The following is a 461,373-nucleotide window of genomic DNA, read 5'->3' on the forward strand; positions in this document are numbered from 1 at the left end:
GTCGATCTGGTTATACTCCAATGGTCAATCGCTTTTGGCCGTGGGGTTTCAACCGCGGCATCGCGGCGCATTCGCGCTGTGCTCGGGCGATGCTTGTGGACCTCTCAAGCAGCGACATCTTTGGCCTTCGCGTCAAGACACAGATAGCAAGTGGCGGAACCATGGTCTAAAGTCGGAGTCTGACCGGCGAGTTATTCACGGCGTTGCGAGGGTCATCAATTCTACAATCTGTCGAAACGAAATTGGACTCTATCGGCGGCATAGATCACCCGGTAACACCAGACCGGTTCACCGTGCTGATCGATGCTTGATGCGCGCTTTTCCATGACCGGCCGAGCCAGGGATTGATCCAGCAGGGACGCCTCCTCCTGGCTCGGCATCCGCGCGAGCAGGTTGACGTCGATCTGGGCTTTTTCCACCAAAGCGAAGTGCTGTAGCGCGTCTTCGACATTTGCCTCGGGACCAAGCGCCGAGACGAAACCGTCGAAACGCGGTAGTTCCAAATAGCACGTGCTCAAGGCGAGGGGGCGGTTGTCGGCCTCGCTGACGAGTCGGATTCGTAAGGCCGAAGAGCCTAGCGGTAAGCGAAGGGATTGCCGCACCCAGTCGTCGGCTTGGACGATATCCGCCGCGAGCAACCTACGGCTCGGCCTCATGCCATTGTCGATGACGTTCTTCGAAAAAGTGTGGCGTCCGCTTAGATGATATTTGATCGCGTCGAGTTCCACGAACGAGCCACGCCCGTGTTCAATGCGGATGATCCCCTTGCTCTGAAGGCTCGCTAGGGCCTTGCGAGCCGTCATGCGGCTCACGGCAAAGCGTTCAGCGACTTTGGTGTCGGATGGCAGCGGCCTGTTGATCTCGAAATGCCCGCTCAGGATCTCCTGCTTCAGCGTTTTCGCGATGAAGCGCCAACGGGGGCCTTCCAAGGCATTGCAATCGGCTTCATCCACATCGAGAGGGCCATCGACTTTATCCATATTGTATCCATTCTGTGTCATGAGGCTGTCATCTTAACTCGTATATACGAGTGCGGCCGTCAAGGGCGGGCTGCTTGGCAAACACAAGCGGCGGCTGTTCCAAGCGGACCAATACTCGATGGGGGTGAGGCCGCTGCCATGACATCTCAAATGATCACGCGTCGCAACTTCACTGGTTTGATCGGTGCCGCTGCCCTGTCCACGGCGTCGCCGCCCTCCATGGCCCAGCAAACTGCGCCTCGGCGCGGCGGTCGCGTGCGGATCGTTCTACAGGAGACGGCTTCCTCGTCATTACTTGATCCGACCAAGGTTGCGTCGTGGGCGGTCTATTTCGCCTATGAGCTGATAGGAGCTCGCCTCGTCAATGTCGATTCGCATCTTCAGCCTATTCCGGCCCTGGCGGAGAGCTGGGAAGCCGCCAACGGCAAGGTGAACGACTGGATCTTTCGCCTGCGTCGCGGCGCCGAGTTCCACGATGGCAGATCGTTCACGGCGCGGGACGTGATCTACACCATCAATCGATTGCGCGATCCGGTAGCGCAGTCGCCTCTGCGCGTGCTTGTTGATCACGTGAGCGATATCGTTGCTGAAGACCCGCAGACGGTCCGCTTTAAGCTGACACGTCCCGATGCCGACTTCCCGCTGCTGCTCGCCCAGGATCGCTTCCATATCTTGCCTGAGGGATATTCGCGCTTCGACAAGCCACTTGGTGCGGGTGCCTTCATCGCCAATGGTCTAGATCCGGCTGGTGTTAACACATATCGCCGTAATCCGAACTTCTGGGACAGCGGCAAGCCCTATCTCGATGAGGTCTCATTTCAGGGCAACCAGGATCCAATCGCGCGCGTTTCGGCCTTGCTCGCCGGGGACGTTGACGCTGTGCAGACAATTAGCTTCGCGCTGGCTAAACGCGTGGGCGCGGCGACCGGCCTTGAGGTCGTGTCATCGCCCAGCGGTGTACACAACGTTGTCGCGATGCATGTCGACAAGGCGCCCTTCGACCGCGTCGAGGTGCGCGAGGCACTAAAATGTCTGTTCGATCGTTCCCTTCTCCGCGACAAACTGTGCGTGGGGCAGGCGAGCATCGGCAATGACCATCCCATTCCTCCGTTTAGTCCGTTCTACCATTCCGAGTTGCCCATCAGACCCTACGATCCCGATCGGGCGCGGACGCTGCTTCGCCAGGCTGGCGTCGATCTCGGTCAACTCATTTTGCACGCCTCCGAGGCCGTTACGCCCAATGTTGCTGTCGACCTCGCGCAGATGTTTGCCGATACGGCGCGCCAGGCCGGCGTCAATGTGCAGGCGCGACGGGATCCCGTTGCTGGCTATTGGGACAATATCTGGCTCAAAGAGCCGCTGATGGTGGGTGGTTGGGGCACGCGCTACACACCCGACGCTATGCTGCGCGTCGCCTATCGATCCGACGCCAAATGGAATGAGACACGGTGGAGGCGCCCCGAGATCGACCGCATGATGGACGATGCCGTGGCCACGACTGATTTAGCCCGTCGGCGGCTGTTGTACTGGGGGATCCAAGAGGCGATCCACGAAGAGGGCGGTGCCGCCATCCCACTGTTCTTCAATCAGCTTGACGCCAAGGCGAGCTATGTCAAAGGCGTTGCACCGTCACCGCTCGGAGCGCTCAAGGGCTCCGCGTTCTCCGAGATATGGCTCGATCGCAAGGTTTGATCCCGTGGAAGTGCTAACACCATTTCACGCCGCGCCTGAGCGCGTGCATTCAAAGCGTGCCACAGCGTGGCTGCTGTTGCGTGGCATCCTCACGCGTGTTGCCATTCTTATCGGTGCATCCGCTCTGATCTTTCTCGGAACGGCAGTCATTCCGGGGGATTTTGTCACAGAGTTGCTGGGCCAGGACTACACTCCGGAGCTCGCTCAACGCATGCGCGTTGACCTCGGCCTCGATCGTGGCCTTGTGGAACGCTTCGCCCTCTGGCTCTCCGCCTTCTTGACCGGCGATATTGGCCACTCATTTACGACCCGGACCGGTGTCTGGGAAGTGGTCGAGCCTCGACTCGAAAACACCCTCGCTCTCGCTGCCGTGACGCTTTTGTGGTTTCCGGTCGCGATTGCGGTGGGGCTTGGAGTGTTCATGACTGGCCGACGTACCCGGCATTTCTTCAGGCTCGTGACGCAAATTGTCATCTGCACGCCGGAATTCCTAATCGCCTATATCTTCATCTATGTGTTCGCCGTGGAGCTTAGGCTTTTACCTGCGGTTTCGCGCATTTCGCAGGGACAGCCTTTCCTGGATCAGCTCCGTCTCCTCATTCTGCCGAGCGCTTGTCTCGGCGTCGGCATGGTCGCCTATGTCGGGCGGATGGTGCTCGCGCTGCTCGCCACGGAGGAGCGCATGGATTACTTCGAGTTTGCCAGGCTCAAAGGATTTGGCCGGGGCGAAACTGCGCTGCGTTATGCATTGCCTGCGATTACACCATCGATCCTCAATCTCGCACTGACTTATTGCGCCTATCTGCTGACGGGCGTGCTCGTGATCGAAGTCGTGTTCGGCCTTGCGGGGCTTGGTGACCTCACCGTGTCCTCTGTTGTATGGCGCGATATCCCCGTACTGCAGTTCTGCGCGATGCTGATTACCGGCATCTATATGCTGCTCTATTCATTGTCCGATCTCGTGAGCGGTCGCTTCGTCGGGAGGACAGCGCTGTGACCGAGGTGCTGCGGATACGTGATCTCACAGTAGAAATCGCAAGCTCGGACAGCGCCGTGAACCAGATCGGCGCGCTTAGTGCCACTTTTGTGGGCGGTCGCCTCCATTCCGTCATAGGCCCCTCAGGCATCGGTAAGACGAGCCTGTGCCTGGCGCTTATCGGCTGGCAGCGTCCCAATCTCCGTATCACGGGTGGCGATACCTCATTTCTGGGCCGATCACTCACCGAAATGGCCCCCCGTGATCGGCAGGCGCTTTGGGGGCGGGACATCCTCTACATTCCCCAGTCGTCAGCCACGACCCTCGTTTCGAGCCGTGGTGTAGTCGATCAACTCGCTGCCTTTCCCGGGGACACGAGCTCGCAACGCATTGAGCGCAGGCTTCTGCTTCGCAGCGCCTTCGATCGCCTCGATATTCCAGGGTTCGACGAGAACCGCTATCCGCACCAATATAGCGGCGGCCAGCTGCAGCGCATTCTCGTCTCTAGCTTGTTCTGCGCTTCACCGCGCCTCGTCATCCTGGATGAACCGACGAGTTCGCTCCAGCCGGCGCTGAAGAGCACCGTCATGACTGCCATCAAAGCGCGTATTCAAGAGATCGGCGCTGCAGCCATAGTGGTGACCCATGAGCTCGCTTTTTTCGAAGCCTTGTCGGATGGAGCCATCGACCTTGCCCGGCATCTGAAGCGACCGCTTCCCACCAAAGCGAGCACTTCTCGCCAAAAAGACCGCAACAGCATAAGGGCGCTTGCCCCAGAAAACCGTCCTACTCCTCTCGACTCGAACACGGGCAAATCACAGCCGCGGCATGCTGTGCCGCTCCGTATCGACCGACTGAGCGTGCATGCGCCAAGCGGGCGTCCGCTTGTCGCCGATGCCTCGTTCTCGCTGGGCGCTGGTAGCTGCATCGGTCTTGTCGGCCCGTCCGGCGCAGGTAAGACGACGGTTCTTCGTGCACTTCTTGGTCAGCACCGTGACTCCTCGGGGGAGATCTTGGTCGGAGGGCGCCGTCTACCACTCCACTATTCGGCCCGCACAACCGCCGAGAAGCGTGTTTTCGAGTACGTCCCTCAGTCGGTTCGGTTGCACCTCAACCCGGCGCTGACGATTGCCTATCTGATCGGCCGCAGATTGCGTCAGGCCGGGGGCGGCGAGAACTCAAACGAGGCTGCAAAGGTTCTCGACTCGGTTTTTCTTCCGACAGGTTATCTGCGCAAGCGCGTGTCAGAGCTTTCGGGCGGGGAATGCCAACGGCTTGGGATCGCCTTGGCTCTTGCGTCGCGGCCACGCATTCTTCTCCTCGACGAGGTGACGGCCTCGCTCGACTCTGCCAATGGCGCTCTTGTCGTGGAGCTTCTGTGCAAAGTACGGGATCATCGTTCGGTCAGCATGCTCTTCGTTTCACATCAGCCGGACATGGTGGCGCGGCTCGCCGATGAAGTGGTCGAAATGCGTGCCGGACGCGTGCTCTCCTCTGTGATCAGTGTCGACGCGACATCGCCTCCCACGACGTTCCCGAACTGGGCGAGCGCTTTCGAGCCGGCGCATTCTGTTCGACGGGGCCGCACATGAGGGTTGCCGTTTTCGCGATCTTTTCGCTGGTTCTCTTCATGGCGCCATCCTTGATCGACGCGCGATGGACGGAGCGTTACGGCGCCGAGCGGTTCGAGCCACCATCCGCGACACACCTTCTTGGAACGGATCACCTCGGGCGAGATCTATTCGCCGAGACACTCGCGGCTGGCCGTGAGACCATGCTCATTTCCGTGACTGCGGCATTCGTCGCCTTTGGTCTCGGCCTCGGCCTCGCGGTGCTCACGGGCCTGTCGAGCGGTTTCGGCGGCTCGGTGCTCGCCCGATCGATGGATGCGCTGATCGCGATCCCGGGTCTGATCATCGCCTTCGTGCTGATCGCGGCCCTCGGATCGAGTACGTCCAGCCTGATCGCGGTCATCATCGTCGTCGAATTCTGCCGTGTGTTCCGATCCCTGCGCGCGCCCGTCGCTCAGGTAATTGCGCAGCCGTTCGTGGAGATCTCGCGTATTCGCGGAGAGGGCATCGGCTACCTCATCTTTCGTGACGTCTGGCCAAATATACGGGCCTATGCAGCGGTAGAACTCATCAACCGCTTCGTGTCGTGCCTGATGTTCCTGAGCGCGCTCAGCGTGTTGGGCCTCGGTGTGCAGCCCCCGGCAAGCGATTGGGGCACACTCATCAAACTCAATGCGGCGGGTCTTCTTCTCGGATCGCCTGCGCCAATTCTTCCTGGCCTATTCATCCTTACTACCTCGCTGCTTGCCCTTTGGGCCGTCGGCGAGGAGCGTCTCACCGCGTCCCGCAACCGACCCTGACACTTCGAAACAGGACATGACCAAGCTGTTCTTGCACTCTTACGGCCTGCGCTATCACTATCGTTACAAACCCGGCTTCGACGTCTTCTCATTGATCGATATCGCAGCCGAGCTCGGGTTCGACGGGATCAACGTATCAGCTCACCTTCCGGGCTACGTTGAAATCTCCGGACGCGAACGCGATCACCTTCGCAAGGTGCGACGCCATCTCGATCATCGCGGGCTACTCATCGACATCGAGACCCGCGGGACCGAGGTCGCCCATCTAAGCGATTGCCTCGCCATGGCCGCTGACGTCGGAGCTGGATACCTCAGGACCTTCACGACAGGTGCGCCGGATCGCCGCCAGCGCGTGAGTGAGGCAAAGAGGAATTTATCTCAGCTCACTCCGATAGCCGAGCGGGTCGGCATTCCAATTCTCCTGGAGAACCACGAAGATTTGTGCGGTGCCGAGGTCGCGGAGATCCTCACATCGGTCAATAGCGCTTGGATCCGCGCGTTGTTCGATTATGTCAATTCGATGATCTTCTTTGAGCATCCCTGTGATGCTCTGGAGGCGATGGAGCCCTGGGTATGCTCCGCGCATCTAAAGGATTGCGTGCTATTACCCCCTGTGCGTCAGGGTGAGGAGGGGACCCTGCTCGGTGTGCCGATCGGTTCCGGCGTTGCACCTGTCGCAAAGCTGACGCAAAAGCTCGCAAGCCTCGGGCTCGACCGCATCTGCTTCGAGAACACGTGGTCTTATCGCGCCCCGCTGCGCGACCGACGCGGCGCGGGTGAGCCTGGAGAATCCATTTTTGGTTGGGCAAATCTCCGGGGACTGCCCGCCGAGTGGATGATTAATGCCGCCGAAATGGCGCAGTCGGCCCCTGGAAAGGTGGTTGAGCTGGAGATGCAAGCTCTCGATCAATCCCTCTGCTGGCTTAGAAAACTGTCTATCGGCACCGGCCTGACGAGGTCGGATGCGAAGGCATAGCCCACCGGATGCTCCCGGGCGCGCAGGAGATGTCCCCGATCAGTGATGGTTCTGTGAGGGCGGTGATGGGTTCAACATCATTCAGAACTTGCTCGAAGGCGATAGAGACGGATCGCGACAGAAGTGTGGAGTTCGACATGTCTCCGGACGACGGCGCCGGCCCAGCTGCGGGGCCCATCTGTTTCGTGGCCGGGCTTGGACTGTGCGCTTCTAGGCGGAAACCAGCGGATCGTCCTTCTCGCAGTTTAAGAACTCCCGTCGGTTCATACCTAACTCGCGTTGGATGATGTGACTCAAGAGCAGAGCAGTCTATCGATGCTTCCGCGCCCTGGCAGCTGCGTGGTGCGGGCGAGTATGCGGTCCTTTGTCAAGAATGCGATCCTGGCGAGGCTGCCTCTCGAAGATCTCGCAGCAATAGGGCAGTGTCTTGAGCCTGTCGTTCTAAGAGAACGCATCGTTCTGCAAGAGCCGAAAAGGAATGTTGATTACGTCTATTTCATAAAATCGGGACTCGTATCGCTAAGGATTGTCACCTGCGGCATTATTCTTGAAACGGCGGTAATAGGATTTCGGGGGGCGGTCGGCGCTTCGGTCCTATTGGGAGGTCATCTCTCGACGCATCAATCTGTCGTGCTTTTTCCTGGAACCGCTCTCAGGATCCGCGTCAAAGATTTGCGTCAGCTGATGAACGAGCGTCCGCAAATCCGGGAACAGCTCTCTCGCTACGTCGACGCTCTATCATTGCATTGCGCTCAGACAGGATTCTGTGGCGTTTGGCACCATCGCGAAAAGCGGCTCGCGAGCTGGCTCTGTCTATCGAGTGACGCTGCTGACACTCATGTGCTCCCAGTTACCCATGACTACCTTTCGTCCGTCTTGGGATTGCCTCGTCCGGGGATAACCGAGACCCTGAACAAGTTTGCCGAACAGCGTCTTATTCGCAAGGTGCGCGGCGTGTTGCGGATCGATGAACGCAAGTGCCTCGAGCAAAGGGCATGCACTTGTTACAAGCTTGTTTCCGAGGCGTATGCCTCCTCGGGATCCGCAATTGCAGCGAAAGAGTCGACCAACTAAAACAGCGCAGCGAATCTTCTGTTCAATTTGTAAACGATTGTGCGGCAGGTGTCGCCTGGAGGTGCGCAGGCATATGCCTCGGCTAATGCTTTCAGGACGTTCAGCTTCAATCTCATGACGCAAGATGCGTTGCTATGAAGCATACGTTCTTAGCCGATTGCAGTCCGAAGCATACAGTTGTGAGGCGATTAGAGCACACCTGCCAGAGCGAGCGTGAAGGTTCGTCTGTTTCCTACACAGTTTCCGCGCCGATAACGAGGGTGATCTGACAACATTGCGATGCGAGCTGCGGAATGGTCCGCGCCGCGACGTTCACTGGTTTAATCAGTCAGGTGGCGTTCGAATAAAGCCCTTTAGGTCGAGAGTGATTGGGGGCGAAGGTGATGGTCTCTTCGGTGCGCCTTGCTGGCCGCCTTTGAGATGGTACAGTTTAGAGGCCTGTTATGAAGTTGGTGGAGAAGTTTTTGTTCGGTTCGGCGGTCGGTCTGATCGCCGTGGTCGAGGCGCATGCAACCGATCTTCCCTGGAAGGCCAGGCCAGTCGAGTACGTGAAGATCTGCTCGTTGTATGGGGCCGGCTTCTATTACATTCCCGGCACCGATACGTGCATCAGGTTGGGCGGGTATCTGCGCGTCGAAACCACACTGAACACGAGCGGCCATTATGACATGCCCAGCAGCGGCGTCCCTGGCGCTCGTAATCGCCTGACGGACTATTACAGTACACGTTCTCGCGAGTATCTTTCTATCGATACACGCACTGCGACCGAATATGGTGTAGTGCGCACCTTCTTCGATGGCGCCTTTACCTGGACCACAGGTACCTATGCCGGCGTGGGTACAACTGGCGTGAATGGTTCGACAGCGTACACGTCGTCACTCGGTTCTGCGATTGGCGCTGGTTCCCTTGGTGTCTATAACGCCTTCATCCAGTTCGCTGGGTTCACTTTCGGCAAGGCGACTTCGCAGTTCAGCTCGCCTTGGACTGGATATCCTGGGAACAACATCGAACTGCCTGGCGGCGGCGGCTGGGAGCCAGTGAACCAGTTCACTTACACCGCTGACCTCGGTCAAGGAGTCACGGCTTCGTTCTCAGTCCAGGATCAAGTCGCCAACTACACGAGCAATGTCTGGAACGTGAGTGCGGCGACAGCCACCGGTCTAGCCGTCGGCGCATACGGTGCCAACGACATCGGCGGTTCGCGCACACCAGACCTTATCGGTATGGTGCGCGTTGACCAGGCTTGGGGCCTCTTCCAGGCGTCGGTTGCTGCACATGACAACCATGCTGCATATTATGGCGCATCCGAAGTCACGGGCAATCCGAGCGACAAGTGGGGCTGGGCCGGTCAGTTGGCATTGTCCATCAAGAACGTCCCGACGGGACCGGGTGATACCATCAACATCCAAGGCGTGTATACGAGCGGCGCGAGCCGCTACAACTTCGATAGTTATAAGTCGACCACCTACGCGATGTATGGTGGCACCGGCCTTGCGGGAGCTTACCAAAGCATCGCGCTTGCTGGCATCTCTGACTCGGTGTTCGTAACTGGCGCCGGCCAGGAGTTGACCACGAGCTACGGCTTTAACGGCGCGTACACCCACAATTGGGATCCTTATTGGAGTAGTGCCATCTACGGTGCGTGGACGGCTGTGCGGTACAACGACACGGCCAAGGGCTACGTCTGCGGCGCGTTCGTCACGGCCCTCGCGTTGTCAAGCGGCGGTTCGGGCTGTAATCCCGACTTCAACTATGCCGTTCTTGGCACAGTTACGCGTTGGACTCCCGTCAAGAATCTGACTTTCTCGGCTGAACTCTCTTACATGGTGCTCGACCAGAAGTACGCGAGCGGAAGCACTGTGACGCTGCCGCAGCAATCCAATATCGCTAAGCCGGGTACTGTGTACGAACTCAAGGATCAGAATAGACTGACGTTGCTGCTGCGCGCTCAGCGCAACTGGTAGATCTTGCGAACTAGCGAAAGGAGAAAAGTAACGCCTCTATAGATCAACGCTAACCTCCAAGAAGGCTTTCGGCATGTCCGTCGGAAGCCTTCCAACTCAGACGCGATGATCCGATTCAAGATCGTGTCTACGGCGCAGCCACGTGCGTCCGCGAATGCCTTCCGCAATCTTGAAGTCCACATTAGTTCGAGGGACGCTAGGCAAGCCTAGCCGCGAAACATGCTTTCAGCCGAGCACAGTACAAATGTCGAGGCGTTGGAAATGCTCGCGGAGCGGTACTTAAGCTCGTATGTTCTTGACGTGGTTCCCGCGCCAATGACGAACGCGATCTGCGAACGCAACCATGCTTACGCGGACCCGTCGGCGCCGAGATGTTCGCTGGCTTTTCCAATCGTTTCGCCAACATAGCCGATCCTGAGAGATCATCTAACAACAACACCGTCGCTGGGAGGAGTCCAAGGCATGAAAAGTGTCAGGAAGGTTCTTGTACAGGCCGGGCTTGTTTTGGCATGGAGCTGAGATTTCATCGGTGCACGGATGATCAATGGCGGAGAATCGGGTTACCTGGTCCTCTTCTGGAGGTTCGCAATGGCTGCAGTCATATTCTCTCCATGGCTGGGCCTGACATTGATCCGAAGGGTGGCGGCTGCGCGACGTTGCGAACGAAAGCTGTCTTGGCTCTTAGCAATGTTCTGCTCCATTACTTTGCAGTAAAGGCCGTCGCAATAGGCCTGCTTCCTGGAACGGCAGCATTGGTAAGTGCATTGCAGCCTCGTGCAACGACCATTTGCGTTGGGTTAGGCGAGAGGATTTCTGCCAGAAAGTGGCTGGGGTCTTTGATTGCTCTTGCAGGCGTAGTACTTGCAACGGGAGGGCCAACAGGGCATGGCCCGCCTTCGGCTTATGGATTGGCGGTAGCAGCTACGCTATGTCTGGTGTTGGCGACGCTTGTTTCAAAATCTGAGTCCCAACTCTATGTCCATTTTTCCTGCATTAGCAGTACAAAGCGCGGTCTCAGCGCTTTGTATGCTCCCCTTGGCCGTTCTGGATGGAAGACTCGCTCCTCACATGACGGCGCAATTTGCCACTGTCGTCCTGTGGTTCGTAATTATCTCAACCGCCGTGGGTTATGGACTTTACTGGTTCTGCCGACGGGAAAATGCGGCGAGTGAAGTTGCAATCCTGATCTATCTTACTCCCGTGATTACGGCGGCCTGGGCGTACGTTGTGTTTGGAGAGCCGACGGCAATGAAGGCAACTCTCGGATATTTTGAGGCGTGATAGGTATAGCTATAGGAAACGGCGCGTTCACGGCAAATTAAACTTAAGCCAAAAGTGAGATTGCCGGTTTTCCAAATAATCGATTTTCCAATTCACACTTCTGTCGCGAGTTGCAGGCGCGCATGGCGCCGGAGATGATCTCGTCTTCATTCCGATCGGATACGGACCGTACGTCCGCCCACGTCGGCGGAACTAAGCTGGCAAGGCCGAATCTTGCGATCTGTTAGTGCCCGGATCGCATGCGAATGCCCATCTAGTGACGTCGACCGTCTCGGGTAGACGGGCTTCTCGATAACGCTCAACCTGCCGCTGATCTCGCGCTTTGTGTATGCAATTCTCCTCCCGTTGAACCCATTCGCCGGCGCTGCCCCCTAGCTGACAGGGAAGTTGGGGCGGCACCAGTTTTACTGATGCAACGGGGGGCGCACCGAGCAACATCCTGGCGAGGAAAGTGGCCGCGCAGAAAGAACTTCGGGCCATCCGCCCTGATTCGCAGTGCCCCTGGCACGAATAGCGCGGTTCCCAAGTTGATGGATGGCAAGGCTAAGCTGGATCAAAATTGCTCACGCCGGGCTCTCCTTTGTGAAGGTGCACTCCGCGATCAGCAGATCTTCGCTGGTGTTGGTTTCGGAGCATCTGAGATCGTCGCAGCGTGCCGCTGTCACCTGTAGGACACGCTTTTCACTGGTTGAGCAAGAAGCTCCGAGCAGATCGTATTCGAGCATCGACTTCATCAGTTCGCGACCGCTCGGGGCCGATCTGCATAAGCTCGGCATCGAGCGGCCGACCGGCTTTTTTCTGCACACGCCATGGCCGCCCCCCCGGATGTCGCGCGCGGAAGAGGGATACGACGAGCCGTGAAGTCGGCCTTTGACGCTTTAGCGGCCCCACGGAAGCATACACAGGACAGACTGTGGGATCTGCCGGCGGCGACAGCTTCACGCCATGATCATCGCGGACAAGAGGTCGGTGCCCGAGAGGACTGACCGAACGAAAAGCATAGCACGGTGGATGACAGGCTTCTGTAGCAGGACAGAGGAGCAGTCCAGGTCTTTGGCGCTGACGCGGTTCTTGCAGACCGCGCAGGCCTAGGAAATCAAGGCATCATGCGAGTGGTCCATCACCAGAACGGGGGCGATACACTCATGTTCTATGCCTGAACGACGCTGATGCGAGTGGTGGCGGCGCCAGTCGGCGCGCTGGTGCCCGTTGATCGCTCCGCGGCGAAAAGCGGCGCTTGCTCTGAGGCCGCAACAGCACCGCTACGGAACAGTTCGCAGCGAGGGTTGCACGGGCCTTGAACGGCCGCGGATGATCAGGCAGCAGCGGGCATTCTCGATCGAAAATCTCGCCCTTGATCTCGTTTGTGTCATAGGGCTTCGATGAGGGCCACGGCTCGTGCGTCGGTCCCCGCCCCGTGGATCAGGATCGTTTAAGCTGGACCGTAACTCCCTCAATTGCTGCTGATGCCCAGCTTCATTTCGCCATTTTGTTGCGCAGAAGAACCTGATCTGGTGCTTGTATGTTGTTTGTTGGCTCAATCCCAAGACGTGTTGCAGCGTAGGTCGTTTCTTGGGCATTTTTACTCTCCTCGTCTCGAGCACAATTCTCCCGGCAATCAGTTAACGAATCGAGTTATCGGCGTGACTTCGTGTGTTGCGCAAGGAAAAATCTCCTCCAACTCGGCAATGCTTGCAGCCGACGGGTCGGAGATCGCCATGCATACCACCCTTAGCATGATGTCGATCTGGCTGCTGATCAATGCGCTGATCGTTGTCCTGATGATGCCCGTCGACAAGTCTGCCAGGTGATCCAACCAGCAGAACCTCGGATGCGGAGGTAAGCAGCATCGCTGCGTCCCAGTCTTGCCACTGAAGATCGAAAAATGCTGGCGCTGTCTCACAGGCTGTCCGCCGACACGCTGTGATGTCCGCTTGGCAACCAATGGCGGCAACGGAACATGGTCGTGCAGCCCCCGAACGGCTGAAACTTGCGACTCCTTAGCCGGCACGCAGCTTGCAGTGAGCGGCGCATGACATAGCGCAAGCCGCGCTATGTCATGCGCTTGCACGGTTTCCGCCGCGTCTGCTTGACGCGCCAGGGCCGGCCAGCGTGGCCCGCCGATCTTATCGGGAAAAAGTCCATGAACACGCCACCACTCTTGTCCGCGGTGTTGCCTTCGATTGCTAGCGCTACGTCCACGGCGTTTTCGCAGGAGCGAACGGATGCGGCGGTGACTGACGACCCATTCCTTTGGCTCGAGGAGATGGAAGGACCAGGCGCGTTGGCTTGGGCTCGCGGCGAGAACGAGAAGACGCTCGGGGTGCTTCAGTCAGATCCTCGCTATCGGCCCTTCTACGAACAGGCGCTCTTCATCCTGCAGGCTAAAGATCGGATCGCAGATGTTCCATCCGAAGGGGGCGGTTTGGAGCAGTTCTGGCGAGACGAGAATCAGGTGCGCGGCGTCTGGCGGCGCACCACGCGTGAGAGCCATCGTAGCCAACACCCAAAGTGGGAAACCATCCTCGACGTGGACGCTTTGGCCGCCGCCGAAAACAGAAATTGGGTCTTTCAAGGTCACAGCTGCCTTCCGCCTGAAGGGCGCCGTTGCCTGATTAGTCTTTCCGATGGCGGAAAGGATGCCGTGTCCATACGAGAGTTCGATCGCGCCGCCAAGACCTTCGTCGCGGACGGCTTTCATCTCCCCGAGGGCAAGCAGGACGTCAGCTGGGTCGATGGTGACACCCTCCTTGTTGCACGGGACTGGGGCGAGGGGACTTTGACGCAAGCCGGCTACGCTTTTGTGGTGAAGGAGCTCAAACGTGCTCAGCCGCTCAGTGAGGCTCGCGAGATCTTTCGGGGCGAGCCCACCGACGTTGGGGCGTCCCCCTTCGTGCTTCGTGACAGCGAGGGTCATATTCATGCGACCGGCGCCGCCCGCGCAATCAGCTCTTTCGAGTCCGAGTATGTGGTCTTCCGCCCCGATGGGCCCGTCAAGCTCAATCTGCCGAAGAAGGCCGAGATCGCCACGCTCGCGTGCGGCCGCCTGCTTGTGAAACTTGATGAGGACTGGACACCGTCCGAGGGCATCCGCTTCACGGCCGGCTCGATGATCTCGTATGACCTCGATGAATGGAAACAGGATCCTTTGCGCGCCAAACCATCGCTCGTCTTTCAGCCTGGGCCCCGGCAGGCACTGAGCGAGTTCACTCACACAAGGAACTTTTTGATTCTGACGATCCTTGAGAACGTTCAGAGTAAAGCCTTCCTCTACAAGTACGATCAGGGAGCTTGGTCGGCGACACCGATCCCGCTGCCGGAAGATACAAATGTCAGCCTGTCAGCCACCTACGATGAAGCCGACCGGGTCATATTCACCGTCTCGAGCTATCTCAGACCAACCTCAGTTTGGTCTTTTGATGCCGAACGCAAAAGCTTGGAGGAATTGAAGAAGGCACCCTCTGCCTTCGATGCGTCGAACCATGTCGTGGAGCAGCTCGAAGCCATTTCGCGTGATGGCACGTCAGTTCCCTATTTTCTGGTGCGGCCCAAAAACGCAAGGTTTGACGGCACGATCCCGACACTTCTCCATGGCTATGGCGGTTTCCAGGAGTCGCAACTGCCCTCTGATCTGGGATCGATGGGGCGGATATGGCTCGAACAGGGCAATGCCTATGTCGTTGCGAACCTGCGCGGGGGCGGTGAGTTTGGTCCACAATGGCACCAAGCGGCCCAGGCGGCAACGAAGCAGACGACATGGGATGATTTCATTGCCGTTGCCGAGGACCTGATCCGTCGGAAGATCACGAGTCCACGCCGGCTGGGCGCGATTGGCGGCAGCCAGGGCGGCCTGCTCGTTGGCGCCGCGATCACCCAGCGTCCCGAGCTCTTCAACGCGGCGATCATCGAGGTGCCGCTATTCGATATGCTTCGATACACCAAGCTGGGCGCGGGCGCCTCCTGGATCGGCGAGTACGGTGACCCCGCCATTGCCGAGCAGCGTGCGTGGATCGAAGGCTACTCGCCATACCAGAAGCTGGTGGCGGGCAAGACCTATCCCGCTCCCTTAATTCTTACCTCCACCAAGGACGACCGCACGCATCCAGCGCACGGCCGCAAAGCCGCCGCGAAGCTCGCCGCGCTGGGCCAGCCTTACTTCTATTACGAGAACATCGACGGCGGACACAGCGCCGCGGCCAATCTCATGGAAGATGCGCGTCAACTCGCCCTTGAATACACCTATGCATCGAGGCGGCTTTGTTCTGAGTAAGATCGGCGGACGGGCTGATCGAAGCCGATAGACTAGAGACAATTGGTTATCTCAACTCCTCACGTTGCTCAGCTGAATTCATGGAACGCAAGGCGAGAGAGCTGATGAGGGTGGGCGGACTCGATGAAGCTCGTCAGATGCGCGAATTACCGGTCTGAACAGCCTCCACCGCTGTCGAGCGGATTTCCTGGCGTCACAAGCACAACATGACGAGCTGGAATTAAGTTGCTAGATGGGCTTCCTTGAGGATTGTCAATCCGCGCCATGCCTGCATTGAGCTACGTGACATGCTCTGATCAACCATCTATTTCTCGTACGGCGAAGTCGCTACGCAAGTGGTCACGGATGCGACCGATTGCATATTCCTCCGCGCAGTCGCCGTCAGAGGCCGCGGCGACGCAGGAACGGCAGATCCAATCGACGCACAGCGTGACGCAGCAGTCGCCTTGGCTGCCACCCCGGCTGCGAAGCGCGCGGCACTTAACTCAGGTAAAGTGCTATCGTTCTCACGCAGCATAGATCCAAATCGACAGCGATTGTTGATGGGTCTGGAATGATTGTCTTTCCGCGGTAAGAAAGCGTTCGCGCAGGGTTGCACAATATTGTCTGCCAACTGCACGAGCGGGCGGTATGACCCCGACACATTTATCGCGATCGTCAAAACGTCTATTAGGACGCTACCTCATTCGCCGAACGTGAGGAGGTCGCCACATCGAGTGGACGCCAAGGACCATGTTTCGCTCGAGGGGATGAGCGGGGATTCCCTCGGGTCGTCATCGATTTCCAAAGAACCGAGTTGGTATTGGCAGCAGAATTCCCGATCGGTAACTTTCTGGGTCGCCCCACCCCGGCTTTGGGTTAAAGTTCCCGTTCAGTAACTTTTTGCTCTCAGATTGGAACCAAGCTAAAAATTCCCGCTCGGTAACTTTCCGCTGGACATCCGCCGTTTCAGCTCATAAAGTTCCCGTTCGGTAACTTTACCACGAGAGGAGCTATGAGCACGCCTCCAAAGGGCACTCCCCCATCAGGCGGAAACGACGCTCCTGGCGAGACCGGTGTCGCGCGCCAAGCCGCCGAGTTCGCTGCAGCATTCGGTCGCCTCATCCAGGCAGAACGCAAACGCCAGGGCCTCCGGCAGGACGAGCTGGCCATGGTGAGCGGGACAGGAAAGCGCTTCATCGTTGACCTCGAGGCCGGAAAAAGCACCTGTCAGCTCGGGCGCAGCCTGCACGTGGCAAACGTGCTCGGGCTGCGCATCCAGGATGTTCTCAAGGATGCCCAAGCCCGCCGCGCGAACACTTCCGAGACACCGGACATTCCCGACAGCGACGAGGAGGAGCCTCATGGACCGTCTTCCGGTCTACTTTGAGACGCGAGAGGTCGGCTGGATCACGACCGCCGACGAAGCGTCAGGCTTCACCTATGCCGAATCCTGGCGCGGGCTGACCGGCGCCTTCCCTGTGTCGCTCACCATGCCGCTCTCGCGGGCCTCGCACGATGCCTCGGCAATTCTGCCATGGGCGGCAAATCTGCTGCCGGAGAACGCAACTCTCGGGATCGTAGGTCATATGCTCGGCAAATCGCCGGCCGATGTCATCGGTCTTCTTGCCGAGATGGGCCGCGACACCGCCGGCGCGCTCTCCGTCGGACAGCCTGGCACCGGGCTGATCGCCGGAAAATGGCGAGAGATCCCCGACAAGGCCGCGCTCGAGCGCATCCTCAATGAGCTACCCCACAAGCCCTTCCTCGTCGGCGAAGATGGCGTGTCGATGTCGCTTGCCGGTGTGCAGACGAAGCTCGCCGTCGCTCTGGATGGCGACACCCTGTACATACCGATCGACGGTGCGCCATCGACCCACATCATCAAGCCCGATGGCGAGCGCTTACCTGGCGCCGTCCAGAACGAGGCATTCTGCCTGACGCTCGCGCGCATGATCGGAATCCCGACGCCGAAGGTGACGACCGGGACGGCAGGCGAACGTAGCTACCTTCTGGTTGAGCGCTATGACCGCCGTCATGACGGCAAGAGGTGGCGGCGGCTGCATCAGGAGGACTTCTGCCAAGCCCTGGGCCGACCGCCAGCTGCCAAGTACCAGAACAACGTTACAGGCCTAAAAGGACCATCATTGGCCGACATGGTCGGCGTGACCCAGCGCCACATGGCAGCACAGGAGACCGCCCGCTTCGTCGACCTTGCCATCTTCAATCCAATGGTGTGGAATACGGATTCCCATGCCAAGAATTACTCGCTGATGCTATCGGCGCGCGGCGCCGCCATGGCGCCAGGCTACGACATCGTCTGTGCGGCGCCATATCCGAAGATCACACGCAACATGGCGCAGAAGATCGGCGGGCAGAAGCAGGCTGATCAGCTTGGACGCAACCACTGGGAGCGCTTCGCCATCGACTGCAAGCTCTCTCCAACACAGACGATCCGTCGCGTCTCCGAGATTGCTCAGGCCGTGACGCACTATGCTATGGTGGCCAAGGCCGAGGTCGAAGCCATGCCTGCCCGCGGCGATCCCGTCCTGGACACGGTCGTCGAGGCGGTGATTTCGCGCGCACGCGGCTACCTAGAGCGCCTGAAGCAAGCGGAGCCAGCGCCGAAAGGCGCAGCAGCCCTATCGCCCTAGCATTACAGTTGCTATTTTCGGTGAGTTCTGAATCCATGGGTGACCATGATTCGGGATCTGATGATTGGTGGTGCGTCGGTTGAAGATACGCTGACGCTGTGGGCTTCCTCGTTGCGAGATGCCAAGCAACGCATCCGTCCGCTGTTTACGCAGGAGCGGGTGGCGGCCTCGGCGTGGCGGTTTCTCGACCGACTGTTGGGTAACGAGCCGCGCAAGACGGGTTGGATGCGGGCTGAAGCGGTCGGCGATCCAGGCCCGTGGCGCCAGCAGGCGATCCTGGGTCGGGGGCAGTTGGATGCCGACGCGCTGCGCGACATTGTGCGTGAGTACGCGCTGGAACGCTTGCCGATGAGGACGCGGTTCTGGTTTTCGATGAGACCGGGTTTTTAAAACAGGGCAAGGCATGGCGCGGCGTCGCACGCCAGTACACTGGCTCGGCGGGCAAGATCACCAATTGCCGGATCGGAGTGTTCGCCTCCTATGTGTCGCGGCATGGCCATGCCTTCATCGATCGCACGCTCTACCTGCCGAAGGAATCGACGGACGCCCCCGCTCGCCTGAAGGCACCGCATGTACCGAGCGATGTGGGCTTTGCGACCAAGCCCAAGATCGCGCGTCAAATGATCGCTCGTGCGATCGCCGCAAAGGCGCCGTTCTCGTTCGTGGCGGCGGACAGCGTGTATGGCACGGGCGAGATCGAAACCCTGCTGCGCGAGACGGGCAAAGGCTATGTTCTGGGTGTTGCTCCCAATCACGTGTTCCGTTCCTGGAGCAAGCCGCAGCCTGTCGCCGGCACCGCCTCCGCGATCGCGCAGAGCCTTCCCAAGAAGGCCTGGCGCCGCCTGTCGTCCGGCGGAGGGACTAAAGGTCCGCGCTGGCACGACTGGGCCTATCTCGAGTTGGGCCGATCTCGACGTCAGTGAATACAACGACGACCTTGCCGGGGAATGGAAGCGGGGTCTTCTGATCCGCCGCAACATCGCCGACGGCAGCTTGGCCTTCTTCTCCAGTTGGTGCGCCAAGGGCACGTCCATGCAGAAGCTGGTGTCGGTAGAAGGCCAACGCTGGCCCATCGAGGACAGCTTCGAAACCGCCAAGAACGAGCTCGGCCTTGATCACAACGAAAGCCGCTCCTGGCATGGATGGCATCGCCATGTCTCACTCGTCATGCTGGCCTTCGCCATGATGGCCGTCATCCGTCATCGGGCCAATGCTGAGCCAGCGTCAAAAAAAACGCGACGCCGGCGCACCAAACATCGTTCCTGATCCGCTGGTCGATCCAGGAATCCGTCGCATCGCTATCAAGCTCGCTCAACGGGGCATCTCGATCGACCGTGTTCTCGCATGGTCGCTCTGGCGGCGAGCTCACCAGGCCGACGCTTGCCGCGCTCACCTCAGACGAAAAATGAACCTGTAATGCTAACTTAGATGCGCCCAGAGCCTCTCATCGTGAAAAGCCTAATCAGTCTCAAATTATCCGACGTCAGACAGGTTGCCAACTCCGTTGTTCAACAAGGACCTGCAGAATGCAGGCGTGAGCTTGCCGCGGTGGATCACGACGTTTTCGTGCCCCATCGCGGCTCGCGCGCTCTGCCAGTGCCGATTGTAGCCGCGCTGTTCATTGGATTTCACATGGCAAGCGGCGAAGTCGGCGTCAGCCGCCGTCGCCAACTGCCACGCATGTACCGGCCGCTTCGTATGGATGTGCACCCACATCGGATTCGCCGCCGCACCGTTGCGCAGTGCCTTGGGCCGCAGCTTAATCTCAAACAGCGTCCCCGGATCGCCGCTCAACGCGCGCGGTGGATCCGGAGGCTCCAACTCCCCGGCCGCCCGCAACCCTTCAAGGTATTTCTGCGAGGGAAAGCCGTAGCTCTTCATGCAATCGATCATGATCGCGGCTCTTTGCCTCTTCAATGAGTTTGCCTGTCCCTGCACCTCGGAATACATCGCCTTGAGCCGGACTATCTTGTCGTGCACTTCGGGCACTTGCGCGGGCGTGAGTAAGCCACTTCGACGAGGCTCCTCCAACGCGGCTACACAGGCTTCGATCTCGGCGGCCTGTCTGTGGAGGCGCTCGACGACGATATTTAGGACGTGGTCGGCGTCCTCGGGTTTCATCTGACGCGCTTGCGAGACGGCGCTTTGCTGCGCGGGCAGATCGAACTGCAAAAGTTCGTCCAATCGCTTGAGCAGTCCCGTCAGCGCTTCTCTGGAGGGCGGAGCCTGCCACATCGTCAGGTTTCCGCTCGCCGACGATGACGCCCGCGCGCGGGCCTCCTCCGCGCTCGTGAGTTTCTTTGTACCCAAATCCGAGAGTACGATAACCTTGCGTGTTGAGCCCGTGCCAGCGTCGGACCCGGCGAGCTGCGGCTCAGCGCCCCCAGCTGTCGAACTCCCCTCGCCTGCGGCCGCTGCGCGCCTGCCTTTGCCCTTCCTGCGCGCTGCAGTGCCTTCGCCCACCCCGGCCGTATGTTCCGGCAGCACAGCCCAAGCCGGCGGTTCAATCGTGGCTGGCGTCTTTGGCTGAAGTGCCAGCAGCCGCATGACTTCGTCCGCTGTAAGCCACGCACCTTCCACTATCTGATCCAGCAATTCTAACGGAAGATCGGCTCCCGCTCCGGCGTCCGTCAGGCTGGCAACCATGCCGCTCACTCCTGACGCAAATTCCGAAAGCCGCTCCATGACTCCTTCCAGAACGTCGCGGTGCTCAGCGTCAAGCGGCGCTCCGTTGCGGTTCATCACGGCCTCGGCCGTCGAGGCGAATGCCGGAACAACATCATCGATGAAGGTCCCGAGCAGACGCACCCGCCCGTCTGCATCGATAAGGGCGTCTCGCACGGCTGGTCCCAACCTGCTCGCTAGGGAGAGCTGCGCGAGAGTGATCTGCGATTCCAGATACTTGTACTTCGTATTGAGTGCATAGCCGGTATGCAGTCGTAGCGCGGCCTCTTCGGACTTCCGCAACTCGGGCGTGCTGCTTGGTAGGTCGGCAGTAGCCGCGCAGACGGACTGCATCCGCTCCGAGCGCAATGCCCTCTTTCTCCACCACTCCATGCAGTGCTCATAGTAGGGCTCCACGCCTGAAAGCACGCGGTTCAGCTGGTCAGGCGAAGCGGTGCGGATGATCCTGCCGAGCAGGAGTGCTGCTTTGTGTCTGCTCTTCTCCAGGTCATCGAAAATCGCAGCAGCCACGGCGTTACCTTCGTCGGCCGCGCCCAGCGTCTCATCGCGGAGCTGGCGAGCCCGATCGTCGGGCAGAATGCGCACCGCCAAACCTCGGGGCAGAGCAGCGTAGTAGTCCAGAACTGCTAAGCCTGCCTTGACGACTTGATCGATCAGCTCTTGCCTCTCGGACAAGGTCCGGCCGCGCGTGGCTGCCCTACGACAAGTATTAAGGTCCTCAAGCAGGCTGCCCAACGTTCGCTTTGCTGCCTTAACCTCATCTCGTGTTGGCGCCACGACATCCGAAGTTGGTTGCCGGTTCACGAGCGGCGCGGTTCTATCTTGAGGCCCGGAGCGCATCCGCTCCACGACGGCCTCGAAAGATTGACTGCGTTCCCCAGGGACGAGGCCGAACTCCAGGCTCGAACTGCTCGATACCCCAGTGCTGTCGGCTCCTGCAGCTCCAACGTACGATTTGCCAGCTCGGCCGATGCCCGTCATATTTTATCTCCGGTAGAAGAGTAGCCTTCCTGGCTAGACCGCTTCGCTGACGAGTAGCTGACCAAGAGCGTTTTTCCCGATGCACAAGCCCATGTCGCCTCAGGTCCACTTCCATCGGAGCTGCTGTGCTGCTGAAGACAGCGGATGCCGGGATAAACGCCTCAGCTGCGGGATCATCACCTGCAGTACATGACCGCAGCCTGAAGCGCGAAATTTTCGCGAGCGCGCTGGGGGCAGCACACCGCCACTCGACAGCCTTGCATTGGGAGTTCATTTTCCTCTGGAAATTGCCCGCGATCGGCGCAGCAATAGGCGCGCGGACGTTTCGGGCGAAAATCCGTACGCGGGACATCGCGCATAATCTAGCGTCCTAAACCAGAAGCTCATGGCCTTTTAGGCCTTGGCTGACACAGAAGCGTTCGATGGAGCTGATAATGTCGTCAGCTGATTTGGTCCATCGGAATGGGCTGGGTCGGCGTTGTGCTGTTCGATGAAGGACGTGATCTCAGTACGTAGCTCCGCCACGCTGCGGTAGATGCCGCGCCTGATTTTGCGCTCGGTGATGAGGGCAACGAAACCTTCGACCTGATTGAGCCAGGATGAGCTGGTTGGCGTCAGATGGACGTGCCAGCGCGGTCTTTTGGCCAGCCAGTTACGGATCAGCGGCGTCTTATGGGTTGCCTAATTGTCCTTGAGACGTCGCGAACCTTGGCGACGAAGTCAGGATGGTTTGAAAGCTTGTAGGTCTCGAACCGATGTGGCTGCAGGCCGAAGGTGCGCCATATCCGCTGTACCGTCGAGACCAACAGTCCACTGGCCATCGCCATGCTGCGCGAGCTCCAGTGAGTTTGTTGGGCGGTTTCGTCTCAAGGGTGCGGACGATTACTGCCTCGATCCGGGCATCTTCGATCGTGCGCGGCGTCGCTGGTCGATCCAGGAGACCCGTCGCATCGCTATCAAGCTCGCTCAACGGCGCATCTCAATCGACCGTGTTCTCGCATGGTCGCTCTGGCGGCGAGCTCACCAGGCCGCTGACACGCGGCGCGCTCACCTCAAACGAAAAATGCAACTGTAATGCTAGGAACAGACGCATGTGACGACAAACCCGAGCCGCCTCACCGCCGGAAAACGTGGCTGCACATCTGCGCTCAAGGCTTCCGGGGCCGTCGCCGATGATGGGCGAGAGAGCCTCGTCGACATGTCGAATTGGCATCACGGCGTTGGCGACGCCGTCGGATTCGCAATTGAAACGCGCGCCAGAAGACCTTCCTTGCCTCCCGTAAGCCCGTACTCCTCTGCCGGGCTTGCCGTCGAGTTTAGCCGCTTCGGCTACGCCCTTCGCGAGCATCTCGAAAGTGTCGTCCGAAAGACGCAGGGCGCCAACACCAAGCCGTCGTCGCCATCTGGCTCCGCGTTCCCACGCTTCCATCCACGCAAAGCCTAGGTCGCTACTACGTTTGACGGCATTGAATGCTTGAATGAGCGCGCCAGCCTGGTTGATGTCCTTTTTGGCCTTATCCGCAAAGAACACATTCCGTTTGGTCGCGATGATCAGTTTGTGGACGGCGTAGCGCTCCGGGGCCGGTACAAGGACTGGCACGCCGGCGTCATGCAAGACAACAGAGCGGATGGGCTCATGGATCAGGTAGTCTAGGAACCGCAAAACCTGCGCCCCTACAGACTGCCACAATGAAGGCATCTGCGTCAGCCTGGAGGAGTAGTCCTCGTCGCCACGGTTTGGTGTAAGGAATTCGACCTTGAAGCCGGTGGCATTGGCAAAACCGCTGAACAGCTTGGTTTCATCGGGCGAGAATGAGGGCGCACATGTCGGATCCACCTTTTTCAGGATCTCTTCGATGTCGGGCATGCTTTCATCGATCCAGATCGAGATGCCGTAGAATTTCGCGATGTCCATATCCTCGGTCGTCACGAGCTCGTCGGGCAGCTTGAGGCCGACTACGCCGCTGTATGTCCGATAGGCCATCGAACCGACGAGCGTGGCGCGAAGCCGAAAAGTCCCGCGCGCGCGAGTTCGTTGACGACGAGACCTTCCATTTGGGGAGGGGCAGGGTAGCCGGCCCGCCTCAACTTCGCTGCTAGCTCGCGTCGCGCGCTATAGCCAATCATGGTGCGCTGGAAAGCTTCCGCGTGTTTGGCAATCTCGGGATCATCGATCGGACCGACATATTTGAGGGTCGTCTTCGCCGGTCCCTCGCCACCGAGGGCGCGTAGGTCTTCTAGTAACAGTATTCGCGGTTGGCTCGCTCCTTTTTTGAGAAAGGTCCGGTTTTCCGGAGCGGCTCGCCAGCCTCAATAAGAATCTCTCGCAGCGATTCGGCGGCTTGATCGTGCAAATCCGCCTCAACGGAGGCCGTTGAAAAACTGAGGCCCGAGATCATCGACCGCAAGCAGCGCGAAGCCGCAATCGCCGTCCGCGAGGCGCGCAATCAGGCCGACCAGTTCACTAAGAGCTTGCGGACCATTCTGGCCGATCTGAAGCGCGTCCACCGTCATGGAGTCGAAAACAGTCGCTACCCGGCTGGAAGCCTTTTTCGAGGAGTTCGTCGACTCCTGCTGAAGGAGTTCGAGTCCATCCTCACCGGTAACCATCCGTGCCGCTTCCGCAGCGCTATCGTCGATCGCGCGCGGAGGATCTCCTACACCCCGGAAACCATGCAGGTCCTCGCCGAGGAGTACACAGCTTCCAGCATGGCAGCCGACCTCGAGGACGGTCGAATGGCCGCTGCCGACGACCTGCTGGCCATCGAGAGCATCTTCGATCAGATCGGGGAGATGTTCGACAGGATCGAGGCCTTCCGCAGGCAGCTCGAAGCCCGGGTCCGCAACACCATTAATTACGCCGACCGGGGCGGGCAGGGACTCGTCTGCCGGGCGGCGGACCTGGTGCGACGCCTGGATGCCCTACTGCGGGACGGCAGGCACCACAAGGCGACAATCGAATGGAGCATAACTTCGTTCAATCCGTGCCCGGCAAACAGCGCCGCGATCCTGGCCACGAGAACAAGATTCTAGGCGACTGCATCCTTTACAGCCTGCAGACGACCACAGAATTCATCAATATCGGCGAGGGGAGGCCGCTCACCAATGAGCGAGTTCAGCTTCGGGAAGCAGCTGTCCTCAAGCGAGACGCGCGCCGCGCCAGCCTGACGAAGTTTGCGTGCGAGGAGGCGAGCATTGTCGAAATTGCCGAAGCTGCCATCCCCGTCGACGAGCACAGCTAGCTCTGTCGAGTCCACCATGCATTCGACGCTCTGGACGAGCTGGCTCCATGAAGCTTCATTGGCATCACCATAGCTCAGCGAGCTGGCAATCGACAGACCAGACGCCCAGAGCCCCTTAAATCCTGAGCGCTGGGCGATTGTGTCGGAAAAGCCATCATGGGCTTCGATCAAAACGAGAGCTCATCATTCGAGCAGACCTGGGCACTAAGCATTTCGACAGGCGAGGGCCGCACGCGTTATTGACCTGCGGTGGACCGAACGGCTCGTGCTTGATGCTGCATGTCTAAATCCTGTAAGCCGACCTAGATTGCCACCAACGTCGCTGCTCATTTTTTTTCGGCGTGATGCCGCTCAATGACCAGCATTGGTAGTTTATTGGGACCGCAAAGGCTTGCATGATCGCCATAGGATTGGAGCCGAACGCAGAGCTTTCGCTATGGGTTGATTGGCCTCGCGCCTAAGGCTGGAAAGAAGGGCTTCGGATGCAAAATGAATGACCTGGGTTCGCGAGCCCGTGCTACGTCCCGAGAGAGAATTCCCACACTCTTTCGGGGGAGGAGTGCTTAGGGAAAGGGTGATATCCGGCTCACATAGATTTAGAGCTCACATAGATTTAGACGCAAATATCGACAGTCACGGTTGTCGTAATGCCGCCGTCGGATTGGCGACAATGTCGAAAGCCCGTCGATAGGGCTACAGCAGGATGGCAGCCTCGTGCGAATGGAACGGCAATCGCCGAAGAACTTGTCCTGATCCGCCGATACTTTGCGGGCGCCACTGAGTGGTATGGCATTTGCTGATGCCATTCCTGTTCTCTCGAATCCAGGAGAAAAATCATTGGCGGATGTGCAAGAGGTTGTGCTGTCGGAACGAGAAAAACAGTGCTTGCGATGGATCGAGCAGGGGAAGTCATCCTGGGAGATCGGAGTCATCCTGAACGTGAGCGAGAACACCGTCAACTTTCATGTCAAGAATGCGATGCGAAAGTTGGAAACCACCAGCCGGACGCAGTGCGTCGTCAAGGCGCGGCGTTTGGGTCTTCTTTAAGCCGCGGTTTCGGTGGCGCTGTGGCGAAATACAAGCAGACAGCGATGATAGAGGTGCTGATACTATGAACAGTGCGTGCTTCCATGTCATCGCTGATTGTTACGGTGAGGCGCAACGCGGACAAGGTAATCAAGCTAACGGCGCACGCGCATCACACTCTTGAAACTGGGCGGTCGGTGGGGTCCCAATGTCCGTCCTCCGTTTGCCAGCCTAGCGGCGTATACGTGTCGCAAGCTAAAGTGTGGTGGATCATAGCGGCTGGCGTGCTGAAACTGTGATCACCCAAACGCGGCTCGGACGGCGCGGGCCGGACCTTAAGTCGGCAATGATGGTAGGCAGACGCATTTCCAAAACACGTTGCTGGTAGACGTTGCACGAACTATGACTCTGCGCGCTTAACCAGTTCGGGTGATTCTCACGAAACGTTGCTGGCTTAGTGACCGATACTTCGCGGACCATCAATGCAGACGTCGTGTTTTTTGATTATTGGGGCGTGTTCGATGCGTGCAACTCTCTTGTGAACCGTTCGCCGCGGCAACTGAAGCGAAGGTCAAATCGTCATCCGGATCCACAGGCATCGAAGCGAAGTGCGGTCGCGTCAGGGGCTTTCTATCGTTTGCATATTGGGCGACAGCTAGGCGATCCGACAGAAAGATGAGACGAGACCTTCGCATCCATGCCGCGATGTTTTTTGCGGCTGCTCTTGATGGCCGGAAGACTCTTCGCTAGATCACAACGGTTCACTATGGAGGTGCCGACGTGGCAATGGGTATTGTGAAGTGGTTCAATCCGACCAAGGGTTATGGATTCATCAGGCCCGAGGATGGAAGCCCCGATGTCTTCGTGCACGTCAGTGCCGTGGAAAAGGCCGGTTACACCACTCTCGAAGAGGGGGCCCGCGTAAGTTATCAGCCCAAGGCCGGGCGTACGGGCAAGATCTCAGCTGAAGATCTCCGGGTTGGCTGATCCGAAAGCCGGATGGCGTCTTGGACGAGAGCGGGGTCTCTGTCTCGGGTTGATGAGGATAGTTGTCAGGTAATGGTGAGGTCTTGTTGACGTGACCAGCTCCCCTTCTCAGCTGAAGCAACATAGCCGAGGCGTGCGCCGTCCAGGCATTTTGGATTGCGACACCGGTGAAGCGCTGTTGGCGCAGAGCCGTCAGTCCCGCGACAAATAGTTCTCGGTGCGGGCTGGTAGTGATTGTGGTTCGAGTGCGGTAAATGCTTCATCACGAGAGCCGAGCTAGAAAGGCGCGTCAGCATAGCGCCGGCGCAGAGTCTGGCGCGTCTGCTCTGCCTGAACTGCCTGCTGAAGATGGTCCGGAACTTATTGCCTGGCATGCGCCGCCTGAGGCACGAACTCGTCCTGGACCTCCATCAAAGCCGTCGGGCTCGACGCGGAGGATTGTCCACGCTCTGCTCCTTCTGTCAAGGACAGCACCGCTACACCGGAGACTTTGCGAGAAGCTGACGGGCTTTGCCGCTGTACAAAATAAGACGATGCGCCAGTTGCCGCATTCGGTCTTGCCGGTCACGGGCTACCATAATCCTAAACGTAATTGTTCAGGACAACTGCCCGCCAGCTTACCAATCTTTTGTGAAGCCACTCCACCATTCCACAGAGCGCCCGTAAACCCCGTTCCGTGCAGTGGTTTACGCGAACTCGACCCACATATACTTCGGCATGGTTGTCCGCCTCAATCCACGTGAGAGGCATGCCAGATCGTGCCAATTCTGGGACTCACAGATCTCACCGTTGAGTCACTGAAGCCCGGTCTGTATATGGACCGGAAGATGCCGGCCTTTGCCTTGCGTGTTCGCAAGAGTCGAAAGACCTGGGTCGTTGTCAAACAACCGCACCAATATTCGGCTGGGTGACTATCCTGACTTGAAATTTGCTGAAGCGCGCCGCCGCGGCTTTGCCGCTCTCGGTACTCCCGTTGGGGAAAATGAAACGTCAATGACCTGGGTCAAAAACATGCTGCTTGATTTGAAGAAGCCGATCGATAACGCAAGCGCCAAGGAGGGCGGAGAGACATCGAAAATGATGGGGGCTAAGGCGCCCATTAACTCATTTTCGTGCTTTGCGTTACGACACGGATTTGCGCCTGCAGCATAACCGTACCATACGCTACCTTGCGAGTAATCAGCGGAATTCGGTTTATGCGCGCCGCGAATCGTCGCTCCTCTTGAGGCAGTCACTCTGCAACCCTAAGGTTTATTAGGGGTATAAAATTCCACTGCTGAGCAACTGACCCTTTGAATTGGTAGAGCCAAGTAGGATTGCCATCTTTCGTGAGGCGGCTTTTGTTGTCGATGCACAGCTTAGCGTCGGCGATACTCAGAATAGCAATTCTCATCGCTGCTTGGGATCGGCAGGGTTGTAGACTGCAAGCGTCAGCGCTACTTCCGGAGCGATGCGATCGCCTTCCTGTGCGATTGCGAGCTTACCTGCGCTTGAGTTCAACGTTGATGCGCGAATGTCGGGTTGCAAACATTTTGCGTCCTGATGGACATGGAGACAGAACAAAATAGGACACACTTCATAAGTATACACAGCCAAGCGAGGTACAGCAGCCTTTCGGAAGAAAGGCACGTTGCTTGCTTGGGTGCGGTGAGCGTCGCCGGTCTTGCAGGGGCTGTGATGCTGGGGCGGGCCTGATATTGTTCAAGACCATTTCGGGTCCGCTCCGTTACTGCTCGCGAGGCAACATGGAGCAACGTATTCGGGCGGCTTCAGCGGCTATCGCATTCGCTCATGCGCTCGGTCGCGAAGTCCTCTGCGTGTACGAACATGAAGGCCGCAGGTACAACAGAATCAGAGTCCGCGTAACCGGGAGCATAACAAACGGTTACGACTTCGAAAGTGAATGCCACATCGCCGGTGCGCTACCGAGCATATATCACTTCGCTGCGGAGTCGCATTGGCTACTGAGGCCCAAGTGCCCAGGAGTCTACAGCGGTCTTGATTATTGCACCTCAACCTCCTTCTCCGTGAGAGCGACAGATGGTGTCCAGATAGTCGATTGGCGGAGGAATTCCTTCACATACAACGTCTGGTGGGTGGTCCGCGCAATAGAAGGAAGCCGACGATGGAGATTGTGCTAGCAATTGGCGCTGTACTCGTTTTCACCGCAATCACGGTCGCTTGCCTGTGGGCGCTTGGAGCCTGGCGTGGCTGAGTATCTTGGTGAATGAGCCCGATGGAGAAAGAACCATGCCGCTCCTTCTCGTTGAATTTCTGTGCGGTCCGGATTGGGCTGACGGACCCCCAAGCGGTCGTGCTGTTGTGGGTGTTGATTGTGTGCGAATGCCGCCGGAACAAACGGGTGCGGACTGCTCGAAAGCTATACGGCTGCGTGGCCTAACTCGCGGCCCGCTCTCAGGGCCGCGCGTTTTGAGCGGATCACTCTGCAAGCTTAAGGTTTAGCTAATTCGGAGAGTAGGGCAGGTCAGCGGTTGGCGTGACAGCACCGAAACGCCCATCTTGAAGGCCATGATCTCACCGGCGCTTCCTTTGTAGAAAACAAGGCAGTCACCATAGCTCAATACGTGCGCTAGATTGCGTCTATTCAGGGGAAGCGGCGCGCCGCTGACTTGAATACGCCGATGGCTGTCTTCGCGATGCTTTGTGATGCGCGTGATCTGGCGAGGTGCCATCTGGCTGACTCCGGTTAACTTCTAAACTCATACAGTTCGTCAGAAAGACGCGACACTCCCAGCTTAAGTAGGCCATTTCCCAATGGACCGCGAACGCGTGCGTTATTCTCGCTTGCTGATCGTCCATGGAAGAACGGCAGGCAGCCACGACGGGCGGTCTCGCCCCAGTGATCATCGTGCGATTGCTCTCTCGTCGGTTTTCCTCGGCTGCTGATCCCACCAACTCTCCCGCTCGTTTTTATCCATTCGAGCTAAGCCGCGGATAAAGGATTATAGGTTCCGCTACCGGGTTCGCTGTCGGCTACAATTGCCTCCCTCAGTTCTTCGTCAGTGAAGAACTCGGGGACAAAAAATCGCGATCTGTTCTTTGACGGACGGTTTGGCGTGCGCGACTTATTCCGCGAGGCATGGATCTTCGGACGGCGGTCTCGGTCCCGCAATGAGCAGCTCCACCGTGCTCGCGAGTATCAATTGCGGGAGATTTCGGAGGTCTTGAGCCTCTCATCGGGCAAGCAAGCGAGAACGCGCGATGAAGAGTGAAACCGAAACGCTGTTGACATTCGAATATTGTCCGGGCTCCAGATCGGCTTGAGCTTGGCGTATTCGGACGCGAGTGCTTGACTCACTGTAGGCTCGACCGTTCAATCTCCCACGCCATCCAAGATGCCATGCTGACTGAGGGTGAGACAGTCCGTTCCGAGCGGCGCAGTTGCGTAGCATCGCGACGTAGAATGCAAGCGGGTCACGAACTGATCTTCGACCAGGCTGGGCCAAACGCGGCTTCGGAGTTCAAGCGTGAGATCAGTATCGTGAACAGCCGTGGCATCAGATTGCGAGGAGCCTCCAACGCTCTTCTGCATTGGGGATCGACTGCCGATCAGCCGCACAGCGCCGTCACTCTGGCGTTAACGCTCGCCACTGTGGCTCACGCCACAACGTTTTGCGCAAAAATGGTGGGAGCACTCTGGCCGACATCGGCTGCCGGAGCGAGCGCTGCTAAAGGCTCGTGGTTGCGGCTTTCGCTCTCTTGCTCAAGACATCGGTTGTTTCAGTCGCGACAAGTAGGGTCGCCGGCAGCCAGATGGCGCGAAAAAACCTACATGATTCTGTCTATGAAAATGCTCGAGGGCATTGGCATGTCGGTTGCTTGAATGTGTGACGGCACCAATTTGGCCAATGATATTCCTTCAGCACCCGATCCAGGTATTCAATTGAAACGTGCCCACTTCATCGATGGCAGACGTCTCCTGATGCACTTTCCAAAACGCGTGCCAGCATCGCGAACTCTGCTACCTTCGGATCGCCGTTTGCTTTGCCGGCCAGAATCCGACTGTCCTGCAACGAGCTCGCGACCAATGGCGGTCCTCAACAAGGTGGCGCACACCGGGGTTAAGACGTTACGCTTCTGGACGATCGTTTGCGCCACCTTTAACCCGTGGCTCAAGCGCCCGTATCGGCGAGATGCCAAGCCTGGGTTCTTGGAGCTAAGCGCCGGCCTTGCATCGGTGGTCACACATGGTCAATGAGCTGTTGCAGGACGATTGGGATCCTGAGAAAATGGTCAGGCAGAAGGACGAGCTCACGGTCAAGCTGCTTCGTGCCCAATCGGTCGTCGCCGAATGTAAGGCAGGATTGGCGGATTTGGAGCGGAGGCTTGAGCGTCGAGCGATCTCATTGCCGATCGATGAACGCCACCGCAACTCTGCGGCAAGCAATTCAATACGTGACGCGCTACCGCGCGAACCGTGAAGCATCGATGATCCTGTTGACCAGGAAGCTGCCGTGGCGTTTTCCAGGCGATCATGAGACCATTAAAGCTGCCGTAACCCACGTTAACGGCGAGAATACCGACCGGCTTGCGAGGCATCATTTTTACGAACCCCGGGCGGGCGAACTGCGGCCTGCCGTTATGCCGGGCGTTTTGGTGATCGCGGCGCGTTGGGCCGGCGGATGGGGCGCGGAGTAACACCACATGCGGGACGTCTCCCTGCGGTGTTGACCAGAGCCTCCTGTCTGGAGGGCTGCTCACGCAGATGTCTGGATTGAACGTCAAGAGCTGTCCCCCTTACTCAGGGCCAGTTCGGTCGTTTTATCCATCTTCCCGGCCGTAACCTCGTCAGCTTTTCGAAAGCTTCTCCGAATACGGATATACCCATTGATCCTGGACGGGAGGCGGGCGTGCACTCGCACAATTTCGACTATCCAGTGTTGCCCCTCCGCCATCGGTACAGCGCGCCGGACTAAACCATCAGCCGAAACTGGCGGAAGAAGATGCCTTTGAGCTGCAACTGAATACAGCGCGCGTGGCAGGCCTTGCCTCGATGCCGCGGTCGCAATCCGCCGTCGAATGTGTCGCGCGCGGATCATGATTACATTCACGAGATGGTGAGCGGTCCCAGTACTCGTCGGAAACTCTCACCATCTACGGCTGAAAAGTATCTTCAGATGCTTTAAGGTGGCGGATTTTCCCGGCGAGGGCGGCAGTCGCTGCAGGCCAGTGATGACAGCACACTAAACCAGCTCGCCAACCCGGTGTTCAAGGAGAACAAGCACACAGGTATGGCTTTCCGGACGCTTGAAGAACAGCGCGGAGGTTCAGCAGCAGCAGCCGGGGTCAGGCGCGCGTGAGTGCCGCGGCTTCGGCGGGTACTGGGCCAATTTTGCTCCCAGTGAGGCTGATGCGCCGCTCATCGAAATCGTTATCAAGAGCAAGCACTGGGCGCCGACGACTTTCTAGATGCAAAAAAGCCGAATCTCGCGACCCGCTTGATTGGCGCGAGAAGGCCGACCATTGACGAAGCTGTCGGATTTTGAACCATCGCATGACGCTTCGTGTTTTTTGCGCATCTGCAAAGTGCTGCTGCGCAGGTGCACGGTCCGGGCCTCTGCTGCGTCTTATAAATGTCATCTTGCGCGCGCCAGTGACGCGCGCGGCGGCTAGATCGAGCCAGCGGCTCGATACCGATGGGGCGTGGATGCCTGACAAAGAACGAGGAGGTCGATGACAAAGCGTTTTCGCAACTTGGCCCTATTGTTCATACTCACCTCCATCGTTGTCTTCCCCGCCGCGAAAGCGCAAGATCGCCGGACTATCACCGAGCCTGTTGCACCTCATAGTGTGTGCGAGCGCCTCGTGCCGTCTGGCAAGCAAGATACGACCACGTTGCAAAATGCCATCGACCAATGTTCTTCCGGGGCCGCCGTGTATTTAGGGCGTGGCGAGTTCCGGTCGGGCCCGCTCGAGATGAAATCGGGTGTGACGTTATGGGTCGGACGCGGGGCGACGCTGATCGCCATCCCCGAACCTGCTGCTTACGACAAGGGCCTCGGACAATGTGGTCGTATTGCGGAAAAGGGCGGCGGTTGCCGGCCATTCATCAGCTTTTCTAGAACGCGCGGCGGCGGCATCTACGGAGAAGGCATCATCGATGGTCAGGGCGGCGCAATAGTTGGCGGCGGCGCGGAAACCTGGTGGCAGCTAGCGCGCCGCGCTCAAGCCCAGGGGGGCAACCAGAACGCCCCGCGCTTGATCCAAATCGATCACGCGCAGGACATCACTTTCTCTGGTGTCACCTTGCGCAACGCTCCCAACTTTCATGTCGCGATGAACCGGGTCCAAGGTGCCACGTTTTGGGGCCTCATAATCGATTCACCGGCGGATGCGCGCAACACCGATGGCATCGATCTTGGCGCGAGTCAGGATGTGACCATTACCCGCAGCTTGATCCGTACGGGTGACGACAACGTCGCAATCAAGGCCGGCGACAATGGATCGAGCAGCCATATCTCGATCATTGATAATTATTTCGGCTGGGGGCATGGCATGTCGATCGGCAGTGAGGTGAATTCCGGGGCCAGAGACATATTGGTGCGTAATCTGACGCTGGATGGTACGACGTCCGGCCTGCGCATCAAGAGCGATGTTAGCCGAGGCGGTCTGGTCGAGAGCGTGACTTATGAGTACGTGTGCCTGAGGGGCAACCGGTGGCCGCTAGCTTTCGATACAAAATATGATCCGCGCGCACAAGGCACGAGAATTCCGGTCTATCGGCGAATCGTTCTCAGTCATGTGCATGGCGACACCGGTGTGTTGCTGATGCGCGGCGTAGACGAGGAGCATGCACTTGACGTGACACTCGAAGATGTCCGATTTGCCGATTCCGCCACTTGGCAAGTTGAACATGCGAACATCACCGCAAATCACTCTGACGTATCACCGCCGCTGCCCGGACGAGCTGCAAAACCGCTGCTGCGCGACTCGGAGGTATGTTCCAGGGCGTTCCGCAACAGCAATCGGTAAGCACTACATCCGGCGCCGAACTCGGGTGGTGAGTTCAGCATCTGGGCCAAGATTACTGGTGTTGACGAAGGTCGACCTCCTGCCCGGACTTTTTTGCAATTGTCTGACGGTTTGCAGGGCCGGGAATACGAAGGTGACGTGGAGGTTCTGATTTGGCGCGAAAAATGTGTTGCCCATGCGCGGCGGCTATCCCGCAGAGATAGGCTCTGTCGACTGCGTCGAGGTGACGCTGACTCAACGAAGTGTAGGATTATGCGTATTTTCGTTCACCCTGCTGCACTTCTGACGGGATGTTAGTGCATGTCGTCAGCATACGCTCAGCCACTGTTGGTGTCGCATGCCGAGAATGCAGCCTATCACTCCGTGCAGCAAGCTATCGACGCATTGCCGGCGGAAGGCGGAGATGTTCGGATCGCGCCGGGTATCTATCGTGAGAAGGTCAAAATCTCCAAATCCGGTGTTCATCTCTCAGGGACTGGTGGCAAGCCGGAGCATACCGTCATTGTGTATGGCGACGGCGCGATCAATGTAGGAGGAACCGCCCGGTCGGCGACGCTGGATGCCACTGGCGATGACTTCCGGCTCGAGAACTTGACCATCCAGAACGACTACTCTCTCAACCCGGCCAATCCACCCTCGCAGGCGGTTGCACTATCCCTTACCGGAGACAGGGACGTCGTTACGCGCGTCCGCCTGCTCGGCGCCCAGGACACGCTGCTTGCCGGCAAGGGTCCAAACGGCAGAATGTCACGTCAATACTTCTCGAACTGCTACATCGAAGGGCATGTCGATTTCGTATTCGGCAACGCCAAGGCCTGGTTCCGGAAATGTGAGTTGCACGGCATCGCCAACCAGGCGGTCGTCTTTACCGCTCAGAGCAAGGCAGCACCGAACGAGGACAGCGGCTATGTTTTTGATCATTGCACTCTAAGTGCCGACCCTGCCGCACGCGATATCGCGCTTGGCCGACCCTGGCGGCCGTACGCCACAGTGGTCTTTCTGTCGACGAAGATAGATGCGCAGGTTATTCCCGAAGGTTGGCGCGAATGGGATAGGGGCAAGACCAACAACTTGAGCACGAGCTATTATGCCGAATATAGATCCTTCGGGGTCGGGGCTAACCCCTCAGGCCGCGAACCTTACTCCCATCAACTGACCGATGTGGAAGCCGCGAGATGGTCCCTGACAGCGTTCTTCGGGGGTGCCACAGATTGGCTGCCTGCGGAACCATATCGATGGAAGACAAAACAACGCTGACGGTGAGGGAGCGACGGCGATCCTCGGATAAATGACGGAGAGAGCGGACATGATGGAGAGTGGTATCCAGCAACCAAACTGCCGGGGCGTGAGAGGGGCAGGGCGTCGGCTGTCACTCCAAGCTTAGAGGAGCTCGTTAAGACGCTCCATCGCTCGCGGCGGGATGCGATCATCCGGTTATCCCGCCCTTATTGGCAGCCTGTCCAACTACCCGTCGAAGATTGGCGCCAATGGGCGTAAATCGAATGTGAGGCCAACATCGCAGCTCGATTTAATCGAATGCACAACCGAGCGCAGAAGGTCGTTCTTCAGCTCAGATGAAGGCAAAGTCGGCATAAATTTCTCGTCAGGCGCCGGCCGTCGGCATTCAAGATAACATGGTCAATCGACTCCCTCTCATGTCAAGTGCCGCGCTACATTTCCAGGTGTGCCGATGGCCGTTTTCATCAAGGAGAGCTCTGTTGCAAGAGCATGCGTTCATCACGGCAAGCAGACCTGCATGGGGCCGGTGACGGCGTTGTAGCGGCTCTTCCGTCGTCGGCGGGCTTGCCCAGCGAACCGATTCAAATGGCTCCGATAGCCGGGCACCGCGATTACCCAACGCCCCTTAGGCCAGCGGCATATTGCAGCGGGCGTCTCGCGCGATCCGCGATGGGGTCTTTACGGGCATACGCGTAGCCCTGTCGGCGGTGCCTTGAAGCTTGTTCCCGAAGGAAGGTCCCGAACCGTCTTGGAGCAAGATTACCAGCACATGGTTGATGACGGGCTGTTGCTCGATGTGCCGGACACGTTTGACGAATTGATGCGCCGCTGCGCGAAGATCGAAACGCGCGCGAATAAGCCAGCTTGAACTCTTAACATTGCAGGCGTGTCCGATAAATGTGTACTGGCGTGCTCCGCATGGAGAGTTGGTATGACTGACGATCCAGTCGTTGCGCATAGGAGCCTCAGTAGAGAGCTAGCAGCCAGTCTACTCCAAGCGTCGACCTGACCTACATCAAACGGCAGCATGACAGACAGGAGCAACGCCGGTCTCTCGATCGGCACTCCGCTGCACTCGCTGCGCATTACGCGTTCCTCTCGGCCCCCAAACCGGTGTACGAGAGGAACGACAACAAAATTAACAGCATCCTACGGCAGAGGGGGCTTCAGAGCGCGAGGCCGTGCTCATTGAGCACCTTATCTCTTAGGGCGCCCTTGATCTCACGGGCGATTTCTTTGCGAACTGCGGCACCCAACACTCGCTTGGCATCTTCGACGAGGCCAGCTTCAGCCCCGGTCAGGCCTTGATCGGCGAGCTGTTGCTCCATTCGGCTGTCGAACTCCTTTCCCATTGCACCAATGAGCTGGTCCTGCGTCTTGGCATGCTCTTCAGGTGCGATGCGGCGAATCACATCGTCCCAAGGCTGCCAATCCATTGCCAAATAGTCGGCAAATTCGGCCGCCTCGCTCTCCCGCACGGATGTCTCTGCCCTGTCAACGTCAGAGTCGGTAACGCCGGAGACTTCAAAGAAGCGCATGTCCGGCGCGACGTGTTGTAGTCCCAGCCGCTCGCGCAGTTTGCTCTGATAGGCAAGAAAGACTTCAACGGCGTCGATGTCTTCTACGTTGTCGACCGAGGCGAGCGAGTGAGCCTTATCGCGCGCGATCGCCTCGAGCGCGTCCATGCGGAACATGACGCGCCCCAATTCGATGAGATCGGCAAGCCGTGCCTTGTTGTCATAGAGGCCGTTCTCGACTTCCGCGATGAGGCGCGCGGTCTGCATTCCGTTCCAGGTTAATGTTCTGCGGTCCTCGCAGCTCTGGTTGGCATCCCATGCCAGTTGAAAGTACTGGGCACGCAGTTGCGGGTTTTTTGCCGCCTGACGCAGATCATTGGCCACCGATTGCCGGAACCCTTCATTGCCAGAGCTGACGGACTCGAACAGCTTGGCGAGGAAAAGCCCGTATTCCCGAGCGCCCGGCTCTTCTGCAAAGTTCTGCCAAGCGGCAAGCACCTCCCGATCGTCCTCCTGTGGATTGCCCTTCAGCCATTCTGCAACTGTTTCAGCTAGAGCGTCCGCCTGCTCATCGTCTGTCCAGGACGATTCACTTTCGTCGTCGTGCGAAAGGTGGACAGTCGGGCCGACATAACCCTCCGCGCCTAGGATTGTCCCCAGGTTCGCCAGCACCTGCTCAGATAGCGGATTTTCAGTCAGAACTAGGGTGCCACCATCGCCCAAGGCGGTCAGCAGGTCCTCGGGCAGACTGGTCAAATGGTTTTGGCTTACGTCGAGAAACCGGAGCGAAGCTGGGAGAGCCGGCGGCAGATCCGTCAGTTGATTTTGGCTTACGTCGAGAAACTCGAGCATAGCAGGGAGCGCCACCGGTAGACTCGTCAGCTGATTATCGCTGACGTGGAGAAATTGGAGCGAAGCAGGGAAGGAGTCGGGTAGGTTCAGCAGCCGATTGTGGTTGGCGGAAAGAAATTGGAGCCCGGCAGGTAGGACGGCAGGTAGGCTCTCCAGCCGGTTCGAGTTCACGTCGAGGCCTCTGAGCCCGCCCGGGAGCGCGGGCAGGCTGCTCAGCTGATTGCCACTAACATCAAGACGCTGGAGCGAAGCCGGAAGTTCGTCAGGCAGATTGGTCAGCCGGTTGAAGGGCACATCGAGCACGACGATTTCGCTTGGAAGTCTGGGCAGACTGGTAAGGGACAGCGACTGGAGATCCAGCATGGCGTCTTCACCCAGAGCATTGACCCGCCTTGCCGCTTCGTCCCGGTCCTCGAGGAGACCCACGTGCTGTTCAGAAGCCCAATTCTCAAGGGTCTCGTCTGCTTCGGTCGCCGCATGGGTTGAATGCCCGGAGCTTGCTGCGAAACCGGTCACGAATGCATCCCACTGTGCCGCCCCCCGCCCGTCTTCCGCCCCCTCTTGTTGGGAAGATGCAGAAGGAATGCCTCCGTCGGGCCGAATCTGTCCTGTCTCAAAAGGATCCATTTCACCTCCCTTACCACACCGGGCCAACTCAGCCCGTGACGACACCATCTAGGACCTAGGACACTTCTCTTTCGACAAGCTGACGGCCCTATCGCAGTCACCGCAGCGATGGCATCGAAGCAGGCATATTTTCGGTGCAACGATTTGGAACAGTGAATCCATGGCGGCCCGTTATCTCCGCCTACACGTTTCCGCACCGACGCGGCAGCGGCTTAAACATCGAGCCCAGGGCGCGGCAACGGTGCGTTACCTCAATGGCAGGCAGGGATCCCTTTTCGGCCGAGTCCGTGAAGAACGAAGAGCGGCAGGCGCTCGAACGCTCACGTCCGCGGCCCGTCCTTTCACATGCCAAGGCAATCGGTGCAACGCTGGTCTTTGCTACGGGTGGCAAACCGAGTGACTTGGGCGTTTTTGCAGCGAGACTCGTCAGCTGATCGACAGGTGGCCGTGCTAGCGGCAGAACGCTTTCACGTTAGCGGTCCTCTGGATCTGTCGGCCAACGAAATGGCAGCAAATGTTGCAGCAGCAGCGATCCATTCGCCGCCTCCAAATCGTGTGAAGCTGAACCGCCTTCGACCAGGGCGGGCCGCCGCGGGCGCACGTGCGCCCGCTCGAATGATTATTGCGCCAGCGCGCAAACTCCTGCTCCGCGGCCTTGCGCAGCGGCACGCGAATTTCTTAGTTTCTGACGAGGGAGATAAGGTGATGGACACAGGGCAGGCACAGCGGAGCGCAGGTTCTACCCCGGATAATTTTGAGGAAGGGGAGGGGGAAGGCTACCTCGGCGGCTTCAACCGTGCCTTGGCAAATTTGGTCGAAAGCTTGACAGGGTATCGGACCCCCAGCTCCGCGCGCGCGCGGATCCTGGACGAGTGGGTTGGCGAAGAGGGGCAGGGCTCAGCGGAGAACCGCGGACAGGGGCGCTCGCGAATCAGGGCTGCGGACAACATGCGCTCGCACTTGGTCGATTTGTCATCCCTGTCCTTAACCGCTTTGCCCGACGCCCTGCCGCCGAGACTGCTGAACCTCCGCGCCATGCACAACGAGCTAAGCAGCCTGCCCGCTAGCCTCCCACCTGGTCTCCACGAACTTTTTATTAGCCACAACCGCTTGACCAGTTTGCCGGACGCTCTTCCGGCGAGCCTCTATCGCTTAGAGGTGAGCGATAACAGGTTGACGAGTCTCCCAGATAGCCTCCCGGCGGGGTTGGGGATCCTGAACGCAAACAACAACCGACTGACTAGGTTGCCCGACGCTCTCCCGAGCAGCCTCACCTCGCTTGCGGTTAGTGGCAATCAGCTGACCGAACTCCCCGAGTCCCTCCCATGGCGGCTCGTTGAGCTCGATGTCAGCAGCAATCAATTGGCCAATCTCCCCGAAACCCTTCCGAGCTGGCTTGAATCGATCGATGTCAGCGGTAACCGGCTGACCAGCCTGCCCGAGGATCTCCTACCGGGGAGTTTGAGCCATCCGCTGCAGAACGTCGAGTTCGGTAATAACCCATTCCCGGACGAGGTCCGCGCTCACCTCGCGGCACCCCATCTTGAGCAGCTGCCTCTGGACGAGGCTGCCGCGCACTGGCTCGGGGACGATCCGACGGCCCTAGCCGAGTGGCAGCACTTTGCGGATGAGCCTGGCGCCCAAGACTACGCCCGGTTCCTAGAAAGGCTACGTGGGACCGTCAATTATGGCAATCACGAGTTTCGGCAGGCCGTGGCGGACGATCTGCGGCAGGCGGCGACCAATCCGAGATTGCGCGAGCAGTTTTTCACACAGGCTTCTGAAGCCAACGCGAGTTGCGAGGATCGTGTTACTCTGCACTGGAACGGTATGCGGACCGCGCGCCTTAATGCTGACGTCGAGGAGGGGGTGTATGATGATAGGCTCGGCCAACTCATCCAGCGCGGCCGCGTTGCGTTCCGCCTGGACGCGCTGGAAGGCATCGCGCGCGACAGGGTCAACGCGCTCCTCACTCTCCACCCGGACTTAGACGACGTTGAAGTCTACTTGGCCTATCAAAATCTTCTTCGCGAGCCGCTGGAGCTGATTCACGTCGCCCCTGACATGCGCTTTCTGACGGTTTCTCACGTGTCATCCGATGATGCGGCGCGCGCACTGGACTCGGTTCGCGAGCAAGAAGCGAACCAGTTTACTGACTACATGGCAACCCGCTGGCAACCCTGGGAGACGGTGTTGAGGCGAATCGCTCCTGATGAATATGAAGCGATGCAAGACCGGCTCGTCGAAGCCATGGGCGAGGAGTTTCAAACCCGCTTGGATCAGCGACTGGCCGAGCACGGTCTTCTAGGCGATCCGGATGCGGAGCGGGTGCTCGGAGCCCAAGTCCGAAACGAGCTCGCCAGCGAGATCAAACGCGATGTCATGCACCGTGTGCTGGCCGAGCGTGGCGGCCTCGAACTCTGAGGTCTCATCACGCCGGAGATATATCTATCAATGCTCTGTGGTGGAGCCAAAAATCGATTGTCAAAGCCTCGCCACTTGCCGCGAAGGTGCTGTCGCACTTTGGAAAATGCGGGCCTTTCGGTCTTGCCGAGCGATGAAAACGCGCGCGCAAGGCGAGGCATATCTGCGTCAGCTCAACAGCTCCTCGGGACCAGAGCTCCGTCCGTCGGAAGTTGTTGAGCAGACCAGACAGGGCGCTGCGCCGGCCAACCAGATCGTTTGACGTGGGAGTTAACTGTTCGTCGGATCTAGTGAAATTCGAGCCCTTCCAGCGAGACTCCATCTCGCCAAGCAAGTGTTGGAGGACCGTACTCGTAGCTTACGACGGCCCATCCGTCATCCGGGCGAAGTCGTTCACGCGCCTGATCGAGGCGCTTCCGAGACTGCACGACAAGCATTGCGGTTCCGCAGTCAAGGGCTGAGGCGGATTGAAGCGAACGAATGAAGTCTGCTGGATCTTCATTTGCCGAGCTGGCTTGCCAAGCTCATCCTCGAACTGCGCGCTGCCTGTCCGATCCCGAGCGCCGAGAGGCGCTCGGGATGACTACTAAGAACTCAGGACAACCTGCACATCTTCTTGAAAAAGCTGTCTGGGCGATTTGATATCTGAACTCGCTGTTCGTCTCGTCTAGGCGACTACGCTCCCTCAAGGGCAGCCCTATGTGATCTACGTCTTCCGGGAAGCGGGGGATACGCCGTAAGCCTTCGAAAGGGACGTTCTGCATTCGAGCGAAAGCGCCGGACCTGGTAAACCGCAGTAGGCCAATTCGGTCCCTCACAAGCGCAGCCGAAAGCAACAAATGGAAGTCCAGGTTACCAGAACGCCCCCGGTCTGCGTCAAGGAGAGGTCGCTGTCCGTCATTGAAGAGCACCCGCAGGATAAGCTCAGCGCCAAAGTTGATGCGAAGGAGGAGAAGATGCTCGTCACGCCATGACCTTAGACATTGTTAGCGGCTGAGTGAGTTCCGGGCCTGATGCTTGAATTCCTCACACGATCGACAGGACGATCCATTGGTATCATCGCGTACGAAATTCGTCGACTGAACAGGCCGCGCGAAGAGGTGCGAAAAAATTGGAGCGCCTGTCGCCAGGCGGCGGCCGATGCGGGGCCGTCAATCGCGCAGCAATGTCCTGATCTCGTCAGCTTTTCGAAAGGTTGCGGCTACAACAATCCACAATCTGTTTCTTGCTAGACGATCTGCTACGAGGCCGTACCGATTGCTGTCGGGCCTATACAAACATGAGGAGAGCAGGGTGGATCCGGTTGACCCATTCTTCGATTCAGGAGCCTGGATGCGCGAGTACGCCGCCCTGCAAGAGCGGACCGCGCAGCGACGAGACAACCAAAGGGAGCACGGTGGTTTTGAACGGCGGCTGGAGGATTTGAGTCTCGATCCGTCAGATGAAAGCAACTCAAGCTCGCCTGATCGGGCTCCCGCAGGAGGGGGTCGAGCAGTCCGGCGGGAGGATTTCGGCGGTTCGATGCGGATGCCGCCGGACTCCGCTTTTAGGGAGAGTGCGCTGGGCGGCACGCGGCGGAGCGTAGACATTCCCAGCTTCCATTTTCCCGCTTCGGCGCAAGCGCCGCAGTCCGGCTTGCGAGATGATCCGTTCAGCAGCGCGCGCTACAGCTTTCCAGACGCAGAGTCTGCCGCGTCGGCCAAGAGCGGAAGAAGCGGCGGATTATGGTCACGCTTCAAGTCGGGAATCGGCAAGGCTTTTGGCGGGAGCAGCAGCGAAAAGTACTCGCGCAATGCGGGACAGGGGGATGCCTTTTCCACGACTCTTCGCATTGACTATGCTCGCCAGCCAGGCCGGACGCGCGCTGTCCCAGAGGAGGACGAGGTGCTGATAAGAGATTTCAGAAACAAGGCCGCGGGTAACCTCACCGACGGCACGATCAAGAATGCCGCAGCCGATTTGCGCCATTTGAGCGCGCGCCTGAGCACCGCCGGCAGGCCCTCAATTGCGGATCGAATTCAACGGGAATCAGAAAACGCGCAGCAGGACAACCCGGAGGTGGAAAACCATCAGCTGGAAGCTGAGCTGGATGAGGATGTCGATACCTACGCAAAGGACAGAAGCAGACGCATCAAAGCGGCCTTGAAGAAGCTCCGTGAGGTCGGTGCCGGAAACGCGCTGGCGCCTGATCTCCGCCGACTGGCCCCTCACCGCGCGGACGCAATCCTCATCGACATGTGGTCGGCGGCGGAAAAGGCGGCGCACAGGATCGAGCCGGAGACGATCGACAGGCAAGCTCGCCGCATGTATAGGCTAAGTGAGTGGCTGCAGATGCATGATCGGCCGGCAATGGCTGGCAGACTTTCCACCCCAGCCCTTGACCGGGATGTCGAGGAATACAGGCGCGAAACCAAGGACGGCAAGATCAAGCCTGATCTAGTCAAGCTTGGCCAATACGAGCAAATCCTGGAGGCGAACAGGGCGCTTGGATTGCCGCCTCCTGAGGATCCGGGCCAGCCTTCTTGGGAAGCTGCTCGACAGCCGCACTCACTGCAGGAGCCTCCTGCAACGCCAGCCACCCCGAGCGCGGGAGCCTGGGATTGGCTTGGCGAGCAGATCCATGGGCCCACCACATCGATGCGAGCGCCCAGCGATTGGCAGGCCGGTTCGTCGCAACAGCTTCCCGCAGCCCCGGCAACGCCGAGCGCGGCAGCCCGGGATTGGATTGGCGAGCAAATCCACGAACCCGCCTCACCAGTGCCAGCGCCGCACTGGGCCGCGCAAGCTCATCCGCCGCTCGAGCTTCCTGCTACTCCGGCCACCCCGAGCCAGGGAGCCTGGGCCTGGCTTGGGCAACAGATGCAAGAACCCGCATCGCCGTCATCGGTAAGGCCCCGATCCTCAAACATCTACGGCGGTCTCGACTCCTTCGTTGATCTGGATCCACCCACACCGCACGATTTGCGTGACGATGCGCGCTCTGCGCCAGCACCTGAATTTGCAGCCACCTCGTGGTTCGCAGGACCGCCGGGGCCGGCTGCGGAGCTGCGGGATATCGGAGCGATCGTTGGCGCTGACTGGCGCCACGGCTCCAGGGCGGCTTCAGACGTGTTGATCGACGTATTGAGCAATATCAATCTGCTGCCAAACCAGTTCGGGCCAAGTCAGTTTGCGATCAATGGGGAGCGCTATTCCGCGACTGTCGGGCCGGAAGGCCCCATGGATGTTCGCCTGATCCATCACCCGCGCGCTGGCGGGATAAACGAAGCTGGCCCATCGCAGCCCCTCTATCGTCCCCCGCAGATCGTCAGGGCCGCGCGACCCGACGAAGGTACAGTCGATCTTGGCTATTTGATTCGGGGCGGATGGGAGCACCGGGAGCGATTCCTGCCCGATTACCTTGTCCGCGTCCTTGAAGGCCAGCGCATCATGCCCGAAGTTGGGCGCCCGACCTATTTCGCTATCCGTGGAGTGCCTTATAGGGGCGAGTTGGTGGAAAGCGAGGGACGTCGGCGCGTTCGCGCCTATCCCGAACGTGGCTGAAGAATCAAACTTGGCTGCATTTCCAAATGCTCGGCGGCAGTTCGCGCGCGGCCTTCGCTCACGTCGCGCTTGATGGGCCATGCATCCAGTCGATATAGATTGCAGAGCTGAGGCGTGACGTTGGCGATGGTGCTGGCGGTCGGTTTATCGTGCTACAACTCCAATGCTCGTACTCAGACAGGGGTTGGTCTCGAAGACGACTGTCTCTCGCATTATCCTGCACAGCCTGATGCTCCTCTTGCCGATTAGCTTCGTGCGGCGCGGTTTTGCACAGGGGGCGCGGTCGGTGCGTGTCGGCCTTCAGTACCGCGCCTTCGGGGTTGATGAGAGCCACGTTCTGCGGGAAGGATTGAGCTTATCGCGAGTGCGCCTTGGACGCACGATGGGCACGACGAACCCCGTCGAGCGAAAGGTCCATAGATACTTCAATGCTTTAAACGAGTCTGTTGCTATTAGAGTCCCCGCTGAACTCGCGCACGTCACCGCCGGGCCAGCGACTTCCCGTCAAGCCTAGCAACAATGCTTGGCTAGCGCAGATACGGCGGATCCTTTCAAAGGAATCGCCAAAGCTCAAGTCCCTCGGGTCACGAGGAGGCCGTAGCAGAATGGCGGTTGCGATGATCAGAAGAATACCAACGTAGATAGCAACAGATTGAGCGCGTCTTTAGTCTGGGGAGTGTGCGTGATGCTTGTCGGGTTATGAATGTATGACAGCCCCACCCCTGCATATATTCCCGGAGCGAGATGGGCGGTATATGTTGCGGTGATTGCTGTTGTTTCGCGATGCGCAAGCTGCCCTTTGGCGAGGGCAGCATCCACCGCAAAGTTGCTCCAGCTCGTGTTGCTAGCAACGAGTGCAATCAGATCACTGGGCCGACTGTCAAATGCTCCCCTCGCGTAAAGACGAAGCTCGCTATACCGGCTGATCCTGTTCAGGTCCGGCGGAGCTTCCATAATGGAGAAGCCGCCATAGATGCCGCGAGATGGGATCCCATCGGGGTCGTTCTGCCAGAACTGCCTGTCCGCAGCGATGTAGTGAAAGTTATTCCCGCTTTCCCTCTCTCGCTTGGGATCCGTCAAACTCGTGTACCGGCTGCTGTTGAAACCAACGCCCGCCCGCAGCCAGGTATCGGGTACGCCGGGAGCTGCCTTGCTCTTGTAGCCGGCTTCATCAATGAGAAGAATGCCTGCGTGGGGCGTGCTCCAGTTCAAACCCGTGGGATTCTCCGTTATCTGGACATAGGGACCATCTGGACTAATTGAGCGCTGGACCGAGGCCTTGTTGTACAAGCCACGGGCAAAATTGTACTTCAGGTTGACCGCAGGCGTCGGTGCGGCATTGGTGCTCATGCCCCCCTGGAACAAGGCAGACATGTTCGATCCTGTAATCCCTCCGAACAATGTGCCGGTGAATTCATTTTGGTTTCTGAGATAGCCAAGTTTGAGTTCTAGCGTCCTGCCGAAGAAAGTCTGGTAGTAGGCGAGCGTATTGAGCCCCACTCGATCTGGTCCCGCGCGATCCCACGTCCAGTGTTGCTGCTCGGCCCCTAGTACAATTTGTCCGTCGGAAATGCCAAACCGGCTGAGATCGTAGGTGACGATCATGAAGTTTGCCGACGCGAATGTCGGATTCTGGCCCATATAGAGCTGGTTTTCGATCGTGCTTCTGGCGGCATTCGGCAGCAGGTTGTTTGCAAAGCTGTTGTGTGTCCAGCCGATGTAGCCGATGCCGACATCTGCAAGCGCCGATCTAACGCCGCCCTTGTCCTGATCGATTGTGTCCGCAGCGCCAGGTATGTTGAACCACACCCCTTTTTCACGCAGATTATCGTACCGTGCGAAGGGATCGACCGTCTTTTGCGTTCTTGTCTGAGCAGCTCTGTCCGCACCAGCGTGCTTTTCGAAAGGCGCACCGGGACTTGGCGCTGGCGCCGGGGCAGGAGGGCTGATTGCCGGGTCCATCCGGAGCTTTTCGGCCGGATCAGAAGCCTTTCGTCTTTTGCTGGCCTGATCCACAGGGTGGCTACTAGGATCAAACCCGCTGGCGGTTTGTGCCAGTACGGAATTGTCGACCAGATAAGCTGCGAGCGAAACTGCGATAACAAGCCAACGTTGCTTTCCCCTCGGCTTTAAATGGATGGAAAGTGCTCTGGCCGCCGGGTATCCCCAAGGCAAACTCGTCTCAAGAAAGTAATCACGCACGGCGCACCTTGCTTCCATCTCTGCCGGCCATGAACAGATTGCGCAGCGGCCTGATTGGCCAAGAGCTCAGCGTTTTCGCGTTCGAGAGCGAGGGAGGCGAGCTGGATCTCGATCGTTCCGACAAGAACCATCCACGCTTTGTAAAGCTGTTAGATCGCGACAGATGATCTGCTTCGCAACCATGCCTATGAACGACGCCGGTGCGCCGAGGGCCAGCCCCGAGCGTTGGTTTCATCGAGATGCTAAGGAAGAGCGCGCAGCGCCTCGCTGTCATGGATACAAAAACGTTGCAAATGTCCAGCTTGCTCACCGTGAGTCAGCCGATTTGGCGGTGAGGCCAGGCTTCACGAAGCGCTTCATTGGTATCGTTGTCACGGAAACACGAGACAGTCGCCAAGCTCGCCGAGGCGCCTTTGAATTTGCGCGTCCGGCAATCACACCACAAGGTCTAACCTGATGGCCCAGGAGGCCGGAGGAATCAGCCATCGAGCAACTTCGCCGCCTACCCGCGAGCAGGTTGCTGGCTCTGTTACCGCGGCTCTCACGGCAAAATCTGTGTTGCATCCGAGTCCCTTGACGTGCGCGGCGTTCGTTGATCACGCTTGCCATGTATCCGTCATCTCAAACAACCCGCCGGAATTGGGAGTTGAACAGTTTGCAATGATAGCTGATCCAATCGGCCATTCCGGCTCGGCCGCTCAGCCGTTGTGCCTATGTGGCGTGTGCCGGATGAAGTTTGTGATGTCGCAAGACGGAGTCTTGCAGTTTTGGTGACGCCGCTTGTCCTCGTCGTTTCAGCGCACAACTTGATCGATCTGTTCGGCAATCGCGTGTACTCAAGCCCTGCGAGGACTCGACGATCGAACTCGACGGCTACGGATATCGCTGGTTTCGAGTCGACGAATGAGCGCACTCCGACGGATATACGCGACCTTCGCCGGGCCCTTGACTGAATCTCGTCGGTCTGCCGCGGGCAGCAAGCGCCATGTGGGAGTTACTGATGAAGATAGCTCAGATTGCTTCGCTCGCCGAAAGCGTCCCACCAAAGCTCTATGGTGGAACGGAAAGAGTGGTCGCCTGGCTCGTCGATGCACTCGTCGAACTCGGGCAGGATGTCACCCTCTTTGCGAGCGGCGATTCCGGGACCCCCGCCACACTTTTTCCGGTCTGGCCAAAAGCACTTCGCCTTGGGCGACCACGCTCAGACCCGAACGCGGCTTTGGCTGCCCAACTGGAAGCAGTTTAGGATTGCGCAGACCAGTTCGACGTGATTCACGCTCACATCGACTGGCTACATCTGCCCATCCTCTATCGCGCAGGAGTGCCATTTATCACGACGATGCACGGCCAGCTGGATCTGCCGGGATTGCCGGCCGTGACCAGCAAGTTTCCAGAAGCTTGCTTCGCATCCATCTCGGATAATCAGCGCATTGCGCTCGCCAGCGCAAACTGGTGCGGAACGGTGTATCACGGTCTGCCCCTCCACCAGTTCGGCGCCTCATTTGCTGCCGGATCGTACCTGGCGTTTCTCGGGCGCTTGACCGCCGAAAAAGGCCCCGAAGATGCGATCCGCATCGCGCTCGCCGCCAGGATGCCGCTTCGGATTGCCGCCAAGGTCCGTCGCGCCGAAAGTGGGTATTTCAGAGAGAAGATAGAGCCTCAGATTGACGGCAAACAGATCCTGCTCGTCGGCGAGGTAGATGACGATTCGAAACAGCCGTTCCTTCCAGGAGCCGCTGCTTTGCTCTTCCCAATCAGGTGGTCCGAGCCGTTTGGATTGGTGATGATCGAGGCGATGGCCTGCGGAACGCCAGCCATTGCTTACCGGTCCGGTTCGGTGCCCGAGATTATCGAGGAAGAGGTGACAGGCTTCATCGTCCAACGAGGACGAAGCAATTGAGGCTGTGTCGCGGCTTGGGCAAATCGATCGAGGGCGCGTCCGCGCGCGCTTCGAAGAGCGCTTCACGGCAGAGCGAATGGCACGGGATTACTTGCGCCACTATCGCGCCCTCTTGGTCCGGTAAAGCTGGACATCCTATGTATCGCTTTTGGGTCAACGGCTCTGTGATCTACACCAAAATCGGTCGGGTCGGCGCTCCTGAACACTACATCAGAAAGTGGTTAGATGAAGCAGGGATCTTTCTTCGTTGGTAGGATACCTTGACCATATACTCATCGGCCACCGAATTTAGCGGCGACGCTCGGCCATGCCGGGTTGGGACGTGGATTGCGGTATCTCCGTGCTCAAGGGCGCGACCTCCAGGCGTGATGATCGAAGCCGGCACCTTTGGCTATCCGCGCTGGGTCAACCTTGCTGATGCCAGGAGGCAGCCGTGACCGATCGGACCATGACGGATCGAGCCCGGCGCATTGCCTTGCTCGGTGCTCCCATCGACATGGGGGCTTCGCAACGCGGCACCTTGATGGGGCCCGCGGCGCTGCGCACCGCCGGCCTTGCGACATTGCTGGAAAGCCTTGATTTCGAGGTCGTCGATTATGGCGATCTGTCCGTAGCCGAAGTCCGGGACCTCACCGACAGGCCGCCCGAAAAGGCCAATCATTACCGCGAAATCCAGCGCTGGACCCGCGTCCTGAGCCGCAGAGGCTATGAGATCGCGACGACCGGTGCGCTGCCGATCTTTCTCGGCGGCGATCACACGCTGTCGATGGGGTCGGTCAATGCCATGGCGCGTCATTGGCAGGAGCGCGGCCGCGAACTGTTCGTGCTCTGGCTCGACGCCCATGCCGATTACAACACGCCGGAGACGACGATCACCGCGAACATGCATGGCATGTCAGCCGCGTTCCTGTGCGGCGAGCCCGGCCTCGACGGCCTGCTCGGCGACGATCCGCGCGCTTCGATTCTCCCGGACAAACTCGATCTGTTCGGCGCGCGGTCGATCGACAAGCTGGAAAAGGAGTTGATGCGCTCACGCCGGATCAGGATCGTCGACATGCGCCAGATCGACGAGTTCGGCGTCGCCGTCCTGATCCGCCGCGTCATCGAGCGCGTCAAGGCCAGCAATGGCGTGCTGCATGTCAGCTTCGATGTCGATTTCCTCGACCCCTGCGTGGCGCCGGGCGTCGGCACCACCGTGCCGGGTGGTGCCACCTATCGCGAGGCGCACCTGATCATGGAGCTGCTGCACGATTCCGGCGTGGTCAGATCGGTCGACATCGTCGAGCTCAATCCGTTCCTGGACGAACGCGGTCGGACCGCGCGCACGGCGGTCGAGCTGATCGGCAGCCTGTTCGGCCAGCAGATCACCGACCGGCCGACGCCGAGCAATGCCATCGCGCCGGGCGAGTGATGGCCGCCATGCGTGCAGCACTTCCCACCAAGACCAAGCAAGAGCCGCCCGCCCGTCCATCCTTGTAGAGCCGTCCGCAGCCCAAGCGTTCGGCAAGGCTATTGAGACGAGCGCCCGGACTTGCCACTCCGGCGCGGCTAAAGGCCGGGCCCTTCCGCGCAACCGATCGAGGGGGCCGGAGCGGCGGAATCCGCTGCGCTCCTCTCTTCAATCAGCTCTCTTCTGATCAGCCCTCGGCGATTTGAGGCTATATCGAACACCGCCGCTCCATCCTCGAAATCTGGCCTGTCTGTCGGAGGCGCCTCTTCGGATCATTCCCTCGCGAAGAGCTTAGATGTTTAGAATCTGCTCACATGCGTGGCTTAGCTAATAGGGGTACGGTCGAGATAAGTGTCGAATGCGGCAGCAACTGCACGAACGACAAACCGATGCTCCTGCTTGACACGAATTAAACCCTCTTCAATGTCCACTATCCCGTCTTCGGCAAGCATTCCCAGCCGGCCTGCAGAATTGAGAAGAGGAATCGGATCAAATCCGTGAGCAGCACAGATCGCTGGTATGTCGGCCTGCAAATCGCACATTAGACGCTCGATGATTGCGGCGCGGAGGCGATCTTCGGCCGACAGCCAATAGCCTTTTGAGGTTGCCAAGCGGCCGGCCCGAACGTGTTCGTAATAGGAAGTGGTCGCGATCTCGTTCTGGACGTAACCCTCACGCAAACGGCCGATCGCGGACGGACCTAAGCCGATTACGGTTTTGCAGGTATCAGCCGAATAACCGAGGGAGTTGCGGCGCAGTCCACCAGCTTTCTCCGCCAGGGCGAGCTCGTCGTTGGGCAGGGCGAAATGGTCGAGCCCGATCTGGTGGTAGCCGGCCGAGACCAGGGTATTTGCAATGGCCGCGGCTTGCTCAGCGCGGGCAATATTGTCCGGCAGCGCCGTCTCATCGAGATGGCGCTGACGTTTCATATAGGAGGGGACATGAGCATAGCCGAAAACCGCAAGCCGGTCTGGCCGCATGGCCAGAGCTGTCCGCGCTGAGTCCACGCAGGACCGCACCGTTTGATGCGGTAGTCCGAAGAGAAGGTCGAAATTGATGCGGCTTATCCCATGCTGGCGTAGACTTTCGACGACAGAAGCCGTTAGCACCTCGCTCTGCAGGCGGTTGACCGACCTTTGAACTATAGGATCGAAGCTTTGCACGCCGATGCTTGCGCGGTTGATCCCGGCCGATTGTAACGTTTCGACCATCTCGGGCGTGATCCCACGCGGATCGATTTCTATGGCGATGGTAGGTGATTTTCTGAACGCAAAGCAGTGCCGCAGGAGTTCCATCAAGGCGAGAAAGTCGCTCGGTGCAATGGTGGTCGGCGTCCCGCCGCCGAAATGCACGTCGCTCACCGGCAGAGCGCGCGGCACTTGCTCTGCGACCAAGCCTATCTCCTCTCGCAACGCTGCCAAGTAATTGCGGACCGGTCGCTCGCTGCGAGTGAGGCTTGTAGGGAAGCCGCAATACCAACAGATAGAGCGACAGAACGGAACGTGGATGTAGAGCGATACGGGCTCATCGGGCGGCAGTCGCCTCAGCCATGTCTCACAAGTCTCGGCACCGACCATCGCGGAGAAATCCCGTACGGTTGGATAGATGGTGTACCAAGGCAGGCGAGCATCGCAATACTTGTTCAGAAGGGAGGTCTGCAAGTCCTAACTTTCCAATGCTCAGGCCAGCATAAAGCTGACGAATACCCTCTCTAATGTCTTTGCGATATGTCAAACCCGCCTATTGGTTTCTGAGATCTGGTCCCGTTTTCGACGCTACTGCAAACGCGGCTTAGGGGCAGGGTGAGGGAGTGAGAGTCGCTCGTTGGCGGCTATCTGAACGTTTAGGATATGAATTTCTCGTGCGGGCACGCTCGAAGCGGCTAGTCGTGTCCGACGAGCCTGCGCAGCGTTCAATCGCTCATACAAGGGCACGTCGTTTCCGCATTCGCTGAGGGCTAGTGATTTTTGCGACGAAAACAGGGATTGCAGCTCTCACCAGAAGCAGCTGAGCTTGCCGCAGATTTTCAAACCGGTTTTTCCAAACAAAGGCCGATTTGATTGCTCACAGGGTTCAACGGATGCCTCCCGTCAAAGGCCGGCGTGCCACGCAAGACAAGTTACTTGCTGGATAAGAGTGAGAGGAGCGCGATAGTACAACGTGACGCGACGTGCGATTCAAGTCCGTCGGCGCAGCCGACGAAAACTCGCTTTGATCTCTAGTATCGAACGCATAAGCCTCAATTCCGCCACGCTGCTTGTCTCATTGCCACAAGCATCATCACGGATGTACTGATGATGTTGGGGCGAACCCGGCGCACTTTCAGCCCCCCGGCCGAGTGCGTCGGGGCGCCTTGGTTTGGCGGCGTCTCGTTGCTGTCTAATGCAGCTCACCAACTCACAACGACTGTGGACGTTCTGCTGATGGCAAAGCGAATTCTGGCCAGATGCATCAGACGTAACACTATCTGCAATGGTCTATTCTGCGTGACCAGCTAGGTTGTATTCTTTCGAACATAGCCTTTGCAGCTATCGATCGGCGCCAGATCGCGCATCTACTCCGTTAGCCTTCATTCGCGTCGATGTGATGCACCTGCAGCTCTCAGTGTCACATAGGCCGCCTGGTCAGGCGTCGACCATCCAGTCACTATGTTCTCGATGCTGCGAGCTCGAGCCGTCTATGCAGGACCGGGGAGGGGAGATCTTGCGCCTTTTCATTGCATGAATGCGTTCGCATCCTGGTATTCCAGTCCATTCACAATGGATCGAGGAAGTTTGTGGTTCGGTAGACCAATCGAGCCTGCAGATGCTCTTGCGCGAATGCGAGCTGAGCCTACCCAGGTGTCGAGGAGATTGCCGCAACCGCTTGATCAGCCGAAAGTGGGTGCCCCACCCGACCTCTGTTGTACAATGCGGTGGCATACCAATGAAAGTTATTAGAAATGCAGTACCACGCGCCTCGCCAACGCTCGTACAGAGCAGCGAGATGATCGCGAAGAGCAGAGAAATCATGCCTCAACGATCTTGGCGACGATCTTCGCCGTTTCCACCGAGCCTTTCATAAGTTGTGCATCAGGTGCGGCCTTGTTGTGTTTCCGCAAGGGGGCTTAAGTGGGGATGGCGTGGCCGGAGCTGCAGTCAGGTCAAGGTCCTCAATGAGTGTCGTGTGTAGACCGTCCCATCAACTGCCGAACTTTGTACTTGACTGGGCTTGAATAGGGCTGCGCTTTTGGCCTTGAGAGGGCCGGACTCGAGGGGCCGCCGAGGTAAGCTGCATTTCTTGCTGTAAGTCACCTCGTGTCCCGGCTTCGCAAATGGTGCTGTCGCCTTCCCTACCAATGTCATGATTGCCGTTTTTGTGGGATCAACTCGCGAAAGAACCCCGACCGCAGGCCGGGGTTCCGATTCACGCAACCGCGTAGAGGTCTCTATCTAGCAAAGGGCGAGCCAAACTTGTAATTGAGCCGTGCCGTGATGAGATCGACATCCTGGTGGACGCGATCCGTACCAAGAGCCGCTGGGAAGCTGATGTTGCTGCGCTGCATGAAGAAGTGGTTATACTCGACGCCAGCTGACCAGTTCGGCGTGAGGCTGACTTCGGCACCGGCGCCCAGCACGCCACCCCAACGCACATCGCTGCTTTTGCCAATCTCGGTGCCAGTAGCCACTGAGTTGATCTGATAGGTGTTGCTGGTCACCGCAGCACCACCCTTGCCGTACAGGAGCACGGCATTGAACGCGTAGCCGATATGGCCCGTGAGTAGACCGAATGCATCTGTTGTGGTGCCAACGGTGTTTGCCGGAAAGGCGGTGCTGATATTGGAGCCGTTGAAGTCGGCCCAGTTGCCCTGACCTTCGATGCCGTAGACCATGTTGAAGATGTGCCAACGATAGCCAATCTGGCCACCAATGGTCCCGCCAGTCGAATTATGGCAGCCCTCGGGAGTGGCGCCATTAAAATCCCAGCAATTGTGGCTCGTTCCCCAGCCGCCATTTGCACCGATATAGTAGCCGGACCAATCGGTAATCGGGGCCGCGGCAGGCAGCGGTGCCGCTTTGACCTTGACAGGCTGCCCGGCCAGGTCCGTGCCGAAGGAGGGAGCGGCGGCAACGAGTGCGCCGATGGTTGCAGTCAGAATCAGAATGTTTTTCATTCGAGTGTCGTTTCCTTTCGGTGCCCCCCGGCGCCGTGCGTTTAACAATATGAACGCGAATTGCTGTAACTGCCGCACAACATGTCTTGGAAAGAAATGTGTCCAATCGTACGCGGCGTTAGATTGCGGAGCGCGCAAAATGCCGCTGCTCCACATCCATCGAGACGCTGCGGCCCGGCAGTGGTGCCTCGCGGGGCCCTTCTTTGGACACGAGCCGTTCATGATGACGTCGATGCGACTGCAAAGTTGGGAGGTGCTTGGCTCCTTCTGTTGCAAACCGGCAAACCGAGGCCGCGCTTACACACTTCGTGCATGCTGACGGCTCAGACAGATCGGTAATGAAGGCCTTGATTACGGGCGCGCCGGGCAGAGCCTCAGTAGAGGAAGGTCTGCTCGACCACGCTCTGACCCGATTTGTCTATCGCATAGACCCGTTAGATGCGTTTACCAAGCCAGACGCTCCCAGCGGTACGGCTGCAAGCGCTCATTGCTCCGTCGACGGCGCGAGTTCAGCACGCAAGTTGCGTATCGCCTCGTTTGCCAGATTCAGAGTATTCCGTTCGCCTTTTCTTATCGAACACTCAAGGTAAGTGCGCAATCGTCTATGAAGGACGGCCTTCAGATTATGTGCCAGCAAGGGATCCTTCTCGACGAAGCCCCAAGCCTTGTCAAATGCGACGCTCACGACAGCATCTGGCACCTGCACTTGGTCGGAAGAAAACTGATCCATCTAAAACACTCCTCGACATCCTGACACAAGGGAGTAACGTCCCAAAAGCTAACCGAGATTTCGTGACGTGTAGCAAGCAAGACATCAGCGTGCAGACCCCCGATCGAGCTGCTCTCGGTGCTTCAGGGAAGTTTATAGATCGTTGTTGAAAGTCGGATGACCGAATGTCGTATTGCCAGGCGCAGTCGAATAATTCTGAAAGGAGTGAAACGAGCAGGGATTCTAGCGCGCTTCTTTACCGTAGTGCGCTGTTGATTGGTGTCGACAATAAATTGTGGATATTCTTCCTGCAAACGGAAGATCCGCGCTAAGCCAGTCACGACTAACCGGACGTGAGCGGCCCAACCGCAATATTGTGATCTCGGAAAGCTATGTGAGGTTCTCGGATACGAACAGGTGGTGCGCGCCGCGTCTCAGCGCCACCAGTGCGCGGCGGACAATATCGGGGTGCCTCGCGGAAAGATTGCTAACGTGCGGAGTGGCTGATCGCGCTGTTCCGAGCATTAGCTTTGAAGGGTACCACACATCCAACATGTCGTAGCTACCTCATCTGGTAGACCTTGATCGGAAGAAGAAGCACCACATCCCCTAGGGCTGCTTGGGGAATCGTATCTGATACATGTAGCGAGTTCGAAGGTCGGCGCACGGAGCGGTCGGAAGCGGCGATAGCCGTCCGGTGTCTCGAACGTATGTGTTGGGTTGCGCTTCCGCGCTATCAGCTCTTGGTGGCCACAGGCGTCGAGGAACAGCAAGGTCTTGCTAGATCGAACGTAACTGTGTCGTCCGCGGCGCGAGATAAAGCGAGCCTGCTCTCGAACGTCGTCACGAGCAGTTGCGATATAGAAAGCCAGCGGAAGCGACCCGCTTATGGACGGGGAGCCCATAAGCCGCATACCCTCGATCTGGTGCGGACGACATTGGCACGATTGTCAGTCCAGCGATAAACGTTCGGTCAGCGCCGTCAACCCAGAAAAAGACAAATGAAAGTTCAGTCCGCCGCCGCACGTGAAAAAATCAGCTTGGCGATCGTCATTCGATTGACGGAAGTTCGTAGCGCTGCCGGTAGTGCCGCCACAGTCTGATCGAAGAGGCGTCCCAAAAAATGAAGGTCCTCGGGGTGGTAAACGCCACGGTCTCGCGACAGTCGCATTCGCCCGTCATCGGTGCTCGTATCACCACGCTGGCCGAGCTCCAGCTCCGCCGTAATCATTTGGCCTATGAGTGCATTGAGCAGTCGGATCGCTTCGAGCTCGTTGCCTTCTTCGCGCATGAGCGCGGCCACGATGTCGAGTTGCAGGTCGATGCGATCCTCGAGATCCTGTATGCGTGAATTGGAAGGGTCAAGTTTCACGGAATTTCTCCAAAATGGTGAAATGCAAGACAGGCGGAATAAGGGTATCTTTTCCCGTTCGCCAGATGCCGGATGCGTCGGCCGACGAATCGCTGCTGCACCGGAGGTGCGCACGGTCCCCAAACAGGGCGGCACACATCTCCCGCGACAGGATTGCAAAGGCGAAGTGAGCGAATATGGAAAAGCCGACAAGCGTTGTAAGTGGCCCGGAAGTCTATTGGAGGGTGATCGAGCCGTCCAGCGCGTCGGATAGCTGCAGTGACTCCAGTCGGGGTCACACAGGTGATTGTACTGCCTTGCTTGGAGCCGCGTCGACACGGCTGGATTGTTGATGCTATCGGCCTGGTCAGAGCGAGTAGTCCGGCCCGCACCGGTGCAAAGGACAGTTCACCTGCCCAAGTTCTATGCTGCGGACGCATTTACCTTCGCCGAACAGTGCGCGTGAAAGCTGTTTTCCTGGAGCCGCCGAGTATCATGGCAAAGGCGAGAGACGACAACGTGATAGATTGCGCGCCCGCCTGCGGTTGCTCATCGCACTGCATTGGTGCCCCGCGTGTTTCGCTGTCAAACATTGCGTGATGCAGCCACGACAGACGCGAATTGAGCTGCGACCAACCTGCAAAGAGCCATTGTCACGAGACATTCGTGGACTGTTCTTTCCGTAATCCGGCGTCGACTTATGCGGTGTTTGGGTTGAATGAGTAAAATCGAAAGTGTTGATGGGATGCATCCAGTTCGTTGATAGCGCCCGCGAGCAGCCTCACCGCCTTCATGGGAGCCGGTTAACTGGTTTTTCCCGCGGTCTGGGCTCACAGCATAAGGGATGTCGGGCAGGGTTGCTGATCCGTTGATCACCGATCATGGTTGACAAAGAAAAAGTCGCAGGGCTGCACGTTGCGAATAGCTTTGAAATGGAGCCGAAGAAGCTCTGCAGTAGTCCCGAGCCGAGGAGACAGACATGCAATCTCGGCGCCGACGATCCACCAGCTGTGGTTACCCGCAATACCCGGCTATAGCCTATGTAATGGGTCCTGATTGCTTCATGCCGTCCCGCTCTCTGTTCCCTGCGTGGATCCGAGCTTGCGCGATATGATCGGTACAGGAGAATGCGTCAATGGCGATCCGGCTGGTCATGCCTTCAGACCCGCCAGAGCTGTAGTCGACCGCTCAGCGGTCCTGTGCTGCCGGACGGATCAGGACAACGGGGCTGCTATTTGTCTATCATCGGACGTAGCACCTCCGTCAGCTCGACCCTAGCTAGCTCTGCGAGCGCCGCAGCGAACGCGAAAAACGCTCCGAAAGCAGCAAGTATAAAAGAGCTAGCGAGTATCGCTGCGATAACGTTCTGAGGGCGTCTCGTCATTCGTGATACTTTGCGTTTGGAGCCGGCGGTGCGTGCCAATCAGTACTGCTTGACACGTTCAACATGGCCGTCGCGCCAGCGGTAAACCAAAAATCCAGAAGCCGAGTTGTCTCCCTTTTTGTCGAACCGGACCGGGCCAATCACGGTGTCGACCGGCCATGAACGAAGTGCGCTGGCGACCCGCGTAGCATGGAAGGAGCCGCTCCGGTTCACCGCCTCTGCCCAGGCTTGCACAGCTGCATAGGCGTATAGCGTGTAGCCTTCACCGGACAGGCCGGAAGCTTTGAGTCCGGCGACAACGCCGGCCGCCTTGGCACTCCCGGCGGGATTGGGCATGAAGGTAAACAATGTGCCATTCCCAGCGCTGCCGGTAATCGCCCAGAATTCAGAGGTCATCAGCGGATCGTTTGCCATGACTATGAAGTCTGCTTTTGCATCTGATGCCTGGCGCACAAACAATCCGATTTCGGTATGATAGCCGCCGATATAGGCGACGCGCACTCGATCCTTTTTCATTCTTGAGACCAGCGCTCTGAAATCCCGTTCACCTGCAACATAGCTTTGCCTACTGACTTGTCGTCCGAGTCGATGAAGCTGGGCTTCAACCACGTCAGCAATGCCCTTTCCAGCAGTGCTCTTGTCGTCGATCACCGCGATGTTCTCGTTGGGATGGTTCACGTGAATGTACTCGGCGGCAACGGTCCCCTGTTGATCGTCGCGACCGCAGATCCGAAAGACAGTCTCAAGGCCGCGCTCTGTTAGCTGAGGAGTTGACGAGCCTGGTGACACCTGAACGATGCCTGCTTCAGCGTAGATGTCGGAGGCCGGGATCGACGAAGAGGAACAAAAATGGCCAACCACCAACAGGACGCGCTCTGTCGCGAGCTTATTCGCAACTGCGACAGCTTGCCTTGGGTCGCAGGCGTCGTCAGCGACCCTCAATATAACTTTGGCATTATCCGGAAGTAGGCCCGAAGCGTTCAAGTCCTCAACCGCCGCAGCTGCACCATCGCGCATTTGCGCGCCGAACGCGGCGCTGCTTCCAGTCATTGGGCCAGCCACGGCGATCTTTACTTCAGAACCGCGCGCAAGCGGGGCGGCGAGAGCGCAGAAGAGAATCGCCGCACTTGCAACAGAAGCGCGCTGCGTATTTGCAATTGTATAGCCTTCAATGCTCACTGAAGTGATCCCAAGTGGTTGTGATCAGACACTCATGCAGGTCAAGGCTGCTCCAAGCCAACCGTGCGTTGGCTCGACCAGCTTCCAATTTCCCTAGAGTCTACAATTTGACGTTACGTGCGGATCAAGCGGGTTTGAGGGGCATGGGTGCATCAGGAGCGCGCATCGGCGGGCTATGACCATCTGTCCGCTTAAGCCCATAAAGTTTTCAGCCCGCATCAGAGAGCGGCCAATCAACCTAGCGTTGTCAGGTTACCGTCAACCGACGTGTGGAAACGGCCATGAACGGGTCAGTACGGCTGATCCTCCAACCCACCAAGGGCAAGATCGAGATATTGCATTAGGCAGGGATCCCAACCAGCCAGAGCGCGGGGGGCGCTCAGTCGTGCAAGTACCTTCAGGATCATCGAAACGCGTGAATCGGCACCGGCGATTTCGCTGATCAGCGAGCGTGCCGCAACCGCGACAGCCTTTGCGCGCTCACCGCAAGGGTGCTCGCTCCGATCCATGCAATCGCGAAGGTCGTCACGGATTCGCCGCCACCGGTCCTCGCGCTCTGACGCCAAATTGCAGATGCATGGGGACGTTTGACTACGCGTCTCGACTCGCGACATGGCATTCAGAGTGGCAGGCAGCTCATCCACACTTACTTGCGCCTCGCCGTCGATTGTCATGTTGCGCAAACGGTCGCGCAACAGAGTTGCTCGAGCGACTTGAAGTTCTATGCGCTCTAGATGTTTGCGCAGCAGGTCCGTGAGAGAGGTCGTGCCCTCCATGGCTTTACGGATCTCGACGAGTGAGAAGCCAAGCTCACGCAGCGCGCGAATCTGGTGAACCCGCTGCACGCTATCCCGGTCATACATCCGGTGGCCGCCGTCAGTACGCTCTGTGGCTGCTAGGAGTCCTGTGTGCTCATAATGGTGCAGCGTGCGTACCGTTACTCCGGTCGCCTCTGCAAGTTCGCCAATGCGCAATCGGCGCCTTCTTGGTGTAGGTCTGTTCATGTTGTTCAATTTTGAAGCCTACAACCTGACGTCACGTATGATTCAAGCGGCCTTCTAAGCTCCAGCTGAATCGTCTTCCATTCCAGCGCGAGAGTGGTGACTATCCTTAGAATGGCGGCGGATCAACCCTGGGGGGAAAGGGTGATCAACAACTTCGACAGGCATGCCAGTTGAGCCTCGCCAGCCGCTGTACGCTCCAGGATGAGCTTGGCGATTGCCGTACGATTTTCTTGACTCCGCATCGATGGGGGTAGCGCGTCGACGGCGCTATCATAAAGTCGTCCGAGGGCAGAAAGCTCTTCTGGATCGAACACGCTGCTGCATAGCTTCAACCTTCAGCTCCTTGTTTGAATTGCGTCCAGGGCAGCGCACGTCGTCAAGACGTTTGGCTGCGGTAGGGCCAAAAGAAGTCATACCTGCGGCGCAGAGCGAGGGAGAAGCGGTGTACTGTAGAGTGATGCCATAGGGCCACACGCGAGCGCGATGCTTGCTTTGGCAGCGCGGCAGAGCCGCGCGATATGTATGCTCGACGCCCTCTATGCTCACGACGCATTTTGTTGCGACGCCAAATAGGCCGATCGCCTCCATCCATCGGGAGCAACTACTAACTCGGAGCGTTGACGACAGGAGCCCGTGCCGGTCCTGCCTTATCGAGAGACGCGCTTGGCGGTCGCGGTTGTAACTTTAACGCCTGGCCTAAGCGCGAACGTGCTGCTCCGTCTCCGTCTCTAAAGTCAGACCAACACTCTGCGGTTGTGACATCGCGCCTAACGCCAACGCGCGAAAGAAATCAAGAACGTCTCATGAACCGCGCGCCCGGAGGGTCTTTATCCGCGACAGGGAGAGCAAGCCAGGCAGGTGCAATTGTGTGGGTCGAGACAAGTGTTGGAGTGTGAAGTTCGTAGACTTCACGAACATCCTTACGGCAACGGCGAGACGGATTGTGCGAACTTCCCGGCACTGCCCGCTCCTTCCGGAGTGCTGGTCACGGGGTGCTCTTGTGCAGTTGCCATGCGCGTGGCCTCCTGGAACAATATTTCCCGTATCCACAGGCTTTCCGGGTCATTGTTGTGAATTGCGGGCCATTGAACCGCTTCAGTGAAGACGGGGAATGGATCCGGAAGCTCGACAATCTGAAGAGGCATGGTCTTTTGGAAATGCCTCACGAGCCCTAATGGCATCGTGCCTATGCGGTGCGTCCCAACAAGGAGGGGCGGGATCATGCTGAAGCTTTGCACGAGAATGTCGATGCGCCGAGTAGGGCTGAGATCGATTAAAAATGATTGCTCACTTGGCGTGTGGGGCGCACCTCCGTGCTTAACTGCAACGTGACCCATCGACATATATCGATCGAATGTAAGCCCGCGTTGTAATTCCCTGTTCGTGCAGCAACCTACGCAGACGAGTCTCTCCTCGAATAGGGCCGCCCTGGGGTGCGCGCTGGACATGAGAGAATCTGGCAGGATAACAAAATCGACTTCGCCCCGGCGGAGGAGCTCCTCGTGCTCAACGGTCGGCGCTGCCAGTTCGAAGCTGACGGTGGGAGCTTCTCGCGTGACGCGCTCCACGACATTTCTTAAGAATACAACTGTTATGAAATCAGGAAGGGCGATCCTGAATCGCCGGCTCGATCGAGCTGGATCGAACACGTCTCGCGCAATAACTGAGAGTTCGATGTGCACCAGAGCCTGTCGTACAGGGGCTGCGAGCCCTTCCGCGCGCGAGGTCAAGACAAGTTCGCGCCCCCTCATCCCAAACAGTTCATCGCCAAAATATGAGCGCAACCGGGCAACGGCTGCGCTCATGGCCGGCTGACTGAGATTGATCCTGCGTGCCGCTGAGGTGAGATTGCGCTCAGTTATCAGAGCATCCAGCGCGACGAGAAGATTTAGATCCAGACCTTTGAAACGCATCTCTTCTTATCCGGCGCAAACGTCCTTGCTGCGAAAAAACGTCCGGTGGCGGCTCCATCTGGAGCAATCGTCCTGGCTCGCCCGAATGGACATCGGCTCAACCCTGCCATCACGATAAGGAAGTCGCGAAATGACCACAAGAATGGAGAGCAAGCGGTAAGCCGATCGGCCGCGGCGGGAAAGCTTAAGGACCCTCCAAGCTGATCCGTCTCGCCGGTTTCGGCCGACCACGTAGCTGGTCCGTTCAGCTCGCTGATGGCAGATCATCCCAGCGTCCGTGAGCGCCGTGAGCTCCCCAAAGCGCTCCGTCGAGGGCTGCGTCCTGCAGCGCTAGTCGCGACGGTCAACCTACAACCTGACGCAATGTGCGATTCAAGCCATTTTATTAGCCAAGCTAAACATTTGTGATGGAGGCGTGTTCTATCCGCGATAGTGCCAGGGGAATGCAGCGCAAGACCATCAAACCACACCTGGGAAGTCACCTCGCTTACAACTGGAAAAGTCTTCGCAACGGATCGCTGCATTGTGAGGTCGTGGCAGTGTCTCCCCAGGAGACGACCAGGAGACGCGGAAGCGAGGAAAGGGACCGAGCACGTCGAAGGGCCCATAGCGTGCTTGGGATCTTCGGAGTCGCAGCTTGCGGTAAGCCTAACTGTCGGGCGACATGGAGAATTGACCCCCTGACGACACGAGGAATTGACCCCCTCGCGACACGGTCAGAACGGGGGTTTTATGCAGCGACTCAGTTCAGGTCCTCTGCGGTTCAAAGATCCGCGGAGGGAGGCCATGCTGGAGCCGGACGAGGTTTCGGCGATACTCCGGCTCAACGAGCTGGGGTGGGGTAGTAAACGGATTGCCCGGGAGCTCGGGATTAGCCGCAACACGGTGAAGGACTACGTGGCGGCCGGCGGCTGGACGCCGTATCGGCAGCCGCACCGCAAAAAGGCGCTCGATGGCCAGGAGATCTGGCTCAAGGAGCGCCTGCGGCAGCACCACGGCAATGCCGACGTGATCCGCCAGGAGCTGGCAGCCGAGAAAGGCATCATCGTCAGCCTGCGCACGGTCGAGCGGGCCGTCCAGCGCTATCGCCAGGAGCTTGCGGCCGAGGCGCGTGCGACGGTGCGGTTCGAGACACCGCCCGGCAAACAGCTGCAGATCGATTTTGGCGAGCGGCTGGTCGAGATCGGCGGTAGCAAGGTTCGCGCCCACCTGTTCGTCGCCACGTTGGGTTACTCGCGCCGGCACCATGTCAGGGCATTCCGCAACGAACGGCGAGAGAGCTGGTTCGATGGCTTGGAAAGCGCCTTCGTGAAGTTTGGCGGCGTGCCCGAGGAGGTGCTGTTCGACAATGCGCGTGCGCTAGTCGTGGAACATGATGCCGCGACGCGCACCGTCGTGTTCAATGACAAGCTGACCGCGTTTGCCAAGCACTAGGGCTTCCGGCCACGGGCCTGCGCGCCATATCGAGCCCGCACCAAGGGCAAGACCGAGAATGGCGTCGGCTACGTCAAGCGGAACGCGGTCGCCGGCCGCACCTTCCGGAGCTGGGAGGCCTTTGAGGCGCACCTCGAGGCTTGGACACGGGAGATCGCCGATCTACGCCAGCATGGCACGACGGGCGAAGCACCGATTGAGCGCTTCAGGCGCGCTGAGGCGCATGCGCTGAAGCCCATAGCCGGGAGGCCGCCCTTCCAGGCCGCACGTGAACTGATCCGTCGCGTGCAGGCCGACTGCGCGGTCGAGATCGATGGCAATGCCTACTCTGTGCCATGGCGGCTGATCGGCGAGACGGTGAGAGCCACGATCGTCGATGGCGCGGTGCGCATCCATCACGGGATCCATGAGGTGGCCGTTCATCCGATCTGTGTTGGTCGGCGCCGTCGCGTCGTCAACCCTAAACACTTTGAGGGCCTGACTGGCTTTAAACCGAGCCGTGCTGGCGAGCTCGCGTTATCGCCTGTCGCGCTGCCATCGCCGACGCTGCTGCGGCCGCTCGGGGAGTATGAAGCGATTGTGGGAGGGGGCTTCTGATGCGAGCCATTGTCTCCAAGCCCCTTAGCGATATGCTGACGCGTCTGAAGCTGACGGCTGTCCGCGACCAGCTGGATGGATTGCTGGATGAAGCAGGCCGGCAAGAGCTAAGCCTACGCGAGACCCTGGTGCTGCTGTGCGAGCGCGAGATCGCCCGCAAGGATGAGCGGCGCGTCGAGATGACGCTCAAACTTGCTCGCTTCCCGTTCGTTCGCGATCTGTCGGGCTTCGACTTCTCGGCCCAGCCCTCGGTGGATCCCAAGCAGATACGCGAGCTTGCGAGCGCCCGCTGGGTTGCCAATGGCGAGAATGTGCTGCTGCTTGGACCGCCTGGCGTTGGCAAGACGCATCTTGCGGTCGCTCTTGGCCGCGAAGCAATCCTGGCTGGGCATTCCGTTCAGTTTTCGTCGCAGCCACGACTGTTGTTGCGCAGCTTGCTAAAGGTCACAGCGAAGGGCGGCTCGAGGAGCGACTCGCGCAATTTGCCAAGCCAAAGCTCCTGATCATCGACGAGCTCGGGTATCTGCCCTTTGAGCCCAATGCCGCGCATCTGTTCTTCCAGCTCGTTAGCCGTCGCTATGAGAGAGGCGCGATCCTGCTTACCAGCAACCGCAGCCTCGGCGAGTGGGGCTCGGTCTTCAGCGACCCCGTGGTCGCCACCGCGATCCTTGATCGTCTGCTGCACCACATCACGTCATCACGATCCGCGGTGACAGCTATCGCTTGAAGGAGAAGCGCCGCAGCGGACTGCTGCAGAAGCCCGCTGCACCAGAAGCCAAGTCGGAGAAGAAGTCGTGAAGCAAGCCGCTCGCTCGCTACAGCGCTATGACGGGCGCGCTTCGCGAGCGGCTTGCTACAGTCCTGCAAACAACAAGGGGGTCACTTCCTCATGTCGCTGGGGGGTCAAATCCGGACGTCGCTTGACAGCCTAACAGCGCCTGCGAGTTGGAGGCGTTTGCTCACCAGATGCCATGTTGGATGCCTCCTCGAGCAATATTCGCCGCATCCAGATGCTCGCGGGATCGGTATTGTGGAACGAGGGCCACTGCACGGCCTCTGTGAATATGGGTAGGGGCAGAGGCGGTTCGATGATCCGCAGTGGCATCCGCTTTTCGAAGTGTCTCGCCAGTCGTAAGGGCATCGTGCCGATACGGTTCGTGTCTAACAATATGGGCGGAATCAGGCTAAAGCCCTGCACGACGACCTCAATTCGTCTCCTCAGACCGTGCTCAAGCAAAAACCATTCTTCGAGGTTCGGTCTCAGTGCTCGTCCGAACTTGGCAGTAACGTGCCCCATCGAGATGTATTTCTCGAACGTAAGCTGTCGGGATAGCTGCTTGTTCGCCCGGCATCCCACGCACACGAGAGTCTCCTCGAACAGCGTCGCCTTAGGGTGCGCACTCGACATGAACAGTTCCGGCAGAATGAGAAAGTCGACTTCGCCCCGACGGAGCAGCTCATCGGGTTCATCGGAAAATGGCAGCAATTCGAACCGCACGGCGGGAGCTTCTTGTGCCATGCGGTCCACAACTCTACGGAAGAAAACGATCGTCATGAAATCTGAAAGAATGACCCTGAAGCGTCGACTCGACTGAGTCGGGTCGAACGCGTCGCGTGATATGATTGAGAGTTGGATGTGCAGCAGGGCCTCGCGAACCGGACCTGCAAGCGCCTCCGCGCCAGGTGTCGGGACGAGCTCGCGACCTCTCATAGTAAATAGTTCATCGCGGAAATAGGTGCGCAGCCGTGCGATCGCAGCGCTCATAGCCGGCTGGCTCAGGTTAATTTTGCGAGCCGCCGCTGTGAGGTTGCGTTCCGTCATCACGGCGTCGAGCGCAACGAGAAGATTTAGATCGAGTCCTTTGAACCGCATGTTGTCAGTCTATCCATCGTGTGGATGTGTTCTATCGAAACAATCGATTTTACCAAATTGCGGGATGTTGGATAGCAAACTGAAGTTTGAAAAAGTAATTAGGCACACCACAATGGTTTATCGTCGTTTAGGTGAGCTCAGAGAAAAGCGCGTAGACGTGCGAGCGCACCGCCCCATCCGTTTCATGGGCGTCTATACGCGCGGCGTGCGAGCCGTGTTGCTTCTCCGTGCGAAGCGCGCTCGTTTCGACGCTAAGCGGAGCCTGATAAACGTTGGTATGCGGATTTCATCCGTTTCCATATTTGGGGTTTACTCGCGTACAGTTGAGCGCGCGTTCAGTCTCATTCTAGGGTGTGGGAATAGCGGCAGGCGCAGATTGCGGATGCCAAGAATTCCAGGCGCCTTTCCAAATGGCTCGCCTGTCCAGTGCATTCGGGGCGTGTCGAAGATGTATGATAGCCAGTTTGATCTGATGCCGCTCCGAAGCGCCGTCGATGAGGGCTGCGCGTCGGTGGCCTGCCCTCAGAGATCAAAGCGGCGGACATCGATACGACAGGAGGCGCAAAAGCTCTTTGCTGCAGACAGGTTCTGGCTAGTCGAATCGCATCGTGGGCATCTTCCGATATATAGCACGCAGGGCATTGGCCGGATGAGAAGCGCGAACCGAGCGCTCGCTGCCTCGCGAGCATGGGCCAGCGGCGCTGTGCAGGCGAGCGGTGCCGAGGTCCGACACAGCAAGTCCGCGCATCTCAGTTTTGATTGGCGGTTCGGCGACTAACGAGTTCACCCGACCGTCTCGCTCCTAATTCCACTGGCGCAAGGAAGCTTGCCATGAACATTGCCGTGTCTCCGGCTGCGGAACGCTCTTCTGCGCGCGCTCAAGTGCAGTGGAGCCTTCGTTGGGAGAACGAGCTGCGGCTCGCCGATCATGCCGAGCTCGCGGAGTTCTTCCGCAAGAGTTATGGGCCGACGGGCGCGTTCAATGCGCAGCCTTTTGAGGGAAGCCGAAGTTGGGCCGGCGCAAGACCGGAGCTCCGTGCAATTGGTTACGACGCGCGCGGGGTAGCGGCCCATCTCGGGCTACTACGTCGCTTCATCAAAGTTAGTGAAGTCGATCTCCTCGTAGCAGAACTGGGGTTGTATGCGGTGCGTCCGGATCTCGAAGGGCTCGGAATAAGCCAGGCAATGCGCGTGATGTATCCAGTACTGCAGGAGCTTGGCGTTCCATTCGGCTTTGGCACGGTTCGGTCGGCGCTTGAGAGACATATGACGCGACTGGTCGAAAGGCAGGGGCTCGCCACCCTGATGCATGGCATTCGCGTCCGCTCCACGCAGCCGGATGTCTATCCCAATTTATCGCCGACCCGCCTCGAGGACGTGGTCGTCGTGGTGTTTCCGCTGGGACGCTCGATAAGCGAATGGCCGGCCGGGACTTTCATCGATCGGAACGGGCCTGAGTTGTGACAGAGCATTCCACCCCATCCACTGTCCGCTGCGACTACGCTGACGTGAGCGGAAGTCGAGCTGTCTATTTGACCTTTGATGACGGGCCGAACCCATTTTGTACGCCAGAGGTGCTCGATGTGCTGGCGCAACATCGGGTTCCGGCGACATTCTTCGTCATCGGCACGTACGCGATTGAGCATCCTGACCTCATCCGACGAGTGATTGCGGAAGGGCATGAGGTTGCGAACCATACGATGACCCATCCTGATCTATCCAGATGCGGACCTGCGGAGCTACAGGATGAAGTGCTGACCGCGAGCGAGGCGATCCGTCTGGCGTGCCCGAAGGCCTCGCCCAGGCATATGCGAGCGCCTTACGGCATATGGACGCAACAGGTGCTCGCAATGACGGCGAGCGCTGGTCTCACGGCTCTGCACTGGTCGGTCGACCCGAGAGATTGGTCCCGCCCTGGTGTTGATACAATTGTGAATTCGGTGCTGGCGAACGTTCGCCCGGGTGCAATTGTGCTCCTGCACGACGGGTATCCTCCCGATGAGGAGAGACTGTGCACCGATACAACGCTGCGTGATCAGACCACGAAGGCGCTGGCATCTCTGATTCCGGCACTACAACGGCGCGGGTTTGTAATCCGTCCACTCCCTCAACTCCACTGAACGAGAACTGGCACCCTATGGACCTGCTCGCGACAACCAGTGCTGCCGCTGTTTCAAGTTATGCGCTACTCTCGACTGTCTATAAGAGCGTGCAAGCGCTTTATGCCCAGCCGACGATCAACTCATCGCTACAGGACAGCCTCGGACAAGCCGAGGTGGTCCTTCCCTCTGTGGATGTCATCGTGCCGTGCTTCAACGAGAATCCAAACACGCTTGCCGAATGTCTGGAGTCGATTGCCAGTCAAGACTACGCCGGAAAGATGCAGGTCTATGTGGTCGATGACGGGTCTGCAAACCGGGACGTGGTCGCGCCTGTACACCAGGTATATGCCAACGATCCGAGATTCAATATCATCTTGTTGGCCAACAACGTCGGAAAGCGCAAAGCGCAGATCGCCGCAATACGCAGCTCATCCGGGGATCTGGTTCTCAACGTCGATTCCGACACGATTCTTGCTGCCGACGTCGTCACAAAGCTTGTATTAAAGATGCATGACCCGGAAATCGGTGCGGCGATGGGTCAACTCATAGCAAGTAATCGCGACCAGACCTGGCTGACCAGGCTGATCGATATGGAATATTGGCTCGCGTGCAACGAAGAGCGCGCGGCACAGGCGCGCTTCGGTGCCGTCATGTGTTGCTGCGGCCCATGTGCAATGTATCGGCGTTCCGCACTCACCTTGCTTCTTGATCAATACGAAGCGCAATTCTTTCGTGGGAAGCCGAGTGATTTCGGCGAGGACCGCCATCTAACGATACTCATGCTCAAGGCGGGGTTTCGAACCGAATACGTCCCAGACGCGATAGCAGCCACAGTCGTCCCGCACAGTCTTGGGCCATATCTGCGTCAGCAGCTCCGTTGGGCCCGCAGTACCTTTCGAGATACGTTTCTTGCATTGCGCCTGCTGCCAGAGCTCGATGGATATTTGACCCTAGATGTTATCGGGCAAAATCTCGGCCCACTTCTCCTCGCCATTTCAACACTTACTGCGCTTGCACAGCTCGTGATCGGTGGCTCTATACCCTGGTGGACGGGATTGACGATTGCTGCAATGACTATGGTCCGGTGCAGTGTGGCAGCGCTTCGTGCCCGCGATTTGCGGTTTATCGGCTTCTCGCTCCACACACCGATCAATATCTTTCTTTTACTACCATTGAAGGCTTATGCGCTTTGTACATTGAGCAATAGCGATTGGCTATCCCGAAAAGTTACCAATGTGCCGGCGGAAGAGGAGAAGCAGCGTGTCATCCTGCGCCCCAATGCCGGACGAGGCGCGGCTAGTGTAGGGATGGGGCCTACTGCCATTCATACTGCCATTCAAAAAGGGGGCCTCGCGGCCACGGAGAGTGTTTCCGGTCGCGAACGCTCGACTGCCTACAAATAAGTGGTCGTCTCATGAATCTGGACGCGAACCATCAGCTATTAGAGCGAGAGTTGGCTGTCGACGACCCATGGCGCCTTGACAGCAGTTCGTTCGAGCAGGAGCGATACGCGCAAATGCTCCGGATGTCGTGTGGCAACGGAGATGCTGCGTCTGCCCTCGAAGTAGGATGTGCAGCCGGTGCATTCACGGAGATGCTGGCGCCGCTATGCGAGCGACTTACCGTTGTGGATGTCATGCCGCAGGCAATCGAGCGAGCGCGACTGCGGACCAGTAAGTGGTCACATATTACTTGGGTGACCTGCGACATTCAGCGGTTCTCGACCACTGAGCAGTTCGATTTGATTGTCGTGGCCGAGGTTCTTTACTACCTCAAAGACGTGAGCGAGATGCATGCGGCTATCCGCAACCTGGTGAGTATGCTTGCGCCAGGTGGCACTCTGATTTTCGGGTCAGCGCGTGATGAACTATGTCAACTCTGGGGGCATGCTGCTGGTGCCGAAACTGTGATCGCTCTCTTTAACGAGAGCCTATCAGAGGTCGAGCGTCGGCACTGCTGCACCGGATCGGCAAACGAAGACTGCTTGATCGTCCGGTTTCGGAAGCCAGGCGCGTTGTCAGAACAATCAAACGTCGGTCATTAGGCCAGGAGGACGTATGCGCATCTGCGGAATAAAGCTGACACATGACGGGGCAATTGCTGTCGTCGAAGACGGGCGGCTTCTTTTTTGTGTTGAGCAAGAGAAGCGCGGCAACAGTCCACGCTATCAGTCCGTCGACAATCTCGATGCAGTCGTGCGCGCCTTGGCGGAGCATGGCCTGGAGCCGCGGGATATCGATCAGTTCGTCATTGACGGCTGGGACGGGGAGAGTGAATCGCAGTTCCAGCTCCTAAGCGGAGCGGTGCAGGTCGCGCTGAAAGGCGCCCCATATGTCGAGCGTCATGCTGAGGGCCTCCTTGATCCGGTCGACGGCGTTGGCCTCCTCCTCGGAGGCAAGGAGTTTCCATATAAGAGCTACCCGCATGTCACAGGCCATGTCGCGTCGGCATATAGCACCAGTCCCTTTGCAGCCGAGGGACAGCCCTCGTTCTGTCTGGTATGGGATGGCTGTATCTTTCCACGTCTTTACTATGTCGAACCGCGCGGAGCTCGGTTCATCGGATCGCTGTTTCCGATGATTGGCCACGCCTATGCTGCCGCGGGCCTTCACTTCGGGCCATACCGGCAGCCGAACCGCTCCAATTGGGATCTGGGCATCGCCGGCAAGCTGATGGCTTACATCGCTCTTGGCTCCGTTGATGAAAGCATCGTGGAAGTGTTTCAGGAGCTTTATGAAACACGCTTGGCGGCCGACACGGAGCAGGCTCGCCGCTACCGCGAAGGCATCAACAATGCGGAATCGTCTCTTGCAGCTATGCACGCGTTCTTCGAGGCAAGCGCATTGCGCCTGGCCACCAAGCGAGCGGAGGACGTCCTCGCCTCGTTCCATGTGTTTCTGGAACGTCTTCTTGTTAGGGAAATCGCGCTGCTTCTGCTGAGATATTCGTCGCTTCCGGGAGCGCGAAATCTATGTGTCGCCGGAGGTTGCGGTCTCAATATCAAATGGAACAGCGCGCTTCGCGCGACGGGATTATTCGATGATGTCTGGGTGCCCCCGTTTCCGAATGACAGCGGCTCGGCAATCGGCGCGGCGTGCGGAGCCATGGCAGCGCAGGATGGCTTCGGGCCATTGCAATGGTCAGTTTACAGTGGTCCTGCCCTCCAGGAGAGCGTGGTTCCGCCGGACTGGGAGGCCGCACCTTGCAGTCTGAGTGAACTTGCGTCGATTCTTGCCGACAATAAGCCCGTCATCTTTCTTTCCGGGTGCGCCGAACTTGGGCCGCGGGCGTTGGGAGGTAGAAGCATTCTTGCAGCCCCAACATGCCCTTCAATGAAGGATCATCTCAACGAGATCAAACGTCGCGAGCACTTCCGACCAGTGGCGCCGATCTGTCTTGAGGATCGGGCGCCGGAGATCTTCAGCCCGGGCACGCCAGATCCTTACATGCTGTTCGATCACCAGACCCGGGCGAATTGGCGCGACAAGGTCCCGGCGGTGGTCCACCTTGACGGCTCGGCGCGGCTGCAGACAATTTCCCGCAACTCTCCTCACGAAATTGCCGCGCTTCTCGTCGAATTTGAGCAACTCACGGGCATTCCGCTGCTCTGCAACACGAGCGCCAACCTCCACGGACGAGGATTCTTTCCGGACGCTGCGGCAGCTTGCCAATGGGGGCGTGTCGACCATGTTTGGTGCGAGGGCATGCTCTGGAGCAAAACGGTCGCCAGGAAGTCATCGTCCACGGAACGACTTCTGTCAGCCTAAGATGAATATGTCCACTGTGGCGATCGACCTTGCCGGTGTAAAGAAGTCATTTGGCGACAAGCTTATCGTCAACGACCTGTCGTTCTCGGTTGCGCGCGGAGAGTGCTTCGGACTGCTTGGGCCGAATGGAGCTGGCAAGAGTACGATTGCGCGCATGCTCCTCGGCATGATTTCGCCCGACGGAGGCAAGATTACAGTCCTCGATGAGCCTGTGCCTTCCCGCGCGCGTGTGGCGCGTGTGCGCGTCGGGGTGGTGCCGCAGTTCGACAACCTTGAGCTCGAGTTCACTGTGCGAGAGAACCTGCTTGTGTTTGGCCGCTATTTCGGCATGAGCACTCGCAGGATCGAGGCGGTTGCACCCTCGCTGCTTGAGTTTGCGCGCCTTGAAAGCAAAGCGGACGTGCGTGTCTCCGAGTTGTCCGGTGGCATGAAGCGGCGGCTGACGCTGGCGCGTGCCCTGATTAATGATCCAGATCTACTCGTCATGGACGAGCCGACCACTGGGCTGGATCCGCATGCACGCCACCTGATGTGGGAACGCCTGCGGGCCCTGCTAGCGCGTGGCAAGACGATCCTCTTGACCACTCACTTCATGGAAGAGGCCGAGCGCCTGTGCGATCGGCTATGCGTACTTGAGAGTGGATGCAAAATCGCCGAAGGCAAGCCAGACGCCTTGATCGACGAGCATATCGGCTGCAACGTGATCGAGATCTATGGCGGTGATGTCAATCAACTTCGAGAGCTGATCAGGCCTTATGCGCGCCATATCGAAGTGAGTGGAGAGACGCTCTTTTGTTACGCGCCATATCCGGAGCAAGTGCGCGTGCACCTGCGCGGGCAAGCGGACCTTCGCGTACTGCAGCGCCCCGCGAATCTCGAAGACGTGTTCTTGCGGTTGACCGGGCGCGAGATGGAGAAATGAGCGATGGATGAAGGTTATGCATCGTTGATGCCGGCTAACGCGTACAACTGGATCGCGGTATGGCGACGAAACTTCCTGGCATGGAGGAAAGTCGCGCTGGCATCGATTCTCGGCAATCTCGCAGACCCGATCACCAATCTGTTGGGCCTTGGCTTTGGCCTCGGACTCATCGTGGGACGGGTTGAGGGGACTTCGTACATTGCCTTTCTGGCGGCTGGTATGGTCGCAATCAGCGCGATGACATCAGCGACCTTTGAAACCCTGTATGCGGCCTTTGCTAGGATGGGTGTCAAGCGCACCTGGGAGGGAATTCTGTTCACACAGCTCACGCTCGGAGATATCGTTCTAGGTGAGTTGGTGTGGGCGGCCAGTAAGTCCGTTCTAGCCGGGACAGCAATCGGGATTGTCGCTGCCGCGCTGGGTTATGCATCCTGGTCGTCCATTCTTTGTGCGATACCAACAGTCGCCCTTACCGGCCTTGTCTTCGCCAGCCTGGCAATGGTCGTCATATCTCTTGCGCCAACTTACGATTACTTCGTGTTTTACCAGTCGCTCGTCCTTACGCCCATGGTGTTTCTCTGTGGCGCGGTCTTTCCGACGAGCCAACTGCCCGACTCATTTCAGCATTTTGCCAGCTTGTTGCCGCTCGCACATTCGGTCGACCTTATTCGTCCAACGATGCTTGAGCGCGGCGCCGACAGTGCCGCCCTGCACGTAGGTGCGCTCTGTGTTTACGCGGTCTTGCCATTTCTCGCGTCGACAGCACTATTTCGGCGGCGCCTGCTGCGTTGACGTGAGTTGAGCGAAAGGGAGAAAGTCAATCGATGCAGTGACATGAGTCCTTCCGCGGTAGCTCGCGAGCGGCCTGGTCTGTTACAGCGGCTTCTGCAACGGCCTTAAGAGGCCGTGATCAAGCCAGCTCTATGGCCGCCTGTTCGGTCTGCATCGGACGCCAGCACCCTATTTATGAGCGCCTGTCGCTACGCGCCGAGACAGACCTTGTAAAGTCGTGTTGTGCTGTCTGGCCCGCGCACCGGCGGAGCGTGACTGTATAGGTTACTTCGGTGGGACGGCAGTTGGCCTTCCCGTCATGACGATGGAGAACGGGATGTTGTGCCCGGGACTGAGTTGTGACCTTGATAAAATCCATGAAAGCTCTCCGGAGCTGCCGAATAGATCTGTTCACGATGGCGCTGCGGTTCTTGTGCAGGATCACCGCGTCATTGCTGCTGTCGAAGACGAGCGTCTCAACTGTGTCAAGCCATCCAACAAGCTCCCTAGCAACTCGATCCGATACTGCCTGTCTACCGCAGGAGTCGAGCTCGGGGAGATCGACCGCATCGCGTTCTACGCGACTGAAGCTTATTGCAAAACCACGCTCGAGCGTCCTGTTGTGTTTCAGCCGGTTACGTTAGACGCCAAACTGTTGCTGCGGCAGCTGCTGGCAGGGGAGTTCGGGGCAGAGATCGATCCGTCCCGAGTGTCCCTGGTGAAGCACCACGAAGCTCATGTGGCCACGCCTCCTATGCCTGCATGTGAGGGGGCCATTCCATCCGACGCGCAGGGAGTATTGGGCATTGGACTTCGGGCAGGTCGATGCAACACCGCTGAAGAAAGGACAGAAAGTGTTGAGAGGACGCGGCCATCACGGATAGCCCTGCTATGAAGTTCTACCGACGCAGCTCGCCGGCACCGCGATTGCAGACTGTGACGCCGGGGGAGAAGAGACCCGAGATGTCTGTATCGATGTCTTTTGTCCAACCAGGAGCGCGCGAAAAGGAAATCGAGATGGTTAGCGGTGCGATGAATGATCGGTTCGTAGTGTCCCGGCGACGTACGGGTTTTGGCGACTGTCTGTGGTCCCTGGCGGCAGCTTGGCGTTTTGCAAAGCAGACAGGGCGGACGCTAGCCATCGATTGGCGGGGGTCTTGCTATCTTGATGAACCATTCACCAATGCCTTTCCGGTCTTCTTCGAACCGGTTGAAGACATTGCCGGCGTGCCGGTGATTTGCGACGACGACATCAACAAACGTTCGTTTCCGGGACCATTCTTTCCGGTATGGTGGAACAAGCCATCTATCGATTGCGTCTACCGCCCGGACGAGCAGATCTTCCGTGAACGCGACCAACTCGATCAACTGTTCCAAAGTCAGAGCGATAGTGACGCTAACACGGTTGTGTGTGATGCCTGCCTGATGTGGCGCTGCGATCAGGAGGCGGAGCGAGAGATCTTTCGGAGCATCAAGCCGCGAGCTGCAATTCAGGCTCGGATTGATGCTATCTACCGCGAGCACTTTGAGCCGTACAGCGTGATCGGCATTCATGTCCGGCATGGCAACGGTGAGGACATTATGGGGCATGCTCCCTACTGGGCGGACGCGGAGCGCGCCTTTCGACAGGTCTGTAATGCCATTGACAAGGCGAGGGCGTTACCACATGCGAAGCCTGTGAGGGCGTTCCTATGCACGGACAGCGCGCTCATCCTTGAGCAGATGTCGGCAATACTTCCCGATGTTTTTGCGATTCCAAAACAGTTCCAGGCGCCTCACGCCGGCCCGTTGCACAACGCCGCCCTCGGAGCCGAGGGTGGCTTTTCTGCCCTCACTGAGATGTATCTCCTTGCGCGCTGCGACACGGTGATCCGTTTTCCCCCAACGAGCGCCTTCACGCGCTATGCGCGTCTCTTTGCTCCACGCGTTATAGAGTTCGAGTTGAACGATCCGAGCAGGTTGATCTTGGTCGAAGACAACTCGCAAGAGCTCGTAACTTCATGAAAGTTGTAGCGCGCTTGATTGACCTGATTGTCGCTCTTTGCATCCAAGAGTACTGCCAGTTCTTGTACAGGCAACAATCGTCTGCCCAACGTGCTGCTGTTGGCGAGAACTTGCAGCGAAGAGCGGAACGAAGCGACGGCCGGGTGCCCTGGCTTGAGCCATGACGTCGATAACAACCGCCCTAAAGTGCTGCGCAGCGTTAATCAGACGGAACACGTCGTCGTCATGCTTCGGTAAGCTACAAATCGGAGCTGATCAGTGCTCGACCGTGGATGAACATATCAGTTCGCCAGCTCGTGCCTGGAGCCAACCCGTCCAGCGATATCCCGAGTTCTGCCCAGGGGTGCGACAAACAGAATCGACGAATGACAAATCTGACGTGCGAGGCGGGTACGTCAGTTTTGGAGTTAGCACGGCAAAATGTCCGTGGTCGCTCCCGAGCGGTCGTTGACTTCGGTGAGGCGGCGACAAGCCGCAGCTCATTCGGTTGCGCGATCAAGAAAGCGAGCGCGGTCCGTCCCCTGTGATGAAGCAGGCGAGTGTGCTAGAGAGCTTACGTAGCTGATTTGCCATTGTTGTCACAAAGCACACCCACGGCTGTCTGAAATCGGCCAAGTGTTCGGCGTGCGCGACGTTAGGACGCAAAATGGAGGTGATTTATCTGCACCGCAGTGGCGCAAATCCTGCTAATCGTCCGCTGGCCTAGCAGTAGAGGAGGCGGCCTTGGATCTCGATCTGCCGAATGACAATCTGATTAGAGAGCCGCTGGCCGAAACACATTTGGGTTGCCTCGTTTACGCCGATAAAGCGCGTGATAATCGTAGAGAACAAAAGACGATGTTGCTCACCGGGGCATCGCGCGGAATTGGTCATGCCACTGCCAAGCTGTTCTCGGAGGCGGGCTGGCGTGTCATTTCTTGCGCGCGCCAACCTTTCGACAGCCAGCGATGCTCCTGGGAGGCAGGGAATGACGATCATTTCCAGATCGACCTCAGCAATCATCGAATGCTGCCGCGTGCGATCACCGAGGTCAAGAAGCGCTTGGCTGGTGCGCCCTTGCACGCGCTGGTGAATAATGCCGGGGTCTCGCCGAAAACGCCCACTGGCGATCGGATGACGTCGCTGACCACGTCAACCGAGACCTGGATGGGGGTGTTTCATCTTAATCTGGTAGCTCCGATCCTGCTGGCGCAGGGTCTGTTTGACGAGCTAAGAGCCGCGTCAGGAGCAATCGTAAATGTGACTTCAATAGCAGGCTCACGGGTGCACCCATTCGCCGGTAGCGCCTATGCGACGTCGAAAGCGGCGCTTGCGAGCCTCACACGCGAGCTGGCCTATGATTATGCGCCGCATGGCATTCGCGTGAATGCGATCGCACCCGGCGAAATCAAGACCGACATGCTATCGCCGGACACGGAAGCCCGTCTCGTGCCAAGTATCCCGCTGCGCAGAGTGGGGACCCCGGATGAAGTGGCCAAGGTCATCTTCTTCCTGTGCTCGGATGCGGCGAGTTATGTCACGGGAGCCGAGGTGCCGATCAATGGCGGGCAGCATTTGTAAAGCCGCCGCTCTGGCGACGCAGCTGACGTGTCCTGCAGCGGCACGTATGTTCTCCGCTGACGACGCGCACGATCCGCAAAAAGTGAAACGAGGGCACATTGCAAGTTTCGTGTCGTGCCATAATAAGGTGTCACGGTTCTATGTCATCCCGTCAACACGTGGGGCTAGATCAGAGAGTGACATGCAAAACGAAGCTCGCCAATCCCAGCATGACTCCAGGGAGGATAATCAAGACAACGGAGACAGGCTCATGCTGCATATCCCATCCTCGGGCGAACGACCTACCTCGCAACCGGAGCCGGAGCGTAATCCCTCGGGGCAGCCGTCGTATGAGAGCGCGCTGGCCGGCATCTTCGAAATATCGAAAGTAGTCAGCGCTCCTGATCGGCTCGAAGTCACGTTGGCCAAGGTCCTTGGCCTGCTGCAATCGTTTGTGCAGATGCGACACGGCATCGTCTCACTATTCCGCGATGACGGCATCCCGGAAATTACCGTTCGCGCCGGCTGGAGCGAAGGCAGTGACGAACGTTACCGCACGTGGCTGCCGCAGAATGCAATCGCCCAGATCGTAGCGACAGACGGGCCTCTTGTTGTCGAGAGCGTAGCCGGCGAGCCGGCCTTCAGCGCTGCCGACCGGGAGCTTCTCGGCGCCTCCGACAGCGTGCGCGTATCGTTCATTGGGGCTCCTATTCGTATCGAAGCGAGGGTCGTTGGTACGCTGGCGGTAGACCGTATCCAGGACGATAGTTCCAGTCTTCGGCTCGAGTACGATGCGCGGCTGCTCGCTATGGTCGCCGACTTGGTGGGACAAACAGTGAAGCTACATCGCTTGTTCGCCTGCGATCGCGAACGATTGTTAGTGGACAAAGACCAGCCACAGAAGGTAGTTGAGCTTGGGGTGGTCGCTCGCGAGCGCAAGAAGCTTCACGCCCACGGGATTATTGGCGACAGCGCCGCGCTGAGCGGGCTGCTCGAGAAGATTGCGGTTGTAGCCAAATCGAACAGCACGGTTCTGCTGCGTGGCGAATCCGGCACCGGCAAGGAGCTCGTAGCCAAGGCAATTCACGAGTCCTCGTCCCGTGCTAAACGACCGTTCGTTAAACTGAATTGCGCGGCGCTGCCCGAGACGGTCCTGGAATCGGAATTGTTTGGCCATGAGAAAGGTGCCTTTACCGGTGCGGTCAGCTCGCGCAAGGGGCGCTTCGAGCTTGCTGACAAAGGGACGCTATTTCTGGATGAGATCGGAGAGATCTCAGCTCCGTTCCAGGCGAAGTTGCTGCGAGTTCTGCAAGAGCAGGAGTTCGAGCGCGTCGGCAGCAATCACACGATTAAGGTCGATGTTCGAGTCATAGCTGCGACCAATAAGAACCTTGAAGAGGCTGTGGCAAGGAGCGACTTCCGCGCGGACCTCTACTATCGTATTAGCGTAGTTCCCTTGTTGTTGCCGCCGCTGCGCGAAAGACGCACTGATATTCCGCTGCTAGCCAGAGAGTTCCTCAGAAAGTTCAACAGCGAGAACGGCCGTACGCTCACCCTGGAGGCGAGTGCGATGGATGTACTGATGAACTGCGGGTTTCCGGGAAATATTCGCGAACTCGAAAACTGCATCGAGCGAACAGCGACGCTGTGTACTGGGCCGTCGATTGTGAGAAGTGACTTTGCATGCTCCCAAGGCCAGTGCCTTTCCATGATGCTCTGGAAAAGCACATCGAACGACAAGACCGACGTGGCGGTACCCATGCAGCCGATGCCTGCAAAGTCCATCATTCCGCTAGCTCAAACGACGTTGCCACCGCAGTCTGTCTGCGAATCGGCCCCACTGGCACCTGCCGGCACAGTTCTCGTTGGTGGTTCGAGCATGACCGATCGCGAGCGTGTCATTGCGGCCATGGAAAAATCTGGCTGGGTGCAGGCCAAGGCAGCGCGCCTACTCGGACTAACCCCGCGCCAAATCGGCTATGCGCTGCGAAAATACGGAGTTGAGATAAAGCGGTTCTGAACAACCACATCCGCCGGAACTTCTGCTGCCAAACAGATAGTTGAAGAATGATTCCGAAGAGGCAATCTACGCCCTCTGAAGGGAATGGGCCGGCCTGCGGCGACGACGTGGCGCGCGCGCAACATGGATTTGTGCGCCATGAGTTACAGAGCCTCACCTGCGCACCATACAATCGCGAACCGTCGGTAGCTCGAACATGTAATAAGCTATTATCCCTATTCTGCGGACGTGTGAGCGGCAATGCTTAACCGTCGATCGGTCCGATGCCCGCAGGTGGTTCGCGGCAGTTAGCCTGCGAGCATTCCTTGCGTCTCTCGGCTGGCGTGACGAGCGGAACCGCGTTGTCGGTGCCCTGACTTGTGTCGGCATTCGTTCGTCAGGAAGAGCGGGCTGGAGCGACTTATCGCCCGTTTTAAGCCCTTGTGACAGCGAGCCGATTCCGAAACGGCGGCGATGGTACAACACTTGCTGTTCTCTTCGTAGCTATCGCAACTGTTGGAGCAACATCGTGCACAATGTCGTCTGCATCAAACAGGTTCCGGACTCGGCGCAAATCCGTGTTCACCCCGTGACCAATACAATCATGCGCCAGGGAGTGCCGACCATCATCAACCCATATGACCTCTTCGCGCTCGAGGCCGCGCTGGAGGTGCGCGATCGATTCGGCGGCGAAATTACCGTGCTTACCATGGGACCGCCATCGGCAGAAGAGTCCTTGCGAAAGGCGCTGGCTTATGGTGCTGATCGCGCCGTCCTACTCACCGATCGCTGCTTTGCGGGCTCCGACACACTGGCCACAACGTATGCACTTGCAACCGCCATCCGGAAAATCGGTAAGGACTATCGCCCGACGAATCTCATTTTCACGGGAAAGCAGACCATCGACGGCGATACTGCGCAGGTAGGGCCCGGCATCGCAAAGCGAATGGGCGTAGTGCAGCTAACTTACGTCGCGAAGATCCGATCCTTGGACCTCGCCGCTCAAACGATTGAAGTGGAACGACGCTGCGAAGGAGGTGTGCAGGTGTTGCAAACCAAATTGCCGTGCCTCGTCACCATGCTTGAGGCGACTAATCAGATCCGGCGCGGCGCGATGGCGGATGCCTTGCGTGCAGCGCGTGCCCAAATCGTGAAATGGAGCGCGCAACAAGCCGGTGTCGAAGACACCTCCAACTGCGGCCTCAAGGGCTCGCCGACGGTCGTTAAGCGTGTGTTCGCTCCCTCTGCGCGGGCCGAGAGGGCGGCGCTGGTTGAGGCCGCTGAGCAACCGGCGCAGGCGTTGATAGACGCAATTTTCTCGCTTCAACCGAAGCTCGAACCCGATCTTGCGGCACTTGCTCGTGACGCTCGATCCGGAGAGTCCAGGCCATGATAGTGGATACGCCCGAGGAATGTATCACCGCCGCACCCGTGTCGGAGAGCGCACAACAAGTGCCGACGCATCTCGGCCAGCTACCAATAGCGTCTGCCAATGGTATCCGTCGATATCGCGAGCAGCGGGGCCGCATGTTCCGTAGACCACCGCGCGGGATTGTCGGGGCACAGACAAAGGGGCCTGCGCATGTTCCAGGGTCCCGTTCGGCCGTGTTGGAGGTCGTGGAAGGCCATTGCTTCTCACGTAACGGGCACGAGCCAAGACTGAATAGTCAGCGACCCGGGTCACCGTACTAGCGCTGCCGTCTGCACGCACAAAGCGCTGTCGCTGGCTTCGGAGCGCAGAGTCAACCTATGCGTCGCCTTTGAAGCAATCTCCGCGATTGAGCAGACCTGTACGCATGTGAGCGGCCGCTGGCTCTTCGCTGTTTGCTTTCTGACAGCGGCGCGCAGGCTCTGAAGTTCGATACACTCGCAATGAGGAGGCGTCACGACCGTTTTATCAACTTGGTCAGATCCTACGGAGCGAATTCAACAGTTGGCATGATGATTGCTGTGAGCCACCAAGAACTTAGAGGCGGTCATCGCGAACGCGAAGAACGGGCGAGGGTCTCTGTGAGATGCTTTGTGCCGCCAGCAGCGGTATGACACCAGCCTCCAAAGGACTTAAGAGCATCATAGGTACAAATTGGAGACTACAATTCTGTCCCAGGCTGACAGCGGTTCGACGAAATGGCGGGAGCAGCAACCGCGAGGCTTTGATCCATTCGCCCAACATCGCGAAAGCTGCAAGCGCGCCGAGCGGCCAGGCACGCCACTCGCGCACGCGACATTAGCATCAAAATGGCGTGGGCGGCGCAGTATCCATTATGAGTCTCCGCGCGAATGCTGCTCGTGGCGGGCGTTGCGGCGTCGGACTGCTCGTGGACGGGAATCCGATCGGATTCCCGCCGCTCCAATACTGAACGCATTCCTTCAATGCTCATGAGTTGGACTGAGCATGGCGCTGTCTGCCATCGCGAAGGAAACTACCGAAAGTTCGCCTGGAAGGTGAACGCGATCATTGGCCCTTCGAAGCCGATGAAACCCAGGACGGTTAATGGTTGGCCCGGACACGAAGTTGCTCCGTCAGGGACCGTTCGCTTCTCATCTGCAGGGGTCACATGACATCTCAAGCGTCTCGAGCTGCAGCGGATCAGCCTCCGAAGATATGCTGCGAGTACCTGACCGAGCAAGCGCGAGCCCTGTTCGGCCCGCATCCGTTCGCCGCGCAGATGTCCGAAGATCAGGTAGCCAGTCTGCTGCCCGAATATCTGGCGATGTCACAGGCGTTCCCGTACCTGCAGGCGGGGTCCCAAAGGGACCTCATATTTGATGCAATGCGTCACAATCGGGATATTGCGCGAGACATTGAGCTGACCAGCGTGGTCGCGAACTTTATCTGTTGGGATGAGACCGGTGGCCATGGCCGAATTCTCCAGGGGGGCAAGGCCGCGCTACCGGATATTCTGTTGACGAAAAACTTTCACTCCAACCTGTTGAAAAAGGATGCCTCCCAACTACTCGGCCGAGCAATACTGCCCAACTATACCTCTAGGACGAAGCAGTACCTGCATTCTCTCTATGCCGGATTGTCCTCGAAAGACTCCCTCGTTCGTTGCGCTTACATGGTAGCTTTTGAGCTACATGCTGCGGACATGATCCAGTCGCTGTGGACCACTCTGGCCAAAACCTTCAAAGCGCAGCCGGACGATCTTGAGTATTTTCGCAGCCATGTCGGCGGAGAAGATCCCGCGGAGAAGTACCACGGAGAAATGACAGGCCGGCTGATTGGTGAACTTGTGCAGCCTGACCGTAGTGGTCGCTTTTTGGATGAATTCTTTAGAGCCTATCGGATCAGCGTCCAGTGGTGCCGCGATCTCATCGGAATTGCGGCGCGCACGGGAGATGATCACTCGGAGATCCAACATCATGGCCGTTGCCATTGTGGCTCTATCAAGTTCTACGTCAGAGCGCCGCGAGAGCTCTCTGGAGTTCGATGCAATTGCTCGATTTGTCAAATGTCTGGGTTTATCCACTTGCTCGTAACTGGCGATAAGCTACGCATCGAGCGCGGTGAAGAATTTCTCACTACGTATCAGTTCAACAAGAACATTGCTCGGCACACGTTTTGCCGGCTCTGTGGGGTAAAACCATTCTATAGGCCGAGGTCGAACCCATCCGGGTTCAGCGTGAATATTCGATGCCTGGATAGAAGCACGATCGCACGCGTAAGAATAACCGAGTTCGATGGCGAGCATTGGGAGCAAGCATTCGTCTCAATGCACCAGGACCCGGAGTCCTGCTTCGAAGATCAAAGGAGTGAGCTCGCATGGCGCGCACAATGAGTGATAAATCCCGCCTGCTTTCAGAAGAAGTGCTGACAAAGTACCGCGTAGAGCTGTTGGTAAAGGGGACGGCCGTGATCGCTCCCCAGATATTGTTCACCCAAGCCGACTTGGCCAAGATCGATCAGCTGCAGGCTGAGATTCCGGAAGAAGAAGTGCGGGAGGGAGATGCCGGCGACTTCCACAGCGTCTTTGTGAAGCGCGTGAGGGTAGCTCCACCCGGCCACAGGCCTAGCAACGTGAGTGGTACAGCTTCAGGGCAGATCATGGAGCTAATTGAAAGTAAAGACCGCAGCTTCGCGCTGAGACAGATCTTCGGGGCATCCTCAGATTACGTGGTTCGCCGATGCCAAATGCATCGTATGCCGCCCGGGTCCTTTGTTGGCATCCATTTGGATGCGGAGAGTGATCCGGATTTCGAGTACTCGGTGATTGTGCAGCTAGCGAGAGACTTCGACGGGGGGGAGTTCGTGGTATATCCTACTAGGCACGAACAGCACGTATTCCGACCGCCATTTGGCGCCGTGCTTGTCACAACATGTAAGGTCCGGCATGAAGTAAAGCCGGTGTCGAGCGGGGAGCGCCGATCTCTCGTCTACTTCTGTTCAAAACGCGGCGGCGCGAACCGCCGGATCATCGAAAGTTCTGGCGCTCGGCTATGAGGTAGCGCGCCTAATATGGTTCTCTGAGAATCGGGTGGCGGGCGAGTTCTCCGGGAACTTATTACATTTCTCATCTTGTGGTCAGCTGTTCGTCGTAAGGTCTGCGACAATTCTGGTCGGAAGCCTTGCTTAACATTGATCCATGTATAGGCCACCACGCGCCTCCGAGCAAAGATTGCTCGGTGATTGTGGCCATCTTCCTCGCTAGGGTGAGACCAGGGAGGCGCGTCGGCGCTGCGCGATGGTGTATCCCGGACGGCCTGGGTTTTCGCAAGCGGTAGTGGCGAGCCTCTCGCGTTTCGAGATGCGTCTCTTATCGAGCTGTCAAGGCGGGCACGCATCAGGGCCGGGTTCAAGGAGCGTACTGCAAAGCCTGATGTGGACTCTCTTCTGAGATTTGGACGATGGCTCGCGTAGGACCAGAAGAAGGGCATAGCCGCGTGTCTACGACACTGGCAGCGATGCAGCAGAGTTCAAAACTCCGGCGAGCGGGTCATCCTTGCCGCACTCCGTCGTCTGAGCGCCTCGCGGGCGGACACGCATCGTCGCAAGCCAGGCGAATCCCTCCGCCGATGAAACCGACCTCTTGAGAGTATGCAAGTCGCCTATCATCAAGGAAAATAAGTGGCACAGCTCAGCTGGTCAGAAGTATGCTACTGGTATTGGCAGCCTCAATGAGCATCTGCGTAAGAGCTCTAGGCCAGGCATCGCTGTTCAGCTTTGCGATCAGCCGGTTGACGAAGGTCTCACTCGCCATAACCCTCACCCGAAGATCGGTTCCGCGCTGTTTCACTTGCAAAGTCACTGGTTGCAAGCGCAGCCGCTTGAGCATGACTCTAATATTCTGCAACGTGGGATTGATGGACGCAATGCGCCTGGCCGATGCCGTTGCGCAGGATAGCCCGTTGCAGCGAGCGGTCAGCTGGGCGAGAAATATGTCCCCCGCAGGGGCACGATCAGGATCCGACGTTTGGCATTAGCGATCACAGCCTAGCCTCTCGCCGTGTCCGGCGTTGAAGCGAGGGCAGCCGGCCGCAGCGCCGAACCCATTTGCTCTGACTTTGCTCCCTTTTATCTAGGGGCTGAGAAAGCGCTGCTTTGGAACGGGGCAGTGAATTGAGCGTGTGAGATGTTCTCCCTAGGAACTCAAAAGTCGGTGTTGCTGATCGTGGGCCGCGGTCCTGTCGGGCGCAATCACAACGCACTCCACGGTACCAGCCTCCTCGTCGGCGGCAAGCGGGATCACGCCCGCCTTACGTGTGCGGTCGAATAGGAATCCTTCTTTGAAGAAGCGATCATGCGCCGCTTGAAAGGATGGCGATCGCACATTTCTTACAGATAGAATAACGTTGCGGCTGGAATAGTCGAAGCCGAGCAGCCGGATCGCAATGTTGTGTAACACCGATCCGCCACCCCAGCGGCCGTTCGCTTCATTGAACAGCAACCGTCCGTCTTTTGTGAAAATGGCGTCGATGTTGATCATTCCGCGATAGCCCAGGTCTCTCGCTAGTGCCACAAATCGGTAGGCATGCTCCTGGGCAGTCAACCATTGCTCGTTCTCCAGGTCGCTTGGAAGCTCAAGCCCCGTCCAGGTGAGAGCCCGTTCCGACCGATCTGTGCTTTTACGCAGGCGTATGTTTCCACTGTTGATAAAACCGATTGATGCATCATCCTGGATTGCATACTCGAGATAAAATAAAGATCGGGCCAAGTGGTATGATTCCACGACCAGCGTCTTACACGATGCTGTAGTGATCTCAGAGTAAAGCGCGTCAGGATCAAGCGACGGCCACGAAATCATCCGAGTATCTCTGGCTCCAGGTAGCGGATCGCTTTTGCTGCCGGTCAAGATGACATTTCCGACTCCTCCAGCTCCATTATCCAACTTTACAATGACCCTGCCGGTCTCGGATTTGAGGGCAGTGACCGCTTTGAATAGTCCATTTGGGTCCGTCGCGACACATCCATGAGGGAGCGGAAGTGCGACGCTTGTTGCCAATTGACGGAAGTGGCTCTTGCGATTCAAAAGATCAGGCCCGCGCTGCAGAGCGAAGTCGTACCCGGTCTTCGATATGCCAAGTTTGGCCGCCAAGCGTGCGACACCTTCAGTAAAGTAGCAGGGATTCAATCGCCAGGCGGATTTCTGACGAATATGTCTTTTGAGCCGCTCGACAACGGGCTGGGACAGCAACGTGCAATCATCGAGGATCGTCGATTGGCGGCTCGCAGGTACAACAAGGCGAAGACTCGATGCATCGAAATCGAGCGTCGCGCCAATGAAGGATAACAGATCCGCCGGGATCACTACCGGGGAGACGATCAGGTCGCCCTCCTGAGCAAACCACGCTGAACGGTATGCCGAGCTGGCGGCCAGCGAACGTTGAGCCTTTGTTAGATGGGCGCCCGACATCTGAGGCGTACCGGCATTCATAATTAGGATCCGCGGCATTCGCGACCTCCGGGCATCTGGACTTGATCAGGATGGGATGGTCATGGCAAGCATGACAGCCTTGCCACCCCACCGTCCGGGTGTTTCAACTTGCTGCTCCAGCATGCCATGCAATAACGTCAGATGCCGCGCTGGTCACGCGGAGTAAGACGCCGGGTCACTTCGAAAACCTGCGCAGGCCCACCGTCTGTCACACATTTGCGCGATCGAGACGCCACGTGCGGGAAAGCAGCTTGAAGGTAGCGGGTTCGGCGAACTGATTTTGTGCGCTGCTGCGCCAGAGGAGGGGCTTGCGTCAGCTTCAGGAAAGCAGCGCCATCTAGGTGCTTCGGATTGAGTTCTACCTCGATCAATTCTGTCGTTATCGGCTCTCTGGCGGGGCGGTACGCGACCGCCACTTCGTCCAGATCCGAAATGCCCCACCATTGAAAGTTACGTGCTACCCTTAGCGCCGCAATCGGAACTCGCTGCAAAGTCCTCTCGACCGATGGGCCATCTGGCATAAGGAGCATGACCATCGACCGGTCCGCGGATCTGACCAGCTGAGGCATCCGAAGTCCTTCACACCCATGTAGGTAACACCTCAAGAGTCTACGATTTAACGTTACGTCAGATTCAAGCCCCTTTTAGCGGGCCAATGAGAACGTGGCCAAGCTCATGCTGCCCGAAGAGGGCCCCCGAGGGGCTGGTGTCGCAAGCATTCAGCGCTGCCCTGAGGGGGAAGCTTGTGGCTGAGGCCTTGGAGGAGCGATCCGGCGAACGCGCCGGCGGCGTGTCCAACGCATGACCCCAGTCGGCCAGTTTGGACGAAATGTAGAGTTGGTCAGGGTGCGTATGCAGGCCATCACCATCGATGGCCAGTCCGCGGCGAGATGAGCGGCGCTGAGCAATCGCCATCGGAATCACCGCTGAACGAGCGAGCAGCTCGAAGCCAAGCTTGGCCGCAAGCTTTTTGAGCGTGGGCATAGAGCGCAACGCCGGCCTGCCAGTGTCTCTCCGTGTGTAAACGGCATCCGGACCTAATGTTCTCTCAGGAGAACACGCCGCTTTGCCTCCAGAAGATGCCCATCCAGCGTCTCGTGCAGCGCACGCCGCAGCTCCGGCGGGATCGAGCTATCTGTATCGATCAATTCCCGAAACTTCCGAATGATGTGTTCTATCGTTGCGATAGTTCCAAGTGTTTCAATCCTCTGCCAGGCCATCTTCGCTCGTCTCCTTTGGCGCGTTGCGCACGCTTCGTCGCGGGTCCTCACCTCAGCAACCGGGGCTCGAACACCCTTTAGTGCACCAAATGTTGGCTGTCGGGCTGAGTGTTCAGCGCGGAGCTGTTTTGACAAGGACTTGCGCAAGCGGGCGCTCCATGAGAAATCGGCACAATTTACGCGCATTCGCGGCTGCAACAGGTTTCTCGCGCGTAAGCTGCACTATTGATCGCCAGGATGCGGCATCAACCAGCTCGGAGGTCAGGCGTTTGAAACCGCGATCAAGCGATTCAATCGAGCGGCTGCAGCGCCCCGATCAAGTGATTCTTGTCCAAGCGCCACGCCTTCCTGTAGGTTCGAGGCCCGCCCGGCCACCACCAGTGCGGCCGCCGCATTCAGAAGGGCGGCATCACGAAAACGACCTGGCAGGCCATCAAGCACTTTTTGTAACGCAAAGGCATGAGCCTCGACATCACTGCACTCCAGCGCATCGGCGCGGTAGCGGGGGAGCCCGGCTTCCTCCGGCGTGACTTCGAACGTGCGGACTGTACCCGCCTCAACCGCAGCAACAAAGCTTGTGTCGGTGAGGGATAATTCATCGAGCCCGTCCGAGCCATGAACAACCCATACCGAATCGGCACCAAGGTTCTTCAAGACGTGCGCCAGAGGCTGCACCCATTCGGGAGTGAACACTCCAAGGATCTGCCGCTTGACCCTGGCTGGATTCGACAGAGCCTCGATTAGATTGAACATCGTGTGGGTTCCAAGTACGCTCCGGATCTGCCTGATGCGCTGCATCGCCGGATAGTCGGGTGACGCAAACATGAAGCCAATGTCGGCTTCGTGCACACAACGTGCAATCGCCTCAGGCTTGAGATCGACCTTTACTCCGAGGCGCGCCAACACATCTGCGGTGCTTGAGCGCAAAGATACCGCGCGGTTGACATTCTTGGCGACGGGAACGCCGACCCCGGCGACGATGAACGAAGCGCACGTCGATACGTTGAGCGAACACATAAAGGTATCGCTCGTGCCAGCGATATCCATGGGGTCACATCGCGTCTCGACCGTGGGCAGTATATTTCGCATTGCGGATGCGGCGCCCGTGACTTCTTCGATCGTTTCCCCTCGGACCCTCATCCCAATCAACAAGCCACCGATTTGCGAGGGAGTTGCGTCGCCGGACATCATGCTGTCAAACGCTGACGCGGCCTCCTCGCGGGTCAGAGTGGCGCCGGTGGCAACTTTGCCGATGATCGATTTAAGCGGTTCCATCGAACTTTACACGTTCCTTATCCAATCTAGCGTCCGTCCGTTCAGCCACACGCGTCTTCGCAACCGGGTACCCTGGGGCAGCTGCCGGTCTATCCGCACTCGCTATGCCGCACGAGTCCTTGAGGCGGGCAGTCGGATGAACGTGGCATCCGTGGCGACGCTACAACCTGACGCTACGTCAGGGTCAAGCTTTCTCCATTCGATGGTGCCCTCGAGAGGACATCGGCGGCTAGTCAGAGCACTGAGTTGCTTGATGCGAGGATAATAGCTCTGTCTCGCGCCCGCTTGCCGTCGATGTTCCGGCCGGATCACAAGGCCTCGCTTTCCGGTGCCGCTGTGGCGGAGCCGCAGAGCGGCCTCCGCGCGTGCTATGAATATAATCGATGCCAATTCCAGGCTGAGCTTAGCTGGCTCTACAAAATGACCCCACCTCACTATAATGAACCTGCGCATGACAGCCTCCAAGGAGCGATGGACGCGTCCGTTGACCGGCCCCGCATGAGGTGGTGAGCCGTTCGGCGAACCCTCGTGTGACGTGCTGCACGTCAAGCTGGGACGACTTCTGGAGAGGAGTCGGACGGACAGCTCGCAGCATCTTCACTTCGATCCGCTGCTCTTATTGCCGATGTCCCGCCCGGAGATCACGTAGCGACATTGCTGACTGAGACGATCTTGCTTGGATCTGAGGCAGGCAGTAATAGCGGTACGATCTGGTATGTGACTGCTACAAAGGCGAAACACGTCTCCCATGCAGGCCTCTTTCTCTTCTGCGGTCGGCGTTCGATCACGCGCGTTGACCGGCGCAATCATTACAGTTGCCATTGCCAGGCCTAGGGCGATATCGCGGTAGTATAGTCTGAGGCGCGGAGCCGACTGAATTCGTTGTTTTTGAACCATGACATTTCTTCAGTTCGGAGGAGCTGATTATTGTCTTTGCTGCCCGGAACGCATCACCTGCAAACCGGGAAACAGGCGGATCTGCTTAGCTGTCTGCAAGCTCGTTGCTCTACGTTTGCCGTTCTCACTGTACGGAGCTCGTCATTTGTCTGGGACGACGGGAACGGCACCTTCCATACCGGCAGAGCCTTACGAAAGAGGTGAGGTACGAGCAGTTGCGCGCACCAGATGAACGTCTTGGAGTTGCTGTGATTGTGGAGCCACTGCATGCCTCGATGCCTCGAGGCGTTCTTGAGTCTGCCTGACATGACCTGAGGTACTATGGTCAGCTAATCGCCGGCGGATGAGTGACGGCGGACTCGCCACGATGTCGGCTCGACGCGGCCCTGGCCAGCTCTGGCGAAGCATAGAGATCAGGGGGGCCAGATGTGTTTATGTCGTTGTTGATGATGCATTCGGCCTTGCAAGAGCGACCATTATGGCGCGCTGAGACAATGTTTGGTGTCATCGCGCTTCTGTTCCACTTTAAGGGAAGAGGTTGGGCGGGGTTATCTGTGAGGTAGGTTCCGTCTTGCGTCGGGTCAGCGGAGTCTGCGTTGATCGGAGTCGGGTCGCGCAGACGTCGTAACGCGCGATTACGTCCAGCAGAAAGAGGAATAGCATTCGATGAATCGCGGGCCGGCTCGCATCTGGATGATGTTAGGCTCTCTCTTCGGTCGTCCCGGGCGATTGTAGATGTTTGAGGCATTCCCAATGCTCGTGAACTGTCAGGACTCGACTGATTGTCAGAGGTGATCCACACCTGTCCAGAACCCTACAATCTAACGCAGCGTGCGATTCAAGTCTTTTGGTGGGAGCAACGGTCTGAAGCTGTCGGTGACTGTGCATCCATCGTACGAGCATCGTCTGCAATGCGCATTCAGTCGTATCTGAATGATTGCTGTGGACTGGGACTGACTGCTTCGGCAGCCGGCGGCACGAGCGTCGCTCCTACGTGATAATACGGAGCGTCGGTGTCGCAATTCCTTGATCTACGGATTGCATGCTCTCGGCATGAATCCGAAAAGTAAACTGTACCAGCCCGATCACTGGCGAGGCCGCGCGGAAGCAACGCGAAAGAAAGCGGCAGCGCTCATTGACGGAAAAGCCAAAGACAGGCTGCTTAAGATTGCCTTGGAGTACGACAAGTTAGCGTGGCGTGCCCACGTGTGGCAGATGCGCAAGAATGAGGACGATACGTAGTCTGAGCAAGAGCTGCTACGGTCCAGAAGGCCTCAGCCTGTCGATCTCTAGCCGACGCAATGGCTAGGTATGTATCGCTCAGCAAGCAAGTCAATGCCGCCTGTACGGTGCGTTGAGAGAGCCAGAAGGCAAGGCGCCTGACCGTCCTATGCCACACGCACGTCAGGGCCGAGCCGGCCGCCTGCCAAACGTTTCCTCAGGTCATCTTGTTTCGTCAGCTTCTCGAAAGCGAACTTTCACATAAGGGCAATACGGCCACTAGTCCTCACTTGCAGTCGATCCGTCGCGCCTCACTTGCAAGCCCGGATCCCACTCGCCGCGGACGGTTGAGCTGCTACAGGTCAATTTGGCACTTCGTCGCGCTGCAGCGGCACATCAGTGTCGCTAATTCGAGGCATCTGGGTCATGCGTCGACATTTCCTTTGCACCCGCCGGAGCAGCCGCACTCTATGTCCAGGTAGCAGCGCGAGGCGCCCTGGCATCAGTTTGTTCGCAGCCGTGGCGACCCGCGGTTGCGAGAGGCGCCAGAAGTCCATCGCGCGGTTGCCATGCGCGAGAGTGTTTCAGAAGAACGCTGCGATGACTAAGTAGATCCCGGCCCAAAGCAGCGCATTTATGAGGAGTGCGGCCAGAGGCCACAAGTTCCACCTTTTCTGGGCTCGCCGGGAGGGACGATCGGCGCCGAAATGCTTGATCAATGGGCGCCTTGTTGCGCGCCAATGTGTCATTTCGTTACGCTGAGCGCCGGTGAACAGAAAAATGCCAAGCTTTGCATGCCCCCTATCACTCATAAGTTAGCAGTCCTCTTTTCATGGTGCATCAGAACCGATGTTCGTTGCGGCGACGATTCGGCCGATTCATTGCTCGTGCATCCTCGCTACAGCGAGGTCGCGTTCTGTCAGCACAGCAAGCGACATGCCACGAGGTAGAAGTGTCTGCAGCGCTTTTGATGCGGTGGGATGGTGACACGGAGCCGTTGTGCGACGTCTGAGTCGCGACATTCATGTCGGAAACAACACCCGGATTAGCGGCAAAGGATGAGCGGTTCGCGAGCGCCATGCCGTAGACAACGTGTTAGGAGCTGCAGCTCAGTGATGCGGAAAAATCGGGCGACATTCGCAGTTGCAGTCGATGAGATCGACTAATCATAGTTTCTGACCGTTAGCTTACGACCAAGATAGCAGGCGATCCGCCGGATGGTTCATTTGGAAGAACGGAGCATGCCGGCGTCCGCGGCTATGTGTGTGCCGATTTGGAAGCCATAAAACTGAACCAATTTCACATAAATGGCGCATTAGGCCTGTTCAGCCTTGGCGAGGAGGCCGTCGAGTGATCAAGTACTCTCTCGCGAAGCAGCAATGTAACCCCGATCTATCTGGTGCCACTACTGGTTTTGCGAGCATCATGAGATCTAGATGTCGTCGCCAACAGGGGAGCGTGCCATGATGAAGACCAATTCATTGAAGACGACGTGACGCGTCAAGAGTCGCCGATTTCGTCCGCTCATGCGGGATGTGCGGTTCTGCCGGCGATGAGCAGTGAATACTGCCTGGCATCGATGACAAACTGTTTCGCCTCGGAGAGACTTAATGATGGACTTACATAAGTAGCGGCAGGTGCAATCGCCGGCTCGAGTCGCCCGACGTGCAGATAGTGGTACCGCTCATGCTCAGACAACCGGCGGCCCGATGGCGCAATACGTCTTAGAGGAATAATCAGAGGAGAGTGAGTGATGATAGACATCTACGGCTTTCGCGGATGGCGCGCTGTAGATTGGTTTAGGAACGTTGGGCCGAGGACCGAGCAGGTCAACTTGTTACGAGACACCGTCATCTACGTAGACTTCAGGGCTATCCGAGAAGCAAAGGGGCGGGCGTGCGAGCGCAGATGATAGACAAGCTGGAGGCCGGCCGCGTGCAACACGGCCGGTTCGCTACTGCTCCAGGGTCAGGCCCTTCCGGTCTGTTCCTTGTGCAGGGGCCTTGTGGGTGTGAGCTCAAGATAAGTGCGTTCGTCCGTCCTGGCTGGGAGCATGTCGCTGTTTCGACCCCGCGGCGTTGTCCGAACTGGGACGAGATGTGCTTTGTGAAAGACCTATTCTGGGATGAAGAAGAGTGCGTCATGCAACTGCATCCGCCACATTCAAAGTACGTGAATAACAGCCGATATTGCCTTCACTTGTGGAGACCCACTTATCGAGACATTCCGATGCCGTCCCCGAGCTTCGTAGGCGTCGTTGGATTAAGTCCCTCAGATGCGGCAACGTTGTTCGCGCGAATGAACGCGACAGCATGACGGGCTGAGCTAACAAAGTGCGAGCAGAAGGTGTGGTCGAGCGGGTGCACAAGCACCGGTTCGGCTTCCCGAAATGACGTGTCACATGCGGGTGTATGTCGGGCTCGCTCGACTGTTGTAGTGTTCAGGCGGGCTGAACCTGAAATGCCGCCGTCAAACACGAGCGGCTAACGGCACACTGATCGGGGAGAGAAATGTCTGCGCCACTTGTTGTAGAGTGAACAAAACCGTAACTCGTGTTCAAACCGGGTTTTCGGATCTGTGCTGAAGGTACGTCAGCGGCAACAACAGCATCTCACTGGCCGATGGCCGATTACGGGGACGCGAATTGCGCACTCTTGGAGGCGAAGTTGTGCCGACCGAGCGGCGCAACACGATAAAGGTGAGATCGACCACCAAACCGACGGTCGCGCTGTCCAGCGTAGCCATCATCCTGACTGCATCTGCAATTCCAAGCTCGCCCTGCGTAAGTTTGCAAGAGTAACTAGCCGTTCGGCCACTGCCTCACACCTGCAGCCCCGCTCGTGTGTGGCACTGTCGTGCAACCAATTGGCCGTCGCAGCGGTAGCTTCCCCAGGCTTCTTGGTGGTCAGCTCTTCGTCAGTTTGCTGCGATATCATCCGCAGCAAGATGTAAGCAGCGCGCTCTCCCTGAGGACGCGTGCGCCGAAGAAGCAGGTGAACCAGCATGTATAATCGACTCGATGGCCAATACACACGCGCTGATCAAGCCGATGGATCGATCAAGCCCGAAGACAGTAGCGAATTTGCGCAAACACTCACTGAAGTCGCGCGACGAGAGAGCCTGCCGTCCGGCGAATTGATCGACAGAATGGGGCTCTGCTTCAGCAAGCCACATACCTCAGAGTCAATCGTTTATAGTCCAAGCAACTCGCGCCACAGCTCCTCTCTGTCCTCCAGCTCGGAGTTATCCTCTACCGATAGCCCTGTCCGCGCTCTATTCGATTACAGGACTGCTGAATTGCCCGAAGCCAATGTCAACGGAATCTGTGTTGGATTGGTAGCGGAGTGGCTCCTTAACCTCCCAAGCAGCCCGTCATCTCGAATGAGGGCTCTGCTCCCGGACACTGAAAAGCACCGCTCAGCGGCAAGTCGGCAGGAACAGTACGAAGAGCTGAAGGCTCAATTGAAAAACGATGGCGCGGAAGGGTCTCACAACCTCCAGGCAAAAAGCACAACGTTACGCGACGCTGGCTTAGAGCCGTCTGCTGAAGAGACGCGATATAGGTTTGATACATCTTCGTGCATTGACCAGATCGTGAAGGAGCTCACCGAGGATGCGTCCATGTATTTGGTAAGCTTGCGTTTCGCCGCAGGTGGCGCCCACATGATTGCGACAGTGACGTCGAATGGAACGACGACCCTCTTTGATCCTAACTATGGGGAATTTTCTGTTCCGTCAGATGAGGTCGGAGAGTTATTCAAGAGTCTTGCGGAGCGCTACAGGAGCCCCCCGAACAAAATGTACATATCGACTGTCGTCACACAAAGGGTGACGTGAGGACTTCCTAGGTTGCAACGGACCTTACCCGATGCCCCCGCACGGAACCTCATCGGCCGGTGCGGGACAGCCACGTCGCCTAGATGGTGCACTCGACGCGGTTCTTCGGATGTTGGATCGGTGCTCTCGACGGAAGCTCTCTGGAAGTAGTGCAGAGAGGGGAGAATGTTCAGGCGATATAGGTCGTCCGATCACCCAAGTTCGTGAGCCAGCGTCTTCGCCGCCTCAAAGCCCTTGCACTCGAGCAGGGTCGAGGGCCCGTTAGGCTAACTTCCTCGTGTGGGTTCCGATGCCCGGCCAATCGCGCTCAGGGCCAAGGTCGGTGACCAGGCATCCACAGAGCTGGCACAAGCTGTAGTTCGACTGCTTCGGAATCCTCGCCAGCTCTTCTGTACTGATTCGCCAACCAAATAGCTGCAGCCGACGACAACCGCATGCAGTCGCACCGGCGCCCAAACGGAGTCCTCACTCGCCACGAGCTCCCGCGCCTTGTTGCGTCGCTGCACTTCCCGTAGCGTCCGGCTTTGGTGAAAACCTGAGCCACGATCTAACTCAGTGACAACACTATGCACTGCGTCGTTCCAAGCCTCACGGTCGAATGTTTCCGCCGAGCTGGACTACGTTTGAGAACTTACTTGCCGAATAATGCGAGGTGAGATCCTTCTCCTCGACGGAGCGAGCGCATGCGGGCATTGAGCTTGATCTGGAAGACCGCCGCCCGGTAGTGTGGATCTGATCCCAGTCTCACGTCGGAAGCAGCGCGGGCGCGACTCGGCGCTGGTCGGACTGGATGTATCAGATGTTCTCTCTGCCACGCCCGCACCACTGGTTGAAGTTAGCAGAAACGTGACTCGGCGCCAAAATCCCCACGCATACTCGGGGCAAGCGCTGTCCCTACCACGTGCTGCTAACTTCAACATCGATGTAGACGGGCGAGCTTTCCGAAACCTGACGAACCCGACGCCATGCATCAAGCGAAAGCGGCCTGTGCGGGGGAAGCCCTCCCGTCTTGAACCCTGCCACCCGCCTAGCGGAAGTTTGACTTAAAAGTATCGCTGAGTACAGACGCAAGCTCCTCCTTTAAGAGGTCGTGAAAACTCGCATATGCCATGTGCCAGCGAGAAGGTGGCAGCAGGACGCTTAAACCACACCACGCCTATCGATGTTTGCAGCGCGCGGCGAATCGAGGCGGCTCAGCCTTCTCGAGCGCCAGCCCCGATCGGGGAGCGGTATCGGGTGCTCTTTAACGCGAAAGCCTTCGCTGCCGCGGCGTGCCGCCAGGAATGAGAAGGTTAGGCCCTCATAGCAGCGCGTGCCGCATGTAGACGTGACAGTTTTCACGGACCCTTCCGCTTACGGAAGTTGCGCGTTGCGCGCGGAACCACCGCGTGGAAGGACGTCGGACATGCGGGAGATGTCAGACATACTGCACCAGTTTAAGGTAGTCGTCTGTGAGGACAGGTGAGCGAATGGAGCAAGCCGCATCGTGAAGAAAGGTGGCGAGTGTCCTATTAGCCCGACTGCGAGTTTCGACAGATTGTCGTGCCGGCACGCGAGTGCGGAGAGATGTCAGTTCAGAACTGACCAGGTCAGCCGCCGCTGCGGCGCAATCTGACGCTGAGAAGCAATCAGCAGACATGACAGCTTTTGCCAGTCCCAATGTGGTGAGCCAACCCGCATAGATCAGCACGGCACCGTCAGTCTCATTCAGCCCGGAGAGCTCGTCAATTGCAGCAGCATGGACTGATGCCGCCCCAATCGACCGAAACAGATCGGCAATTTCGTCGCGTGTGGCTTTAGAGAGGAGGCAACGGCCGAGATGCGATAGGAGCGCCTCAGTCGGACCTTCGAAGATGCGGAGGATGCGAGCGTCTCGGTAGATTTTGGCCAAAGGCGTTCCCTCATCGTAGCCGCGGCCGCCTAACAGCTGGACGCATTGATCGGCGACAAGGCCGCACCACTCTGAGGACAAAACCTTCGTCGCCGACGCAAGGTGGACGTTCGGCGCACCGTGCGCTGAAACAAGTCGGCAGGATGCTGCTAGCATCGCCTTCACTACTTCCCGCCGCAGCACCATCTGTCCAAATAGCTGCTCGATGTAACTGTTCTCGATCATGCGTAGTTTACCAAGCCGACGGTGGCTTGCATAAGAGGCGGCTACCTGGATAGCGCGCTCAAGGGCTCCAAGACCCATAGCAGCCACACCGATGCGGCCGCGGTTCATACTAGATGCCGCCGCACCCCAGCCGTCTTGATCGCGAGAGAGCACGTAAGAACGGGGCATCTCGACGTCCTGGAACTCCAGGGTATTCTGAATGATGCCACGTAGGCCGAGTGTACGATGCTCGTGCGTGACCTTTAGGCCTGGAGCCTGTCTGTCAACGAGTACACCAACCAGCCGACCTTTCGCATCGGGTCCTGACGCGCGCGCAAAGCAAACGATCCAGCGAGCCCAGTCAGCAAGGCCGATCCAGATTTTGCGGCCAGAGATACGCACTTTATCTTCGTGCATGAAAGCCGCAGCCTCTATATGTCTCGGGGCAGAACCAGCTCCGGGCTCCGTCAAAGCGAAAGCGCAGAGATCGCCGCTTGTTGCACCCCGAATGATATGGGCTTGTGCGGGTATGTGCGATGCCGCTTCGATGCAGGGCAAAGCTAGGAAGTTATGGATAACGAGGGTCGACGCAGCGGAGACATCGAACGATGCCGTGGCGGAGATGAGGTCGATGGCCTCTTGCAAAGAGAGAGCTAATCCGCCGTGCTCTCCTGGTGCGGTGAGCCCGAACAGTCCATGCCTTGCCAAGATGCTGTGTAGGGTCGGAGGGAAGGCTCGGCGGTCATCGGCGTCTGCGAAATTCAGCTGACTGAGCTCAGCGATGAAACTGGAGTATCGTGCAGTTGCATGCCCTTCAGCTAAGCGTTCCTGCGTCTCCCCGAATTGAGCGTAAACTTGGGTGTACATGGCCATAAGACCACAATGATCCTGACCGCGTTTCATGCCAATTCATCCGAGAGGCTACCTTGGCCAGACATTGGTATAGTGTGGATGCAGGCGCAGTATAGGCACATTGCCAAGGGCCGGAGTGTCTTGCGGCCGCCCCGCCGGCGAGTTCTTTTGCAAAGCACCCCACCATTCCCATCGGATACCCTATAGATTGGACGCAAAGCAAGCCTTGCGACTTTAGTGTGCGATCATTCTAAAGCATGTCATGCCCCGAGCTCCGCAGCAGGGGAGTTGAGGGGAGCCCCGTCCGCGATGACCAAATGAGGCGCAGAATAATCGGCGCACTTTCCGCAAAATACCTTGTGATTTTTGAGAATGTTCTCCGGGTTCAAACAAGCCCTTAGGCCACAAGATGTAAGTGCGAAACGTCACGAAAGGCATTTCGTCGCTTCCAGTTACGCGACAGGAAAAGAAAGTGGGCAAGGAGGTCGAAAGCGGGCAGGCGGCGCCGGGTCTACCGCACGCCAAGGGTTCGAACATTTGGATGAGCAGAGGCAGCTTCGTGCGTCAAAATAGCCGGCTCCATCGTCGTACCGGACGCGGTACTGTCGTCGCGAAGCACATAAAATTTGAATCGGGGTCCTGCCGCTGCGCACATTAGATAGGCCGATGGGCCGGACCTTCGGGGGCTGGCAACGGGCTACCGGCCGCTCCATGCAAAAAACCCTGACGTTATTGCCAGGGTTTCGCATGTCATCGAGAACTTGAGAAGGTGGATCAGAAGTCCATGCCGCCCATGCCGCCGCCCGGAGGCATCGCGGGGCCAGGGCCGCCCTTCTTGGGCAGCTCGGCAACCATCGCTTCCGTTGTGATCAGCAGCCCGGCCACCGAGGAGGCGTTCTGGACCGCGATGCGCACGACCTTGGCCGGGTCAATGATGCCTTTGGAGAGGAGGTTGCTGTACTCGCCTGTCTGCGCATCGAAGCCAAAAGAGTACTGCTCGTTATCGAGCACCTTGCCGACTACGATCGAACCGTCTTCGCCGGCATTGATCGCGATCTGGCGGGCGGGCCAAGACAGTGCTTTTCGCACGATCTCGACGCCGGTCTTCTGGTCGTCGTTCTGTGTGCGCAGGCCCTTGAGCTGCTCGGAGGCACGGAGCAGGGCGACGCCGCCGCCCGGAACAATGCCTTCTTCCACGGCCGCGCGGGTCGCATGCATCGCGTCATCAACGCGATCCTTGCGCTCCTTCACCTCGACCTCGGTCGCGCCGCCGACGCGGATCACCGCGACGCCGCCCGCGAGCTTGGCCTGACGCTCCTGGAGCTTCTCACGGTCGTAGTCCGAGGTGGTCTCCTCGATCTGCGCCTTGATCTGGGCCACGCGCGCCTCGATGTCGGCCTTCTTGCCGGCGCCGTTGACGATCGTGGTGTTCTCCTTGTCGATTATCACCTTCTTGGCGCGACCGAGCATGTTGAGCGTGACGTTCTCGAGCTTGATGCCGAGATCTTCCGAGATCGCCTGGCCGTCGGTCAGGATCGCGATGTCCTGCAGCATGGCCTTGCGGCGATCGCCGAAGCCCGGAGCCTTGACGGCCGCGACCTTCAGGCCGCCGCGCAGGCGGTTCACGACGAGGGTCGCAAGGGCTTCGCCTTCGACATCCTCGGCGACGATGACCAGCGGCTTGCCGGTCTGCACCACGGCCTCAAGCAGCGGCAGCAGCTCGTTCAGCGAGGAGAGCTTCTTCTCGTTGATGAGGATGTAGGCGTCGTCCATCTCAACGCGCATCTTGTCGGCGTTGGTGACGAAGTAGGGCGAGATGTAGCCGCGGTCGAACTGCATGCCCTCGACCACATCGAGTTCGGTCTCGAGCGACTTGGCTTCTTCGACGGTGATGACGCCCTCGTTGCCGACCTTCTTCATGGCGTCGGCGAGGAACTTGCCGATCTCGGCATCGCCGTTGGCCGAGATGGTGCCGACCTGGGCGATCTCGTCGTTCGAGGTGACCTTCTTCGAGTTCTTCTCGAGGTCGGCCACGACAGCTTCGACCGCGAGGTCGATACCGCGCTTGAGGTCCATCGGGTTCATGCCGGCGGCGACCGACTTGGCGCCTTCACGCACGATTGCGGCGGCCAGGACGGTCGCGGTGGTGGTGCCATCGCCGGCAGCATCCGCAGCCTTCGAAGCCACTTCGCGCACCATCTGGGCGCCCATGTTCTCGAACTTGTCGTCGAGTTCGATCTCCTTGGCAACGGCAACGCCGTCCTTGGTGATGCGCGGCGCGCCGAACGACTTGTCGAGCACGACGTTGCGGCCCTTTGGACCAAGCGTGACCTGTACGGCATTGGCGAGAATGTCGACGCCGCGCAGCATACGATCCCTCGCATCTACTCCGAACTTGACTTCTTTGACTGACATAGAGAATTCCCTCAGTTCCGTTTAATTCATCCTTCAGCGCCCCGGTGGGCTCTGCTCAGGAGGGTGAGCTGTGCCAGCCCAGGATTAGGCGACTTTCTTCTTGGAGAACACATCGGTGAGAACGCCCATAATGTCGCTCTCCTTCATGATCAACAGGTCTTGCCCATCGATCTTGACCTCGGTGCCGGACCATTTGCCAAACAGCACCCGCTCACCGACTTCGATGTCGATCGGAATTAGCTTGCCAGCTTCGTCGCGGCCACCGGGGCCAACGGCGACGACTTCGCCCTGGGAGGGCTTTTCCTTGGCAGTGTCGGGAATGATGATGCCGCCAGCGGTCTTCTCTTCTGCGTCGATGCGCTTGACCACGACGCGGTCGTGAAGCGGACGGAAAGTCATAGAGGTCTCCTGAGCGTTTGAACAAGTTGAAGTTAGGCACAATGTGACAAGTAGACTGTAGCAAGAGTCAGGCCAGAAATGCGCTGAGCGATCTATCCTTCCAGTTCTGTAAAAGCATTGCCCGGGCAGCGTGTGTGTTTGTCCGGAAGCAAACGCGCTGAGGTGCACAGCCCACTCGGGTGTTGTGAAAAAGACATTGCGCTTCTTCGAAACACCCGCAGAGAGCCCCGGGACACTTCAACGTGGCTCAGGCGGCGGTTGCACTGATCGAGAGGCCTCGGGTTTCGACGACGTCGGGATCGCACATAATTACCTGACGGTACAATCTAGCAGTGTGGCCGGAAGCGTGCGGTCTACAAGCTTTATCGAAGAGCGGCTCGTCCAATCTACCGTAGTCGTGCATGCGAATATGTATGCAACGATCTCGAAAGATCAGGTGCTGTTTCTTGTAAGCGGTGGCGTGCTCCAAGGCAGGTCACCATCGAATTGTACCGGATTGCCCGTGTCCAGCCGTGGCAGGGCGCTCAAAGCCTGCCGAATCGACCCTGGTCGTCGGTACGCCGACAGCACTTGAAGAAAGTTGCACGCGCCACGAAAGCTTGATTGCACCGAGCAACGCGTGCGTCCCGGCTTTCGCCGACTTCGTTCCTCGCCCACGAGCGCCGGGAGCTACTGGCAGCGAATCTGAGATGGCGGCCATCAGTCGGCCGAGCACATTCTGCGCAATTGGCATCCATATCTGACAGGTGACGCTCAAACGAGGGCGCTCTTTCGGCAACTCGAAAGAGCTAAGACGACGATCTGGCTCACTGAGGCCGCACTTTCCGACAATAGGTTCGAGAATTGCAGCGCGAGGGATAGCCTCTCCGGTTGATGCCGATGGCATCCAAACAGCTTCGTGGATCAAGAGGACTGGCGGATAAATGAATCTTATACCTTGATATACGTTGTGCGGCGGCTTCCGGCGTGTGAAGGCGGATTTGAAGTCGAAATTTCACCAGATCTCCGCGCACCATGGAAAAGCAGCTGTGTCGTCCGTAGAAGTACATCAGCACATCGTCTCACTTCTTCAGAAGCCGAATCCAGTCATCCTGGATATCGGCTGCAATGACGGGACTGATACGCAAAAGTTCCTAGAACTGTGCCCACAACCCCAGCTCTACTGCTTTGAGCCGGACCCTCGAGCGATCGCGCGCTTCAAGAAGAGGCTCGGCCCATCCCTCAATAGGGTGAAGCTGTTTGAGATCGCCATCAGTGATCGAAACGGAACGATCGACTTCCATCCAAGCAATGCAGATGGCGATGCGAAAGATTGGGACCTATCCGGTTCAATACGCCGTCCAAAAAACCATCTTACCGAGTACGATTGGGTCCGGTTTGATCACCCTGTCTCCGTTGAGACACGGCGGCTGGACGACTGGTGCAGCGAAGCCAAGCTGGACGGAGTCGATTTTATCTGGATGGACGTTCAGGGAGCCGAGGCCGACGTTATCGCCGGCGGTATGCGGACCTTGAGCAACACGCGGTTCATCTACACCGAATATAGTGACCGCGAGCTCTACGAAGGGCAGTTGTCCCTGCAAGCCATTCTTAACTTGTTGCCATCATTTGAAGTGGCGGCTCACTATCCGCGCGCAGTGGAAGGTGATGTCTTGCTCAAGAATACGCGTGCCTAGCGGCTACTCAGATCGAGCGTCTCATTCACGGCCTGACCAGCGGATTCTATGCTGGCCGCAGCTGCACAACGTTGATCATCAAGGCGAGCGGTTATCGCGAGCCGGACAGGCAGTGCGGCTGCGGTTGCCATTGGGCCGGCGTGCACGTTGGCCGATCGAGCGGGAGCGGCCAGCGCGCTATCGCAGTCCTCGGATCCACGCCGTCCTGAGGAAGGCAGGGCCGTGGGCTAGCGTGGCGATCGAACAGCCGATGTAGCAGCACGGCGCTCGCGCGCTCATGGCGCCGCTACGTCGGTTCGGCTCCACCGACACTCGCCAGGATCTAACGCCGATCACGCCGAACCTGATCGCGTGGCTTCACCGGCGCAGCCAAAATCGCGCCCGGCTTGCCGATATCACTCCATCCAAACGGCATAGGGCTAGCTGTATTGGCGGGCGCCATGGATCTCTTCAGCCGCAAGAGAGCCGCCCGGGCGAAGCGCGACCTCATGCGGGCCGAAGCGCCTCTTCCGCGCCGTCGATGCCGATTCGCCAGCAGCGGCAAGATGATTGATCGATTTTCCGATCGGGGGTGTACAGTACGCTTCAGATTAACGTCCCACGGCCGTTGCCAGCGCTGGCGTGCCGCATCGATGAGCCGCAAGGGTGAGTGATAGGATAGTGGGCCATGGAGAGCTTCTTCCGCGCCGTGCGCCCCAAGCGGCAAGTAGGCAACCGGTGCGAGAGTCGAGCCCGCTTGCGTGGTGGTTTGGAGAGTTCGTGAGTTGAACCGCGAGCCGTTGCGCAGAAGTTCAGGTGTATCCTGGGCGGCCACGTCAATGATCGGGGCAGGGGCCAAGAGATTATAAGGGCTCGTATGTTTGGACAACGAACGGGTAGTCAAGGATATGGAGGGGCATCAAGACAGCCCAGCGGTGTCTTTGTTCACATTGAAACATGGGGCCATGTCCTCAGCGGCAGACCAAATCATCACGCAAGTGCAGTAATCCGTCGGCGTGGCGTGTGGCTTGCCCATGCGTGCCCCACTTTATGGGAAGCCCGGTTGTATTGCACTTCCCAGCAGGGCGCGGCCAGCGCTCTGGAGCGTTCCCTCGTTTAAAGCTGCGTGCTGGGCAACCACGAAGCTGTCGCACATGGCGCGGGCTAGATTGCTGTTACTATAGAGCGCCTCAGTTCCAGCAAGACCGCTCGCGATCCTGCACACCTCTGCCCCCTGCCGCGCGGCGTTCGTCGCGGCGAGTCGCATTAGCGTCGTGGTACCAAGATTTACCTCACCCTTGAGCGCCTCCTTCCACAGCTCCTCCGTGGCTTCGTAAAAGAAGGAACGAGCGGAACGTAACATGGCTTCGGCTTTGGCGATTTCAAGCTGGACATAGCCGCGCTCAGCCATCACGGGCGCTCCAGTGATCGAGGCACGGGTTTCGGCCATGGCGATTACGTCGTCTATTGCGGAGCGCGCAATCCCGATGCCGACAATGGCATGCGCCTGCGCGGCGAAGGCGACGGCCGGATAACGATAGATCGGCCCATCAAGTGTCGGCGGACCGCCGCGGATCAAGGTCCATTCCTCTGGCACAATGACGTCGCTGACCACGACATCGTGGCTTCCGGTGCCTTGCAGTCCGATGACGTCCCAATTGGGCCGAATTGTCACCTTCTCGGCCGGCATCACCGCTACACGCGGGAGGTCACCGCTCGGATCGTCTTCCAACGTGATACCAACTCCTATCAAATCCGCCTCGGGTGAGCCGCTAGCGAATGGCCACACGCCGTTCACGATAAATCCGTCGGCGCATCGCTTAGCGGGTTGGAGCGGGAAAAGCGCACCCGCCAACACCACGTCAGGTCCATTGGCGTACACTTTGCGAAGGGTGTCGTCCGGAAGAGCAGCGAGGTAGCGAGCTCCATCCCCGAAGCTGGCGACCCAACCGGCGGAGCCGTCGGCCTCGGAAATGCGCTCGACCAGCCGACAAAAATCGGCTGGCGTTCGCTCCTCACCGCCGAATCGCTTGGCAGCCATAGCCCGATAGACGCCGACGCGTCTGAAGCCGTCGACGATTTCTTTTGGAATCTTCTGCGCGCGGCTAAACTCGTTGCGACGCGCTCGGATGTCGACGAGTAGCTTCGACAGATCAGCCCAGGTCGCAGTCGCGGCGTGGGTCCCGGAAGTTATCTTTTCTGGTGGAGCGTTCATAGATCATCCTCCGTATCTTGAGCCGATCATCGCCGCGCGTCATTCATATGGACTAGGCGTATGGCGAGGCCAGGTGATCTGGCACCCGCTGGGCGGCATTCTCAAACCTGTCGCAGTTGATATCGAATGCATGAGATTGCATGGGGTAGCTTCCCAAGTTAAGCGGCCGGAGGCCTGAACGAGATATAGCTGTTGTCGCTGGCATTGAGGCTGGCCGGCAAAGCAGCCGGTACGCTGCGGCGGCATCGATCCGCCTTTGCCGCACTGACTCTCCGGCGATCGATCGGGGGCTGCGGTGCATGTCTTCTCCACATGAACGTGTGGTCACACTTGGGACAGGCCGGGTCGAACCAAGTTTGGAATTCTTGAGTTGTGCTTGGTAGAGCGCCCAAGCCTGCGGCCTCTTGCCCGCCTTCCCAGCAATTGACGTGCCATCAAGCATGGCTGCCGACTTTGTCTGAATCGCGCGAGATCACTCCGCCGTGCCATGCCAGCACGATGCTCGTGTCTCCGTGTTTTCTTTCAGGCACAAGATGTCATTAACTCAACAAGCGGCAAAGAAAACCACAGAGGCGGACCTCGACCGCCAACGACCGGGTTCAACGTTCCTGCTTAAGCTTAAGTCCCGCTCCGGTCTCCTGACGCCACCAACAGCCCAAATTTGCTGCTCGTGCGACTGCTGGTGAGCGCTTGCTTAGATGCTGACCTCCAGACCGCAGGTGTTCAAGAAACGCACGGCGGCTCCAGACGCTGTAATTGCACGATCAACTGTGGTTCTAGGTGACTGCAAGAGTGCCCCGCTCATGCAAGCGAAGACGAAGCGTTTCGAACAGGTTTCGGGGGCTTTCCGGGCTTGCCAGCAACAGAGGAGCCTGTCCGCGTTCTGTCGTACCGAACGCAAGAAGTTCGTGCACATTCCTGACTGGCCGACCCTCTTGCGGCCGCTGGCGGCTCTTTCTTCGGCGGTCTACCAATTCTTCCGATCCTGGCCGAGCTTGCCAAATTCCTGCGACAACTATGCGCGCATCACGAGCGTTGCGACAGACCAGGCACGACACGTTCTGAAGCTAGTGCTCTGTTCCCATAAGCGACTGAGTGATTGAAGAGCCTGATTCCGGAAGCGCGGTTGCCAGATGATTTCCGTCGGTGCGCGCAGTTGAAACATGGCTGCTGGCGCACCGAAGTCAGCTGTGCAGATAGAACTCGAAACATTCGCTAAGTCTCGCCGCGGCTTAGAACCGACCAGCCTCCGCGTACAGGCGACGCACTTTGTAAGCGTCGAGTTTCTTCTCGTGTCGAGCTCGTCATGGAGGACGGCGAACGAGACGATCTAACGAACGATTGATGCGCGGCTGGCTTTCCGATGGTCGCGGTCTCCCAAATGGCTGATGCAGGAGGGCTGTCCGGTACTGATGCGGGTAGCATGTTGCTTTACAGCCCCAGGCCGGGCAGTCTTGCTGGTTGTACTATGTGATCCTCGGCCCTGGCTGAGCTCGGTTATAAAAGCAGGACCGTGGATGCCTTGCCCGCTCGGAGCTGAGAAGCTCGCGGGATCGTCGCGTGCTCTGGAGTTCAGAGCCTGCAATGCTTCGCGATGCGATCTGCTGCCTGAACACCTCCATTGGGTTGGCGGTTCAACCAGGAGGCATGAATGCTGCCGGACGCGCTATGTGTGTTTCTTGATGCTGGCCGCGCGTTGCCAACATGAGTGCGTATAACACGAGAAGAATTAAGAGGCCGCGCATATCTAAGGGTTCCTGAAGCGATGACAATTGTGGAGCGGATAGCATCCGGCGTATTTGTTGTAGACGATGGACCAATAAAACGGCGCGGAACAGAAGCGCTGTATCAGGCAGCAGACGATTTGCCGGGAGTGTGAAGGTGCTGGCATCAGCTCACAATATCGACCTTGCCGGTGTCGATCCGATACAGGCCCCCGACGACCTTCAGTCGGTTCTGCTCGACTGCGGCGTTCAGAATCGGACCCGTCGATTTGAATTTGTTGACGTTATTGATCACATTTTGTCGGGTTGCTTGGGCGAACGCGTCGCCGGCTTGGTCGCCAGATGCTTTCACTGCAGGAGAAAGTGCAGTGACCAGGGATGAAATGTGCCCCGGCGGCCGCTTATCTTCATGGAGCGACTTGATCGTGGCGTCTATCGCACCGCAATGATCGTGGCCAAGTACGAGGATCAGCGGCGTGTTGAGTATGGCAACCGCGTATTCCATACTGGCGAGCGTATCATCGTTAGCGAAGTTGCCGGCGACCCGGCAGACAAACAGATCACCTAGTCCGCTGTTGAAGACAAGTTCGGGGACCACGCGGGAGTCGGCGCAGCTCAGAACCGCTGCATATGGATTTTGTCCCTCAACCAAGACCGGCCGCTCGCGCCTGAAATCGTCGACTCGTGATGCGCCCTGGACATAACGATCGTTCCCCTTCAGCAGCCGACTCAGGGCAGCATCTGGCGAGAGCAGGTTGTTTGGCTTGGGCGGGCCTTTTGCTTCCTTCGCGTCGACAATCTTACTGCCGAACCGCAGGAAAGCTGTCGAAGCAGCAAAGAGCAACAGTGACCGGCGCGAACGCGCGTGCTTGTTTAAATGGGACATGTCTTGAGAATGGGCTGCTTGCATGTGTCGCCTCATGGCACGGCCTTACGCCACCCGGTGGCTTCGGCTTCCGCTTCGCTGCAGAGCCAGCGTTCGCCGCGCTTCTTCGTCATGCCGATTTGTTCGTAACCGGGTTGCCCTGGCAGGTAATAAATGCGCTCGCCTCTGCGCTCGACAGTGCCTTTTATCAGGCACTCGGGGGACGGCGGTTCCGATAGCAGGACGGATCCAAGCAGGACTTCCTGAGCGTCGACCGGAACCGACGTCGCGCCCACGATAATCGTACCCCTATTGCGGCGAGGCCAGTCCCAGGGCGCGATGAACGCGCCGGACCACAGCCCCGCATGGGCTGTGCTGGCCGCCAACTCATAAACAAGGTAGGTATGGTGAGATGCACCAGCCGATAGCGCCAAGCCCGAGCGTACCATCCAGGCGTTTATATCCTCGCCTTCGATGAAGCAGCTGCCGAGGGCTCGCCGATACTCATCGACTCTTTCGGTATGACAATCCCACGTTCGCCCATTCGAATGCTTGATGAGCTCGTCGCGAACAGCTACGCCGCAGGCCCATTTCCGGCCCTGTGCGTCGAGGCAAATCTGATCCGTCTCAGGAGCTTCGATGCCTGAGAGACGAACGGTCGTTTTCTCGATCTGGATTGTATTGCCGTCGAGGATGCGCGGAGCACCGCTGAGTGTCGCGGCGAAAACCGGAGATGTGATGAGGGCGATCAATGCGAACATAATTCCGCGGTGCTTCATCCCGACAATAACCTTTCGCTACTGATCCATGTTCACGCACGATACGGTGCCGATACATTCGATTGCTCGACCACAGATGTAGATTCCGCCGGCTTCGATGTGTGCTTTATGAGAGCTTGGCGTGAGACCGAACCTACGACCTGACGCTGCGTAAGGATCAAGAGCTTTCTTCCCGTGCGTGGGGGGCGGTGTCCTTCGAGCATCGGCGGCTCTCTCACCGGAAGCGTACTGTACCGTTGAGCCTAAGGAGGAGATCCTCCGCGTGGCGCCGAACTCGCGATGCTGGACAAACCCGATCCTCGGAATGCTGTGCTCCTCCTTGCAAAAAGTGAGCGACTATGAAGCGTCGGCGCTTGCGGCTGAGTCAGGCGTTGAGGAGCAACCTTGCCATGGTTGGTGATGACTTCCATCGGCAAACCGGACAGTTCCGACGAGGGCGAGGAAATTCGCCCCAAAGTCTTGTCACGAAAAAGATGTTCAAAAAGGATCTGGTCTGGCTCGCTCTGACCGGGTTAGACAAAGACGCGATGGAGTTCAGCCTCAACGCTCGCCGCGTAAATGAAGCGTTCTTGTTCGAGCAAACCGCGCAAATCCGTTCCTTGTTACGCCAGACGAGATGATCGTTGATACCAATCGCATTATGGCATTTGGCTCCTCCGCGCGGCACCATCGTCGTTGGTGCTACTGCCCAGACGTGTGTACAAGAACTGAACTGTTTATGGCTCAGGCGGCGCTACGGGCCGCCGCTCTTTGGTAGTGACGGTTCCCCGCGATCTCAAGTGGCTTACCCAGGAACGCTGGCATCAGCGCCCGTTTTCTCCAGGAATTGGAAAGGCTGCGATATCGAGCCGCGAGCTTTGCCGTGGATGCACCGGGCGTGGGCAAGCTGCCGACGTGTTCGGACAATCGCGAGTGCCATCCTGATGCAATTCAGTGTGAGGTTTCAATGTTTGCACATCGCGCACTCGGGGCGAATAGCTCTGGTGCGGTTTAGCCGACTCAAGCTACACATCGTTTCTTAGCACCTCACTACATAATGGGAATGAGATGGTCGCAGTCGTTCGGGAAGTACCGGTCTCATCTTACGCGCTTGAAGTAGATGGCCAACTCAGAGCCGAATTCGCGACCAAAGACGGTGCCACGGCAGGTCGAGCAGAATTAAAGAAGCGGTTTCCGATGCTTGAAATCCGGGTCTATGACGTGCAGACGAATGAATGCGAGGAAATCTAGGGCCGAGTCAGTTCGGCGCTCAACGTTCTTGCGTACAGCTCCGGAGCTTCCCGCCCTGCGCACTCGGAAATGGGCAGGCGCTCAGCGGGTATGCCGGGGTTGCTACCAGTTTAACTTCCTCGCCCGTTTCGTCTCAGCATAGGTCCCTAGTGCCGGGTCAAAGTCGCTTGGCTCACGCTCCTGCGTATGCCGCAGTCACACGATGCGCGGCGCGCACGCCGAGTCGGCTTGGGCCGGAGGCATCTACAAACTCTCTACTGAAGAATGCATGAGAGCTGGTTCCCCCCAGCAACTTGGTGTGCTCTCACTGGGTGGAGTGCAGGCGGCAAACCACATCTCGCAAACTAGTACGCGCCGCTAAGCTCGACACGTGGTGGAAGAACGCAATTGTGCTGCTCGACCTTCCTTACGGCGGGCCGAACTGCTGCGAGAAAGGCAGCGGGACTGTTGCGGAGCCGTAAACAACGCAACTGCAGAGCGCGTATGTCTTGCAGTTGGTACGAGGCGTTCGACCGTACGGCAGCTGCGGTGCGATGTTGCCCTGCGCGACCGTCTGCTAAGGCCTTCGCTCTCCTAGTCTTCCTCTTCCTTTGGCTCGGTCCGTTGGAACCAGGAGCCCGGAGGAAATTTCGCGATGCGCTTGGCAAAAGAGGATTGTGGCTCCCAATCTTGGCCTTCGCTCTTCTCGAAGGTGATGACCCCGTTGTGTGTAAAATAACGTGGTCCTTGGATATCGCAATTCACCAAGAGCAGAATGCGCCATAGATCGCCTTTCTCGTTCGGCTTGTCATTCTGCTTGGGTAAGTAGTCGACCCCAACAGGTTCAATGATAGTGCATCGGCCCTGCCGCAGAAGATCGCCGAGCCGGCCTTGCGGCGTAGTCACAAAGTTGAAGTTACTTGGATCATGCAGAAAGCTAAGATTTGCGTCCCTTTCACCATCTGCGACTTCTTTGGCGATCAACGAGAGCGCTAGGGCACGCCAGCCCAATTCCATCGGCTTCGCATAGGTTGACGCAAGCTCAATCGTACCGTCGAGCGCGACTTTCCAGGTGATAGCGTACTGTTCGTCTGATTTGTTGTCTCGGTGCCTGGTCCACGAAACGAAAACATGGTCGTTTTCGCCAAGTTCAGCGACCCCCCACATCTGAGGGACGAACTGTGCCACCTTCGAGACATTGGAGATGATTTGTTCTATCGTCTCACCATCTTGCGCTCGCCACGTTGACTTGAGTCTTTCGACAAGTGGGTTGTCGCTGGCGCGAATAGTGTTACTCATGGCAGCCGGCCAGGCTAGGCAGATTAGAAGTCCGCCCAGGCGAAGCCATAGCGCGGGTCTTCCCGACATTCTCTTCATAACCCTCGGCCTATCACGTTTCATCCGTACATCTTTCAAGGCGGGCAACCTTGAACCTGCTATGAGCGAGCGCAAGAAGTTTACGGAGACGCGACGGGGCACCCGCGGCTGTCCCGCGCGGGCAGGCGCTCCCCTCTATGTCACGCGCCGCTAACTTCCATAGCCAGCGACAGCGTCAATTGGCTGAGCTGGACATCCCCAGCAGAAGAGACTGGGCATGTCGAGGGGCTTGCATTCTTCGTGCCAGGCAGCAGGCGGAGATTTGCACGGGTTTTATGTCCCTATTGTCGACTTTCCGACCTGCGCACGTTTCGATGTTTCCATTCAGTGTATCGGCCGTAGTTTGTGCATCCTTGTCCCGCACAGATAGTTTGCGGAAGAGGTGAACGCCTCGATGCCAAGTGCCTGATGAGATTCGACGGTGTGTTTGCCGTCATTGAACCGGGTGGTTCGCTAAAGTTGCCGTCGGCGTTCGGCCTACATGATGGCTGGCGATACGAGCCGAGAAGTCTGGCTGGCACGAAAATCAACCTGCTCGCCGCGTATGTTGCTAGATTGCGCCTCCTGCCTTGACGTGTTCAATGGGGATCCTCTAGTCGAGAAAATAGCTGGCCAGCGAATGTGCTGGGCGAACCGCTGGAAATCGGAAGCCGCATCGAATGCATTCTGCTCGAAACGGCGGTAGTCGCCGCTACGCGGGCTGGTTTTGTCCCTTTCATTGATGGGGCGGGCGGCGTCGCCTCAAGGCAGCTCCGAGTCGCACTCCGACATCCGACAAGGACATCTCTGATTGCGATAGCTCTGTTTAGAGAATCATAGAGATGGACGGTCATTCGCCTAGTAGATGTCGCACATTAGCGTGGCACATAATCTGAGAGGTTGACGGAAGAGTCCTCCTGCCGATAATCCAAGCTCGTCGAGGTTCTCCGAATCCCACTTGATCCGGAGCTAAGAGGGAAGCCGGTCCAAATGCCGGCGCTGCCCCCGCAACTGTGAGCGGCGAGCTACTGTCCAACGATGTCACTGAAGCCCGCACGGCTTTGGGAAGGCCGGACAGCAGCGATGAGCCAGCGAGCCAGGAGACCTGCCCCGACGATAGATTGGTCCACGGGCGGGGTGTCTCGGTGGTGCGCCAAGCAGCCGTCGCGCGCGCGACTTCCTCTGCCTGCGTCCGCCATGGCCTCTGTCCCCAACAGGGGTTAACACTATGTCTCTTCTCTCTCTTCCGGTTGCTACGCTCGGTACGCCACGCATCGGTCCAAGGCGTGAGCTCAAATTCGCTCTTGAAAGCTACTGGGCCGGAAAGATCAGCGAACAGCAATTGCTCGAGGACGCATCCGGCCTGCGCGCAGCGAACTGGGCTCGTCAGAAGTCTCTCGGCGTCACGGTCATTCCGTCGAATGACTTCTCGCTGTATGATCAGGTGCTCGATACAAGTGTCATGGTTGGCGCTATCCCGGAGATCTACGCCTCGAAAGGAGAATCCGTTTCCCTCAAGACGTACTTCGCCATGGCTCGCGGATCACAATGCGACGATCAGGATGCGAGTTGCGGTCTGGGCCCGCGGGGGTCTGGCGCACCCGCGCAGGAAATGACTAAGTGGTTTGATACCAACTACCACTACATGGTTCCCGAGTTTTACAAGGGACAGGGGTTCAGACTTTGCTCTCGCAAACCAATTGAAGAGTATGTGGAAGCAAAGGCTCTAGGCTTTCAAACCCGCCCTGTCATGATCGGGCCCGTCACATTCCTAAAGCTCGGTAAGAGTGCCGATAGCGCGTTCCAGCCCCTCTCCCTACTGGATGATTTGATACCGGTCTATATCGACGTTCTGCATGAATTGGCCGAACGAGGGGCAAGTTGGGTTCAGTTTGACGAGCCCTGCCTGGTCCTTGATCTGGACGAAGCGGTGCGAAAATCATTGCTACATGCCTATAACCGGTTCGCAAAGGAGGGACCGGCTATCAAGATCATGGTTGCCAGCTATTTCGGCGAGCTAGGCGACAATCTGGATACCGCATTGAGCCTCCCGGTTTCCGGTCTGCACTTTGATCTAGTTCGAGCGCCAGAGTTGTTGGATAAGATCGTCGCTGTCGGCCGAAGTGATCTCGTCATGTCGCTCGGGGTCATCGACGGCCGGAATGTATGGCGGTCGAACTTGTCGTCCCTTCGTCAGCGGCTGGAGCCCGCGATTGCGAAGCTCGGCAAGCACCGTGTACAGCTCGCTCCATCCTGCTCGCTGCTTCACGTGCCGGTCGATGTTGAACTCGAGACCGGGCTCACGTCCGACGTCAAGAGCTGGCTTGCTTTCTCTGTTCAGAAGATGCGTGAGCTTGCGATCCTGGCGCGAGCACTCGCTGGCGACCAAAATGTTGGGCTCGCTCTTGCCGATTCGGAATGCGCTGCGACTGCCCGCCGGACTTCGCCGAAGATCCATGATGCCAATGTCGCTACCCGGATGAGGGCGATCGACCAGACGATGCGCAGGCGCGCAAGCCCATTTGCCCGTCGTTCCGAGATCCAAAGGGCGCGCTTTGGACTACCAGCTTTTCCCACCACGACAATCGGATCGTTTCCGCAGACCAGAGAGGTTCGAAATGCTCGTGCGGCGCATGCGCTAGGCGCGATGAGCGACGAACAATACGACAGGTTCATCAAGGAGGAGATAGCCCGCGCCGTACATTGGCAGGAGGACATCGGTCTTGACGTCCTCGTGCACGGAGAATTTGAGCGCAATGACATGGTGCAGTACTTTGGCGAGCAACTCGGCGGCTTCCTATTTACCAGGAAGGGATGGGTACAGTCTTATGGTTCGCGCTGCGTCAGGCCCCCGATCCTGTTTGGCGATGTAGTGCGGTCGAAGCCGATCACTGTGGACTGGTGGCGCTATGCGCAATCACTAACTAGCAAGCCAATGAAGGCCATGTTGACCGGACCGGTGACGATCCTGAACTGGTCGTTTGTTCGCGATGATATTCCTCGAAGCGAGGTCTGCCGTCAGCTGGCGCTCGCCATCCGCGACGAAGTCCGCGATCTCGAGAATGCCGGTGCGGCCATGATCCAGATCGACGAAGCGGCACTCCGCGAAGGATTGCCCTTGCGCCGATCGGAGTGGAAGGCATATCTCGATTGGGCCGGAGAGTGCTTCCGCATTTGCTCATCGGGCGTTGCCGATCAAACGCAAATTCATACACATATGTGCTACTCAGAGTTTAACGACATCATCGGTGCGATCGCTGCAATGGATGCGGATGTCATTTCGATCGAAACGTCGCGATCGAAAATGGAGCTACTGGACGCATTCAGCAAGTACGACTATCCAAATCAAATCGGACCGGGCGTGTACGACATCCACTCTCCACGCGTTCCCGAGGTGGGCGAAATGCAGGAGCTGATGGTACTGGCTCGGACGCGTTTGCAGGAATGGCAGCTCTGGGTCAATCCGGACTGCGGCCTAAAAACGCGCAACTGGGAGGAGGTTCGGCCTGCGCTAACCAACATGGTCGCTGCCGCCCGCGAACTGCGTGCAGCATCCGATCCGCAAAACCATTGATCCCGCGCTCGGGTCTGTTCTCGACCAAGCGAATTTGCTTGTGGTCACTTGCGCTCTCCACAATCTCGAGCAAGCCTTGGGGCCAACCAAAATGCCTGGCCCCAGTTGGTGGTCCGAAGGAGGTGAACCCGGAGGAACGACGCTGACGCGTCGCGCTACTTGGCCGAGAGAGAATAGCCGACGGTTCATCAAGGCGAGAAACATTCGCCGAAAATATGGACTCATATCGACACATTTATCGTTGCTAATTATGACGTGGTAAGCGATCGTTTGGTCTGAGAGTCAAAATCTACACAGAGGTGTGTCGCTCGCGAGTACATTGGGAACGGTTGCGACAGCAATGCGAGGAGTGATGCCGGACGGTCACCGCAAGCCCCCACCACAATCGGTCCGCTCGGACATGTTTCCCGTCAGGCGCTCTCATTCAAGAAACTCTAGATAGTTTCCGACGAGAGGACGCCGAACCCAGTTCCTGCCTCAACTCACGCCAATCTATTGTGCAGGATGGCCGCCGCTATCCGAGCCAGATACGCCAATGCGTCGGCTGCACGGCGACGTGCTCTCCGGTATTCGCGTTGATCCATCCGCCGAACACCCGGCGACAAGGAAAGACCACCCGGTGAATTGAATTGCCCTCGATCACGGCAATCTCCAGATCCTGATCGAAGGGCGGCATGATTTCGAGCCGCTCCCAGATCGAATCGCCATTAGATCCTGGACGAAGTTCATCGCTGCGAGCTGACAAATTTAGACAACCTTGTGAACATTGCGAACATCGCTTGGTTTCCGCGCGAACAGGCTCTGCCCGATTCGACCGGACGGCGCGCGGTATCGATGGCGTGAGCCGCGGCAGAGGGCTATCGGCCGTCGCATCGTTGGTACGGAACACGGTCCGCTCGCGAACCGAAATATTTAGATTTCCGCCGGGAAACAAGGCCTGAGCTTCAGTCGAATCGATCTGGGTCAGCTCAAGACCTCGGCTGTTGGTATTTGTAACTGTTCTGCACGAACTAAACTGGTCTGCAGCTCCAGCAATCCGGCCCGCGGCGGGGTAGATGGTCCGGCTTTCCGTCATGTCACATCTCTTGTTGGTGACACATCTCCGTGTTCTGCAGCGTCATGGCGTGGGTGTGCGGGCGACCTCAGCCGCGCTCTCGCGCGCGTACCACGCGCTCCAGCGAGCGCGCGAAGACGCCGGATTCGGTTGACACCATTAGAATGAACGTAGCTTCGCTCGGAGCCCATAATCGGGCCTGTCCGCAGGTCGATAAAGTAGACGCCATCGCAAGCGGCGCAACTTATCATGTGCAGGTCATCGACCCGCGGCTCGGCTGCGCCCGGAAGGAGTCCTAAAAAGTGATCGCTGGTACCCGGACATGAAAGCATCATGGGCTCAAGTCGTTCTTTCCGCCATGCGTCTGACCTTACTAGAAGATGGCTGCTATCAGGACGGAGCCGCCGCAGCATTGATGCGGGTCAAAAGGCCAGTCCATCCGGAGTGGTTGAGCTCGAGCGGCAGCTACGTGCCACAGACGCCCGCGTTGGCAGTCGACATGTCCGAACTCGGGAGTCCGCCAGGGCCTCGCACTCTCTGCAAGACGCCAGCGTGTTGATTTGAGGCGCAACTCACGCTCCAAGGGCTACGGCAGCATTTTTCCTCATTGCTCCGTGCACGCGGATGGTCAAACGATTGTTCGCCTTTCATTGTCGGTAGCCTTGCGGGGCTGATCCCACCCTTAGGGTTTGGCACTGAAGTCCGGACCTGGGCTCGTGGAAACGTGGGCTGCGACAAGCCTTATGATCGGCTTTGCTGTGGCGGCGGCTGGTGGACTGTCGGATGCATGATCGGGGTTCCTTGCCTGATTGCTGCACGATCGCCTGCGCGTATAGTGCCTCGCCGCCGCATATGAAAAATCTGCACGCGCGCGCCTGCAATGCTAGTGCATGTTGCCCTCGATCGTCTCTGCGAGACAATCCTCGATCAAACACTCGGCGGCATGAGGCTCCTGAGAGGCGCTGCCCCTCGGCTCAAAGCGTCGTGCGATAAGGCAGGTAGGACAGACAGGCCATCCCTGTTCTTCGCGACAATAAGCGGCTCGCGCCGCGCTGTTACATCTGGATCTATCTTCGGACGAGCGGACAGACCTCTTGGGGTGCTGCTTGAGGCAGATCAAGTACTCTCGGTGCGAATGGCAGAATAGTAGATAAGCGAACCACGGGAAAAGAGGGGCATGCCTTCATTTAATGTTCGGTTTATTAAGACCGTTTGTGACGATACTGGCGGCGAGCATCGTGCGTGCCAGGCAGCATTCAAGGTCGATGCCGCCTCCCTGAGTGCTGCTGCTCAGCAGGCGGAGACTGATTTTTGCAAGCAAAAGAGTGTCCGCGATTGGACAATCTTCGCCGATGTGTTGGAGCTTCGAACCTCACCTGCATTAGCAAATCCATCCAATCAGCCTTTCGAGGATCCCCAAGGACGAGCTTCTCATGAGCAAGCAAGGGTTTCGCCCTTCCTGAGGTTTCCACGGAAGCGGGACATCTTCACCGACCAAGGCTCGTAGTTCACGGGCGCGACGTTCACCAGCGTGCTCGCCAGTCATGGCATCCCCCTTGCTTGCCCGGCGCGACAACGAATTCGTCGAGCATGCCTATGAGACTGTGTCCGACGCCCGCGTCTCGGGCGGACGATACCTCGCCTTCTACAATGGCCGGCGTCCGCCTTCGAGCCTTGGCGGCGGCGCTCCGGATCAAGCTTACTTCCGGCCGCTGCCATTCCGTGCGGTAGCCTTACTATGGCAGACGCTCCACTTACACAATCGGCACAGATCGGCAGTCGGTCTGTGGAATCCTGAAGGCACGGCCAATACCGGTAAGCGTGACCTTAAATTCGTACGACGAGGGGTCGAGAGTGAAGGAAGTCGTGGTGGGTACGGCCACCAATCATGCGGCTCACGATCGCGAACTCTCTTGCGATCTATTCTCTTATATCAATCTTAAGCTTCGCTGGGAGTGGTATTGTCCGCGTTCTCTCGTCGGCGGCAGCAGGTACGCAAGCTGGCGCACGGGTCCGCCACCGAATCCAGGACCGCTATCTCGGCGAACTGAATGAGGACGTCGAAGGAATTGTGAACCCGTTGCGGGAGCTTAACGTGAAGGTGCATCGACCGATGACCCTTTGCTCGTGCGGTCTCGAAAAGGTGGCTGATTATTTGCCAGAAGCAATGCGCAAGTGATAGTCGCGCCCGAACCACTCAAAAATAGTTCCCCAGCTTACGACGATGACGATCTGCCGTTGTCCAGTCTTTACATAGATATCAACGTCCTTTCGGTCCCTCCTGACGTCGTTTTAGTCAACGACGCCTGCCCCGAACTGGCCCGGATCCTTGAACACAGTCGCTTTCCGGTCATACCGGCTCGGCACCGCCATAGGTGGATCTTTATGGGAGGTCCATTGCTTTACTCTCGACACGGTCCGCGAAGACGGGACGGAGGATTTCTTCAACTATACCGGCGATAAACGTAATCGTCTGCTTCCCGAGGCGGCGCCTCGTAAAGCCATTGCTTGGGAAGCCTGATAGCTGGCGAGGGTGTGCTCGCTAGGACTGGTCAAGGTTATGCTGCATCAACTAGTTGCCAGAACCAAAAAACTGTAGCGTAGGTTCCGCAAAGCCGCAAAGCCGCAAAGCCGCAAAGCCGCAAAGCCGCAAAGTAGCTGAGTCAATTAGATGTACTCTCGCCACGTTTCAGGTCGACGATCGGCGAGTGCGCCTGTCAGCGGACCCTAAGTTGGGACGTGAACACGCTCACATCTTGCGCCACCATCGTGCCCGTGACGGTCTTGACGTATCAGGACGGGAGCTTTCGAATGTCATTTGATCGTCCAGTGACTTTAAGGGAGACTGTTGCTTCGATGTCACCAAACCGATGAACGGCCGGTCTACGCTCGTGCATAAAAGACACCACATGTTCGATATCTATTTGAACCAAAGACACGATCTTTTGGTCATTCCGACAGGCTTTGGGATCCCCGCGGGATTGGACGGCAATTGGAAGAGAAAGAAGCGGGCGGTTCGTTCCGTGAGCGACGTCATTCGTCAAGATGTACAACAGCGTGGTTACCACCGACGTCGTTTGATCTCGTACCGGTCCAAGGCGACACTTGAGACCTCGTCACACTCCTAGTCAACGCAGCTATCTAATGCTGAACCGTTCTTCGGAAACTTCGGGCAGGATGTGGCCGATGCCGTCGAAAGCGGTGCTTACCGCGGCGACAGCAGGCGGGTGTCGCGCATTGGGCTTAAGGAGGAAGCCTTCTTTTGAGGCGGGGCGCGCCTCTGGAGCTTACCGCAAAATAGGCGTTGTCGGGCTTTTCCTTGGGTCAAGGGCGTGTGCGTGAGTTTTCAGCTGTCTACCTCAAGATGCTGCCGGCCAGCCGCACGGTCGGGCAAGCATCGAAGTCGTTAAGCAGCATTGGCTATCTGTATAGCAGCGGCCCGGAGTGGCAGCTCGTATGAAGCGCACCGCAGCCGCGCGCCCCAACTCGGTATTTTCGGCCAAAGCTGATGCGGGAGGCCGGGTGCTGGATCCTCAGCGAGGAGGGAAGGGAATATTTTGAGACGCTCGAACACTTAGATCGGTGTGCTATGCAGGCGTAGGTTGAGCGACAAATCGCGCAACAGCCGAAAGCTGAGCAACCGCCCCTTTGACTTCGCAGGTGGGAACGAACGCGGGCAGAAAGCGCCCCACGGCAAGCGATTGAGCCCACGTAAACCGCTGCCGGCGTGACGGTCAGCCGATCACCCCCTTGCTGATGGTGATGTACTCAACTACACCTCGAAGTTCACATTTGGAAACAGTGGCGTTGTAATGGGTATTGCGAAGTTGTTCAACGCGGCTAGGGATATTGGCTTGATTTAACCTGAGGGATGGAGAATCTGGCCTCTTCATGCACATCAGCGTGGTCGAGACGACGGTCGGCTAAACTGATCTCGGGGTTGGCTTACTCATTCCAGAGAGTGTCAGTTGCTTAGCTGCGAATAGAAGGGCGTTGATTGGAACGTTCTCAGAGCGCGAGGTGTATATGAAGTTTACAGTTCCACAGCTGGTCTAGCCCAGACGTCTCGCGTTTGGAAGGCATGACCAAGTTATACGCTGGCGCCACTTCTATCATATTGTCTGTTTTTTGCGGTCGTCGTGCCGTGAAAACTATGCTACAAGCCGCTCCTCTCAAAAGGAGCATTCATCGTGAAGAAAGCAACCAAGAAACGCGTTAAGCGGCGCGAATGGACGAGGGCAGATATCAAGGAGCTCAAAGTCCATTCGAAGGCCCGAACCCCGGTCATAAAAATAGCAAAGATGACCAAACGCAGCGTCGGTGCGCTCCGCCAGAAGGCCTTGCATCTTGGAATCGGGCTCGGACACCAACGGTAGTTTTGAGCAGCGCTGGTACTGGCGCGATAGGGCGGCTCGCTGGGCCGCCCTCAGTACCCATAGAAATTTTGTCGGAAATTAGCTTTACGGATCCGCGCTGAGAGAGTGTTTGGATCCTGGTTCACTGTCGCGGTGGGAGCTCCAGCATCCTCTCATTATTGACGGACTATCTTAGACGTGGTCTCAACGGTTGTGACCAATCGGCAGTGAAGACATTACCTTGGTGATGGCCCAATCAAGGATCTCCCACATGAACGGCCGATCCAGTGTGTTGGCCGACCAACGGCGGTGCTCACTGGAAGTAGCGTCTGGATCGCTACCGCGCTGAGAAGATTGCTGCGTCCTGCCATGTGTGATGTTCGCGTTATAGTCTGCTTCTTTGCAGCACTCCGCTCATATGCCTAAATTGTTTGTGTATGCCGAGCCTCAGCAACGTGCATGTCGCAGTTACCTCTTCAATGCCCCAGCGCATGATGTGCCGCGCGCGGTCTTTGGCAAACGTCCGTATAGTTCTTTTCAACCTTGCTATATTTGCAGTCAATCTTCGTGCAATTGAGCTGTTGCTTGATTTCGTTTTATCGGTCGAGCAATCGGGGAAGCGATTGCAGTTATCGTTCTGTGATCCCGCCCGATCGGACTGAACGGGTCTCAAGTCATGAGTGGCAGACAAAATTCTTGTCCTTTCGACTCCTTGTACGCAAGCGGTTGCCCCCATGTGATCCGGCGGCCGGCTTTGTTTCGCCCAATCGAGCTAGCGCCGACAGATGGCGCTTGCCAAGCACGAGTGTCTGAATGATGAGCGGACGTTTTGGTCGTTCACCTGAGGTGTGCTTTCTCCTTGGTCTTCCACGATCCGGGACCACACTCCTGGCACATTTGCTGCAGCTCCATCCAGACATTGTGGCTCCGCCTGAACCCTGGTTAATGCTGGCGCTTGAAGCAATTGGCAAGGTGGATCGGCGTCATCCGGCCGGCAGCTCTCTAATTGAGGCCGCCACCTCCGAATTCTTGGGACGGATAGATCGCACGATCGTTAGCCGCGCTTTTGCAGATGCAGCATACGATCAGTATCTGGCAAAAGCGGGTAAGCGCATCATCATAGATAAGACACCACGCTATTGGACGGCACTTGAATTTGTTGAATCCGTCTATCCGGAATCGCCACACATCCTTCTGATGCGCAATCCCTACGCCATCGCCGCTTCACTGAAATCGACGTGGGGCATCCCACTGCGGGCAGAAAGCGCGCAGCCGGTGAGCGTATCCAGTCTCGCTGACCTCATGCTTCGACTGCCCGATGGCATAATATCTTCACTGGCCGATTTGGTTTTGGGTCTTCCTAGGCTCGCCGCGCAACGTATTCGCCCGCAGACTCATTTGGTGCAATACGAACTGCTCGTGGCGCACCCGGACGAGGAAATCCAGCGTCTACTGACAGCGCTCGGCTGTGATCCAGGAGGCGTCGCATCGGCGAGCATGGGACGAGTAGATTATCTTCAGTCCAGCAGCTTTGGAGACCGAAAAATCCTGGAACGAAACACCATCGACGAAAGCTCTGTCAAATCATGGCAATCTCAATTGAGCGTCGAAGAGATGCAAACCGTGACCGATCTGGTCGGTGCCGAGCTTTTGGTGGAACTCGGATATGAGCAGGAACTGCTGCATGCCCAGAAAGCCGGAGTTCTGGACAGGGGACGGGAAGTAACCGAACTCTATCGTCGGATATTCCGAACCTGGTGGGATTTGCGAAGTGCCAAGGCGGGAGGACTGTCCGGCTTATCTCACGCTGGAGAGTCGGCCCACACTACTTGGAACATTTCGGAGAACCGGGACGTAGCTATCGAGATGTTGCGAGGCGAGGTCGCGCGGCTTGAGCAGATCCTCGGGAGCTCCTAAGGACTCTGAATGCTTGTGATCAAGCCACGCTGGTTGATTTAGCCAACTTAACCGGCACGCTGATCTCCGATCAGGTGTGCCGCACGCCGGCCGTACGAGCGGCAGAATGCGATATGCTGCCGCGTCCGAAGTGTGCTGTCGAACGGGTCTTGGCCTCATTGACGAGCCGTGCGCCTTGGCCGGCCATTTCTGCCGCGGATATTCCCCGCTCTGGGCTGGAGCCATAGAGCGGCGAAGAACAGAGATCCTGCACCGAAAACAAGATATATGCTGCCAAAACATCTGCACCGTCTCGAAGCTGAATCGATAGAAATCATGCGTGATGTGGTCGCCGAGTTCAAAAGGCCCGTCATGCTTTACTCCATCGGAAAAGATTCAAGCGTTTTGCTACACCTTGCGATCAAGGCGTTCTATCCGGCAAAAATACCTTTCCCCCTGCTTCACGTCGATACGACCTGGAAGTTCCGCGAGATGATCAGCTTCCGAGACGCGACAGCCAGGCGGCTCGGCCTCGACCTGATTGTCCATGTCAACAAGGACGGCAGCGCGCGTGGGATCAATCCGATCGATTCCGGCTCCGCGCTACATACCCAGGTGATGAAAACGGACGCGCTGAAACAGGCGCTCGACCTCCACGGATTTGATGCCGCCTTTGGCGGAGCCCGGCGCGATGAGGAAAGAAGTCGCGCGAAAGAACGGATACTCTCCTTCCGTTCGGCTGGACATGTATGGGACCCCCGTAACCAACGGCCGGAGCTCTGGAGCCTGTTCAATACACGGATTCGCCAGGGCGAAACCATGCGCGTGTTTGCGATGTCAAACTGGACCGAGCTCGAGGTGTGGGAATACATCATGATCGAGAAAATTCCGGTCGTTCCGCTCTACTTCGCAAAACGAAGACCGATAGTTCATCGAAATGGTGCGATGATCATGGTTGACGACGAGCGATTGCCGCTTAACTGCGACGAGACGCCGGAAATGCGGATGATCCGCTTTCGCACCCTTGGATGTTATCCCTTGAGCGGGGCTATCGAATCCGATGCGACGACGATCGAAGGTATCGTCGCAGAAATGCAGACCGCGACCGTGTCGGAGCGCCAGGGGCGCCTAATTGACACCGATGAAGCCGCTTCAATGGAGAAGAAGAAGCGGGAAGGCTACTTTTGATGTTTACAGAGCCGACAACGGAACCGGTTCCGGCCCGGACGAAGGATCAGCTACGATTCATCACATGTGGCTCGGTGGACGACGGTAAATCGACGCTGATCGGCCGATTACTGCACGACAGCAAGATGATCTACCACGATCAGATCACGGCGCTGGAACGCGACAGCATCAAGTACGGTAGCACCGGGGATAACATCGACTTCGCGCTGCTTGTGGACGGCCTCGAGGCCGAACGGGAGCAGGGCATTACGATCGATGTTGCCTACCGCTTCTTCACTACGCCGCGGCGCTCCTTCATGGTGGCCGATACTCCCGGCCATGAGCAGTATACCCGCAATATGGCTACCGGCGCCTCGCAAGCCCAGCTCGCCATTATCCTGATCGATGCCCGCAAAGGCGTGATGGTTCAGACGCGCCGCCACTCCTTTATCTGCGCGCTGCTCGGTATTCGTCATATCGTGCTGGCAGTGAACAAGATCGATCTTGTCGCATACGACAAGGAGTGCTTCGATCGGATCGCGTGCGACTATATGGCCTTCGCCGCCGGTCTCGGCTTCACCTCGATCGTTCCGATCCCGATCTCGGCGCGATACGGCGACAACGTCGTAGACCGCTCCGCGCGTGCCAACTGGTATCGTGGTCCCTGCCTGCTTGAATATTTGGAGAGCATTGACATCCAGTCCGGCACCGCAAGCCAGGCTTTCCGCTTTCCGGTACAATGGGTGAACCGGCCAAATCCGGATTTTCGGGGCTATGCCGGGACGGTGGTTTCGGGGAGGATCTCGGCGGGGGATGAGATCATTGTCGCCACGTCGGGACGGACCACGCGCATCAAGCGGATCGTGACCCACGGTGGCGACCTTGTCGGCGCCGAAGCCGGGGATGCGGTGACCATTACACTGGAAGACGAAATTGATATCGGCCGCGGCGACATTCTGTCCCGACCGGACGATCAACCGAAGGTCGCCGACCAATTCGCTGCTTATGTGATTTGGATGGACGAGGAGCCGCTCGCTCCCGGACGCAATTACATCCTGCGGATCGGATCGCAGACGATTTCCGGCAGCATTACCGAAATTCGGCATCGGATCGACGTCAACACTTGTGCGCATCTGGCCGCCGGGATGGTTTCGTTGAACGAGATCGCCTTCTGTAATGTTGCGACCACAATGCCCGCAGTATTCGATGCTTATGACGTCAATCGGAAGACCGGATCATTCATCGTCATCGATCGTTACACCAATCGTACGGCGGGGGCCGGCATGATTGCCGTTCCGCTGCGGCAGACCGCCAATATTGCTAGGCAAGCCCTATCCGTGGATAGGAGGGAACGTGCCGCGCTCAAGAATCAAAAGCCTTGCGTCATTTGGTTCACCGGCCTGTCTGGCGCGGGAAAGTCGGCGATTGCGAACCTCGTTGATCAAAAGCTGTTTGCGATGTCGCGGCATACCATGCTGCTGGATGGCGACAACCTCCGACACGGATTAAGCGCCGATCTGGGCTTCTCGGAGGCGGACCGCGTGGAGAACATTCGGCGTGTCGGTGAAGTTGCCAAGTTGATGGCGGACAGCGGCTTGATTGTGATCTGCTCGTTCATCTCGCCCACGAGAGCCGAACGGGACAGGGTGCGCATCCTTGTTGGCGACGAAGAGTTCATAGAAGTCTTTGTCGATACGCCGATCGAGGAATGCGCGCGGCGAGACCCGAAAGGGCTGTACTCAATGGCGAAATCAGGCAACATCAAGAACTTCACCGGAATCGACGCCTGCTACGAGGCACCAGAAACACCGGATATTCATCTCAGGACCATGGAGCAGAACCTAGAGCATTCAGCGAAAGCGGTAGTGGATGTCTTGATAGCGCGCTCAATTCTTGATGGTTAGATGTGCTCGCGCCAGGTCATCAATTCGCACAATATCCTTCCGGCGCGGCTCAGGCGGGACCTGCGGTCAAACTTTTCGCTCGAAAGGAACAGAATGGTCGCACCCTCTCGTGTACTCCCAGCTTCCGGTTATGTGCTCGAAGTGGATGGTCAATTCAAAACCGAGTACGCGAGCAAGGATGGAGCGGTGGAGCTCAAGAGACGCCGTCCCATGCTGCAGATCAGAATCTACGATGCGGTGAGAAAGGCCAGAGAGGAAGTCCGACTTCCACTAGGTTGAGGGGGGTGCCTCGCGCTTCTTGCTGCGCGTGCGGCCAAGGACACGCCGATCTGCCTTTAAAGCCGCGCCGGGCCGCGAACTCGGGCGGCTTTACTCTCCCGCACAGTACGAAGCGCGGGCCGCGGTTTTCCGGGGCTGGCTATCCGGCGAGCCTGGGCTTACTCCAGGTATATTGATCAATCTGAAGCGAGCAATCGGTCGCGATCCATCCTGTCGTGACCTATGGTAACGTCCGGCAAGCTTGCTTCCTTTTGGCCGCCGCTCGTAGGCGAACACGGTCGGCGTACGCCCAGCACCTTCATCGCGAGGCAACGCTGCCGCGACCATTAGGCATCCTGCGCTACGGAGCTCCGTTGCGTGTTCGCGTCATGCTCCAGTCCTCCTTCCATCGTGTTGCCATGAAGGCGGCCATTGACGCGACCGAAAAGTTAAGGGAGCTCATCGCTGGCCAAGCGACAAAGAATGATCTCTCGATGAGCCGCTCTGGTCAGCCATCGACGCGCTCGACCGCACTTTAGACCGCGTAGAACGCGAGTGCACATCAACGAGCGGGCCTGCGGAGGAATCAAAGCGAGCAGAACGGCTCGGAAGTGACTATCCTCGAACCAGAGTGCCTCATGGGCGAGGTACTTGCGCTCACCGAGTGCTGGTGATGGGTGGCTCGCCGGCTGAGGCGTTTGAGCGCCGTAAATCACCGTACCTTCGCCGCCATGATCGCCCGGTGAGATGTCTCGCGGCGAGCGGCGTGTAGTAGCGAACAATGGATTCTGCCGACGATCGATTTGAAAGATGGACCTGTACCACTCATCTGGACTCGGCTCGACGCACTCCCAGCAAATCAGGACAACATGCTCTGTCGCACGGCCGCTCGCCGAAAGGTACCTACTGATCCTTGCTAAGCGGCCAGCAAGGATCGCTCAATCATCAAGTCGAACTCGACCGCAGGCGGCAAAGTCCTCTCGAGTCAACCGATAACAGCAAAGCGATGCAGGAGTGATCTCGCCGGCAACGCGGAGAAGCGTAAGCGGTGTTTTCCTCCCACCTGAGATCAGATCGGGAATGGTCGGCTCGGGATTACACTTTTCATCACCAACGTCGAATTGAGGCGCATGACGTGTGGCAGGGCGAGAAGGCTGTCGTCGTACAGTCTTTGGAATGTAGCTAGGTCCTTGCTGACGACGTGAAGCATGTAATCAGGCTCACCGAAGAGTCGCTGGGCTTGGACTATCTCGGGCACCCCGAGCAGCGCCTTCTCGAACGCCAACACGTTTTCTCTGCTCCCCTCGCGAAGAGTCGCATAAACAATAGCCGCAAACCCAAGGCCCAGCTTCGATGGCTCTACGGAGGCTCTGTAATCCGTTATCACTCCGGCTTCTTCCAGCGCTCTCAATCGACGATGGCAAGGCGAAAGGCTTAAACCGACGCGCTCCGCTAAGTCGGTAGCAGAAATGCGTCCTTCGCGTTGAAGAATAGCAAGTATCTTGCGGTCAATTGCGTCCATGCGAGAGAATATGCCTCAGATCGCTCGTTCATTGCAATAATTTGGGAGCACATTTCGCCAGCGACGCCGTAAAAATCCGCATCTCGCAATCAGAGGTGCATGAGATGGAAATCGGTTTGGTCGCCGCCTTTTGGGCTTTGTCGCTGTCACTTGTCCTGACACCAGGAGCCGATTGGGCTTACGCGATATCGGCAGGCATGAAGGATCGTGCGATAGTGCCTGCCGTGGCTGGAATGTTGCTGGGGTACGTAGCAGTCACGACAGTAGTAGCCGCTGGTGTGGGAGCCATCGTCGCCAGCGTGCCGTCTGTCCTAACTGGGCTTACACTGATCGGCGCGGCCTACTTGCTCTATCTTGGGCTTGCGGTTTCACGGAGCCCGCCCCTTCCGGAAGCAGGTCAACAGCAGACAGGAAGTTGGTATCAGTGGCTGACGCGCGGCTTTGGTATCAGCGGCATCAACCCTAAAGCGCTGCTGCTCTTCCTGGCCATCCTACCGCAGTTCACCAGTCGTCTGTCTACGTGGCCGATATCGGCACAAATCGCCTTGCTGGGCGTAGTTCACATAATCAATTGTGCCGTGATTTACACAGCAGTGTCGGCCACCTCACGTGCTGTCCTTCGAACCAGACCACGCATTGCTCGGCTGGTCGCACAAGCTTCCGGTGTCGCGATGATCACTATCGCAATCGTGCTTATTGTCGAACAGCTATCACAGTTCAGCAGGTGACTGCTCGTTCGATCAGGGCATCCTGCAAACTTTAGCCATTTGTCCGCCGCGAATAGTTCCACGGCATCAGCACGTCGACATGCATCTGCCTGTGCCCGTTTACGATGGCGGTGAGTGTGGAGGACAGGTAGGCGAACGGATCGACGGCATTGAGTTTGCACGTTTCGATGAGTGAGGCGATGGTCGCCCAGTTCTCCGCTCCTGCATCGTGTCCGGCAAAGAGGGCATTCTTCCGGTTCAACGCAATCGGCCTGATGGTGCGCTCAACCGTATTGTTGTCGATCTCGATCCGGCCGTCAGTCAGGAAGACGCAAAGGACATCCCAGTGTTTGGCGATATAGGCCAACGCCTCACCGAGCGGCGACTTGCCCGCGACACGGGCGCGATGATGCGTCAGCGAAACCCTCATGTCCGCGATTAGCGGCGCTGATCGTTCCTGCCGCCCGGCGAGCGAGCTTGTGCGGAACCGCGCAGTTCTGCCTCGATCCGATAGAGTTCACCGATCCGCTTCAAGCCTTCGTCGGCAATCGGCGCTGATCCGGTGCGAGTGATCTCGACCAGTTTACGACAAGCATGCGCCCAACTTGCGTCAGGACAAGTCCTGGAAAGGAGGAAGAATGTGATCTGAAACCTTTCAACGTGACCCAGAGGGTTCGACGCCCTCCCGGCAAAGGCGGAGCCCGCCAGCCGGAAGCGAGTCTTGCATGGGTGACGGCAACGTCGCTCGTGAAGCGTAGACAGCGGGTACTTAAGCCCTGTGGCAGCCTCGAAATCATGTGATTGCTGAAGCCTTCGCCGTGTTGGGTCCGGGGGCAGCATCGGGAAAGCCGCTATGGTCAGGTTCACCGGTTCGGCCGGGGTCTCAGAGCAGGGCAAAGGTACGGGACGGGTCACCAGGAAACCTGAGAGATCCCGTTCGTGCCCACGTGGAAAGCCGGTACGGAGCACCGGCCTCAACAAAGCTCCAGGCCCGATGACCGACTTGGCGAGCATCGGGAGCGCGTACGCGAACACGAAAACACCAAGGCATGTGGAATCCCGAAGCGAAGACATAAGTCGACGGATATGCACGGCGGGAAGTCGTAGCGGCTTGGTAGTACCGAGGAAGGCGGGGAACTGGGCTCACCGGGACCCGCTCGAGGGAAGGGAGCCGCCACGCGTTAAGACCCATTGACGAGAAACACGGGAGGGAACGCTGAGTCCCGCAAACCTGTCCACGAAACGACAATGGATAGCTGATCTGGCGAGGCAACATCCCGAGCGGGTGCTGACCTCGTTGCATCACCTGATCGACCGTGAATGGATGCTCCAGGCTTATCGTCTGACGCGCAAGGATGGCGCGCCCGGCGTCGACGGCATGATGGCAACGGACTATGAGGCGAACTTGGAGCTCAACCTTGATGATCTCCTGGCGCGCATCAAATCCGGCCGTTACATCGCGCCGCCGGTGCGACGGCACTACATCCCCAAGGCGGATGGCACCGAACGGCCACTGGGCATTCCGACACTGGAGGATAAGGTGGCGCAGCGAGCGATTCTCCTGCTGCTGGAGCCGATTTACGAGACGGACTTCTTGCCGTGCTCGTACGGCTTCCGACCGGGACGATCGGCCCACGATGCCCTGCGCGCCTTGCGTACAGGGTTCATGGAGCAAGGGCTGCGGTGGGTGGTGGATGTCGATATCTCAAAATACTTCGACACCATCGACCACGCGCACCTCCGCCGATTCCTCGATCAACGGGTCACGGACGGCATTGTCCGGAGGATGATTGACAAATGGCTGAAGGCGGGGGTGCTCGAAAAGGGCATCCTACGCCGCTCGACTGGTGGAACGCCCCAAGGCGGCGTGATCTCGCCACTGCTTGCGAACATCTACCTGCACCATGTGCTGGATGAATGGTTCGAGGGGGTGGCGCGACCGCGGCTCAAGGGGCGGTGCCAACTGGTGCGATACGCTGATGACGCGGTGATCGCCTTCGAGGACCATCTGTCCGGCAGGCGATTGCTGAATGTGCTGGGTAAGCGGCTCGGTCGGTACGGGCTTCAACTCCATCCGACTAAGACCCGCTTCGTAGACTTCCGGTTCAAACGCCCCGGTGGGCGTCATCCCGCGACGGCGGGGACCACATTTAACTTCCTTGGCTTCACCCATGTGTGGGGTCAATCGAGGAGGGGTAAGAATGTCGTCCGACAAATAACGGCAAAAGACCGTTATGCCCACGCGCTCGCATCCGTGACGGAATGGTGTCGGCTCAACCTGCATCGTCCGTTCCGGGAACAGCACGCGCACTTGTCGCGGGTGATCCGGGGGCACTGCGCCTACTACGGCATCTCCGGCAACGGCGGACGGATCAGATGGTATCACCACCAGCTCATGCGGATATGGAAGAAATGGCTCGCACGGCGTGGCCGCCACAGCAATCTGCCGTGGTCGCGCTTCCGGGCCATGCTCGCGCGACACCCGCTGCCGACAGTCAAGATCGTCCACCAATGTGCCGTACCGTGAGCGAAGCTTGCGCGTGAAGAACCGGATGCGGGTAATCCGCTCGTCCGGGTCTGTGAGGGGCGGGGTTGGCAACATCCCCGCCTACTCGGCAATAGGCAAGTTGGATGTTCGGCCCAACACGATCCGGCGCGATCAGCCGATTATATCCGGCATAACCATCCACCTGAGGGATGCCCGTAAATCCTCGGAATATCCGCTCGGCATGTAGCCCGCCGCGACCGGGTGCATAGGTGAAGGCTATCCCCGGCGGCGCACCTCCGTCCCACGGTCGATCATCACGGGCCAGCGCCCAGAAGTATCCTGTCTTGGTTTTACGAGAACCTGGATCAAGCACCGGCGCACGGGTCTCGTCCATGAAGAGCTTCGTTGACCGCTTCAGGTCCGCAAGCAAGGCATCGAAAACCGGACGCAGTTCGAAAGCTGCCCGACCAACCCAGTCGGCGAGTGTTGAGCGGTCGAGATCAATCCCCTGGCGGTTCATGATCTGGGCCTGGCGGTAGAGCGGCAGATGATCGGCATACTTGGACACCAGCACATGCGCGATGGTCGCCTGGCAATCCTGCATGGATCAATCGTGCAGGTGCTGGAGCCTGCGCTACGCCGTCGGTACAGGCACGGCAGGCGTATTTTGGACGATGAGTAACGATGACACGGAACTGCGCAGGGATGACATCCAGCCGCTCGGATACGTCCTCCCCTATGCAATGCAGGCCACCGCCACAGTTGCAGATCAAGCTCTCCGGCTGGATGATCTCTTCGACACGAGGAAGGTGGGCGGGAAGAGAGCCACGATTGGCGGCGCGAGATTTGGGGCTCGGTTTGCCCGAGGGGCTATCGGCTTCATCTTCGGCATGGATGGCCGCTATGGCGGTTTCCAGGTCTTCCAATGCGAGATCGAATTGCTCGGGATCAGACTTCTCGGACTTGCGCCCAAAGGCAGCCTGCTTGAAGGCGGCGACCAGCTTGTCTAGCCGTTCGATCCGATCATCCTTGCGGACTTCACGCGCTTGAGCTGCGAGCAGCATCGCCTTCAAGGCAGCAATATCGTCCGGCAAATCGGCGGCGTCCAACATGCCGGAAGTTTGTCAAACTCTACTCGCCGTCCGGATTTCTCGCTCGAGTCATCGTGCCGCACCTATTCGATTGCGGTCGGTGCTCTTGCCTCAACGGTACGAACCCGACGCCAGTCGAGCCCGCAAACAGCGCCTCGAACTGGGCAGCCCAAGGGTCATCAGACCGTCCCTGATATCTCGCCAAGTGAACGTGTGCTCCTCCAGCCGCTTGTAGGCCATCACCAGACCGCTGCCATCCCAGTAGATCAGCTTCAGGCGGTCCGCTTTGCGGGATCGGAATACGAAGACCGTTCCTGTGAACGGTTCCTTGTGCAGCTCGTTCTTTACCAGCGCCGCTAATCCGTCGTGACCCTTGCGGAAATCGACGGGCTTGGTCGCCACCATGATCCGAACGCGGTTTGATGGAAAGATCATGAGGAACCTGCGCATGCAAGCGCGACAGAGGCGATCCGGGCGGCAGATGCGTCTTCTTCCAGACGGATCGTCACAGAGCCGAAGAGAATCTCGGGGCGGTTGGCTTTCTTGAGCAGCGGCTCCGAAATGGGGGCTCGACGATGACCGCTGCGAACTCCGCCGCGTCCTCGGGTTGTGGCAGAACCAGCTTGCCCTGCCGCGCCATCGTCCGCCAGGTGGAAAGGTGGTTCGGCTTCAGGCCGTAGCGCTCTGCGACTTCATTCACCAACGCTCCGGGCCGAAGGCTCTCCGAAACGATCTGCGCCTTGATCTCGTCCGGCCAATGCCGATGCGGCTCACGTCCAGACTTTCTGGTCGTGAGAAACTCCAATGTACTCTCCATGGAGAAATTCCCGTTGCTCGTTCATGGATACGCGATCACAGATCACGGCGGCGAGGACAACGTGGGAGCGGAACATCGGTTACCGTAAACGGGCCGATTAGCCCTCACTGCGGTCCAGCTCGCGCTTGCAGGCGGAATGCTTACGATAGGTCCAAATTGAACTCTCAAACCGCGCTGTGAATCCTCTGTCCTCTGCTGCTTACGTCAGCTTGTCGCCGCCAAATGAGAGTACGTCAGGAAAATTTACGTGAGAAAATCCCCGGAGAGGGTTGAACCGCCCGTAACGTCAAGTTGTACGATCTCCGAAATGGACATCAGCGTCCCAGATCCTCCAACCAGCGACGGAGTGCAAATGTATCAAGTCCAAAGCAACGCATTAGACTCCCGCTGCGAACCACGATCATCGAGTGTGCCAGGCATTGATAATCCGGGCACGTCGTCTCCTGGCTGCATCGCCCGGACAGGCTCACACGTAAATTGTCCGCAGACTGGCGCTTCATAGCTGCAAGAGGGCGATCGCGCTCAAGCTTGCACAGACGTGACAGTGGATGAGAGCGAACGTCGGCGCCGGTTGCGCCCGAGTGCTTAGTGCCAAAGGCTATTTGGGAGGTCTGAAGGGCATCAATGAGGAGCTTTGTGAAACATCGATCTCCATCCGCGATGAGATATGGAGGTTGTCATCCGACAGCCTTTTCGGGCGCCGACGCGAAACGCGTCCACGATACATGTCGCTTCATTCGAAGCTGTTGATGAGAAACGGGGCGCGCGCCACGGCGCTCCCTGCTGTGCGTACTCCAGGTCATCGACCAATACAATGTTAGGAGGAATGGTTTGACAAGACAGCGGTCTTTGCTGACGCCTGGTCCATTATCGTTATCGCTGGCGGTCAGGAGCCAGATGCAGCTTGATCTCGCGTCTCGCGATGACGAGTTCAAGGAGGTGACCGCCTGCATGAGGCGGCTGATGCTCAACTTGCTGGGAAACGCTGAGGAATATTCGGTGGTGCCTATTCAAGGAGGTGGCTCCTTTGCAATGGAGGCGGCCCTCTCTTCATTTGTGTCCCGAGCCCACAGGCCGCTCGTTTGCGTAAACGGCATCTATGGCGAGCGCATTCTACAAATTTTGCGGCTGTGGGGTGTCGAGGCACTGAAGCTTGTCAAGCGCGCGACCGATCCGTTGGATCCGGAAGAGATCGGCGAGTATCTGAGCCGAAATCCCGGCGTTACGCACCTGTGTTTCGTGCATTGTGAGACGACGACCGGAATCGTCAATCCGCTGCACGAGATCGTGGAGGTGGCGAGGCGAGGTGGCGTAAAGACCATCATCGATGGGATGAGTTCCTTCGGCGCCCTCAATATCGATCTGAGCCAGCGTGGACCTGACGTACTGGTCACATCGAGCAACAAGTGCATAGAAGGGCCGCCGGGAGTTGCGTTTGTCATCGCCTCGCGCGAGCTGCTGGAGAATGCGACTCAAGAACCGAGATCGTTTGTGCTCGATGTGAGAGATCAATGGCGCTCGCTCGAGCGCACGGGTGAGTGGCGGTCGACCCCTCCAACCCACGTCGTTCAGGCAACGACAATGGCTTTGAAGATTCTGCACGAGGAAGGCATCGATGCCAGGCGCTTCAGGTACGAGAAGGTCAGAGACGACCTCATCAAGGAACTCGAAGGGATAGTGGCTCCGCTGTTGTCCCCCGAGTTGCAGTCGCCGGTCTGTGTTGCGTTCAGTGCGCCGTCCGGAATAGTGGACCAGCCAGGATTCGATGGGCTGTATCGCCACTTGGCGGCCCATAATCTTTACGTCTACTCGAAGCTGCATCTTGCGACGCGGAGCTTTCGGGTCGGTTGCATTGGGCAAATCCAATCCAGCTGGATTGAGCAGTTGGGATGCGCCTTTCGTACATATTTCCGGTCCGGTCAGGCCCGGTCAGCAAGGCCGGCGTCGGGCCAAGAGGCATATGGGGCGCGCGTAAAGATGCCGGCTCAATCAGCTGGGGACCGGCAGCTGCGGCTTTCCCCCGAGACTGCTGTTCTGCATGCGGGCTATCGACGCGACCCGGTGACAAAAGCCGTCGCAGTGCCGATTTACCAGAATACAGCTTATGAACTCGATGGCGATCTAAATCACATCGCTGACGTCTACAACGTCAAGGCGGATGGGTTCACCTACACGAGGATTATCAATCCGACGACCCGCGCGCTGGAGAAGCGCTACGCCGCTGTCGACATGGGCAGCGACTCGCTCGCCGTTGCGTCAGGTCAAGCGGCGACGTTCCTTGCTATCATCAACCTTTCAAGTGGCGAAGTAGGGGACAATATTGTTGCCTCTCCGTATCTATATGGCAATACCTGGAACCTGCTCCACAACACCTTAAAGCGTTTGGGAATCAGCGTGAGGACAGCAGATCCCCGAAGGCCCGAGACGTTCGAACGTGCCATTGATGATCGCACGATTTGCCTGTTCGGAGAGGTAATTTCGAATCCCTGTCTGATTCCGCTCCCGGTCAAACAGCTGGCGGAAATCGGCCGAAGGTACGGCGTGCCTCTGGTCGTAGACAATACGACCACGCCGCTGGTATGTCGGCCGTCAGACCTGGGCGCCGCAGTTACGACGTACTCTGCAACAAAATATATATCCGGTCATGGCACGACCCTCGGCGGACTAATCGTTGACAGCGGCAAATTTAGCTATCGGGGAGCCTCCCGCTTTCCCTTGTTCAACGGTCCCGACGAAGCGCATGGCGGAATTGTCTGGCACAACGCTGTGCGCGATGTCGATGATCTAGGAAAGAGCGAGTTTCTCCTCAAGGCTCGCATGACCTGGTTGCGCGATACGGGTGCAGCCATCGCCCCGTTTGCGAGCTTTCAACTGATCCAAGGGCTTGAAACGCTGCCGCTTCGCATGAAGCAGCACTGCGCTAATGCCAGGATCGTCGCCGGCGTTCTAAAGGAGCATCCTAAAGTGCGTCGCGTCTTCTACCCGGGGCTCTTTGAGGGCGCCGATCGGGAAATCGTCGATCAGACACTCAACGCCGAATACGGACATGGGGCGATGGTCATGTTCGAAGTGGAAGACGAGCTGGCCGGGCGCAAGTTCATCCAGAACGTTGACTTGATGTATCACGTTTCCAATGTGGGAGATGCCCGCACGCTCGTGACTCATCCTGTCTCGACGACCCACACCACTGTCCCGCGGGAAAAGCGCGAAGCGGCCGGCATATTTGGCGGCTCAATCCGGCTTTGTGTCGGCATCGAAGATGTTAACGACATCTTGCGCGATCTGGACAAGGCGCTTTCCGCAATCTGACAACCTGCAAGGCGATCAGGAAGAGGTTCTCATGAATCAGGCAGACGCTTGGAAACTGAGGTCATCACGCTATGAGGCCGTTCAATTCAGTCGGGAGATCAATAAGCAGCTTTCGGAGCTAAGGCCGGACAACATCACGGGGGCCGCCTACATTGCGAAAGATTACGCTGTCATCACAGCGTGCACGCTTGCGACCGTGTCTGTCTCGTGGTGGTTCTACCCGCTGGCCGTTCTCCTGATCGGTGCCTATCAACGCGGATTGACAACCATCGCTCACGATGCGGCTCACCGCACGCTCGCGAAGAATACGACCTGGAATTATGTGCTGGGCATTCTGTTCGCTTCCTATCCCTTGTTCCAACGCCACTGGGCCTACCGGATCTCACATGTCTACTTGCATCATCCCTATCTCGGCGACCCGGACAAGGATCCCGACCTGAAGTTTTTCCTGGCCAGCGGCGTCTACGATGTGCAGCCTCCAGAGAGATACGCTTTCAACATCATCTGGAAGCCGATCTTCGGCGGCGCGACAGTAGCGTATCTGAAGTATCTTTGGACTAATCGTTTTTCGATCGAGGAGACCGAAGAGCAGAGCCGCTCAGGCATACTTGTCGACAGGTATGGCTTCTATCTGTTCTGGTTCAGCATCCTGGTCGGGTCATATGCTCTTGGTCTGCTCCATATCGTCGTCCTGTTTTGGATCGTGCCCTATCTCACGACGTTTCAGGTTCTCGGCTGGTTTATCGAACTCGCTGAGCACTCACCCATGTGCGAAACAGAGACGCAGAACGTCTATCTCACCAGGAATAGGAAAGGAAGCTTCCTCGAACGAGCCATCCTGGGACAGAATCTGGATGAGTACCACCTTGAGCATCACCTTTCACCCGGCATCCCGTTTTGGCTGTTGCGCAAGGCTCAGAAAATCCGAATGCAGGATCCGAACTACGCGAAGGTCGCCGCCACCTGGGGCGGGCTCTTTGTCAAGGGACCTCAAGGTCAACCTAGCGTCATAACTCAGTTGAAAGAGCGAAATCGACGGCTGTATGAGCAGTCCGTTGCCGGGGTTCGCACGCGAGGCAAGGTGGCGTGAGGTTGCAACAGCCCGAGCGCACCCAAGCCGTTGTCGCCGTCACTTCGAACCGTCTTCTGGTCGATGGTGTGCATCGCGACTGGTTACGGCGCAAGTACGTGCAGGCACTCCATCGTCATGCTGGAGTGGCTTGTGTCATATTGCCGACCGTCGACGCGGAAGATGCTATGGAGGAGGTCGCCCCGGCCATCATGCGCCGGCTCGACGGTCTGGTCTTGACAGGCGATGAATCAAACGTGGACCCCGCAGTCCTGTCAGCGCCCGCATCCTTTGCGGATCCTGATCGGCGGGATGTTGAGCCTGGGATCCTTGACCGTCCCCGGGACAGGCTCTCTGCCGTAGCCATAGAGAGCGCCATCGCCCTCGGAATGCCTATTCTGGGCATCTGCCGTGGGCTTCAGGAACTCAACGTCTATTTCGGCGGAACACTCCGCCCATCGCTTGCGGAGTGGAGCCGAGAAAGCGGCGCCATGCATGCCGAGAAGCCAAATCGTCCCAGGGACCGTCAGTACGATGCCGCGCACTGCGTCAGGATATCATCCTATGGCGCACTGTTTCCAATCGCGCGGACGATCGAAGCGCAAGTCAACTCGCTGCACAATCAAGGCATCGAGGCACTTGCCCCAGCGCTAAGGCGCGAGGCGTGGGCGCCTGACGGTCTGGTCGAGGCAGCTTCAGTGATTGGCGCTCCGACGCTGCAAATCGGTGTGCAATGGCACCCCGAATGGCACGTCTCAACCGACCTCCTCAGCAAGCAACTGTTCAAAGCATTTGGAGAGGCGTGTGTTGGGTACTGCCGGACTAAGAAGGGCTAGAGGCAGATCGTGATTTTGCAAACGAAACGTGGCCCGCGCGAGCCGAAAGGGCAGTCCTCCGAAAACGACGCGCGCGCCTGGGCTTCCGAGAGCTCCGCCCGGCCTCGCGGGCACAAAAAGGGTGGACGATCTACGAGTGGCTTCGCTCTAGGAGTGTTTTTTGTGGCGCTTTATGTCGTTCTGAGCGCGGCAGGGGAGGTTTATGCGGCATCGTATTTTCAGAAAGCGGATGTGTTCGTGGCGCTCCTGCTGTCTTTCGCGGTGGTTTGTATAACGTTCAACTTCTTGGCTCGTCACGAGGGAGGCGAAGCAAGAGCCGGAAAATGGTCGCTCCTGGTCTTCGTCGCACTCAACGTCGTGACGGCGATCAGCTGGATCGGCCTATTTATAGGACTGAAATACGCTGAACCTGCGATCGTGGTCGCTTTCATGGTGGCGTTGGGGCCCGCCGCAACAGTGTGGTTAAACGCCCTGATCAGGCGCAGGGGCGCCCCACCAGCATCCGATATTGTCGTGAGCGCCGCGATTGCGACGATCGGGACTTACATGATTTGGATCTCGGCCAGCGGCAATGCGGGCGTGGAGTGGGGGGCTCGATCGTCCATTGGCATCGTCTTCGCCATCGTGGCCGGCCTATCGCTCGCCCTCACAAATATACTTGTCAAGGTGCTGTTCGACCGTGGGTTTTCCGGCCGACAGGTGCTGGCGCATCGCTTTTATGGAACCATTCTCTTGCTGCTGGGGCTGGTCGACCATTCATCTATCGTACCGGAGATCTCGCAGCATTGGTTTGCGATCGCAGCAATTGGGCTGTCGACGATCGTTTTACCTTTGCTCTTGATTCAGGAGGGCATTCGCCGCGTAGAGCCCTTCACCGTCAACATGGTCCTGTCCACCGCCCCCATCGTCACCTTCCTGTTCCAGTACTTCGATTCTCGCATCGTGCCTTCGTCACACACGTTCGTTGGAAATGTCCTCATTACGGCTATCGCTGTCAGCAACATCTACTTGCAGTATCGGAGATCCGCATGAAAGAACGGAAATGTGTAGTCGTGGACGCATACTCTACGGGCCGCTACCTACCCGAAGAATTCAAGCGCTATGGAATTGGGACCGTGCATGTGATGTCGGCCGCACAGATTCCACCGATATTCCAAGCGCATTTCAATGCAGATCTGTACGATGAACTCATTCGCCCCGGCGAGCGCATGGGGTATGATGACATCGTTGAATATCATCTTCAGGCTCTCCAGGGCAGAGAATTTGAGTTCGTTATCGCGGGTTGCGAGTCTGGAGTCGAACTCGCCGATTCGTTGTCCGAGCGGCTGGGCTTACCTTCAAACGGGACCGCTCTATCGGCTGCTCGGCGTGACAAAGCACGATTGTCTTGTGCGCTGACCTATGCCGGTGTGCGATCGATCAGACAAGTCGTGTCTGACAATGCTGTAGAGATCGCAAGCTGGAGGCGCGAAGCGAACTTCGACGAGATCGTGATCAAACCTCTGAACAGTACGGGCACCGAGGATGTATTCTTTTGCTCGACAGATGCCGATATTCAGCGTGCTCTAAGCGCGATTGTCGGGAAGACGAACCGTGTCGGAGCATTGAATCGTTTTGCCCTCGGGCAGGAAAAAATAAACGGTCAACAATACACCGTAAACGCCGTCTCGATCCACGGAGATGCCTTCATTACGGAGGCCTGGACCTATGACACCGTTCCTATCGAAGGGGCATCATCGGTCTGCTCACTCGAGAGATTGTTGGACGGCAGCGAACCAATCGTTCAGGAGCTCTCCGACTACCTGAAACGTGCGTTGCAGGCACTTCAGATCCTCGAGGGACCGGCTCATGCCGAGATCATTGTCGATCATCGGGGGCCCGTTCTGGTGGACTTCGGGGCGAGGCTTCAAGGGACTATGTCGGCAAAAGCACGAATGATGGCGTTGGGGCATAACCATATCACGCTGACCGCTTGGCGCTACGCAGATCCCGAGGGCTTTGGGGAGTACATGAGGATGCGCGGGCCGTACAACCGGAAGGCGCACGCACTATGTGTCTCCCTGATCTCCAACAGGGGCGGTGTCGTTGCCGGCTACCCGGGACTCCAAGCAATTCGCAAGCTCCCGAGCTTTGCGGATGCCATTGCATTCGTTCCAATTGGTGAAGAGCTGGTTCCGACCATCGATTTGGCGTCGACACCAGGCATCGTCTATCTCGTGAATAGCGACGTGAATCAGCTTAATGATGACTATCACAAGTTGCGAGCAATGCGGATGGACCAGGTGTTCGAACTGGTGGCGCGGGATAGCCAGTGATGACAACTGAAGCAACCTTGACCGGAGCGAGTCCAGCCCGCGCGGCGATGATCGGCGTAAGCGACTTCGACGGTGTGCTGCGAGGCAAGCACGTCTTAGGTGAAGATCTCTCGGGTCAAGATAAAGTCATCAAGTTCTCTGAAGCGGTGCTGGCGTGGGATTGTTCGGATCGGGTCATTCCGATCAGTGTCACGCAGCAGCCGTTATCAGCATTTGGGGATGCTGACCTGCGTATTCTGTCTGCCACCGGCCGTTCGGTGTCTGATGTCGGCTATCAATATCTCTACCTCGCCGAGTTCACGGGCGCACATGAGAACATCTGCCCGCGGGGTGTTCTGCGTAAGGTCCTGAGAAGGGCTGCTGACCTCGGATACAAATGCGCTGTCGGGTTCGAGTTTGAATTCATGTTGTTCAAGGAGAACGCCGATACAATTGAGGATAAGCCGTTCAGCGAATGGGCTCCTTTAACACGGGGCCCGTTCGGCTACTCGATTATGCGCTCCGTTGCTCAACATGAGCTGTTCGATGAGATCTTGGCGCTTTGTGAGAAAGCTAGAATACCTCTCAGCGGACTGCACTTCGAAACGGGACCGGGAGTGGTCGAAGCGTCACTTCGTCATTGTGATGCGTTGGAAGCTGCCGATCGAGCAACCATATTTAAGTCGATGATAAAAGCATGGGCGCAAAGGCGAGGCTTGATGGCTACATTCATGGCCAAGGTTTCCGAGGATTGGCCGGGCCAGTCCGGCCATATTCACATTTCGATGTCCTCGGATGGTCAGAATGCGTTTTACGACAGCAATGCGGTTGGCAACTTCTCAAAGGTTATGAGGCAATTCATCGCCGGACAATTGAACTACATGAACGAGTTTTGTGTGCTCGCTGCGCCGAACTTCAATAGCTACAAGAGGTTGGTGCCTGGCTGCTGGGCACCAATCTGTCCAAGCTGGGGTGTTGACAACCGCTCCTGCGCGGTTCGCGCTATCTCGGGAGAGCCGTCCGTCCATCGTCTGGAATATCGGCTGGCTGGCGCAGACGTGAACCCATATCTTGCGCTCGCATGTGCCATTGGTTCCGGAATATTGGGACTCGAGACAGGTGTGGCACTACCCGCGTCGATCGCCGGTGATGCAAGCGTGGAGATGACTGCGAGACTACCTCAAAGCCTATCAGAGGCAACTTCTCGTTTTGCACAGTCAGCAGCAGCGAACGAGGTTTTCGGAGAAAGGTTTGTTGAAGCATTCTCTTGCTCGCGCCGTTGGGAATGGGACGCCGTTCAAAATCGAGTGACCGACTTTGAACGTCGGAGATACTTCGAGATCATCTAGTTTGTCTTGACAGTTCTGTGCCTCGTTCCTCTCGCAGCCATGTGAAGGGGGCGTGGAGCTGATGAGGTCTGCTGCCAACTGCTCTGTGGCCGCAATTGCGATTGCTTCGATGTGATGCAGGTAAGTTGTGCTAACTTTTTCAAGAAGGAAGGCGAAAGGGGAATAGTTGTCCAGTGGGCCGAAGCCGAAGAGCAGTGACGCGCAACGCTGTAGCCGAACCGCGGAGCCCCGCGCCCGAGACGAGGTTGGGGTAGATCAGTGCTGGCCAGGACGCGCTCCGAGCGGCGCTCTGAATTCCCTGCCGGCGAAGAGGGGCCAATCACTTTTGGTCCTGGATTCATGAGAGCGAGGAATGCTGCGCAGTCTATTTCGCGAAGATGCGTAAAGGATTGTCCCTCAAGCGCCGCACGAGGGTATCGCGCAGAACCGCCCCAGCAGATCTTGGGATGCGCGCGTACAAAGGCTGCAACAATGATCTTGCCTTTATCGGCTTCGAACGGGTGAGCGCATCACGCGAAAGGCCAAAGAGCTTTAGGGAAGGCCGTAAGAAAGTACTCCTCCGGTGAGGGCCCCCGGTGAGGCCGCCTTCGCTGGATAGCCGATTTGCGATCAAGCAGCGTGAGTGACGCACGCGCGCCGGGACCGGACCGTCGTGGGATGCGATCTCTCGGTGAGTTGAATGGTCGTCTCGCCCCTGTCCTTCTGATCGGTCACCTTGAGCGACGTCTCCGCGGCTGTCCTGATGGGTGCCGTCAAGCTTGGAGAAAATCGTGCCAAGCTAGCCAAGCCTTAAAGACATGGCAGAGCTCGCTCTTGGCGGTGCAGTTGAGTCCAAATGAGCGGGTCGCCACTAAAAGTAGCCGAGTTGGGATCGACAGCGCGCTACATTGCTGCGCCCCAGAAAGATGTGACGGGCCCACCGTCAGGCAGTGCCACAAGACTAGCGGTTCGACCACACCGTCAAAGTCGATCAGTGCCGCCTTCGGTTTTGACGGGCTCTACAGGAGAATACGCTTTGATAGACAAATGAGAAAAGATCGGCCGCTGAAATACACCCGCGATGGGACGTAGATGAGTGCGGCTGAAACATCGTCTCATCCTGCCAAATCTCGCCGTCGACCCAGCAGACTCCACTCGTCAGACGCTGCATCCGGGTAATGCAGCGTAGGGTGTGGTCTTGCCGCACCCTGGAGGACGGACAAATTCCCGTGAGTCCCTTGGCGTGAACGCTGAATCGCAACCAGCGAACAGTTGCGGGAGATCAGCTGAACGGCGACTGCGATATAACCCAGCTCTGCTCCCTCACGTGCCCGCACCTGGACCGTTTACTTCTACAAAAATAACGACAAGAACAGTCAGAAAGGCGACAATCAGCACCCCATGGGGGATAGCTGTATTTGAGCGCGGCGTCTCTGCAGCTAGGAGATTAAAAGGCGGGGCGGCAGGATTGCACATCCCGTACGTCACAAGGGGGAGGTTGAGCCTATCAGCGCCATCGAGGATATTGACTGTCGGGCGTTGGGGCGTGCGGATCATACATCTAAGGCTGGGTTCCAGCCCCGCGGAATTGCCAGGCAGCTTGACGGGCTGGAGGTTGTCCGCCGGTTGACCGGGTGCGGCTAGCGTCGTTTGGCTGTCGTAGGGGCCGCCATTCCTGAAGCTTGGTAGCACCTCTCGGGGACCATTCTGCTTGAATGTCGCCACAGCTTTGACGCTCGAAGGACTTGCGCCAGCGGCAGCACTCGTTGCGTCTGAAAGTTCAGGTGCAAGCAGCATCGAAGCCAGGTGGAACAAGATAAATCGGATCAGCCTCATTAGAATTCCGAGATAGTCGCTGCGGCCTGCGTTCTTTGCGCCAGCCCCTGCTCGTTATCCAGCAATTTACGTGCCTTCAGAAATGCGGGTCCGGCGGCCTAGGCCAGACCGTGCATTGCGATTACATGGCCTTCTCCCGTCACACGCTGGCCGCATGCAAGGCCTTGAACGGCCGAGCCGAGATCACTCTTTCGCCCGCGAACTCGTGGCCCACCACCATGGGCACAGGCACCGTTTTACGAGCCCACTCGTCCCAGCGGAAAATATGAATATCCGTACCGCTAATCCCGGTCTTCTTGACCCTGATCAAGAGATCAGTCGGTCCGATCATGGGCACGGGTTCGTCGCGTAGACAGAGTCCGGGCTCAGACTTAGCCTTGACGAGCGCCTTCATGTTAGAAACCTTACGCTTTAATTGATGCAGAGCACTGCGATCGCGCGCGTTGCGTAGGCATCAGTGGCGATGGCGCAATCGCGTGCGGCGGCGCGAGCGCAGACAGCAAATTCCATACCAACGTCCGGTGGAATCGCTAAGCGCCCTCTGCAATCGCCCGCGAGGTGGCTTCACGTCTTCGGGAATTGCTTGCCGTGAGATTTTGACACGATATGGGCCGAGCGTTCCTGTGGGCCGAGAAGGCTGTCGGAGAGATTCGTAGGGATCGCCGGCTTCGGCGGCTGTTCTGCCCGGCCAGCGATCCGCCCAGCTCAACAGGATCATCCCGCGGCGCGGCTCCCGCACCTCACCGGCAGTTCGCGGGGCTCCGCGGCGGCAGGAGAGCGAAGCATCATTGAAAGCCTCGCGGGGTAAATGCCGAGCGTCTGAAGAGTGAACCATCTCACTCAACGTTGTGCGGATATTTACCTTCGGGTGGCTGTTGCGCATCAGCCAGCCCGGGCTAGCGCTTTCGCAACCGCTAGCTCCCCGACGGCAACCGCGTCCCCGTCCTGTCGCGAAGACGACATTCCACTCCAAGAAGCAAGACGAGCCGCACAATTCTTTGGCCTGGCTTTTGCTACCGCAGTTTTTTGGCCACGCGGTCGGTGCATTCAAAGCGCTAGATCGGTAGGGCCACAGTTCGGCACTGGCAGCGCAAGGAGGCACTATGCAATCCGCCGATGGGGATGCACTATCGATCAAGACTATCGATCTTCAGGACCACTCGAGAGTCCTTGCGATCCTAACAACCGCATTTACGATGTGTCCTTTGTTGAGGTGGCTTGTACCCTGAACCGCGGGAGTACCTGCAGCATTTTAATGGACTTATTAAGCATCACTGCGGCAGTCCATATTCGAGCGGCGCATACCTTAACGACGGCGACAAGGGGGCCATCTTATGGGACACAGCTGGCGAAAAGCGCGACAACACCAGCATGATGGAATTCCTTCTAAAGAGCGTTCCTGCGCACCGGCGTTCCGAAACCGAAAGACTTTTTGAAACGTTCGGTAAGTACCATCCGCATCAGCCGCATTGGTATGTCACTATGGTAGCCATTGATCCCATACATCAGCGATCAGGGCTCGCAGGACATCTTCTTCGGCACGCAACCGAGATCTCAGATGCCGCGCAGAGACCTGTGCACTTGGAGGCGACCAGTCCGCACGCGATGCGACTTTATGCTCAACAAGGTTGGAGTGTTTTGACGGAAGTCAAGGTCGGCGGTTCTCCACCGTTCTTTCCCATGTTACGCGAACCAAAAGCGTGATCGCTTGAAATGTTCGCAGGGCCTCTTGATGCTTGATCAACAACGCCAAAGACGCATTGATGATCAATTTGAGACTATGAAGGCAGCGAACGAATCACTCCTTGGTTATCCCTTCGCTAAAGGATTCAGCTACGAATCGTTGTGGCGTTTCATGACTGCGTTAAGATTGGCGAATTACGCCCTTTGATATGATGCAGCCGTGAGCAGACGATGCGAAAGAGTGGACGCGCGTGATTTCAACCCGCTCAATCCTAGTGGGCGTGAGGCTTACAAAAACGGGGGGCAAAGGCGGCAACCGGACAGGCGGCCAATAGAACTTCAACCAGCCTTCCGGACGAGGCGCCTGGCGGCATCATCGCTTCAGTCGCCCGTTTAAGTCCACGGCAGATGGCTAGAACGTGAGGACGAGCCAGGCCGGCGCAGCCCAAGCGAGGCGACCTCATTCGGTTCACCTGATGGTACCGAGACCGTCTTTCACCGTGAGTGTGCCGTGGCAAGCAATATGGTACTTGCGCCCAACAACAGGCATCTCGTCTGCCTGGGAGAATGACGGCACGTTGATCGAGAGTTCTTTTACGAGAACTTCCTCATATCCGCCATCTCTCTCCATGATCACGCGCCATCTCCATTCGCCGCCCGGGCTTTCATCGGCCATTGTGTTGTAGCGGAGGCGAATCAAAGTACTCATTGAAGTGCCCATCGAGATCATCTCCGACCCGAGAGGTCGAAGGAAGCCATTGCCTTGTCCCAAACGAGGGCGAACAAGTCGTCAAGCCCAGGAAGCCTCTCCGCTGCCAGCGCCCTCTTTCGGCTTTTCAATTTAGCTGCTCGAAGCGCCTGTCCAATACATACAAACGTTTGTGCGGACCGACTTCGGTAGATCGCTCCAAAAGAAGCGCGCATCCCTGCAATCTGGCAGTTCTCATCGTGGCCTGCACGCGGGGTTGCCAGCGTAGCGAACTTTGCGGCCGCGTCCAGAAACCACCAATGCGATGCGTCATGATCGCGTCCTGGGACTCGCCGCGCCTGATATGGCCCTCACATTCTGGACACGCACGGGAGCTGCCACAAGTCCGGGCGCCAGTCCTGGGAACACTTTTCATTCTCGCCGCCAAAACCTGGCTCATCCGGGTCAATTTGCGTCAAGTCCGGCAGACGCTCTCGATGTTCCCAGTGGCGCTATCATCGTTGCCGTTCCGTGCCCCATCGAAACCGAACAGGGCCCGCCTGTGGCCATTGCTCCGAGCCCGAATTGGCACCCGATTTCACTCGTTTCGAAAACAATAGGCTGTAACCGGCAGCCTTAAAGGGCAGGACAACGGAGTTGGGCTGCTCGATCCGGACGCTCAGTCATAACCTGACGCTCCTACCGCCGAGATGCTACACGAACGCGTACTGGCACCAACCCGAAGCGAACTACGGCAACAATCAGACCAGGCTCAATCTGCTCCTGGGGCCCTTTCCCTACGCCATCCCTGCAGGTTGCTTCCGCGGCCGAGTGAATCGCGACGAGAAGGGAAATAAGAATCGTTGGGGACGTTTTCGCGTCGAGAAAAGTGGCTCCGCCCGGAGGGAGGCACACCGAGCGCCACCGATGAGGAATGGAGCACTGAAGAGGGGTGACGTGATCCTTCTTCGTCGATCGGCTGCTCGCAGAGGCGCGTCGTAAGCGAAAGCCTGCGAACGGGATCGTTCTGCCGGAATACGCGCTCGACTGGAGCACGCATGATGCTCTGGTCAGGCGTCCGCGATCACCATCCTTCGATTGAGTTCGTGATCTCGGGTGCGTCGAGGGACTGTAACGGCCTTCTCGGCAACTTCGTTGTGGTCTCGCCTCTTTATACCAACAGCTTCGGCGAGAGAGTTGCGGCAACTCATTCCAGGTGCAAGCGTCATCGTTGGCAGCTCGACGGCCAGCAGATCGAGTCCTGCGGCTTACAAGACGAGCTGTCCACGAGATGGGTGTGCTGGGAATATCTGGAAATCGGCCATCGCATCATCCACATGGACGTTTTCCGCAACCGGTCCGCTTTGACAGCCGTGATCTGTGGAAGACTTGGCTCGCGTCCACCCTGCGCTGTCGTGATCCCTCGGGCCCAATCTCGTGTTTGCGCTCCTCATGGACGGCCCCCAACTCGCTTTCCGCTGGCCAGGATCTTACGCTGCGAGCCTCACGGATGATCCCGGCTCGTCGGTGTTGACTGTAACCTGCGCAGCGCTCATCGACCGCTCGAACGCCTCCGGGAAAGCTGCGGGTTTGAAGCGGGGGCCGCGGAGCATCGCGCTGTGGCGTCATCACCTCCGCATGGGAAGCGCTGCGCCTCCAATCAAGGAACGCACCAGTTCACGTTGCGGCCGAACTAACAGGCCTGATGCTGCAGCTCGACAGTAAGCCCGCTCCCGAAATGACGATCGACGGCCGAGCCAATTCGGACACCACGGCTTGGTATTATCTGAACGAGGAAGCTATCGCGATTCCTCGGCAAAGAAATAAAACGGGAAGGCTGGAACTGGATCGTCGACGGCGTGAAGTAAGCGGTTAAGCTGCACCGCGTAAACCGGCCGACCAGAACCAGGACCTGGATCCATGAGCCTGAGTATTGCCGGAGTCTCGCGCGGGCGACAGGTTGGTCTCGAGAACTTACCACCGCCGACCTGGAGATGATGAACCTGACCGGCGACGGCAACGCATTCTCGGAGGCCCTCGACCCGAAGCGAAGCGCATCTTAGCGGAGGCTGCTGGCGAAGAGCAGTCGCGCAGACCGATCGATGGTCCCGCCTCGTTTGTTGGAGGGAATAACCGACGGCAAAGTCCTGCTGATTTCTGCATTCTTGTTCTTACTGGTCTGCGAAAGTTCTGGAATGGTCTTCTGGCTTCCTCAGACCATTGCCTCGTATTGCGGGACCTGACTGCGCTGGAGTCGGCCTCCCTTCGTGATGCCTTATGCGCTAGGTGGAATGGTCATGGTCGTCTGGGGGCGCATTCCGGCGGAAAGCGGGAACGGGCCAGGGACGGCCGGCTTCGGACGGCTGAGCAGCACACCGCGGCGGAGCCGCCGAGAGCACTGTCCCCTGAAAGCAGACGTTTTGTTGAGTGTGAACCGCACGCTAACAACGGTAACTTTTCTAAAAGACGAACAAAGCCTGGTGTCAATACGTCCTATCTACCATGGATTAGGGCTTGCCGCTTTTTCCTGGTTCGTTGTAGAATCTTCTTCGTGTGAGGATTTCGAGGGAATAGCTTCCGTTCAGCTCCGGATTAAGCAAATTCATTTGAAGGATTCTGTGGGGGACATTGCGATGGCTAAGCCTTCCGTTTCCCGTGACGCCTTTCGTAGCTTGTTCGCCTTTTATGCGGCCAAGGCCCACCATGATCATAACGGTGTCGCCGAAGCCCGGCTCCTGAAGCTATTTGGATCGAGCGACCACATCCCGGACGGGCTGCTGGAGTTGTGGTCGTCACGGACCGAGCTGATTGGCCCTGAGGCCGTTGGCAACATAATGTCACCACTGGCTCATCAGATCCTGGACGACGGCGCACAATACAACCACGCCAGCGACTTCCTGCATCGATTGTTGCGAGAGTTGGACCGAGACGTCCATTAACCGCAATTACGAGATTGGTTGGATCGCTTTTCTGGGTAATCGGGCGTCATCGTTCGGCCGCGCAATGAGTACACGCCCAAACTCGGCGGCGTGGCGGACCCTCTAATCAGGACAAGCGGTCGCTTCGATCTTCATTCGACGTTGCACTTGGGAAGACGGCAACGAGCCGATCCCCTTCCCAAAGCTCAACGTCGTGCTCGCCATACATTTGCTCGGCCCGACATCTCGCAGCCTCCTCGTCGACGCAGTCGAGCTTCGCGGCGCATATCACTCGCCTGCTGCTGTCCACCACGAGCACTCTGTACCGCATGATGACAGTCCGATCCCAAAGGAGCCTGTCATCCTAGTCGAATGTTCGTGTAAAGCAGCGCCCAAAGTAAGCGCAGACGCGCGGAACCTTTGTACGTGTGGCCACTCGGCTATACCGTCGCCTGGACTCTTCCGTCACACCGGCGCGTCAGGTATCCTGCCCAGTGTAGCGCGCTTCAGCACAAGCGGCGAGCCGGACGGCAACTTGGTTTGGCGCACTGCTGATGATGCTGGGGATGCTCTCCATCTTAAGCTCGAGCCGCTCGCTTCGGCACGCGGTGAGATTGCGATGCCACCGGTGCCGAATATTTCGCGACGTAATATCTGACCTCGCTGCAAGATATGCGAGTTGTAGGCCTGTGGTGACGCGAAGCGAAGGCTTCGGACCCCAGCGGCATCAGCAGCAACGCAACAATGGCCGCCGCGCGTACAATCATTCCCTCGCCCCATTCTGTCTGCTTCGTACAGAGAGCGGGTCTGAGTCGCCCACGCGGCGCAAATTAAGAATCGCGCACTGGTCAAAGTGCCGGGAAACTGTTGCTCCAATGCCGGTGTTCCGGCCATGCTGCAGACGGCAGCTGCTCGTGAAGCGACCTGACCCGGCTTCGTATCAATGTCGAAGCGGGGACCGGCGATCGTTGCATTGAACGGTAGCTATCACCGCCGAACAACTCTTCTTCTCCGCGCGGCCTTTTGGATACGCCGACCAATCCTTCTCGCGTTAGCAGCTCGCAGGCGTCGCCGGAGCGCCTGCAGTTCCCCAAATAGTGCGATAAGCCCCTCGACCCGTTGACGCAGAATAGCCGAATAGTTGTAAACTTGACCTCGGTTACTCATTACTGCCTCGAACAATCACTATTGAAACAATATGCAGGCGAGAACGGGAAGAGTATGCAATCGGAGGTAGGGTCGTACAAGCTAAAAAAGAGGGCAGTGGGGTCGTCGTTGCGGGTCACTTCGTTCGAAAGTCGATCGACTTGGGCCAGGTTGCGGGTCTGATGCCGCAGCACAAGGATGGACACCTTTTGTCGGTTCAGGTGGGGTGCTTACTTCCTTACTGATTGGCCGGGTGCCCGCTCAAGAGGCGGCCGAGGCTTGCCCAGCCCCGTGGTCAGGGAGGGAGCCTCGCCCCCAGCTGTGGTGCTCCCAACCCGCTCAAACGTCGTGACGAATGCCGCGAAGGCGGCGACGATCACGGCAATCGCGAACAACAGGATCACAGGGTCGGGATTTCGCTCAGTACTCATGAGCAACTCCACTCAGGCGGCCTGGCAGCTGAGCAGCCCCGAACTAAGTTCCGCATCGCGGCGTATCAGCTTTCACTTGAGAGCTTCGGGCCGAGCGCTCTCCAAACATCGACGTGAGCTTGCAAAACGCGGGTTCAAAATATTTGTTGGTCAATCCAGGGCGTTGGTTCAGATCTGTCTCTGGTCTTGGGTTAGGCTCAACGCGCGGGCGCTCCCCGCGAAACATCATCCCGATGCTGGGCGGCTCTTCAACTGAATGTCCTTAGCGCCGTCGGCGACGAGGAGCATGTGGCAGGTTTGCTGTCGTAACCCCGCCGGCTAACTGCTGCTTCGACGTTGTTGAAGTCAACTGCGGTTGCGAGATCGGAGGCGGTGCCATCCACCGGCTGCGAGCACCACCACGTGCGCGATTGAGGAAGGCCGCCGATCCGAGCGGAAAGCTAAATCGAAGAAGGCGTGCCGCCGATTTAGAGAGGGAGCACCCGCCAGCGATGGATGCGAGTAGACTGGCCCTAGCCACGAATCAGCCCCTGCGGCTGGGGCCTTTATGCCGCTGGTGCAGCCCCGTCGGCTACTTGGCTCAACACGACGTCGCAGCACGCGGCTCGAGCTTAAGACAACTCCCAGGACCATCAAAAGCAGGCCCCCAGGTTGCCGTCCAGGCATTGCGAGGAGGTCAGCGCTCAATTGAAGACCATGAACGCGAGAAAAGAAGAAAACCGGCAAGATCTGATCGAAGAGCTTGACGCGGCGATCGGAAGGCTCCGCGGTATCGCAAAGTCGCTGGAGAACCCTTCCCTGAGGTCGGCCGGTCCGTTCGTCAACGCGCACCAAAGTTGGCGGCGATCTTCAACGGGTAGAGTCCATCAGTGTAGCGTCGCGTTGGCATCTACCAGATACGGCGATCCCAACGATTGAGAGGAATTTCGCGCTGGCGAGCTTGGTGAAGCTTGGTACGCTGCCATAGGATGACGTGCCACCGATGGCGCCTTGGGTGGTGTAGGTGCAATTGCTGGCATTATAAGACCAGGCCGCTTTGACGCGTCCGCGCTCGCCATGACGAGGCCGGTGAGGCAGGCGGCGCCAGCCGGTACGTGAACAAGCCCACCGAAACCCTAGACCCAAGCTCGACGCCAAACCTTCACCCCTGCAGCCAGCAAGCGTTCACGCGACGATAGAGAAGATGCGAGGTCCCGGCGTGCCGGCCACGAGCATCGCCGCTGCCAGGAAAAATGAAGAACTGGTACCCGAACACAGGTCGGCCTGGCGTTGCGGTCTGAAGCGTCGTGGCTCAGGCCAGCGTTGGGACCATGATGCTGACTTCCTGATCGCGCGGTTCTTGGCTCGCAGCAAGGCCGGTGACGACACCGATACGGTCGGCAAGAGGACGGTTCTGGCTCATCTTGCGCTTGCCCTCGAACTTGGTGACAGGAATGCGGATGCCGACAATCCCACGCAGCTGGGCGCCGATGAAGTCTGCCGGAGCGTCGCTGACAGACCAAGGTGTCACCCGTGAGCCCTCATGGATGTTCGTCAATCGGGTAACTACATCAAGCAGACGTTCGTTATCTTCGAAGAACTCAACCGGACCGTAAGCATGGACGGCGATGTAGTTCCATGTCGGCACTACCTTTTCGGTTTCCTGCTTGGTGGCGTACCATGAGGGGGTCACGTAAGCTTCCGGACCCATGAAAATGGCCAGGGCTTCGCCGATCGGAGCCGCGCGCCATTGCGGATTGGCCTTGGCGAGGTGGCCGTACAGGACTCCCCGTTCGCCTTCCGTCGGGTCCAGGAATAGCGGAAGTGGTGTTGCGAGCGGCCCTTCTGCCGTGGCTGTGATTAGGTTCGCCAAGCGTGCGGAGCTGATGGTCGATCGGATGTTCTCGATGTTATCATCCCGGAAGGCGGGGGGCACGTACATAGCGGTTCTCCGTTCTCCGCTCCGGAATAGCCAAAGCCTGCTACGTTTAGAAAGGCCAGTTCGTCACGATTTCGCTGGTCCAGTTGTTTCGCAGTTATCACCGTGAACGAAACTGGTCCCTCGCTTGCGCCAGGAGCTGGCACCCACGCTCAATCTGATGAGCCTCCAGCGCAGCATAACCCAAGATGAGCCCGACGAGGTTTCGTCCGCGCCGGTGGTCCGGCTGACGTTGATCGTACAGGGGCGAGATGGGGTAGATGCCAACCCCCTTTGCGCGGGCTGCTTCGATCAATGCTGCTTCGGACTTCTTGGGCAGATCGTCGAACCAAACGACCAGATGCAGGCCGGCAGCGTCACCTTCGATTCGGACTCGGTCGCCAAATCTCCGCCGCAATGCCTCGATCAGGGCTCGCCGGCGCTCGTCGTTGCGCCGCCGCATGCGCCTGACATGGCTGTCGTAGGCGCCCGCATCGAGCATCGTCGCTAGTGCCTCTTGCTCGATGAGAGATGTGTGCCGGTCCATGATCTGCTTGCCGGCGCTGAACGCGAACTGCAGTTCAGGAGGCACCACGACATAGCCGATCCTCAAGGTTGGCGAGAGTGTCTTGGAGACGGTCCCAAGATAGATGACGTGCTCGCTCTCTTCGAGAGCGTGCAGCGGGAGCACAGGTTTCGTGTCGTAGCGGTACTCGCTATCGTAGTCGTCTTCGATCACGTAGGCCTCAACCTTCTTGGTCCAGGCGAGCAACTGATGCCGCCGCCTGATCGGCATGACACCGCCAAGTGGAAATTGGTGCGAGGGCGTTACGTAAGCGAGACGAGCTTCGGCCCTTGCAAGCCTCGCCGTGTCCAGCCCGTTTGCGTCGACCGGAATTGGCACCGCAATAGCTCCGGTCGCCGAGAGGATGTGCCGCGCCATAGGGTAGCCGGGATCTTCCATGACGAACCGATCTCCAGCGTCAAGCAGCAGCCGAGCACACAAGTCGAGCCCTTGCTGTGACCCGTTGACGACGATGATCTGATCGATCTCGCATCGTACGGTCCGCGAACGCCAGAGATAGCCCTGTAGTGCCGTCCGCAGGCGCAGCGAGCCACGTGGATCATCGTAAGTCAAGGTTCGGGGTCGCTGCGTGATCGCAGCGGTTACGGCTCTCTTCCATGCTAGTACGGGAAAGTCCAAAGGTGAGAGATCACCATAGCGAAAGTCGGCAACGAGATTACGAGGTTGCTCGGTTGAGCGTGCGACGACCTGTCGCAAACGTTCACCATACCGCGAGACTCGTGCCTTGCGTGTAGACGACCGTGCTTTCGTGCCTTTGCGCCCGGTCCCGACGACAGCCTTTGCGACCCGTGGGCGGGCGCCATGGCGGGTCTCGATGAATCCCTCAGCCGCCAATTGTTCGTATGCGACCGTCACCGTCCCGCGCGATACTCCCAGCTCTTCGGCGAGAGCGCGGGACGAGGGCAGCGAGCCATTCGAGCCGTATACGCGCCCTAGGATCTGATCCCTGAGCACTTCATAGATCCGACGCGCTCCCATCTGCCCGACACGGTGTGGCACCTTAATCTGGACCATATGAACCTAACCAAGAACGCTATTGGTTAGACCAGTCTGCGCCCGTTCGGCTTCAAAACCAAGCTGGTTCAATCGAGGTGGCCGCGCAAAACAAGCTCCGTGAACTGCTGACCGTCTGTATTCCGGCGTGACCCAATATCGGTCTCGATGAAGTCTATCGCCGACTGAATTGCAAAGAGCCTTCCGGGTTATGTGCTCAACAAGGCCGGGACTGCCGTTTTTGAGACGATACCGACAAAGTTGGTGGGATTGTCGTGCTTGAAACCAAGTTCAGGTGCTTCTCTGCCTCGGGCGACTGGAGATTCCATCTGCTTTGATTGGCCCGCCTCTTGCTGAGTTCAGGCAAGTCGCAGACGCGATCTCCCATGTGACTCTTTGAGACCGAATCCAACCCTTCGTAGCTTCCGTCCAGTTCGCAAGAGCTTGGCCGGCCAACCCAGTCCAGGACATGCCCCTAAATAAGTCGCTCCTCCTCGCCGCATCACTCTCCATGACTTGCTTGTTCTCCCCGGCGTTTTCCCATGCCTTAGTGGCCAGCGTGCCGGCAGGTGATCCTTTTCTTTGGCTTGAGAAGAGGAAGGCGCCGCGCGCATTGAGGTGGGCTCGCAACGAGACCCGTAAGACACTACAGATCCTACAATCGGATTGGCGCTATGAGCGCTTCCGCCAGGACGCGCTCGCCATCACGAACGCCCAAGACGACATCCCGAAGGTTTCCTTGGGACGGCGCGGCCTAGACAATTTCACCCAAGACAAGAAGCACGTGCGCGGCGTCTGGCGTCGTACCACGCTTGATAGCTATCGCACCAAAGAGCCGCAATGGGAAACTATTCTGGACGTGGACGCGTTAGCTGCGAAGGAGAAGAAGAATTGGGTTTTTAACCACACGGACACCAGATGCCTGCAGCCCGAAGAGCGGCTGTGCTTGGTCAAGCTTTTCGATGGCGAAAAGGAAGCTGCATTTGTACGCGAATTTGACCAAGATACGAAGGCCTTCGTCAAAACCGGCTTCAATCTTCCCGAGGGAAAGCAGGATGTCGACTGGGTAGACCGCGACACTATTCTGGTTGCTCGAGATTGGGGCAAAGGCACCATGACACGTGCCGGTCATCCCTTCGTCTTGAAGGAGGTCAAGCGCTCTCAGCCGCTCGCGCAAGCACGCGAGGTCTTTCGCGGCGAACGGACCGATTATAGGGTTGAGCCATTCGTGCTGCGAGACAATGAGGGCGCGGTCCATGCGACCGGCGCCGTACGAGTCACGAGCCGCGATGAGCGGGAGTATATACTCCTGGGACCCAAGGGGCCAATCAAGCTCCGTCTGCCGAAGCGCGCGGAGATCGGCGGCATCACCGCTGGCCGCCTGCTCGTTAAACTTGATAATGACCTCGATGAAGATTGGGCGCCGTTCGGTGGCGCCGGCTTCAGGGCCGGCTCGATAATCTCGTATGATTTGGCGGAATGGAAGCGGGATCCGCTGCATGCCAGGCCTTCGCTTGTCTTTCAGCCCGGGCCTCGACAGGAACTCCGCGGCTTCCACATCAGCAAGAGCTTGTTGATACTCACAGTCCTTGACAATCTTCAGGGCAAGGCATTCACCTACAGGTACGACCGCGGCGCGTGGCGGGTCACGTCGATCGCACTTCCAGAGAATGCGGATGTCAGCCTGTCAACCGCTTCCAATGCTTCCGATCGAGTAGTGTTCACCGTCTCCAATTACCTTAAGCCGACATCACTCTGGTACTTTGACGCCGAGACCGAACACCTTGAGTCCTTGAAGGTCGCGCGTGAAAGCTTCAACGCGTCTCAACATGTCGTTGAGCAATTCGAGGCGACCTCGCGCGACGGAACGCGTATTCCTTACTTTTTGGTGCGGCCCCGTAACGCCCGTCTCGACGGTTCACTTCCTACTCTTCTCTATGGCTATGGCGGCTTTGGGCTTCCCGAGCTGCCGTCCTATGATGGGGTCATGGGACGACTCTGGCTCGAACAGGGCAACGCATATGTCGTCGCGCACCTGCGCGGCGGCGGCGGGCTAGGGCGGCACTGGCACGAGGCTGCCCAGGGAGCATCGAAGCAGCGCACATGGGAGGACGCCATCGCAGTTGCGGAGGACCTGATCAGGCGGAAGGTCACTAGTCCGGGCCGGCTGGGAGTGTTCGGCGCCAGCCAAGGAGGCCTGCTGGTGGGAACCGCGCTGACCCAGCGCCCCGATCTCTTCAATGCAGCGATCGCGCGAGTACCGTTGTTCGACATGCTTCGGTTCACCAAGCTGCCATTGGGCGCGCTCTGGAGGGGTGAATATGGCGATCCCGCCATTCCCGACCAACGCGAATGGATCCAGCGTTACTCGCCTTATCAGAAGCTGGTGCCAGGCAGAACCTATCCGGCTCCGTTCATTCTCAGCGCGACTAACGACGACATCGTACATCCAGCACACGGCCGCAAGGCAGCCGCCAGGCTGCGTGCGCTTGGCCAGCCGTATTTCTACTATGAGGATTTCAACGGCGGACATGGGCCCGCCACTCCTATCGAAAGTGCTCGCCAGGATGCGCTCATCTACATCTATGCACATCGGCGGCTTGTCGATGGTGGGTGAAGTGGAGCACGATCAGGTCGTCAGCACGTTACTTTCACCAACGCTGACTAACATCAGCTCGTGCAGCCCTCGGCAGCTTTGAGAACTTCTCAGTGGAGGCAAAGTGGCAGTCGGCTGGAGACCCTTTCGATATTCAGGCAGCGCGCAAGGGAAGTCGCTAATTAGGCTCAGACCCCGCATGCCGACCAGCGCCTTGAAAAGCGGCGCCGGTAATGAGCCATCGCTCGGCCGGCGCCTCCTAGGTCTGTACCTAATTAGCGAACTCTGATTCCTTCGCACCGAGTTGATTCGGCGGGGGACTTCGATGCGCAAAGGGCTTTCTGGCTCAACCACAAGCAGTGGGCTCAGATAAAGCCGCATCTGCCCACGAACCAGACTGGCCCGGCGCGCGATAACGACAATTTGCTCACATAGATTGGGCTGAGACTTGATACGTCAGCTCAACTTCAGCTTGCTATGAGACGTCTCGCTGCTGTGTCTTTTCCATATTCTGAAGCTGAAGCTACCACTCTGACGGTTGATTCGCACGAAAACGGTAGAGCCAACGAGCGCCAGCTCCTTCCGGCATTCAGCCGTCATGGCCGCCCGCTGAAAGCGGCGACGACACACTCTCAAGGATCGCCGTCTGGCTTGCATTGAATCGCTTACCTCCGTCAATAGTGCCAGCACCCATGAACGGCTAAGAACTTCCGATTCAATTAGGGTCCAAGTTTTGCACTCCGGAGGAGACGTAGGCTGGACCGCGCCCGAACGCTCCTTCGATACTTCAGCCGGTGCTCAAACAGAAAATGATGCGGGTCCGTGATCGTGACGTGAGACACGACCCGCTTAAGAATAGGGGGACTTTGTTTCGGCGACCCCACCATGACGCTCGCCGCCATCGATCGCCTCGTTCACCAACCCACCATCGTTGAGGTGGACGTCGAGAGCTATCGCAGGCGCACCGCGCCATTCGGTCGAGTGGAAGTACTCGCACGCGCGCCGTAAGGCCAACCGCCTCATTCATGTTCGATCGCTCTAGTCGAGCGCGGTTATCTGGCGGATGAAGACCCTGAAGGGCCTCACGCCCTACGAATACATCTGCAAATGCTGGACATCCCAGCCAGAACGATTCAAGCTCAATCCGCTCCAGCAGATGCCGGGACTAAACACCTAATGCCGGGTGAGTTTAGCTTCCGCGTGCTCCATGCGGATCCGTTGCTTCGAAAAAGTGCGCGTCTTGCAGACCGTTTGCCGGTTACGAGTCAATTTGTTCGGGATGCGCGTCGACAAACACTGCGAGCTGTGGATGGAAGGGGCGCTGCGCCAACTCTTTAATCCGGCGAATGACAACTACGACTTCCGGTCTGCCGAGCGCCTTGCGATAGCAAAAGAGTTCTCCGAACAGAGTTTGGCGCTGAATCCTCCGGACGCTGTCCTTAGAGAAGGGTAGGAATGAGCATGTTGATGAAAGATTCCCCCCCCCCCAGGTGAGGCAAACATCATGCCGTTCTTGTTTCGGCTATCGATGCAGGTGCGTGCTCGACAAATGCATCTTCCTCATTGCTTTAGACCAATCTCTAGAGTGGCGGGATCATAGCGATTGAAGATGCGTTATCCGTGACTGATCGATCGTATACTGGCAGTGAAGTCTCGCTGGTTCACCGTGTCCGAGTTCAGACACACGGGGCGCATTGGCGTTCACTGCAACGTCATTTAGACGACATCTACATCTAAAGACCAGACGGATACACATTGCGCCTCGCCGGCATGATTTCTGCTTCTGTTAGGTTCGACATGCGGGCGGTGTCCCGCACAATGAGGACAGCCGACCAAGTCATGCATAAGCGCGGCATCATGTATAAGATCGGTGCTTTGATGGTCGCTGTCTTAGCTCAGCTGGAGGCGGCTGCCGTGAACGGGTCCAAAAGCAACGCAGAAAACGAGGTCCTGCGTCCTTCCGATTACAATCGAGCGCTCACGATAAACGATCAGCATGCCAGACTGATGATCAATGCTCCGGAGGTACCGTTCTGGCTCGCAGATGGTGCGTCGTTCGCCTATCGATTGACGAGCAACGGCAAGCGCCAATTCGTACTCGTGAATGTTGCCAACGGCAGAAAACAGGCAGCTTTCGATCATAAGAAGCTAGCTTCTGCGCTGAATCGCTTGGGCCACAAAGATGCTAATGCCGATAATCTGCCATTCGACCGTTTTGAGCTCGCTGACGATGGTGGCAGAATAAGTTTTGAGATTGAGGATACAGCTTGGAGCTGCGAACTTATAAACTACGCGTGCTCGAGCGAGACAAAGCTTTCCACAATCGACCAGCAGAGCCCATACGATGATACGCCACCTGTGGAGAATGATCCTAAGAGGGCGAGCGTGTCGCCTGACGGGAAATGGCTCGCCTATACCAAGGATTACAACCTGTTCCTGCTCAGCAAGGAGGGCTCGAAGGAGATTCGTTTGACTTGGGACGGATCTGAAGGCAACTACTACGCGTTTTCGACGCTGAGTTGGTCTCCAGACTCGCGTCGCCTCGCAGCTTACCGCGTCCGTCCGGGCCACAAGAGGGAGGTTCATTACATCGAATCATCCCCACGCGACCAGCGCCAACCGAGACACTGGACGATGACTTACCCGAAGCCCGGCGATGCTCTGGCACTGCCACAGCCGGTGCTTTTCGACGTCGGTGATCGTCGCGAGATCGCCATCGACAATGCGTTGTTCCCAAATCCCTATGACCTCTCTCCCATCCGATGGTGGAAGGACAGCCGCGGATTCACTTTCGAGTACAATGAGCGAGGCCATCAGCTTTACCGGCTCGCCGAGGTCGAGGCGGCCACAGGCACCGTTCGAACTCTGATCGACGAGCGCAGCAAGACGTTCATCGATTACCAGCCCCTAAGAATGAACCAGTCGAATACTGGCAAGACCTTCCGGTACGACGTTGAGGACGGGCGGGAGATCATCTGGGCCTCAGAACGCGATGGATACGAGCATCTGTACCTGTTCGATGGGTACACTGGCGAGCTTAAAAACCAGATCACACGTGGAGCTTGGGTAGTCCGTTCCGTCCATTACGTAGATCCTATCAAGCGCCAGATTTGGTTCAGTGCAAGCGGAATGAATAAAGGGGAAGATCCGTATTTCGTCCACGCCTACCGCATCAACTTCGATGGCACGGGACTGACGTCGCTCACGCCCGAAAGGGCGAATCATCACGTCAAGTTCTCGCCAGACGGCCGCTACTATCTAGACTTATGCTCACGCAGCGATCTCCCGCCGCGCCTAATGTTGTACCGAACCATTGACAATTCGGAGCTCGTGCAGGTCGAGAGCACCGATATTTCCGCGCTCGTAGCCGCTGGCTGGCAGCCGCCACTGACGTTCCATACAAAGGGCCGGGACGGCGAGACCGAAATATGGGGGATTATTCATCTCCCGATCAACTTCGACCGAAGCCGCCGATATCCGGTCATTGAAAAGATTTACGCCGGCCCGACCGGTTCTTTCGTTCCGAAGTCTTTCTCGCCTGTCGTGGAGCCGCTCACACAGCTTGGATTTGTCGTCGTTCAAATCGATGGAATGGGCACGAACAATCGGTCGCGTGCGTTTCACGACGTTGCCTGGAAAAACCTGAGAGATGCTGGCTTTCCCGACCGAATCCTTTGGCACAAGGCGGCGAGCGCGGAGTTTTCGTGGTACGACATCTCGAATGTCGGCATTTTTGGTGGCTCGGCCGGCGGTCAAAACGCGGTGAGCGCACTGCTCTTTCATTCCGATTTTTATAAGGTGGCCGTCGCCAATAGCGGTTGTTACGATAATCGTATGGACAAGATCTGGTGGAACGAACAGTGGATGGGATGGCCGGTCGGTATTGAATATTCGCAGTCTTCCTCGGTCGACAACGCTCATAGATTGCAAGGCAAGTTGCTGCTCATCGTGGGCGAACTGGACCGCAATGTCGATCCATCCTCTACATTTCAACTAGCTGACCGGCTTATTCGAGCAGGAAAATACTTCGACATGCTTGTGGTGCCAGGTGCGGATCACGGAACGCCCGGGTCTTACAGTCTGCTCAAGCTCCTCGATTTTTTCGTTTTGAATATCCTCAGACAGACGCCGCCTAATTGGAATGACCCATCTATTGGCCAGCCAAAGAGCCAGGAGGCTCTATCATCGTGCGAAGAGTCAACAGCTGAAGGCTGCCGAGACCGGCCAAACTGACTGGAGATAGAGGCGCCTGGGCCATCAGCATCGCATGTAGGCGGCGGTTGCCAATGGGAAATAGTATCGTTTGTCGAAGTAGCTGCTCTTCCAGCGACTTGACAGCCGTTCGGAAGGGGCCGTCAGTGACAAACTGATGCTGCCTGTCTCTCCTCGTCACGTTTCCAGGTCAGGTTGACGATGGCATCTAACGCCCCGTACGAACGAGTCGATCTCGCGCGCATGGCCACCAGAGAGCAGGGCGTAAAGCTTCCCGCTCGTTGACTGCCATGCCGATGCTAAAAGTTCGCCTCTCCTCTGGGCGCAGCGACTGAGTTATGCGGGCGCGAGTGCCAGGCCTACAAGATGGCAAAGAGGCAGGCGCGCTGTCTGGGCTCACGCCAAAGATATACCAATCGGGAGAAAAGGACATCATGGGCAGGATTACGCTGGGCAGCGACGAGATAGTGCGTACAGAATTGTTTGAAGCCGCCAACGTTCTACTATCGCACATCACGCGATTCTGAAAGCGTAGCGCTGGGGGAAGGACGTCGCCGACCGGCGAGGCTCTAAGCGCGCAAAAGTCGCCTTGGCACGTAAGCTCGCAGTATCTGATCTGCCACTGAGTATTCCTCCAGCAAACTCGTTTGTTGGCGAAGGATATGTGCTCGCCGATGTAGATGAATTCTCCGCTTGCGCGCCGTGAAGGATGCGGTCGACAATGAATTGGTCCTTGTAGCCGGGATTGAGGCGTTGGTCGCCGGGCAGAGCATGGAGGAAGCCATCGCGCGCTCACGCTTAGGCAGACGCGGGAGTTGACGCGATTCTCATTCATTCGCGCAGGAGCGCCGCGGACGAGATCCTCGCGTTTGTCAAAGCCTGGGAGAACAGGTTGCCCGTTGTGATCCTTCCTACGAAGTAAAATCGAACACCCGTCGCTGTATGTCGCAAGACAAGTATCGCCACGCTGCAGGTGTTCCGGGTCGCCAGTCGCGTGCCTGCAGTCCAGCGGAAGAGATAAACGACCTCCGCGTCGATACCGGCCACCTTGGCGACAAGCGACGATGCCGCAGAAAATTGGATGTCAAGCGCGGCCTTCAGTTCTTCGAGCACGAGCGGGTGCAGCGGCTCTTTCAGGTTTACACCTCCGATTTCCGCGCCGATGTGGCCGGTGAGCGGATGAACGGCAATACTGCGCGGGGCCGCTGCCGGAGTATTTGAGGAGGGCGAGGTGGGCTTTTGAAGAGTTGACGTAACCATAGTGGCTCCTTTGATAGGTAGGTTCGTTCGATAGCCTTCGAGAGACTGAAGTCAGACAGCGGATTTTCCCGGTGCGGTCCGTGTTGGTGCGCGGCACGGATCATTGACCGACCCTCTCAGTGGCTTTCGGCTGCTCGAGGGCGTGGTGTCACGCCGTCGGCGTTGTTCTGCCAGGCGATAATCGCGTTGAACCGGCCATCGACATATGGCGCAATGTCGATTCTCTGTTTGAGCGCGCCGGTGGCGAACAAGCCGTCCGAGATCTGCTGGAAGACCTGGATGGACTTCGCATCGATCGGGTAGCGCCATGTCCGGCAGCATCGTCCAACCACTTGCCTTGTTCGAAGGTGAGGCCTTCCTGCTTAACGTAGCTGGCGCGTATCCACGCGTCCGGGTTTGCGCCTTGCCAGTTGTAGAACGCAACCGCGCGGCGCACGAAGTCAGCAATTGCGGCGGTTTTCGCGGGGTCATCAAGCAAGGCCTTCCGGGTGAGTATGACGTTGACGCCCCAGTTATGTCCGTGGCCATCGGCGATAATCGGTGGCTTGCCGATCCGAAAATATTGACCTCCGACGACGATCGCCGCATCCACCGATCGGGACACGAAACTCGGCGCGACTTCAGTTCCGGCGAGTGGCACGCCCTTTACTGATGACGCACCGAGGTCAAGACCGTTGGCATGAAGAATGCCGGCCAGCACCATGTGACGACCAGAACCCGGAGGATAAGCGACCGTCCTCCCTTTAAGATCGGCCACCGCTTTGATGCCTCTGTCCGGCTGTGCCACCAGGTAGTAGTTCTCAGGGCTTCCCGGATTGGCATATATTCCAATCGCAACGAGGTCTTTGACGCCTGCGCCGACTGCGATCGGCAGTGGCGCTTCGCCGATACAGCCGATATCGACCGCCCCGGAGATCAGAGCTTCGAGCACGGCCGGACCACCATTAAAGTGATGGCATACGGCAGTGACTTGTCTACACCGGACAACGCCCAGACCGCGGATGCCTGGCTCTGCTGCTCAGCCACGATAAGTCGCGTCCGAGGCGGAACGGCCGCGGCGAGTTGAGCTGCGAGGTCCGTCGCCTTCCTGTCTTGAGACGCCACTGGTGTGGTCGCCGTGAAGCCGGCGAGGCAGGCTACCACCAAGAAGTTGCAAGTAGGCCCAATCCCCTTTTCCTCGTGCCTCAAAAAACAGGACAGGCAGCCACGGCATCAGCCGTGGATCATGAAACACCACGGCGCGGCGCCGTTGGACCCGGATGTATCCTTCGACTTCTTTGTCGAGCGCGCCGAGCACGCGCAAGAAGGTGCTCTTTCCAGAACCGCTGCGGCCCAGGAGCGCCACGAACTCGCCGGCCCGCAATTCGAGAGACAGATCCGCCAGGACGGCCGGGCGTCGAAGCGCTTATTCAATGTTGAGACGATAACGGCCGAATCGGCCAGGGCTGCAAGATCGGAGTCGGCTTCAATCGCCAGCGAATGCCCTCCGCCAGACTTACCTTCTTGGCATTCGAGAGGAACGGTCCATACCAATGGGGAATTGCTGACAATTGGGAGATCCAAGTCAGCTCTTGGTTACCCAGGCTGCTATCTGCCTTGCAGCGCCAAATCAACCTGTAGCTCGATGCGCAAGAGATATCCTCTAACTCATACTCGGTCCTACCCGAAGCCGACGAGCAAGCCGGTCTCGACAGCTTCGGGCCGCTCCGTCGCGGCTTATTCGGTGGAGGCGCATACGCGCGACAACTTACTTTTCCCGATCGAACATCCGCGCCCTTCGGGCAAGTTGAGCTTGCGCTTTGCCCCGTGACGATGCTTAGGAGTAGCAGATTAGTTTCTCCTTTGATCGCGCGTAGCAACGGCTCGTTGAATCCGGTTGCCATAGGCGCCGTTCTACCTTCTAAGTGTCATGAAAAGAATTGTTATAAACCGGACATTCCCGCGCAAGGTGGAGGTCCTAGAATCAGTTCGCCACTCCGAGTACCATTGGCCATCATCTGACCCAGCGAAAGCCAACCGCTCGTATAGCAGGATCGATCAGCCTCGCAGCAGCGCGGGAGTTTACCACGACTGGCAAATCCGGTGCCGGCGATCGTATCGGCCTCCTAGCTCGGAGCCGCAGATCTAGTTGACAAAAGAACCGTACTTCATTCGCGGCACGGGAATTGCTGTCCCGCTCCTCGAACGCGACTGCCGTCAACATTTCCGTGAGTGCAATGCCGTACGGCAACCTCTCCATTTCTGTCGTTCGAGTCGCTTGCAACGAGAATACGATTGTGCGGCCGCATGGCCTAAACCAACAAAGCATCCGTGGTGAGGTGGCTTGCCAGGCTAGCGCGTCCGTTCGCCAGACTTCAAGGAGGCACGAATGAATGATCGGAACGTAGCGGAAGTCGATCTTCACGACTTAGAGATTTCGGATCCGCTGATTGGGAAATGCCAGCAACTGGTCAGGGACGTGGCAATTCCCTACCAATGGGAGGTGCTGAACGATCGTGATCCCGAGGCGATACCAAGCCACGCGGTAGAGAACTTCCGCCTTGCCGCCGGACGTGCGAGCGGCGAGTTCCGTGGCGCGGTTTTCCAGGACAGTGACGTCGCAAAATGGCTTGAGGCGGCTGCATGGTCGCTATGCCAGGCACCAAATCCAGAGCTGGAGAAAGCCGCCGATGAGCTGATTGAATTGATTGCGGCCGCCCAATGCGACGACGGTTATCTCAACACCTATTTCATACTAATCGCGCCTCAGGAGCGCTGGACCAACCTAGCGGAGTGCCACGAGCTCTATTGCGCCGGCCACTTGATTGAAGCGGGTGTCGCGTTCGTCCAGGCGACGGGCAAACGGCGATTGTTGGAAGTCGTTTGCAGGCTTGCTGACCATATCGACACAGTTTTTGGTCCGGAGCGTGATCAATTACACGGCTATGATGGCCATCCGGAAATCGAACTTGCGTTGGCACGCCTCTACGAAGCGACAAAGGAGGGGCGATATCTCACACTAGCCAATTATTTCGTGGAGCAACGCGGCACGGAGCCGCACTTCTACGACACTGAGTACGAGAAGCGCCAGCAATCCCGCGTCCCGAAATCCGACGGCACGCCTTGGATGATAAAAAACAAAGCGTATAGCCAAGCGCACCTGCCGCTTTCGGAGCAGCGGACTGCAACAGGTCATGCGGTTCGTTTTGTGTACCTCATGACGGCGGTAGCTCATCTCGCGCGTCTGCGCCAGAACGAGCAGCAGCGCCAAACTTGCCTCCGGCTATGGCAAAACATGGTCCAGCGCCAGATCTATATTACCGGAGCCCTCGGCTCGCAAGGTGCCGGCGAAGCGTTCAGCAGCGATTACGATTTGCCGAATGATACGGCGTACGCGGAAAGTTGCGCCTCCATTGGCTTGATTATGTTCGCGCGCCGTATGCTGGAGATGGAACTGGACAGTCGCTATGCCGACGTGATGGAGCGCGCGCTCTACAACACCGTTCTCGGCAGTATCGCGTTCGACGGGCGTCACTATTTCTATGTTAACCCGCTCGAAGTGCATCCCAAAACGCTGAGGTCTAATGGTATCTACAATCACGTCTCGCCGGTGCGACGACGCTGGTTTGGTTGCGCCTGCTGTCCACCGAACATCGCGCGCCTTTTCACATCCATTGGTCATTACATCTACACGCCCAGCACCGATGCGCTCTATGTAAATCTCTACGTTGGTAATAGGGTAGCAATATCTGTCGACGGGCATGCGCTGCGGTTGGTCATAAGCGGCAGCTATCCCTGGAGAGAAGAGGTGGAAATCGCCGTCGAATCTGCGCCGCCAATTGCCCACACGCTCGCCCTGCGCCTGCCAGAATGGTGCAACGCGCCGCACGCGAGCCTGAACGGCGAGCCTGTGAATTGCGAGCCGCGCAAGGGCTATTTGCACATTCGCCGAACGTGGCAGCAGGGAGATCGCGTCAAATTATCGCTGCCGATGCAAGTGCGTCGGGTATACGGCCATCTACAACTTCGCAATTTGGCCGGCAAGGTGGCCATCCAGCGTGGCCCCTTAATTTATTGTCTGGAGGAGGCCGACAACGGGACCGAGTTACACAACGTTTGGCTTCACTCAGACAGCCGGTTTTCCCTCATGGAAGGAACTGGCCTCTTTAAAGGCAAAATTGTGCTGCAGGCCGACGGGGCGCGGTTGCAACACACGCATTCTGAAGAAGCGGCGCTTTATCACTACGACAAAGTGCCTGGACAGCTAGAACCGCAGCGGCTGACATTCATTCCGTGGTTCAGCTGGGCTAACCGCGGCGAAGGCGAAATGCGGATTTGGATAAATGAGCATTGACGCCGAACGCGCGGATCACGCTTCCACGAGTCGAACTTAGATATAGGTCCCGACGCTAGGCGATATGGTTGGTCGCCTACGATGAGAAACATCTTGCAATCTATGTTCGTTGTGAATGACCGAAGAGGCGGGAACGGCCAGGCGTGAGGAGTCATCGTGATCTTCGCCTCAACCCTGCGCGCGAACCTGATTTATAGCGCGACGATCGGGATGAGAGCGGCCCGTTGATCTGAGGCCGGCGAACTGGTCCATTTTTGGTTAGAGTTTTTCGCGATTTCCCCGGCCGGGAGGAGCGAAGAACGATGAAGGCTCGAAGTTTCCGGGCGCCCAGAAGGCGTTCATTTTGAAGCTCCACTGAAAGTCCTTGAAGCGGCGTGCGGGTTGATCGGTCCTCTCGGCCGTAGCCTGGGCCGCCGTCAGTTCGTCCGCGATCATGGCGAGTAGCCGCGTGTTGCGGGCGAACCCGAACAGATAATCCACGTGGTTGTCCTCGCACCACGCCATCAGCGGCTCGCGCGCAAAGGTATATCGCTTCGCGCTTATGTCGGCGTTAACCAGTTGGCGGACCAGCTTGAGATACCGCTTCCTCACAAAGCAGCTATTCATGTATTCGCCACTTTCGACATGGACCGGCCTGGGCCAGCGAGGTAAACAGCGTCTCGTGGCTGATCTGGTCCCGCTCCGGCCGTCGCAACGGCGACTGACCGGATCCAAAAATGCCTCGCCCGGTTAGTCCGGGCGGGGCATTACCTTGCGCAGGAGCCGGCTGCGATCTTGCGGCGGCGTCTCACCGACCATGCGAGCTTCGCAGGATGGACGCACCGATTCCCTTAAGGAGCTTCAGTCGCAAGCAACCGAGGGCGCGTTGTCGTGCTTGAGGTGTCGCTTTCGGACATTGTAACTCACGAGCCAGATCACGCCGACCGCGATCGGCACGAAGGCTGCGGTCAGGAACGAGGGCTCTACTCGCAGTCCGACGTCATGCGCGCCCTTGGCAAGATAGCTAAACAAGCTGACCACATAATATCCTATCGCCCCGACCGACAATCCTTCGACCGTGCACTGCAGCCGAAGTTGCTGTCTCGCGCGCTCGTTGATAGCCTGCAACAGGTCACGATGTTGTCGTTCGATTTCGACGTCGACACGGGTTCGCAACAGATCGGCGGCACGCGCGAGCTTGACCGACAGAGCTGCCTGACGATCCTCTACGGTCGCGCAGGTTCGCATTGCGGGCGCCATGCGGCGCGCCAGAAACGACGACCAGGTTGGATAGCCCGAGACATCGTTGCCTTCAATGATGGACAGTCGCGATTGGACCAGCTCGTTGTAGGCCCTGCTGGCGCCGAAGCGAAACAGGCTGCCGGTCGCGCCTTTTTCGAAGGAGGCGGCCAGCGCCGTCAGCTCAGCAAGAAGATGGTTGTTGAACTGCAGCCCCTCACCGCTTTGCATTTTTTCGAGCGCCTCAACAAGCCGGCGATCGATGCGATCAACGGAAGGTGCAAGCTCAAGGGCCGCCGACAGGCCAAGCAGCGCCAGTGGACGGTAGGTCTCGATCTCCAGGAGCCGTTGCACCAGCGCTCCGAGATCGTGCGACGTCAATCCGAGGTCGCAGACGAGGATTTTCGTAAAGCCTTTTTCGTCTACGCGGAAGTCTGAGGCGGCAACGCCTGCGCCGCTCTTTGTGGCAACCATGGCCAGGCTGTTCTTGTCAAAAACCTGTTCGGCGCGCCTGGTCGGCGAGGCGTCCTGCTCCACTTCTAGCCTGATCGCGACCAGCAACTGTCCGGTCTGACGCAACGCGCGGATCAGCGATCGGACGGTACCATCAACTTTGTCAAATCGGTCTGCGGTGGAAGCATTTGTGTTACTCCAGATCCAGGTGAATGTTGTGAATTCCGAATGCTGCTCCCAGCGTAGCATAGCGGGCCCGATGACAATCTGATGAAGTTTCGCCGATTGCTCAGGTGGCGGAAGATTGCGCTCGAGGCAAAAATCGATAAAGCGGCAGCGATCGCTTGTGGCCGCCTCACCCTGCGCAAGAAAAGCCAAGTGGATCACGCTGAATGGCGAAACAAGGCGCGTAAAAGGGCGCGCGTGCACTTCGCCGAGCACGGCGTCGCGTTGCGGATGTGGCGTGAAGGTTCGCAGATCCAATTCATCGACCATGTATTGACGCCTCTCTTCAGGGTGAGCAAGCAGCCGTCGGCCGCGCGAGGCCGTGGCAAGCAGGAGCGTCCTCCGTTCCGCCAGCGGGGTGCAGACAGGCGACCTCCGGTGCGGCAACCACATTGTCGATTGACAGATCGAGGCCCAAACACGACTCCCATCTTGCTGCCGCCGCGCCCTGACGCGGAGAGACGGTGCAGGATTTGGGCCAGCACTGTAGAAGGGGCATGCTCGTGTCCTTTGGCGCAATGTGGCTTTCGAAGACAGTTGGAGGCAGGTTTTAGACATGAAGCGCGCTTGTATTCTGACAGGATGCGTACGGGGCGCAGGCCACAGGAAATTGCCTGCTTCGCACCGTGATCTCTCGCCAAGCGGCTACATTATCTGAGACGCCATGCTGTGGACGGATTTGCCCATGCAGAGGCGGCGACTGACCGCGCCCGGACCAGGCGGGCAAGGCTTGGCCGATGGGCTGATAACGTTCCGTCGCGTGAGGTTGACGTGATCACGTAGCCGGAGCGCACGCCGTCATCGTTTTTTGAGGTGACATTCAGGGCAGTGCAGCGCCGCGGCTCGACCGCAGTGAGGCAGATACGTGGTGAATGTCGTGAGCGATCGACCGAATAGCGGCGGATCACAAGTACGGCCGACTCGACTTGGCGGGCGTATTGCTCGAGTGCGGTCGCGGAGGTTTTGATTCGTCGTAGCCATCCGGCCGAGATCCGGTTTCTCGCCAGTCTTTGCGGGACGCGAGGATCGCCACGTTCTCGTTGATGTCAACTCTGTTTCGGATCGAGCGCACGAAGTGGCCTCTTCGATCGGTGGATCTGGCCGAAGGCGCAACAGAGGCGTCACAACGTTCATCCCCTGCCGCCTGCGCCGTCATTCCTCGAGAAGAAAGTTACTCCTTTGCTGTCGAGGCCCTGCGGGGTGCGCCGTCGATCGCCTCCGGCCTGTCGATCACCATCGAGGCCGCAAAGTGCGGGCTCGGAAAACAGAGGCCAAGGAGGACTACCATGGCGACCATCGGCACCTTCAAGACGACCGGCAACAACGAGTCCGGGCGCTCTATCTGCCAAATGAATGGACGGACGACCCCGCTCGCCTGAAAGCGGCGCATGTCCCGAGCGATGTGGGCATTGCGACGGAGCCGCAGATCGCGCGTCGAATGGTCGCTCGCGCCGTCGCCGCAAAGGTGCCGTTCTCGTTCGCGGCGGCGGACAGCGTGTATGGCACAGGTGAGATCGAAACCCTGCTGCGCAAGGCGGGAAAAGGCTATGATCTGGGGTTCTTACAATCACGTGTTCGTTCCTGGGGCAAGCAGCAGCCTGTCGCCGGCACCGCCTCCGCGATCGCGCAGAGCCTTCCCGAGAAGGCCTGGCACCGCTCGGCGTCCGGCGAAGGGACCAAAGGTCCGCGCTGGCCGGTGGTCCGGCGAGTCGCGGGTAGGGTCGGGTTGTTGACACCAACCTGATTCGAGGAACTACCGATGCGCGACGAGATGATGAACCTCGGACGCTCGCGGAGAAGACTACTGATGCGGATCTGCGGCGGGAGATGATCGGCTTGCCGCCCAGCTACTGATGGAGCTGGAAGTGCAAGGCCAGACCGGAGCGGCCTACGGCCAGGAGGATCCCGAGCGGCTGGCGCAGCGCAACCGCTAGGAGAGGTGGGCTTCGTTTTCCGTAATAGCTAGCGCCGACATCGGAGTGGCTTCCGGCGAACCACACCTGCTGCAGCCAATCCGCATGCTTGAAATTCGCGCAAGGGCTGCCCCGCATACTCAGCGCGAGAGCAGGCGTTTGTCGGGCACTTGCTGGGCCGGTTGTCGACATTAAGACTCAATGCCAGAAACCTGACACTACGCGCCGCTACGAAGTGTCTGCTGAGCCTGCGAATTCACTTCGGCACGCGATTTGCTCTGTTCACGGCATCGTCGCCAATCGCACTGCGATCGTCTTCGGGGACCGACCGCCGCGTTCGCGTCTGGTCCCCTCCGACGGTTTGCTGTGGCAGTGACTTGGCGCTCGGTGTTGACCGAGAAAAATGCAGGCAAGTGTTGGATGCGATCTAGAGTGCTTCTTTTGGGAGCCGCAAAAATTGCGCCCGTCGCAAGCGGTGCAACCAAAACGGCGAACCTTGAGCCCGGAGTGAAACTGCCACCGGCGGTGTGGGACTGGTCCGGGGGCTATATTGGCGGACAGGTACGGTCGAACCTCCTTCACCAATCCCTGCGGTCAGTCGATCTATGGCGATGCCGACAGGTTCGATGTCACCCGGCACAGCCCGCACCTGTCGATTGGCCACGGGCCGCATTTCTGCTTGGGCGCTGCGCTGGCCCGCCTGCAATTGCGATGCGCCGTCCCCGCGCTGTTCGTGCGACTGGAGGATCTAGCGCTGATCATCGCCGCGGAGGACGTCGTCTACATGCCGTTTTACGTCATTCGCTGCCCGCAGCGCCCGCCGGTCACCTTCCGCCCTTCCATCGCTCAGAGAGTGAAGTGCCACCATGTCCGAGCAACCCTTGCCGACGCTGCCGATGTGGCGCGTCGATCACATCGAGCCCTCGCCCGAGATGTTGGTGCTATGCGCCAACGGTCCGATCCACCGCGTGCGCTTCCCGTCCGGGCACGAAGGCTGGTGGGTGACAGGCTACGACGAGGCCAAGGCGGTGCTGTGTGACGCGGCGTTCCGGCCCGCGGGAATGCCGCCGGCGGCATTCACCCCAGATTCGGTGATTCTCGGTTCGCCGGGCTGGCTGGTCTCGCACGAGGGGGGCGAGCATGCCCGGTTACGCACGATCGTGGCACCGGCCTTCAGCAACCACAGGGTGAAGCTGCTCGCCCAGCATGTCGAGGCGATCGCCGCGCAGTTGTTCGAGACGTTGGCGGCCCAGCCCCAGCCCGCCGACCTGCGGCGCCACCTCTCATTTCCCCTTCCGGCCATGGTCATCAGCGCGCTGATGGGCGTGCTCTACGAGGATCACGCCTTGTTCGCCGGGCTGTCCGACGAGGTGATGACGCACCAGCATGAAAGCGGCCCGCGCAGCGCGTCGCGCCTGGCTTGGGAAGAACTGCGCGCCTACATTCGCGGCAAGATGCGGGACAAGCGCCAGGATCCGGGCGACAATCTGCTAACAGATCTGCTCGCGGCGGTTGACCAGGGCAAGGCGACCGAGGAAGAGGCGATCGGCCTGGCGGCGGGCATGCTGGTGGCAGGCCACGAGAGCACCGTCGCGCAGATCGAATTCGGCCTGCTGGCCATGTTCCGCCATCCGCAACAGCGCGAACGCCTGGTCGGCGATCCATCGCTGGTGGACAAGGCGGTGGAGGAAATCCTGCGTATGTACCCGCCGGGCGCGGGCTGGGACGGCATCATGCGCTATCCGAGGACTGATGTGACCATCGCGGGCGTGCATATTCCCCCGGAAAGCAAGGTGCTGGTCGGCCTGCCGGCGACGTCGTTCGATACGCGCCATTTCGTCGACCCGGAAATCTTCGACATCGGACGCGGCGGAGAGCCGCACCTGGCGTTCTCTTCCGGGTCTCACTCCTGCATCGGCGCGGCGCTGGCCAGGCTGGAACTCAAGGTGGTGTTCGGTTCGATCTTCCAGCGCTTTCCCGCGCTGCGCCTGGCCGTGTCGCCCGAAGAATTGAAGTTGCGCAAGGAGATCATCACTGGTGGGTTCGAGGAGTTCCCGGTGCTCTGGTGATGCGCCGCGGATCGCGATCTTCTCCGCAACTGCCGGCGCGCCTGGCGCGCGCCCGTCAGATCAGCCAGCCAACAGGTAACCATCAACGTGCAAGAAACCACGGCAGCATGCCGGGACGCCTTCGCCGAACTGGCGTCGCCAACCCGCATCCACGACCCGTATCCGTTCATGCGGTGGTTGCGCGAGCACGATCCGGTGCATCGCGCGGCGTCGGGCCTCTTTCTGTTGAGCCGCCACGCCGATATCTCCTGGGCGTTCAAGGCCACGGGCGATGCGTTTCGGGGACCGGCGCCTGGCGAACTGGCGCGCTATTTCCCGCGTGCGGCGAGAAGCCTGTCGCTCAATCTGCTGGCGTCCACGCTTGCGATGAAGGACCCACCGACGCATACGCGTCTGCGCCGGCTGATCTCGCGCGATTTCACCATGCGCCAGATCGACAACCTGCGGCCGAGCATAGCGCGCATCGTCGCTGCGCGACTGGACGGCATGGCGCCCGCGCTGGAGCGCGGGGAGGCGGTGGACCTGCATCGGGAATTCGCGCTGACCTTGCCCATGTTGGTCTTCGCCGAACTGTTTGGTATGCCCCAGGACGACATTTTCGGGCTCGCCGCCGGCATCGGCGGCATTCTGGAAGGCCTGAGCCCGCACGCCAGCGATCCCCAACTCGCCGCGGCGGACGCGGCCAGTGCCAGAGTGCAGGCCTACTTCAGCTGCCTCATACAGCGCAAGCGCACCGATCCCCGCCACGACATCGTGTCGATGCTGGTCGGCGCACATGATGATGATGCCGACACGCTGTCGGATGCCGAGTTGATCAGCATGTTGTGGGGCATGCTGCTGGGCGGCTTCGCCACCACTGCTGCGACCATCGACCATGCGGTCCTGGCGATGCTGGCGTATCCCGAACAGCGGCACTGGCTGCAGGCAGACGCCGCGGGGGTGAAGGCATTCGTCGAAGAAGTCCTGCGCTGCGACGCGCCCGCGATGTTCAGCTCCATTCCGCGTATCGCCCAGCGTGACGTCGAACTGGGCGGCGTGGTGATCCCGAAGAACGCGGACGTGCGCGTGCTGATCGCGTCCGGCAATCGCGATCCGGACGCCTTCGCCGATCCCGATCGCTTCGATCCCGCGCGGTTCTACGGCACCAGTCCAGGCATGTCGACCGACGGGAAGATCATGCTGAGCTTCGGCCACGGCATTCACTTCTGCCTTGGTGCGCAACTGGCCCGGGTGCAGTTGGCCGAGAGCCTGCCGCGGATCCAGGCCCGCTTCCCCACGCTGGCATTGGCCGAGCAGCCGACCCGGGAGCCCTCGGCCTTCCTTCGGACGTTCCGCGCGCTGCCGGTGCGGCTGCATGCGCACGGGAGCTGAGATGCGCGTCACTGTCGACCAGGATCTGTGCGGAACCAGCGGGCAGTGCGTGCTGACGCTGCCGGGCACCTTTCGCCAGCGCGAACCGGACGGCGTGGCCGAAGTGTGCGTGGCGAGGGTCCCGCAGGCGCTGCACGCCGCCGTGCGGCTCGCGGCCAGCCAGTGCCCGGTCGCCGCCATTCGGGTCATCGAAAGCGACTTTGGCGATGGCGAGCGCGCCAGCGCCGACCCTGCGCCTTCTCCAGCGGAGGCCGAGCGGCATGCCGCGAAAGACCAGCACAATCTAGGATGACACGATGGGACGGTTTGAAGGCAAAGTGGCCGTGGTGACCGGCGCCGGCGCCGGCATCGGCAAGGCATGCGCCCTCGCCATCGCGCGCGAGGGCGGCAGAGTGGTGGTGGCCGACATTGAGGGCTCGGCGGCTATCGCCTGCACCGCGCAGATCGCGGCCGAAGCGGGCCACGCGCTCGCCCTGGCGATCGACATCGCCGATGCGCAGGCGGTGGCAGCGCTGTTCGAGACGGCGGAGCGGCACTTTGGTGGGGTCGACCTGCTGGTGAACAACGCGAGCGCGATGCATCTGACCCCGCGCGACCGCGCGATCCTTGAGCTGGACCTAGCGGTCTGGGATCAGACCATGGCGACCAATCTGCGTGGCACGCTGCTCTGCTGCCGGCAGGCCATCCCCCGGATGATCGCCCGCGGCGGTGGCGCGGTCGTCAACATGTCGTCGTGCCAGGGGCTCAGCGGTGACACCGCGCTGACATCCTACGCCGCGTCGAAGGCGGCGATGAACATGCTGTCGGCCTCACTCGCCACCCAGTACGGTCATGCGCAGATCCGCTGCAATGCGGTTGCGCCGGGTCTCATCATGACTGAGCGACTCCTCGCCAAGCTGAACGCGTGCATGCAACTGCATCTGCGGCGCCACCAGCTCCTGCCGCGCGTCGGCCGCCCCGAGGACGTGGCCGCGCTGGTGGCGTTCCTGCTCTCCGACGATGCTGCGTTCATCACCGGCCAGGTCGTGTGCATCGATGGCGGCATGCTGGCGCATGTGCCGACGTACGCCGACGGTGGCAACAGCCGCGCCGCGCGGCCTGCCGGCGAGACCGCCGAAGCGGACGCGACGCCGCGCTGCTGATGGACATGCTGCTCAACCCGCTGAACCGTCGGCATCGGCTGCGGCACGACATCCCGGTCGTGCCCGGCGCTTTCCCGCTGGTCGGGCATCTTCCCGCCATCGCCAGAGACCTGCCGCGCCTGCTGCGGCGCGCGGAACGGACGCTGGGTAGCCAGTTCTGGCTGGATTTTGGCCCTGTCGGCCACCTGATGACCTGCATGGATCCGGATGCTCTCGCACTGCTCCGGCACAAGGACGTGTCCTCGGCGCTGATCGAAGACATCGCGCCCGAATTGTTTGGCGGAACGTTGGTCGCCCAGGACGGCATCGCGCACCGGCAGGCGCGCGATGCGATCCAGGCGGCGCTTCTGCCCAAGGGGCTGACACAGGCCGGCATCGGCGAGCTGTTCGCGCCTGTCATCCGGGCGCGCGTGCAGAGGTGGCGCGACCAGGGCGACGTCACCATCCTGCGCGAAACCGGCGATCTGATGCTCAAGCTCATCTTCAGTCTCATGGGAATCCCCGCGCAGGACCTGCCGGGATGGCATCGCAAGTACCGGCAACTGCTGCAGTTGATCATCGCGCCCCCGGTCGACCTGCCCGGACTGCCCTTGCGGCGCGGCCGTGCCGCCCGCGACTGGATCGATGCGCGGTTGCGCGAGTTCGTCCGCGCCGCGCGCGAACATGCCTCGCGCACCGGGTTGATCAACGACATGGTGAGCGCCTTCGATCGCAGCGACGATGCGCTTTCCGATGACGTTCTGGTCGCCAATATCCGCTTGCTGCTGCTTGGTGGTCACGACACCACCGCCTCGACGATGGCCTGGATGGTGATCGAGCTAGCGCGGCAGCCTGGGTTGTGGGACGCCCTGGTCGAGGAGGCGCAACGCGTAGGCGGGGTGCCGACCCGGCACGCGGACCTGGTGCAGTGTCCGGTCGCCGAGGCGCTGTTCCGCGAGACGCTGCGCGTGCATCCGCCGACGCCGCTCCTAGTGCGTCGCGCACTGCGTGAATTGCGACTCGGCCAACGGCGCATTCCTGCGGGCACCGATCTGTGCATCCCGCTGCTGCATTTCTCGACCTCGGCGCTGCTGCACGAGGCGCCCGATCAGTTTCGGCTGGCGCGGTGGCTGCAACGCACCGAACCCATCCGGCCGGTGGACATGCTGCAGTTCGGTACCGGCCCACACGTCTGCATGGGCTACCACCTGGCATGGCTGGAACTGGTGCAGTTCTGTATCGCCTTGGCGCTGACCATGCACGAGGCCGGGGTGCGACCGCGGTTGCTGAGCGGCGTCGAAAAAGGCCGGCGCTATTACCCGACCGCACATCCGTCCATGACTATCCGCATCGGATTCTCATGAGCTGGCATCGCATGCCCCGTGTGGTGAGGCAGCGGTGCCGGCGACGCGCGGCATTGCTGCACTCGGCCCGCGCGCTCGGTGCGAGGCCCGCAACACCGCGGCGGCTCGCCGCTCGCCGTGGCCGTCTCCTGGCAGGTACAAGGACATGAACAACATGCAGACCGGTTCCACGCCACACGACGACCGAGCTGGCGTTTCCGCGAACGGCGGATTGGGCGCGCAGGCACGCGGCGCATCCGGCAGGCTGCTGCCCGAGATCTGGATGCAGGACGGCGCAAAGCGGGTCGAACAGGCGCTGGCGCGTCTTCTCTGCGCCGAAGACGACGGTGAGACCGAGCTGATGGCGGCGATGCGCTACGCCACCTTGCATGGCGGCAAGCGCACGCGCGCCTTGCTCTGTTTGGCTGCCGGCGCACTGGCCGACACGCCGGCGCACATCCTCGACGACGTCGGTGCCGCCATCGAGATGATGCACGCCTGTACGTTGGTCCACGACGATCTGCCCGCGATGGACGACGACGTGCTTCGCCGCGGCCTTCCGACCGTGCACGTCAAGTTCGGCGAAGCCACCGCGATCCTGGTCGGCGATGCGCTGCAGGCGCACGCCTTCCTGACCCTGGCGAGCCTGGATGCGCCGGGCGACAACCGTATCGCGCTCGTGCGCGAACTGGCGCAGGCGGTGTCCGCCGAGGGTGCCGCGGGCGGGCAGGCCATGGATCTGTCGCTGGTTGGAAAGCACGTCGAGCTGGACAGGATCCTGGTGATGCACCGGATGAAGTGCGGAGCGCTAGTGCGCGCATCCGTTCGCATGGGCGCGCTATGCGCCATCGCGGAGGATGCCGCGCACGCTGCGCTGTACTGTGCGCTCGATCGCTACAGCGCCTGTTTCGGCCTGGCCTTGCAGGTGATCGACGACATTCTCGACGCGACAGCGGATACCGCGACGCTGGGCAAGACCCCCGGCAAGGACGCGGCGGCGCGGAAGCCGACCTGCGCGTCGATCATGGGGCTGCAGGCAGCGCGCCAGTTCGTGCTGGATCTGTTGCGCGACGCGGGGGAGGCCGTCGCCCCGTTGGGGCCGCGTGCGGAACGGTTAGCGCAGATCCTGCAGCGGGCCAACGCGTATCTGTTCAAGCACGCGCCATGCGCATGAGCGCACCCGTCCGCATGGCGTCGGCCCTGTGCCGGTGCGATCGGCCGGCGGCAGCGGTGCATGCTGCACTGTGTCCGAGTCCGCGGCGCCGATCGCAGCGGTTGCCCAGCACGGCCCGCGACGGGCCTGCGGCGACGTGCGCGGCGTCTGCCCGATCTGGTTCCCGTCAACCGTCTGCAGAAGGAACATCCCGCGTGAACGCGCTGGCTGAACAGATCCTTTCCGAATTGCGCCACCTGCTAAGCGAGATGCGCGATGGCGGCAGCGTCGGTCCATCCGTCTACGACACGGCGCGAGCTCTGCAGTTCCACGGCAACGTCACCGGTCGCCAGGACGCATACGCGTGGCTCATCGCGCAGCAACAGGCCGATGGCGGATGGGGAAGCGCGGACTTCCCGCTGTTCCGTCATGCGCCGACGTGGGCGGCGTTGCTGGCTTTGCAGCGTGTCGACTCTCTTCCCGGCGCTGCCGACGCTGTCCAGGCTGCAACGCGGTTCCTCCAGCGCCAGCCCGATCCCTATGCGCATGCGGTGCCGGACGACGCGCCGATCGGCGCGGAGCTCATCCTGCCGCGGTTTTGCGAAGAGGCCACATCCTTGCCGGGCGGCGAGGCGTTTCCGCGCCACCCGGCGCTGTTGCCGTTGCGGCAAGCGCGGGTCAAGCTGGGGGCCGTGGCGACGTTGCCGAGCGGCCATCCGTTGCTGCACTCCTGGGAAGCCTGGGGGGCGTCGCCGACCACCGCATGGCCAGATGATGACGGCAGCATCGGCATCAGTCCGGCGGCCACCGCCGCGTGGCGTGCGCACGCCGTGACACAGGGGAGCACGCCGCAGGTCGGGCGCGCCGACGCGTATCTGCAGGCGGCATCGCGAGCGACGCGCAGCGGCATCGAAGGTGTCGTTCCCAACGTCTGGCCGATCAATGTGTTCGAGCCATGCTGGTCGCTGTACACCTTGCATCTGGCCGGTCTGTTCGCGCATCCCGCGCTCGCCGGGGCGGTGCGCGTGATCGTCGCGCAGCTCGATGCCTGCCTGGGCGTGCGCGGTCTGGGCCCGGCCGTGCACTTCGCGGCAGATGCGGACGACACCGCCGTTGCGTTGTGCGTCCTGCGCCTTGCAGGCCGCGCCCGGGCGTTCGATGCGTTGCGCCATTTCGAAATCGGCGAGCTGTTCGTCACCTTCCCCGGCGAGCGCAATGCCTCGGTGTCGACCAACATCCATGCCCTGCATGCGTTGCGACTGTTGGGAAAGCCCGCCGCCGGCACCAGCGCCTACGTCGAGGCCAATCGCAACCCGCACGGTCTCTGGGACAACGAAAAATGGCACGTTTCGTGGCTGTATCCCACCGCGCATGCGGTCGCAGCGCTGGCGCAAGGCAAGCCGCGGTGGCGCGACGAGCGCGCGCTGGCGGCGCTGCTGCAGGCGCAGCGCGACGACGGCGGCTGGGGCGCCGGTCGCGCGTCCACATTCGAGGAAACTGCCTATGCGCTGTTCGCCTTGCACGTGATGGACGGGAGCGAAGAGCCGGCAGGGCGGCGGCGCATTGCGCAGGCGGTGGCGCGTGCGCTGGAGTGGATGCTCGCCCGCCATGCGGCGCATGCATTGCCGCAGACTCCGCTGTGGATTGGCAAGGAACTGTATTGCCCCACCCGGGTCGTGCGCGTGGCCGAACTCGCCGGGTTGTGGCTGGCGCTTGGTTGGGGGCGGCGCGTCCTGGCCGAGCGAACAGGAGCGGCGCCATGATTCAGACTGAACGCGCGCTGCAGCAGGTGCTGGAGTGGGGGCGTTCCCTGACCGGGTTCGCCGATGAGCACGCCGTCGAAGCGGTCAGGGGCGGCCAGTACATCCTGCAGCGCATCCACCCGAGCCTGCACGATATCAGCGCCCGCACCGGCCGCGATCCGCAGGACGAAACGCTGACCGTGGCGTTCTATCGCGAACTGGCGCTGCTGTTCTGGCTCGACGATTGCTACGACCTTGGCCTGATCGCGCCGGAGCAGCTCGCCGCGGTGGAGCAGGCACTGGGGCAGGGCGTGCCGTGCGCGCTCCCCGGATTCGAGGGGTGCGCTGTGCTGCGCGCTTCGCTGGCCGCGCTCGCCTACGATCGTCGCGACTATGCTCAGCTTCTCGACGATACCCGGTGCTACTGCGCGGCGCTGCGCGCTGGACACGCACAGGCGGCAGGGGCTGGACGCTGGTCCTACGCCGAGTACCTGCACAACGGCATCGATTCGATCGCCTACGCGAACGTGTTCTGTTGCCTGTCGTTGCTGTGGGGACTGGACATGGCGACCTTGCGCGTGCGTCCGGCGTTTCGCCAGGTCCTGCGGCTCATCTCCGTGATAGGGCGTCTGCAGAACGATCTGCATGGACGCGACATGGACAGCTCGGCCGGCGAAGCCGACAACGCGGCGATCCTGCTGCTGCAGCGCTATCCGGCTATGCCTGTGGTGGAGTTCCTCAACGACGAGCTGGCCGGGCATACGCGCATGCTGGATCGGGTGATAGCCAAAGAACGCTTTCCCGCGCCCTGGGCACCGTTGATCGAGGCCATGGCGACCATCCGCGCGCAGTACTACCAGACCTCGACGAGCCGCTACCGCAGCGACGCTGCGGGAGGAGGCTAATGTGCGCCGGCCTGAACGCGCGGGATGCGGCGGCGTGCGCGTGCTGCCGTCGGTCCGATCCGACGCAACACCGTCGCCCGATGCGACGGATGCCCTCGTTGTCCACCATGTAATACGCAGTGGTAGAGAGTCCTTGGGAAGTGGATAGTTGGTCTATGGATTGCCGATGAAAGGGGCTGCCATCGCTCATCGCGAAATCCCAGAGATGCGGCTTCGGCAGCAGCAGAACTCCGCTTACGTTCTTGTGCGCGCTGTGGTTGGATGCCCGCAATACGCGTTGACGATAGATCTTCGATATATTCGTCCGAAGTCGACGTCAGCAGCGCAACGCCTGCCGCATTCAGGCCCATGACTCAGCTTCCGGCAGCTCGAGCCAAGCTCAAGATTTTGGCGCTTGCTCAGAAGACCGCCTCTGTGTGAGACAAGTGTCCCTGTACGCGCAATAAGAGGAACCGCGCTGTGACAGTCTCTCTTGACGGCAAAGTTCGAGACGGACGGCACTACATGCAGGTCCGTGTCTACTTTGAAGATACCGACGCCGGCCAGATTGTTTATCACGCAAATTTTTTGCGTTTCATGGATCGTGGCAGAACGAATTACTTGCGCCTGCTCGGCACCAATCAGAAGGCGCTGCTCAAGGAAACGCGGAACGATGCGCCAGGCTTCGCCTTCGTTGCCCGTTCCTCCGTCGTGCAGCAGCACCACATCCGGCAATCTCCAGCATGGTGATCAGCGAGCGGTTGGTGTGCCCTTTGAACTCCGCCAGATCGGCCGCCCAACCGCACATCGACTCACTATCCATTCTAGCCGATCACGTATGGAAGGCGCGACCGTCAGACTTTTATCTCACGGAGACCACCACCATGATCATCTTCGGACCACTGCTTGCCTCGTCGGCATCTGCTTGCTGGCTGCTGTTCACGCTCGCTGTCTTCGCACTGCCCTTCTTCGTTGGCCTGACGATCGGCACCTGGACCTTCCACACCGGCGCCGGAGTGCTCGGTGGCGCAGTAGCAAGGCTCATGGCGGGCGGTGCAACCATTTGCATTGGCCAACTCGCGCTCGCCTTCCTCCCATGGACTTGGCTTAGAATCTTGATCATCCTCATCTATGTCGCGCCTGCTACCTTCGCCGCTTACAGCGCGACGCACGGAATCGCCCAGATGGGGATATCTTCACCCCCGTGGCAGACGGTTTTCGCAGTCGTCGGGACCGTTGCCGTCAGCAACACGGCCTTGGTTCGCTTCACCGGGATGGCCGCAGACGAACCAGCAAGACAACGCGTGACGCGGGGCTGACATCAGTACTGGCCGGCAAGACCTAGTCAGACCGTATATTACAAAGGCTTCGAAGCACTACCGGCGATCGATGTGGACGCAGACACAATCAGCATCATAGGACGCTCCAGTTCTTCGGCCAATTGCGGCACCTGCTGAATCTGCTCGCGTGTCGGGGCAAACTCCTCGACCTGCCGAATCTGAAAACCCGCGCTGATCAGCGTATTCAGGGTAGTGCCAAGCGTCCTGTGGTATTTCAGAACGCCCTTGGCGAACCAGTCCGTCCGACGTTCACCCTCGACGGAATATCGATTGACCGGCCAAGTTTTGCGGCCCTCCTCATCGGAAATCCAGTGCGCATGCGCCGCTGCCATGAAGATCGGATGCTCAATCGTAAAGACAAAATGCCCTTCAGGAACCAGTGCTTTGCGGATCACATGCACGAGGCGGCCAAAATCCTGAACATAGTGAAAGGTCAGCGCGCTGTAGGCGAGGTCGAAAGCCGTCTCAGGTAGGTCCAGCGTGTCGAGATCGGCGATGCGATACTCGATGGCCGTATCCGCTGTGTCTCTCCTGGCACGCTCGATCATGTTTTGCGACAGATCCAGACCCAGAACCGAGGCCGCGCCCTGCTCGCGCATCCAGCGCGAGGCCCAGCCGAAGCCACATCCCAGATCGACGACACGTTTGCCGCCCAGATCGGGCAGCATAGCCCGGATCGCGGGCCATTCAGGGGCGCCGTCCAGCCCATGCACCTGTCGGGGCAACTGGCCGTAGCCAGCGAAGAAATCGGGATCGTCGTAAATATTCTGCGCCATGTCTGCCTACTACTCGGCTTTTCGCTCTGCCCCGGACGGTTCCTGCAGATCAAAACAGAATTGTCGCGGTGGGCTGCGAGGCGTCATGATCCTACTCAAATCAAGCTACACAAAAGGCATCTTGATTTGACCGGACTTCTCGCGCCGAAAACGAAAGACCCCGGCATGAAAGCCGGGGCTCCCGTTGATGCCACGGCGTACATCCGGCCGCGACAACCAAGCGACAGTTAGCACGCGGTTTTCGAAGAAAATGTGACCTTCGCGTCGTCGTTCTTGAATATCGGCGGATTTCAAGGTGCTTGTACTTCGCACGACGATCACGCCGGGCATTCCAAGGCCTACGACCAGGCGAGACAACAGATCCCTTGCCACCTCGCGCAGAGACTTGCCGCACGGTCCTTCATTGATTTAGATGAGAAGGTGTTTTTTCTTTTGGAGCAAATGACGTGGCGTTAGGGACTGTTAAGTGGTTCAATCCGACGAAAGGCTATGGATTCATTGCGCCGGACGATGGTGGCAAAGATGTTTTCGCGCACATCTCTGCGGTAGAGAAGGCGGGCTATACCTCGCTTGTTGAAGGCGCGAAGGTCAGCTACGAGCTGGTGACGAACCTCAGCGGCAAACAAGCCGCAGAAAATCTCCGCCTAGGATGAGGCGGGGCTCGACGTCCTGGCGTTCTTTGAGCTAGTCCGAATCTCGCGCTCTTGAGACATTTGGAAGATGTCCCAGTTGGCGCTCGAGGGCGGCCAAAGTCGAGCGGGCTGAATTCAAACGTGCGGTCGCCTCAGTTAGGTTGGCCCACGCTTCGTTCTGCCGCGAGACAGCTGCCGAGCCGATCTTACGGCTATTCTTAAGACACCGCGTGTCTTGGCTGCGTAAGGCGCGCCCCAATTCAGGCAGTATCCTGGTCAGCGCTCGATGCGCGGAATGTTCTTTTCGCTCCAGGCCGTCGACCACGGCGAGGGCCTCGCGACAGTGCGTATCGCTTCGATGGTTCTGTCTTCGAGGTTGCTATTGTCGCTAATCCGATTCTTTTTCTCCCTCGAGCTCTTAACGGGTGCCGTCCTGCACGAGATCCTCCCCGGGCTGCACGGCTAATATGTCGTGACCTCTGCGCCGTTCAGGGAAAGGCCTCGCGCCGGCCGATAGGTCACATTGAAAGGGCGGATCAGGCATCCAGCGTGCTCGTGATTGTTATCTTTGAGCTACACTCAGAGCGGCCCAAGCGTCGAGCCTCGACCGATCATCGCAGAGTGGCAGTTTCGTGGCGGTCGTATGCGGCATCGACCAAACGGCGACGGATCACAGATACGGCCAGCCGCTCTCGTGAATGTGGTGTGCTGTCGACGCGCGATCGTGGAAGCGGAGATCCGTCCACCTGCAATAAAGAGAGCTCATCACCATTGGATTCGGTTGAGCCAACTCTTTCAGTGGACTCGCAGATCGCCACGTCCTCCTTGATGTCAGCTCTGTTCGGACCGCGCGCAACCAAACGGCCTCTTCGATGGATTGATCTGGCCGAATGACGGCTGACGCCTCGACCGCCTTTGGGGCAACGGCGCCGATCGACTTTCTTCCCCTGCCGGCTGCGCCGTCATTCCTCGCGAAATAAGAAAGTCGCCTGGCTGCCATCCTCCGCTGACGCTTGGTCATTGCACCGCCGGATTTGCCGTTCGCACCAGGCATGAAAGCGAGGATTGATCGTTGACATCTCGCCTTCGTCGCGCAAGAGGTCGCGATGACGCAACATCTCGCGGAGATACTCATCCCACATCACAGCCTGCGGCCACGGCGCAGACTCCGGTTTGAAGCGGTATTGTTGGTAGCCACCGCGCCAGAGCGGCAGCACCTCCATTGGATCCACTTTGATGCCGTACCGCTCTGTTACCGCTCGAGGGGTGGCGATTGCCTCCGCGAGTGCCCTGCGGAACTCCACATCACCGACTAACCGCTCCATGAAGCGTTTGAGGTGCGACAGCGTGCACAGTTGCTCCGAGGTGCGCCGGTCAAAAATCTGTCGGTAGTGTTCGGCGGCAGCGTGTGTCATTTGACGAAGCTTACTTCATGTTCTCATCGCACTCATGGCCTCCTCGAGCAACCCGCCGATGCGGGTCGGAGCGAAGCCATGTCAGACCTCGGTCACGACCGCAACAATAACAACCACAACAACTGCAACGAGATCAACTGCGTTGGCGTGGGCAGCGGCCGCTTCCGCGGCTTGCGCGCCGCTCGTGGCCACCTCCGCAACGGCCTGCACAGCGCCGGTCGAGATCGTATCACTCGAATAAACAGTGCCACCGGCGAGCCGTTTAGTCGTCAACTTCTGTCGAGCTCGAATGCAACTGTTAGCTTCATCAAGTGTGAAGCTGTAGCCGAGGCTCTTTCGGATCGCGACAATCGATGCAAGGCCGGTAGCAGTTGGTTTTACGCGTTCGAGCAGACACCCTCGTTCCCCAGATCGTCGACGAATCGCTCTACGTCAGTTCGCGACACAGCCAGTCTCCGTGCCTTTGCTCGAAGTCGCCAACCATCTCGGGCTCACAAGCGATCGGTACCGACGCCGTGAACAAGGCAAGAGGCGTTGAAGATTGTTGATTTTTCGTTTTTCTGACCCTACGTATCGTCCACTTGGTGACACTTTGTTGCCGAACTGACAACCGGCCCGCTAGGCGGGACGAGGTTTTCGTTGTCGGTGTCCAAACGCAGCGGCTTGGGGCGACATCAAAGGGCGGAATGGACGACTTCGGACGTTGCTGATCGTTGGTGCGACCTTGATTCAAGTTGCTTGACGAGTTGAATGCGCCGCTCTGCATTCGGACTGCAAAGACGACCGATCATGGTCGCATCCGTGGCACTCGCTAACAAGATTTGCCGCGCATCATCTAGGCCTTGCTCGTCAAGGCGCGGCATTTAACAGGCGCCGGCGGCAATGTTGAAATCTTGATCGAAGGAACACTCCAGCCGAGGCAAGGTGCAAATCTGGATGAACCTTGAACGACCACTGGCCGCCAGAGAAATGGATGATGGCCAGCGAGCAATTCCGACACTCACCCTTCTTTTTGTTGTTTGCTCCGTTGCCTGCGCTTTGACGCTGTCGGAAACCCGTCTTGCGGAGTTGCACAAACAGTCCCATAGCAAGCCTTCTCACCCTTGTAGTTGGCCAGCGCTTCGACCAACGTCGACATGACGTCCTGTTTCATTTCGTCGGGGATAGGCTCAGGACCTCCTAGCGAGTTCAACGCCACCTCGATCAATTCGATCGCGCGATCCTTGTTGCCGCTCTCATAATAATACTGAGCGACCGTCCCATAGGACAGGTACTTAAAGCCACCGTCCCCTTGCGGAGGATTCAGCGCAAGAATGTGTTCGGACAACTCTTTGCCCATCGCGAGGCGCTCGGCAGACGGGAAGTGGGAGTTGTCATTCGCCGGATCAAAGAGTTGGCGCAGCGCCCACTCCATCCACTGCTCATCGTTTTTGTCGATCGCGTCGCGAGCGAATTGCCTCAAAACCGGCAAGCCGGTCTGCAAGTTGCGCAGTTTGTGAAGCAACAGTTCCGCATGGAGCGCGCGGAAGCGGAGATCGTCCGGCATCACCGCGACGGCCTCTTCAACCGTCGAAAGCGCCTTTGCCCAATCCTCCGCCTCCATCGCCGGCTGAAGCTTGGCGAGTATAGGCTCAATCAGCGCCCGCTTGCGCTTCATTTCGCGCATTTCGCGCCGTCCGCTGTCGATCCGCTCTGTATCGGCGGCTTTAGCTTCATCGCTGGTGCGCCAGCTGCCGTTAAGAATTTTCGGCAAGACGTCATCGAGCTGTGTCGGAAAACCGACAAAGGCGATGCGGCCGTCACGGTCAACGACGAACGAGGTGGGAATCCCGACAGAAAAGCTGGGATCCATCCAAAGCTTGTTCATTTCGCCTGTGGAGTCGAACCCGATCCGAAAGTTCAGGTTCGAGAACTTGTCGGTCAACCACGCGTCCAAGCTTGTTCGGGCCTCGTCCGCCGTTGGAGCTTGTTCGTAAGCTGCGACGCCGAGCAGCTCAAGTCCGCTGTCTTTGTATTTCTCTTGCAGCTGTACTAGATGAGGCATCACTGCCGTACATGGCCCGCACCAAGTTGCCCAAAATTCGACGATGTACACCTTCCCGGGCTGGAAGCTCGTCAGGGGCTCGCCGCGCAGCCAATTCTCCACCTTGATCGGAGGAGCCGGGGACTCCATGCGCAGCACCATGTTGTTCTCCAAAACTATTGCCACTCGTTGCGCGACTTTGTGCGCTAGCCCGTCTCTCTCAGAAACGGAGCACACCTTCAAGAGAAGGAGAGCATCACTCGTTTTGCGCATCTGATGTGCGCTCAGCCCTCACTCCGTGTTTCTGCATCCAAATAGCAACAAGCGTGCCATCTCGGTCAGCACCCATCAAGCGCCTGATTACGCTTTGAAAACTCCAAGGCGCCCCAAACGCAGCCGGTGTTTTGAACCTGACAAATTTGTCCCGTGTCAGACGTTGGACACGGAATCCAAGAGGGGTGAGCGCTTGGTCATGCGATCCGATCCGGCAAGATCTCGTGTCTAGGACTGCCGCCGCCCTAACGCATCATGTAGCAATGGCAGATAGGATCGATTTCGCAAGGGAGGCGCGCTCCCGTTCCAGGGTGACCAGCACAAGCATTTGAATAGGTCTTCCCACCGCCTTCGGCGAGACGATTGAGACGTCGGTTTCGATGATGCCCTCAGAGCGGAGCCTCTTCAGTCGTCGTTGACAGGGCGGTAGCAGAAAGCCCGGCCATTTCGCCGAGCACCTCGGAAGTTAGGCGGTTGTTCTTTCGCACAATCTCGAGGATGTGGGCGTCTACTCGATCATATCGCATGATCAGCTCCCGCCTGAGGTGAATTCCGCCGTGAAATTCTATGCGATGCAGGAAATCGTCCAAACCTCGGGAAAGTGCGCCGCAAATAGGTTCAGGACAATGCACGCAGACGACATGGCACAGACCTTGCTCACAGACCTTGCTACTGGAGTGCGGCAATAGCGAACGAGTGCTGGTGCAAACAGATGCGCACCACCCGAAGCTCTGCTTCCTTGAACGGATGTAACCCCTCATGAGGGAAAACCTTCCTGCTTGTGACTTGGATCGTCCTCGCGCTTAGCGGCGGCACCGACATTCGCCGCGGATCTCGCTGGGAAGCCCCCATGCGGCAAGCCGGTCGCGCCTGCGATCAGAGATCAGCTACACAAAAAATCGCCCAAGGTCGGGCACTAAGTTTTGGAGAGTAACATGGTGCTCGGATTAGAATCTCCAGCTCCTCCGATAAAAGTGGAGAACTGGCTGCGTGGCGAGCCCCTCTCGAGCTTCCAGCCTGGGAAGGTGTACATCGTCGAGTTTTGGGCAACTTGGTGCGGACCGTGTGTCGCGGCGGTCCCGGAACTGGTGCAGTTGCAAGAGAAATACAAAAACAGCGGCATTGAGGTCCTCGGACTCGCGGCTCTTGAACGCGCTCAAACAGCGGACGAGGCCCGAGACAAGTTGGACGCCTGGTTGACTGAAAAGGTACCGAATCTCAATTACCGGATCGGGTTCGACTACACAGGCGAAATGGAAAAGCTCTGGCTGGATGCCAGCTTGTCTGTCGGGATTCCCACCTCGTTCGTGGTCGACCGTGACGGCCGCATCGCCTTTGTCGGTTTTCCGACACAGCTCGATGACGTTTTGCCGAAAATTCTGACCGGCAGCTGGCGGACCAGCGATGAAGCTAAAGCCGCCGAAACAGAGCGGATCGCCGAAAACGAGCGTATAATGCGCGAAATGGAGCAAGAAGCCTGACTGAGCCGCTTTTCGCCAAACTTAGGCTAGCGATGGAGAGATTGGGCGAAGCCGCGTTCTGCCCTCGACGAGGCGTCGCTCTAAGGCCGCATGAGCTTAGAGTCCGCCTCCTCCATGCGGATCCGTTGCTTCGAACGGACCGGGTTTCCAGCTGCGAATGAATTTGTTCGCGGCGCGATCGACAAATACTGTGGGCTGTGGATGGAAGGGGCGGGACGAGTGCCTTCGGCACCTTTAGCTAAACGGTGTGCGGTCCCATTGGCGACAAAGGATGTGCGAGTCATCAAGAGGGCCTACAAAAAAGTGGTTCATCAGCGGTGGCGCCTAAAGCTAGCGCTGTCCCCACGACTGGACTGCACCCCTGCAGTGAGACACGATAATTACAGTGAGAGTGGGTTGTCGTGAATCGTTACCGCGCGTTGTTTTGCGCGAACGCGGCTTCGAACCCAATAGGTTTGCGGGCGGGGCATCGGCACCCGTAATCTTGCACCCGTTTCTAGTTCGGTCGTATTTTCCACAAAGGCTAACATGCCCGAATCCACACGCCGGCAAAACCGGGCTAAGATTGGATTTTCCCTTCTGGGGGCACCTCATGTTCGATACGGCAACCATCGCGCTTTTGCGCGCGGTCCTTGATCAAGTGTGCGAAAGCGTCTTAGGACGACAGATCGGCGCACGTACGCACGTTGCTTCGAAGATCCTGGAAACCGGGGGCGAAGTCTCTCGCGAGAGGCTTAGGCAGATTGGGCGAGATGCCCTTTCGCACGCGCCCACGATGTGGCGTTGATCGGGGGGGCGGACGTGAACTTCCAAGTCACGGTCCTCAAGATCCTGGTGGCATATCCGGATGGGTTTGCCGTGATGGAGGACCTCAAGAGGGACATGGCCATCCTGGCGACCAGCGGACGCGATTGGGCGGACCGGACCAGACGCCTCGCGGCGCGGGTGCCGGATCTCGACATCTGGTCACAAGGGCTCATCGAACGCACAAGCGGTGGTTGGAGGCTGACTTCCAAAGGGCGGGAAGTGCTTGAATTTATGGAAGCCCGACCGATGCCGGAGCCAATCCAAGCGGCGGCGGCCAGCGAGACGACCCCGCCGGTAGCCGAAATAGCGGCGGTTCCTCCACTGACGCAGCCCGCCGACCGTGCGAAGCTGCGGCGCGAACGCCGTGAACGCCGCCGCGAAGCCCGCGAACGAGCCAGGGCGAACGCCTCCTAGTCAAAGAAAAAAGCCGCCAGCGGAGCTCGGCGGCTTAATAGTCCCGGACTGTCGATTGCCTCCCCAGCCCCAAAGCGTACCGCCGCTACCTTGTTTGCGGTCATGCCGGCCCGATCTGCCGACCGCTTTTCGATTCGGCCATCAGGCGGCCGAGTTGTGCACCGAGCTCTTACAGGCCCGGTAGGGCCAGAAACGAAGTGGGCGGGAGGCGCACCCGCACGATATCGCCGGCCACGACCGCCCCTCCAACCCGCACCACGCCCAGCACCCCACATCTGAATGCAGGGCCCCTTTCCGCCGACGAGTGCACGCGCCGCTTAAGGCCCGCCCGGAAGCGGTCTATCAGGACACAGGGCGTCCGGAGGCCGGTCAACTCGACGATGGCTGTGGGCCCGAGTTCGATGAAGTCCCGAGCGGCATCCGTTCGAGGTCCAGGCCTGCATTGGTGATGTTCTCGCCGAGCTCTCCGGCTCCGACCACGAAACCAGCCTTCGAGAGGGATGCGAAGAGCTCGAATGGGATCAGGTGGACCTGCCGCAGGTTGGGAAGCCGGGGTCGGCGCCGGGCGAGATAGCGGTGCCCGACGAAGGGGCCGGCGTGGGCGTCGCCTTCGACGCCACGGCCTTCAACCAGCACGATCTGATCCCGTGACGGCTTGCTGAAGTGGTGCCCGCGATCGGCGGCGACCGCCACCACCTTCCCTCGAGCGAGAGGTCGTGCGCGTGCGACATCAGGCAGCGCGGGCGAGGGAGCGCCGCTTCTGTCGCAGGTAGCGCGTGATTTCTGGCAACGTCATCGCGTTCAGGATCCGGTCGGCAGGGACGTCGCCCTTGCGGGCCATCTGGACGCCCCAGTGCATGTGGTCGAGCTCGGGAATCGAGTGCGCGTCCGGATTGATGCTCAGCATGCAGCCAAATTCGAGGGCGGCCTGGTGCCAGCGCCAATCCAGGTCAAGACGCCACGGATGAGCGTTGATCTCGACGACGACGTCGTGCTTCGCGCATGCCCGAAGCACCTTCTCGACGTCGATTTCGTAGCCAGGTCGACGCTGGAGTTGTCGTCCGGTCATGTGGCCGATGATGGTGGTGCAAGGATGGGAGATCGCCCGAAGCAGGCGCTGCGTCTGTGCCTTGCGGTCCAGCTTGAAGCGGCCATGGATGCTGGCGACGAGGAAGTCGAAGCGTTCAAGCACCTCGTCGTCATAGTCGAGCGACCCGTCCGCCAGAATGTCGGACTCGATGCCTTTCAGGATCCGGAAATCCTTGCCGAAGCGCTTGTTGAGCCGGTCGGCTTCCCGGTGCTGCTGCGCGATCTCTTCCACGGAGAGACCCCCGGCATAGTGGGCGGACTTCGAATGGTCGGCGACCCCGAAATACTCGAAGCCGCGCTGGCGGGTTGCCTTCGCCATCGACTCCAGGGTCTCGATGCCGTCGGAAGCATCGGTGTGGCAGTGAAGGATTCCGCGCAGATCCTGGTCGGTGACGAGCTTCGGCAACTTGCCCTTCAGAGCCAGCTCGACCTCGTTGCGCCCCTCCCGGAGCTCGGGATCAATGAAGGGCAGCCCGAGAGCGTGGTAAATGTCGGGTTCGTCGCCGGCGATCAGCGGGCGGCCCTTGTGCAAGCCGTCGGCCTCCAACCGCATTCCCTTCTTAGAGGCTATCTCTCGGAGCTGCTCGATGTGAGCGGTGGAGCCGGTGGCGAAGAGAAGGGCGGCGCCGAAGTGTTTGCGGTCGGACAAGCGGATCCGCAGCCCATCGGTCTGAGCAGGCTCCGATGTCTTGCCACCCCTGGGAGCTTCCGCAACGATCGTTAGTTCGCGGACGAGCTCGCAACCGCGCCGGAAGTCGCCTGCGAGCGTCACGCGCTTCAGCTCGGGATGGGCCTTTCGGATCGAATCCTTCGCCTGCGCAAGCAGAGCGGCGGCACGGTGCAGGTGGAGGCGGCCTTCTCCGCTTTTGGCGATCGCCAGATTCTGCAGGATCTTGGTCTGCAGCGCGGCTCCGAGCCCCTTGACCTTCTTGATGCGGTCCTCCTTGGCGGCGGCCTCCAGCTCCGCGAGCGAGCCGATGCCAAGATCCTTGTAGAGGCGCAGCACTTTCTCCGGACGCAGACCCGGAACGGCAAGCATCTCGAGCACCCCCTCGGGAATCTCCTTCCGCAGCTTTTCGAGGCTCGGGTGAGTGCCCGTCTTGTGAAGCTTGGTGATGATGTCGGCTATCGCATCGCCGACACCCGGAATCTCAGTCAGACGATCTTCGGCGATGAGCGCATCCAGAGGAACGGCAATAGCCGCTAGGCTGTCGGCGGCCCGAGAGTAGGCTTTTGCCCGGTAGGGGTTGCCGCCACGCAACGCGGTGCGCTGCGCATATTCCCGCAGGAGTTCTGTAACGTTCCGAGCGTCGATGGAAGTCACTCAACGAACCTCCTGCCCGGTGCGATGAGGACTCGTTGCGGCAAAGCGAGTTCGAGGGGCCATGTCGTCGTTGGGCCGACTGTCCAGAGATCTCTCGAGCTTCTGCGCTGCCCGGAAGTCTTCCAGGTGTTGCGTGTTCGGGCCGTAAGCCGCCTCCTTCTTGAGGAGGTTATAGATCCGGCCGACCACAAGCTGCAGGTGCTTCATCCGACCCTTCGGCATCGATCGGGCCTTGCAAAGAGCTCGGACGGCGTAGGCGCGGAAATAGTCGAATGCGTCTGACATGATCGGTAAACGCCTGTTCCCGCCGATAGTTTTGTCGCCAAGGCTGTCACACGCGCCCTGTCAAAGGCCCCCGGGTAGTGCTTAAAAGGCGGGTGCCGCACCTGCGCCGGCTTTGCCCGATACTCGACCTCGGCGAGTGACTTCGCTGTTCTGCTCATCCGGCTCCACGGCTCGCGCTCAATCCGTCCTAAATCGGTGGCGGTTTGCTCGTTTGCTTGCAAGCACGCCGAGCGGCCCGTGACGGGTCATAAGCGATCCATAAGGCCGTTCTTCGCTGGGGCCCGATCGTGTGTTCACTAGCTGACAGAGTCCGGGAAAAATCAAAGGAACCTGCAGTGGTCGATCGCAATCTCCGCGAACCCGTTGTGATCGACACAAAGGCCCAGCCGGTCAGCCTCCCGTGGGGGTCTTTAGTACACGGGTCACAAAGCGGTGAACTTAACATAGGTGCGGCAGTGACACGCTGCACGGCAGCACGCAATCGATCGGTTGAGAACCCCGCACTGCTCGCCATGGCCCGACACCGTTATGTCGATATTCGGTCGAGCTCGACCAAGCTGAGGCGATCGTCAGGGACGTCGGAGAAAGCCACTGCACCGTCCTATGCCCATGATGCAGAGCGTAGAAGGTGTCCCAGTGGCGATTGGGTCAGTTAGGAACGAGGGCTCGGACTCCACATTGCTTATGAGGTGCAATCGGGAGTCTCAGCATGGCAGTGCAAATCGTGATGGATCACAGCGGCGACAGCCAGCACTTCTTCGACAACTCCAATGCAGAAGCATTGGTAGAGGCGGAAAGACTTTTTCTCCAGTTTACCAGCAAAGGATATACCGCGGCGGTCCGGAAGCGGCCCGGTGAGGTAACCCGGATCACCGCGTTCGATCCGACGGCCGAAGAGACATTGTTCTTCCCGCGGCTAGTGGGCGGGTGAGCACCGGTAAGAAAAGGATCGGTCGCATCGGCCCGTGGACCGACCGGAGCTTGGCCGTTGGTAGGCTTTATCAAGCAGCAAAGGAGGAGAAAACGGTTCAGGGTCGAGCGCTGCGACTGCTGCGTTCTTGGCTTTCGCCCCAGCAAAGGGTCGAATTCGATAGGAAAGGATATTTCGACGTCGTGGGGTGCGATACCGGAAAGCGGTACCGCATCCGGCTGGGAACGTCCGGCAACGTCAACGAGATCGACGAATACGGGCGGCTCGGGACAGGGTGGTGCTTCGTTCCGGTGGGTGGCTTGGTCCTGGGCGATGTCATGCTCGCCCAAAAAATAGCTCTTGAAATGGATGAGGCACGGGTCTTGAGCATCGCCAATAGCTTCCCGGGGCCGATCCGTTGGCGCCGACCCGGTACTCCGCCCGAGGGGAGAATTCCGCTCGGACGTGTCGGGTAGAGGCAGACCGGCGTCGCCGACGGGCCAGCCTTCTGTGCGGCGGCCGGTAGCGTGGTGCGCGAGGCCCGCAGCGTCGCGGCGGCCGAGAAGCTGGCGCGCGAGCGCGGCCAACAAAACGCTCCGGTGCCGTCACGAGGCACGCTGCTTGCGCTCGTGCACGTACGACCGAATAGCGATCAGAACGATCAACGCCGACGTCGCGAGAGCGCTGGTGATCACCAGCCGCGGCTCGGCGGGGCCCTCGGCGAGGGAACGCGCAAAATCGACGATGTATTGTGCCGTCTCCAAGAGAAATTCCAAACGGGACATGGATGCCTCCTTTTGCGTGATCCGCTGCGCGCCGGTATGGGAGCGCGGCGTCACGGTTAGAGGATGATATCGGGCAGCAACTGTCGAGAGCCTCGCCGCGCACCTTTAAACAATAAATGCGGTTGAGAAGGCGCCGCGGGCCTTGCGGCTTGCCAAGAGTGTCCGTCAGCAGCCGATGTGCGGGCCCTTCCCAAGTGATTGACTATGACGCAGAAGGGGACCGCCAATACCGCGTCAACGCAATTGCCTTGTCCCACACGTCATCGGGACATCGGCCTTCCTTCTCGATGGCCTGCCCAATCGCGCAGATCCTTAGCCAAGCGTCGGCTTGAGCATTCTCGATGCGGACGTCCGTGAGCCATTGTTGCCGGTGTTATTGGCGAGGTGCCGGGCCAGGCTACGTTCATGGGACTAGGACTGAGCCCGGGGCAGTTCACTGAGCCCAAGCTCAGCCTTCACAACATCATCGTCAATGATCAACATTGAAGCTCACTCCTCAGTTTGGAAGCGACTTCGAAGCTGGTGATGTCTTCAGGGTGGGCTACCGGGCCGAGCTGCGGAAACATCGAACAGCCGCGAAGATCGCGGGTGTCAACGACTTGGCTCTCCTCCGCAGCGTCGATGAAGCCAGTGGCCGTCACGGTAGCTACGACGCCGTCTGTTTGTGCCGATATCGTCCTTTTCTGCGCGATCCGACATACTCAAGGACTTGCGCTTTCTGAAGAGCACCAATGTCCCGACGCGCAGTTTTCAGACATACCTCCCATTCCGCTACGATTTCCTTGGCGCCGCACCGACCTCCTTCCGCCAGACGTGCCAGAAACCAGCGTTGTCGTTCGCTGAGCTCAATTTGATCAGGGACATTTATGGGGACACGTTTAGGGACACGTTCAGGGTCATCTTTTTGCGCAATTGCTAGCGGCTTCCTGCCAGCGGCTTCGCCAGCGACATAGGCCTTTCGAGCTGTGGCGAGCGAGAAGCGATCAACCGGATCGGATGGCGGACGTGCCGCCGGGCTTTCGATCAGACCAAGAACGAAAGCCCTGATGATGGGCGACGAAACCACGAGACGTAGGAAATACACTGTATCCGGGCCATGCTGTGCCGACAGCCAGTGCTTGACGCTTCTCTCGCTCGCGTCGGTTTGGTGCATGAGTTGTTTGACCGCCCTATGGCTGTCACCGTGCTCCTTGCGCAGTGGCGGAAATTCGCCGGGACCTCCGTTGCCGGAAATCAGAAGGCGCAAGTTGTGACGAGCCGGACCTTCTACGAAAGTAACCAGTTGGAACAGCCGGAATGTCCTATTTGGGCCGCAGAATACGTTCGCATGTCGACGGACCACCAGAAGTACTCGACAGAAAATCAGTCAGACGCAATCAAGCAATATGCCGAAGCCCGCGGGATCAAGATTGTACGAACATATGTCGACGCGGGAAAAAGCGGCTTGAAGATCGAGGGGCGTGATGCGCTCCGACAGCTCATCGAAGATGTACAATCCGGCAACTGCGATTTCACGTTGGTTCTTGTCTATGATGTCAGCCGCTGGGGCCGATTTCAGGATGCCGACGAAAGCGCCTATTATGAATATATCTGTCGTCGCGCGGGCATCGCCGTCGAGTACTGCGCGGAGCAATTTGACAATGACGGCAGCCCGATTTCGACCATCGTCAAAGGCGTCAAGCGCGCGATGGCCGGCGAATATAGCCGCGAGCTTTCTACCAAAGTGTTTGCGGGTCAGGGGCGACTGATCGAAAAGGGCTACCGTCAGGGTGGTGCGGCAGGATTTGGCTTGCGGCGAACCTTGATCGACGAACGTGGCGCGATCAAAGGAGTTCTCGGGCGCGGCGAGCAAAAGAGTATCCAGACTGATCGCGTGATCTTGACCCTCGGCCCCCAGGAAGAAGTCGCTCTCGTCCGCAATGTTTACGAGGCTTTCGTTCATGAGGGTCGCAGCGAGGGAGAGATTGCTGCCGATCTCAATGAACAGGGTATCACAACCGATCTTGGGCGTCCCTGGACCAGGGGTACGGTCCATCAACTTCTGATCAATGAGAAATATGCCGGCGACAACGTTTGGAATCGTTGTTCCTCCAAGTTGAAGAAAAGGCGAGTGCGCAACGAACCGGGCATGTGGATTCGGGCGTACAATGCATTCGATCCGCTCGTCGAACGCGAGCTTTTCGAAGCTGCGAGAACGATGATTAACGCGCGCTCGTTTCGCCTCGGTCGCGCGCCGAGCTTCCGAACTCTCCAGAGCGCGTAGTACGGCTCCCGCATCCGAGCTGGCGTCAATGGATCAAGAGCTAGCGCGTCTTCAAGGGCGGCTCACCGATCTTCAAGAGCAGCATCGAAATCTGGCGAACCTCGTCGCCAACATCAAGCATTGGCTCTTGGGCGCGGCTGGGACCTATGAGATGGCAAAGCCGAGTCGCGCCAAGCCTGAGGGGACGAAGGCAACCCCGGCGCAAGCGGTGTCGAACCTGCGAGCGCAGATCAAGGCGCTCGCCGCAGAGCGTGTAAGAGTTCTGCAAGCGGCGCTACCTCTCGCCGATATCAAGAAGCAGGCATCAGCTTATGTCGCTGATCAGCGAGAGCGCGGCCGACCAAAGATTACCTTTGAACATGGGCGGCCTTTCCAAGCTCGATTTGAAAGTTCAGTTGAGGGCGCCTGGACGGCAAAGCAGGACATCGGCGCTGCGCTCGCTTGGCTCGACCCCGTGCGCGTCGTCGAGGATACTGAGGCGAGCAACCCGGACTGCCGCGCGATCAGAATGTCGTCATTGCCGCTCAGTTCGCGCAACGAGCCTCGAGCGCATCGACGAAAGCGCGATCCCATCGGCCCTCACGGATCGCGTGGATGGTACCGTGTTCCTTTTGCTCCTGGGCCAGTGCTTTCTCGATGACCGTTGCAGCCAGGGAGGGTGGGAATGCAAGAAGGCCGTCCTGATCACCTACGATGATGTCGCCCGCGTTCACGGGCATGCCGCCGACGGTGATCGGGACGTTGATCGCTCCAGGACCATCTTTGTAGGGACCGCGATGGGTCACACCGCGCGCGTACACGGGAAAAGTGCGCTGACGAATTTCCGCGAGATCGCGAATGGCGCCGTCGAGCACCATGCCGGCAAGCCCGAGCGAGGCCGCGCCCAACGTCATGATGCCGCCGACCAGTGCGTTGGAGATATCGCCGCCGGCATCGACAACCATCACGTCGCCGGGATGACAAAAGTCGTAGGCGCGCAGGATGGCGAGGTTGTCGCCGCCCCGCGTCTTCACCGTCACCGCGGTGCCCGCCATCGGCGCCGGTGAGTGATAGGGGATTAGCCCGATGCTGCCGCAATTGCGGTGCAACTGATCGCTGAGCAAGGCGACCGGAATAGTCATCAGTTTTGCGATCACCGCAGGATCGACTTGCGGGGCTGAGGGGTTCTTTGCGATGCCGGCGTCTGACATGGGATGCTTTCGATGGGGGTGTCAGCGGAGTTCGGAAACAGCGCGAGCGATACGATTGGTGCCGTCGTCGAGCACATCGAGCGACGTGGCGATCGAGATGCGGAAGTACGGCGACAACCCATAGGCGCTACCTTGAACTACCGCAACGCCAACGCTTTCGAGCAGGTACATGGCGACGTCGCTGTCGGTTTCGAGGCGCGCCCCGGCCGGAGTGGTTCGACCGATCAGGCCAGCGCAATTGACGTAGAGATAGAACGCGCCATCGGGCGGCAGGCAGCTCAAGCCCTCGATCTGGTTGATGCGCGTCAGCACGCGGTCGCGGCGGGTACGGTAAATCGCGACGCTTTCGGAAACGAAGCTCTGATCACCGTTGAGCGCTTCGACAGCGGCGGCCTGGCTGATCGAGCAGGCGTTGCCGGCTGCCTGCGACAGCAGCGTGTTCAGCGCACGGATCAGATCGGCGGGCCCGGCGATCCAGCCGATCCGCCAGCCGGTCATCGCGTAGGTCTTCGACACGCCGTTGACCGCAGCCACGCGGTCCGCCAGCTCGGGTGCAGCGTTCAGCAAATGCGGCGTTGCGCGGCCGTCGAAGCGGATGTGTTCGTAGATGTCATCGGTCATGACAAGTACGTGGGGATGCCGTGCGAGGACTTCGGCCAACATGCGGTACTCCGCAGCTGAGTAGCTCGCGCCTGTCGGATTCGAAGGCGAGTTGATGATCAGCCATCGTGTCTTGCCCGTGATTGCCGCTTCGAGCTGCGCCGGTGAGATCTTGAAGCCTTGGCTTTCCGGGCACGCGACAATCTTCGGAACGCCGTCGCAGGCAATCACCATATCGGGGTACGACACCCAGTAGGGCGCCGGGATGATCACCTCGTCGCCGGCCTCGATCGTCGCCTCCAGCGCGCTGTAGATGCCGCTCTTGCAACCGTTGGTGACGATGATGTCGGAAGGTGAGTAGACGAGATTGTTTTCGCGCTTCAGTTTCGCGGCAATCGCCTGGCGCAGATCGACGGAGCCGGCCAACATCGTGTAGCGGGTTGCGCCCTTGTCCATTGCCTTTGAGGCCGCGGCGCGAATGTTCGCGGGCGTATCGAAATCCGGCTCGCCGACGACGAGGCTGACGATGTTCTTGCCCTCCCGCTTCAGCGTCGTTGCCCGATCGGCTGCCGCCGAGCTGGGCGAAGGCTTGATGCGCTTCACGCGTGCGGAGATCCGAGGATGGTTCATAGTGATTGACCCTGGCTAAGCGAGGTGCGACGCTAGAGACACAGCCGGCCGCTGGCCAACACGAGTTCAATCTGGCCTGATAGGCATATCTTATGGATACTCTGCTCCCGGTCAGAGCAGAAGGTGGTCTGAGGAGACGACATGAATCTCAGGCGACTGCAGTATTTCGTGAAGATCGTCGACGTCGGCAGCCTGACGCAAGCGGCCGATGTGCTGCATGTGGCGCAGCCGGCGCTCAGTCAACAGCTCGCGACCCTGGAAGGTGAGGTGCGTCAGCAGCTTCTGGTGCGCACCAAAAGCGGCGTAGTGCCGACCGAGGCCGGAAAGGTGCTGTATCGCCACGCCCAGCTCATCCTCCGGCAATGCGACCAGGCGCGTGCCGACATGAATGCGGCCGCGAAGAACATCTCCGGCGCCGTGGCCGTGGGACTCGCGCCAGGGACTGCCGCGGCAGGACTGGCTTTGCCGCTGCTGCGGGCGGTACGGGCGCGGCACCCCGGCATTCTGCTCTATTTGAACGAGACCTATGGCACCACGCTTTCCGAGCTCGTAATGAACGGCCGCATGGACTTGGCGGTTCTCTACGGCGGCAAGACTGCCGTCCACGGTCTAGCCTTCCAGCCGTTGCTGCGCGAGCCGCTCTACCTTGTCGGCCGCGGCAGCATGGTGGCGCCACCGGCCGAAGTGCCGCTCGCGATGCTCGTGGACACCGAACTCTACCTCGCGCGTCCCTACAATGTGGTCCGCAAGATGGTGAACGACGCGTTCGCGGCTATCGGCAAGGTGCCGAAAGTCGTGGCGGAAATCGAATCCGCCAGCACCCTGGCTGCCGTGATCTCCGATGGACTCGGCGCCACCATCCTGCCCGAATCGATGGCACGGCAGGTCGCTTCGTCCTGCGATGCCTGGCAATCCTGCATTATCGATCCGGTGATCGAGGCCCCGCTGGCGCTGTGCCAGTCCGATCACTTGCCGCTGTCCGAACCGGCGCAGGCGATCAAGGAGATTCTGCTGGAGCTTGTGGCCGGTCTGCCGGGAAACCTCGTAGCGCCTGAAGAGCGGTCTCAAAAGGCGTCATAGCGCTCCCTTATAGGGGCAAAGCCAATCCGTCTTGGTCGGCAGGAATCGATAGCGCTAGCGTCGAGTTCGGCGTTGCATGTGCAGGGCCACGATCCCGTATGGGGGGCGGAACATGGATTTGGACCGGATCAAGTGCCTGATCGATGCGATGGCTGCGTCTGATCTGAACGAGATGGAGTTCAGCGAAGACGGCTGGTCGCTCAGGCTGGTTCGTCGGGAGCAGCCGAACGATATGGTCCGGGCACCGATCAACAAGGCCCCGTCCGCACACGCCACACAGCGGCCGACTCGTGCCGAGCCCGATGCAACGCCGAAGAGCGAGGCGAACGTCGCAGCCCCCCTGTTCGGAATTGTCCATCTGCAGCCGGCGCCGGATGCGCCGGTCTTCGTTTCGGTAGGGCAGGCTGTGACGGCCGGAACACCACTCTGTGTCATCGAGGCGATGAAGATGTTCCACGAGGTTCGCGCCGAACAAGACGGCACGGTGTCCGCGATCCTGGTTGCATCTGGTCAGGAAGTTGAGGCCGGACAAGAACTGATACGGTTTGCGTGATCCCATGTTTAACTCGGTTCTCATAGCCAACCGGGGAGAGATCGCTCTGCGCATCCAGAGGACGTGTCGGCGTCTGGGGCTGCGTACGATCGTAGTCCATTCCGAAGCCGATCGAGAGGCGCTGTATGTGCGCCATGCCGACCAGGCGCTATGTATCGGGCCGGCCGCGGCCGCGCAGAGCTACCTGAACCAGAAGGCGATTTTGTTTGCGGCCGAGGTCAGTGGTGCCGAGGCGGTCCATCCCGGCTACGGATTTCTGTCCGAGAATGCCAGCTTTGCCGAGCAGGTCGAGGCCGCGGGGCTGAAGTTCATTGGTCCGGCCGCCGCGAGCATGCGCGTCATGGGTGACAAGATCGCGGCCAAGCGCGCCATGAGAGCGGCGGGCGTTCCATGCGTCCCCGGTCCCGATGCGGCCCTGACTGAGGATATTGATGTCGTGCGCATGGCGGCACACGAGATCGGCTATCCCGTGATCCTGAAAGCCGCGGGCGGCGGCGGCGGTCGCGGCATGCGGATGGTAGAGAGCGAAGACGGCTTGCGCGATGCGCTGCTCCTAACTCGAGAAGAAGCGCGGCGGGCGTTCGGCAACAGCGAAATCTATGTCGAGAAATTCCTTGGTCGCCCGCGCCACGTCGAGATCCAGGTGATCGCCGATGCGCACGGTAACGCGGTCTGGCTTGGCAGCCGCGATTGCTCGCTACAGCGGCGGCATCAGAAGGTGATCGAGGAGGCGCCAGCCCCGCTGATTCGGGATGCACTAGTCCGCGAAATCGGCGAGCGCTGCGCGGAGGCTTGCCGGCAGATCGGCTATCGCGGCGTCGGCACCTTCGAGTTTCTGGTCGAAGATGACGCGTTCTACTTCATCGAGATGAATACGCGCCTTCAGGTAGAACATCCGATTACCGAAATGACCACCGGGATCGATCTCGTCGAGGCTCAGATCCGTGTGGCGCAGGGTGAAAGGCTGCCGTTCAGGCAGGGCGACATCGCCTGTCACGGTCATGCGTTCGAGTGCCGCATCAATGCCGAAGACCCGGACAGCTTCGTGCCTTCGCCCGGTGTGATTAATATCTGGCAGATGCCGGGTGGACCTGGCGTGCGCATCGACAGTCACGCGAGTGCCGGTTACCGCGTGTCGTCGTACTACGACTCGCTGCTCGGCAAGCTTATCGTCCATGGCGCGACGCGCGAGGAGGCGTTGGCGCGGTTGCGGGTGGCGCTCGACGAGGCCCGAATCCAGGGGATTGCAACCAACCTGCCGCTACACCGGCGCCTCGTCGACGATCCCGATTTTATCAGCGGCGGTGTTAGCATCCACCATCTCGAGACGAATTTTCGGCGGAGCGGGCAGCCATGACGACGGATCGGCCTCGCACAAGCCTGCTCGGGACGACGGCCCTGCTGTTCGAGGCGCCGGGCGAGACCTCGCTCGAAACGCAGCGGCGGATCTGGGCCATGGCGCACGAGGCTGCCGGATTTCCCGGCGTGCGCGAAGCTGTGCCAGGCATGAACAACCTTATGTTGGCTTTCGTCGAGCCGCCGCGGCGGCCAGAGGAGATCGAACAAAGGCTGATCGAACTCTGGAACGTCGTCGCGCCGCTTCCGATCGCCGGGCGCTGCATCGATCTGCCCGTCGTCTATGGTGGCGAAGCTGGACCGCATATGTCCGATGTCGTCGAATACACCGGCATGAGTGTCGATGAGATCGTCGAACGCCACAGCGCGCCGACCTACACCGTATTTGCGCTCGGAAGTCACCCCGGCTATTGTTACCTCGGCGGCATGGATGTTCGCATCGCGACCCCGCGCCGCAAGGTGCCGGTGCTGAAGATTCCGCGTGGAGCCGTGTCAATCGGCGGTAGTCAGACCGGCGTGTCTGCCTCCGACGGACCCAGCGGATGGAACACGATCGGCAGTACAGAGGTCGCATTCTTCGATGTGAATCGCAGCCCGCCCGCGCTACTTCAGCCGGGCGACAGCGTCCGCTTCAAGGCCGCCCGGGTGCTGCGATGATCAGGGTTTTGTCAGCGGCCGCGCTTGCGACGGTCCAGGATCTCGGCCGTACCGGTGGGCTCAATCTTGGCGTCGGAACATCGGGCGCTATGGATCCGCTCGCGCTCGCCGGTGGCAACATTCTGCTGCGCAACGAGGAGAACGCAGCGGCCATTGAGATCCCGGTTTTTCCCTTCAAGGTCCGGTTCGAGCGCTCGACCGTTTTTGCCGTCACCGGCGCCGACTGCGCGGGACGGCTCGATGAAGCGCCGGTGTTGCCGTGGTGGGTGCATCGCGCCGAAGCGGGACAAGTGCTGTCGCTTTCGCTTCCCAAACAGACGACATGGCGGGCGACCCGCGCCTATCTGTGCATCGCGGATGGCATTGACGTGCCGGCTGTGCTCGGCTCGCGCAGCACGCAGTTGAGAGGCTCGTTTGGTGGCCACGAGGGGCGGCCGCTCCGCGACGGTGACGAACTGCCGACCGGCCGTTCGAACGACCGGGCCGCGTCTGGCTTCGGTCTAGTTCCGCCCGGCCTGGCGCTTCCCCTTGAGGCCGATGGCATGCCCGCCGTTCGCGTGTTGCCGGCTGCCGAGTACGACTGCTTCAGCAATTCATCGCACGATGCATTGTGGTCGACGGCCTGGAAAATTACCGCGCAGAGCGACCGCTATGGCTACAGGCTTGCCGGCCGTGAGCTCAACCCGCTGCGTCCACTGGAATTGCGCTCGCATGGCATCGTGCCCGGCGTCATTCAGGTGCCCCATGGCGGCCAGCCCATCATCCAGATGCGCGATGCACAGCCCTCCGGCGGCTATCCCAAAATCGGCACGGTGATCGAGGCAGACCTCTGGCGTCTCGGCCAAGCCCCGATCGGGAGCAGCGTTCGCTTCATACGCTGTAGCTGGGATGAAGCGCTCGATGCCTCGGCGGACATCCGCCGCTGGCTCGCAAACGCCCGTCGTCTGGTCGAGCTTCACTGCCGCGAAGGGAGAGGTCGATGAGCACGCCTCTCGATCACGTCGAGCAGTTGAGCGCCTGGCTCAAGGACGCCGATCTCGGGCTGCTCGAGCTGCGTGGTCCGAATGCTACGTTGCGCCTGGTGAACGATGGTGCATCGGTGCGCGTCCTTGATGGCGAGGAGATCGCGTCCGTCGACGAGCCCTCAATTACGGTCCGCGCTCCATCGCCGGGCATCTTTCTGGATCGTCACCCGCTTCACGAGCGCGCAATCGCTTTGGTCGCTGCCGATGTCCGGGCTGGCGATCCTCTCGGCTTCCTGCAAATCGGTCCTTTGCTTTTGGCCGTGCCCGCGCCTCGGGCAGGAACGCTGACCGATGTGCTGGTCGCGCACGGCACGATCGTTGGCTACGGCACGCCGCTGTTCGCACTGCAGCCGATCGAAGGTGAGACATCATGAAGATCGATCTCAACGCCGATATGGGCGAAGGTTTTGGTCCGTGGCCGATGGGCAACGACGAAGCGCTGATCGACCTCGTGTCTTCGGCCAACGTCGCGTGCGGCTTTCATGCCGGCGATCCCCTGATCATGCAGCGCACGGCGGAGCGCGCCAAGGCGCGCGGCGTCGACCTCGGGGCTCATGTCGGATTTCCGGACCGTCAGGGATTTGGCCGGCGCGTGATGCAGATCGACACCACCGAGCTTGCCGCCATGGTCACGTACCAGCTCGGCGCCCTCGATGGCATCGCGCGGGCCGTCGGGCATCGCGTCACGCATATGAGCTTTCACGGGGCGCTGGGCAACATGGCGGCTGCCGACGCCGATCTTGCCCGGCCATTGGTCCGCGCGGTCGCCGCGTTCGATCCCAATCTCCTGATCGTTTCCTCGAGCAGCCGCGCCATCGAGGGGGCGGCGGCGCAGTGCGGGATCAGGGTCGCCACGACGTTTCTGGCGGACCGGGCCTATGACGACGAGGGCCTGCTGGTGTCTCGGGCAAAGCCCGGTGCGGTCATTCACGATGCCGGGGTGGTCGCCGAGCGGGTCGAGCGTCTGCTGCGTGACGGAGTGGTCATCGCCGCCAGCGGAAAGGCGCTCGCGATGCCGGTCAAATCGATCCTGCTGCATGGGGATACCCAGGGCGCCGTCGAGCTGGCCCGAGGGATTCGCGCCTCGATCGAGGCGACCGGCGGGGAAATCGTGCCGGTTTCCCGGCTTGTGGCGGGCTCCGGCGGAGCGCGTGGATGATCATAAGGGGACCTTATCCCACCACAGTTAATCCGTCTTGGCGGTGAAGTTACGGGATCGTTTAGCGTGTTCAGAGGGTGAGGAACCAGATGCCATTCTCGGACTACAGGACTGCTCTCGTCACCGGCGCCTCGTCAGGAATCGGCCTGGCGGTTGTCGAGCGCCTGGCGCGTGAAGGCCTGATGGTCCATGCGCTCGCCCGGAGTGCGGATGCGCTGAGAGCTTTGGCCGATCGCACCGGCTGCATCCCGCACGCGGTCGACGTCAGAGATATCGCGGCTATCAGCAAGCTTGCTCAGGGCATCGAAGTCGACGTGCTCGTCAACAGCGCGGGCGTCGACCGGCCGAAGAAATTTCTTCAGGCGGATGCGGAGGACATCGATCTCCTGGTCGACGTCAACCTGCGCGCGATCCTGCATCTCTGCCGCCTGCTCGTGCCGGGCATGGCTCAGCGCGATCGCGGTCACGTGGTGAACATCACCTCGATCGCCGGCGCCTACAACTTCGCGGGCAATTCAAGCTACCACGCGACCAAGGCGGCCGTCAGCATGCTGACCAGTCAGCTCAGGATCGACTGCTTCGGCAAGCGCGTGCGCGTCACGGAGATCTGCCCAGGCCGGGTTGCAACCGATATCTTCGCCCATGTCCACGGCGACAGCGCCGAAACACGCGCGAACTTCATCGAAGGCTTTGAGCTGCCCGAGGCAAAGGACATTGCCGATGCGATCGCGTTTGCGATCGCGGCTCCCGTAGCGGTGAATGTGGGTTACATCGAAATCACTCCGACCTTGCAGGTGCCGGGTGGCCTGTCGACCACGCGCCCCGAGGGCTCCCCAAAACCCTTTCTCCCGACCTAGATGAGGGGCGCGCGATGAAGGGTTTCGACCTCATGGCCGTCCTGCTCAATCCGGAGTTCAGCCGGATGCTGGTCCATGGGGTGAAGATGACCTTTATCATCTTTATTGGCTCATGGTTGCTGGCGATGAGTCTCGGAATGATCCTTCTTGCGGTCCGGATGCTTCCGGGCCGGATTGCCAGCGGTTTTGTCGCGATCTACGTCTCCTACCACCGCAATGTGCCGACGCTGGTGCAGCTCATGCTCTGGTATTTCGGCATTTCGAGCCTGCTGCCAGGCTCCGTTCAGATGTGGCTCGGCGATCACAATGGCGAAGCGGTGTTTGCGGTCGTTGCTCTGGGGTTGTGTCAGGCTGCGTATTTCAGCGAAGATCAACGCTCCGGTCTGCGCGCCGTGCCGAGGGGGCAGTGGGAAGCCGCCCGTGCCCTGGGGCATAGCTACGTCGGAGCAATGACCTACATCCTGCTGCCGCAGGCGGTTCGCAACGCGATGCCGGCGCTGGTGAACCATACAGTCTCGCTGTTCAAGAACTCCAGTCTTGCGATGGCGATCGGCGTCGCCGAGCTCACCCACGCCGTCAAGGAGGTCGAGAACCAGAGTTTTCGACCGTTCGAGACTTATCTGATTGCCACGATCGTTTACCTCGTCTGCTCGCTGCTGCTGATGTGGCTTGGTCACTATCTCGAGCAGCGCAGCCGCATGGCCGGAGCGGTCTGATCATGTCGCTGCTCCCGAGCATGATCGATATCGTCAGGGACAACTGGCTGTTGCTGCTCGTCGGCCAGTATCCGAACGGCCCGCTTGGCGGCATCGCGGCCACCCTCATTCTCTCTGTCCTCGGCATTGCTTTGGCGTTTCCGCTGAGCGTAGCGATGGCACTCGCCAGCCTGTCGCCGTGGCGCGCGCTGCGCTGGCCGGTCATGGCCATGGTCTACATCACCCGCGGCGTGCCGCTGCTGCTGATCATCCTATGGGTCTATTTCGTGCTGCCGCTCTTGATCGGTCATAGCGTACCGGCTTTCGCGACCATGCTGGTCACGCTGGTCGGCTATGAAGCCGCATTCCTGAGCGAGATTGTGCGTGCCGGCATTCTGGCGCTGCCACAAGGTCAGATGGACGCCGCCCGCGCGCTCGGACACAGCCATCTCGGCGCGATGCGCTACGTGATTCTGCCGCAGGCGCTGTTCAACATGATCCCGAGCATCCTCAGCCAGTTCGTTTCCACCATCAAGGAGACCACGCTCGGCTACATCATCAACGTCCCGGAGCTCACCTTTGCAGCCGGCCAGATCAACAACCGCTTGCTGACCAAGCCGTTCGAAGTCTACTTCATCCTTGCCATCAGCTACTTCATCGTTTGCTGGAGCTTGACGCAGGCCATCAACATGATCGAGCGGCGGATTGCCGCGCGCCGAACCGTAAGCGTGGCTGCCGAGTCTGCAATGCCTGCCACAGCCGCAAGCGCATCAGGGGCATGACCATGTCCCGTGAGACACCATCCGGAGATGCCGATCCGATGATCAAATTCATCGCTGTCCACAAGTTCTTTGGGGCGCTCGCCGCGCTGACCGACGTCAACGCCGAGGTCAAGAAAGGCGAGGTGGTAGTGGTCTGCGGGCCATCCGGTTCGGGCAAGTCGACGCTGATCCGCACCGTCAACAGGCTCGAGGAAATCCAGTCCGGCTCGGTGCTGTTCGAGGGCAAGGACGTCCACGCCAAGCTGCGTGGCTCCGCGCTGAACCACCTCCGGAGCCGCATCGGCTTCGTCTTCCAAAGCTTCAACCTGTTTCCGCACCTGAGCGCGCTCGACAACGTCATGCTATCACCGATGAAGGTGAACGGCGTCAAACGCAGCGACGCGCGCGAAACGGCGCTTCGGCTATTGGACCGCGTAGGCCTCTCGGCCAAGGCGCAGAACTACCCCGCCCAGCTCTCCGGTGGACAGCAGCAGCGCGTCGCAATCGCGCGAGCGCTCGCCATGGAGCCGCCGGCGATGCTGTTCGACGAACCGACCAGCGCGCTCGATCCGGAGATGGTGGGCGAGGTGCTCTCGGTCATGCGCAGGCTTGCACGTGATGGAATGACCATGATGTGCGTGACCCACGAGATGAATTTCGCGCGCGATGTCGCCGACCGTGTTTGGTTCATGGACGCCGGAAGGGTGCTCGAGACGGGAGCTCCGGGCGACTTCTTCCGCTCACCACAGCATCCGCGTGCACAGCGCTTCCTATCGGACCTGCACACCCGATGACCATATTGCCTTGATGTGATCAACCAGAAGGAGAGTACGAATGTCTTTCAAGAACCGTTCGATCGGCTTGGTGGCAGCGCTCACAGGCCTTGCCGGGATCGCGTCGATGGCGTGCGCCGACCAGCTCTCGGACATCACGCAGCGCAAGGAACTGCGCTGCGGAACCTTCGCGGACGTACCACCGTTTGCGGCCCCTGATGCCAAGACGCGTGAGATGGTCGGCTTTGACGTCGACCTCTGCAAGGCCATCGCCCAACGCTGGGGCGTTGTCGCCAAGATCACTCCGCTCTCGGTCGAGGCGCGCGTGCCCGAGGTCAAGCTCGGTCACGTCGACATCACGGTGGCGAACCTCGCCTACACGCTGGGACGTGCCGAGCAGATCCAGTTTTCCGATCCTTATTATATCGCCAAGGAAATGCTGGCAGTAAAGGCGAGCGACCCCGGGACCGCCAAAGCCGACTTCAAGGGCAAGCGGCTGGCGTCGACCAAGGGATCGACGTCGGAACTCGCGATCAAGATGAACGAATCCGACCCGCTGACTTTCGTCGATACTGGTTCGGCCTTCATGGCCGTTCAACAGAACAAGGCCGTCGGAATGGTCGCGAATACCATGACCATTACCAAGCTCGTGAACCAGTCCAAGGAGGCCGGGCAGCCGCTAAAGATGATCGAGGAGCCGATGGTCCTGCAGCCGATCGGCGTTGGCATGAAGAAGGACGAGCCGGCGCTGCTCGCGAAGATCAACGAGACCCTACTCGCGATGGACCGGGCCGGCGAGATCAACCAACTCTGGGACAAGTGGCTCGGTCCGAGCACCGAGTTTAAGATGACACGCACCGACAAGGTCGCGCCGCTCAGCCAGTTGAAGTTCACGCCTCTCCCATGATTTTGAGTTGGCCATTCACATCGATTGGAGCAGGTTTTATCCCGACTAGGGGCCCGTCGCTGCTCTTTCGCCGGCGTGTGTCCTATCGAACGTGCTGCGAAGAACTTCAGCGCGGGGAAATGGCATGTTCGCCATCGAGTTGCGCCATGAGCCAATCTGCAAAGGCTCGTACCGCAGATCTCTGTCGGCTGGCGCGCGGGTAGATCAGGCGATGGCCGACGTAGCGGATATCGTTGGCGCGTCCTGCCAGCGGCGCAACCAATCGCCCGCTCGCCAGTTCGCGTTCGGCCAGAAGCGTTGATTCTAACGCTACTCCCAATCCCTCCGCTGCCGTTGCGATTGCCAGAAAGCTGCGATCAAACCTCATGCCGTGCAGGGCGGGGGCTTCCAATCCGTTGGCGGTAAACCATTGGTGCCATTGCACCTGCTTCACGTCGGAGCGGATCAGCGTCTGATCGAGAAGGTCGGCAGGCTTCCTGATCGATTTTGCGAGAGCAGGGGAGCAGAGCGGGGTGACCGTCTCCTCGGGGAGAGGAACAACCTCCACGCCCTCCGCGCGCGGCGGCCCGTAGACGATATCGATATCGAAATCATCGTTGCTGAAGCGAGCGTAGTCCGTGCTCGCAGCCAGCCGCACTTCGAGCTTCGGATAGGCGGCGAAAAATTGTGCGAGGCGTGGTGCCAGCCATTGCGCAGCAAAACTAGGTGCCGAATGGACGCGCACCAATTGTGGTCCGCGCGCGGCGACTTCCTCGAGGCCACGGCGAAGCTGATCGAAGGCCGCTCCCGTGTGACGCATCAGATTTTCGCCGGCCGGCGTGAGCCGCACTGATCGCGCGCTGCGTTCGAACAGAACGGTGCGGAGCGTGTCCTCCAGCTTGCGGATCGCATGACTGACCGCACTCGGCGTCAGGTGAAGCTCATTCGCGGCATCACGGAATGATCCCGTGCGAGCAGCGGCTTCAAAGGCGCGAATTGCCGATATCGGGATATTCGACAGCATTCCATAAGTGAACCAGATTCATCGATCCGTGACAACTGTGCGTTTGTCTGCTGCGCCTCCGCGGTTCATTCTTGGGCTGCCAAGGGAAAAAATTCGCGGGAGGAACTGATGCTGCTCAGCACTAAGGCGGCCATCATTTCGGGCGCGGCATCGCCGCGCGGCATCGGGCTTGCCACGGCACGGCGGTTCGCCGCCGAGGGCGCCCGCGTCGCCATTCTCGACGTTGACGCGAGCGCGGCGGCGGACGCCGCGGCGTCGCTTGGCACGTCCCACATTGGGCTGCGATGCGACGTCGCCGATAAATCATCCTGCGAGCAGGCCGTCGCTCGCGTGATGGAAGCCTTCGGGGGCATCGATATTCTCATCAACAACGCCGGCATCACCCAGCCGGTCAAGTTCCTGGATATCTCGCCGGCAGATTGGGATCGCATTCAGGACGTCAATCTCAAGGGCATTCTGTTCCTCTCCCAGGCGGTGATCCCGCACATGCGCGCACGCAAGTCCGGATCGATCGCCTGCATGTCCTCGGTTTCGGCCCAGCGCGGCGGCGGAATCTTTGGCGGCCCGCATTATTCGGCGGCCAAGGCTGGCGTGCTCGGTCTCGCAAAGGCGATGGCCCGTGAGTTCGGCCCGGACGGCATCCGCGTCAATTGCGTGACGCCGGGCCTGATCGGCACCGATATCACCTCGGGCAAGCTGACCGACGAAATGAGGGCGAAGATCCTGGAAGGCATTCCGCTCAATCGCCTCGGCACGGCAGACGACGTCGCCGGCATCTACACCTTCCTGGCTTCGGATCTCTCCGCCTACGTGACTGGTGCCGTGATCGACGTCAACGGTGGCATGCTGATCCACTGAGCCAGCAAGACAAGGTCCAGATCGATGGAAACGCTGACCAACACGCCCAAGCTGACGGACCGCGCCTATAACATTCGCCGCAATGCGCTGCGCATGGGCGAGGTCCAGGGGCAAGGCTATATCGCACAGGCGCTGGACATCTCCGACGTCCTTGCCGTGGCCTATTTTCACGCAATGCGCTACCGGCCGGAAGATCCCTCCTGGGAAGACCGCGACCGCTTCCTGTTATCAAACGGGCACTACGCCATCGCGCTTTATGCGGCTTTGATCGAGGCGGGGATCGTCCCCGAGGACGAGCTCGAAACCTATGGCAGCGACGAGAGCCGCCTGCCGATGTCTGGCATGGCGTCCTACACGCCGGGAATGGAAATGTCGGGCGGCTCGCTCGGGCTTGGGCTCAGTATCGCCGTCGGCATGGGCCTGGGGCTCAAGCGCAAGAAATCCGAGGCGCGGGTGTACACGTTGTTCTCCGACGGCGAGCTCGACGAGGGCTCGGTCTGGGAAGCCATCCAGTCGGCGGGCCATTACAGGCTCGATAATCTGATCGGCATCGTCGACGTCAACAATCAGCAGGCGGACGGTCCTTCGACGCAGGTGATGGCGTTCGAGCCGCTGGTCGAGAAGCTTCAGGCTTTCGGCTGGTTTGTGCAGCGGATCGACGGCAATGATCTCGATGCCGTGGTTGCGGCATTCGATGCCGCCAAGTCTCACCCAGCGCCCAAGCCGCGCATGATCGTCGCCGACACGCTGATGGGCAAGGGCGTTCCTTTCCTGGAGCAGCGCGAAAAGAACCATTTCATCCGGGTCGAGCAGCACGAATGGCAGCTCGCGCTGGCCGCGCTGGAAGCCGGGAGGCAGGCATGAAGACCGTCAGATCAGCACCCCAGCCGGGCAAGCCGCGCCTGACGACCTCAGCCATGATCGCTTCGATCGCGGCGGAGGGGCAGAAGACGAAGCCGGCGCCGTTTGGACACGCGCTCGTCGAGCTCGCGCGCAGCCGTCCCGATGTGGTCGGCATGACGGCCGATCTTGGCAAATACACCGACCTGCACATCTTCGCGAAGGAATTTCCGGACCGCTATTATCAGATGGGCATGGCCGAGCAGCTTCTGTTCGGGGCGGCCTCCGGTCTTGCCGCCGAAGGCTTCATGCCATTCGCAACCACATACGCGGTCTTCGCTTCGCGCCGCGCCTACGACTTCATCCATCAGACGATCGCGGAGGAAGACCGCAACGTGAAGATCGTCTGCGCGTTGCCCGGCCTGACGTCGGGGTATGGCCCGAGTCATCAAGCCGCAGAGGATCTCGCGCTGTTTCGCGCGATGCCGAACATGACGGTCATCGATCCCTGCGATGCTCATGAAATCGAGCAGCTGGTGCCCGCGATCGCGGCGCATCAGGGGCCGGTCTACATGCGCCTGCTGCGAGGCCAGGTGCCGGTCGTGCTGGATGAATACGACTACAAGTTCGAGCTCGGCAAAGCCAAGCTGGTTCGTGACGGGAAGGATGTTCTAATCATCTCATCCGGCATCATGACCATGCGTGCGCTCGAGGCTTTGCAAACTCTGAAGAACGACCGCGTCGATGCTGCGGTGCTCCATGTTCCGACCATCAAGCCGCTCGACGCCGAGACGATACTGCGTGAAGCCGGCAAGTCAGGCCGCTTGGTCGTCGTCGCCGAAAACCACACGACGATTGGCGGTCTCGGCGAGGCGGTTGCCGCACTCCTGCTGCGTTCAGGCATCCATCCGCCGTTCCGCCAGATCGCATTGCCGGACGAATTTCTTGACGCCGGCGCACTTCCGACGCTGCACGACCGCTACGGGATCTCCACCGCCGAGGTCGCAAGGCAGATCAAGCAGTGGCTTTAGCGCACCAGCACTAAGCGCCAGTCACGCCGAATCCGAGTGAAGAGTTCCGCCCGCTGCATGTTGCGGTGGGCGAGCGATGGCTGTTGCCCGAATGCGGGCGGTCGAAGAGCCCGGAGAGCTGAAAGCCAGCGCAGGCTCATGCAGCCGCACAACGTCAATACAGGATCAGGAGGAAAACATGACTGTCTCGAAGCTCGGACGCATCAGCCGCCGTTCGCTATTGGTGGGGGCGAGCGCCGTACCTCTCTGCGCGATTCTGTCCCGTCCAGCGTCTGCCGCCGAGTTCGTCTACAAGTTCGCAACCGGACAGGACGCGACCCATCCGGTGAACGTCCGCGCGCAAGAGGCGATCGACCGCATCCGCGAAGCAACCAGCGGCCGGCTGGAGATCAGGCTGTTCCCGGCCAATCAGCTCGGGTCCGACACCGAGCTGCTGACCCAGGTTCGCAGCGGCGGCGTTGAGTTCTTCAATCAATCCTCCTCGATCCTCGCCACTCTGGTGCCGAGCGCGGGCATCGTGAACACCGGGTTCGCGTTCACCGACTACGACAGCGTGTGGAAGGCGATGGACGGCGACCTCGGCACCTACATCCGGGCGCTGATCGCCAAGACACCGATCATGGCGGTCTCGAAGGCCTGGGACAACGGCTTCCGCCAGGTGACCTCGTCCGGCCGCGAGGTGCGCACCCCGGATGATCTGAAGAATTTCCAGATCCGCGTTCCGCCCGCGCCGCTGCTCACTTCGCTCTTCAAGGCGCTCGGCGCCGGCCCGACGCCGATCAACTTCAACGAGGTCTATTCCGCGCTGCAAACCAAGGTCGTCGATGGCCAGGAGAATCCGTTGCCCATCATCGCGACCGCGCGCCTCTATGAGGTGCAGAGCACGTGCAGTCTAACGGGGCACGTCTGGGATGGCTACTGGATCCTCGGCAACAAGCGCGCCTTCGAGCGCCTGCCCAAGGACGTGCAGGAGATCGTGACGCGCGAGCTCGACCGCTCCGCCGTCGATCAGCGTGCCGACATCGCGAAGCTCAGCCAGTCGCTGCGCAACGATCTCTCGGCCAAGGGCCTCAAATTCATCGACGTCGATCGCGCCGCCTTCCGCCAGGCCCTGGCGAAGACCAGCTTCTACGCCGACTGGAAAGCCAAGTTTGGCAAGGAGGCATGGTCGCAGCTCGAAAAAGCCGCGGGCCAGTTATCATGACCAGCGTGAGCCATACGCCCCACGTCGATGCCGGTATGGCGACCGGTGCGTCTCAAGCGGGTTCGCGCCGCTGGGTGGTCGCGGCGAACAGTATGCTCGGTCATATCGTCGCTGTACCTGCAGCACTGCTCGTGCTCGCGGAAATCGCGGTGCTGTCCGCGGGGATTGTGAGCAGATATGTGTTCCGCTCGCCGATCGTCTGGTCTGACGAGCTTGCCGGCATTCTCTTCCTCTGGCTCGCCATGCTCGGATCGGTGATCGCGTTTCAGCGCGGCGAGCATATGCGGATGACCGCCATCGTCGGCGTCCTCAGTGCGGAAGTTCGCGCATTCCTGGATGTCGTGGCGGCCGCAGCATCGCTGGCCTTTCTCGTGCTAGTGGTCTGGCCGGCCTACGAATTCGCGGCCGACGAAGCCTTTGTGACGACGCCGGCGCTTGAGATCGTCAACAGCTGGCGTGCGGCAGCATTGCCGGTTGGGATCGGACTGATGCTGATCGCAGCGGTCCTCCGACTCATCCGCATCGCGAGCCTGCGCAGCTTGCTAGCTTCGGTCGCAATGGTCACAGGCATCATCGGGGCGTTCGTTCTGCTCGCTCCCGTTTTGAAGCCGCTAGGCAATCTGAATCTCTTGATCTTCTTCGTGTTCGTGGTCGGCGCGATGGTCTTCGCAGCCGTACCAATCGCGTTCGCATTCGGCCTCGCCACGGTCGGCTATCTCGCCCTGACGACCAGTACGCCTGACGTGGTGGTGATCGGACGGATGGACGAGGGCATGAGCCACCTGATCCTGCTCGCCGTGCCGCTCTTCGTCTTTCTTGGCCTCCTGATCGAGATGACGGGCATGGCGCGCGCCATGGTCGGCTTCCTGGCGAGCCTGCTGGGCCACGTGCGTGGCGGACTGCACTACGTGCTGGTGGGAGCGATGTATCTGGTCTCGGGCATTTCTGGGTCCAAAGCGGCCGACATGGCTGCGGTGGCTCCGGTCCTGTTTCCCGAGATGCGGCAGCGCGGGGCCAAGCCGGGCGACCTCGTTGCGCTTCTGGCGGCAACCGGCGCGCAGACCGAAACGATCCCGCCCTCGCTGGTCCTGATCACGATCGGCTCGGTGACCGGCGTGTCGATCTCGGCGCTCTTCACTGGCGGGTTGCTCCCGGGCGTGGTGCTCGCGGTCATGCTCGCGGCCGTGGTCTGGTGGCGATACCGCCGAGAAGACCTGTCTCACGTCAAACGGGCTACCGGCCGGCAAATCGGGCGGACCTTTGTGATCGCGATACCTGCTATCGCACTGCCGTTCGTGATCCGCACGGCGGTCGTCGAGGGCGTTGCGACGGCAACGGAAGTCTCGACGATCGGCATCCTGTATTCGGTCTGCGCGGGTCTGTTCATCTACCGCCAGTTCGACTGGCGTCGCATCTATCCGATGCTGGTCGAGACAGCCTCCCTATCAGGGGCGATTCTGCTTATCATCGGCGCGGCGACAGGCATGGCCTGGGCGCTGACTCAGTCGGGATTTTCCGCATCTCTGGCAAAGTTCATGACCAGCCTTCCCGGAGGTGTTCCCGTCTTCCTGGCCGTGACGATCGTGACCTTCGTGATCCTCGGCAGTGTTCTGGAGGGAATTCCGGCGATCGTCTTATTCGGTCCGTTGCTGTTCCCGATCGCGCGGCAGGTCGGAGTAAACGACGTCCACTACGCGATGGTCGTCGTTCTCGCCATGGGCATCGGCCTGTTCGCGCCGCCGTTCGGCGTCGGTTATTACGCGGCCTGCGCCATCAGCCGCATAAATCCGGACGAGGGCATGAAGCCGATCGTGGGCTATATGATCGCGCTCCTGATCGGCACGCTGATTGTTGCCGCCGTGCCCTGGCTATCGATCGGCTTCCTTTGATAACGGGCGAGGCGCCCTCGCGGAAAACATCGCGCGGGCATCCCGTCAGGCGAATTTCGGCAAATGCAACGGCAGGCCGTCACAGGGCATATCGATCTCCTCGACCTGGCCCTTGCCGACCTCCGTCACCCGTAGCTTTCTGCCCTCGAGCGTAAAGGCGCAATTCGTCGGCTGGGCTCCATCCAGGACCAGACGATCGGCGACCTCACCCCGCCGGTCGAGCACCGTAACGTTCTTCTGGTTGTAGACCGTGCAATAGAGCCGGCCGTCCGTTCCGAAGGCCATCCCGTCCGGCCCTTTGAAGTCCGGATTGGAATCCGGCTGCAGGACGTTTCCGAAGACGACGCGTTTTGGCGCTGCCTCGCCGAGCACGTCATATCGATAGATCTCGCCGGTGAAGGACGCGTTGGCGTAGAGGTGGTTGTCGGGGCCGAAGGCAATGCCGTTGGTGAAGCGGATCTTGCGATCGAGCACGCGGAGCATCTTCATGGCTGCCGGATCGATCTCATACACACGGCCGTCCCAGTCGAAGTCCATATAACCGTCGACGAAGGCCTGGCCGTTGATGAAATCCTCGGCGGCCATTCCGGAGTCGGTCATGTACAGCAATCCGTTCGGACCAAAGCAGAGGTCGTTCGGAAACAGAAAGCGCTCCGCGCCTTTGCCCTGCATGCGCCGGATCTCGTTTCCGCCCTCGTCGATGCAGATCAGGGCCCGCAAACCAGCTTCCGCGATCCAGATGCGGCCGTGGCCATCCGTCGTCAGTCCATTCGGACGGCCACCCGTCGTTCGGATCACGCGGCGATTGCCGCGAGGATCGAGCCGCGTGACGCAAAGGGTCGAGGCGGACATCTCCGTGACATACATCGAGCCGTCGGGCAGGCACACCGGACCCTCCGGCGCACCAATTCCCGTTGCAAACAGTCTCGACGCCATTCATCCCTCCCGTTCTCGAATGTTGCTCTCGTTATGCGATGACCAGGCCGCTGGTCGGATCGATCAGCACCACGCGATTGAGGTCGATGGCGAGGTCGACCTGCTCGCCATGGCTGCTGACGTCGTGGGCCTGCAGCTCGGCAACCGCATCGACGCCGCCGATCTTGATGGTGGTGAAGGTGCGTGTTCCCGTCGGCTGAATGAGATCGGCAGTGGCCGAATAGGAGACCGCGCCTTCGCGCAACGGCCCGCCGGCCCGACTGAAGTGCTGGGGCCGAATGCCGACGAGAATCTCTCGCCTATCCATACTGGCCAGCGGCCTCGCCTTCGCGCTCGGAAGCGTCAGTTCACCGCCGGACTGAAACACCACTGCGGCGTCGCGGCCGTTTGTCTTGAGGGTCGCGGGGATGAGGTTGATCGAGGGAGAGCCGAGAAAGCCGGCAACGAACCCCGTGCGCGGCTGCTCGAACAGCTCGAGCGGAGCGCCTTGCTGCTCGATCTGTCCCTCGCGCAGCAACACGATGCGGTCGGCCAGCGTCATCGCCTCGACCTGGTCATGGGTAACGTAGATCATGGTCGTCGTGATCTCGTGATGTAGGCGCTTGATCTCGGTGCGCATCTCGTCACGCAACTGAGCGTCGAGATTCGAGAGCGGCTCGTCGAACAGGAACAGGTCGGCCTTGCGGACGATGGCGCGGCCGATGGCGACGCGCTGACGCTGTCCTCCGGAGAGCTGCCGCGGATAGCGCTGGAGGAGATTGCCGATGCCGAGCATCTCGGCGGCTTCACCGACCCGCTTCCTGATCTCGATCTCGGGAGTCTTGCGCGCGCGCAGACCGAAGGCGATGTTCTCGCTGACGGTCAGATAAGGGTAGAGCGCATAGTTCTGAAACACCATCGCAATATTGCGCTCGCGCGGGCGCAGATCGTTGACCACCGCGCCGCCGATGGTGATCGTTCCACCATCCGGATCCTCGAGGCCGGCGATGGTTCGCAACAGAGTACTCTTGCCACAGCCGGACGGCCCCACCAGCACGGCGAATTCGCCATCGGCGATGGTGAGATCAACTCCCCTGACTGCATGCACGTTGCCGTAATATTTGTGTACTCCGGACAGCTTGACGTCAGCCACTCCGCTCTCCCTAACCCTTGACTGCGCCCAGCGAGATGCCGCGCACGAGATAGCGCTGCATCACCGAGACCGCGACGAAGATCGGCAACGTCCCCAGGACCGACATCGCCGCGATCTTCGCCCAGAAATTCGATTGGCCGCCGAAATAGTGCGTCAGCATGACCGGAAAGGTGATGACCTCGGTGCGCGTGAGCACGAGTGCGAACAGAAAGTCGTTCCAGGCGAACACGAAGGTGAAGACCGACGTCGCCATGAGGCCGGGGCGAACCATCGGGAAGACGACCTTCCAGATCACCTCCCATCGATTGAGGCCGTCGACGAGAGCGCTTTCCTCGAGCTCCAGCGGCACGTCGACGATGTAGCCGCGCATCATCCAGATCACGTAGGGAAGATTGAAGGCCGTGTAGAGCAGGATCAGCCCGAAATAGCTGTCGACGAGGCCGAAATACACGTAGATCAGGAAGATCGGGAAGACGACCGCAATCGGTGGGATCATGCGCTGGGAGATGATCCACATCGCGAGGTTCTCGCCGCCGGTGCCGAACCTGGCGAGGCTGTAGGCGCAGAGCGTCCCGAGAACGATTGCGAAGCCGGAGCTGACGCCGGCGACGATCAGGCTGTTCAGGATCGCCAGGACGTCGCCATCTTTGAACAAGACGTAATAGTTTGAGAACTGGATCTGTCCGGGAATCCACAAGGGCGGGACGTGATAGATCTCGTCCGCTGTCTTGAACGAAATCATGAACAGCCAGTAAACTGGAAACAGGAACAGCAGGGTCACGACGCAGGCGCCGAGATAGCGGACGGCGAGAATACGGGTTTTTCTGGCCGGAAGCCTGCCGATCCTCATCGCGCAAGCTCCATGCGCTTGAGGACCAGGGTCGTGATCAGCGTCAGCAACGCAATCACCAGGAAGGAAATCGCGGCCGTGTAGCTGGTCTCGAATTGCGAGAAGCCCTGCACATAGGTGTAGAGCGAAATGGTCTCGGTCATCGAGCCCGGCCCGCCTTCGGTGAGGGCCCAGATGATGTCGAAGATGCGAACCAGATCGAGGCCGCGGATCAGGCAGGCGACGGCGATCACTGGCGCGATCGCCGGCAGAACGATCGCGCGAAGTACCCGCAGGTACGATGCCCCATCGATCTCGGCAGCCTCGAGCTGCGACTGGTCCACGTTCGACAGCGCGGCGAGCAGCAGCAGGAACATGAACGGCGACCACTGCCAGACCTCGCAGATGATGATCGCCGGATAGACGAAGGCGGGATTGACGGTCCAAAGGATCCGCACTTGCTCGCCGGCGAAGAAACTCAGAATCTGGCCAATCGGTCCGAAGCGGACGTCGAACATCAGACGCCAGGTCGCGCCCGCGACGATCGGAGAGATCACCGTCGGAAGCACCAGCAGCGCGACGAAGATCTGTCGACCTGGCATGCGGTCGATGAAAAGCTGTGCCATCAGGAAACCGATCAGCAACTCGAGGGGGAGGGCGATCGCCGTGATGATGGCGGTATGACCGAGCGAGGCCCAGAGGCGGGTATCCGTGAACAGCTCCGCATAGTTCAACAAGCCGACAAAGGAGGTGTCGTTCTCGGTCATCGTGATGCGCTGGAAGCTCACGATCAGCGAGTAGACCAGGGGAAACAGGCCGACTAGGAGGAGGATCAGAATGGCCGGCGCGACGATGAGATAGGGCAGGCGGTCCTCGAGCATGCGCCCGAAGCGGCTGGGGTGGCGCTGCTCGGCAGCGTTGAGACTTGCGGAAAGTGTCATCATCAGTCCGGAAAACGGCACCGCACGGGAGGGCGATGCCTCTCGTGCGGTATCCAGTCAGTTATTGCGGGTAGGCGCCGGGCTTTGCGGCCCAGACCTTGTAGACGGCTTTCTGGTTCTCGATGCCGACCTTCGCGGTGATCGCGTCGAATTGTTGTGCCATGCGATCGAGAATGGCCTTGGGATCTTCGCCCGCCCACAGGCTCGAGATCGCCTTGGTCATCGCCTCGTCGTACTTGTCCTGTTGCAGCAGTGAGAGATCGAGCAGGCCCTTCTCGCCCGAGGTCTTGATGGTGTCGAGATAGGCGGCAGCATCAGGCCAGAGCCCGCGGTATTTTTCGCTCGCGTAGTGGGAGAGGCGGAACGGATCGCGCAGCGTATAGGGGAGCTGGACGCGCGCGAGGCTGGTCTTCTTGCTGTTCAGCCACTGGATGAAGAGATACGCGGCCTCCTTGTTCTTGCTGGTGGCCGACACCGACAAGTCGAAGCCGACGCCGAGCTCGGGACGGCCGAGAGGCGTGAGCGCATAGCCGACCTTGCCGGCGACCTGCGATTTTGGCACCCACTTCAGTGCTTCCTCGCCCGAGCCATAGCCCGCGGCCCAGCGGCCGTAGGGCGGCCAGGAGATCGTCATGGCAGTCGTGCCCTGAAGGAATGCGGCGAGATTGTCGACGAAATTCCACTGCTCCACGCCGGGCGGCATGAACTTGTTTTCCGCCAGCATCTGCTTGAACACCTTGAGGCCGACGTCGCCATTCACCGCGGCCTTCATGGTGTCCGCGTTGAAGAACTTGCCACCTTCCATGCGGAAGCGTTCCTGGAACATGTATTGCGGATAGGGCGCGGTACGGAAGAAGCCCGCGCCGTAGACTTTCGGCGCCATTTTGTCGGTGATGAACTGGCCGATTTCGCCGAATTGTTTCCAGTCCTTTGGCGGCGCGAGCTCGTAGGCGAACTTGGCCTTGAACTCGTCCTTCATCTTCGGATCCTCGAAGATGTCCTTCCGGTAGTAGAGCAGCATCACGTCGCCGTCGTCCGGAAAGCCGTAGATCTTCCCGTTATACTGCATCTGGTTGTCCCGATAGGCGGCCGCGATGTCCTGCAGCTCGTCGCGGTAGCCGAACTTGTCGACATACTTGTCGAGGGGCTCGAGCGCCCCGGCGCGTGCAAGATCCGGCATCCAAGATGGGATGACGTTCAGCGCGTCGTACGCTCCGGCGCCCGATTTGAAATCCTGCATGATCTTGGTGAACATCTGGTCGGTCGGCACTTCGACCACCTTCACCTTGATGCCGGTGAGCTTCTCCCATTGCGGCCCGGAATAGTTCAGCGGGTCCAGAGACTGAAGACCGGCCTCCCAGACGATGCTGATCGTTGTACCCGCGTACTTCTTCGCGGCTTCCACCGCTGTGTCGGCTGCATCCTTGTCGGCAGCCGGCGCTGAACCTGCAGCCAGCGCTAGCAGAGCGGCCGCGCCGAGAAACGTCCTGAACTTCATCCCTTCCTCCTCCTCTCTTGGACGTCCGGAGTCCGGCAGAGCCGGCTCCGGAGCGTTTCTCACGTGATCCCTGCCCGGTTAGCCAGCCGCCGGCGTGAACGGACGCTGTCGGCGGCGACCTGCCGAGAGAAACAAATTCATCTATGTCGAGGATTTGCGGTGCAGGCGCATCGCGGGTCCGGGCTTGTTGCCCGCAACCTGAATGGACGCCAGTTGGCGTTGTAGAAGCACGGATCCTCCCCAAAACGCTTGAGAGCGTTGACTTTGGGGCTAGTCTGCGTCGAGGCGGAACTGGCCGACAAATGAGAACTTTGCAAGCATCGGTGAACCGCAGTCACCTATCTGCTGAGGTCTCTCGGAAGCAAAGCGAGCCAATCATGCGGTTGCTAGATCGGGCAGGAGAACAGGCTCACAGGACTGTCCAGACGCAATGCTCGCGCAAGCTCGCGCCGGTGCAATCGTGGCGGAACAGGCCGCGCTTCAGGACAGTGGTCGCGGGCGCGGCGCCATTTCCGAGTCTAGGATCAGTCGGCCGTCGAGACGGCCATCCAACCGCTTCACGTATTCCGAAGCTTCCTCCATATGCGCCTTCATGAGCGCGCGCACGCGCTCGCTGTCGCGTGCACGGGCGGCCTTGGCGATCTCCGTGTGAATCTTGACGTTGGCGCATCCAAATCGCGTGTGCTCTTCCGGAGGCGTCTGGGTGCTGAAGACAACCAGCCGACGGAGCATCTCGTTGATCAGCTCGCATGCGAAGCGCAGGAAGGGATTGGGGTTTGCTGCAGCCAGGATGTCGTGAAAGTCGAGATCCGCCTGGCGTTGACGAACCAGAAGAGACGGCTCCTGCGAGGTAGGCTGGCACGTTTCGATGTTGTGCTCCAGCGCGTCGAGCTGCTCGTTCGACAGAAATGGGACCGAGCCGGCAGCTAGTTCCGGCTCCAGCAAGCGCCGCGCCGCATAGATGTCCTCCATGCTGACTTCCTTGAAGAACAGATAGTTCTGCAACAGCTGAAAGGTGCGCTCGAGCGGGACCTCCATGATCGTCGCCCCGCCGGTCGGCCCGGTGCTGATGGTGATCAGTCCCTGCACCTCGAGGGACTTAAGAGCCTCGCGGATCGTGCTCTTGCTGACCGAAAACAGCCGCTGAAGCTCCTTCTCCATGGGAAGCTTGTCGCCCGGACGAAGGTTCTTCTGGGTGATCAGCTGCTTGATCTCTTCGGTGACGAGATCGGCCCGCTTTTGAATTTTCAGCCGCCCCCCCGGCCGCGGCAATTTTTCCAGTTCGACCGTCATTCCCGAATTCTCCAAAGCTAACAATAGGTTCCAGGATCGGCTCCGGGGGCCTACTGGCGGGACCAGGCAAAGAACCCGATTCGTCGATTGACACTTTTCCCATAATAGGCATATTCATGCAAATCCGGTTTATCACGATAAATAGAATAAACCGGTCGGTTTACTAGGGAGCGAGCATGTCGATCGGGCAGAACATCCCGGAAATCTGGGCGGCGATTCACACGCCCTTCGAGGCCTCCGGTGCCATCGACGAGGCCGGAGTCCGCCGGAACGTCCGCCACTACATCGCAACCGGATTGGCGGGCGTGTTCTGCAATGGGCTGATCGGCGAAGTCTGGTCGCTCACGCTGCAGGAGAGAAAGCGTGTCATAGAGGTCATTGCAGACGAGGCGGGGGGGCGCCTTGGGGTTTCCGTGGTGATCTCGGGTCCCTCGGTGGAAGAAACCATCGATCTCGGCGAGCACGCGCGCCGGCTTGGCGTCAGCCACGCTGTGCTCATGGTCCCAACCTCCGGGCCGCGATCCCCTGCGCAGCAGTTCGCGTATCTGCACCACATCTGTGTCCGATTGGAGATGCCGATCGTCATCTTCAACGCGCGAACCGCCGCGGGCAGTCCATTGGATCCCGGCGTTTTCACGCAGCTCTGCTCGCTATCCAATCTCAAGCTCCTGAAGACGACAGGCAATGTAGCCGAGAACGCGGCGCTTCGGCAGGCTGCGCGAAACGGCGTGCTAGTGTCGGACCCGCTGGAAGAGAACTTCTTCGCCAACATGCAGACCGAGGGTCAGTCGATCCTCTTTGCCGACCCCGAGCCTTACCTCTATCAACGCGGCGAGTTTCGCCCGATCGCGGAATACGTGGCTCTGTTGGCGGTTGGACGAACGGAAGAAGCAGCACGCATCTGTGCTTCACTCGCGCCGCAGCGGATCATCTTCAACAAATGGATCATGGACCCGCTGAAGCGCGGTCACATGCCGAACGCAGCGGTCAAGCATTGGTGCGATCTGATCGGCCTTGCCGGCGGCGCCGTGCGCTCGCCAGTCACGCCGCTGTCCGCTGCTGAAAGACGGGAGCTTGAAGCCGATCTCATCGCATGTGGTGCGCCCGGCCTGCTGTCTGCTGCCGAACGAATTTCGTCGTGACGTGCTGATTGCAATCTTCAACGGAGAAGAACATGACTTTGAAGCCTGTCGACCGTCGCTCGGTGCTCCAGATGCTGGCCGCTGCCGGCTCCGCACCATTCGTTCTCAAGAGTAGCGTTGCTCTTGCGGAGACGCCGCTCACCGTCGGGGTTCTGTACTCCGGCTCCAAGCAGGATTACGGCTTCAACCAGTCCCACGCGCAGGCCGCCGCGGCGCTCAAGAAACAGCCTGGTATCAAGCTGGTCGAGGAGGAGCGCGTTCCGGAAACGATTGCGGCCCAGCGCAGCATGGAAGGCATGATCCGTCAGGACGGCGCTCAACTCATCCTGGCGACGTCCTTTGGCTACTTCAAGCCGCACGTTCTGGAGATGGCGGCCAAGTATCCGGACGTCACCTTCGCTCACACCGGCGGCGTGTGGACGGCTGGCATGCCCGAGAACATCGGCACGTTCTACGCCTACATCTTCGAGGCGCAGTACATTTCGGGAATCGTCGCCGGCCACATGACGAAGAGCAAGAAGCTCGGCCTCGTCGCTGCGAAGCCGACGCCCAATCTTCTGCGCAGCATCAACGCGTTCGCGATTGGCGCGCGCTCGGTCGATCCGGCCATTCAGGTGCAGGTCATCTTCACTGGTGACTGGGTGCTTCCTGTGCGTGAGGCGGAAGCGACGAACACGTTGGTCGACCAGGGGGCCGACGTCATCGCCGCCCAGGTCGATAGCCCGAAGGTCGTGATCGAGACGGCGGAGAAGCGCGGCGTCATGTCATGCGGCTACCACTCGAGTCAGGCGGATGTCGCTCCCAACGGCTACCTCACCGGGGCCGAGTGGAACTGGATCACGCCCTACCTCGTCTATGCCGGCAGCGTGCGTGCCGGCAAGAAGCCGGAGCACTATCTCCGTGCCGGGCTTGGCGATCATTTCGTCAAGAACAGCCCGTTCGGGAAACTCGTTACGCCTGAGGCGCGCGCAGCGGCCGAGACGGCGCGGGCAGACCTCATCGGCGGCACGCGCGTGATCTACAGTGGCCCGCTCAAGGACAACAAGGGCAACGTCGTCATCCCTGCCGGAACTACGCAGAGCAGCAACGACCGTGTGCTGGATGGCATCAATTATCTCGTCGAAGGCATCATTGGCCAAGTCTAGGAGGCGCCCTTGTCTTCGATCTCCGGAATCGAACCCGGGCCATCGAGTCCGCCAGTAACCGCAGCCCAACTCGGTTTGGGCTTGCCTGTGCTGGCGGTGCTGCTTGCGTCGGCCATCTTCGCGGCGTTCGTCGCCTTGTACGGACAGAACCCCGTCACGGTGTTCGGTCTGATCGTCCAGGGCGGCTTCGGCAGTAGCTTCGCCTGGCAGGATACCTTGTCGCGCGCCGCTCCTCTTGTCCTCGTGGGACTCGCCGTTGCGATCCCCGCCCAAGCGGGGCTGGTGATCATCGGCGGCGAGGGAGCCTTGGTGCTGGGCGGGCTCGCGGGTGCCGTTGTGACGTTGCCGTTCGCGGGGGCGCACGCGCTTCCCATGCAGCTCCTGATGTCGCTGGCCGGCGCCTTGATTGGAGGACTCTGGTTCGGTCTGGCGGGCGTGCTCCGCCAGTATCGCGGCCTCAACGAAACGATATCGAGTCTGCTGCTGTCCTATATCGGGATCGCAATCTTTCATCATCTGACGGAAGGTCTGCTCCGCGACCCGGCAAGCCTCGACAAGCCATCGACCCACCCGATCGATCCCTCCTACATGCTGCCGGTGATGCCCGGTGTTGGCGTTCACGCGGGGCTTGCGGCAAGTCTCTCGCTGGCCGTCATCGCCCACGTCGTGCTCCGCTACACGCGTTGGGGTTTTGCGCTGCGGGTGGTCGGTGGAAGTGCCCGAGTCGCGAAGATGATGGGCCTCGCCGTCAACCGCTGGATCATCGGTGCCTCGGTCGTGGCAGGCGGCATGGCGGGAATTGCCGGCGCCATCGAGGTGGCGGCCGTGCAGGGGACGGCCAACTCCTCGCTCATCGTCGGCTACGGCTATAGCGGAATCCTCGTTGCATTCCTGGCGCGGCACCAGCCGCTTGCGATTGTCGCTGTCGCGCTGTTGATCGGCGGCATGCAGGCGAGCGCCAGCCTGCTGCAACGACGTCTTGGACTGCCGGATGCGACAATGCTGGTGTTTCAGGGGCTGATCTTCGTCTGCGTCCTCGTCGCGGATGCAATTGCGCAACAGCTCCGAGAAACGACGCGGAGGTAAAGGCATGGACGGTACATCAATCGGCTGGCTTGCGCTGCCGCTCGCGATCCTGGGTGGGGCGATCCGTGTGTCGACACCCTTCATTTTCGTGAGCATCGGTGAGCTGATCACCGAGAAATCGGGCCGTATCAATCTGGGCCTCGAGGGCACTCTGATGCTCGGTGCCATGGCGGGGTACGCGATCTCTTACCTCTCCGGCTCGCCCTGGCTCGGCGTGCTTTCGGCCGGACTTGCCGGAATGGCATTCGGGCTGCTGCATGGCCTTTTGTGCAGTGTGAAGCGCGTCAATGACACCGCGGTCGGCATCAGCCTGATCGTGCTAGGGACGGGCCTCGCGTTCTTCCTGGGCAAACCCTTGATCGAGCCCAAAGCGCCGCCGCTTCCCTCGATTGGACTCGGATTTTGGTCGACCGTACCGCAGGTGCGAGCTGCGCTGGACGTCAACGCACTGTTCTTCGTCGGAATTGCACTGGCTTTTGCGGTTTACCTTTTCCTGAACAGGACCGGCTGGGGGCTGATGCTGCGTACGGTGGGAGATAGCGAGGATGCCGCACGCGCGCTTGGCTTTCCCGTACTGCGGGTACGAATCATCGCGACCATGGCGGGCGGCTTTCTCGCCGGCATCGGCGGCAGCTTCCTGTCGCTTTCGTATCCGGGAAGCTGGAGCGAAGGCCTGTCGAGTGGCCAAGGCATCATGGCCGTCGCGCTCGTCATCTTTGCGCGCTGGCGTTCGGTCAACGCGCTGGGCGCATCGCTGCTGTTCGGCGGGGCGGGCGCTCTCGGTCCTGCGCTCCAGGGCATTGGCGTGACCGGCTATTACTACCTGTTCAATGCAGCCCCCTACATCCTGACGCTGGCGATCATGGTTGCCTCGACGTCGCGCGCCGCTCCGTTCGCCGATGCGCCGGGCGAACTCAAGCTGCACCGGTGAGAAGCGCCGTGACGGGAATTCATCCTAGGAGGATAGTCCGATGACCGCTCCGCAAGTCGAGCTCAGGAACATGACGAAGCGTTTCGGAGCGAATCTCGCTTTGAACAACGTGTCGCTACTGATCCGCTCGGGCACCGTCCATGCGCTGCTAGGGGAGAACGGCGCCGGCAAGAGCACGTTGGTCAAATGCCTCGTGGGCTTTTATCATCCGGACGAGGGTCACATCCAGGTGGATGGGCGCGAGCACCGGCTAAACTCGCCGAAGGATGCCGATGCGCTCGGCATCGGCATGGTGTATCAGCATTTCACTCTCGTGCCGTCGATGACGGTGGCGCAGAATCTCGTCGTCAGCGGTGCGAGATTGCCGGCCTATATCAACTGGCAAAGCGAGCTGAGGCGGCTGGCCGAAGTCACCAAGAAGCTTCCGTTTCACGTGCCACTCGATGTACGCGTCTCGCAGCTCTCTGCGGGCGAGAAGCAGAAGGCCGAGATCGTTAAACAGCTCTATCTCGGGCGCAAGCTACTCATCCTGGACGAACCGACGTCGGTGCTGACGCCGGCAGAAGCCGATGAAGTGCTCGGCCATGTTCGCAGCCTGACACGGACGGGCGTACTCAGCGCCATCCTGATTAGCCACAAGTTCCATGAAGTGCGCCGATTCGCCGACGACGTGACGGTATTGCGTCGAGGCGCGTCGGTGAGAACGGGCGCCGTCGCCGATTTGACGGACGACGCTCTGGCAGAAGCTATGATCGGAGAGCCCGTCAGCAAGATAGTGCAGCACGCGCCGAAATCGCCGCCGAGGTCCGATATTATCCTCTCCATCAGCGACCTCCGCGTGAACGGCGACAATGGTCTTCCCGCTGTGAAAGATCTCTCGCTCGAGGTGCGGGCAGGGGAGATTGTCGGGATTGCCGGGGTATCCGGAAATGGACAGTTGGAGTTGGTCGAGGCCCTGATGGGGCAGCGGGATCGAAGCGGTACGATGACCGTGTCCGGCTCGCCGTTCAACGGTACGCGAAGGGAAATCGCCCGCCTCGGCGTCTATGGACTGCCGCAAGAGCCCCTGAAGAACGCCTGCATCGACCGCATGTCGCTGGCCGAGAACCTTGCCCTGCGTAATTTCGATCGGGTGCCGCTCTGCCGTGGTATCGCAATGAACTACGGCGCGCTCGCCCAGCAGGCCGAGAGGCTGGTCGCTCAATTTCGTGTCAAGGCGCCTAGCCTGACCGCAAGCATGAGCACGCTGTCCGGTGGCAACGTGCAACGGGCCGTACTGGCGCGGGAGCTCACGCAGGACGTTCGCCTGCTGGTCGCGTCCAATCCAACGTTCGGGCTTGATTTCGTTGCGTGCGAAGAAACGTACCGCCGGATCCTCGAGGCGCGGAATCGCGGAACCGCAGTGCTACTCATCTCGGAGGATCTCGACGAGTTGCTTGGCTTAGTCGACAGGGTCCTCGTCATGAGCGCGGGTCGCATAGTCCATGAAGTGTCAGCCGAAGGCGCCGACAAGCGCGTGATCGGCAAATACATGGCGGGAATGAAAGCGGCCTGACTCGAGGGCGCGCATCTGACCAAAATCAACAGGGAGACGTTCGTGGTCACGCAGATCAATCATTTCATCGATGGCAAGCAGGTCCCGAGCGGCACTGAACGCAGTTTGCCCGTCTTCAACCCGGCAACGGGTGAGCAGACGGGCCGTGTTGTGGCCGCCAACGCGGCCGTGGTGGCGGACGCGGTATCCGCCGCGAAGAGGGCGGCGCAGGGTTGGGCCGACACGACGCCTCTTCGGCGTGCACGCGTCCTCAATCGCTTTCTGCGGATCGTCGAGAATCGCGCAGATCAGCTTGCCGACGTAATCGTCTCCGAGCACGGCAAGGTTCACTCTGACGCTCTCGGGGAAGTTCAGCGCGGAATGGAGGTGGTCGAGTTTGCCACGGCCGCTCCGCAGCTCCTCAAGGGCGAACTCACCGAGAATGTCGGTACCCGCGTCGACAGCTATTCTACTCGCCAGCCGCTCGGTGTTGTCGCCGGAATCACGCCTTTCAATTTCCCGGTCATGGTTCCGATGTGGATGTTCCCGGTGGCTCTCGCCTGCGGAAATGCGTTCATCCTGAAGCCGTCTGAGCGCGACCCATCGGCGTCGCTCATCATGGCGGAGTGGCTGAAGGAAGCCGGTCTGCCGGACGGTGTGTTCAACGTGGTGCAAGGCGACAAGGAAGCTGTCGATGCGCTGCTGCATCACCCAGATATTTCGGCGATCAGCTTCGTGGGCTCCACGCCTATCGCGCAGTACATCTATTCGACGGCCGCGAACACCGGGAAGCGCTGCCAGGCGCTGGGTGGCGCCAAGAACCACATGATCGTGATGCCCGATGCCGACATGGATCAGGCGGTGGATGCGTTGATGGGGGCCGCCTACGGTTCCGCCGGCGAACGCTGCATGGCGATCTCGGTTGCCGTGCCGATCGGCGAGGGGACGGCGGATAAGCTGATCTCTGCGCTCGAACCCAAGGTCCGAGGCCTGAAGGTCGGGCCGGGTACCGACCGCGAAGCGGAGATGGGGCCTCTCGTCACGAGGCAGCACCTGGAGAAGGTAAGGAGCTATATCGATGCCGGTGTCGCCGAGGGTGCAAAGTTGCTGGTCGACGGACGCAAGTTCAGGATGCAGGGCTATGAGAATGGTTTCTTCGTGGGCGGTACCCTGTTCGACCATGTCAAGCCGAACATGAAGATCTACAAGGAAGAGATCTTCGGACCGGTGCTGTCAGTCCTTCGAGCGCCGGACTACACGACAGCCGCGCGCATGATCAATGAACACGAATTCGGCAATGGCACCGCCATCTTCACACGTGATGGTGATGCCGCGCGTGAATTCGCCCATCAGATTAAGGTCGGAATGGTCGGCATCAACGTTCCGATTCCGGTGCCGATGGCCTTTCACTCCTTCGGTGGATGGAAAGCATCGATCTTCGGCGACCACCACATGCACGGCCCTGAAGGCGTCCGCTTCAATACGCGAATGAAGACCGTGACCAGCCGCTGGCCGACAGGAAAACGAGCAGGTGCTGAATTTGTCATGCCAACCATGTCATGACGGCGTCTCGAAGCTGCATGTTTCTCTTTCTCCCAAACTGCGAGGGCCCTCGGCCCTCGTTTCTTTTTCGGGCCATTTCATTGGCCGCAGTCTTAGAGAAATGATCGAGTCTGCGCAGACAGTTGTGCAAGCGCAGTGCGGACAGGAGTGCGATTTTTCTCCAGATTGCTTGCTCGCTCGAATATGGCGAAGCTGAAGTTTCGGTACCGGCGCGATATCGCATTGTACAACCTAGGGAATTGGCGCACCCGACACCGGTTCGAACGTGTGACCTTGCGTTCGGAGCGCAACGGTCGGCCGACGCGCGACGCGCCCGGTGCTTTCCGAATAGAAGCTGCGCAGCCAGTGGAGATAGTCTCCGCGATTGCGGCTGGCTACACGAACGTGACGACAAACATACGCCACGGGAAACGCGATTCCACTGGCTCGAACCCCTGACACATAAGCCATAGCGGCGCGCAGCCCCGAACACTGGAAAAAAAGGAGCGGGAATGACTGTTACATCGAGAAATATCAACAGCTTAGATGGTGCCCCAAGTACGGCCTGCACCTGCCGCTTCATCGTCAGGGCGACGTCTACCAGCGTGAAGGCATCGATCTCGACGTATCGACGCTCGCGGACTGGGTAGGTGCCTCCGCGGTAACCCTGATGGCTCTGGTCGACGCGATCCGGAGCCATGTCTTCGCAGCCGAGCGCATCCACGCGGACGACAGTGTGCTGCAGGAGCACACGGAAAGGATGATCGAAATAATCTGAAAATCTGTCTGCACAAGCTGTGGCAGCGATGAGGGTAGGCCCCTCGGGATCGACTTTCAGGAGTAGGTCCCAAATCACTTCAAGCGGCTTCGCTTAAGAGGCGCGGTCGTGAGCGTTGACCCGAACCGGCCGGCTCTGACCTACGTGCGCGACGAACGTCCGTTTGCCGGCCCAGACCCGCCGGCGGCAATCTTCTTCTACTCGCCCGACCGTGGCGGTGCGCATCCGGAGCAGCATCTGGCAGGCTATGCCGGACTGATGCAGGCCGACGCCTACGCCGGCTTTGGCAGGCTCTACGAGGCCAATCGCAAGGGCGGCCCGACCATCGAGGCCGCGTGCTGGGCGCACGGCAGACGCAAGTTCTTTGGTCTCGCGCGGCTCGGCAAGGCGCCGATCGCGGCCGAGGCGGTCAAGCGCATCGATATTCCGTTCGCCATCAAGCGCGAAATCAATGGTTTTACTGCGCAGGAGCGTTTGCGTGTGCGCCAGGAGCGTAGCCGGCCCCTGATCGTCGAGCTGGAGTCGTGGTTGCGCGAGCAGCGCGCCAAGCTCTCCAGGAACAACGATACGACCAAAGCGATCAATTACTGTCTCAACCGCTTGGATGCATTTGGCCGCTTCCTTGATGACGGACGGCTTTGCATGACGAACAATGCTACTGAGCGTGAGCTACGGGCGGTCGCCGTGGGGCGAAAAAATTGGACCTTCGCCGGGTCCGATGAGGGCGGCCGGCGTGTGGCTGCCATCTACAGTCTCATCGCCACCGCCAAATTCAATGACATCGACCCGCAGGCTTGGCTTGCCGATGTGCTGGCGCGCCTGCCGGATCACCCTACCAAGCGCATTGACGAACTGCTGCCTTGGAAGTGGCAGCCTCAAAGCGTCGCTCACGCCGCTTAAGTGCGATCAGCCTTCCGCCAAAAACGGCCTAGCCGGGGGCCGTCGCCGGATGCGTACCCATGATGCCACCGCCCCGCTTTCAAGCTTACGCTCAAGCTTTGCAAGATCATCGCTCACGGTTGGGAATTGCGCACAACGACACACGAACCCGCAACGTGAGAAAGTAGCATTGCTCGCGCTCTTACGTAAGAGTTTACGATCGAGCCAAATGCGGTAGGGTCAGTTCACCTTTACCCGCCGCAACCGAGAGGTTCAATTTCTCGGCGGCAGCGCCGAGCACCGGCACGGAAACGGCACTCTCCCGCGCTAGGCGCACAGCACACTCAATATCCTTTGCAGAATTCGCAATAGAGATTGCCAATACATCTGGTTTCTCACCCAGCAGAAAGGCCGCGAAAGCTTGGAATATCCCGCTGTTTGTGGAGCCGCGTCCGACCAAAGAGCGGAGGGTTACAAGATCCATCTCAAGACTATTAGCAAATTGGCAGACCTCGGCGGCGACCGCAGCTATGCCCATAGTCATGCTGTTGTAAACAAGCTTGAGCTTGTGGCCGTCTCCAACATCTCCAGCATGCATAACGGTCTCGCAAAATGCAGCGAGAATGCGTTCAACGATAGGAAAGAGCTTTGGATCCGAGCCAACCATCGCGTTGAGAAGGCCGAGTTCCGCTTGTTCGGGGCTCCGTGTTACCGGTGCATCAATAAAGCTTAGACCTAGCTTTTCGGCTGTTTTGGCCAATGCAATCGTCGAAGCAGGGTAAGAGGTCGTGCAATCGATTATCAAACCGCCTTGGGACATATGGACAAACAGTCCATCTTGCTCCAGGCACACCGCCTCAACTTCACGGCTGGATGGCAAGGACAAAATGACGACGCCTACATGCTGCGCCAACTCAGCGATCGAAGTATGTTCGCGGGCCCCTGCACGAGTTAGACGATCAGCACCACACCGGTTCTTGTTGGCTTTGATATAGAGCTCGCATTGGCGACGTAATAGGCTGATGCCTATACCTGTTCCCATGCGCCCAGCTCCGATTAGGCCTATGCTCTGCTTGATCGTATTGGGAGAGGCGTATGCTGATGATCCCTTGCTCATGATTCAGCATTCCGAAAAAAGCCATGCCCTTGTAGGATGGGCAATAGCTCGTGATGGTTGTTGATGGTGTAATCTGGACGCGCGGCTTCCAGGCGCGCCGCCGAAACAAATCCACCTGTAATGGATATGCTTGTCAGACCGAGATTGCGCGCAATATCAGTCTCGACGGGCATATCGCCGATGATGAAGGTTGAGGACGGATTCAGGTTGTACCTGTGCATATAAAGGCGAAGCCGCTCTCCTTTGCTCATCGATTTGTACTGCGTGGCGCGGCTTTCAAAGGCGAGCACATCGGTGATGTAGTTATCAACTCCAAGTCTCCTCAGCTGGGATTGTAGAGGCACGACTATATGGTTGCTAACGATGATGAGTAGAGCGGATTCCCGGCGCGCTAACTCGAACACTCTGCGCGCCCCCTCACGTAAATCGGCTTTTTCCGCAAGAGGCTCGTATGTGTCGTGGAACAGTGCGCCCTCGTCACGCTCTACTGCCGCAATCTCCTCCTGCGACATTCCAAGGCTACGAAAGAGACGAGAGAGGGGGACATCACAATGCTCTCGAAAGGTGTCTATATCGATGCGCGGATGACCAAAATGGCCCAAAATTACATTGGTCGTTTCGAGCAGCGCGTACGTGTCATCGAGCAGTGTTCCGTTCCAGTCAAATACGAGGGCGGGTTTCATGATCCTGACCCCAGACAAGGATTAACAGGAAGAGCGGCCAGCAACGCCTCCAAGCTTCTGTCCGCGCGCTGCCGTCCAGCGGGGGTCGGCATCTCGAACGTGAAGGGTGACAAATCGATGCCCTCTAGCCTGTCGGCCAGTACGGATACTAGGGCGCGGAAGGGCAGATAAGTTATTGTCGCTGCTTGGATCGCTGTCGCAATGTTGCTTTCAATGGTTCTGAGGACTGGCAAGTCCATCCTGTGGAAGCGAAGGCACTGGGCGCGCAGTTCAGGCGGCAGTCGCTTCAATGCCTGCCAGAATGCGAGCTCATCTAGCGTTTCAATACCCATGCCGTAGTAGTTTGGAGCGACTATAGGTGGCGAACCGATCGCCCAATGTACGGCTCTGGCTCCGGCGGCAAGGAGCATTGTTGTGACGGCTTGGCTGGTATCGCCTCGAATGAGTGCCTCGTCGACGACTACTATGGTCCGTCTAGCGACGGCAGGTTCCGACACCCGATACTTCTGAGCGATACGAGCTTGCCGGCCCCTGGGTCTGCCGAGGAGCGTTCGCTCCAGAAAGTGCGTTGCAACTACGTCATCACGCTCGGCGAGCACGCCCTGTTCGGCGAGAGAGTCAAACAGACCATCGGCGTACGGCCCCCCAGTATTTGGCATGGAGGACACGATTGGCGGCGTCACGAGTGGCTCTGCTTGAACTCGCTCGGCAACGATTCTCCCCAAGGCGAGCCCGATGCTGTAACGGGTATGAAGATGTGAATGGCCCTCGACCGACGTGTTCGGACTTCCCAAATAAAGAGTTTCGTAGGCGCAGAGTTTGGCCCTATATCGTCGGCTGTTCAGGGCATGGTCAACGCTGTCGCCCGTCTTCGCGTCCACACGCTGTATGCTCCCAGGCAAGAGCTGCTGGGTCTTACCTTTCAAGCCGGCGAAGGCACAATTCTCAGAGGCAAAGAGCAAAAATCCGTTGTCCGTGCGCATAGTCTCCAATGGTCGCAAACCACTTCGACTGCGGTATGCAACAAGATTTCCGTCCCTATCTATCAAGAGCGCGCTGATGGCGCCGTCGACACGATCATCAATTTCGCGAAAGATGGCCTCGTAGTTTGCGGGTAAACCGTGGCGCCAGTAGTCTCGTTCACAAAAGCGTTCAATCCACTTTAGCAAGAGATCGGAGTCTGTGTTGGCGTCTGTCAGTTGCTCGTGCGCCAATAATTCGTCCCTTAGTTCATCAGCATTGACAAAAGCACCATCCAGAGAAATTGCAAAATAGCCGCTAATGCCTGTACCGGCGGGAATTGGCTGCATATCGCCATCACCTCCAGATCCACAGGATCTGCTACGGATCTGCGCGATTGCAACATGAGGCCGAAAGCGCGGATCTTGTTCGATGCAGTCAATGCGTACTGAATTATCGGCCGATTGAAATGCCCTTCCATATCGGATCCCACGCTCTTGCATGAAAGCAGCGACTACGACACCTGCTTGCCCACGGAGTGCAAGTGTCGGAATCATAGTCTTCAACTGATTTACAACACGCGGCGATGGTTCGGTTGAAGAGCAGAGAAACGCACCGGCGACACCGGACATATAGTCACCCAATTTTTTAAGGAGCCGATCTGGCGGGTCGTTTCCATGCCTAATGTGCTTATGAAGCCGGGACTTCGCTTCATCCTTAAGCAAGCGTCGTACCATTGCTTCGCCACCTCGAGATCGCGAAGAATTGGGATAAGTGCCATTTTAGTCGGGCAACGATTACTATGGGTCGTTCAGGTCCAGACATTTTGTCGGAGATGGTACAAGGTCGTACGAAAAGCACCACGCAGGGCGGCGCCCTCCGGAGCCCAGAGACAAAGTCTGCCGCGAGCTCGGGTGCCAGGCAGTTTCCTCGGACATGTGCAAGCCGCCCGAGGCTTTCTGATTTGCCACTTGTGCGTTCGATTTTGCAGTGAGCCGAGGCGGTCTTCACGCAAGACCCAGGATCAAAAATGGGAGTCACGACATCCCAGCAGGTCTTTAATGTCGGCGGCATTTCGTTTTTTTCGAGCAAGCATCGGCAGAGATGACGAGGAAAAGGTGCCGCCGTGTCTCGTCAATACCGAGCAAGAGCAGATCTAGACCGATGAAAGGCACCCAAGACGGTGTGCAGAGAAGGCTAGCGCATGTTCATGCCGTTCGCTCGAACGGTCCAAATGCATCTGGAGCGGTCTCTTCGCGTCACGAAAAGTCGGCCGCGCTCACGCTCACTATTTCGGTCGAACATCGACTACGCTGGTGACGGGGGGAAGGTCCGAAGGCTGGGACTATCACTGGCAGATGCTTGATGAGGGCTATCTGGTGGACGGAACGACGGCCCGATCAAGGGTGATTCCTGGTGCGCTTGCTTATGTCAAGCACCGTCTCCTACGAACCCTGAGCGAAGGCGACACCGTCAAGTCTCGATGTTCTCGGAAGCCACAAGTCGTCAGGCAGATGATCCAGGCTGCGACGGCAGGCTCTGGTACTTTCCGCTATACCCGCCAGACCTCAACCTGATCGAACAGGCATTCTCCAAAGACCAAACACTGTTTGCGGCAAGCGCAGAACCGCACCATCGAGGACACTTGACGCTACATCGGTCACCTCATCGAGGGTATTCTGTCTCGCGAATGCGCAAGCGACCTCGCCAACGCCGGTTATGCCTCCGTCAAAATGCGAGACACTCTAGAGCTTATCTTGCGCGATGTGGCGATAGCTTTCGGCGGGCGCAGTTAGGAATGGATCGTGTTAGCGGCTCCGGGGGATATCGGTTGAGAAGTCCAATCGCGGCACTGGTGATGTTCTTTTCTCGCATAGGTGAGAAATCGAGATAAGGCAGTCGGACTTGATATACACGAGCGCTGGTCTGAGCCGGGCGGTGGAATGTCGAGCAGATCGGCTTCGTTAATCTTTGCCGCCATGGAGTGAGACCATCCAACTCACGCCATTGTAAGTGTCGTTTCTATTCAACTCGAACATGGCATCTTTGCCATCACCACGACATAGTGTTTGATTGCATCGACCGAAGCGAGCCCTGGACGCACGTCGTCGACGCTGGCCGGATCAACTACTAATAATGGCGATTGATCAGCGGAATAGTGCATGGGCATTTCTCAGTGAGACGCAAGACCAGGCACCGTCTACAAGACGTAGCATAGAAGGCGAGCTGCATTGTGTCATCCTCGACGGGCCCTGCCGAGGCGGGGCAGCGTAACCCTGGTAGTTACACAATCCACAAGGTGTTGATGCTGTGTAATCGTGCGCAATCTCATTTGCGCGAAAAGCTCAGCAACTTCGAGGAGGGCAGAACCTTGTTCTTTCGCGGGCGAAGACAGGCTGGCGCTTTGTGCAACGACAGTCGGATCAATGATCACACTATTTAGTGTTCGGCACAATTTGTCTCGCCTGCCTCGGAGAAGTCCGGTGCCGCCGCGGAAAGTTCGTCACGCTGTCTCTCATCTTATCGGACTTTGAGCCGCGACAACAAGGCTGCTGGTGATGGAGGAAAAATGTGCCGTTTTGCGTGAACCTTCCAACCCCGCCGAGTGTGGCCGGTTTGCCAAACCACTAAGATAAGGGCGTTCGCGTGTCTTGGTTCACTCCCATCAGTTTCGACGACTGCAGGAGGTCACACTATGCTGTCGCGCTCGACATCGTTCAGTTCTAGAAAGTATATGCCCGGCGACCAGTACGTGGTTACGGGGTCTGCCGCTATCGGAGGCCGATTCATCGATCTAGGGAATGACGAAATCGTCCAGCCACTCTTATCAGCGCGCGAAAAGACAATGGAGCCGGTCAATTTACGGCCGAGCGGCTACTTCGATCCTACCGGCCTCATGCCGCTCCGGAAAGCTGTCGCCAAAAGGCTCGCCGCCCAAACAGGCATTGAGTGGACAGCGGAAGAGATCGTAATCACTGCAGGTTCAAACAAAGCACTGCTCTATGCTGCCTTGGCCGTCCTGAAGGGGGGCGATGAGGTTATCATTATTCGGCCCTGGCAGCCGGAGGTCCCTCCCCTGATTCTTGCCCTTGGCGCAGTACCAGTGTTCGTCGATGCTCAACGACCAAGATATACTCCTGATGTCAGCTCTATTCGAGCTGCTGTCACACCACGAACGAGAGCTATAATTATCATTCCCCTAACAATCCGACTGGCGCAGTCTACAACCGAACAACACTGCACAATATCGGCGAGCTCGCTATCGAACTCCGGATATGGATCATTTCGGATGAGTGCTACTCTAGTTTCGTATTCACTGGTTTCCATCGCCACGAATCGATCGTCACCGTCCACCCTGGCGTACGGTCGCGGACAATCATCGTCAATCCACGTTCAAAGTGCCTAGCAATGGCTCGATTTCGCTTGGGTTATTTGGCGGCGTCCGCGCCTATCGCGCGAGCTGTGGGAAAGCTTCAGAGTCGTGCAGGGACAACTCCAAGTCCAGCCGTCCAGGAGGCTGCTCTTTACCACCTTAAAGTAACCGAGGGCCATGTTGAGCGGGAGACATACAACTGGCTGGTCAGCGCTCGCGACATTGGTCTTCACATTCTTTCTGATTTACGTGACGTAGCCCCGCCTCGCGCCGATGGTGCGTTCTTCTTCTACCTCGATCTGAATAGGCTTGCATCAGCTTTGCAGGCCGACGGTCGAATTGGAGCGACGAATGATATTGCGCGGCGGCTTCTGAAAGAAACTAACGTAGGATGCGTTGCCGGTGACACGTTTGGCGACGTCAACGGCCTGCGTCTCTCCTTCGGCAGTCCGCCTGAAGCAGTGGCTATCGGACTGAAGCGTATCGTCCAAGCGCTGAATAGCCTTAGGCTTGAAGAACCATAAGTCCGATCTCATCACACGGAAGACATCGATATGAATAACAGCCTCAGGCCATGAAATGGCGGCGTGGGTAGTGCCGGTGGCCTTAAGACCGAGAGTCGCTTGGATTGTGAAATCGAACCCGAGAGCCGCCGCAGCTTCTGGCGATCACGGCTCCTGATCGAGGCTCCAATGAAGCGATCGGTCAGAGATATGACTGGTTCCTGCCACGCGCCAGAGGGCCACTCGGCCATCCCTGTGATGGTCGCGCTATCGTCCGCACTGAAGTGCTTGCCGCCTCTGTCGATCGAGCGGGCGCATGTCGGCAATGGTAGGTCGGCCGCATTGCGCAAAATTCAAGCCGGGGTCTTCATCTCGGGCCAGATTCTGCATCATCAATCCAGAGCTGCGTCACGCTCCTCCATCATCATCAGGTCACCGGGGCCGAGGTCATCCAGGCGCGGCTAGCTCAAATGACGGGCCGGCGAGGGTGCCAACGTGCTCCTCTCGGCTGTCCGCAACAACTTCCGCGGCGTTGACGCCTCTCAGAGAATTCCTGGCCGCGCCGTGGGACCCCTACGGCGACCGCATGTCCAGCCAAGCTCAATACGGCTTCTTAACGGACGACTGGCTAGTGCTCTCCAATGAGCGTGAATTCCCTTACTAACTGGCAGGAGCGCGCTTCTGCTGGAACGTCAACAACAATCCGCGTAGTAAGACTTCATGCGTCCGTAAGTCAACCGTTTGGCGTGAACAACCTTGTTAGCTCCCAGTGACTCGCCTACGGGGCTTTCGTCCACATCGTACCATCGCACCATACGTGATCAACGCGCCCCCACTCGCAAGCCGCTGCGACACTTGGGAAGAATCCACGTCCATGGTGGTTGGCGCTTGTATTGCAAAGCAGCGGAATGCCAGTCAGCTTTTCGTATTCGATTAGAAGCTCGGCGACTTTGTGCTGAGAGGTTCTGCAAATCGTCTGTAGCCGCGCAGAGCCGTCGAGATGTACAATGGCCGGGATTCTGTCTCGCCACTCTGCTCTCGTCTCGTGATCAAAAAGCATGTAAGGGTCCCGCGTTCCAGGATCAAAGATATCGGGCGCACGATCCTCCAAGCAGATCGGCGCCACTGGTCTGAAGTGTTCGCGAAGTTTGATGTCGTTGAGATGATCTTTCATTCTCGATGATGTTGGGGCTGCGAGAATGCTTCGGCTGCCCAATGCGCGAGGTCCGAGCTCGGCGCGGCCGGAAAGAAAAACCACCGGCTTGTTGCTCGCGAGGATGGTAGCAAGTTCATGCAAGCTGCACGGCGTGGACCTCCATTCTGGTGGTACATCACAATGTTCCAAGGCCGGCCCACTATACACCGACCAATCTAAGGGCGCGAAACCTTTATCCGCCACCATCGCACAGCAAGCCGCACCGATTGCGGAGCCGCTGTCATTTGGGAACGGGGGCACCCAGATAGCATCGAACAGGCCTGCCGCCCGTAACGCGCTATTCCATTTGATATTGAGACCGCAGCCACCAGTAATGCACAGATTGCGTGCTGAAAAGTCCGAATGGCGCTGTATTGCATTCGACATCTCCTGGACGAGCAGACGTTCGAGGAAGCAATGAAAGGATGCGAGCACATCCTCGGGGGACGAAGTCTCCAAGCGACGCGCGCTAGCATCAAAGAACTCATGCGTGGTCGCAAGTGCGGACTCCATGCTCGGAACGTCCGTGCGGTAGTTGGCAAGGTTCGTCTCAGCCGCGAAGACCTTATGATAGAGATCTTGAAAGACCGCGACAATGTCTTCATTAACAGACCCGAGCGCGATATAGGCCATCAGTTTCCCGGCAACACCTAAATTGAGTTTGCCCGCACCGCCGGGGTCTAGCTTGCCGGGATCACCCAAGTCCCAGTTGGCGCGCTTCACCTGCTTGTATGGTCCAAAGTGAAGGCCCGCAGCGGCATAGACGTGCCCGATCATAGGGAAAAGACATTCGACGAATCGAGCGCTCCTGCGTTCTACGTGATAGAGACGTGGAAATGTGCCGCCATCCCATAAAAGGCAGAAAGCGGGCTGCCCAGCTTTGGCAAAGGGGCTGGTGCAATATGCGGCGGCCACGTGGCTCGTCACATGTGGAAAACTTATGTATGGATAGTCCGCGCCGTCGAGTCTAAGACCAAAGCCCTCATGTGAAGCAAGGACGCTCACTGCGTCCTTTTCAACATAGGGACCGCCTTTGAGGGCGATGGGTGCTGTCCCGCTGAGGACCCGGAATTGCGACTCGCGCTTGCCTACCCAGCCGTCGACGACGAACTGATCAACTTTCCCTGGATGCAGGCCGTGTTCCGCCAAGGCAAGGACGATTGCATCGAGATTGTCGATCGTTTGATACCGAGGGTTGTTGTTACGCTTTTCCTGCTCGATACAAAAGATAAGCCGTTCGTCCTCGACGAGAGCGACAGCTCCGTCATGCGTCAGCTTGATACCGCAGATGCGCATAGTGCCTCCATGATTTTGAAGTGATCAGAGCCGCTTCGGAAGTATGCGGGTACTTAGTCACCGCCCAAGGCACTGCTCGCGGGGATTTCCATCAACGCTTGAAACCCCAAGTTCACGTCTGTTCCACCGTTAGGGGACGCTGATCTCATCGCAAAGAGCCGATTAGTAGGTGCCGCGCGAGGTGCAGAGCAAAATTGAGGCCAGTCGAGTTGGAGAATTGTTTGCGATTTCACGGCTGCATCGAGTGGTCACAGACAATTTGTAAGAGTTCTGACATCTGGGCGTATGTTTTCGGCGAGAGTTTGCAATACGATTATCGAGAGGGAACGTTCTCGCACGCAAGGCGCGAGACCGCCGCCGGCATCCGATGTGCCCTCTCAAGTAGAAGCTGGAGAACGCAACGGTCGACTATCGAGAGCGACCGTAGGCTGATCATGGGAAGCGCGTCGCAGGCCATGGAAAACTGGCCCTCGGCATCACGAGAAATTGCCCCTGCTTGGATAGCGCGGGAGAGAGCGAAGGAACGAGAACGAACGACGGAAGGCTCGTCTCGGATTGATCCACCGGGGGAGCTGATGAAGACATCGAATGATGTGGTGGAGATGTTACGCCAAGTGGCGTGCGGGTGGGGTCTGAAGCGGATCGCGCCACAGCTGGGCGACGGGCATTAGGGTGAAGGACTACGCGGCGGCGGGCGGCGGTCGCCTGAGCGCCGGAAATGGCTCCATGGACTCGAGGATAGGCTGCGCAAGAGGTTCATTCGGCACGGCGGCGATGCGGATCTGGTGCGCCAGGACCTGTTGGTCGGAAAAGGCGTGGCTGTCAGCCCGCGAACGTGGCAACCCTGCCGTGCAGCCCTATCGTTAGGTGCTGAAGGCCGAAGCGCTGGCGACGACGCGGTTCGAGACGGTCAGCGGCAGATGGACGTCGGCGAGCGTCTAGTCGAGATCGGGGAGGTGTAGATCAAGGCATTCGTATCTGGCGACGCCTGGGCATTTGCGGCGGCTGCATGTCGGTGCGTTTCGAGCCGCGAAGAGCCGATTCAGTTTAGCCGCAAGTTCATCGCGCTCGCGAAGCATCTGGGCTTCTGTCCTCGCGCCTGTGCGCCGTGTCGGGCGTACACGAAGGCAAGACGGAGAATGGCATCGGCGACGTGAAGAAGAACGCGCTCGCGGGCGTTCCTTCGCGGGCTGGGAGGCATTCGAGGCGCATCTCGCCAAGCGGGAACGTAAGGTGGCGAACGTGCGTACCTACGACACGACTTGGCGAGGCGCCGATCGCTCGTGTTGGGCGTGACCAGGCAGACCGGTTGAAGCCGCTCTGCGGGCAGCCGTCGCTGGATCGTTGCGCGAACTGACCGCCTGGCGCCGAGCTCTTCGTCGCCGCGGGATGTGGCGCTGGGAGAGCGGTTCAGCCAGGCATGGAAGCCGGAGCGCGAAACCCTCAGCGCATCGCGTAGCCGTTCCACCGGCCAGACCGCCCGGTGCTTTGCGATGAAAACGAACTCATGTCGCTTCCTCCGCGAGAAGGCTGCGGGCCTTTTTTAGGATATCCCGCTTGGCCTTCAATTTGGCGACCTCACGGCGCAACCGATCGATCTCCTGCTGCCGGCTTCATCTGCCCGTGGCCGGGAAAGGCCTGCACTGGATCGGAGCCCAACGCCTTCACCCGCTCGCGCAGAACGCTCTCATGAACATCCAGGTCGCGCTCAGCCTGCGCCACCGAAACACCCACGCTCCCTGACCAGCTTCACCGCCTCGATCTTGAACTCACGATTGAAACTTCCGTCTTTTCACCGCCCATCTCCGGCTTCAGACACACCTAGTCTCGGTGTCTATCCAACCGGCAGCAGCCCGGCATGATGGGCCTGTCGGAAGGAGACACCTGGATAGGCAGCGGCGGTCGCACCTCCCAAAGCCAGCAGGGCACCCCAGCCTGCGCCAACCAACGTGAGCAGCCGGTCGAGCGCCACATCATCGCGCAGCCCCAGGCATGCATCGGTACTCCCCAGTTTGCTGATGAGCAGCTTATAGAATTCCGATCCCGCTCCGTGCCGTGGCAACAAGAGCGTCTCAATCCTCAACTCCCCCCAATGAACGACATTGTGCGCCCTAAATGGATGGTTCTCGGGACAGCGGGGACAACGTGTTCGCTCCAGACCGATTGGGTTGGGCTCTGCTACGAAAGCAATATCAATTGCAGGACTGATGAGATCGGAGATCAGTTGGACTCTCGCTCGGTCGACTAGATGAGAATCGAAATCGGGGAAGCGCCGCCGGTGCTCGAGGAGCGTGGCCCGCAGATTGCCGGCCAAGAGGGAAGTGTGAACGCCGGTGATCAATCGGCCGTTCTCGCTGCGCGAATGGATATTGAGGCGAGCCGTCAGTGCTCCGGATCGTCGACGATACACCGGGCAGCATTGAGGAATTCCTGACCTTGGATAATTGGTCCCGTGCCGCCGTTGGTGCGCTCCAAGAGGGTGCTACCCACCTTGTGTTCGAAGTTGCGCAATCAGCGACTCAGCGTCCACTGTTGGATTCGGAGTGCCCTCGGCTTGGCGGAGGCTTCGATGCTGAGAAACGGTGATTGCCCAGCGTAGATCGCGAAATTCCACCGCCACTCTCGAAGAGCAACCCGAACTCGCGTGGTTCAGTCAAATGCTACCATTCCAAATCGGAGTTGGGTCAATCGCAAATTCAACTTGGCACTGGCATGTCCTTCCGAATTGATCGGAAGCATGTTTCAATCGATGAAAGGGGGTAGAACCGGGAATATTCATTTTGGTGACGCCATCCTTCGCGAGCCTGCCTCAGGCCAGTCGCTTGCCAAACTGCTGTCCAGCGAGAGCGCGCGGCTGAAGGCCGAGGGCGGCGAGTCAGTGACAGTTTATGAGTCAAAAGCAAAGGAAGATCTTGAATTATCGGGGCTCTTCCGTTCTTCCAACTATCTGAAGCTGGCGGGTGTCTGCCTTTGTCCCAATCGGCGGCTGCTTTTTAGTGAGGCCAATCTTTTGATCTTACTCAATCTTACCCAAACCTTTCAGTGAAAGGGACGTTCGGACGAAACAATGATGGCTAGCCTTCCCCTGCCGCGGCCTGGAACAGAAGGGGCACGTGGATTTCCGGGCCAAAGAGCCCAGAGGAGGGATTGATGCCAAGGAAGCTCGCCGCTCTTCGCGACCATTCGGCGAATTTTGCCAGAAACGCTCTCATCTGCTCGACGCTTTTGGTCGGAGCGGTCGGAACACTCAGCCCAACCAAAGCCGACGACCTCAATTGGCGGCAGTTCGAAGGTACATCGATTGTTTGGGCATACGACATCCATCCATATGCGGATGCGGTCGCGGCCCAGTTGCCCGAATTCGAAAAGCTGACGGGCATCAAGGTGACACCGGAGCTTTATCCGGATGATGCGTACTGGAATAAGCTCACCATTCAACTGAGCACCAAGTCGCCGAGCTGGGATGTTGTGGGGACGGGGATTCAGCCCGCCTGGGATCTCGCACCAGGGCAGTTGCTTGAGCCGCTCGATCGCTATCTGAACGATCCAAAACTAACGGCGTCCAGCTACGACTACAAGGATTTCTTCCCTGCACTGCGGAATGCACTCACCTGGAAAGTGAAGGAAGGCCAGATCGAGCCGGGAGGCGGTCAGGTATGGGGCATCCCGCATGGATTCGAGAACATCCAGCTGTTTTACCGCAAGGACATCTTGGACAAATACGGGATCAAGGTTCCGACAACGCCGCCTGAGATGTCGGCCGCTTGCGAGAAGCTCAAGGCGTCCAATCCTGCCATCACGCCATTGGGCGTACGCGGCGTGCGCTTTTGGAGCAGCATCCACACAGCCGCAATCTCGATCGCCAAGTCCTACGGAGTCCACGATTTTATCCTCAAGGACGGAAAGCTGGAAACGGGTCTCGACTCGCCCGAGTCGATCGCCTTCCACAAAGACTATGTGGACATGATCAAGAAGTGTGCGGCTCCATCCTTCGCCAACGACAACTGGTACCAGGTGGTCGATGGCATCAGCTCCGGACGTACGGCGATGGCAATTGATTCCAATATGTTCGGGTTCTGGAACAACGTGGCTGGCAAGCCCGCTTCGGGCAAGATCGCATTCGCACCTCCATTGCACGCTCCGAACAGCAAGAACTTCGAATCGAACATCTGGATCTGGTCTTTGGCGATGAATGCTGCCTCCCAGAAGAAGGGTGCCGCCTGGCTGTTCATCCAGTGGGCAACGTCGAAGCAGGTAGAGTTGAACGGCGCGGTCGCCGGCAAGCTCGTCAACTCTCCGCGCGCCTCCACATGGAGCGACAAGGCTTGGCTGGAATATGCGGCAAAGCCCGAATTCAATAACTTTGTCGATACGTTCAAGAGCGTGCAGGACAGAGCAGCGCTCGCTTTCACGCCGCGGGTCGGATTCGCCGAAGCAATGAACGCCTGGGCCGTCGCCATGCAGAAGATGGTCAATGGCGCCGATGTGAAAACGACGCTGACCGATCTCGCCTCGGGAATCCGCTCGTCAATGTGAAGCCGAAAAGGGGCGGCAAGGTCAGTTGCAGCCGCCTCGCATCCTAGAGTTAGAGTGATGGATCCTCGAGGGATTAACGGGACCGTGACGCTACAGCCTACGGCCGGTCAACTTGCCTCGTCGAAGGACGAGCCGGTGAAAAGTGCCGGCGAGTGGCGTCTCGACTGGTGGAGCATTGCCGCGGTCGTACCCGCTATCGTCGTCCTGCTCGGCTTTCTTTTCCTGTTCTTCTACGGAATCTTTCAGTCTCTTACAGATCTCCGGTTTGGACGACCGCTGGTCCACTTAGTTGGGTTCAACAACTATGCAGCCCTGATCAAGACTGAAGATTTCTGGAGCAGCGTTCGCGCGACCCTCGGCTACGCGGGATTGGCTGTACTAGTAGAAGCCATATTTGGACTTGCGCTTGCAAAGCTATTCGCCACGGAGGTGTTCCTTGCACGTTTGATGCGGCGTGTCATTCTGCTGCCACTCGTCCTTCCGCCGATGAGCGTCGCCCTCATGTGGACGACGATGATGGACCCGCAAAACGGGATTCTGAATTATTTGCTCTCGCTTGTTGGGATCAGCCGCTTTGCATGGATTTCGGATCCAACGACGGCGATGTTCTCCCTGGTTCTCATCGACGTGTGGACCTACACGCCTTTCTTCGCACTGATCATCTTTGCCGGTCTACAGGGCCTCAACGACGAGGTGAGGGAGGCCGCTCGGGTCAACGGCGCGAAAGGTTGGGCAACCTTCCGGTATATCGAGTTACCGCTCGTCGCTCCATATATTCTGATTGCCGCGGTATTTCGGCTGATCGAATCCCTCAACCAGTTCGACATCATTTTTGGGACCACGCAAGGAGGGCCGGGCGACAGCACCGCCGTGCTTTCGGTACGCGCCTACATTGTCGCCTTCCAGAATCTTGCCTTTGGGCGCGGTGCCGCGCTCATGGTAATCAATTGGTTGATCGTGCTCGTCGGAGCGTTTGCCATGGTCAAGCTGTGGCGCTTCGTTCGGCAGCGCGTAAGCTGATCGAGGTCGCCAATGCGTTTGAGACGATCAACCTCTACCAGTCTGATGCTGAATGTCCTGGTCGCTGCTTGCGCGCTGATCCTGACGTTTCCCCTCGTCTGGATCGTGATGATGTCGCTCAAACAGCAGTCCGAGGTCATGACGTGGCCGCCGACGTTCATATTCACGCCAACGCTGGAGAACTTTCGCGTCCTCTTTGACGTCGCCCAGGCCGGCGCGACCAGTTACGGTACCATCAAGGTGGATTTCCTGACACCGATCGCGAACAGCGTAGTGATTGCGTTTGGCGCCGTTACGATCTCTGTGCTCGTCGGAGTGCCCGCCGGATACGTGCTGGCGAGGCGCGACGTACCTTTCAAGGAAGATATCGCTTTCTTTATCCTGGGCTTCCGCTTTGCTCCGGCGTTGCTGGTCGTCATCCCGCTCTTTAGCGTTTTCCAGAGAATTGGGCTGTACGATACCTATTTCGGGATGATCTGGGTTTACCAGGTCGTCACCCTGCCGATGATCGTCTGGCTGAGCCGCTCCTATATCGAAGACATCCCGAAGGACATCGAGGAAGCGGCCGCCATGGATGGTGCAAAGCCGTTCCGCATCGTGCTGCACATCGTGCTGCCGCTCTTAAAGCCGGGTCTGATAGGCGCCTCATTGCTCATTTTTCTGCTCGCATGGCACAACTTCGCGCTCGGTCTGATCTTGAGCTCGACCAGGGCGCCGGTGACGGTAGCTCTTCTCAAGCTGCTCAATCCGGGCGTCCAATTCTACCCCGTCATGGCCGCCGGACTTGTGGTGACCATGATCATTCCCGTCGTTCTGATCGTCCTCGGCCAGCGTCATCTTGAACGTGGTCTTACCTTCGGTGCCGTGAAATGAGCCCCAGGCCATTGATGTTCTTCGGAACGACCAATCTTGATCTCTGCTTCAATGTCGAGCGGCTTCCGACACCGGGCGAAAGCCTCATGGGAGCCTTGAACCGCAACCCCGGAGGCAAGGGCGCCAACCAGGCTGTTGCTGCTGCTCGGCTTGGACTGCGCCCACACTTTTACACGCGGCTCGGAGACGATGATGCCGGTCGATCGCTGTCGCTGTCCCTGCGGGATGCGGGCGTTCGCGCTGACGCTATCGAAGTGTGCCCAGGAGAAATATCGGGATCAGCTCTCGTTCTGGTCGGTGACGATGGCTCCAACATGATCGTCATAGATCCCGGCGCTAATCTGAACGTCACCCCTGCCATGATCGATAGAGCCGCGGAATTCATTGAGCACGACGCGATCGTTGTTGCCGAGATGGGCATGCCGATTCCCGCTCTTAATCGCCTCTTTGAGATGAAACGGGCAAAGGGATTTGAACTCATTTTCAATCCAGCGCCCGTTAGAGCCGGGCTTTCATCGGCGGCATGGAGAAACGTCAATTTCGTCACTCCGAACCAGACCGAAGCTTTTGAGTTAACCGGGGTCGAGGTGCACGACTTTGAGGGTGCCGCTCACGCCGCCGGAAAACTACTCGACCTCGGTCCAAACGCAGCGCTGATTACTCTCGGCGCGCAGGGGGCCTTTTACGCCGATGCGGAGCGGGCTTTTGCCCTGCGGGCATTTCCCGTGAAGGTCGTTGACACGACCGCTGCGGGCGATGCGTTCAATGGGGGCTTCGCAGCGTCACTCGCCCAGCGGCTGCCGTTGCGAGAAGCCGTCAAAAGGGCGCTGGCAGTGGCCGCATTGTGCGTGACACGACGCGGCGCCCAAAGCTCCATGCCGACCGGCGAGGCCGTCGACGAGTTCCTGAAATCCCAAACGATCTTGGAGTTGTAATGACCGAACAGTTCTCAGTTGCAGACAGGACCGTGCTCGTCACCGGGGCCGGCGGCGGCATAGGCTCCTCCATTGCCAATGCCTTCCGCCAAGGCGGAGCAAACGTCCTGGCGACAGACGCGAACCTGGAGAACCTCCGGGACATTCTGACGAGGTTACCTCACGGGAACGGCATATTGCCAATGGCGATGGATGTGGCGCGCGAGGAAGACGTTGCAAGGGTTCTCGACGAGATCGCCAGGCTGTTCGGCAGGCTTGACGTGTTGATCAACAACGCCGGCATAAAATCGGCCCAGCCGCTTCTCAGCGGCAATGCTGACAAGATAGAGCGCACCATACAGATCAACTCGGTCGCCGTGCTGCGCTGCTCGAAGCTGGTCATCGAGCGTTTTATGAACAGCAAAGGCGGTCGCATAGTCAATGTCGGCTCCTCACTGTCCTCGCAAGGCGCCGTTTTCAACTATCAGGCCGGCGGAGCCGACTATTGCTTGTCGAAGGCGATCGTTCACGACGTAACCAAGCTCCTCGCCTACGAATGCGCTCCTCTCAACATCAACGTCAACGCAATCGCGCCCGGCATCATCGATACACCCATGCACGGCCGTCCGCGGGAGGAGACCGAGGCACGGCATAGTGGCCGAATTCCTTTGGGGCGGGTCGGATTGCCCGAGGATATCGCTGGGCTTGCGGTCTTCCTCGCAAGTCCCGCAGCCTCCTACATGACCGGGCAGATCGTTCATGTGAACGGCGGGATGCTGATGAATGGCTAGCACAGGCTCTCACCTCAGCTGGCCACCAATCCAAGGCATCATCTCGGATCTGGACGGGGTGGTCTATCGCGGGCACGCAGCGATCGCAGATGCGATAGGAGCATTCGCTCGGTGGCAGACAGCCGGCCTGCGATTTTGTTTCGTGACGAACAATTCGACGCACACGCCAGAGGACGTCGTCCGCAAGCTGGAAGGACACGGTCTTGCAATTGCGCCCGAGCAGGTGGTTACAAGCGCTGTCACGGCCGCGGAGCTCATCCGTGCGAAATACCCAGAATTGAGACGCGTCTATGTTATCGGTGCTCCCTCCCTCGTGAAGGCCTTGGTTGGCGCAGGACTCGAGGTCACCGAGCGAACACCCGAAGCCGTAGTGATGGGGCTCGATCGCGAGATCACGCACGAGAAGATGCGGATCGCGGTTGACGCGATCCTGAATGGAGCCGCTTTTATCGGCACCAATCCGGATCTTCTGCTGCCGACGGCGAGCGGATTCGAACCAGGAGCTGGTGCAGCGATCGCAGCTATTGCTGCTGCCACGCAAGTGAGACCGTTGATCGCCGGTAAGCCCGAACCGCATATGATCGAAACGGCACTTTCTCGGCTTGGTACCGCTCGCGATTCGACTATTCTAATCGGCGATCAAATTCAGACCGATATTCAGGCCGGAAAGAGGGCAGGTCTACCGAGCGTGCTTGTCACGACCGGTGTGCCGGCCCGAGAGGACCCGTCTTTGAAACCGCCCGATTTCATCGTGTCGAGCTTGGGCGAGATCGATGTGACCGCGACTCTCTCGGGGCCGTCACGACAGAGGAGGGTATGATGGCCGATGTGCGCCTGCAAGGCGTTAGGAAGGTGTATGGAACGATAGAAGTCCTGCGCAACATTGACCTGACAATAGATCACGGCGAGTTCGTTGCCTTCGTCGGTCCATCTGGGTCGGGCAAGTCCACTTTGTTGCGCATGATAGGGGGGCTGGAGCCCATCAGCGGCGGGCGGCTCCTGATCGATAATGAGCTCGTCAACGATATCGACGCGGCGGACCGCAACATCGGAATGGTATTTCAAAGCTACGCTCTCTATCCGCATATGACCGTGAGAGAGAACCTTGCCTTCCCGCTGCGTATGGCCAAGGCTGCGAGGGGCGAGATCGCCACCAGGATAGGGGAGACTGCTTCGCTCTTGCAGGTGGATCATCTGCTGGACCGCAAGCCCCGACAACTCTCAGGGGGACAACGGCAGCGCGTCGCAATCGGGCGCGCAATCATGCGCGAACCAAAGGTGTTCCTGTTCGATGAGCCCCTCTCCAACCTGGACACGGAATTGCGGGTGCAGATGAGGGTTCAGATTGCCAAGCTTCATAAGCAGCTCGGCAACACGATGATCTATGTAACACACGACCAGGTCGAGGCGATGACCATGGCGGACAAGATCGTCGTGCTCAAGGACGGAAATATCGAGCAAGTCGGCAGCCCGCACGACCTCTACCACAATCCGGCATCGCGCTTCGTGGCAGGGTTCATTGGTTCGCCCAAAATGAACTTCCTGGGTGGCGAGGTCGAGGCGGCGCACCAGGGAGGTATGGACGTGCGCCTTCAGACCGGCACCAGCGTCTGCGTCCCGGTCCAACCAGACAAAGAATTGGTCGGCAAGGCGATCACGCTCGGAATTCGGCCCGACGATTTCTCCGCGTCCTCGCAGACGCAGCAGGATATCGCCATCGAGCTCGCTGTCGATTTCGTCGAGCATCTCGGCAGCGTTACCTACATCTACGGCAACGCCGGAAACGAAGCTGTCGTCGCCAAGGCGCCAAAAGAGCCGCTCAAGAGGGCGGGGAAGCTTCGTCTTGCTGCTGCTCCCGCGGATTGCCACCTGTTCATGAGCAACGGCAGGGCGCTTCGGCGGTTGCATGCGCCGGCGAATTGGAGCTAGTCTTTCGCTCAAGCCGGGCGATGATGTCGGCCCAGTTTTGGATAGCGGACGGATGAGGTGAAGGGAGCCGGTATCAGGCAGTTCTTCCGAAATTCCCGCTCTTTTGTACTTGGGGCGGGAATCGGTTCAGGCATGACCGCACGAGCGGCCGAACGGGCGGGCGCAGATTTCGTACTTGCGCTCAATGCGGGCCGTTTTCGTGCGATGGGCGGCTCCTCGCCTGCATCCATTCTTCCAATCCGCAATTGCAACGAGTTCGTGGCCAGCTTTGGACGGACCGAAATCCTGCCTAGCACGAAACTGCCCGTATTCTTCGGTGCCTGCACGTTCGATCCGCAGCTCGATCTTGACCGCTGGCTCGATCGGATCATCAGATGGGGGTTTTCCGGAGTCACCAACTTTCCGTCAGTCATACACATCGATGACTACCGGAGGTCGTTGCTCGAGAAGTGCGGCCTTGGTTACGCTCGAGAGACCGAGCTTCTGGTGAAGGCCGCAAAACGCGGCCTGATGACCATCGCCTATACGCGCACCCAAGCCGAGGCCAGGCGCATGGTTGAAGCGGGTGCTGAGGCGATCTGCATCAACTTCAATCTAAACCGCGGTGTCGAAAGCACGTCGGACCCGTCGATCAGCCTGTCGGAGCTTGCAGCACGCACCAGTGCTGTTGCGCGCGTTGCTCAATCCATCGACAAGAGTGCCATTTGCCTGCTTGGCGGCGGACCGATTACAAAGCCCGACGAATTGTTGGATATCTGCCGAGAGACGGGTATCCAAGGTTTCATCGGAGGCTCTTCGCTGGACCGCGTGCCGTTGGAGATGTCCGTCCTTGAGGTGACCTCGGGCTTCAAAACCATCCACTTATTGCGGGAGAAGGTCGATCTGCTTGAACGGCAGCTCCAGCTGAGCGGATTCAGGCACGGGGTCATCGCGCAGGCGTCTTCGATGAAGCGCATCCTCGAGACGACAAAACGCTTGGCCGCCAACCCCAATCCAGTGCTTGTCTGGGGCGAAGCCGGCTCGGGGAAACGAAGAATAGCAGGTCTCGTACTCGCCTTTAGCGATCGCAAGCACGCCAAGGCGGCGCTGTTTCAGTGCCGGCCAGGCCCCGCGATCGATACGCTGGGAGCGTTGTTTGGCGCCGAGCGCGATGAGACCAGAAGGCGCCAATTGTCGCTCCTGGAAACGTCAAGCGATGGTGCGGTCTTGCTGCTGCATGTGGACCAGCTTTCGCGCGAGGGGCAGGAGCGTCTTGCCGATTACCTCGAGACTGGCGGTTTCACACCTTTGAACGGTATCGCGGTTGTCCGCTCCACGGCGCGGATCATCGCGACCGCCACCGTCTCCCGGGGGGCTGGCCTTGAAACTGTGTTATGTCCCCGGCTGCTCGCTTTGTTTGCGGGACTCGATATTGAGCTGCCTTCCTTGCCAGACCGGCTCGAGGATCTTCCGCAGCTGATTCAACACTTCACGGTCGAGGCGAAGGGAGATTCGAGGGCCCAGACGCTTGCAATTGAAAATTCAGCATTCCTGGCGCTCGCCGGTCATGACTGGCCGGGCAATTTGCGGGAATTGCGCCAGATCGTAAACCAGCTCGTGACCCTGCGGCAAACCCACATCACGGCCGATGTGCTAAGACCGCTTCTGGATGCCCAGTCACATGCCAAGCCCTCGGCTTCGCTGTCCGAACGCGAGTGGATCATTGAAGGCCTGAAAAGAAACCGGCTTCACCGAGGCAAGACCGCCCGCTCTCTCGGGCTTTCAAGAAAAACGCTATATAACAAGATCAAGAAGCTGCGGATCCTCGAATAGCGCTGCGCTTCTCACGTTGGAAGTGGCCGCCTTGAAGCGGTTGCCTCTAGGAGCGCGAACTTCGGTACCGGCGACCCCTGAGGTCCAAGGCTTACCAGCCCCATGTCGGTTCCAATCGTCAGAGCGAGCGCCTCCGGGGGCAAATAGACCACGCCATCGAGTTGCGAACCTAACCGCCGCTCCGCCGCCGCGACGTCCGACTCGTTGGCCGCCGCGAACAACGCCTTGAACCCGAGGCTTGCGAACCATTCCATGCGCCGAAGCTCGAGCTCCTGTCCGGTGTCGACGGGCACGCCTCCGCTCGACCGTTCAAGTATCGACGCAGGTGGAAAGTTTATGATCCCGGTGATCTCAGCATTTTTCAACAAGTCGGCGAAATCCTCCCAGCATGCAAAGGGATCGATCATGACGATCGCCGCATAAGCAGGAACGGGCGTCCTCTTTTTGATAATGTGCAAGTCCCGCAATAGGCAGTTGTTCCAGTCGATGACAGGCAGGGTCGCCATGACGAGCATAGCGTCCTCAGGAAGGCTGCGCAGCGACGGGGCATAGATCTGCAGGGACATGCCGCGGCGAACCAAGAGGTCTGTGGCAAGTTTGCCGATAATTGTCGCTCTCACGGCTTCTACCCAATCTTACCCATTTACGCGCTTCGTCGATCTTATACCCGGTTTGGGCCCGGTCTAGACCACCTGCTGTCACAAATGGTCCGGGAGGACAACGGTGTCTCACCATTGCGCGGACGGCCAGAGGTCGGTCCGGGATGGCCATCTATTCGAGCCAGCGACTGCGGCCTTGGGCGCGGTCGCGGTCGTGGCCACAATGGACACCAAGGGGAAGGAAGCCTCTTTCCTTGCGGATGTCATCAAGGGACAAGGCAGAAGTACCGTCCAGATCGATATTGGCACGTCCGCCAATCGGAATCTGGCGCGGCCAGCTGACGGTGCGGGAGCGCGCCTGGCGTCACCAGCCGAGCTCCTGAAAGAGATAGCCGCCACTACGCGCACGCGAGTTGCCGGGCTCCTGGCCTCCGGCGAGATCAGCGCGATCGTGGCGATTGCGGGAGGCAAGGGGAGCGCTGTTTTCGGCGAGATCGCGTCTGATTTGCCTTATGGCTTTCCGAAGCTGCTGGTGACGAGTGCGCGGCCAGCGCTCCTCGCTGAACTCGCGACCCATCACGACATCGTCCTGTACCCAACGCTGGTCGATCTCGTCGGTATCAACGCGTTCACGGCACGAGTGCTGGAGAATGCAGGGCGGGCTATTTCCGCCATGCATTATCAACCCAGCAAACGTGAACGCGAGAGGAAGGTCGTTGCGATCACGGCCTTCGGCGTGACGACGCCTGCAGCAAATCAGTGCGTGTCCCTGCTTGCCGATGCCGGCCTGCACGCGATCGTGTTTCCGGCCAACGGAGCCGGTGGCCGGAAAATGGAGCAGCTGATCGCTGCCGGCGAATTCGATGCCGTGATCGATCTGACTACAACGGAGTTGGCCGATGAACTCGTGGGAGGCACAGCCAGCGCCGGCCCCGATCGGCTCAAGGCGGCCTCGCACCAACAGATCCCGCAAGTCATCGCACCCGGCGCGGTTGACATGGTTAATTTCGGCCCGCCCTCCAGCGTACCCGATCAATTCCGAAACCGCCGGTTCTACTCCCATACTCCTTACACGACACTGATGCGTACGACGCCTGCCGAGAATGCCAGTATCGGCGAGCTTACGGCCGAGCGGCTGTCGCAGGCCCAGGGGCCTGCCATCGTGCTTTGGCCAGCCAAAGGCGTGTCGGACTACGACCGGGAGGGCGGCGTATTTCGTGACACGGAAGCCGACCAGGCCTGGCTGCAGGCAATCAAGACCAGTCTCCGGCCAGAGATCGCGGTCCGCGAACTCAGCTGCCACATCAACGACCCCGAATTTGCCGAGGCCGCCGTGACGTGGATCCTCGAGCACTTGGACCTGGGAGGTCTATTTCGTGCGAATATTTGATCGAGCGGAAATTGTTTCGAGGATCGCAAGCCAAGTCGCGGACCGAAAAGCGATTCTCGCCGCGGCCAGCAGCTGTGGGTTGGTCGCAAAATGTGCTGCGCTCGGAGGGGCCGATATGCTGGTGGTCTACAGCACAGGTCTCTCGCGGCTCATGGGCCTTCCCACCAGTCGCATCGGTGATTCCAATGACCGAACGTTGGAGCTCGCTGCGGAAATCCGCAACGTCGTATCTTCTGTGCCGGTGATTGGCGGCGTTGAAGCTTGGGATCCTCTCCGGCTTGATCTTGATGCTCTTCTGGACAAGTTCTCTGCTGCCGGCTTCTCCGGCGTGATCAACTACCCGACCATCTCCACCATGGGAGAAAAATGGCGTGACCGCCGCGGTCGTGTAGGGCTCGGCTTCGAGCGCGAGGTCGAGATGATTGCGACTGCCCGCAAGAAGAACATCTTCTCGCTCGCCTACGTAGCGAGCGCTGACGACGCCAAAGCCATGGCGAGTAGCGGAGCGGACTGCATTGTCCCTCATGTCGGCGCTACCCGAGGCGGGCTCGTGGGCCACGAGGAAGGACAGTCGATCCAGGAGGCGATCAGGCGCATCAACGAGATCAACGCGGCAGCCAAGGGGGTCCGATCGGATATCATTCTCCTCTGCCACGGTGGGGCAATCGCCGAGCCACAGGATACGTATGAAGTTTACCGCTCGACCGAATGTGTCGGCTTCGTTGGCGCCTCCTCCATCGAACGGATTCCAATCGAACGTGCAGTGAAGGCAGCGGCAGAGGAATTTAAAGCCGTTCCTCTGCCGCAGCAAAACTGATGTTCATCGCAAATAAAAAAGAGGCTGGAATGAACGAGCCAATCAGCCAATCAGGCAAGCAGAACAAGGTGACGCTCTCCCGAGCGGGCAGATCGGCGGATGATAGGGAAGCCGATGTCCTCGTGATCGGTAGCGGGGCAGCCGGTCTGTCAGCCGCCCTCTATGCGGCGAAGGCTGGACTTCGAGTGACCGTCTGTGAAAAATCTCCACGACTTGGCGGAACGACGGCTCTCTCAAACGGCATGATCTGGATTCCCTGCTCGCCCCAGGCGCGGTCCGCAAAAATCGAGGACTCGTTTGCCAAGGCCCGGACCTATCTTCAGCATGAGCTGGGCAATTACTACCGGCCAGACCTCATCGAAGCCTATCTGGAGGACGGTCCATCCGCGCTTGCTTCGCTCGAGAACGGGACAGAGGTCAAGTTCACACTGGCCTCAGCGCCCGATTATCACTCGAGCCAAGTCGGCGGCGTAGACAAGGGCCGGGCACTCAGCCCTGCCCCCTACGATGCGCGCCTTCTCGGCAAAGACTTCAATCTCATCGGGGATCCCATTCGTGTTGTACTCGGAGGGATGATGATCTCGTCCGGCGAGGTCCGAAGCTTCCTGAATCCGTTTCAATCCTTCTCGTCCCTCAAGCACGTCCTGCGCCGCGTCAGCCGCTACGCACGGGATCGCTTGAGCTATAGGCGCGGCACGGAATTCAGTGGAGGCAACGCGTTGATCGCTCGCTTGCTGGTGAGCTTGCGCAAGCTCAATGTCGAAATATGGCCGGCGTCTACTCTTCTTGAACTCATCAAGGAGGATGGGCGCGTCACGGGGGCAATCATCAAACACGCCGATTCCGAGCTTCGCGTGCGTGCTTCCCATGGCGTCGTCCTCGCAACCGGCGGCTTCGCGCGCAACGCCCAGCTGAGAGCCGAGCTGAGCGGACCGCATCAGCATGACGACACCCTGGCTCATCCCGATGTCACCGGCGATGGCATTGAGCTTGCAACGAAGGTCGGAGCCGCAGTCGATAAGGATGTCGCGTCCGCAGGGTTCTGGACACCAGTATCGATCCTCAAGACCAGGAGCAGCTCACAAGTTGTCCCGTATGGCTGGCTCGATCGGGGGCGTCCCGGCGTCATCGCGGTCGCGCCGAACGGGCGCCGATTCGTAAATGAGTCCAACTCCTACCATGACATTTGCCTGGCGATGTTCGCAAACGGATACCCCGCAGACAAGCGGTTCTATTTCGTCTGTGATTACGATTTCGTTCGCCTCCGCGGCATGGGACATCTGTTGCCGTGGCCATGGACGCTGAGCATCCGGAAATACGCGCGGCTTGGATATATCAAGGTGGGGCGAACAATCCCAGAGCTTGCCAGGGAAATCGGACTCGACCCAGCCGAGCTCGAGAGAACGATCGAGGAGCACAACGCCCACGCCGCCACAGGGATCGATCCACTCTTCAAGCGCGGTGAGTCGGCCTTCAACCGCACGCTTGGGGATCCATCGGTCGGAGCAAAGAACCCAAATCTCGGACCGATCCGAAAGGGCCCCTTCATTGCGCTGCCGATCGTTCCGGCAACGCTCGGCACTGCGTCGGGCCTCGCAACCGATAGCTGCGGTAAAGTTCTGGACGCACAGCGCAAGCCGATCCCGGGTCTCTACGCCTGCGGCAACGACATGACTTCGCCAATGCGCGGAATCTACCCGGGAGCAGGGATCACAATCGGTCCCGCGATCGTCTTCAGCTACCGTGCTGTGGCGGATATCCTCGCCGCCTCCAATACCGAGAAACGAGTGGCTTCCTAAAGGGAGGATTGAGATTGCCGCCCTGCGATCGCGGAAATTCTGCTGATGCTTGCGGTTCCGTTCGAGCGGGGCAGCGACGTGCCGAAGGGCGCTATAAGTGTGAGCCGATAGTATTGATGCTAGGCCGTCAGAAAAGGGGGAGGCCGTCGCGGCACTGTGATCTGCGCGACTTCGTTGTCTCTTCGGATACCAGTCCTTGTTGTGAATCATGATGATGAGCCGCGATAATCTCAGCTTGCTCTTTCCGACTGCCGATGACGCGGCTTTGCACGAGGCCGCCATTGCGCCCATTGAACAGCGGAGTGTTCTCGTTAACGGCGAAATGCGGGACTGGATAGGGCCGGTCAAGAACGTTCTGTCTCCCGTGATGGTCCGCGGAAGTAATGGCGGGTTGACGCAGATGCGGATCGGCAGCCATCCGTCCGGCGACGTCGCGACGGCGATAACCGCACTCGACGCTGCGGTCGCTGCATACGACAGCGGGCGCGGCGCGTGGCCCACCATGCGTGTTTCAGAGCGCATCCTGGCGATGCAAAGATTTCTCGCCGGAATGTGTGCGCGCCGCGCCGAAGTCACACGGCTTATCATGTGGGAGATTGGCAAAACGCTCGCGGATTCAGAAAAGGAATTTGACCGCACAGTGGACTACGTCCGGCAAACAATCGACGCGGTGCGCAATCTCGACAATGCCAACTCGCGGTTTGAAATCGTTGAAGGAGTGATTGCCCTGATACGCCGAACGCCACTCGGCGTTGTCCTCTGCATGGGGCCATACAACTATCCCCTGAATGAAACTTTCGCGACGCTCATTCCGGCGTTGATCATGGGCAATTGCGTCGTCTTCAAGCCGCCCCGACACGGCGTTCTCTTGTTCGAACCGCTGCTGGAGGTGTTCCGGGCCGCGTTCCCGCCTGGAGTAGTCAACTTCGCCTACGGTGAAGGCGCGGAAATCGTCCCGACACTTCTTGAGACCGGCCAAATCAATGTCCTTACGCTAATCGGCTCGAGCCGAGTGGCCGACCACCTTAAAAAACTCCACCCAAAAACCAACCGCCTGCGTGCCATTCTCGGTCTCGACGCAAAGAACGCGGCGATCGTTATGCCTGATGCTGATATCGCACTCGCAGCAAAGGAATGCCTACTAGGCGCGCTCTCGTTCAATGGACAGCGCTGTACGGCCCTGAAGATGCTGCTCGTGCACCGCGATGTCGCTGATTCGTTCATATCGGCGCTACAAGCGGAGCTCGCCCAACTAAAAATCGGTATGCCCTGGGCGCCAGACGTGACTCTGACGCCCTTGCCAAGTGTCGAGAAAGTAAACCAGATGAGCGCGCTTCTAGATGACGCCGTAACGAAGGGCGCCCGTATTCTCAACGCCGGCGGGGGTACGGCCGTAGCCACTCTTTTCTATCCCGCAGTCGTCTATCCTGTGGGGCCGTCCATGCGGCTCTTTCGGGAGGAGCAGTTCGGACCACTCATCCCCATGTCGAACTTCGAGGATGTCGACCTCGCGCTTGATTACGTGGCCACCTCTGAACATGGCCAGCAGGTAAGCTTGTTCGCCCGCGACCCCGACGTGATCGGTCGCATGTCGGATGTCCTGGTCAATCAAGTCTGCCGCGTCAACTTGAACTGTCAATGTCAACGTGGGCCGGACGTGTTTCCCTTCACGGGCAGGAAGGATGCAGCCGAAGGCACCTTGTCGGTCACGGATGCGCTACGTTCATTTTCCATTCGATCCATGGTGGCCGCGAAGTATACGAGCCCATCGCGCGAGATTCTGAATACCATCGTCGAGGAACGCCATTCCAATTTCGTTCACACTGGTTTCATCCTCTAACTAGGGGATCCAAGATGCGTCGCTCTCGCTTTGCCAAAATTGTCGCAACGGTGGGGCCGGCGACGGCCGCACCCGAGATGATCCGCTCTCTTTATTTTTCAGGTGCGGACACGTTCCGGCTCAATTTCAGTCACGGATCGCATGATGACCATGCGGGGGTTCTTGCGTCGATCCGGCGGCTTGAACACGAGGTCGGCACGCCAATCGGCGTGCTGCAGGATTTGCAAGGACCGAAGCTTCGCATCGGCTCATTAGATAGCGGCAAGCTGATGCTGAATGCGGGCGAAACGGTCCGCTTTTCGCTCGACGGAGGAGGGGACGGAAAACAATCCATTCCCCTGCCTCATCCCGAAATCTTCGCAGCCGTCCATCCCGGCCAGGACGTCCTGATCGATGACGGCCGAGTACGTCTAAGTGTTGTTAGTCCCGGCGACAAGGAGATCGTCGCGAGAGTTGTCGTGGGCGGCGTGATCCGTGACCACAAAGGGGTAAACCTCCCAGGTGCACTCCTTGATATATCCCCCTTGACCCATAAGGATCGCACCGACTTAGCCTTCGGCCTTGAACTTGGCGTCGACTGGGTCGCTCTGTCGTTCGTTCAAAGACCATCGGACCTCCTCGAAGCACGTTCCCTGATCGGTGAAGCTGCAGGTCTGATAGCCAAGATCGAGACGCCCATGGCGCTCGAATGTATCGGCGATATCATTGCCCTGTCGGACGGCATTATGGTCGCGCGCGGCGATCTTGGTGTTGAGATCCCGCTCGAGGAGGTGCCTCCGCGACAGAAGGAGCTCGTTCGCGCCTGTCGGCTTGCCGCCAAGCCCGTGATCGTCGCAACGCAGATGCTGGATTCGATGACGGCTATGCCGACGCCAACGCGCGCGGAAGCGTCCGATGTCGCGACCGCCATCTACGATGGTGCCGACGCTGTCATGCTTTCTGCTGAATCGGCGAGCGGAGCCTATCCGATCGAGGCGGTTACCATGATGGACAGAATCATCAAAAGCACCGAGCGGCATCATCTCTATCGGTCGCTTCTCGACGCCTCGCAGGTCGGTGAGGAAATCACGCCTCCTCATGCGGTTGCGGCCGCGGGCGCGGATCTGGCCGCCGCGATTGATGCGAGAGCGATCATCGGGTTCACCGCAAGCGGGACCACCGCCGCTCGTATCGCGCGTAGAAGGCCGCTGGTCCCGATTCTCGCTCTTACGCCAGACGAGAGGGTCGCGGGGCGCATGAGCTTGCTGTGGGGGGTACACAGCATTGTTGCAGCCGACCCCTCCAGCTCCGATGACATCACGCAAATAGCGGCCGCGACGGCGCGCAAGGAAGGCTACGCCGAGCCGGGTGATTTAGCGATCGTGATCTCCGGAGTGCCATTTGGACTGAGGGGCGCGACCAACAATCTCCGTGTTGCGGCTTGCTAAGGTCACGTAATGCGATCCGCCGGCAGGCCGGCTTGTCTGCTTCCTCCCTAGACTAAGCCGCTGTTGGAGAAATCCAGCAGCGGCGATCTTTTGAGGCGGCAATCTCAATTGTCGATCGCCAGGAAGTGTCAAAAGCGACTCATCTCGTGTTTTACAGTATTCCAGCAAGATGTCTTCGTCATTTAAGTGGGTATCTAATTTTAATCGAGACGATATGATGCCGGACGTGCGCGCGTTCCTGGTGCTCTGGGCGCAAGCCTTCAACGCTCACGACGTCGACAAGCTGGCGGCCTTGTACGCACGTGACGCGCTACTGTACGGTACATCGAGCTCGAAGCTCTATTCGGGTGCTGAAGAGATTCGAACCTATTTCCGTCGGACGCATACAGTGGAATTTGAAGCTTGGCGTTCTGCGAGATTGGCCGCCAACCTCGTTCTGGTGGTGGGCAATTATGTCTTTTCCCAATCTTCCACGGATCACATAGCGGCGACACCGGCTCGTTTCACCTTCGTGCTGAGCCACAAAGACGATGCGTGGCAGATCTTGCATCATCATTCGTCCGCAGCCCCTGACTAGTCGATCTGTAAAATTTGCCCGCGACGAGGATGTGTTCGAACAACACATCCAATCCGCTTTGCGTCATCTCGCCTCGCTTGACGTGCGGGAGTGAACCTCCAGGCAGCAACTTTGGACTCTGCATCAGGGCTACCGCAATCCACGGCTCTTGAGCGAGCGTGGTTGGCTACCTGTCGCGGTGATCTTGGATCGCTTCTATTCCGACAGCTTCTGGATTGTAAACGCGAGAGCCAAATCTCGGTGCCACCAGTTCGCTGTGTTAGTACACAAATGATCTATTCCCCGGTAGGACTAATGATTGTCGCGCTGAATGCGCATTATTCCCGCATAAATTGCTTCTTTTTTCGGCGATTTTTGTAGGATGAATTACTCAAAATTACCCAGTTCTGAGCGCGGGCTCGGTGACTCGGCTGCACCAAGCATATTTTCTTGAAATGTTAGTGACGAGCCACCGCAGAGCGGCCTCACACATACGAATAGCCCACCTCGAGGAGGAAAGCCCAGTGTCAATCGTCCCGCCTACACCAGCGCAGTTGCGAGATGTCGCAGGGCAATGCGGTCTTTCACTTTCCGATGAAGACCTTGTCTCCTTCCGCGGCCTTATCAAGGGGGCGCTTGAAGCCTACAACTATGTCGACGCCGTTCCCGACGAATTGCCTGCGGTGAAGTATCCTCGCACGCCGGGATATCAGCCGAGAGCCGAGGAGAACCCGCACAACGCCTGGTATCGAAAGACGAGGGTGCTGGGGGCGCCTAGTGGGAAGCTCAAGGGAAAGACAGTCGCGCTGAAAGACAACATCATGCTCGCCGGGGTGCCCATGATGAACGGCTCGGCGACGCTCGAAGGATTTGTTCCTGATATCGATGCGACCATTGTCAGTCGGATGTTGGACGCGGGCGCCGAAATTGCAGGCAAAGTCCACTGCGAATGCTTTTGCACATCCGGCGGCAGCCATACCGGTGCGCTCGGACCCGTGCACAATCCTCACAAGATGGGCTACTCCGCAGGAGGCTCGTCTTCGGGCTCCGGGGTTGTCGTTGCCCTTGGCGAAGTCGATATGGCGATCGGCGGCGATCAGGGCGGTTCAATACGCATGCCCTCGTCCTTTTGCGGAATCTACGGCATGAAGCCGACTTGGGGCTTGGTCCCCTATACCGGCATCATGCCCAATGAAATGACGCTGGATCACACCGGTCCGATGACCGCAACAGTCGCCGACAACGCATTGTTGCTTGAAGTGATTGCTGGAGACGACGGTTACGATCCGCGCATCAAGGCGCCGAAGGTCGAAGACTACACCAAAGCGCTCGGCCAAAGTATCAGTGGATTGAAGATCGGCGTTCTGAAGGAGGGCTTTGAGCAACCCGGAGCGGAGGCGACTGTCAACAGAAGCGTTCGTGAAGCGGCCAAGCGCTTCAAAGATCTCGGCGCCTCGGTAGAGACAGTGTCAGTGCCGATGCACCTCCAGGGAGCCGCAATTTGGACGCCGATCGGTACCGAGGGCGCGACACAGACCATGATGTTCGGCGACGGCTATGGTACCAGCCGATCGGACCTCTTTTCACTGTCGCTCATGGACTTTCATCGCGGCTGGCGGCGGAAAGCGAATTCCCTGTCCGAGCAGGCGAAGCTGTTCCTGATGCTCGGCACATTCATCAATAACAATTATGGGCCGCGATTCTACGGCAAGGCGGTCAACATATCTCGCCGCCTGAGGGCGGCATACGACAACACGCTTAAGGATTACGATCTTCTTCTAATGCCAACGACGCCGATGAAGGCGACCCAGCTTCCTCCGCAGGATGTCAGCCGAGAGGACTATATCGCGCGCGCGACTGAGATGTTCACCAATACCGCTCCGTTCAACTTCACGCACCATCCCGCTATGTCGCTGCCCTGCGGAATGGTGGATGGCCTGCCAGTGGGTTTGATGCTTGTTGGTCGTCACTTCGAGGAGACGACCATCTATAGGGCGGCGCATGCGTTCGAGCAGATTGGCGACTGGAAACAAATGTAGAAGCAATGGGACGGGTGACGCCGAAGCTGTCCCGCCATGATCAATACCACAACCTTAGATGTGACGAGGGAAAGTCGCGCGTGCGAGCACGCGGCGTAAGAGATGACTCGTCAATTTTCTCACGCCAAACGCGATATCGAGAGATGACGGCGCCTGCACGCGGATTGCGGACTCTTTGAGAGACGATCGAGGTTTGAAACGAGTAGAGGAGGGAACTAATGCGCAACTTGTCTGCCTACGTTTTTGCAACAGCCGCTCTGTTGGCGTCGTTTACAGCCGCAAGGGCCGAGGATGTCCTGTCCGAGGTCTCCACGCTGGAGAACGAGTATTTCAACAACTGGTCGCAAGGTGCCGAGCAGGCGGCGAAAGCGCTCGGTTTGAATTACCGCATCCTTTCGGGAAAGGGTGATGCCGCCAAGCAAATCGAAATCTACGAAGCTCAGTTCGCGGCGGGCGTCAAAATTACATTCGGCGAGAATCTGGTCGCTGCAAACATCAAGCCCATCGTCGAGATGGCGAAAAAGGCAGGAGCAGTGCACGTTGCTGTCTGGGAATCTCTGCCGGGCTTTCATCCTTTGGACGGTGGGACCGACAACTATGCCTTCGCGACCTTCTTCACGCCGGACGACGTCGACAACAGCTATAGAATAGCAAAGCTGCTTTTCGACAAGATCGGCGGAAAAGGCAACGTCGTTCATATCACAGGCTTTCCCGGGGTCGATGCGGACATCGCCAGAACCGCAGGCTTCGAAAAGGCCCTCGCTGGATACCCGAACATCAAGGTCGTCGCCCGCCAGCCAGGAAAATGGAACCAGGTCGACTCCCGCAAGGTCATGGAAGACCTGCTGGTGGCACATTCCAAGATCGATGCGGTATTCGGTCAGAACGACTCGATCGCACTCGGAGCCATGCAGGCCGTTGAAGATGCTGGTATGCACATCCCGATCACAGGGCTTGACGGCAACGGCGAAACCCTGAAGCTGGTGAAGGAGGGCCGAATTCTTGCTACCATGGGCTTTACGCCACAGTGGCAGGCCGGTTTCGCACTTGTGCGGGCGTACGACGCCTCCAAGGGGTTCAAGCCGAGTCCGTGCGAACGCATGATGTACACGGGGGCGACGCTGATTACGGCTGCGAATGTCGACAAGTATCAGGCGTTTCTTGCAGGGGAAAAGCTGCCCTTCGACTGGAAGAAAATGTCGCGCGCGCTCCATCCCAACGATTGGGACCCTCAAAACTACGTCTGGCCGATCGACGTGAAGACCTATTGGGGAAGCCGTATGCCCGCCGGTTACAACCTTCCGAAGCCATATCAGGAAGCCTTCGACGCGGGTTGTGTGGGGAAGCTGACGGCGGAGTATAAGGACCACTACAAGCAGCGAATTCCCGAGTAAAATGACGCCTGGATGCCTCCCTTCTCGAGGGAGGCATCCCTCCAAGAAAATGCTCAATCGGATCGCAAAATGTTGCAGGCATGGCAGGTCGGGCGTGGGGATGGCGAGCTAGCGCGGCGCATCGTAACCATTTCGGTGTTTGCTGTCGCATGCGCGGCCATCGGCTTGGCGGCCCCCTCATTTTTGACCGTGGGAAACCTGAGGGCGATTGAGTTATCCAGTTCTGTCCTCTTGGTTGCATCGGTCGGTGCGACTTTCGTCATTTTGATGGGCTCCATTGACCTTTCGATCGGAGCGATCGCGAGCTTCTGTGGCATGCTGGTTGCGCGGATGGCGCCGGACTTCGGTTTCTGGTCAATTCCCATTGTTTGTCTGGTGGGCCTGTCCTGTGGTGTGATCAACGGGCTCGTCTACGTCTACCTCAGGATCCCCTCCATCCTGGTGACGCTTGCAACCGCAACCACTCTCTCGGGTGCCGTCCTCTTTGTCTCTGATGGCCGTTCGCTGACGGTATCTGATGCCGCCGTGATCGACATCGCTCAGGGCGCATGGCTGAATGTGATTCCCAATGCGGTCCTGATTTCCCTCGTCATCTATATGGCTGCAGTCGTTCTAGGGGCGCGCACTCGGTTTGGCCGTATGACGCTTGCACTTGGAAGTGACGAGCAAACAGCCGCTCTTGTTGGAGTGAAGGTCAATACGATCAAAATACAGGCGTTTGCGTTGTCCGGCCTCCTGGGGGGTTTTGCCGGAGCGTTATTGGCCGCGCGTCTTGGATCCGCCACAGCGACAATGGGCAGCTTCATGACTCTGGACACCATTACCGCGGTGGTCGTCGGCGGTACTGCGATTACCGGAGGATTCGGCAACGTGCGCCTGACGATTCTTGGGGTGCTTTTCACGACGACTCTTTCGAATGGTCTGAACACGCTTGCGCTCGCGCCTCATCTGCAGGCGATCATCCAGGGGGTCGTCATACTGTTCGCTGTTCTCCTCAACACGAAGCGTGTGAGCGCGGAGGACGTGAGATGATGGCAGTACGCAATCCAATCTTCGCGATGCGAGGCGGATCCAAGAGCTTTAACGGCATTTGGGTCGTGGAAGGAGTTGATCTTCAGATTTTTCCAAACGAGATTGTCGGCATCGCAGGTGAAAATGGGGCGGGAAAATCCACGACCCTCAAAATGATCGCTGGCATCCATCCCCCGAATGGGGGCGAGATGGAGTTATTCGGTAAACCGTTCAAGCCCCTCCGTTACACCCAGGCCGTCGAGGCCGGGATCTCGATGGTGTTCCAGGAGCAGGCCCTTATTCCCAGCCTTTCCGTCTATGAAAATATCTTTCTGTCGCTCGAAGTCAATTTTACCAACCGGCTGGCCCTCGTTGATCGAAAAGCGATGATTGCCTACAGCGAACGGCATCTGAAAGACTTGGGTCTTGCGCACATCGACCCACGTCGGCGGACGAGTGACTACGCCTTCCACGACCGGCAGATGATCGAGATTGCCAAAGCCTTTGCATTGGCTGAGTACTTCCACATTGACCACCCTATCATCCTGCTTGACGAACCGACCGCGGCCATCGGTGAGCGCGAAGTCAGGCTTCTCTTCGACTCGATCCGCCAATTCCGTGCGCGCGCATCCTTCGTTCTTATCACTCACAGGCTTTCCGAATACATAGAGCTGTGCGATCGCATCTATGTCTTCAAAGATGGTCGAAACGTGGGTGAGTTTGCCGGAGAACGGATTTCCGAGCAGAACCTGCACATGGCGATGGTGGGGCGAATCCGGGATGAGGAGTACTTCAAGGAAAAGCGCCAGCTGGACGTCACCGAAGCGCCGATTGTGATTTCGGCGAATGGGCTTGAGGGCGATAACGTCAGGAACGTCAGTTTCGATGTTCGAAAAGGCGAGATCGTCGGACTTGGCGGACTGGTTGGATGCGGCAAAGAGGCCGTTGGAAGGGCAGTTGTCGGATTTGATCCGTTTCCGGCAGCCGGCACCGTCGAGGTGAACGGAAAAGTCCTGCCCCTTCGGAGGCGTGGCAAGGCCGCCATCGCAAATGGCGTAGGCTTCGTCCCCAAGGAACGAAAGACCGAAGGCATCGTACCTTACATGTCAGTCGAAGCGAACATTTCTCTGGCTTCGCTGCCCCTCGTCTCCCGGCTGACTGGAATCATATCGGCAGCGCGAGAACGGTCTTTAGCGCAGAAGCACGTCAATGGCTTACGGATTCGATGCAGCGGGCCGACGCAACTCTGCCAATTCCTCTCTGGCGGAAACCAGCAGAAGGTCGTGCTGGCAAAATGGCTGGCGCGAGGGGTACAGGTTCTGGTGCTCGACAATCCTACCCGTGGTGTTGATGTCGGCGCAAAAGAGGAGATCTACGGTGTCCTCAGGGATCTGACGGATCAGGGAGCAGCCATTCTTCTGATATCGGACGATCTGCTCGAGCTCATCGGTCTGTCAAACCGGATTCTGGTGATGCGCGATGGCGAGATCCAGTTCGAGCGGGACGCGCCTGCCAATGATAAACCGACGGAGCAGGAACTTGTCAGGCACATGGTCTGAGACAAAGGCGCGTAGATCGAGATTGCGACTCGAGGCTACAATGGAGATCGCGAGGCAGTTTGTTCAGCGTCACCGCGCGATCATAAATCCAGGTGGCCCCGCGCTTCTGCTGCTGACGATGGTCATCGTTTTCACAGCCATCAATCCTCGCTTCCTGAGCTGGATAAACCTTTTCAATCTGATGAGACAGTCCTCCATCCTGCTCATCGTGGCGACCGGCATCACCTTTGTCATTCTCACGGGAGCAATCGACCTTTCCGTCGGCGCGATCGTGACCTTCGTGGCAATCTCCTCGGCAGTTCTGATCCGGGATTTCGGGTTCAGCGCCGCTGCGATCCTGTTTGCTGCTTCCGTCATCGGGGCGCTTTGCGGCCTTTTCAACGCCATTTTGGTGCTGCGCCTGCGGATCCCGTCCTTTGTCGCCACCCTCAGCACCATGACCATCATTGGGGGCATTTCCACCTGGATCAGTGGCGGAGTGAACGTGTTTTTTCGCAGTCCGGATCTCACATGGGTCGCATCCGGTGCAATGATCGGGCGCATTCCAAACTCGGGAATTCTGGCGCTTCTGATATTTGCGGTCGCCTCTTTTATCGGTGCGAGAAGCCATTTCGGGCGATCTCTGTTTGCAATTGGAGGGGGAGGAGTGACGGCTCGGCTTTCGGGCATCGATGTTCTTCGCACGAAAGCAATCGCGTTCGTCGCATCCGGAATGCTCTGCGGAATTGCAGGCTTGTTGCTTGTCGCGCGAACCTCGACCGGAACCGCCCGGATGGGGGATGACCTTTTGCTTCAGGCGATCGCAGCTGTGGTCATGGGCGGCACCGCTCTTTCAGGCGGTTCAGGAGGCGTGCATCGAACGCTAATCGGGGTGTTGGTGATTGCCGTTCTGCAAAATGGCTTAAACATCGCAGGGGTGCATACCTACATCCAGATCATGGTGACGGGCCTTATCGTCATCCTGGCCGTGACAGTCACGCTCGATCGATCACGGCTTGCCTTCATCAAGTAGACGGGATCTGTTCCGGTATTGAGCGAGTCAATTGGGCGGCTTCCTTGCACAGGCTTCCCTTTCAGGCTTTATCTTGTTTTATGGGAGTGCGAGTGGTGTCCGAACAGCGCCCATGGACATCTCGGAACGTAAACGAGGGCTATGAAGGTGCTACTGGCGAAGCGGTTCGTCTCTGGACATTCTTCGTCGATGCAGAGTCCAATAGCGGCGAGAGGTCTCGCGCATCATTTTATCAATACCGTTACTGCGAACGGCACCAGGAAGGATGTCACAAGGGCATTCAGGCCCATGCCAAGGCTTGAGAACACACCAGCGATCTCATCAACCTGGAAAGCGCGTGCGGTGCCGATGCCGTGCGCCGCGATGCCTGCGGCAAAGCCTCGAGCCCGAAAATCGATGATGCCTGTCCAGTTCATCAAGGGGGTCACGATGATGGCGCCCATGATACCAGTGAGAATGACTGCGACAGCAGTCACCGACGGATCCGCATGTAGCGTTTCGCTGATTCCCATTGCAACGCCGGCCGTGAGTGACTTTGGCGCAAGAGACAGGATAGTTTCGAGGGGAAGCCCGGCGGCCTCGGCAAGAAGGACCACAGATGTGACAGCTGTAACGGAGCCGGCAACCAGGGCGGTCAGCATCGGAACGATCGCGGCGGCGACCAGCTTGCGATTTTCATAGAGAGGCACGGCGAGCGCGACGGTTGCAGGCCCCAGCAGAAAATGTACGAACTGCGCACCAGCGAAGTAGGTTGTGTAGGAGGTACCCGTCAGAAGCAGAAACAAGCCGATGATCCACATCGCATGCAACACAGGGTTGCCGAGTGGATGACGGCGCGTTGCAACTGATACCGCGTCGGTTATTGCGTAGACCAGCAAAGTGATTGTCAGCCAAAGTAAGGGGGATTGCGACAGATAGACCCAGAGCGAAAACGGATCTTCCTTCATCGAGCGTCCTCTCGGCTTGTGAAGCGACTGACAATCTGGAACGTCAGCACGGTCGCGAGCAAGGTCACAGTCACCGACACCATAAGAATGCAAATGATGCCTATGCCATGCGCAGCGAGCAGATCAAGTTTCTGCACGACCCCAACGCCGGCTGGCACAAAAAGGAGCGACAGGTGAGTCAACAGTCCCTTGCTGACATTCTGCACGCTATTATCCCGAAACGGTCCTCGGGCCATCATCACGAAGCGGTCGCGGGCAAGCAGCATGATCAGCAAGAGGAGGAGACCAAGCACAGGCCCTGGCAACGGTAAGCTCAGACCTTGCACAATGACCTCGCCGATGAGTTGGCAGAGGAGGACAACAGTGAGACTCGCGATCATGAACGACCCTTACGATAAATCGCATCAAGTAGTTGAGGACCTGACGCATAATCCACAGCCTCCGGCAAAGCGCGATGCATCGTGGCCAAAGACGGAGCGACTCTAGTAATCAGTCCTTATCCTCGTCGGAATTATCGCGCACGCTCCTCTCCCTGTGAGAGAGCTTGCTAGGCAGGCAGCATTGCCTCGTCGATTTTCGATCGACGGTGACCGCAATACGTATTTCAAAAATCAGGAGTTCTCAAGTTTTCTGTGCATGGTTTGGCAAGCACAACTGGTGCTCATCTCGTGAGCCTCTGATCTCTCTATCTCCATTGTTTGGCCGTTGGTCAGAAAACGCACGATAATTGCAAATTGTGTCTCACATTTTTCGGATGCTGGGATCGAATTTTTTTAATTTGCTGGTTGGCAAGCCAAGTGTCCGGCCTCGATAGGTTGAAACCGTTATCTGCGTAGGCCGCGAGTTTCTCACGATCTTCGTCCGGTCGCCTCTCGAGGTCGCCTGGTCTATTTACTCAAGGTTACCCCGATGCTGCGTCGTGCCCCAATGACCCAGGCGAGTTCATTTGGAAGAATGGCGATTGGAAGCAGGACTTCACTCCGTATCTCGAACCGTTTGATGACGTTTCAATGCGCAAAGTCGAAGTCGAACCGCTCCGCAATGCGAGCGGAAAGAGGTCGGCAGTGTCAATGGGCGACCACGATTGAGATTCTGTTTTGTTGCTCGGCTCCGCTGGCAGACCGGCTCGTCTGCTTTCTCCCAAGACTTAGGCCGCTGTTGGAGAAATCCGGCAGCGGCATTTTTTGGAAGGCTGCCGGTTGTCTCATCCATTGATGCGCACCCAAGAAGGATGTCGCTGGATAGTTGTTGTCAAAGCAGGGCTCGCCGGATGGCTGCCACGCCCGTCAGGTGGTGCGGCACCAGCCCGTGGGGGTGCCTGAGGAGGGAGGCGCGGTGTAGTTGCGGACCGCGAACTTCTGGTACTGCCTGCACAACATCCATTCCCGTGATTGCATAGGACCGCATCGACACGCTGGACCGCGTGTCGCGCAGCCGGCATCAAGGTCTGCTGTAGCGGCATCATCGGAATGGGCGAGCAGGCTACCGACCGGCTCCGCATGCTAGTGCTGCTCGCCAACATGACCGTTCACCCGGAGAGTGTTTCCATCAATCTTTCGAATGAAGTCAAGGGGCGTCCCGGTCAACGTAACCGCGGAACGGCCGGATCCCATCGATGTGGTGCGCCTCGTTGCGGTGGCGCGCATCTTGATGCCACAAAGCGTGGTCCGGCTCTCTGCCGGACGTCAGTACATGACTGATGAATTGCAGGCACTCCGCTTCCTTGCCGGTGCCAACTCGATGTTTATCAGGGACGTGCTGCTGACCACGCCCAACCCGCAGCGCGACCGCGACGCCGAGCTGCTGGGACGGCCAAACCGACATGGATACTGGCGACGGTAGCCAGCTTGCTTCAAACACTAGCTTTGGCATTTTTGGCCAATCGACAACAGGGGCAGGCGACCGTCCTGAAGCTCGCGCTTAGCGATTTAACCGCCATATGCTGCTCAGCAATTTTCGGCTCCCGCTCGCGCAGGTAACTGAAAGGCCGCACGATAACGCATGGGGCTAGTACCGATTCTCTGTCTGAAATGATGTCTCAGCGCCTCAGCCGAGCCGAAGCCGGTCTCGACCGCGATACCCTCGATTGGGAGCTGCGTCGCCTCGAGGAGTTCGCGAGCCCGCGACACGCGTGCCTGCGTCAACCAATCACCGGGCGACATGCCGGTTGCCTCCTCGAGTCGCCGGATGAAAGTGCGGCGGCTCATTCCAGCGCGGGAAGCGAGGAGGTCGATCGCCAGGTCTTGATCCAAGTGGTGTTGCGCCCACGCAAATATGGATGCCAAGGCATTGCCGTCAACTTTGTGCCACTGGTCAACCCGGCATCGCTTGGCGCAACTTTGGCTGTCATGGAGGACACGGCGATCATCCGAGTAGCGACCTGCGAATTTCCCGATCATCGCGACAGCGCGACAGCGATGTGAAGCCGGCTGGAAAGTGAGCTCGCTAAGGCGCCGGTTGATCTGCTCGTCCTTCCCGAGTTGGCGGGCGTCGACATTTCTTGGAAAAGCCCAGTCTTCAGCGAGGTCGTTTGGCGTCAGGCCGTCACCACGCACGCCACGAATTTCGTGCACAAGGACCGAAACAAGAGCCTGTCGGACTATCAGGCGATCCGGCAGGAACTCGGTGCAGCCAAGGTGTTGGTCGAGACCTTGCGGCCGTGGCGCCTGGAACTCGCGGCAAGGCTGGATGAGCTCTGGCGAGCCGGCAAGCCGCAGAGCGAAATCCTCATTTCTCGGACCGAGTTCAAGGTGCATGCAGCCGAGGTTGCGAACAAGGTCGCGGCGGCGGCGCTCACGGTTACGGGAGGTTACGGCTATCACCGAGGACCCATCGAGCGCTCCTTCCGCGACGCACGGGCAGCCATAGCCATGGGACCCTCGAATGTGATTGCTCGCGACTGGATCGGCAAGGCGCTGGTCGGGCTGCCGCTCGAGCTGTTCTACGAGGGGGGAGAATAGACCGAAATTCGCCGGGCCGGCGGGGCGCTAGCCCTCGCTCGCTCCGGCCTCAGCGGCACGCGCTTCGACAGTGCGACTTCCTACCGTTCTGGAATCCTGCGCCACACGTGTGGGCTGCGCTATTGAAAGTGCATTTGGACGCCGGAGCCCACTGAGCAGCGAGAGTTCGCTTTCCCCGAAGAGTCCAAATCATCCTATGAGCAGATTGTCTGCGGAGACTTTGCCGCAGCTGTCTATCTTGCCCTCTGCAAGCCCGCTCTAGCCGCCCTTCTTAGCTAGACCCGGACAATATCCGCAAGGCGGCCCGTCCTCGGAAGAATAAATCTCAACAACGTAGCGCGGCATTTCCAACACGCGAGACTAACTTGCTCGCTGTTCGCAGGCGTCCGTATCTGGGAAGAGGAACCAGGGTTTGATGCTGATCCCTTTGCGAAGCGAATACATGTAGAAAATTGGAAGGTTTGGGGGGAAAAGCCCTCGAAATTCGCTTCCATTGAAGGTGATAAAGATTGAGTCAGGAAATGCACGTTCGACCGCGCGTTTTTCGATCATGTTCATCCGGTAATATTCTATTGCGCCCTCCTCACAACTTCCATTTCCACGATACCATTTCATCGCGCTGGCAAGCAGCCGCTGGAACGTCGGCTCCGGTACGATCTCATCGATTAAAGGACTTTTGCTATCCGCTTCTGCGGCCCTTGTGAGGTCGCCCAACCAACAGCTCTCGAAACCGCGTTCGCGGGCGCCATCCGCAACCTCATCAAAGTACTGGCGTATGTTCAGTGATGAATGTCCGTTCAATTCCGCATGGGTATCGGTGAAAATCAGCCTTAATGCCGCCCCCGGTGCATATGTTGTGCTGATTCGGCGGGTGAAGGCAGCCAAATAGTTGAGACATTCGAAGTCTGGCTTGTCGATGTTGGACCGCGGACCTTTGCCCCAATAGAGCACAAACGGAACGGGATTTCTGACCGCAATTGATTTGGAAATGCTCTGCAACATTGCAGCAGAGTTGTCAGGTTGCTCACGCTTAAAAGCCCAAGTATTAAAGGCTTGCAGGACCTTTTCTGGCGCAATCTCCTTGGCTCGAGGAGTGACAGGCACCGCAATTTCGCTTGATCGTTCAAATGCTCCGTCAACAGCTTTGTTGCCAAAGGGTTGCGAACAAGCCCTAAATTCAGTGTGGGCTAATGCGTCTTCTTTCGAACCAACCGTATCGCAACCCGACATATGAACTCCGAAAGAAGATCTTTTTATCGCGAGTTAATAATCGGTTATTTTTCTCAACGTCAACTCGGGAGAGAGGTGGCCCATCTATTAAGGTTAACCCCACGCTCCCGTGGCCGATCAATTAAGTTAAGTCGCCCGAAACATCCGACGAGTAAGCCCTGCCGATAGGGGGCCTGTTCTCGGCATGAATTTACAAATCCTAGAGTTGCCAAAGCTGATTGCTGAGCGTCGAAGCTCGGCAATTTTCGGCTTGGTGATCATCACCATGGTGTGGGCAGGAGTTGCTGTAAAATACTTCGGCGATGTTCGGGGGGACGAAAGAGAGGCGCATCGGGACGCTCGTAACTTTGCGCTAGTATTCGAAGAGAATGTTCTTCGATCAATCGGAGAAATTGATAAGGCGCTCTTATACCTGCGACGGAGCATTGAGACCCGGAGAAATTCGGTTAGTTTTAGCGCGATTGCCAACACGACCGACGTGCTGAGCGACATTATCGTCCAAGTCGCCATTATCGACGACAAGGGAATTATGCGCGCGTCGAACAGCGGTCCTCAACCCGCGCCTGCCCTTGATCTGAGCGATCGAGAGCACTTTAAGTTTCATTTGAACAACATCGCGGATCAGCTTTTTATCAGCAAGCCGGTGGTTGGCCGTGCCAGCGGAAAATGGTCCGTGCAATTCACGCGGCGCTTCGTGAATAGTGATCGGACGTTCGGCGGCGTCGTCGTGGCCTCGCTCAATCCGGGCCATTTGACGAAATTCTACAACAATATCAATTTTGGATCGGCGGCGGCGATCGCCCTGATCGGAAGTGATGGCGTGGTTCGTTCGAGTGGCGGGAGCGCGGTCGGTTACGCACTTGGGGACGATCTTAGCGGAACACAACTGCTCGACCAAATGGGAGCCGGGGTCGAAACTACATTTGAAAACATTGATCCCGCCAACAACGAAACGCGTTTCATTACTGTCCGCAAGGTCAAGGGCTATCCATTGTGGGTCAGCGTTAGCTTGAGCAAAAGCCAGATCATGGAAAGCTCTCGGAACGCCCTCAAGTTGAATTCGTTGGTGGGTACCGTACTTACCTTGCTGGTTCTCATTGCTCTTGAGCAGCTTCTACGGATAGACGCGAAGGCAAGGCAAAAAGCGAATCAACTTGACCTTACGCTCGAATATATGAATCAGGGAATTATGCTGGTTACCTATGATCAGCAGATTCCGATTATCAATCGTCGCTGCGGCGAGTTGCTCGATTTGCCCGTAGAGTTCATACAGAACCCACCAAGAGTCGATCAACTCGCCGAATACGAGACACCTACGGGCAAACTGACCGAGGCTTCTGTTCGGATCTTGGGAGATCTTGTCGCAGGAGAACTCGGCGTTAGCGAACGAACGATGCCGGATGGATCAATCATCGAGATTCGCAGGGAAAGTCTCCCCGATGGTGGATTCGTCCAAACCTTCACTGACGTCACGAAAAGATCGCGCGCTGAAGCAGATGCAGTCCGCCTTAGTTCCGAGGATTCACTGACCGGTCTCCCAAACCGGCGGATGTTCCGCTCCATGCTCGACCAGATGAGCCGCCGGCAACCATCGGCAGTAGACAACGGGCAGCCAGCGGCGGAATTCGCCGTCCTATTTCTTGACCTTGATCGTTTTAAAGCTATCAACGATACCCTTGGCCATCAGACCGGTGACTTGCTGCTGCAGGAGATGGCCCGGCGCTTAAAGAATACGCTCGGTGCAAATGAAGTGCTGGCACGGCTCGGCGGCGATGAATTCGCAGTTGTTGTACCGACGGTTGAGTCTCGACCAGCGATCGCGGACCTGGCGAATAGCATGATCGAGGCAGCACAGAAGCCCTTTGAGATCGGAGGTCACCGAATCCGTTCTGGCATCAGTGTAGGTATCGCCATTGGGCCGTGCGATGGAGTAAATTGCGACGACCTTCTGATTGCCGCCGATCTGGCACTATACGCGGTCAAAGCCCAAGGACGTGGCAGCTATAGATTCTATCATGCTGCAATGAACAGGGAGCTTAGGGAACGACGGCAGCTTGAGATCGATCTGCGCGAGGCGATCGAGCAAAATGAGATGGAGCTATATTATCAGCCCATCCTCAATTTGCGGAGCAACATCATAACCGGCTTCGAAGCCTTGGTGCGATGGCGCCATCCTGTCAATGGCATGGTACCGCCGACAACATTCATCGCGGTAGCGGAGGATACTGGACTCATTCAACCTCTTGGTGAATGGGCGCTGAGAGAGGCGTGCCGCTGCGCCGCGCACTGGCCGAACAATCTTAAGATAGCGGTCAATCTTTCCCCGATTCAGTTTTCAGCTTCCAATCTCTCCGAGGTCGTGAGACACGCCCTGGCGGCAACCGGACTTCAGCCGCATCGCCTTGAGCTTGAAATTACCGAGGGAGTATTCATGACCAATAATGAATCCACCCTATCTACTCTGCGTCAGTTGAAGCAACTCGGCGTCCGCATTTCGTTGGACGACTTCGGTACGGGGTATTCCTCTCTCAGTTATCTCCGTAGCTTCCCATTCGACAAAATCAAGATAGATAGGTCGTTTGTTTCTGACCTTGCTGAAGGCACTGAGCACGTTGTGATTGTGCAAGCCGTGGTGAGTATTGCTCGCGCTCTGGGAATGACGACGTTGGCAGAAGGCATCGAAACCGTCGGACAGTATGATTTTCTCGCGGCGCTCGATTGCGACGAAGGGCAAGGCTATCTGTTCAGTCCGCCTGTTCCAATAGCGACAGTTCCTGAAATGATTGCCAAATGGTCGCCCGGGCGCAAATTTGTCGCCTAGAGTTTGGGACCCGCTCGTTTACCCAGCGACTTTCTGAAGGCTGGATTTTCCAGTTTGTTCACCGAAGATCGGCTTCTTGGTTGGTCGCCGAGCCTCGTGCACGAGCAGGAACAGGCCCGATGCAACAACAATACCGGACCCGATCAGAAGAAAAAGCGTCGGCACGTCGCCCCAAACGAAAAATCCAATCGCAAGTGCCCAGACGAGGGTCAGGTAATAGAATGGCGAGACGGCGGCGGCCGGGGCTAGGTGGAGCGCTTGCGTCCAAAAATATTGTGCCGCGGCGTTTGTAACACCGCTCAGGGTCAACATGATTGCGTCAGCCGGCGCCGGCACCCGGAATCCAAACAGCAGTAAGAAGGAATGAAAGAAGGTTACCGTAAGCATCTGCCACATCAACAGCGTCTTTGCAGACTCAGTTGCGGTCATTCCGCGAACGGCAACCGTGACGCTGCCATACATAACCGCGTTTGCCAGCGCAAATAATGCGCCAATCTGCAACGAATCTGCACCTGGATTAACCACAACGATGACCCCCACGAATCCTGTTACCAGCGCGCTCCAACGCGCGATCCCGGCACGCTCCTTAAGCCAGACTAATGACAGCAAGGCCGCCCACAACGATGCAGAAAAATTGATCGCGATCGCGCCTGCAAGGGGCATCAGACTAACGGCGATGACAGTGAACGTCTGCGAGATCGACTGCGACAGCCCGCGCGCAAGGTGGGCGCGGGGCCGCCGAGTGTTAAAGACTGACATGCCCGTTGCCGGGAGGATCAATGCGGCGCAGAGGACAAACGCAGAAACGGAGCGAAAGAACATAACTTCGCCAACAGGATAGAGAGCGGCTTGCCATTTCGATAGTGCGCTCGATAGTGCGAACATCACGCTCGCGGCGATCATGCAATATATTCCGCGAACAACGTCATCCTTCCGTGAGCCGGGAATGGCCATCGGGTTCTGTGGATGGCCGACGGTGTCCGTAAGATCGCTCATCATGCGTTTCCATGAAATTGGAAGATTGCGTCAGCGTTGGCCGCGCCACTATCGCTTGCGAGCCACTAGCAAGACTTAGTCTCGCTTAGCTTAAGTATTAAGAAAGCGTTATGGGTAACAGAAACAATTCTTGGTTAATTTTTGAAACATGGCGGGGTCCAATTGCAGAACAGCCCAGCCAAACACGCCCTTGCCTGGCCGCGTGCCCCAGGTAATTGCCGAGCAAATACCTAAAAGTGTTCTTTTTCTTCCAACCAAATCTGGAGCCATTCAGGATAGGTTGCCGAAATCGAAATCAGAATTGGGTGGGAGCGAAAGACGTGAAAGTTGGGCCTAACGACCCGCCTTCTGGCAACGGATGTAAAAGTCTCGTCTCTTCACCCTTGATATGCTTGGACGGAACGTGGTGGGCAATCGATGTCAACGATCCAGATCTAGAAGTTTATTTGAAGCGGTCGGCTCGCTGCGGCCTTGTGCCGGCAGCTCTGCGTGAACGGAAGACCATTAGTGGACCCGAACTGCCGCGCAAGGGGCGCCAGCGTCGATCGGCTCAAGACCGCGATGGTAGAGGAGCAGAACCACGATGCGGCCGAGATCGTGCAACAGGCGTTGATGCCGACCGTCGCCGCGCACCAGGCGAGCGCGGCGAACAGTCGCGGTAGGCCCTTATAGAGCATGGAACGATTGTCGCGGCAGGGCTTATTTGCCGAACCTGAGGTGAGCCGGTAGGACGCCGCCCACCCTTCCGGCCTCTGGCTCAAATGGCCTTTTTAACTGTGGCACGCATCGCGAGTCACGCGCCTTGGTCTACTCGACGAGGTTCAGAAGTCGCGCAACGCCAGCGGTTGAAGCGGGTTGATGACATTGATGCTACTATTCGTACCCAAAGCAGCGCGCAAATTATCATCGTGAAAGTGGTTCGTTATTTGCGGGATGCCCTGCTGCGGCAGGGCGGTGCCTTCGGGGCTCCGATGTACCTACCGATAGACCTTCGACCTATTTGATCGATATCGGTATTACCCTTGGCGCTGAACAACAAGACGATGTGACGGACTTGGATGCCGTAGGGTCATATCGCAAGGTCGGTCACATACCGATCTTGTCGTTGATTCCGCTAGCATTGCCAGCGCCGCACGCGGCTTCGCGCGGCATGATGGTCGGTCGGTTCGTACAGGGCGTTTCAAGCGGCAGGTGTCGACCATTGCTTATTTTTATCGAGTAGGGCGAAGATGCGGTCGGCTGATACCGGCCGACCGATGAGATATCCTTGGACTTCATCACAGCTCGTTTGGCGCAAACGCCCGAGCTGCTCGGCGGTCTCGACGCCTTCCGCTACCACGCCAATGTGCAGATCCTGCGCCAGCGTGATTATTGATTTTACGATCGCCGCGCTATCCGGCCGTGTCAGCATGTCGCGTATAAAGGACTGATCGATTTTGATGCGGGTGTAAGGCAATTTGAGCAAATAGGTCAGCGACGAAAATCCTGTTCCGAAATCGTCGAGCGCCACCGTCACCCCCAGTTGCAGGAGTGAATTCAGGATCGATGATGCCGGCCCGTATTTTGAAATCAGCATCGACTCCGTTATTTCGATTTCAAGTCGGCTAGGGGCAACTCTGGCCTCTGTCAAGGCCTGCACGATTGTTTGCAGGATGCTTGTGTTATGGAATTGAGCTGCCGAGAAATTCACGGCGACCCTGAGATCGGAGGGCCAGTTCGAAAGCGTCGAGCAGGCGCGTCGGATCACCCACTCGCCGATCGGGTGGATCAAGCCGGTTTCTTCGGCAATTGGAATGAACTCAGCCGGCGAAATGACTCCCCGGACAGGGTGTTGCCAGCGCAGCAAGGCCTCAAAGCCGGTTACTCGGTTCTCGCGAATATCAAAGAACGGTTGGTAGACCAGAAAAAGCTCGTCTTTCCCGATCGCCTCCTCCAGATCCCGTTGCAGCGCCCTGCGATCGAGCGCTGATTTGTCGTCGCTGACCTCAAAGAAGCGAACCGTTCCGGGCCCCGCTTTTTTGGCGCGATAGAGCGCAAGGTCGACATTTTTCAAGAGCTCATGGGGCGTATTGCCGTCGCGCGGGGCCAACACGATCCCGACGCTCGTCGCGCCCGCGATCTCGCATCGTTCGATCAGGAATGGTTCGCCGAAAGCCCCGACGAAGCGCTCGGCGATTTCCAACGCGTCTTCGACTTTGGCCAGATTGGTCACGATCAGCGCAAATTCGTCCCCGCCGATCCGCGCGACAGTATCGGTCTCACGCGCGCATCGTTGCAGTCTCGCCGCGGCCTGAACGAGGAACTCATCTCCAGCGGGGTGGCCGAACCTGTCGTTCACTTCCTTAAAGCGATCGAGATCAAGCAGAAAAACCGCGAATTCCTCTCCCGAGCGAGCCAACCGATTGAGGGCGGCTTCGAGGCTTTCGTTGAAGGCGAAACGGTTCGGCAAGTGGGTAAGGGGATCCCGCCGGACCCTCCGTTCGGCTTCCAATTGAGCGATGGTGCGTTTCGTGAATTCGAAAGAATGGGCGAAAACGCCGCGCAGAAGCACGAAGCCATAGGCCACAACAAGAATAGCGACCAGCAGATAGACGAAATCGCCATTTCTGCCGAGGCAGATTGCCGTACCCACAAAAATCGGAGCCGTGAATGCAACCGCCGCCACGGGAATCGTAGCGAAGGCGAATGCTCCGCCCGCGAGCATCCCGGAGCAAAGACATGTGATCACGAGTTGGCCGCCATTTGAGGCGTCGGCGAAGAAAGCGACCGGAACGACCGCCCAGGCTGTTCCAAGAACGAGCGCATTTCGCACCAGCCGATGCATGGCCTGTCGGGAGACGAACTGCGGCTTCGTAATCCGTCGTGATAAACGCGCCTTCAGGCCTATCGATAACGCGCCGAAAACCACGGCAGCTGCCCAGATCAGGGCATAGTTTCTGTTGGGCGAGTGCCAGAGGGCAATTGCAAGCACCGTCGCATTGCAGGCGTTGGCCAGCATTATACCTAGGGAATAGCCGAGCACGAGGGAGATCTGCTCCGCCCGAATGTGCCCTGCGACCGCTTCATCTGTCGCAGGGCCGCCGAAAGCCGCCAGATCCCCCGCGAATAGCTTCGAGACGTACGAGCTCAGATATGTCCTCATCTCGGACCCCGCAGGACTGGCCCTAACGTTGCCGCCAGTGCTGGAAGGTCGCGGCAAACATTTGAGAAAAGATAAATTCTTGAAGTTTGCCACGTTCGCCGGCATGCGTGGCCGAACTCATTATTTAGCGGGGGCGAAGGCGGGGCCGGGCGGGCTGACTTTCGTGTCCTCTATCACCGCAAACCGGGGCACAGTTCTGTACATTACGTACAGACCTGTGCCTGTAATCGATCGCCGAATTCAGCTAACCGACCATGACGGCAGCTTGTGCACTAACCTGAATTAAACGGTGGGTCGGTACGAGATCGACAGAAGATGAGATGCGCACGCGTCGGAAGCTACGCCCGCTTGCGCCGACGACTTTCTCTATCGATGAGATCGGTGCCGATCGTGGGCGCCCGACATCTCGCCGCTTTCCTGCGACATGTCCGATAGAACGAAGCAATGCTGCGCGTTCACCCTAAGAAACGCGCGATGCGAACGCAAGGCCAGGTCGAATATCGCCCAGGCCAACGAGGTGATGTGTGGGCGTTTGGTGATCACCGCGTTCGTCCACGCCAGAGCCTCAGTCGCGTATCCGCAGCTGAGGATGACGAAGTCGTCGGCGTACGCGACAACGTCCGCACGGAACGCTTCCCCACGCGCCGTCAGCCGCCAATGCTTCAGGAACCGATTCATAAAGATGTTGGCAAGCAGTGGACGACGATCTCCGCATCCCTCTAGCCGGTGTCGGCGGCAGAAGGCGCTTGAGGCGGTGGCCGGTTGTTTTCTCGTCGAGCCAAGGCGGGACTGCTGCCCTCGCTCCTACGGAGCGATCGTGGGTGTTTCATGCGCAATCGTGACCTTGTCTCCGACAGCTTCCTGACACTGACAGCGGTCGGTCTGGTGGTGCTCTGCTCGAGCCTGCTCGCCTTTGCGTTCACTTGAAGCGAACGCGCTCGCTGCGTTTCGCGCCTTGACCAAGCTAAGTGCTTGGCGGCTCGCAAGCCCAGCAGCACGGTGCCTGACACTGAACGCCGGTTGCCGTCCGCCTCGGTAAGGCCGATCGAGGTGTTTCGAGACCAGCCCCTCAGAACAGGTCTGGCCCGCGTTGGGATCAATTTTAAAGACATTGTCGAGGTTAACACTAACTCCGCCTCGTCGGCGCGCGCACAACGCCATTCTTGTTAGAGCGATCCAGAAGATGGATTGCAGTGCGGCTCGCACTCAAACTGGAAGTGAAATGCGACAATTATCCTAGCGCTGCTAGGGAGCGCAATCAGCGCCCCAAGAAGGTGGAGGGCGCTTTTTAGTGCAGGCTAGTGCAACACTCGAGCGGCTTCGGCGAGCCGGACCTTTTCTCTCAGCTCATCAAGGTCTTCGATCTCGTCGAGCAATCTCACGAGCTTCCGAGCGATATGTGTCAAATCGGGCTTTGGGCGCCGGATAATGCGACTACGCTGTCCCATCGGTGCACGCCTCCATGCTGCGGGACGTGCAATTGGCAAGGAGCGTGCCACCCCATGAAGGGGATGGATGCGACGCGCCGCGGAAGGCCGGGGCGGAAGCTGCCGCTTAGATGGGCTCGCGGGCTCGAGCGAGCTCGCATACAGTTGAGCTGCGGGCCGGCACCCCCGGTTGCAATCTACAGTCCAAACCAACTCACCCGCCGGCTCACGCTGGCGGGCTTCTCTCTCGCGGCTCTCTCAGACGACCCGTTTAATGGGTTGATAACTGGGAGGATCGCAATGCACAAAATGATCACGGCGGGAGTTCTGACTGCCGCGCTCATCCTTGCGGCCTGTGGCAGAGAGCCTGGACCTAAAGGTGATCCAGGGCCGCAGGGGCCGACCGGCCCGCAGGGGGCCCAAGGGATTCAGGGGGTGCCGGGACCACAGGGCCCAGCCGGTGCGCAAGGACCACAAGGACCGCAGGGGCCAAAAGGTGAGAAGGGAGACAAGGGCGATCCGGGGACGGTCAACATCCGCGCAGTGCAAGCTGATGGCGCCGTCAATTGCAACAACAGCGAAACGCTAGTGTCGGTGTTCTGTCCAAGCGGAGGCGCCGCCGACGGAGCGAAATGCGGGACGTCGCCGACAGTCGGGCTTTGTTTGAAGAAGTGAGTGCTCAGGCCCGCCGGTTCACGCTGGCGGGCCTAGCCGGTTGGGAGAACCGTCACTGTCGGCGCGAACCGTTCTGAGAATGTTGCGGCCTTTGCATCCCGTGCTGCGGAAAGGGCGGCCGAAATAAACGCGGAACATCCGATGGTTGCCAGCGCCAGGAGAGCCGCACCGAAAATCAGGCTACGCATTCCACCCTCCCTCAATGGGCGTTACGATCACAGGTTCGGATTGCATTGTTTCAGTTTCGCTTCGTTGGGCGCCTAAAATGGCTTCGTACACGCGGCCGTGAATACGCTGAACCAGAAGCCTTCGATCGCCTCGTTCGACATCGACCTCGCCGCCGTCAAGGATGTGATCCTGACGCATTTGCATTACGACCATGCCGGCAATTTCGACCGGTTTTCGAATGCGCGGTTTCATCTTCAGGAGCGCGAGCTCGCCTACGCCACCGGGCGTTACGTGCAATATCCGCGGCTGTCGCATTCCTTCGAGGTCGAGGATGTCTGCGGGATCGTGCGGCTGAACTATGCGCGCAGGGTGCTGTTCTACGACGGCGGCGCGGAGATTGCGCCGGGATTGACGGTCCATGCCGCGGGCGGACATTCCGCCGGCCTTCAGTTCGTCCGGGTCAACACGCGCCGCGGCCCTGTCGTGCTCGCCTCCGACGTCAGCCACACCGAGAACATGACCAGCGAGCGTCCGTTCACGACGGCGTTTCACGTCGGCGACATGCTGGGGCGGGTTTCGACAAGCTGCGGGCGGCCGCGCCCGACGCGGACCACATCGTACCCGGTCATGATCCGCTGGTCATGAAGCTCTATCCGGCACCGAGCCCGGAGCTGGCTGGTGTCGCCGTCCGCCTCGACGTCGCGCCGTCCGTGGGTGCTCATTCCTGAGACGGCCGGTGGGCGCCGGCGTAACCTGGGCTTGGAATATCGATTTTCTAAGCCGTAGTGCCCGGTTCAAACAAGCCTGCTGGCTAGTCCGTCCGGGTAGGGAACGGCTCATACGCGGCTCATGGATTTACGCAAAGCGTCGACCAGTAGCCAAAATTGAGCGTTCGTCGTGTTTTTTCGCTGTCGCCTTGTGTTGATCCCGAACAAGCTTCTACGATAGCTCGTTCCCATCTCGAGTTGGGCGCAGCCGCCAATTCTTGTCTTGTTTGCGATGTTGCTTGGGAGACTGCCGTCAAGCATCGGGTTGCTGGTAACCTCGGCCGGGATTCCTGCAGCATCCAATTCTTCCAGAACGATGTCGCGCAACTCGTCGTCCAGTCCGCCGAGCTGAATTCTTCCATTCGCCTGGGTGTCCGTACAGCCGTGCAAGCTGATACAACGTTGAGCGTTTTCAACCAACTTCGTGGCTATTGGCTCATCGTAGTGGGAAGCCGTCACATGCAGGTCGCCGTTGCTGGAGGGCAACAACCCTTCAAACAGCCAGAGGTCATGAAATCCAAGACCATCAACTGCGGTCGCCAGCGTAGCCGGATGATAGCCTGCCGTAGCTAGAGCGATCTCGCTTGTGCCGGTCTCAATGCCACCTCCGTGGAGGGCCATGATGATCTTTTGTGTTTCCGTGTTGTCCGTAACCTGTTCTTCCACCAGTTGGCGCCACTCATGACGTAGCCATCTTTTTCCATATGCCATCCCTTCGACGTTGTTCGGATCATCGTACAGAGCAGTCATGGAATCATATTTGTCAGGTCCTCGTGGCATATCACCGATCTCCGTGCAGTCGGCTTGAATGATCGAGAGCCAGTCGGCGTGCGGCTCTTGCTGGCGAATGGTGGACCTCCGGGCACGATAAGGCTGCCGCCCTGACTTCTTCGAGAACGCGTCGCCCAGACCCGACCGGCGATCCGGATCGGACCATTTAGGTCGCAGGTTTCAGTTCGACATTCTTACCCGCCACCCGCCTTCTCGATCATGCGCATGACGGCATGGAGCTCCCTCTCGTAAGTCGGTCCGGTGGCGTAGCCCGCGCGAGCGACTTCGGTTGCGAAGGCGTATGGGTCGTGGCTGACCGTGAACGCCTTGGCGTACCGCTTGTTGCGCGCCAGAAATGAGCCGTGCTCGCTGAACGCGGTGGCAGCGTCGGGATAGACGCGGAACCAGTCGCGCACGACATAGTCGTACTTGCCGTCGGGCCGCGGCGTCACCGAGATCACTTCGGGGAATTTGGCGTCGGGCCGCGACATGACCTCCTTGGTCTTCAGCAACTGCCGCATGTTTTCGGGCATGCTGGCTTTTGCCTTGATACCGAAAAAATTGAAGCCGGGCGCATGCGCACCCCAGCCGGATTCCAGCGCTGCCTGGCCGAGCGTTACCAGGGCGGGTACGCGGCTCGCCGCCTGCGAAGCCCTGGCTGACTCGCCGAACGTGGCGACGAACGCTTTCGGCGCGAGCTTCTTGCCCGGCACGTAGGGCAAGGGCGTCGGCGCAGGAGGCGTAGGAGCGGGGGCGGGCGGCAGCGAGCGGCCACCCAGCGCGGCGCCAATCGCGGTTTTGGTCGCCGCGCCGACGACGCCGTCGGCCTCCAGCCCGCTGCGCGACTGAAACCCACGCACCGCGCGTTCGGTGTTCGAACCAAAATCACCGTCCACTGCCAAATCGTAACCGAGCCCGACAAGGGCGCGCTGCAGGCTGCTCACGCCGTCGCCTTTGCTGCCCCGGCGCAGCGTCGGTCCGAGCATGAATTCGGCGACGCCTTTGAGGCGGTCCACCAGCCCCGGATCGCCTCCCGCTTCGCCCGCGAGCAGGGCTTCCAGGGTGAGGGTCTCGTCGGCTGGAGATTCGCCCTCGCAGGCGGCGCGCACGTCCTCACCGTCGCTGAAATTCTCCTGCCAGTTCTCCTGCCAGTTCTCCTGCCAGTTCTCCTGCCAAGTCTCCTGCCAAGTCTCCTGCCATCCCTCGTCCTCGGCTTCGCTCTGCGCGCCCGGCAGCGGCGCGAGGTCGAGGTGGAAGTGGATGATTAGGGGATGCGGTCCATGCCAGTTGAGCCCCGTCACGCGCTTGTTCTTGTCTTTGCGCGTCGTGCCGACGAAGATCACGTTGCGCTTGCCGGTCTCCCGGTTGATCTCGTCGGCGACCGCGAAATCGTTGTAGATGATCCGCCATTTGGCCGGCATCGCCTTCGCGGTCTCGTTCACCGCGCGCAGCAACCTCAAGGCATCGTCGCGGAGATAGAAACCGCGAGCGTCGCGCCTGTTCAGGAACAGATCGAGCGAATAGCCGCGGTCGTTGAAGCTCCCGCCGCCATGTCCGCGATAGGTGCCCGCTCCGAGGCCTGCGCCGTAGCGGCGGCGCAGCTCGGCAAAGAAGCGGACCATGATCGGCGCGACAGGCGCCTTGTCGCTTCCGTCAATCGACGCGTGACTGACCAGCTCCACCCGCTGCGCCGGCGGCCCGAAATCGCCGAGCGAGCCGCCCGATGGCTCGGTGCGGAAGCGCATCTCTTCCTCGCGGCTGATCATCCAGGCGCGGCGGAGAACGTCGTCGGCGTACTTCGTCCCGAAGCGCATGCGGGCGCCCTTCAGCGTATCCTCGTAGTCGCCGCGCAGCGCCGCGCTTCGTTCGTCGGCCGAAGGCTTTCCGCCCGTCCGCCGCGACCACTCCGCAGCCAATCTGGCAATGAAGGCATCGAGATCCTCGTCGACAGGAAGCGGCGCAGGCGGGGTCGGTGCCGGCGGGATGGGAGCAGGTGGAGTAGGTAGCGGCGCGATCTTGCCGCCGAGCGCTGCGGCGATAGCCGCCTTGGTGCGCGGGCCGACCACGCCGTCGGCGGCGAGGCCTGCGCGGGACTGAAAGGCGTGGACCGCTTTTTCGGTTGCAGCGCCAAATCGTCCGTCGATTTCGCCCGGCGAATGGCCGAGTTGCGCCAGCGCGCGCTGCAGCGCTTCGACACCGGCGCCGCCGTTACCGCGGCGAAGCGTCGGTCCGACCACAAGAGCCGAGGCGCCCTGCAAGAGGTCGGCAGCTCCACCGGCCTCGGTGTCGAATGCGCGCACGCCGACGCCTGCAGGCCATCCTGCGTCATCCGATTCCGGTTCGAACCACTCGGCCTCGAATTTTCGGGGCGCCGAGTGGGCGCCGCACCCGCATCCGCACCCTTCGTGCTCGATTTCGTCCTCGGACGATTCAGGCCAGCGCGTGTCGGATAAGTCTTCGTCGAGCCTGTCGCCAGGAAGGCCTGCTTCCAAGTCCGGCCAAGCCAACGATTCCCCGTCGGCTCTCTCGAACTGTGTTTCCGCGCTCGACATCGCATCGAAGTTCTCGAAGGTCTCGCCATCCGGGGCTGTGCCGAGCTCGCTCAACAAGGTCGGGAGCAGTTTACCGGGCAGCGCGCAATGGGTGATCGAATTTGGCACGGGGCGCAGCGCCACGGCGCCCGCACTAGCGCGGCCGTCGAATTTGTCGGTCGGAGATTTGGCGCGGTAAACGATGTCCACGCCCAAACCCGGCCGGGCTGCGGCGAGCGCCTTGAACGCCGCGATCGGCGGGCTTCCGTAGGTGGCGTCAAGCACCCACACCTTGACGAGCTTCGCAAGCGCGCCGGTGCCGAGCGCCGTGGATTTGTTCGCGTTGGCGAGCGGATAGAGCACGCCGTAGGCGCGCGAGTGCCCGGAAATGACGAGCCGGCCGATTTGCGTGCCGCTCCGCTCGAGGCGGCGGTCCGTCTCGCCCAGCACTTCGGCAAACAGCGCATTGAGCTGCGCAGGCCGGTCGAGGCCGCGTGCACTCCAGCCTGCGTCGCTCCCAATCTGGAGCTGCGGCACGATCAGCAGCATCGGCCGGCCGCTGTCGGTCACGATCTTGCCGAGCCGGAAGGTCGCCTCCGTCACGATGCCCGCAGGCATGGCTCGCGGCACGCCGCAAGGACTGAGCAGCCCGTGGATGTAGAGCAACATGTCGACCGGCCTGCTGCCTCGAACGGCCGCGGCCGACGCGAATACGGCGATCTTCGTGCCGGTGACGCGGGAGCGGTAGATCCATAACGCGCCGTCAAGATACGGCTTCGTGGACCGAACGACGGCTTCGCTTTCGAACTCGCTCGTGATCGTCGGCTTGCGGCGAAACTCCCAGTGCCATTCCTCGGTCGGCAACTGCTCGAAGCCGTAAGCCGCCGCGTTCTGCTTCAGCCATCCATAGAACCAGCTCCTGCGCCAGGCCGCTCGCGCTGCGTCACTGCTACTGTTGGCAACCTCGAATCCCGCTTTTCTGTTCTGATAGAAGTCGACGGCGATGCCGTTCTGGTGATTGCTGTAGCCTGGCGCCGCAATCCGGCCACCCAGGCCAAAGCCGCCGAAGGCCTTCGACTTCAGCATGTAGGCGGCTGCTGGCTTCGAATGCGGACCTTCGGCAAGAGCTTCGCGGTGCGCGCGTGTCCGGTTGTAGTAGCCCTTGAAATACCTGAGCCACAGCGAGCGCTGGTGCTCGCTGCCGCGATAGCCGCTTGCTGCCGTCAATCGTTTCGTTCGCAGCGCGTCTGCATCACCCGCAATCTGAGCCTTCTGCAGATCTGCATTTGCAGCGGCGAGCAGGCGGCCTGCGGCCCGCGCGGTCTCCGGCCGCGTCTTGACGCTGGTGCCGGGGATCGTCTCGACCTGAGTGCTGCTCAGGTCGGGCAGGGGAGCACCCCTGGCCTTGCGGCTGCGGGCGATATGCTCGGCGAGCACATTGTTGCGAAAGGCGATCTGCTCCGCTGTTGCGGTCCACGCCTCGGACTCGAGATATTCGTCCTCACCTTCGTGTTCGTCTTCGGCGCAGCGGCTGGCTCCGGATTCCAGCTCGCGAGCCTCCTCGAGCTCGCGCGCCCAAGGCTCCGAGCTTTCGTCTCGCGCGGCATCGTTGTCCGCGGAAAAGCCATGCGAATCCCATGCCTGGGCTTGAAGCCCGGTAAACGACGTTTCATCGTAATCTTCCGACAGCGAGCCTTCCAGCTCCGGCTCGAAGCTCTCGCTCAGCAGGGTCATGCCCTCGACGGCGAAGAAGGCGTAGCTATCCGCGTTGTCCAGAGCCTGCTTCGGGGACAGGGTCAAATATTTCGGTTCGTGCTCGTAGGCTTGGTCCTTGATGCCGACATAGCGATGTGCGACCTCGTGGATGAGGGTCACCTCCTGCGTGTCGGGCGCCAGCGCGCTGAAGTTGCAGTGCCTCGGCCGCGTGTCGAAGCAGATGTGGACCTTGCCGAAACCGCCGAACAACTGCGTCGTCAGGGCATAGCCGCAGACGGCTCCCTTGCCGTCCGTGGCGCAGTCGGTCTCGCCGCGGAACTTGATTCCATCCTTCAGCGCTATTTCGATCCGCATCAGCCGTGTGACGATGTGACGGAGATCGTCGTGCTTCGTGGTGTGAAAATGCCGCAGCAGCAGCTGCCGCGTGGCTGCGCCCATCCGATCCGGCCGTCCGTACGCGCTGCCGACGAACGAGGCCGCATGCCGCACTGCGCGCAGACACCGTTCGGCGACGTCAAGTAGCAGGTGCTTCTGCGTCGACGTACAGTTCGCGAAGGAGTGGGGTGAGCCCAGTTCTTCCTCCTCGAGGGACTGGGATTCACCCGCACCAGTCCACTCCGCTTCGCCCGAAAAGGCTACGAACGGGTTGTCCTCGAGCGTGGCGAACGCTCCAATTCCGCTGTGGTTCTCCGGCTCGGACGTCTCCGCGAACGGAGCGTCGAGGCCGAGCGGGTCGAGCGATTGGAAATCCTGCGTGGACCCGTGCATCGTCTGCCTCCTGCGTTGACCTCAACGTGCGCCGACGAGCAGTGGCGGCCGGGTCGGCGGCCGCATCTCGATCGGCTTTGCGCGTGTCTTCAGATCCTTGCCAGTTGCGGATGCCCACTCAGTGATGACCCGCCTGCTCGAAGCTCCGATCGGCGAAGCTGCGCCCGGCGGCGAACCGACCGGCGGCTGCTCGAGGTAGAGAACCCACGCCAGTTCAGGTCCGGACACGACGCCGGACTCGACGATGCGCAGGAACCGGGAAAGATCGCCAGCCATCGAGAACAGAGCCGACGACCTGCTGTGCGGTGCGAGCCCAACGCGCTCGCCGATCATCCGCAGACGCTCGTAGGGGCTCGTGGCGTTGGCAACCAGATCCTCGACCACCGGCGTGTTGGCGCTTAGCGTCAATTCGGCCCAGCCGAGGGCCGTTGCCGCGACCAGCTCCTCCCGGCTGAGCAACTGATTTTGCCGCCGGGCGCGCAGTGCAAATCGCAGCGCTTCGGCGATCCTGAAAATCCGATCGTCGTCTGAGGCGTTCACGCCGGATGTGTTGCGAACGTTGGTGATCGCCTGCCACAGTTCAAAAAGGAGTTCCTCGAACACCTGGATGAATGACGCGTTCGCGTGCGTGGCCTTGTCGTAGGTGGGCGGCCGGTTGTCGTCGGTGCCGAATGCCAGGTCGAGGCCGAAGAGCCGCCAGTATGCGTTGCGCCGTACCGCCTCGGGATCGGGACGGATGACACTGGTGGACAGCCACGGGGCAAGCGGATTGGCGGCACCAAACAGCAGCACCTCGGTGATCTCGAGCCAACGCTGGGTCGCGATTGACGGGATGCCCAATCCCTCGCCGGAGCGATACTCCCGGACGACGCGGCGCAGGATCTGGATGGCGCGTGTGTTCTCCAGAACGTAGCTGTAGCCGAGGTGGTCCCATTGCGGGACACCGGCCAACGACGGATCCGGGATGAATGGCGCGAATGCGCCGATGTCGTAGCGGAGGAAGGCCAGCCGGGCCGGGCTGGCCGGCTGCGGATTCGGCGGCGGTCCCCATACGCGAAAGGCGTTCCAGACCTGTTCCATGTGGAGCAACAGATCGAACGGATCGCACATGAGCACTATTGCGGCCGCCGCATCGCGCGACATGTTGGACGGCGGCGCCATCATGCGGTCAATCAGCTGCTGGATCATGACTAATACCTTTCGTTGTCGCGTGGGCGCGGAACGACCTCGCCGATGAATGGAACGGGACGCGTTGGTATCGGCACGGTCGATGCTCCGGACCAGCTCGGCCGCGCCGTGGCTTCGATCATGCTTGCGAGACGCGCGTTCACAGCGCCATCCGTGATCGGAACGCGATGAGGTCCGATCTCCGCCAGCGGTGCGAGCTTGGTGGACAGTTCCTCAAATCCGTTGGTCAGGATGCATTCGATCGCGCTCATCTGCGACAACCGGCTCAGCGCCTGATTCAAGTGGCACAGCTCCTGCTCGCGCTTCGCATCGCGCTCGTGCAGTTCGTTGATGGTCTGCTTGAGGAGGTCGATCTCCTCGTTGCGCGGGTGCCCGTCCGATTGGCGTTTGGCAAGCTCCAGCACGGACTCGGATCCCGCCGAAGATGAAGGCTTCTTGGCCATGTCGTATTCCTTTCTCAATTCACGCCGCTTCGGCTTGGTTGACGAACCAGCTGCGTGCGCGTTCAATCCACATCGGTGCAGTCTCCGGACATTCGGCCTCGCGCAGGCCGGCGAGTGCGACGATCCGTATTCCCTCGCGCTGCCGCCACGCCGGCGACGTCCAGAGCGCTGCGCCAGCGGTGTGTTCGAGCTCGGCAAGCGCCTGGGGCGAGACGCGTTTTGGATCGACCAGGTCGGTCATCGGCCGGCCGCCGAGCCCCGGTACGGGCGCTGAGAGACACGCTTCTGCGATCCTTGGCATCGCGGCCTTCGAGCGGGCGAGCAGGGGCTGCAGCGTCTCTTCGGCGAGGGCGATCGGATAATGCGCTTCCATGGCCCGTTGCAGGGCATTCCATGGGCCCTTATCGCCGAAGCAGAGGCGTGACATTGCGCAACCGAGGACTGTGCGAAGCCACCCGATCGGGTGCGGGTCGCCCACCGGCCATTGCAGGATGGTGTCGGCATTGCCGACGACGTCGTAGAGCGCCGCCGTCGAGGCATAGCCGGTGTGAAGAAAGGCAAAGACGTCGGCACCGATCTCGGAGGCCCAGGGTGTCCACATCGCCTGAAGCTTTTCATCGTCCTTCAGCGCGCGCGCTATGGCCGCTCGCACGGAGGGCGTCCAGCCGGTGAGGTGAGCGACCTGATGGCCAGTCTCGTGAAAGAGCGAGGTGGGGCGATAGAGATTGTGGCGCACGATCTTGATGGCGGCGACCGGCATGATGGCCCCGGGCGCCCAGAGGCGGACGCCCGCGCGCAGGATCGATGCGCCGGTTCCCTTGTCCTGGTACACCAGCACTCTTGGCACCGGCTTCCTCGCCCGCTCGAGCACGCCCTGCATGCTCGTGACCGCAAGCCGGTCGAGCGTCGTGAGCGCCTCGCGCAGAGGCGCACTCGTTCGCGAGTTCACGGCATCTCCGAGGAAATCGAGTGTGGTGTCGACCTGGACGTAGCGGCGACGGAAACGCTGGACACCGGTCGAGGCGGCTGGAATGCGGGCCGGATTCTTCCGCGCCTCGGCAACGACCCGCTGCGTCGCCTCACCGAGCTCGATGAGTTCCTCGACGACCGCGTTAATCTGCTGGCGCAGCGGCGCACCGGTGTCGCGTTCGACCGACTTCCAGGCCTCGATCGAAGCAAACTCCTCGGCATCGCGAAACGTGCGAGCGGCCGCCAGCCAGTGGGCGACCTGCCGCTGGAGGTCCGAGGTGACGAGATGCTGGTCGATGTCACGCGTCACTTGCCGCCCCGCCCAGGTGTGACGGAGATGGCGATGCTCGGTGTGCCGCGCAGCGCGGCGCCGGCCGGCGCGGACGCACCGCCGCGCAGCATCCTGCGGATCGCGTCGAGCCCGGGGACCGCGGTGAGGCGGATGCGAACCGTTACACCGGGATCGGGATGTCCGGCTGCGCGCACGAACGCTTCCGCATTGGCTCGCGCCCATTTCGTCAACGCCGGCATCACCCAGGCGCGCAGGCGCTGGCGCAGCTGTGCGGTCAGACCGGGCGGCAGCAGCTTGCCCCTTTGGGCAGCGAAGTCCTCGAAAGTCTCGCCGTCCTCACCATCCTCGCGCAACATCCGGAGAGGAGCCTGGCCGCCGGCGGAGAGTCGCTCCATGTCCTGGTAGGTCCTGGTGAGCGCCTGCAGCAGCGCAAGGCTTCCCTGGCCCTTGCGGATCGCCGCGACGATCTTCTGCGTCTCCGCCTCCGACAAGTAGATGCCGACGGTGATGCGTGCCTGGCGCATGTTCACCGACGCCCAGGCACGGCTTGCGCGCAGACGCCTGGCCGCGGCCTGTCCCGCCGGGCCCGCGGGCAAAGTTGGCGGCGCGCCGGCGCCGACCGGCTCCAGAATGTAGAAGCGCTGGCCCGCGGCGATCCGCTGTCGCGAGCGGAGATATGCGGCGGGCACCGCGACGCCGAGCTTCGGTTCACGCAGTAGAACGCCGGCCGCCGCCGGCGTCAGCGGATGGACGTTGGCGGTGTTGATGTAGCCGCGGCCTGCGCCTGCGCCCGACCGGTCGGTGCGCACCATGCGCTGGAGCGTGGTGCCGGGCGCAGACTGATAGATGTGCATGCGCGCGCGGATCGGAAACTGCGCGCCCGCCGCCCGCATCGCCGCGCCGACCGTCGATCCGCCGAAGGTGGGCAGCGTGTCCGCAATCTGCGACGTCAACTGGATATCGGGCGTGCGGTTGTACTTGCGATAGGGCCGGAGGCTACGCGGGCGGCGGCTCACGAAGGTTCCGCCGAGCGACGGGGCCTGCTGCAGCGACGCACGAACGAAGCGAGGCGGGAAATGCGTTGCAACGGCTTGGCTAAACGCTTCTGCGGTCGCGAGCTGGGTCAGCTCTTCGTCCTCGAACACGTAGTCCTCGTTCTCGGCGAACTGGCGGACCGTATCCTCGACGACGCTGGCGAGCGCGACCGGCGCCACCTCGTCGCTGCGCTCGAGCTGCGCCCGGTCCTCGGCCTCGAGCGAGATGAGCCTCAGACCGGTATCTACGATGGCGTTCGACAGAGGCCCTTTGAGCTGCGGTCCTACCCATTTGCCGATCAGCTGGCCGAGATAATTGGCGAGGAAGCCCACCACCTTCGGTCGACCGACGAGGTTGATTCCGAGCCGCAGCGCGCCGAGCAGGGCGGGAACGAATTGCTCGATCGCCGGCGCGAGATCTTCGTCCTCGTCGGCGTCGCGCAGCCGTTCGATCAGTGCGCCGCGGGCTTCGGCGAGCACCTCGAGTTCCCGAGTCTCGATCTCGCTCTCGTCCGTCGCACCGAACGCCTCGCCTTCGAACTCGGCTGCCGCATCGCCCGCCAGTGCCTCCGCGATGGCCGCGTCGAAGGATTCGGCGAGCGATTCCATGTCGGTCAGGTTCGCCGGTGACACCTGAGCTTCGTCGATGCTCTCCTCCGCAGCCTCGGACGTGAATCGGGCGGCGAGCGCGCGTGCGTGCGGCTGCAGAGGTGCCGGCAACCGGCCGATGGCGAAGGACAGGACGCGCCGGAGCAGGGGATTGATCAGGCCACGCAGCTTGTTCAGAACCGGCCCGAGCAGCGACCCCGCGACCTTGCCGACGCTCTTTGCCACATTGGCGACGGTCTTGACGACGCCCTTGGCTTTCTTGATGAGCTTGCCGATGAACTCCTCGCCGGCCGGCGTCAGCTCTCCGATCAATGGGTCGAATCTCTCCAGCACCTCATCGAGCTGTTGCTCTGAAAGGGAGCCGACGTCCAGGCCGGCCATCCCTGCTTCCAGCGCCTGCAGATACTGTTGCGCCTCGAAGCGCACCGGGGCAAGGTGCGCGTCGGCATAGCGCTCGCGCTCCTGTGCGGACGCCGGCGTCTCGCCGACGAACCGCTCGTCGAGTGCCTGCTCGGTCTCCTCGGCCAGAAACGCAAGCGCTTCGTCGAACGCTTCGTCGCGAAGCTCGGCATAGACTTCGGCCACCAGGCGGTCGGTCTCGGACTGGCTTGCGCCGCCATCGAGCGTCGCTGCGAATGGCGTGAGATTCTCGCTCCACGGAGCGAAGCCGATCGCCGCGCCGTTGCCGGTTTCGGCGAAGGCTTCAGCGAACGGATTTTCCTGCGCGGCGAAGAGATGGGATGACTCTTGTTGATTCAGCATCGCGCGACTCCGGCCTCCTGAACATCTGCGGTGCAGTTGAGCATGACCGCCGTCCGCCGCTGTGTGTGGCGCCGTCGCCTTGCCGTCTTGTTCGCGCGCTCAGTGCGGATTGCTGCCGTGACCGCGGCGCTTTCCGAGGCGTCCACGCAGCGTCGCAGGATCGTCCGCGGGCAGACGACGGCCGTCCCTGCAGACTCCGGAAAAGGACGAGACAGAAAGGAAGGAAGGGAAGGGGAAGCTAGTGCGCGGTGCGTGAGGCGGGACAAATGCCGGCCACGCGCTTCGCCAGCGCCTCATCCGGGGCGACGCCCAGCTCGCAGGCAAGGCGCTTTGCCAGCGAACGGTAGCACTGGACCGCCTGGTAGCGATTGCGCTGGGCGAGATATGCATCGATCAGCGCTTCGGCCGCCGATTCGCGCAGCGGCTCGGCGGCGAGCGCGGCGACTCCCGCCTGTGCTGCCAGCGCGAGATCCCCACACGTCGTCATCATCCGGCAGGCCGCCTCGAGCGCCTCCACCCGCAGCAGGCGAAACGCCTCCTGCGCGGCGATCAGCCACTCCTCATGCCAGCCGGGCAGAACGTCGTTCGATAGCAATACGATGTCCTCGAAGGTAAGCGCTTCGCCCTTGAGGGCACGGGCCGCGATGGCCTGCGCGCGCGAGAAATCGACGTCCGCCGACAGCACCAGCTCGTCGCCCATGGTCTCGATCCAGCCGCGCGGAACGTGCCAAAGCGCGCGGCGGAGGTTGGCTCGGCCCGCGTCTTCGGCGAGATCCAGCCAGAGATTGCTGGCGGCCGCGGTGCGCGAGACCGGCCCGCCTTGAAGCGCGAGAAAGGCGAGAAGCCGGCGCGCCGGGAGCGAGAGGCGAACCATCGGGTAGACGCCAAGCCGCCCGAGAATGGCGACCTTGCGCTCCACTATCCTCTCACTGATGCCCCCCGTCATGAAGAGCCTTCCTGGTCGCGAGATTATGAACAGTTCGACCGAGCTCTGGCCGGCCGAGTAAAATCTTCTGTTAGGCCGTTCGTATTGCGGCCGGTCCTTAAATTCTCGACACTAGGCTGACAACCGGCGTGGTATGGTACGCCCGCCGCCCATCGTGGGCAACAAATCGGGCTGGAGCCCGAGGCCGGGACTTAGCGACAGATTTAATCGCGTTTTACTGTTCAATGGCGCGGGTGCGTGCGTATGCCGAAAACCGTGGTCGAACACTGTGGCGAACACGAGGCCTGTTGGCAGTTCGCCGCGCGCGCAGAATTTGCCGCAGATATCGCACATGGGCGTGCCCAGTCCTGTGCACATGTGGACCTCACCACAACTCCGACACGCGTTGATCGAAATCAGGCTCGACGGATTTGCAGCCAGAGCATCCTATGCTCGCGTGAGGGATGCGCGAGGCGGACCAAGAACCCAGACCGAATTCCGACCCGGACAGTCGTCCGATGCAGATGCTTTATCTCTCGATCAGTTCGTACCGTAGCGGTGTTTTCTATCCCGATAGTATGAACTAGTTCATTCTTGAGCCGCAACCAGAAGCTCCACGTCGAGCATAGCGGGTCAAATGCAATGTTCGGTTGCAAAAATGAAGCGGCGCACGCATCTGACAAGAGTACTGCCTTGACCGTCTGAGACGCGGCTGTTCACGCCAGCTATCTGCCTTCGCTGCAGCAAAGGCGAGCAAGGGGCGGCCGACTGTTATCCTGGCGAAGACCAGCTCCTGCCCCATCAGCGAAGTTGCACCTCCGCGGCCGGTAGCCCGCTCGTTGAGCCAGAGCCGGACCAGATTTGCTCAACCTGAATTCTTCGCGTTTTTGACCCATCTGCGACATAAGCTGAATCGCAATCCCGCAGCACAGCAGTCCCTGCCGTATCGAGGTGTGCTATCCTTCAGAAGCACGGGAGGGACCGGGCAATGAACCGACGCTGGTTCATGACGATGCTCGGCGGCGCGGCCGCGTGGCGCGCGCGCAGCAAGCCCCAAAGATTTATCGGATCGGCTGGTTGAGCCCGGGATCGGGGATCTATCCTAGTACCGACTATAGCAATAAGCTAAACGGAGCTTTCACTGAGGGCCTCCGCCAGTTGGGCTGGATTGAAGGGCAAAACTTCATCTTTGAGCGTCGATACGCCGAATGGCTCGACCGAATGCCTGAGCTAGCGAAGGAGCTTGTGAATCTCGAGGTGGATGTGATTGTAGCAGGGGGAACGCAAGCGCCGCTTGCTGCCAAGAGTGTCACCGCAATCCCCATCGTCATGACAGGCGCGGGCGACCCGCTAGGAAGTGGTCTCGTCGCCAGTTTGGCGCGGCCAGGCGGAAACGTGACCGGACTGAGTCTCATGGTGCCGGACCTGGGCGGGAAACGACTGGAAATGCTCAGCGAGTTTGCCCCTAGTACCTCTCGCGTGGCAGTCATTTGGAATGCGGCGAATCCTTATTCAGCACGCGTCTTCGGCGAAACCAAAGAGGTGGCCCAGAGATTGGGGCTTGAGGTTCAATCCATCGATGTGCGAGTTCCCGCTGACTTCGACTACGCGCTCGAAGCCGTCACGGAGCAGCGCGCGAATGCTCTGGTTGCGGTAGAGGAACCTCTAACCATCACCTATCGGGGCCAAACCGACGCGATTGACCCTAAGCGGACTTGGGCGACGGTCAGTGGCCTGCTTTGTATTTGCGAGTGGCTCAATTTGAGTTACCGAAAGAATAATTACTTCTCGCTGCGTATCAAAAGATACATAACCAAACCCGGGGCTGTGTCATTATCCCTTCATCACGGACCGGACCTTGGCTTTTATCCGTGACGAGAACGCCGATTGCGCTCCCGCCTTCCTCCAATGGAAAGGAGCGCGTTATGACGATCATTCGTCGTCGTCGTTTCAAACAAACTAAGTCACTAAAAGTACGGCTTCTCGAAGAGGCTCACAAGCTCTTGGAGGAGGCTAGGTTGCTGCCACACGGACCGGTGCGCGACGCGGCATTAAGAAGAGCGAGGCAAGCAGAGACAGCCGCTCACATGGACGATTGGCTTAACTCGCCCGGCCTACAGCCGCCGAAGAAGGACGATCTCCCGGGACCGAAGTAAGGCCGTCTCAGTTCGCGGCCTCTTTCATTGGTTGTCCCTCACTTCCGCTTGTGGCCCGGAACTGACCGTCTGCGGCCTCGGGCCAACGTCGCCATGTGACCCTGAGGCGAAGCCGAGGATTCGCCCGTCTTCTACTTTGCATCAACAAGCCGACCACTTACCAACGGACCGCTACCTACGGTGCGGCGCGCATCCCGATCCTGCCTCCATCGACCACTCGGTCGCTGGGATGCAGAACTACCTGGTCCCCCGCAGCCAGCCCGGAGAGCACCTCGGCCACTTGGTTGTTGCGGTGACCGATGCTGACCAGCACGGTTTTGGCGCGACCGTTCTCATCGGCGAAAACAGCCCACTGATCGCCTTTCCTGAACAAGGCGCTCACCGGCACAGTCAGAGCGTCCGAAGCGCTCCAGGTGGTGACGTGGACGACGACCCGGTAGTCGTGGCCTAGCGATGCCCACGCCTCGGGCGGATCCACGAAGTCGATGGTTACCCGAACTCGCTGTTCTTCGATGCCCAGGGCCGAGACCTTCAGGAAGCCGGCCGGGTCCACACGGACCACCTTTCCCTTGATCGGCTGGCCGCCCCAGCCGTCGATCCGGACGGGGGCGCCGACCCTGACCTGGACGGCATCGGTCGAGAGCAGGTCTGCCACAACCTCCAGATCAAGTGGGTTGCCAATGTCGACGAGAGGCGTCCCGGGAAGGACGGTCGCCTCGCTGTCCTGGGCAATCTTCAGTACCCGTCCGTTCGCCGGCGCGAGCACCCGGACGCAGCAGGTCGGCTCCGCAGAGGGCACGGCGTTGGCCGGATCCATGAATCGAGCTGCCAAGCTGGTCCGCACCGCGCGGCGCATCTCGACCTGGGCCTTGGCGCTCGCCAGATTGGCTTCGCTGGTCGCCACCTCGAACTTCGCCTTGTCGAACGCCTGTGCCGAGGTGGACTGCGTCCGCAACAGCGCTTGCGCCCGTTGAAACTCGGTCTTGGAAAAATTCAGTGCGGCCTGGATCCGTTGCACCTCTGCCTCCTGCTGCTGAATGGCCGCGTCGGCGGCAAGCACCTCGGCCTGAAGCTGGTCCCGCGAACGCACGTCGATGAAACCGGGCAGCGCCGGCTGCATCAGGGCCATGACCGTCTCGTTGGCGACGACTTCGTCGCCAACGTGTAGCGAAGGTCCCTTCTCGCCCATCGGATGCGAGATCCTCAGGACCTTCCCCGCGATCGGGGCCGAGACCGTGTAGACATGGGCACATCGGTCTTCCCGTCGTCGTCCGCCGTGACTTCGATAGGCCCCTTCCCGACGATCGCGAGGTCCACCAAAACAGGCCGGGGCCAGGCGAACCAGGCCAGTCCTCCCGCGACCGCAGCTAGAATCGCGGCGCCGATGATGCGTTTGATCCACTGTGCCGGCATGGCTAGTCTCGCGTCTCGAGGACCGCGACCACGTCCAGGTTGTCGATGCGTTGGCGGATGACGGCCGCGGAGGCGATGGCCGCCAGCACCACGACGGATGTGGCGACCACATAGGTCGAATGCTCGACGACCAGGCGGACGCGCATCAGTTCACCGGCAAGGTTCGTCTTCATGACCCAGGCGAGCCCGTAGCCCATCAACCAGCCAGGCGGTTGCGCGATCAGGGTGAGGATCGCGAGCTCCAGCAAGAGGATGCGCAGCACCTCGCCCCGCGTGAAGCCGAGCACACGCAGGCTGGCCCCGGAATGTCTGGAGGATTGGGTAAGCGAGGACAACTCGGTCCATGTGATCGATGTGTTCGTCGAGGCGCTCGACCTGCATGGACTGGGGTTTGAGCGTGTGATCGCCAAGGGGACGCGCCGGCCCTCCTATCATCCGGCAGTTCTTCTGAAGCTTTACATCTATGGTTATCTCAATCGGGTGCAATCCAGTCGCCGCCTGGAACGTGAGGCTTGCCGCAATATCGAGGTGATGTGGCTGATCGTCCGCCTGGCTCCCGATCATAAGACGATCGCCGATTTCCGGAAGGACAATGGTGCGGCGATCCGGAAGGTTTGTGCGAAGTTCATTGCACTATGCCGGCAAATGGGCCTGTTGCAGACCCCAAGCGTCGCGATCGACGGCAGCAAGTTCAAGGCGGTGAACAACCGCGACCGCAACTTCACGCATGCCAAGATGGCGAGGCGGATGGCGCAGATCGAGGAAAGCGTCGGTCGATATCTGCGTCAACTCGATAGCGCCGATCGGCAGGAGCCATCGGAAGCGATCAGCATCAAGACGACGAGGATCAAGGAAAAGATCGCTCGGCTGAAGCAGGAGATGAGCCGCCTGGAACTGCTTGATGCGCAGATGCGCAACACGCCGGGTCAACAGATATCGCTCACCGATCCGGATGCCCGTTCGATGGCCACCAGTGGACGCGGATCGGGTGTCGTCGGGTACAATGTCCAGGTCGCGGTGGACACCGAACACCATCTAATTGTTACGCACGAGGTCATAAACGTTGGCAACGTCGTGGGCAGCTTGCTCGGATGTCGAAGCAAGCCAAAGAAGTGCTCGAAGCGGACAAACTCGAGGCGGTCGCCGACCGTGGCTACTTCGACGGAGAAGAGATATTGGCCTGCGAGAAGGCTGGCGTTGCAGTCACCTTGCCCAAGCCCATGACGTCGAACGCCAAGGCGGAGGGCCGGTTCGGCAAACAGGACTTCGCCTACCTGCCTGATGAGGACGTCTACCGCTGCCCATCCGGCCAGCTGCTGCCCTATCACTACACCAACATCGAGCATGGAATGACGCTGCGCCGTTACTGGTCGACAGCAGCGTGCCAAGGCTGCGCGATCAAGAGCCAATGTACGCCCTCAAAGGAGCGTCGCATCACGCGTTGGGAGCATGAGCATGTGGTCGAGGAGGTTCAGAGACGGCTCGATTCCAACCCAGACGCCATGCGGACGCGGCGCGAGACGGTCGAGCATCCCTTCGGCACGATCAAAGCCCGTATGGGTGCGACCCACTTCTTGATGAAGCGCCTGCGGAATGTCGCCGCCGAGATGGCGCTGCATGTTCTCGCCTATAACCTCACACGAGTGATGAACATCATCGGCAAGCCGAGCCTGATTGCAGCCATCCGCGCCACCTGAAGAGCGGAAAGTGCGCCCAAAAGCGCAATACTGCCTCGCGATCCCCCCTTTGGCCGTCATTGGACGATCCGACGCGAGAACATCAGCCGCCTGCAGTGATTGGCGACCACGGCCGCGTGCCGACCATCCGTTTGCACACAACCAAGACCCATAGCTGACGTAGGCCGGCTCTCCGGCGCGACCTGCTCCTATCGCTTTTGCCCGCTAGGGTGAGGAAGCGACCTAACCGTTCCCCGGTAGGAGCGCGGAACACTTGGACTGAATGTACATTAATCAACATGAACGACCAATTCAGGAAATTTGGCGTCATGGGTATCGAACGTATGCACTCGCCTCATTACTGGGAGATGCGAGCGGAGGAGTTTCGGACGAAGGCGGACAACTGCGAGCATCCTGAGACAAGGAAAAGCTTGCGTAAGGTCGCTAAGACCTATGAGGAGCTCGCCCGCCGCGCGGAGCAGGTCCGCACCCTCCGAGATGTAGCAGAGCAGCCAGTTAGGAACTGCGGCAACTAGTGCGGCACTGCCTGTCCCGCCGCGCAGTGTTGGCAGAAGGGCCGACTCGCTGGATTGGCAGTCTTGATGGTGCGGCCGTGTAGTTGCCGCTGTTTAAAGGTGTGGCAGGGAAGCTTGCGCTATCATGGCCGGATGAAGGGAAGAACCTGATCATTGACTACCGATCGCCTGTCGCGATTAGACGTAGTCCCCGAGCGTCAGGTGCAAGGCGCAGGAAAGGCTCGCCGATGCACACTACCTGTTACACCAGTCCTGACGCTCTTGGATGGCGAGTTCCACCTTGGTGGCGAGCCCCAATAGGTTCGAGGAGAGATCAGCAAACAACTCCTTCTTCGATTGGTCGGCTGCGTGGCGTCTGCTGATAACCGCGCACTCCTCCGCTTCCGTGAGGAGTTTTTCTAGGTGGATTCGCATGTCGTGCATGGCTGTACCCTTGCGGCACTAACGTGCTGGCGCGCCACCGTGTCGCGGAACTGACGTCCCTCAATCTTCAATGGGCCGCCGGGTTGGTCGTTCCTAAAGCGAATGTGGGTATTGGCCAATTCGGCTACTTTTGAGTAGTTCCTGGATAGTTGCGTGTGGACGAAATAAACCGTTGGCCTTGTCACCTTCCTAGCCGCACTTTGTTCCATCACCGACTGGTCCGACACCTCTATCGGTGTGTGAACGCCAGTTGCGCTCCGCCTAACTCACCAATGGAGCAGCGCCATGATAGAGCGCCGTCGGTTCAAGCAGACCCAATCTCTCGACGAACGGCTTCACCAGGAAGCCAATCGACTGCGCGAGGAGGTGAAGTCTCTGCCGCGCGGCCCCGAGCGCGAGCAAGTTCTGCGGAAGGCCCGCCAGGCCGAAACCGCTTCGCATATGAGCGAGTGGTTGACGTCGCCCAGCAAACTCCGTCAGAAGGCGCGTACTGGTTTGGAAAACGCCAAGCGCTTTCAGGACAAGGCCGCCGAAGCTTTACAAATGGCCGATCAAGTCGGCAATGAGTCTAGGCGCGAAACATTACAACATATCGCCAAGAGCTAGACATCAGCCTTCGTGGTCGGCGATTATAAAAGTGAGATTGAATTGGTTGACCGGGCGGTTGCGCTCAACCCAAATTCATTTGTGGCATGGAGTTGCAGAGGCCAAGTCTTCAGAATACTCGGCTCGTGCACAAGGATAGCCGCCAAGAAACCAAGCCGAACCGTCGAAAGAGGTGCGAGGAAAAACTCGGCGCTCCAGCACTCCAATGGATTTCTGGGAAGGAAGAGTTGGCGGCCGGTTGGCCGGCGGCGTAGGAGCAGTCGGTCGAAACTGAGATGTCTGTTGGGACGACATGGCAGATCGGTTCGTCCTGTCGAATACGGGAAAAACTGGCAAAAGTTCCCATTGAGCGCGAGAGTGGGGAGCTTGATGTGGAACCTGCTGGGCGAGGAGGGGCTGCCCGGTAATGGCAAAGCAGACCCGGCATCGACGGCTTTGCACCTGAATGCCGACCTGAAGCGGGTCATCTTTCGCTAGCTTCTTAGCTGCTGTTCGTGTCAGCACCCCGAGCCTACCCATGGCGCCAACAGCAATTCGACACCTGCCGGAGCCGCCGTTCTGCTCGAACTCGGCGAAGGACAATCGGGAGGTGCACGCTAACGGGCATTCGAGCGGCGGTGCTGCAAGGGGTTTGCAGTTGAGGCCTGCGACTTTTTAGGAACGTCGCATCCAAAAGCAAGTTGCGGGATCAAACAGGCTTCAAGGATAATGTCATGGCCAACTCTCCCGAAATGGTTCGTTCAAGCCACCGCACGCCCCCTCAGACGAGCGAGGTCGTTCCCGCTGACGAAATTCGCACAATCATGTTGAACCAGGTCGCGTGGGGCGCCGTTTTCGCGGGTGCAGCCATCGCCCTTGTCATACAGATTATCCTGAACATGATCGGTCTGGGCGTGGGTTTATCGACGGTCGACGTTGGGGAGGGTAGTACGCCCAGCGCAAGCTCGATGTCGGTTGGTGCTGGTATCTGGTTCGTAGTTTCCGGAATTGTGGCCGCAGCGCTAGGGGGCTACATAGCCGGTCGGCTTTCTGGCAAGGCGTCGGCTTCAACGACGGCTTATCATGGACTGATGTCATGGGCCGTCTCGACGCTGGCAGTAATGTATCTGCTTTCTTCCGCCGCTTCCGGCATCGCTGGTGGCGCTCTCAGCACAGCATCCTCCGCTTTGGGCGGAGCGGGCAAAGCGCTTGGAGGGTCGGTACAAACGGCAGTTCAGACGGCGGCGCCTACGCTGAACAATGTTAGCGATCCGATGGCTGCCATCGAAAGCAAAGTTAGAGGCGCCTCGGGAGGGCAAGATCCCGCTGCGCTTCGTGATGCCGCGGCCACAGCCGTCCGGGCGGCGCTAACGGGTGACGCTTCTCAGCAGGCAGCGGCTAACGACAAGGCCGCCGAGGCTCTAGCCAAGGCGCAGAATATATCACAAGACGAAGCAAAGGCGCAGATCAGTCAGTACCAGCAACAATATAAAGAAGCGGTAGCCAAGACGAAGGAGCAGGCAAAGCAGGCGGCGGACACAGCGGCCAAGCGCGTCTCGCAAGGTGCATTGTTCGCGGCGGTGGCTTTGTTACTGGGCGCCTTGGCCGCGTTCTTTGCAGGGCAAGCCGGTGCCGTGAATCCAACAGTGTCGGCGCAAGTCGCCCGGCATTGACAACACGGACCGAAAAATTGACCTCAGCTCTCGACCAAGTTTAGCTGACCGAAAGTCGTCGTTCAGCCCTTTGTCCCTCGTTGAAACGCAGGCGACCTAATCATGCATCATCTCTGGCAGATGATCAGGAAGGTCGCCGCGGACGAGCGGCTCCAAATGATCGTCTTGGCGGCCATTGCTTCATTTGCGGCATGGATCGTCACGGAATCGCTCCGAGCTTTGCTGGACTAGGACCAGGCGCTCGAAGAGCGCTCTAAGAGCTCCGATGGAAAAAGCGCAGGCGAGAAACAAAAGGACTAAATTCGCCAACAAACCGGTCGCGGCTCGCCTCCACAATGACTGCGCGGCCTTCGGGCGGCTCGCCATGTGAAGCGCGCTTAGACACCTGCGGGAGAATGCCGGCAGACTCCCCGGACCTTTCCCTCATTTGGTGTCCGCTTCTGGCCGCTGAGCAGACGTTTCCGGGCTGGTCGGCTGACCGCCGCTTTTGACCGAAGGCGAAGTCGCCGCCGTCTATTTGCATATCCGTCAATGGGGATCTGAGCCGGCTCATTGCACTCGCGGCGAGTCTTTCCGTTGATGAGTGCAGCCCACCGCCTAGGTATCCAATGCGTCGTTAAGGGAGCCGACCGGTCATACGTCTGGCGGCAGTGATAGCATTGTTGCCTCATCAGTCATTCACGCCAACGCCCGTAAAAAGGAAGCCGGCCGGCGTCCTGGTAAAGACGAAGATGAGCTGGCCGCAGAAGACGGAGTATAGTCATTGTTCTCCTGATCGCGATCGTAGAAGGCCTTGCCGCGCTGGATACACGCGCGATTTTTCGCCGTGAACGAGGTCGGATAGGTCTTGGCACGAAATTGCGCGGCGTCGCGAATTCCGCTGTCGTTCATGAACGGCAATCGTGTCATACTAGCGACGGCGGCGGAATCGTTTGTCCTCAGCGCCGCGCGAAACTTCTCGATGAAATCATTGAATTCCTTCTGTAAGGCAGGAGAAGCGACGGCGTTCTTCGGCGTCGCGGCGACGGCTGGAGCAAGGTTCACGAGGGCGGTTGCAAGCATAATTCTCAGCAAAAATTGCACGGGTCGGCTCCGTCCATCTACCAATCAAAGGTGTTCCGAATCCATGGTGTTCTGTCGCGTCAAGGACCTTCTGGTTCACCAGCGCAGCGTTGACCCGCCCAAGCGTGGAGCGACAGCATTCGCCGGAGCATGTGCTGGCATGTTCTGCCGCCTATTTAAGGCAGAAATTGCCCGTTCCTGACCCTAGTTCAAAGCTGCTTCCCGCAATGATCCGAAACAGGCGATGCGAGCGGGCCTAAGCAGCTCTTAAGCTTAGTGAGCGTTATTCTGAGTGGAGCTACTTGACAATGGAAAGCGTTTGACTGGCCGAGGACGGCTAAGTGAGCTGATCAAGGCCATCGGCTATTATCTGCAGACTCGCGCCTCTAGGCCCGGTAAGCGCTTTGGCCGCGGAGGCATTCAGGTCGGCGGTAATGGCAATCGCATATTTCGAGAGCTTTTGTATCGCGCAGCGGACGCATCGTCGCTACGATGGCGGCTTGTCATACCGTCTATAGGAACCAAGACAATCGGATCCTATTGAGATGAATTCTCCATGGGATCGCTCGCTGTTTTCGGTTGAGCTGATTCCAGGAGCGGGTTTTTGGAACTCGGGAAGGAAACTACACGGAGGCCCCAATGTCTGACGTCGCGCCAACGTCGCCCATGCAGTATCTCGACAGGGCCACCCGAGCGTTGCGGGAGATCGGAATTGCGCCGCCCCAGCCGATCGAGGCTCCAATTGCCGGGTTGCTAGAAAAAATCTCCGCTCTCGATGCGGACCGAATCGTAATCATCGCTCGTACTCTGGGTCAGACCAGTGTGTTCAACGAGGTGGTCCGCGAGCAGGTTCAGGCGATGGAGATCGGCGAACGTTACCGTCAGATCACCGACTCTTTCAATTCCATTCGCGACGACACCAAGAAGATGGTGGACCAGCTCGCGGATCAGAAGATCGATCTGTTCGAGCGCATCAATAACGTTTGGATGAAGCTGTCGCGCGGGGATGTCGCCGATCGCTTCGATGAGATCAGAAAAGTCTATCTTGACGTCACTCGCTCAACCAAGGACCAGATCCAGCGCGAGCAGATCATCCTTGACTCCTACCGTGATTTCCGCGGCGCGCTGAAACATGCCGAGGTCATGGCCCTGGAGGTGCTTAAGACCGCTGAGCAAAAACTCAAGGGCGCTCAGGTCGAATTGCAGAAGGCGGCCGACGCCGTGGCCAACTTCACAGGACAGGAGGTATCTGAACGCGCACGGCTAGAGCTTGCCCGTGACGAGCAACTCCGACGTACCCAGGACGAGGAGAAACGCTATCAGATCGCCAAGGACCTCTCGGACAATCTGACAATCGGATACAACACTTCTGAAGTGGTGATGGCTCGGCTCATGCAGATGACCAGCGCGAAGGAGCGCGTCTACGCGCAGGCGGTCACGTTTTTCTCGACCAACGACTCCGTCTTCACGGCTCTGAAAGCCTCGTTCACGGGCATGTTCGGCCTGAATGAGTCGACACAGACCCTCAACGAAATGAAAGAGGGCGTGTCCCGCAGCCTGGAAGTGCTGGCCGAAATCGGCGATCAGGTCGGAGAAGCCGCCATCAAGGCGGGCTACGGGCCGACGATCCGCGCGGATGCGGTGAAGAAGCTCGTGGACTCCGTGATCACCTTCCAGGAGCGCTCCCAGGAGATCATTGGTGAGATGCGACGGCTTGCGACTCAAAACTCGGCCGAGATTCGAGATGCGGTTGAGGACGGCAAGCGCCGGATCGCACGTCTCGTAGCGGAAGGACAGGCGTTGCCAGTAGATGGCTGATCAAGCTGCATCGATCGCGCAGGAGAAGGCCCCTGCGAGCCTCAATGATTTGATGCTCGCGATGGATGTCGTGGACACGCTGCGCCATCAAGACAATCTCGTCAGCCGCGAGCTCAGCGAAGAGCAGCGGGACGCCCATCTCCTGAAGCGACTTCGTGAGATCTATCTTGGGCAGGGCATCGAGGTCCCTGACCGTATTCTGGTCGAGGGTGTGCAGGCCCTCAAAGAACAGCGCTTCGTCTATACCCCCCCCCTCCGCCAAGCTTCGCCCGCACGATTGCGCTTGCCTGGGTCGATCGTGGTCGCATCGGTCGCCGTTTGCTGGCGTTGCTGGCGGTAGTGGCGTTCGGCTGGGGCGCATACCACTTCGGCGTTGTCGAGCCCGCACAGCGGCGGGTCGCCCAGGAGCGGGCCCAAGCGGAGCGCAACAGGATCGAATTGGCTGAGAGGCTGCCGGCAGCCCTGGAGCAGGAGCACGAGGATGTCCTGCGCGAAGCGAAAGTCGCCGCCGCGCGCGAGAAGGCCACCAGGCTTCTTGCCGATGGAAAGGCCGCCATTGCCCGCGGCGACGTCGATGCAGCACGGCGGGCCGTGAACGATCTTGACGCGTTGCATAGGGACCTGCGCCGCGAGTATCTCCTGCGTATCGTCTCGCGACCGGGCGAGGCCACCGGTGTTTGGCGCGTACCGCAACGCAATCCCACAGGCCGTAACTACTATCTAATCGTTGAACCCCTCACGCCCGATGGCCGCGTTCTCAAGCTACCCGTGACGAGCGAAGAGGATGGCCGGACCGTGGAGGCCTCGAAATGGGGCGTGCGTGTGAGCGAGGCGACGGCCATGCGCGTGCAGCAAGACAAGAACGATGACGGAATCGTGCAGCAGAATAGCCTTGGTGAAAAGCGCCGAGGCCATCTCGACGTGGATTACAGGTTGCCGGTTCTGGGCGGGGCGATCACACAATGGTAAGGCCATGATATCCGGAAGGCAGGCGCTTGCCCAGATCGAACAGTTCGTTCAGAGAGTTCGCCAGCAGGAAGCGCAACTCGAGCAAGCTTATGCGAAGGCCACGAAAGACGTCGGCCGCCTGCGTGTCCAGCGCACGGAAGCGTTCCGCGAACTTGCACGGCTAAAGCTCGACACCATCAGGCAGAACCAGGTCGTTGGCGAGCTGGATAACGCGGAGCGCGAGGCGATCAGCCTGCTTCAAAGCCGGCAGGAGGCCTTGCAGCAGTTGACCAAGCGGCGGCATGAAGCCGAGCAACGGGTGCAGCAAGCGGAGGTTGAGCGGCAGGCTGCCCTGGACGATTTGCAACGTGCCTTGGGCGGCGCGGAGAGGATTCGCAAAGATGTCGAGGCTAAGATCAGCGTCAACACTGAATGGATTGCCCTGCGGGCGCGAGTTGAGGAGATCACCGGGCAAGTCCAGCAGGCTGAGAAGAAGGCTATCCAGGCGGAAGCCGATCGGGACGAAAAACGTCGTCCTTACGAAGCCGATCCGCTATTCATGTATCTCTGGCGCCGGAAGTTCGGGACCGCCGCCTACAGAGCCAACCCGTTCACCCGCTACATGGATCGATTGGTGGCCGGCGTCGTGGGTTATGACAGGTTACGAGTCAACTATGCCCTGCTCAACGAAATCCCCGTGCGGCTACGCGAGCACTCCAAGCGAATTGCTGAAAGGTTGCGCGAGGAACGATCCAATCTAAACGTTTTGGAGCGCAACGCACTTGTCCAGTCCGGCTTTGAGGCCGCCGAAACTGAAGTTGCCAAGGGAAGGGATGCGGTAGCACATCGCGAAGCCCATCTCCAACAGGCGCGGGAAGCTCTCGCTGCTCAGGACCGAAGTTTCGATGCATCGATCCTCCAGGGGGATGCCCCTTATCGTGATGCGGTCGACCTGCTGGCAGCCGCCGATCAGCGCGAAGATCTGCAGGAACTCTACAGGGAGGCTGTTCAAACTCCGACGCCCAAGGATGAGGAGATCGTCAGGCGTATCCAATCTACGGACGAGCTAATGAATTCAGCGTTACGCCAAGCAGCAGACTCCCACCAGCGGCTCAAGGAACTCGCCCGGCGCCGCGAGACGGTCGAACAGGAATGGGAGCAACTACGGCATCAAGGCTACGACACCCCTTACGGCACGTTCAGTAACGAGGCGTCACTCGGAAACGTGCTTGGCGGCATCCTGACTGGGGTTATTGGGAGTGCGGTGCTGGGGCAAGTTCTACGTGATGGCTTCCATCGTGGGCCCAGCCCATGGGACTCGGGTTTCGGGGGAGGGTTGCCGATTCCGCCTCCAGACGGTTTCGGGACCGGAGGATCCTTCGGGGGCGGAGACTTCAGAACGGGTGGATCATTCTGATCCCCCTATGCAGACTCTACCTGTATAAACAAGCATATGCTCCGCCACTATGGTCGGAGTTTAACCGATGAGCAGAAGCGAGTCCGAGTCAATCGGTGGTGCGGGATGAGCGAGTTATCAGGCGCTTTCGACGGCCTCTTCAAGAGCGAATTTTCGCGGGGAGCCTGAGTTCATCCCAGCCAAGCCCGGGAACGATACGAAGCGAGTACGGCTGTGTTCTGCTCAACAAAGAGATAAGTATCGCAAACGTGTGTGCACTCGAAGCGATCAGTCCGGAAAAGATCGAACGTGCGGCAATCTCCTCGTTGGTATGAATGGGCAGCGGATCGAATTTTTGGGCAAATTCGATGATCTCGTTCTTTGTGACGTGGTAAGGGCCAGCCGTACGCAGTTTGCCAACCTCCGCCTCCTCGAAATACAAGATGGCCATTGGCGCCCCCCTGAAGGCCGTCTGGCTGATAATGCGACAGCTTAACCTTTCGGCCATCCAAAGTCAGCAGGTCTGCATATGGCCCGAATGCGAAGTGGCGGCACGGCCTGACGGCGTCTGCTCAGCGGAGCATACCGGACCAGATTTGCTCAGCCCGAGCTCTTCTCAGTCTGACCCTGGCGGACTTCAATGTCCTGAGCAAGTGGGACGATGCGTCCGCATTTGCACAGTTTAACGCGGCTCGGCCCTCAGCGCGCGGTTCAAAGTCAAACTGCTTGCGGGCGACACCCTTTCAAGGCTGTAACAGCGAGAGGAGGCGTTGTCGGTCCTGATCAAGAATACGTTGGGCTCTGCGCATTGTGTCCAGCTCTGCTTCAGCGGCTGTGCTATCCTTTTCTCCTTCAACTACATCGCGCTCGACCTGCCTCAACGCACCATAGACGAAGGTCTTGTCCATCAGTGTGCTCAGCTGGCGGGGCCCATCTCTTCTTCTTCGATCAACCTCAGCGCGGCCTCAACGGTCCGCTCGCAGCCACTTTTGCGCCGAAGCCGATCTCATGCGCCGTACCGGACTAAAGTTTGCGATAAAGTAAAGAACGATGCGTTGATGCTCGCGTTGGGCGCATGTCCATAGAGGAGGCAAACCATGCAAGGACAATGTGTAGTAGCAGTATACCGCTCCCGCAACGATGCAGAGCAAGCGTACCGAGCTTTGGTCGGTTCAGGGGTTCCAGCGGATCATGTGAGAGTGAGCAATCAACCATCACAATCTTCGATCAGCGATAGAGTAAGCGCCAGCTGGGATGGAGAAAGTTTCTGGGACTGGCTGTTTGGAAGCGATGTGCCGGATGACGAGCGCCGTCTCTATGAAAACCACATGCAAAGAGGTGGTGCCGCGTTGTCGGTGTTAGTAGATGCTCCGAGCATGGCCGATCTCGAACGTATTGAAGGTGTGCTGCAAGAGTACAATCCAGTCGAGACTCACGAAGAAAACAGCGATGGCACGGCAGCGGTCGGAAGCGGAGCATCAGGAAGCGCGGTAAGGCAAGAAGGATATGTCTCTCAAGGCGTCGAACGCGAAAAGGTCATCCCTCTTCCGGAAGAAGAACTGAAGGTTGGCAAACGGGCTACCGAGACCGTCAAACACATAAAAACTTACGTAGTCGAGGAGCCCGTGCAAAAGGACGTGCGACTGCGCGATGAGAGAACCGTGGTCGAGCGCCGTCCAGCCACGGGAGTTGCGACGGGACAACCCCTGGAGCGCGAGTACGCAGTGCGAGAACTGCACGAGGAGCCCGTGGTCCAGAAGGATGTTCGAGCCGGCGAAGAACTAGTGGTGCGCAAAGAAGCGACAGAACGTACCGAGAGAGTTGCCGATACGGTGAAGAAAACGAGGGCGGACATCGACAAGGCTGAGCGCTGAGTTCAGTCCTCGCCGATGGAGGGCCAGCATTCGTGTGAGGGCGGGTCAACATCCGCCCTCACTTACCCGGCCATTTAAACCGCGTGCCACAACTACACGCTGTGCTGGATTCCTCTAGTGATCTAGGCCTGCAAAGGCCGCTGCCGTTGCGGGAACATTACAAATACCTGCCTCGGGTCACAAGTGAACCCAGCAATCTTGCCGACTGGGACTAGCCTTCAAGTGCATGGCGCTCCTCAGCGCCAGCCGTCGGACCGCCTTGGCCCCGCACTTGTCCCCTCCAGCCCCTAGGGGCCAAGGCTGGCCCGAGGGGCTTTGCAGCATCAGGGTGAGAGCCTGCCCCCGATCGTTAGGAGCGAGGGCGCGCCAATTGGGAAATGCAAGACCTCAGAATCGCACAGCAGCTCAGCAAAGCAGCAGATGGGTAGCGCCCACACTGCGCTTCACATTGATCCAACCTCAACGGCGTGGCTCGCGCCCGGATGGCGGCGTGAGAAAGAGTTCGTTAGGTTTCTTGTGGCTTGCTGAAAGCGTGCCGATTACCGCCGATTGCGGCACATTGGAATGGGAATGCCGGCCCCGGCTGTTTACCCCAGTCCTGCGGCTGGGGCCGTTTTGAACTTTCCTTGCATCGTTCAACCCGGTCCATGACCATGTTTAGAGGCATTGCCATCGCGCTATTTGGAATGGGCATCTTTTCGCAGCTGGACCGAGCGTTCTTCTATGGCCGCCATACCGACGCCGCGCTCAAGCTTGCGCGGGAGATTGGCCGAGGTTTTGGTCTGTAGGCCAGCCGCGCTGCGCTGAAGAACGCTCGGAGCTACTTCTTCAACAGCAGTCCCAACGTTCGCGCCATACGCCTCACCGATCCGGCGTGACGGCCGAGTTCGGCGGCTATCCGCGATGTGCCAACTCCCCGCCGAGCGAGCCTGACTAATCGTCGGACTTCCTGCTCGGCCCATTGCTTTGGCTTCGGTGCTTTCATGGTGAGCGCGACCTGCAAAAGTCGGAGAAGGTTCTCGGTCGAGAAGATCGTCACTTCGAGAGAGGAGATATGTAGCTTCGATCTAAGACGGTCGGTCTGACTGCGCCGTCGAACAGCACCGTCACGCCGGGGGTGCGAATACTGATTTCGACAATGGTGCCGGTCTTGTGGGCCAATTTTGGGAACTGAACGATCCCCAGCTCGCTCATCTTGAAACGACTGCCGACAACAAGCCTGTCATCCTGCTGAGCGGTCATTTGGCAAGTCCGAACCCGCCTCATTGTGAGCCAACAAGACGTTTCTGTGGGCTCGCCTTGGCCTTCGTCTTTGCTGTGACGAATTGAACTCCGACGTGAGACCCGTCCACCCAAACCAGCTCGCAGCGCCGAAATGCCAGTCCAGTTGACGAGAGAACTAGAAAGAATTCCTGTGCCTTCAGGGGGTCCGTTGAGCCGTCGACCTCAAGCTTCGCGCCGCTTGCAGAGGCGTCCACGAGAACGCAGCTTCTTCGCCACGTGCCATCAACACCCATGATGCTCACGATGTGTTTGTGTTCAAATCGAACGCGGTGCGCCTTTCGATTGTTCTCTTTCATCTGCAATCCACGATTTCAAATCAGTTCGTTCGAATAAACACGCCGCCTCTCTGCAGGTCTCTGCAATCAGCAGATCGATCCGCGCCGACTGAGCCAGTAAAGTCGTTCGGGTTGTCTCGTTCAGTTTGGTTTGTCCGACGGTCAATCGGATGCAGCCATTCGCGAGTTCAAGAAGGATGATCGCCTGACGAGCGTCATCTGTCGTCTGAATTTCGAGAGCTTGAATCTGCGATAATAAAGCGAGGAGGTTCACCAAAATATCGGGCAGTCCATAGCACGAGGGACTTGTCGCAGTTTTTGCTTTGTATGGCTGTTCAAGTTGTATCACTGACGACATCTGTCGCGAATCTCTAATTCCGATCGGCCTTGTCCTGCCGAAAGATCAAAAAAGCGATGATAAAAGAAAGACACTATACGCGAGTTACAACGGGGACAGGTCCACTCGGGCAAGCATTTGCTGTCGCAGAATGGCCACGCCGACCGGCTGTAGATGCTCCGTATCCAGAAATTAAGTCAAAGCGGTTGAAAAATAGTTAGCAGGTTGCGAGAAGCCGGTATGGTAGTACGACAAGTTGTGTCGGGGAGGATCGAAGTTCGGCGAACAATGGGTTGCCGAGTATCCGGGCTCGCGGCTGGTGTTCTAGACATTGCAGATGGGAGCATCAGGGCCGCCGGCCCGCTCACTTAGATCGTGCCCTCCTTCGCGACACGGAAGCTACGAACGTAATAACCTTGTCGCTGAACGGCTGACCTAATCTCGTCGCTTACTTTGCGAATTCTTTTTCTACTCTTGCGCCAGTTATTTGCAGAGTAAGCACCGGGTATCGCGGCCCCTGTGCTTAGAACGAGCAAGTCCCGCTTGCCATTGCGATAGACATCAAACACTTTTCGCCCCCATTGATCGTATCGAATTAAGCACGAAATATGCTTCGGTCGTCTCAATGCAGGAGCTTAGTATCGCGGATAACTGTGCGGGTTGCAAATCTGCAACGCCTGCGACTTTAATTGCGCTCGCCGGCAACGAAGCAGAATTTCGCCGGGCCGTCGAGGCAATGCGACATGACTAAGTCAATCACTTAGTTATCTCAGATTGCCGGCTATTGGAATCTTTGGCGACATGGTCGAGGCGGGCGCACTTATGTCGCACGCAAACGATCTGAGGGCAGGCTGTCGACGGATAGTCGCGCGGATCGTCCAAATCCTCAATGGTAGCAACCCAGCAGAAATGCCTTTCTTCCAAGAGATCCATTTTGAATTAGTCATCAATCTCAAGGCTGCCAAGAGCTGGGTTTCGAGCTTCCTCCTAGCCTCCTGACTCGCTCAGATAGGCTAATCGAGTGAGGGACGCGACTTCCGGTTTTGGCCCATCTGCGAAGTTGCGCTAGGTCTCACGGAGGTCCGCTTATCGCGGCAGAGCGGACTAGATTTGCTCAACCTGAGTTCTTCGCATTTTGACCCAGTGCGGAAATACCGCTCCTCAATGGATGTGGTGTCCTGAGGGAGTGGACGCCCATTCGTAGCTGGCGCGTCGCCGCCACTTTCCTCAAAAGTCCAATGAAACTCCTGCGGCAAATCGGCTGCCAGAGCAGGACGTATCGCATTCGCAGCCCGCAGCAAGGAGGATCAAATGCACGTACTGGTCAGAGACAACAATGTCGAGCAGGTCCTCCGCGTTCTCAAGAAGAAGATGCAGCGCGAGGGCGTCTTCCGGGAAATGAAGCAGCGACGGTCCTACGAAAAGCCGTCCGAGAAAAAGACCCGCGAGAAGTCCGAGGCCATTCGCCGCGCCCGCAAGCTCGCTCGCAAGCAGGCGATCAAGGAAGGATTGCTCTCGCGCCACCTAAAGAGAAACCTTTCGGGCGCAAGCCGCCCTTGCCGGAGATCAAGTCACGAGCGGAATAGAGGATGCCGTTACCGAGCATGTTGCTATGCGCTGAAATCGATGCCGCGCAGCACGATGCCGGGCGGCGTGCCTTCGAACTCCGTCGCGCGGTATTTGCTTGCGGCACATGCTTCGATACGATCCCGCAGGCGGGTGAACTGGGCCTCGCGCTGCTCGGGTCTGACTTGCGGCCCGCCCTCGAGATGGTCCATCGCCAAGGTTGAGATTGCGCACGGGATCTCTTTAGCTCCATCGTACATCGAGAATCGAACAATCATCCGGTCGTATTCGTGTCCGATGAAGCGGCCGCTGGTTAGTGTCATGGCTTGCTCCGTTACGTGATTGCGAACCGGCACGGTCGTCCCTCCAGTCATGGCCCACGATGGGCCGCCTGCTTCCCGGTCGCGCCGAGCATGGCAAATGTTGAGGAAGTAGGCGGTCCTCGTTCGCCTCAGCCGTCCCCCGACAGCCGGGCGAAATCGTCGAATAGTGCTGCCACCAGCGCGCGATGGCGCGTATCCTCGGCAGGCAGACTCGCAGCATAGAGGTTGAGCAGATGGCGCGCCTTCACGGCCGCCTCCGGCCAGGACGCGGCGGGCACCGTCAACATGCGATTTTCGAGATCGGCTTCGCGCTCGCGCAACTCGCGGACATGGCTTTCGACCTCGGCCAGCGCACGGCGCAGGTCCGTGGCCTTCTGCGCGGCCATGCCGCGATGCTTATCGAGATCGACCGGGTGGTCAGTCATTGGCGGCGCTCGCGTCCGCGACTTGCGCGTTCGCAAGATCGACCGAGCCGATCGACAACATCTCCGTGACGCCGCACGCACCTTCGGCGGGCAAGGTGATCATCGTGGCAACGCGGCGATAGGCCGAGAAGGTTAGGCCCTCGATCGTCTCCTCGTCCGTGACGACCTCGTAGGCGCCGGCCGGCAACAGGCGCTCGATGCCGCGGATACGGAACGGGCGCTTGAAGTGGACGGTTTCTCGCCGCGAGCGGATGGTCATGCACGCCTGCCTTTCGCAAGTGAAGCCCCAACCGATGCTGGCGGTCGCGACCATGCGCCCTTCGCGCCGCAATAGCCAGCACTATCGGGCCCCGCCGGCAAACAAAGATGTCACAGCGGAGCCATCGCCCGCGCGGCATTTAACGCTCGCTATTGGCTCGGCACGGGCTTAGGCTCGCTGCCATCACCGCACATCTCAACGGCTTCGACCGGTGACTGAGGGTCACGTGTGCTCCCGCCGAAGGCCCCGCAGGAGCATTTGATGTCGCGTGTTCGTATCTCCGAATGGATCGTGCCGCCGGTGATCGTTCCGTTGTTTCTACTGCTTCTCGTGTGCGGAGCCGCCATCCTCAATGGCTAGGGCAACCCGGGTGCCGTATCTGGTCAGTGGGACCAACGAATACGGAAGCTCCAATCTCGGCCGCGGCAGTGCGGCAGTCGCACTGCGGTTCGCACGGAAGCTGCTGCGCGAAGGCTACATGGACGTCAGGGTCTGCACCCCGCGTGGACGGGTTCTGCAGCCGGACGAACTCGACGAACTCAAACCGCAAAAGGAGAGCGACATGGCGAAGGGCCAGCAACGTGGCAATCGCGAAGCCAAGAAGCCGAAGAAGGAAAAGACCAAGGTGATCGCGGCGGCGCCGAGCCGCAAGGAAGCCGTTTGGCAGCCGGATTTCGGGCCCGCAAAGAAGAAGTAGCAGGGACCTGACACCCCGCAATGGAGTGTAGTGGTCCTAGCCCCCTTTCGGAACATCGCCCGGCAAATCCTCTCGAGGAGGAATCAAATAGGAAGGACGTTCAGCATGACAATGGCTAGAACAGGTACATGGAAGGCCGCGCTTTTCCTTGCATCAGTGTTCGGTGCAGCACCGGCGGCTTTCGCGGCGGAGCCGAACTGCCGTTCAATCGAAAGCACCAGCGCGCGCCTCTCCTGTTATGATGCGGCATTTCCTCCAAAAGCCAGGAAGCCGACGGAAGCCGGCATCGACCCATCGTCAGGCTACAAGGATTCATTTCTCGCGGAAGAAGCCCGAACCGCCGCGAAGCTAAAGAATATTTGCCGCGGTTGCTGAGCTTCGCTTCCGAACATGCGCGCCAACTAAGAGAGCCTGCAAGATGACGAACGATGCCAAAGATCGCCGAGTGGGCCGCCAACGAAAGCGCGCTCTTCATCTGGCGGGCACGGTTTTGGATGGGAGGGCAGACCGCTCTGCGAGGACCAATCGGCCAGAAAGCAGCGCCTGCTTGACGGGCCAGCGGAATTCAAAGCGGTCCGCGTCGATCGTTCGAAGAAGACTTCGAGCGATGCTGAGTGATCCAGGTTTGTCACCGCGTACGGTTGCTTGGGCCCACAGTCATGATGACGCCTGCCAGCAATCGAACAAACCCCTGGCTATTCGGCAGACAGAAGCGCACTGTCCTACTACCATCGAGCGGCCCTTAGCATCTATCGGTGGTGTGAACGCAAGTTGCGCTCCCGCTCAACCCCGCAGCGGAGCGTCAAACATGCCGGCTCAACGGCCCCCAGGACAATCCTTGACATTCGAATACCGGCTCGCGCAAGAGGCGATCAATCTCCGCCTACAGGCCGAGGGGATGCCCGCCGGCGTCCGCCGCACGGAGCTTCTGCGAAAAGCCCGGCAGATCGATGTGGCCGGGGAGCTCAACAAGTGGTTGACGTCCCCGGGACTACAGCCGTTGAACAGCTCCGCGGGTTGATCGCACCGGGAATGGACGCGCTTAGCCTAGCGATGATCCGATGCGCCATCGAATTGCTAGAAGCTGATATGGCGGCCTTTAAGTGCCACGGAGCGCGCACAACTAAGTGCGCCCGTAGTTCGCAATCTTAGTCGATGTCTGGCTTGGCCCATAGGCGACCTTCGATCATGTCTGCTGTTTGTGCCGCTGTTGAACGATGAGCGGACATCTGGAGCGCCCGAACTAAGCGCGTGAACACGCTCCAGATCGCCGATTGCTGGGAGGTTCGCTTTCGGGGTTGATGGGCGGTACAGCACGACAAGACTGGCTTAAACGCAGACCAAATCACTGCTCAATTGCTGAATTCAGTACTTCACTTAACCCAATGCTTCTGTTTGCCCCGGTAGCCGCACATACGTGCTACTCTCATGCAGCTCCAGCCAGCCGCGCTCCTGCGCCAACGCGACTGCGGCGCTGAACTGTTGGCCCGTGCCGCCCTGTTTAAGGAAAGGCACATTGATCAGCTCAATGACGATCCGTCCGTCCTGTACGGGTTTAATGCCGCTGGCGATCTCGACCAGCTTTCCAGCGGCGACTTCCGATCAGCTAAGGGGCGGGCAGCGGCGTGTTTCATGGCGGACAATCGAAATATTGAGTCGCCGTGGAAGACCAAGCACATGTGCGGTGTCAGCCAATATGAAGCTACTTCGGCTTCTGCTTGTCTGCCAACTCGCGAGCGGCCAAGCTAAGCTCCAGCTCTCTGAGCTGTTCCACCAACTCCTCTACTATCTCCTCGTAGTCAGATCGCGGCAGGGAGTGTATGCCGCGCGATGTCATCTGGCTTCGTAGAATAGTTGCCATCATGGCTTTGACGCTCATGACCTCTCGCTCAAAAGCTAATCGTCATAAAAACAATCGGAAGTAGAAGCCAAACACTGGCGGTGCGCAATCTCCGTAGAATTACGGCCATGGCGGACCATTGCAGTGCAAATACGGCATGCTCGACGACCGCTTTAGCCGCGCGCTTCGACATTGAGCCCGAAAGAACGCAATGGATTGCGCCCATTGTGATTGACGCGCGATTTGAAACCGCAGCGAAAGCCGATCGAGATTCGGAAAGTAAAATTGGTTCAGAGCTATAACTATAATGACTCCGACGCAAAAATAGGGAGCATTTAGCCAACGATGCGCTGCACGATCACTCGTGCGCATCTGCTTTCCCGCTCCTAGCAATCGGAGATGATGCGAACACCACGCAATCGGCGCCCAGTATGGCGGTATGAGCGTTTCGGTTATTTTCTGTTCTGGCCGGAGGGACTCTCAAACTCGTCGCGCGAGTACGAGCAAGTTGACAGTTGCAATCGCACTTACATTACGAAAAAGCTGAACTGATCTTTTTAGCAGGGGTTGCGTTCATGGATAGCGTAGAACGGTGCTTCGCCGCAGTGACGGCAATCGGTTTCTTTGTGACCATCGTCGGGATGATATTGCTGCAAACGATCTGAGTTCTGCATTTTTCGCGAGTCGCAACGGCCGCAGCGGGAGGGGCCGAGGCGTTGGGGCTGTAGGTCAGCCGCGCGCTCAAGATCGCTCGGGGACTACTTCTTCAACAGCAGTCTCAACGTTCGCGCCATGCGCCTCACCGATTCGGCGTGGCGGCCGAGTTCGGCGGCTATCTTTGACGCGCCAACTCCCTGTCGGGCCAGTGTGATCAATCGTCGGACCTCTTGGTCGGCCCACTGCTTTGGCTTTGGTGTTTTCATGATGCGGCGCTCGATCCGCACCAGTTAACCAGCGAGCGCAAATGACCGACACTTGGGAAATTTACGGGTGGGCGGCCTGAGGCCGGCCCTCGCAGTTGGCTGTCGGCTCCTGGCTATAAACCGGGCGCAAGGCTGCGCTTGCCACGACCGCCGCTTGTGACCCCGAGCGGACATTTCGAAGACAACAAGAGCGGATTAAGTACTCGACCGCAACCACTCCGAGAAGGCTCGGATGGTCCTTGCGCGCGGATTGCTTGGCCTGGTGACCACATAGAAGCTATAGCCAGACAAGCTCAACTTGAACGGTTTCACGAGCATACCGACAGCGAGTTCGTGGGCCACGAGCACATCACTGAAAATCCCGACTCCCTGCCCGGCGATCACCGCCTCGATGGCGTGCAGTTCCTCGCGGAAACTCAAGTGTTGCATATCCTTGAATTGGGGCACTTCCCGCCACCTGCGCTGAGCCGCGGTAAGCCATCTCTGCCATGTGGGCGGCTCGCGATCGGTCGGCGACCAATAGGAGTGGATCAGAACATGGTTTGCAAGGTCGATTGGTCTCTTCAGGCGGCCCGTTGAAAGCAAATCCGGGCTGCAGACCGGCAAGAACGTATCGCTGAATAGTTCATCGACGATCCCGTCTGTCGGTGGTACGCGGCTTGTCGCGTAGCGAATGGCAACGTCGCTGTCTCCGGCCTGCAGATCGAGCACCGTGTCAGTGCCTATCACCTCCAGCGGCACGTCAGGATGCAACTTCCGCCACAGGGGCAGGCGGGGCACGAGCCAGCGGCTGGCGAAGGCGTTGGTCGTCGTCACCCGGAGCGGCTGCTCGTCACCTTCCTGCTTGAGGGACGCAATGGCAGCGGCAAACGCCTCGAGCCCGCCGCGAATGGCAGGAAACAGCTGGGCGCCGGCATCGGTCAAGGAAAGAGGGCGTGGTCTGCGCCGGAATAGGGCGCAGCCGCAATACTGCTCAAGCAATCCGATCTGGTGGCTGATCGCGGTCGGCGTGACGCCGAGTTCTGCCGCGGCTTTCTTGAAGCTCAGATGACGCGCGGCAGCCTCAAAAGCGCGGAGCTCGATCAGGGGCGGCAGCTTGTGCATGCGGCGAGTGTAGGTGAAATCAGTTCATCGTCACCTGAATTCTTCGGATTTGCTCTGAGACAGCCCGCGATCGAGGATATGGCGGGGTCAAGCTGAGGAGCCCACGCCATGTCCATCGCATCTGTTGCCAGCGCTGCCGCCGAGCTTAATGCCTCCTTCGGAGGAGAACTGCTCAAACCAGCGGACGAGGGCTACGACGAGGCGCGCAAGGTTCACAATGGGCTGGTCGACAAACGGCCAGCATTGATTGCCAGATGTCGCAGTGCGGCCGATGTCGTGGATGCCGTGGCACTTGCGACCAAGCTCGGCCTCGAGATCGCGGTTCGCGGCGGCGGCCACAATGTGGCCGGGCGCGCAACCATCGATGGCGGGATCATGATCGACCTCTCACCCATGAAGGGGGTCCGGGTCGACGCGATCGGCAAGACCGTTTGGGCGCAGGGCGGGGTCACCTGGGGCGAGCTCAATCGAGAAACGCAGCTTCACGGACTCGCGGTGACCGGCGGCGTGGTCTCGACCACCGGCATCGCGGGCCTGACGCTCGGCGGAGGGCTGGGCTGGCTGATGGGCAAGTAAGGCCTCGCGTTGGATAATCTGCGGGCTGTCGAACTCGTCACCGCCGACGGCAAGGTTGTGCGGGCCAGCAAGCAAGAGCAGCCCGATCTATTTTGGGCCGTGCGCGGCGGCGGCGGAAACTTCGGGATTGCCACCAGTCTTGAATACGACCTCCATACGGTAGGGCCGATCATCACCGGCGGCCCGATCGTTCACCCTATCGAGCGTTCCCGCGACGTGCTGGAATTTTTCCGGACCAGCACGCGATCGCTCACGGACGAGCACATGCTGTTCGCATCCCTGACCCATGCGCCCGACGGGTCCGGCAGGGAGGTCGCGGCCCTGGTCACCAGCCACTGCGGCCCAGTCCCGGAGGCCGAACGAGCGATGCAGCCGCTGAAACAGTTCGGGCCTCCGATTCTGGATGCGGTCGGACCGATGACCTATTGCGAGCTCAACCGCATGCTCGACGCCAACTATCCGAAAGGCGCGTTCAACTATTGGAAGTCGAACTTCCTCACGGAGCTGAGCGATGGTGCGATCGCGACGATGATCGAATGCTTCGCCCGCTGCCCGACTCCGATGGGGCAGCTGCTGCTCGAGCACATCCACGGTGCCGCGGCCCGCGTAGGTGCCGGGGATACGGCATTTGTGCATCGGCAGGAGGGCTACAATTTCCTGATCCTCGCGCAATGGACGCAGGCCAGCGATACCAGCCGCAGCATCTCGTGGGCACGCGCAACCTATGAAAGGATGCGGCCGTTTTTCGCTTCTGGACGCTATGTCAATTATCTCGATGATGATGAGACAGGCGATCCCGTTGCCGCTGCCTATGGGCGGAATTACCGTCGCCTGCAGCAGATCAAAGCGAAATACGATCCGACGAACTTCTTCCGCATGAACCAGAATATCCGGCCGCTGGACTGATCATCAGGCCAAGGCATTCCGCCTCTCTCGTTCTCATTCAGGTTGTCAGTAGAAGGTCTTTACGCTGCGGCCCGGTAGTTGGTCGCCGTAAGCTCTGCGCTTGCGGCCGGAAGGCGGGTTGACGAGCTCGCAGAGCCGCTCGCAAGTGATTACGAGAAGGCTTCGAAAGCCACTGCGTTGAGGGCAGAAGAAGACCTTGGATTGGGCGTAATGATTGCTCTGATCTTGGTGCTCTCAGCTTGCTCCTGGGGCTCGCCCTCTCGGTGCTTACGTCGCGCAGCATTAGCATCCGATCCGGGAGCTGAGAGCCTCGATGCTGGACTTGTCCGAAGGCAATTCCAATGTTGTGCTCCACGGTGTTGGCCGCAAGGACGAAATCGGCGAAATCGCGGGCGCGGTCGAAAGGTTTAAGGTGAAAGCGGCCGAGAAGGCGCAAGCGGAAACCGAAGCCAAGGCAGCTCATGATCGTATCGCTGCCGAGTAACGAAAGTCCGACATGCGCCGGCTTGCAGATGCCTTCGAGGCGGCCATCGGGGAAATTGTCGGAACCGCGCCCTGCTGGAAGCGCATCCAGCGCCTGGAGGCCGACCGTAACGCGCTTCAGGATCAGGCCGGTTTCCTCCGCGTCTACTGAGCTGGAAGCGTCGGCTGGTTCTTCCATCACCTCGGGTATAGCGCTAACGGCAGCGGCGAAACGCTTCAGCCACCCATCGGAGTGATCGGAGCTTTCCATCGAGACGAACACCGAAAGGCCGAGGCCGATCTTGTTTTGGTCGACCAGCGGTGGAGGACAGGCCGACCCGGTCGCCGATTTCGGCCACGGACAGTGAGGCGTCCTCCTGAAGCACCGTCAGGATCTTGCGGTGGATGGCATCGAGGCGGCGGCCCGTCTCGGCGAGCTGCAGCGCAGCGTCGGACATTGTCTGATTACCTTTTTGTCAGTGGAGGTGGGGACCGGCGCTTAGGCAGGGTTGTCAGCCGTGGGGTCCGAACAGGAAGATCTCGTAAAGGTCATCCTGAGGGCTGCAGTTCATCGTTCGGGCCACCCGTCTGCGGCTGCAGTGAGTGCCGGAACCACTCGCGTGCCTGTTCGAACCAGCTGGCAAAGCTTGAATGCAGCGAGATGATGTAGCTCATGTTCACTCCGGACAACATTGTAGGGCGAGAACCCGACAAGGCTAACACGAGCGGTAACATGTTGAACATCGTCAGCCGTTGACCACGTTCAGTTTGGTTGGATCGTACTGAGACTGTCATCTGTTCGAGCAAGATATTCCCTGGTGCCGTTTCGCAAGGAACGATTTTCACGCAGTGGACGGAATGCGGAGGATTGGATCAGTCGTTCGCGAGCAACGCGAGCACGTCGGCGTGCCGCAGCTGCTGTGTGGAACCGGCGTTCAGCGGTCTGCGGCAGGAGTCCGGCACCGTCGGCAGCATGGGCAGACCCATGCTGCCGAACGATGCATACATCAGGCTCCGGTCGGCGCGCTCATGCAGGTGCAGGCGCGTCATCAGGCCGAGCACGAACAGGAACGCGATCAGCAGCACCAGCGGCAGGATCAAGGCTTCATGCCAGCCGATGCGATCGGTCACCGCTCGCGCGTCGGTCGCCCGCTCAGCGGGAGAACGAACACGCGTCCACTCCAGTGTGAACGCGAACATGCTGAGGCCGCGTCTCACTGCTTTTCCGCGATCCCCTCACTTCATGTAGTCGGGCAGGGTGAACCCGTCATAGAAGCGGTCAGCCATGATCGCCGTCTTGAACGTCGGCGATTTGTAAGCGGCGACGATGTCCTGGGCCCATTCGGCATTGGCGTTGGCCTTCTTCACTGCGAGCACGTTGATGTAAGGCGTAATCATCTTCTCCAGCGCAAAGGCATTGGTCAGCTTCAGGCCGCTGAAGATCGCAAAATTGCCCTGGACAGCTGCGAAGTCGACATCGTCGAGCGCCCGCGGCGCCTGTGCAGCCTCGAGCGGGACGATCTTGATACCGCCGGGATTCTTGATGACATCGAGCTCGGTGACGTCGACCGGCTTGCTGTCGCGAACTTCGATCAGGCCGAGATCGCGCAGCACCCACAGCGCACGCTGGAGGTTGACGGGATCGTTCGGCACCGCGACGCTGGAGCCCGGCTTGATCGGCGAACCCAGCGGGTGCTTCTTCGAATAGAGGCCCATCGGCGGCGTCGGGACGTGGACGATGCCGACGAGATCGGTCTTCTGGCGCTCGTTGTAGGACTCCAGGAAGACCGTGTGCTGCATCACATTGGCATCGATCTCGGACTTGAACACTGCGTTGTTGGCTTCAAGGCCAGTCGAGAATTCGACGTAGCGGACCTTATAGCCTTTCTGCTTCAGCTCGGGCTCGACGCCAATCTTGAACTCATCGATATACGGGCCCGGCACGAAACCGACCCGCAGCTCGGGCTTGGCGGGTTGCTGCGCCAACGAATTTTCGGGTGCGAGCGGGGAGAGAGCCAAAAGGCCCGAGAGGAGAAACAACGCGGTCTTCATGTCTTCTTACGGTTTTCCGGTTTGGAGGGAGGACGGTGTCAGGCGATTGCCTTAGCCTCGTTCGAGTAGATGCTGGCGGGACGGGCGAGGCCGTAGTGCTCGCGCAGCGTCGTGCCGGTGTAGTCCTCGCGAAACAGGCCGCGCTTGCGCAGGATCGGGACGACCTGCTCGGCAAAGTCATCGAAGCCGCCGGGCAACCAGGGGGGCATCACGTTGAAACCATCGGCCGCGCCCTTCTCGAACCAGGTCTGGATATTGTCGGCGATCTTTTCCGGCGTGCCGGCTATGACCCAATGGCCCCGCGCGCCGGCAAGGCGCTGGACGAGCCGGCGGATCGTCGGTTTCTCGCGATCGACGATGTCGACAACGAGCTTGAAGCGGCTGGCGACGCCGCGCGCACTGGCGGTGTCGATCAGATGGCGCGGCACGGGACCATCGAGATCGTAGCCCGTGAGATCGACGCCGATCATCTGGCGCAGCTGCGTCAGGGAATATTCCGGCTGGATCAGCTCATTGAACTCGTCCTGAAGGCGGTCGGCCTCGGCTTGCGTGCTGCTGATGAAGGGGCTGATGCCGGGCAAAATCTTGATCTCGTCAGGGCCGCGGTCAAAGGTGTGCGCCTGCCGCTTGATGTCCGCATAGAAGGACTTGGCGGAGTCCAGCGTCTGGTGCGCGGTGAAGATGGCTTCCGCAAAGCGCGCGGCGAAGGCACGACCATCGTCGGAGGAGCCCGCCTGCACATAGACCGGCCGGCCCTGCGGCGTGCGCGAGATGTTCAACGGGCCGCGCACCCGAAAATGCTTGCCGACATGGTCGAGCGTGTGGATCTTGCTGGTCTCGGCGAAGACGCCGGAAGCGGGATCGTTGACGAGTGCGTCGTCCTCCCAGCTGTCCCAGAGCCGCGAGATCACGTCGAGATATTCGCGGGCGCGCTCGTAACGCTCGTGGTGAGGCGGGTGCTCGGGCAATCCAAAGTTTTGCGCAGCCTGCGGCGCGCTGGTCGTCACGATATTCCAGCCGGCCCGGCCCTTGCTCAGGTGGTCGAGCGAGGCGAACAGGCGCGCGAGATTGTAGGGCTCGGTATAGGTGGTCGATGCCGTCGCGATCAGGCCGATACGCTTCGTCACCGCGGCGATCGCAGCCAGCCAGGTGATCGGCTCGAAGCGAAAACGCTGGGCGTAGCGGACGTTGTCGGCTAGCGCCGGCCCGTCGGCAAAGAAGATCGCGTCGAACTTGCTCGCCTCGGCGCGCTGTGCCAGCTCCTGATAATAGGTGATGTCGAGAATGCGCTCCGCGGACGATCCCTTGTAGCGCCAGGCAGCTTCGTGATGGCCGCCGGGATAGATGAAGAGATTGAGAACAAGCTGCCGTTGATTGCTCATGTCGAAACGCCCCGTATGCGGCCTGGGCAAAATCTATGTCGGCGCTCACATCGTTGTCGATGGAATGGAATTGCGTTGTTGAGTTCGATGCGAGCATGAACTTTCGGGAAAGCCTGCAAGCGGAGATCGCACGTGGCGCGACTGTTTGTGAACTCGAGATGCGCACGTCCAGACGACCATCTAAGCGGCAGCGACACCGTGGGTTTACGCCGAGAGCGGTTCTGCGTTCTTCTGTCGCTGTTTTCGCGAATGCAACTATTCCCCGCACTGTTCAATCTTTGGAAGCCATTTCCGAAATCCGTGAGCTAGCATTCTCTGACTGAGCACGAGGCTGCATTGATGTAGCCTCCACGGAAAGGTCCCGCCAGAGGGGATTGCCGTCAGAGCGGACGGCAGTCTCGCAAGAGGATCGATCGCACCATCATTGTCCTTCACTCCGTCATCGCAACTGCGATCGGCGAACGGCGGAGCCTTGTCCAAATGGATCGCGGCATCGGGGAAGGTGACATGACTGACGGAATCACCATCGACAACGTCATTCCGCGCGCGGATATCGTGAAACGGTCGGCCCGTATCGGCGCCGAAATCAGGAATATCAAGCTTTCGGGCGATCTGCCGGATCGATTTATTGCAGCGATCAATCAGGTGCTGCTGGAGCACAAAGTCATCTTCTTCCGTGACCAAAATCATCTCGACGATGCCGAGCAGGAGCGTTTTGCCCATCGGCTCGGCAATCTGGTGCCGCATCCGACGGTCGGCGCCACCAAGGGCACGGCCTCGATCCTCGAGCTCGACTCCGCGCGCGGAGGCGGCCGTGCGGACCAGTGGCATACCGATGTCACCTTCGTCGACGCCTATCCGAAGATCTCGGTTCTGCGCGGCGTCGTGATCCCCGAGTTCGGCGGCGACACGATCTGGTCGAACACGGCTGCCGCCTATCTCGACCTGCCGGCGCCGCTGCGCAAGCTCGCCGACGAGCTCTGGGCGGTGCACAGCAATGCCTATGACTATGCAGTCAAGACCCGTGCGAGCGAGGCCGACAGAAAACACTTCGAGGAGGTGTTCACCGGTACAATCTACGAGACCGAACACCCCGTCGTTCGCGTCCACCCTGAGACCGGCGAGCGCACGCTGGTGCTGGGCAACTTCGTCCAGCGCTTCGTTGGCCTGTCGAAATACGACGGCCAGAAGCTGTTTGACCTGTTCCAGTCGCACATCACGGCGCCGGAGAACACGGTTCGCTGGAGCTGGCGGCAGGGGGATGTCGTCATCTGGGATAATCGCGCGACCCAGCATTACGCGGTCAATGATTACGGGGATCAGCATCGCGTCGTGCGCCGCGCGACCATTGATGGCGAGGTGCCGGTCAGCGTCGACGGCCGGCAGAGCGTCACCCGGATCAAGTCGACCAAGCCGCAAGCAAAAGCCGCCTGAAATAAGCAAGGGAGTGAATACAATGAGAATTGCTATCTCCGCTCTGCGCCGGCTGGTTGCCGGGCTCCGTGCACGAGGCCGGCAACTCGGCCTCGCGGCCCTCGGTCTGACGGGGTTCGTTGGCAGCGCCATGGCCGAGCCGCAGCTCGAGAAGAGCGAGATCCGTTACCAGGGTTGGGCCGGGCAGGTGACCTTCATCGAGCTGGCTGACGACCTCGGCTATCTCGCGCCGCTCAAGCTGAAATGGGTCGGCAACACCATCAGCGGTCCGCAGGATATTCAGACCGTGGTCACCGGCGATATCGACATCGGCGGTGCGTTCTACGGCGCGATCATCAAGCTGATCGCCGCCAAGGCGCCGATCAAGGCGGTGGTCGGCTATTACGGTTCGGACGACAACACCTACAGCGGCTACTACGTGAAGGAGGATAGTCCGATCAAGACCGCGCGGGACCTGATCGGCAAGAAGGTCGCGGTCAACACGCTGGGAGCGCACCATGAATTCGTGCTGCGCGAGTACCTGGCTCGCAACGGCCTGACGCCGGCGGAGGCGAAGCAGGTGACGCTGGTCGCGATCCCGCCGGTCACCGGTGAGCAGGCGCTGCGGCAGGGGCAGGTCGAGCTTAGCACGCTCGGCGGCGTCCTGCGTGACAAGGCACTCGAGCGCGGCGGCATTCGCCGGCTGTTTGCGGATACCGACGTCTTCGGGAACTTCACCGGAGGGGCCTATGTGCTGCGGGACAAGTTCATCAAGGACAATCCGAACACGTCCCGCAAGCTGATCGAGGGCGTGTCTCGTGCCATCGACTGGGCTCAGACAACGCCGCCGGAGGAGGTCCGTGCCCGCTTCGAGCGCGTCATCGCCGAGCGCAAGCGCAACGAGGACGCCACCCCGATCAAGTACTGGAGGAGCACGGGCGTCGCGACCAAGGGCGGCGTGATCGGCGGTGCCGAGCTCCAGGTCTGGATCGACTGGCTGGTCAGGGATGGCCTGCTGAAGCAGGACCAGCTCAAGCCGTCGGACATCTTCACCAACGCGTTCAACTATTTCCGCCCGGGCAAGACCGCGGAGGCCAAATGACGACGGCCAAGATCCGCTTCGAGCACGTGCGCAAGGACTTCCTGGTCCGCGGCAGGGATGGCGGGCCGGCGCAGCGTTTCACCGCGCTTGACGACATCACACTGGATGTGCGGACCGGCGAATTCCTTGCGTTGGTCGGGCCGAGCGGCTGCGGCAAGTCGACCCTGCTGGACCTGCTCGGCGGCCTGACGACACCGAGCAGCGGTCGCATCCTGCTCGATGGCGGGGTCATCGAGGGCCCGGCGCGGGACCGCGGCATCGTGTTCCAGCAATACGCGCTGTTTCCCTGGCGCACGGCCGCGCAGAATGTCGAGTTCGGGCTCGACATTGCCGGCCTGAAGGCCAGGGAGCGGCGGGAAAGGGCGCTGCACTATCTCGATCTCGTCGGGCTGTCCGGCTTTGCCGACCGCTATCCGCACGAGCTCTCCGGCGGCATGAAGCAACGCGTCGCGATCGCCCGCAGCCTTGCCTACGATCCGGAGGTGCTGCTGATGGATGAGCCGTTTGCGGCGCTCGATGCACAGACGCGGGAGACACTGCAAGGCGAGCTGCTGCGGATCTGGCGCCGCACGGGAAAGACCATCCTGTTCATCACGCACGGCATCGATGAAGCCGTGGTCCTTGGTCAGCGCGTGGCGGTGATGACCTCGCGTCCCGGCCGCATCAAGCAAGTCATCGATATTCCCGATGAGTTGCACAGCGAGACCGAGGACGTTCGCTCGTTGTCCGGGTTCGGGCATGTCAGGCACGAAGTGTGGTCCTTGCTGCGCGACGAGGTCTTGAAGGCGCAGGGCTCCCAGGTGGCAGCATCGGATGGCGAGCGCGTGGCAAAGGCGAAGGAGCTCGCTCATGTCTAATCTGGAGATCCTGACCTTGATGGAACTGGCCGAGGGCAGCCCGAAAGACCGGGCCAGGCAACGCGCCGGCGTAGTTGCCGCGGCGACGGGTAGCCTGGTGCGATGGCTCGGCATCATTGGACAGCGATCCCTGCTGTTGCTGCTGTTCCTGGCCCTCTGGGACACGGCGCCGCGCCTCGGTCTCATCGATGTGACCTTCCTGCCGCCGTTCTCCGAGGTGATCGCCGCGGGCTGGCAGCTTGCACAGTCGGGAGAGCTCTACGACCACATCGGGGCAAGCCTGCTTCGTGCCCTGAGCGGTTTTCTGATCGCCATTGCCCTGTTCGTGCCGTTGGGTGTGTTGACGGGATGGTATGTCGGGCTGGGCAATCTCCTGAGCCAGATCATCGAGATCGCGCGCAACACGGCGCCGCTGGCGCTGCTGCCGGTTTTCATCCTGCTGCTCGGGATCGGCGAGCTCTCGAAGGTCACCATGGTGGTCTACAGCTGCGCCTGGCCGCTGCTGCTGAACACGATCGCTGCAGTCCGCCAGGTCGATCCGCTCCTGGTCAAGTCGGCACGGACGATGGGGGCGACGCCGAGCCAATTGTTCCGGAAAGTGATCCTGCCGGCGTCGCTGCCGACCATCTTCGTCGGCATCCGCCTGGCAAGCGCCTCGGCGATGCTGGTGCTGGTCGCGTCCGAGATGGTCGGTGCGAAATCGGGGCTGGGTTATCTCATCATCAACAGCCAGTACAGCTTCCTGATCCCGCAGATGTATTTCGGCATCCTCGGCATCACGGTGATCGGCCTCTCCTTCAACGCAATCCTGGAGGCACTGGAGCGTCGCCTGATGCGCTGGAAGGCGCCGGCCATCTAGCGTTTTCGAGCGAAGTGGATACCGGTTCGCGTCAAGAAAACGCGTAGAAACAAGAAGCCCTAGCCTTGCTTATTGCGGACCGTAGCCTGGGTCACGATGCTGTTCGGCGGCACACTGTGGGTCAGCCAGACATTGCCGCCGATCGTCGATCCGCGGCCGATGGTGATCCGGCCCAAAATCGTGGCGCCGGCATAGATGACGACGTCGTCTTCCACGATCGGATGACGGGCGTCGCCCTTGATCAAGCTGCCATCCTCGTCGGTCGGAAAGTGACGAGCGCCGAGCGTGACGGCCTGATAGACGCGGACGTTGTCGCCGATGATGGCGGTCTCGCCGATCACCACGCCGGTGCCGTGGTCGATGAAGAAGCCAGAGCCGATGCTCGCGCCGGGGTGAATGTCGATCCCGGTGCGGGTATGCGCGATCTCGGCGACCAGGCGAGCGATCAGCCGGGCGCCCAGCCCGTGCAGGATATGGGCGAGGCGGTGATGAATGATTGCCGTCATCCCGGGATAGCCGATCAGGATCTCGGGAAAATTCCGGGCGGCGGGGTCACCGACGAAGGCGGCCCTGAGGTCATTGATGAGAAGCCCGCGCACGATCGGCAGTCGCGAGCCGAATGTCCGGGTCAGTTCGACAGCGTCCTCGCGGCGGAATCCGGCGGTGAGCTCGTCGCCGATGAAGAGGGCACCGCGATGGATCTGGTCGCACAGCGAGTCCAGGGCGATGGCGAGGGTGTTTCCGACGAAATAGTCGATATTCTCGCCGTCCAGCTCGGAGCGACCGTAATGCCGTGGAAACAGTGCTGCCGTGAGGCCATCGAGGACTGCCTCCAGCGCTTCGCGCGATGGGGCCTGACGTGCTTCGCCGTCCCTGCGAATGCTGTGTGTCTCCTCCCGGGAGACGCGTGGCTCGGCCACGATCCGGTCGAGCTGCCACCGCCCGGACGTCGGCTCCAGGTCCGCTGTCGGAATTTCGCGTTTCATGCTGCCCTCGTTTTATGCCGGAGATCGAGAAGTGGCAGGAGCGCTCCTACCTCACATGCGCCAGGGGGATGCTGATCTCGGCGAGCAAATCCAGATCGAAATCCTGCTTTATCTCGATGTATTGACCGTTCCAGTATACCAGCCCCGACAGCTGGGGCGACAGTTCGAAGCTCAAGATGCTGCCGACGATGATCCCATGCGAATATCGCTCGATGATCTCCTCCACCTGGCACTCGACCGTGGCCAGTGAATGGCCAAGCAGGGGAACGCCGGACGGCCCAGCCGTCCAGGCGACGCCTTCATAGCGCTGGGCCCCCTTCAGCCTGCCATTGCTGAATCGGCTCGCGAGCTCCTGCTGGTCGGATCCGAGAATGTTGACCCCGAACACCCCTGTGACGCTCGATCGGGGCAAAAGACGAGGCCTGCCGATTGAGGCTGACCAGCACGCGCGGCGGACTCGTGCTGAGTGAGGTCAGCGACGTGACCGTCATTCCCGTGATGTCGGCGTCGCGGCCGGCCGTGATGATACTGACGCCACCGGCGAGCCGGCGCATCACGGCGCGGAATTGGTGCTCGATCTCATGGCTGTCAGTGACGAGATGGATGTCCGGCCTTCCCATGTCAGTCTCTCCTTGCGTCGGACCGTCGAATGCGGGGTCATCCTGCCTAGAAGAAGCCCTTCGCCGGCAGCGGCGTGCCGCTGATTTCGTATTGGCCGATCGAGCGCGCCTTGTAGGTGGTCGGATTGTGCGACGACAGCGTGCGAGCATTGCGCCAGTGCCGGTCGAAATTGGTGACCTTCTTGGTCGCCGACGCGCCGCCGACATCGAACAGCAGGCTGCCGCCGCGGATGGCGAAGTCGTCAGCGACGATCTTGGCCTTGGCCGAGAGCAGGGCGGCGGTGTGGGCGGCTTCCGCGGCGTTCGATGCACCGGCGTCGAAGGCATCGGTCGCGGCATCGAGCGCCTCGGCAGCCGCCAGCACCACCGTTTCGGCCGCGAACGCCCGCTGGCGATCTGGCCGACGGTCTGCTGCAGCAGGGGATCATCGGTCGGAACTTCTGTGGGCGCGTAATAGAAAGTACGCTTGCGCGAATGGATCAGGGCGGTCGCGTCGCGCAAGGGCGCGCGCGCGATGCCGGCAACGACCGCGGTCAGGAACAGCTGCGCGAACGTGTTGGAGTAAGGCACGCCGTAGCCGGTGTCGGGCGTGTCGAAGACGATCTCCTGGCGCTTGATCTTGACGTTGCGGAAATGCGTCGTGCCGGTTGCGGTGAGCCGCTGTCCGAGCCCATCCCAGTCGCCGACCAGCTCGATGCCGTCGCGCTTGATCGGGACGATGGTCGCGCCGCTGGTGCCATCAGGATCGGCGGCGCGGACTAGCACGTAATCCGAATACAGTGTGCCTGTGCTGTAATATTTGGTCCCGTTCAAGAGATAGTCGCCATTTCCGTCAGGCGTGAAGGTCGTACCCGGCGTGACATTGCCGACGCGGGGCTTTCGAGCTCGGTGGTGGCAAGCCCGATGATCGCGCCCTGCGCGACCGCCTTCTGCCACTCGCGGCTCTGCTCGTCCTTGGGCGTACGCACCAGCCGTTCCACCACGCTGAAATGGTTGCGCAGGATATGCGCGACATTGGCGTCGGCCTCGCCGAGGCGGATCACGAAAGCGAAGAGATCGCGGAGCGCCGCCGGCGCTCACTGGCAGCCGCAGCGCGCTGAGACGGCGCGGCGGATGAGATCGATGATTTCGAAGGGCAGCACGCGGTCGCGTTCTCGCGCGCTCGCACCTTCGGCGATCTGGTTGAGCAACGCTTCCAGCTCCGGCGAGCCGGCCTTGAACGGCTCGGATCTGCCGAGGGAGGGGGCGGATACGGTCTTGTTCATTGTCCTGACCTGTTAACTAGAGCTGGGCGAGATGGTCGGTGACCTTGACCGGCTCGGGCAGAACCTTGCGCGCGACCAGCCAGTCGGCGGCCTTTTGCAGCTCGCTGATGAAGCGCTCGTCATTGACCGCGAAGTAGCGGTACTTGCGTTTCAGCGCGATGAACTGATCGCGGACCTCGTCGCTGTACTTGCCCGCCTTCTGGGCGATGTACTCGGCCTCCTTTTCGTTCTCCGAGATCCACTTGCCTTCGGCGCGGAACGCATCGTTCACGGCACGCACCAGCGCGGGATTGTCGGTGGCGAATTTGCGGGTGGTCAGGTACGAGGTGTAGTCGATTTGGAAATCGAGATCGCGGCCTTCAACGAAGATGTTATGCGCCTTGTATTCGAGCCGCGCGATGTCGACGCCGGGGCTCCACATCGACCAGGCGTCGACCCTGCCGGAGGCGAGCGCAGGTGCCGCATCGGGCGGATTGAGATAGACGAACTTGACCTTGGACCGGTCAACCTTGTGTTTCTCGAGCGCGGCCACCAGCAGGAATTCGCCGAGGCCGGAGCGGTTGACCGCGACCGACTTGCCGACGAGGTCCTCGACCTTATCGATGCCGGAGCCGTCCTTGGCGATGATCGCCGTCGTGCGCGGCTCGTAGACCACGAACTGGGTGAACACCAGCGGCGAACCGGCGATGATCGCGGCCAGCGCCGGCGTCGTGCTGCCGCCGAAGCTGAAATCGGCGCTGCCGCCGGTGACGGCCTGCAATGTCGGGGCGTGGTTCGGGAAGGGCCCGAGCCATTCGACCTTGATGCCGTCCTTGGCCAGCACCTTCTCGAACTCGCCGCGTTCCTTGGCGATCAGATTGAGACCGCTCAGGCCCCAGGTCAGGCGAACAATATCGGTGATGCGGCCAGTTGCGGCCTCGGCAAAATCGCCGATGTTGAGGCCGGCGAGGGCGCCCACGCCGAAGGCCGCGGTGCTGAGAAAGCTGCGGCGGGACGGCTTGGCGATGGGAGAGTCGGACATGACCGCCTCCGTTGAATTAGTGGCTGGAGTGCGAATTCACGCCGAGCTCGGCAAGGAGCTCGCTACGCGAGATGGGTGTCGAGCCGTTTCGTGCGACGCGGTGCTCGTAGGAGATGGCGCCGTTCCGCATCACCAGGATGCGATCCGCCAGAGCAATCGCTTCGTCGACGTCGTGCGTGACGAGCAGAACGCCCGGCTGATGATTGGCGACGAGCTCGCGAACAAGCTCATGCATGCGGATGCGGGTGAGCGCGTCCAATGCGGCAAACGGCTCGTCGAGGAGCATAAGCTCTGGCTGCTGCACCAGCGCGCGGGCCAGCGCGACGCGCTGGGCCTGTCCGCCGGACAGATTGCGCGGCCAATCGTCGAGACGGTCGCCGAGGCCCACCTCGGTCAACGCTTCGGCGGCGCGCTCGCGTGCGTCCGGCACCTGCAAACCAAGCGAGACGTTGCGCCAGAGGCTGTCCCAGGGCAGAAGCCGGTGCTCCTGGAATACCACCGCCGGCCGGCGCGGCGCGACGATGCGCCCACCCTGGATCGAGTCCAGACCCGCGAGCGCCCGCAGCAATGTCGTCTTGCCGCAGCCGCTTTCGCCCAGCAGGGCGACGAACTCTCCCCGTTCGATGCGCAGGTTCAGCTTTTCGATGACGACGCGGCTGCCGTAGCTGCGCACGAGATTGTTGACGACGACGGCCGGTCCGGCTTCGAATGGAGCGGCCGGCAGCGAAGCGACGTGAGCGTTCATCGTGCTGCCCCATAATTCGGATGCCAGGCGAGAAGGCGCCGTTCGAGAAAGCGTGCAATTCCGTCGGCCGCGACGCCGATGAGCGCATAGATCACGATGGTCAGCACGATCACGTCGGTGCGCAGGAATTCACGCGCGTCCATGGCGAGAAAGCCGATGCCCGACTGGGCGCCGATAGTTTCAGCGACGACCAGCGCAAGCCATGCCGTCGCGAGCGCATAACGAACCCCGGTCAGGATCGACGGCAATGCGCCGGGAAGGATGATACGGCGGATCAGCTGAAGCGAGCTCAGGCCCTGGACGCGACCGAGTTCGAGCAGTTTGGGATCGACCTGGCGAATACCGAGGACCGTGTTGATGTAGATCGGGAAGGTGACGCCGAGGGCCACCAGGAAGATCTTTTGCGTCTCACCGACGCCAAGCCAGACGATGACCAGAGGCAGCGCTGCGAGGAACGGGATGGCCCGGATCATCTGCACGCTGCGGTCGATCAGAGCTTCGGCGATGCGGGAGAAGCCGACGAGAATGCCGAGGCCGCCACCAACGGCCGTGCCGATCACGAATCCTGCCGCCGCCCGCAGCAAGCTCACGCCGAGATCGTTGAGCAGTGTGCCCGTGGTTGCGAGCTTGAAGGCCGTGCGGATCACCTTGCTCGGTGCGGGCAGAACTTGCGGCGAGAGCCATCCTGCCTGCGCCAGCCATTCCCAGATGACGACGAGCACGACCGGCGCCAGCCACGACAGAAGCTGAAGGCCGCGAGTGCCAAGGTTGCTTTTCGTGGCGGCCGGAGCGAGTGCGCCGCCGCCGCTTTGCGATGACGGCGCGCGGTCCGCACCGATCACGGTGCGGTCGATGCCGCTCAGTTCCATATTGCTCAAGACCGAGACCTCGTTTCACGCACTGCATGTGATGCAGAAGGCGCGACGGCAATCACCTGCCGTCTTTACAAAATGTCCCACGAAATCGGGCTGGCAGAAATAGAGCGGTATTTCAATTGTCGTCGGCTCCGGAGTGATCTGCTGTCGTAGCCGCGCGGATGCGCGACAAAGAAAATCTTTTGACGCGCGTCTGCTTGAACTTGCGCCAGCGATTGGCGAGAACGCTCAAAGTCGAGAGAGTTACGGGAGAGCATGATGACGGCTGCACCTCTTCGCTTCGGCATCTGGGCGCTGGTGCACGGGCCGCGTGCCGCGCATCAGGACCCGGAGGAGCCCTATGATGCCTCCTGGGAGCGCAATCGGGATCTGATCCTAGCAGCCGAGGAGCTCGGGTATGATTCGACCCTGATCGCGCAGCACACGATCAATCCGCATCAGGAGGATCTCGATCAGCTCGAAGCCTGGAGCGCTGCTGCAGCGATTGCGGCGCTGACCAAGCGCATCGAGATCATTGCCGCCATCAAGCCATATCTCTATCACCCCGTGGTGCTCGCCAAGCTCGCGCTCGGCATCGAGAACATCAGTCGCGGTCGGTTTGCGATCAATCTGGTCAATGCCTGGAATCGTCCGGAGCTGGAGAAGGCGGGGATCAGCTTTCCCGAGCACGATGCCCGCTATGCTTACGGCAAGGAATGGATCTCCGTCGTGTCCCGGCTCATGGAGGGCGAGCGCCTCAATTTCAGCGGCGATCACTTCAACGTCACGGACTATGCGCTGCGGCCGACCAGCCTGTACCGCAAGCGCCCCGCCATCTATGTCGGCGGGGAATCCGAGCCCGCGCGCGATCTGGTCGCAGGCCATGGCGATGTCTGGTTCATCAACGGACAGCCGCTCGATGACGTCGCCGGGCTGATCGCCGACGTCGCCGCGCGCCCTCGCGGTTCCGCGCCGCCTTTGCGCTTCGGTCTGTCCGCCTTTGTCGTGGCACGCGAAACCCGTGAGCAGGCGCAGGTCGCCTATGAGCGGCTGCTCAGCCTCGCGGCCAAGGACGCGCCGATGAAGGCGATCCAGAAGCAGAATACCGACCCGAAAGTCGTGATGATGCAGACGATGCAGAAGACGCCGCGGGTCGGCAGCAACGGCGGCACGGCCGCGGGGCTGGTCGGCAGTTACGATGAGGTTGCGGCGCGCATCGAGGCATTCCATGCCGCCGGGATCGAGCTCTTCATGCTGCAATTCCAGCCGTTCGAGGCAGAGATGCGGCGGTTTGCAGACGAGATTATTCCCCGCGTCCGAGCGCGGCAATCAACTGGGCCTGCTGCGAAGCTGGCCAGTCGATAGGGTAACTGGTTGCGATCAGGCCGAGGCGACCGCGGGCGGCTGCTTTGCGTAGCGGCTCGTCGGCCGTGCCAAACCAAAATGGTCGCGCAATGTCGTGCCCGTGTACTCGGTTCGGAACAGACCGCGCTTCTGCAGGATCGGCACGACGGTATAGACGAAGGTCTCCAGGCCCGTGGGCAGAACGTCCGGCATCAGGTTGAAGCCGTCCGCGGCGCCGGCCTTGAACCAGGCCTCGATATCGTCCGCGATCTGCTCCGGCGTCCCGACGATGATGCGATGGCCAACGCCGCCGCCGAGCGCGCGGATCAATTGGCGGACCGTGAGATTTCCGCGGCGGGCAAGGTTCACGGTGCCCTGGAACATGGTGTGATTGGCATTCGCCGGAAGCGGCAAGGGGTCGGGAAGCGGCTTGTCGAGTTCAAGCAGGGCAGGGTCGATCTGAAGCGTGCCGGCAAGACGCGCCAGGCTGTATTCGATCGGGACCAGTTCCCAAAGCTCATCCTGCCGCCGTTTTGCTTCGGCTTCGGTGCTGCCGATGACGGTCGCAAGTCCCGGCAGGACGACAATGGAATCACCGGGGCGGCCGTAAGCCGCGGCGCGCGTGCGCAGATCGCGCGCATAGGCGACGCCTTCCTCGATCGACTGCGCCAGTGTGAACACGGCCTCCGCATAGGCGGCGGCGAAGTCGCGGCCGTCGCTGGAGCCGCCCGCCTGCACCGTCACCGGACGTCCCTGCGGCGAGCGCGGCACGTTCAGGGGACCGGCGACTGAATAATGCGGCCCGCGGTGGGCGATTGGGTGTACTTTCGACGTATCGACGAACCTGGCGCTGGCCTTGTCGCCGACGAAGGCGTCGTCCTCCCAGCTGTCGAACAGGGCGTGGACGACCTCCGTGAATTCCTTGGCCCGCTCGTAGCGGGCCTTGTGTTCCAGCGCGCCCGTGAGGCCGAAATTGCGGCTCGACGCGGCATCTGCGGTGGTGACCGCGTTCCATCCCGAGCGCCCACCACTCGCGTGATCGAGCGACACGAAGCGGCGCGCAATGTTGTAGGGCTCATTATAGGTCGTCGACACCGTCCCGATCAGGCCGACACGCGTTGTGGCGGCCGCGACCGTTGCCAGAATGATGGTCGGCTCCAGCGACGTGAACGACCGGTAGTCGATGCGATCATTCACGGCCGGCGAATCCGCCAGAAAAATCGCGTCGAGCTTGCCGCGCTCGGCAATCTGCGCCACCCGGACGTAGTGCCCGAGGTCGAAGAATGCGCGCGGATCACTGTCGGGTAGGCGCCAGGCTGACGGATAGACGCCGGAGTGAAGCAGGTTGACGTTCAGGTGTAGTTGGCGTGGCGACATGAAGATTCCAAAGGTCGGCAGCCGAAGCCGCAAATTGCCGAGATCAAGACCCTTTCGGCGACCAGATCTTGATGGTCGTGGTGTCGAGTTTCACCGGGATCAAACCCTCGGCGTGGAATGCATCGGCAATGCGCTGCTGCTCCGACAGGCCTGGTCCGGTGACCGCGCCCACCTGATAGGAGCGGTGGCTGTTGGCCTCCTCGACAATCGCCGCGTCGATGCCCCAGAGCCCGGCCAGCAACGTGGCTGCGTCCTTCGGCTGGGCCTTGACCCATTTTCCGGTTGCGGCGAGTTTGGCGAAGATCACGTTGAGAACCTGATCGTGCTTATCCGCATAGGCGGCCGACGCGAGGTAATAGCGCTTGTAGCTCGCAAGGCCGTTGCTGCCGTCGGACAGGATGCGGCCCTTGGTCTGATGCAGGGCGCTAGTCAGGAACGGATCCCAGGCGACCCAGGCATCGACATTGTTGCTGACAAACGCCGCACGGCCGTCTGCCGGTGTCAGATAGGCGGGCGTGATGTCCTTGAAGCTGAGCCCGGATTTCGCAAGCGCCGCAAGCAGCAGATAGTGGCTGCCGGCGCCCTTGGTCACCGCGATCTTCTTGCCCTTGAGATCGGCAACGGTCTTGATGGTTGTAGACTGCGGCACGACGATCGCCTGCGCTGCCGGCGAGGCAGCTTCCTCGGCGACATAAGCGAGCTTGGCGCCGGCGGCCTGCGCGAAGATCGGCACGGTGTCGGCGACATCAGCGCCGAAATCGATGCTGCCGATGTTGATGGCTTCCAGCAGCGGCAGGCCGCTGGTGAACTCGTGCCACGAGATGGTGACGCCGAGCGGCGCGAGCGCCTTCTCCAGCTCGCCGTTCGTCTTCAGGATCGCCGTCAGCGTCGAAGATTTCTGATAGCCGATGCGGATCTCTTCGGACATCGCGGGCTGAACGGACGCCATGGCGATGAGGCCGAGCGCGGCCGCGACGAAGGCCCGCAGGCAGGAGATGAAACCAGACATGAACAATGATCCTGAAGCTAAGCCGCTTTGGCGACGCGTTTGACAAACTGCAGGGCGCAATGTGCAGGCAAGCCAGGCCGTGTTGCAATTTCAGAATGCCGTTCAGTTTGAGAAGGAAGCGTCTCCGATCGGACACAATCTGAGAAGGGAATTTTCCAGGCGATGCAGCCTGTTATCTAAATCGGCCCGCCCGCTATTCGGCGGCATCGGATCGCAGCGTGTCGGCTGAGCACCGAAAGCCCGCTCCGGGATGCGTTGTGTGGAGCCCCGGGCCGCGTCCCGGGAACAGCTTTTCGCGCAGTGTGCCGTCGCGATAGGCGGTCTTGTACACGCCGCGCGATTGCAGCTCCGGCACCACGAGATCGACGAAGGCGTTCAGCGATTCCGGCGCGACCAGGCGGAACAGGTTGAAACCATCGACATCGGTCTCGTCAGCCCAGGCGATCAGCTCGTCGGCGACGTCCTGCGGCGAGCCGATCACGAAGGGTGACCTCGCGCCGGCGCGTCTCAATCTGGCGAGATCGCCGACGTTCACCGGCCGGTCGCTCCGGACCCTAAAGTTTTCGACCATCGACTGGATGGCGTTGCTCTCGACATATTCGATCGGCTGGTCCGGCCGATAGGTCGAGAAGTCGATACCGGTCCAGCCCGACAGCAAGGCGAGCTGGCCGGTCTGGTGGACATGCCGTGCGTAGTCCTCCAGCAGATCGTTCGCCTCGACCCGCGTCGGCGCCACTATCACGGTCGCGCCGGCAAACAGGCGGATGTCGTAGGGATCGCGGCCATAGGTCTTGGCGGCTTCGCGTATCTCGCGAACGGCGCGGGCCAGGATCGGCTTGGTCTGGCCGTTGAGAAAGATCGCTTCCGCGTGCTGGGCGGCGAAGGCCCGGCCGCGCTTCGAGGTGCCGGCTTGGTACAAAAGCGGGGTTCGCTGCGGCGAAGGCTCGGCGAGATGGATGCCATCCTCCTTGAAATAGGGGCCTTCATGCAGAACCCGGTGGAGCTTTGAGGGGTCCGTGAAGATGCGGCTGCCGCGGTCACGGCGAACCGCGTCGTCCTCCCAGCTTCCCTCCCATACTTGTAGGCCGCGGTGAGAAAGTCCTCGGCCGCGTCATAGCGGTCGTCGTGGGCGCGGCCGGCCGGAAGACCCATGCCGCGCGCGCCGCTATCGAGATAGCCGGTGACGATATTCCAGCCGATCCTGCCTTTCGTGAGATGGTCGAGCGTCGAAAACCTGCGTGCGAGTTGATAGGGATGCTCGAAGGTCAGGTTGGACGTGATGCCAAAGCCAAGATGGCTGGTGACGAGCGCCATGGCGGACACGAGCAGCGTCGGGTCGGCGTTGGGCAGCTGAACAGCGTGCAAGGCCGCAGCATCGGGATTGCCGCCATAGACGTCATACACGCCGAACACGTCGGCCAGGAAGATGCCGTCTAGCAGTCCGCGTTCCGCGGTCCTGGCGTAGTCGACCCAATAATCAAGCGTGTTATAGTCGATGGACGCATCGCGCGGATGAGACCACAGGCCGGCCCAATTGTGGCTCGGTGCCGTCATGTTGAAAAGCGTTGAAGCGCAGCTCGCGCGGTCTCGTCATGGTTTGGCCCGATCGTTGATCGCGAAGCACATCCGCTTCGCGTGATCATTTTTAGCATCTTGCGTAAGCGAGTTTGTTTCCAATTCGGCGAAGGCGCGGAAACAAACGCGTTGCGAGGCGGCGATGATGCAGCACGTGCATCGCTATTTTTCTGACACGCTCGACAGAGGCGGAATCCGGCCGCATCATTTTCATCGACGAGCACGGCTTGCCGCGCATCACGCGCGCTCTCGAGATCAAAAGGAAAAGCGATGGCCTTGGAAACTCGGAATTTCGAGACGCTGGCGTTGCACGGTGGATCGTACCGCAGCGATCCCGCCACCGGCGCAGTGGCGGTTCCGATCTACCAGACCACCTCATTCCAATTCGAGAACGCCGATCATGCCTCGCGCCTGTTCACGCTGGAGCAACTGGGCCCGATCTATACCCGCATCGGCAATCCGACGCAGGAGGCGTTCGAGACGCGGCTTGCCGCTCTGGAGGGCGGGGCGGCCGCTCTTGCCGTCGCGTCGGGACAGACGGCCTCCGCCTTCGCAATCTTCAACATCGCGCAAGCCGGCGACAACATCGTGTCCTCGACCGATCTCTACGGCGGAACCTGGACGCTGCTCTCGCAGACCCTGAAGCAGTTCGGCATCGAGGTGCGGTTCGTCGATCCCGCCGATCCCGAAAACGTCCGCCGCGCGACCGACGCAAGGACGCGGGCCTATTTCGGCGAGACGCTGCCGAATCCCAAGCTGAACGTGTTCCCGATCAAGGAGGTCGCGGATATCGGCCGCTCGCTCGGCGTGCCGCTCATTCTCGACAACACGGCCTCGCCACTGATCGCGCGTCCGTTCGAGCACGGTGCCGCGGTGGTGGTTTATTCCACAACCAAATATATCGGTGGCCACGGCACCGCGATTGGCGGCGCCATCGTGGACGGCGGCAATTTCGACTGGGCTGCCCATGCGGAGCGCTTCCCGCTGCTGAACAAGCCTGACGAGGCCTATCACGGCGCGATCTGGACCGAGGCGGCGAAGCCGCTTGGCCCGATCGCCTACATCCTGCGGGCTCGCGTCAAGCTGCTGCGCGACCTCGGCGCAGCCATTGCACCACAAAACGCCTTCCAGTTCATCCAGGGTCTCGAGACCTTGCCGCTGCGCATCCGCCAGCACAACGAGAATGCGGTGAAAGTCGGGAACTTCCTCGCGAAACATCCTTCGGTGTCGAACGTGATCTTTCCCGGCCTGCAGACCGGAGAGAACCGGCGCCGGGCGGATGCCTATCTGAAAGGTGGCTACGGAGCCCTCGTCGGCTTCGAGCTGAAGGGCGGCGTCGGGGCCGGTCGTCGCTTCATCGATGCGCTCAAGCTGTTCTATCACGTTGCCAATATCGGCGACGCCCGGTCACTCGCCATTCACCCGGCGTCGACGACGCATCAGCAATTGACCGCCGCCGAGCGGCCCGCCGCCGGCGTCACGCCAGGCTATGTCCGCCTATCGGTCGGCATCGAGCATCCCGACGACATCTTGGCGGATCTCGGCCAGGCGTTGGCGCAGGCTGACGCCGGTGCACGCAAGGCCGCGTGAGACGCGTCAACTGATTTGCAATGGGAATTGAGGACATGAAAGTACTTCGTCGTACCGCTCAGGCAGCAGGTCTCTGGCTCGCATTCACGGCAGCCGCCCTTGCCGGCGAACCGCTGAAGATTGCCACCAGCGCCGGCCCGGTAGCCCAATTGGCGTCCTTTGCCGCCAAGCTCGCCAAGGAGAAGGGGCAGGACGTCAAGATCGTCGAGCTGTCGGACTGGGTGGCGTTGAACGAGGTCGTGAACAGCGGCGAGGTCGACGCCAATCTGTTCCAGCATGCGACTTGTCTTGCTCTTCAGAACAAGCAGCGCGGCTTCAACCTGGTGCAGGCCGACAAGGTCGGCGTCATCGCGCCGGTCGGGTTGTTCTCGAAGAAGATCAAGAAGCTCGACGAGATCAAGTCTGGCGATAGCGTTGCCATTCCGAACGAGCCGCTCAACGGTGCCCGCGGTTTGATCCTGCTGGAACGGGCTGGGCTGATCAAGCTTGCGCCCGGCAAGGGCTTTTCGGTCAGCAAGTTCGACATCATCGAGAATCCAAAGAACCTCAAGATCGTCGAGCTCGACCCCGCCCAGACCTATCGGTCGCTGGACGACGTAACGCTGGCGCTCGTCAACATCACTTACCTCATTCCGGCCGGCGGCGATCCCAAATCGGCCCTGATCATCGATCGCACCGCTGACGATGGCCTCGTGCTGCGCTTCACGGCCCGGCCCGACAAGAAGGACGATCCGCGCCTGAAGGCATTCATTCAGGTGTTCAACTCGCCGGAGGTGAAGCAATTCATTGAGGAGAAGATCCCGGCGTTCATTCCGGCTGGTTTCAGCAGCTAGCGCGCCCTTGAGGGAAAGCTTCGGCATGATCTATGTCGTCGACGTGAATCAGATGAGCTTTGCCTTCGTGGCCGGTAGTGAGAGCCACGCTTTGGAGATCGCGGGATCGCCGGCGTTTGTGCAGGCTCTGGGGCGCTTCTTCCTGAATCGACAGGGCTTGGAGGCGTTGAACCGCCGCCCGCGTGCCGCAACCGTTCAGGAACTTGCTCTCTTCAACGACATGTCGTCCGAGTTCGCGGATGCCACGGCGGACGTCCTGGTTGCCCGCGTAGCGTAGCTTTGCAGCAGATTGCGCGTGGCGGCCGAAGGGTTGAGCAGAAATGAGGTTGGAGACGAGTGATGACGAAGCCACCTGATCGTGCCGAGAAGCTGTCGAGTTCGGTAGGATCCGTCGTGTTCGACGCGGATGTGCTGGTGCTCGGTGGCGGTCCCGCGGGCACATGGGCCGCGATCAGCGCCGCCGAGCATGGTGCGCGTGTCGTGCTGGCGGACAAGGGGTTCTGCGGCACGTCAGGCGCGACCGCGGCTGCCGGCACCGGTGTCTGGTATGTCGACCCCGCTCCGGAGCGCCGCGAAGCCGCGATGGCCAGCCGTGAGAAACTCGGCGGCCATCTCCAGGATCGCCGCTGGATGGCGCGCGTGCTGGACCAGACCTATGCCCAGAGCAACCAGCTCGCCGAGTGGGGCTATCCTTATCCCGTCGATGACGAGGGCAAGCCGCAGCGCAATTCGCTCCAGGGCCCGGAATACATGCGCCTGATGCGCAAGCGGACCAAGCAGGCCGGCGTAACCATCCTCGATCATTCGCCCGCGCTCGAGCTGCTGGTCGACGGCAACGGTGTGGTGGCGGGAGCTTCGGGCCTGCGCCGCCAGAAGGGGGATCGCTGGGCGGTGAACGCCAAGGCCGTGGTGATCGCCACCGGCGGATGCGCCTTTCTCAGCAAGACGCTCGGCTCGAACGTGCTGACCGGGGACGGCTATCTCCTCGCCGCGGAAGCGGGTGCGGAATTCACCAGCATGGAGTTCTCCAACGCCTACGCGATCTCGCCGGCCTTCGGATCGGTGACCAAGACCTTGTTCTACAGCTGGGCCAGCTTCACCGACGAGCAGGGCAGCGTCATCCCCGGAGCGTCATCGAAAGGCGGCCGCTCCGTGATTGCGCGCGCACTCCGTCAAGGTCCCGTGTACGCCCAGCTTGACCAAGCCGATGCCGAGACCCGGCGGCACATGCGTGTGTCGCAGCCGAACTTCTTTCTCCCGTTCGACCGCACCGGCATCGATCCCTTCACGCAACGTTTTCCGATCACGCTGCGCCTCGAAGGGACCGTCCGCGGCACCGGGGGTTTGCGCATCATCGACGACAGTTGCGCGACGACCGTGCCAGGTCTCTACGCGGCAGGCGATGCTGCGACCCGCGAACTGATCTGCGGCGGCTTCACCGGCGGCGGCAGCCACAATGCGGCCTGGGCGATGTCGTCAGGCTATTGGGCCGGTCAGGGCGCCGCAGAGTTCGCGCGCCAGCTGGGTACGACAAGCAGGCGCCAGTCCTTCCGGCGCGGCACTGTTGGTCTGCGCTCCGGCAATGCGCGGCCATTGCAGGGCGGCGCGCTCGCGCGGAGCGTTCAGGACGAGGTGTTCCCCTACGAGATGAATTACTTCCGCGAGGCCGGGCGACTGGGTAGGGCGCTCCGTCGGCTGGATGCATTGTGGTCTGATGCCTCGGCTGCCGATGCGCCAGGCGAGCAGGAGCTGCTACGTGCACGCGAAGCGGCCGCCATGCTCGCGACCGCGCGTTGGATGTATCGCAGCGCGCTGGCGCGTCAGGAAAGCCGGGGCATGCACCGCCGCGACGACTACCCCGAACAGGACGACCGTTACCTCCATTTCGTGACGACCGGCGGGCTTGACGACGTCTGGACATCGGCGCGCCCGTTGGGGTCTAAGCAATATGCGGAGGCCGCGGAATGATCGAGGTCATCGATGCCGAACGGTGCACGGCCTGCGACATCTGTGTGAACGTGTGCCCGACCAATGTCTTCGACAAGACGGACGGCATTCCCAGGATCGCGCGCCAGAGCGACTGCCAGACCTGTTTCCTGTGCGAGCTCTATTGTCCTGAGGATGCGCTGTTCGTCTCGCCGTTCGCCGACGCGCCGCAGGCGGTCGACGTGGCCGCGTTGAAGGAGGCGACCCTGCTGGGCAGTTATCGGCGAGCGGTGGGCTGGGTCGAGGAGAGCCGGCACCTGCGAACGGCCGATCGGAGCTATCGGCTGTTCGGCCATTGAGATTCATGTCGTCTCTGGAGGTCGGCCATGAGCGGAGATCGCCTCTTTCTGTTGAAGCCGGGATTTGAAGATCCCGAGCGGCCGGGCCGCTTCTTCGTCTGCCCGCACTGCAACGCGATCGAAGGAGTGCTGGCGTCGTTTCCCGGATTGGCAACGCAGATCGAGGTGCACCGCCTGCCGTTCGCGCGTCCACGAACGGCCCTCATCGAAATCCTGGGCGAGCAGCATCAATCGCTTCCGGTTCTGGTGTTCGATGAGAGCCGGCCGGTGCCTGAGGACGCAGGCGTTGCCAACGGCCGGCGCTTCATCGATTCCTCGGAGCGAATACTCCGCTATCTGGCCGATCGCTACGCATTCCCGCATGTTCACCATTAGGACCGATCGGGATCGGCGGCATTCCCCTAGGTTTGCACCTGTCCCCAGCGCTGGACCGTGATCCGCGTCAGGCTCCGGAAGATCACGCCCTCCACAAGGAGGCCAATCAGGATCACCGTGAGCAGTCCCGCAAAGACGCTCGCCGTCTCCAGCTGCGCGCGGCTGGTGTAGATGAACCAGCCGATTCCGCCGGACCGCGCGCTGACGCCGAAGACGAGTTCCGCCGCGATCAGCGTGCGCCAGGCGAACGCCCACCCGATCCGCAAGCCCGACAGGATCTGCGGGAAGGCCGCTGGCACCAGGATCTCCGCGACGAACCGGCCGCCCGAGAGGCCGAGGTTGCGGCCGGCCATTCGCAGGGTCGGCGGCACGGCGAGGAAGCCGCCGTAGCAGGCGAGGGCCACCGGCCACAGAGCTGAGTGCACGATGACGAAGATGAGGCTCGGCGGTCCCACGCCGAACCACAGCAATGCGATGGGCAGCAGCGCGATGGCCGGAAGCGGGTTGAACATCGGCGTCAACGGGCCAAGGGCCTCATTACCCCAGCGCGACAAAGCGGCGAGGGTCGTCAGCACCGGTGATGAGACCCGCAGCGAGGTCGCTGCACGGTTCGGTAGTTCGCCCGACAAGATGGCCGACCACAACGCCGACAGCGTCGCGCCCAGGGTCGGCAGCAGAAGCGCGTTGTCGAGCCAGCGCGCATAGAGCTCCCAGGTGAGCGCAAAGCCGGCGAGGATGACGAAGCGCCGCCAGGGCGTTCCCGCAAGCGCACGCCGTAGCGCGGGCGCATGAACGAGTTTGGGGGCCGCGATGTCAGACATGGTCGATTTCCGGTGCGGAAAACAGGGTCTCCTGGATCCGCCGCTCCAGCTCGCCAACCTATGCGTCGACCGGCCTCGTCGACGTCATGCATGTCGGCGCGGCTCAGACGATCAATCTGTTTGGTACTGATGACCAGAAGGAATGCTGGCTCAACACGAACAATGGTGCGTTGCTTAGCACATACTCGACAAGCGAACGCGCCACGGGCGGCCATCGGTGGTACAATCTATCCGAGGCTTCACGCGAAGGTGACAATTATCTTCTAAACGCCGAAAAATCGTTCGCCAGATCCCCCGCGAATAGCTTCGAGACATACGAGCTCAGATATGTCCTCATCTCGGACCCCGCAGGACTGGCTCTAACGTTGCCGCCAGTGCTGGAAGATCGCGGCAAACATTTGAGAAAAGATAAATTGTTGAAGTTCGCCACGTCCGGCGGCATTCGTGGCCGAACTCATTATTCAGCGGGGGCGAAGGCGGGGCCGGGCGGGCTGACTTTCGTGTCCTCTATCACCGCAAACGCGGGGCACAGTTCTGTACATTACGTACGGACCTGTGCCTCTAATCGATCGCCGAATTCAGCTAACCGACCATGACGGCAGCTTGTGCACTAACCTGAATTAAACGGTGGGGCGGTACGAGATGATGACCAAAACGCCAACACATCACCTCGATTGGCCTGGGCGATATTCGACCTGGCCTTGCGTTCGCATCGCGCGTTTCTTGGGGTGAACGCGCAGCATTGCTTCATTCTATCGGACATGTCGCTGGAAAGCGGCGAGATGTCGGGCGTCCACGATCGGCACCGCGTTCGTCCACGCCAGAGGCTCAGTCGCGTATCCGCAGCTGAGGATGGGAGTCGCCTAGCGCGACCCGCCTTCACAACGATCGAGCCGAAGGTAACTATGTCCTTGTGGTGTTTGACGGCCTGAAGAGCCACACCCGCTTTAGTTGCGAATTGTGGTGGCGTTGATAAACTCCCTAAACGCGCAACTAGGGGGCAACGATGTCCGCGTATGAACCCACTCCCGAGGAGCGGCAAAAAGTCGCCTTCGACGCCCTTCAGGCTCTTGCTGGAGCTGACGTCACGCAAAAGCGCCTACTTGCCGCGTTGGCTATGGGGACTCCAAGTATCGAAGCGACAAGCTATCTCATCAAGAGCCGCGTCAAGGATCACAAGAAGCTCGTCGAGAAGGTGTTCGAGCGGCGGCAGAGTAAACCAACTTATCAAGCCAAGGATGTCACAGATATCATCGGCCTGCGCATCCTAACGCTGTACCGTAGTGACCTACAAAGCGTGCTACAGCGATTTCTCAAATTCGTTGAACTGGCTCGCAACGAACCCCTGGAACTTTTCTTCGGAAAATCGGTCAGTGAGGTGGTCGAGGAGCTGATCATATATGGATATCCTTACGAGCAATCGCTCTGCCAAGCGCTGGTCTCGCAGCTCAAAAAGTATGACTTAGTGCTAGATGGCAAGCGCATCCGGCACGAGCCAAAGGACAATGGCTACTCGTCTATTCACATCATCCTGCGGGCTCAAGGCTCCCTCGGCGAAACGCGATTTCGCGTCCCGGTCGAGGTACAAATCCGCACCGTTCTGGAGGACGCGTGGGGCGAGGTCCAACACGAGCTGATGTATAAATCTCGTTTCGGTAATCCAGAGAAGGCCACGGATGGCCTACGCAAGAGCGCGAGTGATCAGCTCCGGAACTGGAAAGATCTACTCGACTCGTGCGGAAATACCGCCGATATTATCAAGGAATTGATTAAGGAGATCTATAAGTCCGCAGATTCCGAATCGGGTCGAGCATTTCCCTCCATTGACAATCGTCAACTAACTAAGCTTGACCTGTCACCGGATATCCAGAAAGGCGTCAATGAGGCTGTCGAGCGCATCGACGCACTGTTCAGCAGTGTGCGGAATACGACCAACAATTTGCCTCGCGAACAAGGCATCACCGAGCTCGCAGAGATTGCAATTACCCTGCAAAACTCGCTCGAAAACGTAGGCTCACATTCGAAACGCGACGATGCAATTTATTATCTCAATATGGAGATCGCACTTTGTCTGCTCTGGATTGGTCGTCTTCTGCAGGAGCTCGCACTGGAAAACTCCGAATCTGGCTTCCTAGTATCGTCTGATCTGCGTGGAAAGATGCGAGCGGCGCACGTGCTCACTCGGTCCGGTGATGAGGTCAAGGACTTTCCCTTCGCGATAGAAAGCCTCGACGAAGCAGCTCGGCGCTATTTTGCTCTTGAGAATACTGCAAGTCATCCTCCTGACGCGCTACTTGCATTTCGGCTAGGCGAAGTTCTATCTGCTCGGGACGAGCCGGAGCTTGCGCTCAGCAAGTTCGAAGAAGCCATGGAACTGCTTGAAAAAGATCCGCAATTTCTGTCCGGCAACCCTATGCGGAGCTATATCGCTCGCCGCCTTGGATTTGCATATTGGGAGGCGGCCGAGACCATCCGGCAGAAAGGGATGGAAATTGGCAGCACTGACTTCATGCTAACCAAGCGTCGCGATGCCTACGCCGGCGCAATTCGCGTTACCAAACAGGCCTTCGATGCTGCAAATGCAGCCCTCCAGACCTCGGCAGGAGGAGCTGAGATGCAGCGCGAGGTCCGCCTTTCGGCAAACAACCTACTCTATTATTCAATAGAGTTTTTACGGGCTCGGGGTGCCGCCGAGACGCTCGAGCAACTGGGCTTGAGCCGTAAGAATTGGGGAGACCTGCTTAAGGTTATAGTTCCCGCTGCTGCCGATTTGGATCGGCAAGAACTGCCAGCTGTTGTCGACACGATTCGGGAGGTGGCTCGCCTGTCAGGGGACCGCGACCTAGAAATTCGCGCGGCCCATCGCGTGATAATGCTGCTCGAAAAAGGCGACTGGCGGACGCGGTACCCAGCGGAGTTGTTGCAATCCATGCTAGAGGAAGCGAGAAACTCGCTGAAAACTTAATCTTAACTTGCAACAGGTCTAATAGCGGCGGAACTTGAGCGTTGCGACTGCGTTGACAGTGGTCGTCTTAGGCCCTATGTTTATGATCCTCTGAAAAAGGTAAGACGAATCAATGGCTAAGCCTGTTCTTTGGTAGTTTGAGACTGCCATCAACCCTTCGATATTGCCCGACGACGATCGGAGAATGTTTTTCTTCGAAGCTTTTGCGCGTCGATTTGTTTGGTATCGTCCTGTGCGCGGCCTCCTGACCCGATCATTGGAGTTCATTCTGAAGGCCGGGTCAGGTAAGTGATTTCTCAATGGTCCGAAGTGACTGTTGCCCCAGTTCCATGGTTCAGGAGTGTCAGCTTAGGGCGGCGTAGTATCCCACGGACAGCTGACCTTCCCCATATTTCGACGGCGAACCCGCTATCACGCGTGAAAGAAACTTGCCCCAATCCCTCTGACTGAGTTCGCCCGGCTTACCCGCGCGCTTTGCGGCGTCCGCCTTAAGAAGCTCAAGCGACTTGTCGGCCCGGAATACTCGTCCATTTGTTTTTCGAGAAGACGGGCGAGGACAGAGGAAGGGCATATTCCAATGTTTGGTATTGCGCGCGAATTCCTCTTTCACAGGAATCATCGCAACGAGTTCGGGACTCGTCATCAACTCGAGACCTGCAGCGCGCAACGTTGCATTGTGACTAGCGTGGTGATCTGCCCTGGCGGACCACCGTTTCCATCGACAAAGCTAAAGCTTGGCGTTTCATCCTAACTTAAAGCGAAGCTGTGCGCGGCTCACGTGAGCGGCACTGAATACTCCACATACAGTGGCGCGACGCCTGAATGAGCCGATTTGGGGCCGAAGCCAAGACGGGAGAAGAAATTCTCCCAGTCGTCCCGACTGAGTTCGCCTGGTTTGTCCTGACGACGATCTCGGTCGGCCCTCAGATCATCCACAGACTTGTCTGCACGCAAAACTCTTCCCTTTGTTCTTTCCAGAAGACGTGTCAGCAGAGAGGGGAATGGCATGTTCCAGTGCTTGGTCTTGCGAGCGAATTCCTCTCTCACCGGGATCATGGCGACAAGATCTGGATGGGTCATGAGCTCAAGGCCGTTGGCCCGCAGCGTCGCATTATGGCTAGCGTGATGGCCCACCTTGTACAGCACCGTCGCCGCGAGAAGTTTCTGTATGTCAATGGCGGCGGGATCCTCTCGCTTGGTGCCGCTCGGCCAAACGTATTGCTGCCAAGACTCCCAGTTTCCGACCTGCGCATCTCCTGGGAAAAGCAGGACGCGAGGATCAGTTTTGCTTCCGAACGCGAAAGCGAGAACCAAGCTGGTGTTGTTGGTGTCGGAATCGAGCTTCAGAGCGAGCTGTTCCGCGGCGCCGAGCCAATCGCGATCGATACGCCGCCAATCTTCCCGTTCGGAAAAATAGGCCTGGTTCCGTTCCCCTTCGACTTCCGAAAGCCGGCGAAAATGCTGGTTGTCAAAGGGCATTGAAAGTTCGATGGTTCTGGCTTCATCAGCATCAAGCGAAATGGTTTCCTTCTCCAGTTGAACCGCAGCTGCCAAATAGACGCCGAGTCCAGCGCTCTCGTCGGTCAGGTAGACCTCTCCCTTTCGCGGGTTGCTGCGGAGGAGCAGCTTGGTGTCCTTCGGAGGACCAAGAACGTACGCTTCGACGGGAATTCCGGCGGGCAGGGGAATCGGATCCGCCCCTGGCGTGAAGTATCTGACCTTTTTGGCAAGGCCCTTGAGCATCGTCAGAATGGCTCCGGTATCCATTCTCGATGCAGCCACACCTGGCGATTGACCGGTAAACGCGAGTAGCTCTCTTACTTCATCGCGTTGTCCTCCGCCTCTTGGCGCTGTTGCTGCCTCTTCATCATCCTCCTCCGGAGCGGCTGCGGCCGGCCCGAAGTGCTTGTCAAGCGTCAGCAGGAGCTGAAGTGCTTTTTGCCGTCGCGCGCGGATCCGTGCCGCATCCGCATCCTTGTCGTTCTCCGTCCAGGCGAGCCAGAGCTCATCGATCTCGAACTTTCGGAAAATAGTCTCCGCCTGACAGAATCCGGATAGATGGTCCCAATGTTCATGGGTGATTACCAACACATCGAGATGAGAACCCGTCGCTTTTGCTAGGTCGCCGGCGATCTCGTTCATAATGTCCGACGCGGATGGCATCCCTTGGAGCGCCCCGCAATCGATCAAGATTTTCACGTCCCGTTCCGGTCCGGCGGGAATCCTGATCAGGAAACAGTCGCCGAGGATATTGTTGTACATGCGAACAGAGATGTGGCCGGGCCTGGCTCGTGCAGCTGTTGTGGCTGAAGCCGCGTCCACCTCGCTGTCAACTCCCGTATCAGGAGATGGAGCGGACTGGGCACCTCTTTTGCGCGCCGGCTTTTTGTCTTTTGTCTTTTTCGCCGTCGTCCGCTTTGCAGCCTTCTTTCGTGCGCTTGACATGGCGTTATCCGTTCCGGTGCAGAAAGGCGAACGGCTCTTCGCGGGAATCGAGACCGAAATAAGTAGCCCCGAGCGACTCCGTCTCACGCTCGAACAGAAATCGCCTCTGCGCTTCGAGACGCGATGCGCTTAGAATGTCCTTGCTTACGATGTATCGAACTTTTGCCGAATGAAGATCGATGATCAGGGTACATCCACCACGGAAGATGAAGTCCGCCGCGCGCGACCGGTGCCCTGATGCATCGACGTTCGTTTGCTCCTGGGCATCGCTGAAGCCTCTTCGCTCCTGGACGATCTCGACCACAAGCTGCGGAAGTTCCTCGCCGTCGGGACCGATACGACGTGTGGTTCGGACCGACTGGACATCAAAGGCAGGTGCCCCGCCATCCTTGATCGACCGCCTGATCGTCTTCGGCGCATCGTCGTCAAGCGCCAATCCCATCTTGCGAAGGGTTTCCGCCGGTAACCGGCTTCGGTCCTTCAGGCGTCCATAGAAGGCCGCTGCGTTGTCGATGGCTTGCTTCCAGAGATCTTCACGGCTTTCCTTATGGCTCGTGTCGATTCCATCAAGCCATCCCAGAGCTACGTCCTCATCCGGTTCCTCCCACAACAGGCTGTCGACTGCCAGGGATCGGCAATCCCGCGGGTAGATGCCCCTTCTTCTGAAGGCTTCAACAAAAGCAATGCGGTATCCACGATCGTCATCAGCGACAAGATCGCTATCAGCCGTCACAACGCCGCGCAGGAAGTCGCCGAACGTGATGTCGACGGGAGGAAGATAGTCGAGCGCACGGATGCACATCCGCAGGACATGGCCTGCCGTCTTGTTCGCCTCAGCGGTCAAACGATTCAGCAGATCGGGATGAAGATCTCGGTCGGGGAAGCGCTCGCCCTCGCCTGTAACCATCCGGATCAGGTCCGCCACACGGGTTCGATAAATGGTTACGAATGCGTCGAAGACGGCCGCAACCAGAATGGCGCCGCGCTCGTGCGGCTCCGTCACATGCGCAATCGCCCGCGCGTCCGGAAGACCGGTCGCCCGATCGATCTTGTCGATGCCATCTCGGAGAGCTCCGTAATTGCCGATCGCCTGACCGAACTGCAGCGCAAGATTGCTGAGCAGCGAGCGCTGCGAAAGGTCGCCACGTAGCCGTCCAATCTGGTTCTTGACGGCTTCGGGCATGGTAAAGTGCTGCAAGAGGGCTACGATGTCCGCGAATGCCTCATGGAACGCCAACGAGTCAGGGTTGCTCGGCTCAAGATACATTCTGTGCATGCCGTCCAAGATCGCGTGACTCATCTCGTGCGCGATAATGTCGTGCGACAGACAAGAAAAGATCATTCCGCCCGGCAAGTTATTGCCAACATCCTCCCCGCTGGCCCGGAAGTAGCCGAACAACAGAGCTCGTTTTTGCGGACTGTAGTATGCGTTCGCCTCGCGTAGCGCGTGTGGATGGATGCGAAGTTTGCCGATATAGGTCCTGCGCTTATATGCAGTCAGATCGTCTTTTCGCGCCCATCTCCACGCCCAAAGAACTCGTCGACCAAGCGCGCGCTCAAAATTACGGATCGTCGTCATGCCGATCGCATAAACCATCTGTTGATGGAATTGCGGGTTGCCCTCCGATGGCGCGTGCCCGTCTTGCGCCAGCAGCTGCGGTGAGTTCAGATTGACCGGTTCATAAAACGCGTCGCTAGCCGGGTCTACGTCAATCACCTCAAGGTATTCGCCCGTTGGACCAGCCTCAAGTTGCTCCCAGGGCACCTTGATGACTGCCGCGTTCATGGTGGCGGTCCGCAGATCCGTCGACGCGGAAGGGTCGAACGCGTAGACGCGTAGTCGACGGAACGCGGGAGAGCTGGGCTCGCGCACCATCAATATCCTCCAGCAAAAGGAAATTGCGTCGGAGGGGTGATGGCGACACCAAGCTTGTTCTGCAATGCCGGATCAATATGTGCACGCAGAGCTGCATCGCAGATGGCGTAACCCCAGTTCATTAGCCGATCCTGTAAATTCCTGGGCACCGCCTCAAGTCTGGTCGGAACCTCGGCGAGGGGGATTGGATTGCGGGTCGAGCATCCAAGTGGATCCTGGCCGAGCTTGTAGTCGGCGAAGGACGTCCGAATGCCCCAATATGTACCCGTGTGGTCCTTGCGTTGGAACGAGTCGATCAGGTGTCGCTTGCGCAAGCTCCTGACCTGATTGTCCACCGTATCAAGCACCCGCAAGGAGTGGCGGGTCCAATCTCGATGCGGATCAGGCTCGGGAGCGATTTTCTGACCTGCGTCACTGACGAGCAACGTCGTGTATCTCTTCGAAATCGTCTCCAGGCCGAGATTGTCGTACACTCCGCCATCGCTCAGGATCGCCGTCTTCGTGTAGGGCTCACGATGAAGGTCGGCGCCAGGAGTGTTCACGACGTCTTGTGTGATATCGAGCTCGCACGGCGACAGGATCGGAGGAAAGGCCGAGGACGCAGCCACGGCTTTCGCAAGCGCAACATCCGGGCGGTTCACCAATCCTACCCTGTAGTCGCCCATGTAGTTGCGCGAAAAGCGCCAGAGAGCCGCCGTCTGAATGTTCGTTGCGTTTATGACGAAGCGCGGATTGCCCGGTTGGCCGTCGTCAGGAAGATCTGCAAGTGTCGCTCCCTTGAAGGCGAGATCGTCATAAGCCTTTGCAACGCGGTCGCTGATAGACCCGGGCAGCAAGATTCCCCCGATGATCGCACCGGCGTCAATTGTCGTATTAGCCATTGCTCTGATTTTGCTGACGACGATGTCGAAGTTGGTTGCAACATCGTTCTGGAAATTCAGATCTTTCCAGTTTGCAGCGAGTATCCCAGCCGTGATCGAGCCGCCGGAGACGCTGGAGATCCGTTTGATCTTCCGCAGCAGCGATAGCTCGTTCAGTCGGATCAGTGCCCCGACATGGAAAACCATGGCACGGTAGCCGCCCCCAGAGAGTGCAAGGCCAATTCCGTCTTCCGGTTGGGAGGGGGCTCTGTCGATGAACTCGTCCACAGACATCAGAAAAGCTCCAATAGTTTTATACTGAGGAGTTGGGCTTAGAGGAGCATTCCATCAACGGCATGCCGCTCCGCAATATGCTTACGAAGGTACAAAGTAGGTCTTATGAAAGGACGGCAATAACGATACACGCTTCGGTAGAATTGGCAAGCGACCGGACCACTTAGGTAACCGACGCGGCGCTTATCACCAGAGGCGTCGCATGAGCTACGGGCACGCCCGCCAGTTTTTCTACTGACTGCCGTTGACTCGCGGTTGTGATAGACGCAACGTAACTACTTTTCAGTTATAGGAGGGGGCGGTGCGTTTTCAATCGAAATGTAGGGTTCGCTCAGCACGTCGTGCTGTTGCTTTGATGATGTTGTTGGCTTGCGCCACGGGCTGCACACGAGGCGAGCTTGAACATAAGGCCGACGCCTACAATCAAGCGATTGCCGAATCGAACAATCGTCAAATCCTGCTGAATGCAGTCCGGGCTAGTCAACGCGCGCCAATGTCCTTCGTCGGCTTCGGGGACGTAGCTGCGACTCCGACTTTTTCCGGCGCGGCGGGAGGAACGTTCAATTTCGATGTGCTGGGGCTCACGACCTATAATGTGAATCCGACAGTCAATGTGAATGGCGGATTCACCTCCTTTACGATGAACAACTTGAACTATTCGGCTTTCGCTCACGAGATACAGGTCCCGCTATCGCCGAACATCGTCGCGTATTTCGAGCAGCTAAAATTTCCGAAAGAACTTCTCAGATTGATCTTCGTCCAGGAATATACGCTTCCCTTGCAAAAGAGGCAGCGGATCGCAGCCGAAGCTGCGGCGAGATGTCGGGCGAGAGCGAATCAACGTGATACTGATATCTGCGAGGCGATCGACAAGGATCGCGACCGCTTTGATAAGGCTGGCTGTCAGGACTTTCCGGAAACTCATGCGACCGTGACATTGTTAAATGTGGGCCGTGATCTATGTGCGATGGTGACCTTCCAGACGTTCGTAAGACAATTGCGGCTTCTCGAGATTGAACTCCCATTCAAGCCGCGTACTACGCAAGCGATCCTGTACTATCTCGGCGACCTGATCGCGGCGCAGAATTACTCGACACATCCCTTCATACCCGAGGTCCTGGTCGAAAAGGACAACCGAAGACTGACGGTTCCGCTCTTCGAGGTCAGGCGGGCCGTTCCAGCCCCCGCCGGAGCTGCCGTTGCCGTCTCTTATGGCGGCGAGAGTTTCTTCATCCCGACACCTGCCTTTGGCAGCACCGAAGAGGCGCGTTCGCTGCAGGTGTTGGACTTGGTGTCACAGGTGATAACAGCCGCCACCTCCAAAGACGCGCTACCGAAAACCTCGACCGTCACATTGGTGCAAGCTCGATGAATTCGGCAAGACAGCACCGAGGTAGTGCTGTCCACACGGACGGCCGACAGTGGCCAGCAGTCTATACGTCGATCACGCTGAAAAAATGCAATTTCGCGCTACAACAAGCAGAAATGATGCGTCTGTTTTTCATAATGATATGCACTTGACTGGTTCGCAGCTCGTTCTCTGACGGCGCATCGCGGAGCAGGTCATTGGAAGTTTCCGCCAAGCAGCAATCTCTCGCCTTCGACGAGTAGGGATTGCCAAGTACACTTCGTTTATTTGCGGCCGTGAGTCGTATTTAGCCAAAAAAGCAAATGGATCAACCATCTCTGTTTTCTCAATCTGAGCCGCCCCGGCAGTTTTTGCGGCCCGCCCTTGAGGTCGTTAGGACGGTCTCTGTCGGTCAGATTCGGCACGTGCTCGACCAAGGCGGCCCGTGCGAAATGGTTCTCCTCGGTGAGGTGTCGGCCTCGCCAAAAAGGAGCGAGCCGACATACAGGCTTTCCACCGGAGAGACTGTTGTCGTCACGGCTCGGGCTCAGGTTGAGTTACCAACAGGTATTGACGGGGTTCTTCGCAACCTCGGAGATGGAAGGTTTAAGTGGCTAAGACACCGTCGCCTGAAAGCCTTTGAAGAGGCTGTAGCCAGAGAGGGTTGGGCGGGGGTAGCAAGGAAGCAGGCTCGAGAGTGGTCCGGACAGTTTAGCTTTCGTGCAGAGGGGGAGCGGTCGCAAGCCCTGAGACCGCCCCAAGTCGGTGCGTTGCATGCAGTCGGCGCGCATTGGAGCCTGTTCAGCCAGCCGGCCACCGTCGTCATGCCCACAGGGACCGGTAAGACCGAAACAATGTTATCGATCCTTGCGGCGTACGACCCGGCGCCGCTTCTCGTGATCGTGCCGTCCGACCCTCTACGTGCTCAAATTGCGCGAAAGTTCACCACCTTCGGCTTACTGCGAACACTCGAGGTTCTTGCACATAACGTGCCCAATCCGATCGTCGGGATCGTGTCAAACTTGAATGGTCGCTCGAAGACTACCTCTCGAGCTATCCTCCCATGGTTCGGTTTATCGATCTAACCGCGTGCCGCGCGTTAGCGACCAGCGGGAGACCACAATTGGCATTTTAACGGGTGACTTCGGTGAAATACGCGCTCAGATTGAGCACGGAAGTATTCGCAGATTCGGAAGCGATTTAGAATGCCGCTCTCGCTAAAGACGTCCATTACTACCGAATGCAATTTTTCTGAATGGTCGATTAACAAGAAAAGCCGTGCCAAGCTGATTGAAGTTATTGCCTACCTGTATTTGCGACAGGAGGAAAACGCTCAGCGCGTGATCAATGCCTTGGAGCCGCGCCGACGGGCTTCAAAGGGCAAGGTGGTACAGAATGTCGTGCGAAAGCTGACGGCTCCGCATGCGGAAGACCTAGAGTTGCGTCGGTCGGGCAGCGACGCGGAGAAGGAAGCCGCGGAGAAGCGGATCAGAACATCCATTATTCATCGCGACGGCCTACTGTTCCAACATATCTCGTGGGTCGCCGCGAGAATGGCTCTTCCGAATGGCTATATGACCGCTCCCCATGTGCGGCAGGCAGATAAGGGCTTTGACGGTTTTATCGTCGACTTGGATGCGAATGGACGCGAGATCAAGCGAATTGTGCTTTGTGAGGACAAGGCTTCGAAATCACCCCGTAGCCTCATAAGTTCCAGCGTATGGCCTGAGATCGGGACTATTCTTAGCGGTGATCGCGACGATGAGATCCTCGCCGAACTCGTAACCCTGCTCAAGAGTGTCCCAAACATCGATCCCGAGACGGCGGTTGACGACGTGTTCTGGGAGGGCGCGCGCGAGTTCAGGGTTGCCGTGGCGACAGGCGAAGATCAGCGCAAGGCAGGGAATTTTCTGCACATCATTGCCGGCTTTGAAGCCGTGGCCGGTGGTTCGCTCGAATCGCGGACGGCCGGCGTGTTGGCCTTCGACAACGTGCGGAGTGGGTTGGCCCTCCTCGCAGGCGAGGTGGCGGCGAAAGTCAAGGAGATCGCCGGTGTTTGATCCAAGTTCCCGCGTTCTTCTACGCCAAGCACCGGACCTGCCTGGTCTGGACCCGGAAATATTGGACGAAATACTTACGGCCGCGCACATAGAGCTAGCCACAGTCCGCCTTCTGGGGGCATCTGCGATCACAAGCGATGTGATCGACCGGGTGAGGCGCCTTGCTTCGACCTTCGAGGCTTATGTCGCACTCAATCTTCGACCAGAGCAAACACGTGCTGCGGCCTTCGTCGCAGCGAGTGCTCATCAGATATTGAGCCGCGTTCGTGAAGCCGCATTAGACCGGCCGACGCTTGTTTCGGGTGATGCTGTAGGAGCGTCGATTTCGGCGACGCTCCTGTTCCTGATTGCCGACCGCGCGGCTGATGCTGCGGAAGTTGCAGGTCAACTGAGGGCCAGGGGCGAACGGCGGGCCGTCCGACGATCTTTGATTCTTAGCCTTCGGGAGTTGGCAACCGGCAATCTCACCCCGCTGATAGAGCGTGACCTCGACGAAGACTTCATTACGCAGGGTGACAGCCGCGAAGTCGCTACCGACCTCCTTCTGAGGGAATGTGCGTATGTTGTCCAGGGACTCGGTCAGGAGGCGCGCGGAAGCGCCACTCCTGACGCGGAGGTCCGTTCAAGGCTGAGCCGGGTCATCCGTCTGTCGGAGGCATCGGCAATAGAGTTCAAGCTGGGGCTTGAGGGAACGGTACATCACCAGTTTGCGGGGCCGCATCATCTGGCAACGCTCTTGAGCCGCCTCGTCAATGGCATGCAGGCTTCAATGCTAGTTCGGCTTCCAACACCATCCGGTGCGCAGCCGAAGGCCTGGGCCGACTGGCTCCTCTCGCAGGCGCAATCGCGTCCGTTTTTATGGATCAATCATCTGAAGGCAATCAGGACCGGATACCTGAACCGCGGCAGATCGATGGTGATGACGTCTCCGACCGGTTCGGGAAAGACAACTCTATCTGTTCTGAAAATTGCAGCGACCTTATGTGCGGGGGAGAGCGTCGTCTACCTAGCGCCAACGCATGCTCTGGTCGATCAGGTCGAAACGGACATGTCTGCGCAAATCGGGGGCCTGGAGGCGGTCAGCGTTGTCGAAGACGTCGCCCTCGAGGAGCTTGGTGAGAGGCTGCCACGGTTCTCCGTAATGACGCCAGAGCGTTGCCTTGCCCTTTTGGGTTTCGCACCAGAACTATTTGAAAAGGTAGGGCTTCTTGTATTCGACGAATTTCATCTCATCAGTGCAGACGATCCGAAAACCTCATCAAAGGTGAGCGCGCGAGCGATCGACGCAATGCTGGCGCTTCTGACGTTTCTCCGTCATCGCAAGCAAGCGGACCTGCTGCTGCTGTCTGCCATGGTCGCCAACGGCGCCGAAATTGCGCGTTGGCTGCGCGGTGTGACGGGAAGGGAGGTCGAGCCGTTCGACGATCCTTGGAAGCCAACACGACAACTTCGCTCTTGTGTCATCTATGACCGCTCTGACGTTGCTCAGGCCGCGAAAGAAGCACTGAGGATGAAAAGTAAGGCGGCACAGAACCGCGTTCCCGCACAGCCGCTCGGGCTATTCTCGTTGATCTCAGGCTGGCACCCCAAGAGGCCGGAAAAACTAGTCGTGCAAGCACTCTCAGATCGACGGCCGCCGCTAGTGAGAAACGCCAGGGGCCGATTTACATCGAACAGGAACGAAGTCGCTGCGCAGATTGCCGCGGACTACGCGTCCGTCGGAAAGCGTGTGATCGTGTTCTGCAACGATACCAAGGCATGTGGAAGCGTTGCAGATCAGATCAATGGACTCCTGGCGCGGGCTACGATCGCGTTGGATGAGGCGCAGGAGGAGATGCGGAAGTCGGTTCTCAAAGATGTGGGATCGTCCGAAGCCACATTCGATCCCTCTGGGTGCAGGGCGACCGTACACCATGGCGATCTGCTCCCCCTGGAGCGGAGGCTGACGGAAAGCGTTTTCCGGGTTCGCAGGGAGATCGAAAGCGACGATCTGGGCCTCGATGTGGTCGCCGCGACATCAACCATTGCGCAAGGGTTGAATCTGCCGTGCGACGTGGTGATCCTCGCAGGCACCGACAGGAGCGCGGTTGATGACCCAAGTGGCAGTCCCCGCACGGATCTGCGTCCTCACGAGATACTCAATGCGCTAGGAAGGGCCGGGCGCGCGGCATACGCAGCAACCGGGCTGGCAATCGTCATACCTGCACAGCCGATTGGAGTAGAGAGAGCGAACCTCGCTCTACCGGAGGAAGGAATCTTGAAGACGGTCTTTTCCGAGCAGGATGCCTGTGAGGAAATCTATGATCCGATCGAGTTGCTGCTCGATCAGATCGAGGTATCCGCCGATACCGATCCGAAAATGCAGTCGGTTATCCGGCGTTTGTCGGCTGTCACAGCAGCGGGCGAGAGCGGCTTCGACGATATTGTCCGTCGCTCTCTGGGGTACTTCCGGCTGAAAGAAGCTGATGCTCCAGGAGCGGATAGATGGCTCCAACGCTGCCGTACCGCGCTCAAAGCTGCCGAGGAGCAACTGGAAGATCCGCCCGTTCTCGATTGGCAGCGGGAGATCGCTGTACGGAACGGTATTCCTCCAAGACTCATCGAGCGGCTGGAGGAGGCGCTTGATCAGGGGCCGGTTGATAAGACCGCAACCGAAGACTGGATCAGATGGTTGCTCGATGTCGTGGCTGAACACCCTTTGGATTTGACGATTTTTGTTAGGGAGGCGGCCCTCGAGTCGGTCTTCGGCCGAGCCTACACAAATACGACAGCGCCCAAAGCCACAGCCAGGCGGATACTGGATGCGCTTCAGACGTTAGTCTCGATGTGGTGTGGAGGACGCACGCTTGTTGAGATTGAGGCTTGGCTCCTCACCTTCATCCGGAAGCACGAGGGAAAGGTTAAACAACAAGCAAATCGATCGTCCACGGCGCAGCGTGCACGCCGTTTCGCCATACGCATTGCCCCTGATTTCGGTTTCCTCTGTGGCGTGCTTGGACAGATCGTCGCCCATAAGGCTGCAGAACGGGAAGGGACCGTGCTTCCGATCATCGACATGCTGCCCCAAATGGTGAGAGCCGGGGACTACGATCGCCATCATGCCGCCTTGAGACAAATTACAACCGCCGCTTCGCGGGTTGAAACCTTTGAGGCATGTCTCGCGTTACGAGGGCACTTCAAGGCGGGACCATCCGCAGAAATGGACGTTGTAAGAAATGAAGTCACGGCCGCGATGCTGTTTCAGTCGTTTACGGGCTTGAACGATGAGGAATAACGATTCAAGAAGGGGTTGAGGAACGCTTGGAGGATGACGCTTCGCCGAATCGCTTTGTAGCGAAAATCGATTCTTCAAATGCGTTGACTATCTTTCCGACAACCAGAGAGCTATTCGGATTCAGGGGAGGGGAAGGTCCTGAGCGACTGCACTGAACTGGTCGGGCGGAAAGAGGCAATCCGTCTGATCGACGAGCAAATCGGGCTTCAGGGCGAGGCTATTTCGAAGCATCTGGCACAGTATGATGCGCGCGGTGCGCTGCCGACTTGGCACGGAATCATTCGTGACATCGAGGAGTTCATCAATGTCGTTCTCTACAGCGACATCGATGACGAGAAGTCGCTTCGGTTGATGCACCTGCCGGTCGGCGGGCTGGTCGCAGACCCGAATGTGCCTCTTCTAGCGCGAGACCTGGTGGCGCCATACTACCGCGAGGCGCTGGCAAAGCGATTCATGATCACCATGCTTCGGGTCACTCGCGCTAGGCCCATCCGCGGTCCGTCGGTGCATTTTGTCACCGGACCTGCGGTAAGTGATGCAGTGCGAAAAGCCGTCTTCGCTTGGAAATGACTCCCAAGCTTGAGTTTGCTAAAGGGCATTTCAGCCGTTTTTTCCAAATGAGCCTTGAAATCGCTGGATGAATTGAGCGGATTTTTGATTTCGCTGTGCGACTTCTGCCTCCGCGTCCGAGCACTTGGCCAACAGGCGGTGCAGCGGAGCTCTACGATCGTGCGACGAATACCCATTTCCGGCCGGTTAAGCACCAGAGTGCGACCGGCAAGTCATTGATTCTTCAAAACCTGCGGCTGACTCTTAATCAGCGGGTCCCAGGTTCGAGCCCTGGTGCGCCCACCACCTTTAAGCCCGCAGGGGCTTTTTTAAATTCTTCGATAGAGCAAAGCGCGTCTGGTGCGACGTTTTTGTTGGAGTGGACACGGCCGGTTTGCTATTCGGTGTTTCCCTAGTTTCTATATCTTCACCCATTCGATACAGCGCGCAGATCCGATGGGACAAGTCGGTCACGTGCTTGTCGTAGAATAGGAAATCGGAGCGGGCAAAACGGACGGTGTGTTCTGTCCGGCGCAGCAAGATACCGCTTGCTGCAGAACCAGAATGTTCCGGATCTGGGCCCGCGAAGCGCAATGGGCAGTTCGATGCGGCGGCCAGCGATCGCTGGCGGAGTCATGCGCAAAGATCCTTTATGCACGCACGAACTAGCCGGCTTAACCTCTTTCGCGTCAGCCGCGCTTTCGCTGAGAGGGTAACGTAAATTCCACGACCTCGTGCTTGTCGCACCGATCAGGTGGCTGATTTTTCTTCACGATCAGCTCGAGCTCGAGAGCCTCGAAGGCGAGCTCATCCGCCAAGCGCTTGAACAGCTCGCGCTTCTCTATGTCCGTCGCCCGCTGACTCATCAGCGTAAATTCTCTCGCGTCAGCGCGGACCTTTTCCAAACGTCGTCGGAGGTCCTTCATGTGTGCCGGCGTAGCTTTTAATATTATCCTCGGCCCGAACAATCAGTTTGCTTGTTCGGATTCACCGGGGGTCAACTGCCGAAACTCGATACTGGTTCGATGCGGACCGCCAAATTCGTCGCTCATCGTGCTGCGATATTTGGCCATGCTCCATGACCCGGCCCCTGTTCAGGGACTGCGGGCTGAGGTCGGCCGTCCTGGCTGATGAGCTATCTCTGTCCGGCTCTCGCCCGATGATGCACAGAACGGGCATACCTGAAGGGGCATGAATGTTCGAAAGCGCACAGACGCGAGTGTTGCGCCCGACTAGGCTGCGAGCGATCCTGGGCGTTCGCGAAGCGCTCAGGGCCCGATGGCATCGGCGGATGCCAAATGTGCCGGCTGCAGCGAAGCGGTTCCGTCCGCGAACGCAGTGTTGCCGGCTGCGTGCCGGGCATGAGGCAGGAATAAGCTCGGCAGATTAGATCAACGATGGTCGTTCTCGTGCGTAGTGTCCTTCTCATAGTGGGAATATGGCTGCTGGTGAACGTTCTGTTCGTTGTAGCTGTCCTGCCCTCGCGCAGACCGGCACCTACTCGGCACGCAGCGATTCCATCTCCGGCGACGATCAACACGACGGCCGGTCGCTGGGATGGTCGCGAACCACCACTCCTGCAGCGCGGGATGACTCCAGTTGCAATCAGAGTTCTTTTCGTCGTCCTCCTCCTTCCAGCCCTTCGAGCGTGGAATGCGGTTAGGCGGCACTTCAGAGAGCATCACGACTAAAGTCGGGCCATCGTGCGCTTGAGTTCTCGTCGATGTCTTCACTGCGCCGCGGGCCCCCCGAGCGACTCAGCGAGACGTCAGCCGGATCGCAAGTGCGGTCGCTACGGCCAATGGCTCCAACCATAGTCATGACCCGCGTTAAAACGATAATGTGAAAATCTCAGATCGGGAAACAGCCGGCGCCAGCATTCCCAACCCAAAATGCCGCAATCGGCGCTCAATTTGTCTGGCGCTTTTGAGCTGAAGCCTGATCGATCAGGAAATCGTCCAAGTCTCGGCCGCTTCGAAGCTGCGGCCGCAGCCATCGCGGCTGCCTGCCACGACCCGACCATGTCTCCGCTGGGTTCTTCGGATTGCGATATTTGGGACGGACGGGCGGATATGGACGACGGCGCTTGTAATTGAGCCGTGTGACCTCGCTGGCCAGTCTAATGCTGCGCAGCCTTTCCTCCAAACGTGCTTTTTGCACCAACATTTTCTGAGTGAGTTTGGCGGCGACCTCTTGGTGAAGGGTCCAGAGCTCGTCAACGGAGAGCGAATTAAAATGCGCGGTGTTCATGGCTCCAATCCGAATCTTGGGCAGAAGGCCCGGGCACACAAGTCGGGAATCAGGGAGCAGGCAAGCCGCCAGTTAAATATTGATCGCACAATCCACATTTAAATCCGCTAGGTGGCAGGGAGAAAGGCGCGACGATGGCAATATCGCGATGGAGTATTTAATTCGTAGCGGGGGTGTCCACGTATCGCGACATCCACGAACTCATCCCTCGGCAAGTTTTGCTTTGGTGTTCGGGAACGGGCGCAACTATCGCAATCGACCGGGCGGCTACGCCGCGGATCGAGGCCCGGCGCAACTCAGATGACCGATGAATCCATCGGCCTATCCTTGTTGCAGGCATCCCTGGAGTGCTGGACCGGCATATAAATTAGGTGGCCAAGAATACCATTAATTCATCGCGTTGCCCGATTTAAGCCGCATGGGGGCCGTTGTCGCCGCTAAGGCTCAAGCGGGGGCGCACCCGGGAGTTTCCGATGTCCGGACATTTGCGATTGTACTTCGCCAGTTTGCTCTTTGTCGGAGGTTTTTCGGCGACGCCTGCGTCTTCCAATCCTCTAACCGACTTCTTCAATACTGCTACGTCCCAACCCACGGTAACCACCCCTCCGCCGCAAGCCGAATGCGCGCCGCGTCCCGGTACCTCGACCAGTGGCGGACAGCATTGGGTCTACCGAACGGACGGTCGTCGCAGATGCTGGTTCCTGGCCGAGAGCATCGCGACGGTGAAGAAGCCCATTCGGGCTCCCGCGGCCAAAGACCGTAGCGCCAGTTTCGACGAGAACCGGACCACGCAGACCACGCGGAGCGTGATCGTTGATGCGCGCGCGGAGTTGCTGCGCTCTGCACCGCCCGAGCAATCTCAGACGCCTGTAACGGAAATGCAGGTAGCAGATGCCACTTCCGATCTCGGCACGGGTGCTACCCTGATGTCGGCGGCTCCCGTCGGAGATATTCCCCGCAACCAGCTCAAGCGCGAACACTCCGTGCCGGATCAAGTCAACGTTGGGCAGTTTCTCGCCGCCGCGCCTGCCGACCCACCTCAAGATATGCCGCTGGGCCCGCGCACTGCAGAGGGGCACGACGAAGCGCGCAGCTGGACGGGCTGGCTCGGTGGGCTGCTGATGACGCTTGGTGGCCTCTCGCTCTTAAGCTCGAGCCACACGCTTCGGCACGCAGTGAGACTACGCCACTGAGGTGGCGACATACGAGGTACTGCCGCCGCGCGACCGACGGATTGAACGAGCAGGTATCGCCGAACTGCCACACGTACAATGGTTCCGTTGCATCGCACTTAGTTTGGCGCTGCCTTAACCGGACATTCGGGTACGATGATCGTCACCTTTTTGGATCGGACGGCATCATGCGGTATAAGGTTTTCGTGGTGGACGGCAGCCGGCAAGTGATCTGCACTGCAAAGCTCGACTGTATTGACGAGCCGGCGGCGAGACGCCGAGCCGAGCAAATGCATGACGAGCACGACGTTGAGCTTTGGGAAGGCGATCGGCTCGTTGCGGTGTTCCGAAGTGCAACGTCGAATGAAAGTCGGAGCTAACGCCCGACCCTGAATGGGCGGCCGGTCTCGCCGCCGAGTTCGTTCAAGTGTTGTGAGGCACCCCGGCCTGGCTGGTTGGCGACGCGTCGTAGCGACGTCATCGCCGAGGCTCGCTAGGCGCAGATGAAAGCCGCCCAGTCCTCTTTCAAGGTAGAGGTGGACGCGAGGAACGCGGGCAATCCGTGCATCAAATCGCGCGAGTGAGCCGGGTCATCCTTCGGATCCGGCGGGTCTCTAAACGGCTCTAGCTCTGCCGCTCGCTTTGGTACGCCGCCTTCTGCCGATTGGTTTTTGTTTCTAGATGTCGGAGCTTACTTCGAAGTTTCTCCACCTCTCTGAGCTCCTCCAGAAGCGCCTGGTGCCGTTCGCTCAGAACAGCACTAGAGGAAATTTGACGCATACTCATCACATGCCTCAGAAAAGGACTTAACTAGGAAGTCGACGAAAACGGAAGACAAAGAACGCCCGACTGAAGCTCAATGAGCTAAGGCCGCGGCGGCCAGATGCTCCCAGTACTCTGCCTCTGCAAGCAATTTCCAGCTTCGCGCAGGTTGGAGTACGGCAGTCTGACGGCAAAGCAAGGCCATTGCGCGAAAGCGGCGGGCAGCTTCCATTCCAACCTCCCATGTTTTCTTTTCCCCAACATATTTTTTAATTTTGTGATGGAGTCATCATGATTATATACGATAATAAAATAATCGGTTGTTTTGCTTTTCTCCGCACCCAGGGCAGATGCGCCGGCTACCGAGCCCGTAACAATGATGACGGGTCCTGGCTGCGCGCTACGCTCTAGAGCGTACCACCATCCCGCGATGGTCCGCCTCGCAAGGTGGGGTCCAGGAGCCTCTATGATTGCGGCACACCGGTGCGACTGACGGGAATCATGCGGCTGCAAGGCAGCGATCAGTGCGATCGGAATCTTCGAACGGATCACCTCACCCGTCGTGACAGATGTGCTGCGTCGCGCCTTCGCACGTCGCGAAATTTGCTCCATGTGCGCGGGCCAGGGGCGCAGCATCCGGTCGATTATATCGCCCTCACATGATTACCTATTAATCTTATTATAGCGCTGCTCATCCGTAATAATCCGGTGATTGCTTACCGACTCCAGCCAGCGCTCTGCCCAGGATCCGATTGTTGGTTCGGCTATCGTATTTGATTTACGGCGCTTTTGTCGATTCTGAGATTGTTGTGACGGCTCGCTTCGCAGTGCGTCGATTTAAAATCGGAATTATATATTAAATGTTGACGCTAATAAGTATTTAATGAATAGTTTGTCGCTGGCGGGGCCGGAGATAAATCCGCAGCCGCTGAAGTTGCCAAGGTGTCTGAAAAATCCATCTTGAAAGAAGGGATTCCTCTATGTTGCATCATTTCATCGAGACCAAGGAAGCGTTGAAGCGTCTGCGGACGGACCAGGACGGCGTGGTGTCATTCGAGTACATCATCGTCGCGGTTTGCATCATCGGCGCAGTGTCAGCTGTGTTCGGCGTTGGGGCCGGCGGTGCGATCGGAACCGCGCTGACAGGCGGGATCACCGCGATCACCACCGCTTTTACTGCGGCAGTCTGATACGGCCGTCCGGCCAGAGGGGGGCATCGGAATGTGTCCCCCTCCGAATGTTATTTCTCTCCATTCTTATTGTTGCTGTGCCTTCCCACCACCCTGAGGCATGCATGAGCTGGGTTTCTTCCATCGTCTCGATACTGGAAATCTCGTTGTTGCTGTATGTCGCAACGCTCGACGTCGCGACCCGCACGATCCGAAATGACGTCTGTCTCTTGCTGGCGCTGCTCGGGATCGCCCGTCAGCTTGCCAGCCCAATGCAACTTGCCGAATCCCTCATTGCCGCGACGCTCCTGTTCCTGCTGCTGCTCGCGCTCTACCAGCGTGGCGGGATTGGCGGGGGCGACGTCAAGTTACTGGTAGCTTTGGCCATTGGCCTGCCGCCGACGGGCTTGATTGAGTTGCTGGCGGTAACCGCGCTGGCCGGGGGCGTTCTTGCCCTGGTGCATCTGGTGATGCGCGTCCTGCCATATCCGAAATTGGCGCCGGTCGGTTCGTCGCTCGCACGGCGCGTCTACGCGATCGAGCGCTGGCGCCACGTGCGACACGCGCCCCTGCCTTACGGGGTGGCCATAGCGTGCGGTGGCATCTGGACCATCTCGAGCAGAGGATTTTGACATGTCATCCACGTTGCGCCTCTCGATCATCCTTGTGCTCTTGCTCGCAACCACCGCATTCGGGCTGATCGCCTACAACATGAACCTGCCGAAACAGGTTCCGGTAACGGTTACGGCGCAAGGGCCGGCGCCTCCTTCGACTGTCGGGTATTTTGTCGCGGCACGTCCGCTGTCGAAAGGTACATTGGCCCGCGAAGAAGATTTCGCCGTGCGCTCGGTGTCGCCTGAACGCCTTCCCGCAGGGGCGATCCTGGAAACACCGGACTCGAAGGCCGGACTTCCCGGCTCTCTGGTCCGCAAGTTCGTCGACGCTGGCAGTCCCATCACCTTGCAGGACGTATTGCGACCTCGGGATCGTGGCTTCCTGGCCAGCGTCCTGGCACCGGATAGCCGTGCAATCAGCATCAAGGTGGACGAGGAGTCTGGCGTGTCGGGGCTGATCAGGCCGGGTGATCATGTTGATGTCTTGTTGACCCAGGTGTTCGAGAAGGCAGATCCCGCGCGCCGGGCCCTGAGCGAGACCGTTCTAGGAAACGTTCGAGTCATCGCGATTGACCAGGAAATCATGCAGGGTGGCCGAACCGTAAGCTCGGTAGCCGGCTCGGTGGCCGGCAAGCAAGCGCAGACTGTATCGTTGGAGCTTGCCCCGGACCAGGTCAAGAAGATCACGGTCGCAAGGCAGCTCGGAACGCTTTCCCTGGCGGTGCGGGCCGCAGTCGAGCAGTGGGATACGGCGGACACTGGCGCCATGTCCAGCTGCGATGTGTCGCCGGAAATCGCCCGCCAAAATGCGATTGCCGGCCGGACAGCAGCGGTCGTTGTTCATTCCGGTGGTCAGATAAAACAATACTCCGTCAGGAAACAGGAATCTGCCGACGGCGACGTTCCGATCAACTGCGACGGGTCGGAAGTGTCCCGCCGCGGAGCGACGATGGTGGTTCAGGCAGGCAAGTTGCTGGAGAAACGTTGATGAGCGTTAACATAGCGGCCCTCAGCACTCCTGAAGAAGCGACGTCTGTTGTCGCCCGCAATCGAATCGTCTGCTTCGTCAATGACGAATTGAGTGCCGCGGCTCTGCGCAAGGGCCTTGAAGGCAGCAATATTTCGATCAAGCGGGGCACGATCCGCAATGCCATACGGATGCTCGAAACGGACACCGAACTATTCGCCCTGGTGACGGACATCAGTGGTATCGATGATCCATTTGCCGAACTGGAGCGGCTGGCCGGCGTCTGTCCGCCCGATGTCCGGGTGGCTCTGATCGGTGAAAGCAGGGAGATCACCTTCTATCGCGCGCTTATGGAGCTCGGCTTGACCGAGTACCTGCCGAGACCGATCACGCGGGACATGGTGCTGGACCAGCTGCGCCCAAAGCTGCTGGGCGATCGTGCGCCGGCGGCAACCGACCGAGGCGGGCATGTGATCTCGATCTGCGGCGCGCAGGGCGGTGCCGGCGCAACGAGCATCGCCATCAATCTCGCGCTGCAACTGGCGGAGACCACCAAGGCCAAGGTCGCGCTGCTCGATCTTCATCTTCAAGGCGGCGAAACAGCCGTGATGCTGGGTGTTCAGCCCGGACCAGGCCTGCGCATCGCCCTGGAGAACCCGATGCGGGCGGACACGTTGTTCCTCGAGCGCGCCGCAATCGCAGTCAACGAGCGGGTTAGCCTGATTTCCGCCGATGAGGAGCTGGACGCTCAGCTCGACATCACCGAAGCCGGCGTGAGGCACGTCCTTGGCCTGCTCCGCCAACGATTCAACTACATCGTTGTCGATGTCCCGGTCCCGTTTCCGTCATCCATCCATCCGGTGATCTCTCTTTCCCGGCACGTGCTGGTGCTGCTGGAGGCGGAGGTGACCGGACTTCGCAATGCCCACGCACTACGGACCGCCGTCACCAACATTGCCGGCAGGGATCGGGTCTTCACCTTGCTGAACCGTGCCAATCGCCCGGGCGGCCTTCCCAGGGCCGCGGTCGTCAAGGCGTTGGGGACAGAGCCTGACATGGTCGTACCCGATCTCGGGAAGGGCATGACCCAGGCGGTCAATCTCGGAATTCCCGCTCTGAAGCACGTATCTGCACTGCGACGCCATCTCGCGCCGATCGTACGGGAGATCACGGGGCTTGGCGCCGAGCAGAAGGGACGGCTGAGGAGGCTGCTGGGGCTATGAGAAAGTTTGGTAGGCGCGACGAGGAAACGCCGGTTCGCTTGCCTGCATCGACGCCGAGCTTGGCTGCAACGACGCCAAGCGTGCCTGCATCAACCTCAAGGCGCGACGAGGCTTCGATTGACCGGCCGGTGATGCCAGCTTCGCTGCGCGAACGCGTCATTGAGCAGATTGAGCCATCGGTGGCCGCAACTGTTTCGCGTGACGTCCTTCGGCGCCAGATCGAGGAAATCATCCATGGCATCGCCAATGAGGAACGGCTCGAACTGTCGGGTCGCGAGCAGCTTCAACTGGCGGACGAGATTGCCGACGACATGACCGGCTATGGGCCGCTGCGTCCGCTTCTGCTCGATCAATCGATCAACGACATCATGATCAACGGGCCGAGCAACGTTTATGTCGAACGAGCCGGCAAGCTGGAGCGGATCGCGGTGCGCTTCCGCGACAATGATCACATCGCATCGGTGGCCCAGAAAATTGCCGCGCAAGTTGGACGGCGCATCGACGAATCCAGCCCGATGGTGGATTGCCGCTTGTCCGACGGCAGCCGCGTCAACATCATCTTCCCGCCGCTGGCGATCCACAGCCCCTGCATCTCGATTAGAAAGTTTCCGAGCCGCCGCCTGGATATCGCCGCACTGATCGAAAACGGCTCGATGACCGCAGCCGTCGGACAATTGCTGGAGATTGCCGCCCGGTGTCGGCTCAATGTCCTGGTCTCCGGCGGCACCGGGTCCGGCAAGACGACGCTGCTCAACGCCATGAGCCAGTTCATCGATCACAGCGAACGCGTCGTCACCATCGAGGATGCGGCGGAGCTGCAGCTCCAGCAGCCGCACGTGATCAGCCTGGAGACCCGGCCTCCCAGCCTTGAAGGCACGGGGCAGGTGACACAGCGCGATCTGTTGTGGAATGCGCTGCGCATGCGTCCTGACCGGATCGTCGTGGGCGAGGTGCGCGGCGCCGAAGCGTTTGACATGCTGCAGGCGATGAACACCGGCCATGATGGTTCGATCTCCACGGTCCATGCCAATAGTGCTCGCGACGCCCTGACCCGCATCGAGAACATGGTGCAGATGGGGCAGGTGAATCTACCGTCGCGAGCCATTCGAACTCAGATCGTCGCTGCACTGGATCTCATCGTGCAAGTCGAACGCATGCGCGATGGGCAACGTCGCATTATCCAGATCAGCGAGGTGATGGGGCTGGAATCGGATGTGATCACCACCAATGACATCGCAACATTCGAATACCAGGAGGAGGACGACAATGGGCGGATCTCGGGCACTTACCGGGCCACCCTTGCAGTCCCGAAATTCAAGAGCCGTCTCGTCTATTTCGGGCTCGATCGCGCCTGGGCCGAGGCAGTGAGGCAGATATGATACCTGAGGCCGTGATCGTCGCTGTTCTGGTGCTCGCGATGTGCGCAGCCGTCGGCTCGTTATGGCTCGACGGCCGGGAGCGACGCATGGACCGCCGGCTGGCGGTCGCTCTACCGGCCTCCCATCCGGCCAGCCTGCCATCCATTCGCCGGGCGGAGACCGGCTCCCGATATCTGCTTCTCCACCGTTTGGCCAATTACAGGCCCGAGATGGTTCACGCCTGGCATCCGGCGTATGTGCTGCTTGCTGCCGCTATCGCCGTAGCAGCGATCTTCTACGCTAATCGCCTGCTGGGATTTTCCGTTTTCTACGTGTCTGTCGCGGCTGCGGTTGCCGCCGTGGTAGTCGTGCGAGGTCTGTTTGGCTGGCAGCAACGTCGGTTCGCCAGTCAACTTTTCCGGCAGCTGCCTGACGCCATTCAGCTGGTGACGAGTACGGTTCGATCGGGTCTGCCTGTGCACGAAGCATTTCGCACCATCGCGCGCGAAATGCCGCAACCGACGTCTGGACAATTTGCAATCGTGTGCAGCGAAATGAATCTGGGAAGACCTCCGGAGGAAGCCGTCGAAGGCGTCTATCGGCGAACGCAAGTGGCAGAGTATGCGATGTTTGCGGTGACACTCGCGGTTCAATTGAAGTCCGGCGGCAGCTTGGCCGAGACCTTGCAGACGCTGGGCGACACGGTGAGTCAGCGTGTTGCGCTCGCTGCTCGCGCCAAGGCGCTGGCGGGAGAAGTGATCTTTTCCTCGCGAGCACTCACGATCTCGCCCCTGATTGCCGGAGCATTGCTATACGCGGCCAATCCGCAGAACGTCGATCTGCTGTTCACTGACCCGACCGGAAACAAGCTTCTGGCTTACGCGGTAGTCTCGGTGCTCATCGGGCATCTGGTGATAAGTTGGATGGTCAGGCGGGAAACAGAACTATGACTTTTGGTCTCGGGCTGGTGGCCCTCGCAGTCGTAGCTGGAACGGCGGCCTTCATGTTGATCATCCGCGAACTACACGTCCGTGCATTGGACACGCGGGTCTCAAACGCCGTGATGGGTATCCCTTACCGGTCAGCCCCCTTCAAAGACCTGACCGGTTGGTTCTCGTGGCTGGGCATGCGCTATCGGCGCTTCTACGCCGAAGAGAATCTGGAGGAGCTACGAACGGTCCTCCACTCATCTGGATTCAATCATCATAGAACCTTGCCGATCTGGATCGGCATCAAGATCGTCAGCATGTTCGCGCTGCCGGTCATTGCGCTGCTTCTGGCGCAACTTTCGGGAAGGAGACCTGCCGACGTGCTGGTCTTCACGCTGATGGGTGTGGTGATCGGAATCTTGGGTCCGCGATTGGCTCTGTCGGTGATGAAGCGGCGCTTTGATGCTGCCATTCGGCTGGGCACGCCGGATATGATCGATTTGCTGATCGTGTGCAGCGAGGCGGGAATGGGCCTGGAAAGCGGGCTGGGGCGTGTCGCCGAAGAAATGAAGTCGACCAATCCTGCCATGGCCTGGGTGCTGCACCGACTCCTTGATGATCTCCGGATACTGCCAAGCCGCGTCGAAGCATTCGAGAATTTGGCGGTCACTTCGGATGGTCTTCGCCGGTTCGGCACGATGATCAGCCAGAGCTTGCAGTACGGAACGCCGTTGGGCCAGGCGCTGCGCAGTATCGCGCTCGACCTGCGGCGGGAACGCATCACCAAGCTGGAAGAAAGGGCGCACAAGTTGGGCGCCAAGCTGACCATTCCGATGGTGCTGTTCCTGCTCCCAGCCATGTTCGTCATCATGGGGGGAAGTCCCGTTCTTCACCTCGTGCGTTCGTTCGCCAGCTTCGGAAAGTAGCCATGAGCACAATTGCCCTCTCCAAGAGCGGATCTTACGACCGGATCATGCGGCTGCTTGGCAGCTTGTGGTTCTTGTTGCTGGCTCTTTGCGTCGCCGTCAGGATTGGGGCGTCGCTGCACGATCCATGGCCCTCGCTCTTGTCGAGCTTTTGCCTCGGCATCTTCTACATGCTCCTGGCACTGTTGATCATGACGCGCTCACCGGCAAAGGCGCATGCAGACGGCCTGCTTCCAAGAATAGCTGCCTTCGTCGGCAGCTATATGCCATGGACGATCAGCTTCCTCGGCAAGTCCGACGACACACTGCCCAACCTGGCATCCACGGTCTGCGTGCTGGTCGGTACGATCATGATGCTTGTTACGATCCGACATCTGGGTCGGTCATTCAGCCTGGTGCCGCAGGCGCGCTCGGTGGTCCAGACCGGTCCGTATCGATGGATCAAGCATCCGCTCTATGTCGCAGAAGAAATCGTGGTGCTGGGCGTCGTGCTGCAATACCTGACACCGGTCACGGTGATGGTCCTGGTTCTGCATATAGGCATTCAGGTCTGCCGAATCCTTTACGAAGAAGATCTGCTTCGGCGCAATTGCCCCGAGTATTCGTGTTACGAAGCATCACGTTGGCGAGTGATTCCTTACGTTTGGTGAGCGGCTATGCGTGGCCGGATTGTGGTGGACATGGTTCAGATCGCTGCGGCTCGGGTGACGCGATCGCACGTGGCAAGTCCCCGTGGAGGCAGGCGCGCGTATCGTAAAGGGTCCTTCGTCGCCGATCAGCGCGGCGCCGTCGCGTTTGAGACAGTCATCGTTTACATTTTCATGGTGTCGTTCCTGCTGATGCCGCTTGCCGACGTCGCTGCCGCGGGCTTCCGGTTTATCTCTGCGTGGTCGGCCTTGCGCTCATTCGGACAATACATTCAATACAAGAGTCCGCCCGACCCGGCGAACCCGGGGACCTGGGTGTCGACGCTGCAGACAACGGTCGCCGGGCATACCATCGGCAACATCCAGGTCATGTGCGGAAGCACAGCCTGCAACTCCGGCAACCTTGGTTTGACTCCCAAGTACTTTACGTTTTCGACGACCGTCACTTTGGCCCCGATTGTGTTGACGTCGGTGCTGTGCCCCAGCAGTTGCACGTACACGCTGCCTTATTCCGAACGTTTCCAGTAGGTGTTCTCATGCGCAGTCTGCTCCGTTCCAGACGAGGCTCGGCCGCATTCGCAACAGTCATCGTGCTGATTCCGCTCATCGGCGTGGTCGCACTCGGGGCCGAGGCGGGATCGTGGTACGTCACCAGGCAGCACGCGCAGAATGCCGCCGATGCAGCGGCCTACTCGGGCGCCCTGCGACTTGCATGCGACAATGCTGGTGTGCTCTGCGATACATCAGTGGATTATCAAGCAAAGGAATTCGCGGCACAGAACGGGTTCTGCAACACCGGCGATACGGCCTATCCGGGCACCAACTGTGCGCCAAGCCTTCCAACGGGAATCTCGCGGGCGGTCCAGATCGACATCGGCAGCTATAGTGCGGGTGCGTTCACAACGCCGCCCGCAGGAGGCGGCGGTAACGCCGTTCGCGCCCTCGTCAGTCAGCAACAGCCGGCCTACTTGTCGGCAGTGCTGGGTTTGACGACCGTCAACATCCCCGCCCAAGCCATCGCTCTGGTCGAACTGCCGAGCAAGGTGTGCGCCTTGGCGCTCGGACCTGATCCGAACGGCGGCGGAGGGGCGCTTAAGATTGCCGGTAACGTCAGCAACAACGGCACGGGTTGCCCGATAATGTCGGATGCCAGTGTTCAGTTTGCCAGCACTGCCTCTTTCACCGGTTCGGGATGGGCCGTCTTGGGTGTAACCGGCTGTAGTCCAGCCAGCACCTGCGCCAATCCCGGCGTCACGTACAACTATTTCATGCCGTATGCCAACAATCCACTTAGCAAATTGGACAGCCAATCGTTCAATAGCTTGACCTCGAGCGGGAAGCCAAACGATTTGGCATGCAGTGGTACGTTGACGCCTAATACCCCGCCGAGCAGCACTAACCTGTACCGCAACCTAACGTGCACGACCGGGAACGCGGTAGATTTTAGTCCGGGCACGTACTTTTTCTACAATGGCACGATAAGATTCAATGGCGGAACCATCACTTGCAGTGCCTGCACACCCTGGCCACCGGCTGGCACAGGTTTAGGCGTCACTCTTGTATTACTCGGGGATTCCAGCATTTCCATCTCTGGCGGCGCTGTAGTTAATCTGTCCGCGCCTTACACCAACACTTTCTCTTCTGATCTGAACGGCGTTCTGATTGATGATCAAGCACCGAGCAAGAGCAGTAATCAGGTCACCATCAACGGTGGTTCGGTTAAGCTGGGTGGTGCGATGTATTTCCCGCACGTCGACGTGACCTGGAACGGAGCGACGCAAAGTACCAATACGACCTGTTCACAAGTGATCGCCAAAACTCTCACCATGGGCGGTGGCGGCTTCCTGAGCACGGATGGATGTAATCCGGTCACCGTCCCTTACACCCAAGTTGTCCGCTTGGTGCAGTGATGAGAAAGCTCGATCAGCGGGGCATCGCATCGTTCGAGTTCATCCTCGCCTTTGTGTCCCTTTTCATGTTGATCTTCGCCATCTTCGATCTAGGACGCTATGCGATCACGATGCAGTCCTTGCGGACGCTCGCGAGCGCGGGGGCCCGAGCGGTCATGATCAACTGCTACACGCCTGCCTTGCTTCAAAGCCCGCCTCAGTCGCCGTCAAGCTGCGCGGGCGATCCCATGTCCACAACCGCAAAGCAGACTGCCGCGCCGTTCCTGTATCGCGGCGGTCTCACGCCGACGCTGAGCGTGGCATCCAGCGGCACCAATTTGACAGTGACCGCTTCTCAAGCCGGCTTCACCATGCTGATGCCGATATGGGGTACGACGCTCAATGCACCGAGCGCGTCAACGCAAATTCCCTTCTAGGCAAAATATGGCAACGTGCCTTACCCATCTTGGCCGACATCGCCTCGGGTCGGCGCTCGAGCTGGACAAACCCCTCGGAATCGAACTGCGCCAAAGCAATCTGAGCCTGGCCAAGTGCCGTTTGGAGACGACGAGCCGACGCCGTTCGATCGTGAGCCACGACGGAATCGCGCAAACGTGGTCGTGCTGCAGCAGTTCTGAACGGAGCTGCAGAGAGAAATGATGCGCGCCCGCAACATTGGAAAGTTTTCTTTGCCACTTGAGGCTGTGCGGTAAGCGTCTCTTCTTGCACGCAGGCAGCATCAAGGACGATGATCTTGGAAACGCGAAGTAACGAATTGTAGTCGGACATCTTGTAAGCTCTGCGGCGTGGTGCGCAGAGGGGAACTGTTGGGGATATCGAGCACGTAGATTTGCGGGGGAGCCGCGGATCGCAGTTGGGGGGACTCGAATGGGTGGCGGTCGCATTTCGGGTAAGATAAGGAGGCTTCTCGCCTTCAGCGTGATGGGTCTTGGCGCGGCGCTCGCCTCCTTTGCGTCCGCTGACCCCGCGACAGCGGCAGACCGGCGGGGCTCCTCCGGCGGCGGCGTCTTCGTCAGCGAAATGAACGACGTCCAGCGGGTCAAGGTGGTGGTCAACAAGTCACGCACCTTCAAGGTCGATACGGCTTTCGCAACTATCGTGGCCGGCTCGCCCGACATTGTGGACGTGAAGTCGCTCAGCGATCACCTGATCTACGTCCAGGGCAAGCAGACCGGCACCACCAACGTCATCCTGCTCGACTCCTCGATGAAGCAGATCGGCATCCTCGACGTCGAGGTCGTGATCGATACCGGCAATCTCCAGCAGAACATCCGCAGCAGCACTGGCGGGCACGGGATCCGCGTGTCGGCTTCCGAGGGCCAGGTGGTACTCAGCGGAACGGCCGCCGATGCGGTTACGGCCGAGCGGGCCATGGCGATCGCCACCAGCACAGTCGCGAAGGGGGGCACTGTCGTCAACGCGATGAGTGTCGCGGCGCCGCAGCAGGTGATGCTGGAGGTGCGTTTTCTCGAGGTCACCCGGGATGCCGGCCGCGACCTCGGTGTGAACCTGTACGCAGCGAATGCCAACGGGACCAACGTCGCGAATACGGGACGTGGCGGAGTGGTGACCAGCTTGACCGGCCGGCGACCGATCGGAGGTGTCAATGGGCCTGTCGGTGCTCCCCCAACGGGTAGCCTCCCAGTACTAGCCACGGCAAATACGCTTCTTGGCACGGGGGGCGGCATCGCTCCGGTACCTTTCGGAAGCTTGTTGACCAGCATCGTCAGAACGAGCAATGGGGGTTCGGTGGACCTATTGATCTCGGCGCTTGAGACCAAGGGACTGGCTCGCAGGTTGGCCGAGCCGAACTTGACCACGCTTTCCGGAGATGCAGCGCGCTTCCTGGCCGGTGGTGAATTTCCGGTGCCGATACCAAACACGACCGCGACTGGCTTTCCGACCATCACAATCGATTACAAGAAGTTCGGTGTCGAACTGGCCTTTGTCCCCACCGTGCTCTCGCGGGGGGTCATCAACCTTCGCGTCGAGCCATCGGTCAGCGAGCTTGATTTCGCCAATGCGGTGACGATTCAGGGAACGACGGTTCCGGCGTTGACCCGCCGCGATGCGCGCACGACGGTGGAATTGCGGGATGGCCAGAGCTTTGCGATCGCGGGCCTGCTGCAAACCCGCAACCGTCAGGACGTTTCGCAATTGCCCTGGATCGGTTCGGTGCCCGTGCTTGGAGCCTTGTTCAGCAGCAAGTCGTACCAGCAGGAGGAAACCGATCTCGTCATCATCGTGACGCCGCGCCTGGTCGCACCGGCCGCGCCCGGTCAGCAATTGGCGTCACCGCTCGACTCCCGCCTTCCGGCCAACGACGTCGATTTCTTCCTCAATGGCCAGATGGAAGTCCGCAAGCGTTACAATGACTACGTCAACTCCGGCGGCGACGTTAAAGGACCTTATGGTCACATCATCGCTCCCGAGCTCACTGCGACCATTCCGGCACCGGCTGTTGCGAACCAGCCCGTCGTAAAAACGCTCAACTGAGAAGGAAGCGGGAGATGACCATCAGGTATCTGGCTCTGTTCGCACCGCTGCTGCTCGGGGGATGTTACGGGGTGGCCGGTCATGACGAGGTGGACCGCTATTTCCAGCGTTCAGACACCATCACGATGAGTGCCGGCAATGCCAAGGAGGTCAACGCGGTCACCCACACAATCCATCCATGGCCGCGAAACGTCGGTGATCGCAGGATCACGTACGACGCGCGGCGCGTGGGCGCCGCCGTGACTCGCTATGGCAACACGAAACAGCCAGTGGATCAGCTTCCCGACATTGGCGATGCGACGAAACAAATGGGCGTGCGGACTGCCCCAACCCAGAACGTCAACATAGAAGGATTGGGGGCTGGATCGACTGCTGGAGTATCAGTGCCGGTTGGTGGAGTAGGCGTAGGCGGCAGGTAACGATTTTTAGTGCGTGGTTTTGGCGATGTTGTTTGCGAACGGCGCAGTGAAGTTGCTGCGACGTGCGGGGGACCAAGGGGTTATGCGACGTATCATCTTCATGCTGACCTGTTGCTGGTTGGGGATCGGCCTTGCGGGGTGTGATCATACGCTGAGGCAGGCTGCCGTCGTCGCTCCCGTCGAGCCGCCTGGGGGGGACCCCGTGCAGGAGCCGACCGACGTCAAATATTATCCCTCGGACGAGCCGGTACGGCTGGGCTTGGAGCATTTCAACCGCGGCAGCTACGGGTTAGCCAATCGCTATTTCAGGGATGCGGTCGAGAAATCGCCGAAGGACGTGACGGCCTGGGTTGGACTCGCGGCGAGCTATGATCGGATACGTCGCTTTGATCTCGCAGATCAGGCCTATGCCCAAGCGATCCGGCTGGGCGGCGAAACCGTGCAGGTCCTGAATGACCAGGGATATTCGTACATGCTGCGCGGCAATCTGAGTGCGGCGCGCCGAAAGTTCGAGAAGGCCTATTCGCTCGATCCAGGCAACCCGGTTATCGCCAATAACCTCGAGCTTCTCAATGGCAGCCGGCGGTTCATTGAAAGACCACCGAACAACCAGCCTTAAGAGGGCGATCGACTACTGCGATCGCGGCCAGTTCTCGTCAATTTGGCCCAATTACAGCATCAGCGTGACGGCTGCCGCTGCGGACGATGACAACAACGCCATTGCGAACGGTAAATCTCGCGCCGAGCAGCTTCCGCACCTTGTCCGTGATCGGAGAGGAAAAGGGAACGGTTTCTCCCACGACGGGATCGCCGACCTTTGTCGTCTCAGTCGCGGGGCCAGCAACTGGTGCAGGCTTGATATAGTCTCGGACAAGCTGAATCTCTTCACGTGACAGGATGAGCGGAGCCTGGTCGCGTTGGATCTCCGACGGCGGTTTGGGTATTCCACGGCTTGCCTTTTCGCGCATCTCGTTCGTGCTTGCGATCTGATCGAGCCTGGCTACGCGTAGCTTGAGTGCGATGATATCACGTTGCAGTGTTGCGATCTCCAATTTGCGCGCGTTGACCTGCATGAAGACAATGATCGCGCAAACGCAACTCACGACGAAGCCGACGCTCAGCAGTGCGATCAACCAGCGCTCGAAGTTTCCCGTCGACCCCCCGGTCGTTCGGGGGAGTTGATCGCGCTGGAGATGGCGCCGCCAGATGCGACGTGCTCGGTCGATCCAATTGGTAGAGCCCGTTACACCGGTCCCCGCCCGGCCCGACCCAAAATGCGCGGGTGACGAGGCGGCTTTCTCTCGGGCCGGTTCAACGGACGACGACGTGTCGACTTGCTCAAGCCCAAGATTGTCGGCGACGCGATCCGCCGTCGTCAGATGCGCGGCAGGGTGGAACGGATCCATCTGCTTATCGAGCCGGCCCATCTCCGCTCTCCATGCAGCCATCTATCAACTTCGCCAGTTCCGCCGACGCGGCGGAATGAGGGTACCCGAGGATTCGATCAATCGGAACGGAAAAGGCTCCAATCCGCCGCGTGAGCCGCTCTAACGGTAGCTTGCAAGAGACACGGCGCCAACCAGGGTCTACCCCGCGGATGCTCCGACCGCGCGGATGTTAGCCGGTGAAATGCAGCACTTTGATCGTGCGACGAACGCCCACTTTCAGTCGGATAAGCCCGGTCGTGCAACCAGCAAGTCATTGATCGTTCTCAACCCAAGGCTGACTCTTAACCAGCGGGTCCCAGGTTCGAGCCCTGGTGCGCCCACCAAGTTCTTCAAGGACTTGCCCTCGCGAACCGTTTGAGACGACCGAACTGAAACGGTTTTTCAAACGGTGATTTTGGCGACCAATCGGCGAGGCCACTCTCGGCATTGTGATCTACTTTACGCGCCGAGGCGGAGGCGAAGCCGACTCGAAGGCCGCCCGACAGAACCGCTTTCAACGTTCTGTCTGGATTAGAGCCGGCCGACATAGCCGGCATCTTCCCACTTCGTTTCTTTGTCGTCGGCGACCCATGGGGGCAGCTGCGCCGCGCTGCGAGTATGTAGAGAGACCGGCGCATCCTGGCCATGGCAACCCCACCTCACAGTAGGATTGTCGCTGCGAGTGGCACCAGTCATGCCGTCAATGCCGCTCGCGCAACGATTCCTGTCCTCTCGTCAGGCTCGGCGCCGTCGAGAAAGACTTTCACCGCGGTGCGAGCGCGCAAATCGATGTCGGAAAGCGTTGGTAGGTCGCCGAGCTGAAGCACGGCCTCCAGATGGACGTTTCCATGGAGCATCCCAAGAAACTGACGGGCGCCGGCTTCGCAATGTGCTAGATCGATTTCTCCGGCCTGCTTCGCTTTTGCCAGAATTTTCGTAAGGACCGCGATGGCCGGCGTAGGTCCGTGTTGCGCGTAGGCCCGTGTCGCATCGGGGTAGCGGTCCGCTTCAAGTATGGCTGTATAACAGACCTCCAGCAACGACGGCGTCATCATCGTTTCGAGGAGATTGCGCCCAATGATGATGAGTAGGTCCCTGAGTGGCAAGGAAAGCTGGTCGGCACTGACGCTCAGCGCGTTGGACGAGTAATGGCTGACGACTTTGGTGAACTGGTCGACGAGAAGTTGCTGCACGTTCTCGCGCCGCGTTGACCTTTCGCGCAGTAGCTGCCGGTAGAGACCGTGCGGTGTCCATGTCCAGCTCGGTCGGCCGAGCAAGAACGCCGAGAGAACCGCGCAGTTCGACCAACCGCGAAGCTGGCTCGCTGTGCCCGGGACCGCTTCGCGGACCCGCAGGATATCGCCCGTCGCACCCCACCGAAGAAATCTGACGGCATCGGCCGGTGGCAGGATCGTCACCATCATGCGCGTCCACCACGGCTCAACGAGCAGCCAACTCCCCGTGCTCGTGGGCCGCATGGCAAAGACATGCTTATGCCTGTGATGGACGAAGCGATGCCACCATTGCCGTCGAAGGCCGGGCACGAAACAGACGATCCAGTCGGCGGGGTCGACTGTCACCAGGGACCCATTATCGTCGATGCTGTTCGCCAGGTCCGCCGGGACGTCGCCGACGACCTTCAGTCTTGAAGGGCTCTCGCTCGGGCCAGACCATCTTGACCGGCCAATATCATTGGCTGCGCTCATCGCTTCATGCTCCTCGTGCTCCCACATCCATGAATGAAGCTTTCGATACTGGCTCTGACGCGGTCGGCGGCTGGGGCTTCGAGGCTCATTGCCGGAGTCAGCATCAGCGCCTGGTAGAGCGGTTCTCTCAATAGTCCCAGCAGTTGCTCGGCGTATAGCTGAGCGTCCGATATCGACAGGATTCCCCGCTCATTTGCTGCGGACAGAAACTCCCGTAGCTTGAGTGTGACAATCGCTTGTCCCGCCTCGTGCACCCGCTTCTTCAGCGCAGGATTGCGTGCACCCTCGGTCATCATCATCCGAACGAATCCGACCAGGGTGGTCGAGTATTCCTTCCAGGCGACGCGTCCGAACGCGATGAGTGTTTCGCGTGCATCATCTACGGTGCCGGGGCGCGCTCTCCTCACCAATGGCTGCGATATGAGGGAGGCTTTGTGTTCGGCGATCGCGACGATGAGATCGTCGACGCTCTCGAATGCCGATAGAATGTCTTCCTTCGAGTATCCGCTTCGGTCCCAAATACTATCGAGGTCAGCGGGCGCGCCGCTCGGATGGGCGAGAGCCTCGCTGACCGCCAGCACGATCTCGGCGCGAGGGTCTGGCCTCGACACGACATTGGCTTGGCGGGAGGGTTTCGACGCGGGGTATGTCATGTACGGCTCCTCGGTTCGGGCTAACTGCGCCGCGCGCTTCTTCGCGTGCAGGGCAAACGCGATCTTGATGGTGACCAGAACCGGCGCAGCGATGACGAAAAGAAGAGCGATGGCAGCGAACGCGGTGTCGAAAGCGATCACCGTGGATTGACCGGTGAGGGCTCGACCCAACAGACCCATCGCAGTCCGGCCGGCGGCCACGCTGTCCATTCCTCGTGCTGCGAGCATGGCACTCGTCGTTCCCAGCCGCTCGCTGACCGCGGGAAGGCCTGCGGTGACACTCGCGCCAAGCACCGTGGCATTGGTGGTGACATTGTGGTCGATCATGGTCTGGAGCCCGGCTACCCCCATGAGGCCACCGAGCTGGCGCGCGGCGTTGAAAAGACCGATGCCGGACGCTCGATTGCGGTTGTTGAGGTCGCTGAAAGCGATAAGGGTGATCGACAGGAAGAGGAAGCCAAGTCCAAAGCCGCGAAGCAGGATGGCGGCCATCATGTCGTCGGCGCCACTTTCGCTGGTCGAGCCGGACAGCATCCACATCGCGGCCATGATCATCAGGATTCCGAACGGCACCGTGGCGATAGGGGGAGCGCCCCTGACCTGCATGAGAAAGGCAGCAATGAGGAGCGCGCCGACGAAAAGCGCGCCGCTCGGCAATAGGAGCTGGCCGGCCTCACTTGGCGTGAACGCGAGTACGGACACGGCAAACGACGGGATCAGGAACGCGCTGCCGAACAAGGCGGCACCGGCGACGAAACTGACGATGAAGGCGAAGGAAAAATCGCTCGACCGGAACAGGGCGAAATCGAACAAGCCTTGGCTTTTGGCCATCGCCTGTTGGCTGAGAAACGCCAGCAAGGCGGCTGCGCCGATCACGGTCAGCCACGCGATGCGAGGCTCTTCGAACCAGCGCCATCGGCTGCCTTGGTTCATAACATAGGTGAAGCAGAAGAATGTGACTGAGATCAGCAAGAAGCCGACCCAGTCGAACGGAAGGCGCGCAGCCGCAACGGGCCTGGGGCCGTCTGCGATCAGCAGAAGTCCGATAGCGGCGAGGGCTACCGGAACAACGCCGAAGAAGATCCATGCCCACGACTGGCTGTCGATCAACCATCCCTGGAGCGCCGGAGCGATGGTCGCAGGAGCGACCACGGACCCCATCGCAAACAGAGCCTGAAGGATCGGCTGGTAGGATCGCGGATAGGCGAGAAAAATGATCGACTGTCCCGCGACAAGCAAGGTGCCGCCGGAGAAGCCCTGTATGATGCGGAGTGCGACCAGCAGATCTAACCGATACGTGATGGCGGCGATGCCGCAGGCCGTGCCCATGACGAGCGTCGAACCGATGATCAGGCGGCGCGGACTGGTGCGTGTCATGAGCCAGGAGGCGGCCATGAACCCGATTAGCTTTGTTGCGGTGTATCCGATGTCCAGCCAGGCGAACTCGTCGGGAGTCGCATGGGTGTCGCCAATGATGTCGTTGCGTCCGAGCGAGAGGACGGTGCTTGCGATCGCCTCCGTCAGAGTGGCGAGCACGATGCCTGCGACAAGAATGCTTCCTGCCGCGCGCCTGTCGTAGCCTGGCGTGGCGTCGGCGATCGCGGTCATGTGCCGCTTCCTCGATCTATTTCGACACGCGCCGACAGGCCAGGCACGACGCGGCCGGGCAATGGATTTCTGTCGAAGCGGATTTTCACAGGCACCCGTTGAACGACACGAATGAAGTTCCCCGTCGCATTGTCAGCGGGGAGCAGGGTGAACGCAGAACCGCTGCCGGGCGCAAAGCTGTCCACCACACCTTCAATCGTCTGGTTCGGATAGCCGTCCACCTTGATGCGGGCGCGCTGACCGGGCCGGATATGTTCGATCTGGCTTTCCTTGAAGTTCGCCACCACCCACACGTCCTTGACCGGAACGATGTCGAGCAAGGAGGTGCCCGGCGCGACAAGCCGGCCGACGCGAACCTGGCGGTTGCCGACGACGCCGTCGACCGGCGCATGCACCACGGTGTGGTCGAGATCGATCTGGGCGAGGTCGCGTGCGGCGTGCGCTTGCGCCACTGCAGCAAGTGCAGCTTCGCGCTGGCTGGCAAGGACGGCGATGCGTGCCCGCTGGGCCTCCACCGTTGCCGCCGCCGCCGACACGCCCGCCTCGGTTCTCGATAACGCCGCATCGCTTTCATCGACCTGCGCCTGGCTGATCGCGTTGGTGCGGATCAGTTCGCGGCGGCGATCGGAGGCCTTGCGCGCCAGATTCATCTCGGCCACGCTCGCAAGTCTTTGAGCTTCGGCCTGCCGTATCAGGGCATGCTGGAGTTGGATCTCCGCATCGACATTGGTGAGGCGGGCTTGGGCGGCTTCGACATTGGCCTCGGCTTGCGCCAGGCGTGCGCGGTAGTCGCGATCGTCGATCCGGAACAGGACGTCGCCTGCACGAACGGTCTGGTTATCCTGAACCTCCACGGCCGTGACGTAGCCTGCAGCCTTCGGCGCGAGCGAGGTCATTTCGCCGCGAATATAGGCGTTGTCGGTGAATGTCTCGTTCGAATGGGCATACGCCCAGCCACCAGCCACAAGCACGACAGCGCCGAGGCACAGCACCAAGCCGACCGCCTTCTTGTTAGCATGCACCACAATACCCTCCTGCAACGGTTGTTGTCGCTGACAGCTCTGCCCATTCACTCGCGTTCCGGCCGCCATCGGCGGAGATCGCGGTTTACCGCAATTCGTCGCCAAACCTAGTTGCGCACCGTTATGGCCTTCTTGTATGTCGCGGGGTCATCGAGGATCTTGACCAAATACTCGGCCACGTCCGCGCGGGTGGCTGTTGAGGTGATGTTCCAGCGCAGATCGGTCCCGGCCTTCAGGTTTCCGCTGGCACGCTTGAATGTCAGCGTCGCCGGTCGAACGATCGTCCAATCGCAGTCACTCTCCCGGACAGCTGCCTCCTGCGCCTCCTTGTCTGCCATCACCCCCTTGAGTGCGACCTTGACCATGAAGCCTGAGCCAAAACTCCCGGTGTGGTAGCTCTCACCGACACTCACCGAGCTCTCAACGATGAGTCGGCCCTGGCCTGGAGGCATGGCGGCCAGAATGTTCTTGGTTCCCACCGAGCAAACCGGGACACCGGGCTGGCGTCGACCCAGATCCTCCTTCGCCTGAGGTACCATCCCCAACGTGCAGATCACCGCATCCGCACCTTGGACCGCAGATGCCACCGAGGCTGCATCCATTGCATCGCCCTTGACGATCCTGAGATTCGGATGCGTCAAGGGCATGCGCTTTGGGTCACGGACAAAGGCAGTGACGACGTGACCCGCGGACAAGGCGGACTCAACGACGAGCCGTCCTGTCGACCCCGTTGAACCAAAGACAACGACGTTCATCACACTCTCCCATCGCGCGGCTGCGAGGCGCGATCGCCGTGCGGAGGGTCCGTGAAGCCAGCAGCATCTTTGCGCGGACACTCAGGTTGCGCCCGGGTCATCATCGGGAGCGGGCACTCACTGTGGTGTGGGACTTCCTCGACATGCATGTTCATGCAGAAGGCGCAGCCGTTGAGCTGCGAAGCACGCACGGTCTCGCGTTTCATCGAGGTCGAGCTCCAAAAGGATTTTGAGTGAGCGGGCCGCGCTCCGGCGCCGGTAACGCGGCCCGTACCGAATAAAGCGCTTACGAGGCGCCTCTCGATCGAACTGTGCGGTCAGTAGTCCCAGAAGACCGGCACCCAACGAAAGGCGTCGCCGTCGACTGCCACATGTCCGACGGACGGGAACGGCAGGTGAGTGGCCACCAGCAGTCCACCGGTCTCAGCCAGTTCCCGCAAAAGACTGATACGAACGCGGGCCGACTCCTCGGGATCGTGTTCGAAGCCGTTGTACCAGTCGGGGTGCTCGAACCCGACCGCGAACACGAGGTCGCCGGCGAACGTCAGCCGGTCGCCGCCGGACGTCACGCGGACCACGCTGTGCCCGGGGGTGTGGCCGCCGGTGCGAGTGACGATCACTCCCGGTGCCACCTCGTACTGCTCCTCGAACGGCCGTAGCTGGCTGCGGTACTCTTTCACGAACCGCTTGGCGGTCGATCGAAGCGCGTCCGGGAACCCCGGCGGCATGGCGACGTGGGAGAAATCGGGCGCCTCCCAGAACTTGACCTCGGCGGCCGCCACGTGGATCCGCAGGTCCGGACGTAGCTGTTCCTTGACCCCTTCGACGAGCAGCCCACCGATGTGGTCCATGTGCATGTGGGTCAGCACCACGTCGGTCACGGACGCAAGATCGATGTCGGCGGCCTCCAGTCGCTTGATCAATTGCCCGGCGCGCGGCAAGTGCAAGTCCGGGTCGAGCCCAAGCCCAGCATCGACGAGTATGGTCCGGTCGCCGCTACGCACCACGACCACATTCAGCGCCCAATCGTAGGCGTCGGGCGGCAGGAACATGTCTTTCAGCCAGGTCGCCCGGACGGCCGGGTCGATGTTGTGTGCCAACATTGCGGTTGGGAGCGGTAGCACGCCGTCGCTGACGACCAGCACGTCAATGTCGCCGACCTGCACCGCGTAGCGCGACGGAACCAATTCGTTGGACCCCGGTCCACTGCGGTGTGAGGTGTTGGCAAGGCTCGTGTCTACGTCCATGTTCGATCTCCTGTTTCATGTTCAAGGCTACTGGCTGGTCTCGGTTGAGCTGGCCGCGCAGCCAGCGAGAAGTGCGGCCCATTTCGCGTGAAGCTTCTAGAAGAAGCCACTCACGTCAGTCACACGCTCCGGATCGGCAGCGGCCAGCGCGGCGGCACGCTCGGGCTGCGGCGGATAGATCCAGACGGTGTTGATCTCCTGCTTGGTCTTCTTGGCGACCTCGCCGACCATCGCCACCTTGCGTTCCCAGCCAACGGTGAACAGCGCACCGGCTTCGCCGAGGTCGAGGCAGGTGACATAGCCCTTCTGGTGATAGGGCTTGGTCGGAACGCCCAGCAGTTCGGCGGCGGCGTTGTTGCCGGCAAAAGCGCCCATTCGCGTGGCGTGCTGACACGACATCAGCGCGTAATTGCCGATATCGTCGCTTGCGGCCCTGGCGGCGTCACCGGTAGCGAAGACACCTGGCACTGATGGCACGCGCAAATCCCGGTCGACCAGTAGGCGGCCGAAATTGTCGCGCTCGGCCGGGATCTGCTGGGTCAACGGTGCCGCGCGAATACCTGCCGCCCAGATCACGGTCGCGGCCTCGATGTGTTCGCCGTCGGAAAGCGTGACGCCGGATTCGTCCAGCGATGTAATGCCGGCGCCAAGCCGGGTTTCCACGCCGAGCTTGCGCAGGGCCTCTTCGATGACAGGACGGGGGCCTTCGCCCATATCAGGCGCGATCGCCTTGTTGCGGTCGATGATGATGACGCGCGTCTTGGCGTCCTTGCCGAGGATTCCGCGCAGTCGCGAGGGCATCTCGGTGGCCGCCTCGATGCCGGTGAAACCGCCGCCGGCAACGACAACCGTGTCACGCCCGTTCGCCGCCGGCCGTTTCGCCAGGCCGTGCAAATGCTTGTCGAGGGCGATTGCATCATCGAGCGAGTCAACGCTAAATCCGTGCTCGCTGAGGCCCGGAATGTTCGGACGGAATAGCCGGCTGCCGGTCGCCACCACCAGCCGGTCGTAGGAAAGGGTCTTCTTCGCACCCTTGGTGGCGACGATGCCCACCGTGCGGGATTTGGCGTCGATGGTTTCGGCGCTGCCTTGCACGTAAGTAACATCGACGGCCTTGAGCACATCCAGCAGCGGCGCCGTCAGGGTCTCGGGCTTCGGTTCGTACAGCCGCGGCCGGACCACCAGCGTTGGCTCTGGCGCGACCAGCGCGATCTCGAGCTCCTCGGGCGAAACGCCCTGGATATTGCGCAGGCGGGCTGCGGAAAGTGCGGCGTACATGCCAGCGAAGCCGGCTCCTATGATAACAAGTCGCATGTGATCTACTCCTTGGTTTGATTTTCTCGGTAGTGCACCGCCGCTTCTCTTTGGCGGCAAGCATCCTCCGATCGACGTCGACGCGAACAGGCGGACAGAAGACCGGCGGACCTATGGTAGGCAGTTCGGTTCCGAAGACATCGGCATGGGGTTTTCACAAGCCGCGCGGCAGCCTCCGAAAGGGGATGCCCAGCCACGGTTAAGGGTCACGGGCAAAGCTGGGCTCGGGCCCCAGTTCTGGTAGGGGAGCTGGGCGCCTACTTTGGACATGATGGAAATCACGGGACTGGTCCGTTGCACGGCCTGCGCTGGAATTTCCACCTCCTCCCCCGCTGCTGAAGTGAAGCGAACTCCCAATGAAAGTCCGTACACGAGTGCGGTCACGAAGCCTTTTCGGCGTGAAGTGATTGCAAGCCGGTCGACCAAGTTCTTCCTGAGCATGTTGTCTCCGTCTGCTGGGGCGTGGGGCACCCTCATGATCTAGCGGACCGAAGATGCGACTGCGCCAGAGCGATTGCTGTACCTGCAGAGCGATTGCTGCTAACGCACGCGGCGTTGCGCTAGGGCTTTCGCCCAGCCAATCGCTGAACGCCACGGCGGGGCGTACGAGGACCGCGTAGCCGAGCTCCGCCGCCAGCGACAAAAAACCATGCGTCGGCGACTTGCAGCATGTTCATGGTGATCGAGCGGTACTGTGGCGCAGCCGAACGGGCGGCGAGATCCCGGTCCTTTCCTTGAAGGCTCGGCAGAAGTGGAAGCTCGACAGGCCCGCCTCGCGAGTGAGACATCGGTATCGATGTCCGCGCAACTGTTCGCCGGTGCGGCGGCATTGCCATCGGCGACAACGCGTCAATGACCGGCTGGATCGCGGTCCAAGAGATCGCAGGGGATGCCGTGCCGGACAACGCGCTCGACTGTTGTCTGCGGATTACAGCATCATGTTTCAAGAACCCGGGAATACCCATCGCGAGGTTGAGCCCGGTCGATGAGTGTCATCGTGCGAGAACACGCCGCTCCAAACACCGCCGATATCCACTCACCGCTAGAACCGCAGTGATGCCGTGGGGGAGAGCCATGGACGTGGTCGGCCATAAGTGCGGGAAAAGCTTGTTACGGTAGAACGAATGCCGTCAACGCTTGTGACGTCTCCAGTCGCTTGGCGTTTCGCCGGTCAGTTTCTTGAATGCCGCGGCGAAGGCGGTCTGGGAGGAGTAGCCGAGGGCCGCCGCGATCGAGACGACGGATTCGTCGCTATCGCGCAGCATGCTCATGGCCTGCTCGAGCCGGTACTGGCGCAGCCAGGCATGAGGCGAAAGCCCGGTGCTTTCCTTGAAGGCACGGCAGAAATGAAAGCGCGATAGACCGGCATCCGAAGCCAGCGCCGCGAGCGAGACGTCCGAATCGCTGTCCGAGCGCAAGCGGTCGGTGGCACGGAGCAGGACCTTCGGCGAAAGCCCGCCCATTGTTGGCTGGATCGTCGTTGGCGAGCCGGTGTGCGCAGCCAGAAGACGCGTGGCCAGAAGGTCTATTAATTGGTGCCTGAACAGCGTATCCAGCGCCTCATTGCTCTCCAGGACATCCGTCGCGCTCAAGATCAATCGGGACGTAATGGGGTCGTGATGCGCCGTTCGCTCCACGAGGTCGATCGGTGTGGCGGTGTTGGCTTCGTCAGCGACGCGCTTGAGCACTGCGTGAGGAAGATAGAGCTGAACGACATCAACAGGTTTCGGAATATCCCATCGTGAGCTTGATCCTTCCGGAATGATTATCAATACACCGGGCCGAAACGTTCCGATCGCAACCGATCTGCCTGTCCGACGCTCCATGCGCTGCATCGAGCCGTTGTAAGCCATGATGACGTGATGGCTCATAGGCTCGACGATGTCGTGCAATGGCTCATGTTTCCAGTGAGCGATCGCGCTCCCAGAGGGGTCCAAAGCCATGCTGAGTGGTTTGGTGTGAAGCACGCGTGCCATCTCAACATCGGCAGGACGGCGGTCGGCAACCTGCAAATAACGCTGCTGCGCGCCGGAAGCGTCTGACTGGTTTTGTTGGTGCGAATGATCGCGCAAGATTGGCTGGCTCATGAACCTGTCCTAGCTTCGAGGAGCATCGTTGAGCGTTCGGCGCGCGTTCTAAGCGGGTACAGGCCCAGCGTCTTTCTCAAAACTCCCGTGCTTTGCCTGATCCTGCTGTAAGCTGATGCTAGGCGCCCGCGCCGCGATTAAAGTCGCAATCAGCGCGGCGGACGGTGGCGGTTAACTGCTGTCGAAATAGGCAATCGACGCCGGGAGCCGTCGTAAGCGGCAGCGAATGGACAAAATCGCTGACGTTCTCGAGCAGACATCGAGCCTGTGTCACGAAACTGCCACGACGAAACTGGACGACCGTGCGCTAGCGTCAGATAATGGTTCACGAAATCACGTGCGGGCGCTTGTCAGTCCAACTTCGCTGAGAGAGTTATCCTATGACCCAGGCGAGCGCCTTCGGCCGGAAGCTCGGGCGGTTTTTGCACCTGAAGGATGCGCCGCCCTCGCTGATAACGAGTTCGCTGCGCGGGGTGGAGCTCGCGGTCACCGAAACCCGGGATGACAATCCAGTGCCGGGTCTTTCCGGTTCCTTTACCGCGGAGGATGCTTTCGTCGTCAGCCTCAAACTTCACGATTATCCCGACTGCGAACTCTGGGAAAATGGCAAGTGCGTGATGAAAGCGGATGTTCCCGCGGGAGCGACCTATCTGTACGACCTCAAGCGCGATCCGCGCTACGTGATCGACAAGCCGTTCCACTCCCTGTTTTTCTATTTGCCGCGCTCGGCGCTCGACGCTCTCACTGAGCAGCCCCGCATGCCGCGCGTCGGTCAGCTTGCCTGTGAACTCGGCGTAGGCCATGACGACACGGTCGTCCGTCATATCGGCGCGTCATTGCAACAAGCGCTGCGTCGACCAGACGAGACGAACCAGCTTTTCATCGATCACATGATGCTCGCGCTCACCGCACACGTCGCCCAGGCCTACGGCGGGCTACGTCCTTCTGAACCGAATCGCGGCGGCCTTGCGCCGTGGCAGGTCAAGCGCGTCTGCGAAAGGCTGGAGTCCGATCTCGGCGGAAAGCTTTCGTTGCAGGAAATCGCGGCCGAGTTCGATCTTTCGATCAGCCACTTTTCGCGCGCGTTTCGCATCTCCACCGGCCTGCCGCCGCACCAGTGGCTGCTGCGCCAGCGTGTGAAGGCGGCCAAGCAACTGATGACGGTTCGCGACCTGTCGCTGTCGGAAATCGCAATATCGGCCGGGTTCGCCAATCAAAGCCACTTCACGAGGGTGTTTTCGTCTGTGGTCGGCGTCAGCCCGGGAACGTGGCGCCGCGAGGCGCAGGGTGCACCGGAAAGCGAGAAATGATCGGAGCCCCGGCAGAAGCCTTTTCGCTCAGCGACGCGTTGCCTGCGAGATAGCGTAAGCGGCGCGACGCACCGCAAACATCTCGTCCAACGGATGACCGATTCCTTCGGCCAGAGTTGCCGGATTGAACACGGGTTCGTCGCAGGCATCATTTTCTTCGACACCAGTGATCACGATCGTTCCCAGCCGTACCGCTTCGCGTCCGTCCTCATCGGGCCATCGGACGGTCACGTCCATGACCGGGTCGCCCGGACGGTCCAGCAGCGCCATCACACTGAACCTCATATCGCGAGCCGCGATCCGGGATTCGAGGTCGTGCAGCAGCTCGGTGGGTTTTGCATTGGCTGCGACCCTGCGCCTCGCCGCCTGTTCGCCGACTGGCGTGACCTTGAACTTGATGAACCTTGTCTCGCCTCTTGAATTGGTCGCGGGAAACGCGTGCACGCCCCAATAGGTTGTTGAGGCAAAGCTTGCGGCAGGCGGATGCGCGGCGATGTAGCTCGCCTGATGCAGCGTCTCGGGATTGGCAACTGAAAATGTCTCGACCATTTCCAGATCCGGCTTGCCGTCGGGTCCTGGAATACGTGCTCGAAGGAAAGCCAGCATCTGGTCGGGGGTCCTCGCGAAATGAACCGGGGCACTCTGGGTTAAGATATCCGAGCGCTCGCCATCGCTGCCAAGCCGGAAGCTGAATCCGCGCAATAACAGGTAGTTGGTGTCTGGGCCTTCCGCCACCGAGAAGCGCGCCAGGAGGCGCGAAGGCTTGGTGAAGCTACAGGATTTCGTGATCTCCTTCGCCTGGTCCGATGGGGTATAGGTGCCGCGAACGCATCGGCCATTGGCAAAGCTTGCACGTGACTTTGGCGGAAGACCGGCAACCGTCTTCATGGCGGCGACTATGGATGCGGAGCCGGCAAGGCCGCGGGGGAACTTGGGCAGGACGGGACCTCGTGATCTAGAGTTGGTAAAGTTCTTGGGCAGGACAACTTGGGCGTCTTTCCCGAATCCTCCCCGCCTTGTCCGTTTCTGCGACAAAGCTTGCCGACGGCAGCATCCCCGATGCGTACCGTTCGCAGGACCTCAGTTCGCTTCTGGTCCGGCGAACTTTGGCCAAGGCTGATGCTTGGCCCGCCATTTCGGGCCAGGACCACGCATGTAGTGCAGCTCGGGCCGGTAGCTATCGCGTAGGTCCAAAAATAGGTTCTGAAGAATGCTGGCGATGTCGGACACGATCACAGCCGTCTTCGAGCAAAAAACAGACTTTGCGGACCAGCGCGCAGAAGCCGGTGCGATCACACGAGGACTGACAATGTTTTTCCAGATCATCGTTTTTCTCCGTCCGCTTGGATGTCGGCCGATGATTTAGCGGATCGGGTCTGCTGCTGCGCCAGAGCGATTGCCGTACCTACAGAGCGATTGCTGCTAATTCATGCGCCCGGCCAATCGGTCGTGCCTCCGCAGGTTCCGCGAGACCTTCAGGCACACCGTGACCTCGGCCAAGCGGCTCCCGATGAATCTGCTCGATGCCTTGCGAGCGCTCGAACATTTCAAGCGTGCTGCGGGATCATCTCGGGGAGTTCGTACCGCCTATCTCAAGCTGAAGCATGAGGAGTGGAACGACTACGCACGCCATCTAACCCAATGGGAGCGAGACAACACTCTGGACTGTTGAGTTGCAACAGGTGTTCAGCACTGGCGCGATGGGAAGCCGGCACGCGCCGTATCACACACAGACGATCTGGAGGACCAGGTACCAAACCATTTGCTCGTCAACGAACCATCATTGTCGGTCCAGGGGATCGGTGGCAATTGCGGCAGGTAGGATGCATATGGCATCACTTTCGCAAGCGTCACCCTGCCCGGGTACCGTGCGAGAAAAGCCTTGTTCATTCCGCCGTCGAATCCGCTGTAGATCGGGGCAACTGGCACGTTGTCTTCAAGCAATTGCGCGTACGCGCGCTCGTCGGCGCGCCGTTTTTCCAGCGCCCTTCGCGCGATTTCCGGATTGACGACAAAGGGAGGGCATTTCTCGATCGGATTGAACACGAGAGGGTGCGGCGAACTCGGGGAAGGTTGCGCATCGAACACATAGCGGCGGTTACACACATCCACTTTGGGTTCGAGTTGTGTCGTCTCGAAATGATCGTTGCCGACCTTGAGCATTTCCCAGAAGGGCAGGTTGGGATTGTTTCGATGGCGCGCCAGATTCACCGGTGTCAGGCGGAACGGATAGGCCTGGACCTGGAACGATGTTCGGCCGCCGCGGAATGAGTCACGCGCCAGCGAATAGATCTCGCTGATCTGCTCGTCCGTCATGGCATAGCAACCGCTCGACCAGCAGTCGCCGTGGATCATGAGGAAGCTGCCGTTTCGCTTGTTTGCCCTGTCGAAGCTGTTCGGATACCCGAGGTTGATCGAGAGATAGAAATTGGAGTTGGGGTTCATCAACTCAGGCGTAACTGTATAAAACCCTTCCGGAGCCTGTCGGTCGCCCTCGTACAATTTCGGCCCGAGATCGCCCGACCACCGGCAGATCGGATAGGTCTTCAGCAATTGGAAACGGCCGGCCGTGTCCTGCTTCCAGACTTCGAGCTCTGCCTCGTCCTTGAAAAGACGCACAAGGATAGGGGAATATTTCGGCATCTTCTTCTGTTCGAGCAGCGCGAGCAGCTCGGCCGGCAATTCCTGCGTCGCCTTAGCGGGCAACGGCTTGCTGCTTTCGCCAAAGCATGTGGCAGGTGCTAAGGCAGCGGCAAAAGCCGCCGCCAGCACGATTGCGTGTCGGACCATGGCGCGTATCACTGCTGTACCTCCGGCCCGCCGCGCGCCGCTATTTCTCAAATCCGACGAACATCGTAGCCTCCTCGACCGACTTCCGCTCCGACACCATCGCATTCGCCGGAAAAGTCTATTCATTCTACCCCCGATGTCGCCGAACCACCGGACGCTGTTTCAGCAGTTCGACGCCGCGCCGGCAAGCACGCGAAGGCGCAACACAAGTCGTTCGATTGCAAGACTATGGATCAATCAAACGACATCGTCTACGGAGTGAACGACCTCGAGGCAAGGTGCTCTCCGCAAGCCTCGCCGGTTCGGCAGGCTCGGCTGAACTCGACGAGAGGTGATCGCGCTGGTGCACCGTGCCTCGCCGGTACCTCCGGCAGGCGCCAGGCGATCCATCACGGCGCCTGTACGCTTCAGCACGCGATGACACATCATGGTTCTGCTGCAAGATGGTCCCCGCTACGGGCGAACGCACGTGCTGGCGCGACAACCTTTACTACAAGATGGCTGTCTCGGCGCGGCTTTCATCTCGACGAGCCGGCGTCGTCGCTAGCGACTAGCGCAGCACGACTTCTTGATCTGTCCAGCGAAGATAATGCCGCGGTGCAGCGCCTAGCTCGCGCTTAAACATGGCGGCGAATGCGCTCGGGCTGTCATAGCCCACGTCCAGCGCTACGCATGTGACGGGTTCGCCTGCGCCCAGGCGTGCCAAAGCTTCCAGGAGCCGCACGCGTTGTCGCCACACTGAAAAGCTCTGACCGGTCTCGCGGCGGAACAGCCTCGTCAGCGTTCGCCGGCTGAGGCTGCATTTGTCTGCCCAGTCGTCGAGCGTGAGGTCCGAGGAGGGGTCGCCAAGCACTGCCTTACAGATCGCCGCAAGGCGGGGGTCCGGTGGCACCTGCACGTGAAGCGTCACCTCCGGCATGTGTGAGATCTCGGCGAGCAGGAGTTCGAGAAGCTTGCCGTCGCGTCCGTCCTGGTCGTAGGTCTGCGGCATCCGCACCGCCTCGTCCATCAGGGCTTCGACGAGCGAGGATGCACGAATCAGGCGGCACGTCTCCGACGTTCCTCGTCGGCGATCAGGCGTGACATAGATCGTCTGGGCCTCGACTTCACCCCAGGCGCGCGACTGATGTACAACGCCAGCCGGAATCCATAAACCATGGCCGGGTGGAACCACGAAATGACCGCGCTCGGTCATCATCGCCGTGACGCCGGTGATCTGCAGGATGAACTGGTCGCGCCGATGCGCGTGCCGCGTGCTGGTGCTCTCGTTCGGATAAGTTGCGGTCATCGCGGCGACCGGCCGCGCGATCGCCTGAAGTTGTCCGGCATAGTTGGCGGCCGCTGCGGGGCCCTCCTGTTTGCTGCAGGTGCGCAATTCGCCAGTCACATCTCGCCGCGCTACGACTTTCACGTGTCGTGAACTCCCGATCCAAGTCCTTTTCTGCAAGGCTCTTATGCATCTTCCGGGCCAGATATGGCCCGATCGCGATGGTTCTTGTCCCCGATCAGGTAGCGCGGGACAGGGCGTTTGGCAACAATGCTCGCGCCGGCCAGATTCGTCAAAGCCGAATACGGCGTCTGGCGAGGTCCTTCTCACGCCGATATGCGACACGGAGAGCTCGATGAACAGACGCGAATTCACCCAGGCCATGCTGGCCGCCGGCGCCGCTATCCCCTTCGGCATCACGCGAGCGGCCGGCCAGACCCGCGGTGGAACACTCAACACCATCATCCAGCCCGAGCCGCCGCTGCTGGTCACCGCCTTCAACCAGCAGCAGCCGACGCTGACGCTCGGCGGCAAGATCTACGAGAGTCTCCTCAAATATGGCGCTGACCTCAAGCCGATGCCGGGCATGGCGCAGTCCTGGGAGATTTCGCCGGACGGGCTGACCTATACGTTCAAGCTGTTTCCCAACATCACCTTCCACGACGGCAAGCCGATGACGTCCGAGGACGTCGTGTTCAGCTGCATGAAGGTGTTGACCGAGACGCATCCGCGCGCGCGGCAGAATTTTGCGCGCGTCGCTTCGGCCGAGGCGCCCGATCCGCTCACCGTCGTGTTCAAGCTGAAGCAGCCCTTTGCGCCGTTCCTCGGCTGCTTTGACTGCACTTCGGCGCCGATCGTGCCAAAGCACATCTATGAAGGCACCGACTACCGCAAGAACCCGCTGAACGACAAGGCGATCGGCACCGGCCCATTCAAGCTGAAGGAATGGGTGCGCGGCTCGCATGTCCATCTGGTGCGCCATGAAGGATACTATCTGAAGGACCAGCCGCACCTGGATGAGATCATCTACCGCATCATCCCGGATTCGGCATCGCGCGCGCTGGCGCTAGAGAACGGCACGGTGCAACTCGCGCAATGGACCGACGTCGAGTTCTTCGACGTGCAGCGCTTCAAGGCGCAGAAGAACCTCGAAGTCACCACCAAGGGCTATGAGTATTTCGCGCCGCACCAGTGGCTCGAGATGAACAACCGCATCGCGCCGATGAACGACAAGCGCTTCCGGCAGGCGGTGATGCACTTGATCGACCGCGATGCGCTCGCCAAGCGGGTCTATTTCGGCAGCGCCAAGGTCGCGACCGGCCCGATCTCGTCCAAGACGAAATTCTACGACGGCAAGGTCAAGCGCTACGACTATTCGATCGACAAGGCCAAGGCGCTGCTCGACGAGATGGGACTGAAGCCCGACACCAACGGCAAGCGCGCTGAGATCAAATACATCGTGCCGCCTTACGGCGAATCCTATCAGCGCGCCGGCGAGTTCTTCCGCCAGAGCTTTGCCCGCGTCGGCATCGATCTCGTCCTCGTCGGCACCGACATGGCCGGCTGGGCCGAGAAGGTCGGCAACTGGGATTATGAGATGACCCAAAACCTGCTCTACCAGCTCGGCGATCCCGCGCTCGGCGTCTCCCGCACTTACGTGTCGTCGAACATCAAGAAAGGCATCCTGTTCTCGAACACCGAAGGCTATTCCAACCCTGAGGTCGACAGACTGTTCGACGAGGCCGCCGTCACGCTCGACGAGGCCAAGCGACAGGAGCTTTATTCCAAGGTGCAGCAGATCCTGGTCGAGGACGTGCCGGTCGCCTGGACGCTGGAGCTCGAATATCCCATCATCTACGACAAGGCGTTCAAGAACATCGTGTCGACCGGCATCGGCTCGCACGAAACCTTCGGGTCGGTCTACAAATCGTGATCCGTCTCGGCAGCGCGGCGACGATCGGGCTGATGGCACTGAGCCGGATTGCCCAGCTCGTCGCCGTCATCCTCGTCATCGCCACTTTCAACTTCGTGCTGGTGCGGGCCGCCCCTGGCGATCCCGCCCAGGTCTTGGCCGGCCAATCCGGCGCGTCCGATCCGAAGCTGCTGGAAGATCTGCGCAAGGAATATGGGCTCGACAAGCCCTACGCCGTGCAGCTCGCAAGCTATCTCGGCCGCGTCGTCAGGCTCGACCTCGGCTATTCCTACCGCCAGCGCCGCGCGGTTGTCGATCTCATCCTGGAACGGCTGCCGGCGACGCTGCTGTTGACGGTGACGGCCTTCTGCCTCGCGCTGTTGATCGGCACGACCCTCGGCGCGCTCGCGGGGCTGGCGGCGGGCAGCGTGCTCGATACGGTTTTCACCGTGCTGTCGCTGGTGCTTTATGCGACGCCGGTGTTCTGGCTGGGGCTGATGCTGGTGCTGGTCTTCTCCGTGACACTCGGCTGGCTGCCGCCGTTCGGTTACGAGACCATCAACGTCAAGCTCTCGCCGCTGGAGCGTGCGCTCGACATCGCCAAGCACATGATCATGCCGGTGACCTCGCTGGCGGCGATCTATCTCGCGATCTATGCCCGGCTGATGCGGTCCTCGATCATCGAGGTCGCCCAGCAGGACTTCATCAAGACCGCGCGCGCCAAGGGCCTCTCCGGGCCCAGCATTGTGGTCGGCCACATGCTGCGCAACGCGCTGGTGCCCGTCGTCACCGTGGCCGGCATGCAGGCCGGCGCGCTGGTCGGCGGCGCCGTGGTCATCGAGACGGTGTTCGCCTGGCCGGGCCTCGGCCGGCTGACCTTCGATGCGCTGCTCCAGCGTGATTATCCCGTGCTGCTCGGCATTTTTCTCATTCTGTCGATCGTGGTCATCGTGCTCAATCTGCTGACCGACCTGATCTACAGGCTGATCGATCCCCGCATGACGACAGGAGCTGCGTGATGGATGCGGTTCGCGCCTTCCTGCGTCATCCTAGCGGCATGGTCGGCCTCGTCGTGCTGCTTGTCGTGGTCGTCATCGCGCTCATCGCGCCCACCGTCTTTCCGGTCTCGCCCTGGGAAATGGTCAGCGCGCCGTTCACGCCGCCCGGCGAGGACGGCCTGCTGCTCGGCGGCGACACGCTCGGCCGCGACGTTGCGGCCGGCGTCGCCTATGGTGCCCGCGTGTCGCTCGTCATCGGCATCGCCTCGGCCATGGCGGCTATGGTGATCGGCGTTACGATCGGCGCAATTTCCGGCTATTTCGGCGGCAAGGTCGATCTCGTGCTGATGCGGGTGACCGAGCTGTTCCAGACCATCCCCGCTTTCGTGCTTGCGATCCTCTTGGTCGCGACCTTCAACCCGTCGCTGCTGACGATCATCCTGACCATCGGCGCCGTGAGCTGGCCGCCGCTGGCGCGCCTCACCCGCGCCGAGTTCCTGCGCCTGCGCAATCGTGAATTCGTCGAAGCCGCGCTGTGCCAGGGCGAGGGCACCTTGCAGATCGTGCTCGGCCATATCCTGCCCAATGCGATTTCGCCGATCCTGGTCGTGACCTCCCTGACGGTCGCCACCGCCATCCTGCTCGAAAGCGCGTTGTCCTTCATGGGCCTCGGCGATCCCAATCTGATGTCCTGGGGTTTCATGATCGGAGCCGGCCGCACCGTCATCCGGAATGCCTGGTGGATGAGCGTGTTTCCGGGGCTCGCGATCCTCATCACCGTGCTTGCCATCAACCTGTTCGGCGAAGGTCTCTCCGATGTGCTCAATCCGCGTGTATCGAGGCGTCGGTCATGAGCGAGGCCGTGCAAGCCAAGGCACCCGTTCTGTCCGTCGAGGGGCTCTCGATCGCGCTGCCCGAAGGCGGCGATCGCCCGTTCGCGGTCGAGAACGTCTCCTTCCAGGTCAAGCCCAACGAGGTCGTCTGTCTCGTCGGCGAGTCCGGCTCGGGCAAGTCGATGATCGCCCATGCGGTGCTGTCGCTGCTGCCGAAGAGCGTCAATATTGCCGCGGGCGCCGTGACTGTCGCAGGACAAGATCCGGCAAAGCTCGACCGGCAGGCGCTGCGCCGCCTGCGCGGCGGCGAAGCCGCGATGATCTTTCAGGAGCCGTTATCCTCGCTGAACCCGCTCAAGCGGGTTGGCAGGCAGATCGAGGAGATGATCCTCACCCATCAGAAGCCGATGCCGTCGGCAATTGAGGTGCACGAACGCGTGCAGCAGCTCCTGACGCAGGTCGGGCTGCCAAATCCAAAGCTGCTTGAGAAGAGCTATCCGTTCGAGCTGTCCGGCGGCCAGCGCCAGCGCGTCATGATCGCGATGGCGATGGCCAACCGTCCGGCACTCCTGGTCGCTGACGAGCCGACCACAGCGCTCGACGTCACCACCCAGCGTCAGATCCTGCGCCTGATCGACGATCTCCGACGCGACCGCGGCATGGGCGTGCTGTTGATCACCCATGATTTTGGCGTCGTTGCCGATGTCGCCGACCGCGTCGTGGTGCTTCGTCACGGCAAGGTGGTGGAGCAGGGGACGGTCGAGGAAGTCCTGCGCAGTCCTAAGGCTGACTACACCCGCGAGTTGATCGATGCCGTTCCGAAGGCGCGGCTCGACGAGATCCGCCGCACCGCGGTCCATCCTACACCGCTGCTCGAAGTCATCGGTCTTGAGAAGGCATTCCGGGTCAAGCGCGGCCTGTTGCAGCCGCCGCGCGAGGTCGTCGCGGCCGACGGCATCTCGCTGACCTTGTACGAGGGCGAGACGCTCGCCGTCGTCGGCGAATCCGGGTCCGGCAAGTCGACGCTCGGGCGCATGATCATGCGTCTGACCGAGCCGGATGGTGGTGCCATCCGCTTCAACGGCCAGGATCTGCGCCAGCTTCGCGGCGAGGCGCTCCGCCAGGCGCGAAAACAGCTCCAGATCGTGTTCCAGGATCCGTTTGCGAGCCTCGATCCGCGCCAGAAGATCGGCGATGCCATTGCGCGCGGACCAATGGCCTTTGGCACGTCGCGCACGGAAGCGATGGAGCAGACGAGAAAGCTGCTGGTGCGAGTTGGCCTCAACGCCGTCGCCGCCGATCGTTACCCCCACGAATTCTCTGGGGGCCAGCGCCAGCGCATCTGTATTGCGCGCGCACTGGCACTCAAGCCGCGCGTGCTCATCGCCGACGAAGCCGTGTCGGCGCTTGACGTTTCCGTCCAGGCTCAGGTGCTGGCGCTGCTTGCCGAGCTCCGGCAGGAGATGAAGCTCGCCATGATCTTCATCACCCACGACCTGCGGATCGCCGCCGAGATCGCCGACCGCGTCATCGTGCTCCAGAAGGGGCGCATCGTTGAAGAGGGCGCGACCGCGGACGTTTTCACGGCCCCTCAAGCCGCCTACACACGCGAGCTGCTCGATGCGATCCCGGGCCGCGATTTCTTCGACCAGCCGGGCTTTGCCAGCGTGACCGGCGCACTACCGACAGCGAGGATGAGTTCATGACCGACAGCCGTCCCCTTCCAGCCGGCGCGCGCGAGCGCATCGAGGCCGCTGTGGATGCCGCCTTCGACGAGCAGATCGACACCACGATCGCGTTCACGGCGATCCCGAGCACGCGCGCGGCGGAGGCGCCCTGTCAGGACATGTTCGCAAAGCTGTTGCGCGATCGCGGCTACGAGGTCGATGACTGGGTCATCAACCAGGACGATCTGAAGGCGCTGCCGGGCTATGGTCCGGTCGAGACCGATTTCTCACGTGCCCGCTCCGTCGTCGGCACCTGCCGGCCGGCCAGGGAAGAGGGCCGCTCACTGATCCTTCAGGGCCATTGCGACGTCGTGCCGGCAGGTCCGCTCGACATGTGGGAGCGGCCACCGTTTCAGCCGGTGGTCGAGAACGGTTGGCTCTATGGTCGCGGCGCCGGCGACATGAAGTCCGGTACCATCTCGGCGCTCTACGCGCTCGATGCGATCAAGGCCGCGGGCTACAGGCCCAAGGGCCGCATCCACCTGCAATCGGTGATCGAGGAGGAGAGCACCGGTCTCGGCGCGCTCTCCACACTTCAGCGCGGCTATCGTGCCGATGTCTGCATCCTGCCCGAACCGACCGACGAGAAGCTGATGCGTGCCCAGGTCGGCGTGATCTGGTTCCGCCTGAAAGTGCGCGGGATACCAGTCCATGTCGCACGCGCCGGCACCGGCTCAAATGCGATCAAGGCTGCAATCCACCTGATCCAGAAGCTCGAAGGTCTCGAGGCCGAATGGAACGAGCGCGCGAAGACGCACCCCTCGTTCAAATCGGTCGAGCATCCGCTCAACTTCAATCCTGGAATCATCAAGGGCGGTGACTGGGCCTCCAGTGTGCCCGCCTGGTGCGATGTCGATTGCCGCATTGGTGTGCTGCCCGGCTGGAAGATCGCCGACGCCCAGGCCGAGATCGTGGATTTCGTCGCCAAGGCGGCGCGCTCGCATCCATTCCTCGCCAACAATCCGCCGGAGATCGTCTGGTCCGGCTTCCTGTCGCCGGGCTACGAGGCGACGGAGATTCAGGAAAGCGAGGCGGTTCTCGCTCCGGTCTACGAGCATGTGTTCGGCCGCAAGCTGACCAGCTTCTCGTCAACCGCACTGACCGATGCGCGCTTCTATGGTCTCGATTTCGGCGTGCCTGCGTTTTGCTTCGGCGCCACGATGGAAGGCGCGCACGGCTTCAACGAGCGCGTCGATCTCGCCTCGGTCAAGCGCGTCACCAAGGCGCTTGCGCTGTTCACCGCGAGCTGGTGCGGCATCGAGGCCAATTAGCCGAAAGAAGGAAACTCACCGCAAAAAGGGAGGTTCGCGAATGGGCAGCCAGGGTGCAGGCGGCAAGCCGCCGGTCAAGACGCAAGAGGATCTGCGCGCGCATTTCGGGCAGCTCAGCCCGCTCGCCGAGAAGAAGGTTCTCAGCCATCTCGACAGGTTCTGTCGCGACTTCATCGCGCTTTCCCCGTTCCTCGTCCTTGCCACCAGCGATGGCAACGGTCATGCCGATGCAAGCCCGCGCGGCGACGCGCCGGGCTTCGTCGCCGTGCTCGACGACAAGACGCTGCTGATCCCGGACCGGCGTGGCAACAACCGCGTCGACACCTTCGGCAATATCATCGCTTCCCCTGGCATCGGCCTGATCTTCCTGGTGCCGGGGATCAACGAGACCCTGCGCGTCAATGGCCGCGCCGAGATTTCGCAAGATGCCGAGCTGTTGACGCCGCTCGCGGTGCAGAACGTGGTCCCAATCATCGGGCTGAAGATCCATGTCGAGGAGACCTATTTTCATTGTGGCAAGGCGCTGATGCGCTCGAAGCTCTGGAATCCGGCTGCTCAGGTCGAGCGCAACAGTTTCCCGACGCTCGGCCGGATCATCGCCGAGCAGACTGTCGCCATCGCGGTCGAAGAGGCGGAGAAGACGATGGAAGAAGGATACCGTACGAGGCTCTACTGAGAATGACCAATCTGATCTAGCGGTCCGCCCTGCAGAAGGTTTCGACGATACGCTACATGCTCGCAGCCTGGCGCCCGTGAAATGTCTGCGAGGTAGGTAGCGAGCGGCAGCACTGAGCGCACAGACGCGACGAATCCGAACGGAACGGCATCGTCACGCTGCGAGGAAGAACCCGATGGCCGATGCCACGCTGTTGCCGCCGGCGCGCATGCCCGGAATGGCAACGAGCACTGCGCCGACGAGCAGAATGAGAACTGCAATGAGTTGCCGCTGGGACGGCACGCGCCGTGCGACAAGCAATCCTAGCAGAATGGTGAAGATCGGCAGCGAGCCGTTGGCGAACGCTCCCCCGTATGCCGCCGACGCCCCCTTCAACCCAAAGTACATCAGAATGCTCTATAGCGCGCCGGGACCACAAATTGACATCGACAGGATTGCGTGCAGCGGCAGGTGGCGCGGCCACCAGGCCTTGGCGAACGGAAGAACCAGGGCGCCGGTGACCAGGGACCGAAGTGCGGTCAAATCGAAGGGTGTCAGGCCGGATTGCATGCCGGCCCTCGAGAAGACGAGAAAGCCGGACCAGATGCAGAACACGCCGGCTGCGCTCAGGAGACCGAAAATCCGCTCGTTCGATTTGGCTACAGGTGTCAAGCCCGTGTCCGATTGCTTGAGATATCTTAGCGCACTTTAAAACACCTGCGAGTTTCAAGATGCTCTCCGCAACATGGCCCTCCAAGGTGCCGCCATGGTGAGCGATCCTTGGGAGTTTTTCTAGCCGAGAGTTCCGCAAGCCGCTGTAATCGGATCTCTGGGGTGCGGCCACGCTGTGCGATGACGGAATCAACGCCAGGAACACTTCCGGCGGCGCTCCGTTAGCGCAGCAAACGCCGGGAGTTGTCCATGACCAATTATCCAAAGCCGCCTTATCCTGCGCAGCAGCAGCCGATGCCGGGCTCGACGCGGGCCATGCAGCCGCGCCCGGATCATGGCGAGGAGAGTTACAAGGGCTCCGGCCGTCTTGCCGGAAAGAAGGCCATCATCACGGGCGGCGACAGCGGCATCGGCCGCGCGGTGGCGATCGCCTATGCGCGGGAAGGCGCGGATATCGTCATCTCCTATTTGAACGAGGAGGAGGATGCGGCCGAGGTCAAGGCGCTGGTCGAACGGGAGGGACGCAAGGCCGTCCTGATCCCGGGCGATATCAGCAATCCCGAACATTGCCGCGCCATCGTGCGTCGCACCGTCGAGGAGCTCGGCGGCATCGACATCCTCGTCAACAACGCTGCCCATCAGGCGACGTTCAAGGACATCGCGGATATCAGCGACGACGAATGGCGGCGGACATTCGAGATCAACATCCACGCCATGTTCTATCTGGCCAAAGCCGCCGTTCCCCACATGCGGCCGGGCTCCGCGATCATCAACACGGCCTCGGTGAACTCCGACATGCCGAATCCGAGCCTGCTGGCCTACGCCACGACCAAGGGTGCGATCCAGAATTTCACTGGCGGGCTTGCGCAGATGCTGGCCGAGAAGGGCATTCGGGTCAATGCGGTGGCCCCGGGGCCGATCTGGACGCCGCTGATTCCCTCGACCATGTCGGAGGAAAGGGTCAAGAACTTCGGCAAGCAGGTGCCGATGCAGCGCGCCGGCCAGCCGGCCGAGCTCGCGACGGCCTATGTCATGCTGGCCGATCCACTGTCGAGCTACACGTCGGGCGCGACGTTGCCCGTCACCGGCGGCAAGCCTTTCATCTGATCCAGGCGAGCACCGTGGCGGCACCGCACTACCGGCGCCGCCACTCTCAATCAGTCGCTTTCAATCACGCAGCGCTGGACGCCTTGGCGTTGACGCCTTTGCGCAGGGCCACGGTGTTCAGCTTCGTGTTGGCGGCCTTCTCTTCGTTCAGATTGGTGGTGAGGAAGCGCACGATGTCGTCGTGGCCGAGCTCTTCCGCCCAGGCGATCAGCGTGCCGTACCGGCACATTTCATAATGCTCGACAGCCTGTGCGTTGGCGACGATCGCAGCGTCCAGCACGGCCTTGTCCTCGATCTCGCCGGCGGTCTCGTCGGCTTCCTTGATCAGGCCGTCGATGGCCGGGCAATGCGTGCCGCTCGGCTCCTTGCCGAGCTTGGCGAAGACCTTATCGAGGCGCTCGACCTGCTTGTTGGTCTCTTCCAGATGCGCCTTCAGCCCGGCGACGAGATCCCTGTTGGTGGCCTTGTCGATCATCTTCGGCAGCGCCTTCAGGATCTGCTGTTCCGCGTAGTGGATGTCTTGGAGCCCGTGCAGCAGCAGGTCTTCCATCGACTGGATGTCCTTGGTGAAGAATCCCATAAAAGACGTCTCCTTTTCACAATGATGGCAGTGGAACGCGGAGCGGCCGCCGCTGTTCCATTCCCGTGTGCAGATCGGGAGAGCCGAATGAGCGATGGAGTGGATCATTTTGTGGGCCTGCTCGGACGTGCGGCGATGGACGTATGGGGCGACATGCCTCGCGACATCCAGGAGGCACTGTTCGAGACCGCGATGAAGGGCCGCGACACCGAGCGTGAGGAGCTGGCGCGATTGCTGCACGAGCGGCATCCGCGCACGCTGCATCCGGCCCGGCCGGGCTGACGCCGGCGGGCTGGGAACGAACATGCGATCTCCTGATTGGTGAATCGGGTGGCGCCACACGGGCTCCAACGAGGACCGCGCGGGGCGCATCGCCCGAGCCTGTCAACCTGTGAGTCGACCGACGTGACTGAGAATATCGGCAAATGGTACGACCCGATTTCGGAGCGGTGGATCGTGCCTCGCCAACCCCACACCATCGCCGCGTTCGATCGGTCGAGCGCGGAGAACGTGCCGGAGGCGAACAAGAGAGAAGAGACGCAGCGGATCTGGAATCTGCTGGTCGATTGCTGCGCACGTGGATGATGCAGCGTCGGCGCCAAAACGAGCGACATGACGCGCTCGACGACGCTCGGGAGTGTCAACGGCCTTGAGGCTGGCTTTGCGCGGGGCAGGTCAGCGTTCCCGTCAACCCTGATCTCGACGACGTCCGGAGCGGATCGGTATATTACCACCCCTGCCGACGCCGCCGGAACAAGGATCAGAGATGGACGATACGATTGGCTTCCCCGACCCCGGTCTTGACCTGTCGGACGGCTTCAAGCCGCACACCTCGCATTGGGGCGTGTTCTCCGCGCGTCAGGGCGCGGCCGGGCTGGAGGTCAGGGCCTATGCGGGCGATCCCGATCCGAACGGCATCATCGACAATTTTCCCGGCGCGCTCCGCCACCAGGCGCGCATCGCCCAGCCGGCAATCCGCCGCGGCTGGCTCGAGCGCGGGCCGGGCCCGGACGATCGCCGCGGCCGTGACGAGTTCGTCTCCGTCAGCTGGGAGAAGGCGCTGGATCTCCTCGGCGACGAGCTTGGCCGCATTCGCGACAACCGCGGACCCGGCGCCGTGTTCGGCGGCTCCTATGGCTGGTCGAGTGCCGGGCGCTTCCATCACGCCCAGAGCCAGGTGCATCGCTTCCTCAATATCGCGTTGGGCGGCTATGTGCGCTCGGTCAACACCTATTCGTCCGGTGCGTCCTCGATGCTGCTGCCGCAGATCCTGGCCGGCTACGAGGACATCACCAAGCGCAACGTCACCTGGCAGCAGATCGCGGCCGAGACCGACATCGTGCTGGCGTTCGGCGGCATGGCGCTGAAGAACTCCATGGTGGCCGGCGGCTCGATCAGCAAGCATGTCGAGCGCGGCGCCATGGCGGCGGCGCGCCGCCGCGGCTGCGAGTTCGTTCTGGTCAGCCCGCTGCGCGACGATCTGCCGGTCGAGGCCGGCGCCGAATGGATGAGTTGCGTGCCCGGCACCGACACCGCGCTGATGCTCGGCATCGTCCATACGCTGGTCAGTGAGAAGCTGCACGACCAGGCCTTCCTCGACCGCTACACCGAGGGCTGGGCAATCTTCCTGCGATATCTCAACGGTGAGAGCGACGGGCAAGCCAAGCACGCCGAATGGGCCGCCGCGATCTCAGGCGTCAGTGCGGATGCGATCCGCAAGCTGGCGCGGCGTCTCGCCGGAAAGCGCGCGCTCGTCACCGTCTCCCATTCGCTGCAGCGCGCCGAGCATGGCGAGCAGCCGGTGTGGATGGGCATGGTGCTGGCGGCGGCCCTCGGCCAGATCGGCCTTCCCGGCGGCGGCTATGCCTATTCGCTGGGTGCGATCGGCTATTACGGCCGCCGCGTCAACGACGTGCCGGGACCGACGCTGGGGCAGGGCCGCAACGGCGTTGCCGATTTCATTCCGGTGGCGCGCATCGCCGACATGCTGCTCAATCCGGGCACCACGTATCGCTACAACGGCGAGACGCGCACCTATCCGGATATTCGTCTGGTCTACTGGGCGGGCGGCAATCCGTTCCATCACCATCAGGACATCAACCGCCTGCGCAAGGCCTTCGCGAAGGTGGACACGCTGGTCGTGCACGAGCTCGCCTGGACCGCCACCGCCCGCCACGCCGATATCGTGCTGCCCGCGACGATGACGCTGGAGCGCGAGGACATCGGCTATTCCACCAACGATCCCCTGATGGTCGCGATGCACCGGATCGCCGAGCCGTTCGGGCTCGCGCGTGACGATTACGATATCTTCGCCGATCTCGCCGAGCGTCTTGGGGCGCGCGAGCCGTTCACCGAAGGGCGCACGTCGCGGCAATGGCTGGAGCATCTCTACGAGCCGACCCGCGCATCGCTTGCCAAGCGCGGCCTCGAAGCGCCGAGCTTCGAAGAATTCTGGGCGCGCGGCAGCCTGGTCGTGCCGCAGCAGCCCGATGACGGCGGCCGGCTACGCCGCTTTCGCGAGGATCCCGACAATCATGCCTTGCCGACGCCGAGCGGACGCATCGAGATCTACTCGGCCAAGATCGCGGGGCACGGTGATGCGGATTGTCCCGGACATCCGGTCTGGCTCGACAAGACCGATGTTCCCAAGCCGGGGGCACCGTGCTTCCTCGTCGCCAACCAGCCCGTGACGCGCCTGCACAGCCAGCTCGATTTCGGCGGACATTCGCTGGGCTCAAAGCATCGCGGCCGCGAGGTCGCGCGCATGAACCCGGTCGATGCACAGGCGCGCGGCATCAAGGACGGCGACATCATCCGCCTGTTCAACGAGCGCGGTGCCTGTCTCGCCGCGGTCCGCGTCACCGACGGCATCGTATCAGGCGTGGTTCAGCTGCCGACCGGCGCGTGGTACGATCCGATGGATCCGGAAGACGAGGCGCCGCTCTGCGTTCACGGCAATCCGAACGTGCTGACCCGCGACGTCGGCACCTCGTCCCTGGCGCAGGGCTGCACCGGCCAGTTGACGACCGTCGAGGTGGAGAAGTTCACCGGCAATCTACCGCCGATCCGCGCGTTCGATCCGGTTTAGGCAAACAAGGAGACCTTTAGATGATCCGCAAGGCAACAGCAGTCTGGAAGGGCACTGGTCGCGATGGCACAGGCCATCTGTCGAGCGAATCCGGCGTGCTTGCCGGGACGCCCTATTCATTCAAGACCCGCTTCGAGAACGAGAAGGGCACCAATCCCGAAGAGTTGATCGCCGCGGCCCATGCCGGCTGCTTCACCATGGCGCTCGCCTTCGGCCTGCAGATGGCGGGTTTCACGCCGGACGAGCTCTCGACCGAAGCCGCCGTCACGCTCGAGCCCGAGGGCAAGGGCTTCAAGATCAGCAAATCCGCGCTGACTCTGCGGGCGAAAGTGCCTGGTCTCGACGATGCCGGCTTCGCCCGGCTCGCCGGCGAGGCCGAGAAGAACTGCCCGGTGTCCAAGGTGCTCAACGCCGCCATCACGCTCGACGCCAAGCTGGTCTAGAGCGCGGGCCTGCTTCCAGTCCATCCGGCCCTAGCGACCGAGTGGGCGTCAACGCGCGGCTTTCGGCCGGGCGGCCGAAAGCCTATATGATGGACAAGCTTTTGAGCGATCATTGGGAGCACATCACATGACGACGGAACGCGCAGTTTTGGCCGGCGGCTGCTTCTGGGGCATGCAGGATCTGATCCGCAAGCAGCCGGGCGTGATCTCCACCCGCGTCGGTTACACCGGTGGGCACGTCAAGAACGCCACCTACCGCAATCACGAAGGCCATGCCGAAGCGATCGAGATCGTGTTCGATCCGGCCAGGACCAGCTTCCGGACCATGCTGGAGTTCTTCTTCCAGATCCATGATCCGACCACGCTCAACCGTCAGGGCAACGATATCGGCACGAGCTATCGGTCGGCGATCTTCTACACCAGCGAGGAGCAGAAGCGGATTGCCGAAGACACCATCGCCGACGTCGAGGCGTCCGGCCTGTGGCCCGGCAAGGTGGTGACCGAGGTCGCGCCCGCGCGCGAGTTCTGGGAGGCCGAGCCCGAGCATCAGGATTATCTCGAACGTTATCCTGACGGCTACACCTGCCACTTCATCCGGCCGGGCTGGAAGCTGCCGCGGCGCGCTGCGGCAGTCGGAGGCTAGAGCCTGAAGAAGGTGGCTCGCCGGCTGTGGCGGTCCACCTCCTCATCGGTCAAAGCCGACGCGAGTCCGCTCACGCATCGACATGCAAGGTCCGGCGCTGCTCCGCGGTGACGATCCCCGCCGTCAACGTGACGAGACCCATCAAGGCGGCCAGCAGCCAGAATGCCAGCGGCAGTCCGCCGAGCTGTGCGACGAAGCCGACGCCGGCAGGGCCGAGCAGGACGCCTGCGTAGCCCGCTGTCGTGATCGCCGCGACCGCAAGTCCCGTGGGCATCACCTTTTGCTGCGCCGCCCGGCGGAATAGCACGGGCACGAGGTTCGAGGCGCCGAGCCCGATCAGCAGGAATCCGGCGATGGCGACCGCCGCCACGGGCGCGGTGAGCAGCACCACGAAGCCGGCGATCGCGATGAGGCTGCCCCACAGCAATGTCGTGCGGTCTCCGATGCGCGCAACGATGGCGTCGCCGCTAAGCCGGCCGATCGTCATCGCGATCGAGAACACGATGTAGCCGATGCCGCCTTGGGCCTCGCTGACGAGCCCGGCGCCGATCACGAGCAGCGCGCCCCAATCGAGCATCGCGCCTTCGACCAGGAAGGTGATGGCGCCGAGCAGCGCCAGCAGCAGCACCGATCCATGCGGCATCACGAAAAATGGGCCTTCCTGCACCTGCACCGAGCGAAGCAGGCGCGGCCAGGTCACCAGCATCGCGATCAGCATCAGCACGGAGCAGATCAACGTCGAGGCGAGCGCGCCGAGCTGCAGAGAGAGCAGCGCCGTCATCAGCGCGGAACCGGCGAAGCCGCCGATGCTGAACAGGGCGTGGAAGCCGGACATCAGCGGGCGTCGCGCGGCGCGCTCCACCTCCACGGCGTGGATGTTCATGGCGACGTCGATCGAGCCTAGCGCGGCGCCGAACGCAAGCAGCGCCAGCGCCAGCGACAGCGGCGAGCTTGCGACCGCCAGCAGCGGCAGCACCAGCGTCAGACCGATCCCGCCCGCGACGATGATCGGCCGGCTGCCGTAGCGCGCGCTGAGCACGCCGGTCAGCAGCATCGCCACGACCGAGCCGATGCCGAGGCTGAGCAGGAGCAGGCCGAGAACTCCGTCGTCGACGGCGAGCCGCGCCTTCGCGAACGGCACCAGGGGTGCCCAGCACGCGATGCCGAAGCCCGCAACGAGGAAGGCAAGCCGGGTGGCAAGGCGGGTTGCCGGCCGGTCGGCAGAAGACATGGGAACTCCGGGAAGCAGGGGAGGAGACGGTCGACAGGCCCGAGGATTGCCGCGGCTTTATGGCAGAGCCCTGCTCGAATGGTCGTGGCAGGCGCTCAACGGCTGCATGCCTCGACCTAGCCCCCGAGGATCCGCCGGCACGCCTCGACGAACACCTCTGCGCCCGTCACGATATCGGCATCCGCCGTGTTCTCGGTCCAGTGATGGCTGATGCCGCCGATCGACGGCACGAACAGCATGCCGGCGGGCATGACGGTCGCCAGCATCTGCGCATCGTGGCCGGCGCCGCTCGGCATGCGGATGGACCGGCCGCCGGCGACGGCCTTGCTCGCGGCCTCGATCGCGTCCTGAAAGCTCGCGTTCATCATCGCGGGTGCGCCGGTGCGCAGCTTCGTCACGCTGACCGTGCAGGTGCCGTTGGCACTGGCCTCGTCCGCCATGGTCCGCAGCAATTGCTCCAGCCGCGCGATCACAGACGGGTCGTCGTCGCGGATCTGGAACAGCATCTCGGCGCCACCGGGGATAATGCTCGGCGCGCCCGGATCGAGCGTGATGCGGCCGGTGGTCCAGACCGTGCGCGGGCCGCAGGCGGCGGGGAAACGCTCGTCGATCGCCACGCAGAACTTGGCCAGCGCCAGGCCCGCATCCTTGCGCACCGCCATGCGCGTGGTGCCGGCGTGGTTTTGCTCGCCGGCAAAGTTGATCTGGTACTGCCAGATGCCGACGATGGACGTCACGACGCCGATCGCCAGTTGCCCGCTTTCGAGCGTGTCGCCCTGCTCGATATGCGCCTCGAGATAACCGATGTGCCGTCCCGGCTCGGCGGTGATGCGCGGACGCTCCGCGAGCCCCGTGTCGGCAAGGGCATCGCGCATGGTGCGCCCGCTTGTGCGGTCGCGCGCCGCGTCGATGTCGGCCTCCGTCACCTGTCCGACATAGGAGCGCGAGCCGAGGAAATGACCAAAATGTCCCTCCTCGTCGCACCAGGCGGCAACTTCCACCGCGCCGTTCACCGAAGCGTCGGCATTGAGCACGCGCGCCGCCTCGAGCGCATAGACGACGCCGAGCGGGCCGTCGAGCCAGCCGGCATAGTTCTGGCTTTCCAGGTGCGAGCCCGCCAGCAGTTTCGGTCCGGACTTCGAGCTCGTCCCGAACACATTGCCGATGCCGTCAATCGTCGCGGAGAGCTCGGCCTCGGGCAGCTTCTGGACGAGCCACTCCAGTGACAGCTTGTGCGGCTCGGAGAAGGTCGGCTTGTGCACGCCGGTCTTGTAGGCGCCAAAGGCGCGCAGTGCGTGGAGGTCGGCAAGAACGCGATGGCCGTCGGCGCGGGGCTGGGTGTCAGGCATGTTCGGCAACCTTGAGCGCCTCGGTCCGGATCTCCTCGACCAGCCGTTCCTTCAACTGGACGAATTCCGGCGTGGTCTTGATCTTGTAGGAGCGCGGATGCGGCAGGTCCACATTGATTTCGGCCTTGATGCGGCCGGGGCGCGCGCTCATGACGATGACGCGGCTGCCGAGGAAGATGGCTTCCTCGATATCGTGGGTCACGAACAGCACGGTCTTCTGGTCGCGTTCCCAGATCCCGAGCAGCATCTCCTGCATCAAGGCGCGGGTCTGGTTGTCGAGCGCGCCGAACGGTTCGTCGAGCAGCAGGATCTTCGGATCGTTGGCGAGCGCGCGTGCGATCGCGGTGCGCTGCTGCATGCCGCCGGAGAGCTGCTTGGGCCAATGGTTTTCGAAGCCGGACAGCCCGACCTGGCGGATGAAGGCATCGGCGATCTTGTGTCGCTCCGCCTCGGACACGCCGCGCTCGCGCAGGCCGAAGGCGATGTTCTCGCGCACCGTCAGCCAGGGAAACAGCGTGTAGGACTGGAACACCATGCCGCGATCGGCGCCCGGGCCGGTCACTTCGCGTCCGTCGAGCGTGACGCGGCCGCCGGTCGGACGGTCGAGGCCGGCGACGATGCGCAGCAGCGTGGACTTGCCGCAGCCGGAGGGACCGAGGATGGTGACGAAGTCGTTGTTGCCGATGGTGAGATCGGTCGGCTCCAGCGCCCTGGTCGGCGCGTTGCCGTGGCGCGCGGGGAAGGTGCGCGAGACCTGCTCGATCCTAAGAATGGTCATGCCAGCTTCCAGGGAAACAGCCAGGCGTTGAACGCCTTGAACAGGAAGTCCGAGATCAGGCCGATCAAGCCGATCACGATGATGCCGAAGATGATCTGGCCGGTGTTGAGCAGCGCCTGGCTGTCGGTGATCATATGACCGATGCCCGAGGACGAGCCGATCAGCTCGGCGACGATGACGTAGGTCCAGGCCCAGCCCAGCACCAGCCGCAGGATCTCCGCGATCTCCGGCGCGGAGGAAGGCAGCAGCACCCGGCGGATGATGCCGCGGTCGCTGGCGCCCAGCGTGTAGGCGGCCTCGATCAGATCGCGCCGCGTCGCGCCGACCGTCACCGCGACCATCAGGATCACCTGGAACACCGAGCCGATGAAGATGACGAGCAGCTTTTGCAATTCGCCAATGCCGGCCCACAGGATCAGCAGCGGAATGAAGGCCGAGGCGGGCAAATAGCGTGCAAATGAGACGAAGGGTTCGAGGAAGGCTTCGACCGGCTTGTAGGCGCCCATCAGCACGCCGAGCGGCACCGCAATGACCGCCGCGAGCGCAAAGCCGCCGACGACGCGCCAGATCGTCATGCCGATGTCGAACAGGAAGCCGTGCTTGGTGAGCAGCTCGAGGCCTTCCTGCACCATGGTGAGCGGATTGGCGAGGAAGGTCTTCGACACATGCCCGCCAAACGTCGCCCACGACCAGAGGGCGACGAACAGCACGAAGAACGCCAGGCCATATGCCGCACGTTGCTTCGATGTCACGGGATCCAGAGGACGCATCAAACTGTATCCGAATGGTGCGCCGGCTCCGCCTGAGGCGGAACCGGCAACTTGGAGAACGTTACTTGATGAAGCTCGCGTCGTAGAGGTCCTCGACCTTCGGCACGGCCTTGATGATACCGATCTCGAGCAGGAGCTCGGCGGCCTCCTTGTTGAAGGTCAGGAACTCGCCCGCGAAGAACTTCTGGTTCGCGGCCTTGTCCTGCCAGCGCAGATATTTCGCCGAGTTGCCGAACTGCTCGCCGGTCTGCTTCACGTCGGCGCCCATGATCTCGTAGGACTTGGCCTGGTCCTTGGCGATCGTCTCGAGCGCCTCGAAATAGCTGTCGGCGAGCGCCTTGGCGGCCTTGGGATTGTCGGTGAGGAACTTCGGCGTGCAGCCGAACGTGTCCATGACCATCGGATAGTCCAGCGTGGTGGCGATGATCTTGCCCTTGTCCGGCGCGGCACGCACCGTCGACAAGTATGGCTCATAGGTCATCGCCGCATCGTTCTGGCCGGAGACGAAGGCCTGCGCCGCAGCCGCCGGCTCGAGGTTCACCACCGTCACGTCCTTCGTGGTGAGGCCGTTCTTCTTCAGCATCCAGGCCAGCGCGAAGTAGGGCGAGGTGCCCGGCGCGGAGGCGGCGACGGTCTTGCCTTTCAGGTCCTTGATCGCGGCGATGTCGTTGCGCACAGCCATCCCGTCGGCGCCATAGCTCTTGTCGAGCTGGAAGATCTGCTTGGTGGCGACGCCGTTGGCGTTCCAGGAGATCCAGGTCTCGACGGTGGTCGCCGCACACTGGATGTCGCCGGAGGCGATGGCGAGATGGCGGTCCTTCTGCGGGATCTTCTTGATGGTGACGTCGAGGCCGTTTTTCTTGAAGATGCCGGCCTCCTTCGCCAGCGTCAGCGGCGCGAAGCCGGTCCACCCGGAAATGCCGATGCCGACCTTGACGTCCTGGGCGAGCGCCGGAGTGGAGGCCGCGAGAGCAATGATTGTCGCAAATACTGTCGAACTACGCATGATTATCGTCCTCTTGCCGATCGATGGTTTGACGTCCTGTTGATCTCTGCCGGCCCATATGGGCGGTTCCGCGAAGCGTTGCACGATTTGTGCCGACATATCCTCTCAACCTCCCTTGAATCGCGCGACAAGGCGGTGTGAGTCACCGGGATAGAGCAGGCGCACGGCGGTGATCGTGCGTGCGCTACGCCAGGTATAGCGGTCGATCACGAGACAGGGGGCGCCGACGGCGATCGCGAGCGCTTCCGCCGCACGGTCGTCCGCAACGATGGCGCTGATCGTGTGCTCGGCCTCGGTCCATGGGACATGGTGAAGCAGCCAGGAGCCGGGCGGCTCGCGCGAGAAATCCGCGGTCGCGGCGTCAGGAACGGACGAGAGATCGATCAGCCTGTCCTCGACCGCGAACGGGACCTTATCGGCGCTATGCCGGCAGGTGATCGCGATCACCTTGTTGGCCTTCTTCACGCCGAGCCGGTCACGGTCGGCGGCCGTCGCCGCGCGCAGCTTGCGGCCGATCAGCTCGTAGCCGTAACTGCGCCCAAGCGCGGTGATCTCGGCGCGAATGTCGGCGATCTTGAGCACCGCCGACTGATGTTGCGGCCGGCGCACGAACGAGCCGGCGCGCCGCCGCCGCTCGATCAGATCGGCCTGTGCCAGCTCAGACAATGCCTTGTTCACGGTCATGCGCGAGCAGCCGTAGCGCGCCACCAGCTCATGCTCGAACGGAATGCGATGGCCGGGCGGCCATTCGCCGGTCAGGATGCGCTGCTCGATGTCGGCGCGGATGCGCTTGTAGAGCGTCGGCCTGTCGGCATCGGTGACGAGGCTCATGCAACGAGCCTCCGCATCGATGCGTTGAAGCGCTCGCGTGCGGCTTGGCGCAATCCATGCTGACCGCGCTCGACCACCTTGTTGCCCCCGGCCCAGACGCAATCGATGGCGGCGCCGCCGGCAGAAAAAATCCAGCCGTCGATGACGGCATCCTGCGCGCGTCCCGCCAGCGATGGATGCGCCGTGTCGAGCGTGATGATGTCGGCGCGCGCGCCGAGTGTGAGGCCGACCGTCGGCTGCGCCAGCGCCCGCGCGCCGCCGGCGAGCGCCCCGTCGAACAGCGAGCGTCCCGTTGAGCGGCCGGCGCCGCCGGAGAGAACGTTGCGCTGGCGGTGCTTGAGCCGCTGGCCGTATTCGAGCTGGCGCAATTCGTCAGCGGGGCCGATCAACACGTTGGAATCGGTGCCGACGCCGAAAAGGCCGCCGGTCTCGAGGAACTCTCGCGCCGGAAAAATGCCATCGCCGAGGCTCGCCTCCGTGATCGGGCAAAGGCCGGCGACCGCGCCCGTCTTGGCGAACGCCGTCACTTCCTCACTCGTCATGTGGGTCGCGTGAATGAGGCACCAGCGTTGATTTACGGGCGCATACTCCAGCAGCCATTGCACCGGGCTCCGGCCCGACCAGGCGAGGCAATCCTCGACCTCCTTCACCTGCTCGGCGGCATGAATGTGCACCGGCCCACCCTCGGCGAGTGGAATGATCGCGGCGAGCTCGTCTGGCGTGACCGCGCGCAAACTGTGCGGAGCGATGCCGATATTGGCGCCAGGCAAGGCGCTGATCGCCTGGCGCGAGGCCGTCATCAATGCGGCGAACTGATCGACCGAGCAGATGAAGCGGCGCTGCCCGGCATTCGGCGCTGCGCCTCCAAACGAGCCATGCGCATAGAAAGTCGGCAACAACGTCAGCGCAATGCCCGAGGCTTCTGCGGCCTGTACAATCCGCGCGGCCATCTCGGCGGGGTCGGCGTAGGGGGATCCGTCGCGGTCGTGATGCAGATAGTGGAATTCGCCGACGCGGGTAAAACCCTGCTCGAGCATCTCGACATAGAGCAGCGTCGCCACAGCCGCGACGTCGTCGGGCGTCATCGCCAGCGCAAAGCGATACATCGTCTCGCGCCAGGTCCAGAACGTGTCGGTGGAATCGCCGCGCAATTCGGCAAGGCCTGCCATGCCGCGCTGGAAGGCGTGGCTGTGCAGGCTCGCAAGTCCGGGAAGCGCGATGGCATGGCGCTCGTCGCCGGCGAACGGCGCCACGCCCGGCGTCACCGCGGCGATCGCGCCGGCGGCGATCACCACCTGCACGTCATTGGCCCAGCCCGAAGGCAGGAGCGCGGAAGCGAAATGCAGTCGGGTCATGATCTACACGCCGGCTGGACAGAACCGCCTTACGATTATATGTCTAGACATATAAGTCAAGCATCCCCACGGCGAATGGATACCCGCATGGCAGAGCGCTTCGACCGGATCTGGCACAATGCCCGCCTCGCGACGATGCGGGTCGATCGTCCCGATCTTGGCGAGATCGAGCATGGTGTCATCGCCGCACGCGGCGGTCGCATCGCCTATGCGGGCGCGAAAGCGGATTTTCCCGCCGATGCAGACGCTATCGAGCGGATCGATTGCAAGGGGCGCTGGATCACGCCTGGTCTCGTCGACTGCCATACCCATCTGGTCTATGGCGGCAACCGCGCGCATGAATTCGAGCTGCGCCTGAAGGGGGCAAGCTATGAGGAGATCGCGCGCGCCGGCGGTGGCATCGTCTCGACCGTGGCGGCAACGCGCCAGGCGAGCGAAGCCGAGCTCGTCGCAGGCGCGCTGCCGCGGCTCGACGCGCTGACGGCTGAGGGCGCCACTACGGTCGAGATCAAGTCCGGCTACGGCCTCGACACAGAAACCGAGATGCGCCAGCTCGCGGCTGCGCGCAGCCTCGGCCGTGAGCGGCCGGTTACGATCCGCACGTCGTTCTTGGGCGCGCATGCGCTGCCGGTCGAGGCGGGGGGTGACAAGGATGGTTACATCGATCTCGTCTGCAAGGAGATGCTGCCGGCGGTCGCAAAAGCGGGCCTCGTCGATGCCGTCGATGCTTTCATGGAGGGCATCGCATTCTCCGCCGAGCAGACCGCGCGGGTGTTCGAAACAGCGAGGGGACTTGGACTGCCGGTCAAGCTCCATGCCGACCAGCTCTCGAATCTCGGCGGCGCCGCGCTTGCCGCGAAATTCTCGGCACTCTCGGCCGATCATCTCGAGCATACAGATGAAGCCGGTGCTGCCGCCATGGCGAGGGCCGGCACGGTGGCCGTGCTGCTGCCGGGCGCGTTCTACTTCATTCGCGAGACGCAGAAGCCGCCGGTCGAGACGTTCCGCAAACACAACGTTCCCATGGCGCTGGCGACCGACTGCAATCCCGGCAGCTCGCCACTGACCTCGCTGCTGCTCGCGATGAACATGGGCGCGACATTGTTCCGGATGAATGTGGCCGAGTGCCTCGCCGGCGTCACCCGTGAAGGCGCGCGGGCGCTCGGCCTGCTGAACGAGACCGGCACACTGGAAACCGGCAAATGGTGCGACCTCGCGATCTGGGATATCGAGCGGCCCGCCGAGCTGGTCTACCGGATCGGCTTCAATCCGCTGCACCAGCGGGTATGGAGGGGGCAGTGACGGAGCAGGAGACAGCGATCGTGGTCAAGCCGGGAACAGTGAGCCTCGACGATCTCGCGCGCGTGCTCGAAGGTGCTCCCGTCGTGCTCGATCCTTCGTTCTGGCCGCGTGTCGATGCGGCTGCGCTGATCGTTGCGCAGGCCGCGCAGGCCGACGTCCCCATCTACGGCATCAACACCGGCTTCGGGAAGCTCGCATCGAAGCGCATTCCGCCGGACCAGACCGAGCTGCTCCAGCGCAATCTCATCGTCTCGCATTGCTGCGGCGTCGGCCAGCCGACGCCGGAGCCCATCGTCCGCCTGATGATCGCGCTGAAGATCGTCTCGCTCGGCCGTGGCGCTTCCGGCGTGCGCCGCGTGGTGATCGAGCAGTTGCAGGACATGCTGGCCCGTGGCGTCTATCCGCTGGTGCCGCAGCAAGGCTCGGTCGGCGCCTCCGGCGATTTGGCACCGCTCGCGCATATGACGGCCGTGATGATCGGCCAAGGGCAGGCGATCATCGATGGCAAGACTGTATCCGGCAGCGAGGCACTTGCGGCCGCCGGCCTCACGCCGCTGACGCTTGGGCCCAAGGAAGGCCTCGCGCTGATCAACGGCACGCAATTCTCGACCGCCTACGCGCTATCGGGCGTGCTGCGCGCATATCGCCTCGCCCGCGCCGCACTGGTGACCGGTGCACTGTCGGTGGATGCGGCGATGGCCTCGACGGCACCGTTCCGCCCTGAAATTCAGGCGCTGCGCGGCCATGCCGGCCAGATCGCGGCGGCCGCGACGCTGACCGCGCTGCTCGACGGCAGCGACATCCGCCTCTCTCACCTGGAAGGCGACGAGCGTGTGCAGGATCCCTATTGCCTGCGCTGCCAGCCACAGGTTGCCGGTGCCGCGCTCGATCTGATCACGCAGGCCGCGCGCACGCTGATCGTGGAGGCCAATGCCGTCACCGATAACCCGCTGGTGCTGGTCGAGACCGGGGAGATCGTCTCCGGCGGCAATTTCCACGCCGAGCCGGTGGCGTTTGCCGCAGATGCGCTGGCGCTGGCGCTGTCGGAGATCGGTGCAATCAGCGAGCGGCGCATCGCGACGCTGGTCGACCCCGCGCTCAATTTCGGACTGCCGCCGTTCCTCACGCCAGATCCCGGCATCAATTCCGGTTTCATGATCGCCGAGGTGACGGCGGCCGCGCTCTATGCCGAGAACAAGCAGCGTGCGCTCGCCTGCTCGATCGATTCGACGCCGACCAGCGCCAATCAGGAAGACCATGTCTCGATGGCCGCGCATGCTGCGCGGCGCCTGTCCGACATGGCCGACAATCTCGCCGCCATCCTCGGCATCGAGCTTCTGGTCGCTGCCCAAGGCATCACGCTGCGCGCGCCGCATGCAACCAGTGCGCCGCTGGTCGCCGTCATTGCCGCATTGCGCGAGCAGGTGCCCGCACTGGGCGCCGATCGCTACATGGCCGGCGATCTGGCCAAGGCCGCTGCATTGATCGAGGCCGATGCGCTTCCAGCTGCTGCGCTCGCCCAGCTTCCCACCGATCCGTTTCCGAGACTCGTCTGAAGAGGCCCGCATGAACCGCCGTCTGGACAATGACCGTACCATCCGCGCTCCCCGCGGCAGCGACATCAGCGCCAAGAGCTGGCTCACGGAAGCGCCGCTGCGCATGCTGATGAACAATCTCGACCCTGACGTCGCGGAACGTCCGAGCGAGCTCGTCGTCTATGGCGGCATCGGCCGCGCCGCGCGCGACTGGGAGAGTTTTGACCGGATCGTTGCGGCCTTACGCAAGCTCGAAGCCGACCAGACGCTGCTGGTGCAGTCCGGCAAGCCGGTCGGCGTGTTCCGGACCCATGCCGATGCACCACGCGTGCTGATCGCGAATTCCAACATCGTGCCGCATTGGGCGACGCTCGATCATTTCAACGAGCTCGATCGCCAGGGCCTGATGATGTACGGCCAGATGACGGCGGGCTCCTGGATCTATATCGGCAGCCAGGGCATCGTGCAGGGCACCTATGAAACGTTCGTCGAGGTCGGTCGGCGTCATTACGGCGGCAGCCTCGCCGGTAAATGGATTCTCACGGCCGGCTTGGGAGGCATGGGCGGCGCGCAGCCGCTGGCGGCGACCATGGCCGGCGCTTCGATGCTTGCGGTCGAATGCCAGCCGAGCCGCATCGAGATGCGCCTGCGGACCGGCTATCTCGACCGGCAAGCCGCAACGCTTGATGAAGCGCTCGCGATCATGGCGGACGCCGCGAAGACGAACAAGGCGGTCTCGGTCGGCCTGCTCGGCAACGCCGCGGAGATCTTCCCTGAGCTGGTGCGCCGCGACGTCAAGCCCGACATCGTCACCGACCAGACCAGCGCGCACGATCCCATCAACGGCTACTTGCCGAAGGGCTGGACGCTTGCCGAATGGGAAGCCAAGCGCGCGTCCGATCCGAAGGCAGTGGAGCGCGCCTCGAAGACGTCGATGGTCGAGCATGTCCAGGCCATGCTGGATTTCCATGCCCAGGGCATTCCGACGCTCGACTACGGCAACAACATCCGCCAGATGGCACAGGATATGGGCCTGAAGAACGCCTTCGATTTCCCCGGCTTCGTGCCCGCCTATATCCGCCCCCTGTTCTGTCGCGGCGTCGGGCCATTCCGCTGGGCCGCGCTGTCGGGCGATCCCGAGGACATCTTCAAGACCGATGCCAAGGTCAAGGAGCTAATGCCTGACGACAAGCATCTGCACAATTGGCTCGACATGGCAAAGGCCCGCATCAAGTTCCAGGGCCTGCCGGCACGGATCTGCTGGGTCGGTCTCGGCGACCGCCATCGCCTCGGCCTTGCCTTCAACGAGATGGTGGCGCGTGGCGAATTGAAGGCGCCGATCGTGATCGGCCGCGATCATCTCGACAGCGGCTCGGTGGCGAGCCCCAACCGCGAGACCGAGGCGATGAAGGACGGATCGGATGCGGTGTCCGATTGGCCGCTGCTCAATGCGCTGCTCAATTGCGCCAGCGGAGCGACCTGGGTGTCGCTGCATCATGGCGGCGGCGTCGGCATCGGCTATTCGCAGCACGCCGGCATGGTGATCGTCGCCGACGGCACACCCGAGGCTGCGAAGCGGATCGAACGCGTGCTGTGGAACGATCCCGCCAGCGGCGTCATGCGCCACGCCGATGCAGGCTACGACATCGCGATCGAGTGCGCGCGCGACAAGGGGCTCGATCTGCCGAGCCTGGCGGAGTAGACGAGGCTTTAGAGCATGATCCGGAAAAGTGCGTAGCGGTTTTCCGAAAAGATTATGCTCAAACAATAACCTAAAGCGCGCATCGCGCTTTAGGCCACGACCTTGGTCCCGGTGCCGTCGAGGCGCCGGCTCTCCTTCGCAAGATGGTCGCCAATCGCATCGGCCGGCATGGGCTTGGCGAAATAGTAACCCTGGATGAAGTCGCATCCCAGGCGGCGCAGGGTGTCGAGCTGAGCACGCGTCTCGACGCCCTCGACGACGCAGGCGATCTCCATGTCGTCGCAGAGACCGGTGAGCGATTTGATGATCTTGTGGCTGACGGGATTCTCGTTGATGTCGGAAACGAAGCTGCGGTCGACCTTGATCTTGTCGAGCGGCAACCGGTGCACGTGGCTCAACGACGAATAGCCGGTGCCGAAATCGTCCAGCGAAATGCCGCAGCCCATTGCCTTCAGCGTTGCGATCGATTGCTGTGCGCGGACGAAATCGAAGGTGACGGCGGTCTCGGTGATCTCGAAATCGATCCGGCGCGGCGGCAGCCCGCTCTTCTCGATGATCGAGATCAGCGGCAGGATGCCCTCCGCCGCACAGACATCGTGGGCTGAGAGATTGAACGACAGGCGGATGTGATCGGGCCATGTCCTGGCGATGGCGAGCGCGCGCACCAGCAGCGCTTGCGTCAGCGGCCGGATCAGTCCGATGCGCTCGGCGGCCGGAATGAAATCGGCCGGGGAGACCAGGCCGAGGCGGGCGCTGCGCCAGCGCGCCAGAACCTCGAAGCCGGCGGTGTGCTCGCTCATGGCATCGACGATCGGCTGGAACACCAGGTCCATCTCGGTGCCGAAATCGGCGGTGCGCAGCAGATTCTCGATGACTCCGCGACTGCGGATCTCGGCCTCGAGCTCGCTCGAGAAGATCACGGTGCGGCCGCGCAGATGGCGCTTGGCGTGATAAAGTGAATAGTCGGCGCACTCATAGAGTGCTTCCGCGGTCGTTGCCGATTGGGGAAACGAGGCAAAGCCGATCGAGCAGGACAGCCCGGTATGGGCGGTGTCGAGCTGGTAGGGAAGCCTGACCTGGTCGCCAATGCGCTGGCCCAGCCGCAGCAGGTCCGCATCGTCGGGGTCGCCGCAAACGACAAGGCCGAACTCGTCGCCGCCTAATCGGGCGAATTCGACCCGCTGCGGACCAAAGCCCTCGCAGACCTCGCGGATGCGCCGGCCGGCCTCGATCAGGACGCGGTCTCCGACCGAATGGCCGTAATTGTCGTTGATCGGCTTGAAACCGTCGAGATCGATGATGCCGACCGCGATCCGAACTTTCCTGCGTTCGGCATCGGTGAAGGCGCTCGACAGCTCGGCGAAGAAGCGGCGGCGGTTCGGCAGCTCGGTGAGTGAATCGAGATTGGCAAGGCGGAAGTTCTCGTCAGAGAGCGCCTGCGTCGCCGCCTGTTGCGCGAGCAGCGACTTGCGGCTGGCGACGAGATCGGCGAAGTCACGGTAGTAGATGAACAGCACCGTCACCATCGCGGCGGAAACCAGGAGGTTGTTGACCGCGATCGCCTTCAGCGTCGGCTCGCCCGTGGCAAAGAAGAACAGCACATAGGGCACGTCGACGATCAGCGTCACGATCAGCGCCGCCGAGCGCAGATGCATCAGCGAGAAGATGCAGCCGATCACGGTGACCGCCATGTAGAACGCGACCTGGCTCTTGGCGAAGGGATCGCCGTAGGGGTAGAGCGCGAAGGACCAGGCGGTGAAGCCGGCACCGATCGGCAGGGTCAGCCAGTTGGTGGCGCGCAGATTGCGCAGGATGTCGGCATCGCTGCGCACCAGCCGGCGCTGGCGTAGCCACCAGAAGGTCCGCAAGCCCGCGAGCACCGTCAGCACGGCCGGCACGATCATCGTCAGCCAGTCCGGCGCCACGTTCACATAGGTGTAGGCGACCGCAATCGTGTTGCTGATGAGGATGAAGTAGAGCAGCGGGATCTGCTTGGAGAAGGCGTCGAACTGCGCCCGCGTCAGGTCCGGATTGTCGGCGGGAACGCGAAACAATCGCATCGCGGCGGCAAGATGAGATTTCAAATCGGCAATAGGCATTGCAATACGAGCCCCAGATCCCCTGAAAAACGTGGGCAATCTTGCACGGCAGGGGTAAAGGGGCCGTTAGATCAATTCTGGCCCGGGCAGGCCAGCACTGGTTGCGCGCTGCCTTACGATTTTCCGATCGCGTGCATTGGTGAGGTCCCGTTAAGGATATCCGGCCGCAGCGTGCGCACGTCTCAGGCACAGGTCGCCCGAAATCGCTGCAGCTACCGCCTGCTATCGCCCATGCGCGACATCAGCCTAGCACATGGCCACGGTCGGATCAGGCGAGGACGGCCTGGCGCTCGCGCGCCGGTTCGCGGACGCGCTCGCTGGTCCGCGGCTCGGCAAGCTGCGTGAAGCTCCGATGGCTCGCCTGAACCGGTGCCTCGACGATCACGCCCTCACAGACGATCTGTCCGCCGAGCATCCTGAATTCCAGCTTGTCGTAGCGCGGCATTGTCTCGCCGGGTGCCGGGGGCAGCAGCCCGATGCTTCCCTGGATGTTCAGCGCGGCTTCGCCGGTGCCGTGCAGCCGCGGATTCCACATCCTGATTCCGCTCTCCGCCCAGCGCTGCCGGATCAGCGCCGCGCGGTCGGCGGGCTCTGCGGCTCTCGCGCGAACTTTCGGGACGTTGCGGATCTCTGGCGAAGGAGACGCGAGAGCCGGAGCCGGCTCGATATCGGTGACACCGCTCAAGGAGTCGTTAGTCGCCGCAGCGAGCGGAACATCGTTTGTAGGGACTTGCGGGCTTTCGACAACGAGCGCCGGTTCGCTGTCGGCGCTGGCTTCAGAGGCATCAGTCGTGACGCTATCGGCCTCGGCGCGGAGAAGCTCGACTTCTTCGACGGCGACCGGATCGACGGCAGCGGAAACGTCGGGCGAGGAGGCTGCCTCGATGATGACATCAGGGACATCAGTCAAGGCGGTCGCGACCTCCGCTGACGAAATCACAACCTCTTCTACGACGGCGGAGTCGACCTCTGTAGGAATCTCAGCAGGCGATGCATCATCATCAACGATGGCGAGATCAGAGGCTGCAACTGGCTCGCTCTCCGCACCGACCGATGCAGCCAGCACCTCCTCGGAGGCTGGCGGCGTCGCGGGCGCCTCGATTTCCGTCACGGTCTCCGGAGAGGAGTCCCCGCTGATACGGATTTCGTCGGACGGATTCTCCGCGACGACAGACACAGCCGCATCGTTCTCCGCGACCAGAGCCTGGGTGGCGGGGGCAGCGTCGTCGCGCACCGGGGCGGTGCTGATCTCGGCGCTTGGAGCTTGAGCCGGGACCGCGACGTCTTCGATGATGGCGGGCGCAGCGTCCGTGACGGTCGGCGCGACCTCAATGTTGCCGCTGTGCGGCATAGGCCGGAGTCGGGAAAACGCCCAGTTCACCGCAGGGATGCGGCGCAGCAACGATATCAGTCTCGAAAGCACTGGGAGTTGTCCAAGAGGTACTCGGCGTGAGGCAATCGCTGATTCGCCAGCAATGTGAAAACCTGCCCCGGCCGTCACATCCGTGTCAACGTAGGCAGGACCAATTGCAGAACATCCACGCATCCAGCGCGCATCCGCCCGAGTTACGCAACCCGCACAGCAGCCGATGATGCAATAATACCCCTGTTTTGCCCGACGCCGCAAGCGTGTCTTCGGCAACACCGAAATGCTCAAGCCTTTCAACCCCATCGCTACTGTGCATGGGGTTGTTTTTTCACTTCTTGTTTTGCAGGCGTGCCTAGCGCGCCGGCGCGCTCTTTCTGCCAGACGAGGTGCACCGCGCGCATCAACTCTCGTTGCGATCCGAAGCTTGGGGTTCCCGCCATCCTCGCGAGCCGCTATTCAGAACCGTCATTGCCCAGCCCGGGACGTCGCATGAGGAAGCTTGTCACCATCGGAGCGGTTCTGCTCTGGTCCACCATCGCATCCGCACAGGATCGCACCATCACCGTGGCTTCGACCACCTCGACGGAACAGTCGGGGCTGTTCGGTCATCTGCTGCCGCTGTTTTCGAGGGCCGAAGGCATCGGCGTGAGGGTCGTCGCCGTCGGCACCGGTCAGGCGCTGGACATCGGGCGGCGTGGCGATGCCGACGTCGTGTTCGTTCACGACCGGACGGCCGAAGACAAGTTCATGTCCGAAGGGCAGGGCGTGAAGCGCTTCGACGTCATGTACAACGACTTCGTCATCATCGGCCCCAAGAGCGATCCGGCGCAGATCTCGGGCAGCAAGGACGTGGTCGATGCGCTGCGCAAGATCGCGACGCAGAAGGCGCCGTTCATCTCGCGCGGCGACAAGTCCGGCACGCATGCGGCCGAGCTGAGACTATGGAAGGAGGCAGGCGTCGACCTCAGTGCCGGCAAGGACATTTGGTACCGGGAGATCGGCCAGGGCATGGGTCCGGCGCTGAACATGGCCTCGTCGTCGAATGCCTACCTCCTGTCGGACCGCGGCACCTGGCTGTCGTTCAAGAACCGTGGCGAACTCGCCATCCTGACCGAGGGTGACAAGCGGCTCTTCAACCAGTACGGCGTCATGCTGGTCAATCCTGCAAAGCATCCGAACGTGAAGGCAAAGGAGGGACAGGCTTTCGTCGACTGGCTGGTTTCGCCGCAAGGGCAGCAAGCGATCGCCGGGTACAAGGTCGGTGGCGAGCAGCTATTTTTCCCCAACGCGCCCAACTAGGACGAAGGCGACGGTCGAGACCGCGACGCTGAGAGCGAGCAGGATCAGCCCGAGTCCGAGCGCCAGCGGCAGCTCGCCTTTGCTGGTTTCCAGCGCGATCGCCGTCGTCATCGTGCGGGTGAAGCCGCGGATGTTGCCACCGACGATGATGATGGCACCGACTTCCGCAATGGCGCGCCCGAACGCGGCGAGAAAGGCCGTCAGCAACGAGGTCCGGCCGAGCGCGAACAGCAGGGCCATGCTGCGCAGGGCCGACAGCCCGTCGATCCGCGCCAGGTCGCCATACTCCGCCCACAACAGGCTTGCCGGCCGGTGCACCAGCGCCACCACGATCGGCGTCGCCAGCAGCGTCTGCGCGATCACCATGGCGGCCGGCGTGAACAACAAGCCCGCCGCCCCGAACGGGCCGGACCGCGACAGCAGAAGATAGAGCGCGAGCCCGACCACGACCGGCGGAAGCCCGAGCAGGGCATTGGTCAGAATGATGATGATTTGGCGTCCCCGGAAGCGGGTGATCGCAAGCAGGGCTCCAAAGGGGGCGCCGATCAGGAGCGCCAGGATGCTGGCTGTCAGGCTGACCCGCAACGACAGGGCGACGATGCCCAATAGCTCGGTGTCGGCGTCGCCGATCAGCGCAAAGGCGGCACCGATGGATCGTGCGAAATCGTTCATCCGGTCTCGGGCAAGCCCCTGTTCCGCGGTAGCCCCGCGCCGCCCTTCTCGCTGCTGCCGCTGCCATAATCAAGGGGCCAGGGGGTGGGCAACCCCGCCGGAGCCGTTGGAGAAGGGCTCAGGATGATCGATAGACGCGGCCAGGGACCGACAATCGAGGCGCCTGGCGGCCCCGCGGGCGGCTTTCTTCCGGCCTCGGATGCGCTAAGGAACAGGATCGGGTCGCGCCGGCCCAATGGCGGTGCTAGACCCTAATGCAGGAACAATGGAGCCGGGCTGCGACTGGCGCGCCCGCAAGGATGAAGGATGTGACGCAATGATCCAGACCGTTGGCATCATCGGGGCAGGGACCATGGGGAACGGCATCGCGCAGGTCTGCGCGGCCGCCGGCCTCTCGGTCGTAATGGTCGATATTTCCGATGCGGCGGTGAACCGCGGCCTTTCGACCGTCGGCGGAAGCCTCGAGCGGCTGGTCAAAAAAGAGAAGATGTCGGCGGCCGACCGCGAGGCGACGCTCAAGCGCATCACCGGCACCACGGACCGGGCGAAGCTGTCGGATTGCGACCTCGTCATCGAGGCCGCGACCGAGAACGAGGAGCTCAAGGTCAAGATCCTGAAGGATCTCTGCGCCACCCTGTCGCCGCGCACGCTGGTCGCGACCAACACCTCCTCGATCTCAATCACCAAGCTCGCCGCCGCGACCGACCGTCCCGACCGCTTCATCGGCATGCACTTCTTCAACCCGGTGCCGGTGATGGCGCTGCTCGAACTCATCCGCGGCCTGCAGACCTCGGACGACACCCATGCCAAGGCGCTGGATTTCGCCAAGCGCGTCGGCAAAGTGGCGATCACGGCCAAGAACAGCCCGGGCTTCGCCGTCAACCGCATCCTGTGTCCGATGATCAACGAGGCGATCTTCGCGCTCCAGGAGGGCATCGCGACGGCGGAAGAGATCGACGCGGGCATGAAGCTCGGCTGCAACCATCCGATCGGGCCGCTCGCACTTGCCGATCTCGTCGGGCTCGACACCATGCTTTCGGTGATGGAGGTCTTTTACAAGGGCTTCAACGATCCTAAATATCGGCCAGCGCCGCTGCTGAAAGAGATGGTCGATGCCGGCCATCTCGGCCGCAAGACCGGGCAGGGCTTTTACACTTATTCCGCCTGACGAAGGCATTGGCGGCGGGCGCCCAGCGTCCGCCGCCAGATCCCGCAATTTGCGCTGCGACAAAGACGCCGCGTGCGATAGGCCCGACAATGTCGAACGGGCGGCCTGCGGGGATAACGGAACGGATAGCAAAGGACATGTCGGATCGACTGAAGGCCGAGCGGGAAGCTGCGGCCGCGCGCCGGAGCCTGTTGACCCAGGATGCGATCGAGCGCACCGGGATCACCGAGGAGATGATTGGAGAACTCGTCACCCGCTTCTACGGACGCGTGCGCGAGGACGCGCTGTTGGGGCCCGTCTTCGGCGTCGTGCAGAATTGGGACGAGCATCTCGCCAAGCTCAGGGATTTCTGGTCGTCGGTCGTGCTGATGAGCGGCCGCTATCATGGCTCACCGATGCGGGCACACCTGCCGCTCAGCCTGGCCGGCGGCCATTTCGATCGCTGGCTCGACCTGTTCGAGCAGACCGCGCGCGAGGTCTGCCCGCCGGCGGCGGCTGCACTCTTCATCGACAAGGCGCGTCGTATCGCCGACAGCTTTGAGATGGCGTCGGCAACACTTGCGGGCCGCATCGCTTCGCCGCGTCACGTGCTCAGGTCGTGAAGGACACCGATGCCTGCGTGGGATTCCGCATCGCATCGTGGCGTCGCAGCAATTCCTCCATCATCGGATCTGATCTGCGAAATCATCATGCCATTCGCGCAACGCGATGTAGAAATCGCGAAAACGCGCTTGAACGCATTTACTCCTACGCAATCAACGCGAGCAAAGCCATATTGATGCACTGCGGCGCCAAGTCTTCGCCTTGTTTTCGGCAGAGTTCCAGCGCCTGCTAGCGGGCATGGCTCGCGCATCGTTCGATACCCATTCATCATCTTCCGAAAATGCTACGGAACCCGACGTCGAAGCGGGCACCGAACAGACACGGCGATCCCTGCTGCTCGGTGCGATGGCCACGACGGCGTGTCTCGGCTGTTCAACCAGGGCCCGCGCAGGTGAGGATCCGCCCGGCTCGGATGAGCGGCCGCAGAAAGGCGATCTGCTCGTCTTCTCCGAAGGTGACCAGGAGGGAAAGCTCATCACTGCGGCTGATCTACGGGTCGGTGGACCGCCGATCCATGCCTGGCCGAAGGACCCCACCACATCGGTGGTGCGCAGCGCCTCGCGGCTCAACGAAATCCTGATCATCAAGCTCGATCCCGCCGACCTCGACGAGAAGACCCGCGCGCGCGCCGTCGACGGCATCATCGCCTATTCGGCGATCTGCTCGCATGCCGGCTGTCCCGTCACCGCCTGGGTGAAGAGCGATGTCGGCGACAAGGAGGTTTTCAAGTGCATGTGCCACAACTCCGAATTCGATCCCCGCGCGGGCGCGCAGGTCGTGTTCGGGCCGGCGCCGCGGCGGCTAGCAGCGCTGCCGCTGGCGCTCGCTGATGGTTCGCTCAGCGTCGCCGGCAATTTCATGGGAAAGGTAGGTGGCACACAGCCAGGATGATGGACGGTTGCGGGCTGGGCCCGCCTCACGACTAGCCGCCACCGCCGAAAGGCGGAAGACGGGACGAACGACAAGAATTCACAACAAGAATTCACAACAAGAATTCAAGCGGATGAAAAGGGGAACGTCCATGAAAACTTCCATGATCAGGAAGCAATGGTTACTGTCCGGCTTGGTCGCCTTCACGTGTCTTGCCTCAACCGCCGCTCTATCGGGGCCGATCGAGAGTTATTCTCCGGTCACCGCGCAGCGGCTGGAAAACCCCGAGCCCCACAACTGGATGCTTTACCGGCGCACCTATGACGGGCACGGCTATAGCCCGCTCGATCAGATCAACACCTCCAACGTGAAGAACCTCACACCGGTTTGGACCTTTTCCACTGGCGTGGTCGAAGGCCATCAGGCCCCGCCGATCGTCAACAATGGCGTGATGTTCGTGACGACCCCAATGGGCCAGGTGATCGCACTGAATGCGAAGACCGGCGACGAATACTGGCGCTACAAGCGGCAGCTTCCTGACGATCTGTTCCAGCTGCATCCGACCAACCGCGGCGTTGGTCTGTGGGAGGACAAGCTCTACCTCGCCACCACGGACGACCACGTGGTCGCGCTCGATGCCAAGACCGGCAAGGTGCTGTGGGACACGAAGGTGCAGGACTACAGGAAGGGGCAGTACCTCACCCTGATGCCCTTGATCGTCGACGGTAAGGTCATTGTCGGCGGCTCCGGCGGCGAGTTCGGCGTGCGTGGCTATATCGTTGCTTATGACGCCAAGGAGGGCAAAGAGTTGTGGCGGACCTACACCATCCCCGGTGAAGGCGAGCCCGGTCATGACACCTGGCAAGGCGACGATTGGAAAAACGGCGGCGGGTCGGCCTGGATGACAGGCAATTACGACAAGGAGACCAGGACGATCTATTGGGGTGTCGGCAATGCCGCGCCATGGCCCGGCGACTCGCATCCCGGCGACAATCTCTACACAGCCTCGGTGCTCGCGCTCGATCCCGACACTGGCAAGATCAAGGCCTATCACCAATACCACCAGAACGATTCCTGGGATTGGGATGAGGTCGACGCGCCGATGCTGATCGATTTGCAACGCAACGGCCGCACCATCAAGAGCCTGGTCCATCCCGGCCGCGACGCGATCTTCTGGGTGCTGGAGCGGACTCCGACCAAGATCAATTACGTCGCCGGATGGCCGTTCGTCTTCACTGACGTCTGGAAGGGCATCGACGAGACCGGCAAGCCGATCGTGGATCCAGCGCACAAGCCGGTGATCGGCAAGCGCGTCGAGTTCTGTCCCTCGCTGTGGGGCGGCAAGGATTGGCCATCGGCGGCCTACAGCCAGAGGACCGGCCTCGTCTACGTGCCTGCCAACGAGAATTTCTGCGGCGGCTTTACCGGCGAGAAAGTGCCACTCAAGCCGGGCGAGCTCTGGCTCGGCACCAAGCCGGAAGACATCGGCCTGAAGACAAAGCCGGGCGCGGATCATTTTGGCGAGCTCCAGGCCTGGGATCCCGCAACCGGAAAGAAGGTCTGGCAGCACAACTTCCCCAAGTCGCATCTGTTCGGATCGGTCACCGCGACCGCTGGCGATCTCGTCTTCGTCGGCGGGACCAACGACCGCTATTTCCGCGCCTTCCACGCCAAGACGGGCGAACTGCTGTGGGAGCAGAAGACCAACTCCGGCATCGTCGGCATGCCGGTGTCATATGAGATCGACGGCACGCAGTACATCGCGATCCAGTCGGGCTGGGGCGTCGACGCGCAGCGCATCCAGGATGCGCTCGTGACCAACAATATCGGCATCGAAGCCAACGTGCCGCAGGGCGGCGTCGTCTGGGTCTTCGCGCTGAAGAAATAGCTCCGCGGGCGGATCGAAAGAAGCGGAGCAGCGGGGGGTGGCGAATGCGGCGGATGGCAACATCCGCCGCATTTGTTTGCGCAGCGCCAGATAACTACTTCCCCTCGCGCTCGACCTTGTCCTTCTCCTTCTGGTTCATCTCGCGAATCTTGGGATCCGGATTGTGCTGCCCGGTGGTCTGGGTGGCGGAGGCGGGTGGGGCGTTGGCGTTCGGCAGCGAAGTCTGGTCGGGGCCGGTGGGGCGCGTCGCGGTGGTCGGCGGCGTCGTGTTGCTCTGGGCGAATGCGCCCGCGGCGGTCAAAAGAAAGGCGCCCGACAGCGAGACTGCGAGCGCACTTGAGATGTTGGTCATCGATCTGCTCCTGTCAGATCGATGGAAACGGCGCGAGGCGGCTTGTGTTCCGCCTCGCACTTCGGTTCCGTCTCACGCCTCCAATTGCTTGCCGATCGGAAGCGCGCGGATGCGTTTTCCCGTCGCTGCGAAGATCGCGTTGATCAGGGCTGGCGCGAACGGAGGGACGCCGGGCTCGCCGACGCCGCTCGGCGGCGTGTCGGGTCCGGGCGGCACGATGTAGACATTGGTCACCACAGGCGAGTCGTCCATCCTGACGACCTGGAAGTCGTCAAAATTCTTCTGCTGCACCTTGCCGTCCTTGAAGGTGATCTCGCCGTATTTGGCGAGACTAAGCCCCATGATCGCCGCGCCCTCGATCTGCGAAGCGATGCGCTCGGGGTTGACATAGGTGCCGCAATCGATCGCCGTGTCGACCCGCGGCACCGTCAGCTTGCCCTTGTCGTCGACGGCGACCTCGACGATGGTCGCGATGTAGCTGACGAAGCTGCGGTGCACGGCGATGCCGAGACCGTGGCCCTTCGGCACCTTTCGTCCCCATTCGCCCTTCTCGGCGACCAGCTCGACCACCTTGCGCAGGCGCGCGGTGTCGATCGGGTAGCTGTCCTGGGGCTCGCCGTAATTCCATAGGTCCTTCACGTTGGGCTTGACGATGCGAGGCGAGCCGATCAGCTCGAGCAGCATCTCTTTCTGGTCGCGGCCCGTTGCCTGCGCGATCTCGCCGACCATCGACTGGACGGCGAAGGCGCGCGGGATGTTCGAGACCGCGCGGAACCAGCCGATGCGGGTGAACGCCGCGGCTTCCGGGTTCTCGCACGAGATGTTCGCGATCTCGAACGGCACATCGACCAGGCCCATGCCGATCTCGAACGGCGCCTGATGCACCGTGCCGGCGGCAAAGGTCGAGGCGATGCTGGGAGCCACGCTGCGGTGGCGCCAGGCGATCACCTTGCCGCTCTTGTCGAGGCCGGCCTCGATCCGCTCGACCGAGACGGTGTGCAGGAAGCCGTTGTGGATGTCGTCCTCCCGCGTCCACTGCACCTTCACCGGAGCACCGAGCTCCTTCGAGAGCAGCGCGGCTTCGAGCGCAAAGTCGCATTTCGACTTGCGTCCGAACCCGCCGCCGAGCAGCGTCACGTTGACCGTGACGTTGGCCTCGGGAATGCCGAGCGTCTTGGCGACGTCCTCGCGGGTGCCGCCGGGGCTCTGCACCGGCGCCCAGATCTCGGCCCTGTCGCCCTTGACGTCCGCGACCGCCACCGGCGTCTCCATGGCGACATGGGCGAGATGCGGAAGGTAATATTCGCCGACGATCACCTTGTCGGCGCTCTTCAGGGCAGCGTCCGCATCGCCCTCCTTGCGCAGCACGAGCCCCGGCTTGCGCGAGGCCTCCTCGAGCTCCTTGCGGTAGGCGACGGAGTCGTATTTGCCGTTGGGACCGTCGTCCCAGGTCAGCTTCAGCGCGTCGCGGCCCTTGATCGCCGCGCCCGTGTTGCGCGCGATCACCGCGACGCCGCCGAGGGGCTGGAATTTCGAGGGCCACGGCCAGCCGCGCACCTGCATCACCTTCTCGACACCGGGGATCTTCAGCGCCTCCGCCGGCTCGAACTTGACCAGCTTGCCGCCGGTCACCGGCGGACGGGCGATCACGGCATATTTCATGCCGGGCAGCCGCACGTCGGCGCCGTAGTTCGCCTTGCCGGTGGTGATGTCGTGGAGATCGACGATGCCGATCTGGCCCTTGCCGAGATAGCGGAAGTTCTTGGGGTCCTTCAGCTTGAGGCCCTCGGCGCTCGGCACCGATTCCTTGGCGGCGTCGGCAGCGAGCTCGCCGAAGCCGAGCTTGCGCCCGCTGGCGCTGTGCACGACCTCGTGGTTGACCGCCTTGACCTCGGTCGCCGGCACGCCCCAGCGCTTGGCCGCGGCCTGCTCCAGCATTGTGCGAGCCGAAGCGCCGATCTGGCGCATCGGGATCAGATAATGCCGCGTGCTGCGCGAGCCGTCGGTGTCCTGGTTGCCGAACTTGACCTCGTCGCCATGGGCTTGCTGCACCTTGACCCTGGACCAGTCGGCCTCCATCTCCTCGGCCACGATCAGCGGCAGGCTGGTGCGCACGCCGGTGCCCATTTCCGAACGATGCCCGACGATGGTGACGATGCCATCCGCGCCTACCGAAACGAACACGCGCGGATCGACCACGACGCCGTGCGGCATCTTGCCGGCGCCGGTCTCATAGGCGAGCGCCTGGCGCGACATCACGGGGGCGGCGAGCACGAAGCCGCCGGTGACGCCGAGCCCCTTCAGGATGCTGCGGCGCGACACCTTCTCGACCTTGATGTGCTTTTCGAAGCCGCGAAGCTTGCGGGGATTGTCGATGAAGTTCATGTCACACTCCCGTCGATGCGAGATGGACGGCATTCTCGATGCGCTGATAGCAGCCGCAACGGCAGATGTTGCCGGACATCGCCTCGCGGATCTGGTCGTGCGAGGGTTTGGGATTCTCCATCAGAAGCGCCGCGGCCTGCATGATCTGGCCGGCCTGGCAGAAGCCGCATTGGGGCACGTTGACCTGACGCCACGCCTTCTGCACCGGGTGATCGCCGTTCGGATGCAGGCCTTCGATCGTGGTGACCTCGCGTCCGGCGACGTCGTTGACGGACGTGATGCAGGCGCGCACCGCTTGCTTGTCGACGATGACCGTGCAGGAGCCGCACAGCGCCTGGCCGCAGCCGTATTTGGTGCCGGTGAGCCCGGCCTCGTCACGCAGGAACCAGAGTAGCGGGAGATCCGGGTCACCGTCCCAGCTCTGTTCCTGGCCGTTGATCTTCACCTTGATCATGATCGTGCCTCGCTCTTCATAAGCATGCCAAATTCAAAGTCCGCCGACGCCGGCCGGCGACGGTTCGTGCGTCGTCTCGCCACATCCCGCCGTAGTCCCGCGCGGGCAAATCCCGGAGGGAGGCAGGAACGCAGGTAGCGATGTCTGGATGTGCTCGATACCTCCCGTTTTCTTCTTAATTGATTGTACGTCGTGCGGCATCGTGACGGCGCGACCTTAGCAGAGATCGCGCCGACCCGGCGTTCACAGCCGAGTGTTCTCACCGGGAAAAGATTGCATTGACGGTTTGTCAAAAGCAGGGCGCGTCATCCGCCACGTTGCGTATCAAATGGACGCAACGAAAAAAGCTTCGTCCGCCGGCTGCACCGAACGGACGAAGCAGTAGGCCTCAGTCGAGGGAGGGAGAACGCAGAGCACCGCGAACTTCAAGCAGGAAGCGGACGGTCCTGCGCAGTCATTCAGAGACCAGGACTGAGGAGCCGATGGTCCTCACCCACGCGTGGTGCAGAAGCGGCGGCATCGCGCCGCGGTGGTCCCGGCAGCGGGGCCCGTGAGGCTCGCTGGCGGCAACGAACGCCAGCGAGTTGCAGATGGTGTAGCCAAGATCCGGCGGCCGGCCAGTTCAGGCGGGCGTCCAGGCAGTCTTCCTAAGCGGCTTTGGCCTTCGCGACATGGGTCGCGATCGCGTCCATCAGGGGCGGGGACAGGCAGTCATAGGGCTCGAGGCCGATCTCCTTCAGCCGCGAACGGATGCCGGCCATCTGCTCGGGCTTCACACCCGATTCGATCACGGAGGAAACGAAGGCGGCGAATTGCGGCGCCTGCGAGCCCTGCTCCTGGAACAGTTCGGGATGGATGAAGTCGAGGCCGTAGAACGGATGGTTCTTGTTCTCGATCCGGCCGTACATGTGCGTGCCGCAGGCCTTGCAGGCGTAACGCTGGATCACCGCGGAGGGGTCGACGATCTGGAGCTTGTCGCCGTTCTCGAGCACGGTGACGTTCTGGCGCGGCACGACGGCGACGACGGAGAAGGTCGCGCCCTGCGGCTTCCAGCACTTGGTGCAGCCACAGGCGTGATTGTGGGCGACGTCGCCCTTGATGCCGACCTTCACCGGGTGGTCGCTGCATTTGCAGGCCAGCGTGCCGCCGGCGAAGCTGCCGCTGCCTTGCTTGATGCCGTTGTCGATCGAGGGATGGAGTGCAACAGTCATGGTCGATCCTCCTTGGTGTGACGTTTTCGAGCTAGAACACGACGACTGAACGGATGGATTTGCCCTCGTGCATGAGGTCAAAGCCCTTGTTGATCTCCTCGAGCTTGAGCACGTGGGTGATCATCGGATCGATCTGGATCTTTCCGTTCATGTACCAGTCGACGATCTTCGGCACGTCGGTGCGCCCGCGCGCGCCGCCGAAGGCCGTGCCGCGCCAGTTGCGGCCGGTGACGAGCTGGAACGGGCGGGTGGCGATCTCCTTGCCGGCCTCGGCGACGCCGATGATGATCGAGGTGCCCCAGCCGCGATGGCAGGCCTCCAGTGCCTGGCGCATCACGGTGGTGTTGCCGGTGCAGTCGAAGGTGTAGTCGGCGCCGCCGTCGGTGAGGCCGACGAGGTGCTGAACGATGTCGCCGGTGATCTTCTTCGGGTTGACGAAGTCGGTCATGCCGAACCTGCGACCCCATTCCTCCTTGGAATCGTTGATGTCGACGCCGATGATCTTGTCGGCGCCGGCCATCTTGGCGCCCTGGATGACGTTGAGGCCGATGCCGCCGAGGCCGAACACGACCACGTTGGAGCCTGGCGTCACCTTGGCGGTGTTGACGACGGCGCCGACGCCGGTGGTGACGCCGCAGCCGATGTAGCAGCTCTTGTCGAACGGCGCGTCCTCGCGGATCTTGGCGACCGCGATCTCGGGCAGCACGGTGAAGTTCGAGAAGGTCGAGCAACCCATGTAGTGGTAGATCGGCTTGCCCTTGTAGGAGAAACGGCTGGTGCCGTCGGGCATCACGCCCTTGCCCTGCGTCGCGCGGATCGCGGTGCAGAGATTGGTTTTCTGGCTGAGGCAGCTTTTGCACTGCCGGCATTCCGGCGTGTAGAGTGGGATGACGTGATCGCCCGGTTTCACCGAGGTCACGCCGGGGCCGATCTCGCGGATGATGCCGGCTCCCTCATGTCCCAGGATCGACGGGAAGATTCCCTCGCTGTCGAAGCCGTCGAGCGTGTAGGCGTCGGTATGGCAGATGCCCGTCGCCTTGATCTCGACCAGGACTTCGCCGGCCTTCGGGCCTTCCAGATCGACCTCGACGATCTCGAGCGGCTTCTTGGCTTCGAAAGCAACGGCGGCACGTGTCTTCATCGGTAGCTCCTCAAATTCTCATCAGGCGCCAAGAAGTAGTCCTGGCAGCCCTCGTAACGTTCATTTCTTGCCCATGCAGGCGTCTTCAGCCTGGGTATAGGCCTCCGTCTTCTCCTCCTTTTTCGCAGGACGCTGCCGGCCCAAGGCGTCGGTGGAGCGCGCGCGGAGATAGACGTAGAGATCGTCCATGTAGCAGGCGACGTTCGGGTTGTCGCCGAAGGCCGGCATGACGTTCTCCTGCGCGGCCGAGATGTTCTTGCGGCCGGAGGCGACCACGCCGAGGAAGTCGCCGTAGCTCATCGACTTCACGGAATCCCTCAGCGCCGGCGCGTATGTCGATCCCATGCCGTCGGGGCCGTGACACACGTGACAGTCCGAATGATAGCGGCGGTATCCGGAATAGGTGAACCAGTCCACGGTGCCGTCGGCCGAAATCTTGTAGGTCGGGTTTCCGTCCTTATCGAGCCACTTTCCGTCGTCTTCCTTCTTCACGGCGGTCGGGTCGCCCGGACCCTCTGCGACCGCGCTTCCTCCGGACACAACGAAGATCATCATCACAGCAATGACAGAGCAGATTTGACGCAAGAGATTGTTCCTCGGTCGGCATTCGGTGGAGACGAGCCGGCGCGTGGAGCGATCCACGCGCCGGAGCGATGCTGACGGGTTTAGTTCGGCAGCGAGAACACGGTCAGGGTACCGCCGAGCGCCGTGTAGTTGCTGAGGGCCGCGTAGCCGCCGACCGCACCGAGGCCTGCGGTCGGGTCGGTCAGGCCTGCCGCCAGTCCGATGCCGGCCCAGCCGCCCACGCCGGAGAGAATGGCAATGTATTGCTTGCCATTGTTCTCATAGGTGGTGACGTTGCCGATGATGCCCGAGGGAGTCTTGAACTTGTAGAGCTCCTTGCCGGTCTTGGCGTCGACCGCCTTCAGGTAGCCTTCGAGCGTGCCGTAGAACACCACGCCCCCGGCGGTTGCGAGCGCACCCGACCAGACCGAGAACTGCTCCTTGTTCGACCAGACGATCTTGCCGGTCTTGTTGTCCCAGGCGATGAAGTTGCCCATGTGGCTTTCGCCCTGCGGCGGATACATCGAGAGCGTCGCACCCACATAGGGCTGACCCGCGGTGTAGCTCACCTTGAACGGCTCATAGTCCATGCAGACGTGGTTGGTCGGAACGTAGAACAGCTGCGTGTCCGGCGAGTAGGCTGCCGGCTGCTGGTCCTTGGTGCCGAGCGCGGCCGGGCAGATGCCCTTTGTGTTCTTGTCCTCTCCGCCGTGTTCGGTCGAGTATTGTGCGACGACCTTGGGACGGCCGTAGGTCGGCGAGTTCTTGTCCATGTCGACGCCGCTGGTCCAGTTCACCTTCGGGTCGTACTTCTCGGCGACCAGCAGTTCGCCGCTCTCGCGGTCCATCGTGTAGGCGAGGCCGTTGCGGTCGAAGTGCGTCAGCAGCTTGCGGTTCTGACCGTTGATCTGCTGATCGCTGAGGATCATTTCGTTGACGCCGTCATAGTCCCATTCGTCGTGGGGCGTCATCTGGTAGACCCACTTCGCCATGCCGGTGTCGGCATCGCGGGCGAAGATCGCCATCGACCATTTGTTGTCGCCGGGACGCTGCTTCGGGTTCCAGGTCGAGGGATTGCCCGACCCGTAATAGACGAGGTTCAGAGCGGGATCGTAGGAGATCCAGCCCCAGGTGCAGCCGCCGCCGATCTTCCACTGATCGCCCTGCCAGCTCTTCAGCGAAGAGTCCGGGCCGACCGGCTTGCCGAGCGAGGTCGTCTTCGCCGGATCGACCTTGATCTGATCATCCGGGCCTGTGGAATAGGCGCGCCAGACCTGCTTGCCGGATTTGAGGTCGTATGCGGTGACATGGCACTGCACGCCGAACTCGCCGCCGGAGATGCCGACCAGGACCTTGTCCTTGACGACCAGCGCAGACGACGTGCCGGTCTCGCCCTTCGCGGGATTGCCGTTGGTCGCCGACCAGGCCACCTGGCCGGTCTTGGCGTCGAGCGCGACGAGGTTGGTGTCGGCCTGATGCAGGATGATCTTGCCGTCGCCATAGGACAGGCCGCGGTTGACGGTGTCGCAGCACATAACGGGGATGACGTTGGGATCCTGCTTCGGCTCGTATTTCCAAACGATCTTGTTCTCTTGCGAAAGGTCAATGGCGTAGACCTTGTTCGGGAACGGCGTATGGACGTACATCATGTTGCCGATGATCAGCGGGCCGCCTTCGTGGCCACGCAGTACGCCAGTCGAGAAGGTCCAGGCAACTTGGAGTTTCCCGACATTCTGTGCGTTGATCTGGTTTAGCTTCGAATAGCGGGTATTGGCGTAGTCGCCCGCCGGCATCACCCAGTCTTTCGGGTTTTGCGACATCTTGATCAGCTCGTCATTTGCTGAAGCGCTGCCGACGGCGAGAGCCGCCGCCGAACCAAGACAGGTCGCCAGAAGCACCTTGCGCATAGTCATTCCTCCGTTGGTCTCGTTTATTATTTCCGAAGCATTGCTCAATCGCCGGGCTTCTCGTCCGGCGTCTGCTCGTGCAGGGCGGTCACGATGGGGACCAGAAACGATGCTGTGCTGTTTCCTCCTCCTGATGAGAGCCACGGGTCCACGTGCAGGAGCGGCCCGTTCTTGTTGTTCCTGCCGCAATCCCTAACGGCTTCGCCATCGGGAAACTTGCCCAAGAGCGAAGGCGGTTTGCTCGACAGCGCACGGAGGTGAAGATTTTGATTTTGCAGTAGCGAATTCAGCGGCTTCGGTGCGCCCTCGAGGCCGGCCTCGGCGCTCAGGTTCCCCTTGACGGCGCTGCAACTAAGGCGGAGGATTAAGTTTCAAGAGTGGCAATGGAACGATGGCGCTCGTTGCAAGAGACCGCTCAAATGCGAGGTAAACGTCACGCAATCACGGCTGAGGGCTCCGGCAGCGCTGGTTGCGATTCGCGCCGAACCTCCGGATCAAATCAGTGGCTGGATTAATGTCCGACACCATTCACACGCTCTCGACGACCGGAATGACGCCGAAGCGGCAGATCCAGAGCTGGATCGACGGGCTCACGAGCCTGTGCGGGCATTTCGACGTCGATCCGCTGGAAGCGTCCTCGCTCGAAGGTCGCATCGATTACACCACGGTCTCGCGCCTGAAGCTCTGCCAGATCGAGGTCAGCCAGCATCGCATCGCGCACACGCTGGCGCGCGCCAAGGCCAATGAACACCCGTACATAAAAATCCACTTCCAGACCTACGGCGTGTCTTATTTCGAACAAGAAGGCCGTCACATCGAGATCAATCCGGGCGACATCATCGCCTATGACGTCTCCTGTCCACATTCGATCATCAGTCCCGCCTTTACCCGTCACGACGTGGTGATCGTGCCGAAGGCGCTGCTGCGCGACCGCGGATTCCCGTCGCAGCGGATGCCGGCGTGCAAATTGACGGCGAAGACGGGGACCGGGCGGATCGCCCACGATTTCGTCCATGCCACCTTCGACGAGGCGGCAAAGCTGTCGGCCAACAGCGCGGTCGGCGTCGCCGATTCGCTGATCGACCTGTTGCTGCTGCCGCTGCGCGAAGCCGACACGATGTTCGATCGTGTCGGGCCCGAAGCGATGTATGTGCGCGCCCAGTTCTTCATCCGGGAGCACTTGCGCGACCCGGATCTGTGCATCGACCAGATCTCGGCCGAGCTCGGTTGCTCCAAGCGCTATCTGCACATGCTGTTCTCGGAGCGCGGCACCACGGTGAGCGACTACATCTGGCAGGCGCGGCTGCAGAACTGCCGCCAGGAGCTCGAGGCCCACGCCGGCAAGACTATTACCGACGTCGCCTTCTCCTGGGGGTTCTCCAGCTCATCGCATTTCAGCCGGGTGTTCCGAAAATACTTCGGCGTGGTGCCGTCCTCGATCCACAAGGCACAGCAGGGCGCGGCGAGCTCGGGCGAGCATTAGACGCGGTTTTTCCAGAAGCGGCGAGGCCGTCCTTCCGATGCGCCCAACTTTCTGATCAGGCCGGCTCGAGGCCCAACGACTTCGCGCTCTCGATCCAGATCGGCAGCTCGCGCTGGTACAGCGCATTAGTCTCCTTGAAGCCGATCGCGGGCTCGAGCACGAAAGTCGAGAGAACCTCCTTCACTTTCGGATCGGTGTTGGCGGCGACGCAGAGCTCGGCCAGGCGGTCGACGACGGCTTGCGGCGTCGCCTTGGGCACGGCCCAGCCGGTAAATCCGCTCACGGTGAAGAATTTCGACGTCGCGCCCTGCTCGGGAAGGGTCTTGATCGCGGGGATCGCATCGACCTTCTTCGAATGCACGGCGAACACCGTGCCGCGGTCGCTTTGCAGGACCGACTGCGCGGCCGTGTAGCTGCCCATCGCGGCATCGAGGGTGCCTTCCAGCATTCCCGTCCACATCGGCGCCTCGCCGCGATAATGCACCGGCTCGATGTTGAGACCATACTGCTTGTTGAGCTCGTTGACGGTCATGTGCGGGGCCGAGCCCGCGCTGTAGGTGCCGAAATTCACCTTGCCGCTCTTGCGCGCGAAGGCGACGAAATCCTCCAGCGTCTTGACCCCGGTTTTCGGGTTCGCGACCAGCAACAGGCCCGCGCCGGGAATGACGCTGACGAGCGTCAGATCCTTGTCCATGTCGTAGCCGGGATTTTTCATCACCACCCGGTTCATGATGTAGGTGGTCGAGATCGAGCACAGGATGGTGTGGCCGTCGGGCTCGGCGCGGGCGACTTCCGCCGTCCCGATCGCGCCGGAGGCGCCGGGCTTGTTCTCGATGACGACGGTCTTGCCGACCTGCTTGGAGATGAACTCGCCATAGGCGCGCGCGAGCAGGTCGGTCTGGCCGCCGGCGGGATAGCTGCAGATCATGCGAATCTGCCGCGCCGGCCAGCCGCCCTGTGCCGATGCGCCGCGCGCGACGAACGGCATCGCCAGTGCACCGGTACCGGCGGCGATGAAGTGGCGGCGATCGAGCTTGGCGGACATGATTCTCTCCCTGATTTTTGCCGAACCTACTGCATCAGGCCGTCGCTGCCATGGGCCGCAGGCGAGACAGATTGGCGCATTGGCTCGCACTGCGTTCGGGCCGCGGGAGCCTCACCGCTGGATGATCTTCGTCCAGACATCGCCGAGGATCGCGGGCTCGCGCGGCGGCAGATAGGTGAGGCCGGCCTGCTTGCCGAATTCGGCGATCTTGCCCGAAGCCGTGAGCTCCGTCAGCGCCTTGTTGACGGCCGCGATCAGCGCGCCATCGCTGGCGAGCCCGACATAGCCGCGATTGGCTCCGATCGGATAATAGTAGCCGGACGCCGTGATCGCCGTGTCCGGGTGCGCGGCGCGATGGGCGTCGAAGCGGGCAAGATCGATCAGCGTCGCGTCATGGTCGCCGCGCTCGAGTCCGCCGAGGAGATCGTCGCGGCCGGGGACGAGATGGGTGATGTTGTCGATCAGGCGCCCCTTGTCGAAGGTCATCAGGATGGCGTCGCCGAGCGATCCGCTTTCGATGGCGAGACGAAGGCCGGCGAGATCGCCGATGTCGCCGACCTTGCGCCCGCGGGCCTTTGGCCCCAGCACCACCGTCATCGGCGAATAGATGTAGGGCTGGCTCGGCGCGAGCACGCCGAGCGGGACGCGGCGCCGCCGATCGTCGCGCGTGGCGCCGGCGAAACCCGGCAAGCGCGCCGTCTTCATCCCGGGTGCGACAAGCGAATCCTGCGTCAGCGCGTAGCCGCCGACCAGCGAGCAGCGCCCGTCCGAGAGCAACGCATTGGCCTCGAGCTGCGGGCTCGAATCCTCATCCAGCCTGCTCTCGAACCACTGGATCTTCAGCGGGCGTCCCATCCGCTCGGCGATCGCCTGCGCCAGCAGCACGTCGAAGCCGGCATCCGGCTTGTCGCGGCGATGCACCGAGAGCGGCGGCCGGTCCTCGTCGAGACAGACCTTCAGAGGATCGTCGGCTGCGAGAGCGACCGACGCCATCGCGGACAGAACGGCCGCAACGCTCCAGGCAACGCGCCGGCCCCTCATGGCTTCCTCCGGCTGGAGACGAACGCCCAGAGGTTTCCGATCTCGTCGTCGCTGAGAATGTCGGCCCAGGGTGGCATCTTGTTGTTCTTGCCGTTCTTCACCGTGGTGACGAAGCGCGTCTTGTCGTCGGGAATGGCACGCAGATCCGGCGTGACGGTGCCGGAATTCATCAGATTGGGGCCGTGGCAGTGGGAGCATTTCGAGGCGTAGGTCGACTTACCATGGTCGATCTGCGCCTGCATGGTATTGCCGGTGGTGTCATCGGCGCGGGCGGTCGCCGCATGCGCGACCGAGAGCACCGCGACGGCGGCGATCATCGCCGCCGTCTTGTGAGAGATCACTTTCAGCATCGTACCCGTGTTTACTGCTTGACCGCAAAGACCCACAGCGAGCCGCCGGGCGGCACGTTGGCAAGCCGCTCGTCGCCGGAGAACAGCGAGTAGACGCCGCCATAGCCGCTCGTCACGGCGACATACTGCACGCCGTCCTGCTGCCAAGTCACCGGCTGTCCCTCGATGCCGGAGCCGGTCTGGAACTGCCAGAGCTTCTTGCCGGTGTCGGCGTCGAAGGCCTCGAACTCGCCGGTCAGCGCGCCAGAGAATACGACGCCTCCGGCCGTCGAGAGCACGCCGGAGAAGCGCGGAATGTCGCTCGGCGCTTCCCATTTCGATTTGCCGGTCATGGGATCGATAGCCTTGAGATGGCCGCGCGGCCCGTCGCCGTATTCCCAGAGGTCGGTCAGGTCCATGCCGAGGTACCATTCGCCCTGCTTGTAGGTGACCGGCTCGGTCTTGTACCTGCCGCCGAACGCGAGCGTGTTGGCATAGGCAAGGCCGGTCTGCGGATTGAACGACATCGGCTCCCAGTTCTTGCCGCCGAGGATCGAGGGATAGACCGTCACCTTCTTGCCCTCGCGTGCGTCCTTCGAGATGTCGGTCTCGATCGGACGTCCGGTCTTCATGTCGATGCCGGTCGCCCAATTCACCTTCACGTAAGGATTAGCCGCGAGCAGCTTCCCGTTGGTGCGGTCGAGCACGTAGAAGAAGCCGTTGCGGTTGGCATTCATCAGCGTCTTGGTCGGCTTGCCCTCGATGTTCACGTCGGCGAGCACCATCTCGGCCACGGCGTCGTAGTCGAACGGATTGTTCGGCGAGAACTGGTAGTGCCACTTGATCTTGCCGGTCTTGGGATCCAACGCCAGGACGGAGCAGGTGTAGAGATTGTCGCCGGGGCGCACCGCCGAGTTGAACGGGCCGGGATTGCCGGTGCCCCAATAGATCGTGTTCAGCTCGGGGTCATAAGAGCCGGTGATCCAGGTCGAGCCGCCGCCGAGCTTCCAGGTGTCGCCCTTCCAGGTGTCGCCGCCGGGCTCGTCCGGCGAGGGGATCGAGTGGGTTCGCCAGAGATGCTTGCCAGTCGCCGGATCCCAGCCGTCGATGAAGCCGCGGGTGCCGAATTCGGCGCCGGAAATGCCGGTGATGACGACGCCGTCGGCAACGAGCGGGGCCACCGTCATCGAATAGCCTTCCTTGATGTCGGCTGCCTTCTGCCGCCACAGCTCCTTGCCGTTCTTGGCGTCGATGGCAACCACGTGGGCATCGAGCGTCGTACGGAACAGCTTGCCCTCGTGAATCGCGACGCCGCGGTTAATGATGCCGCAGCAGACGATTCGCGGCGTCTCCGCCGGATATTCGATCTTGCTCTTCCAGATCTGCTTGCCGGTCTTGGCATCGACCGCCATCGTGGCATTGTGCGAGGTGACGTAGATGACGCCCTGATAGACGATTGGCTGTGATTCCTCGCTCCGATCGTCATTGAAGCTGTAATTCCAGATTGGGACGAGATTCTTGACCGTATCCTTGTTGATCTGCTTCAGCGTCGAGAAGCGCTGGAGATTGTAGCCCATTCCGTAATTGAGAACGTTCGATGTGTCGGTCGCACCCTTGACCAGCTGCTCGGTGGTTTGTGCATTTGCACAGGTTGACGCAAGCATGACGAGGCTCGCGGCCATCGCAAAGCGTTTCATCCGTTCCTCCCAAAATGCGCGCCTTTTGACGCTGCGGCTGCAACACTCCGTCGGAAACCAAAACGCGTCAATACGAAAGTCGTAACTGCCGTGCCGATATCGTCGGCGGTCACCTGACGGAAACCTGACAAAGGCAACTCCAACTTGTGCTCAGACGCTGAGAAATTCCGCGACGCGAAGCACTATTGGGAGCAGGGCAATGCATCTCTACCGGTTGTGGCGCGCGCAAGTTGCAGGTCCAAACTTGAACCGAGGGCCGCTTGCGGGTTTATCTCGGCTCTGCCCCATTGATCTGGGGGCTATGTCAGGGAGGTCTCGATGATTTCGGCTCGCTCGATTGCCCTTGCACTTGTGATTGCACTGTCGGCCGGTCCGGCGTGGTCGGCCTCCGGCAATGCGGTCAAGTTGTTCGACACCGACAATGACGGTACGCTCGATCTTGCCGAGGTGAAGAAGGTGGCCGCCGCCTCGTTCGCAAAGCTCGATCCCGATCGCGACGGCACGCTCGATGCGCGCGAATTGCGTGGACGGTTGAGCGCGAAAGAACTCGCCGCGGCAGACCCCGACCGCGACGGGACCCTCACCCTCGACGAATATCTGTCGGTGGTCGAGCAGCGTTTCAACGCAGCCAATCCCGACAAGGATGGAACGCTGGATGCGAAGGAGCTGAATTCGCGTGCCGGGCGCGCGCTCGTACGATTGCTCCGGTGAAGCGCCGCAAGCGGAACGGGCATGACGGGCGTAACGTTTGCGATCATTCCGGCCTGACGCTCGGGAACATCGGGCTGCTCGGCCTGTTTCTCCGCATGTCCTGCCGGCGCCGGGGCTGCGCTGCGGGAGAAAAGGAGATGCAAATGAATACGAAGCGTTCCCTTCTTGCTGCCTGCGCAATCCTGACGCTGAGCGCCGGGGTTGCGGTCGCCGGTCCCTGCAACACCGGCAGCGCCAGCACCGACAAGACCGACAAGGATGCCGGTTCTGGCCCTGTCACCGTGGGCTCCGCGCAATCGCACACGTCCGGTTCGGCGAGCGATAGCAGCCAGCATCCGCCGACCAGCACGATGAACCGGGCCAGCGGTGAATCGCCGGCGTCGTCCGAGGATGCGCAGCGGCAAATGCAGAGCGAGCCGACGGCGGCTCAGCGCGCCGCGGGCGCCAAGCCGAATGCCGAAATGGCCGACAAGGACTGCTGACGGCACCGTTGTCGATTGGACGCGCGGTGCATTGCACAAGGCGGTGTCTCGCTGGTCGTGTTTGACCAGGAGGGAACTTGCTTTGTCCGAGAGAGAAATTGCGGCCGCGAAGTATCGGCACAGACGTGACGGCAGTCGAATCGAGGCTTGAACTGCACTCGACGCAGCCCTAGGTTTTTCGCCGCGCGATGTCGCGCTCAATACCTTGGGAGACCCGAATGGCTTGGAAAGCTCCGAAGATCGTGGAAGTGCCGGTCGGCATGGAAATCAACATGTACGCCTGCGCCTCGCGCAAGTAAGACCGACGACCTGCCGCGGCTTCGATGGCAAACGCCGTCGGAGCCGTGGCAGTGTCGGATCTGCGCCTCGCCGTGCTCCATGCTTTGCGGATCGCGCGAAAGCCGCACGTGGAGGGGCTTCAATTCTTTCCCCGCAAAATTTCGACCGTGCTCTGCGGCAGTGTGTTACGCTGACGCCCGGTCAGCGCTGCTGCCGCATCACAGCGGCGCGCGCCTTTGGGGCACGGGATGGGCGGCAGAGCCTGCAAGTTCTGGACGGTGATCGTGTGCGCGATCGTGCTGGCGCCGGCGCGCAGCAGCGCCGCCGAGGCAGGTTTTGATACCGAGCACATCTTCGGCTTCATGATCGGCACCGATATCGGCAATGTCGGCGAGCGCGAATTCCAGACCCAGACGACGGGGCGCTTCGGCAGAGGCGGGGGCGCTTATCGCGCCCTTGAACATGAGGTCGAGATCGAGGTGGTGCCGCTGCCGAATTTTCGTGTCGAAGTCGGCGGCACCGCCAGCTTGCACCACATTACCGGCGTCCCTGACATCGACGACCGCCGCCAGTTCAACTTCCAGGGCATCTCGCTTGACCTGCGCTATCGCCTGCTCGACCGTGAGCGCGCACCATTCGGCTTCACGATTGCGGCCGAGCTCCACGGCGACCGCATCGACGAGACCAGCGGCGCGAAAGGGCGGATGTACGGCACCGAATTTACGCTCGCCTTCGATCGCGAACTCATTCCGAACTTCGCGATCGGCGCCCTCAACCTGATCTACCAGCCGGAATGGGCGCGCTTCGAGATTGGAGGGGCATCCGAGAAGAGCTCGACGATCGGGGCCGCGTTTGCCGGCCTGGTTCGCGTGCGGCCCAATGTGCTGCTTGGCGGCGAGATGCGCTACTTCCGGCAATATGAGGGCATCGGCCTTAGCGAGTTCTCAGGCCAGGCCCTGTTTGTCGGCCCCACCGCCTATTTCCAGCTCTCCGAGCGTTCCCGGCTCACCGCAAGCTGGAGCATGCAGGCCTGGGGGCGCCCGGCCGGCTCAGGCGGCAATCTCGACCTCGTCAATTTCGAGCGGCATCAGGCGCGATTGGTGTTTGGCGTGAACTTCTAGCGCGGAAGATCGTCTTGCCCGGGCTTCTCCCGGCTACGCTGCCGAAGCCGCTTCGGCGAGGCGACGGCCCGGGCATCCACGTTCTTTGTTCCACGAGGCAAGGCGTGGATGGCCGGGACAAGCCCGGCCATGACGAGGCTTCGGCGCTATGAAACTTCCCCCTCCTTCGCGCGTAGCTTCATGTGCTAATCTCTCCATCGCCCCCTTGCGAGAGGATCCCGGCATGAACCCGATTGACCTGGTGGTGACTGTGTGCGCGGTGCTCTCGCCTGCGACCTGCGAGGAGCGGCATCTGGTGTTCCACTATTCCGGGTCGCCGCGGCAATGCGCGATGGCCGCGCCGCCCTATATCGCGCAATGGGTCGGTGAGCATCCGAAGTGGCACGCGGTGAAGTGGCGCTGCGAATATCCACACCCGAACGACAAGGCATAGCAGCTCCAACGGAGAGCCGCTGCGCTACTTGGTGCAGTCCTTCAGATCCTTGTCCGCAATCGAGAACACTGCATCCGCCTTGATCTCGATATCGCGGACGATGCACTGCCGTGCATTGGGGTAGCTGACCCTGGCGTCGTAGCGGCCGGGCTCGATGCCGTTGATGCGCAACCGCTCGTCGTGGTCGACCTCCTTGTCCTTGTCATTCAGGCACTGGTTCGGACCCCAGTCGGTCTTGCCCGCGGGTGCGAGCTGGAAGCCGGAGATGGTCTCCGTCGTGAGATTCCAGAGCCTGATGCCCTTGCCCTTGGTCTGCGCGGCGGCTTCGCCGGCAAGCGTCAACAACGCGATCAAAGCAAGAACCCCACGCATCAGCCAGTCCTCCCAAAGGGCGCCGTCATTCCTTGATCAGGCGCTCGCGGTTCTTTGCCTTGTCGAAATTCTTGGCGCGGTCAAGGCCGTTTGGTGCGATCAGCTTCGCCGAGACGAGATCGGCGCCGTCGAAATCGGCGTCGATGACGATGGCGCCGGTCAGATCGGCTCCGCCGAGTTGGGCGTTTTTCAGTGATGCGCCGCTCAGATCGGCGCCCCTGAGGACTGCGAATTCGAGGTCGACGCGCGACAAATCGGCGTTGCGCGCGTTCAGCCGTTCCAGCTTGGCGGATCTCAGCACCGCGCGCATCAGTCCCATCGACTGGTTGCGCATATCGGCGCCGAGATTCGCGTCCGCGATCGAGGCGCCGACCAGGCTTGCGCCGGTGAGGTCGGCAGCGATGCGCGCTCCTGACAGGTTCGCACCGTCGAGACGCGCGCGGGCCATTTGCGAGGCGAATAGATTGGCGCCCTTCAGGCTTGCGCCGGTAAGATCCGCATCCAGCAGCCACGCCTGATCGAGGATCGCACCGTCCAGCCGGGCGTCTCGAAGTATTGTCTTGTTGAGCCGCGCGGCGCGTAGAACCGTGTTGGACAGGTCCAGCCCCGAGAGATCGAGACCCGACAGGCGTTTGCCGGTGAAATCGGCAGGCTGCTTTGGGCTCGCTTTGGCCAACATGGCCTCGACCTCCGGCCTCGTCATTTCAGCCGAGACCATCGCGGGGGAGGTGAGGTCGACGCCACGCATCATGTCCTGCGCGCCCGCCGTCACCGCAACGAGTGCGAGGCTAAGCGCTGCAAGACCAAGCGTTGCGAAGGCGACTGTTCGTGTCATCATCAGCTCCGCCGCCCGCTAATCTAGCACGTCCGCCAGGCGACCGGCTATGAGGCATCTCGCTCAGTGCGGTCGCCTTGAGTTCGTTGCGCGAGGCCGGCCTTGATCGCCGCAATTTCGGCTTCGCCGCGTGTGTCGCGCGGGATGCCGATAGGCACCTCGGCCACGATCCGCGCTGGTCGCGGCGATAGGAAGAACAGCCGGTCGCCCAGGCGCACGGCATCGTCCAGGCTGTGTGTCACCAAAAGCGTCATCACCGGCCGGCTCGCGACCAGCGTTGCAATTTCATCGCGCAAGCGTCCGGCGAGAGCGTCATCGAGCGATGCCAGCGGTTCGTCGAGCACCAGAATATCCGGCTCGACGGCAAAGGCGCGGGCGAGCGCCACGCGCCGGGCCAAACCCAGCGAGAGCTCACCGGGATAGTGGTCGCGATGCGCTTCCAGCTCCAAAATCCTGAAGAGCTCGGCGAGCTTGGCATCAGCGACATCGGGCGCAGCCAGCCGCACATTCTGCTCGACCGAGCGCCACGGCAGCAGGCGCGGCTCCTGGAACACCATGCCGATCCGTGCCTCCGGCGGTCGCGCGACGTGGCCCGCAAAGTCGTGGTCCAGTCCCAGGATGATACGCAGCATCGTGCTCTTGCCGCAGCCCGAGGGGCCGATCAGCACGCCGACCTCGCCGGATTGCAGCGCGAACGTGACGGGCGCCAGCACCTCGTGCGTTCCGCCCGCGGCACTCCTGAAAGTCTTGCCCGTGATATCGACCTCAAGCCGCACGGGGCCGCCACCTGTTTGCGCGGGCTTCGAACGGCTGCACCAGCAAGGTTTCTATGACGAGCACGACGGCGGCGAAGGTGAGGGAATAGGCCAGCAGCCGCGGCGTGTCGAACAGCTGGAAGGCGACGCCGATCTCGAAGCCGACGCCGTTCGGCCGCCCCAGCAGCTCGGCGACGAGCACGATCTTCCACACCAGCGACAGGCCGGAGCGGGCCGAGGCCGCGATATAGGGCGCCAGTTGCGGCAGCACGACGTGGCGGAAGGCGCGCCAGCGCGGCATTGCGAACACGCTCGCCATCTCGTCGAGCGAACGGTCGAGCGCGCGCGTGCCCTCGCGCAAGGTGACGATGGCGGTCGGCAGCTTGTTGATGGCGATCGCTGCGATCGCGGCGGCCTCGGTGAGGCCAGCCCAGATATAGGCCAGCACGATCACGACCAATGCGGGCAGGTTGAGCAGCAGGATCAGCCAGGGATCACCGAGCCGGTCGGCGAGCTTCACCCGGCCCATCAAATAGCCGATGGCACTGCCGAGCGACATCGCGAGTGTGAAGGCGAGCGCGACGCGCGCCAGCGTGGCGCCGAGATGCAGGAATAGCGCGCCGCTTGATGCTTCCGCGATCATCACCTGAAGCACCGCCGGCGGGGAGGGCAGCTTTGCGCCGCCGACCGCGAGCGCGGCAATCCACCAGATCGCGAGGAACAGGGCGAACGACAGCAGGCGCAGCACCTCAGTCTCCGGGGACTGCGTGATAGAAGGTGCCGGGATCGAGCTCGGCTGCGGGGCCGACGAGGTCGCGGCCGCCGATCTCGGCCAGCACGCGGTAGAGCACGCGCGCGTCCTTTTCCTCGTCATCGATGCTCCGGCGCGGAATGCCGTCGCTGTAGCGATCGCGGTAAGTCTTGAGCAGGGCGGGATCGGTCGTGCCGGTAAGCGGCGCGACCTTGTCCCAGGCCGCATCCGAGGTCGCCAGCAGTTCCTTGGCCTTGCGGGTCATCGCGATGAAGCGCGCGACTGCCTCCTTATGGCTCGCCGCCCAGCTCTCGTCGAAGACATAGCCGACCGCGGCGACCGCGCCTTTGGCGCCCAGCTTCGGCAAGATGTCCTCGATGCCGGTCAGGCGCCTGAAACCCTTGGCCTCGAGCTGGGCGCAGAAATTCCAGAAGTTGAGGCTCGCATCCATCTCGCCGTCCAGCGCCTTGGCGGCGATCAGCGGCGGGGCGCCGTAGACGATGGTTGCTTCCGATTTCAGGTCGACGCCGTCCTGCTTCATCCGCGCCTGCAGCAGCAGCCAGCTCTTGTCGATCGCCCCGCCGGCGACCGCGAGCTTGCGGCCCTTGAGGTCGGCGAGCGTCTTGATCGGCGATGAGGCCGGCACCATCACGGCGCCGAGCGCGCTGGAATAGGGATAGAAGGTGAGCTTCGCACCGAGCGTGCGCTCGCGCGACACCCACAGCCAGTCCGACAGGATGATGTCGGCGCTGCCGGCGCGCATCGCGATCTTGCCGGCCTCGGTGCTCGCGAGCTCGGTGACCTCCAGCGCCAGGCCGGCCTCCTTGTCGAGGCCGGCGCTTCGGATCGCGGCCAGCTCCCACGAGAATGTTCCGGTCTTCTGCACCGCAAGGCGGATTGTGTCCGCAGCGCCGGCAGGTGCGGCTAGCGCCAGCACCGTTGCGAGCGCCCAAATTCGCGCCAAAACTGTCATCACCTTGTGAGCCGTTTCCTCTGACAGAGTGCTTTTCAGCACAATACGCATAGCATAGCCTTGGTCGCAACCAGCGGGAGGACGCGCATGGATCTGGCCGGACGGCTACGACCGATTGTCGCCGCATTGACGGCGCTCGCTGCCAGCGTATGCGTGGCACGGGCCGAAGAGGCCAATGATTATCCCACCGCGGCGCGCGCGGAATACGTCTATGGCTGCATGAAGGCCAACGGCGAGACGCGCTCCGCGATCGAGCAATGTTCCTGCTCCATCGACGTGGTCGCCTCGATCATACCCTACGAGCGCTATGTTACCGCCGAGACCGCGCTCAGCATGTCGCAAGTGCGCGGCGATCTCGGCGTGCAGTTTCGCACCTCGGAGCAGGCCAACTCGGCGGTGAATGACTTAAGGCGCGCGCAGGCGGAAGCCGAGGTGAGGTGTTTTTAGCTATCGCGGCACAGACGGTGCGATCTTCCTTCTCCCCTTGTGGGAGAAGGTGGCGCGAAGCGCCGGATGAGGGGTTCTATCGGCATATTCCAGCATGAGAGGCAGGTGGGCGCGGAAACATACCCCTCACCCGTCTCGCCGCTACGCGGCGATCCACCCTCTCCCGCAAGGGGAGAGGGGGCTTCAGCGAAAGTCTGACGAAACTAAGTCCCCGGCTTCTCCACCTCCCATTCATTGCGGAACACATGCCCGTCCGTATCCCGGGCCTCCGCACGAAAGCGCTTGGCGCCGTTGGAGAGATAGGTGAAGCGCAGGTTGGGATCTTCCGAGATCGAGATGCCGCCTTCCATCGACAGCACGGGGCTATCGTCCTGCGTCAATCTGAGCTGGTTGATGAAGAAGGCGGGGATATAGAGCTGCGTGACCTGGTCCATCTGCAGGCCGGAATTGTTGGGATGGCCGATCATGATCTGCGCTTCGCGCAACCGGCTTGCCGGACCCTCTTCACGGGCGAATTGCCGGTAGCGCATCTGGCCGAGCCGGTTCTTGGCTTCCTCCACGTTCTTTGCAGCCGGCGCCGAGCAGCCGCCAGAGGCCTTCACATAGACTTTCGAGACGTAGAGCTGGCCGTCGCTGAGCTCGGCGACCGCGTGCACGTCGGTGTAGTTGTTGACGCGCACACGGGTCGAGATTTCCGTGACATTGGCGTCCGGGCCGAGTTCGAACTTCGCGGCCATCGGCGCGGGATTGCGGTCGATCACCAGCGTGATCGAACGGATGCGTCTGCTGTCGCCGGGCGACAGCTTGCTGCGCAGCGTCACCGGCACGATGGCGGCATCCTCGGCGCGATAGGGCATCTCGATGCCGATGACCTCGGCGCCGTCGTTCATCGGCCGGTTGCTGAAGATGTCCTGCACCAGGCCCGGCCAGGGATCGGAGGCCTCGTCCGCCTGCGCCGGCACGGCAAAGGCGATGCCGAGGAGCAGGGCAATCAGGGGCAGGCGGCGTGTGCATGCCGTCATGGTCATGCTCCTCGGTTTAGGTGAAGCTGATCTCCTGCCAGCGTAGCGCGCCCGCTATTCCCATTCAATTTCCGAAAATGCTGCAGTTGCGTTGCGGGCGTTGTAGTCCTCGAACAGCTGCCAGTGCGGCCGCTCGTCCGCCGCCGCCTTGTCCGCAGCGGCGCGGATCGGCGCGCCCCTCTTGTTCAGGGCGCGGACGTCGGACAGCAGCGTTGACAGGTAACGTCGTTGATCGCTCAGCGCCGCTGGCCAGTCGCTCACAGGACCGTGACCGGGAACAACGCGCAGCGCCGGGATCGTCTCCAACTCTTTCAGCGTGGCGAGCCAGCCGCGAATGCTGCCGTCCATCACCGGAATGTGGCCGAGAAAGACGAGATCGCCGGCAAGCAGGGTTTTGGTGCTCTCGTCGAACACGGTCAGATCGTTGTCGCTGTGCCCGGCCGGCCAAGCGCGCAAGGTCAAGCGGCGCGAGCCCAGATCGAGCGTGAGCGTGTCCGTTACGAGCAGGGTCGGCGGTACGATCTTCACGGGATCGATCAGCTCGGGGCCCATGAGGCGCCTGAAATTGTCGAGATAGAAGGGCCCGCGGCTCGCCAGCGCCTGCGGCAGCTTGCTGTGGCCGACGAAGCTGGTTCCCTCTGCCATGAAGGCAGCATTGCCGAAGACATGGTCGGGATGGCCATGGGTGTTGATGACATAGCGGATCGGCTTTTGCGTGCGCGCTCGTACCGCCGCCAGCAGCGCCTCGCCTTCGCGCAGGCTGCCGCCAGTGTCGATCACGGCCACCGCGTCACCTCCGATGATGAAGCCGATATTGGCGATGCCGCCTTCATTCTCGCGGCTCATCAGCGCTATGGCCCCGGAGTGTACGAAGATTCCCGGCGCGACTTCGCTCACAGGCAATTCGCCCGCCCCGGCGCGTGCTAGCGTAGCTGTTACCAGGGACAAGGCTGCGATCACGAGAGCGATGCGAGACACTTTTCCGCCTCAGTTCAAAGGATTGGCCTCATTGCACTGCAACAAAGCAAAGCCGGCAAAAGTTGGCACACGTGGCGCGTCATGCGTTGCATGGATAACATTCAAACAAAACGAGGAGGAAGCGCGATGACGCAGGCCGGACGACATCGTCGCTGGTGGTTTTCACTCTGGATCGTGATCGCATCGTGTGCCTATGGCGATCTCGCCATCGCGCAGACCAACGAGACCGGAGATCTCTCATTCGAGCTGGTCGACCCGAAGGTGCTGCGCGTCTGCGCCGACCCGCGCAACCTGCCGTTCTCGAACGAGAAGGGCGAGGGCTTCGAGAACAAGCTCGCCGAGTTTCTGGCGGACAAGCTGCAGAAGAAGCTGGACTACGTGTTCTTCCCGCAGGCCGCCGGCTTCGTGCGCATGACGTTGGGTGCGCATCGCTGCGACGTCATCATGGGCTACCCGCAGGGCGACGACCTCGTGCAGGGCACCAATCCCTATTACCGCACGACCTATGCACTGGTTGCCAAGACCGGTAGCGGGCTCGAGGACGTCGACACGCTGGAGGACGCACGCCTGAAAGGTAAGCATATCGGCATCGTCGCCGGCACGCCGCCGGCGACCAATATGGCGTTGGCAGGCCTGATGGGCGATGCAAAGCCCTATCAGCTGATGATCGACACGCGCTTCGACAATTCCGCGCAGGCGATGATCGACGACCTCGCTGCCGGCAAGATCGACGCCGGCGTGCTCTGGGGACCGATGGCCGGCTATTATGCGAAGAAAGCCGGCCCCTCGCTGCACGTCATGCCGCTGGTCAAGGAGACCACCGGGTCCAAGCTGGTTTATCGCATCGGCATGGGCGTGCGACCCGCCGACCAGAACTGGAAGCGGCAGCTCAACCGGGTGATCCAGGAGAACCAGGGCGAGATCAACAAGATCCTGCTCGATTTCGGCGTGCCGCTGCTGGACGAGAACAACCGGCCGCTCGGCGCGGAGACGGCCAAGAAGGCGCCATGAGCCGGCCGCTTGCCGCTGCGTTCGTCGTTGCCTTGCTCGTGGCCCCGGCGTCGGCGCAGCAGCAGGAGCCGTTCGAGCCCGAGGGATATCGTACCGACAATTATCGCGCGCCGGTGCCGGCGACGCTCGCTGGCGCGCGCGTGCTCACGACCGGCGAGGCGGAGGCGATCTGGCGTGCGAACAGCGGCACCTTCGTTGACGTGATGCCGCGCGCGCCGAAACCAAAGAACCTTCCTGTGAGCACGGTGTGGCGTGACGCGCCGCGCAGGAACATTCCGGGCAGCTTCTGGCTGCCGGACACCGGCTACGGCAACTTGCCGCCCGCCATGGACGATTATCTTCAGCGTGGCCTCGCGCGCGCCTCACGCGGCGACAAGGCCGCGCTGCTGGTGATCTATTGCCTCGCCGATTGCTGGATGTCCTGGAACGCGGCGAAGCGTGCGCTCGCTTACGGCTATGCCAACATCGCCTGGTATCCTGACGGCACCGACGGCTGGGAGGGCGCGAAGCTGCCGACGGAAGAGGCGCAGCCGGAGCTGCGGCCGGAGCAACATTGATGCAAGCAGGAGAGATCAGGCGCCAGCGCCGTTACTTCTGCTTCTGCAACTTCGTCAACGTGCCCGTACCGTTGGTCTCGGTCGCAGAATAGCTCACCCTGTCGCCGGCATGGACGGCATCCAGCATCGCCGCATCCTTGGCCTTGTACTCCTGGAGCGCGCCGGCGCTGCCTGTGCTGGCGCCGACCGTGCCCTTCTGGGTCTGCTGGATCGAAATCGTGCCGTTGAGCCGATCGATCCGCGTGATCATCCCGGTCATGTCGTCAGCAAAGGCGCTGGTTGCGAGCATGCTGAGGACCGCAGCGCCCGCAAACATGATTCTTGTGGTTCCCATCGAGGCCTCCCGACGTCTTGAGTTCACGTCGACAAGCCATCATAAATCGATTTGGTTCCGGCACATAGCGCGGCGAAAGGTTAACGTTGCCGGGGCGATTGCGGGAACTTTTCGTGAGCGGTCAGCGTAACTGACGCTATTCCATTTCCTGCTGGATGACGCGTCCGAGCGCGAACAGGCGCTGGTCGAGCGAGGTTGGAACCTCGCAGACGAAGCGCACCACCTTGCTACGGTCCTCGAAGATCCGGGTCTTCCAGATCAGCTCGTTGCTGAGCGCCTGGACCTTGGCCTCGTCACGCGGTGTGGCCCCTTGCAGGGCCTGGAGCTGAATTGCCTCCTCGCGGATCTTGTCGGCGGCATCGCGCTGCTTGCGGCTGACTCGCTCGAGTCCGTTCATGACCTGGGAGCGCTGGGCGTTGAGCGTGTCGAACAGGCCGGCGAACAGCAGCTTTGCGTTCGCGGTCTTGTCGGCAGCGGAACCCGCGAGAAACTCCTTCACCAGCTTTTCCGCCTCATCCAGTGGCGTCTTGCGCGCCGCCAGTTTCGCAACGAGCGCGCTGATCTTGGCGTCGTCCTTCCATTTGTTCTGGACGTCGTCGAGCGGCGGACCGCCCCACACGGCCGCCAGCGAGATCTCGGGCACCTTCGCCTGGGTGCACGGCCAGTCCGGATAGCGCGGATCGGCGGCGTGCGCCGTCGTGCTCGCGACAGCGAGCACCAGTACAGAGGTGACCAGAACCCGAACAATCATCCTTCGCCTCCCGCAGGCCCGCGTCGCGCCAGCCCGCGCGAGGGATCATAGGCCAGGATCGCGCCGATCATGAAGACGATTGTGCAAGCAGCGACCACCGCCAGCGAGATCCAGTTGATCTGGCCATACAGCGCGAAACGGATCAGCTCGACCGCATGGGTGAACGGATTGGCCTCGCACAGATAATAGAGATAGGGGTTGCCCTCCTGCACGCGCCAGAGCGGGTAGAGCGCGGAGGAGGCGAAGAACATCGGGAAGATCACGAAGTTCATGATACCGGCGAAGTTCTCCAGCTGTTTGATGCCCGACGAGATCAGCATGCCGAGCGAGCCCAGCATCAGCCCCGACAGGATCAGCGCCGGCAGCACGGTGAGATAGCCCTGGGGCGGCGGGGTGATGTCCCAGAGCCAGGCGATCAGCAGGAACGCATAGACCTGGAGCAGCGATACCGCGGTGCCCGCGAGCAGCTTGCAGAACAACAGGAACCCCCGCGGCAGCGGGCTCACCAGGAGCGTGCGCATGTTGCCCATCTCGCGGTCATAAACCATCGAGAGCGAGGACTGCATGCCGTTGAAGAGCTGGATCATCGCCATCAGCCCGGGCGCGATATAGACCTCGTAGAGGATGTAGGTCTCGTAGGGCGGGATGATGGAGATGCCGAGCACCTGGCGGAAGCCGGCGGCGAAGATGAACAGCCACACCAGAGGCCGCACCAGCGCCGAGACGAAGCGCTCGCGCTGATGCAGGAAGCGCAGGCCCTCGCGCCAGACGATGCCGCTGAGGCAGGTCATGTACTCGGCGAACGAGAAGCCGCGCGGCGCCTCGCGCATTGCGATGCTGCTCATGCGCCGCCTCCAGGCATGGTTTGCGCGCCGGTCAGGCGCATGAAGGCGGTGTTGACGTCTTGCGCGCCTGTTCCGGCGATAACGCGGCTCATCGGCCCCTGCGCCAGCACCTTGCCCTGGTGCAGCACCACGAGATCGTCACCGGGCATGATCTCGTCGAACAGGTGCGTGGCCCAGAGCACGCCGATGCCTTGCTCGGTCACGAGCTGGCGGACGTGGCTGATGATGTCGGCGCGCGCCTTGACGTCGAGGCCGACGGTCGGCTCGTCGAGCAGCAGGAGGCGGGGCCGGTGCAGCAGCGCCCGGGCGATCTCCAGCCGCCGCATCTGTCCGCCCGAGAGATCGCGCACCTTGCTTGCGGCGCGATCGGCAAGACCGATGCGGCCGAGCAGCTCGGCGCTGCGCGCCGAGGCCTCGCGTCGGCCGATGCCGTGCAGCGCCGCGTGGTAGAGCAGGTTCTGCGTCAGCGACAGATCGAGATCGAGCGTGCGCGGCTGGAATACGAGCCCGAGCAGCCGCAGCGCCTCGCCGGGGGTCTTGCTGACGTCGTGCCCGAAAATGCCGACGCGGCCGGACTGGATGCCGAACAGCCGCGTGATCAGCGAGAACAGCGTGCTCTTGCCGGCGCCGTTGAGTCCCAGCAGCGCCGTGAAGCTCGCGGGCTGCACATTGAAAGACACGTTCGTCAATGCGCGCCGCGGACCATAGGCATGGCTGACACCGTCGATCGACAATGCCGGCACCGCGGCCTCTTCGGGTCTCGGCGTCTCCTGGGCTTCGGCGATCGGAGCGGGGCTGGTCATGGCGCGATCGCGACGCCCCAGGGCAGCTCGCCGACCTGAATGGTCTTGATCACCTTCTGCGCGGCGACGTCGATGACGGAGACGTCGTTCGACACACCGTTGGTGGTGAGCAAATATTTCTCGTCCGGCGTGAACGCCATATGCCAGACCCGCTGCCCGACCAGGAGATATTTCGTCACCTTGCGCGAGGCGACGTCGACCACGGCGATGCGGTTGGCGGGGCCGAGCGCGACGAACGCGGTCTTGTCGTCCCTGGTCATGCCGATGCCGACCGGCTGGATCGCCTCCTTGCGCAGGCCCGGGATCTCGAACGTGATCTTGCCGATCACCTCGTGCTTTTTGGGGTCGATGATCGAGACGGTGCCGCCGATCTCCGAGGACACCCACACCTCGGAAGAATCATGCTTGTACTCGGCGTAGCGCGGCCGCGCGTCCACCAGCACGTTGGCGACGATCTGGCGCGAGGCGGTGTCGATGAAATGCGCCATGTTGGTGGTTTCCGAGGTGTTGATCAGCGTCTTGCCGTCCGGACTGATGGTCATGCCCTCGGGCTCGACACCGACCTGGATGTCGCCGAGCCGGGCGCGCTTCTCGAGGTCGATCACCGTCACCGTGTTGTCGTTCTCGTTGGCGACGTAGAGCATCTTGCCGGCGGCATCCTGCGCGAACAGCTCGGGGTCGGGTCCGGAGGGCAGGCTGTCCACCACGGTTTGGGTCTTGGCGTCGATCACCTGGATGGTGTCATCGTCGCCGACCGCGACCATCACGAACTTGCCGTCGCGGGTAAGGTCGATGCCGCGCGGACGCTGGCCGACCTTGATGGTCTTGGTCACGGTCCAGCTGTCGGTATCGATCACCGAGACCGTATTGCTCTTCTCGTTCGAGACATAGGCGATGAACGCATGCGCTGGGGCTGCCGCCAGCGCCAATGCGGAGAGAAGTCCAACACGCCACATCCGCGACATCTGCATCCTCATTTCAGCTTGCATTTGCTCTCCGGGCGATCGTAGCCGAGCGTGTCGAGCTCGGAGACCTGGTGCAGGAATCCTTCCTGCGGCGATACCGACACCACCATGCGGCCGTCGACCAGGAGGATCGGCTGGCGCAGCTGCAGGTTCCAGTCGCGCAAGGTCAGCCGCGTGCCCTTGAAGGCGGCGACCGAGAAATCCGGGCCCTTGATGAAATCGGTGACCTTCCTGACCTCGCCGGAATTGGTGCGCGAGGTGGCTTCGCCGATCATGCGCACCGCCGTCCAGGCCTGCATGTCGCGCGCGGTCATCCGGCGCAAATTCAGCTTGATGAAGCGGTTCTGCATCTGGATCGCGCCCCACTGATCCTGCGATGCGTCCCAGCTGCGCGGCACGAGGCCGGCCGAGCCGGCGACCGGGCGCGGATCCCAGGTGCGATAGGGCAGATAAGAGCCGAACACCTCGCTCTCGTCGGCGGCGACCAGCACGTCATAGGCCGGTGCCTGCTGCGTGAAGACGGGGATCTGACGCTGGATCTGCGCCACGCCGCTATCGGTGCGCCGCGCGCCGCCCTTGTCCTCGAAGGTCCGCTCCTGCACGATCTTGGCGCCGAACCGCGCCGCGGTGCGCCTGATAGCATCCGCGAACAGCTTGTCCTCGTCGTGCGAGCCGACCACCAGCAGCCAGCGCGACCACTTCTTCCACACCAGATATTGGCCGAGCGCATCCGCCAGCATCGCACGCGTCGGCGCGGTGTGGATGACGTTGGCGCGGCAATCGGTCTCGCGCAGCCGCTCGTCGATCGCGCCGGCGTTGAACAGCAGCGTGCCGCGGTCGCGCAAGGCGTCCGCGACCTTCAACAGCGCATCGGCGGGCAGGTCGGCGATGATGAAGCCGTTCTTCTCGGCGAGCGCGGTCGCAGCCTGCGCCACGTCCTCGCCTTCCCTGATGCGGCGCTCCTCCAGCGTGAAGCGCTGGCCGGTGAATTTCCCGGTGGTGTTGTTGTCCTCGATGGCAAGGCGCGCGCCGGCGAGGCCGTCGTTCTCGGCAGGCTGCTCGGCGAGCGACAGCGGTGATCGGGTGCCGGCGATTGCGAGATAGCCGACGCCGATCGTGACGGGATCGGCCGCAAGCGCGCTCGTCGCGGCAAGACCAAAGCCGATCAGGCCGGCCAACCATCGGATCATGTTTCCTCCAGACGATCTCCCCGGCTTGACCGCCGGTGAAGAATTGTCTCTGCTTCAAGCATGACCAATTTGTCAGGCCGTGCAACCCCGCATTTCGTCCCCGCGCGCGCGAAGCCGGGCATCACGATCATGCGAGCATTGTTGGCAACCGCAGCATTGCTGTGGACGGGGGCGGGCGCGCTCGCCGATCCACCGAAGCTCGCGGTGTTCGATTTCGAGTTGGTCGACACCAGCCTGCCGGGCGAGTTCTACGGCTCCAAGCCGGAAGAGGCGCGGCTCATGCGCATCAGCGAGCAGCTGCGCAAGGAGCTGGCAGAGTCGGGCCGGTTCCAGGTGCTTGACATCGCGCCGGTACGGGAGGCCGCCCGTGGCGCGAACCTGCAGGCCTGCGGCGGCTGCGACCTCAAGCTCGCCGGCCAGCTCGGCGCCGATCTGGAGATCACCGGCCTCGTGCAGAAGGTCTCCAACCTGATCATCAATCTCAACATCTATCTGCGCGACGTGAAGACCGGCAACATGGTCGCGGTCGCCAGCGCCGACATGCGCGGCAACACGGATGAATCCTGGTCGCGCACGACGAGCTATCTCATCCGCAACCGCCTGCTGGCGCCGAATTACGGGAAGCCGTGAAGAGGTTTTCCCTCTCCCCTTGTGGGAGAGGGTGGCTCGCCGCGTAGCGGCGAGACGGGTGAGGGGTTTCCATCCCCACGAATGGTCGTGCGAGCGGAGAGAACCCCTCATCCGGCGCTTCGCGCCACCTTCTCCCGCAAGGGGAGAAGGAGAAAGACATCACCCCTTCAGCCTCTCCGCATGCCAGTGCAGGTGATCGCTCATGAAGGTCGAGATGAAATAATAGCTGTGGTCGTAGCCCGCCTGGCGCCGCAGCGTCAGCGGGATGCCGGCCTTGGCGCAGGCGGCCTCGAGCAGCTCCGGCCTGAGCTGCTCCTTCAGGAAATTGTCGGCCTCGCCGACGTCGACCAGGAAGCCGGAGAACTTGGCACCGTCCTCGATCAGCGCCACCGTGTCGTGGTTGCGCCAAGACTCCTTGTTCGGTCCGAGATAGCCGGTCAGCGCCTTGATGCCCCAGGGCACGAGCGAGGGCGCCACGATCGGCGCGAACGCGCTGGCTGCGCGAAAGCGGTGCGGATTGCGCAGCGCCACCGTCAGCGCGCCGTGGCCGCCCATCGAGTGGCCCATCACCGATTGCCGCCTGGCATCGACCGGAAAGCTCTCCGCAACCAGCTTCGGCAGCTCGTCCGTGACGTAGCTCCACATGCGATAATTGCGCGCGAACGGCTCTTGCGTGGCGTCCACATAGAAGCCGGCCCCGAGGCCAAAATCATAGGCGTTGTTGGCATCGCCCGGCACATCGGGCCCGCGCGGTGAGGTGTCGGGCGCGACGAAGATCAGGCCGAGCTCGGCACAGGCCTTGCGGAATTCGCCCTTCTCGGTGACGTTGGCATGCGTGCAGGTGAGGCCGGAGAGATACCAAACCACGGGCAGCCTGGCCCCGTCCGCATGCGGCGGGATATAGACCGAGAACACCATGTCGGTTCCGGTCACCTGGCTGGCATGGCGATAGACGCCCTGCACGCCGCCATGGGATTTGTTGGTCGAGACAGTCTGAATCGTCATGCCTAAGAGCTCCGTGGCATCTCACCACATCAAGATTGCAACGCTTGTGTGACCGAATTCGTGGCGTGGTCAGGCGACACCGCTGTCGATCGCCAGCCGCACCAGCTCCACCGAGGTCTTCACCCCGAGCTTCTGGCGCATGATGGACGAGGTATTGGCCACCGTCTTGTAGGACGATTGCACCAGCCACGCGATCTCGGACAGGCTCTTGCCGGCGCTGAGCAGCCGCAGAATCTCCATCTCGCGCGCGTTCAGCTTCGTCAGCGGGTTTTGCGCCAGCGTGGGTCCGGCGAAGGCGATGCTGCGCGCGATCGCGGTCGGAAGATAGGTGCCGCCGCTTCCGACGGCGCGGATCGCCTCGACGAGGTCGTCGGGGTCGCCGGTCTTGGAGACGTAGCCCTTGGCGCCGCACTCGATCGCACGCGCGGCGAAGGCGGGGTCGTCATTCATGCTGAACATGATGATGCGCGCCTCGGGCGCGCGCTCTAGGATGCGGCGCGCGAGCTCGAAGCCGGAGACGGTTGGCAAATTTATGTCGATGATGCAGAGGTCGGGACGTTCGACGATGAAGACGCACTCGCCGTCCTCGGCGTCGGCGGCTTCCAAGATTTCGATCTCGCCTTCGTCGGCCAGCACGGCACGGCAGCCGGAGGCGACGATGGGATGATCGTCGACGATCAGAATGCGCATAGGCGTTCCCCGCGACAGCCCGTTCCCTTGGAGCTTGCCTGTTCTGCGCCGCATGAGACTGACCAGGCAAGACGCGCGTCTCGTGTCGGCTCATGCAACCCGGCTGGGATTGCTGTACGCTTCCGATTAGATATCGGGCGGTTCGCCTCTGTCAACGTCGTCGGACAGGCGCCAACCCTTCGCGAGGCACGAGCAAGACCAATGTGGCAGAATCTTTCCTTGCGCGGGCGCATCAATCTCTTGCTGGCGCTGCTGCTGGCGCTGGGGCTCGCGGTCAATATCGGCCGGCAGATCGCCGAGGCCGGCCCGCGCGTGCAGGCCGAGGACCAGAGCGTGATCCGCCTCGCGCGCGAATTCATCGAGATGATCGTTGCCGATCTCAACGAGGCACCCGATCCTGATGCCAGGCTGAACCAGATCGCCCGCGATCTCAGCCGCCTGCGCCATGTCAGCATCGCGCTGCACGATTCCGGTGGGAACCCGCTGACGCCCCGCCGGCTTGGCTCCGATGTCGACACGCGTGCCCCGCCGGCCTGGTTCGTCAGCCTGGTCCATCCGGAGCAGACCGCGGTCAGCGTGCCGGTCTCGATTCGCGGCAAGCCCGGCTCGCTCGTGATCACCTCGCATCCCGACGACGAGATCGCCGAGATCTGGGACGGCATCGTGACCCAGCTCGAGGTCGGCTCGGTAATCGCGCTTGCGCTGTTTTTCCTGATGATGAAGGTGGTCGGCCGTGCCCTGGCACCGTTACAGTCGCTGGCGGACGCCATGGGGAAGCTCGAAAGCGGACATTACGAGGCCCGCGTCGCGCCGGGCGGCGCGCCGGAGCTCGCGGCGATCTGCACCAGGCTCAACCATCTTGCCGCGACGCTTGGTGAAGCGGTCGAGGACAAGCGGCGCCTCGCCGAGCGCGCGGTGTCGCTGCAGGACATCGAGCGCAAGGAGATCGCGCGCGAATTGCACGACGAGTTCGGACCCTATCTGTTCTCGCTGCGCGCGCATGCGAGCGCGCTGGCGAAGCAGGCGGACGGACGCGAGCCGAGTGCGGATGCCGTGCGCAAACATGGCAGCGCCATGCTGGAGCAGATCAATGCACTCCAGCAGTTCAATCGCCGCGTGCTGGAGCGTCTTCGGCCCGTGGGCCTTGCCGAGCTCGGCCTGCGCCAGGCGCTCGAATCCCTGTCGCGGCTGTGGCGGGAGTCGCATCCCGACGTTGCGATCGAGACCTCGATCTCGCCGGCGCTGGGCCCCACCGGCGAGACCGCCGATCTCACCATCTACCGCATCGTGCAGGAGGCGCTCACCAATGTGTTCCGCCACGCCGGTGCGACCTCGGTCAGCGTCGTCATCGAACCGGTCGAGCAGGCCGGCGGCCGCTTCTGCGCCCGGGTGCGGGTCAGCGACGACGGCCGCGGCATGGAGCCAGGCCAGAAGCTCGGCTTCGGCCTCGTCGGCATGCGCGAGCGGATCCTGGCGCTCGGCGGCACGCTCAATGTGGTCTCGGGTGAGGGCGGTGTGACCGTGGAAGCGCTGGTGCCGACAGCGGCAACCTGATCGCATCCAAAGCGATCGGGAAAAATTCCCGATTTGGTCGGGAAAATGGGTGTGGATAGGGTCCGACCTTTTGTGGCTGGCGTCCCCATTGCGGCCGAATAAACTCGCCTCGACCAATCGGCGGAACATCAAAACAGCCGGTGGTCACGGATGGGAAGGCGGGGATGGGCAAGGTTGTTTCGTTCAAGCGTGCTTTGTTGATGGCTTCGGTGTCGACCGGGCTGGTATCGGGCTTGGTCTGTGCGACCCCTGCCGGGGCCGCGCCGGACGAGGAGACCAACGTCCAGAACCTGCCGCCGGTCGAGGTGACCGCACCACCTTCGGCAGCGCGGCGCGCGGCGCCGTCGCGACCGGTTGCGCGGATAGGGGCGCCGGGATCCGCAGCTCCGAGGACACGCCTTTACGTCTATCCGACCTCGCCGGGCACCGGCCGGGGTCTCGATGTCGACAAGGTTCCGTCGGCGATCAATGCCGTCGATGCCAACCAGATCAGGCGCACCGGTTCGCTGAACGTCACGGACGCGCTGCGCGACAACATCGCCGGCATCAACATCAGCGAAG

At 60.2% G+C, this 461,373-nt stretch carries 356 protein-coding genes, 32 pseudogenes and 1 riboswitch (1 of these 389 running past the window's edge); of the genes and pseudogenes, 219 read left to right on the forward strand and 169 right to left on the reverse strand.

Going from position 1 to position 461,373, the window contains the following annotated elements; genetic code table 11:
- Positions 1-221: 221 nt before the first annotated feature.
- Positions 222-980, reverse strand: a complete 759-nt coding sequence (locus tag I6F12_RS11005) for a GntR family transcriptional regulator (protein WP_225156216.1) — start codon at positions 978-980, stop codon at positions 222-224.
- A 150-nt stretch (positions 981-1,130) separates the two neighbouring features.
- On the opposite strand from I6F12_RS11005, the gene I6F12_RS11010 reads away from it, so the two are divergent.
- From I6F12_RS11010 to I6F12_RS11065, 12 genes and pseudogenes are all read left to right on the forward strand, one after another.
- Positions 1,131-2,672, forward strand: a complete 1,542-nt coding sequence (locus I6F12_RS11010) for an ABC transporter substrate-binding protein (RefSeq protein ID WP_225156218.1) — start codon at positions 1,131-1,133, stop codon at positions 2,670-2,672.
- A 4-nt stretch (positions 2,673-2,676) separates the two neighbouring features.
- Positions 2,677-3,669 (forward strand): ABC transporter permease, encoded by a 993-nt coding sequence (locus I6F12_RS11015; RefSeq protein ID WP_225156220.1) that lies wholly within the window; start codon positions 2,677-2,679, stop codon positions 3,667-3,669.
- Positions 3,666-5,240: an ATP-binding cassette domain-containing protein gene (locus I6F12_RS11020; protein WP_225156222.1), complete on the forward strand. Its 1,575-nt coding sequence runs from the start codon at positions 3,666-3,668 to the stop codon at positions 5,238-5,240. Before I6F12_RS11015 ends, I6F12_RS11020 begins: the two co-directional genes overlap by 4 nt.
- Positions 5,237-6,019: an ABC transporter permease gene (locus tag I6F12_RS11025; protein WP_225156223.1), complete on the forward strand. Its 783-nt coding sequence runs from the start codon at positions 5,237-5,239 to the stop codon at positions 6,017-6,019. The genes I6F12_RS11020 and I6F12_RS11025 overlap by 4 nt, the downstream gene beginning before the upstream one ends.
- Before the next feature lie 16 nt (positions 6,020-6,035).
- A complete protein-coding gene (locus I6F12_RS11030; RefSeq protein WP_225156224.1) occupies positions 6,036-6,995 on the forward strand; it encodes a TIM barrel protein in 960 nt (319 codons plus the stop codon).
- Between the two features lie 354 nt (positions 6,996-7,349).
- On the forward strand, positions 7,350-8,069 hold the full coding sequence (locus tag I6F12_RS11035) for a Crp/Fnr family transcriptional regulator (protein ID WP_225156226.1): 720 nt from the start codon (positions 7,350-7,352) through the stop codon (positions 8,067-8,069).
- A 443-nt stretch (positions 8,070-8,512) separates the two neighbouring features.
- Entirely contained in the window at positions 8,513-10,033 is a 1,521-nt protein-coding gene (locus tag I6F12_RS11040) for a porin (RefSeq protein ID WP_225156227.1), read from the forward strand.
- Positions 10,034-10,981: 948 nt separating this feature from the next.
- Complete coding sequence (locus I6F12_RS11045) at positions 10,982-11,314, forward strand: EamA family transporter (RefSeq protein WP_346656310.1); 333 nt, start codon at positions 10,982-10,984, stop codon at positions 11,312-11,314.
- Positions 11,315-13,457: 2,143 nt separating this feature from the next.
- Entirely contained in the window at positions 13,458-15,584 is a 2,127-nt protein-coding gene (locus I6F12_RS11050; protein ID WP_225156231.1) for a prolyl oligopeptidase family serine peptidase, read from the forward strand.
- Between the two features lie 1,102 nt (positions 15,585-16,686).
- Positions 16,687-16,854 (forward strand): annotated as a pseudogene (locus I6F12_RS11055) (helix-turn-helix domain-containing protein); the annotation flags it as partial.
- A gap of 73 nt (positions 16,855-16,927) precedes the next feature.
- Entirely contained in the window at positions 16,928-18,217 is a 1,290-nt protein-coding gene (locus tag I6F12_RS11060) for a type II toxin-antitoxin system HipA family toxin (RefSeq protein WP_225156232.1), read from the forward strand.
- 45 nt (positions 18,218-18,262) lie between these two features.
- Positions 18,263-19,483 (forward strand): annotated as a pseudogene (locus I6F12_RS11065) (IS701 family transposase).
- Between the two features lie 207 nt (positions 19,484-19,690).
- On the opposite strand, the gene I6F12_RS11070 reads toward I6F12_RS11065, so the two are convergent.
- Positions 19,691-21,883: a hypothetical protein gene (locus tag I6F12_RS11070; RefSeq protein ID WP_225156233.1), complete on the reverse strand. Its 2,193-nt coding sequence runs from the start codon at positions 21,881-21,883 to the stop codon at positions 19,691-19,693.
- A gap of 979 nt (positions 21,884-22,862) precedes the next feature.
- A pseudogene (locus I6F12_RS11075) lies at positions 22,863-23,897 on the reverse strand (GSU2403 family nucleotidyltransferase fold protein); the annotation flags it as partial.
- Between the two features lie 410 nt (positions 23,898-24,307).
- On the opposite strand from I6F12_RS11075, the gene I6F12_RS11080 reads away from it, so the two are divergent.
- Complete coding sequence (locus I6F12_RS11080; protein WP_346656315.1) at positions 24,308-24,916, forward strand: Wadjet anti-phage system protein JetA family protein; 609 nt, start codon at positions 24,308-24,310, stop codon at positions 24,914-24,916.
- Here the strand turns inward: I6F12_RS11080 and I6F12_RS11085 are convergent.
- Positions 24,913-25,296 carry an isocitrate lyase/phosphoenolpyruvate mutase family protein gene (locus I6F12_RS11085; RefSeq protein WP_225156235.1) on the reverse strand — a complete coding sequence of 128 codons (384 nt, stop codon included), beginning with the start codon at positions 25,294-25,296 and terminating at the stop codon, positions 24,913-24,915. The genes I6F12_RS11080 and I6F12_RS11085 overlap by 4 nt on opposite strands.
- Before the next feature lie 681 nt (positions 25,297-25,977).
- On the opposite strand from I6F12_RS11085, the pseudogene I6F12_RS11090 reads away from it, so the two are divergent.
- The 8 genes and pseudogenes from I6F12_RS11090 to I6F12_RS11125 form a co-directional block, all read left to right on the forward strand.
- Positions 25,978-26,172: pseudogene (locus I6F12_RS11090) on the forward strand (helix-turn-helix transcriptional regulator); the annotation flags it as partial.
- Between the two features lie 759 nt (positions 26,173-26,931).
- Entirely contained in the window at positions 26,932-27,138 is a 207-nt protein-coding gene (locus tag I6F12_RS11095; RefSeq protein WP_338129115.1) for a cold-shock protein, read from the forward strand.
- A gap of 876 nt (positions 27,139-28,014) precedes the next feature.
- Positions 28,015-28,290, forward strand: a complete 276-nt coding sequence (locus I6F12_RS11100) for a hypothetical protein (RefSeq protein WP_225156236.1) — start codon at positions 28,015-28,017, stop codon at positions 28,288-28,290.
- Positions 28,291-31,346: 3,056 nt separating this feature from the next.
- Positions 31,347-31,580, forward strand: a complete 234-nt coding sequence (locus tag I6F12_RS11105; protein WP_225156237.1) for a hypothetical protein — start codon at positions 31,347-31,349, stop codon at positions 31,578-31,580.
- A gap of 7 nt (positions 31,581-31,587) precedes the next feature.
- On the forward strand, positions 31,588-31,797 hold the full coding sequence (locus I6F12_RS11110; protein WP_225156238.1) for a hypothetical protein: 210 nt from the start codon (positions 31,588-31,590) through the stop codon (positions 31,795-31,797).
- Between the two features lie 1,035 nt (positions 31,798-32,832).
- Entirely contained in the window at positions 32,833-34,131 is a 1,299-nt protein-coding gene (locus I6F12_RS11115; protein WP_225156239.1) for a glycosyl hydrolase family 28 protein, read from the forward strand.
- 300 nt (positions 34,132-34,431) lie between these two features.
- Complete coding sequence (locus I6F12_RS11120) at positions 34,432-35,388, forward strand: pectinesterase family protein (protein WP_225156240.1); 957 nt, start codon at positions 34,432-34,434, stop codon at positions 35,386-35,388.
- Positions 35,389-36,082: 694 nt separating this feature from the next.
- On the forward strand, positions 36,083-36,238 hold the full coding sequence (locus I6F12_RS11125; RefSeq protein WP_157785208.1) for a hypothetical protein: 156 nt from the start codon (positions 36,083-36,085) through the stop codon (positions 36,236-36,238).
- A 298-nt stretch (positions 36,239-36,536) separates the two neighbouring features.
- Here the strand turns inward: I6F12_RS11125 and I6F12_RS11130 are convergent, their stop codons facing one another.
- A complete protein-coding gene (locus tag I6F12_RS11130) occupies positions 36,537-38,366 on the reverse strand; it encodes an NEL-type E3 ubiquitin ligase domain-containing protein (RefSeq protein ID WP_225156241.1) in 1,830 nt (609 codons plus the stop codon).
- Between the two features lie 705 nt (positions 38,367-39,071).
- Between I6F12_RS11130 and I6F12_RS11135 the strand changes: the two genes are divergently transcribed.
- Entirely contained in the window at positions 39,072-40,790 is a 1,719-nt protein-coding gene (locus tag I6F12_RS11135; protein WP_225156242.1) for an NEL-type E3 ubiquitin ligase domain-containing protein, read from the forward strand.
- Between the two features lie 1,293 nt (positions 40,791-42,083).
- Positions 42,084-44,333, forward strand: a complete 2,250-nt coding sequence (locus tag I6F12_RS11140) for a hypothetical protein (protein WP_225156243.1) — start codon at positions 42,084-42,086, stop codon at positions 44,331-44,333.
- Positions 44,334-44,954: 621 nt separating this feature from the next.
- Here I6F12_RS11140 and I6F12_RS11145 read toward each other — a convergent pair.
- Entirely contained in the window at positions 44,955-46,535 is a 1,581-nt protein-coding gene (locus I6F12_RS11145; RefSeq protein ID WP_225156244.1) for a carbohydrate porin, read from the reverse strand.
- A gap of 1,000 nt (positions 46,536-47,535) precedes the next feature.
- Between I6F12_RS11145 and I6F12_RS11150 the strand changes: the two are divergent.
- Positions 47,536-48,559: pseudogene (locus tag I6F12_RS11150) on the forward strand (glycosyltransferase family 4 protein).
- A 309-nt stretch (positions 48,560-48,868) separates the two neighbouring features.
- Positions 48,869-49,846, forward strand: coding sequence for an arginase (gene rocF / locus I6F12_RS11155; protein WP_225156245.1), 978 nt, complete (start codon positions 48,869-48,871; stop codon positions 49,844-49,846).
- Positions 49,847-50,208: 362 nt separating this feature from the next.
- On the opposite strand, the gene hemN is transcribed toward rocF, so the two are convergent.
- The 7 genes from hemN to nodD2 all read right to left on the reverse strand — a co-directional run bounded on the left by hemN (position 50,209) and on the right by nodD2 (position 61,578).
- The gene (gene hemN / locus I6F12_RS11160; protein WP_225156246.1) at positions 50,209-51,546 is read right to left on the reverse strand and encodes an oxygen-independent coproporphyrinogen III oxidase; all 1,338 of its coding nucleotides are present in this window, start codon (positions 51,544-51,546) and stop codon (positions 50,209-50,211) included.
- A 1,766-nt stretch (positions 51,547-53,312) separates the two neighbouring features.
- Positions 53,313-54,038 carry an outer membrane beta-barrel protein gene (locus I6F12_RS11165; RefSeq protein ID WP_225126357.1) on the reverse strand — a complete coding sequence of 242 codons (726 nt, stop codon included), beginning with the start codon at positions 54,036-54,038 and terminating at the stop codon, positions 53,313-53,315.
- Between the two features lie 484 nt (positions 54,039-54,522).
- A complete protein-coding gene (locus I6F12_RS11170; RefSeq protein WP_036030671.1) occupies positions 54,523-54,768 on the reverse strand; it encodes a hypothetical protein in 246 nt (81 codons plus the stop codon).
- Positions 54,769-55,756: 988 nt separating this feature from the next.
- Positions 55,757-56,119, reverse strand: a complete 363-nt coding sequence (locus tag I6F12_RS11175; RefSeq protein WP_081493935.1) for a NolY — start codon at positions 56,117-56,119, stop codon at positions 55,757-55,759.
- A 1,402-nt stretch (positions 56,120-57,521) separates the two neighbouring features.
- A complete protein-coding gene (locus tag I6F12_RS11180) occupies positions 57,522-58,661 on the reverse strand; it encodes a branched-chain amino acid ABC transporter substrate-binding protein (RefSeq protein WP_225156247.1) in 1,140 nt (379 codons plus the stop codon).
- A 290-nt stretch (positions 58,662-58,951) separates the two neighbouring features.
- The gene (locus tag I6F12_RS11185) at positions 58,952-59,665 is read right to left on the reverse strand and encodes a MerR family transcriptional regulator (protein WP_345944170.1); all 714 of its coding nucleotides are present in this window, start codon (positions 59,663-59,665) and stop codon (positions 58,952-58,954) included.
- A 920-nt stretch (positions 59,666-60,585) separates the two neighbouring features.
- Positions 60,586-61,578, reverse strand: coding sequence for a transcriptional regulator NodD2 (nodD2, locus tag I6F12_RS11190; RefSeq protein ID WP_225156249.1), 993 nt, complete (start codon positions 61,576-61,578; stop codon positions 60,586-60,588).
- Positions 61,579-62,310: 732 nt separating this feature from the next.
- Between nodD2 and istA the strand changes: the two are divergent.
- Together istA and istB are read left to right on the forward strand one after the other, a co-directional pair.
- A pseudogene (gene istA, locus I6F12_RS11195) lies at positions 62,311-63,609 on the forward strand (IS21 family transposase).
- A 32-nt stretch (positions 63,610-63,641) separates the two neighbouring features.
- A pseudogene (gene istB / locus I6F12_RS11200) lies at positions 63,642-64,336 on the forward strand (IS21-like element helper ATPase IstB).
- Between the two features lie 201 nt (positions 64,337-64,537).
- Here the strand turns inward: istB and nodD1 are convergent.
- Positions 64,538-65,482, reverse strand: a complete 945-nt coding sequence (gene nodD1, locus I6F12_RS11205) for a transcriptional regulator NodD1 (RefSeq protein WP_225137343.1) — start codon at positions 65,480-65,482, stop codon at positions 64,538-64,540.
- Between the two features lie 831 nt (positions 65,483-66,313).
- Here nodD1 and I6F12_RS11210 point away from each other — a divergent pair.
- From I6F12_RS11210 to I6F12_RS11275, 14 genes are all read left to right on the forward strand, one after another.
- Complete coding sequence (locus tag I6F12_RS11210) at positions 66,314-66,946, forward strand: NodA family N-acyltransferase (protein ID WP_225137345.1); 633 nt, start codon at positions 66,314-66,316, stop codon at positions 66,944-66,946.
- Positions 66,943-67,602 (forward strand): chitooligosaccharide deacetylase NodB, encoded by a 660-nt coding sequence (nodB, locus tag I6F12_RS11215; protein ID WP_036015442.1) that lies wholly within the window; start codon positions 66,943-66,945, stop codon positions 67,600-67,602. Before I6F12_RS11210 ends, nodB begins: the two co-directional genes overlap by 4 nt.
- 17 nt (positions 67,603-67,619) lie before the next feature.
- On the forward strand, positions 67,620-68,987 hold the full coding sequence (gene nodC, locus I6F12_RS11220; RefSeq protein WP_225126380.1) for a chitooligosaccharide synthase NodC: 1,368 nt from the start codon (positions 67,620-67,622) through the stop codon (positions 68,985-68,987).
- A gap of 11 nt (positions 68,988-68,998) precedes the next feature.
- Positions 68,999-69,628, forward strand: a complete 630-nt coding sequence (gene nodS / locus I6F12_RS11225; protein ID WP_225156250.1) for a nodulation methyltransferase NodS — start codon at positions 68,999-69,001, stop codon at positions 69,626-69,628.
- A 13-nt stretch (positions 69,629-69,641) separates the two neighbouring features.
- Positions 69,642-71,351, forward strand: coding sequence for a nodulation protein NodU (gene nodU / locus I6F12_RS11230; protein WP_225156251.1), 1,710 nt, complete (start codon positions 69,642-69,644; stop codon positions 71,349-71,351).
- A 1-nt stretch (position 71,352) separates the two neighbouring features.
- Complete coding sequence (nodI, locus tag I6F12_RS11235) at positions 71,353-72,273, forward strand: nodulation factor ABC transporter ATP-binding protein NodI (protein WP_225156252.1); 921 nt, start codon at positions 71,353-71,355, stop codon at positions 72,271-72,273.
- A 3-nt stretch (positions 72,274-72,276) separates the two neighbouring features.
- A complete protein-coding gene (locus tag I6F12_RS11240; protein ID WP_036015439.1) occupies positions 72,277-73,065 on the forward strand; it encodes an ABC transporter permease in 789 nt (262 codons plus the stop codon).
- Positions 73,066-73,363: 298 nt separating this feature from the next.
- On the forward strand, positions 73,364-73,939 hold the full coding sequence (locus tag I6F12_RS11245; protein WP_338129102.1) for a carbamoyltransferase N-terminal domain-containing protein: 576 nt from the start codon (positions 73,364-73,366) through the stop codon (positions 73,937-73,939).
- Positions 73,936-75,048: a nodulation protein NodZ gene (locus I6F12_RS11250; protein WP_275969515.1), complete on the forward strand. Its 1,113-nt coding sequence runs from the start codon at positions 73,936-73,938 to the stop codon at positions 75,046-75,048. The genes I6F12_RS11245 and I6F12_RS11250 overlap by 4 nt, the downstream gene beginning before the upstream one ends.
- Positions 75,049-75,771: 723 nt before the next feature.
- Positions 75,772-76,608, forward strand: a complete 837-nt coding sequence (locus tag I6F12_RS11255; RefSeq protein ID WP_225137354.1) for an SDR family oxidoreductase — start codon at positions 75,772-75,774, stop codon at positions 76,606-76,608.
- A 181-nt stretch (positions 76,609-76,789) separates the two neighbouring features.
- On the forward strand, positions 76,790-78,607 hold the full coding sequence (gene nifA, locus I6F12_RS11260) for a nif-specific transcriptional activator NifA (RefSeq protein WP_225156253.1): 1,818 nt from the start codon (positions 76,790-76,792) through the stop codon (positions 78,605-78,607).
- Positions 78,608-79,115: 508 nt separating this feature from the next.
- Positions 79,116-79,979: an electron transfer flavoprotein subunit beta/FixA family protein gene (locus I6F12_RS11265; RefSeq protein ID WP_036015436.1), complete on the forward strand. Its 864-nt coding sequence runs from the start codon at positions 79,116-79,118 to the stop codon at positions 79,977-79,979.
- A gap of 1,165 nt (positions 79,980-81,144) precedes the next feature.
- Entirely contained in the window at positions 81,145-82,368 is a 1,224-nt protein-coding gene (locus I6F12_RS11270; protein ID WP_225156254.1) for a GFA family protein, read from the forward strand.
- A complete protein-coding gene (locus tag I6F12_RS11275) occupies positions 82,353-83,030 on the forward strand; it encodes a 2OG-Fe(II) oxygenase (RefSeq protein ID WP_036015434.1) in 678 nt (225 codons plus the stop codon). The genes I6F12_RS11270 and I6F12_RS11275 overlap by 16 nt, the downstream gene beginning before the upstream one ends.
- 634 nt (positions 83,031-83,664) lie before the next feature.
- Here the strand turns inward: I6F12_RS11275 and I6F12_RS11280 are convergent.
- From I6F12_RS11280 to trpD, 4 genes are all read right to left on the reverse strand, one after another.
- Entirely contained in the window at positions 83,665-83,862 is a 198-nt protein-coding gene (locus tag I6F12_RS11280; protein WP_036015433.1) for a hypothetical protein, read from the reverse strand.
- A 306-nt stretch (positions 83,863-84,168) separates the two neighbouring features.
- The gene (locus I6F12_RS11285; protein WP_225126408.1) at positions 84,169-85,461 is read right to left on the reverse strand and encodes a peptide ligase PGM1-related protein; all 1,293 of its coding nucleotides are present in this window, start codon (positions 85,459-85,461) and stop codon (positions 84,169-84,171) included.
- A 633-nt stretch (positions 85,462-86,094) separates the two neighbouring features.
- Positions 86,095-86,445: a hypothetical protein gene (locus tag I6F12_RS11290; protein WP_225126413.1), complete on the reverse strand. Its 351-nt coding sequence runs from the start codon at positions 86,443-86,445 to the stop codon at positions 86,095-86,097.
- A 497-nt stretch (positions 86,446-86,942) separates the two neighbouring features.
- Entirely contained in the window at positions 86,943-87,956 is a 1,014-nt protein-coding gene (gene trpD / locus I6F12_RS11295; protein WP_225126415.1) for an anthranilate phosphoribosyltransferase, read from the reverse strand.
- Between the two features lie 5,121 nt (positions 87,957-93,077).
- On the opposite strand from trpD, the gene I6F12_RS11300 reads away from it, so the two are divergent.
- A complete protein-coding gene (locus I6F12_RS11300) occupies positions 93,078-93,911 on the forward strand; it encodes a YopT-type cysteine protease domain-containing protein (RefSeq protein WP_225137362.1) in 834 nt (277 codons plus the stop codon).
- A gap of 1,417 nt (positions 93,912-95,328) precedes the next feature.
- Here the strand turns inward: I6F12_RS11300 and I6F12_RS11305 are convergent.
- The 3 genes from I6F12_RS11305 to I6F12_RS11315 all read right to left on the reverse strand — a co-directional run bounded on the left by I6F12_RS11305 (position 95,329) and on the right by I6F12_RS11315 (position 99,672).
- Positions 95,329-96,909, reverse strand: a complete 1,581-nt coding sequence (locus tag I6F12_RS11305; protein ID WP_225126429.1) for an acyl-CoA dehydrogenase family protein — start codon at positions 96,907-96,909, stop codon at positions 95,329-95,331.
- A 723-nt stretch (positions 96,910-97,632) separates the two neighbouring features.
- Positions 97,633-99,273 carry a chaperonin GroEL gene (groL, locus tag I6F12_RS11310; protein ID WP_225156255.1) on the reverse strand — a complete coding sequence of 547 codons (1,641 nt, stop codon included), beginning with the start codon at positions 99,271-99,273 and terminating at the stop codon, positions 97,633-97,635.
- A gap of 84 nt (positions 99,274-99,357) precedes the next feature.
- The gene (locus I6F12_RS11315; RefSeq protein WP_036016041.1) at positions 99,358-99,672 is read right to left on the reverse strand and encodes a co-chaperone GroES; all 315 of its coding nucleotides are present in this window, start codon (positions 99,670-99,672) and stop codon (positions 99,358-99,360) included.
- A 1,028-nt stretch (positions 99,673-100,700) separates the two neighbouring features.
- On the opposite strand from I6F12_RS11315, the gene I6F12_RS11320 reads away from it, so the two are divergent.
- Positions 100,701-101,348, forward strand: coding sequence for an FkbM family methyltransferase (locus tag I6F12_RS11320; protein ID WP_345944169.1), 648 nt, complete (start codon positions 100,701-100,703; stop codon positions 101,346-101,348).
- A 1,027-nt stretch (positions 101,349-102,375) separates the two neighbouring features.
- Here I6F12_RS11320 and I6F12_RS11325 read toward each other — a convergent pair.
- The 3 genes from I6F12_RS11325 to I6F12_RS11335 form a co-directional block, all read right to left on the reverse strand.
- The gene (locus tag I6F12_RS11325) at positions 102,376-103,542 is read right to left on the reverse strand and encodes an acyl-CoA dehydrogenase family protein (protein ID WP_225156257.1); all 1,167 of its coding nucleotides are present in this window, start codon (positions 103,540-103,542) and stop codon (positions 102,376-102,378) included.
- Positions 103,543-105,432: 1,890 nt separating this feature from the next.
- Positions 105,433-106,176: a carbonic anhydrase gene (locus I6F12_RS11330; RefSeq protein WP_225156258.1), complete on the reverse strand. Its 744-nt coding sequence runs from the start codon at positions 106,174-106,176 to the stop codon at positions 105,433-105,435.
- An 8-nt stretch (positions 106,177-106,184) separates the two neighbouring features.
- Positions 106,185-106,892, reverse strand: a complete 708-nt coding sequence (locus I6F12_RS11335; protein ID WP_225137370.1) for a thermonuclease family protein — start codon at positions 106,890-106,892, stop codon at positions 106,185-106,187.
- Positions 106,893-107,299: 407 nt separating this feature from the next.
- Between I6F12_RS11335 and I6F12_RS11340 the strand changes: the two genes are divergently transcribed.
- Entirely contained in the window at positions 107,300-107,530 is a 231-nt protein-coding gene (locus tag I6F12_RS11340) for a hypothetical protein (RefSeq protein WP_157784129.1), read from the forward strand.
- Between the two features lie 1,183 nt (positions 107,531-108,713).
- Here the strand turns inward: I6F12_RS11340 and I6F12_RS11345 are convergent.
- A complete protein-coding gene (locus I6F12_RS11345; protein ID WP_225137372.1) occupies positions 108,714-109,418 on the reverse strand; it encodes a nodulate formation efficiency C protein in 705 nt (234 codons plus the stop codon).
- Between the two features lie 980 nt (positions 109,419-110,398).
- A riboswitch (cobalamin riboswitch) is annotated at positions 110,399-110,603 on the forward strand.
- Between the two features lie 100 nt (positions 110,604-110,703).
- Here I6F12_RS11345 and metE point away from each other — a divergent pair.
- Positions 110,704-113,049: a 5-methyltetrahydropteroyltriglutamate--homocysteine S-methyltransferase gene (metE, locus tag I6F12_RS11350; protein WP_225126458.1), complete on the forward strand. Its 2,346-nt coding sequence runs from the start codon at positions 110,704-110,706 to the stop codon at positions 113,047-113,049.
- A gap of 514 nt (positions 113,050-113,563) precedes the next feature.
- Here metE and I6F12_RS11355 read toward each other — a convergent pair.
- Positions 113,564-114,124: a hypothetical protein gene (locus I6F12_RS11355; RefSeq protein WP_162131276.1), complete on the reverse strand. Its 561-nt coding sequence runs from the start codon at positions 114,122-114,124 to the stop codon at positions 113,564-113,566.
- 1,453 nt (positions 114,125-115,577) lie between these two features.
- Here I6F12_RS11355 and I6F12_RS11360 point away from each other — a divergent pair.
- The 6 genes and pseudogenes from I6F12_RS11360 to cysN form a co-directional block, all read left to right on the forward strand.
- A pseudogene (locus I6F12_RS11360) lies at positions 115,578-115,836 on the forward strand (IS3 family transposase); the annotation flags it as partial.
- Positions 115,837-115,991: 155 nt separating this feature from the next.
- On the forward strand, positions 115,992-116,282 hold the full coding sequence (locus tag I6F12_RS11365) for a hypothetical protein (RefSeq protein WP_225126552.1): 291 nt from the start codon (positions 115,992-115,994) through the stop codon (positions 116,280-116,282).
- 2,011 nt (positions 116,283-118,293) lie between these two features.
- Complete coding sequence (locus I6F12_RS11370; RefSeq protein ID WP_074448398.1) at positions 118,294-118,479, forward strand: hypothetical protein; 186 nt, start codon at positions 118,294-118,296, stop codon at positions 118,477-118,479.
- Between the two features lie 792 nt (positions 118,480-119,271).
- Positions 119,272-120,375 carry a sulfotransferase gene (locus I6F12_RS11375; RefSeq protein ID WP_275969508.1) on the forward strand — a complete coding sequence of 368 codons (1,104 nt, stop codon included), beginning with the start codon at positions 119,272-119,274 and terminating at the stop codon, positions 120,373-120,375.
- 210 nt (positions 120,376-120,585) lie between these two features.
- Positions 120,586-121,542, forward strand: coding sequence for a sulfate adenylyltransferase subunit CysD (gene cysD, locus I6F12_RS11380; protein WP_085969306.1), 957 nt, complete (start codon positions 120,586-120,588; stop codon positions 121,540-121,542).
- Positions 121,542-123,425: a sulfate adenylyltransferase subunit CysN gene (cysN, locus tag I6F12_RS11385; protein WP_036016018.1), complete on the forward strand. Its 1,884-nt coding sequence runs from the start codon at positions 121,542-121,544 to the stop codon at positions 123,423-123,425. The genes cysD and cysN overlap by 1 nt, the downstream gene beginning before the upstream one ends.
- 1,327 nt (positions 123,426-124,752) lie before the next feature.
- Here cysN and I6F12_RS11390 read toward each other — a convergent pair.
- Positions 124,753-125,205, reverse strand: coding sequence for an Lrp/AsnC family transcriptional regulator (locus tag I6F12_RS11390; protein WP_036016017.1), 453 nt, complete (start codon positions 125,203-125,205; stop codon positions 124,753-124,755).
- 104 nt (positions 125,206-125,309) lie between these two features.
- Between I6F12_RS11390 and I6F12_RS11395 the strand changes: the two genes are divergently transcribed.
- Positions 125,310-125,933, forward strand: a complete 624-nt coding sequence (locus I6F12_RS11395) for a LysE family translocator (RefSeq protein WP_225126462.1) — start codon at positions 125,310-125,312, stop codon at positions 125,931-125,933.
- 31 nt (positions 125,934-125,964) lie between these two features.
- On the opposite strand, the pseudogene I6F12_RS11400 reads toward I6F12_RS11395, so the two are convergent.
- Positions 125,965-126,515: pseudogene (locus I6F12_RS11400) on the reverse strand (IS66 family transposase); the annotation flags it as partial.
- A gap of 682 nt (positions 126,516-127,197) precedes the next feature.
- Between I6F12_RS11400 and ltrA the strand changes: the two are divergent.
- A complete protein-coding gene (gene ltrA, locus I6F12_RS11405; protein ID WP_225156259.1) occupies positions 127,198-128,439 on the forward strand; it encodes a group II intron reverse transcriptase/maturase in 1,242 nt (413 codons plus the stop codon).
- An 88-nt stretch (positions 128,440-128,527) separates the two neighbouring features.
- Here the strand turns inward: ltrA and I6F12_RS11410 are convergent.
- The 3 genes and pseudogenes from I6F12_RS11410 to I6F12_RS11420 form a co-directional block, all read right to left on the reverse strand.
- Positions 128,528-129,512, reverse strand: a pseudogene (locus I6F12_RS11410) (IS66 family transposase); the annotation flags it as partial.
- 90 nt (positions 129,513-129,602) lie between these two features.
- Positions 129,603-129,926: an IS66 family insertion sequence element accessory protein TnpB gene (tnpB, locus tag I6F12_RS11415; protein ID WP_225126465.1), complete on the reverse strand. Its 324-nt coding sequence runs from the start codon at positions 129,924-129,926 to the stop codon at positions 129,603-129,605.
- Positions 129,927-129,996: 70 nt separating this feature from the next.
- A complete protein-coding gene (locus I6F12_RS11420; protein ID WP_225156261.1) occupies positions 129,997-130,296 on the reverse strand; it encodes a transposase in 300 nt (99 codons plus the stop codon).
- A gap of 909 nt (positions 130,297-131,205) precedes the next feature.
- Between I6F12_RS11420 and I6F12_RS37475 the strand changes: the two genes are divergently transcribed.
- The 6 genes from I6F12_RS37475 (at position 131,206) to I6F12_RS11455 (ending at position 139,165) form a co-directional block, all read left to right on the forward strand.
- Positions 131,206-133,617: a 2-aminoethylphosphonate--pyruvate transaminase gene (locus I6F12_RS37475; RefSeq protein WP_338129117.1), complete on the forward strand. Its 2,412-nt coding sequence runs from the start codon at positions 131,206-131,208 to the stop codon at positions 133,615-133,617.
- 31 nt (positions 133,618-133,648) lie between these two features.
- On the forward strand, positions 133,649-134,707 hold the full coding sequence (rtxC, locus tag I6F12_RS11435; protein ID WP_225138400.1) for a dhydrorhizobitoxine desaturase: 1,059 nt from the start codon (positions 133,649-133,651) through the stop codon (positions 134,705-134,707).
- Entirely contained in the window at positions 134,704-135,522 is an 819-nt protein-coding gene (locus tag I6F12_RS11440; protein ID WP_036016012.1) for a gamma-glutamyl-gamma-aminobutyrate hydrolase family protein, read from the forward strand. Before rtxC ends, I6F12_RS11440 begins: the two co-directional genes overlap by 4 nt.
- 162 nt (positions 135,523-135,684) lie before the next feature.
- Positions 135,685-136,554 (forward strand): DMT family transporter, encoded by an 870-nt coding sequence (locus I6F12_RS11445; protein ID WP_225156263.1) that lies wholly within the window; start codon positions 135,685-135,687, stop codon positions 136,552-136,554.
- Positions 136,551-137,837: a hypothetical protein gene (locus tag I6F12_RS11450; protein ID WP_036016009.1), complete on the forward strand. Its 1,287-nt coding sequence runs from the start codon at positions 136,551-136,553 to the stop codon at positions 137,835-137,837. Before I6F12_RS11445 ends, I6F12_RS11450 begins: the two co-directional genes overlap by 4 nt.
- Positions 137,837-139,165, forward strand: a complete 1,329-nt coding sequence (locus I6F12_RS11455; protein ID WP_225156265.1) for a glutamine synthetase — start codon at positions 137,837-137,839, stop codon at positions 139,163-139,165. The genes I6F12_RS11450 and I6F12_RS11455 overlap by 1 nt, the downstream gene beginning before the upstream one ends.
- Positions 139,166-141,099: 1,934 nt before the next feature.
- On the opposite strand, the pseudogene I6F12_RS11460 reads toward I6F12_RS11455, so the two are convergent.
- Positions 141,100-141,374 (reverse strand): annotated as a pseudogene (locus I6F12_RS11460) (alcohol dehydrogenase catalytic domain-containing protein); the annotation flags it as partial.
- Positions 141,375-142,198: 824 nt separating this feature from the next.
- Between I6F12_RS11460 and I6F12_RS11465 the strand changes: the two are divergent.
- Positions 142,199-142,684, forward strand: a complete 486-nt coding sequence (locus I6F12_RS11465; protein ID WP_225156267.1) for a GNAT family N-acetyltransferase — start codon at positions 142,199-142,201, stop codon at positions 142,682-142,684.
- Positions 142,685-143,132: 448 nt separating this feature from the next.
- On the opposite strand, the gene I6F12_RS11470 is transcribed toward I6F12_RS11465, so the two are convergent.
- Positions 143,133-143,384 carry a hypothetical protein gene (locus tag I6F12_RS11470; protein WP_225156269.1) on the reverse strand — a complete coding sequence of 84 codons (252 nt, stop codon included), beginning with the start codon at positions 143,382-143,384 and terminating at the stop codon, positions 143,133-143,135.
- A gap of 2,258 nt (positions 143,385-145,642) precedes the next feature.
- Here I6F12_RS11470 and I6F12_RS11475 point away from each other — a divergent pair.
- Complete coding sequence (locus I6F12_RS11475) at positions 145,643-146,290, forward strand: hypothetical protein (RefSeq protein WP_225156272.1); 648 nt, start codon at positions 145,643-145,645, stop codon at positions 146,288-146,290.
- A 2,847-nt stretch (positions 146,291-149,137) separates the two neighbouring features.
- On the opposite strand, the gene I6F12_RS11480 is transcribed toward I6F12_RS11475, so the two are convergent.
- Entirely contained in the window at positions 149,138-149,767 is a 630-nt protein-coding gene (locus tag I6F12_RS11480; RefSeq protein ID WP_036045703.1) for an FMN-binding negative transcriptional regulator, read from the reverse strand.
- A 97-nt stretch (positions 149,768-149,864) separates the two neighbouring features.
- Positions 149,865-151,343, reverse strand: coding sequence for a PLP-dependent aminotransferase family protein (locus tag I6F12_RS11485; protein WP_225156274.1), 1,479 nt, complete (start codon positions 151,341-151,343; stop codon positions 149,865-149,867).
- A 529-nt stretch (positions 151,344-151,872) separates the two neighbouring features.
- Between I6F12_RS11485 and I6F12_RS11490 the strand changes: the two genes are divergently transcribed.
- The 5 genes and pseudogenes from I6F12_RS11490 to I6F12_RS11510 all read left to right on the forward strand — a co-directional run.
- Complete coding sequence (locus I6F12_RS11490; protein WP_225156276.1) at positions 151,873-153,939, forward strand: prolyl oligopeptidase family serine peptidase; 2,067 nt, start codon at positions 151,873-151,875, stop codon at positions 153,937-153,939.
- An 849-nt stretch (positions 153,940-154,788) separates the two neighbouring features.
- Positions 154,789-154,926: pseudogene (locus I6F12_RS11495) on the forward strand (ATP-binding protein); the annotation flags it as partial.
- Positions 154,927-154,978: 52 nt separating this feature from the next.
- A pseudogene (locus tag I6F12_RS11500) lies at positions 154,979-155,095 on the forward strand (IS481 family transposase); the annotation flags it as partial.
- 680 nt (positions 155,096-155,775) lie between these two features.
- Positions 155,776-158,151 (forward strand): S9 family peptidase, encoded by a 2,376-nt coding sequence (locus tag I6F12_RS11505; protein WP_225156562.1) that lies wholly within the window; start codon positions 155,776-155,778, stop codon positions 158,149-158,151.
- Positions 158,152-158,510: 359 nt separating this feature from the next.
- Positions 158,511-158,836: pseudogene (locus tag I6F12_RS11510) on the forward strand (transposase); the annotation flags it as partial.
- A 125-nt stretch (positions 158,837-158,961) separates the two neighbouring features.
- Here I6F12_RS11510 and I6F12_RS11515 read toward each other — a convergent pair.
- The 3 genes from I6F12_RS11515 to I6F12_RS11525 all read right to left on the reverse strand — a co-directional run bounded on the left by I6F12_RS11515 (position 158,962) and on the right by I6F12_RS11525 (position 160,774).
- The gene (locus I6F12_RS11515) at positions 158,962-159,390 is read right to left on the reverse strand and encodes a hypothetical protein (RefSeq protein ID WP_225133393.1); all 429 of its coding nucleotides are present in this window, start codon (positions 159,388-159,390) and stop codon (positions 158,962-158,964) included.
- A gap of 148 nt (positions 159,391-159,538) precedes the next feature.
- A complete protein-coding gene (locus I6F12_RS11520) occupies positions 159,539-160,321 on the reverse strand; it encodes an ABC transporter substrate-binding protein (RefSeq protein ID WP_225156278.1) in 783 nt (260 codons plus the stop codon).
- A gap of 87 nt (positions 160,322-160,408) precedes the next feature.
- The gene (locus I6F12_RS11525) at positions 160,409-160,774 is read right to left on the reverse strand and encodes an ATP-binding cassette domain-containing protein (protein WP_225156564.1); all 366 of its coding nucleotides are present in this window, start codon (positions 160,772-160,774) and stop codon (positions 160,409-160,411) included.
- Between the two features lie 984 nt (positions 160,775-161,758).
- Between I6F12_RS11525 and I6F12_RS11530 the strand changes: the two genes are divergently transcribed.
- Positions 161,759-163,723: a beta-L-arabinofuranosidase domain-containing protein gene (locus I6F12_RS11530; RefSeq protein WP_225156280.1), complete on the forward strand. Its 1,965-nt coding sequence runs from the start codon at positions 161,759-161,761 to the stop codon at positions 163,721-163,723.
- A gap of 258 nt (positions 163,724-163,981) precedes the next feature.
- Here the strand turns inward: I6F12_RS11530 and I6F12_RS11535 are convergent.
- Both I6F12_RS11535 and I6F12_RS11540 read right to left on the reverse strand, forming a co-directional pair.
- Positions 163,982-164,245: pseudogene (locus I6F12_RS11535) on the reverse strand (transposase); the annotation flags it as partial.
- 318 nt (positions 164,246-164,563) lie between these two features.
- Positions 164,564-165,889, reverse strand: a complete 1,326-nt coding sequence (locus I6F12_RS11540) for a DUF3422 domain-containing protein (protein WP_036008464.1) — start codon at positions 165,887-165,889, stop codon at positions 164,564-164,566.
- Positions 165,890-166,949: 1,060 nt separating this feature from the next.
- Here I6F12_RS11540 and I6F12_RS11545 point away from each other — a divergent pair.
- From I6F12_RS11545 to I6F12_RS11605, 12 genes and pseudogenes are all read left to right on the forward strand, one after another.
- A pseudogene (locus tag I6F12_RS11545) lies at positions 166,950-167,309 on the forward strand (transposase); the annotation flags it as partial.
- Positions 167,310-167,378: 69 nt separating this feature from the next.
- Positions 167,379-167,547: pseudogene (locus tag I6F12_RS11550) on the forward strand (IS256 family transposase); the annotation flags it as partial.
- Between the two features lie 851 nt (positions 167,548-168,398).
- Positions 168,399-169,601 carry a cytochrome P450 gene (locus I6F12_RS11560; RefSeq protein ID WP_225156282.1) on the forward strand — a complete coding sequence of 401 codons (1,203 nt, stop codon included), beginning with the start codon at positions 168,399-168,401 and terminating at the stop codon, positions 169,599-169,601.
- 81 nt (positions 169,602-169,682) lie between these two features.
- Positions 169,683-170,972, forward strand: a complete 1,290-nt coding sequence (locus I6F12_RS11565; RefSeq protein WP_225156565.1) for a cytochrome P450 — start codon at positions 169,683-169,685, stop codon at positions 170,970-170,972.
- 1 nt (position 170,973) lies between these two features.
- Entirely contained in the window at positions 170,974-171,264 is a 291-nt protein-coding gene (locus I6F12_RS11570; RefSeq protein WP_225156284.1) for a ferredoxin, read from the forward strand.
- 4 nt (positions 171,265-171,268) lie between these two features.
- Entirely contained in the window at positions 171,269-172,114 is an 846-nt protein-coding gene (locus I6F12_RS11575) for an SDR family oxidoreductase (protein ID WP_225156286.1), read from the forward strand.
- The gene (locus tag I6F12_RS11580; protein WP_225156288.1) at positions 172,114-173,457 is read left to right on the forward strand and encodes a cytochrome P450; all 1,344 of its coding nucleotides are present in this window, start codon (positions 172,114-172,116) and stop codon (positions 173,455-173,457) included. The genes I6F12_RS11575 and I6F12_RS11580 overlap by 1 nt, the downstream gene beginning before the upstream one ends.
- Positions 173,458-173,611: 154 nt before the next feature.
- Positions 173,612-174,610: a polyprenyl synthetase family protein gene (locus I6F12_RS11585; protein WP_225156566.1), complete on the forward strand. Its 999-nt coding sequence runs from the start codon at positions 173,612-173,614 to the stop codon at positions 174,608-174,610.
- A 194-nt stretch (positions 174,611-174,804) separates the two neighbouring features.
- Positions 174,805-176,352 (forward strand): hypothetical protein, encoded by a 1,548-nt coding sequence (locus I6F12_RS11590; RefSeq protein ID WP_225156290.1) that lies wholly within the window; start codon positions 174,805-174,807, stop codon positions 176,350-176,352.
- Positions 176,349-177,236, forward strand: coding sequence for a hypothetical protein (locus I6F12_RS11595; protein ID WP_225156292.1), 888 nt, complete (start codon positions 176,349-176,351; stop codon positions 177,234-177,236). The genes I6F12_RS11590 and I6F12_RS11595 overlap by 4 nt, the downstream gene beginning before the upstream one ends.
- Positions 177,237-177,695: 459 nt before the next feature.
- Positions 177,696-177,920, forward strand: a pseudogene (locus I6F12_RS11600) (4-hydroxybenzoyl-CoA thioesterase); the annotation flags it as partial.
- Between the two features lie 179 nt (positions 177,921-178,099).
- On the forward strand, positions 178,100-178,534 hold the full coding sequence (locus I6F12_RS11605) for a hypothetical protein (RefSeq protein WP_225156295.1): 435 nt from the start codon (positions 178,100-178,102) through the stop codon (positions 178,532-178,534).
- A gap of 38 nt (positions 178,535-178,572) precedes the next feature.
- On the opposite strand, the gene I6F12_RS11610 is transcribed toward I6F12_RS11605, so the two are convergent.
- Positions 178,573-179,331 (reverse strand): class I SAM-dependent methyltransferase, encoded by a 759-nt coding sequence (locus tag I6F12_RS11610; RefSeq protein ID WP_225156297.1) that lies wholly within the window; start codon positions 179,329-179,331, stop codon positions 178,573-178,575.
- Between the two features lie 105 nt (positions 179,332-179,436).
- Positions 179,437-179,661 (reverse strand): hypothetical protein, encoded by a 225-nt coding sequence (locus tag I6F12_RS11615; RefSeq protein WP_225156299.1) that lies wholly within the window; start codon positions 179,659-179,661, stop codon positions 179,437-179,439.
- 116 nt (positions 179,662-179,777) lie between these two features.
- Here I6F12_RS11615 and I6F12_RS11620 point away from each other — a divergent pair, with 116 nt between their 5' ends.
- The gene (locus I6F12_RS11620) at positions 179,778-179,984 is read left to right on the forward strand and encodes a cold-shock protein (protein WP_225156300.1); all 207 of its coding nucleotides are present in this window, start codon (positions 179,778-179,780) and stop codon (positions 179,982-179,984) included.
- A 941-nt stretch (positions 179,985-180,925) separates the two neighbouring features.
- Here I6F12_RS11620 and I6F12_RS11625 read toward each other — a convergent pair.
- The 4 genes and pseudogenes from I6F12_RS11625 to I6F12_RS11640 form a co-directional block, all read right to left on the reverse strand.
- Positions 180,926-181,378, reverse strand: coding sequence for a hypothetical protein (locus tag I6F12_RS11625; protein ID WP_225126531.1), 453 nt, complete (start codon positions 181,376-181,378; stop codon positions 180,926-180,928).
- An 81-nt stretch (positions 181,379-181,459) separates the two neighbouring features.
- A complete protein-coding gene (locus I6F12_RS11630; protein ID WP_225156303.1) occupies positions 181,460-181,651 on the reverse strand; it encodes a hypothetical protein in 192 nt (63 codons plus the stop codon).
- Positions 181,652-182,378: 727 nt separating this feature from the next.
- The gene (locus tag I6F12_RS11635) at positions 182,379-183,563 is read right to left on the reverse strand and encodes a TlpA disulfide reductase family protein (protein WP_225156305.1); all 1,185 of its coding nucleotides are present in this window, start codon (positions 183,561-183,563) and stop codon (positions 182,379-182,381) included.
- A gap of 403 nt (positions 183,564-183,966) precedes the next feature.
- Positions 183,967-184,201 (reverse strand): annotated as a pseudogene (locus I6F12_RS11640) (winged helix-turn-helix transcriptional regulator); the annotation flags it as partial.
- A 408-nt stretch (positions 184,202-184,609) separates the two neighbouring features.
- On the opposite strand from I6F12_RS11640, the gene I6F12_RS11645 reads away from it, so the two are divergent.
- The 3 genes from I6F12_RS11645 to I6F12_RS11655 all read left to right on the forward strand — a co-directional run bounded on the left by I6F12_RS11645 (position 184,610) and on the right by I6F12_RS11655 (position 186,376).
- Positions 184,610-185,155 carry a TlpA disulfide reductase family protein gene (locus I6F12_RS11645; protein ID WP_225156307.1) on the forward strand — a complete coding sequence of 182 codons (546 nt, stop codon included), beginning with the start codon at positions 184,610-184,612 and terminating at the stop codon, positions 185,153-185,155.
- Between the two features lie 592 nt (positions 185,156-185,747).
- A complete protein-coding gene (locus tag I6F12_RS11650; RefSeq protein WP_225156309.1) occupies positions 185,748-185,942 on the forward strand; it encodes a hypothetical protein in 195 nt (64 codons plus the stop codon).
- Between the two features lie 14 nt (positions 185,943-185,956).
- The gene (locus I6F12_RS11655; RefSeq protein WP_225133385.1) at positions 185,957-186,376 is read left to right on the forward strand and encodes a hypothetical protein; all 420 of its coding nucleotides are present in this window, start codon (positions 185,957-185,959) and stop codon (positions 186,374-186,376) included.
- A gap of 369 nt (positions 186,377-186,745) precedes the next feature.
- Here I6F12_RS11655 and I6F12_RS11660 read toward each other — a convergent pair whose 3' ends face one another.
- From I6F12_RS11660 to I6F12_RS11670, 3 genes are read right to left on the reverse strand one after another with little or no spacing between them, the layout of a single operon-like run.
- Positions 186,746-187,069 carry a hypothetical protein gene (locus tag I6F12_RS11660; RefSeq protein WP_225125086.1) on the reverse strand — a complete coding sequence of 108 codons (324 nt, stop codon included), beginning with the start codon at positions 187,067-187,069 and terminating at the stop codon, positions 186,746-186,748.
- A gap of 37 nt (positions 187,070-187,106) precedes the next feature.
- Complete coding sequence (locus I6F12_RS11665) at positions 187,107-188,789, reverse strand: DNA polymerase/3'-5' exonuclease PolX (protein WP_225156311.1); 1,683 nt, start codon at positions 188,787-188,789, stop codon at positions 187,107-187,109.
- Positions 188,790-188,996: a hypothetical protein gene (locus I6F12_RS11670; protein ID WP_225125090.1), complete on the reverse strand. Its 207-nt coding sequence runs from the start codon at positions 188,994-188,996 to the stop codon at positions 188,790-188,792.
- 787 nt (positions 188,997-189,783) lie between these two features.
- Between I6F12_RS11670 and I6F12_RS11675 the strand changes: the two genes are divergently transcribed.
- Together I6F12_RS11675 and I6F12_RS11680 are read left to right on the forward strand one after the other, a co-directional pair.
- Entirely contained in the window at positions 189,784-190,005 is a 222-nt protein-coding gene (locus tag I6F12_RS11675; protein WP_225156314.1) for a hypothetical protein, read from the forward strand.
- Positions 190,002-190,460, forward strand: a complete 459-nt coding sequence (locus tag I6F12_RS11680) for a hypothetical protein (RefSeq protein WP_225156316.1) — start codon at positions 190,002-190,004, stop codon at positions 190,458-190,460. Before I6F12_RS11675 ends, I6F12_RS11680 begins: the two co-directional genes overlap by 4 nt.
- 129 nt (positions 190,461-190,589) lie before the next feature.
- Here I6F12_RS11680 and I6F12_RS11685 read toward each other — a convergent pair whose 3' ends face one another.
- Positions 190,590-190,769: a hypothetical protein gene (locus I6F12_RS11685; protein WP_225133382.1), complete on the reverse strand. Its 180-nt coding sequence runs from the start codon at positions 190,767-190,769 to the stop codon at positions 190,590-190,592.
- 646 nt (positions 190,770-191,415) lie between these two features.
- On the reverse strand, positions 191,416-191,922 hold the full coding sequence (locus I6F12_RS11690) for a hypothetical protein (RefSeq protein ID WP_225156318.1): 507 nt from the start codon (positions 191,920-191,922) through the stop codon (positions 191,416-191,418).
- An 18-nt stretch (positions 191,923-191,940) separates the two neighbouring features.
- Between I6F12_RS11690 and I6F12_RS11695 the strand changes: the two genes are divergently transcribed.
- Positions 191,941-193,032, forward strand: coding sequence for a recombinase family protein (locus I6F12_RS11695; protein WP_345944162.1), 1,092 nt, complete (start codon positions 191,941-191,943; stop codon positions 193,030-193,032).
- 524 nt (positions 193,033-193,556) lie between these two features.
- Here the strand turns inward: I6F12_RS11695 and I6F12_RS11700 are convergent.
- Positions 193,557-194,222 carry an RraA family protein gene (locus I6F12_RS11700; protein ID WP_225156320.1) on the reverse strand — a complete coding sequence of 222 codons (666 nt, stop codon included), beginning with the start codon at positions 194,220-194,222 and terminating at the stop codon, positions 193,557-193,559.
- A gap of 21 nt (positions 194,223-194,243) precedes the next feature.
- On the reverse strand, positions 194,244-195,452 hold the full coding sequence (locus I6F12_RS11705; protein WP_225156322.1) for an aspartate transaminase: 1,209 nt from the start codon (positions 195,450-195,452) through the stop codon (positions 194,244-194,246).
- A 141-nt stretch (positions 195,453-195,593) separates the two neighbouring features.
- On the opposite strand from I6F12_RS11705, the gene nac reads away from it, so the two are divergent.
- The 12 genes from nac to I6F12_RS11765 all read left to right on the forward strand — a co-directional run bounded on the left by nac (position 195,594) and on the right by I6F12_RS11765 (position 205,275).
- Positions 195,594-196,532, forward strand: a complete 939-nt coding sequence (gene nac, locus I6F12_RS11710) for a nitrogen assimilation transcriptional regulator NAC (RefSeq protein ID WP_225156324.1) — start codon at positions 195,594-195,596, stop codon at positions 196,530-196,532.
- A 112-nt stretch (positions 196,533-196,644) separates the two neighbouring features.
- A complete protein-coding gene (locus I6F12_RS11715; RefSeq protein WP_225125123.1) occupies positions 196,645-197,085 on the forward strand; it encodes an acetyl-CoA carboxylase biotin carboxyl carrier protein subunit in 441 nt (146 codons plus the stop codon).
- A gap of 4 nt (positions 197,086-197,089) precedes the next feature.
- The gene (gene accC / locus I6F12_RS11720; protein WP_225125161.1) at positions 197,090-198,442 is read left to right on the forward strand and encodes an acetyl-CoA carboxylase biotin carboxylase subunit; all 1,353 of its coding nucleotides are present in this window, start codon (positions 197,090-197,092) and stop codon (positions 198,440-198,442) included.
- Positions 198,439-199,098 (forward strand): 5-oxoprolinase subunit PxpB, encoded by a 660-nt coding sequence (gene pxpB / locus I6F12_RS11725; protein WP_225125172.1) that lies wholly within the window; start codon positions 198,439-198,441, stop codon positions 199,096-199,098. Before accC ends, pxpB begins: the two co-directional genes overlap by 4 nt.
- Positions 199,095-200,081, forward strand: coding sequence for a biotin-dependent carboxyltransferase family protein (locus I6F12_RS11730; protein ID WP_225125174.1), 987 nt, complete (start codon positions 199,095-199,097; stop codon positions 200,079-200,081). Before pxpB ends, I6F12_RS11730 begins: the two co-directional genes overlap by 4 nt.
- The gene (locus I6F12_RS11735; protein WP_225125176.1) at positions 200,078-200,497 is read left to right on the forward strand and encodes a biotin/lipoyl-containing protein; all 420 of its coding nucleotides are present in this window, start codon (positions 200,078-200,080) and stop codon (positions 200,495-200,497) included. Before I6F12_RS11730 ends, I6F12_RS11735 begins: the two co-directional genes overlap by 4 nt.
- Positions 200,494-201,282: a 5-oxoprolinase subunit PxpA gene (locus I6F12_RS11740; RefSeq protein ID WP_225125188.1), complete on the forward strand. Its 789-nt coding sequence runs from the start codon at positions 200,494-200,496 to the stop codon at positions 201,280-201,282. Before I6F12_RS11735 ends, I6F12_RS11740 begins: the two co-directional genes overlap by 4 nt.
- Before the next feature lie 89 nt (positions 201,283-201,371).
- Complete coding sequence (locus I6F12_RS11745) at positions 201,372-202,139, forward strand: SDR family oxidoreductase (RefSeq protein WP_225125190.1); 768 nt, start codon at positions 201,372-201,374, stop codon at positions 202,137-202,139.
- Between the two features lie 14 nt (positions 202,140-202,153).
- Positions 202,154-202,855: an amino acid ABC transporter permease gene (locus I6F12_RS11750; protein WP_225125192.1), complete on the forward strand. Its 702-nt coding sequence runs from the start codon at positions 202,154-202,156 to the stop codon at positions 202,853-202,855.
- Positions 202,856-202,863: 8 nt separating this feature from the next.
- Positions 202,864-203,616: an amino acid ABC transporter permease gene (locus I6F12_RS11755; RefSeq protein WP_225156568.1), complete on the forward strand. Its 753-nt coding sequence runs from the start codon at positions 202,864-202,866 to the stop codon at positions 203,614-203,616.
- 38 nt (positions 203,617-203,654) lie between these two features.
- On the forward strand, positions 203,655-204,389 hold the full coding sequence (locus I6F12_RS11760; RefSeq protein WP_225125194.1) for an amino acid ABC transporter ATP-binding protein: 735 nt from the start codon (positions 203,655-203,657) through the stop codon (positions 204,387-204,389).
- Positions 204,390-204,429: 40 nt separating this feature from the next.
- On the forward strand, positions 204,430-205,275 hold the full coding sequence (locus tag I6F12_RS11765) for an ABC transporter substrate-binding protein (protein WP_225125196.1): 846 nt from the start codon (positions 204,430-204,432) through the stop codon (positions 205,273-205,275).
- A gap of 106 nt (positions 205,276-205,381) precedes the next feature.
- Here I6F12_RS11765 and I6F12_RS11770 read toward each other — a convergent pair whose 3' ends face one another.
- Positions 205,382-206,278: a LysR substrate-binding domain-containing protein gene (locus I6F12_RS11770; RefSeq protein WP_225156326.1), complete on the reverse strand. Its 897-nt coding sequence runs from the start codon at positions 206,276-206,278 to the stop codon at positions 205,382-205,384.
- Between the two features lie 108 nt (positions 206,279-206,386).
- Here I6F12_RS11770 and I6F12_RS11775 point away from each other — a divergent pair, with 108 nt between their 5' ends.
- The 5 genes from I6F12_RS11775 to I6F12_RS11795 all read left to right on the forward strand — a co-directional run bounded on the left by I6F12_RS11775 (position 206,387) and on the right by I6F12_RS11795 (position 212,100).
- Positions 206,387-207,136, forward strand: a complete 750-nt coding sequence (locus I6F12_RS11775; protein ID WP_225125200.1) for an SDR family oxidoreductase — start codon at positions 206,387-206,389, stop codon at positions 207,134-207,136.
- A 24-nt stretch (positions 207,137-207,160) separates the two neighbouring features.
- A complete protein-coding gene (locus I6F12_RS11780) occupies positions 207,161-208,000 on the forward strand; it encodes a transketolase (RefSeq protein WP_036008392.1) in 840 nt (279 codons plus the stop codon).
- Positions 207,997-209,007: a transketolase family protein gene (locus I6F12_RS11785; RefSeq protein WP_193374973.1), complete on the forward strand. Its 1,011-nt coding sequence runs from the start codon at positions 207,997-207,999 to the stop codon at positions 209,005-209,007. The genes I6F12_RS11780 and I6F12_RS11785 overlap by 4 nt, the downstream gene beginning before the upstream one ends.
- Positions 209,008-209,185: 178 nt before the next feature.
- The gene (locus I6F12_RS11790) at positions 209,186-210,211 is read left to right on the forward strand and encodes a TRAP transporter substrate-binding protein (protein ID WP_225156328.1); all 1,026 of its coding nucleotides are present in this window, start codon (positions 209,186-209,188) and stop codon (positions 210,209-210,211) included.
- A complete protein-coding gene (locus I6F12_RS11795; RefSeq protein WP_225156330.1) occupies positions 210,208-212,100 on the forward strand; it encodes a TRAP transporter large permease subunit in 1,893 nt (630 codons plus the stop codon). Before I6F12_RS11790 ends, I6F12_RS11795 begins: the two co-directional genes overlap by 4 nt.
- 45 nt (positions 212,101-212,145) lie before the next feature.
- Here I6F12_RS11795 and I6F12_RS11800 read toward each other — a convergent pair whose 3' ends face one another.
- The 6 genes from I6F12_RS11800 to I6F12_RS11825 form a co-directional block, all read right to left on the reverse strand.
- The gene (locus I6F12_RS11800) at positions 212,146-213,036 is read right to left on the reverse strand and encodes an SMP-30/gluconolactonase/LRE family protein (RefSeq protein ID WP_225125206.1); all 891 of its coding nucleotides are present in this window, start codon (positions 213,034-213,036) and stop codon (positions 212,146-212,148) included.
- A 31-nt stretch (positions 213,037-213,067) separates the two neighbouring features.
- A complete protein-coding gene (locus I6F12_RS11805) occupies positions 213,068-214,168 on the reverse strand; it encodes an ABC transporter ATP-binding protein (protein WP_036008379.1) in 1,101 nt (366 codons plus the stop codon).
- Positions 214,169-214,178: 10 nt separating this feature from the next.
- Entirely contained in the window at positions 214,179-215,018 is an 840-nt protein-coding gene (locus I6F12_RS11810) for a carbohydrate ABC transporter permease (protein WP_225156332.1), read from the reverse strand.
- Positions 215,015-215,941 carry a sugar ABC transporter permease gene (locus I6F12_RS11815; RefSeq protein WP_225156334.1) on the reverse strand — a complete coding sequence of 309 codons (927 nt, stop codon included), beginning with the start codon at positions 215,939-215,941 and terminating at the stop codon, positions 215,015-215,017. The genes I6F12_RS11810 and I6F12_RS11815 overlap by 4 nt, the downstream gene beginning before the upstream one ends.
- 58 nt (positions 215,942-215,999) lie before the next feature.
- On the reverse strand, positions 216,000-217,436 hold the full coding sequence (locus I6F12_RS11820; protein WP_036008375.1) for a sugar ABC transporter substrate-binding protein: 1,437 nt from the start codon (positions 217,434-217,436) through the stop codon (positions 216,000-216,002).
- A 480-nt stretch (positions 217,437-217,916) separates the two neighbouring features.
- Positions 217,917-218,729: an FCD domain-containing protein gene (locus I6F12_RS11825; protein WP_051056938.1), complete on the reverse strand. Its 813-nt coding sequence runs from the start codon at positions 218,727-218,729 to the stop codon at positions 217,917-217,919.
- A 176-nt stretch (positions 218,730-218,905) separates the two neighbouring features.
- On the opposite strand from I6F12_RS11825, the gene I6F12_RS11830 reads away from it, so the two are divergent.
- The 8 genes and pseudogenes from I6F12_RS11830 to I6F12_RS11865 form a co-directional block, all read left to right on the forward strand.
- Positions 218,906-219,871, forward strand: a complete 966-nt coding sequence (locus I6F12_RS11830; protein ID WP_225156335.1) for a dihydrodipicolinate synthase family protein — start codon at positions 218,906-218,908, stop codon at positions 219,869-219,871.
- A 32-nt stretch (positions 219,872-219,903) separates the two neighbouring features.
- Positions 219,904-221,016, forward strand: coding sequence for a BMP family ABC transporter substrate-binding protein (locus I6F12_RS11835; RefSeq protein WP_036008372.1), 1,113 nt, complete (start codon positions 219,904-219,906; stop codon positions 221,014-221,016).
- A gap of 9 nt (positions 221,017-221,025) precedes the next feature.
- Positions 221,026-222,102 (forward strand): ABC transporter permease, encoded by a 1,077-nt coding sequence (locus tag I6F12_RS11840; RefSeq protein WP_225125214.1) that lies wholly within the window; start codon positions 221,026-221,028, stop codon positions 222,100-222,102.
- Between the two features lie 4 nt (positions 222,103-222,106).
- Complete coding sequence (locus I6F12_RS11845) at positions 222,107-223,033, forward strand: ABC transporter permease (RefSeq protein ID WP_225156569.1); 927 nt, start codon at positions 222,107-222,109, stop codon at positions 223,031-223,033.
- A 40-nt stretch (positions 223,034-223,073) separates the two neighbouring features.
- Positions 223,074-224,588 carry an ABC transporter ATP-binding protein gene (locus I6F12_RS11850; protein ID WP_225125216.1) on the forward strand — a complete coding sequence of 505 codons (1,515 nt, stop codon included), beginning with the start codon at positions 223,074-223,076 and terminating at the stop codon, positions 224,586-224,588.
- Between the two features lie 42 nt (positions 224,589-224,630).
- Positions 224,631-226,130, forward strand: a complete 1,500-nt coding sequence (locus I6F12_RS11855) for a CoA-acylating methylmalonate-semialdehyde dehydrogenase (RefSeq protein ID WP_225156337.1) — start codon at positions 224,631-224,633, stop codon at positions 226,128-226,130.
- Positions 226,131-226,674: 544 nt separating this feature from the next.
- Complete coding sequence (locus I6F12_RS11860) at positions 226,675-226,887, forward strand: transposase (RefSeq protein WP_275969550.1); 213 nt, start codon at positions 226,675-226,677, stop codon at positions 226,885-226,887.
- A gap of 138 nt (positions 226,888-227,025) precedes the next feature.
- Positions 227,026-227,787: pseudogene (locus tag I6F12_RS11865) on the forward strand (IS66 family transposase); the annotation flags it as partial.
- Between the two features lie 193 nt (positions 227,788-227,980).
- On the opposite strand, the gene I6F12_RS11870 reads toward I6F12_RS11865, so the two are convergent.
- The 3 genes from I6F12_RS11870 to I6F12_RS11880 are packed head-to-tail and all read right to left on the reverse strand — an operon-like array spanning position 227,981 to position 231,263.
- Positions 227,981-228,883, reverse strand: coding sequence for an NAD(P)-dependent oxidoreductase (locus tag I6F12_RS11870; RefSeq protein ID WP_036008306.1), 903 nt, complete (start codon positions 228,881-228,883; stop codon positions 227,981-227,983).
- Positions 228,880-229,566, reverse strand: a complete 687-nt coding sequence (locus tag I6F12_RS11875; protein WP_036008303.1) for an HAD family hydrolase — start codon at positions 229,564-229,566, stop codon at positions 228,880-228,882. Before I6F12_RS11875 ends, I6F12_RS11870 begins: the two co-directional genes overlap by 4 nt.
- Positions 229,563-231,263 (reverse strand): hypothetical protein, encoded by a 1,701-nt coding sequence (locus tag I6F12_RS11880; RefSeq protein ID WP_346656311.1) that lies wholly within the window; start codon positions 231,261-231,263, stop codon positions 229,563-229,565. Before I6F12_RS11880 ends, I6F12_RS11875 begins: the two co-directional genes overlap by 4 nt.
- Positions 231,264-233,733: 2,470 nt before the next feature.
- On the opposite strand from I6F12_RS11880, the pseudogene I6F12_RS11885 reads away from it, so the two are divergent.
- Positions 233,734-234,423 (forward strand): annotated as a pseudogene (locus I6F12_RS11885) (aminotransferase class I/II-fold pyridoxal phosphate-dependent enzyme); the annotation flags it as partial.
- A gap of 757 nt (positions 234,424-235,180) precedes the next feature.
- Here the strand turns inward: I6F12_RS11885 and nodU (I6F12_RS11890) are convergent.
- From nodU (I6F12_RS11890) to I6F12_RS11900, 3 genes and pseudogenes are all read right to left on the reverse strand, one after another.
- On the reverse strand, positions 235,181-236,893 hold the full coding sequence (nodU, locus tag I6F12_RS11890) for a nodulation protein NodU (RefSeq protein WP_225125224.1): 1,713 nt from the start codon (positions 236,891-236,893) through the stop codon (positions 235,181-235,183).
- A 1,363-nt stretch (positions 236,894-238,256) separates the two neighbouring features.
- Positions 238,257-238,655: pseudogene (locus tag I6F12_RS11895) on the reverse strand (transposase); the annotation flags it as partial.
- A 72-nt stretch (positions 238,656-238,727) separates the two neighbouring features.
- Entirely contained in the window at positions 238,728-239,234 is a 507-nt protein-coding gene (locus I6F12_RS11900) for a hypothetical protein (protein ID WP_225125226.1), read from the reverse strand.
- A 396-nt stretch (positions 239,235-239,630) separates the two neighbouring features.
- On the opposite strand from I6F12_RS11900, the gene I6F12_RS11905 reads away from it, so the two are divergent.
- The 9 genes from I6F12_RS11905 to I6F12_RS11945 all read left to right on the forward strand — a co-directional run bounded on the left by I6F12_RS11905 (position 239,631) and on the right by I6F12_RS11945 (position 248,768).
- Positions 239,631-239,939: a hypothetical protein gene (locus I6F12_RS11905; protein WP_225156339.1), complete on the forward strand. Its 309-nt coding sequence runs from the start codon at positions 239,631-239,633 to the stop codon at positions 239,937-239,939.
- A gap of 104 nt (positions 239,940-240,043) precedes the next feature.
- Positions 240,044-241,429 (forward strand): sugar ABC transporter substrate-binding protein, encoded by a 1,386-nt coding sequence (locus tag I6F12_RS11910; RefSeq protein ID WP_225156341.1) that lies wholly within the window; start codon positions 240,044-240,046, stop codon positions 241,427-241,429.
- Positions 241,430-241,513: 84 nt separating this feature from the next.
- Positions 241,514-242,449 carry a sugar ABC transporter permease gene (locus I6F12_RS11915; protein WP_225156343.1) on the forward strand — a complete coding sequence of 312 codons (936 nt, stop codon included), beginning with the start codon at positions 241,514-241,516 and terminating at the stop codon, positions 242,447-242,449.
- A gap of 45 nt (positions 242,450-242,494) precedes the next feature.
- The gene (locus I6F12_RS11920) at positions 242,495-243,322 is read left to right on the forward strand and encodes a carbohydrate ABC transporter permease (RefSeq protein WP_225156345.1); all 828 of its coding nucleotides are present in this window, start codon (positions 242,495-242,497) and stop codon (positions 243,320-243,322) included.
- A 14-nt stretch (positions 243,323-243,336) separates the two neighbouring features.
- The gene (locus tag I6F12_RS11925) at positions 243,337-244,257 is read left to right on the forward strand and encodes a ribokinase (protein WP_225125233.1); all 921 of its coding nucleotides are present in this window, start codon (positions 243,337-243,339) and stop codon (positions 244,255-244,257) included.
- Positions 244,257-245,027: an SDR family oxidoreductase gene (locus I6F12_RS11930; RefSeq protein ID WP_036008286.1), complete on the forward strand. Its 771-nt coding sequence runs from the start codon at positions 244,257-244,259 to the stop codon at positions 245,025-245,027. Before I6F12_RS11925 ends, I6F12_RS11930 begins: the two co-directional genes overlap by 1 nt.
- Positions 245,020-245,847, forward strand: coding sequence for an HAD-IIA family hydrolase (locus tag I6F12_RS11935; protein ID WP_225156348.1), 828 nt, complete (start codon positions 245,020-245,022; stop codon positions 245,845-245,847). The genes I6F12_RS11930 and I6F12_RS11935 overlap by 8 nt, the downstream gene beginning before the upstream one ends.
- Positions 245,847-246,956: a sn-glycerol-3-phosphate ABC transporter ATP-binding protein UgpC gene (gene ugpC, locus I6F12_RS11940; protein WP_225156350.1), complete on the forward strand. Its 1,110-nt coding sequence runs from the start codon at positions 245,847-245,849 to the stop codon at positions 246,954-246,956. The genes I6F12_RS11935 and ugpC overlap by 1 nt, the downstream gene beginning before the upstream one ends.
- A 132-nt stretch (positions 246,957-247,088) precedes the next feature.
- Complete coding sequence (locus tag I6F12_RS11945) at positions 247,089-248,768, forward strand: phosphoenolpyruvate hydrolase family protein (RefSeq protein WP_240538136.1); 1,680 nt, start codon at positions 247,089-247,091, stop codon at positions 248,766-248,768.
- A gap of 11 nt (positions 248,769-248,779) precedes the next feature.
- On the opposite strand, the gene I6F12_RS11950 is transcribed toward I6F12_RS11945, so the two are convergent.
- Complete coding sequence (locus I6F12_RS11950; RefSeq protein ID WP_225156352.1) at positions 248,780-249,334, reverse strand: hypothetical protein; 555 nt, start codon at positions 249,332-249,334, stop codon at positions 248,780-248,782.
- Positions 249,335-249,491: 157 nt separating this feature from the next.
- On the opposite strand from I6F12_RS11950, the gene I6F12_RS11955 reads away from it, so the two are divergent.
- From I6F12_RS11955 to I6F12_RS12005, 11 genes are all read left to right on the forward strand, one after another.
- Entirely contained in the window at positions 249,492-250,757 is a 1,266-nt protein-coding gene (locus tag I6F12_RS11955) for a Tm-1-like ATP-binding domain-containing protein (RefSeq protein ID WP_051056931.1), read from the forward strand.
- Entirely contained in the window at positions 250,744-251,574 is an 831-nt protein-coding gene (locus tag I6F12_RS11960; protein ID WP_225156355.1) for a phosphoenolpyruvate hydrolase family protein, read from the forward strand. Before I6F12_RS11955 ends, I6F12_RS11960 begins: the two co-directional genes overlap by 14 nt.
- Before the next feature lie 29 nt (positions 251,575-251,603).
- Positions 251,604-253,373 carry an FAD-dependent oxidoreductase gene (locus I6F12_RS11965; RefSeq protein WP_225156357.1) on the forward strand — a complete coding sequence of 590 codons (1,770 nt, stop codon included), beginning with the start codon at positions 251,604-251,606 and terminating at the stop codon, positions 253,371-253,373.
- 208 nt (positions 253,374-253,581) lie between these two features.
- On the forward strand, positions 253,582-255,213 hold the full coding sequence (locus tag I6F12_RS11970; protein WP_225156359.1) for an NADP-dependent glyceraldehyde-3-phosphate dehydrogenase: 1,632 nt from the start codon (positions 253,582-253,584) through the stop codon (positions 255,211-255,213).
- A 14-nt stretch (positions 255,214-255,227) separates the two neighbouring features.
- Positions 255,228-256,640: a pyruvate kinase gene (pyk, locus tag I6F12_RS11975; protein ID WP_225156360.1), complete on the forward strand. Its 1,413-nt coding sequence runs from the start codon at positions 255,228-255,230 to the stop codon at positions 256,638-256,640.
- 214 nt (positions 256,641-256,854) lie between these two features.
- Positions 256,855-257,217 carry an SgcJ/EcaC family oxidoreductase gene (locus I6F12_RS11980; RefSeq protein ID WP_036008279.1) on the forward strand — a complete coding sequence of 121 codons (363 nt, stop codon included), beginning with the start codon at positions 256,855-256,857 and terminating at the stop codon, positions 257,215-257,217.
- Positions 257,218-257,720: 503 nt separating this feature from the next.
- Positions 257,721-259,235, forward strand: a complete 1,515-nt coding sequence (locus I6F12_RS11985) for an amidase (RefSeq protein ID WP_036008338.1) — start codon at positions 257,721-257,723, stop codon at positions 259,233-259,235.
- Positions 259,236-259,453: 218 nt separating this feature from the next.
- Positions 259,454-260,629: a sugar ABC transporter substrate-binding protein gene (locus I6F12_RS11990; RefSeq protein WP_036008276.1), complete on the forward strand. Its 1,176-nt coding sequence runs from the start codon at positions 259,454-259,456 to the stop codon at positions 260,627-260,629.
- Between the two features lie 69 nt (positions 260,630-260,698).
- Positions 260,699-261,661: an ABC transporter permease gene (locus tag I6F12_RS11995; RefSeq protein WP_225125245.1), complete on the forward strand. Its 963-nt coding sequence runs from the start codon at positions 260,699-260,701 to the stop codon at positions 261,659-261,661.
- Positions 261,658-263,199: a sugar ABC transporter ATP-binding protein gene (locus I6F12_RS12000; protein WP_225125247.1), complete on the forward strand. Its 1,542-nt coding sequence runs from the start codon at positions 261,658-261,660 to the stop codon at positions 263,197-263,199. Before I6F12_RS11995 ends, I6F12_RS12000 begins: the two co-directional genes overlap by 4 nt.
- A 40-nt stretch (positions 263,200-263,239) precedes the next feature.
- Positions 263,240-264,211 carry an ABC transporter permease gene (locus tag I6F12_RS12005; RefSeq protein ID WP_225125249.1) on the forward strand — a complete coding sequence of 324 codons (972 nt, stop codon included), beginning with the start codon at positions 263,240-263,242 and terminating at the stop codon, positions 264,209-264,211.
- A 224-nt stretch (positions 264,212-264,435) separates the two neighbouring features.
- On the opposite strand, the gene I6F12_RS12010 is transcribed toward I6F12_RS12005, so the two are convergent.
- Both I6F12_RS12010 and I6F12_RS12015 read right to left on the reverse strand, forming a co-directional pair.
- Positions 264,436-265,158 (reverse strand): LrgB family protein, encoded by a 723-nt coding sequence (locus tag I6F12_RS12010; RefSeq protein ID WP_225156362.1) that lies wholly within the window; start codon positions 265,156-265,158, stop codon positions 264,436-264,438.
- The gene (locus I6F12_RS12015) at positions 265,155-265,538 is read right to left on the reverse strand and encodes a CidA/LrgA family protein (protein WP_225125261.1); all 384 of its coding nucleotides are present in this window, start codon (positions 265,536-265,538) and stop codon (positions 265,155-265,157) included. Before I6F12_RS12015 ends, I6F12_RS12010 begins: the two co-directional genes overlap by 4 nt.
- A gap of 1,019 nt (positions 265,539-266,557) precedes the next feature.
- Between I6F12_RS12015 and I6F12_RS12020 the strand changes: the two are divergent.
- From I6F12_RS12020 to I6F12_RS12030, 3 genes and pseudogenes are all read left to right on the forward strand, one after another.
- Positions 266,558-267,000, forward strand: a pseudogene (locus tag I6F12_RS12020) (biotin synthase); the annotation flags it as partial.
- A gap of 188 nt (positions 267,001-267,188) precedes the next feature.
- Positions 267,189-267,581 carry a hypothetical protein gene (locus tag I6F12_RS37160; protein WP_249782408.1) on the forward strand — a complete coding sequence of 131 codons (393 nt, stop codon included), beginning with the start codon at positions 267,189-267,191 and terminating at the stop codon, positions 267,579-267,581.
- A 57-nt stretch (positions 267,582-267,638) separates the two neighbouring features.
- Positions 267,639-268,118: an acyl-CoA dehydrogenase family protein gene (locus tag I6F12_RS12030; protein WP_225156364.1), complete on the forward strand. Its 480-nt coding sequence runs from the start codon at positions 267,639-267,641 to the stop codon at positions 268,116-268,118.
- Between the two features lie 360 nt (positions 268,119-268,478).
- Here the strand turns inward: I6F12_RS12030 and I6F12_RS12035 are convergent, their stop codons facing one another.
- Entirely contained in the window at positions 268,479-269,348 is an 870-nt protein-coding gene (locus tag I6F12_RS12035; RefSeq protein ID WP_225133349.1) for a hypothetical protein, read from the reverse strand.
- A gap of 184 nt (positions 269,349-269,532) precedes the next feature.
- Between I6F12_RS12035 and I6F12_RS12040 the strand changes: the two genes are divergently transcribed.
- Complete coding sequence (locus tag I6F12_RS12040; protein WP_225156366.1) at positions 269,533-272,169, forward strand: EAL domain-containing protein; 2,637 nt, start codon at positions 269,533-269,535, stop codon at positions 272,167-272,169.
- Positions 272,170-272,187: 18 nt separating this feature from the next.
- Here I6F12_RS12040 and I6F12_RS12045 read toward each other — a convergent pair whose 3' ends face one another.
- From I6F12_RS12045 to I6F12_RS12055, 3 genes are all read right to left on the reverse strand, one after another.
- Positions 272,188-273,168 carry a DMT family transporter gene (locus tag I6F12_RS12045; RefSeq protein ID WP_225133347.1) on the reverse strand — a complete coding sequence of 327 codons (981 nt, stop codon included), beginning with the start codon at positions 273,166-273,168 and terminating at the stop codon, positions 272,188-272,190.
- Between the two features lie 1,177 nt (positions 273,169-274,345).
- Positions 274,346-276,307: an EAL domain-containing protein gene (locus I6F12_RS12050; RefSeq protein ID WP_225156368.1), complete on the reverse strand. Its 1,962-nt coding sequence runs from the start codon at positions 276,305-276,307 to the stop codon at positions 274,346-274,348.
- A gap of 366 nt (positions 276,308-276,673) precedes the next feature.
- Positions 276,674-276,985 carry a hypothetical protein gene (locus I6F12_RS12055; RefSeq protein ID WP_225156370.1) on the reverse strand — a complete coding sequence of 104 codons (312 nt, stop codon included), beginning with the start codon at positions 276,983-276,985 and terminating at the stop codon, positions 276,674-276,676.
- Between the two features lie 1,709 nt (positions 276,986-278,694).
- Here I6F12_RS12055 and I6F12_RS12060 point away from each other — a divergent pair.
- Entirely contained in the window at positions 278,695-279,222 is a 528-nt protein-coding gene (locus I6F12_RS12060) for an MBL fold metallo-hydrolase (protein ID WP_225156372.1), read from the forward strand.
- A gap of 191 nt (positions 279,223-279,413) precedes the next feature.
- On the opposite strand, the gene I6F12_RS12065 is transcribed toward I6F12_RS12060, so the two are convergent.
- The 7 genes from I6F12_RS12065 to I6F12_RS12095 form a co-directional block, all read right to left on the reverse strand.
- Positions 279,414-280,094: a poly-gamma-glutamate hydrolase family protein gene (locus I6F12_RS12065; protein ID WP_225156374.1), complete on the reverse strand. Its 681-nt coding sequence runs from the start codon at positions 280,092-280,094 to the stop codon at positions 279,414-279,416.
- A gap of 215 nt (positions 280,095-280,309) precedes the next feature.
- Complete coding sequence (locus tag I6F12_RS12070; protein ID WP_225156376.1) at positions 280,310-285,130, reverse strand: peptidoglycan-binding protein; 4,821 nt, start codon at positions 285,128-285,130, stop codon at positions 280,310-280,312.
- A gap of 21 nt (positions 285,131-285,151) precedes the next feature.
- Positions 285,152-286,318: a hypothetical protein gene (locus I6F12_RS12075; RefSeq protein WP_225133342.1), complete on the reverse strand. Its 1,167-nt coding sequence runs from the start codon at positions 286,316-286,318 to the stop codon at positions 285,152-285,154.
- Between the two features lie 2 nt (positions 286,319-286,320).
- Positions 286,321-286,761 (reverse strand): hypothetical protein, encoded by a 441-nt coding sequence (locus tag I6F12_RS12080; RefSeq protein ID WP_225125293.1) that lies wholly within the window; start codon positions 286,759-286,761, stop codon positions 286,321-286,323.
- A gap of 19 nt (positions 286,762-286,780) precedes the next feature.
- Positions 286,781-288,040, reverse strand: a complete 1,260-nt coding sequence (locus I6F12_RS12085) for a hypothetical protein (protein WP_225125295.1) — start codon at positions 288,038-288,040, stop codon at positions 286,781-286,783.
- On the reverse strand, positions 288,037-290,427 hold the full coding sequence (locus I6F12_RS12090) for a hypothetical protein (RefSeq protein WP_225125305.1): 2,391 nt from the start codon (positions 290,425-290,427) through the stop codon (positions 288,037-288,039). The genes I6F12_RS12085 and I6F12_RS12090 overlap by 4 nt, the downstream gene beginning before the upstream one ends.
- Positions 290,428-290,665: 238 nt before the next feature.
- Positions 290,666-291,346 (reverse strand): BTAD domain-containing putative transcriptional regulator, encoded by a 681-nt coding sequence (locus I6F12_RS12095; protein WP_225156378.1) that lies wholly within the window; start codon positions 291,344-291,346, stop codon positions 290,666-290,668.
- Between the two features lie 1,038 nt (positions 291,347-292,384).
- Here I6F12_RS12095 and I6F12_RS12100 point away from each other — a divergent pair.
- On the forward strand, positions 292,385-293,227 hold the full coding sequence (locus I6F12_RS12100) for an ABC transporter substrate-binding protein (RefSeq protein ID WP_225156380.1): 843 nt from the start codon (positions 292,385-292,387) through the stop codon (positions 293,225-293,227).
- 456 nt (positions 293,228-293,683) lie between these two features.
- On the opposite strand, the pseudogene I6F12_RS12110 reads toward I6F12_RS12100, so the two are convergent.
- Together I6F12_RS12110 and I6F12_RS12115 are read right to left on the reverse strand one after the other, a co-directional pair.
- Positions 293,684-294,921: pseudogene (locus tag I6F12_RS12110) on the reverse strand (HlyD family efflux transporter periplasmic adaptor subunit).
- Between the two features lie 2 nt (positions 294,922-294,923).
- Positions 294,924-295,256 carry an FtsX-like permease family protein gene (locus I6F12_RS12115; protein ID WP_225156382.1) on the reverse strand — a complete coding sequence of 111 codons (333 nt, stop codon included), beginning with the start codon at positions 295,254-295,256 and terminating at the stop codon, positions 294,924-294,926.
- Between I6F12_RS12115 and I6F12_RS12120 the strand changes: the two are divergent.
- From I6F12_RS12120 to I6F12_RS12130, 3 genes and pseudogenes are all read left to right on the forward strand, one after another.
- Positions 295,174-296,618, forward strand: a pseudogene (locus tag I6F12_RS12120) (IS1182 family transposase). The gene I6F12_RS12115 and the pseudogene I6F12_RS12120 overlap by 83 nt on opposite strands.
- Positions 296,619-297,841: 1,223 nt before the next feature.
- Positions 297,842-298,021 (forward strand): annotated as a pseudogene (locus tag I6F12_RS12125) (hypothetical protein); the annotation flags it as partial.
- A gap of 854 nt (positions 298,022-298,875) precedes the next feature.
- On the forward strand, positions 298,876-299,814 hold the full coding sequence (locus I6F12_RS12130; protein WP_225156384.1) for a PhnA-like protein: 939 nt from the start codon (positions 298,876-298,878) through the stop codon (positions 299,812-299,814).
- Between the two features lie 678 nt (positions 299,815-300,492).
- Here I6F12_RS12130 and I6F12_RS12135 read toward each other — a convergent pair.
- Positions 300,493-300,897: a hypothetical protein gene (locus I6F12_RS12135; RefSeq protein ID WP_225156386.1), complete on the reverse strand. Its 405-nt coding sequence runs from the start codon at positions 300,895-300,897 to the stop codon at positions 300,493-300,495.
- Between the two features lie 618 nt (positions 300,898-301,515).
- On the opposite strand from I6F12_RS12135, the gene I6F12_RS12140 reads away from it, so the two are divergent.
- From I6F12_RS12140 to I6F12_RS12150, 4 genes are read left to right on the forward strand one after another with little or no spacing between them, the layout of a single operon-like run.
- Complete coding sequence (locus I6F12_RS12140) at positions 301,516-302,694, forward strand: cell surface protein (RefSeq protein WP_225156388.1); 1,179 nt, start codon at positions 301,516-301,518, stop codon at positions 302,692-302,694.
- The gene (locus I6F12_RS37310) at positions 302,687-303,034 is read left to right on the forward strand and encodes a DUF6384 family protein (RefSeq protein WP_345944161.1); all 348 of its coding nucleotides are present in this window, start codon (positions 302,687-302,689) and stop codon (positions 303,032-303,034) included. Before I6F12_RS12140 ends, I6F12_RS37310 begins: the two co-directional genes overlap by 8 nt.
- Positions 302,971-303,663, forward strand: a complete 693-nt coding sequence (locus tag I6F12_RS12145; protein WP_345944167.1) for a DUF6384 family protein — start codon at positions 302,971-302,973, stop codon at positions 303,661-303,663. The genes I6F12_RS37310 and I6F12_RS12145 overlap by 64 nt, the downstream gene beginning before the upstream one ends.
- Positions 303,590-305,059, forward strand: coding sequence for a hypothetical protein (locus I6F12_RS12150; protein ID WP_225156571.1), 1,470 nt, complete (start codon positions 303,590-303,592; stop codon positions 305,057-305,059). The genes I6F12_RS12145 and I6F12_RS12150 overlap by 74 nt, the downstream gene beginning before the upstream one ends.
- A gap of 139 nt (positions 305,060-305,198) precedes the next feature.
- Here the strand turns inward: I6F12_RS12150 and I6F12_RS12155 are convergent, their stop codons facing one another.
- Both I6F12_RS12155 and I6F12_RS12160 read right to left on the reverse strand, forming a co-directional pair.
- A complete protein-coding gene (locus I6F12_RS12155) occupies positions 305,199-305,489 on the reverse strand; it encodes a MaoC/PaaZ C-terminal domain-containing protein (protein WP_225156390.1) in 291 nt (96 codons plus the stop codon).
- A gap of 292 nt (positions 305,490-305,781) precedes the next feature.
- Positions 305,782-305,946, reverse strand: a complete 165-nt coding sequence (locus I6F12_RS12160; protein ID WP_225125329.1) for a hypothetical protein — start codon at positions 305,944-305,946, stop codon at positions 305,782-305,784.
- 291 nt (positions 305,947-306,237) lie between these two features.
- On the opposite strand from I6F12_RS12160, the gene I6F12_RS12165 reads away from it, so the two are divergent.
- A complete protein-coding gene (locus I6F12_RS12165; protein ID WP_225156392.1) occupies positions 306,238-306,912 on the forward strand; it encodes a YsnF/AvaK domain-containing protein in 675 nt (224 codons plus the stop codon).
- 1,035 nt (positions 306,913-307,947) lie between these two features.
- Here I6F12_RS12165 and I6F12_RS12170 read toward each other — a convergent pair.
- The 4 genes from I6F12_RS12170 to I6F12_RS37480 form a co-directional block, all read right to left on the reverse strand.
- Positions 307,948-308,154 carry a hypothetical protein gene (locus I6F12_RS12170; RefSeq protein ID WP_225125334.1) on the reverse strand — a complete coding sequence of 69 codons (207 nt, stop codon included), beginning with the start codon at positions 308,152-308,154 and terminating at the stop codon, positions 307,948-307,950.
- Between the two features lie 20 nt (positions 308,155-308,174).
- Entirely contained in the window at positions 308,175-308,492 is a 318-nt protein-coding gene (locus I6F12_RS12175; RefSeq protein WP_225133334.1) for a PilZ domain-containing protein, read from the reverse strand.
- On the reverse strand, positions 308,452-308,745 hold the full coding sequence (locus I6F12_RS12180; protein WP_225133333.1) for a hypothetical protein: 294 nt from the start codon (positions 308,743-308,745) through the stop codon (positions 308,452-308,454). Before I6F12_RS12180 ends, I6F12_RS12175 begins: the two co-directional genes overlap by 41 nt.
- 431 nt (positions 308,746-309,176) lie before the next feature.
- Positions 309,177-309,377, reverse strand: coding sequence for a hypothetical protein (locus I6F12_RS37480; RefSeq protein ID WP_225156394.1), 201 nt, complete (start codon positions 309,375-309,377; stop codon positions 309,177-309,179).
- Positions 309,378-310,119: 742 nt separating this feature from the next.
- Here I6F12_RS37480 and rpsU point away from each other — a divergent pair.
- Positions 310,120-310,394: pseudogene (rpsU, locus tag I6F12_RS12195) on the forward strand (30S ribosomal protein S21).
- Positions 310,395-310,418: 24 nt separating this feature from the next.
- Here the strand turns inward: rpsU and I6F12_RS12200 are convergent.
- From I6F12_RS12200 to I6F12_RS12210, 3 genes are all read right to left on the reverse strand, one after another.
- Positions 310,419-310,697, reverse strand: coding sequence for a DUF1488 domain-containing protein (locus I6F12_RS12200; RefSeq protein ID WP_225156572.1), 279 nt, complete (start codon positions 310,695-310,697; stop codon positions 310,419-310,421).
- A gap of 128 nt (positions 310,698-310,825) precedes the next feature.
- Positions 310,826-311,122 (reverse strand): hypothetical protein, encoded by a 297-nt coding sequence (locus I6F12_RS12205; RefSeq protein ID WP_225156397.1) that lies wholly within the window; start codon positions 311,120-311,122, stop codon positions 310,826-310,828.
- On the reverse strand, positions 311,115-311,381 hold the full coding sequence (locus tag I6F12_RS12210; RefSeq protein WP_225156399.1) for a hypothetical protein: 267 nt from the start codon (positions 311,379-311,381) through the stop codon (positions 311,115-311,117). Before I6F12_RS12210 ends, I6F12_RS12205 begins: the two co-directional genes overlap by 8 nt.
- Positions 311,382-311,733: 352 nt before the next feature.
- Between I6F12_RS12210 and I6F12_RS12215 the strand changes: the two genes are divergently transcribed.
- From I6F12_RS12215 to I6F12_RS12230, 3 genes are all read left to right on the forward strand, one after another.
- Entirely contained in the window at positions 311,734-312,078 is a 345-nt protein-coding gene (locus tag I6F12_RS12215; protein WP_225156401.1) for a hypothetical protein, read from the forward strand.
- Between the two features lie 105 nt (positions 312,079-312,183).
- Entirely contained in the window at positions 312,184-312,453 is a 270-nt protein-coding gene (locus I6F12_RS12220) for a type VI secretion protein (protein WP_225156403.1), read from the forward strand.
- Between the two features lie 1,053 nt (positions 312,454-313,506).
- Positions 313,507-313,827: a hypothetical protein gene (locus I6F12_RS12230; protein WP_225125353.1), complete on the forward strand. Its 321-nt coding sequence runs from the start codon at positions 313,507-313,509 to the stop codon at positions 313,825-313,827.
- 1,209 nt (positions 313,828-315,036) lie between these two features.
- Here I6F12_RS12230 and I6F12_RS12235 read toward each other — a convergent pair.
- Complete coding sequence (locus I6F12_RS12235) at positions 315,037-315,945, reverse strand: LysR substrate-binding domain-containing protein (protein WP_225156408.1); 909 nt, start codon at positions 315,943-315,945, stop codon at positions 315,037-315,039.
- Positions 315,946-316,053: 108 nt separating this feature from the next.
- Between I6F12_RS12235 and I6F12_RS12240 the strand changes: the two genes are divergently transcribed.
- The 4 genes from I6F12_RS12240 (at position 316,054) to I6F12_RS12255 (ending at position 318,061) form a co-directional block, all read left to right on the forward strand.
- The gene (locus I6F12_RS12240; RefSeq protein WP_225156409.1) at positions 316,054-316,521 is read left to right on the forward strand and encodes an FAD-dependent oxidoreductase; all 468 of its coding nucleotides are present in this window, start codon (positions 316,054-316,056) and stop codon (positions 316,519-316,521) included.
- 9 nt (positions 316,522-316,530) lie between these two features.
- Positions 316,531-317,427, forward strand: coding sequence for a BBE domain-containing protein (locus I6F12_RS12245; protein ID WP_225156411.1), 897 nt, complete (start codon positions 316,531-316,533; stop codon positions 317,425-317,427).
- Between the two features lie 313 nt (positions 317,428-317,740).
- Positions 317,741-317,911: a hypothetical protein gene (locus I6F12_RS12250; protein ID WP_249786970.1), complete on the forward strand. Its 171-nt coding sequence runs from the start codon at positions 317,741-317,743 to the stop codon at positions 317,909-317,911.
- A 12-nt stretch (positions 317,912-317,923) separates the two neighbouring features.
- Positions 317,924-318,061, forward strand: a complete 138-nt coding sequence (locus I6F12_RS12255) for a hypothetical protein (protein ID WP_225156581.1) — start codon at positions 317,924-317,926, stop codon at positions 318,059-318,061.
- A 21-nt stretch (positions 318,062-318,082) separates the two neighbouring features.
- Here I6F12_RS12255 and I6F12_RS12260 read toward each other — a convergent pair.
- The 5 genes and pseudogenes from I6F12_RS12260 to I6F12_RS12275 all read right to left on the reverse strand — a co-directional run.
- Positions 318,083-318,347, reverse strand: a pseudogene (locus tag I6F12_RS12260) (AsnC family transcriptional regulator); the annotation flags it as partial.
- A 91-nt stretch (positions 318,348-318,438) separates the two neighbouring features.
- Positions 318,439-318,564, reverse strand: a complete 126-nt coding sequence (locus I6F12_RS37315; RefSeq protein WP_275969488.1) for a hypothetical protein — start codon at positions 318,562-318,564, stop codon at positions 318,439-318,441.
- Positions 318,565-318,762: 198 nt separating this feature from the next.
- Complete coding sequence (locus I6F12_RS12265) at positions 318,763-319,089, reverse strand: hypothetical protein (RefSeq protein WP_225156413.1); 327 nt, start codon at positions 319,087-319,089, stop codon at positions 318,763-318,765.
- 36 nt (positions 319,090-319,125) lie between these two features.
- Entirely contained in the window at positions 319,126-319,941 is an 816-nt protein-coding gene (locus I6F12_RS12270; RefSeq protein WP_225156414.1) for a MetQ/NlpA family ABC transporter substrate-binding protein, read from the reverse strand.
- Between the two features lie 38 nt (positions 319,942-319,979).
- Positions 319,980-321,323, reverse strand: a complete 1,344-nt coding sequence (locus I6F12_RS12275) for an LLM class flavin-dependent oxidoreductase (protein ID WP_225156415.1) — start codon at positions 321,321-321,323, stop codon at positions 319,980-319,982.
- Positions 321,324-321,830: 507 nt separating this feature from the next.
- Between I6F12_RS12275 and I6F12_RS12280 the strand changes: the two genes are divergently transcribed.
- Genes I6F12_RS12280 through I6F12_RS12295 form a run of 4 tightly spaced genes read left to right on the forward strand, consistent with a single transcriptional unit; the run spans position 321,831 to position 325,554 of the window.
- On the forward strand, positions 321,831-322,757 hold the full coding sequence (locus I6F12_RS12280; RefSeq protein WP_225133320.1) for a TauD/TfdA family dioxygenase: 927 nt from the start codon (positions 321,831-321,833) through the stop codon (positions 322,755-322,757).
- Between the two features lie 22 nt (positions 322,758-322,779).
- Entirely contained in the window at positions 322,780-323,838 is a 1,059-nt protein-coding gene (locus tag I6F12_RS12285; protein ID WP_225156417.1) for an ABC transporter substrate-binding protein, read from the forward strand.
- Complete coding sequence (locus I6F12_RS12290; RefSeq protein ID WP_225156419.1) at positions 323,835-324,695, forward strand: ABC transporter ATP-binding protein; 861 nt, start codon at positions 323,835-323,837, stop codon at positions 324,693-324,695. The genes I6F12_RS12285 and I6F12_RS12290 overlap by 4 nt, the downstream gene beginning before the upstream one ends.
- Positions 324,688-325,554 (forward strand): ABC transporter permease, encoded by an 867-nt coding sequence (locus I6F12_RS12295; protein ID WP_225156421.1) that lies wholly within the window; start codon positions 324,688-324,690, stop codon positions 325,552-325,554. The genes I6F12_RS12290 and I6F12_RS12295 overlap by 8 nt, the downstream gene beginning before the upstream one ends.
- Before the next feature lie 59 nt (positions 325,555-325,613).
- Here the strand turns inward: I6F12_RS12295 and epsC are convergent, their stop codons facing one another.
- The 3 genes and pseudogenes from epsC to I6F12_RS12310 all read right to left on the reverse strand — a co-directional run bounded on the left by epsC (position 325,614) and on the right by I6F12_RS12310 (position 327,524).
- Positions 325,614-326,540: a serine O-acetyltransferase EpsC gene (epsC, locus tag I6F12_RS12300; protein ID WP_225156422.1), complete on the reverse strand. Its 927-nt coding sequence runs from the start codon at positions 326,538-326,540 to the stop codon at positions 325,614-325,616.
- Between the two features lie 46 nt (positions 326,541-326,586).
- A pseudogene (locus I6F12_RS12305) lies at positions 326,587-327,160 on the reverse strand (flavin reductase family protein).
- 46 nt (positions 327,161-327,206) lie between these two features.
- Positions 327,207-327,524 carry a hypothetical protein gene (locus I6F12_RS12310; protein WP_225190499.1) on the reverse strand — a complete coding sequence of 106 codons (318 nt, stop codon included), beginning with the start codon at positions 327,522-327,524 and terminating at the stop codon, positions 327,207-327,209.
- 110 nt (positions 327,525-327,634) lie between these two features.
- Between I6F12_RS12310 and I6F12_RS12315 the strand changes: the two genes are divergently transcribed.
- Positions 327,635-327,922 carry a hypothetical protein gene (locus I6F12_RS12315; RefSeq protein ID WP_225156424.1) on the forward strand — a complete coding sequence of 96 codons (288 nt, stop codon included), beginning with the start codon at positions 327,635-327,637 and terminating at the stop codon, positions 327,920-327,922.
- A gap of 47 nt (positions 327,923-327,969) precedes the next feature.
- On the opposite strand, the gene I6F12_RS12320 is transcribed toward I6F12_RS12315, so the two are convergent.
- Genes I6F12_RS12320 through I6F12_RS12340 form a run of 5 tightly spaced genes read right to left on the reverse strand, consistent with a single transcriptional unit; the run spans position 327,970 to position 331,060 of the window.
- Positions 327,970-328,203, reverse strand: coding sequence for a hypothetical protein (locus I6F12_RS12320; protein WP_225156425.1), 234 nt, complete (start codon positions 328,201-328,203; stop codon positions 327,970-327,972).
- A 33-nt stretch (positions 328,204-328,236) separates the two neighbouring features.
- A complete protein-coding gene (locus I6F12_RS12325; protein ID WP_225156426.1) occupies positions 328,237-328,425 on the reverse strand; it encodes a hypothetical protein in 189 nt (62 codons plus the stop codon).
- Positions 328,426-328,441: 16 nt separating this feature from the next.
- Complete coding sequence (locus I6F12_RS12330) at positions 328,442-329,446, reverse strand: NrtA/SsuA/CpmA family ABC transporter substrate-binding protein (protein WP_225156427.1); 1,005 nt, start codon at positions 329,444-329,446, stop codon at positions 328,442-328,444.
- Between the two features lie 16 nt (positions 329,447-329,462).
- Positions 329,463-330,191 carry an ABC transporter ATP-binding protein gene (locus tag I6F12_RS12335; RefSeq protein WP_225156428.1) on the reverse strand — a complete coding sequence of 243 codons (729 nt, stop codon included), beginning with the start codon at positions 330,189-330,191 and terminating at the stop codon, positions 329,463-329,465.
- Positions 330,188-331,060 (reverse strand): ABC transporter permease subunit, encoded by an 873-nt coding sequence (locus tag I6F12_RS12340; RefSeq protein WP_225156574.1) that lies wholly within the window; start codon positions 331,058-331,060, stop codon positions 330,188-330,190. The genes I6F12_RS12335 and I6F12_RS12340 overlap by 4 nt, the downstream gene beginning before the upstream one ends.
- 264 nt (positions 331,061-331,324) lie before the next feature.
- Here I6F12_RS12340 and I6F12_RS12345 point away from each other — a divergent pair, with 264 nt between their 5' ends.
- Positions 331,325-332,410 carry an LLM class flavin-dependent oxidoreductase gene (locus I6F12_RS12345; RefSeq protein ID WP_225156429.1) on the forward strand — a complete coding sequence of 362 codons (1,086 nt, stop codon included), beginning with the start codon at positions 331,325-331,327 and terminating at the stop codon, positions 332,408-332,410.
- Between the two features lie 15 nt (positions 332,411-332,425).
- Here I6F12_RS12345 and I6F12_RS12350 read toward each other — a convergent pair whose 3' ends face one another.
- The 3 genes and pseudogenes from I6F12_RS12350 to I6F12_RS12360 all read right to left on the reverse strand — a co-directional run bounded on the left by I6F12_RS12350 (position 332,426) and on the right by I6F12_RS12360 (position 336,369).
- Positions 332,426-333,766, reverse strand: a complete 1,341-nt coding sequence (locus I6F12_RS12350; RefSeq protein WP_225156430.1) for an LLM class flavin-dependent oxidoreductase — start codon at positions 333,764-333,766, stop codon at positions 332,426-332,428.
- 43 nt (positions 333,767-333,809) lie between these two features.
- Entirely contained in the window at positions 333,810-334,775 is a 966-nt protein-coding gene (locus tag I6F12_RS12355; RefSeq protein WP_225156431.1) for an aliphatic sulfonate ABC transporter substrate-binding protein, read from the reverse strand.
- Between the two features lie 193 nt (positions 334,776-334,968).
- Positions 334,969-336,369: pseudogene (locus I6F12_RS12360) on the reverse strand (LLM class flavin-dependent oxidoreductase).
- A 251-nt stretch (positions 336,370-336,620) separates the two neighbouring features.
- Here I6F12_RS12360 and I6F12_RS12365 point away from each other — a divergent pair.
- The 6 genes from I6F12_RS12365 to I6F12_RS12390 all read left to right on the forward strand — a co-directional run bounded on the left by I6F12_RS12365 (position 336,621) and on the right by I6F12_RS12390 (position 341,433).
- Positions 336,621-337,940 carry a PLP-dependent transferase gene (locus tag I6F12_RS12365; RefSeq protein WP_225156432.1) on the forward strand — a complete coding sequence of 440 codons (1,320 nt, stop codon included), beginning with the start codon at positions 336,621-336,623 and terminating at the stop codon, positions 337,938-337,940.
- A 35-nt stretch (positions 337,941-337,975) separates the two neighbouring features.
- Positions 337,976-338,773, forward strand: coding sequence for a MetQ/NlpA family ABC transporter substrate-binding protein (locus I6F12_RS12370; RefSeq protein ID WP_225156434.1), 798 nt, complete (start codon positions 337,976-337,978; stop codon positions 338,771-338,773).
- Positions 338,774-338,798: 25 nt separating this feature from the next.
- Positions 338,799-339,050, forward strand: coding sequence for a hypothetical protein (locus I6F12_RS12375; protein ID WP_225156435.1), 252 nt, complete (start codon positions 338,799-338,801; stop codon positions 339,048-339,050).
- 62 nt (positions 339,051-339,112) lie between these two features.
- Entirely contained in the window at positions 339,113-340,741 is a 1,629-nt protein-coding gene (locus tag I6F12_RS12380) for an FAD-binding protein (RefSeq protein WP_225156437.1), read from the forward strand.
- A complete protein-coding gene (locus I6F12_RS12385; protein WP_225156439.1) occupies positions 340,738-341,058 on the forward strand; it encodes a ferredoxin family protein in 321 nt (106 codons plus the stop codon). Before I6F12_RS12380 ends, I6F12_RS12385 begins: the two co-directional genes overlap by 4 nt.
- A 27-nt stretch (positions 341,059-341,085) precedes the next feature.
- Entirely contained in the window at positions 341,086-341,433 is a 348-nt protein-coding gene (locus tag I6F12_RS12390) for a DUF3088 domain-containing protein (RefSeq protein WP_225156440.1), read from the forward strand.
- A 26-nt stretch (positions 341,434-341,459) separates the two neighbouring features.
- Here the strand turns inward: I6F12_RS12390 and I6F12_RS12395 are convergent, their stop codons facing one another.
- Positions 341,460-342,254 carry an ABC transporter permease gene (locus I6F12_RS12395; RefSeq protein WP_225156441.1) on the reverse strand — a complete coding sequence of 265 codons (795 nt, stop codon included), beginning with the start codon at positions 342,252-342,254 and terminating at the stop codon, positions 341,460-341,462.
- A 1,006-nt stretch (positions 342,255-343,260) separates the two neighbouring features.
- On the opposite strand from I6F12_RS12395, the gene I6F12_RS12400 reads away from it, so the two are divergent.
- Positions 343,261-345,219 (forward strand): hypothetical protein, encoded by a 1,959-nt coding sequence (locus tag I6F12_RS12400; protein ID WP_225133305.1) that lies wholly within the window; start codon positions 343,261-343,263, stop codon positions 345,217-345,219.
- A gap of 343 nt (positions 345,220-345,562) precedes the next feature.
- On the opposite strand, the gene I6F12_RS12405 is transcribed toward I6F12_RS12400, so the two are convergent.
- The 4 genes from I6F12_RS12405 to I6F12_RS12420 form a co-directional block, all read right to left on the reverse strand.
- Positions 345,563-345,862 carry a hypothetical protein gene (locus I6F12_RS12405; RefSeq protein WP_225156443.1) on the reverse strand — a complete coding sequence of 100 codons (300 nt, stop codon included), beginning with the start codon at positions 345,860-345,862 and terminating at the stop codon, positions 345,563-345,565.
- A 131-nt stretch (positions 345,863-345,993) separates the two neighbouring features.
- Positions 345,994-347,664 carry a hypothetical protein gene (locus I6F12_RS12410; RefSeq protein WP_225156444.1) on the reverse strand — a complete coding sequence of 557 codons (1,671 nt, stop codon included), beginning with the start codon at positions 347,662-347,664 and terminating at the stop codon, positions 345,994-345,996.
- Positions 347,665-347,668: 4 nt separating this feature from the next.
- On the reverse strand, positions 347,669-349,450 hold the full coding sequence (locus I6F12_RS12415) for a hypothetical protein (protein WP_157784022.1): 1,782 nt from the start codon (positions 349,448-349,450) through the stop codon (positions 347,669-347,671).
- Between the two features lie 89 nt (positions 349,451-349,539).
- Positions 349,540-350,694, reverse strand: a complete 1,155-nt coding sequence (locus tag I6F12_RS12420; RefSeq protein ID WP_225133303.1) for a patatin-like phospholipase family protein — start codon at positions 350,692-350,694, stop codon at positions 349,540-349,542.
- Positions 350,695-350,995: 301 nt separating this feature from the next.
- Here I6F12_RS12420 and I6F12_RS12425 point away from each other — a divergent pair, with 301 nt between their 5' ends.
- From I6F12_RS12425 to I6F12_RS12440, 4 genes are all read left to right on the forward strand, one after another.
- Positions 350,996-352,066 carry a hypothetical protein gene (locus tag I6F12_RS12425; protein WP_225133302.1) on the forward strand — a complete coding sequence of 357 codons (1,071 nt, stop codon included), beginning with the start codon at positions 350,996-350,998 and terminating at the stop codon, positions 352,064-352,066.
- Positions 352,067-352,494: 428 nt separating this feature from the next.
- Complete coding sequence (locus tag I6F12_RS12430) at positions 352,495-353,127, forward strand: DEAD/DEAH box helicase family protein (protein WP_225133411.1); 633 nt, start codon at positions 352,495-352,497, stop codon at positions 353,125-353,127.
- 120 nt (positions 353,128-353,247) lie between these two features.
- Positions 353,248-354,102, forward strand: coding sequence for a hypothetical protein (locus I6F12_RS12435; RefSeq protein WP_036008206.1), 855 nt, complete (start codon positions 353,248-353,250; stop codon positions 354,100-354,102).
- Positions 354,095-357,376, forward strand: coding sequence for a DEAD/DEAH box helicase (locus I6F12_RS12440; protein ID WP_225156445.1), 3,282 nt, complete (start codon positions 354,095-354,097; stop codon positions 357,374-357,376). The genes I6F12_RS12435 and I6F12_RS12440 overlap by 8 nt, the downstream gene beginning before the upstream one ends.
- Positions 357,377-358,614: 1,238 nt before the next feature.
- On the opposite strand, the gene I6F12_RS12445 is transcribed toward I6F12_RS12440, so the two are convergent.
- Entirely contained in the window at positions 358,615-358,851 is a 237-nt protein-coding gene (locus tag I6F12_RS12445) for a hypothetical protein (protein WP_225156446.1), read from the reverse strand.
- Positions 358,852-359,833: 982 nt separating this feature from the next.
- The gene (locus I6F12_RS12450; protein ID WP_074448231.1) at positions 359,834-360,175 is read right to left on the reverse strand and encodes an H-NS family nucleoid-associated regulatory protein; all 342 of its coding nucleotides are present in this window, start codon (positions 360,173-360,175) and stop codon (positions 359,834-359,836) included.
- 473 nt (positions 360,176-360,648) lie between these two features.
- On the opposite strand from I6F12_RS12450, the gene I6F12_RS12455 reads away from it, so the two are divergent.
- From I6F12_RS12455 to I6F12_RS12510, 12 genes are all read left to right on the forward strand, one after another.
- On the forward strand, positions 360,649-361,368 hold the full coding sequence (locus I6F12_RS12455; protein ID WP_225156447.1) for a hypothetical protein: 720 nt from the start codon (positions 360,649-360,651) through the stop codon (positions 361,366-361,368).
- A 1,721-nt stretch (positions 361,369-363,089) separates the two neighbouring features.
- Positions 363,090-363,299, forward strand: a complete 210-nt coding sequence (locus tag I6F12_RS12460) for a hypothetical protein (RefSeq protein ID WP_036008144.1) — start codon at positions 363,090-363,092, stop codon at positions 363,297-363,299.
- A gap of 104 nt (positions 363,300-363,403) precedes the next feature.
- A complete protein-coding gene (locus I6F12_RS12465; protein WP_050996277.1) occupies positions 363,404-363,910 on the forward strand; it encodes a prepilin peptidase in 507 nt (168 codons plus the stop codon).
- Between the two features lies 1 nt (position 363,911).
- Positions 363,912-364,880: a Flp pilus assembly protein CpaB gene (gene cpaB / locus I6F12_RS12470; protein WP_192893116.1), complete on the forward strand. Its 969-nt coding sequence runs from the start codon at positions 363,912-363,914 to the stop codon at positions 364,878-364,880.
- Positions 364,880-366,082: an AAA family ATPase gene (locus tag I6F12_RS12475; RefSeq protein WP_128263234.1), complete on the forward strand. Its 1,203-nt coding sequence runs from the start codon at positions 364,880-364,882 to the stop codon at positions 366,080-366,082. Before cpaB ends, I6F12_RS12475 begins: the two co-directional genes overlap by 1 nt.
- Entirely contained in the window at positions 366,079-367,461 is a 1,383-nt protein-coding gene (locus I6F12_RS12480) for a CpaF family protein (protein WP_036008135.1), read from the forward strand. Before I6F12_RS12475 ends, I6F12_RS12480 begins: the two co-directional genes overlap by 4 nt.
- Positions 367,458-368,390, forward strand: a complete 933-nt coding sequence (locus I6F12_RS12485; protein ID WP_192893117.1) for a type II secretion system F family protein — start codon at positions 367,458-367,460, stop codon at positions 368,388-368,390. The genes I6F12_RS12480 and I6F12_RS12485 overlap by 4 nt, the downstream gene beginning before the upstream one ends.
- Positions 368,387-369,295, forward strand: coding sequence for a type II secretion system F family protein (locus I6F12_RS12490; RefSeq protein ID WP_036031699.1), 909 nt, complete (start codon positions 368,387-368,389; stop codon positions 369,293-369,295). Before I6F12_RS12485 ends, I6F12_RS12490 begins: the two co-directional genes overlap by 4 nt.
- A 2-nt stretch (positions 369,296-369,297) precedes the next feature.
- Positions 369,298-369,945 (forward strand): methyltransferase, encoded by a 648-nt coding sequence (locus I6F12_RS12495; RefSeq protein WP_225156448.1) that lies wholly within the window; start codon positions 369,298-369,300, stop codon positions 369,943-369,945.
- A 30-nt stretch (positions 369,946-369,975) separates the two neighbouring features.
- A complete protein-coding gene (locus I6F12_RS12500) occupies positions 369,976-370,470 on the forward strand; it encodes a hypothetical protein (protein WP_225114733.1) in 495 nt (164 codons plus the stop codon).
- Positions 370,471-370,478: 8 nt separating this feature from the next.
- On the forward strand, positions 370,479-371,852 hold the full coding sequence (locus tag I6F12_RS12505) for a pilus assembly protein TadG-related protein (RefSeq protein WP_036031695.1): 1,374 nt from the start codon (positions 370,479-370,481) through the stop codon (positions 371,850-371,852).
- On the forward strand, positions 371,852-372,268 hold the full coding sequence (locus tag I6F12_RS12510) for a TadE family protein (protein ID WP_225150331.1): 417 nt from the start codon (positions 371,852-371,854) through the stop codon (positions 372,266-372,268). The genes I6F12_RS12505 and I6F12_RS12510 overlap by 1 nt, the downstream gene beginning before the upstream one ends.
- Here the strand turns inward: I6F12_RS12510 and I6F12_RS12515 are convergent.
- Positions 372,231-372,620 (reverse strand): hypothetical protein, encoded by a 390-nt coding sequence (locus I6F12_RS12515; RefSeq protein WP_146207697.1) that lies wholly within the window; start codon positions 372,618-372,620, stop codon positions 372,231-372,233. The two genes, I6F12_RS12510 and I6F12_RS12515, sit on opposite strands and share 38 nt — an antisense overlap.
- Before the next feature lie 99 nt (positions 372,621-372,719).
- Here I6F12_RS12515 and I6F12_RS12520 point away from each other — a divergent pair, with 99 nt between their 5' ends.
- The 3 genes from I6F12_RS12520 (at position 372,720) to I6F12_RS12530 (ending at position 375,386) form a co-directional block, all read left to right on the forward strand.
- Positions 372,720-374,348 (forward strand): type II and III secretion system protein family protein, encoded by a 1,629-nt coding sequence (locus tag I6F12_RS12520; RefSeq protein ID WP_225156449.1) that lies wholly within the window; start codon positions 372,720-372,722, stop codon positions 374,346-374,348.
- Positions 374,349-374,362: 14 nt separating this feature from the next.
- Positions 374,363-374,767: a hypothetical protein gene (locus I6F12_RS12525; protein ID WP_036008116.1), complete on the forward strand. Its 405-nt coding sequence runs from the start codon at positions 374,363-374,365 to the stop codon at positions 374,765-374,767.
- Between the two features lie 82 nt (positions 374,768-374,849).
- Positions 374,850-375,386, forward strand: a complete 537-nt coding sequence (locus I6F12_RS12530) for a tetratricopeptide repeat protein (protein WP_085969012.1) — start codon at positions 374,850-374,852, stop codon at positions 375,384-375,386.
- Between the two features lie 37 nt (positions 375,387-375,423).
- Here I6F12_RS12530 and I6F12_RS12535 read toward each other — a convergent pair whose 3' ends face one another.
- From I6F12_RS12535 to I6F12_RS12575, 9 genes and pseudogenes are all read right to left on the reverse strand, one after another.
- Complete coding sequence (locus I6F12_RS12535) at positions 375,424-376,194, reverse strand: hypothetical protein (protein ID WP_109145690.1); 771 nt, start codon at positions 376,192-376,194, stop codon at positions 375,424-375,426.
- Positions 376,195-376,886: 692 nt separating this feature from the next.
- On the reverse strand, positions 376,887-377,900 hold the full coding sequence (locus I6F12_RS12540; RefSeq protein ID WP_225156450.1) for a TetR/AcrR family transcriptional regulator C-terminal domain-containing protein: 1,014 nt from the start codon (positions 377,898-377,900) through the stop codon (positions 376,887-376,889).
- Positions 377,897-378,553, reverse strand: a complete 657-nt coding sequence (locus tag I6F12_RS37320) for a TetR/AcrR family transcriptional regulator C-terminal domain-containing protein (protein WP_225156575.1) — start codon at positions 378,551-378,553, stop codon at positions 377,897-377,899. The genes I6F12_RS12540 and I6F12_RS37320 overlap by 4 nt, the downstream gene beginning before the upstream one ends.
- Before the next feature lie 30 nt (positions 378,554-378,583).
- A pseudogene (locus I6F12_RS12550) lies at positions 378,584-380,161 on the reverse strand (DHA2 family efflux MFS transporter permease subunit); the annotation flags it as partial.
- Entirely contained in the window at positions 380,158-381,201 is a 1,044-nt protein-coding gene (locus tag I6F12_RS12555) for an HlyD family secretion protein (RefSeq protein WP_225156451.1), read from the reverse strand. The gene I6F12_RS12555 and the pseudogene I6F12_RS12550, both read right to left, overlap by 4 nt.
- An 89-nt stretch (positions 381,202-381,290) precedes the next feature.
- Positions 381,291-381,938 carry an NAD(P)-binding oxidoreductase gene (locus I6F12_RS12560; protein WP_225156452.1) on the reverse strand — a complete coding sequence of 216 codons (648 nt, stop codon included), beginning with the start codon at positions 381,936-381,938 and terminating at the stop codon, positions 381,291-381,293.
- 317 nt (positions 381,939-382,255) lie between these two features.
- Positions 382,256-383,185, reverse strand: coding sequence for an MBL fold metallo-hydrolase (locus I6F12_RS12565; protein WP_225156453.1), 930 nt, complete (start codon positions 383,183-383,185; stop codon positions 382,256-382,258).
- 96 nt (positions 383,186-383,281) lie between these two features.
- Positions 383,282-384,499 (reverse strand): NAD(P)/FAD-dependent oxidoreductase, encoded by a 1,218-nt coding sequence (locus tag I6F12_RS12570; RefSeq protein WP_225156455.1) that lies wholly within the window; start codon positions 384,497-384,499, stop codon positions 383,282-383,284.
- 1,130 nt (positions 384,500-385,629) lie between these two features.
- Positions 385,630-386,475: an AraC family transcriptional regulator gene (locus I6F12_RS12575; protein WP_225156576.1), complete on the reverse strand. Its 846-nt coding sequence runs from the start codon at positions 386,473-386,475 to the stop codon at positions 385,630-385,632.
- A 491-nt stretch (positions 386,476-386,966) separates the two neighbouring features.
- Here I6F12_RS12575 and I6F12_RS12580 point away from each other — a divergent pair, with 491 nt between their 5' ends.
- The gene (locus I6F12_RS12580) at positions 386,967-387,896 is read left to right on the forward strand and encodes an AraC family transcriptional regulator (protein ID WP_225150355.1); all 930 of its coding nucleotides are present in this window, start codon (positions 386,967-386,969) and stop codon (positions 387,894-387,896) included.
- A 27-nt stretch (positions 387,897-387,923) separates the two neighbouring features.
- On the opposite strand, the gene I6F12_RS12585 is transcribed toward I6F12_RS12580, so the two are convergent.
- Positions 387,924-388,784, reverse strand: coding sequence for a catalase (locus I6F12_RS12585; protein ID WP_225156456.1), 861 nt, complete (start codon positions 388,782-388,784; stop codon positions 387,924-387,926).
- 192 nt (positions 388,785-388,976) lie between these two features.
- Positions 388,977-389,222, reverse strand: coding sequence for a hypothetical protein (locus tag I6F12_RS12590; protein WP_225148539.1), 246 nt, complete (start codon positions 389,220-389,222; stop codon positions 388,977-388,979).
- 154 nt (positions 389,223-389,376) lie between these two features.
- Here I6F12_RS12590 and I6F12_RS12595 point away from each other — a divergent pair.
- Positions 389,377-389,568 (forward strand): annotated as a pseudogene (locus I6F12_RS12595) (type III glutamate--ammonia ligase); the annotation flags it as partial.
- 14 nt (positions 389,569-389,582) lie between these two features.
- On the opposite strand, the gene I6F12_RS12600 reads toward I6F12_RS12595, so the two are convergent.
- Positions 389,583-390,698 carry a murein L,D-transpeptidase family protein gene (locus I6F12_RS12600; protein ID WP_346656312.1) on the reverse strand — a complete coding sequence of 372 codons (1,116 nt, stop codon included), beginning with the start codon at positions 390,696-390,698 and terminating at the stop codon, positions 389,583-389,585.
- A gap of 538 nt (positions 390,699-391,236) precedes the next feature.
- Positions 391,237-392,097: a helix-turn-helix transcriptional regulator gene (locus tag I6F12_RS12605; RefSeq protein WP_225143007.1), complete on the reverse strand. Its 861-nt coding sequence runs from the start codon at positions 392,095-392,097 to the stop codon at positions 391,237-391,239.
- A gap of 211 nt (positions 392,098-392,308) precedes the next feature.
- Here I6F12_RS12605 and I6F12_RS12610 point away from each other — a divergent pair, with 211 nt between their 5' ends.
- The 6 genes from I6F12_RS12610 to I6F12_RS12635 are packed head-to-tail and all read left to right on the forward strand — an operon-like array spanning position 392,309 to position 399,370.
- Complete coding sequence (locus I6F12_RS12610; protein WP_225156458.1) at positions 392,309-393,886, forward strand: ABC transporter substrate-binding protein; 1,578 nt, start codon at positions 392,309-392,311, stop codon at positions 393,884-393,886.
- Positions 393,883-394,884, forward strand: a complete 1,002-nt coding sequence (locus I6F12_RS12615) for an ABC transporter permease (protein ID WP_225156459.1) — start codon at positions 393,883-393,885, stop codon at positions 394,882-394,884. The genes I6F12_RS12610 and I6F12_RS12615 overlap by 4 nt, the downstream gene beginning before the upstream one ends.
- A complete protein-coding gene (locus tag I6F12_RS12620; RefSeq protein ID WP_036008084.1) occupies positions 394,884-395,717 on the forward strand; it encodes an ABC transporter permease in 834 nt (277 codons plus the stop codon). The genes I6F12_RS12615 and I6F12_RS12620 overlap by 1 nt, the downstream gene beginning before the upstream one ends.
- Positions 395,714-397,402, forward strand: coding sequence for an ABC transporter ATP-binding protein (locus tag I6F12_RS12625; protein ID WP_225156460.1), 1,689 nt, complete (start codon positions 395,714-395,716; stop codon positions 397,400-397,402). Before I6F12_RS12620 ends, I6F12_RS12625 begins: the two co-directional genes overlap by 4 nt.
- Positions 397,399-398,694: an ArgE/DapE family deacylase gene (locus I6F12_RS12630; RefSeq protein WP_225130219.1), complete on the forward strand. Its 1,296-nt coding sequence runs from the start codon at positions 397,399-397,401 to the stop codon at positions 398,692-398,694. Before I6F12_RS12625 ends, I6F12_RS12630 begins: the two co-directional genes overlap by 4 nt.
- 40 nt (positions 398,695-398,734) lie before the next feature.
- Positions 398,735-399,370: a pyridoxamine 5'-phosphate oxidase family protein gene (locus I6F12_RS12635; RefSeq protein ID WP_036029306.1), complete on the forward strand. Its 636-nt coding sequence runs from the start codon at positions 398,735-398,737 to the stop codon at positions 399,368-399,370.
- A 153-nt stretch (positions 399,371-399,523) separates the two neighbouring features.
- On the opposite strand, the gene I6F12_RS12640 is transcribed toward I6F12_RS12635, so the two are convergent.
- Together I6F12_RS12640 and I6F12_RS12645 are read right to left on the reverse strand one after the other, a co-directional pair.
- The gene (locus I6F12_RS12640) at positions 399,524-399,757 is read right to left on the reverse strand and encodes a hypothetical protein (protein ID WP_036008072.1); all 234 of its coding nucleotides are present in this window, start codon (positions 399,755-399,757) and stop codon (positions 399,524-399,526) included.
- A gap of 9 nt (positions 399,758-399,766) precedes the next feature.
- Positions 399,767-400,021 carry an EamA family transporter gene (locus tag I6F12_RS12645; protein WP_225142997.1) on the reverse strand — a complete coding sequence of 85 codons (255 nt, stop codon included), beginning with the start codon at positions 400,019-400,021 and terminating at the stop codon, positions 399,767-399,769.
- Between the two features lie 249 nt (positions 400,022-400,270).
- Between I6F12_RS12645 and I6F12_RS12650 the strand changes: the two genes are divergently transcribed.
- The gene (locus I6F12_RS12650; protein ID WP_225114625.1) at positions 400,271-401,128 is read left to right on the forward strand and encodes an SDR family oxidoreductase; all 858 of its coding nucleotides are present in this window, start codon (positions 400,271-400,273) and stop codon (positions 401,126-401,128) included.
- 64 nt (positions 401,129-401,192) lie between these two features.
- Here the strand turns inward: I6F12_RS12650 and I6F12_RS12655 are convergent, their stop codons facing one another.
- Positions 401,193-401,708, reverse strand: a complete 516-nt coding sequence (locus tag I6F12_RS12655) for a ferritin-like domain-containing protein (RefSeq protein ID WP_036008066.1) — start codon at positions 401,706-401,708, stop codon at positions 401,193-401,195.
- 87 nt (positions 401,709-401,795) lie between these two features.
- Here I6F12_RS12655 and I6F12_RS12660 point away from each other — a divergent pair, with 87 nt between their 5' ends.
- The 4 genes from I6F12_RS12660 (at position 401,796) to msrA (ending at position 405,882) form a co-directional block, all read left to right on the forward strand.
- Complete coding sequence (locus tag I6F12_RS12660; protein ID WP_036029310.1) at positions 401,796-401,990, forward strand: hypothetical protein; 195 nt, start codon at positions 401,796-401,798, stop codon at positions 401,988-401,990.
- 484 nt (positions 401,991-402,474) lie between these two features.
- Positions 402,475-404,796, forward strand: a complete 2,322-nt coding sequence (locus I6F12_RS12665) for a molybdopterin guanine dinucleotide-containing S/N-oxide reductase (RefSeq protein WP_225156462.1) — start codon at positions 402,475-402,477, stop codon at positions 404,794-404,796.
- Between the two features lie 20 nt (positions 404,797-404,816).
- A complete protein-coding gene (locus I6F12_RS12670) occupies positions 404,817-405,239 on the forward strand; it encodes an OsmC family protein (RefSeq protein ID WP_036029314.1) in 423 nt (140 codons plus the stop codon).
- 127 nt (positions 405,240-405,366) lie between these two features.
- The gene (msrA, locus tag I6F12_RS12675) at positions 405,367-405,882 is read left to right on the forward strand and encodes a peptide-methionine (S)-S-oxide reductase MsrA (RefSeq protein WP_036008049.1); all 516 of its coding nucleotides are present in this window, start codon (positions 405,367-405,369) and stop codon (positions 405,880-405,882) included.
- A gap of 70 nt (positions 405,883-405,952) precedes the next feature.
- On the opposite strand, the gene I6F12_RS12680 is transcribed toward msrA, so the two are convergent.
- From I6F12_RS12680 to I6F12_RS12710, 7 genes are all read right to left on the reverse strand, one after another.
- On the reverse strand, positions 405,953-407,113 hold the full coding sequence (locus I6F12_RS12680) for an MFS transporter (RefSeq protein ID WP_225156464.1): 1,161 nt from the start codon (positions 407,111-407,113) through the stop codon (positions 405,953-405,955).
- Between the two features lie 116 nt (positions 407,114-407,229).
- The gene (locus tag I6F12_RS12685; protein WP_225156466.1) at positions 407,230-408,462 is read right to left on the reverse strand and encodes a Zn-dependent hydrolase; all 1,233 of its coding nucleotides are present in this window, start codon (positions 408,460-408,462) and stop codon (positions 407,230-407,232) included.
- Positions 408,455-409,240 carry an ABC transporter ATP-binding protein gene (locus I6F12_RS12690; protein ID WP_225114629.1) on the reverse strand — a complete coding sequence of 262 codons (786 nt, stop codon included), beginning with the start codon at positions 409,238-409,240 and terminating at the stop codon, positions 408,455-408,457. The genes I6F12_RS12685 and I6F12_RS12690 overlap by 8 nt, the downstream gene beginning before the upstream one ends.
- Positions 409,237-410,010, reverse strand: coding sequence for an ABC transporter permease (locus tag I6F12_RS12695; protein WP_225156467.1), 774 nt, complete (start codon positions 410,008-410,010; stop codon positions 409,237-409,239). The genes I6F12_RS12690 and I6F12_RS12695 overlap by 4 nt, the downstream gene beginning before the upstream one ends.
- 61 nt (positions 410,011-410,071) lie before the next feature.
- On the reverse strand, positions 410,072-411,016 hold the full coding sequence (locus tag I6F12_RS12700; protein WP_036029324.1) for an ABC transporter substrate-binding protein: 945 nt from the start codon (positions 411,014-411,016) through the stop codon (positions 410,072-410,074).
- Between the two features lie 105 nt (positions 411,017-411,121).
- A complete protein-coding gene (gene hutC / locus I6F12_RS12705; protein ID WP_036008026.1) occupies positions 411,122-411,847 on the reverse strand; it encodes a histidine utilization repressor in 726 nt (241 codons plus the stop codon).
- The gene (locus I6F12_RS12710; protein WP_225156468.1) at positions 411,844-413,202 is read right to left on the reverse strand and encodes a formimidoylglutamate deiminase; all 1,359 of its coding nucleotides are present in this window, start codon (positions 413,200-413,202) and stop codon (positions 411,844-411,846) included. Before I6F12_RS12710 ends, hutC begins: the two co-directional genes overlap by 4 nt.
- Positions 413,203-413,289: 87 nt before the next feature.
- On the opposite strand from I6F12_RS12710, the gene hutI reads away from it, so the two are divergent.
- Genes hutI through hutU form a run of 3 tightly spaced genes read left to right on the forward strand, consistent with a single transcriptional unit; the run spans position 413,290 to position 417,741 of the window.
- On the forward strand, positions 413,290-414,504 hold the full coding sequence (hutI, locus tag I6F12_RS12715) for an imidazolonepropionase (protein WP_225156469.1): 1,215 nt from the start codon (positions 413,290-413,292) through the stop codon (positions 414,502-414,504).
- Positions 414,501-416,060 carry a histidine ammonia-lyase gene (gene hutH / locus I6F12_RS12720; protein WP_225156470.1) on the forward strand — a complete coding sequence of 520 codons (1,560 nt, stop codon included), beginning with the start codon at positions 414,501-414,503 and terminating at the stop codon, positions 416,058-416,060. Before hutI ends, hutH begins: the two co-directional genes overlap by 4 nt.
- Before the next feature lie 10 nt (positions 416,061-416,070).
- Positions 416,071-417,741, forward strand: a complete 1,671-nt coding sequence (gene hutU, locus I6F12_RS12725) for a urocanate hydratase (RefSeq protein WP_225156471.1) — start codon at positions 416,071-416,073, stop codon at positions 417,739-417,741.
- Positions 417,742-417,830: 89 nt separating this feature from the next.
- Here hutU and I6F12_RS12730 read toward each other — a convergent pair whose 3' ends face one another.
- Together I6F12_RS12730 and I6F12_RS12735 are read right to left on the reverse strand one after the other, a co-directional pair.
- Positions 417,831-419,840: an EAL domain-containing protein gene (locus I6F12_RS12730; protein ID WP_225156472.1), complete on the reverse strand. Its 2,010-nt coding sequence runs from the start codon at positions 419,838-419,840 to the stop codon at positions 417,831-417,833.
- Positions 419,841-420,108: 268 nt separating this feature from the next.
- A complete protein-coding gene (locus tag I6F12_RS12735; RefSeq protein WP_225114638.1) occupies positions 420,109-421,242 on the reverse strand; it encodes a hypothetical protein in 1,134 nt (377 codons plus the stop codon).
- Positions 421,243-421,698: 456 nt separating this feature from the next.
- Between I6F12_RS12735 and I6F12_RS12740 the strand changes: the two genes are divergently transcribed.
- A complete protein-coding gene (locus I6F12_RS12740; RefSeq protein WP_225156473.1) occupies positions 421,699-422,508 on the forward strand; it encodes a substrate-binding domain-containing protein in 810 nt (269 codons plus the stop codon).
- Here the strand turns inward: I6F12_RS12740 and I6F12_RS12745 are convergent.
- A complete protein-coding gene (locus I6F12_RS12745) occupies positions 422,482-423,180 on the reverse strand; it encodes an ABC transporter permease (protein ID WP_036007971.1) in 699 nt (232 codons plus the stop codon). The genes I6F12_RS12740 and I6F12_RS12745 overlap by 27 nt on opposite strands.
- A 316-nt stretch (positions 423,181-423,496) precedes the next feature.
- Here I6F12_RS12745 and I6F12_RS12750 point away from each other — a divergent pair, with 316 nt between their 5' ends.
- The 4 genes from I6F12_RS12750 (at position 423,497) to I6F12_RS12765 (ending at position 427,709) form a co-directional block, all read left to right on the forward strand.
- On the forward strand, positions 423,497-424,348 hold the full coding sequence (locus I6F12_RS12750) for a 3-hydroxybutyryl-CoA dehydrogenase (RefSeq protein ID WP_036007996.1): 852 nt from the start codon (positions 423,497-423,499) through the stop codon (positions 424,346-424,348).
- A 137-nt stretch (positions 424,349-424,485) separates the two neighbouring features.
- Complete coding sequence (locus I6F12_RS12755) at positions 424,486-424,950, forward strand: group III truncated hemoglobin (protein WP_036029348.1); 465 nt, start codon at positions 424,486-424,488, stop codon at positions 424,948-424,950.
- 238 nt (positions 424,951-425,188) lie between these two features.
- Positions 425,189-425,842 (forward strand): Rieske 2Fe-2S domain-containing protein, encoded by a 654-nt coding sequence (locus I6F12_RS12760; protein ID WP_036007969.1) that lies wholly within the window; start codon positions 425,189-425,191, stop codon positions 425,840-425,842.
- A gap of 142 nt (positions 425,843-425,984) precedes the next feature.
- Positions 425,985-427,709, forward strand: coding sequence for a methanol/ethanol family PQQ-dependent dehydrogenase (locus tag I6F12_RS12765; RefSeq protein WP_085969009.1), 1,725 nt, complete (start codon positions 425,985-425,987; stop codon positions 427,707-427,709).
- A gap of 94 nt (positions 427,710-427,803) precedes the next feature.
- On the opposite strand, the gene I6F12_RS12770 is transcribed toward I6F12_RS12765, so the two are convergent.
- From I6F12_RS12770 to xoxF5, 7 genes are all read right to left on the reverse strand, one after another.
- A complete protein-coding gene (locus I6F12_RS12770; protein WP_036007962.1) occupies positions 427,804-428,061 on the reverse strand; it encodes a hypothetical protein in 258 nt (85 codons plus the stop codon).
- Positions 428,062-428,133: 72 nt separating this feature from the next.
- Positions 428,134-430,446 (reverse strand): molybdopterin cofactor-binding domain-containing protein, encoded by a 2,313-nt coding sequence (locus I6F12_RS12775; RefSeq protein WP_225156474.1) that lies wholly within the window; start codon positions 430,444-430,446, stop codon positions 428,134-428,136.
- 1 nt (position 430,447) lies between these two features.
- A complete protein-coding gene (locus tag I6F12_RS12780; RefSeq protein ID WP_024342565.1) occupies positions 430,448-430,900 on the reverse strand; it encodes a (2Fe-2S)-binding protein in 453 nt (150 codons plus the stop codon).
- A 647-nt stretch (positions 430,901-431,547) separates the two neighbouring features.
- Positions 431,548-432,111: an S-(hydroxymethyl)glutathione synthase gene (gene gfa, locus I6F12_RS12785; protein WP_036007953.1), complete on the reverse strand. Its 564-nt coding sequence runs from the start codon at positions 432,109-432,111 to the stop codon at positions 431,548-431,550.
- Between the two features lie 31 nt (positions 432,112-432,142).
- A complete protein-coding gene (locus I6F12_RS12790; protein ID WP_027574628.1) occupies positions 432,143-433,252 on the reverse strand; it encodes an S-(hydroxymethyl)glutathione dehydrogenase/class III alcohol dehydrogenase in 1,110 nt (369 codons plus the stop codon).
- Positions 433,253-433,312: 60 nt separating this feature from the next.
- On the reverse strand, positions 433,313-433,804 hold the full coding sequence (locus tag I6F12_RS12795; protein ID WP_036007993.1) for a c-type cytochrome, methanol metabolism-related: 492 nt from the start codon (positions 433,802-433,804) through the stop codon (positions 433,313-433,315).
- A gap of 113 nt (positions 433,805-433,917) precedes the next feature.
- Entirely contained in the window at positions 433,918-435,723 is a 1,806-nt protein-coding gene (gene xoxF5, locus I6F12_RS12800; RefSeq protein WP_036029357.1) for a lanthanide-dependent methanol dehydrogenase XoxF5, read from the reverse strand.
- Positions 435,724-436,237: 514 nt separating this feature from the next.
- On the opposite strand from xoxF5, the gene I6F12_RS12805 reads away from it, so the two are divergent.
- Positions 436,238-437,206, forward strand: coding sequence for a helix-turn-helix domain-containing protein (locus I6F12_RS12805; protein ID WP_025037738.1), 969 nt, complete (start codon positions 436,238-436,240; stop codon positions 437,204-437,206).
- A 55-nt stretch (positions 437,207-437,261) separates the two neighbouring features.
- Here the strand turns inward: I6F12_RS12805 and I6F12_RS12810 are convergent, their stop codons facing one another.
- The 4 genes from I6F12_RS12810 to I6F12_RS12825 form a co-directional block, all read right to left on the reverse strand.
- Positions 437,262-438,251: a tripartite tricarboxylate transporter substrate binding protein gene (locus tag I6F12_RS12810; protein WP_036029360.1), complete on the reverse strand. Its 990-nt coding sequence runs from the start codon at positions 438,249-438,251 to the stop codon at positions 437,262-437,264.
- A gap of 111 nt (positions 438,252-438,362) precedes the next feature.
- Positions 438,363-439,292, reverse strand: coding sequence for a transporter substrate-binding domain-containing protein (locus I6F12_RS12815; protein ID WP_036007940.1), 930 nt, complete (start codon positions 439,290-439,292; stop codon positions 438,363-438,365).
- Positions 439,289-439,642, reverse strand: a complete 354-nt coding sequence (locus I6F12_RS12820) for a cytochrome c (RefSeq protein WP_036007938.1) — start codon at positions 439,640-439,642, stop codon at positions 439,289-439,291. The genes I6F12_RS12815 and I6F12_RS12820 overlap by 4 nt, the downstream gene beginning before the upstream one ends.
- Positions 439,643-439,653: 11 nt before the next feature.
- The gene (locus I6F12_RS12825) at positions 439,654-441,318 is read right to left on the reverse strand and encodes a methanol/ethanol family PQQ-dependent dehydrogenase (protein WP_036007936.1); all 1,665 of its coding nucleotides are present in this window, start codon (positions 441,316-441,318) and stop codon (positions 439,654-439,656) included.
- A gap of 318 nt (positions 441,319-441,636) precedes the next feature.
- On the opposite strand from I6F12_RS12825, the gene I6F12_RS12830 reads away from it, so the two are divergent.
- The 5 genes from I6F12_RS12830 (at position 441,637) to I6F12_RS12850 (ending at position 444,344) form a co-directional block, all read left to right on the forward strand.
- On the forward strand, positions 441,637-442,029 hold the full coding sequence (locus tag I6F12_RS12830) for an EF-hand domain-containing protein (RefSeq protein WP_036007934.1): 393 nt from the start codon (positions 441,637-441,639) through the stop codon (positions 442,027-442,029).
- Complete coding sequence (locus tag I6F12_RS12835; protein WP_225127670.1) at positions 442,026-442,511, forward strand: hypothetical protein; 486 nt, start codon at positions 442,026-442,028, stop codon at positions 442,509-442,511. The genes I6F12_RS12830 and I6F12_RS12835 overlap by 4 nt, the downstream gene beginning before the upstream one ends.
- 218 nt (positions 442,512-442,729) lie before the next feature.
- Entirely contained in the window at positions 442,730-442,810 is an 81-nt protein-coding gene (gene pqqA, locus I6F12_RS12840) for a pyrroloquinoline quinone precursor peptide PqqA (RefSeq protein WP_008562446.1), read from the forward strand.
- A 228-nt stretch (positions 442,811-443,038) separates the two neighbouring features.
- Complete coding sequence (locus tag I6F12_RS12845) at positions 443,039-443,911, forward strand: hypothetical protein (protein WP_225156475.1); 873 nt, start codon at positions 443,039-443,041, stop codon at positions 443,909-443,911.
- 223 nt (positions 443,912-444,134) lie between these two features.
- Complete coding sequence (locus tag I6F12_RS12850; protein WP_036007926.1) at positions 444,135-444,344, forward strand: hypothetical protein; 210 nt, start codon at positions 444,135-444,137, stop codon at positions 444,342-444,344.
- 24 nt (positions 444,345-444,368) lie between these two features.
- Here the strand turns inward: I6F12_RS12850 and I6F12_RS12855 are convergent, their stop codons facing one another.
- The 5 genes from I6F12_RS12855 to I6F12_RS12875 are packed head-to-tail and all read right to left on the reverse strand — an operon-like array spanning position 444,369 to position 448,030.
- Positions 444,369-444,716 carry a hypothetical protein gene (locus tag I6F12_RS12855; RefSeq protein WP_225156476.1) on the reverse strand — a complete coding sequence of 116 codons (348 nt, stop codon included), beginning with the start codon at positions 444,714-444,716 and terminating at the stop codon, positions 444,369-444,371.
- Positions 444,717-444,741: 25 nt separating this feature from the next.
- Positions 444,742-445,551, reverse strand: coding sequence for a pentapeptide repeat-containing protein (locus tag I6F12_RS12860; protein ID WP_225127874.1), 810 nt, complete (start codon positions 445,549-445,551; stop codon positions 444,742-444,744).
- Positions 445,552-445,598: 47 nt separating this feature from the next.
- The gene (locus I6F12_RS12865) at positions 445,599-446,327 is read right to left on the reverse strand and encodes an ATP-binding cassette domain-containing protein (protein WP_109142936.1); all 729 of its coding nucleotides are present in this window, start codon (positions 446,325-446,327) and stop codon (positions 445,599-445,601) included.
- Complete coding sequence (locus tag I6F12_RS12870) at positions 446,317-447,054, reverse strand: ABC transporter permease subunit (protein WP_036007920.1); 738 nt, start codon at positions 447,052-447,054, stop codon at positions 446,317-446,319. Before I6F12_RS12870 ends, I6F12_RS12865 begins: the two co-directional genes overlap by 11 nt.
- Before the next feature lies 1 nt (position 447,055).
- Complete coding sequence (locus tag I6F12_RS12875) at positions 447,056-448,030, reverse strand: ABC transporter substrate-binding protein (RefSeq protein ID WP_225112040.1); 975 nt, start codon at positions 448,028-448,030, stop codon at positions 447,056-447,058.
- Positions 448,031-448,117: 87 nt separating this feature from the next.
- On the opposite strand from I6F12_RS12875, the gene I6F12_RS12880 reads away from it, so the two are divergent.
- Positions 448,118-448,477: a hypothetical protein gene (locus I6F12_RS12880; protein WP_109142938.1), complete on the forward strand. Its 360-nt coding sequence runs from the start codon at positions 448,118-448,120 to the stop codon at positions 448,475-448,477.
- A gap of 203 nt (positions 448,478-448,680) precedes the next feature.
- Here I6F12_RS12880 and I6F12_RS12885 read toward each other — a convergent pair whose 3' ends face one another.
- Both I6F12_RS12885 and I6F12_RS12890 read right to left on the reverse strand, forming a co-directional pair.
- Positions 448,681-449,499 carry a quinoprotein dehydrogenase-associated SoxYZ-like carrier gene (locus I6F12_RS12885; protein WP_225156477.1) on the reverse strand — a complete coding sequence of 273 codons (819 nt, stop codon included), beginning with the start codon at positions 449,497-449,499 and terminating at the stop codon, positions 448,681-448,683.
- 54 nt (positions 449,500-449,553) lie between these two features.
- Entirely contained in the window at positions 449,554-450,477 is a 924-nt protein-coding gene (locus tag I6F12_RS12890) for a quinoprotein relay system zinc metallohydrolase 2 (protein WP_225112025.1), read from the reverse strand.
- A gap of 126 nt (positions 450,478-450,603) precedes the next feature.
- On the opposite strand from I6F12_RS12890, the gene I6F12_RS12895 reads away from it, so the two are divergent.
- A complete protein-coding gene (locus tag I6F12_RS12895) occupies positions 450,604-451,488 on the forward strand; it encodes a substrate-binding domain-containing protein (protein ID WP_192893120.1) in 885 nt (294 codons plus the stop codon).
- Complete coding sequence (locus tag I6F12_RS12900) at positions 451,485-452,045, forward strand: PQQ-dependent catabolism-associated CXXCW motif protein (protein ID WP_225156478.1); 561 nt, start codon at positions 451,485-451,487, stop codon at positions 452,043-452,045. Before I6F12_RS12895 ends, I6F12_RS12900 begins: the two co-directional genes overlap by 4 nt.
- Positions 452,046-452,076: 31 nt before the next feature.
- Here the strand turns inward: I6F12_RS12900 and I6F12_RS12905 are convergent, their stop codons facing one another.
- From I6F12_RS12905 to I6F12_RS12930, 6 genes are all read right to left on the reverse strand, one after another.
- Complete coding sequence (locus I6F12_RS12905) at positions 452,077-452,379, reverse strand: copper-binding protein (protein ID WP_036007909.1); 303 nt, start codon at positions 452,377-452,379, stop codon at positions 452,077-452,079.
- A gap of 136 nt (positions 452,380-452,515) precedes the next feature.
- Entirely contained in the window at positions 452,516-453,130 is a 615-nt protein-coding gene (locus tag I6F12_RS12910; RefSeq protein ID WP_225156480.1) for a hypothetical protein, read from the reverse strand.
- Positions 453,127-453,975 (reverse strand): ABC transporter permease, encoded by an 849-nt coding sequence (locus I6F12_RS12915; protein ID WP_225156481.1) that lies wholly within the window; start codon positions 453,973-453,975, stop codon positions 453,127-453,129. Before I6F12_RS12915 ends, I6F12_RS12910 begins: the two co-directional genes overlap by 4 nt.
- Entirely contained in the window at positions 453,972-454,778 is an 807-nt protein-coding gene (locus tag I6F12_RS12920) for an ABC transporter ATP-binding protein (RefSeq protein WP_225156482.1), read from the reverse strand. The genes I6F12_RS12915 and I6F12_RS12920 overlap by 4 nt, the downstream gene beginning before the upstream one ends.
- Entirely contained in the window at positions 454,775-455,743 is a 969-nt protein-coding gene (locus tag I6F12_RS12925; RefSeq protein WP_225156578.1) for a YVTN family beta-propeller repeat protein, read from the reverse strand. Before I6F12_RS12925 ends, I6F12_RS12920 begins: the two co-directional genes overlap by 4 nt.
- Positions 455,744-455,751: 8 nt before the next feature.
- Complete coding sequence (locus tag I6F12_RS12930) at positions 455,752-456,933, reverse strand: ABC transporter substrate-binding protein (RefSeq protein WP_225156483.1); 1,182 nt, start codon at positions 456,931-456,933, stop codon at positions 455,752-455,754.
- 60 nt (positions 456,934-456,993) lie between these two features.
- On the opposite strand from I6F12_RS12930, the gene I6F12_RS12935 reads away from it, so the two are divergent.
- Positions 456,994-457,563 (forward strand): DUF3280 domain-containing protein, encoded by a 570-nt coding sequence (locus tag I6F12_RS12935; RefSeq protein ID WP_225156484.1) that lies wholly within the window; start codon positions 456,994-456,996, stop codon positions 457,561-457,563.
- Positions 457,564-457,722: 159 nt separating this feature from the next.
- On the opposite strand, the gene fghA is transcribed toward I6F12_RS12935, so the two are convergent.
- Positions 457,723-458,568 (reverse strand): S-formylglutathione hydrolase, encoded by an 846-nt coding sequence (fghA, locus tag I6F12_RS12940; protein WP_225156485.1) that lies wholly within the window; start codon positions 458,566-458,568, stop codon positions 457,723-457,725.
- Between the two features lie 69 nt (positions 458,569-458,637).
- Positions 458,638-459,258: a response regulator transcription factor gene (locus I6F12_RS12945; RefSeq protein WP_225156486.1), complete on the reverse strand. Its 621-nt coding sequence runs from the start codon at positions 459,256-459,258 to the stop codon at positions 458,638-458,640.
- Between the two features lie 201 nt (positions 459,259-459,459).
- Between I6F12_RS12945 and I6F12_RS12950 the strand changes: the two genes are divergently transcribed.
- Both I6F12_RS12950 and I6F12_RS12955 read left to right on the forward strand, forming a co-directional pair.
- Positions 459,460-460,812 carry a histidine kinase gene (locus I6F12_RS12950; RefSeq protein ID WP_192893121.1) on the forward strand — a complete coding sequence of 451 codons (1,353 nt, stop codon included), beginning with the start codon at positions 459,460-459,462 and terminating at the stop codon, positions 460,810-460,812.
- Positions 460,813-460,976: 164 nt separating this feature from the next.
- Positions 460,977-461,373, forward strand: the 5' portion of a protein-coding gene (locus I6F12_RS12955) for a TonB-dependent receptor (protein ID WP_225156488.1). The gene runs 2,075 nt beyond the window's last position; 397 of the gene's 2,472 nt are visible here — the first part of the coding sequence; the start codon lies at positions 460,977-460,979; the stop codon falls past the right edge of the window.

This window comes from Bradyrhizobium sp. IC4059 (assembly GCF_020193615.1).
Taxonomy (GTDB): Bacteria; Pseudomonadota; Alphaproteobacteria; order Rhizobiales; family Xanthobacteraceae; genus Bradyrhizobium; species Bradyrhizobium yuanmingense.

Bases quoted from the DNA above. Each gene is read 5' to 3' on its own strand.
- I6F12_RS11395 (WP_225126462.1), top strand. From the start codon at position 125,310: ATGGAAATCGGTTTGGTCGCCGCCTTTTGGGCTTTGTCGCTGTCACTT.
- I6F12_RS12065 (WP_225156374.1), bottom strand. From the start codon at position 280,094: ATGACTGCTCTGTACGATGATCCGAACAACGTCGAAGGGATGGCATAT.
- I6F12_RS12405 (WP_225156443.1), bottom strand. From the start codon at position 345,862: ATGACGAGTCCCGAACTCGTTGCGATGATTCCTGTGAAAGAGGAATTC.
- I6F12_RS12155 (WP_225156390.1), bottom strand. From the start codon at position 305,489: ATGGCCATCTTGTATTTCGAGGAGGCGGAGGTTGGCAAACTGCGTACG.
- I6F12_RS11345 (WP_225137372.1), bottom strand. From the start codon at position 109,418: ATGAGTAACACTATTCGCGCCAGCGACAACCCACTTGTCGAAAGACTC.
- trpD (WP_225126415.1), bottom strand. From the start codon at position 87,956: ATGGAACCGCTTAAATCGATCATCGGCAAAGTTGCCACCGGCGCCACT.
- I6F12_RS12160 (WP_225125329.1), bottom strand. From the start codon at position 305,946: ATGGACAAGACCTTCGTCTATGGTGCGTTGAGGCAGGTCGAGCGCGAT.
- I6F12_RS12335 (WP_225156428.1), bottom strand. From the start codon at position 330,191: ATGAACGCTCACGTCGCTTCGCTGCCGGCCGCTCCATTCGAAGCCGGA.
- I6F12_RS11965 (WP_225156357.1), top strand. From the start codon at position 251,604: ATGAACGAGCCAATCAGCCAATCAGGCAAGCAGAACAAGGTGACGCTC.
- I6F12_RS12745 (WP_036007971.1), bottom strand. From the start codon at position 423,180: ATGAACGATTTCGCACGATCCATCGGTGCCGCCTTTGCGCTGATCGGC.
- I6F12_RS11780 (WP_036008392.1), top strand. From the start codon at position 207,161: ATGGAAACGCTGACCAACACGCCCAAGCTGACGGACCGCGCCTATAAC.
- I6F12_RS11795 (WP_225156330.1), top strand. From the start codon at position 210,208: ATGACCAGCGTGAGCCATACGCCCCACGTCGATGCCGGTATGGCGACC.
- I6F12_RS11820 (WP_036008375.1), bottom strand. From the start codon at position 217,436: ATGAAGTTCAGGACGTTTCTCGGCGCGGCCGCTCTGCTAGCGCTGGCT.
- I6F12_RS11005 (WP_225156216.1), bottom strand. From the start codon at position 980: ATGGATAAAGTCGATGGCCCTCTCGATGTGGATGAAGCCGATTGCAAT.
- I6F12_RS12255 (WP_225156581.1), top strand. From the start codon at position 317,924: ATGCGCCGGCTTGCAGATGCCTTCGAGGCGGCCATCGGGGAAATTGTC.
- I6F12_RS11610 (WP_225156297.1), bottom strand. From the start codon at position 179,331: ATGGCGCAGAATATTTACGACGATCCCGATTTCTTCGCTGGCTACGGC.
- I6F12_RS11060 (WP_225156232.1), top strand. From the start codon at position 16,928: ATGGACCGTCTTCCGGTCTACTTTGAGACGCGAGAGGTCGGCTGGATC.
- I6F12_RS11475 (WP_225156272.1), top strand. From the start codon at position 145,643: ATGGTCATGGTCGTCTGGGGGCGCATTCCGGCGGAAAGCGGGAACGGG.
- I6F12_RS12290 (WP_225156419.1), top strand. From the start codon at position 323,835: ATGACGACGGCCAAGATCCGCTTCGAGCACGTGCGCAAGGACTTCCTG.
- I6F12_RS11670 (WP_225125090.1), bottom strand. From the start codon at position 188,996: ATGAAGCACCTGCAGCTTGTGGTCGGCCGGATCTATAACCTCCTCAAG.
- I6F12_RS11685 (WP_225133382.1), bottom strand. From the start codon at position 190,769: ATGTCCCGTTTGGAATTTCTCTTGGAGACGGCACAATACATCGTCGAT.
- I6F12_RS12345 (WP_225156429.1), top strand. From the start codon at position 331,325: ATGACGGCTGCACCTCTTCGCTTCGGCATCTGGGCGCTGGTGCACGGG.
- I6F12_RS12080 (WP_225125293.1), bottom strand. From the start codon at position 286,761: ATGGCCAAGAAGCCTTCATCTTCGGCGGGATCCGAGTCCGTGCTGGAG.
- I6F12_RS11325 (WP_225156257.1), bottom strand. From the start codon at position 103,542: ATGAACGCTCCACCAGAAAAGATAACTTCCGGGACCCACGCCGCGACT.
- I6F12_RS12005 (WP_225125249.1), top strand. From the start codon at position 263,240: ATGGAGATCGCGAGGCAGTTTGTTCAGCGTCACCGCGCGATCATAAAT.
- I6F12_RS12045 (WP_225133347.1), bottom strand. From the start codon at position 273,168: ATGATGAGCGATCTTACGGACACCGTCGGCCATCCACAGAACCCGATG.
- I6F12_RS12640 (WP_036008072.1), bottom strand. From the start codon at position 399,757: ATGTACTTTGGGTTGAAGGGGGCGTCGGCGGCATACGGGGGAGCGTTC.
- I6F12_RS12770 (WP_036007962.1), bottom strand. From the start codon at position 428,061: ATGACCAACATCTCAAGTGCGCTCGCAGTCTCGCTGTCGGGCGCCTTT.
- hutU (WP_225156471.1), top strand. From the start codon at position 416,071: ATGAACCGCCGTCTGGACAATGACCGTACCATCCGCGCTCCCCGCGGC.
- I6F12_RS12000 (WP_225125247.1), top strand. From the start codon at position 261,658: ATGATGGCAGTACGCAATCCAATCTTCGCGATGCGAGGCGGATCCAAG.
- nodD1 (WP_225137343.1), bottom strand. From the start codon at position 65,482: ATGCGGTTCAAAGGACTCGATCTAAATCTTCTCGTTGCGCTCGACGCC.
- I6F12_RS37475 (WP_338129117.1), top strand. From the start codon at position 131,206: ATGCAGCTTGATCTCGCGTCTCGCGATGACGAGTTCAAGGAGGTGACC.
- I6F12_RS11185 (WP_345944170.1), bottom strand. From the start codon at position 59,665: ATGAACAGACCTACACCAAGAAGGCGCCGATTGCGCATTGGCGAACTT.
- I6F12_RS12175 (WP_225133334.1), bottom strand. From the start codon at position 308,492: ATGAAAGAGAACAATCGAAAGGCGCACCGCGTTCGATTTGAACACAAA.
- I6F12_RS11010 (WP_225156218.1), top strand. From the start codon at position 1,131: ATGATCACGCGTCGCAACTTCACTGGTTTGATCGGTGCCGCTGCCCTG.
- I6F12_RS11740 (WP_225125188.1), top strand. From the start codon at position 200,494: ATGAAGATCGATCTCAACGCCGATATGGGCGAAGGTTTTGGTCCGTGG.
- I6F12_RS12215 (WP_225156401.1), top strand. From the start codon at position 311,734: ATGGCTAGGGCAACCCGGGTGCCGTATCTGGTCAGTGGGACCAACGAA.
- I6F12_RS12235 (WP_225156408.1), bottom strand. From the start codon at position 315,945: ATGCACAAGCTGCCGCCCCTGATCGAGCTCCGCGCTTTTGAGGCTGCC.
- I6F12_RS11330 (WP_225156258.1), bottom strand. From the start codon at position 106,176: ATGCAAGCAGCCCATTCTCAAGACATGTCCCATTTAAACAAGCACGCG.
- I6F12_RS12400 (WP_225133305.1), top strand. From the start codon at position 343,261: ATGTCCGCGTATGAACCCACTCCCGAGGAGCGGCAAAAAGTCGCCTTC.
- I6F12_RS11505 (WP_225156562.1), top strand. From the start codon at position 155,776: ATGTATAAGATCGGTGCTTTGATGGTCGCTGTCTTAGCTCAGCTGGAG.
- I6F12_RS12830 (WP_036007934.1), top strand. From the start codon at position 441,637: ATGATTTCGGCTCGCTCGATTGCCCTTGCACTTGTGATTGCACTGTCG.
- I6F12_RS12910 (WP_225156480.1), bottom strand. From the start codon at position 453,130: ATGATTGTTCGGGTTCTGGTCACCTCTGTACTGGTGCTCGCTGTCGCG.
- I6F12_RS11695 (WP_345944162.1), top strand. From the start codon at position 191,941: ATGGCTGTCACCGTGCTCCTTGCGCAGTGGCGGAAATTCGCCGGGACC.
- I6F12_RS11615 (WP_225156299.1), bottom strand. From the start codon at position 179,661: ATGCCCGGCGTGATCGTCGTGCGAAGTACAAGCACCTTGAAATCCGCC.
- I6F12_RS11485 (WP_225156274.1), bottom strand. From the start codon at position 151,343: ATGGTCCAGATTAAGGTGCCACACCGTGTCGGGCAGATGGGAGCGCGT.
- I6F12_RS11730 (WP_225125174.1), top strand. From the start codon at position 199,095: ATGATCAGGGTTTTGTCAGCGGCCGCGCTTGCGACGGTCCAGGATCTC.
- I6F12_RS11845 (WP_225156569.1), top strand. From the start codon at position 222,107: ATGGACGGTACATCAATCGGCTGGCTTGCGCTGCCGCTCGCGATCCTG.
- I6F12_RS12810 (WP_036029360.1), bottom strand. From the start codon at position 438,251: ATGTCCGCCAAGCTCGATCGCCGCCACTTCATCGCCGCCGGTACCGGT.
- I6F12_RS12665 (WP_225156462.1), top strand. From the start codon at position 402,475: ATGGACGATACGATTGGCTTCCCCGACCCCGGTCTTGACCTGTCGGAC.
- I6F12_RS11300 (WP_225137362.1), top strand. From the start codon at position 93,078: ATGTATAATCGACTCGATGGCCAATACACACGCGCTGATCAAGCCGAT.
- I6F12_RS11280 (WP_036015433.1), bottom strand. From the start codon at position 83,862: ATGCTCAAGCGGCTGCGCTTGCAACCAGTGACTTTGCAAGTGAAACAG.
- I6F12_RS11580 (WP_225156288.1), top strand. From the start codon at position 172,114: ATGGACATGCTGCTCAACCCGCTGAACCGTCGGCATCGGCTGCGGCAC.
- I6F12_RS11910 (WP_225156341.1), top strand. From the start codon at position 240,044: ATGCCAAGGAAGCTCGCCGCTCTTCGCGACCATTCGGCGAATTTTGCC.
- I6F12_RS12395 (WP_225156441.1), bottom strand. From the start codon at position 342,254: ATGTCTGACATCGCGGCCCCCAAACTCGTTCATGCGCCCGCGCTACGG.
- I6F12_RS11675 (WP_225156314.1), top strand. From the start codon at position 189,784: ATGGCAGTGCAAATCGTGATGGATCACAGCGGCGACAGCCAGCACTTC.
- I6F12_RS12685 (WP_225156466.1), bottom strand. From the start codon at position 408,462: ATGCCTGACACCCAGCCCCGCGCCGACGGCCATCGCGTTCTTGCCGAC.
- I6F12_RS12875 (WP_225112040.1), bottom strand. From the start codon at position 448,030: ATGACAGTTTTGGCGCGAATTTGGGCGCTCGCAACGGTGCTGGCGCTA.
- I6F12_RS11050 (WP_225156231.1), top strand. From the start codon at position 13,458: ATGAACACGCCACCACTCTTGTCCGCGGTGTTGCCTTCGATTGCTAGC.
- I6F12_RS12585 (WP_225156456.1), bottom strand. From the start codon at position 388,784: ATGAAGACGGTTGCCGGTCTTCCGCCAAAGTCACGTGCAAGCTTTGCC.
- I6F12_RS11165 (WP_225126357.1), bottom strand. From the start codon at position 54,038: ATGAAAAACATTCTGATTCTGACTGCAACCATCGGCGCACTCGTTGCC.
- I6F12_RS12565 (WP_225156453.1), bottom strand. From the start codon at position 383,185: ATGGACGTAGACACGAGCCTTGCCAACACCTCACACCGCAGTGGACCG.
- I6F12_RS12880 (WP_109142938.1), top strand. From the start codon at position 448,118: ATGGATCTGGCCGGACGGCTACGACCGATTGTCGCCGCATTGACGGCG.
- I6F12_RS12580 (WP_225150355.1), top strand. From the start codon at position 386,967: ATGACCCAGGCGAGCGCCTTCGGCCGGAAGCTCGGGCGGTTTTTGCAC.
- I6F12_RS12540 (WP_225156450.1), bottom strand. From the start codon at position 377,900: ATGAGCGCAGCCAATGATATTGGCCGGTCAAGATGGTCTGGCCCGAGC.
- pqqA (WP_008562446.1), top strand. From the start codon at position 442,730: ATGGCTTGGAAAGCTCCGAAGATCGTGGAAGTGCCGGTCGGCATGGAA.
- I6F12_RS12230 (WP_225125353.1), top strand. From the start codon at position 313,507: ATGCAGCTCCAGCCAGCCGCGCTCCTGCGCCAACGCGACTGCGGCGCT.
- I6F12_RS12370 (WP_225156434.1), top strand. From the start codon at position 337,976: ATGAAAGTACTTCGTCGTACCGCTCAGGCAGCAGGTCTCTGGCTCGCA.
- I6F12_RS11635 (WP_225156305.1), bottom strand. From the start codon at position 183,563: ATGGTGCTGCGCATGGAGTCCCCGGCTCCTCCGATCAAGGTGGAGAAT.
- I6F12_RS11650 (WP_225156309.1), top strand. From the start codon at position 185,748: ATGTTCGATACGGCAACCATCGCGCTTTTGCGCGCGGTCCTTGATCAA.
- I6F12_RS11110 (WP_225156238.1), top strand. From the start codon at position 31,588: ATGATCCTGTTGACCAGGAAGCTGCCGTGGCGTTTTCCAGGCGATCAT.
- I6F12_RS12820 (WP_036007938.1), bottom strand. From the start codon at position 439,642: ATGCTGAAAGTGATCTCTCACAAGACGGCGGCGATGATCGCCGCCGTC.
- I6F12_RS12635 (WP_036029306.1), top strand. From the start codon at position 398,735: ATGGGCAGCCAGGGTGCAGGCGGCAAGCCGCCGGTCAAGACGCAAGAG.
- I6F12_RS12280 (WP_225133320.1), top strand. From the start codon at position 321,831: ATGACTGACGGAATCACCATCGACAACGTCATTCCGCGCGCGGATATC.
- pyk (WP_225156360.1), top strand. From the start codon at position 255,228: ATGCGTCGCTCTCGCTTTGCCAAAATTGTCGCAACGGTGGGGCCGGCG.
- I6F12_RS12275 (WP_225156415.1), bottom strand. From the start codon at position 321,323: ATGAGCAATCAACGGCAGCTTGTTCTCAATCTCTTCATCTATCCCGGC.
- I6F12_RS11135 (WP_225156242.1), top strand. From the start codon at position 39,072: ATGGACACAGGGCAGGCACAGCGGAGCGCAGGTTCTACCCCGGATAAT.
- I6F12_RS12170 (WP_225125334.1), bottom strand. From the start codon at position 308,154: ATGACCGCTCAGCAGGATGACAGGCTTGTTGTCGGCAGTCGTTTCAAG.
- I6F12_RS12510 (WP_225150331.1), top strand. From the start codon at position 371,852: ATGAGAAAGCTCGATCAGCGGGGCATCGCATCGTTCGAGTTCATCCTC.
- I6F12_RS12210 (WP_225156399.1), bottom strand. From the start codon at position 311,381: ATGACCATCCGCTCGCGGCGAGAAACCGTCCACTTCAAGCGCCCGTTC.
- I6F12_RS12670 (WP_036029314.1), top strand. From the start codon at position 404,817: ATGATCCGCAAGGCAACAGCAGTCTGGAAGGGCACTGGTCGCGATGGC.
- I6F12_RS11335 (WP_225137370.1), bottom strand. From the start codon at position 106,892: ATGTTCGCATTGATCGCCCTCATCACATCTCCGGTTTTCGCCGCGACA.
- I6F12_RS12590 (WP_225148539.1), bottom strand. From the start codon at position 389,222: ATGATCTGGAAAAACATTGTCAGTCCTCGTGTGATCGCACCGGCTTCT.
- I6F12_RS12315 (WP_225156424.1), top strand. From the start codon at position 327,635: ATGGATCAGGGCGGTCGCGTCGCGCAAGGGCGCGCGCGCGATGCCGGC.
- I6F12_RS11625 (WP_225126531.1), bottom strand. From the start codon at position 181,378: ATGACACACGCTGCCGCCGAACACTACCGACAGATTTTTGACCGGCGC.
- nodS (WP_225156250.1), top strand. From the start codon at position 68,999: ATGAATCTGGACGCGAACCATCAGCTATTAGAGCGAGAGTTGGCTGTC.
- I6F12_RS11570 (WP_225156284.1), top strand. From the start codon at position 170,974: ATGCGCGTCACTGTCGACCAGGATCTGTGCGGAACCAGCGGGCAGTGC.
- I6F12_RS12945 (WP_225156486.1), bottom strand. From the start codon at position 459,258: ATGCGCATTCTGATCGTCGACGATCATCCCATCGTCGCCTCCGGCTGC.
- I6F12_RS11480 (WP_036045703.1), bottom strand. From the start codon at position 149,767: ATGTACGTGCCCCCCGCCTTCCGGGATGATAACATCGAGAACATCCGA.
- I6F12_RS12690 (WP_225114629.1), bottom strand. From the start codon at position 409,240: ATGACCATTCTTAGGATCGAGCAGGTCTCGCGCACCTTCCCCGCGCGC.
- I6F12_RS12760 (WP_036007969.1), top strand. From the start codon at position 425,189: ATGGCTCGCGCATCGTTCGATACCCATTCATCATCTTCCGAAAATGCT.
- I6F12_RS11875 (WP_036008303.1), bottom strand. From the start codon at position 229,566: ATGAAACCCGCCCTCGTATTTGACTGGAACGGAACACTGCTCGATGAC.
- I6F12_RS11355 (WP_162131276.1), bottom strand. From the start codon at position 114,124: ATGACGGAAAGCCGGACCATCTACCCCGCCGCGGGCCGGATTGCTGGA.
- I6F12_RS12570 (WP_225156455.1), bottom strand. From the start codon at position 384,499: ATGCGACTTGTTATCATAGGAGCCGGCTTCGCTGGCATGTACGCCGCA.
- nac (WP_225156324.1), top strand. From the start codon at position 195,594: ATGAATCTCAGGCGACTGCAGTATTTCGTGAAGATCGTCGACGTCGGC.
- I6F12_RS11920 (WP_225156345.1), top strand. From the start codon at position 242,495: ATGCTGAATGTCCTGGTCGCTGCTTGCGCGCTGATCCTGACGTTTCCC.
- I6F12_RS12455 (WP_225156447.1), top strand. From the start codon at position 360,649: ATGTCCGGACATTTGCGATTGTACTTCGCCAGTTTGCTCTTTGTCGGA.
- I6F12_RS11905 (WP_225156339.1), top strand. From the start codon at position 239,631: ATGTTTCAATCGATGAAAGGGGGTAGAACCGGGAATATTCATTTTGGT.
- I6F12_RS12700 (WP_036029324.1), bottom strand. From the start codon at position 411,016: ATGCGTAGTTCGACAGTATTTGCGACAATCATTGCTCTCGCGGCCTCC.
- I6F12_RS12050 (WP_225156368.1), bottom strand. From the start codon at position 276,307: ATGAGGACATATCTGAGCTCGTACGTCTCGAAGCTATTCGCGGGGGAT.
- I6F12_RS12435 (WP_036008206.1), top strand. From the start codon at position 353,248: ATGCCGCTCTCGCTAAAGACGTCCATTACTACCGAATGCAATTTTTCT.
- I6F12_RS12250 (WP_249786970.1), top strand. From the start codon at position 317,741: ATGCTGGACTTGTCCGAAGGCAATTCCAATGTTGTGCTCCACGGTGTT.
- I6F12_RS12330 (WP_225156427.1), bottom strand. From the start codon at position 329,446: ATGTCCGACTCTCCCATCGCCAAGCCGTCCCGCCGCAGCTTTCTCAGC.
- tnpB (WP_225126465.1), bottom strand. From the start codon at position 129,926: ATGATCTTTCCATCAAACCGCGTTCGGATCATGGTGGCGACCAAGCCC.
- I6F12_RS12015 (WP_225125261.1), bottom strand. From the start codon at position 265,538: ATGATCGCGAGTCTCACTGTTGTCCTCCTCTGCCAACTCATCGGCGAG.
- I6F12_RS12885 (WP_225156477.1), bottom strand. From the start codon at position 449,499: ATGACGGCATGCACACGCCGCCTGCCCCTGATTGCCCTGCTCCTCGGC.
- I6F12_RS12325 (WP_225156426.1), bottom strand. From the start codon at position 328,425: ATGAACAAGACCGTATCCGCCCCCTCCCTCGGCAGATCCGAGCCGTTC.
- accC (WP_225125161.1), top strand. From the start codon at position 197,090: ATGTTTAACTCGGTTCTCATAGCCAACCGGGGAGAGATCGCTCTGCGC.
- I6F12_RS11270 (WP_225156254.1), top strand. From the start codon at position 81,145: ATGACATCTCAAGCGTCTCGAGCTGCAGCGGATCAGCCTCCGAAGATA.
- I6F12_RS12775 (WP_225156474.1), bottom strand. From the start codon at position 430,446: ATGAACTTCATCGACAATCCCCGCAAGCTTCGCGGCTTCGAAAAGCAC.
- metE (WP_225126458.1), top strand. From the start codon at position 110,704: ATGTCTCTTCTCTCTCTTCCGGTTGCTACGCTCGGTACGCCACGCATC.
- I6F12_RS11170 (WP_036030671.1), bottom strand. From the start codon at position 54,768: ATGGATCAGTTTTCTTCCGACCAAGTGCAGGTGCCAGATGCTGTCGTG.
- I6F12_RS12520 (WP_225156449.1), top strand. From the start codon at position 372,720: ATGGGTGGCGGTCGCATTTCGGGTAAGATAAGGAGGCTTCTCGCCTTC.
- I6F12_RS11030 (WP_225156224.1), top strand. From the start codon at position 6,036: ATGACCAAGCTGTTCTTGCACTCTTACGGCCTGCGCTATCACTATCGT.
- I6F12_RS12650 (WP_225114625.1), top strand. From the start codon at position 400,271: ATGACCAATTATCCAAAGCCGCCTTATCCTGCGCAGCAGCAGCCGATG.
- I6F12_RS12355 (WP_225156431.1), bottom strand. From the start codon at position 334,775: ATGTCTGGTTTCATCTCCTGCCTGCGGGCCTTCGTCGCGGCCGCGCTC.
- I6F12_RS12485 (WP_192893117.1), top strand. From the start codon at position 367,458: ATGATACCTGAGGCCGTGATCGTCGCTGTTCTGGTGCTCGCGATGTGC.
- I6F12_RS11595 (WP_225156292.1), top strand. From the start codon at position 176,349: ATGATTCAGACTGAACGCGCGCTGCAGCAGGTGCTGGAGTGGGGGCGT.
- I6F12_RS11950 (WP_225156352.1), bottom strand. From the start codon at position 249,334: ATGTCCCTGCAGATCTATGCCCCGTCGCTGCGCAGCCTTCCTGAGGAC.
- I6F12_RS11530 (WP_225156280.1), top strand. From the start codon at position 161,759: ATGAATGATCGGAACGTAGCGGAAGTCGATCTTCACGACTTAGAGATT.
- I6F12_RS12265 (WP_225156413.1), bottom strand. From the start codon at position 319,089: ATGTTCGCGTTCACACTGGAGTGGACGCGTGTTCGTTCTCCCGCTGAG.
- I6F12_RS12765 (WP_085969009.1), top strand. From the start codon at position 425,985: ATGATCAGGAAGCAATGGTTACTGTCCGGCTTGGTCGCCTTCACGTGT.
- I6F12_RS11715 (WP_225125123.1), top strand. From the start codon at position 196,645: ATGGATTTGGACCGGATCAAGTGCCTGATCGATGCGATGGCTGCGTCT.
- I6F12_RS12780 (WP_024342565.1), bottom strand. From the start codon at position 430,900: ATGATCAAGGTGAAGATCAACGGCCAGGAACAGAGCTGGGACGGTGAC.
- I6F12_RS11250 (WP_275969515.1), top strand. From the start codon at position 73,936: ATGAAGTTCTACCGACGCAGCTCGCCGGCACCGCGATTGCAGACTGTG.
- I6F12_RS11995 (WP_225125245.1), top strand. From the start codon at position 260,699: ATGTTGCAGGCATGGCAGGTCGGGCGTGGGGATGGCGAGCTAGCGCGG.
- I6F12_RS11025 (WP_225156223.1), top strand. From the start codon at position 5,237: ATGAGGGTTGCCGTTTTCGCGATCTTTTCGCTGGTTCTCTTCATGGCG.
- I6F12_RS12920 (WP_225156482.1), bottom strand. From the start codon at position 454,778: ATGACCAGCCCCGCTCCGATCGCCGAAGCCCAGGAGACGCCGAGACCC.
- I6F12_RS11825 (WP_051056938.1), bottom strand. From the start codon at position 218,729: ATGACGGTCGAACTGGAAAAATTGCCGCGGCCGGGGGGGCGGCTGAAA.
- I6F12_RS12680 (WP_225156464.1), bottom strand. From the start codon at position 407,113: ATGTCTTCTGCCGACCGGCCGGCAACCCGCCTTGCCACCCGGCTTGCC.
- I6F12_RS12350 (WP_225156430.1), bottom strand. From the start codon at position 333,766: ATGTCGCCACGCCAACTACACCTGAACGTCAACCTGCTTCACTCCGGC.
- cysN (WP_036016018.1), top strand. From the start codon at position 121,542: ATGTTTACAGAGCCGACAACGGAACCGGTTCCGGCCCGGACGAAGGAT.
- I6F12_RS12010 (WP_225156362.1), bottom strand. From the start codon at position 265,158: ATGAAGGAAGATCCGTTTTCGCTCTGGGTCTATCTGTCGCAATCCCCC.
- I6F12_RS11515 (WP_225133393.1), bottom strand. From the start codon at position 159,390: ATGGTTACGTCAACTCTTCAAAAGCCCACCTCGCCCTCCTCAAATACT.
- I6F12_RS11560 (WP_225156282.1), top strand. From the start codon at position 168,399: ATGTCCGAGCAACCCTTGCCGACGCTGCCGATGTGGCGCGTCGATCAC.
- I6F12_RS12220 (WP_225156403.1), top strand. From the start codon at position 312,184: ATGACAATGGCTAGAACAGGTACATGGAAGGCCGCGCTTTTCCTTGCA.
- I6F12_RS37315 (WP_275969488.1), bottom strand. From the start codon at position 318,564: ATGAGCTACATCATCTCGCTGCATTCAAGCTTTGCCAGCTGGTTCGAA.
- I6F12_RS12365 (WP_225156432.1), top strand. From the start codon at position 336,621: ATGGCCTTGGAAACTCGGAATTTCGAGACGCTGGCGTTGCACGGTGGA.
- nodC (WP_225126380.1), top strand. From the start codon at position 67,620: ATGGACCTGCTCGCGACAACCAGTGCTGCCGCTGTTTCAAGTTATGCG.
- I6F12_RS12495 (WP_225156448.1), top strand. From the start codon at position 369,298: ATGAGCACAATTGCCCTCTCCAAGAGCGGATCTTACGACCGGATCATG.
- I6F12_RS11945 (WP_240538136.1), top strand. From the start codon at position 247,089: ATGACCGCACGAGCGGCCGAACGGGCGGGCGCAGATTTCGTACTTGCG.
- I6F12_RS11210 (WP_225137345.1), top strand. From the start codon at position 66,314: ATGAACATTGCCGTGTCTCCGGCTGCGGAACGCTCTTCTGCGCGCGCT.
- I6F12_RS12825 (WP_036007936.1), bottom strand. From the start codon at position 441,318: ATGAAACGCTTTGCGATGGCCGCGAGCCTCGTCATGCTTGCGTCAACC.
- I6F12_RS12655 (WP_036008066.1), bottom strand. From the start codon at position 401,708: ATGGGATTCTTCACCAAGGACATCCAGTCGATGGAAGACCTGCTGCTG.
- I6F12_RS11970 (WP_225156359.1), top strand. From the start codon at position 253,582: ATGATGATGAGCCGCGATAATCTCAGCTTGCTCTTTCCGACTGCCGAT.
- I6F12_RS12710 (WP_225156468.1), bottom strand. From the start codon at position 413,202: ATGACCCGACTGCATTTCGCTTCCGCGCTCCTGCCTTCGGGCTGGGCC.
- I6F12_RS11700 (WP_225156320.1), bottom strand. From the start codon at position 194,222: ATGTCAGACGCCGGCATCGCAAAGAACCCCTCAGCCCCGCAAGTCGAT.
- I6F12_RS12930 (WP_225156483.1), bottom strand. From the start codon at position 456,933: ATGATCCGATGGTTGGCCGGCCTGATCGGCTTTGGTCTTGCCGCGACG.
- I6F12_RS11540 (WP_036008464.1), bottom strand. From the start codon at position 165,889: ATGGTCGATGAATTGGATCTGCGAACCTTCACGCCACATCCGCAACGC.
- I6F12_RS11455 (WP_225156265.1), top strand. From the start codon at position 137,837: ATGACAACTGAAGCAACCTTGACCGGAGCGAGTCCAGCCCGCGCGGCG.
- I6F12_RS11115 (WP_225156239.1), top strand. From the start codon at position 32,833: ATGACAAAGCGTTTTCGCAACTTGGCCCTATTGTTCATACTCACCTCC.
- I6F12_RS12755 (WP_036029348.1), top strand. From the start codon at position 424,486: ATGTCGGATCGACTGAAGGCCGAGCGGGAAGCTGCGGCCGCGCGCCGG.
- I6F12_RS12790 (WP_027574628.1), bottom strand. From the start codon at position 433,252: ATGAAGACACGTGCCGCCGTTGCTTTCGAAGCCAAGAAGCCGCTCGAG.
- I6F12_RS12240 (WP_225156409.1), top strand. From the start codon at position 316,054: ATGTCCATCGCATCTGTTGCCAGCGCTGCCGCCGAGCTTAATGCCTCC.
- I6F12_RS11785 (WP_193374973.1), top strand. From the start codon at position 207,997: ATGAAGACCGTCAGATCAGCACCCCAGCCGGGCAAGCCGCGCCTGACG.
- I6F12_RS11980 (WP_036008279.1), top strand. From the start codon at position 256,855: ATGATGCCGGACGTGCGCGCGTTCCTGGTGCTCTGGGCGCAAGCCTTC.
- I6F12_RS12140 (WP_225156388.1), top strand. From the start codon at position 301,516: ATGTCTGACGTCGCGCCAACGTCGCCCATGCAGTATCTCGACAGGGCC.
- I6F12_RS11815 (WP_225156334.1), bottom strand. From the start codon at position 215,941: ATGATGACACTTTCCGCAAGTCTCAACGCTGCCGAGCAGCGCCACCCC.
- I6F12_RS12935 (WP_225156484.1), top strand. From the start codon at position 456,994: ATGACCAATTTGTCAGGCCGTGCAACCCCGCATTTCGTCCCCGCGCGC.
- I6F12_RS11790 (WP_225156328.1), top strand. From the start codon at position 209,186: ATGACTGTCTCGAAGCTCGGACGCATCAGCCGCCGTTCGCTATTGGTG.
- I6F12_RS11800 (WP_225125206.1), bottom strand. From the start codon at position 213,036: ATGGCGTCGAGACTGTTTGCAACGGGAATTGGTGCGCCGGAGGGTCCG.
- I6F12_RS11850 (WP_225125216.1), top strand. From the start codon at position 223,074: ATGACCGCTCCGCAAGTCGAGCTCAGGAACATGACGAAGCGTTTCGGA.
- I6F12_RS12505 (WP_036031695.1), top strand. From the start codon at position 370,479: ATGCGCAGTCTGCTCCGTTCCAGACGAGGCTCGGCCGCATTCGCAACA.
- I6F12_RS12385 (WP_225156439.1), top strand. From the start codon at position 340,738: ATGATCGAGGTCATCGATGCCGAACGGTGCACGGCCTGCGACATCTGT.
- I6F12_RS12660 (WP_036029310.1), top strand. From the start codon at position 401,796: ATGAGCGATGGAGTGGATCATTTTGTGGGCCTGCTCGGACGTGCGGCG.
- I6F12_RS12610 (WP_225156458.1), top strand. From the start codon at position 392,309: ATGAACAGACGCGAATTCACCCAGGCCATGCTGGCCGCCGGCGCCGCT.
- I6F12_RS11470 (WP_225156269.1), bottom strand. From the start codon at position 143,384: ATGGGCACTTCAATGAGTACTTTGATTCGCCTCCGCTACAACACAATG.
- I6F12_RS11315 (WP_036016041.1), bottom strand. From the start codon at position 99,672: ATGACTTTCCGTCCGCTTCACGACCGCGTCGTGGTCAAGCGCATCGAC.
- fghA (WP_225156485.1), bottom strand. From the start codon at position 458,568: ATGACGATTCAGACTGTCTCGACCAACAAATCCCATGGCGGCGTGCAG.
- I6F12_RS11130 (WP_225156241.1), bottom strand. From the start codon at position 38,366: ATGGATCCTTTTGAGACAGGACAGATTCGGCCCGACGGAGGCATTCCT.
- I6F12_RS12620 (WP_036008084.1), top strand. From the start codon at position 394,884: ATGGATGCGGTTCGCGCCTTCCTGCGTCATCCTAGCGGCATGGTCGGC.
- I6F12_RS11690 (WP_225156318.1), bottom strand. From the start codon at position 191,922: ATGCACCAAACCGACGCGAGCGAGAGAAGCGTCAAGCACTGGCTGTCG.
- I6F12_RS12460 (WP_036008144.1), top strand. From the start codon at position 363,090: ATGTTGCATCATTTCATCGAGACCAAGGAAGCGTTGAAGCGTCTGCGG.
- I6F12_RS11760 (WP_225125194.1), top strand. From the start codon at position 203,655: ATGATCAAATTCATCGCTGTCCACAAGTTCTTTGGGGCGCTCGCCGCG.
- I6F12_RS11990 (WP_036008276.1), top strand. From the start codon at position 259,454: ATGCGCAACTTGTCTGCCTACGTTTTTGCAACAGCCGCTCTGTTGGCG.
- I6F12_RS11120 (WP_225156240.1), top strand. From the start codon at position 34,432: ATGTCGTCAGCATACGCTCAGCCACTGTTGGTGTCGCATGCCGAGAAT.
- msrA (WP_036008049.1), top strand. From the start codon at position 405,367: ATGACGACGGAACGCGCAGTTTTGGCCGGCGGCTGCTTCTGGGGCATG.
- I6F12_RS11450 (WP_036016009.1), top strand. From the start codon at position 136,551: ATGAAAGAACGGAAATGTGTAGTCGTGGACGCATACTCTACGGGCCGC.
- nodU (WP_225156251.1), top strand. From the start codon at position 69,642: ATGCGCATCTGCGGAATAAAGCTGACACATGACGGGGCAATTGCTGTC.
- I6F12_RS12070 (WP_225156376.1), bottom strand. From the start codon at position 285,130: ATGCACGGGTCCACGCAGGATTTCCAATCGCTCGACCCGCTCGGCCTC.
- I6F12_RS11240 (WP_036015439.1), top strand. From the start codon at position 72,277: ATGGATGAAGGTTATGCATCGTTGATGCCGGCTAACGCGTACAACTGG.
- I6F12_RS11035 (WP_225156226.1), top strand. From the start codon at position 7,350: ATGCGGTCCTTTGTCAAGAATGCGATCCTGGCGAGGCTGCCTCTCGAA.
- I6F12_RS12410 (WP_225156444.1), bottom strand. From the start codon at position 347,664: ATGTCAAGCGCACGAAAGAAGGCTGCAAAGCGGACGACGGCGAAAAAG.
- I6F12_RS12415 (WP_157784022.1), bottom strand. From the start codon at position 349,450: ATGAACGCGGCAGTCATCAAGGTGCCCTGGGAGCAACTTGAGGCTGGT.
- I6F12_RS12855 (WP_225156476.1), bottom strand. From the start codon at position 444,716: ATGCGTGGGGTTCTTGCTTTGATCGCGTTGTTGACGCTTGCCGGCGAA.
- I6F12_RS12905 (WP_036007909.1), bottom strand. From the start codon at position 452,379: ATGGGAACCACAAGAATCATGTTTGCGGGCGCTGCGGTCCTCAGCATG.
- I6F12_RS12900 (WP_225156478.1), top strand. From the start codon at position 451,485: ATGAGCCGGCCGCTTGCCGCTGCGTTCGTCGTTGCCTTGCTCGTGGCC.
- I6F12_RS11930 (WP_036008286.1), top strand. From the start codon at position 244,257: ATGACCGAACAGTTCTCAGTTGCAGACAGGACCGTGCTCGTCACCGGG.
- epsC (WP_225156422.1), bottom strand. From the start codon at position 326,540: ATGAAACGCGAAATTCCGACAGCGGACCTGGAGCCGACGTCCGGGCGG.
- I6F12_RS12560 (WP_225156452.1), bottom strand. From the start codon at position 381,938: ATGAACGTCGTTGTCTTTGGTTCAACGGGGTCGACAGGACGGCTCGTC.
- I6F12_RS11245 (WP_338129102.1), top strand. From the start codon at position 73,364: ATGACGATGGAGAACGGGATGTTGTGCCCGGGACTGAGTTGTGACCTT.
- I6F12_RS11925 (WP_225125233.1), top strand. From the start codon at position 243,337: ATGTTCTTCGGAACGACCAATCTTGATCTCTGCTTCAATGTCGAGCGG.
- I6F12_RS12530 (WP_085969012.1), top strand. From the start codon at position 374,850: ATGCGACGTATCATCTTCATGCTGACCTGTTGCTGGTTGGGGATCGGC.
- I6F12_RS11745 (WP_225125190.1), top strand. From the start codon at position 201,372: ATGCCATTCTCGGACTACAGGACTGCTCTCGTCACCGGCGCCTCGTCA.
- I6F12_RS11810 (WP_225156332.1), bottom strand. From the start codon at position 215,018: ATGAGGATCGGCAGGCTTCCGGCCAGAAAAACCCGTATTCTCGCCGTC.
- I6F12_RS11340 (WP_157784129.1), top strand. From the start codon at position 107,300: ATGGTTGGTGATGACTTCCATCGGCAAACCGGACAGTTCCGACGAGGG.
- I6F12_RS12950 (WP_192893121.1), top strand. From the start codon at position 459,460: ATGTGGCAGAATCTTTCCTTGCGCGGGCGCATCAATCTCTTGCTGGCG.
- I6F12_RS12375 (WP_225156435.1), top strand. From the start codon at position 338,799: ATGATCTATGTCGTCGACGTGAATCAGATGAGCTTTGCCTTCGTGGCC.
- I6F12_RS11605 (WP_225156295.1), top strand. From the start codon at position 178,100: ATGATCATCTTCGGACCACTGCTTGCCTCGTCGGCATCTGCTTGCTGG.
- I6F12_RS12860 (WP_225127874.1), bottom strand. From the start codon at position 445,551: ATGACACGAACAGTCGCCTTCGCAACGCTTGGTCTTGCAGCGCTTAGC.
- hutC (WP_036008026.1), bottom strand. From the start codon at position 411,847: ATGAGCCTCGTCACCGATGCCGACAGGCCGACGCTCTACAAGCGCATC.
- I6F12_RS12695 (WP_225156467.1), bottom strand. From the start codon at position 410,010: ATGCGTCCTCTGGATCCCGTGACATCGAAGCAACGTGCGGCATATGGC.
- I6F12_RS12630 (WP_225130219.1), top strand. From the start codon at position 397,399: ATGACCGACAGCCGTCCCCTTCCAGCCGGCGCGCGCGAGCGCATCGAG.
- I6F12_RS11285 (WP_225126408.1), bottom strand. From the start codon at position 85,461: ATGAATGCCGGTACGCCTCAGATGTCGGGCGCCCATCTAACAAAGGCT.
- I6F12_RS11070 (WP_225156233.1), bottom strand. From the start codon at position 21,883: ATGACGGGCATCGGCCGAGCTGGCAAATCGTACGTTGGAGCTGCAGGA.
- I6F12_RS12750 (WP_036007996.1), top strand. From the start codon at position 423,497: ATGATCCAGACCGTTGGCATCATCGGGGCAGGGACCATGGGGAACGGC.
- I6F12_RS12055 (WP_225156370.1), bottom strand. From the start codon at position 276,985: ATGAATCGGTTCCTGAAGCATTGGCGGCTGACGGCGCGTGGGGAAGCG.
- I6F12_RS12500 (WP_225114733.1), top strand. From the start codon at position 369,976: ATGGTTCAGATCGCTGCGGCTCGGGTGACGCGATCGCACGTGGCAAGT.
- gfa (WP_036007953.1), bottom strand. From the start codon at position 432,111: ATGACTGTTGCACTCCATCCCTCGATCGACAACGGCATCAAGCAAGGC.
- I6F12_RS12490 (WP_036031699.1), top strand. From the start codon at position 368,387: ATGACTTTTGGTCTCGGGCTGGTGGCCCTCGCAGTCGTAGCTGGAACG.
- nodD2 (WP_225156249.1), bottom strand. From the start codon at position 61,578: ATGCGTTTCAAAGGTCTGGATCTAAATCTTCTCGTCGCGCTGGATGCT.
- I6F12_RS12845 (WP_225156475.1), top strand. From the start codon at position 443,039: ATGGGCGGCAGAGCCTGCAAGTTCTGGACGGTGATCGTGTGCGCGATC.
- I6F12_RS12295 (WP_225156421.1), top strand. From the start codon at position 324,688: ATGTCTAATCTGGAGATCCTGACCTTGATGGAACTGGCCGAGGGCAGC.
- I6F12_RS12130 (WP_225156384.1), top strand. From the start codon at position 298,876: ATGGCCAACTCTCCCGAAATGGTTCGTTCAAGCCACCGCACGCCCCCT.
- I6F12_RS11705 (WP_225156322.1), bottom strand. From the start codon at position 195,452: ATGAACCATCCTCGGATCTCCGCACGCGTGAAGCGCATCAAGCCTTCG.
- I6F12_RS12380 (WP_225156437.1), top strand. From the start codon at position 339,113: ATGACGAAGCCACCTGATCGTGCCGAGAAGCTGTCGAGTTCGGTAGGA.
- I6F12_RS12420 (WP_225133303.1), bottom strand. From the start codon at position 350,694: ATGTCTGTGGACGAGTTCATCGACAGAGCCCCCTCCCAACCGGAAGAC.
- I6F12_RS12805 (WP_025037738.1), top strand. From the start codon at position 436,238: ATGTCCGACACCATTCACACGCTCTCGACGACCGGAATGACGCCGAAG.
- I6F12_RS11765 (WP_225125196.1), top strand. From the start codon at position 204,430: ATGTCTTTCAAGAACCGTTCGATCGGCTTGGTGGCAGCGCTCACAGGC.
- I6F12_RS12200 (WP_225156572.1), bottom strand. From the start codon at position 310,697: ATGACACTAACCAGCGGCCGCTTCATCGGACACGAATACGACCGGATG.
- I6F12_RS12075 (WP_225133342.1), bottom strand. From the start codon at position 286,318: ATGATCCAGCAGCTGATTGACCGCATGATGGCGCCGCCGTCCAACATG.
- I6F12_RS12480 (WP_036008135.1), top strand. From the start codon at position 366,079: ATGAGAAAGTTTGGTAGGCGCGACGAGGAAACGCCGGTTCGCTTGCCT.
- I6F12_RS11645 (WP_225156307.1), top strand. From the start codon at position 184,610: ATGGTGCTCGGATTAGAATCTCCAGCTCCTCCGATAAAAGTGGAGAAC.
- I6F12_RS12515 (WP_146207697.1), bottom strand. From the start codon at position 372,620: ATGTCCGACTACAATTCGTTACTTCGCGTTTCCAAGATCATCGTCCTT.
- I6F12_RS11935 (WP_225156348.1), top strand. From the start codon at position 245,020: ATGGCTAGCACAGGCTCTCACCTCAGCTGGCCACCAATCCAAGGCATC.
- I6F12_RS12915 (WP_225156481.1), bottom strand. From the start codon at position 453,975: ATGAGCAGCATCGCAATGCGCGAGGCGCCGCGCGGCTTCTCGTTCGCC.
- I6F12_RS37320 (WP_225156575.1), bottom strand. From the start codon at position 378,553: ATGACATACCCCGCGTCGAAACCCTCCCGCCAAGCCAATGTCGTGTCG.
- I6F12_RS12450 (WP_074448231.1), bottom strand. From the start codon at position 360,175: ATGAACACCGCGCATTTTAATTCGCTCTCCGTTGACGAGCTCTGGACC.
- I6F12_RS12465 (WP_050996277.1), top strand. From the start codon at position 363,404: ATGAGCTGGGTTTCTTCCATCGTCTCGATACTGGAAATCTCGTTGTTG.
- I6F12_RS11880 (WP_346656311.1), bottom strand. From the start codon at position 231,263: ATGGTACGACGCTTGCTTAAGGATGAAGCGAAGTCCCGGCTTCATAAG.
- I6F12_RS12925 (WP_225156578.1), bottom strand. From the start codon at position 455,743: ATGTCGCGGATGTGGCGTGTTGGACTTCTCTCCGCATTGGCGCTGGCG.
- I6F12_RS11735 (WP_225125176.1), top strand. From the start codon at position 200,078: ATGAGCACGCCTCTCGATCACGTCGAGCAGTTGAGCGCCTGGCTCAAG.
- I6F12_RS12535 (WP_109145690.1), bottom strand. From the start codon at position 376,194: ATGGGCCGGCTCGATAAGCAGATGGATCCGTTCCACCCTGCCGCGCAT.
- I6F12_RS11365 (WP_225126552.1), top strand. From the start codon at position 115,992: ATGCGGCTCACGATCGCGAACTCTCTTGCGATCTATTCTCTTATATCA.
- I6F12_RS12430 (WP_225133411.1), top strand. From the start codon at position 352,495: ATGGTTCTCCTCGGTGAGGTGTCGGCCTCGCCAAAAAGGAGCGAGCCG.
- xoxF5 (WP_036029357.1), bottom strand. From the start codon at position 435,723: ATGCGCAAGGTGCTTCTGGCGACCTGTCTTGGTTCGGCGGCGGCTCTC.
- I6F12_RS11775 (WP_225125200.1), top strand. From the start codon at position 206,387: ATGCTGCTCAGCACTAAGGCGGCCATCATTTCGGGCGCGGCATCGCCG.
- I6F12_RS12285 (WP_225156417.1), top strand. From the start codon at position 322,780: ATGAGAATTGCTATCTCCGCTCTGCGCCGGCTGGTTGCCGGGCTCCGT.
- I6F12_RS12340 (WP_225156574.1), bottom strand. From the start codon at position 331,060: ATGGAACTGAGCGGCATCGACCGCACCGTGATCGGTGCGGACCGCGCG.
- I6F12_RS12475 (WP_128263234.1), top strand. From the start codon at position 364,880: ATGAGCGTTAACATAGCGGCCCTCAGCACTCCTGAAGAAGCGACGTCT.
- I6F12_RS12040 (WP_225156366.1), top strand. From the start codon at position 269,533: ATGAATTTACAAATCCTAGAGTTGCCAAAGCTGATTGCTGAGCGTCGA.
- nodI (WP_225156252.1), top strand. From the start codon at position 71,353: ATGAATATGTCCACTGTGGCGATCGACCTTGCCGGTGTAAAGAAGTCA.
- I6F12_RS12390 (WP_225156440.1), top strand. From the start codon at position 341,086: ATGAGCGGAGATCGCCTCTTTCTGTTGAAGCCGGGATTTGAAGATCCC.
- I6F12_RS11390 (WP_036016017.1), bottom strand. From the start codon at position 125,205: ATGGACGCAATTGACCGCAAGATACTTGCTATTCTTCAACGCGAAGGA.
- I6F12_RS11870 (WP_036008306.1), bottom strand. From the start codon at position 228,883: ATGAGCAAGGGATCATCAGCATACGCCTCTCCCAATACGATCAAGCAG.
- I6F12_RS12815 (WP_036007940.1), bottom strand. From the start codon at position 439,292: ATGAGGGGCCGGCGCGTTGCCTGGAGCGTTGCGGCCGTTCTGTCCGCG.
- nodU (WP_225125224.1), bottom strand. From the start codon at position 236,893: ATGCGCATCTGCGGTATCAAGCTGACGCATGACGGAGCTGTCGCTCTC.
- I6F12_RS11770 (WP_225156326.1), bottom strand. From the start codon at position 206,278: ATGCTGTCGAATATCCCGATATCGGCAATTCGCGCCTTTGAAGCCGCT.
- I6F12_RS11305 (WP_225126429.1), bottom strand. From the start codon at position 96,909: ATGAAACGCGGTCAGGATCATTGTGGTCTTATGGCCATGTACACCCAA.
- I6F12_RS12270 (WP_225156414.1), bottom strand. From the start codon at position 319,941: ATGAAGACCGCGTTGTTTCTCCTCTCGGGCCTTTTGGCTCTCTCCCCG.
- I6F12_RS37310 (WP_345944161.1), top strand. From the start codon at position 302,687: ATGGCTGATCAAGCTGCATCGATCGCGCAGGAGAAGGCCCCTGCGAGC.
- I6F12_RS37160 (WP_249782408.1), top strand. From the start codon at position 267,189: ATGATGTCTCAGCGCCTCAGCCGAGCCGAAGCCGGTCTCGACCGCGAT.
- cpaB (WP_192893116.1), top strand. From the start codon at position 363,912: ATGTCATCCACGTTGCGCCTCTCGATCATCCTTGTGCTCTTGCTCGCA.
- I6F12_RS12730 (WP_225156472.1), bottom strand. From the start codon at position 419,840: ATGCCTATTGCCGATTTGAAATCTCATCTTGCCGCCGCGATGCGATTG.
- pxpB (WP_225125172.1), top strand. From the start codon at position 198,439: ATGACGACGGATCGGCCTCGCACAAGCCTGCTCGGGACGACGGCCCTG.
- I6F12_RS12035 (WP_225133349.1), bottom strand. From the start codon at position 269,348: ATGTCGGGTTGCGATACGGTTGGTTCGAAAGAAGACGCATTAGCCCAC.
- I6F12_RS11830 (WP_225156335.1), top strand. From the start codon at position 218,906: ATGTCGATCGGGCAGAACATCCCGGAAATCTGGGCGGCGATTCACACG.
- I6F12_RS12575 (WP_225156576.1), bottom strand. From the start codon at position 386,475: ATGGCACGCGTGCTTCACACCAAACCACTCAGCATGGCTTTGGACCCC.
- I6F12_RS11585 (WP_225156566.1), top strand. From the start codon at position 173,612: ATGCAGACCGGTTCCACGCCACACGACGACCGAGCTGGCGTTTCCGCG.
- I6F12_RS11750 (WP_225125192.1), top strand. From the start codon at position 202,154: ATGAAGGGTTTCGACCTCATGGCCGTCCTGCTCAATCCGGAGTTCAGC.
- I6F12_RS12895 (WP_192893120.1), top strand. From the start codon at position 450,604: ATGACGCAGGCCGGACGACATCGTCGCTGGTGGTTTTCACTCTGGATC.
- I6F12_RS12625 (WP_225156460.1), top strand. From the start codon at position 395,714: ATGAGCGAGGCCGTGCAAGCCAAGGCACCCGTTCTGTCCGTCGAGGGG.
- rtxC (WP_225138400.1), top strand. From the start codon at position 133,649: ATGAATCAGGCAGACGCTTGGAAACTGAGGTCATCACGCTATGAGGCC.
- I6F12_RS12205 (WP_225156397.1), bottom strand. From the start codon at position 311,122: ATGACTGACCACCCGGTCGATCTCGATAAGCATCGCGGCATGGCCGCG.
- I6F12_RS12740 (WP_225156473.1), top strand. From the start codon at position 421,699: ATGAGGAAGCTTGTCACCATCGGAGCGGTTCTGCTCTGGTCCACCATC.
- I6F12_RS12445 (WP_225156446.1), bottom strand. From the start codon at position 358,851: ATGAAGGACCTCCGACGACGTTTGGAAAAGGTCCGCGCTGACGCGAGA.
- I6F12_RS11375 (WP_275969508.1), top strand. From the start codon at position 119,272: ATGATGAGCGGACGTTTTGGTCGTTCACCTGAGGTGTGCTTTCTCCTT.
- I6F12_RS11290 (WP_225126413.1), bottom strand. From the start codon at position 86,445: ATGCCCACGCTCAAAAAGCTTGCGGCCAAGCTTGGCTTCGAGCTGCTC.
- groL (WP_225156255.1), bottom strand. From the start codon at position 99,273: ATGTCAGTCAAAGAAGTCAAGTTCGGAGTAGATGCGAGGGATCGTATG.
- hutI (WP_225156469.1), top strand. From the start codon at position 413,290: ATGGCAGAGCGCTTCGACCGGATCTGGCACAATGCCCGCCTCGCGACG.
- I6F12_RS11105 (WP_225156237.1), top strand. From the start codon at position 31,347: ATGGTCAATGAGCTGTTGCAGGACGATTGGGATCCTGAGAAAATGGTC.
- I6F12_RS12795 (WP_036007993.1), bottom strand. From the start codon at position 433,804: ATGATCTTCGTTGTGTCCGGAGGAAGCGCGGTCGCAGAGGGTCCGGGC.
- ugpC (WP_225156350.1), top strand. From the start codon at position 245,847: ATGGCCGATGTGCGCCTGCAAGGCGTTAGGAAGGTGTATGGAACGATA.
- I6F12_RS11275 (WP_036015434.1), top strand. From the start codon at position 82,353: ATGGCGCGCACAATGAGTGATAAATCCCGCCTGCTTTCAGAAGAAGTG.
- nifA (WP_225156253.1), top strand. From the start codon at position 76,790: ATGCAAAACGAAGCTCGCCAATCCCAGCATGACTCCAGGGAGGATAAT.
- I6F12_RS11575 (WP_225156286.1), top strand. From the start codon at position 171,269: ATGGGACGGTTTGAAGGCAAAGTGGCCGTGGTGACCGGCGCCGGCGCC.
- I6F12_RS12525 (WP_036008116.1), top strand. From the start codon at position 374,363: ATGACCATCAGGTATCTGGCTCTGTTCGCACCGCTGCTGCTCGGGGGA.
- I6F12_RS11040 (WP_225156227.1), top strand. From the start codon at position 8,513: ATGAAGTTGGTGGAGAAGTTTTTGTTCGGTTCGGCGGTCGGTCTGATC.
- I6F12_RS11835 (WP_036008372.1), top strand. From the start codon at position 219,904: ATGACTTTGAAGCCTGTCGACCGTCGCTCGGTGCTCCAGATGCTGGCC.
- I6F12_RS12850 (WP_036007926.1), top strand. From the start codon at position 444,135: ATGAACCCGATTGACCTGGTGGTGACTGTGTGCGCGGTGCTCTCGCCT.
- I6F12_RS12090 (WP_225125305.1), bottom strand. From the start codon at position 290,427: ATGCTGAATCAACAAGAGTCATCCCATCTCTTCGCCGCGCAGGAAAAT.